Origin of the sequence: Pseudomonas sp. OG7 (genome assembly GCF_014192825.1) — a bacterium.
In the GTDB taxonomy this organism is placed as follows: Bacteria; Pseudomonadota; Gammaproteobacteria; order Pseudomonadales; family Pseudomonadaceae; genus Aquipseudomonas; species Aquipseudomonas monteilii.
This window is the reverse complement of record NZ_JACHYK010000008.1, coordinates 1-351358: the sequence shown is the minus strand read 5'-3', so window position 1 is coordinate 351358 and position 351358 is coordinate 1. Positions and strand designations below refer to the sequence as shown.

The window sequence follows — 351358 nt, the reverse complement described above, 5'->3', positions numbered from 1 at the left end:
TGCTTGAGCAGCCGAGCGTACGCGAGGCGGTGGTGCTGGACATCGACGGGCCGGGTGGCAAGCAACTGGCCGCGTACCTGGTCATGGCCGGCGACCTGCCGAGCGACCCACAGCAACAGCACGCGCTGCGCGGCGAACTGCGCGAGCACCTCAGGCTCGGCCTGGCCGACTACATGGTCCCGACCCACTTGCTGTTCCTCGAACGCCTGCCGGTGACGGCCAACGGCAAGCTGGACCGCAAGGCCCTGCCCAAGCCCGATGCCAGTGTGCTGCAGGACAGCTATGTGGCCCCGCGCAACGCGCTGGAGCAACAGATCGCGACGATCTGGGCCGAGGTGCTGAAGCTTGATCAGGTCGGCGTGACGGACAACTTCTTCGAACTGGGAGGGGACTCGATCATCTCGATCCAGGTCGTCAGCCGGGCAAGGCAGGCCGGTATCCGCTTCACGCCCAAGGCGCTGTTCCAGCATCAGACCGTACAAGACCTGGCCTCGGTGGCCACGCGCATGGAAGGCAACGGTCCGCAGATCGACCAGGCGCCGGTGATCGGCGAGACACGCTTGCTGCCGATCCAGCAGGCGTTTCTCGAGCAGTCGATCGCCGAGCCACATCACTGGAACCAGGCGGTCCTGCTGAACTCGACCAAGGTCATCGATAGCACCGCGCTGGAGAAGGCCTTGCACACGCTGCTCGAGCATCACGATGCGTTGCGCCTGCGCTTCACGCCACCCCAGGGCGCGGGCGCATGGCACGCCGCTCATTGTGCGCCGGGCGACGTCGAGGCCGGGTTGCTGTGGGCCGAGACCCTGACCGATCCGGACGCGCTACACGCCCTGTGCGAGCACGCGCAGCGCAGCCTGAACCTGCAACAGGGGCCGCTGTTGCGCGGTGTGTTGGCGACCCTGCCCGATGGCAGCCAGCGCCTGCTGCTGGTGATCCATCACCTGGCGGTGGATGGCGTGTCCTGGCGCATTCTCCTGCAAGACCTGCAAACCGCCTATGACCGTCACGTGGCAGGTCAGCCTGCCGTGTTGCCCGCCAAGACCACCTCGACCAAAGCCTGGGCCGAACGGCTGCAGGCCTACGCGCAAAGCGATGCGCTGCAGGCAGAGCTCGGCTATTGGCAGTCGCAGTTGCAAGGGGTTGACCCGCAACTGCCTCTGGACAGGGCGGATGGATCGTTGTATGGCCGCCACGGCGCGACGGTGCATGTGCGCCTGGACCGGCAGCAGACCTTACGGCTGTTGCAACAGGCGCCGACGGCATATCGCACCCAGGTCAACGACTTGCTGCTGACCGCACTGGCCCGGGTGGTTTCCCGTTGGACCCAACGCGAAGACGTGCTGGTGCAACTGGAAGGACACGGCCGTGAAGACCTGTTCGATGCAGTCGACCTGACGCGGACGGTCGGCTGGCTGACCAGCCTCTTCCCCGTGAAGCTGACCGCTGCGGCGGACCTGGGCGCCTCCATCAAGCAGATCAAGGAGCAACTTCGCGCCATCCCCGACAAGGGCATCGGCTATGGCGCGCTGCGCTATCTTGGAGATTCGCACGCGCACAATGTGCTGGCTGGCCTGCCAGTGCCCCCCATCACCTTCAATTACCTGGGGCAGCTTGACAGTACCTTTGCCGAAGGCGCGGGCCCGGGCACCGAGCGATTCCTGCAGCCAGCCAGCGAAAGCAGCGGCGCAAGCCAGTCTGCCGAGGCCCTGCTGGAAAACCTGCTGTCGATCAACGGGCAGGTCTATGCCGGTGAGTTGAGCCTGGCCTGGACCTTCAGCCAGGCCATGTTCGACCGCGCCACGGTCCAGGCCCTGGCCGACGACTACGTGACCGAACTCCAGGTGTTGATCGACCATTGCGTCAGCCAGGGCGCGGTCGGCCTGACACCGTCCGATGTGCCGCTGGCTGCGCTGGACCAGGCCCAGCTGGATGCGTTGCCGATCCCGGCGGGCGCAATCGATGACATCTATCCGCTCTCGCCCATGCAGCAGGGCATGCTGTTTCACACGGTCTTCGAGCAGGGCCAGGGTGAGTACGTCAATCAGATGCGAGTCAACGTGTCGGGGTTGGATATCGAGCGTTTCAAGCGCGCCTGGCAGGCAATGCTGGATCGACACGACGTATTGCGCGCCGCATTCGTCGCCCATCTGGAACGCCCGGTGCAGGTGATTCGCAAGCAGGTCGAGTTGCCGTTCGAGGTGCTTGACTGGGCCGACCAGGACGACCTCGAGGGGCGTCTGGATGCCTGGGCCGAGGCGGATCGTCGGCGTGGCTTCGACTTGCAGGCCGCACCGTTGCTGCGACTGACGGCCATCCTGACAGGCAGCGGCCGGCATCACCTGATTTTCACCAGCCACCATATCCTGATGGATGGCTGGAGCAATGCGCAGCTGCTGGGCGAGGTGCTGCAACACTACGCAGGCGTTGCCCTGGAGCGCCCGGCAGGCCGCTACCGCGACTATATCGAGTGGCTGCAGCGCCAGGACGCCGGGCAGAGCGAGACGTTCTGGCGTCAGCAATTGCTGCACCTCACCGAGCCCACGCGCCTGGCTCAGGCGCTGCGTCAGGATCGCAGCCGCGTTGACACTGGCCATGGCGAACATCATCAGACGCTCGACCCGGCGTGCTTCCAGGCGTTGAGCGCGTTTGCCAGGCAACGGCGGGTGACGGTCAATACCTTGCTGCAGGCCGCCTGGCTACTGCTGTTGCACCGCTATACCGGCCAGGAAGGCGTGGCATTTGGTGCCACGGTTGCCGGACGGCCGGCAGACCTGCGTGGAGTCGAGCAGCAGTTGGGCCTGTTCATCAACACCTTGCCGGTGGCTGGCAGGCTGCAGCCTGACCTGCGGGTGGGGGAGTGGGTCGAACGTCTGCAGGCGCAGAACCTGAGCATGCGCGAACATGAGCACACGCCCCTCTATGACATTCAGCGTTGGGCGGGCTCGGCCGGTGAGCAGCTGTTCGACACGTTGCTGGTGTTCGAGAACTACCCGGTCGGTGAAGTCCTGCAGCAGGGTTCCAGCGCAGGCCTGGTGTTTTCGGGCACGCAGAATCGCGAGCGGACCAACTATCCGTTGACGCTGATGATCGAGTCGGGCAATGCGCTGACGATTCATTACCACTACGACCGCAGCCACCTCGGCGACACCGGCGTCGAACAGATCGCCCGGCACTTTGCCAATCTGCTGCACGCGCTGGTGCAACACGCCGATACCCCTGTCGGTGAACTGCAGATGCTCGATGACCAGGAACAACAGCGCATCGTCCACGACTGGAACCGTACCCAGATGCAGTACCCGCAGGCGCACTGCCTGCCCGCGCTGTTCGAAATGCAAGTTGCGCGTACCCCTGAGGCCCCGGCACTGCGGTTTGCCGAACAGACCTTGAGCTACCGTGAGCTCAACCAGCGAGCCAACCGGCTGGCGAGCAAGTTGCGCACCTTGGGCGTCGGGCCAGATGTGCTGGTCGCGATTGCCGTCGAACGGTCGGTGGAAATGGTCGTGGGCCTGCTGGCGATTCTCAAGGCCGGCGGCGCCTATGTGCCACTGGACCCGGAATACCCCCGCGAGCGCCTGGCGTACATGATGGAGCAGAGTGGGGCGCACTTGTTGCTGACCCTCAGTCATTTGCTGCCGCAGCTGCCCACGCACGGCGCGCAGGCCTGGTGCCTGGACAGCGACTGGCATCAGGTCGAAGGCTTCGATGGCGAGAATCTCGGCATCGTGCAGCATCCCGAGCATCTTGCCTATTGCATCTACACCTCCGGTTCCACCGGTCGTCCCAAGGGGGTCGAGGTACGCCACCAGGCACTGGTCAACTTCCTCGCCAGCATGGCTGTCGAGCCTGGGATCGACGCCAGCGACCGGGTCCTGGCGCTGACTTCGCTGTCGTTCGACATCGCTGGCCTGGAGCTGTACCTGCCGCTGTTGGCCGGGGCTTCGGTGGTACTGCTCGGCGAGCGCCAGAACAAAGACCCGTCGGCGCTGCAGGCGGTGATCGAGCGCCACGCCATCACTACCATCCAGGCCACACCGTCGACCTGGCGCATGCTGCTGCAGGCGCTGCCGGCGCAGACCTTGCGTGGCTGTAAGGTCATCAGTGGCGGTGAGGCACTGCCTGTCGACCTGGCCGAGCAGCTTCTGCCGTTGTGCGGGCGCATCTGGAACCTGTACGGGCCAACCGAAACGACGATCTGGTCGGCGGCGTACTGCCTGGACAACGAACACCCCTTGCCGTTGCTGGGCAAGCCGATCGCCAACACCACCTTGCAGGTCATGGCGCACGATCTCTCGACAGCCGCGGCCGGCATGGCCGGGGAACTGATGATCGGTGGCGATGGCCTGGCCCGGGGGTATCAGCGCCGTGCGGCACTGACCGCCGAGCGCTTCGTCCCGGACCCCTACGACCGCAGCGGACAGGGCGGTGGCAGGCTGTACCGTACGGGTGACCTGGCCTGCTATCGCAGCGATGGCCTGCTCGAGTACGTGGGCCGCATCGACCACCAGGTGAAGGTGCGGGGCTATCGCATCGAACTGGGCGAGATCGAGGCAAGGCTGATTGATGATCCTGCGGTGCGCGAGGCGGTGGTCATCGACATCGATGGCCCTGGCGGCAAGCAACTGGCCGGCTACCTGGTCTCGAACGGCGAAGCGGTCGCGACGGAGGAACAGCGCAGCGCCTTGCGTCGGCACCTGCGCGAACAGCTGCGCGCGTCCTTGCCGGATTACATGGTCCCCGCGTACCTGACCTGGCTCGATGCGCTGCCGCTGACGCCCAACGGCAAGCTCGACCGCAAAGCCTTGCCCCAGCCTGACCTTGGCGTATCGCAGCAAGGCCATGTCGCGCCGCAGAGCGAGGTCGAGCAGCAGATCGCTGCCGTCTGGGCGCAGCTGCTGAATGTCGAGAAGGTCGGTCTCAATGACAACTTCTTCGACCTGGGAGGGCATTCGCTGCTGGCACTGTCGGTGCTCTCGCGCTTGCAACTTTCCCTGGGATTGACCGTGGAACCGGCCGTGCTGTTCCAACACCCGGTCCTGGGCGATTTCGCCAGATACATCGAATCCATCGGCGATGCGTCGGCTTTCGACGAAAAACTGCAGCGTCTGGATAGGCTTTTTGAAGAGTTCGAGGTGAATGAATGAGTAATGATGCCGCGCTGAAAATCGCCAAGCGTTTTGTCACGCTGCCGCTGGCCAAGCGCAAGCTGTATCTGCAGAAGATGCACGCCGAGAACATTTCTCCGGCCAACTTGCCAGTGCCCTGCGTTCAAACACTGTTCGACGTCATCCCGGTTTCGTTTGCCCAGCAGCGCCAGTGGTTCCTTTGGCAGATGGACCCCCAGGGATCTGCCTACAACCTGCCAGTCGCCTTGAGGCTCAAGGGCGAACTGGATAGCGAGGCGTTACGCGCGAGCTTCGAGGCACTGCAGGCACGCCACCAGACCCTGCGAACCACGTTTGGTCTGAACGACGATCAGGTGGTGCAGATCATTCATCCACAAAGCGTGTTCACGCTCGATGTCGAGCAGGTAGACCGCGAACCGGCAATCGATCTTGAACAGCGCCTGCAGGCGCTTGTAGAGGCCGAGGCCCGCGCGCCTTTCGATCTTGAGCACGAACGGCCTGTTCGAGTCAGGTTGCTACAGGTAGCAGAAGATGATCATGTGCTGATCATTACGCTGCACCATATCGCCACTGACGGCTCGTCGATGCACCTGATGGTCGAAGAGCTGATCCAGCACTACGCGCATCACTGCATGGGCCAGCCCCTCGCGCTTCCCGAGATGCCGATCCAGTACGCCGACTATGCCATCTGGCAAAGGCATTGGATGGAAGCGGGGGAGCAGGAACGACAGTTGGCATTCTGGAAGCAGCACCTGGGTACCGAGCACCCGGTTCTCGAGCTGCCCAGCGACCGCCCGCGCCCAGCGAACCAGTGTTTCGAGGGCGCCAGCGTGCACCTTGAGGTCGAACGCCGTCTGGCCGATGCCCTCAAGCAACTGGCGCAGCAGCAGGGTGCGACACTCTTCACGCTGCTGCTGGCCAGCTTCCAGACCTTGCTGCATCGGTACTGTGGGCAGGATGATATCCGCATCGGCATCCCGGTCGCGAACCGCAACCGTGTCGAAACCGAGCGGCTGATCGGCTTTTTCGTCAACACCCAGGTGCTCAAGGCCGAGTTCGGTTCGCTTGTGCACTTCAGCGACCTGCTGGCCCAGACGCGTCAGATGACGCAGGATGCCCAAGCCCACCAGGACCTGCCTTTCGAACAACTGGTCGAGGCGCTGCACCCTGAGCGCAGCCTGAGCCATAGCCCGCTGTTCCAGGTCATGTACAACCACCAGAAAGTCGCCGCAGGTACGCGGCGTAGCTTGCCTGGCTTGCTGGTCGAGAACATTGCCTGGCAACGCAAGACGGCGCAGTTCGACTTGACCCTGAACACCGTCGAGCACGACGAAGGTATCTCGGCAGAGCTCAATTACGCCACGGCGCTGTTCGATGAGCCAACCGTGCAACGCATGGCGCGGCACTGGATCAACCTGCTGCAATCGATCGTCGACCATCCTCGGCAACGGATCGGCGAGCTGCCCCTGCTCGCGGCCGATGAGCAGCAGGAAATTCTCGAACACTGGAACCACACCCAGGCACCCTATCCCGCTGATCGGAGCGTGCATCAGTTGATCGAGGCGCAGGCAGGCGAAACACCTGATGCCTCGGCCGTTCTGTTCGGCGAACAGCAGCTTACCTATCGACAGCTCAATCAGCGCGCCAACCGCCTCGCTCACGCATTGCGCGAGCAGGGGGTAGGGCCCGACGTGCTGGTCGGCATCGCGGTCGAACGCTCGCTGGAAATGGTCGTGGGCCTGCTGGCTATCCTCAAGGCCGGCGGCGCCTACGTTCCCTTCGACCCTGAGTATCCGAGGGATCGGCTTGCTTACATGATGGACGACAGCGGTATCGGGTTACTGCTGACGCAGCGTGCGTTGCTCGAACACCTGCCGATCCCTTCCAGTGTGCGCAGCATCGTGCTGGATGACGACGACAGTTGGCTGACGGCTTTCAGCGCCAACGATCCCGTGCACCTCACCCACCCCGAACACCTTGCCTACGTGATTTACACTTCGGGCTCGACAGGGCGACCGAAAGGTGCGGCCAACGCGCACCAGGCATTGGTCAACCGCCTTGTCTGGATGCAGAAGGCCTATGGTCTGGGCGCCACTGATACGGTCCTGCAAAAGACCCCCTTCAGCTTCGACGTCTCGGTGTGGGAGTTCTTCTGGCCCCTGTTGACCGGCGCCAGGCTGGCGCTTGCGCAACCGGGTGACCACCGCGACCCTGAGCGCTTGGTGAGCACCATTCAGAGGCACGGCGTGACGACGTTGCATTTCGTGCCATCGATGTTGCAGGCCTTCATGACCTGCGAGCATGTCGAGCGCTGCGATACCTTGCGACGTGTCGTCTGCAGTGGCGAGGCGTTGCCTGCCGATCTGTCGGAGCAGACCTTGGCCCGATTGCCACACGCCAGCCTGTACAACCTTTATGGCCCTACCGAAGCTGCGATCGACGTAACCCACTGGACCTGCCGGCCATCGTGCCCGGGCAGCGTCCCGATCGGCACGCCCATCGACAACCTCAAGACGCACATTCTCAGCCGCGATCTGCTTGCGCTTCCTCATGGCGCGAACGGCGAGCTCTACCTGGGCGGTGTCGGCTTGGCGCGAGGCTACTATCGCAGGCCGAGCCTCACCGCCGAACGGTTCGTCCCGGACCCTCATGATGCCAGCCAGCAGGGTGGGGGGCGGCTGTACCGCACCGGTGACCTGGCGCGTTATCGAACAGGGGGCGTGATCGAGTACGCGGGGCGTATCGATCATCAGGTGAAGATCCGTGGCTTGCGCATCGAGCTGGGCGAGATCGAATCCAGCCTGCTTGAGCATCCGGGTGTTCGCGAGGCGGTAGTGATCGACATCGACGGGCTCCATGCCAAGCAGCTGGCTGCGTACCTGGTGCTTGAGGAAGGGGCGGCCAGTCATGAGGAAATCCTGCAACATCTCAAAGCGGCATTGCCCGACTACATGGTGCCGAGCTACCTGGTGTCGCTGCAGGCCTTGCCGCTTACCCCCAATGGCAAGCTGGATCGCAAAGCGCTGCCCAAGCCGGATGTGAGCCAGCAGCAGAAAGCCTACGTGCCGCCGCAGAGCGCGCTGCAAGCGAAGCTCGCGAGCATCTGGGCCGATGTGCTGAAGCTTGAAAGAGTGGGCATCACCGACAACTTCTTCGAGCTTGGAGGCGACTCGATCGTGTCGATCCAGGTCGTCAGTCGGGCCCGCCGGGAAGGTATACGTTTCACGCCCAAGCAGTTGTTCCAGCATCAGACCATCCAGGGGCTGGCGTGCGTGGCAGAGCAGGATGACGGCGGCACGTCGACCCTCGACCAGGGGCCGATCATCGGCAAGGTGCCCTTGCTGCCCGCCCAGGCACGCTTTTTCGAACTGCAGGGCAACGGTGATGCGCCTGGCAGCGTGGTGATGACGCTCAGGCCCACCCGTGCGCTTGACCCCGACACGACGGAAAAGGCCTTGCAGGCCGTATTGGCGCACCACGACGGGTTGCGGTTGGCGTTCAATGTGGCGCAGGAGGCGCACGGTGTGCCGCTTTCCGAACACCAGGCGCTTTGGCAGAAGGAACCCGTGCTGTGGCTTGCAGCTGTGGAGGACCCGGCACAGTTGGATGCGTTGGCCAGGCAGGCGAGTGCCAGCCTCGATGTGCATAGAGGCATCCTGGTCCGGGCAGTCCTGGCGACGCTGGCAGATGGCAGCCAACGGCTGCTGCTGGTAAACCATGCGCTGGCGATGGACGAGGCATCCCGGGACATCGTCCTGCAGGATCTGCGCCTGGCCTGCGAGCAGCTCGACGCAGGGCAGCCTGTGGCGCTTCCTGCCAAGTCCACCTCGGTTCAGAGCTGGGCGTATTCCGTGCATGCCTCGCTCGAGGATGCCCCGAGCGCATTGATCCATTGGCAGAAGGCACTGGCCGGGATCAGTCACGAGCTGGTTGGCAGCCCACGAGAAGCAGGGGCGCCCGCCGACAGTGCAACGTTCGGTACCTGGCTGGACATCGACCTGACCCGGCGCCTGACAGAGCAGGCCGCCGCAGCCTACCGCGCCGAGCCCGGCGACCTGCTGCTGGTCGCGCTGACGCGTGTGCTGGCCCGCTGGACAGGCCAGGACAGGGTCTTCCTTGGCGTGCAGGCTGATACCCGTCGCCAGGCAGGCTCGGGTGTCGACCTGGGCCGCACGGTTGGCTGCCTGGATTATCCGTTCCCTGTCGTGCTCGACATTGACAAGACCACGCTGGATGGCGCGATCAAGGGGCTCAAGCAACAGTTGCGTACGGCTGCCGAAAAGCGCCTGTCGTTCGCCGCGTTACGCTATCTGGGAGACGAAGCCAGCAGGGAAACCTTGGCCGCATTGCCGGTGCCGCAGTGCTCTTTCAGCTACCGCAAGGCGCTGGCCAACGTGCTGTTCGAGCCATTGAAGAACGGGGAAGGGCGTGAATCGTCGTGCGGCACCGGTCTGTCGGTCGATGCTCGGGTATGGCCGGAGGGGTTGCGCATCGACTGGTGCTTCAGCTCACGGCGTTTCAGCGAGTCCACCATTCAAGGCCTGGCTGAAGCGTTCCATCTGGAGCTTCTGGCGCTGATCGAGCACTGCACCCTGCCAGGTGTCGCAGGGGCCACCCCGTCCGACTTCCCGCTGTGTTCGCTCAGCCAGACGCAACTGGACGAGCTGCCGGTTCCGATCGCCGAGATCGCAGACATGTACCCGCTGTCGCCTGCACAGAAGGGCATGCTGTTCCATTCGATTGAAGACAGCGGCAATGATCTGTACATCAACCAGGTCAGCCTGCCAATCAGCGGGCTCGATATCAAGGCGTTCGTCGGCGCATGGGCAGCGGTCATCGCACGGCACGAGGTATTGCGCACCAGTTTCCACTGGGTCGGGCTGGATGAGCCGGTACAGATCGTGCACGCCCAGGCGCACATGCCGATGCGCGAAATCGACGCCCGGGTGGATGCAGCGCCGGACAGGGTGGCCGGTGAGGTCGCGCGTGAGGAACTGGTGGCAGGTTTTGACCTGACGCAGGCGCCGTTGCACCGCATGGTTCTGGTTCGACTGACGTCTTCGAGTTACCAGATGATATGGACGAGCCATCACCTGTTGATGGATGGCTGGAGCAAGTCCAGGCTGTTTGCCGAACTGATGCAGCATTACGCCGGCCAACCGGTCACTGGCACCAGCGGCCGCTACGGCGATTTCATCGCCTGGTTGCAGGCGCAGGACAAATCTCGTCAGGAAGCGTTCTGGCGCGACAGCCTGGCGCACAGCGAGGTGACCTCGCTCAGTCAGGCCGTGTACCCACGGCACACTTCGGATGAACCGGGCCACCACGCGCTGTATACCCGGCGTGACGCCGCATGGACCAAACGCCTTCAGCAGTACTGCCGAACGTTGCGTATTACCCCTAACACCTTGATCCAGGGCGCCTGGCTTCTGCTGCTGCAGCGCTACACGGGCAAGCGCAACGTCACGTTCGGCGCGACCGTGGCCGGGCGCCCAGAGTCGCTGCAGGATGCCGATACCACCTTGGGCCTGTTCATCAATACCTTGCCTGTGTCGCAGACGCTGGACCCTCAGATGCGCCTGGCGGACTGGCTGCAGGCCTTGCAGGCCTACAACGTCGAGCTGCGCAACTGGTCGCATACGCCGTTGAACGAGGTTCAACGCTGGTCGGCCGTGCCGGGGCAGAAACTCTTCGACAGCATCATCGTCTTCGAGAACTACCCCATCGACGAAGGTTTGCGTGAGGCGCCCGAGGCAGGTCTGGAGTTTGGTGATTCCAATGACGTGGGGGTCACCAACTTCCCCATGGACCTTGCGGTTCACCTCAACGATACGCTGATGATCGAGTACCTTTACCTGCGCAATGCGTTCAGCGAACAGGCGGTCGACGGTATTCGCCAGACCATGGAGTCGGTGCTTGAAACCCTGCTGCAGGATGCGCAGGCACGCCTTGGCAACCTGGACATTGTGCCCGCTGCGCAGCGCGCCCCTGTCGCCGAAACTGCCACGCAAGCGCTGGCAAGCTACCGCCCGGAACGGATGGCAGAGCTGATCATCGAGCACGCCCACGATCGCCCCGATGCCATCGCCCTGGTCTGCGGGGATGAGCGCATCAGCTATGCCGAGCTGGACCGCCGTTCGGGGCGCCTGGCGCTTGCCTTGCAGGCAAGCGGTGCCGGACCTGAAACGGTGGTTGGGGTGGCATTGCAACGCTCGGCGGAGCTGGTGGTCGCGCTGCTCGCCGTAATGCGTACAGGCGCCGCCTATGTGCCCTTGGACCTGGAGTATCCGATGGAGCGCCTGGCCTGGATGATCCAGGATTCAGGCATGTCGTTGATGATCACCCGGCCAGCGTGCCGCGACGCTCTGCCGGAGCATGGCCACCTGCCCGTTCTCGCGCCTGATGCGCAGCCTGCCGATGCAGGCCCGGCGTTCGTCGACATTGCTGTGGACGAGCGTTGCCTGGCCTATCTGATCTATACATCGGGATCCACCGGCAGGCCCAAGGCCGTCGCGGTGTCTCAAGGCCCTCTGAGCCGGCATTGCCAGGCGATCATGCGCCTCTATGAAATGGGGCCTGCTACGCGAGAACTGCACTTCATGTCCTTCGCCTTCGATGGGGCCCAGGAGCGCTGGCTCAGCGTACTTGCGAGCGGGGGCGCTCTGGTTATTCGCGATGGCGAGTTGTGGACCGCCGAACAGACGCTTCAGGCACTTTGGCAGCATGAAATCACGATCGCCTGCTTCCCTCCCGCCTACCTGAAACAGCTGGCAGAAGCAGTGCATGACGCGGGGCACGAGCCACCGCCAGTGGATATCTACTGCTTTGGCGGCGATGCCGTGCCCGAGCAGACCTTCGAGCAGGTCAAGGCTGCACTCAGGCCACGGCTGTTCACCAATGGCTATGGCCCGACCGAGACCGTGGTCACGCCGTTGCTATGGAAGGCGGGCGGCGGCGCACGCTGCGAGGCTGCCTATGCACCCATCGGCCATGCGGTCGGCTGCCGTACGCTGCACATCCTCGACAATGACCTCAATCCGTCTGGTATTGGCTTTGCCGGTGAACTGATGATCGGCGGTGATGGCATCGCCCGTGGTTACCATGGCCGTGCGGGCCTGACGGCGGAACGTTTCGTGCCTGATCCGGCTGGCGAGGGCGGGCGCATGTACCGCAGTGGCGACGTAGTCCGACAGCGCCTGGATGGGCTGGTCGATTACGTGGGGCGTGCCGACCATCAGGTCAAGCTGCGTGGCTTCCGGGTCGAGCTTGGTGAAATCGAAGCGTGCCTGCGGGCGCAGCCTGGCATCCGCAATGCCCTGGTGGTAGTCAGGGAAAGCCCGGTAGGCAAACAGCTTGTAGGCTACGTTGTCAGTGAGAAGGCGGGTATCGCTGGCGAACTGAAGGCGCGCCTGGCCGACCACTTGCCCGATTACATGGTGCCTGCCTACCTGATCGAGTTGGCGCAATTCCCTGTCACGCCCAATGGAAAGATCGACCGCCTGCGATTGCCCGAACCCGAGTTCGTTTCGACGCAGTTCCAGCCAGCGAGAAACCAGCGGGAATCGATCCTGGTGGATATCTGGGAGCAGGTTCTGCAGGTCGACGATTTGAGCATCACCGATAATTTCTTCGAGCGGGGAGGGGACTCCATCCTCAGCCTGCAAGTCGTCTCTCGTGTCAGAAACCATCCGCAGCTTGACCTGGACCTCAAGCTGCGCGACTTGATGCGTTATCAGACGATCGAGGCGATCGTTGCCCATTGGGAGGCCGCGCCTGCGGTGGTTGAGGCGCAGCTGTCGACAGAGGTCGACCAGCGCCTTTTCAACCTGCTGCCTATCCAGCAGTGGATGTTCGAGCAGCAGCTGCCCGATCCGGCCCATTTCAACCAGGCATTGATGCTCAGGCCCCGGGCGGCCCTGGACCTCGTCGCCCTTGAGCAGGCGCTGCAGCATATCGAACTGCATCACGACGCGCTGCGGCTGCGTTTCTCCCAGCCGCACGGGCAGTGGATGCAGTGCTATGGCGAGCCTTCCGGTAGCACGACGCCCAGGCTGAACCTGCACCGTGTCGAGAGCATGGAGGCGATGACGGCACTGGCCAACCAGGCGCAACGCAGCCTCGATCTGGCGCAAGGCCCACTCTGGCGCACCCTGCATATCCAGCTGCCGGATGGGCAGGCGCGGTTGCTGTTGATCCTTCACCACTTGGTCATGGACGGTGTGTCATGGCGCATTCTCCTCGAGGACCTTCAGACTGCCTATGCGGCGTGCTGCCTTGGAACAGACCCTGTGCTGCCTGCACGGACCAGCAGCTACCGATCATGGGTCGAGCGCCTGCAGGCCGAGGCAACATCCATTGAAGCGCAGCAGGGCGCCTGGTGGCTTGATCAGGTTCGTCCTTGCGCCGGGAAGCTGCCCTGCGACAACCCGCGCGGTCGCAATCACTCCAGCCAACAGGCGGTGAGCCATTTCCGGCTGACGCCGCAACAAACGACGCAGCTCCTGAAGCAGGCGCCGGCTGCCTATGGCACGCAGGTCAATGACATCTTGTTGACGGCGCTCGGGCGTGCACTGGGCCGCTGGACCGGCCAAGAGGCGGTGATGGTGCAACTGGAAGGCCATGGCCGCGAGGACCTGTTCGAGGGCGTCGATGTCTCGCGTACCCTCGGCTGGTTCAACAGCCTGTTCCCGGTCCGCCTCACATCACGCCTGGACGACACGGCAGCGCAAGCCATTCGCAGCACGCAGCGGCAGCTGGCAGCCATCCCCGAAAAGGGTATCGGCTACGCGGTCTTGCGCCAGTTCGGTTCGGGTGAGATGCGTCGGCAACTGCTTGAAGGTGCCCAGGCCGAGGTCACCTTCAACTACTTCGGGCAGTTCGATCAGCACTTCGACGAGCATGCGTTGCTGGAGCCAGCCGCCGACGATCCGGGCGATTGCTACCACGCCGATGCCAACCTGGTGAACCAGCTGCAGACGGTAGGGCAGGTCTACGACGGGGTGCTCTCGTTCCGCTGCATCTACAGCAAACGCCGCTACAGAGCCGAGACGATAGAGCGGCTGATGGAACAGTTCCAGCGCGAGCTGGTGGCACTGATCGAACATTGTGTGGACGTGACTGTCCCGGCCTGACGGCCGGGAACAGCAGCGCCGAACATTTAGGGAGTTTCATGTTGAATAACGCGTTGGAAGCCTTCCTCGACCTGGCTGGCTTGAACCTGGATATCAAACCGCTGCACACGCTTTCTCCGGCCCAGGCACGGGCAACCTTCGAGTCGTCTTCGCAACGACTGCGCTGGCCCGTGCCTTGGGATCTGCGGGTCGAAGACCTGGCGGCTGTCGTGCGCGATGGCAGTTCGCTTGCGTTACGGCTTTACCGACCCTCGGTTGACGCGGGCGCGAACTTGCCAGTGGTGCTGTATTTCCACGGTGGGGGCTACGTGGTGGGTAGCCTGGATTCGCACGACGGCGTATGCCGAGAGCTTGCCGGGCGTACCCGTTGCGCGGTGCTTTCGGTCGGTTACCGGCTTGCCCCGGAACACCGGTTTCCGACGGCCCACGAGGACTGCGCAGATGCCGTGCAGTGGCTGGCGACCCAGGGTCGCCGCCTGGGGCTCGACCCGGCCCGGGTCGTGTTCGCCGGCGACAGCGCAGGTGCCACCTTGGCCACTGCGCTGGCGATCGAAGCTGCAAGGCAGGGCCCGCAGGCGGCGATAACGCCTGTTGGCCAGCTGCTGTGCTACCCGATAACGGATGCAAGCTGCAAGCGTTCGTCGCACACCGTGTTCGGTGAAGGGTATTTGTTGGAAGACGAGACACTCGACTGGTTCTACGCGCAGTACGCGCAGTCCGACGAAGACCGCCGGGATTGGCGTTTCTCACCGTTGCTGGCGGATGAGCTTGCGGGGCTTGCACCTGCGATCATTCTGTTGGCAGGCCTGGACCCGCTGCTGGATGAAGGCAAGGCCTACGCGGCGCGGCTTGAGCAGGCCGGGGTGGACGTTGAATGTATCGTGGCAGAGGGCCTGACTCACGATCTGCTGCGAACACTGTCCATCGTGCCGGAAGTCACGGAGGTCTACGACCAGCTGGCCGTCGGCGTGCGCCGTTGGTTGCAGGCCGAAGGTATCGGCAGCCGATAACGTTGGCCGGGACGCAAAAAATCCGATGCTCGTTTCCGGGCATCGGATTTTTGCATTCCGGGCTAAGGTCAGCCCAGCGGCTTCAGTTTTCGTAGCGCAGGGTAAGGCCAAAGTTACGCGGTGCGCCGAAGTAGTTGCCCAGGTTGCTGTTGAAGACAGACGAATAGTACTTCTTGTCGAACACGTTGTTCAGGTTGAGTTGCACGCTCAAGTTGTTGTTGATCTTGTACTGCGTGTTGAGATCGACAAGGTTGTAGGCGCTCTGCTTCACATCGCCCAGGTAGATCTTGCTCTGGTGGTAGACGTTGCCACCGACTCTCCAGTCCTGGAAGCGGCCAGGCAACTGATAGTTGGTCGCGACCTTGAACAGTCGTTGCGGGGCCGTTTCGGTCGAGTAGTCAGTACCTTTCCTGGCGCCGGCGACATACTCGGGATGGCTGTAGGTGTACCCCGCCATCACGTTCCACTGCGGCAGGACCTCACCCCCGACCTCGATGTCGAAACCACGGTTGCGTACCTTGCCGCCTTCCTCATAGCAACTGGAGGCACCGCCTGGGCCACATTTGCCATCTCCGTTGATCTTCTGGGGCATGTGGCTCTGGTCTACCTGGAAGAGCGCGATGGCGGTGTTGACGCGGCCACCCAGAAACTCGTTCTTGATCCCGACTTCGTAGTTGGTGCCGGTGATCGGGCTGAGCAACTTGTTATCCAGGCCATAGTTGGCCTGCAGTTGGTAGATTTCGGTGTAGCTGGCATAGACCGAGGTGTTGTCGGTGACATCGTAGACGATGCCGCCATACGGGATGATCTTGTTCTTTTCCTCGAACGGTTCCATCTCATCCGGTGACTCGTACTTCACCGAGCTCAGGCGGCTGCCCAGGATCACGTGCAGATCGTCGGTAGCGTTCAGGCGCGTCGCGGCATAAACCCCCTTGTCCTTGCGCACCGCCCGGTACTGCTCGCGCTCGCCACTGTAGGTAGGGGTGGCGACCAGGTGAGGGTCGAAATCGAGAATGTCGACGGTCGTGGGGTTGTTGTTGTAACGCGATTCGTTAATGAAGCGATCCTTGCGTGCCGTAGCACCGAAGACCAGCTCGTGCTTGCGACCGAACAGGTCGAACGCACCATTGAGCGCCGCATCGAGGCTGATCTGCTCGTCGTCGTACTTGGTATCGTTGGTACGCAGTTGGAGCTGGTCGTTGCCCACGTTGGTGCCGTACAAGGCCAGGAAGTCAGCATTGGACCAGGTCATGCTGCCGTTCACGGTCAGCTTCCAGTCCTCGTTGAATTCGTGGCGAACGTCGCCGAACACGGTGCGGTTGATCTTGTTCAGGTGTGCCCAGCCCGGCGCGAAGGAAGTCGATCGGGAGAAGGGGTAAAAGCTGCCGCTTTTCTGAGTTGGCAAGCCGCCCCAGTCATATCCGCCATTGTTGTCCTTCTGCAACACAGTACCCAGGCTGACCGTTGTCCAGTCGCTCAGGTCGGCTTCGCCGATCGCATAGAACAGCTGGTTGTCCTTGTTGGCCCTGTCCACGAAACTGTTGCCGGCACTGTAGAGCATGACCGTGCGCCCGCGAAGGGTTCCTTCGGCATTGAGCGGGCCACCAACGTCGATCTGGCCGCGGTAGTTGTCCCAGGACCCTGCGCCGATCTCGGCCTTCATCTGGTAGGTATCGCCCGGGCGCTTGCGCACCAGATTGATCGCTGCCGAGGGCGAGCCGGCGCCTTGCATCAGGCCGTTCGCGCCGCGAACGATCTCGACCCGATCATAGATCGCCATGTTGTTCACCGAAGTGACGTCCATGGAGAAACTTTCCGAGATGCTGCTTGGCACACCGTCGTACTGCAGGTCGTTGACCTGGAAACCCCGTGAGAAGTAACGCGAACGCTCGGTACCGAAGTCCTTCACGGTATTGATACCGGTGGCAGCGCGCGCGACATCGTCGAGTGACTGCATGTTCTGGTCGTCCATCTGGCGACGCGTCACCACACTGACCGACTGTGGGGTTTCGCGAGGCGACAGGGCCAGCTTCGTTGCGGTATTGGTGGAACCGGTGATGTAAGACCCTGTTCCCTCGGTCGTGGCACCCAAGGTTCTGGACTGGATACTCGTGGCATCGAGTAGCATCGCGCTGCCACCTTCGTAGGCCGCCTGCAAGGTCAGGGTGTTGTCGCGCAACTGATAGCGCAAGCCACTTTCCCTAAGCAGCACGCGTACCGACTCATCCAGACTGTAGCGGCCGCTCAACGCACCTGAGCGCAGGTTCTGTACGGCATCGGGCTCATACAACACCTGCACGTCGGTCTGCTCCGCAAATGCCTTCAGCGCCGAGTTCAAGGGCTGTGCCGGGATATTCAAGGTCAGTTGCTGATCTTGCGCCTGGGCAGCCAAGGGCAGGGCCAGGCTCAGGGCCAGTGCTGGCAGTTGGGCGTTGAATGCGCGTCGAAGGCCAAGCGCCCGGGTCAGGTGATTCAATCGAAGGTGGGTGGGCATTTCGGTGCTCGTTGTAGATGTTGAGTGGATAGGCTGGGCAGATCTTTTTTTAGGGTGACTAGGGGTATGACGCACGGCTGATGACAAACCGGAATGCAAATGTTTCGCTTTTATTGCATCAGGCGACGCACGCCTCGACGACCACCTTGCCGGCCGCCATGCGCACCAGTTGGTCGGCGACATCGAAATAGCGGTCATCGTGGCTGATGACGATGATTGTCTTGCCCAGGCGTTTCAGTTCGGGCAGCAGTTCGGTGTAGAAGATGCGCCGGAAGGTCGGGTCCTGGTCTGCAGCCCACTCATCGAACACCAGCACCGGGCGTTCTTCGAGCCAGGCATTGATCAGCGCCAGCCGCTTGCGTTGCCCGGTCGAGAGGTCGGTGGTGGTGAAGCTGCCGTCGCGGATGCTGACCTTGTGTGCGATTTCAAGCCTCTTGAGATAGACCTCGGCGCTCTCTGGCACCTGCCTGGCGCCCAGGAAGGGGTCGTCGAACAGGTAGTAATCGGAAAAGATGGTGGTGAAGAGCTGGCGATAATCGTCGCGATCCTGCGCGGTGATGGGCTGGTCGTTGATGCGAATCTCGCCCTGTTGCGGCGGGTACAGGCCGAGCAGCAGCTTGATCAGGGTGGTCTTGCCACAGCCGTTCTCGCCGACGATGAAAACGATATCGCCCTGGCGGATCTGCAGGTTTACCGGCCCCAGGGTAAACGGTGCGTTGCCGTCGACCGGGGGGAAGGCAAAGCGCACATCACGCAGCTCGAGGGTGCGCAAGGCGGGCAGCTGGCTGGCCTTGTCTTCGAGCAGCAGGTGCGGCTCTGGCGAGGAGAACCGTTCGGAGAGCTCGGCAACCCGGCGCAAGGCGATCTGGGCGCGGCTGATGATTGGCAGCGTGCCTATCAGGTATTCCAGTGGGCCTTTCATGTACAGCAGCACCAGGACGAAACCGCTCATGACCGCTTTGTCGCTGTTGGGCCATAACGATTGCAAGGCGAGCGCCAGGCCGATGACCACGAAGAACAGCATCGAGCCGAAGGTCTTGGCGATGACGAAGGTATTGATGGAGCGGATCTGGGTATCACGAATCAGGTCGGCCGTGCCCTGGATGTTGCGGCTGAACATGCGTTGGCGGCGAGCACGGTGGATGCGCAGCTCCTTGGCGCCACCGGCGATCGCATTGTAGTGTCGTTGCAGCTCATCCTCGGCATCACGCGCCGCGACGAACCCCTGCATGCCCCGGGCCCGTGCGATGTACTGGACGACGGTGCCGAGGGCGATAGCGGTCAGGATCAGCAGGAACATGGGCAAGGACAGCATGGCCAGGTAGCCCAGGCAGCCCAGGGTGACGGTCAGGGCGATCGCCAGGGGCGCGAAGGCGAAGGCGAAATCGCTGATGGTGTCTACGTCGTGCGTCAACACCGGGATCAGCCGATGGCTGCGATAGCGCTCGATTTGTTCGATGGGGGCCGACAGCACCTTCTCGCCCAGCGTTTTGCGCAAGGCGGCAATGATGTGCTGGCCCACTCGGTTGCTACCGATGTCGGAAAACACCGAGCTGGCGAGGGCCACCAGGCAAAGCCCGGCGAAGCCCCAGACCACGCCTTGGGTCAGGCCGGAATCGTCGTGCAGGGCCCGGTTGATGGTGGCCAGCAGAAAGGTGATGCTGAGGCCGCCGACCATGCCCAGGATGACGGAAAGCGCGACGGTGTATTTAAACGGCTTGAGCAGGGCGAAGAGGTCCTGCACGGCGCCGCGGGTGGGCTGGGACATGATGTGCTCCTGAGTAGATCAGCCGACGCTGGCGGGGGGAGCAGCGCCTTGCGTGCGCTGCTGTTGGGTAGGTGTTAAACGAAGCCGCGGAGGGTGGATTTAGGCGGCTGACCTCAGCCGTGCATGACTTCAAGAAACGCCTTCAGGAAGGCCTGCATCTGCGCCGGCGTACCCACACTGACACGCATCCACTGCGGCCACGCCTTGAATACCCGCCCGACCCGGATGTTGCGTTGCGCGAGTGCCTCGATCACAGGTTTGGCGGGGCGGCCGAGGGCCACCATGAAGCAGTTGGCCTGGGCGTCGGTGCAGCGGTAGCCGGCCTTTTGCAGGGCCTCGATAGTGTTCCGCAGAATGCTTCGATTGATGTGTTTTCGTTCACTGACCAGGCCTTCTTGTTGCAGGCTGGCGATGCCGCCCATGGCGGCGGCAAGTGGCACGAAGTTGTAGCCGTTCAGGCGTTGCAGGTCGGCGAGCAATGCCGGTTTGCCGACCACTAGCCCCAGGCGGGCACCGGCCATGCCATAGAGCTTGGAGAACGTTCTCAGGACCATGACGTTGTCATGGCTGACCGCCAGGTGCAGGCAGGAGGGCGCGTCGGTAAAGTGGATATAGGCCTCATCGATGATCGCCAGGCTGCCTGCCGGCTTGTGGGTGACCAGGTGCTCGATGTCGGCGCGTGGGGTCAGCGTGCCCGTGGGATTGTTGGGGTTGCACAGGTACAGCACCCCGGGTTGCCGGGTGGCGGCAAGCATGCCGCGTACGTCATGGGCGTGACGGGCATCGAGCGGCACCTCATGCACGGTTGCGCCGACAGCCCTGGCGCCATTGGCCACCGAGTCATAGGTCGGCGCGGCGGTGACCACGCTGCGCTTTTCGGCGTGGCGAGCCAAGGCGTACTGCAACGGCGAGCGGGAGCCGCAGAAGACAGCCACATGGTCTTCGGGTACCTGGTTTTGCCGGGCGAACAGCTCAGCCAGGCGATATTCGTGTTCCGGAAAGTAGTGGCCGCTCTGGCGAGCACCCTGGTGCATTGCTGCGAGTGCCGAAGGGCAGGGGCCATACGGGCTCTCGTTGTAATCCAGGTGGATGATGGCGTCGTCCGCCGGTGGGTCGCTCGCGGCGTCTGCCGCCCAGGCGGGCATGGCGGGGGCGAGGCCGGTCAAGGTAGCGGCGGCGACGAAACGGCGTCTGCTCAAGGTGGGCATGGTCACTCTCCCTGTGGATTGTCAGTTGGGTTCACCGTCCTGAAGGGCGCGGGCTACCCGAAAGCCCAGCCAGTCGCCGCGCACGTCGGGTTCGCGCTCGTTGCGGTTGCCCGAGCGGGAGAAGATGGGCGGTTCCAGGTAGTCGTTGCCGCGAATCTGCCGGTGTGTGCAGGTACCACCGGTGGTCCAGGCGCTGCCGTCGGTGGGCGCGCCGACATAATCGGTATGCCAGCAGTCCTCGACCCACTCGTAGACGTTGCCATGCATGTCGTACATGCCGAATGCATTGGCAGGGAAGCTGCCGACCGGTGCCGTGTAGGTGAAGCCATCGCGCGGCCCGTAGGTGTTGGCATGCTTGCTGATCTGATATTCCCCTTCCTGGTCGAAGGGGAACGGGAAGGGGCCGGTGGAGCCGGCGCGGCCGGCGTACTCGCGTTCGGCCTCGCTGACCATGCGGTAGGGCTTGCCGGTCTTCTTGGCGAGCCAGGCGATGTAGCCGCGCGCCTCATCCCAGGTCATGCAGACCGCAGGCTGCGTCGGGCCTTGCGGGTAGCTGGGCTTGCCGTTCTTGCACAGCCGCCCCGGGCGGTCGTCGCCGTCGGGCAGCACCGTGTGGGTTTCCTTGGCATAGGCCTGCCATTGCCCGGCAGTCACATGGAAGCGACTCATGGCGAACGCCTTGGCGAATGTCACAGTGTGCAACGGACCTTCATCGTCCTGTTTGCCCAGTTCGTCATCGGGGGTACCCATCACGTAGCTGCCGGCAGGCAGCACGACCATTTCCGGGCAATCCTTGCAGTCTTTGAAAACCTTGCCCGGTGCAGCCGGGTCGGCAGCGAGGGCTTCGAGCGACAGCGAGAGACAACCGAGGGCAATCAGTGAGGTCAGCCGTTTCATGGGTTTCCTTACGGGTAGTGGGCAACGGGAGGAGGGGCCGGCCTGGCGGCCTTCTGGGCGGCTTCCCACACACGCAGGAAGTTGGCGCCCCAGAGCTTGGCGATGTCTTCGTCGGAGTAGCCGCGCTGCATCAGTTCGGCAGTGACGTTGCGGCTCTGGCTGACATTTTCCCAGCCAACCACACCGCCGCCGTCGTTGAAGTCGGAACTGATGCCGACATGGTCGATACCGATCTTCTTCACCGCGTAGTCGATCGAGTCGACGTAGTCGGCGAGGGTCGCTTCGGGCTCGGCGCCGAGGATGTCGTAGAACGGCGTGAGGTATTCACCGAACTTTTTCTCCGACCAGATCGAGAACACCGGGTCGGTGGTGGTGCCCATCTGGGTTTGGTTCTGTACGTCTGGCAGGCCGTGCTTGGCGCGTAACGCGTTCATCTTTTCGATGGTCGGGCGCGAGAACGGCTTGAGGTAGTGGGAGTAGGCCACGATGTTGACCAGCCCGTCGGTGGCCTTGATGTGTGCCAGGTCCGCGTCGCTGAGGTTGCGGCGAATGTCCATCATGCCTTGCACCCCCGTGTGCGAGGCCATGACCGGTGCGCGGCTCAGCTGGGTTACCTGGGTCAGGGCCTGGCTGGACATCTGCGAGACGTCGATGACCACGCCAAGGTCGTTGAGCCGGGTGATGGCGCGACGACCGATGTCGGAAAGACCGCCCAGCGGGTCGACCGAATCGCCCAGGAAGGGCAGTGGGCGCGCCGAGTCGACCCAGCTGTTGTTGCCGACGTAGCCTGGCCCGAACACCCGCATGCCGCGTGCGGCCCAGTGGTCCAGCTTGTCGATGTCGTCGCCAAGGGGGGCGGCGTTGAGCAGGCTGATGATGATGGCGAACTTGCCTTCACTGACCAGCCGGCGGAAGTCGGCAGGGGTGTAGGCGATGCCGGCCTGCGCAGGGTAGTCCTTGGCGATGCTGGTGATGATCCGATAGCGAACTTCCAGTTCGTTGGCCATCGCCGCCTCGAACCCGGGTGTGGGGCGGTGCGGCCAATTGGGCCCACTCCAGAACTCCGGCCATGACCAGATTGCGATCGAGGCGCCGCTCAGGCGGCCTTTGGCGGCTTTCACCAGGTCGAACTGGGTCGGGCCGTCACGGTTTGCTTCCTCGCCATCGGTGCCATAGCTCAGCGGCACGTCAAGGTGCGCATCCAGGGCCGGGATGCGCGCCTGCAGGGCGTTGGCCCGCTGTTCGATTTCCCGGCCGTAGGGGTGTTTGGCAAGGTAGACCCAATACCACCAGGCGCCTGCGGCCACCAGGAGCAAGAGCAGAAGTGCCAAAGCCCATGGCCATCTGCGCGAAAAAAAAGCCTGTTTCTTCATTGCGTACTCGACCGCCTGCACGACGGCCCCATGCCGTTCGAACTTGCTGGGTGAAACGAGCCGAGCCCAAGAGAATTTAGCAACCCTCTAAATCGCTCCCTCAACCATTCGTTTTCGCAGCAGGAGTCACGTCATGAGTACAGTGGATGAAAGTGTCACGTCGTAAGATCCTGGCGGGCCTGGTGGCCGCCGGTGTAGCACTGCCTGCCGGCTATTACGCACGGCAGGCGTGGCAGCGGGCCGAGGAAGCGGAGCTGAGCAGTGACGAGCCTGCGGTGCCGGTCGATGACCTGCCCAATGCGCTGTTAGGTGAACGCCTGGTCGGGATCTGGGACTGGCGCATGACGAGCGATCACCCGGCACTGGCCGAGCTTGCCCGGCCGCAGCAGCTGCTGCTCGACGTAGGGCAGGGTGCCCGTGCCGTGCGCGGCTACCTGGGTACTGCGCCCTATGGCGGTCAGGGTTTGCAGGTATACGGCCCGCTGGCTGCCGACCGGCTGCCGAAGGTGCAACTGAAGATGATGGCGGGTTCTGGCGAGGCCTATGACTGCGATGTCGTGCTGGATGAAATATGGGGCGACTGGAGCGAGGGTGGAGGCAGCGCAACCCTGAGTGGGCACGTACGCCTGGCAGGGACGCAGGCGGGGCATTCCGGGGCGCAAGCGAGCTTTGTCGCCGTCCGCCGACCGTTCGTTCTGGCGCGTGAGCGGCTGCCATACGTGGCGGCCCTGCACGAGGACCTGATTTCACCGCAGCGTCGCTACTATCACCAGCTCTGGCACGCCAGCCGCGATCGCTGGCACCGCATCGATGAGTCCCGGCGGCAGATGGTGCGTGCGCTGGGTTGGCAGGTCGGCCCGTTGGGCAAGGAGCGCAACGCACGCGGGCATGATCGCCATCGCAACGGCTCCGGCGAGGATTTTCTGTTCATGCATCGGCACATGCTGCATGGCGTGCGCGAGGTCCAGGACCTGCGTTCCTGGGCAAGCCTGCCTGCGGCACGTCCATCGATCGGGCAGGGTGTTCAGGCGTTTTTCGATTACCTCGACAATCGCGACGGCTACAGCGTCCCGCCCAACTGGCAGGCGGCCGGCGATGAAGCCTTCAGCCAGTGGCTGTACTACGTCAAGAGCAGCCAGGGGCTGCACGCCAACTTCCAACTGTGGGAGGCCCAGCTGCATGATCCGCAATACCTCAGCACCCTGTGTCTGGGAGAGTTGGGTTCACGCATCGAATTGGGGATCCACGATTGGCTGCACATGCGTTGGGCATCCCTGGGGCGTGACCCGAACTCGGATTACCCGATGCCTTACGGGCGTCGCAACTACGATTTTTCCGAACGCTGGTTCCGCGCCGAGAACGACTTCCTCGGCGATCCGTTTTCCTCCCACGTCAACCCGGTGTTCTGGGCCTTTCATGGCTGGATCGACGACCGCCTGAACGATTGGTACCTGGCCCACCAGCAGGCGCACCCGGGGGAAGTGAAGCCGAAGATGATCGATGGCATTCCGTGGTTTGCGCCAGGGCGCTGGGTGCGTGTGGCCGAGCCTTGGTTGGGGCCTTCGCGTGAAGGTTGCGGTGCCTGGGGGCTGGGCAATGGCGGCGGCACCGGGAAACTGGACATCGAGACCATGAAGCTGGCCTTGCAGGTCATTTTCAGCCCTGAAGAAGACGGCGATCGCCTGGCCAGCAGGGTGCCTCAGCGGCCTTGGTATGCCCGCCATCTGGCACCCGGCCCGCGACGTGACGGTTTGTAGCGTTGACGATTTTTGGCCGGTGTTGCAGCAGGTAGGGCTCCCGTCGGGGGGCTTGCCTACCTCGCTGTCATCAGTGTGTCCGATGCCGTCCAGCCACCGCCCAATGCCTTGTAAAGCGCAACACTGGCCTGCAAACGCGCCTTGCGCAGCCGTACCCGTTCGGCCTGTGCTGTAAACAGGCTGCGTTGCGCTTCCAGCACGCTGAGCAGGTCTTCGGCCCCGGCCCGGTAGCGGTTCTCGGCCAGATCGAACGCGCGTTGCGCTTGGGTGAGCGCTTCATGCTGCCAGTGTGTCTGGCGGTCCAGGCCGTCGACGCTGTTCAAGGCCTTCTCGACTTCGCCGAAACTGGTGATCAGCACGTTGCGATAGGCCTCGAGCAGCTCGTCCTGGCGAGCGATGGCGCGATCACGCTCGGCGCGCAAGGCGCCATTATTGAAAATGGGCGCCGTCAGACCGGCACCGAGGTTGAGCGCCGGATTGCGCAGCAGGTCGATGGCTTTTCTGTCGCCAGTGGCCAGGCTGGCCGTCAAGCTCACCGTGGGGAACAGTGCTGCCCGCGCAACGCTGACATCCGCCTGAGCCGCAGCCAGGCGCGCCTCTGCGCCAGCGATATCCGGGCGGCGCGTCAGCAGTTGGCTGGGAATGCCGGCGGCAATGCTCGGGCCGCTCAGTTGATCGAAAGGCTGATCGGCCAGTTCCAGCGCCTGGACCGGCACGCCAAGCAGGGTTGCCAGGGTGATCTGCGCATCGCGGGCCTCTTGTTGGTAGAGCGGCAACTGTTGTCGCTGGTTGGCCACAAGGCTCTCTTGCTGGGCCAGTTCCAGGGCAGTCGACGACCCGGCCTGGAATCGCGTGCGCACAAGGCTCAGGACCTTGTCGGCGTTTTCCAGGTTAAGCGCGGCGATGCGTGCCTGCTCGCGAGCGGCGAGGGCGCTCAGGTAGGTATCGGCAACGCTGCTCGTCAGGCTCAGTTCGAGCGTGTCACGGTCACGTGCAGTGGCTTGCAGGCCAAGGCGGGCACTGTCACGCGCAGCGGCATTTTTACCCCAGAAGTCCAGCTCGTAGCTGGTCGTCAGGGCCGTGTTGAAGTAGCGGTAGGTCCGCTCGCGGTTCGACGTGTCCTGCTCGCTGTACCCTTGGCCTCGTAGCAAGCGCTGGTGATAGGCGTCGGCGCTGGCGTCGAGGCGCGGTAGCAGGGGGCCGCCGGCAATACGCAGGTCGGCCTGTGCCTGCCTGACCCTGGCCATGGCGGCACGCAGGTCATGGCTGCCCTGGCGCGCCTGCTCGATCAGTTGGCTCAGTTGAGCGCTATTGAACGTTGTCCACCATTGCGCGGAGGCCGCCGTGCCGCCAGCCGGACTTTGCCAGCGGGCAGGTGCAGCGATACCGCTGTCCAATGGCGCAGGGGTGTGGCTGCAAGCACCCAGGATGGTCAGCAGCGGTAGCAGTAAAAACGGGGTTCTGGTCATGGTCATTCACTGGTCAGGGCGGCGACAGGGTCGAGGGCGGCGGCTTTGCGCGCGGGCATGAAACCGAAGATGACGCCCGTGGCTACCGAGCAGGCGAAGGCGCCCACTATCGCCAGGGCAGAAAACGCCACGGCCACCTTGGCCAGGCTGAGTACCACGCCGATCAGCAACGCCAGACAGACGCCGATCAGGCCGCCGGTCAGCGAAAGCACCACGGCTTCAGTCAGGAACTGGCGCAGGATGTCGCGCTGTCGGGCGCCAGTGGCAATGCGGATGCCGATTTCGCGGGTGCGTTCGCGGACGGTCATGAGCATCACGTTCATCACACCGATCCCGCCGACCAGCAGCGAAATGGCGGCAATGGCGCCAAGCATCAGGGACAACCCGTTGCGTGTCGCCGCCTCGGCCTGGATCATCGCCGCGCTGTTGTCGATCTCGAAGTCTTCGATGCCACCGTGCAGGCTCAGCATCAGTTGGCGTATCGCGCGTTCGGTGTCATGCACCTGGGTACTGTCCGCGGCGCCGATGATCACGTATTCCGGGTGTTGCGTGCCGGAAAGACGTATGGATATCGCTGAGTACGGCACGGCGATGCGCAGGTCGTTTCGCTGGTTGGCGCCACTGGAGCCTTTGCTGGCGAGCACGCCGATCACCTGGAAGGGCACGTTCTCGATGAGGATGTACTGGCCGATCGGGTCCTGGCCGTCGACGAACAGCTTCTTGCGCACCTCCGAGCCGATCACCGCCACGGTCGCAGCCGTGGCCAGGTCGTTGTCGGTAAAGAAGCTGCCTTCGCTGACGGGCCAGCTCATCAGCGTCGGGAACACAGGCGAATAGCCGCCGATGGTCGATTCCAGGTCGCGATTGCCGAAGCGCACCTGCGCTTCCACTGTCATGGCCGGCATGATGGACTTCACTTGCGGTAGCTCGGCCAGCGCCTGCACGTCGCTGAGGCGAACGTTGCCGGGCGGAGCGCGCGGTGTTGGAGGGGCACCGTTCATGAAGATGATGTTCGAGCCGAACGCGCCCATCTGGGCCATGACCTGGCGCTTGCTGCCTTCACCCACTGCCAGCATGACGACCACCGACGCGACGCCGATGATGATCCCCAGCAGGGTTAGCGCGGTGCGTGTGCGGTTGCTCCATATGACCCGCCAGGCGGCCTGTAGGGCGTCCCGGGTTTCGCCCAGCCAGGGGCTGCCCTGGCTGTCGGCACGCACCAGGCGCCCGGCCAGATCGACGGCTTGCAGCGCACCTGGGCGACGCGGTGGCGGCGCCTGGTCGGCGCCGCTGTCACTGATGACTTCGCCGTCGCGGATCTCGATGATGCGCTGGGCCCGGGCGGCCACATCGCGGTCGTGGGTGATCAGGATCACCACATGGCCTTGCTCGGCCAGTTCATCCAGCAGGCGCATGACCTCGGTGCCACTGTGGCTGTCCAGCGCACCGGTGGGCTCATCCGCCAGGATGATGTGGCCGCCGTTCATCAATGCCCGGGCGATGGACACCCGTTGTTGCTGGCCGCCTGAAAGCTGGCGCGGGCGATTGCCGGTGCGCTCGCCCAGGCCCAGGCGTTGCAGCAGGGCCTTGGCCCGTTCGGCGCGCGGGGCCGCCGTGGTTCCGGCGTAGATCGCCGGCATCTCCACGTTTTCCTGCGCCGAGGCGGAGGGGATCAGGTGATAGCCCTGAAACACGAACCCGAACGCTTCGCGGCGCAACCAGGCCAGCTCGTCATTGCTCAGGCCGGCAACATCCTGGCCGGCGAAGCGATACTGCCCGGCGCTTGGGCGGTCGAGGCAACCCAGGATGTTCATCAGGGTCGACTTGCCAGAGCCCGAGGTGCCGACGATGGCGATGAACTCTCCGGCATGGACTTTCAGGTCGATGCCGCGCAACACATCGACCTGGGGGCTGTCGCCGCCCCCGTAGGATTTGCGGATGCCGACCAGCTCTATCAGCGGAGTGCTCATGTCAACCCTCACCGCCAACAGGGCCGATCAGCAGTTTGTCACCTTCCGCAAGTCCGTCGAGTATCTGCACGCGCAGGCGGTCACTGAGCCCGGTACGTACCTGGCGCGTCTGTACGTCGCCTTTGCCGGTCAGCACATGGGCAGTCTGCAGTCCCTCGCCCTGGCCCCGTCCCTGAAGCGCCGCGATGGGCACGGTCAACACATCCTTGGCAGACCCGGCGACGAAGAACACTTGGGCAGTCATGTCGGCCATCAGCGCGTTGTCATCGTTGTCGACATCCAGCAGCACGGTGTAGAGCACCACGCGGCCGGTCCCGCTGCCGCTTGCCGTACCGGCGGCAACCGGGCTGCCGCCGCCCTGGCTGAGCTGATCCAGCGGTTTGGGCGGGATCGGCAGAATCTGCCTGACAGTGCTGGTCCAGCGCCTGCCGCCGCTGCCCAGGGTGGTGAAGTAGGCTTGCATGCCGGTCTTGACCTGGCCGATGTCGGCTTCCGAGACCTCGGCCCATACCGTCATCGGCGACAGCTTGGCGATCCGCAGGATCAGCGGGGTGCGCTGCTGCGCGTTCAGGGTTTGCCCTTCTCGTGCATCGACAGCCACCACGGTACCGCCGATCGGGGCGTAGATGCGGGTGTAGCCCAACTGAGCCTGCGCGCTGCGCAACGTGGCCTGCGCCTGGAGAATCTGCGCCTCATACATGTCGATGCGCGCCTGGGTAGTCAGCACCTTGGCCTGGGCGGTCTGCACATCCTCTTCACGCGTGGCGCCGTCGCTGGCCATCCGCTGCTGGCGACGCAACTGTTGTTCGGCCAGGACATGCTCGGCACGCTGCTCCTTGACCTGCGCTTTCAGGGTCTGGATGGCATAGCGCTCGGCATCCAGCTGGGCCTGTTGCGTGGCAGGGTCGATTTCCACCAGCAACTGCCCCTGCTCGACGGTGTCACCGACTTCTACGTGCAACGTGCGGATCTGCCCGGAGGCCTGTGCGCCCACGTCGACGTACTGACGGGGCTGCAGGGTGCCCAGCGCGGTGACACTGGATTCGATGTTGCCACGGCTGACGCTGACGAACGGCCGCTGCTCGGCCGCGGCGGGCAACAGTTGCCAGGTGGCGAATGCGGCCACGGGGATCAGGCACAGCGCGAGCGTTAAGGCACGACGGGTAAGGCGTTGAGGGATCATGCAGGATTTCCGACCATGAGAGGGCCGCTGTCACCAAGGATCAGCTAGGGAGGCTGCCGATTAAACGAAAGCGATCAGGGCGGATTTAGCGGGGAGCGCGCGTTGCGGGCGTGGAAATGTAACAACGTCTTTAAGCTTGATGAGAATTATTATAGTTTATGCGCTCGCGGTGCCATTACTTGGCCTGCAGCGGTCTTCTACCATCATCGACAACAGGGAAAGCGCTTCGATGCCGTCTTCGGGTGTACTGCTCGAGCATTACTACCGTGAACTGGTCGGGTTCCTTCGTTCGCGTCTGGGTAGCCGCCATGCTGCCGAAGATATCGCGCAGGAGGCGTATCTGCGGGTACTCGAGCGGTGTGATGACACGCAGATCTCCCATCCGCGCGCTTTCCTTTACCGCACCGCCCTGAACCTGGTCACCGATGGTCATCGGCGCAACCAGCTTCGTCGCGCCGAGCCTCTGGAGGTTCTGGAAACCGATGAGCGATTCTTCGTCGCCCCCGTGCACGGCGCCTGTCGCCAGGAAGAGCGCCTGGAGTTGCTGCAGCGTGCAGTGGCGGAGCTGAGCGAAACCTGCCGGGCGTGTTTCTTGCTGCGCAAGCTCGAAGGCCTGTCACATGGGGAGATTGCCGCGCGTCTGGGCCTGTCCAAGGCCATGGTGGAGAAGCACATCGTCAACGCCATGAAGCATTGCCGGCTGCGTATGCGCGAGTGGGCCGAGGCCTGAGCGCACGTTCGGCTGTGCGGCCCACTTTCCGATAGCGTCAGCTGCCTGACGAGGTACCGAATGTGAGGGTGCCCTTCATCATGGTGGAGTGGAAAGGGTAGGAGCAGAAAAACGCGTACGCCTGGCCTGCCTGCAGCATGCCGGTGTCGAAAGTGACCGAATCTTTTTCGCCACCCCCGATCAGTCGGGTATGGGCGAGCACGCGCTTGTCGCCCGGCTGGAGGTAGTTATCGGCCTCACCTGCCGCAGCGCCATCGGTGGTCACGCCTTTGATGTCGTCCTTTTTGGCCAGCACCCAGTTGTGGCCCATGATGTTCCTGGGCAGTGTGCCGGTGTGCAGCAAGTTAACGGTAAAGCGTTGGCAGGTCTGCGGTACGGTGATCGTTTTCAGGTCGTAGGTCATCTGGTCAGTACTGTGAATGTCTACCGAACAGGGCTCGGCGGACCATGCGACGCTGGACAGGGTCAGGGCGAAAAAGGCTAGGGCCGGGCGAAACATCTGGGTTCTCCGCGAATGTAAGAGGCGATGCCTTGGGGCATGAGCCTCCTTTAAACGAAGTGCGAGCGTCGGGGTTTAGGCGCGCGGTTACCTGAACGGCTTGACGGGGTGAGCGCAAGTGGCAAACCGGAGTACCGGGCTAAAGGCAAATGCAAATTCCGTCAGTCAATCACTTGATTTATGCGGCTTTCCCGACTTCTATCAAAGTAGACCGCTGCCAGGCATGGCCTTGGCAGTCGCCATAACGGGCGCAGTAAGGTCATGGAATGTACCCATTACCCAGCTGCCCAGGCCCGACCATGGCAAACAAGACCCTGCGCATTCTCATTGCCGACACCCACCCCTGCCAGCGGCTGCAGTTGGAGCGGCTGCTCAATGGCCTGGGCTACTATCGGATCGCCCCCGTTGACAGTTTCGAGGAGCTGCAGCGTTTGGTGCAGTGCGCCTTGCAGCCTTTTCACTTGCTGCTGGGCAATATCGAACTGGCCAGCCATGCCGGGGTTGACCTGGAGCGTTTTTGTCGCGTCAGTACCCAGATCCAGCACGCCCTGCTTTACCATTCCAGCCAGTTGAAAGTGCCTGCGGTGCCGCAGGCCGAGCGCCAGGCGGTCAGCCTGAGCCTGCCGCAGGTGCCCGATAACGAGGCGCTGGAGTCATTCATGGCGATCATCGACGGACCGGTGCTGGTCGGCAAATTGCCGCTGCCGGGCGCCATGCCGGCGGCTACGGCCAGGCCACGGCCGCGCGCCAACTTCGCGCATACGGTGTTCCACCGCTAGCCGCGCAGCAGGCGGGGCAACGGGGCAGCTATTTGCTATCCTCTTGCCCTTTGCCGATTTGCGGACCCTGCCATGACTGCCATCGATACCGCTCGCCCGCCCCGGTTCAGCCGCGGCGACCATCGGACCCTGGGCCTGGCGGCACTGGGCGGCGCGCTGGAAATCTACGACTTCATCATTTTCGTATTTTTTGCGCTGACCCTCAGCCAGCTGTTCTTCCCGCCCGAGATGCCAGAGTGGCTGCGCCTGCTGCAAAGCTTCGGGATCTTCGTCACCGGCTACCTGGCGCGGCCGCTGGGCGGCATCTTGATGGCGCACTTCGCCGACCACCTGGGGCGCAAGCGGGTGTTCAGCCTGAGCATCCTGATGATGGCCCTGCCATGCCTGCTGATCGGGGTAATGCCGACCTATGCCGACATCGGCTACGCCGCACCGTTGATCCTGCTGGCGCTGCGCATCCTCCAGGGCGCGGCCGTGGGGGGCGAGGTGCCAAGTGCCTGGACCTTCGTCGCCGAGCACGCGCCTGCCGGGCGGCGCGGGTATGCGTTGGGCTTCTTGCAGGCCGGGCTGACCTTCGGCTACCTGCTGGGGGCATTGACCGCGACGTTGCTGGCGCAGGTGTTCACGCCGCAGGAGATCCTCGACTACGCCTGGCGCTACCCGTTCCTGCTGGGTGGCGTGTTTGGTGTGATTGGCGTGTGGCTGCGCCGCTGGCTTAGCGAAACACCGGTGTTCCTTGCCCTGCGTGCGCGCCAGGAACAGCCGGTGAAATTCCCGCTGCGGCGGGTGCTGGGCGAGCACCGTCGGGCGTTGATTCCGGCGGCATTGCTGACCTGTGTGCTGACCTCGGCCGTGGTGGTGCTGGTGGTGATCACCCCCACGGTAATGCAGCAACGCTTTGGCATGAGCGCCGGGCACACCTTCGCCCTGAGCAGCGTGGGTATTGTTTTCCTCAACATCGGCTGCGTGCTGGCCGGGTTGCTGGTCGACCGCGTAGGGGCTTGGCGTGCGCTGATGCTCTACAGCGTGTTGCTGCCGCTGGGGATCGGTGCGCTTTACGCCAGCCTGGTGGGGCAGTGGGAGATGACCTGGCTGGCTTATGCGCTGGCGGGGCTGTCCTGCGGCGTGGTCGGTGTGGTGCCGTCGGTGATGGTTGGATTGTTCCCGGCCGAGATCCGTGTGTCGGGGATTTCCTTCACCTACAACGTGGCCTACGCGCTGTGGGCCAGTACCACGCCGCTGGCGCTGATTGCGCTGATGCCGTGGAGCCCGTGGGTGTGTGTCGGGTTTTGTCTGGTCATGGGCACGGTGGGGCTGCTGACGGCCTTGTATTTCGGGCGGCGTGAGCCATTGGCGTTTGCGGCGGAGCCGATGCCGATCATGTGCGGTGACAAATGAGCCGGTGCATGTCTTGGGTTGTGCAGCAGGGCATAAACCGAGCGCCGCCCGCGCGGCGCTCGATCTGATAAGCGCTGAGCCTCTCACGGCGAACACCTCGCAGCCCAGACGCAATTCACAACAAAAAGCCCCCGGCTCGTGAGCGCCGGGGGCTTTTTGTTACGGCAGGGCCGGGGCCTTACATGTTCGGGTAGTTCGGCCCGCCTGCGCCCTCAGGGGTAACCCAGGTGATGTTCTGGGCCGGGTCCTTGATGTCGCAGGTCTTGCAGTGCACGCAGTTCTGCGCGTTGATCTGGAAGCGCTTGTTGCCGTCTTCCTGGGTGACCACTTCGTACACGCCGGCCGGGCAGTAGCGTTGTGCCGGCTCGTCGTACAGCGGCAGGTTGCTGGCGATCGGCACGTTCGGGTCGGTCAGCTTCAGGTGGCAGGGTTGTTCCTCTTCGTGGTTGGTGCTGGAGAGGAATACCGAGCTGAGCTTGTCGAAGCTGAGCTTGCCGTCCGGTTTCGGGTAGTCGATCTTTTTCGAGTCGGCCGCGAGCTTGAGGCAGGCGTAGTCCGGCTTGGTGTCGTGCAGGGTGAACGGCAGCTTGCCGCCGAACCAGTTCTGGTCCACATAGTTGAACGCAGCGCCCAGCAGTGGGCCGAACTTGTGCATGGCCGGGCCGAAGTTGCGGCTGGCGAACAGTTCTTCGTACAGCCAGCTGGCCTTGAAGGCGCTGACGTAGCCGTTCAGCTGGTCACCGCCCTCGCTGCCGGCGAGCAGCGCGTCGGCCACCGCCTCGGCGGCGAGCATGCCGGACTTCATCGCCGTGTGGCTGCCTTTGATCTTGGCCACGTTCATGGTGCCCAGGTCACAGCCGATAAGTGCGCCGCCGTTGAACACCATTTTCGGCAGCGAGTTGATGCCGCCCTTGGCCAGGGCGCGGGCGCCGTAGCTGATGCGTTTGCCGCCTTCGAGATACTGGCTGATCACCGGATGGTGCTTCAGGCGCTGGAACTCGTCGAATGGCGACAGGTACGGGTTGGCGTAGGACAGGTCGACGATCAGGCCGACCACCACCTGGTTGTTTTCCAGGTGATAAAGGAACGAACCCCCGGTGTTGTCCTTGGCCATCACGTCCAGCGGCCAGCCGGCGGTGTGCACCACCAGGCCCTGCTCGTGCTTGGCAGGGTCGATTTCCCAGATTTCCTTCAGGCCGATGCCGTAGTGCTGCACATCGGACTCGCTGTCCAGGTTGAAGCGCTTGATCAGCTGCTTGCCGATGTGGCCACGGCAACCTTCGGCGAACAGGGTGTACTTGCCACGCAGCTCCATGCCCGGGGTGTACATGCCGTCCTTCGGGTTGCCTTCACGGTCCACACCCATGTCGCCGGTGACAATGCCACGCACCACGCCGTTTTCATCGAACAGCGCTTCCTGGGCGGCGAAGCCCGGGTAGACCTCCACGCCCAGGTTCTCGGCCTGCTGGGCCAGCCAGCGGCACAGGTTGCCCAGCGAGATGATGTAGTTGCCTTCGTTGTGCATGGTTTTGGGCACGAACAGGTCAGGCACCTTGGTGGCGCTGCCGGCATCCTTGAGCACGTAGATGTCGTCGCGCTTCACTTCGGTGTTCAGGGGCGCGCCGAGTTCCTTCCAGTCGGGGAACAGCTCGTTCAGGGCGCGGGGCTCGAACACTGCGCCGGAGAGGATGTGGGCGCCCACTTCAGAGCCTTTTTCCACCACGCAGACGCTGATTTCGCTACCGGCTTCGGCGGCCTTCTGCTTCAGGCGGCAGGCGGCGGACAGGCCCGCCGGGCCGGCGCCGACGATGACCACGTCGAATTCCATGTATTCGCGTTCCACTGGTTCTCTCCTACTCATCAAGGCTCGTGCTGTTGCTTTGTCTTATGGGTGCTTGCGCGCAGTGGCTCATCACGGGAGCGGAACTGTAGCTGCGCAAATGACGGACTACACCGTTTTGTCTTGGCCGCGCATTATATCTACACCACTTGGCGGGTCCAATACAAACGTTTGTTTGAATTTGCCGCAGGCCAGTAAAATCACAGGAGCGCGGCTGGAGGGTGACCGATTTGCCGTATTGACCGGATGGGGTGTTACGGTCAAGATACGAGCGGTTTTACGTTCGCCGTAGGCTTGCAGCCGGGCGCAGGTACACCTCTAAAGACCAGGTGTGGAGCAGGGTTTTGCGGCCTTTGGCCGGTTTGTAGTGGAGTTTACACGCCACGACAGAAAATGACCCGTGAGGATTTGTCGCAATGGTCCGAACAAGACTGTTCGGTCACTGTGAAGTTATTGCCTCCCGATACGTTTTTAGAGGTGCCCTTGTACCCACGCGCATCGCAGGGCTCAGTCCCAGGCGACTATCTATTCACCGGAGAGTAACGAGGAATCCATGAAGGTTCTTGTAGCTGTCAAACGAGTGGTCGACTACAACGTCAAGGTTCGCGTCAAGGCGGACAACTCCGGCGTCGACCTTGCTAACGTCAAGATGTCCATGAACCCCTTCTGCGAAATCGCCGTGGAAGAGGCTGTCCGCTTGAAGGAAAAGGGCGTTGCGACCGAGATCGTCGTCGTTTCCGTCGGCCCGACCACTGCCCAGGAGCAACTGCGTACCGCCCTGGCCCTGGGTGCCGACCGCGCCATCCTGGTAGAAGCCGCTGACGAACTGAACTCCCTGGCTGTGGCCAAGGCGCTGAAAGCCGTTGTCGACAAGGAGCAGCCACAGCTGGTCATCCTCGGCAAGCAGGCCATCGACAGCGACAACAACCAGACCGGCCAGATGCTGGCTGCGCTGACTGGCTACGCGCAAGGCACCTTCGCCTCCAAGGTCGAAGTGGCTGGCGACAAGCTGAACGTCACCCGTGAAATCGATGGCGGTCTGCAGACCGTATCGCTGAACCTGCCAGCCATCGTCACCACCGACCTGCGCCTGAACGAGCCGCGCTACGCGTCGCTGCCGAACATCATGAAGGCCAAGAAGAAGCCGCTGGAGACCGTTACTCCGGACGCGCTGGGCGTTTCCCTCGCCTCCACCAACAAGACCCTGAAGGTTGAAGCCCCGGCTGCCCGCAGCGCTGGCATCAAGGTCAAATCGGTGGCCGAACTGGTCGAGAAGCTGAAGAACGAAGCGAAGGTAATCTAAATGACTATCCTGGTTGTCGCTGAATACGAAGCCGGTGCCGTAGCTCCGGCCACCCTGAACACTGTTGCCGCTGCCGCCAAGATCGGTGGGGATGTGCACGTACTGGTCGCTGGCCAGAACGTCGGCAGCATTGCCGAATCTGCTGCCAAGATCGCTGGCGTGGCCAAGGTGCTGGTTGCCGATAACGCTGCCTACGCCCATGTGCTGCCAGAGAACGTCGCGCCGCTGATCGTCGAGCTGGCCAAGGGTTACAGCCACGTGCTGGCTCCGGCCACCACCAACGGCAAGAATATCCTGCCGCGCGTTGCCGCGCTGCTGGACGTGGACCAGATTTCCGAGATCATCTCGGTCGAGTCCGCTGACACCTTCAAGCGCCCAATCTACGCCGGTAACGCCATTGCCACCGTGCAGTCGAGCGCTTCGGTCAAGGTCATCACCGTGCGTACCACCGGCTTCGACCCTGTCGCCGCCGAAGGTGGCTCGGCCGCTGTTGAGGCTGTTGGTGCTGCGCACAACGCTGGCATTTCTGCCTTCGTTGGTGAAGAGCTGGCCAAGTCCGACCGCCCAGAGCTGACCGCTGCCAAGATCGTCGTGTCCGGCGGCCGTGGCATGGGCAACGGTGACAACTTCAAGCACCTGTACAGCCTGGCCGACAAGCTCGGCGCTGCCGTCGGTGCCTCGCGCGCCGCAGTCGACGCCGGCTTCGTGCCGAACGACATGCAGGTCGGCCAGACCGGCAAGATCGTTGCGCCACAGCTGTACATCGCCGTCGGTATCTCCGGCGCGATCCAGCACTTGGCCGGCATGAAAGACTCCAAAGTGATCGTTGCGATCAACAAGGACGAAGAAGCGCCGATCTTCCAGGTAGCCGACTACGGCCTGGTCGCAGACCTGTTCGAAGCGGTTCCGGAGCTGGAAAAGCTGGTCTGATCCGCCTGCTTCACTTATAAAGAACCCGGCCCTCGTTTCGAGGGTCGGGTTTTTTTATGGGTTGAGGAGTGAGGGATGACGTTGCGTGAAACGGGCAGGGCGCTGGCATGCATGGCGGCGCTGTTCTCACCGCTGGTCATGGCGGCAGGCAAGTGCGAACGCCTGGTGGCAACCGGCAGCCCTGATGCGCCGCCCTATTCATGGCAAGACCCACAAGACCCTGAACACCTGATCGGCGCCAACATAGACCTGTTGCGTCAGGTGGCTGGCGAGTTGGGTGTAAAAGTCGAAGTACTGAGCGCAGGTCGTCGCGACCAGGCACTGGAGGAAGTGCGCAGTGGCCGCATGGATCTGCTACTCGACACCCCCATGCAGGTGGAGCAATTGACCGCGCTGGACTACATCCACCCGCCGTTGCAGCTCAACGAGTACCTGGTGTGGACGCGTCATGATGCCCAGCTGACCTTCGACGGGCCGGCGGACCTGGCCAGGTATCAGGGCAGCTTGTCCGAGCGCGCACGGCTGACACCGGCCTTCACCGCCTTCGCCAAGGCCCAGCTCAAGCTGGTGCCGGCGCAGAACCTTACCCAGGCCTTCCAGAAACTGGTGCTCGGCCAAGTGGACTATGTGCTGGCTGGCCGCTATTCAGGCATGGCCATGGCCCAGAGCCTGGGTATGAGCAATGACCTGATCGCCCGTGGCCTGCCGGTGGACCGGCCAGGCCTGTACTTGGCCCTTTCACACAACTCGGCCTGCAATGACAGCTGGTTGCGTGGGCAATTGGCGAAAAAACTGACAGAATTGCCGATCTCCGGTGCGTCCGAGGCGGTCCTGCAACGAAATGTCGAGCGCTGGAAAGCGCAGTTGCAGGTGCCGGCGGACGCCCCCAAACACTAGGAAGATTGCGTGAGAACCCAACCACTAATCCTTGCCTTGGCCATGCTTGGCCTGGCTGGCTGCGCCAATGATCCGGCCCCTGACGAGCAGATGCGCATTTCCGAACAGGCCCTGGAGCAGGCCAAGGCCGTAGGTGCCACCGAGCAGGTCGAAACGCTGAAGCTGGCTGAAGACAAGCTGGCCCGGGCCAAGGCCAACATGCTGAGCGAAGACTATCGCGATGCGCGCATGCGTGCCGAACAGGCCGAGCTGGATGCGCGTCTGGCCGAGGCCCAGGTGCTGAACCAGAAGAGCGAAGAGCAGCTCCAGCTGTTGCAGTCGCGGGTCAAGCGCCTGCGCAAGCAACTGGAGGTGCAGCCATGATCCGCCGCACACCGTTGGCTGCGCTGGTAGTGCTGGCGCTGGCCGCAGGCTTGCAAGGCTGTGCCAGCCAGCGCAGTTCTGCAGCGCTGGATGAAGCCAGTGCCGCCTTCGCCAAGGTCAAGGATGATTCCGATGTGCTGCGCAGTGCGCCGCGCGATGTGATCCGCGCGGGCGAGTCGCTGGCCCGTGCCGAGCGTTTGTCCAGCTACATCGGCACCGGTTCCGATGTGCGCCATTACGCTTACCTCAGCCAGCGCTACAGCGAGATTGCCCGTGAGCATGCCAAGCTGGCGCTGAACCAGGAGCGCCAGACCAAGCTCGATCTGGAGCGCCAGCGCCTGCAGCTGGCCTTGCGCGAGGCCAAGCTGGCCAGCGTGCAGCAGCAGGGCAAATGGGTCGAGTCGCAAATCGCGGCACTGGCCTCCGAGCAGACCGACCGTGGCTTGGTGATGACCTTGGGCGACGTGCTGTTCGATACCGGCCGTGCCGACCTGAAGAACTCGGCCAGCCGCACGGTACTCAAGCTGGTGCAGTTCCTTCAGCTTAACCCGCGTCGGGTGGTACGTATCGAAGGCTATACCGACAGCACCGGCGCGGCCGAGGACAACCTGAAACTGTCTCGCGATCGGGCGCAGGCCGTGGCTGACATGCTGGTGGACCTGGGCATCGACGAAAAGCGTTTGCAGGTCGAGGGCTATGGCGACCAGTACCCGATCGAGGCCAACGCCTCTGAGCGGGGCAGGGCGCAGAACCGTCGGGTAGAAATCGTGTTCTCCGACGACAAGGGCAGGCTCGCGCCTGCGCGCTGAGTTCGACTCAAAGAAGGGCCGCCATGCGGCCCTTCTTTTTGTCGGTTTAATCGTTTCGATAGTTATCACGCTGTTGTATTGTCGACTATGTTGCATTCTGTCCCAGTACACTTTGCAACTGTTACGGTATCCTTTACCGTCATCGAGCCGCACAAGAACAACGAGCCTGCCGCCATGACCAACCTGCTGCTGTACCAGCGTATCGCCCAGCAACTGGCCGATGACATCCGCCGCGGTGTCTACCAGCCAGGCGAGCGGGTACCCTCCGTGCGCAAGATGAGCGCCCAGCTCAATGTCAGCCATGCCACGGTGCTGCAGGCCTATGCCAACCTCGAAGATCAAGGCCTGATCCGTGCGCGGCCGCAGTCTGGCTACTATGTGCACCAGACGCCGGCCCTGACTGCGCAAACCCCCGACATTGCCCGGGTGGAGCGCCCTGGTCTGGTGACCCGTGCCAGCATCATCCAGCAAGTGCTCACCGAAGCGCGCCGCGATGGTGTATTTCCGTTCGGCGCTGCGGTGCCGCATGTCGACTACCTGCCGGTGCGTGCCCTGCACCAGCAAATTGCCAAGGTCACCCGCTTTCACAGCCCGCGCGCGTTCAGTTACATGTTCAGCCCGGGTTTCGAGCCGTTGCGCCGGCAGATTGCCATTCGCATGCGCGATGCCGGTGTACTGGTCGACCCGCGTGAAGTGATCGTGACCCACGGTTGCGTCGATGCGCTGCAAATGTCATTGCGTGTGCTGACGCGTCCGGGGGACTTGATCGCCGCCGAGTCGCCGACGTATTACGGCTTGCTGCAGCTGGCGGACCTGCTGGGCCTGAAGGTGATTGAAATCCCCAGCGACCCGTCCACGGGCATCAGCCTTGAAGCTTTGCAGCTGGCGGCCAACCAGTGGTCGATCAAGGCCCTCGTGCTCACCGCGCGGCTGAGCAACCCCTTGGGTGGCACCGTCCCGGAAGAGCGGCAGAAACAACTGCTGCGCCTGGCATCGGACTTCGATATCCAGATCATCGAGGACGATATCTATGGCGAGCTGATGTTCGAGCAGGGCAAGACCAAGGCGCTGAAGGCGTTCGACCGGCTGGACCGGGTAATCTATTGCTCAAGCTTCTCCAAGACGCTGTCCCCCGGCGTACGTGTTGGCTGGATGATTGCCGGGCGTTACCAGGACGAAATCCAGCGGCTGCAAACCTTCACTACCCACTCGGCGTGCAGCGTCACGCAAATGGGGGTGGCGGCCTACCTGGAGAATGGCGGCTACGACCGGCATCTGCGCTACATCCGTCAGGAGTATCGCAAGAACCTCAGCGCCTACCAGTTGGCAGTGCAGCAGCACTTCCCCGAAGGCACCCAGATGACCCGGCCTACGGGCGGTTTCATTCTGTGGGTGAGCCTGCCCGGGCGGGTCAACACGCAGGAGCTGCATGTGCGGGCGCTGGAGCAGGGCATCAGCATTGCGCCGGGGTTAATATTCAGTAATACAGAGCAGTTCAACCACTGCATCCGCCTTAATTGCGGTATTCCGTGGAACAAGGAGGCCGAGCGTGCCGTGATTACCCTCGGCTTGCTGGCTCAGCAGTTGTGCCGGGAGCCTGCGCTCACCCTTTTGTAAGGCTTGCCAGCTGCCTGTGGAACAGGGAGCATACGCACTTTTCCTGCCAGTCTGTCCATTTGCCATGAATGCTTTACGCCGTTTTGCCCTGATCTTGTGCCTCGCACCGTTCTGCTGTGCGCCAGCCATGGCTGCGCAGCCGGCCAGCCAGGCTCCGGTCACCCAGGGCAAGCCAGTGCAGAAAAAGGCGGCAGCCAAGCCTGTCCAGAAGCAGGCGGTAAAAAAAGCCGCCAACAGCAAGGCCAAGGCGCCCAAGCCGGTCAGCAAGGCGGTGGCCAAGCCGCTGCCAAAGGCAAAGCTTGACCTCAGCCTGCCGGTCGATATGGTCAACTCACTTGAGCCGAACGTTGGCACCCCGTCGCCGATTCAGCGACGCAAACCCTTGCTGCCGCCCATGTTCACCGAGAAACCAGAAACCAACGACAGCCCGTTCCAGCTCAATGGCCGGCTGATCAACAACGAAATGCAGTTGCAATTGCGCAACGACAGCCGTCATGACGTTGAAGGGGCGGCCATCGATTTCGAGTACCGGCAGTAGCAGTCAAACTGACTGCCGGGTCACTGCACATTTCATCGTGCCAGTAATTTCAAACGCCTGTTTGAGCGGTTACTATCCAGGGACGTTCGTCCCGTTTTGTTCCAGGGAGTCCTGATTTTGGTGAATAGCCATGAATTGTCGTGAGGGCTGCGGTGCCTGCTGCATCGCCCCGTCCATCACTTCTGCGATGCCGCGCATGCCCAATGGCAAGCCGGCGGGTGAGCGCTGCCTGCACCTGACGGCTGCCAACCTCTGCGACCTGTTTGGCAAGCCCGAGCGGCCGGCGGTGTGCGGTGGCTTCAAGGCGGATGTCGAGGTGTGCGGCAGCGACCGTGACGAGGCAATCAGGATTCTGGGTTGGTGGGAGCAGATGACGGCGGCGTGAGAGACTGGATCTTCGACAACAAGGATAAACATGATGAGATCGTTCAAGCGTATTGCACTGCTGTGTGGCATGGGTGTTTTGCTGTCGCCGGTGGCCTGGGCCGAAAACTGGCAAGTGGCCAAGGACGAGGAGGGGATCAAGGTATCTCTCAGTGAAGTAGCCGGTTCCAAGTACAAGGCCTATCAAGGCGTTACCGTGATCAAGGCGCCGCTGGCCAAGGTGCAGGCGTTGCAGGAAGACGTGGTCGGCGCCTGTGCATGGATTCACGAGTGCAAGTCGCAAAAGCTGCTCAAGCATGAAGGCGACCAGAGCTGGACCTACACCCAGTTCAACACGCCGTGGCCAGTGACGCCGCGTGATTCGGTGTTGCATATCACCACGGTCAAGGGGGCTGATGGCAGCTTGACCCGTAATCTGGTCGAAGAGCCGACCTATGTCCCGGAAGAGAAGGGCTTTGTGCGGGTGGCGAAAGTGGAAGGCTTCTGGAAACTGGTGCCCAAGGGTGACAGCACCGAAGTGACCTACCAGGTGCACACCGAGCCGGGTGGTAGCGTGCCGGCGATGGTGGCCAACAAGTTCGTGGTGGATGCGCCGTTCAATACCCTGAAAGGGCTGCGGGAGCGGGCTGAGAAGAACTGAGGTTTGGTGTTGCCTGTGCCGGCCTCTTCGCTGGCACAGGAAAAAGCCAATAAAAAAAGGCTGCCCAAGGGCAGCCTTTTTGCGTTCGGCCAGTAAAGCTTACTTGCGGTCCTGCAGCGCAACGATGTCGCGCTTCTGCTCGCCGGTGTACAGCTGGCGCGGGCGGCCAATCTTGTACGGGCTGGAGAGCATTTCTTTCCAGTGCGAGATCCAGCCCACGGTACGTGCCAGGGCGAAGATCACGGTGAACATGCTGGTCGGAATGCCGATCGCCTTGAGGATGATCCCCGAGTAGAAGTCGACGTTCGGGTACAGCGAGCGCTCGATGAAGTAAGGATCGGTGAGGGCGATCTCTTCCAGGCGCATGGCCAGTTCCAGCTGCGGGTCGTTCTTGATGCCCAGCTCGCGCAGGACTTCGTCGCAGGTCTGCTTCATCACGGTGGCGCGCGGGTCGCGGTTCTTGTACACGCGGTGACCGAAGCCCATCAGCTTGAACGGGTCGTTCTTGTCCTTGGCCTTGGCGATGAACTTGTCGATGTTCGAAACATCGCCGATTTCATCGAGCATGGTCAGTACGGCTTCGTTCGCACCGCCGTGGGCCGGACCCCACAGTGCGGCGATACCGGCGGCGATACAGGCGAACGGGTTGGCACCCGACGAGCCGGCCAGGCGAACGGTGGAGGTGGAGGCATTCTGTTCGTGGTCGGCATGGAGGATGAAGATCCGGTCCATTGCCTTGGCCAGTACCGGGCTGATCGGTTTGATCTCGCACGGGGTGTTGAACATCATGTGCAGGAAGTTTTCCGCGTACGACAGGTCGTTGCGCGGGTACATCATCGGCTGGCCCATGGAGTACTTGTAAACCATCGCGGCCAGGGTCGGCATCTTGGCGACCAGGCGCACCGCGGAAATTTCGCGGTGTTGCGGGTTATTGATATCCAGGGAGTCGTGATAGAACGCCGACAGGGCGCCGACCACGCCACACATCACCGCCATCGGGTGAGCGTCGCGACGGAAACCGTTGAAGAAGGACTTCAGCTGCTCGTGAACCATGGTGTGGTTCTTGACGGTGCTGACGAACTGGGCCTTCTGCTCGGCATTCGGCAGTTCGCCGTTGAGCAGCAGGTAGCAGGTTTCGAGGTAGTCGGATTGTTCGGCGAGTTGTTCGATCGGGTAGCCGCGGTGCAGCAGGATCCCTTTGTCGCCGTCAATGTAGGTGATCTTCGACTCGCACGAGGCAGTCGCCATGAAACCAGGGTCGAAGGTGAAGTGACCAGTGGCCCCCAACCCGCGGACGTCGATTACATCAGGACCAACGGTGCCGGTTAAAATGGGCAGCTCGACGGGGGCAGCGCCCTCGATGACCAACTGCGCTTTTTTGTCAGCCATGTGGCCTCCTATTAATGCTAGAAATCATCAGACAGACCCCCCACGCAGGGCCCGCACCACTATAGAGGGATAAATTCAGATGTCAATTTGCCTAAAGGCTTGTTGAATCAAGCATTCAAGCCTGATTTTTCCCGAAATTCTCGCCCATTTACGCCTTTTGTTCGCTAAAGGCAATGCGCTATTTGGGCTACCCCGTCACGTTGTCATAAGCAGCCTAACTGTCTATACTCGGCACCCGACCGCCAGGGGCTTGCAAGCCCGAACTGCTGGGGGTCGCCGTTCCCTGGGTGGTGGGTACCTGACCAGTACACTTACCAACAACTTTGCCCTGATTCGCTAGGGGCTCTTCAGTGTGAAAAAAGCCGTGAAAAGCCAACGACCTGTAAACCTAGACCTAAGGACCATCAAGCTCCCCGTCACTGCGTACACGTCCATCCTGCACCGTATCTCCGGCGTCATCCTGTTCCTCGGCCTTGCCATCATGCTTTATGCACTGGGCAAGTCGCTGGGTTCCGAGGAAGGCTTCGGTGAGGTGAAGGCGTGTCTGACCAGCCCGCTGGCCAAATTCGTGACCTGGGGGCTGCTGTCTGCCCTGCTTTATCACCTCGTGGCAGGTGTTCGTCACCTGATCATGGACATGGGTATCGGTGAGACGCTGGAAGGCGGCAAGCTGGGCTCGAAAATCGTGATCGTCATCTCCGTGGTGCTGATCGTTCTGGTGGGAGTTTGGGTATGGTAACCAATGTCACGAACCTGTCGCGTTCGGGCCTCTATGACTGGATGGCGCAGCGCGTTTCTGCGGTCGTTCTCGCGGCTTACTTCCTCTTCCTGATCGGCTACGTGGTCGCCCACCCAGGCATCGACTACACCCAGTGGCATGGTCTGTTCTCCAACAACGCGATGCGGATCTTCAGTCTGCTGGCCCTCGTTGCCCTGGGCGCTCACGCCTGGGTCGGCATGTGGACCATTGCAACCGACTACCTGACGCCTATGTCGTTCGGCAAGTCGGCAACTGCGATTCGTTTCCTGTTCCAGGCGGTATGCGGCGTTGCGATGTTCGCTTACTTCGTCTGGGGTGTGCAGATTCTCTGGGGTATCTGATCCATGGCTAGCATTCCAACCATTTCCTTCGACGCCATCATCATCGGTGGCGGCGGCGCCGGCATGCGCGCCGCGCTGCAACTGGCTCAAGGCGGCCACAAGACTGCCGTAGTCACCAAGGTCTTCCCGACCCGTTCGCACACTGTATCCGCCCAGGGCGGCATCACCTGTGCCATCGCTTCGGCCGACCCGAACGACGACTGGCGCTGGCACATGTACGATACCGTCAAGGGCTCCGACTACATCGGTGACCAGGACGCTATCGAATACATGTGTCAGGAAGGCCCGGCTGCGGTCTTCGAACTGGACCACATGGGCCTGCCGTTCTCGCGTACCGAAACCGGTCGTATCTACCAGCGTCCGTTCGGTGGCCAGTCCAAGGACTTCGGTAAAGGTGGCCAGGCTGCCCGTACCTGTGCCGCTTCCGACCGTACCGGTCACGCGCTGCTGCACACCCTGTACCAGGGCAACCTGAAAGCAGGCACTACCTTCCTCAACGAGTACTACGCGGTTGACCTGGTGAAAAACCAGGACGGCGCGTTCGTCGGTGTGATCGCAATCTGCATCGAAACCGGCGAAACCATGTACATCAAGTCCAAGGCCACCGTTCTGGCCACTGGCGGTGCCGGTCGTATCTACGCCTCCACCACCAACGCCCTGATCAACACCGGTGACGGTATCGGCATGGCCCTGCGTGCAGGCGTACCGGTGCAGGACATCGAGATGTGGCAGTTCCACCCGACCGGTATCGCCGGCGCCGGTGTACTGGTAACCGAAGGTTGCCGTGGTGAAGGTGGCTACCTGATCAACGCCCACGGCGAGCGCTTCATGGAGCGTTACGCGCCGAACGCGAAAGACCTGGCCGGCCGCGACGTGGTTGCCCGTTCCATGGTCAAGGAAATCATCGCCGGCAACGGCGTGGGCCCGAACAAGGACCACGTACTGCTGAAGCTGGACCACCTGGGCGAGGAAGTGCTGCACAGCCGCCTGCCAGGTATCTGCGAACTGTCCAAGACCTTCGCCCACGTCGACCCTGTGGTCGCGCCTGTTCCGGTCGTACCGACCTGCCACTACATGATGGGCGGCGTTGCCACCAACATTCATGGCCAGGCCATCACCATGGACGCCGAAGGCAAGGACCAGATCATCCCGGGTCTGTTCGCCGTGGGTGAAGTGGCGTGCGTATCGGTACACGGTGCCAACCGCCTGGGCGGCAACTCGCTGCTCGACCTGGTGGTATTCGGTCGCGCCGCTGGCCTGCACCTGGAAAAATCGCTGTCCGACGGCGTGGAATACCGCGACGCCAGCGACACCGATATCGATGTGGCCCTGAACCGCCTGAACAAGCTCAACGAGCGTACTTCTGGCGAAGACGTTGCCAGCCTGAAGCGCGAGCTGCAGAGCTGCATGCAGAACTACTTCGGTGTATTCCGTACCGGCGAATACATGCAGAAGGGTATCGAGCAGCTGGCCGGCCTGCGTGACCGCATCGCCAACGTCAAGATCAACGACAAGTCCCAGGCCTTCAACACCGCGCGTATCGAAGCGCTGGAGCTGCAGAACCTGCTGGAAGTCGCCGAAGCTACCGCCATCGCGGCCGAAGCCCGTAAAGAGTCCCGCGGCGCTCACGCCCGTGAAGACTTCGAAGACCGTGACGACGAAAACTGGCTGTGCCACACCCTGTACTACCCGGGTGAGAAGCGCGTTGCCAAGCGTGGCGTCAACTTTGCGCCGAAGACTGTTCCAGCCTTCGAACCAAAAGTCCGGACTTACTAAGGGTGGCTGCTATGTTGAAAGTCGAAGTTTATCGTTACAACCCGGACACCGACTCGGCGCCCAAAATGGAGTCGTTCGACGTCGATACCGGCGGCAAGGACCTGATGGTTCTCGATGTATTGGCGCTGATCAAGGAAAAGGACGAAGGTTTCTCGTACCGTCGCTCCTGCCGTGAAGGCGTGTGCGGTTCCGACGGCATGAACATGAACGGCAAGAACGGCCTGGCCTGCATCACCCCGCTGTCGGCGGTGGTGAAGGGCAACAAGCTGGTGCTGCGTCCGCTGCCAGGCCTGCCGGTCATTCGTGACCTGGTGGTCGACATGAGCATCTTCTACAAGCAGTACGAGAAGGTGAAGCCGTTCCTGCAGAACGATACCCCGGCACCGGCCATCGAGCGCCTGCAGTCGCCGGAAGACCGTGACAAGCTGGACGGCCTGTACGAGTGCATCCTGTGCGCGTGCTGCTCGACGTCCTGCCCGTCGTTCTGGTGGAACCCGGACAAGTTCCTGGGCCCGGCTGCACTGCTGCAAGCCTACCGCTTCCTGGCTGACAGCCGCGATACCAAGACTCAGGAGCGCCTGGCGTCCCTGGATGACCCGTTCAGCGTATTCCGCTGCCGCGGGATCATGAACTGCGTAAACGTTTGCCCGAAAGGTCTGAACCCGACCAAGGCAATCGGTCACGTACGTAACATGCTGCTGCAAAGCGGCACCTGATACAAAGTGTTGTACCTGCAGTAAGCCGAGGTGCGGGTGGTGAGCCCGCACTGAGGTAAAACCCGAACAAGGGCCCACAAAGCCTGCGTTCATTACCTATGAAGATATGAGACCAGCAGGGGCTTTCCGGGCTGGTACCCGGAAAATCAGCAGGATCCAAGTGGCGTGGTTCAGTCGCTGTATTCGGACTTTTCCAGGTTTGCTGTGGCTCTCGCCGATCAGTCCCCTAATCGAGGGTGACCAAGCATGCAAGAAAGCGTGATGCAGCGCATGTGGGAAAGCGCCCACCTTTCAGGTGGTAACGCTGCATATGTGGAAGAGCTCTACGAGCTCTACCTGCACGACCCTAACGCTGTGCCAGAAGAGTGGCGCACCTACTTCCAGAAGTTGCCCGCCGACGGCAGCACCGCTACCGATGTATCGCACTCGACAATCCGCGACCATTTCGTACTGCTGGCAAAGAACCAGCGCCGCGCCCAACCGGTATCCGCCGGGAGCGTGAGCAGTGAACACGAGAAGAAGCAGGTTGAAGTTCTGCGACTGATCCAGGCCTATCGTATGCGCGGCCATCAGGCTGCCAAGCTCGACCCGTTGGGGTTGTGGCAGCGTCCTGCGCCCGTAGACCTGTCGATCAATCACTACGGCTTGACCAATGCCGATCTTGATACGACCTTCCGTGCCGGCGACCTGTTCATCGGCAAAGAGGAGGCGAGCCTACGCGAGATCTTCGAGGCGCTCCAGAAGACATATTGTCGCACCATTGGCGCCGAGTTCACCCACATCGTCGATTCCGAGCAGCGCAGCTGGTTCCAGCAGCGCCTGGAAAGCGTGCGCGGTCGTCCGGAGTTTTCCGCTGACGTGCAGGCTCACCTGCTCGAGCGCGTGACGGCCGGTGAAGGCCTTGAGAAATACCTGGGCACCAAGTACCCAGGCACCAAGCGTTTCGGCCTTGAGGGCGGCGAAAGCCTGATCCCGATGCTGGACGAGATGATTCAGCGCTCCGGCTCCTACGGCACCAAGGAAGTCGTGATCGGCATGGCCCACCGTGGCCGTCTGAACGTCCTGGTGAACACCTTCGGCAAGAACCCGCGCGAGCTGTTCGACGAGTTCGAAGGCAAGAAGATGAACGAGCTGGGCTCCGGTGACGTGAAGTATCACCAGGGCTTCTCCTCGAACGTAATGACCGCCGGTGGCGAAGTGCACCTGGCCATGGCGTTCAACCCGTCCCACCTGGAAATCGTATCGCCAGTGGTCGAAGGTTCGGTGCGCGCCCGTCAGGACCGCCGCAACGACACCGTTGGCGACAAGGTACTGCCGATCTCGATCCACGGCGACGCAGCGTTCGCCGGCCAGGGCGTGGTCATGGAAACCTTCCAGATGTCGCAGACCCGCGGTTTCAAGACCGGCGGCACCGTGCACATCGTGATCAACAACCAGGTGGGTTTCACCATCAGCAACCCGCTGGACGCGCGCTCTACCGAGTACGCCACCGACGTTGCCAAGATGATCCAGGCGCCGATCCTGCACGTGAACGGCGATGACCCGGAAGCGGTGCTGTTCGTCACCCAGCTGGCGATCGACTACCGCATGCAGTTCAAGCGTGACGTGGTGATCGACCTGGTCTGCTACCGTCGTCGCGGCCACAACGAGGCCGACGAGCCAAACGGTACCCAGCCGCTGATGTATCAGCAAATCAGCAAGCAGCGCACTACCCGTGAGCTGTACGCCGAGGCACTGATCCAGGCTGGCCGCATCGATGCCGAGCGCGCCCAGGCCAAGATCGACGAGTACCGCAACGCGCTGGACAACGGCCTGCACGTTGTGAAGAGCCTGGTCAAGGAGCCGAACCGCGAGCTGTTCGTCGACTGGCGCCCGTACCTGGGCCATGCCTGGACCGCACGTCACGACACCCGTTTCGACCTCAAGACCCTGCAAGACCTGTCGGCCAAGCTGCTGGAAATCCCGGAAGGCTTCGTCGTTCAGCGTCAGGTCGCGAAGATCTACGAAGACCGCCAGAAGATGCAGGCCGGTGGCTTGCCGATCAACTGGGGCTATGCAGAGACCATGGCTTACGCCACCCTGCAGTTCGAAGGTCACCCGATCCGCATGACCGGCCAGGACATCGGCCGTGGCACCTTCTCGCACCGTCACGCGGTGCTGCACAACCAGAAGGACGCCAGCACCTACGTACCGCTGAAGAACCTGTTCCCGGGCCAGCCGATGTTCGAGCTGTACGACTCCTTCCTGTCGGAAGAAGCGGTACTGGCGTTCGAATACGGCTACTCCACCACCACGCCGAACGCGCTGGTGATCTGGGAAGCCCAGTTCGGCGACTTCGCCAACGGTGCGCAAGTGGTGATCGACCAGTTCATCACCAGCGGCGAGCACAAGTGGGGCCGTCTGTGTGGCCTGACCATGCTGCTGCCCCACGGTTATGAAGGGCAGGGCCCGGAGCACTCCTCCGCGCGTCTGGAGCGTTACCTGCAGCTGTGCGCCGAGCACAACATCCAGGTGTGCGTACCGACCACCCCGGCTCAGATCTACCACCTGCTGCGTCGTCAGGTCATCCGTCCGCTGCGCAAGCCGCTGATCGTGCTGACGCCAAAGTCGCTGCTGCGCCACAAGCTGGCCGTCTCTACCCTGGAAGACCTGGCCGAGGGCTCGTTCCAGACCGTGATCCCGGAAATCGACACCCTCGATCCAGCCAAGGTCGAACGCCTGGTCCTGTGCGGTGGCAAGGTTTACTACGACCTGCTGGAAAAACGCCGTACCGAAGGCCGCGAAGACATCGCCATCGTGCGTATCGAGCAGCTGTATCCGTTCCCGGAGGACGACCTGGTCGAAATCCTGGCGCCGTACACCAACCTCAAGCATGCGGTCTGGTGTCAGGAAGAGCCGATGAACCAGGGCGCCTGGTACAGCAGCCAGCACCACATGCGCCGTATCCTGGGCCGCCTCAACAAGGCGCTGGTCCTGGAATACGCCGGCCGCGACGCTTCTGCCGCGCCAGCCTGTGGTTACGCTTCGAAGCACGCCGAACAGCAGGAAAAACTGCTGCAAGACGCCTTCACTGTCTAACGCCTTCGCGCACCTGAAACCGAATTTAAGGAAACACTGATAATGGCTATCGAGATCAAAGCCCCAACCTTCCCGGAATCGGTTGCCGATGGCACCGTTGCCACCTGGCACAAGCAGCCGGGCGAAGCCGTCAAGCGTGACGAGCTGATCGTCGACATCGAGACCGACAAGGTCGTCCTGGAAGTGCTGGCCACCGCCGACGGCGTGCTGGGCGCCATCGTCAAGGGCGAGGGCGACACCGTCCTGTCCGACGAAGTGCTGGGTTCGATCGTTGAAGGCGGCGCTGCCGCCGCTGCACCTGCTGCTGCCCCGGCCGCTGCTGCTCCGGCTGCCGCTGCTGCCGATGCTGGCGAAGACGACCCGATCGCTGCCCCGGCCGCGCGCAAGCTGGCTGAAGAAAACGGCATCGACCTGGCTGCCGTTGCCGGCACTGGCAAAGGTGGCCGCATCACCAAGGAAGACGTCGTAGCTGCCGTCGCCAACAAGAAGTCGGCGCCTGCCGCTGTCCCGGCTGCCAAGCCTGCTGCCGCTGCTGCTGCCCCGGTTGTCGTCGCCGCTGGTGACCGCACCGAGAAGCGCGTGCCGATGACCCGCCTGCGTGCCAAGATCGCCGAGCGTCTGGTCGAAGCCCAGTCGAGCATGGCCATGCTGACCACCTTCAACGAAGTGGACATGACCGAAGTCATGGCCCTGCGTTCGAAGTACAAGGACCTGTTCGAGAAGACCCACAACGGCGTACGCCTGGGCTTCATGTCGTTCTTCGTCAAGGCCGCCACCGAAGCCCTGAAGCGCTTCCCGGCTGTCAACGCCTCGATCGACGGCAACGACATCGTCTATCACGGCTACGCCGACGTCGGTGTTGCCGTGTCCAGCGACCGTGGCCTGGTGGTACCGGTACTGCGTAATGCCGAGTCGATGAGCCTGGCTGAAATCGAGAACGGCATCGCCACCTTCGGCAAGAAGGCCCGTGACGGCAAGCTGGCCATCGAAGAGATGACCGGTGGCACCTTCACCATCACCAACGGTGGTACCTTCGGTTCGATGATGTCGACCCCGATCGTCAACCCGCCGCAGGCCGCTATCCTCGGCATGCACAACATCATCCAGCGTCCGATGGCCATCAATGGCCAGGTCGTGATTCGCCCGATGATGTACCTGGCGCTGTCGTACGATCACCGCCTGATCGATGGCAAGGAAGCGGTAACCTTCCTGGTCACCATCAAGAACCTGCTGGAAGATCCGTCTCGCCTGCTGCTGGACATCTAACCCTCTGGCTGCGTACCGTGCCGGCCCTGGCTTCGCAAGAAGCCATGCCGCGCGGTTCGCGGCTTGTAGCTTGTAGCTGATAAGGAATCTTTTATGACCCAGAAATTCGACGTAGTGGTGATTGGTGCAGGTCCTGGCGGCTATGTGGCTGCCATCAAGGCTGCCCAACTTGGTCTGAAGACTGCCTGTATCGAGAAGTACACCGACGCCGAGGGCAAGCTGGCCCTGGGCGGTACCTGCCTGAACGTAGGTTGCATTCCTTCCAAGGCGCTGCTGGACAGCTCCTGGAAATACAAGGAAGCCAAAGAGAGCTTCAACGTCCACGGTATCTCCACGGGTGAAGTGAAGATGGACGTCGCCGCGATGGTTGGCCGCAAGGCTGGCATCGTCAAGAACCTGACCGGTGGCGTTGCCACCCTGTTCAAGGCCAACGGCGTTACTTCGATCCAGGGCCACGGCAAGCTGCTGGCAGGCAAGAAAGTCGAAGTCACCAAGGCTGACGGCACCACTGAAGTCATCGAAGCCGAGAACGTGATCCTGGCTTCCGGTTCGCGCCCGATCGACATTCCGCCGGCTCCGGTCGACCAGAACGTCATCGTCGACTCCACCGGCGCCCTGGAATTCCAGGCCGTACCGAAGCGCCTGGGCGTTATCGGTGCCGGCGTGATCGGCCTGGAGCTGGGCTCGGTCTGGGCTCGCCTGGGTGCTGAAGTCACCGTCCTGGAAGCCTTGGACACCTTCCTGATGGCTGCTGACACCGCCGTGTCGAAAGAAGCCCAGAAGACCCTGACCAAGCAAGGCCTGGACATCAAGCTGGGCGCTCGCGTCACCGGCTCGAAAGTCAACGGCAACGAAGTTGAAGTGACCTACACCAACGCCGAAGGCGAGCAGAAGATCACCTTCGACAAGCTGATCGTTGCGGTCGGTCGTCGCCCTGTAACCACCGACCTGCTGGCGGCCGACAGCGGCGTGACCATCGACGAGCGTGGCTACATCTTCGTCGACGACTACTGCGCTACCAGCGTGCCGGGCGTATACGCCATCGGTGACGTGGTACGCGGCATGATGCTGGCCCACAAGGCCTCGGAAGAGGGCATCATGGTTGTCGAGCGCATCAAAGGCCACAAGGCCCAGATGAACTACGACCTGATCCCTTCGGTTATCTACACCCACCCGGAAATCGCGTGGGTCGGCAAGACCGAACAGGCCTTGAAGGCCGAAGGCGTTGAGGTTAACGTGGGCACCTTCCCGTTCGCGGCCAGCGGCCGTGCGATGGCAGCCAACGACACCGGTGGTTTCGTCAAGGTCATCGCCGATGCCAAGACCGACCGCGTCCTGGGTGTACACGTGATTGGCCCATCGGCTGCCGAACTGGTGCAGCAGGGCGCAATCGCAATGGAATTCGGCACCAGTGCCGAGGATCTGGGCATGATGGTCTTCAGCCATCCAACCCTGTCCGAAGCGTTGCATGAAGCAGCGCTGGCAGTGAATGGCGGCGCCATTCACGTGGCCAACCGTAAGAAGCGTTAATTATAAGAAACCACGGCGGGCAGCCCGTCGTGAGTCTTGCGTGCATGACTCACCGCGGAACGTCCGCCGGACCGGATCACACGGGAAAACCCGGGGTCAACGGTCACAGGTGGTGCGGCGCCAGTAATGGCGCAGCGCCGAAGCGCAGTACCTAACGAAGACGGTAAAAAGCATGAATCTTCACGAGTATCAGGGTAAGCAGCTGTTCGCTGAATACGGCCTGCCAGTTTCCAAGGGTTTCGCAGTCGATACCCCTGAGCAAGCTGCAGAAGCCTGCGACAAGATCGGCGGGAACGAGTGGGTGGTAAAAGCCCAGGTTCACGCGGGTGGTCGCGGTAAAGCGGGCGGCGTCAAGCTGGTTCGCAGCAAGGAAGACGCCAAGGCGTTCGCTGCACAGTGGTTGGGCAAAAATCTGGTTACCTACCAGACTGATGCCAACGGTCAACCCGTCTCCAAGATTCTGGTCGAATCCTGCACTGACATCGCCAAAGAGCTGTACCTGGGCGCTGTAGTCGATCGTTCGAGCCGCCGTATCGTGTTCATGGCCTCCACCGAAGGTGGCGTGGACATCGAGAAAGTCGCTCACGAAACGCCTGAGAAAATCCTCAAGGCCACCATCGACCCACTGGTCGGCGCTCAGCCGTTCCAGGGTCGCGAGCTGGCATTCCAGCTGGGTCTGGAAGGCAAGCAAGTTCAACAGTTCGCCAAGATCTTCGTGGGCCTGGCCAAGCTGTTCAAGGATCACGACCTGGCGCTGCTGGAAGTGAACCCGCTGGTTATCAAGGCCGACGGCGATCTGCACTGCCTCGATGCCAAGATCAACATCGACGCCAACGCCATGTACCGTCAGCCTAAGCTGAAAACCTTCCACGACCCGTCGCAGGACGACGCCCGTGAAGCCCACGCTGCCAAGTTCGAACTGAACTACGTTGCCCTCGAAGGCAACATCGGCTGCATGGTCAACGGTGCCGGCCTGGCCATGGGTACCATGGACATCGTCAACCTGCACGGCGGCAAGCCGGCCAACTTCCTCGACGTTGGCGGCGGTGCTACCAAAGAGCGCGTTACCGAAGCGTTCAAGATCATTCTGTCCGACAGCAACGTCGCGGCCGTTCTGGTCAACATCTTCGGCGGCATCGTTCGCTGCGACATGATTGCCGAAGGCATCATCGGTGCAGTGAAAGAAGTCGGCGTTAAAGTTCCGGTTGTTGTTCGCCTTGAAGGTAACAACGCCGAACTGGGCGCTAAAGTACTGGCAGAAAGCGGTTTGAACATCATTGCGGCAACCAGCCTGACCGACGCTGCTCAACAAGTTGTCAAAGCTGCGGAGGGCAAGTAATGAGCGTCCTGATCAATAAAGACACCAAAGTCATCTGCCAGGGCTTCACCGGCTCGCAGGGTACTTTCCACTCCGAACAAGCCATCGCCTACGGCACCAAGATGGTCGGCGGCGTAACCCCAGGCAAGGGTGGCACCACCCACCTGGGCCTGCCGGTGTTCAACACCGTCAAGGAAGCCGTTGAAGCTACCGGCGCTGACGCTTCGGTCATCTACGTACCAGCTCCGTTCTGCAAAGACTCGATCCTGGAAGCGGCCTTCGGCGGCATCAAGCTGATCGTGTGCATCACCGAAGGCATTCCTACCCTGGACATGCTGGATGCCAAGGTCAAGTGCGACGAGCTGGGCGTTACCCTGATCGGCCCTAACTGCCCAGGTGTCATCACCCCGGGCGAGTGCAAGATCGGCATCATGCCAGGCCACATCCACCTGCCAGGCAAGGTCGGTATCGTTTCGCGTTCCGGCACCCTGACTTACGAAGCTGTGAAGCAGACCACCGACGCCGGCTTCGGCCAGTCGACCTGCGTCGGCATCGGCGGTGACCCGATCCCGGGCTCCAACTTCATCGACATCCTGAAGCTGTTCCAGGAAGACCCGAAGACCGAAGCGATCGTCATGATCGGTGAGATCGGCGGTTCGGCTGAAGAAGAAGCTGCGGCCTACATCAAGGCCCACGTGACCAAGCCAGTCGTTTCCTACATCGCCGGTGTTACCGCACCTGCGGGCAAGCGCATGGGCCACGCTGGCGCCATCATCTCCGGCGGCAAGGGCACTGCGGACGAGAAGTTCGCTGCTCTGCAGGACGCGGGTGTGAAGACCGTGCGTTCCCTGGCTGACATCGGCAAGGCCCTGGCCGAGCTGACTGGCTGGGAAGCCAAGAAGTAATACTGCTACACCCCCCACGCGCACAGAGGCCACCTTCGGGTGGCCTTTGTCGTTTTAGCGTTGGGTATTTTTGTAAAGGTGGAAAATTCGATGGCCCTCATCAGGTTTTTCCACCAGACATTCGCACTAATTGGCAATAAATTATCGCCCGACACAGATAACCAGACGACAAACATGTACGCACATCGGACAAGCAGCACTGTAACAGTGCGTTTGTCGGGTAAAACGGTTAGTCTACGCGTTCACTTTGTGCCCGCTCCCCAAAAGGGAACGACACGCTAAACGGGTCTGGCCTATAAGGCCGGGCAGCATTTCCCTCACCCATAGGGAAATCCCCTCTCGAATCCCGATTTCAGCAGTGTGGTACTACCTTAAATGAAAGTTCTCAAAGGCCAGGACATCCTGGCGCTTGGCTTTATGACGTTTGCGCTTTTCGTAGGTGCAGGCAATATCATCTTCCCGCCTATCGTCGGTCTGCAGTCTGGCCCGCACGTATGGATGGCTGCACTGGGCTTCCTGGTGACCGCCGTGGGCCTGCCGGTCATCACCGTGGTCGCCCTGGCCAAGGTCGGCGGCGGTATGGATGCGTTGAGCAGCCCGATCGGCAAGTTCTTCGGCGGCCTGCTGGCGGCTGTGTGCTACCTGTCGGTCGGCCCGCTGTTCGCGACGCCGCGTACGGCGACCGTGTCGTTCGAAGTGGGTGTGGCGCCGCTGACCGGTGAAAGCCCGTTGGCGCTGTTTATCTACAGCCTGGTCTACTTCATCGTGGTGCTGGCAGTGTCCATGTACCCGGGCAAACTGCTCGATACCGTGGGCCGCTTCCTGGCACCGTTGAAGATCATCGCCTTGGCCGTGCTGGGCATTGCTGCCTTCGCGCTGCCGGCCGGCACCATTGGCGAAGCACAGCCTGCCTATGCCGCCGCTGCGTTCTCCAAGGGCTTCTCCGATGGCTACCTGACCATGGATACCCTGGGTGCCCTGGTGTTCGGTATCGTCATCGTCAACGCCATCCGTTCGCGCGGTGTCGAGTCGCCGAAGCTGATTACCCGCTACGCCATCATCGCCGGCCTGATCGCCGGTGTCGGCCTGGCTTTGGTGTACATCAGCCTGTTCCGCCTGGGCGCCACCAGCCACGACATCGCGGCTGACGCCACCAACGGTGCGGCGGTTCTGCATGCCTACGTGCAGCATACCTTCGGTTCGTTGGGTAGCGGTTTCCTGGCCGTGCTGATTGCACTGGCCTGCCTGGTGACCGCTGTCGGCCTGACCTGCGCCTGCGCCGAGTACTTCAGCCAGATTCTGCCGCTGTCGTACCGGGCACTGGTGGTGATCCTGGCGGGCTTCTCGCTGTTGATCTCCAACCTGGGCCTGACCAAGCTGATCATGTTCTCGATCCCGGTGCTTACCGCCATCTACCCGCCTTGCATCGTGGTGGTTGGCCTGAGCTTCGTGAAGGACCTGTGGAACTCGCCGACCCGCATTCTGGCGCCGGTGATGCTGGTGTCGCTGGTGTTCGGCATGGTTGATGCGATCAAGGGCAGCAGCATTGCCCATGTGCTGCCGGACTTCATGGCGCACTTGCCGCTGAGCGACCAAGGCCTGGCCTGGCTGGTGCCTTCGGTGGTGACCCTGGTGGGTGCCGTGGCCTGCGACCGCATGCTCGGCAAGCCGCGCGAAGCGCTGGCCTGATAGTCGAAGCCTGAGGGCGGCACCGGCCACAAGCCAAAAGGGTGCTCGCCAACGGCCCAGACGCGAAAGCCCCGTATCCGCAAGGATGCGGGGTTTTTTATTGGCGGCATGATCAGTGCGTTTTTCAGGGTGGACTTGTGCCTTTTACCGCTTGCCAGCGTCGAAACCCGGTCCCTATCCTCTAGGCATCTGGCCCATTCGGGAACCCTGCATGAACTTCATCCAAAGCAACTTCAACAACCTCCTGGCCATCGCCTGGTTTGCCCTGTGCTGGGGCGGTTATACCCGTTATGCCATCTGGAAGGGGCGTGACACCGCGTGCCTGGCCAGCGTGCTGCACTTGTACCGTGAAGACTGGATGCGCCGCATGCTGTTGCGCGACAACCGAATCGCCGATGCCAGCGTAATCGGCAACCTTGAGCGCAACGCATCGTTCTTTGCGTCCAGCACGCTGATCATTCTTGCCGGCATCCTTACCGTGCTGGGTGCCTCTGACCGGGCGCTGTCGCTGCTGGCCGACCTGCCGTTGGTGCAACAGACCTCCCAGGGCATGTCGGAGATCAAGCTGCTGTGCCTGGCCACGGTCTTCGTCTATGCCTTCTTCACTTTTAGCTGGTGCATGCGCCAGTACAACTTTGCCGCCGTGCTGGTGGGTTCTGCACCGATGATCGGTGAACGGTTGGTCAATGAGCTGGAGCGCAAGGCCTTCGCCTTGCGGGCCGCGCGTGTGCTGTCGCTGGCGGCCAACCAGTTCAACCTGGGGTTGCGCTCTTACTACTTCGGCATGGCCATGTTGAGCTGGTTCATCAGCCCGTGGTTGTTCATGGTCATGAGTGTCGGTGTCGTCTTGATTTTGTATCGCCGCGAGTTCCATTCGGATGTGCTGGATGTGATGGTGTTCACACCCACGGAAAGTGTGCCTAACGAACCGGGCAGGGAAAGTACCGTAGCAGGTAACTGAAACGTTTAATCTTTAAATTGAAGGCACAAAAAAACCCGACAGCGTCGGGTTTTTTTGTTTTAGCCAATTACTGCTTGGCTGGTTCTGCCGGAGCAGCAGGAGCAGCTTCTGTCGCCGGAGCGGCTGGGGCGGCTTCTGGAGCCGGAGTAGCCGGAGCGGCTTCTTCAGCAGCTTTCTGCTCGGCTTCAGCCTGATCTTTGGCGGCTTCGGCGTTTTCCTTGGCGGCCTCGTTCATTTTATCCTGAGCTTCACCCATTTTTTCCTGGGCTTGCTCGGCATGTTGCTGTGCGTCCTGGGCTTTGTCTTCGCTCGCTTTATCGCAAGCGGCCAGGCCCATGGCAGCGGCCAGCATCAGAGCAAAAGCAAAAGGTTTACGCATGGGGGTGTTTCTCCTTGGTGGAATAAGTGACTTGTTCCTTCGAGTGCAACTACGCGGAATAAGTTCCGCGAAGGTTACAGATATATAACGCCCCGTTCTAGATAGACTTTTTAACGATTTTATGCCGCTGAGGCAGTGCGGATGGAAACAGCGAATGAGCGATTCAACCTTGATGGCCATGGCCGACCGTTTCCTCTCGGCGCTTAGACATTGTCAGTTGCTGCAGATGCGTGTGGCGAGAGCCGATGCCGATGGCATGACCCTGGTCATGCCCTGGTCGGCCGCCATTGTCGGTAACCCGCAGACCGGCGCTGTGCATGGCGGCGCCCTGACCACACTGATGGACACCACCTGCGGCATGGCCACGCTGTGCGTGCTGCCGCGCTTCGAGGTGTGCCCGACACTGGACCTGCGCATCGACTACATGCACCCGGCCGAAGCCGGCAAGGACATCTACGGCCATGCCCAGTGCTACCGGGTGACCCGCGACGTGATCTTTACCCGTGGTACCGCCTACCAAGACGATCCCGAACAGCCGATTTGCCAGGTGGTGGGCACGTTCATGCGCCTGGGGCAGGAGATCAAGGGCGGTATCCGTTTCGGCAATAGCCTGAAGGAGGGCGGGGCATGATTCCACACGCGGTTCGTCAACAGCTCAACGCCGCCCACGCGGTGGGCGACTACGGGCCATTGCTGGCGCTGATCCCTTATGCCGGGCTGATTGGTATCGAATGCGAACGTCAGGGCGACGACCTGCTGTTCCGCCTGCCGGCCAGCCCGGACAACATCGGCAACCCGTTGCTGCCCGCCATCCACGGTGGTGTGATTGCGGGGTTCATGGAGCTGTCCGCGGCCTTGTACCTGTTGATCTACAGCGAAAGTGCGAGCATCCCGAAGATCATCGATTTCTCGATTGACTACCTGCGTGCCGGGCATTTTCGCGATACCTACGCCCAGTGCCAGCTGTGGCGCCAGGGGCGACGGGTGACGAATGTCGCCATTACCGCCTGGCAGGGCGACAGGCAATCACCTATTGCCACGGCCCGCGCGCATTTCAAGATCGAACCGGAAAAGCCCTTGAAATCATCCGGGCAGCCCCCATCTGAATGACATCCGCCGCTAAGGCAGGCCGAACTGGCCGCCAGGCGCCCACTGCCATCAGATCGGAGTTTCGAAGACCATGACTGTGGAAACACAAAAGGAAACGTTGGGCTTCCAGACCGAGGTAAAGCAACTGCTGCACCTCATGATTCATTCGCTGTATTCGAACAAGGAAATCTTCCTGCGGGAGCTGATTTCCAACGCCTCCGACGCGGCCGACAAGCTGCGCTTCGAGGCCCTGGCCAAGCCAGAACTGCTTGAAGGCGACGCCGACCTGAAGATTCGCCTGAGCTTCGACAAGGACGCCGGTACCGTCACCCTCGAAGACAACGGCATCGGCATGAGCCGTGAAGACGTCATCGCCCACCTGGGTACCATTGCCAAGTCCGGCACTGCCGACTTCATGAAGAACCTCACCGGTGACCAGAAGAAGGACTCGCACCTGATCGGTCAGTTCGGCGTGGGCTTCTACTCCGCGTTCATCGTGGCCGACAAGGTCGACGTTTACAGCCGCCGTGCCGGCCAGCCAGCCGCCGAAGGCGTGCACTGGTCGTCGAAAGGTGAGGGTGAGTTCGAAGTCGCCACTATCGACAAGCCTCAGCGCGGTACCCGCATCGTCCTGCACCTGAAGCAGGAAGAAAAAGAGTTTGCCGATGGCTGGCGCCTGCGCAACGTGGTCAAGAAGTACTCCGACCACATCGCCCTGCCTATCCAGCTGCCGAAAGAACAAGCAGCCGCCGAAGGCGAAGAACAGCCGGCCGAAGAGTGGGAAACCGTCAACCGTGCCAGCGCCCTGTGGACCCGTTCGCGCACCGAGGTGAAGGACGAGGAATACCAGGAGTTCTACAAGCACATCGGCCATGACTTCGAAAACCCGCTGGCCTGGAGCCACAACAAGGTTGAAGGCAAGCTCGAATACAACTCGCTGCTGTATGTGCCGGCCCGCGCGCCATTCGACCTGTACCAGCGTGAAGCACCGCGCGGCCTGAAGCTGTACGTGCAGCGCGTGTTCATCATGGACCAGGCCGAGTCGTTCCTGCCGCTGTACCTGCGCTTCATCAAGGGCGTGGTCGACTCCAACGACCTGTCGCTGAACGTGTCGCGTGAAATCCTGCAGAAAGACCCGATCATCGACTCGATGAAGACCGCGCTGACCAAGCGCGTGCTCGACATGCTGGAAAAACTGGCGAAGAACGAGCCCGAGCAGTACAAGGGCTTCTGGAAGAACTTCGGCCAGGTGCTGAAGGAAGGCCCGGCCGAAGACTTCGCCAACAAGGAGAAAATCGCCGGCCTGTTGCGCTTTGCCTCCACCCAGGACGACAGTGGCGAGCAGAGCGTCGCCCTGGCCGACTACGTGGCCCGCGCCAAGGAAGGTCAGGACAAGATCTACTACCTCACCGGCGAGTCGTATGCGCAGGTCAAGAACAGCCCGCACCTGGAAGTCTTCCGCAAGAAAGGCATCGAAGTGCTGCTGCTGACCGACCGCATTGACGAGTGGCTGATGAGCTACCTCAACGAGTTCGACGGCAAGGCGTTTGTCGACGTCGCCCGTGGCGACCTGGACCTGGGCAAGCTGGATTCGGAAGAAGACAAGAAAGCCCAGGAAGAAGTGGCCAAGGACAAGGAAGGCCTGGTCGAGCGCCTGAAAGGCGCGCTGGGTGACAGCGTGGCCGAAGTGCGCGTGTCGCACCGCCTGACCGACTCCCCGGCGATTCTGGCCATTGGCGAGCAGGACCTGGGCCTGCAGATGCGTCAGATTCTGGAGGCCAGCGGGCAGAAGGTGCCGGAATCCAAGCCGATCTTCGAGTTCAACCCGACCCACCCGCTGATTGAAAAGCTGGACAACGAGCAGAGCGAAGACCGCTTCGCCGAGCTGTCGCACATCCTGTTCGATCAAGCGGCCCTGGCGGCCGGTGATAGCCTGAAGGACCCGGCGGCCTACGTTCGTCGCCTGAACAAGCTGCTGGTCGAGCTGTCTGCTTGAGTTGATGCTTAGGAAAGCCCGCTTCGGCGGGCTTTTTTCATGGCGGGCTTTTTAGAATAAGTGCCTAAGGAGTGCTTGATGAGCAAGGTAATCGTCGAATCGCTGGTTTATCACCTGTCCGGCAAAACCTACGAAAGCCGCTTGGTCTATGAACCAGGGGCGCTGGGCCGTCCAGGCCTGGTGATGGCGCCGAACTGGATGGGCATTGGCGAAGGGGCTGAGCGCATTGCCAAGGAAGTGGCTGAGAAGGGCTATGTGGTGCTGATTGCCGACCTGTACGGGCAGTCGGTGCGCCCGTCTAACGCCGACGAGGCTGGCGCGGCGATGATGCCATTGAAGAACGACCGGGGCGAACTGCGCAAGCGCATGCAGGAAGCCCTGGCGCAGCTGTTGGGGCAGTCGAAGGCGCTGCTGGAGCCAGGCAAGGTCGGCACGTTTGGCTTCTGCTTTGGTGGCTGCTGTGCACTGGAGCTGGCCCGTGCCGGTGCCGATCTGCGTGCGGCGGTGTCGTTCCATGGCACGCTGGATACGCCAAACCCGGAGGATGCCAAGCGCATCAAGGGCTCGGTGCTGGTGTTGCATGGGGCTTGCGACCCGCTGGTGCCAAAGGAACAGTTGCCAGCATTTGAAGACGAGATGAGCGCGGCCAAGGTGGATTGGCAGTTGTTGAGCTATGGCGGGGCGGTGCACTCGTTTACCGACCCGAGTGCCAATGTGCCGGGCAAGATGCAGTATGACCGGCGCACCTCGGAGCGGGCGTTCCGCTCGATGCATAACCTGCTGACAGAAGTGTTCCAGCGCTGACTGTGATTTGGGGTCGCAAAGCGGCCCCAATTACCTCGGCAACTCGATCCTGGAGGTTTCCCCTGGCACCATGGGCCAATCCCCCGCCGCCCACCTTGCCCTGGCCCGCTCGATCAGCTCCGGGTCACTGGCCACGAAATTCCAGTTCATTCGCCGCGGTCCATCCAAAGGCTCGCCGCCAATCAGCACCAGCTGGCACTCTTCCTCTGCATAGAGCACCACCTCTTCGCCTTCCGGCAGCACCACCAGGCTGCACGGCTCCACGTCTTCATCGTTCAACAGCAGCTCACCATCCAGCAGATACAGCGCTCGTTGCGCATGCTCGGTCGGTACCTGCAAGGTGGTTGCCGGCTGCATCCGCACATGCGCATAAAGGGTAGGGGACAGCACCGGCACCGGTGATTCCAGGCAGAACCCGCTACCGGCAATCATGCAAATGCGCACCCCCAGGTTTTCACTGACTGGCAGGCTCGCCGCCGGGTGATGGCTATAGCTTGCCGCGCCTTGTTCATGTTCACGCGGCGAGGCCAGCCATACCTGCAAGCCATGCAGGCGCGAGCCATGAGCCAAGGCGTCGTCGGGCGTGCGCTCCACATGGGCCACGCCGCTGCCAGCCGTCATCCAGCTGACATCGCCGGGCAGTACCCGCTGTGCTGAGCCGAGGCTGTCCTTGTGCAGGATCGCGCCCTCGAACAGGTAGGTCAGGGTCGACAGGCCGATATGCGGGTGCTGGCGGATATCCATGCCATGCCCTGGGGCGTAGTCGGTTTCCAGCATGTGGTCAAAAAACACGAACGGTCCGACGCTGCGGCACTGGGCCGCTGGCAGCGGGCGCAGGATCGGCTGGCCCTCGACCGATTCGGCGCGTGGGCGGATGATCAGGGGGCTGCTCATGGGGTGGGCTCCAGGCGAAGTGGAAATGCCTCCAGCATAGCGGTTTGCCCGCTTCGGCTGAACCGTCTCGCTTAACGGCCGGTCTACTGTTTTCGCCCCCTTGGAAGGAAGCTGCCCATGATTGCCAAAGCGCTGGCTTGCGTGTTGTTGACGGGCTGGCTGTGCCAGACGGCACAGGCGCGCGACTACCGCTACAGCGATGCCCACTTGCACTACGTCGACTTCTTCCAGGAAAGCGAAGGCATGCCGGCATTGATCAAGGCCATGGATGCTGCCGGTATCGAGCAGTCGATGATTTCCGGCATACCGGTGGCCAAGAAGTGGCACGAGGACGAGCCCAAACGCCCACGCTATTACGCCGGTGACGATGCCGATGCCTATTGGTACAGCGCGACCGATACCTATGTGGCCGCAGCCCTGCAGCAATTGCCGGAAGAGCAGCGTAAGCGCTTTCATCCGTTTCTGACGGGCTTCAACCCGGTAGACAAGAACGCTGTCAGCCACATCGAGCGGATGCTCGACCTGTATCCGGGGTTGTGGCAGGGCATTGGCGAGGTGTTCACCCGGCACGACGACCTGACAGCGCTGACCAGTGGCGACACGCCGCGCGCCAACAACGAAGCCATGACGCGTATCTACCACCTGGCGGCCGAGCGTGACCTGCCGGTGTTGCTGCATTCCAACATCACCTCCAAGCGCGAGCGCAACCCGTTGTACCTGGCGGAAATCGAAGAGCCGCTGCGTAATCACCCGCACACGCGGTTCATCTGGGCGCATGCCGGCAGCAGCATGGAGATACACCGGCACCAGACGCAGATGGACTTTCTGCTGCCGGTGCTGACGCGGCTGTTGGAGGACTACCCGAACCTTTATGTGGACCTGTCGTGGAGTGTGCTGGAGCCGTATCTGCTGGACGACAAAGGCGTGCCGCGCAAGGAATGGGTGGCGTTGGTCGAAAAGTACCCGGAGCGTTTCATGCTGGGGTCGGACGTGGTGGGGCGGTTTGGCAGCCTGGGAGAGCAGATGCACGGGTTCAGGCCGTTTCTGGATGCCTTGTCGGAGGAGGTGGCCAACAAAGTGGCGCGGGATAATTTTCTCGCGGTTTTACCCAGGCAGCACAAATAAAAACGCCCCGAACCAGTCGGGGCGTTTTCGATTACCGCATCAGCGTCTTACTTGCCTTCCCAGCGCTTGAGCACGAGGGTGGCGTTGGTGCCGCCGAAGCCGAAGCTGTTGCTCATGACCGTGTCGATCTTGGCGTTTTCTTCGGTTTTGCGCAGGATCGGCAGGTCGGCGACCTCCGGGTCCAGCTCGTCGATGTTGGCGGAGCCGGCGATGAAGTTGTTTTCCATCATCAGCAGGCAGTAGATCGCCTCGTGCACGCCAGCGGCGCCCAGCGAGTGGCCCGACAGGCTCTTGGTCGAGCTGATTTTCGGTGCCTTGTCGCCGAACACGGCGCGAACGCCCTTGATCTCGGCAACGTCACCGACCGGGGTCGAGGTGCCGTGGGTGTTCAGGTAGTCGATCGGGGTGTCGACGGTGGACAGTGCCTGCTGCATGCAGCGGATGGCACCTTCGCCGCTCGGGGCAACCATGTCGTAGCCGTCGGACGTGGCGCCGTAGCCAACGATTTCGGCGTAGATCTTGGCGCCACGGGCCAGGGCGTGTTCCAGCTCCTCGACCACGACCATGCCGCCACCGCCAGCGATGACAAAGCCATCACGGTCGGCGTCGTAGGCACGCGAGGCCAGTTCCGGGGTTTCGTTGCGCTTGGTCGACAGAGCGCCCATGGCATCGAACAGGAACGACTGGCTCCAGTGCTCTTCTTCACCGCCACCGGCGAAGACGATGTCTTGCTTGCCCCACTGGATCTGCTCCAGAGCGGTACCGATGCAGTGAGCCGAAGTGGCGCAGGCCGACGAGATCGAGTAGTTGATGCCCTTGATCTTGAACGGGGTGGCCAGGCATGCCGAAACGGTGCTGCCCATGGTGCGGGTAACGCGGTATGGGCCGACGCGCTTGACGCCTTTCTCGCGCAGGGTGTCCAGCGCTTCCATCTGGTTCAGGGTCGAGGCGCCGCCAGAGCCGGCTACCAGGCCGGTACGCGGGCTGGAAACCTGCTCTTCGGTCAGGCCGGCGTCCTTGATCGCGTCCTGCATGGCCAGGTAGGCGTAGGCAGCAGCGTGGCCGACGAAACGGTAGACCTTGCGGTCGATCAGTTCTTCGAGGTTGAGGTCGATGGACCCGGAAACCTGGCTACGCAGCCCCATTTCCTTGTATTCCGGGTTGTAACGGATACCCGGACGGCTGTTGCGCAGGTTTTCGGTGACGGTAGCTTTGTCATTGCCCAGGCACGACACGATGCCCAGACCAGTGATAACGACGCGGCGCATGCGAATAACCCTTAGAAATTGTCAGTGGAGGTGAACACGCCGACCCGCAGGCCTTCGGCGGTGTAGATCTCGCGGCCGTCGACGCTGACCGAGCCATCGGCGATGGCCATGTTCAGCTTGCCCTTCAGGACGCGCTTGATGTGAATGTTGTACGTGACTTTCTTGGCTTCAGGCAGTACCTGGCCAAAGAACTTCACCTCGCCCGAACCCAGGGCGCGGCCGCGGCCCGGCAGGCCCTGCCAGCCGAGGAAGAAGCCCACCAGCTGCCACATGGCGTCGAGGCCCAGGCAGCCCGGCATGACCGGGTCGCCTTCGAAGTGGCAGGCGAAGAACCACAGGTCCGGGTTGATATCCAGCTCGGCGACCAATTCACCTTTGCCGTACTTGCCGCCTTCTTCGCTGATATGGGTGATGCGATCGACCATCAGCATGTTCGGCGCGGGCAGTTGCGCATTACCTGGGCCGAACAGCTCACCGCGACTGCAGCGCAGCAGGTCTTCCCGAGTAAAGGCGTGTTGTTTGGTCATGCGAGCTCCTCAATAACCCCCTGTGGCAGGGGATGAACCTTCCCGGCCGGCCCAATACGCAACGCGTTCGGGGCGGCAGCCTACAGGTAGACTATTGCGTTGTGGTGAAAGTCACAGCGCACCTGGTGAAAGAAGTACAGGTGTGCACTGAAACGTCTATTTTCAGGTCCGATGAAGGTCCTGTCCAGTGTTTAAGACTGCCGCACTTTAGCATTTATCGCCAGTCGCGGTTGTCCGACCGGGTAACCAGCGCTGCAGCACCCGTTGCAGTTCGGTGCGGCGCAAGGGTTTGCTCAGGTAGTCGTCCATGCCGGCGGCCATGCAACGCTCCCGATCGCCCTGCAAGGCGTTGGCGGTCAAGGCGATGATCGGTAGCCCGGCGCCGTTGGGCAACTGCCGGATGCGCCGGGTGGCTTCATAGCCGTCCAGGTGCGGCAGGCGGCAATCCATCAGCACGGCGGCAAAGCGTTGCCGGCCGACCAGGTCGACCGCCTCCAGGCCATCCTCGGCGGTGCAGACGGCCATCCCCAGGCTGCGCAACATGGCCTCGATGACACTCTGGTTGACCGGATTGTCCTCAACCAGCAGTACCTGGTCATTGTCGGTAACCGGCGTTGGTGCAGCTATTGGCGGCGCGAGCGGGACGGGGGCAGGGTTGGCAAGTGCCAGCGGCATTTCCAGGGTAAAGGTCGAACCCAGGCCTTCGCGGCTTTCACCGCGCAGCTTGCCGCCCATGCGTTCGGCCAGGGTGCGGGCGATCGACAGCCCCAACCCGGTGCCGCCATAACGGCGGGAAATCGAGCTGTCGGCCTGCTGGAAGGCGACGAACATCATTTCCAGCCGGGCACTGTCAATGCCGATGCCCGTGTCGCGTACGCTACAGGTCAGCCAGATCAATTGCCGGTCAAGCACCTGCCAGCGTGCTTCGACCTGCACCTGGCCGCGTTCGGTGAACTTCAGGGCATTGCCCACCAGGTTCAGCAGGATCTGGCGGATGCGTGTGGGGTCACCGTTCACCTGCAGCTGCTTGATACCGGCAGGCAGTTGCAGGTGCAGGCCCAGGCCGCGCTGTTGGGCGCTGTGCTGGAACGACTGGACACTGCTGGTGATCAGCTCACCCAGGTTGAAGTCGATGTGTTCCAGTTGCAGCGCGGCGCGTTCGATGCGCGAGAAATCGAGGATGTCGTTGATGACCTTCAACAAATGCCCGGTGGACTCGCTGGCGACCGCCGTGTAGTCGGCCTGTTCGGTGCTCAGTGATGTGGTCTCCAGCAGCTGCAGCATGCCCAGCACGCCATTCATCGGCGTGCGCAGCTCGTGGCTCATCATCGCCAGGAAGTCGGATTTGGCGCGGTTGGCCTGCTCGGCCTCCTCACGGGCCTGAATCAGCTCGGCAATGGCCCGCTTCTGTTCATCGCTGGCCTGTTCCAGGGCGCTGGCCAGGTTGTTGATGTGGCGTGCCAGGTGGCCCAGTTCGCTGTCATCGACCACCGGCAAGGGGGTGTTGTACTGACCTTGCTGAATGGCCTTTACCGCATGGCCCATGTCGCTGATAGGCTTGGCCAGGCTCAGGGCCAGGCGGCGCGCCAGCAAAAAGGTGAACAGCAGCGCGAACAGCGCCAGGATGCCGGCTTTGATCACGATTTCCTGCTGGCGCTGGCTGAAGGCGTCATCGGACATGCCAACGATGACCCGCCCCAGGTAGTCGTCACCGATGGCGGGGGTGGTGGCTTTGCCTTGTTGCAGGAAGTCGTTGTCCAGGCGGATTTGCTGCAGGCGGATGGGGGCCTGGAACACTTCAACCTGTTGCGCGCGGTTGGCGCTTTCGTCGGACTGCTCGACGTACACCAGAATGTGGTTGCGGCTGTCCTGCACTTCCAGAAAGCGTACGTGCGGGATGCTGAGGGTGGCACGCATCAGCCCTTCGAGTACTTCGTTGTTGCCCGAAATCACCCCGTACTCTGATGCCGGTGCCAGCTGATTGGCGATCAGTTGCCCGGTGTGATTGAGCTCCTGGCGCAAGTCCTGGATGCGCACGAAGGTAAAGAAGCTGATCAACAGCAAGGTCAGCAGCAGGGCAGGGCCCAGGCTGATGATCTGGGTGCGGGTGTGGATATCCCAGCTCAGGCGCTTGCTCATGGGGTGGGTTCTCCTGCGGCCAGGGCTTTGGCAGCGGCGTTCGGATCGATCGGTTCAAGGCCCAGGGCGCGGGCCACCTGCTGGTTGCCACTGACGCCGTAGCGCGCCGGGTACAGGCTGCGTGGCCAGCGCGCTGGCGGCTGATCGAGCAACTGGTCGAGCTCCGCCAGCCAGTCGTCCTGATCGCTGTAGGTGCTGGCCAGGGCGCCGGCCCGCACAAACCCGGCGTTCGGGCCGATCAGTGCCATTTGCCGGCCATAGCTGCTCAGCAGCAGGTTTTTCGCCGTCTTGGAGTTGTACAGGTTGGGGTCGTCCAGGCCCAGCAGCACATCGCTGTTGCCCAGCAGGTGCTGCAACGGCCGGCTGTCCCGTGGGTCGGACCAGTCCTGGGCAATGATCTCCAGGCCCATTGGGCGGGCAGCATGGCGCAGCTCGTCGAGCAAGAAACTGCTGTGTTCACCGTACAGCACGCCAATGCGCTGGGCCTGCGGCAACAAGTAGCGCGTCAGGCGCAATTGCCGGCCCAGCGGTGCGTCGCTCCACAACAAGGTGAGGAACGCGGGGCGCGACTTTCCCAGGCGCTGTTCAGCCTGTACCCGGCTGACCCGCATGGCCAGGGCTGGTGGGCCGGCGTTTTCACCCAGGCGCCACTCCAGCGCGGCGCTGTCGAGCAGAATCAGGCGCTGGTCCGCTTTGAGCTTGCTCGGGCGCGGCAGCTCGGCAGTGGTCAGAAAATGCACATGGTCATGCGGTCGACGGCTTTCCAGCGCCGCGACAAAACTGCGGATGCCGGGCTGATCCTCAGCCCCCACCAGCAGGATTTCACTGGCTGACAATGGCCCAAGTGGCCACAGGCACAGCAGCAACAGGCGCAGCAACACGGCCATCAGAACTCCAGCTCCGCGCTGACGCTCAGGCGGTGGCGGCTGTCGTAGCGGTTCTGGATTGCCGTAGTGGGCTCATCGTCCAGGCGCTGCTGCCACAGCGCCGCCAGCTCCAGGTTGCTGCCATGCACCCGAAAACGCTTGGCCAGGCGTAGGTCCAGGCGCTCGTAGCGGTACTGGTTGAGTGCATCGTCGCCGTAGTAGAACAGCGCGCTCGACCAGCCAGCCCCCCACTCGCGCATCCATCCGGCCGAGCCGCTGTTGTGGGCGCTGAGGCGGCGGTCGTCGGGGTTGCTGGCCCAGGCATCGACGTAGGCGTAGGTCAGGCGCAGGCGATCGCGCAGGGTGGGGCGCCAGTCCAGTTGCGCTTCGCTGCCACTGAACCGGGCCTTGTTGGCGTTGCTGGCGATGTACTGGTTGTTCTTCAAGGGCTCGCTGATCATTCCCGTGATCTCGTCGTAGAACAGCTTTACATCCATGCTCAGGTCGATGTCGCTGAAGTAGCCGTTGTAGCCGAGCTCGCGCGAGCGCATGCGTTCCTGGTCGAGGTCGCCGGGGCCACGGGTCTTGACGAAGTATTCGCCGTGCTGCTGGCCGAACGCGTTGGGACTGAGGTTCTTGACCGTGTAGCTCCAGTTGATGTTGTTCTCGAACATGTCGGGTGAGCGCACGGCCTCGGAATACACGGCGCGCAGGCCATGGCGCGGGGTAATCAGGTAGTTGACCGCCACGCGCGGGGTCAGCGAGCTGCCAGACAGGCGGGAGTCTTCGAACATGGCTCCGCCCTGCAGGATCCAGTGTTCGTCGGCGCGCCATTCCAGCTGGCCGAACAGGCGCCAAGTCTGGTCGTCGAGGCTGCCGTTGAAGTAAGTCTGCGAGTCGGCCCGGTCATAACGGTAGTTCATGCCGCTGAGCAGGCGCAGGCTGTCGGTCAGGCTCAGGGTGTCCTGGATTTCCAGGTCGTAGCGGGTTTCGCGGGTGCTCTGGTCCACGTCGCCGCAGACCACATTACTACCACCCTGTTCGTTCCATTGATCCTTGATGGCTTCGACCAGGGCCTGCTCTTGTGGGTTGTTGCTGGATGGTGGGTTGTTGGCGCCGCGCGCTACCAGCTCGGCGAAATTGGGGTTCATCTGCCAAAGCTGGGTCAGTTCGGGGCTGAATGACAGCGCCGCATCGCAGGCACGCCAGACCTGCTGACGGTCGAAGTGCTGCGCCGAGCCCTGAACATACAGGCTGTGCTCAGGGTTGAAGTCGATGCTCCAGCGCACCGAGCCCGCGTAGTCCTTGGCATTGACGTCAGCGTTGTCACCTTGCTGGGTGACATAGGGGAAGACCGGCTTATAGGTATAAGGCCGCTGGTTGCTGCCTTCCTTCGCCGCCAGTTGCCACTCCAGGGTCTGGTCCACTGCCAGGCTGTGGCTGGCGCTGAGGTTGAAGCGGGTAAGCCGGCGGCTGTCGCGGTAATCCTGGCCAAACTGGTTTTCATCGAAACCATCGTCCTGCTGGCCGGACAGCGACAGGCGCATGTCGCCGCCGTCCCAGCCAAAGCCGTGGCTGGCATAGAAGTCGTTGATGCCATCCTGGCCGCGAGTCACCTTCAGCCGCGTGCCATGGCTGTCGGCAGGGTTGCGGGTGAGGATGTTGACCACCGCCATCAGCGCGTTGGCGCCGTAGCTGACGGTGTTGGGGCCGCGGAACACTTCGATGCGCTCGATATCCTCCATGGCCAGAGGGATGTCGCTCCAGTCCACGGTGGCCAGGCCCGCGCGGTACACCGAGCGGCCATCGATCAGTACCTGCATGCGGCGTGCATCGTTGACGTTGCTGCCGTGGTAGTTGACCGTGGGTTGGTTACCGGCACCGTAGCCAATCATCATGCCCGGCACCAGGCGCAGCAATTCGGGGATGTCGCGGGCGCCACTGGCACGGATCAGCTCGCTGTCTAGCACGGTCATGCTACCCGGGACTGCCGCCGGGGATTGTTTCAGGCGCGTGGCAGTCAGAACCTGGGGCAGGTCGGTGTTGTCGATGAACAGGTCGTCGGCCACAGCCGGGCTGCCGAGCAGAGCGGTCAGTATGAGCAGGCGCGGGTACGGGGGCGTGCCAGGGAACACAGGGCGGCCTTGTATCAGGATTGAAACAGGCATGGTAACTGACCGTGGCGCATTTGCCAGTGACCTGCATGAGCGAGCCTGTCCCTTTAGCGGGAACAGAGACTGGTTCTGTAGCAGGCGAGCCGTATAATGGCGGGGTCGCCACTTAATTTTTGGCTTTAACGGATTGGATATGACTGAACAGCAACCTGTTGCAGTTCTGGGAGGCGGCAGCTTTGGCACCGCCGTGGCGAACCTGCTGGCGGAAAACGGTGTGCCGGTGCGTCAGTGGATGCGCGACCCGGCGCAAGCCGAGGCCATGCGCGTCAATCGAGAGAATCCGCGCTACCTCAAGGGCATCCGTCTGCACGATGGCGTCGAGCCGGTCAATGACCTGCTGGCGACCTTGCAGACCAGCGAGCTGATCTTCGTTGCCCTGCCGTCGAGCGCCCTGCGCAGCGTGCTGGCGCCCCATGCCGAGCTGCTGCGTGGCAAGGGCCTGGTCAGCCTGACCAAGGGCATCGAAGCGCAAAGCTTCAAGCTGATGAGCCAGATCCTGGAAGAAATTGCCCCCGAAGCGCGTATTGGTGTGTTATCGGGCCCTAACCTTGCCCGCGAAATCGCCGAGCACGCGCTGACTGCAACGGTGGTCGCCAGCGAGGACGAAAAACTCTGCAAGCAGGTGCAGGCTGTGCTGCATGGGCGCACGTTCCGTGTCTATGCCAGCGCTGACCGCTTTGGTGTCGAGCTGGGTGGCGCGTTGAAAAACGTCTACGCCATCATCGCCGGCATGGCCGTTGCGCTGGGCATGGGCGAGAACACCAAGAGCATGCTGATTACCCGTGCCTTGGCGGAAATGACTCGCTTTGCCGTCAGTCAGGGGGCCAACCCCATGACCTTCCTCGGCCTGGCCGGTGTCGGTGACCTGATCGTCACCTGTTCCTCGCCCAAGAGCCGCAACTATCAGGTGGGCTACGCGCTGGGCCAGGGCCATAGCCTGGAAGAGGCGGTCAACCGCCTGGGCGAAGTGGCCGAAGGCGTCAATACCATCAAGGTGCTCAAGGCCAAAGCCCAGGAGGTGCAGGTCTACATGCCACTGGTGGCGGGCCTGCATGCCATCCTGTTCGAAGGCCGCACGCTGAACCAGGTGATCGAGCACCTGATGCGCGCCGAACCCAAGACCGATGTCGATTTCATTTCCATCAGCGGTTTCAACTGAGCCTTTGGCGGCTCTGACACGAGCAAGGAGCGACACATGAACGATACGCCCGAACGCGCCCAGCGCGAGTCGATCATCCTGCGGGTGCTGTGGATGCTGGTGTTCCTGGTGGTCTGGCAGCTGGCCGAACTGTTGTTGGGTGGGCTGGTGCTGGTGCAGCTGATCTACCGTCTGGTGTACGGCGCACCCAGCGCCAGCCTGATGAACTTCGGCGACAGCCTGAGCCAGTTCCTGGCGCAGATCGGCCGCTTTGGCAGCTTTCACAGCGACCAGAAGCCATGGCCGTTCTCTGACTGGCCTGCGCCGCGTGCGCCGGAAGGTGAAGCAGCGCATGCCGTGGCGCCGGCCCCACACCCGGTGCGTGACGAGGAACCCAAGCTGTGAAGCTGTGGGTACTGCGCCACGGTGAAGCGGAGCCACGGGCCAACACGGATGCCGAACGCCGTTTGACTGCCCATGGCCGCGAGCAGGTGCTGCACAGCGCTGCTCGCCTGCTCGGGCAGCCGTTGCAGGCAATTATTGCCAGCCCCTACGTGCGCGCCCAGCAAACGGCGGCGCTGGTGCATGACACACTGGGCTTCGGCGAGCCGGTGCGTACCGTGCCCTGGCTGACCCCTGAAAGTGACGTGCAGCAGGTGATCGGTGAAATCGAGCGGCTGGGTCTGGAGCATGTACTGCTGGTCAGCCACCAGCCGTTGGTGGGGACCTTGGTCGGGGCGCTGGAGCATGGCCATCAGCAGCATCCCGCAGCCATGAGCACCGCCAGCCTGGCGGAACTGGAAGGGGATTGGCCGCTGGCTGGGCTGATGACCCTCAAAGGGATCAGTTATCCGCCTTGAAACCCTGAAACCGGTAAGGCAACTGGCATTTTTGTCAGTTGCCGCAGTGAGTGGCCCCTTGCTAGCGTGCCAGAAAGCAAAAGGCGTGGAGCAGCGAATGAAGGGTGAGAGGGGGGCGTTGCTGAGCGCCGTGGATTTGCAACCTACCCTGGACATGGTTGAGCAAGGTGTCGCTCTGGACTTCGCCCAATACAGCCTGCTACGCGATTCGGCCGATGCCAAGCTCTATGGCCTGATGAAAACGGTCAACGCCAGCAGCGTGCTGAATGCTGCTGATAGAGAGAACAGTCTGCAGGACTTTCTTATCCTTCAAGATACCTGCCAGCGGGTGTCTCATTTGCTGCAAACCAGTTGCCTGGCTCTGCGTCGCCTTCAGCTTGATCATAAGGACCAGCGCCTGGCCCGCGAAGCACTGGAAAGCCAGTTGGCCTACATGCAAGCCTGCCTGCGCCGTTCACTGGCCAGTTTCGACCGGTCTGCGTGACCTGATAGCCCTCGCCGATGACCTTTCCGGACGTTGCCGAACGGCGCGCCGATGCCGACAATGAGCCATCATCCTCCGTCCGGACCAGGCGCCATGCCGCAGCAGATTTTCTTCGCCCATGCCAACGGTTTCCCTTCGGCCACGTACGGCAAGCTGTTCGCTGCCCTGGCGCCGGACTACCAGGTGCAGCACCTGGCCCAGCATGGGCACGATCCACGCTTTCCGGTGAATGACAACTGGCAGAGCCTGGTCGATGAACTGTTGCACCACCTGGCGCAACAGGACCAGCCGGTCTGGGGTGTCGGCCACTCGCTGGGTGGCGTATTGCACCTGCATGCTGCCTTGCGCTGCCCCGAGTACTACCGTGGCGTGGTGATGCTCGACTCGCCAGTACTCACCCGCGCCGATCAATGGCTGCTGCGCACCGCCAAGCGCTTTGGCTTCATCGACCGTATCACCCCGGCCGGGCGCACGTTGGGGCGCCGCGAAACGTTCAATGACCGCGACAGCGCCCGGGACTACTTCGCCGGCAAGTCACTGTTCCGCCATTTCGATCCCGACTGCCTCGACGCCTATGTCGAACACGGCTTGCAGGCGGCAGAGCAGGGCCTGCAGCTACGCTTCGACCCGGCTACCGAAATCAGCATCTACCGCAGCATCCCGCATACCAGCCCGGCGCCCGCGCGGCAGTTGCAGGTGCCGCTGGCCATGGTGCGCGGCGACCGTAGCAATGTCATTCGCCGCCACCACACCCTGGCCGTACGGGGCATGCCCCAAGGGGAATATCACAGCGTGCCGGGCGGGCACATGTTCCCGCTGGAGCGCCCCGCAGACACCGCCAGCCTGATCAAGGGCCTGTTCGACCGCTGGAGTCAGGCATGAGCGCACAGGTCGAAGAAATCCGCCTGAGCCTGGGCCATATCGAGCTGGCCGCGCACCTGTTCGGCCCCGAGGACGGGCTGCCGGTGATTGCCCTGCATGGCTGGCTGGACAACGCCAACAGCTTCGCCCGCCTGGCGCCACAACTCAAAGGCCTGCGTATCGTCGCCCTGGACCTGGCCGGGCACGGTTACTCCGAACACCGCCCGCCTGGCGCCGGTTATGCCTTGGCCGACTATGCCCATGATGTGCTGCGGGTCGCCGAGCAGCTCGGTTGGCAGCGTTTTGCACTGTTGGGGCATTCACTTGGGGCAATCATTTCGGTGCAGCTGGCTGGCGCCTTGCCCGACCGGGTCAGCCATCTGGCGTTGATCGACGGCGTCATCCCGCCGACCGGTGCCGAGCAGGATGCAGGCGAACGTTTGGGGATGGCACTGCAGGCCCAGCTGCGGCTGGACGGCAAGCGCAAGTCGGTGTACGCCACGCTGGAGGAAGGTGTGCATGCCCGGATGAAAGGCATGGTCGCGGTCAGCCGCGAGGCCGCCGAACTGCTGGCCCGGCGTGGCCTCATGCCGGTGCCGGGCGGCTACAGCTGGCGCAGTGACAGCCGCCTGACCTTGCCATCGCCACTACGCCTGAGCGAGGCCCAGGCCATGGCCTATGTGCGCAGGGTGGATTGCCCGGCGCAGCTAGTGGTTGCCGCCGATGGCATGCTGGTGCGCCACACCGCGTTGCTGGAACAGCTACCCTTTGAGCAGGTGACGCTGCCCGGTGGCCATCACCTGCACCTGAACGATGAGCAGGGCGCAGCCCTTGTCGCAGACTGTTTCAATCGCTTCTTTGGCTTTGCTTGACTTGCACCGGACAACTGTCGAGGCTTGGCGGGTTGAACAGGGAGACAACCATGCAACTGCCAGACATCCTGGAGCTTCATTTCGGCGCAGGGCGCCGCCTGGGTCGCCAATGAGCACGCCCGTTTCCATTCGTACTGCCCTGGCCGCTTGCCTGATGCTCACCAGCCCCGTGTTGTGGGCCGGCAGCCTGCCGGTGCCGGTGGACGCCAAGGTCGTCGACCAGCGTCCGGCCGTGGAGCAGGAACGCGTCTACCCGATGGGCCCGCTGCGCAAGATCAGCGGCCGCCTGCGGGTCGAAGACAAGGTCGAAAGCCGTGGGCAGGTCAGCTCGGTCACCTACGAACTGCCGGTCGAACGCACCGCGCGCGAAGCCTTCACCACTGCCCGTGAAGAACTGCAACGCTACGGTGGTTACCCGTTGTTCTGGTGCCAAGGCCGCGATTGCGGCGAAGCCAGCCTGTGGGCCAACGATGTGTTTGCCAATGCCCGCCTGAACGGTGGTGACGAACAGCAGGCCTTCATCTTGCTGCGTCGCTCGGCGGAAGAGGCCGACACCCTGGTCGCGCTGTACAGCGTTACCCGGGGCAACCGCCGCGCCTACCTGCATGTGGAAGAGTTCGTCGCCGGCAACCCGTTGGGCGAACTGCTGCCGACCGCCGCCACGGTGCTGCGCGAAATGCGCGACACCGGCAAGCTCGACTATCCTGATCTGGCTGCGCCGCAAGACACCTGGGTGAATTTGCTGGCCCGCAGCCTGAACCTGGACAGCACCCTGCGTGCCAGCCTCAGTGGCGCTCAGGCCGAAGCCTGGCGCGAGGCGCTGGTCAAGGCAGGGGTGCGCAATGGCCGCCTTGAAGTCGGCAGCGCGCCCACCGACGGCCTGCACCTTGAACTGATCCGTTGAACGAGCGCCGCCATGGTTAACAATGATCGCCTGCTGGTTCAGATTCTGCTGTTGGCGTTGCTGGGGGCCGGCCTGTGGGTGATGGCACCGTTCATCTCGGCGTTGCTGTGGGGGGCCATCCTGGCTTTTGCCAGCTGGCCGTTGATGCGCTTGCTCACGCGTGTGCTGGGCGGGCGCGAAACCTTGGCGGCCAGCCTGTTGACCACCGCCTGGATCCTGATTGTGGCATTGCCGCTGGTGTGGCTGGGGTTCAACCTGGCCGATCATATTCGCGATGCCACGGCGTTCGTGCGCGACGTGCAGGTGGACGGTTTGCCCGATGCACCGGCCTGGTTGGGGGGCATACCGTTCGTTGGTGAGCGCCTGGTCAGCTGGTGGCAGTCGCTCGACCAGCAGGGGGCGGCCTTGCTGGCGTCGGTCAAGCCCTACTTCGGGCAGGTGGGCAACTGGTTGCTGGCGCGCAGTGCGCAGATCGGCAGCGGTGTGCTGGAACTGACCCTTAGCCTGGTGTTCGTGTTCTTTTTCTACCGTGACGGCCCTCGCTTGTCGGCGTTCGTATTGCGCTTGCTGCACCGCCTGATGGGTGATCGCGGCGAGTACTACCTGGAACTGGTGGCGGCCACCGTTCAGCGGGTGGTGAACGGGGTGATTGGCACAGCGGCTGCGCAGGCTGTGCTCGCACTGATCGGCTTCCTGATTGCCGGCGTGCCGGGTGCCATCGTGCTGGGCCTGGTGACCTTCATGCTCAGCCTGATCCCCATGGGCCCACCACTGGCCTGGATCCCGGCCACGGCCTGGTTGGTGTGGAAGGGCGAGTACGGCATGGCGGTGTTCCTGGGCATCTGGGGCACCTTTGTCATCAGCGGTGTGGACAACGTGCTCAAACCGTACCTGATCAGCCGTGGCGGTAACCTGCCACTGGTGATCGTGCTGTTGGGTGTGTTCGGTGGATTGCTTGCCTTTGGCTTCATTGGCCTGTTCATCGGGCCGACCTTGCTCGCGGTCGGGTACAGCCTGCTGCTGGACTGGAGCCGAAACGCTGCGCAGCAACCTCCCCAGCAGTAAGCCTGTATCGGCCTCTTCGCGGGCTTGCCCGCGAAGAGGCCAGTAAAGACAACCCACAAAGCTGATTTTTACGCTTTCTTTATACCCATCCACACCCCCCGATCTCGCCCCTTTACGCCCCTCCCTCAGACAATTTCCCCATAGCGGCACAAGCCGCACCACGGGGAGAACCACTCATGAACATGCTCGACGGGCTGTCACTGCTGCTGGCAGTGGCCTTGGCGTTTTATCTGCTGGTGGCGCTGCTGCGCGCCGATCGCAGCTAGGGAGCGGCCATGCACAGTTACGATTTCGCCTTGCTGCTGGCGTTCTTTGCCATCGTGCTGCTACCGGCACCCTGGCTCGGGCGGTTCTACTACAGGGTCATGGAAGGCCAGCGCACCTGGCTGTCGCCGCTGCTGAGCCCGGTCGAGCAGGCCTGCTACCGGCTAGCGGGCGTGAACGCCAGCCAGGAGCAGAACTGGCGCCAATACACCCTGGCGCTACTGGCCTTCAACCTGGCCGGATTCCTGCTGCTGTTCGCCGTGTTGCTGTTGCAGGGCTACCTGCCGCTCAACCCGCAGCATTTGCCAGGCCAGGAGTGGTCGCTGGCGTTCAACACAGCGGTCAGCTTCGTCACCAACACCAACTGGCAGGCCTACAGTGGTGAGGCATCGGTCAGCTACCTCAGCCAGATGCTTGGCCTGACCGTACAGAACTTTGTCAGTGCCGCCACCGGCCTGGCCGTGCTGGTCGCGTTGTGTCGCGGCATTGCCCGGCGCAGTGCAACGACGCTGGGCAATTTCTGGGTCGACATGACCCGCGCCACCCTCTATGGCTTGCTGCCGCTGTGCCTGCTGCTGGCGCTGCTGCTGGTGTGGCAGGGCGTGCCGCAGACCTTTGCCGACTACGCCCATGCGCTGACCCTGCAAGGGGCTGACCAGACCATACCGCTGGGGCCGGCCGCCAGCCAGATCGCCATCAAGCAACTGGGTACCAACGGCGGTGGCTTCTTCGGCGTCAACTCGGCGCACCCGTTCGAAAACCCCACCGCCTGGAGCAACCTGTTCGAGGTGGCGTCGATCATCCTCATTCCGGTGGCGCTGGTGTTCACGTTCGGCCACTACGTGAAGGACCTGCGTCAGAGCCGCGCGATCCTCGCCTGCATGCTTGCCCTGTTCCTGATTGGCGGCAGCACCGCGCTGTGGTCCGAGTACCAGCCCAACCCGGCGCTGGAAAGCACCCAGGTGCAACAGGCGGCCCCCATGGAAGGCAAGGAAAGCCGTTTTGGCACCACCGGTTCGGTGTTGTGGACGGTCACCACCACTGCAGCCTCCAACGGCTCGGTCAACGCCATGCACGATAGCCTCAACCCGCTGACCGGCATGGTGGCGATGGTCAACATGATGGTGGGCGAGGTGATTTTCGGCGGCGTCGGCGCCGGGCTGTACGGGATGCTGTTGTTCGTGTTGATCGCGGTGTTCCTGGCCGGGCTGATGATTGGCCGCACCCCGGAATACCTGGGCAAGAAGCTGCAAGCCCGTGAGGTGCAGTTGCTGGTGGCAACCCTGCTGGTGATGCCGGTCGGTGTGCTGGTGCTGGGCGCTATCGCCGCCAGCCTGCCTGGCCCGGCGGGTGCGGTCAGCAACCCGGGGGCGCATGGTTTCAGCCAGTTGCTGTACGCCTACACCTCGGGCACGGCCAACAATGGCTCGGCCTTCGCCGGCTTCGGTGCCAACACGGTGTACCACAACCTGATGATCGGCCTGGCCATGCTCATCGGCCGCTTCGGCTACATCCTGCCGATCCTGGCCTTGGCTGGCAGCCTGGCAGCGAAGAAAAGCGCACCGCAGGGGCAGAACAGCTTCCCCACCCACGGCCCGCTGTTCACCGGCCTGCTGCTGGTGACCATCCTGCTGGTGGGTGGCCTTACCTTCCTGCCGACCCTGGCCTTGGGGCCAATCGCCGAACACCTGAGCCTGGGTTTCTGAGGACTGACCATGAACATGCCCATTCCTGAAGTTAAAGCGCGGCACACCGCCAAGGACCAGACCCGCTTCGCCGCGCTTTGGCGCCCGGCGCTGGTGCAGGCGTTCGTCAAGCTCGACCCGCGCCAGCTCAAACGTTCGCCGGTGATGCTGGTGGTGGCCCTGACCGCGGTGCTGACCACTGTGCTGTGCTTCGCCCCCGGCAGTGGCGTGAGCACCGGGGTTGCCGTGCAAATCGCCCTGTGGCTGTGGTTTACCGTGCTGTTCGCCAACTTTGCCGAGGCGCTGGCCGAAGGCCGTGGCAAGGCCCGCGCCGACAGCCTCAAGGCCGGTAGCCAAGGCTTGACCGCACAGCGTCGCAAGCGTGATGGCAGCTACGAAACCATTGCAGCCGGCGCGTTGCGCAAAGATGACGTAGTGCGCGTAGTCGCGGGCGAAATGATCCCCGGCGACGGCGAGGTGCTGGAAGGTATCGCGGCGGTCAACGAGGCCGCCATTACCGGTGAGTCTGCCCCCGTGATCCGCGAGTCCGGCGGCGACCGCTCGGCCGTGACCGGCAATACCCGGCTGGTCTCCGACTGGCTGTTGATCCGTATCACCAGCAACCCGGGCGAATCGACTCTCGACCGCATGATCGCCCTGGTCGAAGGCGCCAGGCGCCAGAAAACGCCGAACGAGATTGCCCTCGACATCTTGCTGATCGGCCTGACGCTGATCTTCCTGATCGTGGTGGTGACCTTGCAGCCCTTCGCCCACTTCGCGGGTGGCAGCCTGCCGCTGATCTTCCTGGCCGCGCTGCTGGTCACGCTGATCCCTACCACCATCGGCGGCCTGCTGTCGGCCATCGGCATCGCCGGCATGGACCGTCTGGTGCGCTTGAACGTCATCGCCCGTTCCGGCCGGGCGGTGGAAGCAGCCGGTGATGTGCATACGCTGATGCTCGACAAGACCGGCACCATCACCTTTGGCAACCGCCGCTGCAGCGCGCTGCATGCTGCACCGGGCATCACCGCCAAGGAGTTGGGGGAGGGTGCGCTGCTGGCCTCGCTGGCCGATGACACCGCCGAAGGCAAGTCCATTGTCGAGTACCTGCGCCAACTGCACGACTTTATCGAACCGGCTACCGGGCAGTTCGATGCCGTGGCGTTCAGTGCCGAAACACGTCTGTCGGGTATCGACTTCCAGCAGCACCGCTACCGCAAGGGCGCCGTCGATGCGGTGCTGGCGTTCGTCGGCATGCAACGGCTGGAAATGCCCCCGGCGCTGGCCCGCGAAGTGGAGCGTATCGCCCAGAGTGGCGGCACACCGCTGCTGGTGTGCATCGACAAGCGTCTGCTTGGCGTGATCCACCTCAAGGACGTGGTCAAGCCGGGTATCCGCGAGCGCTTCGCCGAGTTGCGCAAACTGGGCATTCGCACGGTGATGGTGACCGGCGACAACCCGCTGACCGCCGCCGCCATCGCAGCCGAAGCGGGGGTGGATGACGTACTGGCCGAGGCCACCCCTGAGAAGAAACTGGCGCGTATCCGCCAGGAGCAGAACGACGGCCGCCTGGTGGCCATGTGCGGCGACGGTGCCAACGACGCCCCGGCACTGGCGCAGGCCGATGTGGGCATGGCCATGAACGACGGCACCCAGGCCGCGCGCGAGGCGGCCAACATGGTCGACCTGGACAGCGACCCGACCAAGCTGCTGGACGTGGTACAGGTTGGCAAGGAACTGCTGGTCACCCGTGGCGCACTGACCACGTTCTCCATTGCCAACGATGTGGCCAAGTACTTCGCCATCCTGCCGGCGCTGTTCGCTGCCATCTATCCACAGCTGGGCGTGCTCAACCTGATGCACCTGGCCAGCCCGCAGAGCGCGATCCTGTCGGCCATCGTGTTCAACGCGCTGATCATCATCGCGCTGATCCCGCTGGCGCTGCGTGGCGTGCGGGTGCAGGCGGCCAGTGCGGCGCATCTGTTGCGGCGCAACCTGCTGATCTACGGGCTGGGCGGCATCGTGGTGCCGTTTGCCGGGATCAAGCTGATCGACCTGCTGCTCAATGCCCTGAACCTGGTCTGAGGAGGCCGCCATGAATGCTTATGTACGCCCGGCGTTGAGCCTGGCTCTGTTGATGACGCTGGTGACTGGCGCGCTGTATCCGCTGGCGGTCACGGGCATTGCCCAGGTCGCTTTCCCGGAACAGGCCAATGGCAGTCTGGTGCGCGATGACCAGGGGCAGGTGCGTGGCTCGGCGCTGATCGCCCAGGCGTTCCAGGGTGATGGCTGGTTCCATGCGCGGCCTTCGGCGGGTGCCTATGCCACCGTGGCCAGCGGTGCCAGCAACCTGTCGCCGAGTAACCCGGCGCTGGCCGAGCGGGTAAAGGGGGACGCCGCAACGCTGTACCAGGCGCCGCAGGGGCCGGTGCCGCAGGCGTTGCTGACCACCTCGGGCAGCGGCCTCGACCCTCACCTGCCGCCAGAGGCCGTGGCTTACCAGATTCCGCGCGTGGCAGCAGCGCGGCAACTGCCGGAGGAGCGCTTGCAAGCCTTGGTGGAAGAGGCCACCCTCCACCCATTGATCGGCCCGCCGGTGGTCAATGTACTGGCGCTGAACCAGGCACTTGAGCATTTGAACCACTGATATTGGGGCCTGCAAAGCAGGCCCTTTGGTCGACCGTCGCAGATTCCAAAGGATGAAACATGAGTGATTCCGCCCGCGCCGATGCGCTGTTGGCCACCCTCCCACGCACAGGCCGGGGCCGGCTCAAGGTCTTCCTCGGCGCCGCCCCCGGCGTCGGCAAAACCTTTGCCATGCTCCAGGCCGCCCACGCCCAGCAACGCCAAGGTGTTCAAGTGCTGGCCGGGGTTGTCGAAACCCACGGCCGCGCCGAAACCGAGGCGTTGCTCGCCGGCCTGCCGCAGCAACCCCTGCTGCGCAGCCAGTACCGCGGCGTCACGCTTGAAGAAATGGACCTCGACGGTCTGCTCAAGGTCGCGCCAACATTGGCCCTGGTCGACGAACTGGCCCACACCAATGCCCCCGGCAGCCGGCACGCCAAGCGCTGGCAGGACGTGCAGGAATTGCTGGCCGCCGGCATCGACGTGTACACCACGGTCAACGTCCAGCACCTGGAAAGCCTCAACGACAAGGTGCGCGACATTACCGGCGTGCTCGTACGCGAAACCCTGCCGGACTGGGTGCTGCAGGAAGCTTTCGAGCTGGTGCTGATCGACCTGCCACCGCGCGAGCTGCTCGAACGCTTGCGCGAAGGCAAGGTGTACGTACCGGAGCAGGCGCGGGCCGCGATCGACGCGTATTTCTCGCAAACCAACCTTACCGCGCTGCGCGAACTGGCCATGCAGACTGCCGCCGCGCAGGTCGATGCCGACCTGGCCCATGGCTATCGCCAGCGTGGCCAGGAGGCCCCGGCCTTGCGTGGCCGGTTGCTGGTGGGCGTGGATGGCGACGACCAGGCCGAGCGCCTGGTGCGTCACGCCAGCCGCGTGGCCCAGCGCCGCCATCTGCCCTGGAGCATGGTGCATGTGGACAACGGCCGCCTGCGTGACGAAACCGCTCGCCATCGCCTGCAGGCCGCGCAGCAACTGGCCGAGCGCCTGGGCGGGGAGGTGGTGGTGCTGCGTGCCGGCGAAGTGGCGCGCACGTTGATCCAGCATGCCGCCGAACGCCGGGCCAGCCTGGTGCTGGTCGGGCAGTCCCGCGACCGCCTGCGTCGGCGCCTGTTCGGTGCCGGGGTGGCGGCGCGGCTGTTGCGTGAGAGCCATGGCCTGGAAATCAACGTGCTGGACCGCGATGTGCAGCCGCAAGCGCCGCGTTCGGCGGTGCGGCGGGTGTGGGTGTGGCGGCATTACCTGCTGGCGCTAGTGGCCACCGTCATGGCAGCAGGCCTGTCCTGGGCGGTGTCGAGTGTGCTGGCGTTGCCAAACATTTCGCTGGTGTTCCTGGCGGCGGTGTTGCTGGTGGCGGTACGCAGCAGCCTGGGGCCTGCGCTGGCCTGTGCTGCGTTGTCGTTCCTGACTTACGATTTCCTGTTCATTCCGCCCAACTTCTCGTTCAGCATCCAGCGTGAAGAAGATGTGCTGACCCTGGTGTTCTTCCTGCTGATGGCCGCGCTTACCGGCAACCTGGCCGCCCGCCAGCGTCGCCAACTGCAGGCGCTGCGCGAGACCCAGGCACAGACCAGCCAGTTGCTCGACCTGTCGCGCCGGCTGACGGTGGCCACCGACCGCCAGGCCGTCTTCAATGCCGCCGGCCAGCATCTGGATGGCTGGCAGGATATGCAGGTGTGCCTGCTGGAGCGCAACGCCGAAGGCCAGCTGCAGGTGGCCAGTGGTGAAGCCCACGCCTTTAGCGACAACGAACGCGCCGCCGCGCAATGGGCCTGGCAGCATGGCCAGGCCGCCGGCCATGGCAGTGACACCCTACCCAATGGCCGCTGGTGGTGGTGGCCGCTGGCGGTAGACGAACAACCCCTGGCCCTGCTCGGTGTACGCCCGCGTTCCGGCCAGCCGCTCAGCGACCCGCGTCGGCGCCTGCTCACCGCCCTTGGCCAGCCGCTGGCGCAGGCGTTGGCCCGCGCCCGCCTGGCCGAGCAGCTGGAGGCCGCACGCCTGCATGGCGAAACCGAGCAGTTGCGCAGTGCCTTGCTGGCGTCCGTTTCCCACGACTTGCGCACGCCGTTGACCGCCATGCGTGGCAGCATCGACAGCCTGCTGGCGTTGGGCGAGGCCATCCCGCCTGAAGACCGCCGTGAGCTGTTGGAAGGCACCCGCAACGAGGCCGAGCGCCTCGACCGGTACATCCAGAACCTGTTGGACATGACCCGCCTGGGCCACGGCGGCCTCAAGCTGGCACGCGACTGGGTGGCGCCGGGCGACATCGCTGGCAGTGCGCTCAACCGCCTGCGCGTAGTGCTTGCCCCGTTGCGTGTGCACACTGACGTGCCGGCCGAGCTGCCGCTGCTGTTCGTGCATGCAGCGCTGATCGAGCAGGCGCTGGTCAATGTGCTGGAAAACGCGGCACGGTTCTCGCCGGCCAATGGTCGGCTTGAACTCCACGTATCGGTGCAGGACATGCAGTTGCGTTTTGCCGTCCTTGACCAAGGGCCCGGCATTCCGGTGGCCGACCGCGAGAAGATCTTCGACATGTTCTACACCGCCGCCCGTGGTGACCGTGGCGGGCAGGGTACCGGCCTGGGCCTGGCCATCTGCCAGGGCATGATCGGCGCCCATGGCGGGCAGATACTGGTAGGCGAAGGCATCGATGGCCAGGGCACCGGCATCACTCTATGCTTGCCACTGCCCCCTCAACCTGAAGCCGAAAGCGAAACCCCATGAGCCAGTCCGCCACCCTGTTGGTCATCGACGATGAACCGCAGATCCGCAAGTTCCTGCGCATCAGCCTGGCCTCCCAGGGCTACAAGGTGATCGAAGCCGCAACCGGTGAGGAAGGGCTCACTCAGGCAGCATTGGGCAAGCCGGACCTGGTGGTGCTCGACCTGGGCCTGCCGGACATGGACGGCCAGCAGGTGCTGCGTGAGCTGCGCGAGTGGAGTGCGGTGCCGGTAATGGTGTTGTCGGTGCGCGCCAGTGAGGTCCAGAAGGTGGATGCGCTGGATGGCGGGGCGAACGACTATGTGACCAAGCCGTTCGGCATCCAGGAGTTCTTGGCGCGGGTGCGTGCCCTGCTGCGCCAGGTGCCGCAGACCGGTGGTTCGGAGGTGGCGGCCAGCTTCGGGCCGTTGACCGTGGATTTTGCCTTCCGCCGGGTGACGCTGGAGGGCGTCGAGGTGGCGCTGACGCGCAAGGAGTATGCCTTGCTGGCGCTGTTGGCCGGGCATCCGGGGCGGGTGATTACCCAGCAGCAGTTGCTCAAGGACATCTGGGGGCCTACCCATGTGGAAGACACTCATTACTTGCGGATCGTGGTCGGGCATCTGCGCCAGAAGCTGGGTGATGACCCCACGGCGCCACGGTTCATCATTACCGAGGCGGGGGTAGGGTACAGGTTGGTAGCGCCGGTCGCTTGATCCGGGCATCTACCCCGGTGGGTGAAAGGGCGTCAGGCCCTGGCCGGCTCCCTGTCGAACAGCTGGCGCATCACTTCCAGATAGCGCCGCGCTCCCAAGCCCAAGGGGCGCGGCTTGACCCAGATGATATCCACCCACAAGCGCAAGCGGCTGGCCATGTTGTCGAAGCGCACCTCGGCCAGCGCACCTGAAGCAATCAGCGGTTCGACCAGCGGCTGCGGCAGGTAGGCCCAGCCCAGGCCGGACTGCACCAGGTCCAGCGTGGCCAGGTAGCTGTCGGTCAGCCAGATGCGCCGCGACAGCACCATGCGCGGGTCTGACCCGGTGGCCTTGCCCGAGGCCACGATGATCTGCCGTTGTTCGGCAAAGGCCTCTTCGGGCAACGGTGTGCCGCTGTTCTGCCCGGCGGGGTGGCGGGGGGATGCAACGGCCACCAGCAACTGGCTGCCGGCTTCCAGGAATGACTCACGCTCGTCGATACCGGGCCGCTCGAACACCAGCGCCAGTTGCACGCTGCCTTCATGCAGTAAGCGAACGGCCTCGGTCTGTGTGGCTGAACGCACTTCGATTTCCAGGCTGGGAAACTCCTGGGCCAAAATTTCCAGTGGCTGGCTCCAGCGGCCGGTTTGCAACTCGGGCGCCATGGCGATGGTCAGGCGTTTTTCCAGCCCTTTGTGCAGTTGCAGGGCCTGGGCGTCCAGTAGGTTGAGCTGGCAGATCACCTGCCTGGCTTGCGGCTCCAGCGCCAAGGCGGCGCTGGTGGGCAAGGCCTTGCGCGTGGCCCGGTCGAACAGCACCAGGTCCAGTTCTGCTTCCAGCTGGGCGACCGCCATGCTGACGGCTGAAGGCACACGGCCCAGCTTGCGGGCGGCGGCCGAGAACGACCCGGCGTCGAGCACGGCGAGGAAGATTGCCAGGGAGTCGCTGGAAAAGGCCATTGTCAGTAAACCTGATGATGATCATCTTTTATTGATGGAAATTATGAACATTAATGCACGTACAGGACAGTTCCCTCAATGGAGAAGAGCGTGCATAGACCAACCGCGTGGCATGTCACTCACTGGAGTGCAGACCCGTTCAGCCTCGGAGCTTACAGTGCGTTGTTGCCGGGCGGGACGCGGCAGCATCGAAGTGACCTGGGCCAAGTGCTGCATGAGCGCTTGGTCATCGCCGGAGAAGCTTGTGACACCCGCGCCCCGGCAATGACTCATGGTGCATGGAATGATGGGCAGCGCGCCGCAAAGGCTGCAATGGCGGCCGGGGCACGCAAGGTGATCGTGATCGGTGCCGGTTGTGCGGGCCTGGCTGCGGCACAGCGCTTGCGGGGCCAGGGTATCGATTGCATTGTGCTGGAAGCACGAGGGCGTACAGGCGGGCGCACGCATACAGTCGAGCTGGGGAGTGTGAAGGCCGATGAAGGTGCGGCATGGCTTCAACATTTTGCTGAAAACCCATTGGCCGCCATTGCGCAGCGCCAGGGTTTGGCTTGCATCGAGACCGACTTCAGCCGCCCGCTAGCAGCTGCAAGTGACGGAGTGTTGCCAGATGTCGAAGGCGCCTGGGCTGCCTTCATCGAGCGCGTTGACCGGCAGTTGCCTTTGTCTGAGGCGATCAGCGGCTATATGGCCACACTGGACCCTGCTGGCGTACGGGCCGCGCAGTTCGCCATTGATGCCAACCTTGTGCTGGAAGCGTGCTTACCGGTGACGCAGCTGTCGGTCAGCGCATTGGACGAAGAAGGCGTCGGGCATGGCGACTGCATGCTGCCTGGTGGTTACAGCGAGCTGGTCGATGTGCTGACGCAAAACCTGGACATTCGGTTGAACACACCAGTAGCCCGTATCGACTGGTCAGGCACAGCCGTCATGGTGAATGATGAAACCTGCGATTTCTGTATTTGCACCGTCCCCGTAGGTGTGTTGAAAACGATGCACTTCACCCCTGAGTTACCTGAAACCCAGCAACGCGCGCTGGCGCATTTGGGCATGGGCAAGCTGGAAAAGGTGATTTTGCAGTTCGATGAGCGCTGGTGGCCAAGTTCATCCTCCGGCTACCTGCGCTGGTATGACGTGCCTGCCAGTTGGGGTGAGTGGCTGGACCTGACCGATGCCGTGGGCAAGCCCACCGTCGCCGGGCTGATTGCCGCCGACGCAATTGAGCGTCAGTTCAGCGGGCGCACGGATGAACAGATCGCGATGGCCGCGTGTGAGGCACTGGAGGCGTGGGCCGCAGCCATCGGGCCCACGCCTTGAAACTTACAAGCCTTCGCCCAGCACCCGGTCAATGCTGTCGACAAAGTAGTCCACGCTCGCCCGGGTGGTGCACATCGGCGGTTTGATCTTGAGAATGTTCAGGAAGTCGCCGGTGGGTTGCATGAAGATGCCCAGCTCACGCAGACGGTCGCACAGGGCCATGGTTTCTTCGGTAGCCGGCTCCAGCGTTTCGCGATTGCGCACCAGTTCAAGCCCCAGGTAGAAGCCAGTCCCATGCGCTGCGCCGGCCAGCGGATGCTTGTCGACCAGCGCCTGCAGGCGGGCCTTGAAGTAGCGCCCGGTGTCGCGGGCGTTGTCCCACAGGCCTTCTTCCTGCATCACGTCCAGCACCGCCATGCCGATGCGGCAGCTGACCGGGCTGCCACCGGCCGAGGAGAAGAAGTAACCCTCGGCCTCCAGCGCTTCGGCGATTTCGCGGCGGGTGATGACCACACCCAGCGGCTGGCCGTTGCCCATGCCCTTGGCCATGGTGATGATGTCGGGCACCACGCCTTGCTCCTCGAAGCCCCAGAAGTATTCGCCCAAGCGGCCATAACCCACCTGTACCTCGTCGGCGATGCACACGCCGCCACGGGCGCGGACCTTGGCGTAAGCGTCGCGCAGATAACCGGCCGGCAACGAAATGCCGCCAGCGTTGCCGTACACCGGTTCACAGATGATGCCCGCCAGCTGGCGGCCACGGGCATCGAGGTCGGCCAGCTTGGCATCGACGTCACGCAGGTAGTCAGCCGCGCTGTCGGCACCGCGGAATCGGCCACGGAAGGTGTTCGGCGCCTCGACCGGGTGCACCCAGTCTGGTCGGGTTTCCAAGGCTTGCGGGTTGTCGGCAATGGACGTGGAGATGGCGTCGGTGGCCACCGACCAGCCGTGGTAGGCCTCCAGCACGCTCAGCAAGTCGCGCCCGCCGCTGTAGGCCCAGGCCAGGCGAATGGCCAGGTCATTGGCTTCGGTGCCGCTGTTGACCATGAACACCCGGTCGAAGCCTTCGGGCGCCAGGTCCAGCAGGCGTTCGGAGAACTCGCTGATGGCCGCGTAGTGGAAGCGCGAGTTGGTGTTCAGCAGCGACCATTGCCGCGCCGACTCGGCGACCATGCGCGGGTGGCCGTGGCCCAGTACCGCGACGTTGTTGAGCATGTCCAGGTACGAACGGCCCTGCATGTCGATCAGGTAGTTGCGCCAGCCGCGCTCGATGTGTGGCGGTTGCGCGTAGTAGTGCTTCTGCGAGCGGGCAAAGCTGGCGTCGCGGCGGGCCAGCAGGGCCTGTGGGTCGGGCAGCGGCTCGGCATCGCAGTCCAGGTCCAGCAGCGCGGCCGGCGACGGGCACAGGGCCAGCCAGGCGTCGGCGTGGGACGGGGTGGCGAAGAAGGGCGGCTGTAGGGCAAGGTCCAGGCACAGCTGTACGCTGAGGAAACCACAGCTATGGCCCAGCGACTGGCCTTTTTCCATCGCCTGCCCATCGGCGGGTGCATCTTCCAGGCCCTGCAACCACAAGGCCCAGTGCGCGGTTTGCAGGCAACCGCGGCCGTCGCCATGGCGCACCCAGGTGCCGGCTTCGGGTGCTTGCACCTGGCTGCCGTTGGGCACACGCAACTCAACGCCGAGGGCGCAGGTCGCAGGCTCTTCGGGCCGGTCGATATGGGTTTGCGACAGGCGATACTGCCCGTGCAGGGTGCAGGCCGGGGCCGTTTGCGCGCTCAGCAGGTGCTGGTCGAAACCGGGTTGCTCCCAGTTACCCGCTTCACAATGGCGGCTGAGCACACCTAGGTCGACCCGCGTTACTTCCTGCCCGGCCAGGTCGGGGAGCAGGGGGGCGCAACCGTTCAAGTCTGGAACGCCGATCTGCACGCCTGCCGCCTGGAGGATGGCGGCTTCCATCAGCGCGAAAGGCACGGCAGTGGCGGTGTCGAAGATTTCCCACTCATGGGCCACGTTGTCGCGGGTGTACTGGTTGCCGGGGTCCACGGCCAGTTGCTGCGCGCTGCTCAACACCAGTACCGCAGCGCGGTTGATCACCAGTGGCCACAGGGCGCGTAGCTCGGCCTCGGTCAGCGGGTTGAGCACCTGATAGGCGCCAATTGCCGGCAGGATGCGCAGCGGGTCGCCCTCGGCGTGGTGCAGCAGCGACGCGCATGTCACAGACAAGTCGGCGATACGCCAGGTGCGCATCAGGTCGCCGAAGTCGATCACCCCTTGCAGTTGCCACTGGCGCTCACTGTTGCGCGCCCACACGGTGTTGTCGTCGGTGATGTCCAGGTGCACAGGCTGGATCGGCAGTTGGTCCACCAGCGGCGTCAGGCGCGCGCAGGCCTGGCGAGTGGCGTGTTCGATGCGGGTGCGTTGCCCACTGTCTTGCAGAACCGGCAACAGGTGGTCGATCAGCGCCTGGGCATGTTGCGGGTCCCATTGCAGGGTGCGCACCAGGCCGGGGTGATCGAAGTCGACCAGCGCCCTGTCCAGCTTCGCACAGAGCCCGCCCAGTTCAGCGATCAGGCGTGGCTCCAGGTGTTTGAGGCGGGTCAACGGTTGGCCTTCGATGTAGTCGAGCAGCCGCAGGCGCAGCGGTTGCCCGTCGATGTCCAGTGCCAGCAATCCTTCGCCGTTGCTGGCAGGGCGCACGGCGGGTACTGGCAACCCCTGTTCGCGCAAGTAGGCCAGGGCGGCATGTTGTGCTTCGAGCTCCAACTGGGCATAGCTGCCGTGGCATGCCTTGAGCACGTAGCGCCCTTGCGGCGCGTCCACGCGGAAGTTGAGGTCCTGTTGGCTGCCCAGTGCCGCCAGGTCACCGTCGAGACCATAATGCGCCTGCAATACGGCGTGAGCCTGCGTTTCACTGAGTGAAGGGCTGGGCAGGCCGGAACGGCTGATCAGCGTGGTCAGGGTAGGGGAGGCGGACGGGTGCTGTGGGCTGGACATGAGGCTCTACCGTTGCTACTGGGAGTTGACGGTGGAGAATTTATGCCTGTTCTGGCTGATGATGAAAGACGATTGTTGTCAGAAAATCTGATGAAGGGCTGAACTATGGGGACTGGCACACCCCAGAACATCTGCGCGGCGTGCAGCTGCTTGACCCGGTTCAGCATGCGCCAGTGCCTGAGCATCGGGCCGACGGGGGACGGTGAGATAGTCACGAGGAAGCCTCCAATGCTGTACGGTCCTGCAGCGGTCAGCGTATGGGCAGTTGCAGCAACCGCCCATACTTTGATCTTTAGCGCATCATGCCCGGTTCGGCATCATCCACCTCAAGAAACGCCGCCTCCAGCAACTGCCGCGTATACGGATGCTGCGGCGCATGGAAGATCGCCTGCGCATCCCCTTGCTCCACCACATGCCCATGCTTGATCACCATCAACTGGTGACTCAGCGCCTTCACCACCGCCAGGTCATGGCTGATGAACAGGTAGGTCAGGTTGTACTTCTGCTGCAAATTACGCAGCAACTCCACCACCTGCCGCTGCACGGTGCGGTCCAGCGCGGAGGTGGGCTCATCCAGCAGGATCAACGCAGGCTTCAACACCAGCGCCCGTGCAATCGCAATACGCTGGCGCTGCCCGCCCGAGAACTCATGGGGATAGCGATGCCGTGTACGCGGGTCCAGCCCCACTTCCTCCAGCGCTGCAATGATCGCCGCTTCTTGCTCCTGCGCCGTACCAATGCCGTGAATGCGCAACCCTTCGCCCACAATGTCCGCCACGCACATGCGCGGGCTCAGGCTGCCGAACGGGTCCTGGAAAACCACCTGCATTTCCCGTCGCAGCGGCCGCACGGCCTTCTGGTTCAGCCCTTGCAAATTCTGCCCATGGAAGTGAATGCCACCCTGGCTGGAAATCAACCGCAGGATCGCCAAGCCGAGCGTCGACTTGCCCGACCCGGACTCGCCAACAATGCCTAGCGTCTGTCCTTGAGGCAGGCTGAAGTTGACGCCGTCCACCGCCTTCACATGGTCAACGGTGCGCCGCAGTAGCCCCTTCTTGATCGGGAACCACACCTTCAGGTCATCCACCTCAAGCAACGGCGCGCCCACCGGGTTGTGCGCCGGCAGCCCACTGGGCTCGGCGTTGATCAGCATCTGCGTGTAATGGTGCTGCGGGGAACTGAACAGCGTGGCGCATTCGGCTTGTTCGACAATCTGCCCGCGCTGCATCACGCACACGCGGTGGGCGATGCGGCGCACCAGGTTCAGGTCGTGGCTGATCAGCAGCAGTGCCATGCCCAGGCGCGCCTGCAGTTCCTTGAGCAGGTCGAGGATCTTCAACTGCACAGTCACGTCCAGCGCCGTGGTCGGTTCGTCGGCAATCAGCAACTCCGGCTCGTTGGCCAGCGCCATGGCAATCATCACCCGCTGGCGTTGCCCGCCCGACAGCTCGTGGGGCAGGGCCTTCAAACGCTTTTGTGGTTCGGGTATGCCGACCAGTTCCAGCAGCTCCAACGTGCGTGCCGTCGCTTCCTTGCCGGTCAGGCCCTTGTGCAGCAACAGGATTTCGTTGATTTGCTTCTCGATGCAGTGCAGCGGGTTGAGCGAGGTCATCGGCTCCTGGAAGATCATCGCAATGCGGTTACCGCGAATGCGTTGCAGGGTCTTCTCGTTCTGCTGCAGCAGGTCTTTGCCTTCGTAGCGGATGCTGCCGTTGGGGTGGCGGGCCAGGGGGTAGGGCAGCAGGCGCAGGATCGAGTGCGCGGTGACGGACTTGCCCGAGCCACTTTCGCCCACCAGTGCCAAGGTCTCGCCCTTGCGGATGTCGAAGCTGATGCCGTCGACTACGCGGTTGACCTGGTCCCCGGTCACAAACTCAACGGCCAGGTCGCGCACTTCGATCAGGTTCTGTTCACTCATGTCACTTCCTCGGGTCGAAGGCATCGCGGGCGGATTCGCCGATGAACACCAGCAGGCTCAGCATCAGCGCCAGCACGGCAAAGGCGCTGATACCCAGCCACGGCGCCTGCAGGTTGGACTTGCCCTGGGCCACCAGTTCGCCCAGCGATGGTGAACCGGCAGGCAGGCCGAAGCCGAGGAAGTCCAGGGCGGTGAGGGTGCCGATGGCGCCGGTGAGGATGAACGGCATGAAGGTCATGGTCGAGATCATGGCGTTGGGCAGGATGTGCCGGTACATGATCGCGCCGTTGCGCATGCCTAACGCGCGGGCGGCGCGCACGTATTCCAGGTTGCGCCCGCGCAGGAACTCGGCGCGTACCACGTCCACCAGGCTCATCCACGAGAACAGCAGCATGATGCCCAACAACCACCAGAAGTTGGGCTGCACGAAGCTCGCCAGGATGATCAGCAGGTACAGCACAGGCAGGCCGGACCAGATCTCCAGAAAACGTTGCCCGGCCAGGTCGACCCAGCCGCCATAAAAGCCCTGCAAAGCGCCGGCAATGACGCCGACGATGGAGCTGGCCACGGTCAGGGTGAGGGCAAACAGCACCGAAATGCGGAAGCCGTAGATCACCCGCGCCAGTACGTCGCGGCCCTGGTCGTCGGTGCCCAGCCAGTTGTCCGCCGAGGGCGGTGCCGGGGCGGGGACGCGCAGGTCGTAGTTGATGCTCTGGTAGCTGAACGGGATGGGTGCCCACAGCACGAAGCTGTCTTTCTTTTCCAGCAGTTCGCGGATGTAGGGGCTCTTGTAGTTGGCTTCCAGCGGGAACTCGCCGCCGAAGGTGGTTTCCGGGTAGCGCTTGAACGCCGGGAAGTACCACTCGCCGTCGTAGCGCACGGCAATTGGCTTGTCGTTGGCGATCAGCTCGGCGCCCAGGCTCAGGCCGAACAGGATCAGGAACAGCCACAGCGACCACCAGCCACGGCGGTTGGCCTTGAAGCGCTCGAAGCGCCGGCGGTTGAGGGGGGACAAGGCCATGTCAGTGCTCCCGGCTGGCGAAGTCGATGCGTGGATCGACCAGGGTGTAGGTCAGGTCGCCGATCAGTTTCACCACCAGCCCCAGCAGGGTGAAGATGAACAGGGTGCCGAAGACCACCGGGTAGTCGCGGTTGATGGCCGCCTCGAAACTCATAAGCCCCAGGCCGTCGAGGCTGAAGATCACCTCGATCAGCAACGAGCCGGTAAAGAAGATGCCGATGAACGCCGAAGGGAAGCCGGCGATCACCAACAGCATGGCATTGCGGAACACGTGGCCATACAGCACCCGTGGCCGGCTCAGGCCTTTGGCCTTGGCGGTGACCACGTATTGTTTGTTGATCTCGTCGAGGAAGCTGTTCTTGGTCAGCAGGGTCATGGTGGCGAAATTGCCGATGACCAGCGCGGTGATCGGCAGCACCAGGTGCCAGAAGTAGTCCAGCACTTTACCCGTGGTGCTCAGCTCGTCGAAATTGTTGGAGGTGAGGCCGCGCAGCGGGAACCAGTCGAAATAGCTGCCGCCGGCGAACAGCACGATCAGCAGGATGGCGAACAGGAACGCCGGGATGGCATAGCCGACGATGATTGCCGAGCTGGTCCACACGTCGAAGTGGCTGCCGTGGCGCACCGCCTTGGCGATCCCCAGCGGGATCGAGATCAGGTACATGATCAGCGTGCTCCACAGCCCCAGCGAGATCGACACTGGCATTTTCTCGATAATCAGGTCGACGACCTTGGCATCGCGGAAGAAGCTGTCGCCGAAGTCCAGTCGGGCGTAGTTCTTGATCATGATCCACAGGCGCTCGGGCGGCGACTTGTCGAAGCCGTACATGCGCTCGATTTCGGCGATCAGCGCCGGGTCCAGGCCTTGGGCGCCACGGTAGTTGGAGCCGGCCACGGAGACCTCGGCGCCGCCACCGGCAATGCGGCTGGTGGCGCCTTCGAAACCTTCGAGCTTGGCGATCATCTGCTCGACCGGGCCACCGGGGGCGGCCTGGACGATGATGAAGTTGATGATCAGGATGCCGAACAGGGTCGGGATGATCAGCAGCAGGCGGCGCAGGATATAGGCCAGCATCTTAGTTGGCCTCGTCCGCAGGGGCTTCGCTGACCGCCGGGGTTACCCCGGGCTTGATCCACCAGGTGTCGATGCCGATGTCGTACTTGGGCGAAACATCCGGGTGGCCGATGTGGTTCCAGTAGGCCACGCGCCAGGTCTTGATGTGCCAGTTGGGGATCACGTAGTAGCCCCACAGCAGCACCCGGTCGAGGGCGCGGCAGTGGTCGACCAGGCTCTGGCGCGAGTCGGCGTTGATCAGCGCTTCCACCAGTTGGTCGATAGCCGGGTCGCGCAGGCCGATGAAGTTGCGGCTGCCGGGGTTGTCGGCGGCGGCGCTGGACCAGAACTCGCGCTGCTCGTTGCCCGGCGAGTTGGACTGCGGGTAGCCGCCGACGATCATGTCGTAGTCACGCGAGCGCAGGCGCGTGATGTACTGGGAAACGTCGACCCGGCGGATGTTCAGGTCGATGCCGAGGTCGGCAAGGTTACGCTTGAACGGCAGCAGGATGCGTTCGAACTCGGTTTGTGCCAGCAGGAACTCGATGCTGACCGGTTTACCCTGAGCGTCGACCATCTTGTCGTCGACAATCTTCCAGCCGGCTTCCTGCAACAGCTTGTAGGCCTGGCGCTGTTGCTCGCGGATCATGCCGCTGCCATCGCTGACCGGGTTCTTGAAGGCCTCGGTGAAGACCTGTTCGGGGACTTTGCCACGCAGCGGTTCGAGGATTTTCAGCTCGCTGGCGCTGGGCAGGCCGTGGGCGGCCATTTCCGAGTTGTCGAAGTAGCTGCCGGTGCGGGTGTAGGCGCCGTTGAACAGCTGTTTGTTGGTCCACTCGTAGTCCAGCAGCAGGCTCAGGGCCTGGCGCACGCGTATGTCCTGGAACACCGGGCGGCGGATGTTGAAAATGAAACCTTGCATGCCGGTGGGGTTGCCGTTGGGCAGCTCTTCTTTGATCAGGCGGCCGTCGCGCACGGCGGGTACGTTGTAGGCGGTGGCCCAGTTTTTTGCACTGACCTCCAGCGCGTAGTCGAACGCGCCGGCCTTGAGTGCTTCCAGCGCGACGGTGGTGTCGCGGTAGGAGTCGAAGGTCATGGCATCGAAGTTATAGAACCCGCGGTTGATCGGCAGGTCCTTGCCCCAGTAATCCTTGACCCGCTCGTAGCGCACCGAGCGCCCGGCCTTCACCTCGGCGACCTTGTACGGGCCGCTGCCCAGCGGGATTTCCAGGTTGCCGCGGTTGAAGTCGCGGTTTTCGTACCAATGCTTGGGCAGCACTGGCAGCTGGCCGAGAATCAGCGGCAGCTCGCGGTTACCCTTGTGCTTGAACGTGAACAGCACCTTGAGCGGGTCTTCGGCGACCACCTCGGCGACGTCGGCATAGTACTGGCGGTACAGCGGCGCACCGTCCTTGATCAACGCGTTGAAGGTGAATACCACGTCTTCGGCACGCATCGGGTGGCCGTCGTGGAAGCGCGCCTCCGGGCGCAAGTAGAAGCGCACCCAGCTGTTGTCAGGTGCCTTCTCGATCCTGGCGGCCACCAGGCCGTACTCGGTGAACGGCTCGTCCTGGCTCTGGCGCATCAGGGTGTCGTAGATGATGCTGATGTTCTCGGCCGATACGCCTTTGTTGATGAACGGGTTGAGGCTGTCGAAGCCGCCGAAGCTGGACTGGCGGAAGGTACCGCCCTTGGGCGCATCCGGGTTGACGTAGTCGAAGTGCTTGAAGTCGGCGGGGTACTTGGGCGGCTCGTCGTACAGGGTGAGTGCGTGTTGCGGTGCGGCCAGGGCGGGAAGGCTCAGGCAGGCGAGCAACAGGCTGCCTGCCAGCCGGCGCAGTGGGTGCGTTGGCGTCATTGGGCTTTCTCCGAAGTCTTGATCCACCAGCTGTTCAGCCCCAGGGTGTAGGGCGGCGTGGTGACGAAGGCGAACCGGTTGCGGTAGGCCAGGCGATGATTGTCGAGGTACCAGTTGGGGATCATGTAGTACTGCCATGAAAGCACGCGGTCCAGGGCGCGGGCGGCGGCGATCTGGTCGTCGCGGGTACGCGCTGCCAGCAGGGTGTCGAGCAGGTGGTCGACCACCGGATCCCTGACCCCAGCATAGTTCTTGCTGCCCTTGGTGGCGGCCTGGCTGGAATGGAAGTACAGCCACTGTTCGAGGCCGGGGCTAAGGGTCTGGTTCAGGGTCATCAGAATCATGTCGAAATCGAACTGGTCCAGGCGTTGTTTGTACTGGGCACGGTCCACGGTGCGCAAGCGCGCATCGATGCCGATGCTGGACAGATTTTCGACATAAGGTTGCAGAATGCGTTCAAGGTTGGGGTTTACCAGCAGCAGTTCCATACGCAGCTGCTGGCCCTTGCTGTCGACCAGGCGCTGGCCATTGAGCTTCCAGCCGGCCTCGGCAAGCAGGCCCAGGGCCTGGCGCAGGGTCTGGCGGCTGATGCCGCGGCCATCGGTCTGGCTGACCTTGTAGGGTTCGCTGAACAGCTTTGCCGGCAACTGGTCGCGGAACGGCGCCAGCAGCAGCCATTCCTTGCCGGTGGGCAGGTCGCTGGCGGCGAACTCGCTGTTGGGGTAATAGCTGGTCGAGCGGCGGTAGGCGCTGCTGAACAGGGCGCGGTTGGTCCACTCGAAGTCGAGCATCAGCCCCAGCGCCTGGCGTACCCGCGGGTCGCTGAAGGTGGCGCGGCGGCTGTTCATGAACAGGCCCTGGGTTTGCGTGGGGATCTGGTGCGGGATCTGGGCCTTGATGACCTCGCCACGGCGCACGGCCGGGAAATTGTAGCCGTTGGCCCAGTTCTTGGCCTGGTGCTCGATATAGATGTCGAATTCGCCGGCCTTGAAGGCTTCGAAGGCTACGGTGGCGTCGCGGTAGAACTCGTACTCCACGCGCTTGAAGTTGTACTTGCCACGGTTGACTGCCAGGTCCTTGCCCCAGTAGTTCTTCACCCGTTCGAACACCAGCCGGCGGCCGGGCTGAACTTCAGTGATGCGGTAGGGGCCGCTGCCCAGCGGTGGCTCGAAGGTGGTGGCCTTGAAATCGCGCTTCTGCCAGTAGTGCTTGGGCAGCACCGGCATTTCGCCCAGGCGCAGGATCAGCAGCGGGTTGCCGGCGCGCTTGAACACGAAGCGGATACGCAGCGGGCCGAGGATGTCCACCCGTTGCACTTCCTGCAGGTTGGTGCGGTAGATCGGGTGGCCGTCCTTGAGCAGGGTGCGGTAGGAAAAGGCCACGTCTGCCGAGGTGATCGGCTGGCCGTCATGCCAGCGGGCTTCCGGGCGCAGGTTGAACACCACCCAGCTGCGGTCTTCGCTGTACTCCACCGACCGGGCGATCAGGCCGTAGCTGGAGGTCGGCTCGTCGCCGGACGGGTCGTACTGGCCGGTGCCGACCATCAGTGGCTCGTTCAGCTCGCTGATGCCGTATTGCTGGAAATTGGGCGTGGTAATCGGGCTCGACCCCTTGAAGGTGTAGGGGTTGAGGGTATCGAACGTACCAAAGGCCATGGCCCGCAAGGTGCCGCCCTTGGGCGCTTGCGGGTTGACCCAGTCGAAATGGGTGAAGGTGGCTGGGTACTTGAGCGTGCCGAACTGCGCGTATCCGTGGCTTTCGCTCACCATCGCGGCTGCGGGAAAGCTCAAGGCCAGGCTGAGTGACAGCAGGAGGGGACGTATCAAGTCGGCATCCGATCCAGAGGCGTTGGGCTTTGATCGGGGTACAGTAACAGCTTGGTAGGGTTGGAAAAAGAGTGCGGTTCAGAGGATTGCAAGGGACTGCAAGGCAGCCCCTTGGCCCTGAATCAGTGCGAGAGGTAGACGGTCAAAGTCTGGCCTGGCTTGAGGGCATGGCCGCTGCGCGGGTTCCAGCGCTTGAGGTGCTGCATTTCCACGTTGAAGCGCTTGGCCACCAGGTACAGCGAGTCGCCCTTGCGTACCTTGTATTGCGTGGAGCGCTTCCCGGATGCCGCCACCCGGTTGCCAGCGGCGCTCGGTGCGTTGCCACCGCGCAAGGCCAGTACCTGGCCTGCGCGCAGGTTGTTACCGGAGAGGCGGTTCCAGCGCTTGATGTCCTTGACCGACACACGGTTGGCCTTGGCGATGGCGACCAGATTGTCACCGCGCTTGACCCGGTAGCTACGCGCTGCAACCGGTGCCTTGGCTTCGGCCACGGCACGGGCGAATACGGCTTTGTTCGGCTGCAGGCTGACCAATTGCTCGGGCTTGAGGTTGGACAGGCTGTCGCTCAGCAGTTGTGCCTTGGCGGTCGGCACCAGCAACTGCTGCGGGCCATCTACGGTCATGCGCTTTTTGAACGCCGGGTTTAGCTGGATCAGCTCGTCTTCGTCGATGTTGGCAAAGGCTGCCACCCGCGAAAGGTCCAGGCGGTCGTTGATGGCCACCGCCTCGAAGTAGGGTTCGTTGGCGATCGGGTTCAGGTTCACGCCGTAGGCTTCAGGGGTGAGCACCACCTGCGACAGGGCCAGCAGCTTGGGCACGTAGTCGCGGGTTTCCTGTGGCAGGGGCAGGTTCCAGTAGTCGGTTGGCAGGCCGAGCCGTTCGTTGCGTTCGATGGCGCGGCTGACGGTGCCTTCACCGGCGTTGTAGGCTGCCAGGGCCAGCAGCCAGTCACCGTTGAACATGTCGTGCAGGCGGGACAGGTAGTCCAGCGCTGCGTTGGTCGAAGCGGTGACGTCGCGACGACCGTCGTAGAAGTTGGTCTGGCGCAGGTTGAAGTGGCGGCCGGTTGACGGGATGAACTGCCACATCCCCGCCGCGTGGGCACGCGAGTAGGCCATCGGGTTGTAGGCGCTTTCGATGGCCGGCAGCAGGGCCAGTTCCAGCGGCATCTCGCGCTCTTCAAGGCGTTCGACAATGTAATGCAGGTAGAGGCTGCCACGCTCGCCGGCGCTTTCGATGAAGCTCGGGTTGCTGGCGAACCACAGGCGCTGTTGCTCGATACGCGGGTTGACGTCGATGCCATCCTGCAAGGCGAAGCCCTGGCGCATGCGCTCCCAGACATCCTGCGGTGCCTGCTCGGCCGGTTTGACCAGCAGCGGTGAAGGTTTGTGCTTGATCCGCGCCTGGTAGTTGTGCGCGCGAACGCTTTCGGATTCGTCGAGCTGACGGGTGCTCTGGCAACCCACCAAGGTGGCGGCCAGGGCCAGCGCACTGATTTGGGCCAGGCGCGTCAGGGCGACGGAATGAGAGGTTCTGCGGCTACGGGAAGACATCGGCTGACACAGGTATCCGGGCGAAAAATTTCGGCGATTCTAGAAACCGCTCCGGGCCTGGTCAACCTTTGACCATCACTTGCGATATATCTTGCGGTTATCAGAAGGTGTCCTTCCAAGACCTCAAGGCAGCAAAAACAGTGACCTGCGAGTCGTTTGGATGTCCCTTCCATTCGTCTGCTTTTTGTTTAACTAATGTTTCAGAGGTTCGCAGGAAGGGGTTGGTCAGGCGTTCTAGGCCAATGGTTGATGGCAAGGTGATGCGATTGTCGGCGCGCAAACGGGTAACGTCCTCGAACCGCTTCAGAACGTGCGGGTTGGTGGGTTCCACCGCCTTGGCAAAACGCAGATTGCTGAGGGTGTATTCGTGGGCGCAGTACACTTCTGTTTGCGCCGGCAGCGCCGCCAGGCGGGCGAGGGCGGGTTGCATCTGTTCGGGTGTACCCTCGAACATGCGACCGCATCCGGCGGCGAACAGGGTGTCGCCGCTGAACAGCACGGGCGTTGCCGGCTGGTCGCTGAAGAACGCGATATGCCCCAGGGTGTGGCCGGGTACGGCCAGCACCTGGAAGGCCACGCCCAGCACAGTCACCTGATCGCCTTCGTCCAGCGCCAGGTCGCGGCAGGGAATGCGTTCGTGGGCCGGGCCGCAGACACGCGCATCGGTCAGTTGCTTGAGCCGTTCCACGCCGCCGACATGGTCGTTGTGGTGGTGGGTAATCAGGATATCGCTGAGCACCCACTCGGGATTGGCCGCCAGCCAGCGTTCCACCGGACCGGCGTCACCTGGGTCGACCACCGCGCAGCGGCGTTTGGCAGTATCCTGTAACAACCAGATGTAGTTGTCGGAGAAAGCGGGGAGAGCATCGATCTGTATCATGGTGCGGATCCGATTCGCCTAGCGTGGCACATGAGGGCATCTTAGCCGCGATGGCGCGGTGCGAGAACCTTCGAGGGAGAGCGCAATGACCGACCAAGCCTTTGCCCAGGCCGACCCGGACTGGGTCAAGCTGATCAGCCTGGCCCGTGAGTGGTTCAACGGCCCACTCGGCCAGCTGATGCTCAAGGAGGAGGAAAAACTGCTGGAAGAAGAGCTGGGGCGCTTCTTCGGCGGGTACCTTGTGCATTACGGGCCTTGTGCCGAGCCGCCACCGAGCGCGCCCCAGGTGCAGCGCAACGTGCGCCTCGGCGCGCCGCTACCGGGCGTGGAGATTGTGTGCGAGGAACAGGCCTGGCCGCTGAGCGAGCATGCTGCCGACGTGGTGGTGCTGCAACATGGCCTGGATTTCTGCCTGTCGCCCCATGGCCTGCTGCGCGAGGCCGCCAGCGCCGTGCGCCCGGGCGGGCATCTGCTGATTGTCGGGATCAACCCCTGGAGCAGCTGGGGCATGCGCCATTTCTTCAGCCATGGGGCGTTGCGCAAGGCCCGGTGCATCTCGCCGTCTCGGGTGGGGGACTGGCTCAACCTGCTGGGCTTCGCGCTGGAGAAACGCCGCTTCGGGTGCTATCGTCCGCCGCTTGCCTCACCGGCCTGGCAGCAACGCCTGGAGGGCTGGGAACGGCTGGCAGGTGGCTGGCAAAGCTCGGGTGGCGGCGTGTACCTGCTGGTGGCGCGCAAGATGGTGGTCGGCCTGCGGCCGCTGCGGCCGGAGCGCCGCGAACCAATGGGCAAGTTGCTGCCGCTGCCGCTGGCCAAGGTCAACCGCACGGCGGTGGACCCTGATACTGAAAAGCACTGAACATGAGTGGTACATGAGCGAAAGCGTCGAGATGTTTACCGATGGTGCCTGCAAGGGCAACCCTGGCCCGGGTGGCTGGGGTGTCCTGATGATCTACAAGGGCGTCGAGAAGGAACTGTGGGGCGGCGAACGCGAAACCACCAACAACCGCATGGAGCTGATGGCCGCGATCCAGGGGTTGATGGCGCTGAAGCGTGAATGCGAAGTGGTATTGACCACAGACTCGCAGTACGTGATGAAGGGCATCAACGAGTGGATGGTCAACTGGAAGAAGCGCGGCTGGAAGACGGCGGCCAAGGAGCCGGTCAAGAATGCCGACCTGTGGCAGCAACTGGATGAACAGGTCAACCGCCACAAAGTGACCTGGAAGTGGGTGCGCGGCCACATCGGCCACCCCGGCAACGAACGCGCCGACCAGCTGGCCAACCGTGGCGTGGACGAAGTGCGCGCCCAGCGTTGAGCTGGGGTACAATTGCCGCCTTTGTAACTGATGCAAGTTGGAGCGCCCCGCGTGGAGCAGCAGCAAGATAAGCGGTTCGTCATTCTCGATACCGAAACCACGGGTATGCCGGTTAGCGAAGGCCACCGGATCATCGAGATCGGCTGTGTCGAAGTCATCGGCCGGCGCCTGACCGGGCGGCACTTCCACGTTTACCTGCAGCCGGACCGCGAGAGTGACGAGGGCGCGATCAACGTCCACGGCATCACCGATGCCTTCCTGGTCGGCAAGCCGCGCTTTGGTGATGTGGCCGAAGAGTTCTTCGATTTCATTCAGGGCGCCACGCTGGTTATCCATAACGCGGCGTTCGACGTTGGCTTCATCAACAACGAATTTGCCCTGCTCGGTCAGCACGACCGTGCGGACGTTTCGCAGTATTGCACCATCCTCGATACCCTGCTGTTGGCACGTTCGCGTCACCCGGGGCAGCGCAACAGCCTTGATGCGTTGTGCAAACGCTACGACATCGACAACTCGGGCCGTGAACTGCACGGCGCACTGCTCGACTCGGAACTGCTGGCAGATGTCTATCTGGCGATGACCGGTGGCCAGACCAGCCTTTCGCTGGCTGGGCATGGGGCAGATGCCGAGGGTGATGGGCAGGGCAGTGGTGGCAGCGAGATCCGCCGGATTACCGGGCGTGCGCCTGGGCGAGTGATCATGGCCAGTGCCGAGGAGCTTGAGGCGCATGCCGAGCGCCTGGCGGCCATTGCCAAGTCGGCGGGTGGGCCTTCCATGTGGCAGGTTCTTACCGAGACACCTGCTGGCTGATTTTCTGCGCTTGTCGCGGGTTTTGTGGTGCCAGTGAGATCGAGCGCCGCTCGCGATGCGCCGTGCGGACGGCGCTCGATTTACGCGTCGCCTCAATACTCAGCACGTCAACTACCCTGAAATGGACGCCCTGTCCTTCGGAGGTAGCCACCTGATGTACAAGGACCTCAAGTTCCCCATCCTCATCGTCCACCGCGCCATCAAGGCTGACAGTGTCGCCGGCGAGCGCGTGAGGGGCATCGCCGAGGAACTGCGCCAGGACGGCTTCGCCATCCTCGCCGCCGCCGACCACGCCGAAGCGCGGCTGGTCGCCGCCACCCACCACGGCCTGGCCTGCATGCTGATTGCCGCAGAAGGCGCCGGCGAAAATACCCATCTGTTGCAGAACATGGCCGAGCTGATCCGCCTGGCTCGTCTGCGTGCACCCAACCTGCCGATCTTCGCCCTGGGTGAGCAGGTCACCCTGGAAAACGCCCCTGCCGAAGCCATGAGCGAGCTCAACCAGCTGCGCGGCATCCTGTACCTGTTCGAAGACACCGTACCGTTTCTTGCTCGCCAGGTGGCGCGCGCCGCACACACCTACCTCGATGGCCTGTTGCCGCCTTTCTTCAAGGCGCTGGTGCAGCACACCGCGCAGTCCAACTATTCCTGGCACACCCCGGGCCATGGTGGTGGCGTGGCCTACCATAAAAGCCCGGTAGGCCAGGCCTTTCACCAGTTTTTCGGGGAAAACACGCTGCGCTCCGATCTGTCGGTTTCGGTGCCGGAGCTGGGGTCGCTGCTCGACCACACCGGCCCCTTGGCTGAAGCCGAGGCCAGGGCCGCCCGCAACTTCGGCGCCGACCATACCTTCTTTGTCATCAATGGCACCTCTACGGCCAACAAGATCGTCTGGCACGCCATGGTAGGCCGTGACGACCTGGTGCTGGTGGACCGCAACTGCCACAAGTCAGTGGTCCACGCGATCATCATGACCGGTGCCATTCCGTTGTACCTGTGCCCGGAGCGTAACGAACTGGGCATCATCGGCCCGATCCCGCTCAGCGAGTTCAGCCCTGAGGCAATTCAGGCGAAGATCCAGGCCAACCCGCTCGCCCGTGGTCGGGCGCCGCGCATCAAGCTGGCGGTGGTGACCAACTCCACCTATGACGGCTTGTGTTACCACGCAGGGCTGATCAAGCAGACCTTGGGCAGCAGTGTCGAGGTGCTGCACTTCGACGAGGCCTGGTTTGCCTATGCGGCGTTTCATGACTTCTTCACCGGGCGTTATGCCATGGGCACTGCCTGCGCGGATGACAGCCCGCTGGTGTTCAGTACCCATTCCACCCACAAGCTGCTGGCGGCGTTCAGCCAGGCTTCCATGATTCATGTGCAAGACGGGGCCAGGCGCCAACTGGACCGCGACCGCTTCAACGAAGCGTTCATGATGCACATATCGACCTCGCCGCAGTACAGCATCCTCGCTTCGCTGGACGTGGCCTCGACCATGATGGAGGGGCCGGCCGGGCGCTCGCTGCTGCAAGAAATGTTCGACGAGGCACTGAGCTTTCGCCGGGCCCTGGCCAATCTGCGCGAACACATTGCTGCGGACGATTGGTGGTTCAGTATCTGGCAGCCGCCGAGCGCTGAAGGTATTCACTATCTGCAAGCGCAGGACTGGTTGTTGCAACCGGGCGCAGAGTGGCATGGCTTTGGCGAGGTGGTGGACGACTACGTGCTGCTCGACCCGCTGAAGGTAACCCTGGTGATGCCGGGCCTTGGTGCGGATGGCGTACTGGACGAGCACGGTATCCCGGCGGTGGTGGTCAGCAAGTTTCTCTGGGAGCGGGGGCTGGTGGTGGAGAAAACCGGCCTGTACAGCTTTCTGGTGCTGTTCTCCATGGGCATCACCAAGGGCAAGTGGAGCACGTTGCTGACCGAGTTGCTGGAGTTCAAGCGCCACTACGATGGCAATACTGCCCTGAGTAGCTGCTTGCCGAGTGTGGTGGCCGCCGATGCCTCACGCTACCGGGGGATGGGCCTGCGCGACCTGTGCGACCAGTTGCATGGCTGCTACCGCAGCAACGCCACGGCCAAGCAACTGAAACGGCTGTTCACGCGCTTGCCGGAGGTGGCCGTGAGCCCGGCCCAGGCCTATGACCAGATGGTGCGTGGCGAGGTGGAGGCGGTGCCGATCGAGGCACTGCTGGGGCGTGTGGCGGCAGTGATGCTGGTGCCGTACCCGCCCGGCATTCCGTTGATCATGCCGGGGGAGCGGTTCACCGAGGCGACCCGCTCGATACTCGATTACCTGGCCTTTGCCCGAGCGTTCAACCAAGGGTTTCCCGGTTTTGTCGCCGACGTGCATGGCCTGCAGAACGAGAGTGGTGGCTACACCGTGGACTGCATCAAGGAATGCGAATGATCTCGACACCGGAGCGTGCCAGTTCGAAACGGTTTTCACCCAGGTGGTTGACCTTGTCGCCGATGGCCAGGCGGTAAGTGGTGATGGGGGCGCCCAGCGTGCTGCCGTCCAGTTGCAGGGTGGACTCCTGGAACTCGTGCACGGGGTAGATACGGCCTTCGGCGTCACGGGCGTGGAATTGGCCGACCATTACTGCTGCCATTTGGGTGGAAACCTCTGAATTGCGTAGGAAATGTATGCAGGCATAGACCGTGGAACAACCTCGGAAGTTTTCGCCTTGCACAAAAAAAACCGAGACGCCGAGGAACGGTCATCTATAACTACAACGTCCCTTTACCCAGCACAGGATGGAAATTGCCATGAGCCAGGTGTATTCGGTAGCGGTTGTCGTCGGCAGCTTGCGCAAGGAGTCCTACAACCGCAAGGTCGCCCGCGCACTTTCGGAGCTGGCGCCGTCCAGCCTAGCCCTGAAGATTATCGAGATTGGTGATTTGCCGTTGTACAACGAGGACGTCGAGGCCGAAGCGGTGCCCAAGGCGTGGGAGCGTTTTCGCAAAGAGATCCGCGACAGTGATGCCGTGCTGTTCGTCACGCCGGAATACAACCGCTCGGTGCCGGGTTGCCTGAAAAATGCCATCGATGTGGGCTCGCGGCCCTACGGGCAAAGTGCCTGGAGCGGCAAGCCGACGGCAGTGGTGAGTGTGTCGCCGGGGGCCATTGGCGGCTTTGGTGCCAATCATGCTGTGCGCCAGTCACTGGTGTTTCTCGACATGCCATGCATGCAGATGCCCGAGGCCTATATTGGCGGCGCGGCGAGCTTGTTCGAGGACTCGGGCAAGCTCAACGACAAGACCCGGCCGTTCTTGCAGGCGTTTGTCGACAAGTTTGCTTCGTGGGTGAAGTTGAACAGGGCGGTTTGATACCTGCTCATTCGGGGGTGGTTTCATTGGGGCCGCACAGCGGCCCCTGCTGTTTAGCGGAAACTGTAGGAAACCCCGGCGTATACACCGAACCCTTCACCCGGCGTAGAGCGGGCATTGTCCTTGCCGGCATCGTTGTAGGTCGGCGTCACCGTGGCGGCATAGCGTTTGTTGGTGAGGTTGCGCAGGTCCAGCCAGGTCTGCCAGTCCTGCTTCGGTGAATCCCAGCCAAGGCGCGCGCCGAGCAAGGCATATTCATCGGCGTGGTAGCTGTTGGCGTAGTCTACCTGCACCTTGGACGCCATCCGGGTATTCACCCCTGCATAGAACCCGCTCGGCCAGTCATAGCGCAATTCGGCCTGGTAGTAGTGCATGGGGATGCCCGGCAGGCGGTTGTCACCGAACGTGTCGTCATCGCGGTAGTGGAAGTCGCTGAAGGTGTAGGCCTGGCGCAGGCTGAGCCTGCCGGTGCCGCTGCGTTCCCACAGGGTGCTGTCCAGGCCCGCCTCCACGCCTTGGTGCACGGTGGCGCTGGCATTGAACTCCGAGGTGAAGTTTGGCACCACCTCCACGGCCAGCAGTTCGTGACGCACCTGCGAGTAGTACCAGGCGAGGTCCCAGCGGCCTAGCGCCGAATCGCCACGGGCGCCCAGCTCCAGAGTGGTTGCCGTCTGGTTCTGCATCTCGATCGGCTGGATCTGCTTGCCCCCCGTGCTGGGTGCGCTCCAGATCAGCGACCACGGATGCGGCGGTTCTACCGAGCGGCTGAGGTTGCCATACACCTGCAGGTCTGGGCGGATGTCGTAGCGCAGGCCCAGGCGAGGGGCATAATCCCAATCATGCATGCTCACCTTGCCGCCTTCGGCAGGGTAGGTCACGTCACTCTCGCGGCGGGTGTAGATCAGTGCCAGGCCGGTGGTCAGCCACAGGTTGGGGACCAGTTCCAGGTCGTTGCCGGCATGCAGCACGGTGTCCGAGCCCTGATAGGTGAAGTCGCGGGTACGTGGACCGAACACGTCACCACTGCGCGCGAACTGTGACGCGCCACTGTTGGGCAGGTGATTGGTAGTACGCCAGCCGACAGTGGTCTTGCTCTCGTGGCCGAACAGGGTGTCGCGGCGCGAGTAGTTCAGCGTACCGCTCACATCGGTGTAGGCCACCTTCAGGCGCATCGGGCCTTCACGCAGGTCCATCGGGTAGTCGTGGTAGACCAGCCCGGCTTCCAGGCGCGCATCGTCGTCGAGGTAGAAGGTGGTCTTGTTGCCGACCCAGGTGCTGCCCGGTTGCGGGCGGCTGTCGTCGCGGGCCAGGTAGGCTGGGTTGGCCGCGCGTGGGTGGTGCTTGACCTGATCCTTGGTCAGGCGCCCGGCCAGTTCGTTTTCGGTTTCCCGGTAGCGCAAGTAAAAACGGGTTTCCAGGTTGGGGTTGAAACGGTAGCCGACGTTGGCGGCAATGCCTTTGGCGCTGCCGCTGCTGTGTGCCTGGTAGCCGTCATACTCGGAATCGGTCAGGGCCACGTAGTAGTCGAGGTTGCCCAGCACCTGGCCGGAGCTGATATGCCGGTGCTGATAGCCACGGCTGCCGACCTCATAGCGCACTTGCAACGGCGCGGCGTCGTAGCCGGTGTGGGTGATGTAGTTGATGGCGCCGCCGAGCGCCAAGGCGCCTTGGTCGAAGCCATTGGCGCCGCGCAGCACTTCGGCGCGGCTGAGCCACAGCGGTTCGAACAACTCATAGGGCGTGCCGCCCGGGCCCGTCAGTGGCAGGCCGTCGAACATCGTGTAAACCCCCGAACCGTGGGCCCCAGGTGCGCGGTTGATGCCCGAACCGCGGATCGACAGCTTGATGCCGTCGTTGCCCGCAGATTGGGCGAACACCCCAGGCTGGTAGGCGAGCACGTCCTGGTTGCTGGCCACCCGGCCTTGCCCTACGCGCTGCATGTCCACCAGGTTGCTGGCGCCGGGTACTTCGCGCAGGCGTTCGCTGGCTGCCGTCAGTTCGTTCTGCTCCTCATCGGTGATCAGCACCTGGCCCAGCTCGACCGAGGATGCCCCCAAGGCGGGCTGGGCAGCAGTCAAGGCAGCCAGCAGGCCGAGGCAGGACGAGAGGGGTAAATCGGAACGCATTGTACGACTCCAGGCGAAAGGCGAATGGACAACGGCGTTGAGACGAGCGAAATGCTGCCTGGAGCACGAAGAAAGTCAGCAAATCTTGCGCAGCCTTCGTCAGACGGTTTTGTACGAAAGTTCTTTACAAGCCGCAGCAGTGGAGCGGCGCGGCATGCGCTTCGTAAGGTGACTGCAGATCGGCAGCGATGCCCCCCTTAATCACCTGTGGAGTACAAGCATGACTGACAACGCACGACACCCGCAGCAACCCCCGGTGGACGCCCCTGTTCGCCTGACGCCACGTGAACGGCAAGTGCTGTTGTGGTGTGCCTATGGCAAGAGCTCGTGGGAGATCGGCCGTATCCTTGAGTGCAAGGAATCGACGGTGAACTTTCATGTGTCCAACATCCTGCGCAAATTCGACGTGCCTACACGGGTGGCTGCGGTAATCAAGGCCATTCGCTACGGCATGCTGGCCGAGCAGTGAGGGGGTAGGGCATGAGCAACGAACCTGTATTGCCACGCTATGCCGATAGCCATGACCCGTTCTGGCCCCGGGTAGACCTGGGCAGGCTACGCGAACGCCTGAACGGGCAGCAGCCCGTCAGTGAGGCCGCGCTGGAAGTGGCTGCACGTTGCGCCGCCATTGATGCTGCACGGGAGTTCGCGCGTTGGCGCGCAATGCTGCGAGAGCGCGGTTACAAGCGCCTTGAAGATGTGACCGGGCACGACCAGGGGCGCGCTTTGCGGGTGTGCTACATCCGTTTTGTCGAAGCTGCGGTCCTGTACAGCCTTGGCTCGGGCGCGTACCTGCCGAAGTCCCGTCGGAGTGCTGCCTATGCCTGAAGAGTCCTTTCTCGACCGCTTTGCCTCGGCGCTGATCGAACTGTTGGGCGTTGATGGCAGTGTGTTGTTCGCTGCTTTGCTAGGGGCTTTGTTGGTGAGTGCTGCGCGTGACCGGTTGATCACCAATGCAACCAGACGCCTGACGCTGGGCAAGAAATTGCTGCTGGTGTTCGTGACCGTGGGGGTGGGGCACCTGTTCGAGCCGCTGGTTTCATCGCTGGCACCCTTGCTGACCCGAGGCATGGCGGCATTCGTGGCCGCCGTGGTGGTCATCCCCATCAGCCTCAAGGTCATGGTCTGGCTGGATACGCTCGACCCACGTGAGCTCATACAGCGCTGGCGCCGCCGAGGTTAGCTGCCGGTGGCCCGATGTAGCTGGCTGCGCAGTTCGCTCAATTGTTGTTCCAGCTGCTGGATACGTTGCTTGTCCTTTATGAGCAACAGGATGGTGTGGCGATCGTCCGGTGAGAGTGCGCGCAGGCGTTCGAGCACGTCGCCCTCCCAGCCGGCTTCACATTCGTGCACGGGGCGCTGTGCCGTTTCACCCAGCAGTAGCCAGTCCAGGGAGCATGCATGCTGCCTGGCAATATCCACGCAAAGTGCGTACGGGATGCTGTCGCGCACCTTCCAGCTACTGAGTGTTTGCGGGCTGACGGAAAGTGCACGGGACAGGTCGGCGTCGGATTGGGAGCAGGTAAGAAGCTTGAGGCGCGTGAGCACCTCGGCAAGTACGTTAGTACTCATAACAAATATCCATGACTGGTTTAATGATATTCCATGGGCTTAAACTACTCGTTATGAATACAGCCCTGCGTTTCAAGGAGCATTTCTGCAATGAGAACCATCAAATTGAACAATACACCCATAGTTGCAGCCAATACTTACACACAGGCCTGCCTGGGCAATGCTAGCAGGTACTTGCCGTGAGTACTTACAAGCTGGTTTGTCCGCATTGCCACAGCCGTATGCGCATACGCACTAGCGAAGGGCGCCATATTTTCCTGCGGATCGCTTATTTGCAATGCACCACCGAGGCGTGTGGCTGGTCAGTGCGGGCCGAATTCGAAATGACCCACGAACTCTCCCCGAGCGGTATGCCCAACCCGGAAGTCTACCTGCCTTCAGCCAATAGTGATTTGCGCAAGGCCGCCCTGCCGGGTACAGGCCAGGGAAGCCCGCTTGGGTGAGGCGCCGTCAGGTACAGGCACTAAAACATGCAGATAAAAAAACACCCCGCCTAGGCGGGGTGTTTTGTTTTGCCGAAACTGCCGGGGCAATCAGCCGATCAGTTGCAAGCCGGCTTGCTGAACCAGTTCCAGCAGTGGCTGCGGGTACACACCCAGCACGAAGGCGAGAATGGCAATGGCCAGCAGCATGACGCCACCGGTGCGCTGCTCCCACTTCAGCGGGGCGTCGTGGCGACGCAGGTTCGGCTCGACCAGGTACAGGGTGACCATGACGCGCAGGTAGTAGTACACGCCGATGGCGCTACCGACCACCAGCGCACCGACCAACCACCACAGGTGCGACTCGACGCCGGTGGCAATGATGTAGAACTTGCCGATGAAACCAGCGGTCAGCGGGATACCCGCCAGCGACAGCATCATCACGGTCAGTACTGCGGTCAGGTACGGGCGACGCCAGAACAGGCCGCGGTACTCGTACAGCGCATCGGCGTCACGGCCGCCGTATGGCGAGGACATCAGGGTGATGACACCGAACGCGCCCAGGCTGGTGATCACGTAGGTGACCAGGTACACACCCATGGCTTCCAGGGCCAGGCCCTTGCTGGCGACCAACGCAATGACCAGGTAACCGAAGTGGGCGATGGACGAGTAACCCAGCAGGCGCTTGAGGTTGCTCTGGGTCAGCGCCAGCAGGTTACCGATCAGGATCGAAGCGACGGCGATGACTGCCAGTACGGTGCTCAGCACGCCGCTGCTGGCAGCAGGGGAGAGCATGAACAGGCGCACCACCACGGCGAATACCGCAACCTTGCTGGCGGTGGCCAGGAACGCGGCGACCGGCGCCGGGGCGCCTTCGTACACGTCCGGGGTCCACAGGTGGAACGGCACCAGCGACAGCTTGAAGGCCAGGCCAACCAGCATCATGCCCAGGCCCAGTTGGGCCACCAGGCTTGGCATGCTGGTGGTTGCCAGTGCCTTGCCGATCTGGTCGAAGCTCAGGCTACCGGCATCGGCGTACAGCAGGGCCATGCCGAACAGCAGGAAGGCGGAACCGGCAGCCGACAGCACCATGTACTTGATGCCGGCTTCCAGTGACCGCTTGTTGAAGAAGGCATACGCCACCAGGCCGTAGACCGGTACCGACAGCAGCTCCAGGCCGATGAACAGGCCGGCCAGGTGGTTGGCGCTGACCAGCACCAGGCCACCCAGGGCCGACATCAGCAGCAGCAGGTACAGTTCTTCACGGTTGCCTGGGAAGCCCTTGGACCCTTCGCCAAGGTAGGCGTGGGCCAGGGTGACGCAAGCCAGCGTCGCCACCAGGATGATCGCCATGTACAGGCAGGCGAACTTGTCGATGGTGATCAGCGGGGTGACCGCCAGTGGCGCAACCTTCAGCGCCGGCAGGATCGACAGCAGGGCCAGGTTAAGGCCCACGGTGGACAGCAGGAAGGTCTGGGAGTGGTTGCGCTTCCAGGCGATCGCCAGCATCACCACCACCGTGGTGATGGTGGTGATCAGCATCGGCGCCAATGCGATGAAGTGTTGAGTGGTGAATTCCATAGCGCTCTTACCGGGCCGAAGCGAGTTGAGTGAAAGCGGAACCGAGCCACTGCTGCACACCACTCATGGTGGCTGCAGAGGTGTCGAGGAACGGCTGCGGATACACGCCCAGCAGGATCAGCAATACCGCCAGGCCCAGCACCATGACCAGCTCGCGACCGTCCATGCCGGCCAGCACGGTATCGCTCTTGGCCGGGCCGAAGTAGGCGCGGTGGATCATGATCAGCGAGTACACCGAACCGAAGACCAGGCCGGTGGTGGCGATGACGGTGATCCACGGCACATGCACGAAGCTGCCGATCAGGATCAGGAACTCGCCGACGAAGTTGCCGGTACCTGGCAGGCCCAGCGATGCCGCCGCGAAGAACAGGCTGATGGCCGGCAGGTAGGCAATACGATGCCACAGGCCGCCCATCTGGCGCATGTCACGGGTGTGCAGGCGCTCGTACAGCTGGCCAGACAGGATGAACAGTGCGGCGGCCGACAGGCCATGGGCCAGCATCTGGATCACCGCGCCTTGCAGGGCCTGCTGGCTGCCGGAGTAGATGCCGATCAGCACGAAGCCCATGTGCGAGACGCTGGAGAAGGCGATCAGGCGCTTGATGTCGGTTTGGGCAAAGGCCAGGAAGGCACCGTAGAAGATACCGATCAGGCCCAGGGTCATGGCGATGGGCGCGAACTCTGCCGAGGCGTTCGGGAACAGCGGCAGTGCAAAGCGCAGCAGGCCGTAGGCCGCAGTCTTCAGCAAGATACCGGCCAGGTCCACGGAGCCTGCGGTCGGTGCCTGGGCGTGAGCGTCAGGCAGCCAGGAGTGGAACGGCACCACTGGCAGCTTCACCGCGAAGGCGATGAAGAAGCCCAGCATCAGCACGTACTCGACACCGGCTGGCAACTCGGCCTTGAGCAGGTCGCTGTAGTTGAAGGTGAGCACGCCGGTGGTGTTGTAGTTGACCAGCACCAGGCCCAGGATCGCCACCAGCATGATCAGGCCGCTGGCCTGGGTGAAGATGAAGAACTTGGTCGCCGCGTAGATCCGGGTTTTCTTGCCGTCTGCCGAGCTGTGACCCCAGAGCGCGATGAGGAAGTACATCGGCACCAGCATCATTTCCCAGAAGAAGAAGAACAGGAACAGGTCCAGGGCCAGGAACACACCGACCACGCCGCCGAGGATCCACATCAGGTTGAGGTGGAAGAAGCCGACGTGACGCTGGATCTCTTTCCAGGAGCACAGTACCGACAGCACACCGAGCAGGCCGGTGAGCAGGATCATCAGCAGCGACAGGCCGTCGAGGGCCAGGTGGATGCTGATGCCGAAGCGCTGGATCCACTGGACTTTGTATTCCAGGGCCCAGGCAGGCTCGGCGCCCGGAGCGGGGGCGAGGGTGTAGTCGCCGGTGCCCCACAGCCAGAGGCCGATGCCGAGCAGCAGGGACATGGTCAGCAGCGCGATCCAGCGCGGCAGGGTGGCGCCGAAGCGCTCACCCAACCAGCACAGGAAGCCGCCGATGAAGGGGATCAGGATCAGCCAAGGCAAAATCATGACGGGTTGGTTTCCTTTGGCAAAGTCGCAAGATTCATAGTCATACCGCAGCCACTACCACAGCGCCGAGCACCAGCACGGCACCCACGGCGATAGAGGCGGTGTACCAGCGCAGTTGGCCCGTCTCGGTCTTGCTCATGGCGACGTGGCCGCCACGCGCCATCCGAGGAATCAGGCCGATGCTGCGGTCAACCGGGTCCTTGCGCAGGATGTGGCTGATCAGCAGGTACGGTTTGACGAAGAGCTTGTCGTAGATCCAGTCGAAGCCCCAGGCGGCGAACCACCAGGCCGACAGGACGCGGCCGATGCCGCTGTTGGCAACTGCGCTGACGAAGGTGCGCTTGCCCAGGAACAGCAGGGCGGACAGCAGGATACCGGCGATGGCGATGGCGCCGGAGGTGATCTCCAACGCGTGCTTGGCTTCGCCACCGGCATGGCCGGCGCTTTCAGGCAGCACGCCTGCCAGCGGCGGGTGAATCCAGGCACCGACGGCGGTCGACAGCACGATCAGCACACCCAGCGGCAGCCAGTGGCTGATGCCGTGGCCGGCGTGGGCTTCGGTCTTGGCTTCGCCGTGGAAGGCGATGAAGATCAGGCGGAAGGTGTACAGCGAGGTCATGAACGCACCCACCAGGCCAGCGTACAGCAGGCCGGTGTTACCGCTGGCGAAGGCTTCCCAGAGGATCTCGTCCTTGGAGTAGAAGCCCACGGTCACGATTGGCAGTGCCGCCAGGGCAGCGCCACCGACCACGAAGCTGGCGTAAGCCAGTGGTAGCTTCTTCCACAGGCCGCCCATCTTGAAGATGTTTTGCTCGTGGTGGCAGGCAACGATCACCGCGCCGGAGGCAAGGAACAGCAGGGCCTTGAAGAAGGCGTGGGTCATCAGGTGGAAGATCGCCGCGTCCCAGGCACCGACGCCCAAGGCCAGGAACATGTAGCCGATCTGGCTCATGGTCGAGTAGGCGAGGATACGCTTGATGTCGGTCTGTACCAGCGCGGCGAAGCCGGCCAGCACCAGGGTCACACCGCCGACAACGCCTACCAGGTGCAGGATGTCCGGCGCCAGCAGGAACAGGCCATTGGTACGGGCGATCAGGTACACGCCCGCGGTCACCATGGTCGCGGCGTGGATCAGTGCCGAAACCGGGGTCGGGCCTGCCATTGCGTCGGCGAGCCAGGTCTGCAGTGGCAGCTGGGCCGATTTACCGACCGCACCACCCAGCAGCATCAGGGTTGCCAACACCATCCAGGTGTCGCCCGCCTGGAACTTCTGCGGTGCCAGCACCAGCAGTTCCTGCACGTTCAGGGTACCCAGCTGGGCGAACAGGATGAACAGGCCGATGGCCATGAACACGTCGCCGATACGGGTGACGATGAAGGCCTTGAGTGCCGCGTTACCGTTGTTGCGGTTGCTGTAGTAGAAACCGATCAACAGGTACGAGCACAGGCCCACGCCTTCCCAGCCGAAGTAGATGAACAGCAGGTTATCGCCCAGGATCAGGAACAGCATGCTGGCGATGAACAGGTTGGTGTACGAGAAGAAGCGCGAGTAGCCGGCTTCGCCACGCATGTACCAAGAGGCGAACAGGTGGATCAGGAAGCCCACGCCAGTGACCACGCCCAGCATGGTGACCGACAGGCCGTCCAGGTACAGGGTGAAGTTCGGCGCAAAGCCGTCCACCGACATCCACTGCCACAGCAGCTGGCTGTACGCGCCGCCTTCAGGCGGGGCGACGTTGAATTGCCAGATGACATAGGCGGCGGTGGCGGCCGAAAGGCCCACCGAGCCGACGCCGATCAGGGCGGACAGGTTCTCCGAGAACCGACCGCGCGAGAACGACAGCAGCAGGAAGCCGACGAGGGGGAAGACGAAAGTCAGGAAGAGAAGGTTCATCCGCGCATCTCACTGGCAGCATCGATGTCGAGAGTGTGGAAGCGGCGATACAGTTGCAGCAGGATGGCCAAGCCAATACTGGCCTCGGCGGCTGCCAGGCTGATCACCAGAATGAACATCACCTGGCCGTCGGGCTGGACCCAACGGGCACCGGCGACGACGAACGCCAGGGCAGAGGCGTTCATCATGACTTCCAGGCTCATGAGCACGAAGAGGATGTTGCGGCGGACCATCAGGCCAACCAGACCTAAGCAGAACAGGATGCCGGCGACTGCCAGACCGTGCTCGAGAGGGATAGCACCCATGATTTACTCCTTCGCCTCGTTGCGGCCCAGGTGGAAGGCGGTGACGGCTGCAGCCAGCAGCAGCATCGAAGCCAGTTCGACCACCAGCAGGTAAGGGCCGAACAGGCTGATACCCACTGCTTTCGGGCCCACGGTGGTACCACTGATGCCAGCGCCGCTCGGGGTGACGAACAGCACGTACAGCAGCTCTGCCAGCAGCAGGGCGCCGAGGATCACTGGCCCGACCCAGATGCCGGGCTTGAGCCAGCCCCGTTCCTGGGCGACCGAAGCCGGCCCCAGGTTGAGCATCATCACCACGAACACGAACAGCACCATGATGGCGCCGGCGTAGGCGATCACTTCCAGGGCGCCGGCGAACGGCGCACCCAGGGAGAAGAAGATCATGGCCACGGAAATCAGCGAAATGATCAGGTAAAGCAAGGCGTGCACGGGGTTGGTACCGGTCACCACCCGAAGGGTGGAGACCACGGCGATCCCGGATGCGAAGTAGAAAGCGAATTCCATCTTTCTGTCCTTATGGGAGCAAGCTCTTCACGTTGATCGGCTCGGCTTCGTTCTGCGCAGCGCCTTTCGGCTTGCCAGCGATGGCCATACCCGCAACACGGTAGAAGTTGTAGTCAGGGTTTTTGCCGGGGCCGGAGATCAGCAGATCTTCTTTCTCGTACACCAGGTCCTGACGCTTGAACTCGGCCATTTCGAAATCCGGCGTCAGCTGGATCGCGGTGGTCGGGCACGCTTCTTCACACAGGCCGCAGAAAATGCAACGCGAGAAGTTGATGCGGAAGAATTCCGGGTACCAACGGCCGTCCTCGGTCTCGGCTTTCTGCAGCGAGATGCAGCCAACCGGGCAGGCCACCGCGCAGAGGTTGCACGCTACGCAGCGCTCCTCGCCATCGGGGTCGCGGGTGAGGACGATGCGGCCGCGGTAGCGCGGCGGCAGGTACACGGGTTCTTCGGGGTATTGCAGGGTGTCGCGCTTGCGGAACCCGTGGGAGAACACCATGGCCAGGCTGCGCAGCTGTGTGCCGGTGCCCTTAACGATGTCGCCGATATACTTGAACATGGGTCAAATCCTCACTGGGCCGCGACGGCTGGCGTGTTGTAGAGCACGATCGCAGCGGTCACCAGCAAATTGATCAGGGTCAGCGGCAGGCAGAACTTCCAGCTGAAGTCCATCACCTGGTCATAGCGTGGGCGCGGGATCGAGGCGCGCAGCAGGATGAACAGCATGATGAAGAACGCGGTCTTCAGCGCGAACCACAGGAACGACAGTTGCGGCAGGATGCCGAACGGGCCGTGCCAGCCGCCGAAGAATAGGGTTACCAGCAGCGCCGAGATGAGGATGATGCCGATGTACTCACCGACGAAGAACATGCCCCATTTCATGCCGGCATACTCGATGTGGTAACCGTCGGCCAGTTCCTGTTCTGCTTCTGGCTGGTCGAACGGGTGACGGTGGGTCACGGCGACGCCAGCGATGAAGAAGGTGCAGAAGCCGAAGAACTGCGGAATGATGAACCACAGGTTCTGGGCCTGGTATTCAACGATGTCGCGCATGTTGAACGAGCCCACCTGCACCACCACGCCCATCAGCGCCAGGCCCAGGAACACTTCGTACGACACGGTCTGTGCCGAAGCACGCAAGCTGCCCAGCAGGGCGTACTTGTTGTTCGACGACCAGCCGGCGAACAGCACCGCGTAGACCGACAGGCCGGCCATGGCGAAGAAGAACAGCAGGCCGATGTTCAGGTCGGCAACGCCCCAGGTCGGGGTGATCGGGATGACCACGAAGGCAATGAGCAGGGCGCTCATGGCCACGACCGGTGCCAGGGTGAAGATGACGCGGTCGACGAAAGGTGGGTTCCAGTCTTCCTTGAAGAACATCTTCAGCATGTCGGCTGCGATCTGGAACATACCGAACGGGCCTACGCGGTTCGGGCCGTAACGGTCCTGCCACCAGCCCAGCAGGCGGCGCTCGACGAAGCTGAGCAGCGCGCCGCAGACCACTACCGCCAGCAGGACCACGATGGCCCGCAGCACGGTGAGGATCACGTCGATTACTTCGGGGGTGAACCAGCTCATTGTGCTGCCTCCTGCAGACCTTCGACGGATGCACCGAAGATGGCAGGCGGAATGCCGGCCAGGCCTTTCGGCAACGCGACCAGGCCTGCGCCCAGCTCTTCATTGATGCGCAGCGGCAGGCGCAGGGCCACACCGGCCACGTTCAGGCTCAGCAGGGCACCGTCGTTGACGCCCAGGCGGTCGGCTTCGGACTTGGCCAGGGCCACGTAGGCTGCCGGGATGCGCTCTTGCACCGGGGCGGCGCGCGAGGAGCTTTCTTCGCTGCCGAACAGGTGGAAGAACGGCACAGCGGTCCAGGTACCACGGGCCGGGTTGAAGGCCCCCGGAATGGCGGTGAACCAGCTCAGGCGGTCGCCTTGCGACTCGATCAGGCGCACGCCCGGGTCACCGGCACGCAGGTGGCCACCGACTTCATCCTGAAACTTGTTCCAGGCTTGCGGCGAGTTCCAGCCCGGGGACCAGGCGAATGGCACCTGTTGGCGCGGTTCGGCGGAGCCCGAGTAGCCTTCCATGGAGAAGGCGAACGCGGTGTCCTTGTCTTGCGGGGTGCGCGGTTCGTGCACGCTGATGTTGGCGCGCATGGCGGTGCGGCCAGAGTAGCGCAGCGGCTCACGGGCCAGCTTCATGCCCTTGATGCGGAACGCGGCGCTTGGGGCGGCGTTGACGATGCCGGCCAGTTGCGGGGCAGCTTCGGCGCAGGCACTGGTGACGTGGTCCAGTTGGGTCCAGTCGACCGGCTTGTTCAGCAGGGTGGCACGCAGGGCGTGCATCCAGCGCCAGCCTTCGTGGATCTGGGTGCTGCTGTCCAGGTATTGCGGGTCGAACACCTGGAAGAAGCGCTGGGCACGGCCTTCCTGGCTGACCAGGGTGCCGTCGCCTTCGGCGAACGAGGCAGCCGGCAGCACCAGGTGGGCGCGGTCGACCGTCGGGGTTTTCGAGTGGTCGGCAACGATCACCACCTTGGCCGCAGCCAGGGCTGCGTCGACCTTGGCGGCCGGTACGCGGGCGTACAGGTCGTTTTCCAGCACGACAATGGCGTCGGCCTTGCCGCTGATGACGGCGTCCAGCGCAGCATCGACGGACTCGCCACCGAGCATGGCCAGGCCGATGCTGTTGGCTTCAGGCACCACCAGGCTCAGCGAGCCGTTCTTCTCGCGCAGCTTCAGGGCCTTGGCGATGTTGGCGGCAGCTTCGATCAGCGCCGGGTCGGCCAGGGACGTACCGGCGACCACCAGTGGGCGCTTGGCAGCGACCAGGGCGTCGGCGATGCGCTGGGCCAGGGCCTTGGCTTCGTCGTCCAGGCCAGCAACGGCAGGTGCGCTCGGGTCGATGGCGTGGGCCACGGCGAAGCCGATGCGGGCCAGGTCGGCCGGGGCGGCGTGTACGCACTCTTCGGCAACGTCGTCCAGCTTGGTTTCAGCCAGGGAGGCGATGAACAGTGGGTACAGCGCGTGCTGGCCAATGTTCTTCACGGCGGCGTCGAGCCACGGCTGCACTTTCATGGCTTCGGCCATGGCCTCGGCCTTGCCTTTGGTGGCCTGGCGCACGGACAGGGCAACGCGGGCAGCGGTCTGGGTCAGGTCTTCACCGAGCACGAACACCGCGTCGTGGTCTTCGATGTCGCGCAGGGTCGGCACTGGCAGCGGGCTGTTGTTCAGCACGTTCAGGGCCAGGCGCACGCGGGCCAGCTCGCCGGCTTCCATACCCGAGTAGAAGTAGTCGGCGCCGACCAGCTCACGCAGGCCGTAGTTGCTTTCCAGGCTGGCGCGTGGCGAGCCGATGCCGACGATGGTGCGGCCGCGCAGCAGGTCGGCGGCTTTGTCCAGGGCAGCGTCAAGGCCCAGCTTGGTGCCGTCGGCCAGTTGCGGCTGGCGTGGGCGGTCCTTGCGGTTGACGTAGCCGTAACCGAAGCGGCCACGGTCGCACAGGAAGTACTGGTTGACCGAACCGTTGAAGCGGTTTTCGATGCGGCGCAGTTCGCCGTAACGCTCACCCGGGCTGATGTTGCAGCCGCTGGAGCAGCCGTGGCAGATGCTCGGGGCGAACTGCATGTCCCACTTGCGGTTGTAGCGCTCGGAGTGGGTCTTGTCGGTGAACACGCCGGTCGGGCAGACCTCGGTCAGGTTGCCGGAGAATTCGCTTTCCAGCACGCCGTCTTCGACGCGGCCGAAGTACACGTTGTCGTGGGCGCCGTAAACGCCCAGGTCGGTACCACCGGCGTAGTCCTTGTAGTAGCGCACGCAGCGGTAGCAGGCGATGCAGCGGTTCATCTCATGGGCGATGAACGGGCCGAGGTCCTGGTTCTGGTGGGTACGCTTGGTGAAACGGTAGCGGCGCTCGTTGTGGCCGGTCATTACCGTCATGTCCTGCAGGTGGCAGTGACCGCCTTCCTCGCACACCGGGCAGTCGTGCGGGTGGTTGGTCATCAGCCATTCGACGACGCTGGCGCGAAACGCCTTGGACTCTTCATCGTCGATGGAGATCCAGGTGCCGTCGGAGGCAGGGGTCATGCAGGACATGACGATACGACCGCGGGTGTCGTTCTCGTCGGTGTACTGCTTGACCGCGCACTGCCGGCAGGCGCCAACGCTACCAAGCGCCGGGTGCCAGCAGAAATAAGGGATGTCGAGGCCGAGCGACAGACAGGCCTGTAACAGGTTGTCTGCACCGTTGACTTCGAGCGCTTTGCCGTCTACGTGGATAGTGGCCATTGTTCAAAGTTCTTCGTTGGCCCGCGTGAGCGGGCGTGGCTAATGGAAATCGGTGAGCTTGCGGCACGCCACGATTTCTCGGGCCTGCCGGCAAGCTGGCGAGTGGCACGGACCACCCGCCTCAATCATCTTGTTATGCGCCGACCACGCTCGGCCCAGCCTGGATTGGCTTGGCCAGGTTGGGGCGCAGGGCATCGCCAGCAGTAGCTGGAGCGACACCGGCCTCGAACTCGGACCGGAAGTATTTGATGGCACTGCCCAGCGGCTCGACGGCACCGGGTGCGTGAGCACAGAAGGTACGGCCAGGGCCGAGGAAGTTGACCAGGCCCAGCAGCGTCTCGATGTCTTCGGCGCGGCCCTGGCCTTTCTCCAGTGCGCGCAGCATCTTTACGCTCCACGGCAGGCCGTCACGGCAGGGGGTGCACCAGCCGCACGACTCGCGGGCGAAGAACTCTTCCATGTTGCGCAGCAGCGACACCATGTTGATGCTGTCGTCCACCGCCATGGCCAGACCGGTACCCATACGGGTGCCGACCTTGGCGATGCCACCGGCGTACATCTGCGCGTCGAGGTGCTCGGGCAGCAGGAAGCCGGTACCGGCGCCGCCTGGCTGCCAGCACTTGAGCTTGAAGCCGTCGCGCATGCCACCGGCGTAGTCTTCGAACAGCTCGCGGGCGGTGACGCCGAACGGCAGTTCCCACAGGCCAGGGTTTTTCACCTTGCCGGAGAAGCCCATCAGCTTGGTGCCGTGGTCTTCGCTGCCTTCACGGGCCAGCGACTTGTACCAGTCGTTGCCGTTGGCGACGATGGCCGGCACGTTGCACAGGGTTTCGACGTTGTTCACGCACGTCGGCTTGCCCCACACGCCCACGGCGGCAGGGAAGGGCGGCTTGGAGCGCGGGTTGGCGCGGCGGCCTTCCAGCGAGTTGATCAGGGCGGTTTCTTCGCCGCAGATGTAGCGGCCGGCACCGGTGTGCACGAACAGCTCGAAATCGAAACCGCTGCCCAGGATGTTCTTGCCCAGCAGGCCTGCAGCCTTGGCTTCATCGATGGCGCGGTTGAGGTTTTTCGCTGCGGTGGTGTACTCGCCACGCAGGAAGATGTAGCCGCGGTAGGCCTTCAGGGCGCGGGCGCTGATCAGCATGCCCTCGACCAGCAGATGGGGCTGTTGCTCCATCAGCATGCGGTCCTTCCAGGTGTTCGGCTCCATTTCGTCCGCGTTGCACAGCAGGTAGCGGATGTTCATGGACTCGTCTTTGGGCATCAGGCCCCACTTCACGCCAGTGGGGAAGCCTGCACCACCACGGCCCTTGAGGCCGGAGTCCTTGACGCTTTGCACGATGTCGTCGGCCGACATCTGCGCCAGCGCTTTGCGCGCTGCGGCATAGCCGTTCTTGGACTCGTACTCGGCCAGCCATACCGGTTCGCCGTCGTCACGCAGGCGCCAGGTCAGCGGGTGGGTTTCGGCGGTACGCGCAATGCGGTTGGCCGGGCCGAAGGAAGTCATGGTCATACGTAACCCTCCAGCAGTTTGGTAACGCCAGCCGGCTGTACGTCGCCAAAGGTGTCGTCGTCGATCATCAGTGCCGGGGCCTTGTCGCAGTTGCCCAGGCAGCATACGGGCAGCAGGGTGAAGCGGCCGTCGGCGGTGGTCTGGCCAAGGCCGATGCCCAGCTCGCTCTGGATCTGGCTGACCACGGACTCATGGCCGCCGATGTAGCAGACCATGCTGTCGCACACGCGGATGATGTGGCGGCCGACCGGCTGACGGAAGATCTGGCTGTAGAAGGTGGCGACACCCTCGACGTCGCTGGCCGGGATGCCCAGTACTTCGCCGATGGCGTGGATGGCGCCGTCCGGCACCCAGCCACGTTCCTTCTGGACGATCTTCAGGGCTTCGATGGACGCCGCGCGCGGGTCCTCGTAGTGATGCATTTCGTGCTCGATGGCCGAGCGCTCGGTTTCGCTCAGGGCGAAACGGTCTGTCTGGATAAGCGTGCTGTTCATGCTTAGCGGTCCACGTCAGCCATAACGAAGTCGATACTGCCCAGGTACGCGATGAGGTCGGCGACCATGCTGCCTTTGATCACCGAAGGGATCTGCTGCAGGTGCGGGTAGCTCGGGGTACGGATCCGGGTGCGGTAGCTCATGGTGCCGCCATCGCTCGTCAGGTAGTAACTGTTGATGCCCTTGGTCGCCTCGATCATCTGGAACGACTCGTTGGCCGGCATGACCGGGCCCCACGAGACTTGCAGGAAGTGCGTGATGAGGGTTTCGATGTGCTGCAGGGTGCGCTCTTTCGGCGGCGGCGTGGTCAGCGGGTGATCCGCCTTGTACGGGCCTTCCGGCATGTTGCGCAGGCACTGGTCGATGATGCGGATACTCTGGCGCATCTCCTCGACACGGACCATGCAGCGATCGTAGGCATCGCCGTTGTGGGCCAGCGGTACTTCGAACTCGAAGTTCTCGTAGCCGGAGTAAGGGCGGGCTTTCCGCAGGTCGAAGTCGCAACCGGTGGCACGCAGGCCGGCACCGGTGGTACCCCAGGCCAGGGCTTCCTTGGTGTTGTACGCGGCAACGCCGATGGTACGGCCCTTGAGGATGCTGTTCTGCAGGGCAGCCTTTTCGTACTCGTCGAGGCGCTTGGGCAGCCATTCGACGAAGTCCTTGACCAGCTTGTCCCAACCGCGCGGCAGGTCGTGGGCGACGCCACCGATACGGTACCAGGCCGGGTGCAGGCGGAAACCGGTGATCGCTTCGATCACGGTGTAGGCGCGCTGGCGGTCGGTGAAGGTGAAGAACACCGGGGTCATGGCGCCGACGTCCTGGATGTAGGTACCCAGGAACAGCAGGTGGCTGGTGATGCGGAAGAACTCGGCGAGCATGATGCGAATCACGTCGACTTTCTGCGGCACCTTGATACCGGCCAGCTTCTCGACCGCGAGCACGTACGGCAGGTTGTTCATCACCCCGCCGAGGTAGTCGATACGGTCGGTGTAGGGGATGAAGCTGTGCCAGGACTGGCGCTCGGCCATTTTTTCGGCACCACGGTGGTGGTAGCCGATGTCCGGTACGCAGTCGACGATCTCTTCACCGTCCAGCTGCAGGACAATACGGAACGCACCGTGCGCCGAAGGGTGGTTGGGGCCGAGGTTGAGGAACATGTAGTCCTCGTTGGCGCCCTGACGCTTCATGCCCCAGGCTTCCGGGTTGAAGCGTGCCGATTCCTCTTCAAGCTGCTGCTTGGCGAGGGTCAGGCTGTAGGGGTCGAACTCGGTGGCACGGGCCGGGTAGTCCTTGCGCAGCGGGTGGCCTTCCCAGGTGGGCGGCATCATGATGCGGCTGAGGTGCGGGTGGCCGGCGAAGTCGATGCCGAACATGTCCCAGACTTCACGCTCGTACCAGTTGGCGTTTGGCCAGATACCGGTCACGGTCGGCAGGTTCAGGTCGCCTTCGCTCAGCGACACCTTGATCATCACGTCGCTGTTACGCTCGACCGACAGCAGGTGGTAGAACACGCTGAAGTCGGCAGCTGGCAGGCCACGGCGCTGAGTGCGCAGACGTTCGTCGACGCCGTGCAGGTCGTACAGCATGCTGTACGGCTTGGCCACGCCACGCAGGAAGCTGAGCACCTCTTTGAGTTGGGCGCGCTTGACCCACAGCACGGGCATGCCGGTGCGGGTTTCCTGGGCGACGAATGCTTCGGCGCCAAAACGGTTGTTCAGTTCGACGACCACATCCTGGTCGTCAGCCTTGTAGGGCGGAATGAAAATAGCGTTGTCCGCTGTCATGGTCTCGGTCGCTTTGGGTCAACGTTAAGAATGAAGCCAGGCCGCCGGCTCCTTCGGGAGCGGGCGGCAGGTCGCTGGATCAGACTTCGTCGGGGCTGCGCAGGTTGGTTACTGCAATGCGCTGCTCACGACGCAGGTCTTTCTGGGCTGGCATCTCGGCACGGTAAATACCTTGATCACCAACAACCCAGGAAAGCGGGCGTCGTTCTTGGCCGATCGACTCCTGCAACAGCATCAAGCCTTGCAGGAAAGCCTCAGGGCGTGGCGGGCAGCCAGGCACATAGACGTCCACGGGGAGGAACTTGTCGACCCCCTGAACGACCGAGTAAATGTCGTACATGCCACCGGAGTTGGCGCACGACCCCATGGAGATGACCCACTTGGGCTCGAGCATCTGCTCGTACAGGCGCTGGATGATCGGCGCCATTTTGACGAAGCAGGTACCGGCGATGACCATGAAGTCGGCCTGACGCGGCGATGCCCGGATGACTTCGGCGCCGAAGCGGGCGATGTCGTGGGGTGCCGTGAAGGCCGTGGTCATTTCCACGTAGCAGCAGGACAGGCCGAAGTTGTACGGCCAGAGGGAGTTCTTGCGACCCCAGTTGACCGCGCCACGCAGCACATCTTCAAGTTTGCCCATGAAGATGTTCTTGTGGACCTGGTCCTCCAGCAGTTGGTCGGTGACGGTTTCCCGTTCACCTACCGGGTACTGCTCGTTGGGCGCATCCGGATCGATTCTGGTGAGATTGTATTGCATTGCCAAAGCCTCATTGTTTCAGCTTCGCTTGCCGCTTGCGGCGACCTTCGGGAGCCCAATCAAGAGCACCGACGCGCCATAGGTAGACAAGACCTGCCAACAGAATTGCTATGAAAACGAGAGCTTCGACGAACCCGGTCCAGCCGCTTTCGCGGACGGACACAGACCATGCAAAGAGAAAGAGGGCTTCGATATCGAAGATCACGAACAGCATCGCGACCAGATAGAATTTGGCGGACAGGCGCAGGCGGGCGCTGCCGACGGGCAGCATGCCGGATTCGAAGGGTTCGTTCTTGGCGCGGCCCCAGGCCTTGCTACCGAGCAGGCTGGACAGGCCGAGCATGAAGGCACACAGGCCGACGACACCCAGGAGGAAGATGGCAAAGCCCCAGTTGTGGGCGATGAGTCCTGCCGAATCGGACATGCTAGAGATCCTTATACAGAGACCCAGCTCTGCAGTCTGAAATAAGTAAAGCGGCGACGTGGTGTCGCAGGTGCAGTGACCAAATGTCGCAGCTGAATCAATCGCGCTGATTTTATGGGTAAACCCGGTGCAAGTAAAATTTCCGTTGCAAATTTATTCGTAGGATTTAGAACAAAACTCGCTCCTAACTGGCTGAAAGCCTTGAAATTCGGGCATTGCGTGCTGTTTTGTTAATTATGTTTCTTGCGAGTGGTAACGAATTATAATTTTCGTAATGATAATTAATATCATTTGACCTGATGCCTTCTAATTTGGCTGTTCTGCGCCTTGCAAAGTTCATCTGGCGATTCCCCCTACTTGCAAATGCGAAAGGCTCTTGTTCTAGCAGCTTCCGGCGCTTCGTGCACCGCTCTGGGTCAATACTTTATCGATTGAGCGATGACCGACTGATGAAGCGATCGCCCACTGACCGAGCCAGTAGGTCAGGATGATCAGGTAGGGCGCGGCGCGGCGCTGTGCAGCCAAACGATCAGGGTCGGCCCAGGGATGGGCTTGGTCGGCAGGGCAAGCAGGGGCTTGTCGCTGGACAGTGCATATATATAGAGGGCGGCGGCCAGGGCGAGAATGATCAGGTGGCTTGGACGAGGCATGGGCGGTCCTTGCTGCTGTGCTGCCTGAAGCATAGACCTGATCCTGGGTTTTGCTGGTGATGCATTTGGATTGTGTGAGGGCTGCCATGGGCTTGGCGAAAGGAATGTGGCGCCTGTGAATTCGAGCGCCGCGCGGGCGGCGCTCGGTATCACGGGCGTTGAAGATGCTGTGGCGAACACCTCCCAGCCCAGAAACATTTTCAAAGGCTTCTGAAAATAAAGGCCCGGAGCTTTCGCAGGCTCCGGGCCTTCCTTCAACAGCACCCCACTATCAGTGGAACTGCTCTTCCTCGGTCGAACCGGTCAGTGCAGTCACCGACGATGCGCCACCCTGAATCACGGTGGTCATGTCGTCGAAGTAGCCAGTGCCCACTTCCTGCTGGTGCGCCACGAAGGTGTAGCCTTTGCTGGCGTCCGCGAATTCCTGCTCTTGCAGCTTCACGTAGGCGGTCATGTCGTTGCGGGCGTAGTCGTGCGCCAGGTTGAACATGCCGTGCCACATGTTGTGAATGCCAGCCAGGGTGATGAACTGGTGCTTGTAGCCCATGGCCGACAGCTCGCGCTGGAACTTGGCGATGGTCGCGTCGTCCAGGTTCTTCTTCCAGTTGAACGAAGGCGAGCAGTTGTACGACAGGATCTGGTCCGGGTATTCCTTCTTGATCGCTTCGGCGAAGCGGCGGGCTTCGTCCAGGTCTGGCTTGGCGGTTTCGCACCAGATCAGGTCGGCGTACGGCGCATAGGCCAGGCCGCGGGCGATGGCCTGGTCGAGGCCGGCGCGTACCTTGTAGAAGCCTTCACGGGTACGCTCGCCGATCACGAACGGCTGGTCATACGGGTCGCAGTCGCTGGTCAGCAGGTCGGCGGCGTTGGCGTCGGTGCGGGCCAGGATGATGGTAGGCACGCCCGACACGTCGGCTGCCAGGCGCGCGGCCACCAGCTTCTGTACGGCTTCCTGGGTCGGTACCAATACCTTGCCACCCATGTGACCACATTTTTTGACCGAGGCCAGCTGGTCTTCGAAGTGCACGCCGGCGGCGCCTGCTTCGATCATGTTCTTCATCAGTTCGTAGGCGTTCAGTACGCCACCGAAACCGGCTTCGGCGTCAGCCACGATGGGCGCGAAGTAGTCGATGTAGCCATCGTCGCCCGGGTTCTTGCCGGCTTTCCACTGGATCTGGTCGGCGCGGCGGAAGGCGTTGTTGATGCGCTTGACCACGGTCGGTACCGAATCGACCGGGTACAGCGACTGGTCAGGGTACATGGACTCGGCCGAGTTGTTGTCGGCGGCTACTTGCCAGCCGGACAGGTAGATGGCCTGGATGCCGGCTTTTACCTGTTGCACTGCCTGGCCGCCGGTGAGGGCGCCCATGCAGTTCACGAAATCTTTTTCTGGGCGGAAGGACGGGTGGGCACCTTCGGTGACCAGCTTCCACAGTTTTTCTGCGCCTTGGCGAGCAAAGGTGTGCTCCGGCTGGATGGAGCCACGCAGGCGAACGACATCGGCGGCGGAGTAGGTACGGGTCACGCCTTTCCAGCGCGGGTTCTCGGCCCAGTCTTTCTCGAGGGCTGCAATTTGCTGTTCGCGTGTCAGTGCCATGGAAATAAACCTCGTCGCATCGATCTTGGGTTAATTGTGCTGATGCCCGGGTGCAGATCAGGGTGCCTGGCGGCTGTCCTGTTCTAGAGAGTGCGGCGGCGAACGCGAAGGCTCGAAGGGGGAAGGGTGGGCAGGCCAGGCGAAGGTGTGCTCCGGCAGGTCGGCTCGTGGTTGCCTTGCTGCGGTGCTACGCGATTGCCAGTACTGCGGTGATGCGCTTCCGTCCCTCGGGACAACTTCTTCGTTGCAGTCGCAATCCCGTCGAACCGCCTTGTGGGCCGTATAGACACGAGGCGCCTCCAGGGGTGGGAGGAGCACGCCTCGAAGGCCCTTGCCAGGGCCCCTGATTAGCGGGAGCGAGGCCATCATGCCCTTGGGAAAAAGGGCATGTCAAATGTTTTGTAGTGGAATTTTTCGCTTACTACATCTTTGGTCTAATGCGACTTGGCAGTCAGTTTCAAGGCCTTTGGTCGAGGCCTTGAATTGCCTGGCATCAGTCGAGAAGGTCGACTTTGACGCGCAAAGTCATGTTTTCACCCCGTTGGGTGCTGTAACTGTGGCTTGAGGCGCTACGGTCGGCTTGGCTCTGCTGGTTGTAGCCGGCCAGGGTGATCCATTCTCCGAGCTTGCCGGTGATTGTCGTGTCGGTGCTTTGCACTTTCACTACATCAGCACGTTCCTGGCTGATACGGTCATTATTGGTGCTTATTTGCAGACGAACCGTATCGCCACTCAAGCTGGGGGTGACGTAGAAACCCTGGGTCACGTTGCGGTATTCGGTGTTGCTCTGGATGCGCCCGTAGCCGTCGGTACTGGTGCTGGTGATCGGGATGCTCTGGCCAACCTGGATCAGCGCCGGCTGGCCTTCGCTGGCCTGGATCTGTTGCATGCCGCCGTCACGGTTGCTGGTGCCGTAGTGGATAACACGGGCATTGCCCCGGTTGTCCTGGAAATTGCTGTCGTTGTTGTCGACGCTGATCAGCAGGCGTTTGGGTGCGGTGTCCAGTTGTTGCAGCAGGGCGCGCAGGTCGTCGATGCGCTCGGGGCTGGCGTTGACGATCAGCTTGTTCTCGAAGGCGCTGACTGTGCCGTCCTTGCCGACGAATGCCTGCGCCGCAGGCAGCAGTTCGGCGCTGGCGCGGTGCTGCAGAGGCACCACCTCGGTGGCGGCCTGGGCGACGAGGCTGGTAACCAGCAGCAGGGTGGTGAAAAGGGGGCGTAGCGGCATGTCCATGATCTCCGCGGGGGGAATCAACATGATGGCAAATTTGTCGGGGATTTGCCGGCCATGGATCACAAGCGCCGCAGTGGAGGGAAATGCGGAAATGTGATTTATCTTGCTTTATCTTGTAAGCTATAAATTATAGTCATCAAGATAATTGAGGATAAAGCCATGTCTTCGATCCGCCCGCTCCTGCGTCGCGACCAATTGGCCAAGGCCCTGGCCAAAGACCTGGCTGGCGAGTCGCTGGTCGACTACAGTTCGGGCATGTTCCTTGCCGCACCAAGGCGTACAGGGAAAAGTACCTTTCTCAATAACGACTTCATCCCTGAGTGCGTGCGTCTGGGCTGGCTGCCGGTTTACGTCGACCTCTGGTCGGACCGTAATGCGGATCCGGCCGAGCTCATCAGTGGTGCGATCGGTGCAGCGCTGGCTAGCTTTGAAGGCGCGCTGACGAAAACTGCGAAAAAGGCCGGTATCGACAAGATCAACCTGCTGCGCACCCTCAGCTGGGATTTCACTCGGCCTCAACTACCGTCGGGCACTACCCTCGCTCAGGCACTTGCTGTATTGCACCAAGTGTCGGGCCAGATGGTTGTGCTGATCATCGATGAGGCCCAGCATGCCCTCAACAGCGAAGATGGCCTTAACGCGATGTTCGCCCTCAAGGCTGCGCGTGACAACCTGAACCGTGGTGATCGCCCGGATGGCCTGCGGCTGGTGTTCACTGGCTCCAGCCGGGACAAGTTGGCCAACTTGGTGCTCAAAAGCAAGCAGCCGTTCTTCGGGGCCAGTATCACGCCATTCCCGTTGTTGGGGGGTGAATATGTCGAGTTCATCACTGCGCTGTGGAATCGGCGCCTGGCAGACAGTAATCAATTCAAGGTTGATGACCTGGCGTACGCTTTTGAGCGGGTAGGGCGGCGCCCGGAAATGCTCAACAAATTACTGGCCGAGGTCAGCGTTGGTCTGGGAGAAGCGGGCAATTTGGGCGAACTTCTGCGCACCGGGGCGCTCAATCATCAGGCTGGCGTGTGGAGCGACTACGAAAGTGCCTGGAACGAACTCTCACCCTTGCAGCAAGCGGTGCTTGAGGTCATCGCCGAGCGCACGCTAGGCCGCCAACCGTTTTCGCCATTTACCGAGCAGACTTTGGTCGAGGTAAGTCGCAAGCTGGAGCAGGCTCAGGCAGAGGTCATCGCCAGCACGCCTAACGTACAGAAAGCGCTGGATGCTTTGCGCGAGAAGGAACTGGTATGGAAAGCCAATCGTGGTGAGTATGCGCTGGAGGATGCCGCCATGGCCGAGTGGCTGACCCGCGCTGCGCGCTAGCGGCCTTCGCGGTGGCCGCTGCCAGACAAATTCCGTAACATCGCGCCCCTTGTTTTTGTATCGCCCGCCCGGGCCGCACCACAGGATATCCATGAAACCCGCCCGACTACGCGCCGACCTGCTCGCTGGCCTCACCACCTCGTTCGCCCTGGTGCCCGAGTGCATCGCTTTTGCCCTGGTGGCCCACCTCAACCCTTTGATGGGCCTGTATGGCGCATTCATCATCTGTACCCTGACTGCGCTGTTCGGCGGTCGGCCCGGGATGATCTCCGGCGCCGCTGGCTCAATGGCCGTGGTGATCGTCGCGCTGGTGGTGCAGCACGGCGTGCAGTACCTGCTGGCGACGGTGTTGCTGGGCGGGGTGGTGATGATCCTGTTCGGCCTGCTGCGCTTGGGCAAACTGGTACGCCTGGTGCCGTACCCGGTGATGCTTGGCTTCGTGAACGGCTTGGCCATCGTCATCGCCATGGCTCAGCTGGAGCATTTCAAGGACGGTGAGCACTGGCTCAGTGGTGCGCCGCTGTACCTGATGATCGGGCTGGTAGCGCTGACCATGGCGGTGGTTTACGTGCTGCCGAAGCTGACCCGTGCAGTTCCGCCGGCGCTGGTGGCGATCCTGGGTGTTGGCCTGCTGGTTTACCTGCTCGGGCTGCCCACCCGCACCCTGGGTGACATGGCGCACATCGCCGGTGGCCTGCCGGGGCTGGCGCTGCCGGATGTGCCCTGGAACCTGGAAACCCTGAAGATCATCGTCCCCTACGCAGTGCTGATGGCCATGGTCGGGCTGCTGGAAACCCTGCTTACCCTCAACCTGACCGATGAAATCACCGAGAGCCGAGGCTTCCCGGACCGCGAGTGCGTGGCGCTGGGTGCGGCGAACATGGTCTCGGGCCTGTGCGGTGGCATGGGTGGCTGCGCGATGATCGGGCAGACGGTGATCAACCTCAGTTCCAATGGCCGTGGCCGGCTGTCCGGGGTGGTGGCCGGGGTGATGATCTTGCTGTTCGTGTTGTTCCTGTCGCCGCTGATCGAGCGCATTCCGCTGGCGGCACTGGTGGGTGTGATGTTCGTGGTGGCCCAGCAGACATTTGCCTGGGCGTCGCTGCGGGTGCTTAACAAAGTGCCGGTGAATGACGTGCTGGCGATCATTGCGGTCACTGTCGTGACAGTGTTTACCGACCTGGCCATGGCGGTGCTGTTCGGCATCATCATCGCGGCCCTTAACTTTGCCTGGCAGCATGCGCGGGAGTTGTATGCGGACTGCCATGAGGATGCGCAGGGCGGCAAGCATTATCAGGTACATGGCACGTTGTTCTTTGCCTCTACCACCTCGTTCCTCAACCAGTTCGATACGGCCAGCGACCCTGCTCAGGTGACGCTGGATTGCCAGCATCTGAGCTTTGTCGATTACTCGGCGATTGCGGCATTGAAGACCCTGCGTGAACGGTATGCCAAGGCGGGCAAGCAGCTGCGGGTGGTGCACTTGTCGGAGCGGTGCAAGAAGCTGTTGAAGCGGGCAGGTGAGCAGCACTGAGGGTGGGTGGTTGCCTGTGCCGGCCTCTTCGCGGCTTTAGCCGCGAAGAGGCCGGCACAGGCTAATGAGTCACTCCCCGCGGTTCTTCTTCACAATGGCATCGGCAATACTGGCCGGTGCCTCGGCATAGCGGGTGAACTCCATCGAAAAGCTCGCTCGGCCCTGAGTCATCGAGCGCATCGAGGTGGCATAGCCGAACATTTCGCCCAGCGGCACCTCGGCACGGATCACCTTGCCTGCCGGCGTTTCGTCACCGTCCTGAATCATCCCGCGTCGTCGGCTCAGGTCACCCAGAATGTCGCCCTGGTACTCCTCCGGCGTCACCACCTCCACCTTCATCACCGGCTCCAGCAGCACCGCGCCACCTTTCTGCGACAGCTGTTTGGTGGCCATCGACGCAGCGATCTTGTAGGCCATTTCGTTGGAGTCGACATCGTGGTAAGAGCCGTCATACACCGCCGCTTTCAGGTTGATAAGCGGGTAGCCGGCCAGTACGCCGTTTTTCATCTGCTCTTCGATACCTTTCTGTATCGCCGGAATGTATTCGCGTGGTACCACGCCACCGACAATCTCGTTGATGAACTCCAGGCCTTCCTTGCCTTCGTCGCCAGGGGCGAAGCGGATCCAGCAGTGACCATACTGGCCACGGCCGCCGGACTGGCGGACGAAACGCCCCTCGATCTCGCAGGTATTGCGGATTTTTTCGCGGTAGGCCACCTGCGGCTTGCCGATGTTGGCCTCGACATTGAACTCGCGGCGCATGCGGTCGACGATGATGTCCAGGTGCAACTCGCCCATGCCCGAAATGATGGTCTGGCCGGTTTCTTCGTCGGTGCGCACGCGGAATGACGGGTCTTCCTGGGCCAGCTTGCCCAAGGCGATGCCCATTTTTTCCTGGTCGGCCTTGGTCTTCGGCTCGACGGCCACGGAAATCACCGGGTCGGGGAAGTCCATGCGCTCCAGGATGATCGGCTTGTCCATGTCGCACAGGGTGTCGCCGGTGGTCACGTCCTTCATGCCGATCAGCGCCGCGATGTCGCCGGCGCACACGTCCTTGATTTCGGCGCGCTGGTTGGCGTGCATCTGCACCATGCGGCCGATGCGTTCCTTCTTGCCCTTGACCGAGTTCAGTACTGCGTTGCCCGAGCTGAGCACGCCGGAATACACCCGGGCGAAGGTGAGGGTGCCGACGAAGGGGTCGGTGGCGATCTTGAATGCCAGGGCCGAGAACGGCTCTTTATCGTCGGCGTGGCGCTCCAGGTGCTTATCTTCGTCGTCGGGGTCGGTGCCCTTGATCGCCGGGATTTCCGACGGGGCGGGCAGGTAGTCGATCACCGCGTCGAGCATCAGCGGCACGCCTTTGTTCTTGAACGAGGAGCCGAGGATGGTCGGTACAATTTCGTTGGCGATGGTGCGTTGGCGCAGCGCAGCCTTGATCTCGTCGACACTCAATTCCTCGCCTTCGAGAAACTTCATGGTCAGCTCATCGTTGGCCTCGGCGGCGGCCTCGATCATATGCGCACGCCATTCGTCGGCCAGCGCCTGCAGTTCTTCGGGAATGGGTTCTTCGCGGTAGCTGGTGCCCTGGTCGGCATCGTTCCAGTAGATGGCCTTCATTTTCACGAGGTCGATTTGGCCGACGAAGTTTTCTTCGCTGCCGATGGCCAGCTGGATGGGTACCGGGTGGTGCCCCAGGCGCTGGTCGATCTGCTTGACCACGCGCAGGAAGTCAGCACCCTGACGGTCCATCTTGTTGATGTAGGCCAGGCGTGGCACATGGTACTTGTTGGCCTGGCGCCAGACCGTCTCGGACTGTGGCTCCACCCCGTCAGCGCCGCTGAATACCACCACCGCGCCATCGAGCACGCGCAACGAGCGCTCCACCTCGATGGTGAAGTCGACGTGGCCGGGGGTGTCGATGATGTTGAAGCGGTACTTGTGCGCGAACTGTTTGGTCGAGCCTTGCCAGAACGCCGTGGTCGCCGCCGAGGTGATGGTGATGCCGCGCTCCTGCTCCTGGGCCATCCAGTCCATGGTCGCGGCGCCATCGTGCACCTCGCCCATCTTGTGGTTGACCCCGGTGTAGAACAGGATCCGCTCGGTAGTCGTGGTCTTGCCGGCGTCGACGTGTGCGACGATGCCGATATTGCGGTACAGCTCGATGGGCGTTGTGCGGGCCATGGCGGACTACCTGCGGATGGGCGGATTCCACCACGTTAGCAGACCGGTGGAATCCTGCCCTGCCGCCGGGCCGTCAGTCGGCCTGGGCTTGCAGCATCCATTGGCCATCCACTTCACGGGCCAGGCCGCTGGCTGGCAGCAGGGCCAGCAGGCGCGGGTGCAGGGCGGCTTCGGTGAAGGTCTTGAGGGTGCTCAGGTCCAGCGCGCCGACCAGATTGAGGTCGGCCTTGGTGTACGACAGCCAGGCCTTCTTCAGCGCTTGGGCAACATCGCTACCCGAGGTGCTGGCAAAGCGGCGGTGCCACTGACGGCCGTCGAAGGTGAAGCTGTGTGCGTGGCTGTAGGTGCTCTCGTCACCACCTTCGGCGCAGCGGTGGCAGCGGCACGGGCCTTCGCCGAAGGCATTGCGCAGGTAGCTGTTGAAGTCCACGACGGGCTTGAGGGACAGGCGTTTGTCGACATCGAACAGGTCGGCGATCAGGGGTTCTTCGGCGCTCACTCGGGATCCTCGTGTGGTGTGGCGTGCATCGGCGGGCACCCTAACAGATCGGGGCATTCAGATCACCTTTTGCAGGCCCGGCCTCTTCGCGGGCTCGCCCGCTCCCACAGGTGCTGTGCACACCCCGGGCAACATGCGATCCCTGTGGGAGCGGGCGTGCCCGCGAAGAGGCCGGTAGAGACAATAGAGATCACCTGCCGTACTCTACGCGCCCATACGCCTACACACCCACAGAGGTAACCCGCTTGAGCACCAAGTACCCGTACATCGCCACCGTGACCATCAGCGCCGAAGACCGTGGCGGCGACACCGAGGCCGCGGAAAACCCCAACATGCGCGTTGGCCTGGAAGCGGTGACCGAAACCCTGAAGAAGGTGCATTTCGTCGGTACGCTCGCGGCCCCCGAGAAATCGGCCACGCACATTTGCGTGACCCTGGAGAACGGCCTGACCTACTACGGCCCGATCGTCAACGGCCATGCCGAACTCGAAGGCGGCTGGATTGCCTTCGAGTCCGACATGCTCACCCCGCAAGAACTGGGGCTGTAAGCCTCAGTTCAGCTCGGCCAGGCACTGCTCGAGGATATCCAGGCCTTCTTCGAGCACCTCGGCCTCGATGGTCAGTGGTGCCAACAGGCGGATAATGTGCCGTGCCTTGCCGCTGGGCATCAGCAACAAGCCCTTGGCCCGCGCGGCGTCCATCACCTTGGCCAGTTGTGCCGGCGCCGGGCTGCCATCGGCATTGACGAACTCGATGCCACGCATGGCGCCCACGCCGGTCAGGCGGCCGATGAACGGGCTCAGGCCTGAGGCCTGCCAGCGCTGATGGCGGCTGACGATGGCCTGCTCCTGGCGCTCACCCCAGGTGGCGATGTTCTCGTCGGTCATCTGCGCCAGGCTGGCCAGCGCCGCCGCACAGGCAATCGGGTTGCCCGAATAGGTGCCGCCCAGGCCGCCCTTGGGCAGCGCAGCCATCAAATCCTTGCGCCCGACCACCGCACCCAGTGGCATGCCGCCGGCAATGCTCTTGGCCAGCAGCAACAGATCGGGTTCGATGCCAAGGCGTGGGAAGGCGAAGCGTTGGCCGGTGCGGCCGAAGCCCGACTGGATTTCGTCGATGATAATCAGGATGCCGCGCTCGTCGCAGAAGCGGCGCAGGGCCTGGGCGAAGGCGGGGTCAAGGGCGAGGAAGCCGCCTTCACCCTGCACCGGCTCGAAAATGAACGCTGCCACGTCTTCCACAGCCAGTTCGACGCTGAACAGGCGGTCCATGGCCTTGAGCGCCTGCTCGCAGGTCACGCCGGTGTCGGCGCTGGGGTAGGGCAGGTGGTACACCGGCCCAGGCAGTTCACCGACCCGCTGTTTGTACGGGGCGACCTTGCCGTTGAGGTTCAGGGTGGCCAGGGTGCGGCCATGGAAGCCGCCGTCGAAGGCGATGATGGCCCGTTTGCCGGTGGCGCCGCGGGCAACTTTCAGAGCGTTTTCGGCCGCTTCCGCACCGCTGTTGGTGAGCATGCCGGCCAATGGATAGCTGACGGGCACGAACCCGCTCAGTTGTTCCATCAGTGCCAGATACGGGCCGTGCGGGGCGGCGTTGAAGGCGTAGTGGGTCAGGCGGGTGGCCTGGGTCTGGATCGCCTCGACCACGGCGGGGTTGCAGTGGCCCAGGTTGAGCACACCGATACCACCGACGAAGTCGATGTAACGTTTGCCGTCGGTGTCCCAGACTTCGGCATTGCGGCCATGGGAAAGTGTGATCGGGTGAACGATGGCAATGGATTGGCTGATACTTTCCTGGTTCATGGGCACGCGGGACCTTGTTCGAGTTTCTTATTATCCAAGCGTGTTGGCGGGTTATTCCGCAAACGAATTATTCGATTGCGATCATTCCGTGGATTCGTGATCTTGCCGGCGCGGTCAATATCAATCGCCCTCAGCCACCCGCTCCCGAATCCACTGCACAAAGGCCCTGATCTTCGGCACTTCGGCCGCATGCTCGGCATGGGCGATAAAGTGCCGGCCATTGCTCGCCACCGGGTGGTCCCAGGCCACCACCAGCTTGCCCTCGCTTAGCTCCTCTGCCACCAGATAGCGCGGAATCAGGGCGATACCGCAGCCTGCAATCGCTGCGCGAATGCACAGGTAGAACGTGTCGAAACGCGGCCCGTGGTAGCTGTTCTGGCTATGCAGCCCCAGCCCCAGAAACCATTCGTGCCAGGCCTCTGGCCGTGACACGCACTGCAGCAGCCGGTGCTCGGTCAGCGCCTGGGCACTGTCGAAAGGGTGATTGGCCAATAGCTGCGGGCTGCACACCGGCACCACTTCTTCGCTGAACAACTCGATGCAGGTCGCCCCGGGCCAGGTGCCTTGGCCGAAGAAAAACGCGATATCGGCCTTGGCCTGCACCAGGTCGAACGGTTCCAGTTCGTTGCGCACGTCCAGGTGAATGCGTGGGTAGCGGTCGCCAAAACCCTTGAGTCTGGGCACCAGCCAGCGTGCACCGAAGGTGGGTTGGGTGGCGATGCGCAGCACTTCGGTTTCATCGCCGTAGCTGAGGATGTAGCGGCTGGAAATGTCGATCTGGGTGAGGATCTTGTTCACTTCGGTGAGGTACAGCGCGCCGGCCGGGGTCAGGTGCAGGCGGCGGCGAATGCGCTGGAACAGCGAGTGCGAGAGCATGTCCTCAAGCTGCGCCACCTGCTTGCTGACGGCGCTCTGGGTCAGGTGCAGTTCCTGCGCCGCGCGGGTGAAGCTGAGGTGGCGGGCGGCCGCTTCGAAGCACTGAAGGGCGGTGGTCGAAGGCATCAGGCGTTTGGACATGACGGGCAAATACCGAGCAAAAAAGGAAGGAGTTCATTCCAAAGCGGAATCATGTGGTTCGAAAAGGTCGTTTGTTGACCCCGGCCTATAGATTAATACTGACCTGGATCAACGATTACAACCGGTCGTGCGAAGAGGAGGTTTGTAACCGCTTCCGGCATCTGCAAAACAACAACAACGAACATCAGAAATTTATAAGAATTCTGCTCCGACCTTCAGCCGCTTCGCTGCGGCCGACCCATTCGAGGGTTCTTCATGGCTTCGCAACACAACAAGAAACAGCGTTCCCTGCAGCACGGCCTGACCTCCCGTCAGGTTTCCATGATTTCCATTGCGGGCATTATCGGCGCCGGCCTGTTCATCGGCTCCTCCAACGCCATTGCCACCGCCGGCCCGGCCATCCTCATCTCCTACGCCATGACCGGCCTGCTGGTCTTGCTGGTGATGCGTATGCTGGGCGAAATGGCCATCGCCAACCCTAACAGCGGCTCGTTTTCCACCTATGCCTCCGAAGCCATTGGCCCATGGGCGGGCTTTACCATCGGTTGGCTGTACTGGTGGTTCTGGGTGCTGATCATTCCGGTCGAGGCCATTGCCGGCGCTGACATCCTCCACGCCTACTTCCCTGGGGTGCCATCGTGGCTGTTCGCCTTCCTGATCATGCTGGTGCTGTCGGGCACCAACCTGATCAGCGTGAAGAACTTCGGTGCCTTCGAGTACTGGTTCGCCCTGGTCAAGGTGGTGGCGATCATTGCCTTCATCGTGGTCTGCACCTTGGCCGTGTTCGGCTTCTGGCCGCTGGCAGAGGTGTCCGGGGTCAGCCGACTTTGGGACAACGGCGGCTTCATGCCCAACGGCTTCGGGACGGTGCTGGGTGGTGTACTGATCACCATCTTCTCGTTCTTCGGTGCCGAAATCGTCACCATTGCCGCTGACGAAACCGCCAACCCTAAAGACAAGATCCGCCGCGCCACCAACCTGGTGGTGTACCGTATCGCCATCTTCTATCTGGCGTCGATTTTCCTGGTGGTGTCGCTGGTGGCCTGGAACGACCCTGAACTCAAGGCGGTCGGTTCGTTCCAGCGCGTACTGGAGGTGTTGAACGTGCCGGGTGCCAAACTGCTGGTTGACCTGGTGGTGTTGGTAGCGGTGACCAGTTGCATGAACTCGGGTCTGTATACCGCATCGCGCATGCTCTATTCGCTGGGTGCCCGTGGTCAGGCACTGAGCGTTACCAAGCGCATCTCCGGCTCCGGGGTACCGACCGTGGCGGTGATCTTCTCCACCCTGGCAGGCTTTGCCGGTTGCTTCGTCAACTATGTGTTCCCGGGCAAGGTGTTCGGCTTCCTGCTGTCCACCACCGGTGCCATCGCCTTGCTGGTGTACCTGGTGATTGCCGTGTCGCAACTGCGCATGCGTGCCCGGGCCGAGCGCGAAGGGCGGCCGCTGGAACTGAAAATGTGGCTGTTCCCGTGGCTGACCTGGCTGGTGATCGGCACCATCGTCATGGTGCTGGGCTACATGCTGTTCAGCGATGCCTACCGCTACGAAACCCTGATGACTGCTGGCGTCACCCTGTTCATCCTGCTGGTTTCGCTGACCCAGCGGCGTGCCAAGGTGGTTGCCCAGACGGCCTGATGTTTCTGCTTTAATGGGGGCGTTGCGCGCCCCCATTTCAATAAGCACAGGAAGCGTATGAACGACCAAGCCCTTTCCCTCCAGGCCCTCGCGGCACCCGACGGCACGTGTTATGGCTGCGGGTGCTCCCACCCCAGCGGGCTGCACCTGCAAAGCCACTGGGACGCCGACGGCGTTCATCTGATATGCCGCCATGCGCCCGACAGCACCTTCATCGGCTGGCCCGGCCTGGTTTACGGCGGCCTACTGGCGATGCTGGTCGACTGTCATTCCAACTGGACGGCCATGGCTTACCACTACCGCAATGAAGGCCGCGAGCCGGGCAGCCTGCCGCGCATCGACTGCGTCACGGGTACGCTCAACCTGACCTACCTGAAACCCACGCCCATGGGCGTCGAGCTGTTGCTCAAGGCGCGTGTGGAAGGGGAAGTAGGGCGCAAGAGCCGGGTGATCTGCGAGGTCTGGGCCGACGATGTGCTGACCGTGACCGCCGACTCGGTGTTCGTGCGTGTCGACACCGAAAAGCTCAAGCTCAAGGCCCACGGTCAGGCCTGAGTTGCCAGCGCTGATAAGTGGTCGGTGATGGTCAGCGGCCGGGGATGTCTCTAGAGTGACAGGTTCATTCCCCAGGCAAGGTTGATCATGACCGATCTCAGTGCTTTCCCGATTACCCGCAAGTGGCCCGCCAAACACCCAGAACGCCTGCAGCTGTATTCGCTGCCGACACCCAACGGCGTCAAGGTGTCGATCATGCTCGAAGAAATCGGCCTGGCCTACGAGGCGCACAAGGTCAGTTTTGACAACGATGACCAGTTGAGCCCCGAGTTCATCTCGCTCAGCGCGAATAACAAGATCCCGGCCATCCTCGACCCGAACGGGCCGGGTGGTCAGCCGCTGCCGCTGTTCGAGTCGGGGGCGATCCTGCAGTACCTGGCGGAGAAGAGCGGCCAACTGCTCAGTCAGGACCCTGCCCAGCGTTACCAGACCCTGCAGTGGCTGATGTTCCAGATGGGCGGCATCGGGCCGATGTTTGGCCAGGTTGGCTTCTTCCATTTCTTTGCTGGCAAGGAATATGAAGACAAGCGTCCGCGTGATCGCTATGTCAACGAGTCCAAACGGCTGCTGGGTGTGCTGGATCGGCACCTGAAAGGGCGGGAGTGGATGGTGGACGCGTACAGCATCGCCGACATCGCCATCTTCCCGTGGGTACGCAACCTGGTGGAACGTTACAACGCGCGGGAGTTGGTAGGCTTTGATCAGTTCAAGGAAGTGCAACGGGTACTGGCCGCCTTCCTTGAACGGCCAGCCGTGCAGCGCGGCCTGAAGATTCCTGCCTGACTGACCTAGAGGACCTGGTTCAACAACCAGTACAGCGACCCTGCCAGCACCATGGCTGCCGGCAGGGTCAGCACCCAGGCCATCAGCAGGTTGATCAGTGTGCGTTTCTGTATGCCTGAGCCGTTGGCGACCATGGTGCCGGCCACGCCAGAGCTCAGCACATGGGTGGTCGAAACCGGCAGCCCGAACACGTCCGCCGCGCCGATGGTGCACATCGCAACCACTTCAGCCGAGGCGCCCTGGGCATAGCTCAGGTGGGTCTTGCCGATCTTCTCGCCCACCGTCACCACGATACGCCGCCAGCCAACCATGGTGCCCAGCCCCAGCGCGATGGCCACGACCACCTTCACCCACAGTGGAATGTAGCGGGTGGCATCGTCCAGTTGGGCCTTGAACAGTTCTACATGGCTGCGGGTGTCGGCATCGAATGCCACCAGGTGTTTTTTCTCGATCAGGCGAATGGTTTCGCTGGTCAGGTACATGTCGTTGCGCACATTGGCCATGGCTTCAGCCGGCACGCGCTTGAGCGAGCCATAGCCTTTGACCTGGTCGCCGATCATCCCGGTCAGCGCCGCGAGTGCCGGCACCAGTTGCGGGCTGGCCTTGGGCTCGGCAATGAACAAGGTCAGTACTTGGCGCGGGTCGGCCGGGGCCGCTTGCGGGTCGCTGCGCACCAGCGCCTGGCGGGTTACTTCGGCGACGGCAGAAAACTGCAAAGCCTGTTCGTTGGGCATGGTCTTGTTCAGGGCATAGGCCATGGGCAGGGTGCCGACCAGGATCAGCATGATCAGGCCCATGCCTTTCTGGCCGTCGTTGGAGCCGTGGGCAAAGGATACGCCGGTGCAGGTGAGGATCAGGACGCTGCGGATCCACCACGGTGGTGGGGTGCGGCTTTCCGGCGCCTGATACAGTTCCTTGCGCTTGACCAGTGCGCGCAACGCCATCAGCAACAAGGCCGCGCAGGCAAAGCCGATCAGGGGTGAGAACAGCAAGGCATAGCCGACTTTGCTGGCCTGGGCCCAGTCCACGCCACTGGTGCCGTCACGCCCGTGCATCAGCGCGTTGGCCACACCCACGCCGATGATCGAGCCGATCAAGGTGTGTGAGGACGAGGCTGGCAGGCCCAGCCACCACGTGCCGAGGTTCCAGATGATGGCGGCCAGCAGCATGGCGAAGACCATGGCAAAGCCGGCCGAGGAACCGACCTGCAAAATCAACTCCACCGGCAGCAGGGCAATGATGCCGAACGCCACCGCGCCGCTGGAAAGTAACACGCCAAGGAAGTTGCAAAGCCCGGACCAGACGACCGCCACCGGTGCTGGCAGCGAGTGGGTGTAGATGACCGTGGCGACTGCATTGGCGGTGTCATGAAAACCATTGACGAATTCGAAGCCCAGGGCAATCAGCAGCGCCAGGCCCAGTAGAAGGAACGGTGTGACCGTGGTGATTACCGTTCCGCTGGCCGTTACATCCTGTTTCAGGCTCCAGACGGTATAGGCAATACCGGCCAGTAGCAGGCCGAAGAACAACACGAGGGTGGCGCGCCCTGGCGTGTGGGCAAGCTGCGGGCGGGAATCGCGCCGGGCCAGTTGCGGCTGGCTGGCCAGTGACGGGGTGGCCATGGGTGCTCCCGTTGGCGTTGGGCGTGGGTGCCGAAGGCTTTGAGCATAGAAACAATTCGTAACCCGGCCGTGACCTTGATCAATGAATTATCTAGGCTCAAGACAGACGGTAACGGCAGGGTCGCGCGATGATTCGCTACAAGAAACGCGAGGCGTACCCGCAGGGGCGGTGTTTGTGCGACCGTGTGTCATCCCCGATGAGCGAAATGCGATGCCTTTACAGTTAACCCCCGCCAACGACCGCCACTGCACCTTTGCCCGTGACCTCACGCGCCGCGCCATGTTGCCGTACTACCGCGAATACGACCTGTTGTGGATCGAAGAAGCCTTCGACGAGGCCTGGGGCTGGCGCGAGCAGTGGCTGGTGACCGAAGGCGACACCCTGCTGGGTTTCTGCAGCCTTAGCCAGGACCGCCAGGCGTTGTTCATCCGCGAGTTGCACCTGTTGCCCGAGCACCGTGGGCGCGGGGTCGGCAGCTGGGTATTGGAGCAGTTGGCGCTCTGGGCCAGGCAGCGGCGCCTGCCGCTGCTGCGGCTGATGGTGTTTCGCAGCAACCCGGCCCGTCAGCTGTATCAGCGCCACGGTTTCGTTGAAATGGGAGAAGACGATTGCTTTGTGCGTATGCAGCGAGCCATCAATTAATAGCCCAATGATGGCTTGTCGTGACCCCAGACCATGGGCATAGTGGATCCACATGTTTGTGCCGCCTACGGACGGTAGGGCGGGCATCTGGCATATCAGGGAAGAGGAGAGCCCCCAATGAATGGATTCGGTCCGCGGCTGCGGGAAGAGCGTGAACGACTGGGCATGACCCAGCGAGTATTTGGCGAAATCGGCGGTGTTGAACCCAACGCTCAGGGCAAGTATGAAAGCGGTGAGCGTACCCCTCGGGTCGATTACCTCGCGGCGTTGTCGGTTCGGGGCGTGGACGCGCTGTATGTGCTCAGCGGTATTCGTAGCCCAGCACAGCTGGAAGGTTTGAGTACCGATGAGTCTGGTTTGCTTGGGGCATTCCGGCAGTTATCGTTCGACGATCAGGCGGCGTTATGGCACCTGTTGGGGCGCTTGTCCAGCAACGGTCAACCCCGGCAAACAATGAGGCCGCTCGCCGTTGAACGTCAGGCGTTTCTGACGGAATCAATGCGTTAGGCCCACCGTGAAAAATTTTGTTAAGGTGGCGGGATCCAATCGCCCTGCTGACGAGGTGTGTGCTTGATTAGGGTCTTAGTGGTCGATGATCACGATCTGGTACGAACCGGTATTACGCGCATGCTCGCCGACATCGACGGCCTGCAGGTAGTGGGTGAGGGGGACTCGGGCGAGTCGGCGCTCAAACTGGCCCGTGAGCTCAAGCCGGATGTGGTGCTGATGGACGTGAAAATGCCCGGCATCGGTGGCCTGGAGGCTACCCGCAAATTGCTGCGCAGCCATCCGGACATCAAGGTAGTCGCCGTGACGGTGTGCGAGGAAGACCCGTTCCCCACGCGCTTGCTGCAGGCCGGCGCTGCCGGCTATCTGACCAAGGGGGCAGGCCTTGATGAAATGGTCCAGGCTATTCGGCTGGCCTTTGCCGGCCAGCGCTATATCAGCCCGCAAATCGCCCAGCAGCTGGCCCTGAAACCGTTTCAGCCGCAAGGTTCGCCGTTTGACGCGTTGTCCGAACGGGAAATCCAGATTGCCCTGATGATCGTCGGCTGCCAGAAAGTGCAGATCATCTCGGACAAGTTGTGCCTCTCGCCCAAGACCGTCAATACTTACCGTTATCGGATCTTTGAAAAACTCTCGGTCACCAGCGACGTCGAACTGACCTTGCTGGCCGTTCGCCACGGCATGGTTGACGCAAGCCTGTAAATCTCATGTCCCAAGTGTTTGATGCCAGCGCATTCCTGGCGACCTGCAGCGGTCGCCCGGGCGTTTACCGAATGTTCGACGGTGAAGCCCGGCTGCTTTATGTGGGCAAGGCCAAGAACCTGAAAAAGCGCCTGGCCAGCTATTTCCGCAAGACTGGCCTGGCGCCCAAGACCGCCGCGCTGGTAGCGCGTATTGCGCAGGTCGAAACCACCATCACCGCCAACGAAACCGAGGCGTTGTTGCTGGAGCAGAACCTGATCAAGGAATGGCGCCCGCCCTACAACATCCTCCTGCGCGACGATAAATCCTACCCCTATGTGTTCCTGTCCGATGGCGAGTTCCCACGGTTGGGCATTCACCGTGGGGCGAAAAAGGCCAAGGGCCGCTACTTCGGCCCGTACCCGAGCGCGGGGGCCATCCGCGAAAGCCTCAGCCTGCTGCAAAAGGCCTTTTCCGTGCGCCAGTGCGAGGACAGCTACTACGCAAACCGCACCCGGCCTTGCCTGCAGTACCAGATCAAACGCTGCAAAGGGCCCTGCACCGGGTTGGTGACCTCCGAGGAATATGCTGAGGATGTGCGCCACTCGGTCATGTTCCTGGAAGGGCGTAGCCAGCAGTTGGGCAACGAACTGAATGCCGAGATGGAAACGGCCGCCATGGCCCTCAATTTCGAGAAAGCTGCCGAGCTGCGTGACCAGATCTCCCTGTTGCGGCGCGTGCAGGACCAGCAGTACATAGAAGGTGGCAGTGGCGATGTCGACGTCATCGCCGCTTTCGTCAACCCGGGCGGCGCCTGCGTGCACCTGATCAGCGTGCGCGGTGGGCGAGTACTGGGCAGCAAGAACTTTTTCCCGCAGGTGGGTATCGAGGAAGAGGTGGCCGAGGTCATGGCCGCATTCCTCTCCCAGTACTACCTGGGCAATGCAGAGCGCGAACTGCCTGGCGAGTTGATCGTCAACGTGGTTCACGAAGACTTTGAAGCCATCACCGAGGCGCTGCACACGCTGCGTGGCCGCGAGCTGACCATCAGCCACCGGGTACGCGGCACACGCGCCCGCTGGCAGCAGCTGGCAGTGACCAACGCCGAGCAGGCGCTCAACGCCCGCCTGGCCAACCGCCAGCACATGGCTGCCCGCTTCGAGGCCCTGGCCGAAGTGCTGGGCCTGGATGAAGTGCCGCAGCGCCTGGAGTGCTACGACATCAGCCATTCCAGCGGCGAAGCCACCGTGGCCAGCTGCGTGGTGTTCGGCCCTGAAGGCCCGCTGAAGTCCGATTACCGTCGGTTCAACATCGAAGGCATCACCGGTGGTGATGACTATGCCGCCATGCATCAGGCGCTGACTCGCCGCTACGGGCGTATCAAGGACGGCGAGGGCAAGCTGCCCGATGTGTTGCTGGTGGACGGCGGCAAGGGCCAGCTGAACATGGCCCGCGATGTGATGCAGGAACTGGGCTTCAACGACCTGACCCTGCTTGGCGTGGCCAAAGGCGTTACCCGCAAGGCAGGCTTCGAGACCCTTTATCTGAACGACGTGCACCACGAATTTACCCTCAAGGGCGATTCTGCCGCTCTGCACCTGATCCAGCAGATCCGCGATGAAGCCCACCGTTTTGCCATCACCGGTCACCGCGCCCGTCGTGGCAAGGCCCGTCGCGTCTCCAGCCTTGAAGATGTGGCCGGGGTAGGGCCGAAGCGCCGCCGCGACCTGCTGAAACATTTCGGCGGCCTGCAAGAGCTCAACCGCGCCAGTATCGATGAAATCGCCAAAGCCCCCGGCATCAGTAAAAAGCTTGCCGAATCAATTTATGCCAGCCTGCATAGCGAGTAGAATGCCGGGCTCAACTTGCAGCCAGTCGTACCGATGAATATTCCAAACCTGCTCACCGTTCTACGCGTCCTGCTCATCCCGATTTTCATCCTGCTGTTCTATATGCCCTACCATTGGAGCTATATGGCCGCCAGCAGCGTGTTTGCCGTCGCTGCGGCCACCGACTGGCTGGACGGTTATCTGGCGCGTCGGCTGCAGCAGAGCACCCCGTTCGGTGCCTTTCTGGACCCGGTGGCCGACAAACTGATGGTGGCCGTGGCCTTGGTGCTGCTGGTGCAGACCCACGCCAACTTCTGGCTGACCCTGCCGGCTGCGGTCATCATCGGCCGCGAAATCGTGGTGTCGGCACTGCGCGAGTGGATGGCGGAGCTGGGCGCACGGGCGCATGTGGCGGTGTCCAACCTTGGCAAATGGAAGACTGCCGCGCAGATGCTGGCACTGGTTATTCTGCTGGCCAACCCACCGGCGGTGACTTTCTGGGTCATCCTGGGGTACGGGCTGCTGCTGGTGGCGGCGGGGCTGACGCTGTGGTCGATGGTGCATTACCTGCTGGCTGCCTGGCCGCACCTGCGCGAAGGTTCGGAGCAGAAATAAAAGTTTTTTTGAATCAAGGGGTTGACGCTGTTTTAGAAATCGCTAGAATGGCACCCATCACGACGCGGGAATAGCTCAGTTGGTAGAGCACGACCTTGCCAAGGTCGGGGTCGCGAGTTCGAGTCTCGTTTCCCGCTCCAAATTCGGTCCTCAGTGCATGGCTGGGGTCACAAAAAGAAGAGGCCTAAGGGCCTCTTTTTTTATGCCTGCATTTTTTCAATCCCTCCTTTCATGAACCTATCTCGGCAGGGCCGGCCTCTTCACGGGTAAACCCGCTCCCACAGGGATTTCACAGGGCTGAAGGTGGTGCGGTAACTGTGGGCGCGGGTTTGCCCGCGAAGAGGTCGGTACAGGCAGTTGTCATCAGTTTCTCATCAAGATTGTTCGACGGGTCTCCAGCATAGTGGCTGGGAATCTATGCCGGGTGATTGTGATGGTGGCAACTGAAGTGGGGGCGGACGATAAACCAGACTCGATTTCAACCCTGAGGGATTGGTGTGCCCTTACGAAGTCTGGTGAGCAAGTCATTCGTATCCGCAATGGCTGTGACGTTCTGTGTCTGGCGCATCGCGAGCGTTCGGCTTTCTTGTGCCTGGCGCCAGGTTGGCAAGGCTTGCTGGTTTTACGCCCGGGGTTGCAAGTGCTCAGTGGCAGTGCCTGGGTGCTGCCGTTGTCGCAAACGAATCTTTTCAAGTTGCAGTTGTTCATCGATCAAAGGGGCGTGCCTGAGGTACGACCTGCTCGAAGCGAGCCCTGGGCCGTGTTGAGCGAAGGTTGTGACCAAGGGCGAACTGCGCCGGCGCTGGAGTCCTGGTATCTCACCCTTGCGCTGCAAGGTGATGCGGCCTATCGAGCTTTCGCCCGTCATTTACGCTGTAGCGAGCGTTATCAGTTGCTCGGCTTTTTGCTGGAGCAAGGTTCGGGCGGTGAAAAGCTCCAGAACCTTGCAGGTCGTTATGGCGTATCGGTTTCACACTTCAGAAGGCTTTGCCGTCAAGCCCTGGGTGGTACAGCCAACTCCGAGTTGCGTGTGTGGCGTACGGCGCGAGCGCTTCTGAGCATGGCTGAAGGCGCTGCCTCCCTGACAGACGTTGCCTTGGAGTTTGGTTACGCCTCTTCCTCGCATTTTTCCAAAGAGATTCGAGAGCTGGTCGGCATTGCGCCGAGTAGTTTGATCGATATAACCGGCCTGTCTGGCGAATGAATTCATGAAGTTTAAAAGTATGTGTCCGCGGGCTGTCATGCTCGTGGTTTGTTGCGTGTTGCCTATGGCTTCATCGGTTGCCTCTGTTCGTGCCGCAGAGGGTTAGACTCTGTGTGAAACGTCTTGAACTCGGTGATGCTGCCTTTAGAGCAGCCTAGGAGTGTTCATTTGCAACCCGTAACGTCGGGCGAAACTCCGGCCGCGCCTCGGCTTTTTCGCCTTGCCTTACCTTCGTTTCAGACTTTTCACACAGGGCCTAAGATGCATCGAAGTCGAACGACCCGCTTTCATAAAAAGCTCATATCGGTGCTTCGTCAGCCGCGATTGCAGGCCCACCTTCAAACGCCCCATGGTCTCGCTGGCTTGTTTCATGCGGTGTTTGCAGCATTTCTCTTCGTCCAGAGCCTAAGGACGCTCAGACCCAGAAACCGAACAGCACCAACGCCGCCACACCCAGCCCGACCGCAACCGAACAACCGCCCAGCGACAACGCCGCCCGGCCCTGCCGGTACCAGCCGTCGTGGCCAAGCTGCCGAGCCGGTGCCAGCAGGCTGCGCCAACGCAATTCCGTCTCGTGGAACGCCTGCAAGTTCGCCTGGTCCGCGTCCAGCCAGCGACGAAAGTCGATCCGCTCGCACGCCGTTACCTGAGGGCTTTGCAAGCGCACATACCATTGCCCGGCAACACTTGCCAGTACATCCCGGCGCGAGCGGCCGGCCTGCAGGGCCTGTTCCATGTTCCGCTCGACACTGGCCAATGGCAGGTCGAGGCGGGCGGCAATGCTGGCGAAGTCCAGTTGATCGAGGCGGTTGAGCAGGAACACTTGCTGTACGCGCCGGGGCAGCCGCTTCAGGGCATGCAGCAGGGCGTGATCGGCATCATGTTCGGCAACCGGGCCTGGGTGCTCAAGGGGCAGTAGCAGACGGGTCATGGACAGCTCCTTGCTTTACAAGGGGGGAGGGGATGGGGGCATCTTCCTTGATGCGTGATCAGCGTAGACGAAACGAGATTGATTCTCAACTGCTGATTCCGCAAAGTTTTGTAATGAGCGTTCACGCCCTGAAACACCTTTGCTATCATGCGCGCCATCACGATCTTCATTAGCCTGAAGAGCCAAAAAAAAGACCCGGCAAAAAGCCGGGTCAAAAACCGTGATTAGCCTGATGAGGAGATAATCTGAGAGCGACCTAAGCTCCAGGTTATCCAGCGGATCTCGCGATCAGCTGAGTGCAATAATAATCGTTATCATTTGCCAGTCAAATGAATTTTCGTCCTTTCGGTAAAAAAGTTTTACCGATGCGCTTCCTTGTCCCGGCAATCGGGGCCTTTGCCGTTACGCGGCTATCACGTTTTCTCCCTTCTTTCTTGCCTATAAACCCGGTTCTGCGGCGCGTTTGTGCTCCAGCAGGGCGCGAGCCATGTCCATCATGTGCATCAAGGCGAAGGTCAGCTCGCGCTGGCTGCCGTGCTGGTGGGTGGCTGTTTCCTGGGCGGTGGCGGCAGCGCAGCGCAGCAGGGCGATGGCGTGCTCCTGGGCTTGGTCGCCGGTTACGCCCTCGTGCAAGGTCCAGATCTTGTTGTCCAGCGTGGGGCGTGGCGGGTTGGGGTTGAGGTAGTAGTCGAGCGCGCGACGGGCTGCTTCGCTGTCGAGATCTGTTTCGTCGTTTTTCGATGGTTTCATCCTGATACCTGCTAGAGCCAGTAAGTAAAGGGTGAACCCGATACTAATACCTAGAGTATTTTTATGCGTTGAGATAAATAATACTGAATGTTTATTGAGCGCCTGAAGGCAGTCCGTATCGTGCCAGCGATGAATATGGATAAATGGATTGCCCTCGTCCGCGACCGGATGGAGGAGCTAGGGCTCACCCAGGAGCAGCTTGCCGAGCGCGTTGGTGTGTCTCAAGGCAGTGTGGGGCATTGGGTGAACAAGCGGCGTCAGCCGAAGATCGAGTCGATGAACCGCACGTTTGTCGAAATTGGCATGCCCCATTACAACGTCAGTCTGCAGCTGCGCATTCAGGGCCAGGTTGGCGAGGAGCGTGGCGCCTACGGGGTGGATGATGCCGAGGACGACCTGGACCTCATGCAGTACATCGTGTGTTTCCGCTACCCGGTCAAGGACTGGAGTGAGTTGGGTGCTACAGATGCTGAGGAGCCCAGCGTGTTCGAACAGACGGATTACCTGGCCCAAGGCAAAGCATTCTGGCTGACAGTTGAGAATGACGCGATGAGCGCCGTCAGTGGTCGCAGTGTGCCACAGGGCATGCGGATGCTGGTTGATCCTGGGGTGGAGGTTGAGGCGGGGCGTTTGGTTATCGCTCGTCAGCCGGGCAAACCCGCGATTTTTCGCGAGTTGGCTGAGGACGGCGGGCAGCGGTACCTGAAGGCCCTCAATAACAACTACCCGACGCTGCTCTGTGAAGAAGGTTGCGAGTTTCTCGGAGTGGTCGTGCGAGTGCACGGTGCCTTCTAGAATGAAGGGGCTGCAAAGCAGCCCCCGCTGACCTCACTCTGTCAGCTCGACCAGCACCGTCCCTTCGCTGACCATATCCCCTTCCTGGCAGAACAACGCGTTCACCGTCCCGCCATGCGGCGCACGAATGCTGTGCTCCATCTTCATGGCTTCCAGCACCACCAACGCGGCACCTGCTTCCACCACTTGCCCCGGCTCGACCAATACCCGCACGATGCTGCCGTTCATGGGCGCGCCCAAGCCGCCTTGATGGCTGTGGCTGGCCTCGGCTTCGGCAATCGGGTCGAAGGCCTCGATGGCGTGCATCTCGCCATCCCAGTGCAGGTAAAGCGTGCCACCCCGGCGGATCGCCAGGTGCTGGCGGCGCACACCGGCCTGGTCATGCACCAGCTGTTCGCCCACCAGCTGGTAGGTGGACGTAGCGCTGCGCTCCAGGGCAACCGCCTGGTCCTGCCCGCTGCTTACCAAGTGCAGGCTGGTGCGTGCCGGCAGGCCCAAGCGCAAGCCGTTGCGCTCACCCCACGGCGAACGGCGGTCGTCCTCACGCTGATGCCCGGCCTGGCATTGCAGCCAGGCTTCGGCTGCTGCCTCCCAGAAGCTGGCCGGCAGTGCGTTTGGCGCTGGTAGCAACACCTCCTGGTGACGCGGAATGAAGCCGGTATCCAACTCAGCGTCAGCAAATGCCGGGTGGGCCAGAATGCGGCGCAGGAAGGCGATGTTGGTTTTCAGCCCGCCAATGGCGAACTCGTCGAGCATGGCCAGCAAGCGCAGGCGGGCCTGTTCGCGGTCCTCGCCCCAGGCGATCAGCTTGCCCAGCATCGGGTCGTAGAACGGCGACACCACGTCACCTTCACTGACCCCACTGTCCACCCGCCGGCCTTCACCCGGCGCCGACTCACGGTACAGCGCCAGCTTGCCGGTCGCCGGCAGGAATTCGTTGGCCGGGTCTTCGGCATACAAGCGCACTTCGATGGCGTGGCCGATCAGCGGCACCTGTTCCTGGGTAATCGGCAACGCCTCACCGCAGGCCACGCGAATCTGCCAGGCCACCAGGTCCAGGCCGGTGATGGCCTCGGTGACCGGGTGTTCCACCTGCAGGCGGGTGTTCATCTCCATGAAGAAGAACTCACCGCGAGCGTCGAGCAGAAACTCTACGGTACCGGCTCCTACATAGCCGATGGCCTGGGCTGCGCGTACTGCCGCCTCACCCATGGCCCGGCGCAGTTCAGGTGACAGGCCGGGAGCAGGGGCTTCTTCGACCACTTTCTGGTGGCGGCGCTGAATGGAGCAGTCGCGTTCGTTGAGGTACAGGCAGTTGCCGTGCTGGTCGGCGAACACCTGGATCTCTACGTGGCGAGGCTTGAGCACGTACTTTTCAACCAGCATGCGCGCATCGCCGAACGACGACTGTGCTTCACGCTGGGCAGAAGCCAGGGCGTCGGCGAGCTGGCTTTCTTCCTCGACCACTTTCATGCCCTTGCCGCCGCCGCCGGCACTGGCCTTGAGCAGCACCGGGTAGCCAATGCGTTCGGCAGCGGCGCGGAAGGTGTCCAAGTCCTGCGCTTCACCGTGGTAGCCCGGCACCAGCGGCACCCCGGCAGCCTCCATCAGCGCCTTGGCTGCCGACTTGCTGCCCATGGCATCGATGGCGCTGGCCGGTGGGCCAAGGAAGATCAGCCCGGCCTGTTCGATGGCGCGTGCGAAGCCTGCGTTCTCGGACAGGAAGCCATAGCCCGGGTGGATGGCCTGGGCGCCACTGGCCTTGGCGGCGGCCAACAGTTTTTCGACCAGCAGGTAGCTTTCGGCGGCCTTGGTGCCGCCCAGGTCAACGCGGATATCCGCTTCGCGGCTGTGCCGTGCGTCACGGTCGGTGGCGCTGTGCACGGCGACGGTGGTCAGGCCCATGGCCTTGGCGGTACGCATTACCCGGCAGGCGATTTCGCCGCGGTTGGCGACCAGCAGGGTGGTCAAAACGGGGCGGCTCATGGGCGCGGCTCCTTCTTGTCATCGGTTTGCCAGGCGGGGCGGCGTTTTTCCAGGAAGGCGCGCAGGCCTTCCTGGCCTTCGGCGCTGACGCGGATGCGGGCGATGGTGTTCTCGCAGTAGCGACGCAGGGCCGGGCTGAGTTCGCCGTCGTCCACTTCGCGCAGCAGGTCCTTGGTGGCGCGCAACGCCTGCGGGCTGTTCTGCAGCAGGTTGGTTACCCAAGACTCGACCTGAGCGTCCAGTTCGCTGGCCGGATACACCTCCGCCAACAAGCCCAGCTCGCGGGCCCGCACGCCACTGAAACGCTCGGCAGTGAGGGCATAGCGGCGTGTGGCGCGTTCCCCCATCGCCTTGACCACGAACGGGCTGATGACCGCCGGGGCCAGGCCGATACGTACTTCCGACAGGCACAGCTGGGCGTCTTCGGCGCCAATGGCCATGTCGCAGCAACTGATCAGGCCCAGCGCGCCGCCAAAGGCTGCACCTTGCACCACGGCCAGGGTAGGGGCCTTGAGGCGGTGCAGGGCGTACATCAGTTCGCCCAGTTCGTGGGCATCATCCAGGTTGGTGTTGAAATCCAGCTGCGCCGATTGCTGCATCCAGGCCAGGTCGGCGCCGGCGCTGAAGTGCCGGCCACGGCCGCGCAGCAGCACGAAACGCAGGCTGGCGTCCTCGGCCAACTGGTCGATGGCCACGATCAGCTCGCGGATCATCTGCGCATTGAAGGCGTTGTTCTTGTCCTCGCGGCTCAGCCACAGGGTGGCGAAACCGCGTGGGTCGCGGATCACTTCGAGGGTGCTGAAATCGCTCATGGGTCACATCCGGAAAATGCCGAAGCGGCTCTGTTCGATCGGCGCGTTCAGCGCGGCAGACAACGCCAGGCCAAGCACGTCGCGGGTTTGTGCCGGGTCGATGACGCCGTCGTCCCACAGGCGAGCGCTGGAGTAGTAGGGGTGGCCCTGGTGCTCGTACTGGTCGAGGATCGGCTGCTTGAGCCTGGCCTCGTCCTCGGCACTGAACGGCTGGCCGCTACGCTCACTTTGCTCGCGCTTGACCTGGGCCAGCACGCCTGCGGCCTGTTCGGCGCCCATCACGCCAATGCGTGCGTTGGGCCACATCCACAGGAAACGCGGGTCGTAGGCGCGGCCACACATGCCATAGTTGCCGGCGCCGAAGCTGCCGCCGATGATGACCGTGAACTTGGGCACCTGGGCGCAGGCCACGGCGGTCACCAACTTGGCACCGTGCTTGGCGATGCCGCCTTCTTCGTACTTCTTGCCGACCATGAAGCCGGTGATGTTCTGCAGGAACAGCAGCGGGATGCCGCGCTGGCAGGCCAGTTCGATGAAGTGCGCGCCTTTTTGCGCGGCTTCGGCGAACAGGATGCCATTGTTGGCCAAAATCGCCACCGGGTAGCCATGCAGGTGGGCGAAACCGCACACCAGGGTGGTGCCGAACAGCGCCTTGAACTCATCGAACACCGAGCCATCGACCAGCCGAGCGATCACCTCACGTACATCGAACGGCTGCTTGGCATCGGCCGGCACCACGCCATACAGCTCGTCGGCCGCATACAGCGGCGCCACCGGGGCCAGGCGCTGCAGCTTGCCCAGCTTGTGCCAGTTGAGGTTGGCCACGCTGCGCCGGGCGATCGCCAGGGCGTGTTCGTCGTTGTCGGCATAGTGGTCGGCCACGCCGCTGGTGCGGCAGTGCACATCGGCGCCGCCGAGGTCTTCGGCGCTGACCACCTCACCGGTGGCGGCTTTTACCAGCGGTGGGCCGGCGAGGAAGATCGTTGCCTGTTGGCGTACCATGATCGCTTCGTCGGCCATGGCCGGCACATACGCACCGCCAGCGGTACACGAACCCATTACCACGGCGATCTGCGGGATGCCCTGCGCGCTCATGTTGGCCTGGTTGAAGAAGATCCGGCCGAAGTGCTCGCGGTCCGGGAATACTTCGTCCTGGCGCGGCAGGTTGGCGCCGCCCGAGTCCACCAGGTAAATGCATGGCAGACGGTTTTGCAGGGCGATGGCCTGCGCGCGCAGGTGCTTTTTCACCGTCAGCGGGTAGTACGAACCGCCCTTCACCGTGGCGTCGTTGGCCACGATCATGCATTCCACGCCTTCGACGCGGCCGATACCCGCAATCACGCCCGCAGCCGGCACGTCTTCGCCGTACACCTCATGGGCTGCCAGCTGGCCGATTTCGAGGAACGGCGAGCCTGGGTCCAGCAGGCGGTCGATGCGCTCGCGTGGCAGCAATTTGCCGCGTGAAGTATGCCGCTCCTGGGCTTTGGGCCCGCCGCCCTGGGCCACCTGGGCAAGCAGGCCGCGCAGGGCCTGGACCTGTTCAAGCATGGCCGCGCTGTTGCCGGCGAACTCCGCCGAACGCGGGTTGATCTGGGTGTGCAAGGTAGCCATGTGCGCCCGTCCTTTATGTTCAGCGGGTTTCGTTGAACAGTTCGCGGCCGATCAGCATCCGGCGGATTTCGCTGGTGCCGGCACCGATTTCGTACAGCTTGGCGTCGCGCAGCAGGCGGCCGGCCGGGAATTCGTTGATGTAGCCGTTGCCGCCGAGAATCTGGATCGCCTCCAGGGCCATTTGCGTGGCGCGTTCGGCGGTGTACAGGATGACCCCGGCGGCGTCCTTGCGGGTTGTCTCGCCACGGTCGCAAGCCTGGGCCACGGCGTACAGGTAGGCACGGCTGGCGTTGAGCTGGGTGTACATGTCGGCAATCTTGCCCTGTATCAGCTGGAACTCGCCGATGCTTTGGCCGAACTGCTTGCGGTCATGAATGTAGGGGACCACCAGATCCATGCAGCTTTGCATGATGCCGGTCGGGCCGCCGGACAGCACCACGCGCTCGTAGTCCAGACCACTCATCAGCACGCGCACGCCACCGTTGAGCTGGCCGAGAATGTTCTCCTGCGGCACTTCCACACCGTCGAAGAACAGCTCGCAGGTGTTGGAGCCGCGCATGCCCAGTTTGTCGAACTTGTTGCTGCGGCTGAAACCTTTCCAGTCACGTTCGACGATGAAGGCGGTGATGCCGTGCGGGCCTTTGTCCAGGTCGGTCTTGGCATAGATCACGTAGGTGTTGGCGTCGGGGCCGTTGGTGATCCAGGTCTTGCTGCCGTTGAGCACATAATGATCGCCGCGCTTCTCGGCACGCAGCTTCATCGACACGACGTCGGAGCCGGCGTTGGGCTCGCTCATGGCCAGCGCGCCGATGTGCTCGCCGCTGATCAGCTTGGGCAGGTACTTGAGCTTCTGCTCATGGGTGCCGTTGCGGTTGATCTGGTTGACGCACAGGTTGGAATGGGCGCCGTAAGACAGTGCCACCGAGGCTGAGCCACGGCTGATTTCTTCCATCGACACCACGTGGGCCAGGTAGCCCAGGCCAGCGCCGCCGTACTCTTCCGACACGGTGATGCCCAGCAGGCCCATGTCGCCGAACTTGCGCCACATGTCGGCAGGGAACAGGTTGTCGTGGTCGATTTGTGCGGCGCGCGGGGCCAGTTCTGTCGCGACGAAGGCGCGGACCTGGTCGCGGAGCATGTCGATGGTTTCGCCCAGGGCGAAGTTCAGGGAGGGATAATGCATGCTGGGGCACCTTCTTGTTCTTGAAATTGGGTTACACCGTAGCTTGCGGATCCAACCCCCGACCCCTGTGGGAGCGGGCTTGCCCGCGAATGCGTCGGCAGGGTCACCGTCATTGCCTGATCGATCGCATTCGCGGGCAAGCCCGCTCCCACAGAGTTCGGCGCGCTGCCTGCAAGTGGGTGTCGTTCATCACCTTTACGTTAACGTAAACCTGCGGAGGGTTGCTGTCAATCCAGTCGTCACCTTTACGTAAACGTAAATCTGCGCCAGAGTATTCCCGCTGCTTCAGCCGTGCCCAGAACAACCACAAGAAGGGACACCCATGAGTCAACCGAGCTATACCCGCGGTCGCCAGGACCAAGCCTTGCTGACCCAGACTATCGGCCAGGCCTTCGATGCCACGGTGGCCCGCTGTACTGACAGCGAGGCGCTGGTGTCGCGTCATCAGGGCTTGCGCTACAGCTGGCGACAGCTGGCCGAGCAGGTCGATACCCATGCCCGCGCCCTGATGGCCCTGGGCGTCAACACCGGGGACCGGGTCGGCATCTGGTCACCTAACTGCGCGCAGTGGTGCGTCCTGCAACTGGCCAGCGCCAAGGTCGGCGCCATTCTCGTCAACATCAACCCCGCCTACCGCGTGGGCGAACTGGAATACGTGTTGCGCCAGTCCGCCTGCCGCTGGCTGGTGTGCGCCGATGCCTTCAAGACCTCCGATTATCACGCCATGGTCCAGGAACTGGCGCCGGAGCTGGCCAGTGCCACGCCAGGCGAACTGGCCTGCGAATGCCTGCCCGAGTTGCGCGGGGTCATCAGTCTGGCGGCCAACCCGCCTGGCGGCTTCCTGCCTTGGCAAGCGCTGGTTGAGAGGGCAGGGCAGACCTCGACAGAGGCCTACACCGCTCGTCAGCAAAGCCTGCAGTGCGACCAGCCGGTGAACATCCAGTACACCTCCGGCACCACCGGCGCGCCCAAGGGCGCCACGCTCAGCCACTACAACATCCTCAACAACGGCTTCATGGTCGGCGAAAGCCTGGGCCTGACCGTGCGCGACCGCATGGTGATCCCGGTGCCGCTGTATCACTGCTTCGGCATGGTCATGGCCAACCTCGGTTGCATCACCCACGGCAGCACCATGATCTACCCCAACGATGCCTTCGACGCCGAACTCACCCTGCGCGCCGTGGCCGAGGAGCGTGCCAGCATCCTGTACGGCGTGCCGACCATGTTCATCGCCATGCTCGATCACCCGGCTCGCCAAGGCATGGACCTGTCGACCCTGCGCAGCGGCATCATGGCCGGCGCCACTTGCCCGATCGAAGTCATGCGCCGGGTCATCGACCAGATGCACATGGCCGAAGTGCAAATTGCCTATGGCATGACCGAAACCAGCCCGGTATCGCTGCAAACCGGCCCCGACGATGAGTTGGAGCTACGCGTGACTACCGTCGGCCGCACCCAGCCGCAGCTAGAGAACAAGCTGGTGGACGCCGACGGCTGCATCGTCCCGCGCGGTGAGATCGGCGAGCTGTGCACCCGTGGTTACAGCGTGATGCTGGGTTACTGGAACAACCCCCAAGCGACGGCGGACGCCATCGACCCGGCGGGGTGGATGCACTCGGGCGACCTGGCGGTGATGGACGCGCACGGTTACGTGCGCATCGTCGGGCGCAACAAGGACATGATCATTCGCGGCGGCGAGAATATTTACCCGCGTGAACTGGAAGAGTTCTTCTACACCCACCCGGCGGTGGCCGATGCGCAGGTGATCGGCATTCCGTGCAGCCGATACGGCGAAGAGATTGTGGCCTGGATCAAGCTGCACCCCGGGCACAGCGCCACCGTGGAGGAGCTGCAGGGCTGGTGCAAGGCACGCATTGCACACTTCAAGGTGCCACGGCATATCCGTTTCGTTGACGAATACCCGATGACGGTGACGGGCAAGGTGCAGAAGTTCCGCATGCGGGAGATCAGTGTGGCGGAGATTTCGGCTGCAACGGCTGGTTGATGCATGGGCTCAACCGGCCTCTTCGCGGCTTTAGCCGCGAAAGGGCCGGCCCTGCCAGCACAAGATAGTGGTCTACCCTTAGGCTTTCACCGGTGGCTCCTGGCTCGGCGGGTCGCCCACCGTCGGTGGCACAGTCGGCTTGATCGGCAGCTCGTCCGGTTCTTCTTCCGGCATGCGCGGCGGCAAGCTGGGGTCGTCGATGTTGGGATCGGGGGTTTCCGGTGGAATGGGAATGTTCATGGCCTGACCTCGCGTGGGTGAATGAAGAGGTGCTGCAGGCTTCGACTTCGCGTAGCTGCCGTTCGCTCAATTTTTTTGAACCCCACGCCTGTGCCCGGCTCTGAACCCTTACCGCCACCAGCCTGAGGGAGCAAGGTCGATGTCACGTAACGAGCCCTTTGAGAGCGTGCCCACGGCGAATGATCATGCGGATCAGGCCATCAGCTTGTCCCAGGCGCTGCTGGCGCCGCGTATCGTGATCGAAGACACCCAACCCGTGCTCGAAGCAGGCACCTTCGCGGCCAAGGCCATCAGCGGCCAGCCGGTGGCGGTCAGCAGCAAAGTCTATTGCGATGGCCACGACCGCCTGGCGGTGATGCTCAACTGGCGCCAGGCCAACAGCCGCCGCTGGCATTGCGTGCCCATGCAGTCACCAGGCAATGACCTTTGGCTGGCCGACTTCACCCCCTCCGAGCTGGGCCCCCACCTGTTCAGCATCGAAGCCTGGGTCGACCCCTACGCTACTTACTGCCACGACCTGGAGAAAAAGTACCACGCCGGTGTCGAGGTAACGCTGGAGCTGGAAGAGGGCCGGTTGATGCTGGGCAAAGGCATCGACCTGTGCAACGGTGCCCTGCGGGAAGAACTGCAAGCCACGCAGCAACGCCTAGCCACGCTGGGCGCTGACGACCAGGTGGCGCTGTTCCTCGATCCCACAACGGCACGCCTGATGAGCGAAGCCGAGCACCGCAGCTACCTGGCCCGCAGCCGTGAATTTCCCGTTGATGTCGACCGCCCGGCAGCCCAGTTTGCCAGCTGGTACGAGTTGTTCCCACGCTCGATCACTGACGACCCCAAGCGCCACGGCACGTTCAATGATGTGCACGAACGCCTGCCGATGATCCGCGACATGGGCTTCGACGTGCTGTACTTTCCGCCCATCCACCCCATTGGCATGCAACATCGCAAAGGCCGCAACAACGCACTCACGGCCCAGCCGGGCGACCCGGGCAGCCCTTACGCCATCGGCAGCGCCGAAGGTGGCCATGACGCGATCCACCCGCAACTGGGCAGCCGCGACGACTTCCGCCGCTTGGTGGCTGCGGCGGCCGAGCACGGCCTGGAAATCGCCCTCGACTTCGCCATCCAGTGCTCTCAGGACCACCCTTGGCTCAAGGAGCACCCGGGCTGGTTCAGCTGGCGTCCGGACGGCACCATCCGCTATGCCGAGAACCCGCCGAAAAAGTACCAGGACATCGTCAACGTCGACTTCTACGCCCCCGACGCAGTGCCTGGCCTGTGGCTGGCCCTGCGCGATGTGATCATCGGCTGGGTGGAGGAGGGCGTAAAAACCTTCCGCGTCGACAACCCGCACACCAAACCGCTGCCGTTCTGGCAATGGCTGATTGCCGACGTGCGCGCCCGGCACCCGGACGTGATCTTCCTTGCCGAGGCCTTCACCCGGCCGGCCATGATGGCGCGGCTTGGCAAGGTCGGCTATGCGCAGAGCTATACCTATTTCACCTGGCGTAACACCAAACAGGAGCTGCGCGAATTCTACGAGCAGCTCAACCAGCCGCCGTGGAGCCAGTGCTACCGGCCCAACTTTTTCGTCAACACGCCGGATATCAACCCGTACTTCCTGCATACCTCCGGCCGCGCCGGCTTCCTCATCCGCGCCGCACTGGCCACCATGGGCTCGGGGCTGTGGGGCATGTATTCGGGCTTCGAGCTGTGCGAAGGCACGCCGCTGCCGGGCAAGGAGGAGTACCTGGATTCGGAGAAATACGAAATCCGCCCACGGGACTTCACCCAGCCTGGCAACATCATTGCCGAGATCGCCCAGCTCAACCGCATCCGCCGCCAGAACCCCGCGCTGCAAACCCACCTGGGCGTGGCGTTCTTCAACTGCTGGAACGACAACATCCTGTACTTCGCCAAACGCACGCCCGATCGTGACAACTACATCCTGGTGGCAATCAGCCTCGACCCGCACAACGCCCAAGAGGCGCATTTCGAGCTGCCGCTGTGGGAGCTGGGCCTGGACGACAACGCCGAAACCCATGGCGAAGACCTGATGAACGGCCACCGCTGGTCGTGGTATGGCAAGACCCAGTTCATGCGCATCGAACCCTGGCACCAGCCATTCGGTATCTGGCGTATCGAAAAAGCCTTGTAGGAGCGGCACAAGGCCGCTCCTACAAGGATCGCGAAGAACCAGGAAAATGAAAGGAGTCACCCATGGCCAAGCGTTCCCGCCCGGCAGCCTTCATCGACGACCCGCTGTGGTACAAGGACGCCGTCATCTACCAGCTGCACATCAAGTCGTTCTTCGATTCGAACAACGACGGCATCGGCGACTTCGCCGGCCTGATCAGCAAGCTCGACTACATCGCCGAGCTGGGCGTCAACACCCTGTGGCTGCTGCCGTTCTACCCCTCGCCACGGCGCGACGACGGCTACGACATCGCCGAATACAAGGCCGTGCACCCTGATTACGGCAGCCTGGCAGACGCCCGCCGTTTCATCGCCGAGGCCCACAAGCGCGGCCTGCGGGTGATCACCGAACTGGTCATCAACCACACCAGCGACCAGCACCCGTGGTTCCAGCGTGCCCGCCATGCCAAGCGCGGCAGCAAGGCAAGGGACTTCTACGTGTGGTCGGACGATGACCAGAAATACGACGGCACGCGCATCATCTTTCTCGACACCGAAAAGTCCAACTGGACCTGGGACCCGGTCGCCGGCCAGTACTTCTGGCACCGCTTCTATTCGCACCAGCCCGACCTCAATTTCGACAATCCCCAAGTGCTCAAGGCGGTGATCGGCGTTATGCGTTTCTGGCTCGACCTGGGCGTCGACGGCCTGCGCCTGGATGCCATCCCCTATTTGATCGAACGTGACGGCACCAACAACGAAAACCTCGCCGAAACCCACGATGTCCTGAAGGCCATCCGCGCCGAAATCGACGCCAACTACCCCGACCGCATGCTGCTGGCCGAGGCCAACCAGTGGCCCGAGGACACCCGCCCGTACTTCGGCGAAGGCGAAGGCGACGAGTGCCATATGGCCTTCCATTTCCCGCTGATGCCGCGCATGTACATGGCCCTGGCCATGGAAGATCGTTTTCCGATCACCGACATTCTGCGCCAGACGCCGGAAATCCCCGCCAACTGCCAATGGGCGATCTTCCTGCGCAACCACGATGAGCTGACCCTGGAAATGGTCACCGACCGCGAGCGCGACTACCTGTGGAACTACTACGCCGAAGACCGCCGCGCCCGCATCAACTTAGGCATCCGCCGGCGCCTGGCGCCACTGCTGCAGCGTGACCGCCGGCGTATCGAGCTGCTCACCAGCTTGCTGCTGTCGATGCCCGGTACGCCGACCTTGTACTACGGCGACGAACTGGGCATGGGTGACAACATCTACCTGGGTGATCGCGATGGCGTGCGCACGCCCATGCAATGGTCGCCAGACCGCAACGGCGGCTTTTCGCGCGCCGACCCGCAGCGCCTGGTGTTGCCGCCGATCATGGACCCGCTGTACGGCTACCAGACCGTCAACGTCGAAGCCCAGAGCCACGACCCGCATTCGCTGCTGAACTGGACGCGGCGCATGCTGGCGGTGCGCAAGCAGCAGAAGGCCTTTGGTCGCGGCAGCTTGCGCACGCTCACGCCCAGCAACCGGCGTATCCTCGCCTATATCCGCGAGCACACCGATGCCGATGGCAATACCGAGGTGATCCTGTGCGTGGCCAACGTTTCCCGTGCCGCCCAGGCCGCCGAACTGGAATTGTCACACTACGCCGACAAAGTACCGGTGGAGATGCTCGGCGGCAGCGCCTTCCCGCCGATTGGCCAGTTACCGTTCCTGCTCACCTTGCCACCCTATGCCTTCTACTGGTTCCTGCTGGCCTCGCACGACCGCATGCCCAGCTGGCACGTTCAGGCCACCGAGGGGTTACCCGAATTGACTACGCTAGTGCTGCGCAAACGCATGGAAGAATTGCTGGAAGCTCCGTCAAGCGACACCCTTCAAAACAGCATCCTGCCGCAATACTTGCCAAAACGGCGCTGGTTCGCCGGCAAGGAAGGGCCAATCGACGCAGTCAGGCTGTGCTATGGCGTACGCTTCGGCACCGCCACCACGCCAGTTCTGCTCAGCGAAATCGAAGTGCTCGGCGACGGCACGGCCAATCGGTATCAGCTGCCGTTCGGCCTGTTGCGCGAAGAGGACATCAACACCGCGCTGCCGCAGCAACTGGCCCTGTCGCGGGTGCGCCGCGCCCATCAGGTCGGCCTGATCACCGATGCCTTCGTCCTCGAACCCTTCATCCGCGCCGTGCTGCGCGCCTGCCAGGAGGGCATGCGCCTGTCGTGTGGCAACGGCGAGGGTGAGCTGCGTTTCGAAAGCACGGAGCCGTTGGCAGGCCTGGCGTTGAACGACGAAAGTGCAGTGCGCTACCTCAGCGCCGAACAGTCCAACAGCTCGGTGGTGATCGGCGACCGGGTGGTGCTCAAGCTGATCCGCCGGGTCAACCCGGGTATCCACCCCGAACTGGAAATGAGTGCCTACCTCACCGCTGCCGGCTTTGCCAATATCTCGCCGTTGCTGGCCTGGGTCAGCCGGGTGGACGAACAACATGCGCCCCATTTGCTGATGATTGCCCAGGGCTACCTGAACAACCAGGGCGATGCCTGGGCCTGGACCCAGAACACCCTGGAGCGGGCGATCCGCGACCAGATGGAGCCCACCGCCAATGATGCCGAGCCGCACACCGACGCGCTCGCCGAACTCAGCGGTTTCGCGGCCTTGCTTGGCCAGCGCCTGGGTGAAATGCATCTGCTGTTGGCGGCACCCTCTGACGATGAGGCGTTCCGCACGCGCCCCAGCGATGCCAGCGACAGCCAGCACTGGGCCACCCAGATCAGCGCCGAACTGACCCGTGCCCTCGACTTGTTGGCCCAGCATCGCGACAACCTTGACAGCGACAGCCAGGCCTTGGTCGACGACCTGCAGCAACAACGCGACGGCCTTGCCGAACACATTAGCCAGCTGGCCGTGCAGGCCCAGGGTGGCCTGCTGATGCGCGTGCACGGCGACCTGCACCTGGGCCAGGTGCTGGTGGTGCAGGGCGATGCCTACCTGATCGATTTCGAAGGCGAACCGGCCCGGCCGCTGGAGGCGCGACGGGCAAAACACAGCCCGTACAAGGATGTGAGCGGCGTGCTGCGATCCTTCGACTATGCTGCTGCCATGATCTTGCGCAGCGCGTCTGCGGTCGACCTTTCCGGCCCGGCGCGCCAGGCGCGTCAGCGGGTTGCCCGGCAGTACCTGCATCAGTCGCGCCACGCCTTCGTCGAAGCCTATGGCCTGGCCACCGCCGCCATGCCCCATGCCTGGCAACAGACCCAGGGCGAGCGCGCCGCACTGGAACTGTTCTGCCTGGAAAAAGCCGCCTACGAAATTACATACGAAGCCGAGAACCGTCCAAGCTGGCTGGCCGTGCCTTTGCATGGCCTGCATGGACTGATCAGTACCTGGGGAGAGTCAGAATGAACGTTACAACGCGTGAAAACGGTGGCCTTCGGCAACGGGACCTCGACGCCCTGGCCCGCGCCGAACACGCCGATCCATTTGCGGTACTCGGCCCCCATGGCGACGGCGCGGGCGGGCAGGTTGTTCGCGCCTTTCTGCCCAATGCCCTGAATGTGCGCATCCTGGCGCGGCATGACGGGCGCATCCTCGCCGAAATGGAGCAGGGTAGCCTGCCCGGGTTGTTCAGCGCGCACCTTGATGAGGCACAGCCCTACCTGTTGCACATCGGCTGGGCCGGCGGCGAGCAGGTGACTGAAGACCCCTACAGCTTTGGCCCACAGCTTGGCGACATGGACCTGTACCTGTTCGCCGAGGGCAACCACCGCGATTTGGCCGGGCGTTTCGGCGCCCAGCCGATCCAGGTCGAGGGCATCGACGGCGTGTGCTTCTCGGTGTGGGCGCCCAATGCCCGCAGGGTGTCGGTCGTCGGTGATTTCAACAATTGGGACGGCCGCCGCCACCCCATGCGCCTGCGCCACAGCGCCGGGGTGTGGGAGCTGTTCGTGCCGCGCCTGGGCGTGGGCGAAACCTACAAGTTCGAGGTGCTGGGCAAGGAGGGGATTCTGCCGCTGAAGGCCGACCCGCTGGCCCGCGCCACCGAATTGCCGCCGAGCACCGCGTCCAAGGTTGCCCATGCGCTGAGCCACGACTGGCAGGACCACGACTGGATGGCACAGCGCGCGCAGCGCCATACCTACAACGCGCCGCTGTCGATCTACGAGCTGCACCCCGGGTCGTGGCGCTGCGAGCTCGATGAAGCGGGCGAAGTCGGGCGCTATTACAACTGGCGCGAACTGGCCGAGCGCCTGGTGCCTTACGTGCAGCAACTGGGCTTCACCCACATCGAACTGCTGCCGATCATGGAGCACCCGTTCGGCGGCTCCTGGGGCTACCAGCCGCTGTCGATGTTCGCGCCTACTTCTCGCTACGGCAGTGCCGAGGACTTCGCCGCCTTCGTCGATGCCTGCCACCAGGGCGGCATTGGCGTGCTGCTGGACTGGGTGCCCGCGCATTTCCCCACCGATGAACACGGCCTGGCGCGCTTCGACGGCACCGCCCTGTACGAATACGACAACCCCCTGGAAGGCTACCACCAGGACTGGAACACCCTGATCTACAACCTGGGCCGCAACGAAGTGCGCGGCTTCATGATGGCCTCGGCCCTGCACTGGTTGAAGCACTTCCACATCGACGGCCTGCGGGTCGATGCGGTGGCTTCCATGCTGTACCGCGATTACTCGCGCAAGGCCGGCGAGTGGGTGCCCAACCGCTACGGCGGGCGCGAGAACCTGGAAGCCATCGACTTCATCCGCCACCTCAACGGCGTGGCCGCCCACGAGGCCCCGGGCGCGCTCATCATCGCCGAGGAATCCACCGCCTGGCCTGGTGTCAGCCAGCCGACCCAGCAAGGCGGGCTGGGCTTTGCCTACAAGTGGAACATGGGCTGGATGCACGACACCCTGCATTACATCCAGAACGACCCGGTGCACCGCACCTACCACCACAACGAGATGAGCTTCGGGCTGATCTATGCCTACTCCGAGCACTTCATCCTGCCCATCTCCCACGACGAAGTGGTGCATGGCAAGCATTCGCTGATCGACAAGATGCCCGGCGACCGCTGGCAGAAGTTCGCCAACCTGCGTGCCTACCTCACCTTCATGTGGGCGCACCCGGGCAAGAAGCTGCTGTTCATGGGCTGCGAGTTCGGCCAGTGGCGTGAGTGGAACCATGACAGCGAACTGGACTGGTATCTGTTGCAGTACCCCGAGCACCAAGGTGTGCAGCGGCTGGTAAGCGATCTGAACCGGCTGTACCGCGAGGTGCCCGCACTGCATGAGCAGGACTGTCAGCCGCAGGGCTTCCAGTGGTTGATCGGTGATGATGCGCAGAACAGCGTATATGCCTGGCTGCGCTGGAGCAGCAGTGGCGAGCCGGTGCTGGTGGTGGCCAACTTCACCCCGGTGCCGCGTGAGGGGTATCGGATTGGCGTGCCGTTTGGCGAGCGTTGGCAGGAGTTGTTGAACAGTGATGCCGAGCTGTATGCCGGGTCGAATGTGGGCAATCTGGGGGCGGTGGCCAGTGATGAGGTGGCTAGCCATGGGCAGCCATTGTCATTGGCTCTCAACTTGCCGCCGCTCGGGGTATTGGTAATGAAGCCCGCTTGATCTGTCGTTGGTACTGGCCCTTTCGCAGGCATGCCCGCGAAAGGGCCGGGCCTGCCTACCACCGCATCCGCACCCCAAGGCTACCAATCAACCCGTTCAGGTCATTGTCATCCACATCGCTGCTGTAATCTGCACTCACAAACAAGGCCACCGAAGGCGTCACCCGCGCCACCAGCCCCAACCCCAATTCCACCGTGGTCGAGTAGCGCGAGCTGGAGATCTTGTCGACCTGGTCCAGCTTCACCTCGTCGGCATTGCTGAAGTCATACCACACGTTGGTCCGCACATAGGGTTCGATCGGCATGCCGCGCACTTCGTAACGCCCGGACAATTTCGCACCCACCCGGCCACTCCAGCTCGGCTGGCTGTCAAAGGCCTGCAGGGTTTCTTCCTGCACCTGGTTCCCGGGGAAGAACTGTTGGTTGATCAACTGTGCCTGGGGTTCGATCACCCAGTTGCCGCCCAGGCGAATCGGGTAACCACCTTCCACCGAAAAGGTCATCGCGTGGCCGTTGTCGTCCACGCGCTGGCCGTTTTCGCCACGCCCCAGCACATCGATGCGCGAGCCCATGGCCACGGCGTCCAGGTGCCAGCCCTGTTCATGGGTCATGCTCCAGTAAACGCCCAGGCTTTCCCCGCTCAGGTTCACCGCATTGCGCTGCTTGTCGCCCAACAGTGGGCGCATGCCGTTGAAGCTGCTTTGCAGGTTGTTGTGCCCCACGAAAATCCCTGCGCGGTGCACATTACCCGCAGCCGTTTCACGCACGAACAGGTCCGGGCCGATCATCAGTTGCTGGCTGGGCGCCTCAAGCTGCTCCGGGGGTTGTGCGCCGTTGCGCGAGGTGCTCGGGAAAAACTGCGCCCACTGGCTGGCAACCAGGTCCGGTGCCGCCTGCCCGTGGCGTTCGCTCATCTTCTGTGAAAAGGCATTCAGCGTGCCGATGCTCAGGCCACTGGCGCTGACCGGGTCAAGCGACAGCTGCGGCACCGCAGCCTGCTGCAAAAAGCCGGGCGAGGTGGGGTCTCCCTGCAATTCGTACGCGAACGTTTCCACCGGGGTTGCCAGAAGCAGCGACGTGGAAACCGCGTAGAAAATGCTGTCGAAGCGCAAGGGGTTCGAGGTGCATTTCATGGCGGATCTCCTTTGTTTTTGAGAGTTACAGCCCGAGGACCTGGCCTGTTGTCACGAGCTGTACGGCAAAAACAGGGGGCGACCCAAACCAGCACGCCAGCCTTCGCAAGCGCGCACAAAGGCGCGAGCTAGAGGCCCGGCGCGAGATCTTTACTGCTAGATAATCTTCAGCTAAGGAGACGACGCCGCTTGCGTCAAGAAAGCGTGAAAGAACTGTTCACGCTTCGTGGTTGGGCTCAAGCCCTTGATTTTTTGAGCAAAGAAGTAGGGCATAGCCGGGTTAGCTATTTGCCGCGCCCCGGCTATGACGAATGATTGCTAGCGCTCACCTGCACTGCCAGGTGATTCAGTCTTCCTCGTGCTGCAACACCATCAGCAGCATCGACCGCCCTTTGACCTCGAACGTGCTGTCGAACTGCAAGTGCTGCCCCTTGCGCAGCTCCGGCCGGTCGGTATCGACCAGGCAGCTCCAGTATTCGCCCTCGGGCACTGCCGGCAACTTGAACGGCACGATGTCATGGTGAGCATTGACGATCAGCAATACCGTGGCCTCGGCACCGGGCCGGGCAATACCGCTGACCTGCGCACGGCCGTCGATGAGCATGCCCAGGCAACGCCCGTGCGGATCTTCCCACTGCTCCACGCTCATTTCGCTGCCATCGGGCGCCAGCCAAGTCACGTCCTTGACCCCGATGGCCTCATTGTAGTCGCCTACCAGAAAGCGCGAGCGGCGCAGCACCGGGTAGGCCAGGCGCAGGCGGGTGAGGCGTTTGACGAAGGCCAGCAGCTCCTCGCCGTCCTGGTCCAGGTCCCAGTTCACCCAGCCGATCTCGCTGTCCTGGCAGTAGGCGTTGTTGTTGCCGTGCTGGGTACGGCTGAACTCGTCGCCGGCAACGATCATCGGCGTGCCTTGGGCCAGCAGCAAGGTGGCGAAGTAGTTGCGCATCTGGCGCATGCGCAAGGCATTGATGCCCGGGTCGTCGGTTGGCCCTTCCACGCCGCAGTTCCACGACAGGTTGTTGTCGGTGCCGTCCTGATTGTTCTCGTCGTTGTCTTCGTTGTGCTTGTGGTTGTACGACACCAGGTCGCGCAGGGTGAAACCATCGTGGGCGGTGACGAAGTTGACCGAGGCATACGGGCGCCGGCCACGGTTGTTGAACATATCGCCCGAGGCGGTCATGCGCGAGGCAAAGTCGGCCAGCTGGCCTTCGTCGCCTTTCCAGAACGCCCGCACGGTGTCGCGGAAGCGGTCGTTCCATTCGGCCCAGCCCGGAGCAAAGTTGCCGACCTGATAGCCGCCGGGGCCGCAGTCCCAAGGTTCGGCAATCAGCTTGACCTGGCTCAGCATCGGGTCTTGTCGGCAGGCAACGAGGAAACCGTGGCGCTCGCTGTAGCCTTCGCGGTAACGGCCCAGGATGGTTGCCAGGTCGAAGCGGAAGCCATCCACATGCATTTCGCCGGCCCAGTAGCGCAGCGAGTCGGTGACCAGTTGCAACACGCAGGGGTGGCTCAGGTCCAGGGTGTTGCCGGTGCCGGAATCGTTGATGTAGTAGCGCTTGTCGTCCGGCATCAGGCGGTAGTACGAGGCGTTGTCGATGCCGCGCATCGACAGGGTGGGGCCACGCTCGTTACCTTCGGCGGTGTGGTTGTAGACCACGTCCAGAATCACCTCCAGCCCGGCGTCGTGCAGGTGCGCGACCATTTCCTTGAACTCGGCGATCTTGCCGCTGGCCAGGTAGCGCGGGTGGGGGGCGAAGAAGGCGATGCTGTTGTAGCCCCAGTAGTTGTTCAGGCCTTTGTCCAGCAGGTGCTGGTCGTTGACGAAGGCGTGGATTGGCAGCAACTCGATGCTGGAAACGCCCAGTTCCTTGATGTGCTTGAGCAACTCGTCATTGGCCAGGCCAGCAAAGGTGCCACGTAGCTCTTCCGGTACGGCCGGGTGGCGCATGCTGATGCCGCGGGTGTGCGCTTCGTAGATGATGGTGCGTTCCCAGGGGATGAGCACGCGCTGGTCGCGGCCCCAGGTGAACGCGGGGTCGATCACCTTGCATTTGGGCACGAAGGGCGCGCTGTCGCGTTCGTCGAACGACAGGTCGCCGTCGGGGTGGCCGATGGTGTAGCCGAACAGCGCCTCGGACCATTTCAGGCTGCCGACCAGCTGCTTGGCGTAGGGGTCGATCAGCAGTTTGTTGGGGTTGAAGCGGTGGCCGTTCTCTGGCTCGTAGGGGCCGTATACCCGGTAGCCATACACAAGCCCGGGGTGAGCGTCGGGCAAGTAGCCGTGGTAGATCTCGTCAGTGTACTCGGGCAGTTCGATGCGCTCGATTTCCTGTTCGCCGGTGGAGTCGAACAGGCACAGCTCGACCTTGGTGGCGTTGGCCGAGAACAGGGCGAAATTCACCCCAAGGCCATCCCAGGTGGCGCCAAGGGGGAAGGGCAGGCCTTCGCGGATGCGCGATGGGGCAACTGAGCGGGTTTTCTTTGGGGTGCGAGGGCTCATGGCAATCCTCAGGGGCCTTGGTGGAAGGGGAATTGTTTAGTCCTGCGCCGGCCTCTTCGCGGGCTTGCCCGCTCCCACAGTACCTCCACAGCGCTGGAGGTTGATGCTGTACGTGTGGGAGCGGGCGAGCCCGCGAGGAGGCCGGTGCAGGCTTAACCGGCAGCCGGTTTTTTCGCCGCCCGGGGCTTTTTCGCCGCAGCGGGTTTGACGCCCGGAAGGGCAGCTACCTTGGGGTCGGCAGGCGCTTTGGGCTCAGCTGCTACCTTGGGCTTGGCCGGCGCCCGCTTGCGCGGCTCCGCCTTCGGTGCCAGTGCCTCAGCCTCGGCTAGCTTGCGGGCCATGTCCCAGTGGCGCTCTTCCTCGCCTACAGGCTTACCCTCGGACTCCCAGATCTGGTAGGCGAATTCGCGAATACGTTTTTCATCGACACTCATCATGACGCTCCTGATGCTCAAGATTGTTGTATCAACAGGTTGACCGGAAACTCTGCCAGCACAGCGCTCAACATCAGCTCCCTAGAAGGGCTGACCGCCGCACAGGGGAAAAGTCCCGTCGAGTTGGCAGGCGACAAGGCAAACGGCAGTACCAGCCGGGTGTCGTCCCAGTTCTGCGCCGGGATCAACGGGGTTGCAGCGCCGCCCAGCAGGCCACTGGCCAGGCGTGGGGCGACGACGATGGCGCGTTCGCCTTCACCCAGACGGGCAAAGGCGATCACATGGTCTGCATGCCGGCCTTGCACCGTCAGCGGCAGGTAGGCGCCGCGGCGGAACAGGTCGGCGTGGGCCTGGCGGCAGTCCAGTAGCCGGGCGATCAAGGCCTGCTTGATACGGCCGTCGCGCCAGTGTGCCAGCAGCTCAGTGGTGGGCGTTGCATCGTCCAGAGTGGCCCGCCTGCAAGCGTAGTCCACGGCGCGGCGGTTGTCCGGATCGACCAGGCTGAAGTCCCAGTATTCGTTGCCCTGGTACAGGTCGGGTACGCCGGGCGTGGTCATGCGTAGCAAGGCCTGCACCAGGCCATTGAGGGCGCCGGGGCAGGCCAGCAGTTGCGCGGCATCGGCCACGGATTTGCGCAGTTGCTGGTTCTCGTTGTCCAGCAACAGGCTGTCGATGTAGCGGGCACAGGCACTTTCGTAGCCTTCGTTCGGGGCGCTCCAGCTGCTGCGCAACTTGGCTTCGCGCAGGGCTTTCTGCTGCCACTGGCGAATGCGCTCCGCATACTGGCGCAGGGCATTGCCATCGTGGAGGTCGAGGTCCAGCGGCCAGCTGCCGAGCAGGGTTTGCAGCAACATCAGTTCGTCGCCGGGGCTGGGGGCCTGACCATCTTCCAGCTGCGTACGTAGCGGTTCGGCCAGCTCGCGCCAATGTTCTACCCGGCTGGCCAGCCAAGGGCCACGCTCGCTGAGCACGGCCAGGCGTGCGCGGGTGTCTTCGCCGCGCTTGTGGTCGTGCGTGGCGGTGGCCAGCAGGTTGTCGGGGAAGTCGCGCAGGCGCCGTTGGGCTTCGTTGTGGAAGTGCATGGGCGAGGCGCTGAAACGTTCGGCCTCGAAGCCGACGTCGTTGCGCGACAGCAGCCGGGCACTGCGGTAGAAGGCGGTGTCCTCCACGGCTTTGGCAGCACTGGGTGCGGTCAGCTGCTGGAAGCGCACGCAGGCGTGACGCAACTGTTTACGGGCGCGGCCCGGTGGCAGGTGCCGCCAGCCTTGCCCGCCCAGCCATTGCTCAAGCTGCTCCAGCAGCGGCCAGTCGGCTTCGCCCAGGTCCTGCCGGGCATTGGCCAACGCTTGCTGGAAAAACCCTTCGTCTTCAGCCGGGCGCCCACAGGCGTTGAAGTAGGTGCGGTACACCGGGTAATGCGCCACCAGTGCCTGCAGGGCCCGGCGAATCGCACCCAGGGTCAGGTCGCGGGTCATCAGGTCGTTGCGGGCAACCTGCAATAGCGCTTGGGCCACCGATTCGCAGTCCCCTGCCAGGCTGGCGTTGAGCACCAGGTGGCGCGCCTGACGCACTTCTTCAGGGAAGTCCGGGCGCTCGGTCACGTTGGCCCACAGTTCCGTCAGCGGCGTTTCGCCGGTCGGGTCGTGTTGCAGCAGCGAGACCTGGTTCATGAACTCGTAGCCGGTGGTGCCGTCGGTGAGCCAGTCGCGGTGCAGGTGTTCGTTGGCGCCGAGGATTTTCTCCACGTAGATCGGGAAGTGCTCCAGGGCAGCCTGCAAAGGCCGGCGTGCCAACAGGCCATCGACGCGCCGGCGCAGCTTGCGGCAGTAGCCACGTGGGTCGGCAAGGCCGTCGATATGGTCGATGCGCAGGCCGTCCACCAGGCCGCGTTCGATCAGTTCGAACAGCTTGGCGTGGGTGGCCTCGAACACCGCCGCGCGCTCCACCCGCAGCCCGCCCAGCTCGTTGATGTCGAAAAAGCGCCGCCAGTTGATGTCGTCGGCGGCGGTGCGCCAGCTGGCCAGGCGGTAGGTCTGGCGCTCCAGCAGCAGGTGCAGGCGCTTGAAGCCGGCCTCGCTGCGGCTGTCGAACGCCAGCAGGGTCGAGTCGAAGTCGGCGCCCTCGCGTGCCAGGCGGGCCAGCTCGGCTTGCAGCGGGAGGGCATCGGCAAGCGGCGTGGCCGAGTCGCTCAAGGCGGTGAAGTGCTCGGCCAGGGCTTTCAGGGCCGGCTCCGGGCTGAGCGCCAGGATCCAGCCATAGTCGACTGGGCAGATCGGGAAGCGGTGCTCGTAATGCGCCACTTGCAGCAGGCCGTGATGCTTGTCGAATTCCAGCGGTATCTCGCCATGCTTCAAGGCCACGCCATAGTCGCTGCCCAGGAACGGCAGCAGCAGTTGCCCGGCCAGCAGCGGGTCGCTGGAATGCCACTGGATGTCGAAGAATTCTGCATACGGGCTGCGCCGGCCCCAGGCCAGCACGCTCTGCCACCAGGGGTTGTCGGCGCCGCCCACAGCCATGTGGTTGGACACCGTGTCGAGGATCAGCCCCATGCCATGCTGGCGCAGCGCGGCGACCAGCCGCTCCAGTGCCGCCTCGCCGCCCAGCTCGGGGTTGACGCAGGTCGGGTCGACCACGTCGTAGCCATGGCGCGAGCCAGCACGGGCTTTGAGGATGGGCGATGCATACAGGTGGCTGATGCCCAACTGGGCGAAGTACGGCACCAGCGGCACGGCATGGTCAAGGGTGAAGTCGCTGTGAAATTGCAGGCGCAGGGTCGCGGTCAGCGGCTTCATTGGTCACGCTCCCAGGCCTGTTCGCGGGCTTGGGCCAGCAATTCCAGGCGGCGTGCGGCATCTTCGTCATCGAGCAGATCGCGCACTGGCAAGGCGAAGCGCCGGCGCCAGTTGGGATGCCCGGCGGTGGTGCCCGGCAGGTTGGGCTGCTCGTCACAGCCGAGGAGGTCTTCCAAAGGCACCAGCACCAGTGGTGCGCGGGTATGGCCGACGTAGCGGATGGCGGCATCGATCAGCGCGTCGTTGTCCTTCAACGCACCGTAGTTGGCTTCCAGGGTGCGGCGCAGGCCGTCGTGCTCTTTCTGGCGGTCGTGGCGCCAGTGCAATTCGGTGGCGGCATCGATCAGCTGCAAGCGGTGGCTCCAGTCGATGTCGCGGTTTTCCAGCCAGCCGGCCAGGGGCGCCAGGTCGTGTGTGCCGGTGGTGGCCAGCGCGTTTTCCGGCCAGTCGAGAATCGGCTTGAACTGGCCGGGCTGGGTTTGCTCGAAGGGCAGCACGCGCATGCCCAGCACGGCTTTCTCTGCCAGGGTTTCGCGCAGGCCATCGGGCACGGTGCCCAGGTCTTCGCCGAGAATGATCGCCTGGTGGCGCACCGACTCCAGCGCCAGCAGGCGCAGCAGGTCGTCCAGTGGGTAATTGAGGTAGGCACCTTCACTGGGCTTGGCGCCCTGTGGGATCAGCCACAGCCGGCGCAGGCCCATCACATGGTCGATGCGCAGCCCGCCCGCGTGGGCGAGGTTGGCCCGCAGCATTTCGATGAAGGCGCGGTAGCCATTGCGCTTGAGGCCTTCGGGCGAGAACGCGCAGATGCCCCAGTCCTGCCCGGCGCGGTTGAGGATGTCGGGCGGCGCACCCACCTTGAGGCCCGCCAGCAGTTCGTCCTGGCGGCTCCAGGCCTGGCTGCCGGCACCGTCGGCACCCACGGCCAGGTCGGCGATCAGGCCAACGCTCATGCCGTTGCTGCGGGCGGCTTCCTGCGCTCGCTGCAGGCCCCGTTCGGTCAGCCATTGGCAAAAGGCATGGAACTCGACCTTGGCCGGGTAGGCGTTGGCAAAGGCTTCAACTTCAGGGTGGTACGGGTCGTGCCAGGCCTTGGGCCAGTTGCGCCAGTCGGCGCCCAGGCCATGCTCTACCGCCTGTGCTTGCAGTACCTCGAAGCGGCAGTGGTGCTCAAGCGCCTGGCCGCCGGCTTCGCGGAAGCTGTCGAAATCCGCGCGCAGTGGATGGTTGCCCTGGCTAAAGCCTTGGTACAGCGCTTCGAGCAGGCGCAGTCGGGCGCTGGCGGCGCGTGGCCAATCGACCAGTGAGCGTTGTTCCAGCTCTTCCAGTTGCTGCTCCAGGCCGCAGGCTTCGATGGCCATGCGCACCTCCCGTTCACCCAGCAGCGCAGCGGGGCTGGCGTACAGGGTGTTGAGCAGCAGGCGGCTGGAGGGCGAGTAGGGGCTGTAGTGCTCCTGGTCGATGGCCGACAGGGCGTGGATCGGGCTGATGGCCAAGGCATCGGCGCCGCGTTCGGCAGCGGACCGGGCCAATTGTTCCAGGGCCAGGCAATCGCCGTAGCCGCCGTCGCCGGGGCGGCGCAGGCTGTACAGCTGCACGGCCAGGCCCCAGCAGCGCGGCGGGGGTTGCGGCACCTTGTCTTCCAGGCTGTGACAGCGCGGCGGTGCCACGGCCACGGTGAAGCGGCGGCTGTCGATTTCAACGTGGTGGTAGCCGATGGGTAGCTCGCCGGGCAGGCGCGCCTGATCGTCGAGGCTGAGGGTACGCGAGGTGTGGTCTTCCAGGGTGCAGTGCGCGACGCTGGCCGCACTGAAGTAGCGTGCCAGCGCCAGTGGCTGGCCAAGGTCGGCGGTCAGCAGTGGTGGCAGGTGCTCGCTGTCTTCTGCTGCCTCCACAGCGCGCAGGCTGGCGGCAATCGCGGTGTCATCGGCGGCGGGGTGGCCCAGGCCTTCCAGAATATTGCGCAGCACTTCATCACTGACGCGCTGGGGCCGGGCGTTGGCGTCGACCCAGTCGCGGCTCAGCCCGACGCGGTTTGCCAAGCGGTGCAGGGCGGTTTCGCTCATGGACGCTCCAGATCAGGGGGAAGCAGGCTGACCACACAGCTGTAGGCCGCCAGTTGGCTATCGGGGTGTCGGGTGTCGCTGCTGTCGAACAGCCGAGTGGACGCTGCGGGTAATTCGATGGACTGCGGTGTGTCGCCCAGGTTCAGGTCAATACGCAGGGTGTTGCCATCGCCCAGGCGCCAGCGTGCGGTCAGCGCCTTTTCGCCGTGCACCTCGGTGCCCAGTGAACGGCTACCGGGCAGGTGCGGGATGACATGGCGGTGGCGCAGGTCGAGCAGTTGCTGGTACAGGCCGTGCCAGCCGGCGATCACTTCCTTGTTTTGCGGGCGTGACGCTTCGAAGGTCTGTTCGGCGTTGGGGTCGGGAATGCGTGCGCGTTGCTCGGGGTCGGCGAACGCGTTGAAGTGAGCGAATTCGCCGCGCCGGCCTTCGCGCACGGCGTCAGCCAGCTGATCATGAAAGTCGGTGAAAAACAGGAACGGCCGGCAGCTGCCATCGTCATCGCCCATGAACAGCAGCGGGATCATCGGTGCCAACAGCAGCAGGCCAGTGGCCGCCCGCAAGGCCGGCGGCGGGCACAGGCGGGTCAGGCGTTCGCCCAAGGCGCGGTTGCCGACCTGGTCGTGGTTCTGCAGGAACAACACAAAGGCACTGGGCGCCAGGTGCCCGCTGGGTTCACCGCGTGGCGTGCCATGGCGGTTGGCCTGGCCCTGGAACACGAAGCCTTCGGCCAGGCAGCGCGCCAGCTGGTCGATGGGGCGTTGCTGGTAATCGGCGTAGTAGCCTTCGGTTTCGCCGGTCAGCAGCACATGCAGGGCATTGTGGCCGTCGTCGTTCCACTGGGCGTCGAAGCCCTGCTCAAGCAGGCCGGCCTGGTTGTGCTCGTTCTCCAGCACCAGCCACACCTGGCGGCCAGGTTCCACGGCGGCGCGCACGCGTTGCGCCAGCTCGATCAGGAAATCGGGCTGGTCGATGGCATGCACGGCATCCAGGCGCAGGCCATCGCAACGGTAATCGCACAGCCACATCAGGGCGTTCTGGATGAAGTACTCGCGCACCTGCGGGCGGCGGAAGTCGATGGCGGCGCCCCAGGGCGTCTGCCGGTCTTCGCGGAAGAACGGGCTGGCGTACTGGTGCAGGTAATTGCCGTCGGGGCCGAAGTGGTTGTACACCACGTCCACCAGCACCATCAGCCCCAGGCCGTGGGCCTGGTCGACCAGTGCACACAGCTGCTCGGGGGTGCCGTAGGTGTTTTGTGGCGCGAACGGCAGCACGCCGTCGTACCCCCAGTTGCGCTCGCCGGGGAACTGCCCCAGCGGCATCAGCTCAATGGCACTGATGCCCAGCTCGGCCAAGCGTGGCAACTGTCGGGCAACCCCGGTGTAACCCTCGAGCAGGCCGACATGCAGCTCCTGGATCACCGCTTCGTGCCAGGGGCGACCTTGCCACGGGTGTTGCCAGGTGTAACCGGCCACATCCACCACCTGGCTCGGCCCCTGTACCCCTTCAGGCTGGTAGCGCGAGGCCGGGTCGGCAACCCGCAGTTCGCCGTCGATACGGTAGTGGTAACGGTCACCGGCCTGACACGGTGCAACGCCGGTGTACCAGCCATCTTCATCCGGCAGCAGCGCGATGGCCGGCTGCTGCTCCAGTTCCACGCTCACGCTGCGCGCATCGGGTGCCCAGAGGGCGAAGCGCGCCGACGTGGCGTCCAGCAAGTGTGCGCCATGCCTGTGCATCTTCTGACCCTCGCTCAGTAATGGCTCAACTGTGCCTGCTTGACCAGGTCCTCGTAGAGGCGGGCGTAGGGTTCCACCGCCTGGCACCAGTTGAACGGCTGAGTCATCGACAGGCAGCGCATGGCGTTCAGCAGGTCCTTCTTGCCGTACACATAGAAGGCGCGGCTGAGTGCCTGGCGGTAGCTCTCGACGGTGGACTCGTTGAACAGGAAGCCGGTAACGCCACACTCGATGGTGTCGGCCAGCCCGCCAGTGTTGCGCGCCACCGGCAGCGAGCCGAAGCGCTGTGCATACATCTGGCTGAGGCCACACGGCTCGTAGCGCGACGGCATCAGCAAGAAGTCGCTGCCGGCGAACATGCGCCGGGCGTCGGTTTCGTTGAAGCCGATGCGCACGCCGATGCGGCCCGGGTGGCGCAGCGCCAGCTCGCGCATGGCCTGTTCCTCTTCGGGCTCGCCTCGGCCGATGATCGCAATCTGCCCGCCTTGCTCGACGATGTAGTCGGCCACGCCCAAAGTCAGGTCCAGGCCTTTCTGGTAGACCAGCCGCGATACCACGGCGAATAGCGGACCGTCAGAATCCTCCAGGCCGAACAGCTCGCGCACTTCATGGGCGTTACGCGCCTTGCCTTCCCAGTCGTTGATGCTGAAGTTGTGCTGCAGGTGCTTGTCGGTGGCCGAGTCCCAGCTTTCATCGATACCGTTGGGAATACCCCCGAGCAGACCTTGCTGGGCCTTGCTGGCGAGGAAGCCGTCAAGGCCGCAGCCAAATTCGGGTGTGGTGATTTCCCGGGCATAGGTGGCGCTGACCGTGGTGATGTGGCTGGAGTAGGCCAGGCCCGCCTTGAGGAACGACAGCTTGCCGTAGAACTCCATACCTTCCTGCTGCATGGCGTGGTCGGGAATCGCCAGCTCCGGGCTGCATCCCCGGCTGTACACACCCTGGTAGGCCAGGTTGTGAATGGTGAACAGGGTAGGCGTGCTTAGCCCGCGCCAGTGCATGTAGGCCGGGGCCAGGCCGGCGGGCCAGTCATGGGCGTGCACCACTTCGGGTGTCCAGTGGATCTTGCCTTCGCCTGCGGCGATTTCGGCCGCAGCCAGGCCCAGGCGGGCGAAGCGGATGTGGTTGTCGGGCCAGTCGCGGCCATTGTTGGCACCATAGGGCGTGCCGTCGCGCTGGTACAGTTCGGGGCAGATCAGCACATAGATCACCAGGCCGTCGGCCATGTCCATGCGCCCGATCTTGCACGGCGGCAGTGCCGCGTGGCCGCCCAGTTCACCGACGATGTGGATGGGGTTGTCGCTATCCATCACCTGGCGGTAGCCGGGGATCAGCACCCGCACATCGTGCAGGTGCGCCAGGGCGCGGGGCAGGGCGGCAGATACGTCACCCAAGCCACCGGTTTTCACCAGGTCGGCGATTTCCGACGTCACGAACAGGATCTTGCGCTTGTTGGGGTTGTGCTGGCGCTGGGCGCCGGGTGCCGTGCCTGTCTTGGCGAAGTCCGGGGTTAGCGGCTCGCGGTTGTCCGGGTTGAATGAATCTACGTGAGGCTCGACAGCGGCACTGATCATACTTCTCTCCGTCCCTATGCTTTGGCCGGGTGCTGGCACCCGTGGCGATATATCGTGTGAGTTCTCTCTAATTCGGATCTGCGTAGTGCGTTCCATGCCCCTGAGTCGTGCGCGCAGGCACAGCGCTGTCGGCATTCCGGCCGCAGGCGAGTGGACTGGTTGGGGTGGGTGGGCCGTGGCTGGGAGTGCCCCATCCGTTTGGCCTACTTAATTCCTGACCTACCGGCTTTCCTTAAAGTTCGACTTTTTTACGTCACTCTTCCCTTGAGCAAATGGCGGGCCGAAAACCGAGTGTAGGAGAGAACGCGATAAAAATGTGACCCACTGGTCATTAATGTGAGGTGCGAAATAGACGCAAACGTTGGCGTATGTGGCTGGATGTGAAAAGGTTTGCCCGAGGCGTTTTGCGGGTGCGCCAAATTGTGGCTGGAATGGCAGCTTGCACCATAGTGGGGCGATGGAAGGGTGTTTGCGTCTTTGCCAGTGACCCGCGTAGGGGCCTGACCTGGAAAAGTAGAGTCAGCAGGTGGGAGCCCTACAGCCCCCACTGAGAGGAAGGAAAGATCAGAGGCTGACGGCCTTGCCGTCGGTACGCGCTTGCGCCAGCAGCAGGTTCAGTTGGGCGACCTGCTGGCGCAGCTGGTCACATTCGTCTTTCAGTTTACGCAGCTCATCACGGCGCACGGAGACATAGAGTGTCTGGGTTGGGGTTGCAGGCATCAAGGTACCCATGAGCACACCTCGCGGTTTTGGCTGGTGACAAGTCAAAGCGTAGACGCTTCACGCGGGGCGCATTCTGAATTCTTTTGCAGGGCTTGGGAACTTTTTTGTTTATCGTGGTCTCGCCGTTCGTCGCTGAACCCTCATGCGGTACGCTGGACTAATCTGGAAAGCTGGACTGTGTCGTCAACCATTTCGTAAGGGGAGCATCGGCTCATGCAACTGGGAATCGTCGGGCTGGGCCGCATGGGCGGCAATATCGCAAGGCGCCTGATGCGCGCCGGCCACCGCACCGTGGTACACGACCGCAACCGAGAGGCCATCACCGGGCTGGAAGGCGAGGGTGCTCAAGGCGCACACGACCTCGGTGCGCTGGTACAAAAACTGAAAGCGCCGCGCGCAGTGTGGGTCATGCTGCCGGCCGGCGAGCCGACCGAGCAGACCATCGCCCAACTGGCCGAACTGCTGGAGCCGGGCGATGCGATCATCGACGGCGGCAACACCTTCTACAAGGACGACATGCGCCGCGCCGCTGAACTGGCCAAGCGCGGCCTGCATTACCTGGACGTGGGCACCTCCGGCGGTGTGTGGGGCCTGGACCGTGGCTACTGCATGATGATCGGTGGTGAAAAGGACGTGTTCGAGCGCCTGGAGCCTTTGTTCAAGGCGTTGGCGCCGGGCGTGGGCGACATCCCGCGTACTCATGGCCGCAGCGGTGAGCATCAGCGTGCCGAACACGGGTATATCCACGCCGGCCCACCTGGCGCCGGGCACTACGTGAAAATGGTGCACAACGGCATCGAATACGGCCTGATGCAGGCCTACGCCGAAGGCTTCGACCTGTTGCGCAGCAAAGGCGGCAACGAGCTGCCCGAAGAACAGCGCTTCGACCTGAACGTGGCCGAGATCGCTGAAGTGTGGCGGCGCGGCAGCGTGGTCACTTCGTGGTTGCTCGACCTCACCGCCGATGCCTTGGTCGCCGACCCGCAGCTGTCGCAGTTCAGCGGCTCGGTGTCCGACAGTGGCGAGGGCCGTTGGACCATCGACGCCGCTGTGGAACAGGCAGTGCCGGTGCCGGTTTTGTCCAGCGCGCTGTTCGCCCGCTTCCGCTCGCGCCAGCAACAGGGCACCTACGGTGACAAGATCCTCTCGGCCATGCGCCTGGGCTTTGGTGGCCATGTCGAGAAGAAAGCCGAATGACCAAACAGACCATTCCTGCTGCACCGCCTTGCACCCTGTTTCTGTTCGGCGCCAATGGCGACCTGGTCAAGCGCCTGCTGATGCCGGCGCTTTACAACCTTAGCCGCGACGGTTTACTGGACCGCAACCTGCGCATTGTCGGTGTCGACCATAATCCGGCCAGCGCCGAGGATTTTGCCGCGCGCCTGCATGCGTTCATGGTCGAGCGGGACAAGGGCACGGCCAAATGCCTGGACGAGAAACTGTGGGCCCGCCTGGCCAAGCGCCTGGATTACCAGACTGGCGATTTCCTTGACCCGGCGACCTACCAGGCCATCGCCAAGCGTATCGAGAAGACCAGCCACGGCAATGCGATCTTCTACCTGGCAACCTCGCCGCGCTTCTTCCCCGAAGTAGCCCAGCGCCTGGGGCAGGCCGGGTTGCTCGACGAGTCTGCAGGGGGCTTTCGCCGTGTGGTGGTCGAAAAGCCGTTCGGCACCGACCTGGCCAGCGCCGAGGCGCTCAACGCCTGCCTGCTGAAGGTGATGGGCGAGCGGCAGATTTACCGCATCGATCATTACCTGGGCAAAGAAACGGTGCAGAACATTCTGGTCAGCCGTTTTTCCAATGGCTTGTTCGAATCGTTCTGGAACAACCACTACATCGACCATGTGCAGATCACCGCTGCGGAAACCGTCGGCGTCGAAACCCGGGGCGCGTTCTACGACAGCACCGGGGCCTTGCGCGACATGGTCCCCAACCACTTGTTCCAGTTGCTGGCGATGGTAGCCATGGAGCCACCCGCAGCGTTCGGCGCCGATGCCGTGCGCAGTGAAAAGGCCAAGGTGGTCGGCGCCATCCGCCCGTGGTCGGCGAAAATGGCCCTGAAAAACTCCGTGCGCGGCCAGTACGTCGCCGGCAAGCAGGGGCGCAAGCCGCTGCCCGGCTACCGCCAGGAGGCCAACGTCGCTGCCGACAGCCAGACCGAAACCTTCGTGGCACTGAAGGTCATGATCGACAACTGGCGCTGGGCTGGCGTGCCATTCTACCTGCGTACCGGCAAGCGCATGAGCGTGCGCGATACGGAAATCGCCATCTGCTTCAAGCCCGCGCCCTATGCGCAGTTTCGCGAGTCGGAGCTGGAGCGCCCCAAGCCCAACTACCTGAAAATCCAGATTCAGCCCAACGAAGGCATGTGGTTCGACCTGCAGGCCAAGCGGCCGGGGCCGGAGCTGGTGATGGAGAACGTCGAGCTGGGCTTTGCCTACAAGGACTTCTTCAAGATGACCCCGGCGACCGGCTACGAGACCTTGATCTACGACTGCCTGACCGGTGATCAGACCCTGTTTCAGCGCGCCGACAACATCGAGAACGGTTGGCGCGCGGTGCAGCCGTTTCTCGATGCCTGGGCGCAGGATGGCGAGGTGCATGAGTACCCGGCGGGTGAAGATGGGCCCGAGGCTGGCAATGAACTGCTGGCGCGGGACAAGCGCGAGTGGCATCGGCTGGGGTGAGGTTCTTGTTATGCCTGTGCTGGCCCTTTCGCGGGCGAGCCCGCGAAAGGGCCAGCACAGGCAACCACATCAAGGAGGTTGAATGCCCGCCCACATCGAAGACTACGCGCTGCTGGGCAACTGCCGCAGCGCTGCCCTGGTCAGCCGTGATGGCTCGCTCGACTGGCTGTGCCTGCCACGCTTCGACGCCCCAGCCGTATTCGCCGCACTGCTGGGCAACGAAGAAAACGGCCGCTGGCGCCTGGCCCCCAGCGACCCGGTCGAGCACAGTAGCCGGCGTTATCTGGACGATACCCTGGTGCTGGAAACCACCTGGGTCACCGCCACTGGCCGTGCCCGCGTGCTCGACTTCATGCCTTTGGGCGAGGTCAATTCGGTGGTGCGAATCGTCGAGGGCATCTCTGGTGAAACCAACTTCGAAATGGATCTGGTCATGCGCTTCGATTACGGGCGCAGCGTGCCCTGGGTGGAACGGCTCGACCCACTCACCCTCAGCGCCGTCGCCGGCCCTGACCGGCTGATCCTGTGCAGCACCGTGCCGCCGCATGCCCGCGACCACCATACCGTCGCCCGTTTTCGCGTTGGTACAGGTGAGCGGCATATCTTCAGCCTGCGCCATCAGCCCTCGCACCTGCCAGTGCAACCCGACCGCGACAGTGACCAAGCCCTGGCCCACACCATCGATCAATGGCAGGCCTTCGCCGCCCGTTGCCCGCAGGTAGGCCCCTACACGGCCTTGGTGCGCCGTTCGTTGCTTACCCTCAAGGCAATGACCTACGCGCCTACCGGCGGCATCGTCGCCGCCGTTACCACCTCGCTGCCCGAGCGCCTGGGTGGGGAGCGTAACTGGGACTACCGCTTCTGCTGGCTGCGCGACGCCACCATGACCCTGCTGGCGTTCATGAACCTGGGCTATTTCGACGAAGCCCAGGCCTGGCGGGAATGGCTGCTGCGTTCGGTGGCTGGCAACCCTGAACAGATGCAGATCATGTACGGCCTGGCTGGCGAGCGCGACTTGCAGGAATACACGTTGCCGTGGCTGGCCGGTTACGAGCATTCGCAACCCGTGCGGGTGGGCAACGCCGCTTCGCAGCAGATGCAGCTGGACATCTACGGCGAACTGGCCGATGCCATGACCCAGGCGATCAAGGGTGGCTTGCCGCGCCACCCGCGCAGCGCTGCCATTTCCCGCCTGATCCTGCCTTACGTCGAGCGCATCTGGCGCGAGCCGGACGAAGGCATCTGGGAAGTACGCGGTGGCCGGCAGCAGTTCGTGCACTCCAAAGTGATGGCGTGGGTCGCCTTCGACCGTGCTGCGGGGCTGGCCGACACCACGGAGGAAGGCCGCGAGCGTGGGCGGCATTATCGCCAGGTGGCCGATGAGATTCACCGTGAAGTCTGTGAGCGCGGCCTTGACGCCAGCGGTCTTTATTTCGTCCAGGCCTACGGTTCTTCAGAAATGGACGCCAGCCTGTTGCAGGTCGCCCTGACCGGATTTCTGCCGGCAGATGATCCACGCTTTTTACGCACGCTTGAACAGATCGAACAGCGCTTGCTGAAGAACGGCCTGCTGTTGCGTTACGACAGCGACAGTTGCAGTGATGGCCTGACGCCCGGGGAGGGTACTTTCCTGGTGTGCTCGTTCTGGCTGGCTGACGTGTATGTATTACTCGGGCGCCAGGCAGAGGCGCAGGCGCTGTATGAACGCCTGATCGGCCTGTGCAACGACCTTGGCCTACTGGCCGAGCAATATGACCCGGCCGGCCAGCGCATGCTTGGCAACTACCCTCAGGCGTTCAGTCATATCGGCATCATCAACACTGCGCTCAACTTGCACCGGGCACAGTGCCCGGTGCGTGACCGGGCGAGTTGCAGATAGGTGCGACGTGCACCAAGGGATTGCACCACGTTGGAGCAAGCGGAGTAGACTAGGCCAAACCCCTTAGGCACGGAGCACCCATGGGCATTCGCGGTAATGATCGGCAGATCGACAACATCGAGTTCAATGTCAGCGACATCGCACGGAGCAAGGCCTTCTACGGCAGCGTGTTCGGCTGGGCGTTCACCGATTACGGGCCCACCTACACCGAGTTCAGCGATGGTCGCCTTACCGGGGGCTTCACCACCGGCGAGCCGGTACGCCCGGGTGGTCCGCTGGTCATTTTGTACGCTGACGACCTGGAGGCCACGCAGCAGCGGGTCGAGGCGGCGGGGGCGAAAATCAGCCGGGCAACTTTTGCCTTCCCCGGCGGGCGACGCTTCCACTTCATCGACCCGGACGGTTATGAACTGGCGGTGTGGACGGCCCAGGGCTGATGGCCAACCACAAGATCGAAATCCGCCGGCGCAATATCGAGAAGATTCTGCAGGCGGCGGAAAAGGTGTTCGCCGAAAAAGGCTATGGCGCCACGTCCATGGGCGATATTGCCGAACAGGCCGAGTTGCCGCGCTCCAACCTGCACTATTACTTCAGCACCAAGGACGACCTGTTCCGCGCCGTACTGCAAGACTTGCTGGACGTGTGGAAGCAGGACGCGCTGTGCTTCGAGAACTTCGACGACCCCCGCGTGGTGTTGACCAGTTACATCCGCGCGAAGATGGGGCATTCGCGTTCGCGGCCGCTGGGTTCGAAGATCTGGGCCGAAGAAATGCTGCACGGGGCGCCGGTGCTGGGGGTGAACCTGGATGAAAGCCTGGTGCCCTGGGCCAAGTTGAAAGAGAACAAGATCCGCCGCTGGGTAGAGGAGGGGCGCATTCTGCCGGTGGAGCCGTCGGCGTTGCTGTACATGATCTGGGCTTCGACTCAGCATTACGCCGACTTTGGTTACCAGGTTGAATTGCTCAATGGCGGGGAGATGCTCTCGGACATGGCGTTCGAGAGTGCGGTGCAGACGGTGACCAGCGTGATCTTGCGGGGGATTGGGCTAGAGCCCTGAACCGGAAAATGGGGCCGCTGTGCGGCCCCAATTGCTCAGCTGGCCTCGCGATAGGGATTACGCGGATCCTGCGTCCAGTTCATGTACGGCTTGCCCGTATCCTGCGCCTGCATCTCGATGCAGCTTTCCACCGGGCAAGTGATCTGGCACAGGTTGCAGCCCACGCATTCCTCCTCGATCACACTGTAGGCATGCGTGCCGTCAGCCTTCAGCGTGCTGGCAATGGCCTGGTGAGATGTATCCTCACAGGCTATGTGGCAGCGCCCGCAACCAATGCAGGCCTCCTGGTCGATATGCGCCACCGATTTATAGTTGATGTCCAGGTACTTCCAGTCGGTGGTATGACCCACCGCTTGCCCGCGAAATGCTTCGATGTTGGCATGCCCATGCTGGTCCATCCAGCGCGCCAGGCCGTCCTGCATGTCCTCGACAATGCGGAACCCATGAAGCATCGCCGCCGTGCACACCTGCACGGCGCCGCTGCCCAGGGCCATGAACTCCGCCGCATCACGCCAGTTGCCAATGCCGCCAATGCCGCAGATTGGCAAACCGCGTGTTTCCGGGTCGCGGGCGATCTCCGCCACCATGTTCAGCGCAATCGGCTTGACCGCCGAGCCGCAGTAACCGCCGTGGGTGCTCTGGTCCCCCACGATGGGGTGGGCGACCATGCGGTCGAGGTCGACACTGGTGATGGAGTTGATGGTGTTGATCAGCGACACCGCATCGGCCCCGCCCCGGTGCGCGGCACGGGCCGATTGGCGGATGTCGGTGATGTTCGGCGTAAGCTTCACGATCACCGGCAGCGAGCAGTGCGTCTTGCACCAGCGGGTGACCATTTCCACGTACTCCGGCACCTGGCCGACCGCCGCGCCCATGCCCCGTTCAGGCATGCCGTGCGGGCAGCCGAAGTTAAGCTCGATGCCGTCGGCCCCGGTGGCTTCCACCAGTGGCAGGATGAACTTCCACGATTCTTCCACGCACGGCACCATCAGTGACACGATCAGTGCACGGTCAGGCCAGTCCTTCTTCACCTGGGTGATTTCGCGCAGGTTGATGTCCAGCGAACGGTCGGTGATCAACTCGATGTTGTTGATGCCCTGCACCTGGCGGTTGGCGCCGTAGTGTGCTGAGTAACGCGACGACACGTTGACCGCCGCCGGGTCCTCGCCCAGGGTTTTCCACACCACGCCGCCCCAGCCGGCCTCGAAGGCGCGGACCACGTTGTAGGCTTTGTCGGTGGGCGGCGCGGAAGCCAGCCAGAACGGGTTCGGTGCCTTGATGCCGGCAAACACAATAGACAAGTCGGCCATTTACGCTGCCTCCACGTTGAGCATGAGTCGGGCATGGATGGCTTCGGCGGCCAGCTTGCCGTGCTGTACGGCCTGGACGGTAAGGTCCTGGCCCAGGGCGGTGCAGTCACCGCCGGCATACACGCCCGGCAGGCTGGTTTGCAGGGTCTCGTCGACACGGATGCGCTCACCCTCGCGGACCAGCTGTGCAGCCAGCGGGTCGCCGAGGCTGGCATCGTCGAAGCGTTGGCCGATGGCCTTGAAGATGGCATCGGCGGCCAGCTCCAAGGTTTCGCCAGTGTCGCGCAGGCGGCCGTCGGCCAGCTCGGTACGGGCGAAGCGCATGCCGCGCACCTTGCCAGCGTCATCCAGCAGTACGGCATCGGGGCGGGCCCAGGTGTGCAGGCGCACCTGGTTGGCCTTGGCAATGTCTTGCTCGTGGCCGGTGGCGCCCATGTCGGCATTGCCACGGCGGTACACGAGGTTGACGTCGCGGGCGCCCAGGCGGCTCATCTGCACGGCCATGTCGATGGCGGTGTTGCCGGCACCGATCACCAGGCAGCGGTCGGCCAAGGGCAGTTGGCTCAAGTCATCGGCCTGGCGCAGTTCGCGGATGTATGCGGTGGCGGCGAGCAGGCCGGGGGCTTCTTCATCGGGCAGGCCCAACTGGCGCACGGCATTCAGGCCGAGGCCAAGGAATACTGCGTCGTACTGGTCGCGCAGTTCGCCCAGGCTGAGGTTGCCGCCCAGGCGCTGGCCATGGCGAATTTCGATGCCACCGATGCCCAGCAGGAATTCCACTTCACGTTGCGCATAGTCGTCGACCAGTTTGTAGCGGGCGATGCCGTACTCGTTGAGGCCGCCAGCCTTGTCACAGGCCTCGAACACCACCACGTCATGCCCGTGCATGGCCAGGCGATGGGCACAGGACAGCCCGGCAGGCCCGGCACCGACCACGGCGATGCGCTTGCCGGTAGCCGGGGAACGCTTGAACGGGTGTTCGGTGAAGTGGGCGTTGTCCAGGGCGTAGCGCTGAAGCTGGCCGATCAGTACCGGCGCACACTCCTGCGCGTTGTTGCGCACGCAGGCTTGCTGGCAGAGGATTTCGGTGGGGCATACACGGGCGCAACTGCCGCCGAGGATGTTGGCGGAGAGGATACGCTCGGCGGCGCCTTGCAGGTTTTCGTCACTGATGCGGTGGATGAACGAGGGGATGTCGATGTCGCTGGGGCACGCATTGACGCAGGGCGCGTCGTAGCAGTACAGGCAGCGCGCGCTTTCGACGGCGGCCTGGCGAGCGGTGAGGGGTGGGGCCAGGTCGCTGAAGCGCTCGGCCAACTGGTCGGCACCGGCCCTTGGGCGCGGCAAGTGTTTCAGGGCGTCGATCACGGTTGTAGCCTCTCTATTTTTATGGGGGCAGGCGACAGGGGCCGCTTCGCAGCCCCAAGGGCCTTAACGCTGCACGGGCGTCGGGCGCTGATGCTCGGCCCTGCGTTCCAGCACCTCATACACCGACGGGTACGCCGGCCGTTCCACATACCGCCCCGCGCCCGCTTCGGCACGCAGGTCGCCATCGGCCCACAGCACCTTGCCCTGGCTGATGGTGTGGCTGGGGATGCCACGCACGGTGCGGCCTTCGAAGATGTTGAAGTCCACCCGCTGGTGGTGGGTCTGGGCGGAGATGGTGCGGGTGCCCTGCGGGTCCCACAGCACCAGGTCGGCGTCGGCGCCAACGCGGATGGCACCCTTGCGCGGGAACAGGTTGAAGATCTTCGCCGTGTTGGTAGAGGTGAGGGCAACGAACTCATGCATCGACAAGCGCCCGCTGTTCACCCCGGCATCCCACAGCACCGCCATGCGATCCTCGATGCCGGCGGTGCCGTTGGGAATACGGCTGAAGTCGTCGCGGCCCATGGCTTTCTGCTCGGCGCAGAAGCAGCAGTGGTCGGTGGCGGTGGTGTGCAGGTTGCCCGACTGCAAGCCGCGCCACAGGGCTTCCTGGTGTTCACGCGGGCGGAACGGCGGGCTCATCACGTAGCCGGCCGCAGTGGCCCAGTCCGGGTCACGGTAGACGCTGTCATCCAGCAGCAGGTGGCCGGGCAGCACCTCGCCATACACCGGTTGCCCCTTGCCCCGCGCATAGGCAATTTCATCCAGTGCCTCGCGGCTGGAAACATGCACCAGGTACAGCGGCGTGCCGAGGGTTTCGGCAATGCGGATGGCGCGGCTGGCCGCCTCGCCCTCGACCTGGGACGGGCGCGACAGCGGGTGGGCTTCCGGCCCGGTCAGGCCTTGGGCCAGCAGTTTTTTCTGCAGGTGGTACACCAGCTCGCCGTTTTCGGCATGCACGGTAGGCACGGCACCCAGTTGCAGGCAGCGCTCGAAGCTGGCCACCAGGGTGTCGTCGGCGGCCATGATGGCGTTCTTGTAGGCCATGAAGTGCTTGAAACTGTTCACACCGTGCTTGGCCACCAGCTCGCCCATCTCTTCGGCCACCTGCTCGCTCCACCAGGTGATGGCGACGTGGAAGCCATAGTCGCTGGCGCTTTTCTGTGCCCAGCCGCGCCAGGTGTGGAAGGCCTCCAGCAGCGATTGCTGCGGATTGGGGATGACGAAATCGATGATCGAGGTGGTGCCACCAGCAAGACCCGCAGCGGTGCCGCTGAAGAAGTCCTCGCTGGCCACGGTGCCCATGAACGGCAACTGCATGTGGGTGTGCGGGTCGATGCCGCCGGGCATCAGGTACTGGCCACTGCCGTCAAGGATCTCGCAGTCGGTCGGGGGTTCGAGGTTTTGCCCGATGGCGCGGATCAGGCCATCGGCACACAGGACATCGGCGGGGTAACTCTCTTCGTGGGTAACCACGGTGGCGCCACGGATCAACAGGGACATGCCGTTTTCCTCGCAGGCTGACCGGTCTGGGCCGGTTCTTGGAATTGTCACGGGTGCAGGGCGGGCAGGGCGGTTAATCCTGTCAGTCCTGACAAGATTCGAGGCTAGATGCTGATTGGTGATTCATCAAGAAAATTTTCCTATTATTTTTGTGGTTTTTAAGTGACTGATATTTAACGATTAATTATTTAGTTAGCGCTGGTTTCGGGGCTTTCGGAGGTTTTTGACTTACTTGACAAGATGAAAATCTGGTCGAGATTTTTAAGCACGATTACGCGTGCGTACTCCGGCCATCGAGTTAGCCCGATGAGCAAACAACTAAAAGAAAATCTGGAGAAGGGCCCATGCAACAGAGCAGATCGGAAGTGGTCGAGCAAGATGGCCTGTTCGAGCTGTCCGAGGGCAGTGATGTCCTCGACAGCCCGCGCTATAACCACGACATCGCGCCCACCAAAGTGCACCAGCGCACCTGGAACAAATGGCACATCACAGCCCTCTGGGTAGGCATGTCCATCTGCGTGCCCACCTACACTTTGGGCGGCGTGCTCACGGCTTACTTCGGCCTCAGCGTGGGCGAGGCGTTGCTGGCTATCCTGCTGGCCAACGTGATCGTGCTGATTCCGCTTACCCTCAACGCGTTCCCCGGCACCAAGTACGGCATCCCGTTTCCGGTGTTGTTGCGCTCGTCCTTTGGCATCCTCGGCTCCAACGTCCCGTGTCTGATCCGCGCGGTGGTCGCGTGCGGCTGGTTTGGTATCCAGACGATGTTTGGCGGGCTGGCCATTCACCTGTTCCTCGGGTCGGTGTTCGATGACTGGAAAGCACTGGGCGGCACCGGCGAGGTGATCGGCTTCATGATCTTCTGGTGTCTGAACCTGTGGGTGGTGCTGCGCGGCGCCGAGTCGATCAAGTGGCTGGAAACACTGTCGGCACCGCTGCTGGTGGCGGTGGGCGTCGGGCTGCTGTTCTGGGCGTTGCCGCACATGTCGATGACCGAACTGCTGGCCCAGCCACCCAAGCGTCCGGAAGGGGCGAGCGTGGTCAGTTACTTCTGCGCCGGGCTTACCGCCATGGTCGGCTTCTGGGCCACGTTGTCGCTGAACATTCCCGACTTCAGCCGCTACGCCCGCAGCCAGAAAGACCAGATTCTGGGGCAGATCTTCGGCCTGCCGCTGACCATGTTCCTGTTCGCTTCACTGGGTGTGGTGCTGACCGCTGCCTCGGCATCGCTGGTGGGCGAAACGGTGTCCGACCCGGTCAGCCTGATCGGCAAAATCCACAGCCCGTTCTGGGTGGCCCTGGCCATGGCACTGATCGTGATCGCCACGCTGTCGACCAACACCGCCGCCAACATCGTGTCACCGACCAACGACTTCCAGAACATTGCCCCTCGCCTGATCGGACGCAGCCGTGCCGTATGGCTGACCGGCTTCATCGGTTTGGCGTTGATGGGGCATGAGCTGCTGAAAAAACTGGGCTGGATCGTGTCCGACCTGAGCCTGGAGAGCGTGTATTCCAACTGGTTGCTTGGCTATTCCAGCCTGCTCGGGCCGATTGCCGGGATCATGGTGGTGGACTACTTCATGATCCGTCGGCAGCAGCTGGACCTGGCCGGGCTGTACCGGGATGACGTGTATCCCGCGTGGAACTGGGCCGGGTTTGCCGCCTTTGCGTTGCCGGTGGCGCTTACCGTGATGGCCATTGGCAACAGCAGTTTCAGCTGGTTTACGACTACGGCTGGTTCACCGGCTCGCTGCTGGGTGGGGGGCTGTATTACGTCTTCGCCGGCGTGGCGGCGCGCAATCCGGCGCGGCTGGCCAAGCCCTTGCCTTGAGACCCAGTCTGCCTCTTCGCGGGCGCGCCCGCGAAGAGGCCCGAACAGACAACAAAAAGCCTGAAGGAGAAACCCGTGACTCCAGTTCAAGACATCCTGAAAACCAATGCCCACCACGTCGACAGCACCCGCCTGTGGCAATCGCTGATGGACCTGGCCCGCCTCGGCGCCACCGCGAAAGGGGGCGTTTGCCGCCTGGCCCTGACCGACCTCGACCGCCAGGCCCGCGACCTGTTCGTGCAGTGGTGCGAGGCCGCCGGTTGCACGGTCGGCATCGACGCCGTCGGCAACATCTTTGCCCGCCGCCCCGGGCGTAACCCCAAGCTGCCCCCGGTGATGACCGGCAGCCATATCGACACCCAGCCCACCGGCGGCAAGTTCGATGGCTGCTTCGGGGTGATGGCCGGGCTGGAGGTGATCCGCACCCTCAACGACCTGGGCGTGGAAACCGAAGCGCCGCTGGAAGTCGTGGTGTGGACCAACGAAGAAGGTTCGCGATTTGCGCCGTGCATGATGGGTTCAGGGGTGTTCGCCGGCAAGTTCACCCTGGAGGATACCCTGGCCAAGCGAGATGCCCAGGGTGTCAGCGTTGGCGAGGCGTTGAACGCCATCGGCTATGCCGGTCCGCGTGCGGTGCTGGGCCACCCGGTGGGGGCGTATTTCGAAGCGCATATCGAGCAGGGGCCAATCCTCGAAGATCAGGCCAAGACCATCGGCGTGGTGCTGGGTGCCCTCGGCCAGAAGTGGTTCGATCTGACACTGCGTGGTGTCGAGGCCCATGCCGGCCCGACGCCCATGCACCTGCGCAAGGATGCATTGGTCGGTGCCGCTGCGGTAGTGGAAGCGGTCAACCGCACCGCCCTCGGCCATCAGCCCCATGCCTGCGGCACCGTAGGATGCCTGCAGGCGTACCCCGGGTCGCGAAACGTGATCCCGGGTGAAGTGCGCATGACCCTGGACTTCCGCCACCTGGAGGGCGAGCAGCTGAATGCGATGATTGCCGAGGTGCGCGGGGTGATCGAAGCCACCTGTGCCAAGCATGGCCTGAGCCATGAACTGGTCCCCACGGCTGACTTCCCGGCGCTGTACTTCGACAAGGGCTGTGTCGATGCGGTGCGCGAGTCGGCCAAGGCATTGGGCCTGCCGCACATGGACATCGTCAGCGGTGCGGGGCATGACGCGATCTTCCTGGCCGAGCTAGGGCCGGCGGGGATGATTTTCGTGCCGTGTGAAAACGGCATCAGCCACAACGAGATCGAGAACGCCACGCCGGGTGACCTGGCGGCAGGGTGTGCGGTATTGCTGCGGGCGATGCTGGCGGCATCGGAGGCCATTGCCAGCGGGCGCTTGGCGGCCTAGCCTGGCGTGGGTTATGTGGCGTCTTTGAGATCGAGCGCCGGCCGCGCGGCGCTCGGTTTACGCGCCACCTCAAAATTCAAGGCTGGCACCTGTCAGCACCACGCCTATCTCTTGGCATAAATCACCCAACAGCTACAAGACAGCCATCGCGGCCTATGTGATAGCGCTGCAGGTCCTGCGCCAGGGTCAGTTGCCCGTGGTAGTGGGCGAGGGCTTCGTCACGCACGTTATCGATATTCGGGCTGCGTCTGGGATCGCTCTGGTAGCGGGCGCTGAAGTGCGTCAGCACCAGGTTGCGCACGCCTGCCGCTTCGGCAAAGCGCGCTACCGCTGCTGCGGTGCTGTGACCGAAGGTAACCCCGGTGCGCTCGACCACTGCCTGGGTGAACGTGGCTTCGTGCACCAGCACATCCGCGCCTTTGGCGGCATCGGCCAGCAATTCGGGGTTGTCGTTGTCCCCGCACACGATCACCCGGCGCGGCGGGCGCGAAGGGCGCAAGTAGTCGTTACCGTCGAGCCACTGCCCGCCATGCTGCGTCTTCAGGCCTTTGGCCAGCTCGCCCCACAGTGGACCGCGTGGAATGCCTTCGGCTTCCAGGCGCTGGATGTCCAGGCGCGGCTCGGGGTTGAGTTCGGTGAACACGAAAGCGACGCTCGGTACCCGGTGTGACAACTGCACGGTGGTCACTTGCAGGGTCTCGCTGCGCCATTCGGCCACGTCCTCCACGGCCAGCAGGCGCAGTTCGAAGGGCAGGAAGGTGTCGCTGGCCAACAGGCCCTGACGGACCCAGTCATGCAGTGCGGCGGGCAAAATCAGCTCCAGCGGCCGGGTGCGCCCGCTCATCCCGGCACTGGCCAGCAAGCCTGGCAGGCCAAAGCAATGGTCGCCGTGCACATGGGTGATGAAAATGGCACGCAAGTCACGGATCGACAGCGGCGTGTGCAGCAGTTGATGCTGGGTGCCTTCGCCACAGTCGACCAGGTACCAGTGGCTGCCACTGGCTTCGATCACGGCAGTGGCGCTGACGTTGCGCGCCTTGGTCGGCACCCCGGCAGAGGTGCCCAGGAACAGCAGGTCCATGCTCAGGGCTCCTTGCTCGTACAGGCTGGCGTCATCGAAGCGCGCATCCTTCGAGTCGATAAAGGGCGCACACCTTAACCGGATTGCCGCAGGCCGTCGATGGTGAGCTAGTCTGCCTGCCGCCAGATGAGCTTGCTGGTGTCATAGCCTTGCTCCCGCGCGATGCTCAGCAGTTGCTCGCGTTGCTGGTCGGTGACCGCCGGCGTGCGCGACAGCAGCCACAGGTACTCACGGTTGGGGTGGCCGACCAACGCCACGCGGTAGTCCTTGTCGTGGTACAGCACCCAGTATTCGCCCTTGGTCAGGCCGGGGGCCAGGCGGCTGAACCAGTTGTCGAAGCGTACCCACAGCTTGTCGGTACTGCCCGGTTGTTGGGCTTCGGCGACACCTTTGGCTTCATTCCACTGGCCGTCCTTTTCCTGGCAACGGTTGGTCACGTCGATGCGGCCATCGGTACGCAGGCCATAGTGCGCCTCGGACTGCACGCAGTTGCGCTGGAAGAACATCGGTAGCCGCGCCAGTTCGTACCAGGTGCCCTGGTAGCGTTGCAGGTCGACCTGCTGGGTATGCGGCGGTGCCGGGTGATCGTTACCGGCGCAACCGAGCAGGGCCAGGGTGATGCAGGACAGCAGCAACGGGGTGCGTAGTGCCATGGCGAAACTCCTTGGAACGGATGGGGGCTTACCTGTGCTTCGATGCGGGCGCAGGGCAAAAGTTGTACGGGATTGTGGCGGAGGGTGTACATAAGTCCCCGTCGAACGATTACAACCAGTAGGTCACCGCCCACCACCCCAGCCCACCCATGACCACTGTGTAAGGCAAGGCCATCCACACCATCCGCCCATACGACAGCCGGATTAACGGCGCAATCGCCGAGGTCAGCAGGAACAGGAACGCAGCCTGGCCATTCGGTGTCGCCACGCTGGGCAGGTTGGTACCGGTATTGATCGCCACCGCCAGCGTCTCGAAATGCTCGCGGCTCATGCCGCCATTGAGAAACGCCTGCTTCACTTCGGTGATGTAGATGGTGGCAACGAACACGTTGTCGCTGATTGCCGACAGCAGGCCGTTGGCCAGGTACAGCATGCCCGGCTGTTGCTCGGCAGGCAGCGTCAGCACCCAGCTGATCAAGGGGCTGAACAGTTGCTGCTGATGAATCACTGCCACCACGGCGAAGAACACCACCAGCAAGGATGTGAACGGCATGGCGTCCTGGAAGGCACGGCCCAGGCGGTGCTCATCGGTGATGCCGGTAAAGGCCGTGATCAGCACAATCACCATCAGGCCGATCAGACCAACCTCGGCCACATGCAGCCCCAGGCATACGATCAGGATCAGCGCAGCCAACCCTTGCACCCACAGCGCCAGGCGCTGGGCCTGGGTGCGCGCGTCGTCGTCTTCGGCGGCATAGGTGGCCAGCACCTGACGCACGGGTTCAGGCATCAGCGTGCCGTAGCCGAAAAGGCGAAGCTTCTCCAGCAGCACGCAAGTGAGCAGGCCGGCACCCAGTACCGGCAGCGACACGGGCGCCACCTTGAAGAAGAAGTCGGCGAAGTGCCAGCCCATTTCATGGCCGATCAGCAGGTTCTGCGGCTCGCCCACCAGCGTGCAAACACCGCCCAGGGCAGTACCCACCGCGCCGTGCATCAGCAGGCTGCGCAGGAAGGCGCGGAACTGGTCGAGGTCTTCGCGGTGCAATTGTGCCACTTGCTGATCGCTATCGAGCGCGCTGTCTTCACGCGGGTTGGCCCCGGAGGCGACACGGTGGTAAACGGCGTAAAAGCCAACCGCAGCGCTGATGATCACCGCCGTCACGGTCAGCGCATCGAGAAACGCCGAGAGGAATGCCGACAGCACGCAGAACAGCAGGGACAGGACTGCCTTCGAGCGAACGCCCAGCAGGATGCGTGAGAACAGGAACAGCAGCAGTTCCTTCATGAAGTGGATACCGGCAACCATGAACATCAGCAGCAGAATCACCGGGAAGTTGTGCTGCAGTTCCTCGTACAGCGCCTGTGGCGTGGTCATCTGCAGCAGCAGGGCTTCAATCAGCAACAGGCCGCCGGGCATCAGCGGGTAGCACTTCAGCGCCATGCCCAGGGTAAAGATGAACTCGAGTACCAGCGCCCACCCGGCCGCAACCGGGCCTACGGTTACCAGGAGCAGGGGGTTGAGCACCAGGAACAGGCAGATGACCGCCTTGTACCAAAGCGGCGACTGGCCCAGAAAACTGTGGGCGAGGGCGCCGGTCGGGGAGCGTGACATGTATTTGTATCCTTATAATTCGGCGATGGCGCACGGTGCCGGAACGGCGCGTCTTAGGCAAGGCGTGCAGTCCCGTTTTTGGCACAAGTGCGGTCATCGGGCTGGGTTACCATCCGAGCCATGAACCCTTCACCCGCAGGAGTGCCGCCCGTGACCGAGTACAGCGCATTCAAGGTCGAACTGACCGACAACATTGCCCACGTTCAGATCAACCGCCCGGAAAAGGTCAACGCGATGAACACCGCCTTCTGGGAGGAGATCATCGACATCTTCCAGTGGATCGACGACACCGATGCGGTGCGCGCGGTGGTGATCAGCGGTGCCGGCAAGCATTTCTCCGCCGGTATCGACCTGATGATGCTGGCGTCGCTGGCCGGGCAGATGGGCAAGGATGTGGGCCGCAATGCGCGCTTCCTGCGCAAGACCATCCAGCGCCTGCAGGCCTCGTTCACTGCCGTGGACAAGTGCCGCAAGCCGGTGCTGGCTGCCGTGCAAGGCTACTGCATCGGTGGTGCCATCGACCTCATCTCGGCCTGCGACATGCGCTACTGCAGCAACGATGTCCAGTTCTCGATCAAGGAAATCGACATGGGCATGGCCGCCGATGTCGGCACACTGCAACGTTTGCCACGTATCATCGGTGACGGCATGATGCGTGAGCTGGCCTTCACCGGGCGCAACGTTGCGGCGGACGAAGCCCTGCGCATCGGCTTGGTCAACCGGGTCTATGATGATCAGGCCGCATTGCTTGACGGGGTCTTTGCCATCGCCCGCGAGATTGCCGCAAAATCGCCGATCGCCGTGGCCGGCACCAAGGAAATGCTCAGCTACATGCGTGACCATCGCATTGACGATGGCCTGGACTACATCGCCACCTGGAACGCCGCGATGTTGCAGTCCGAAGACCTGCGTGTGGCCGTGACGGCGCACATGAGCAAACAGAAACCGACGTTCGCCGACTGATCGGGCCGGGGGACGTGCAGTAAAGGAACCCCCGATATGTCAGCACGCTGGACAACTGCAGTACTCGACCCGCAGATAACCGGGGGCGTGGCCGTGGCCCGCAGTCCGGAAGGGTTCCTGGTGGACGACAACGGCGCGCTGTTCCCCCGCGACTGGCTCAAGCGCCAGGATCTCGATGTACTGTGCGAGCATGGCATCGGCCACTTCGACGGCCAACCGGTGTTCCTGCTGGAGCTGCGCAGCGCCACTGACGTGCCCGGTTGCCACTGGCGTGGCCTGCGCGCGTTCATGCTTGAAGGCGACTTCGACACCTACAAGGTGCTGGGTTATGCCGCGCAGATCGGTACCTGGGCCCGCGAGCACCGCTTTTGCGGCAGCTGTGGCCAGGCGATGACGCAAATCCGCTGGGAGCGGGCGATGTACTGCCAGCCCTGCGATCTGCGCAGCTACCCGCGCATTTCGCCGAGCATGATCGTGCTGGTGACCCGTGGCGACGAAATCCTGCTGGCGCGCTCGCCGCGCTTCGTCACCGGTGTGTACAGCACCCTGGCAGGCTTTGCCGAACCGGGCGAGTCGGCCGAAGACTGCCTGGTGCGCGAAGTACGAGAAGAGGTGGCGGTGGAGGTGCAGAACATCCAGTACGTCGGCAGCCAGTGCTGGCCGTTTCCGCATTCGATGATGCTGGGGTTCCATGCCGAGTACGCGGGGGGCGACATCGTCATGCAGCCGGACGAGATCGAGGACGCCCGGTGGTTCAGTGTCCACGACCTGCCGCCGCTGCCGGCCGGGCGCTCCATCGCCCGTTATCTGATCGATTTGTACGTTGCGCGTCGCTTAGGCCTGCCCGAACCAGTGCTGCCACGCTAGGCGCACGGTCAACGCCAGCACCACGGTGATGAACACCGGGCGGATGAACTTGCTGCCGCCGCTGATCGCCGTGCGTGCGCCGAAGAAGGCACCGATCATCACCGACAGGCCCATGCACAGGCCGACGATGTAGTCCACCTGCCCGGAAATGATGAACACCGTCAGCGCTGCGATGTTGCTGACGAAGTTCATGCTGCGCGCCACGCCGCTGGCGCGGACCAGGTCGATGGGGTAGAGCAGCAGGGTACTGACGGTCCAGAAGGCCCCGGTACCCGGCCCGGCCACGCCATCGTAGAAGCCCAAGGTGAAGCCTTGTGGCATCTGCCATTTCTTCTTGATCGGTGCATCGGCATCCAGCGGCGCTTTTGGCGTGCCGCCAAACAACAAGTAGATGCCGCAGGCGAAGACGATGACCGGCAGCATCTTGTTAAGCCATTCGGCCGGCATGTAGTGGGCAACCACTGCGCCAATCGATGCCCCGACCAAGGTGGCGAACAGCGCCGGGCGCCATTGTGCCGGGTGGAACAGCTTGCGTTTGTAGTAGGTGAAGCCGGCAGTGGCCGAGCCGAAGGTGGAGCTGAGCTTGTTGGTGCCCAGTACCAGGTGGGGCGGCATGCCGGCGGTGAGCAGGGCCGGGGTGGTCAGCAGGCCGCCGCCACCGGCGATGGCATCGATGAAACCGGCGACGAAGGCGACCAGGGCCAGGATCAGCAGGGTTAGGGGTTCTACGGTGAGTTCGAAGGGCATGGGAGGCTTCAGGCAGTTGGTGCAGTCAAGGCCGCTATAGTAATGCCGGAAGCCCGATTTTGTCAGTTAACATGTGTTCCCACTTGAGATGTTCTATTTTCAAAAGCTATTGTTTTCTTAGGTTTTTACTTTGTTCTGCAAGTGATAAAGATGAATGGGGTGTGGGTTCTCTGTTTCTTGAGTATGCAGGCAAAATGCTGTCTAGGGTTTTTATCAGAGACTCATAAGCACTAAGTGCTAGATGGTATTCATTGATGCCAAATTGATCTCCTATGCTGTCGTGTTTAATTTCCCCCGAGGGGTGGAGGTATTTATCTTGTTCGGTGGGTTTTAGGCTGCGTACGAATTCTTCGTTCTCGGCTTTGGCGGTGGTAATGGCCTTTATGCCTTTGCCTGCTTTTGATATCAATTTGAGTTCATGTTTGTTTAGGCTGTTGTCGGCGATGGGTTTATATTTGTCAAGCACTGGGTTTTCTTCGATTGCCTGAAGTGAGATATCGCGGCGTTCTGAAAGTGTTTTGCTCCTGAAGAGGTTCTTGAAGAACCTGCCATGGCCTGAAGGGTCCTGATAGTTAACTGGATCTCCGGAGCAGTAAGCATATGCGTTCAGGCCACCCCTTTCAAAAGGGCTAGCGCTATCAGGCGAGTGAAATCTCATTAATATGCAATTGTAAGCTCTATAGCCAATGCCAAGATGATAGTTTCCGGTTATAGGGTCAACAGTTTGCCCGTTGAAGCCGAGTGTTGGCATGGCTGGAGTAGACGCCTTGAAGCCATAGCACGAGTATGCATAGTGCTGCAGTTTGTTGTGGGAACGATTAACTGATCTGGTTGGGTTTTGGGTAAAGGCCATGGGCGTCACCGTGCCATGAAAAGGCAGTACACTGTCGGGCGTTCAGGGTAGAAGTGCAACTGGCAAAAATGATGGGTCTACGGAGATTGCCAAAGGCTAGTGGCTGTTTTTTGTTGTGCGTTATTTATCTTTGCAGTGCAAACGGACCTCTGCGCGAAGGTGGGTCGTTTCGCGATGAGGTCCGGAATGGTAATGACATCAGCTACGTATAAACGCCAGCAGATCCGCATTGATCACATCGGCATGGGTAGTCGGCATGCCATGCGGGTAGCCCTTGTAAGTCTTCAGTGTGCCATTGGGCAGCAGCTTCGCTGACAACACCCCGGAATTCTCATACGGCACGATCTGGTCATCGTCCCCATGCATCACCAGCACCGGCTGCCGGATGCCCTTCAAATCCTCGGTGAAGTCCGTCTGGGAAAACGCCACGATGCCATCGTAATGGGCCTTGGCACTGCCGATCATGCCTTGGCGCCACCAGTTGCCGATGATTCCTTCGCTGGCTTCGACACCAGGGCGGTTGTAGCCATAGAACGGCCCGGCCGGCACATCCCGGTAGAACTGCGCCCGGTTACTGGCCACCTGGGCCTGAAACCCGTCAAACACCGACTTGGGCAGGCCGCCGGGGTTGGCGGGTGTTTGCACCATCAGTGGTGGTACAGCGGCGATCAGCACGGCCTTCGCCACCTTGTCTTCCGGGTGCCGCGCTATGTAGCGCACCACCTCGCCACCACCGGTCGAGTGGCCGACATGCACGGCGCCCTGAGTGCCAAGGTGAGTAACCACGGCAGCCGTATCATCGGCATAGTGGTCCATGTCATGGCCGTCCCATACCTGGCTGGAACGCCCATGGCCACGGCGGTCGTGGGCGACCACGCGGAAACCCTGGGCCAGGAAGAACAGCATCTGCGCGTCCCAGTCATCGGCGCTGAGCGGCCAGCCGTGGTGGAAGTGGATGACCGGTGCGTCGCGTGGGCCCCAATCCTTGTAGAAAATCTGCACCCCGTCCTTCGTGGTTACATAGCTCATGGTCGTGTCTCCTGTGTGCAGGAACCTAAGGGAGCTATTGAGAATAGGAGAGATTTTCGGGCTGCAAGCACCGGCCGTCTTCAGGCGCGGTCGCGCATCCGGTACCAGGCCTTGGCGGCAGCTTCCAGCGGTGCTGCCAGCAGGTCGCCACCGGGGAAACGGCCGTTGTCGATGCCTTGGTACAGTGCCAGCAGGTCAGCGTCACCGAGGATTGCATCACTGACCGCCCGTGCCGCTGCCAGGGTTGGCAGCACGCCATGGCCGGAGAAACCTTGCAGCCAGTAGCGTTGGCCCTCGCGGCCGACGTCCGGGGTGCGCTGGATACTGCAGTCGATATGGCCGCCCCAGGCATAGTCGATGGCCACCCCGGCCAGTTGCGGGAAGACGCGCTCCAGGTAGGGCCGGGTGGCGCTGGCGACGTCCTTGGGGATGCCGCCCAGGTAGGTGCAGCCGCCACCAAACAGCAGGCGGTGGTCCGGCGTAAGGCGGAAGTAGTCGGGTACGAACTGGTTGTCGATCACGCAGCTGTTGCGCGGTAGCAGCGAACGGGCGAAGCCGGGGTCCAGTGGCGCGGTGGCCACCTGATAGGAGCCGACTGGCAACAGGCGGCGCGACAGGCTGCGGTCGAGGCGGTCGATGTAGGCGTTGCAGGCCAGCACCAACACGTTGCAGCGCACTTCGCCTTTGTCTGTTCGGGCAACGTAGCCATCGCCTGCCTGCAGGTAGCGGAGTACCTGGCTTTGTTCGTAGATATGGCCGCCAGCGGCTTCGATGGCGCTGGCCAGGCCTTGTGCCAGCTTCAGCGGGTTGAGGTGGGCGCCTTTGGCATCATACAGCGCGGCCTGATAGCGCGGGCTGTCGATCCATTGCGGCAGCTCTTCACGGCCGATCAGGCGCAGGGCGTCGTAGCCCCATTTGTGCTCAGCCTCGTGCAGGGCTTCTTCAAGCAGTTTCACCCGGCGCGGTAGCACGGCGGTCCATAGGCTGCCCAGCCGGTAATCGATCTCGAAGCCGTGGCGCTGGGGGAGGTCGCGCATTTCGTCAGCGGCCCAGCACATGCTGGCCCACAGCCGTTGGGTACGTTCGATGCCCAAGGCCTTTTCCAGCGGCGGCATATCGCACGACCAGCCCAGTAGCGCCTGGCCGCCGTTGCGCCCGGAGGCGGCCCAGGCCACGCGGCTTGCTTCCAGCAGCGTCACGCGCTTGCCAGCCTGGGTAAGGCGCAGGGCGGTGTGCAGGCCACTGAAACCGGCGCCGATGATCAGCACATCGGTGTCGTGGGTGCCTTGCAGGGTTTGGCGTAGGGGGATGTTGGCGGGGTAGGTCTGGGCGTAGTAGCTGGCGACGTGCTGGGCGGACTGCTTGAACATGCATAGACCTCATGAAAATTATTGTGATTATTTTCATGAAAACTTAGCAGGTAAAATTCATGGTGCCAATCTGTCAGTCCAGTTTGTGGTTTACCCGCGAAGCGGCCAGTCCTGAAATGGCATAAACCTCAGGTTGTCGCTTTTCTCCGAGGCTGACGCGGCTTGCTGGCGGCCGACTTGCTGCCAGCCGTTTTGCTTTTCCCGCCACCGCGCCGCTTCTTCTTCCAAGGCGCCGCCGCCCCGGCAGCCGGCCCGCTGATGGTCATGCGCATGCCGCTGCACCGCTCGACCAGCTTGCCCATCCACGCCGACTGCCGGGCGACGAATTCTTCCAGGCTCATCTCGCCACTTTGCACCATGTCCAGCGCCTGCTCCCAGATCGCCGTGGTACCAGGGTCGGCGATGGCGCGGGGTACGGCATCGATCAGGCTGAAGGCCGCGGGCGTTGCGGCCAGTGCCTTGCCATTCTTCACCAGGTAGCCTCGGTCAAGCAGGCCCTGGATGATACTGGCGCGGGTGGCCTCGGTGCCGATGCCGGTGGTTTCCTTGAGCTTCTGCTTCAGCCGTGGATCATCCACCAGCTTGGCCACGTTCTTCATCGCCTTGATCAGGTCGCCTTCTGTGAAAGGCTTGGGCGGCTGGGTCCACAGGTCTTTCAGTTGCAGGCCTTGTACATTGCAATCCTGGCCTTCGCGCAGTGCCGGCAGTACTTGGGCGGGTGGCGCTTCGCGGCCCTTGGCCGGAGTCAACGCCTCGGGCAGGGCGCGGCGCCAACCCGGCTCGACAATCTGCTTGCCCACCGCGCGCAGGGCATGGCCGGCACAGTCGAAGTCGGCCTGGGTCCGGTCATACTCATGGTTGGGCAGGAACTGCGCCAGGTAGCGGGCGCGGATCAGGGTATACACCGCCTTGTGCTTGGCCGGCAGGCGCGACGGGTCGCTGGCGGCGGCGGTGGGGATGATGCCGTGGTGGGCGCTGACCTTGGCGTCGTTCCATGCCCGCGAGCGGCGCTGCGGCTCCAGGTAGGGCTGTAGAGGCGCCAGGCTGGCATCGGCCCGTTGCAAGGCGGCGAGGATGGCCGGCGCTTCGGCGTGCTGGCTTTGCGGCAGGTAACCGCAGTCGCTGCGCGGGTAGGTGATCAGCTTGTGGGTTTCGTACAGGGCCTGGGCGATGTCGAGGGTTTCCTGGGCGCCGAGGCCGAACTTTTTCGAGCACAGCTCCTGCAGGGTGCCGAGGTCGAAGGGGAGTGGTGCGGCTTCACGCACGCGCTCGGTGGCAACCTTGACGGCGCGGGCCGTGCCGGCGTTACCGATGTCGGTGGCCGCTTGTTGTGCCAAGGCGTGCTTCAGGCAGCGGCCTTGGTCGTCGCAGGCGTCCTCGGGGGCGCGCCATTGGGCATTGAAGTGTTGGCCGGCGTGTTCCAGTTGCACATCGATGGCCCAGAACGGCACGGGCACGAAGTCGGCGATGCTGCGGTCGCGGTCGACCACCAGGCGCAAGGTGGGCGTTTGCACCCGGCCCACCGGCAACACGCCCTGGTAGCCGGATTGGCGGCCCAGCAGGGTGAACAGCCGGCTCATGTTCATGCCGATCAGCCAGTCGGCGCGCGAGCGGCCCAGCGCCGAGTGGTACAGGTTGAAGGTTTCGTGGCCGGGCAGCAGGCGGGCCAAGGCCTTGCGGATGGACGCGTCGTCCAGTGCCGACAGCCACAGGCGTTGCACCGGGCCGCGATAGCGGCAATGTTCGACCAGTTCGCGGGCGATCATTTCGCCTTCGCGGTCGGCGTCGGTGGCGATCACCAGTTCCCGCGCTTCGCCAAGCAGGCGTTTGACCGCTTTGAACTGGCTGGCGGTCTTGGGCTTGACCAGCATCTTCCACTTGTCCGGGATGATCGGCAGGTCGGCCAGGTTCCAGCGCTTGTAGCGTTCGTCGTAGCTGTCGGGCGGGGCGGTTTCCAGCAGGTGGCCGATGCACCAGGTGACGCAGACGTCGGTGCCTTGCCAGCAGCCGTCGCCCTTACGGTTGGCGCCGAGCACTTTGGCGATGTCTTTTGCCTGGGAGGGTTTTTCGCAGAGGAACAGGCGCATGGCCGGGAACGCTTCATCGGGGGTGATGGGCACTAGGATGCGCAAGCGGGGGCGCGGAGGCAAGTTTTGTCTGGATGGATGTACAGGTTTTTGTCAGTGAGCGTGCCATTGACCTGTGCCGGCCTCTGCGCGGGCTTGCCCGCGCAGAGGCCGGTGCCGTTGTGGGTCAGGCGCGCGAGTCGCGCACCATGTCCACGTGCGGGATGCCGGCTTCGAGGAATTCCTCGCTGACTACGCGAAAGCCCAGGCGCTCGTAGAACGGCGTGGCATGCACCTGAGCGCTGAGCATCTGCTGCTTCAGGTCGCGGTTCTGCGCTTCGACGATGACTGCGTTCATGAGCGCGTCACCCACTTTCAAGCCGCGCCAGTCCTTCAGCACCGATACCCGGCCGATAGTCCCGTCTGGCAGCAGGCGGGCAGTGCCGATCGGGTAGTCGCCTTCCAGGGCCAGGAAGTGTGCAGCGGTCGGGTCATCCGAGTCCCACTCCAGCTCCGGCGGTACATGCTGTTCGGCAATGAACACCGCCTCACGGATACGGCGAATGTCGGCGTTGTCTTTGTGCCAGTCGGCGAGGCGAACGCTGATCTTATTCATTGGCGAATCCCAGGCTTCCTTGTTTGACCAGCTGCTGTACCAGCATAAGGCCATCTTCGTCTTGCAGCCAGTCTGCCAGGTTGTCGATATGCAGGGCATCGGCCGCGCACACCAGCTTCAGCAGCTCGCGCAGTTTGCCCGGCAGCGGGCAGCTGCGGCCGCTGGCGAACAGCAGCAGGTCGTCTTCGAATTCCGACCAGGCCAGGCGTGCGCTTGGGTTGCGGATCAGGATGGCGCCTTGTTCCAGGGCATCGATCAGCTCTTCTTCGCTCAGCTCTTCGCCAACGATCTGCTCGGGGTAACGCGGCTCGGTCATGAACTGACCGAACCAGGTCAGCAGCAGGTCCTTGTCGTTCATGTGCTTGTCGAGCAGCGCCTTGAGGCGGTCGAGGGCGTCGTGCTGGATCTGGTGCGGGTCGCTGGCCGGCTGGGCGTCGGCATCGCTGTAGCGCTCTTCGTCAGGCAGGAACTGGCCCAGGAAGTCGGTGAAGTGGGTCAGCACTTCGGCGGCGCTTGGGGCGCGGAAGCCGACCGAGTAGGTCAGGCAGTCGTCCACGGCCACGCCGTAGTGGGCCAGGCGCGGTGGCAGGTAGAGCATGTCGCCTGGCTCCAGGGTCCATTCTTCACTCTGCTCGAACTCGGCCAGGATACGCAGGTCGGCGTGCTCCAGCAGCGGGCTGTCGCTGCTGCACATCTGGCCGATCTTCCAGTTACGCTGGCCGTGGCCCTGCAGCAGGAAGACGTCGTAGTTGTCGAAATGCGGGCCAACGCTGCCACCCGGGGCGGCGAAGCTGATCATCACGTCATCGATACGCCAGCTGGGCAGGAAGCGGAAGTTTTCCAGCAGTTCGGCCACTTCCGGGACGAACTGGTCCACGGCCTGTACCAGCAGGGTCCAGTCTTTTTCTGGCAGCTCGGCGAAGGTGTCTTCGTTGAACGGGCCGCGGCGCAGCTCCCACGGGTGGGCGCCGTGCTCCAGCACGATACGCGACTCGACTTCGTCTTCCAGGGCCAGGCCGGCCAGTTCGTCGGGGTCGATGGGGCTGATGAAGTCCGGGAAGGCCTGGCGCACCAGCAGCGGCTTCTTCTGCCAGTAGTCGCGCATGAATTCGCGGGCCGAGATGCCGCCGAGCAGCTGCAGTGGAGTATCAGGATTCATGTTCAACCTATTGAAAAAACGTAATTTTCGTACGGGAATAAAAACGCCCGGCCAGGCCGGGCGTTGTACGCGACGGTCAGCTTAGATGCGTTTGGCCTGTGCTGCCGCGTTACCGATGTAGGTAGCGGGGGTCAGCAGCTTGAGCTCGGCCTTGGCGTCGGCTGGCATGTCCAGGCCGTCGATGAAGGTCAGCAGTGCGTCCGGGGTGATGCCCTTGCCACGGGTCAGCTCTTTGAGCTTCTCGTAGGGGTTTTCGATGTTGAAGCGGCGCATCACGGTCTGGATCGGCTCGGCCAGCACTTCCCAGCAGGCGTCCAGGTCGGCGGCGATGCGGGCTTCGTTCACTTCCAGCTTGCCGATGCCTTTCAGGCTGGCTTCGTAGGCGATGACGCTGTGGGCAAAGCCCACGCCCAGGTTACGCAGCACGGTGGAGTCGGTCAGGTCACGCTGCCAGCGCGAGATCGGCAGCTTGCTGGCCAGGTGCTGGAACAGCGCGTTGGCGATACCCAGGTTGCCTTCGGAGTTTTCGAAGTCGATCGGGTTGACCTTGTGCGGCATGGTCGACGAGCCGATTTCGCCAGCGACGGTCTTCTGCTTGAAGTAGCCCAGCGAGATGTAGCCCCACACATCACGGTCGAAGTCGATCAGGATGGTGTTGAAGCGGGCAATGGCGTCGAACAGCTCGGCGATGTAGTCGTGCGGCTCGATCTGGGTGGTGTACGGGTTGAACTGCAGGCCCAGCTCGTCTTCGATGAAGGCGCGGGCGTTCTGCTCCCAGTCGATCTGCGAGTAGGCCGACAGGTGGGCGTTGTAGTTGCCCACGGCGCCGTTGATCTTGCCCAGCAGCGGCACGGCGGCAACCTGGGCGATCTGGCGCTCCAGGCGGTACACCACGTTGGCCAGTTCTTTGCCCAGGGTGGTCGGCGAGGCTGGCTGGCCGTGGGTGCGCGACAGCATCGGCACGTCGGCGTGGGCGTGGGCCAGGGCACGGATGGCGTCGGCGATCTGGCGCATCAGCGGCAGCAGCACGTCGTCACGGCCGGCGCGCAGCATCAGGGCGTGGGACAGGTTGTTGATGTCCTCGCTGGTGCAGGCGAAGTGGATGAATTCGCTGACCTTGGCCAGCTCAGGCAGCTTGGCGGCCTGCTCCTTGAGGAGGTATTCGATCGCCTTGACGTCGTGGTTGGTGGTGCGCTCGATTTCCTTGACCCGCTCGGCGTGTTCCAGCTTGAAATCGGTGGCCAGGCTGTCCAGCAGGGCATTGGCTTCGGCGGAGAACGCCGGCACTTCGCCGATCTGCGGGTGGGCGGCCAGGCGCTGCAGCCAGCGCACTTCGACCAGGGCGCGGAAACGGATCAGGCCGAATTCGCTGAAAATGGGGCGCAAGGCCTGGGTTTTGCCGGCATATCGGCCGTCTACAGGGGAAACCGCAGTGAGCGAAGAAAGCTGCATGGGGTGTTCTCGGACAGTCAGGCTTTTGGAAGGGCGCATATCATACATGAAAATCGCGCCCGAGTCGGGTGGCTGACCAAAGGTCGGGCCTATAAAAGCGTCTTCAGGAAGGCGAACGCATCATGTCGTACAGTTCGTTCAGCAACTTGCGTCGGCTGAACACCAGCTGCCAGCGGTGCCCGCCCAGCTGGCGCCACAGGCGCGCGGCGCGGATGCCGGCCAGCAGCAGGGCACGGATCTTGGAAGCGTTGCTGGCCTGCTGCAGGAAACGCATGTCGCCATGCACCTGGATGCGCTGGCGCAAGGTGCTGAGCGTGTCCTGGTACAAGGCTCCACTGGAAGCAATGACGTTTTCATGAACCAGGCCGAAATGCTCGGCCTGGGACTGGATTTGCGGCAAGCGGTTGCCGATGGTGTCGAGCAGGTCGCCACGCTTGTTCAGCTGACGCTCCAGGCCCAGCATCGACAGGGCATAGCGCAGCGGCTCGCGCTGCAGGCTGCTGGGGTCGCGCTCCAGGGCGCCTGCCAGTGCACGGTAGCCGTCGCGCAGGTTCAGGTCGTCGCCGCCGAACACCTCCAGGGTGTCCTTGGGGTCACGCACCAGCAAACTGCCGAGCATGCAGCCAATGTTGGCCTCGCTGGCCTGGCCGGTGCGGGCGATACGGTCAACCAGCACGGCAGCCTGGAATACACCGCCCAGGGCAATCAATTGCTCCTGCAGGTTGCTCATGCGCGCGGGCTCCACGGCTCGGCGGCTTCGATCACACCACCGCCCAGGCACACTTCGCCGTCGTAGAACACCACCGACTGGCCCGGGGTGACGGCGCGCTGCGGCTGGTCGAACACGGCGCGGTAGCCGGTTTCGGTCAGCTCAAGGGTGCATTGCTGGTCGCTCTGGCGGTAACGCACCTTGGCAGTCAGCTGGCGTGGGCGGCTGAGGTCGATCGGGTTGACCCAGAAAATTTCCGAGGCGAGCAGGGCGCGGGAGAACAGCCATGGGTGTTCGTTGCCCTGGCCGACCACCAGCACGTTGCGGGTCAGGTCCTTGTGCAGCACGTACCACGGCTCGTCACCGGCGTCTTTCAGGCCACCAATCCCCAGGCCCTGGCGCTGGCCGATGGTGTGGTACATCAGGCCATGGTGGCGGCCGATCACTTCACCTTCGGTGGTTTCGATATCGCCCGGCTGGGCCGGCAGATACTGCTTGAGGAAGTCGCTGAAACGGCGCTCGCCAATGAAGCAGATGCCGGTGGAGTCCTTTTTCTTGGCGGTGGCCAGGCCGTGCTTTTCGGCGATGGCGCGCACCTCGGGCTTTTCCAGTTCGCCGACCGGGAACAGGGTGCGGGCGATTTCCTTGCCGCCGACGGCGTGCAGGAAGTAGCTCTGGTCCTTGTTCGGGTCCAGGCCCTTGAGCAGTTCGGTGATCTCACCGGTGTCGCGGCGGCGTACGTAGTGGCCGGTGGCGATCAGGTCGGCACCCAGCGACAGGGCGTAGTCGAGAAACGCCTTGAACTTGATTTCGCGGTTGCAGAGGATGTCTGGGTTGGGCGTGCGGCCAGCCTTGTACTCTTCAAGGAAGTGCTCGAACACGTTGTCCCAGTATTCGGCGGCGAAGTTGGCGGTGTGCAGCTTGATGCCGATGCGGTCGCACACGGCCTGGGCATCGGCCAGGTCTTCGCGGGCGGTGCAGTATTCGGTGCCGTCGTCTTCTTCCCAGTTCTTCATGAACAGCCCTTCCACCTGGTAGCCCTGCTCCATGAGCAGAAGGGCGGAGACGGAAGAGTCCACGCCGCCGGACATGCCGACGATGACGCGGGTCTTGGCGGGGTCTTTGAGTGCTGGGCTGGTCATGGGTACCGGTGTGTATCAGAGGGGAAAAACGCCGATTCTATCAAACCCGCGACGTTGCGTCAGTCGCGTAGCAATTCGAGGCTGTGCAAGGGGCCTTTGAGGTAGTCGTCGAGGCAGCGCGGCACCAGCTCGCTGCGCCAGCGCGTGGGGTCGGCCAACAGTTCGTCTTGGCTCAGCCACACGGCGCGGACGATGTCGCTGTCCAGGGCCAGGTCGGCATGGTGGCGCACGGGGCGGGCGGCAAAGCAGATGCGCTGGTAGGTCACGCCGTTGCTGGGGGCGGTGTAGAGGTAGATGCCGACTACACCGGTGAGCTCGACTTCCCAGGCGGTTTCTTCCAGGGTTTCGCGCAGGGCGGCCTGGGGCAGGGTCTCGTTGGGTTCCAGGTGGCCGGCGGGTTGGTTGAAGACGTGCTGGTTGGCTTTGAATTCTTCGACGAAGAGGAACTTGCCTTCGTGTTCGACGATAGTGGCGACGGTGATGTGGGGTTGCCAGGTCATTGGTGAGTCCTTTTGCATGATTGGGCCGCAAAGCGGTCTCATTTCCCAGAAAGCACAAACCCCGGTGCGTGGCCGGGGTTTGTGTTGTTACTTCAAGCGAACCTTACAGGGCGGCAATGGCGCTGTTCAGGGTCTGGCTTGGGCGCATCACCTTGGCGGTCAGCTCGGCATCCGGGGCATAGTAGCCACCGATGTCGGCTGGCTTGCCCTGAACGGCGTTGAGCTCGGCGACGATAGTCTCCTCGTTCTCGGTCAGGGTTTTTGCCAGCGGGGCGAAGCGTGCCTGCAGGGCAGCGTCGTCAGTCTGGGCAGCCAGGGCCTGGGCCCAGTACAGGGTCAGGTAGAAGTGGCTGCCGCGGTTGTCGATACCGCCAACTTTGCGCGAAGGCGACTTGTTGGTGTCGAGGAACTTGCCGGTAGCCTGGTCCAGGGTGTTGGCCAGAACCTTGGCACGCGGGTTGTCGTAGGTGTTGCCCAGGTGCTCCAGGGAAGCGGCCAGGGCCAGGAACTCACCCAGCGAGTCCCAACGCAGGAAGTTCTCTTCAACCAGCTGCTGCACGTGCTTCGGAGCCGAACCGCCGGCGCCGGTTTCGAACAGACCACCGCCGTTCATCAGTGGCACGATCGACAGCATCTTGGCGCTGGTGCCCAGTTCCATGATCGGGAACAGGTCGGTCAGGTAGTCACGCAGCACGTTGCCGGTCACCGAGATGGTGTCCTTGCCTTCGCGGATGCGGGCCAGGGAGAACTTGATGGCGTCGACCGGAGCCAGAACGCGGATGTCCAGGCCGGTGGTGTCGTGATCTTTCAGGTACTTCTGCACCTTCTCGATCATCACGCCGTCGTGGGCGCGGGCCGGGTCCAGCCAGAACACCGCAGGGGTGTTGCTCAGGCGGGCACGGTTGACGGCCAGCTTGACCCAGTCCTGGATCGGCGCGTCTTTGGTCTGGCACATGCGGAAGATGTCGCCAGCTTCGACGTTCTGCTCAAGTACGACGTTACCTTTGCCATCGACCACGCGCACAACGCCGTCGGCCTTGATCTGGAAGGTCTTGTCGTGGGAGCCGTACTCTTCGGCCTTTTGCGCCATCAGGCCAACGTTCGGCACGCTGCCCATGGTGGTTGGGTCGAAGGCGCCGTTTTTCTTGCAGTCTTCGATGGTGGCCTGGTAGATGCCAGCGTAGCAACGGTCCGGGATCACGGCCTTGGCGTCTTGCAGTTCGCCAGCGGTGTTCCACATCTTGCCCGAGTCACGGATCATGGCCGGCATCGAAGCGTCGACAATGACGTCGCTCGGTACGTGCAGGTTGGTGATGCCTTTGTCGGAGTTGACCATGGCCAGGGCTGGGCGCTGGGCGTACAGGGCCTGGATGTCGGCTTCGATTTCGGCCTGCTTGTCGGCTGGCAGGTCCTTGATGCGGGCGTACAGGTCGCCGATGCCGTTGTTGGCGTTGAAGCCTACTTCAGCCAGTGCGGCGGCGTGTTTGGCCAGCACGTCGTTGTAGAACTCTTCTACGATGACGCCGAACATGATCGGGTCGGAAACCTTCATCATGGTCGCTTTCAGGTGCACCGACAGCAGTACGCCGGAGGCCTTGGCATCGGCGATCTGCTCGGCGATGAAGGCTTTCAGGGCCTTGCGGCTCATGGTGGCGCAGTCGATGATTTCGGCGGCCTTGACGGCGGTCTTTTCTTTCAGGACGGTGGTGTTGCCGTCTTTGGCAACCAGCTCGATGCGCAGGCTGTCGTCAGCTTCGATCAGGGCAGCTTTTTCGCTGCCGTAGAAGTCGCCCTGGGTCATGTGGGCAACGTGCGACTTGGAGTCGGCGGCCCAGGCGCCCATCTTGTGTGGGTGCTTGCGGGCGTAGTTCTTCACCGACAGCGGCGCGCGGCGGTCGGAGTTGCCTTCGCGCAGCACCGGGTTCACGGCGGAACCCTTGATGCGGTCGTAGCGGGCGCGGGACTCTTTCTCGTCCGCGGTGGCCGGCTCGTCGGCGTAGTCAGGAATGTTGAAGCCCTTGCCTTGCAGTTCCTTGATCGCGGCTTTGAGCTGCGGTACCGAGGCGCTGATGTTCGGCAGCTTGATGATGTTGGCTTCAGGGGTGGTAGCCAGCTGGCCCAGTTCCGCCAGGTGATCGCCTACTCGCTTCTCTGCGCCCAGTTGCTCCGGGAAGGCGGCAAGGATACGGCCGGCCAGGGAGATGTCGCGGGTTTCGACGGCGATGTCAGCCGAAGCGGTGAAGGCTTCGACGATCGGCAGCAGCGAGTAAGTGGCGAGGGCGGGGGCTTCGTCGGTGAAGGTATAGATGATCTTGGAACGGGTGGGCATGCGGGTTAACTCTCTGTGTGCTGAGCGTGCTCGAGTCTCGTGGTGCGCAGGGTAGGCGCATCGCCCTGGCAACGCCATGAGCGGAAAGTCGAGAGGCTGCGAGCGGTGATGGTGGATGCATCAGTCGAGCGTCAAGTGCTGAGCTGCGGTAACAGCCCAGGCTTTACGGCCATTCATGGCCTAGGGCGGTCCGCATTTTCCTGGGATTCGCCCCGATGACCCTTCGGTCGCGGCGGAGTATACCAAACCATTCGGGCTAATCAGCAAGGCCAAGTGATATCGGCCCATTTATAAGACCAAAGACTAAGCGGCAATGTGGCGGGTTGTCGCATGCCTTGCAGGTCGGCAGATGTGGTTTAGGCTCATTGCATCGCATGATGTCCAAACCACACCCGACAGCGGAGTAGTGCAAGCATGGGATACCAGAAAATCAAGGTTCCGACCGACGGCACCAAGATCACCGTCAATGCAGACCATTCGCTTAACGTGCCTGACCACCCGATCATTCCTTACATCGAAGGTGACGGGATCGGCGTCGATGTTTCGCCCGTGATGATCAAGGTGGTCGATGCCGCCGTGCAGAAGGCCTACGGCGGCAAGCGCAAGATTGCCTGGATGGAAGTGTACGCTGGCGAGAAGGCCACCCAGGTGTATGACCAGGACACCTGGCTGCCTCAGGAAACCCTCGACGCCGTGCGTGATTACGTGGTGTCGATCAAAGGCCCGCTGACTACTCCGGTGGGTGGCGGCATCCGCTCGCTCAACGTGGCGCTGCGCCAGCAACTGGACCTGTATGTGTGCCTGCGCCCGGTGCTGTGGTTCCAGGGTGTACCGAGCCCGGTGAAAAAGCCTGGCGACGTCGACATGGTGATCTTCCGTGAGAACTCCGAGGATATCTATGCCGGCATCGAGTGGAAGGCCGGCTCGCCCGAGGCCAACAAGGTGATCAAGTTCCTCAAGGAGGAAATGGGCGTCACCAAGATCCGCTTCGACCAGGACTGCGGCATTGGCGTGAAGCCGGTCTCGAAAGAAGGCACCAAGCGCCTGGTGCGCAAGGCCCTGCAATACGTGGTGGACAATGACCGCGAGTCGCTGACCCTGGTGCACAAAGGCAACATCATGAAGTTCACCGAAGGTGCCTTCAAAGACTGGGGGTACGAAGTGGCCCGGGATGAGTTTGGCGCCGAACTGCTCGATGGCGGCCCGTGGATGAAGTTCAAGAACCCCAAGACCGGCCGCGAGGTGATCGTCAAGGACGCCATCGCCGACGCCATGCTGCAGCAGATTCTGCTGCGCCCGGCCGAGTACGACGTGATCGCCACCCTCAACCTCAACGGTGACTACCTGTCCGACGCGCTGGCGGCGGAGGTAGGCGGTATCGGTATCGCGCCGGGCGCCAACCTGTCCGACACCGTGGCCATGTTCGAGGCCACCCACGGCACTGCGCCCAAGTATGCCGGGCAAGACAAGGTCAACCCGGGGTCGGTGATCCTGTCTGCAGAGATGATGTTGCGGCACATGGGCTGGACCGAGGCGGCCGACCTGATCATCAAGGGCACCAATGGCGCGATTGCGGCCAAGACCGTGACCTACGACTTCGAGCGGCTGATGGACGGGGCGACGCTGGTGAGCAGCTCAGGCTTTGGTGATGAAATGATCAAGCACATGTAAGGCAAGAGAAAACCGGTCGCCAGGGTAAAAGGGCGACCGGTTTTTTCGTACTACGACACGGGGCGGCGATCAGGCGCGTACGGTTTCGCTTGCGGCCTGGCCTTGGGCTTTGGCAGCCGCAGCGGCAGCGGCGTCCATTATCTTCACCGCGTGCAGGCCTTTGGGGCCCTGGATGATCTCGAACTCCACGGCCTGGCCCGCCTTCAGTGTCTTGTATCCGTCCATCTGGATGGCCGAGTAATGAGCGAAAAGGTCATCGGATTTACCTTCCTCGTTGATGAATCCGTAGCCCTTGGCATTGTTGAACCACTTGACTTTACCGCTTGCCATCCCTATGTCCCTCTGCAAAGGACTCCATCACTGGAGTATCATCCACTTCATCCGCATACGAACCTTGCGAAAAATCTGGTTGACTGCGCGGATCTTTATCGACCACGGTGGGTTCTTATTGGTTGTAACACCGTTTTACCGATAGTCAAGGTCGCCCGGCGCCTGCGCCATTCGTGGCCTGTGCGGTCAACCCACAACCTTAACCTGACGCTCATGATGAAATTCTTTCCATGCATGCACCTAGTGAGATTCGACTAACATTCAATCAGGATCGCCCGCAATCGAATGAGGACGACGGCTCAGGTCTTGCAGTTCAGGAAGCCAAGCCGATCCTGCAGGCGCCACCGATGTACAAGGTGGTTTTGTTCAACGATGACTACACGCCGATGGATTTCGTCGTCGAAGTGCTCGAGACGTTCTTCAATCTGAACCGCGAGCTGGCGACCAAGATCATGCTGACCGTCCACACCGAAGGGCGGGCAGTGTGCGGATTGTTTACCCGTGACATCGCCGAAACAAAGGCTATGCAGGTCAACCAATACGCCAGGGAAAGCCAGCATCCGCTACTCTGTGAAATCGAGAAGGACGGTTAATCGCCGACCACTTGGGTATGAGGTGAAGCTATGTTAAACCGCGAGCTCGAAGTCACCCTCAATCTTGCCTTCAAGGAGGCCCGTTCGAAGCGTCATGAGTTCATGACCGTCGAGCATCTGCTGCTGGCACTCCTTGACAATGAGGCTGCCGCGACCGTTCTGCGCGCCTGTGGCGCCAATCTCGACAAGCTCAAGCACGACCTGCAAGAGTTCATCGATTCCACTACGCCGCTGATTCCTGTCAACGACGAAGACCGTGAAACCCAGCCGACTCTGGGCTTCCAGCGGGTGCTGCAGCGTGCCGTGTTCCACGTGCAAAGCTCTGGCAAGCGCGAAGTGACCGGCGCCAACGTGCTGGTGGCGATCTTCAGCGAACAGGAAAGCCAGGCTGTGTTCCTGCTGAAGCAGCAGAGCGTGGCCCGCATCGACGTGGTCAACTACATCGCCCATGGCATCTCCAAGGTGCCGGGGCATGGTTCGCAATCTGAAAGCGACCAGGACATGCAGGACGACGAGGGTGGTGAAACCTCCTCTTCGAGTAATCCGCTCGACGCCTATGCCAGCAACCTGAACGAGCTGGCCCGTGCTGGTCGTATCGACCCGCTGGTGGGCCGCGAGCAGGAAGTGGAGCGCGTGGCGCAAATCCTGGCACGCCGGCGCAAGAACAACCCGTTGCTGGTGGGTGAGGCGGGCGTCGGCAAGACGGCTATCGCCGAAGGTCTGGCCAAGCGCATTGTCGATGGCCAGGTGCCCGACCTGTTGGCACAAAGCGTGGTGTATTCCCTTGACCTGGGCGCGCTGCTGGCCGGTACCAAATACCGTGGCGACTTCGAGAAGCGCTTCAAGGCGCTGCTCGGCGAGCTGCGCAAGCGCCCGCAGGCGATCCTGTTCATCGACGAAATCCACACCATCATCGGTGCCGGTGCGGCATCGGGCGGGGTGATGGATGCCTCCAACCTGCTCAAGCCGCTGCTGTCGTCGGGTGAGATCCGTTGCATCGGCTCGACCACCTTCCAGGAATTCCGCGGCATCTTCGAGAAGGACCGCGCCCTGGCACGCCGCTTCCAGAAGGTGGATGTCAGCGAGCCGTCGGTCGAAGATACCGTGGGCATTCTGCGCGGCCTGAAAGGGCGCTTCGAGAGCCACCACAACATCGAGTACAGCGACGAAGCCCTGCGCGCCGCCGCCGAACTGGCCTCGCGCTACATCAATGACCGGCACATGCCGGACAAGGCCATCGATGTGATCGACGAAGCCGGTGCCTACCAGCGCCTGCAGCCGGAGGCCATGCGCGTCAAACGCATCGATGTGCCTCAAGTCGAGGACATCGTCGCCAAGATCGCGCGGATTCCGCCGAAGCACGTCACCAGCTCCGACAAGGAACTGCTGCGTAACCTTGAACGTGACCTGAAGCTGACCGTGTTCGGCCAGGACCAGGCCATCGACTCGCTGGCTACTGCCATCAAGCTGTCCCGTGCTGGCCTGAAGTCGCCAGACAAGCCTGTCGGTTCATTCCTGTTCGCCGGCCCTACCGGCGTCGGCAAGACCGAAGCGGCGCGCCAGCTGGCCAAGGCGCTGGGCGTTGAGTTGGTGCGGTTCGACATGTCCGAGTACATGGAGCGCCACACCGTATCGCGTCTGATCGGTGCGCCTCCTGGTTACGTAGGGTTCGACCAGGGTGGCTTGCTGACCGAGGCGATTACCAAGCAACCGCACTGCGTATTGCTGCTCGACGAAATCGAGAAGGCCCACCCGGAAGTCTTCAACCTGCTGCTGCAAGTGATGGACCACGGTACCCTGACCGACAACAACGGGCGCAAGGCCGACTTCCGTAACGTGATCCTGATCATGACCACCAACGCTGGCGCGGAAACGGCAGCGCGGGCCTCGATCGGCTTCACCCATCAGGACCACGCGTCCGATGCCATGGAAGTGATCCGCAAGAGCTTCACGCCAGAGTTCCGCAACCGCCTGGATACCATTATCCAGTTCGGCCGCCTGAGCACCGAGACGATCAAGAGCATCGTCGACAAGTTCCTTATCGAACTGCAGGCGCAGCTGGAAGACAAGCGTGTGCTGCTGGAAGTCAGCGATGCCGCACGCGGCTGGCTGGCGGTGTCGGGCTACGACGTGCAGATGGGGGCGCGGCCGATGGCGCGGCTGATCCAGGACAAGATCAAGCGGCCGCTGGCCGAGGAGATCCTGTTTGGCGAACTGGCCGAGCATGGTGGTGTGGTGCACGTCGACCTGCGCGATGGCGAACTGGTGTTCGACTTCGAGACCACGGCTGAGGTGGCGTGATACAAGGGCCGCTTTGCGGCCTATCGCGAGCTATGCTCGCTCCTGCGGGGGGTATCGCGACCCCATGTAGGAGCGAGCGCAGCTCGCGATGGCCGCGACGCGGTTCTGACAGGTACAAAAAAGCCCGGCACATGGCCGGGCTTCTTCATGGCTTGAGCTTAGCGCGCACGGTAAGTGATGCGGCCCTTGCTCAGGTCGTATGGGGTCAGTTCGACGCGGACCTTGTCGCCAGTGAGAATACGGATGTAGTTCTTGCGCATCTTTCCGGAGATGTGCGCGGTTACGACGTGCCCGTTTTCCAACTCCACGCGGAACATGGTGTTGGGCAGGGTGTCGACGACAGTACCTTCCATTTCGAAGCTGTCTTCTTTCGACATGCAGTAGAGCCCTCGGATCCAGTGTTGGCCCGACGCATATCCGCATCGGGCAAAAAAGTGGCGTGGATTATGCCCGAAAACTGCGTGTCAAGCCAATGCTTTCAGTTGAGGGTGACCCAGCGCTGGTTTATCAGCAATTCGATGGGCCGATACTGCGTCTTGTAGTTCATTTTCTTGCAGTTCTTGATCCAGTAACCCAGGTATACCGCCTCCAGGTCCTGGCGCAGGGCTTCGGTGATTTGCCACAGGATGGCAAAGCGGCCCAGGCTGCGTCGCTCTTCGTCCGGTTCGTAGAAGGTGTACACCGCCGACAGGCCGTTGGGCAGCAGGTCGCATACGGCCACTGCCATCAAGCGGCCTTCCAGGCGAAACTCGTAGAACCAGCAGAACGGCAGGTCGCGCACCAGAAAGGTGGAAAACTGGTCGCGGCTGGGCGGGTACATGTCACCGTCGGCGTGGCGTGTTTCGATATAGCGCCGGTACAGTTCGAAGTACTCTTCCTTGAACGTTGGGCGCGCCGCCGTCACGGTCAGGTCGGCATTGCGCTTGAGGATGCGCCGTTGCTGGCGGTTGGGGATAAAGCGCGCCGCCGGGATGCGTGCCGGCACGCAGGCGTTGCAGTTCTGGCAGTGCGGGCGGTACAGATGGTCACCACTGCGGCGGAAGCCCATTTCCGACAGGTCGGCGTACACGTTAACGTCCATCGGCTGGCTGGGGTCGAGGAACAGCGTGGTGGCCTGCTCCTCGGGCAGGTAGCTGCAGGAGTGGGGCTGAGTGGCATAAAACTTCAACCGCGCCAACTCTGTCATGATCAACCCCCTCGGTGAGACTTTGTTTTAAGTGTAAGCCAGCTACGGGAACTCGCCTAGGCAACCCACGTGGCGCTGTTGGGCTGGTCGAGGTGGCGTGCCAGGTAGCCGGCGAATTCGGCGCGGCTGATGGCGTGGGCGCCCAGGCTGTGCAGGTGGTTGGTGGGCATCTGGCAGTCGATCAGCACAAACCCGGCCTGGCGCAGGTGGTTGACCAAGGTCACGAAGCCGACCTTGGAGGCGTTGTCGGCGCGGCTGAACATCGATTCACCGAAGAACAGCTGGCCCATGGCCAGGCCATACAGGCCGCCGACCAGTTCGCCGTCCTGGCGCACTTCCACCGAGTGGGCAATGCCGCGTCGGTGCAGTTCGCAGTAGGCGTTGCGCATGGTGTCGGTGATCCAGGTGCCGTCGGCGTAGTCGCGTGGCGCGGCGCAGGCGGCGATTACAGCCGGGAAGTCGGTGTCGAAGCTGACCTGGTAGCGGCCTTGGCGCATCAGCTTGGCCAGTGAGCGTGATACGTGCAACTGGTCGGGCAACAGCACCGTGCGCGGGTCGGGTGACCACCACAGGATCGGTTGGCCATCCTGGTACCACGGGAAGCAACCGTGACGATAGGCCTGGACCAGGCGCTCGGGGGTAAGGTCGCCGCCGGCGGCCAGCAGGCCGTTGGGGTCGTGCAGGGCCTTTTCCAGGGGCGGGAAGGTCAGCGAGTCGCGGGTCAGCCAGGTAAGCATGGTCTATCGTGCGGTGGGGGAGGGGAGAGGGCAGCATGGCTTGCACGCATGGCAGGGTCAATGGTTGTGGCTTCTTTGCGGGGGATGAATTCAGGCAATTTCCTACACATTCATGAAACCGCAGGCACCATCCGCTACATTTGCTGTCACACCTGTGCAAAAACACAGCATAAGCCTTTGTCACAAAAGAAAATGCATGCTCAAATTGCAGGTATATGAAAGTCGCCCCCGGCCAAACCCCCATACGGCGTGCCGCCATGGCGGCTGTCGGGCAGTAATGTTAAAAGTAGTGGTTCATTGGCCGCACCGCCGGCCGATCACTATTGGACGCGCAGCACGCGCAGGAATAGACGCGTTTTGAAGAAATCCACCGCAACCCCAGCTCCCTTGCCCGTGCCCCTGTGGCGGCAGCAGCTGCATTATCGCCTCAAGGAAGGTGCGTTGATCGCTGTCGGCGCCCTGTGCCTGTACCTGTGGATGGCCCTGCTGACCTACGACACCTCGGACCCGGGCTTCAGCCACACCGCCACCGTCGACCAGGTGCAGAACGCCGCCGGGCGTGCCGGCGCCTACTTCGCCGATATCCTGTTCATGGTGCTGGGTTACTTCGCCTATATCTTCCCGCTGCTGCTGGCGGTGAAGACCTGGCAGATCTTCCGCGAACGCCACCAGCCGTGGGACTGGAGTGGCTGGCTGTTCTCCTGGCGGTTGATCGGCCTGGTGTTTCTGGTGTTGTCTGGGGCGGCGCTGGCGCATATCCACTTCCACCCGCCGGCGAGCCTGCCGTTCTCTGCAGGTGGCGCATTGGGCGAAAGCCTTGGTGACCTGGCGCGCAACCTGCTGAACGTGCAGGGCAGCACGCTGATGTTCATTGCCCTGTTCCTGTTCGGCCTGACGGTGTTCACCGACTTGTCGTGGTTCAAGGTGATGGACCTGACCGGCAAGATCACCCTCGACCTGTTCGAGCTGGTGCAGGGCGCCGCCAACCGTTGGTGGGAAGCCCGCAACGAGCGCAAACGCCTGGAGGCGCAACTGCGCGAGGATGAGCCGGTGATCAAGCCCGCGCCGATGGCTGCCGAGAAGCGTGAGCCGGCCAAGCCGGCGTTGCGTGAGCGCATTTTCAAACGTGAAGAAGCGCCGGCCCCAGTCGTTGAGCCCCGTGAGCCGACGCTTGGTCGTGAGCCTGTTGTGCCACCACGTGAGGCCGCCCGTGAGCCCGTAGTGCCCCGTGAAACCGTGGTCCCGCGCGAGCAGCACGCCGCCCCGACCATCGTGCCACCCGCCGCCGCCAAGGCCCCGGAGCCGAGCAAGCGGGTGATGAAGGAGAAGCAGGCACCGCTGTTCATCGACAGCGCGGTAGAAGGCACCTTGCCGTCGATTTCCATCCTCGACCCTGCCGAGCAGAAGAAGATCGAGTATTCGCCAGAGTCCCTGGCCGGTGTCGGCCAACTGCTGGAAATCAAACTCAAGGAATTCGGTGTAGAAGTGGCGGTGGACTCGATCCACCCCGGCCCGGTGATTACCCGTTACGAAATCCAGCCGGCCGCTGGCGTGAAGGTCAGCCGCATCGCCAACCTGGCCAAGGACCTGGCGCGCTCGCTGGCCGTGACCAGTGTGCGCGTGGTCGAGGTGATCCCCGGCAAGACCACCGTGGGTATCGAGATCCCCAACGAAAACCGGCAGATGGTGCGCTTCTCCGAGGTGCTGGCCACCCCGCAGTACGACGAGCAGAAGTCCCCGGTCACACTGGCCCTGGGCCACGACATCGGCGGCAAGCCGGTGATTACCGACCTGGCCAAGATGCCCCACCTGCTGGTGGCCGGTACTACCGGCTCCGGTAAGTCGGTGGGTGTGAACGCGATGATTCTGTCGATTCTGTTCAAGTCGAGCCCGGAAGACGCGCGGCTGATCATGATCGACCCGAAAATGCTCGAACTGTCGATCTACGAAGGCATCCCGCACCTGCTGTGCCCGGTGGTCACCGACATGAAGGACGCCGCCAACGCCCTGCGCTGGAGCGTGGCCGAGATGGAACGGCGCTACAAGCTGATGGCGGCCATGGGCGTGCGTAACCTGGCCGGCTTCAACCGCAAGATCAAGGACGCCCAGGAAGCCGGCGAAATCATCCACGACCCGCTGTACCGCCGCGAGAGCATGGACGACGAGCCGCCAGCGCTGAAAACCTTGCCGACCATCGTGGTGGTGGTGGACGAGTTCGCCGACATGATGATGATCGTCGGCAAGAAGGTCGAAGAGCTGATCGCCCGTATCGCCCAGAAGGCGCGGGCAGCCGGTATCCACCTGATTCTCGCCACCCAGCGCCCGTCGGTGGATGTCATTACCGGCCTGATCAAGGCCAACATCCCGACCCGCATGGCGTTCCAGGTGTCGAGCAAGATCGACTCACGCACCATCATCGACCAGGGTGGTGCCGAGCAGCTGTTGGGTCATGGTGACATGCTGTACATGCCACCGGGCACCAGCCTGCCAATCCGCGTCCACGGTGCGTTCGTTTCCGACGACGAAGTGCACCGTACGGTCGAGGCGTGGAAGCTGCGTGGCGCGCCGGATTACAACGACGACATCCTCAACGGTGTGGAAGAAGCCGGCAGTGGCTTCGATGGCGGCGGCGGTGGTGGTGGTGATGGTGAAGATTCGGAGAGCGACGCCCTGTATGATGAGGCCGTGCAATTCGTGCTGGAAAGCCGCCGCGCGTCCATCTCGGCAGTGCAGCGCAAGCTGAAAATCGGTTACAACCGCGCCGCCCGCATGATCGAAGCCATGGAAATGGCCGGTGTGGTCACCCCCATGAACAGCAACGGCTCGCGGGAAGTGATTGCCCCGGGCGGCCCGCGCGACTGAAGAACACCTTGCCGGGCGCCAACGGTGGCGCCCGGCCTTTTCAATGCTCAATGAGGATTCCCATGCGCGCGATTCGCATGCTGTTGGTTTCTGCCCTGACCCTGGGCTCGGTTACTGCTTATGCCGGTGAGCAAGACGTACAACGCCTGACCCAGCTGCTGGAAAAGTCGCAGACCATCGAGGCCAATTTCTCCCAGCTGACCCTCGGCGCCGATGGCACCAGCCTGCAGGAAACCTCGGGCAAGATGGCGGTCAAGCGCCCGGGCCTGTTCTACTGGCACACTGATGCGCCGCAGGAGCAGGTCGTGGTTTCGGACGGAAAGAACGTCACCCTGTGGGACCCGGATCTGGAACAGGCCACCATCAAGAAGCTCGATGTGCGACTGAACCAGACCCCTGCGCTGCTGCTGTCCGGTGATGTGTCGAAGATCAGCCAGAGTTTCGACATTGCTTCCAAGGAGCAGGGCGAGGTGATGGACTTCACCCTCAAGCCGAAGACCAAGGACACCCTGTTCGACTCGCTGCGCGTGTCGTTCCGCAAAGGCCTGATCAATGACATGCAGCTGATCGACAGTGTCGGCCAGCGCACCAACATCCTGTTCAATGGCGTCAAGGCCAACCAGGCGGTGCCGGACAGCCAGTTCAAGTTCGACATCCCCAAAGGCGCGGACGTGATCAAGGAGTAACCAGAGCCCGTCATGGACCTGTTTCGAAGCGAACCCGTCGCCCAGCCCCTGGCCGCTCGCCTGCGCCCGTCCAACCTGGACGAGTACGTGGGCCAGGAGCACCTGCTGGCGCGCGGTAAGCCGTTGCGCGAGGCGCTGGAGCAGGGTGCGCTGCACTCGATGATCTTCTGGGGGCCGCCGGGGGTGGGCAAGACCACCCTTGCGCGGCTGCTGGCGCAGTTTTGTGACGCGCATTTCGAAACCGTGTCGGCGGTACTGGCCGGGGTGAAAGAGATCCGCCAGGCCGTTGAAGTGGCCAAGCAGCAGGCCGGCCAATATGGCCGCCGCACCATCCTGTTCGTCGACGAAGTGCACCGCTTCAACAAGTCGCAGCAGGATGCCTTTTTGCCCTACGTGGAAGACGGCACGCTGCTGTTCATCGGTGCCACCACTGAAAACCCCTCCTTCGAGCTGAACAACGCGTTGCTGTCGCGGGCGCGGGTGTATGTGCTCAAAAGTCTGGACGAGGCGGCATTGCGCAAGCTGGTGAACCGTGCGCTGACCGAGGAGCGCGGGCTGGGCAAGCGCAACCTGCGGGTGGGCGACGACGCCTTCAAGATGCTGATGGCTGCCGCCGATGGCGATGGGCGGCGCATGCTCAACTTCCTTGAGAACGCCTCGGACCTGGCCGAAGACGGCAGCGAGATTGACGTCGAGATGCTGCAAAGCCTGCTCGGCGATAGCCGCCGTCGTTTCGACAAGGGGGGGGAGGCGTTCTACGACCAGATCTCCGCGCTGCACAAGTCGGTGCGCGGCTCCAACCCCGATGGCGCCCTGTACTGGTTTGCGCGCATGCTCGACGGCGGTTGCGACCCGCTGTACATCGCCCGCCGCGTGGTGCGCATGGCCAGCGAGGATATCGGTAACGCCGACCCGCGAGCCCTCAGCCTGTGCTTGGCGGCGTGGGACGTGCAGGAACGCCTGGGCAGTCCCGAAGGCGAGCTGGCCGTGGCCCAGGCCATCACCTACCTGGCCTGTGCGCCGAAGAGCAACGCGGTGTACATGGGCTTCAAGACCGCCCTGCGTGAAGCGGCCGAACATGGCTCGCTGGAGGTGCCACTGCACTTGCGCAACGCCCCGACCAAGCTGATGAAACAGCTGGGCTATGGTGACGAGTACCGCTACGCCCATGATGAACCCGACGCTTATGCCGCCGGTGAAGATTACTTCCCTGATGAACTGGAGCCGCGTCAGTACTACCAGCCAGTGCCCCGTGGCCTGGAACTGAAGATTGGCGAGAAGCTACGCCACCTGGCCGAGCTCGACCGCAACAGCCCCCGTCAACGGAGAAAACCGTGATTGCACTCATCGCTGCGGTCAGCGCGGGCGGTATCGCCGGTACCTTGTTGCGCTTCGCTACCGCCAACTGGGTAGCGGCCCACTGGCCACGGCACTTCTATGCCGGTACGCTGGCGGTCAACCTGGTTGGCTGCCTGTTGATCGGCCTGCTCTACGGCCTGTTCCTGCACAAGCCGCTGGCGCCGGTCGAGCTGCGCGCCGGCCTGATTGTCGGCTTCCTCGGCGGCCTGACAACCTTTTCCTCCTTCTCGCTCGATACCGTGCGCCTGATGGAAAGCGGGCAGGTGCCCCTTGCCTTGGGCTATACCAGTATCAGCGTGGTGGGCGGGCTGCTCGCGACCTGGGTCGGCCTGTCCCTGACCCGATTCTGAACCAACACCTACTTATAACGAGAGAACGATATGCTCGATTCCAAACTGTTACGCGGCCAACTTCAGGAAGTGGCGGATCGCCTGGCCTCCCGTGGCTTCAGCCTGGATGTCGCGCGCATCGAATCACTGGAAGAGCGCCGCAAGGCAGTGCAGACTCGCACCGAGCAGCTGCAAGCCGAGCGCAACGCCCGTTCCAAGTCCATCGGACAGGCCAAGGCCAAGGGCGAAGACATCGCGCCATTGATGGCCGACGTCGAACGCATGGCCAATGAACTGGCTGCTGGCAAGACCGAACTGGACGCCATCCAGGCCGAACTGGACGGTATCCTGCTGACCATCCCCAACCTGCCGGACGCCAGCGTACCGGTCGGTGCCAGCGAAGACGACAACGTCGAAGTGCGCCGTTGGGGCACGCCGAAGGCCTTCGACTTCGAAATCAAGGACCACGTCGCCTTGGGCGAAGTCAGCGGTGGGCTGGACTTCGAAGCCGCTGCCAAGCTGTCTGGCGCCCGTTTTGCGGTGCTGCGCGGCCCTATCGCCCGCCTGCACCGCGCCCTGGCGCAATTCATGATCAACCTGCACACCGGCGAGCACGGCTACGAGGAGCACTACACCCCGTACCTGGTGCAGGCCCCGGCCCTTCAAGGCACCGGCCAGCTACCGAAGTTCGAGGAAGACCTGTTCAAGATCACTCGCGAAGGTGAGGCGGACTTCTATCTGATCCCGACCGCCGAAGTGTCGCTGACTAACCTGGTGGCCGGTGAAATCCTCGACGCCAAGCAGCTGCCGCTGAAGCTGGTTGCCCACACCCCGTGTTTCCGCAGTGAAGCCGGTGCTTCCGGCCGTGACACCCGCGGCATGATTCGCCAGCACCAGTTCGACAAGGTCGAGATGGTGCAGGTGGTAGAGCCGGCCAAGTCGATGGAAGCCCTGGAAGGCCTGACCGCCAACGCCGAGCGCGTACTGCAGCTGCTGGAGCTGCCATACCGCGTGCTGGCCCTGTGCACCGGCGACATGGGCTTTGGCGCCGTCAAAACCTACGACCTGGAAGTGTGGGTGCCGAGCCAGGACAAGTACCGCGAAATCAGCTCGTGCTCCAACTGCGGCGACTTCCAGGCGCGCCGCATGCAGGCCCGCTGGCGCAACCCGGAAACCGGCAAGCCAGAGCTGGTGCACACCCTCAACGGCTCCGGTCTGGCGGTAGGCCGTACCCTGGTTGCCGTGTTGGAAAATTACCAGCAGGCCGATGGTTCGATCCGGGTGCCAGACGTGCTGAAACCGTACATGGGCGGCGTCGAGGTTATCCGCTAAATGGATTACCTGCCGCTGTTCCACAAGCTGCAAGGCGGCCGTGTGCTGGTCGTCGGTGGCGGTGAGATCGCTTTGCGCAAGGCGCGCTTGCTGGCGGATGCCGGTAGCGTGCTGCGCGTGGTGGCGCCGGATGTCGACGGCCAGTTGGCCGCGTTGGCCCGGGAAGGTGGCGGTGAGGTGCTGGTGCGTGGCTATCAGGCCGCCGACCTGGTCGGCTGCCGGTTGGTGATTGCGGCGACCGACGATCCTGGGCTGAACGCCCAGGTGTCGGCGGATGCGCAGGCCCTTAGCCTGCCAGTCAATGTGGTGGACGCACCGGCCCTGTGCACGGTGATCTTCCCGGCGATTGTCGACCGTTCACCCTTGGTGATTGCGGTTTCCAGTGGCGGTGACGCCCCGGTGCTGGCGCGGTTGATTCGCGCCAAGCTGGAGGCCTGGATTCCGTCGGCCTATGGTGAGCTGGCCGGGCTGGCAGCGCGTTTCCGGCACAAGGTCAAATCCTTGTACCCGGATGTCAACCAGCGCCGGGGCTTCTGGGAAACCGTGTTCCAGGGGCCGATTGCCGAGCGCCAGCTGGCTGGGCAGGGCGCTGAGGCCGAACGCCTGTTGCAGGCGATGGTCGACGGCGCGCCGGTGCAGCAGGGGGGGGAGGTGTACTTGGTAGGTGCGGGCCCGGGTGATCCGGACTTGCTTACCTTCCGTGCCTTGCGCCTGATGCAGCAGGCTGACGTGGTGCTTTACGACCGCCTGGTAGCCCCCGCGATCATCGAGATGTGCCGGCGTGATGCCGAGCGTATCTACGTGGGCAAGCGTCGCGCCGACCATGCCGTGCCGCAGGATCAGATCAACCGTCTGCTGGTCGATTTGGCTCAGCAGGGCAAGCGTGTGCTGCGGCTGAAAGGTGGCGATCCGTTCATCTTCGGCCGGGGTGGCGAAGAGATCGAAGAGCTGGCCGAGCATGGCATCCCGTTCCAGGTGGTGCCGGGCATTACCGCGGCCAGTGGCTGCTCCGCCTATGGCGGTATTCCGCTGACTCACCGCGACTACGCTCAGTCAGTGCGCTTCGTAACCGGCCACCTTAAGGATGGCACCAGCAACCTGCCGTGGAATGATCTGGTAGCGCCGGCACAGACCTTGGTGTTCTACATGGGGTTGGTGGGGTTGCCGACCATCTGTGCCGAGCTGATTCGTCATGGGCGGGCGGCCAGTACGCCGGCTGCGTTGGTTCAGCAGGGCACTACGCGTAATCAGCGGGTGTTCACCGGTACCCTGGCGGATTTGCCGGAGCTGGTGGCGCGGCATGAAGTGCATGCGCCGACCCTGGTAATTGTGGGGGAAGTGGTGCAACTGCGTGAAAAGCTGGCCTGGTTCGAAGGGGCGCAAAACAGCTGATATCGTTGGGGCTGCAAAGCAGCCCCGGCTATCTTAAGCCTGCCAAATCCCTTTACCTGCCAACCGCTCCCGATCATGTGCCAGGCTGAAGTCTTGCAACGGCCCTTTGGGCACGATCCCGGTCGGGTTGATGGTCTTGTGGCTCATGTAATAGTGCTTCTGGATATGCTCCATATCCACGGTGCCCGCTACCCCAGGCCACTGATACAGCTCGCGAAGCCAGTTCGACAGGTTGTGATAGTCGCTCAGACGGCGCAGGTTGCACTTGAAATGCCCGTGGTACACGGCATCGAAGCGCACCAGCGTGGTAAACAGGCGCACATCGGCTTCGGTCAGGTATTCACCTGCCAGGTAGCGATTGCGGCTTAGCACGTCTTCCAGATAGTCCAGCTCATTGAACACATCGTCGAACGCCGCTTCGTACGCCTCCTGCGTGGTGGCAAAGCCTGCACGGTACACGCCGTTGTTCACGGCCGGGTAGATGCGCTCGTTAAGCGCCTCGATGGTTGGGCGCAGCGGTTCGGGGTACAGGTCCAGTGTATTGCCGGTCAGCTCGTTGAACGCGCTGTTGAAGATGCGGATGATTTCCGACGATTCATTGTTGACGATGCGCTTCTCTTTCTTGTCCCACAGCACGGGTACAGTCACGCGGCCGGTGTAGTGCGGGTCATCCTGGGTGTAGCGCTGGTGCAGGTACTGTAAGGCGTCGAGGTGGTCGCCCGTGGAGCCTTGCTGCACATCGAAGGTCCAGCCGTGATCCTGCATCAGCCAACTCACTACCGACACATCGAGCAAGGGCTCCAGGCCTTTGAGGGCGCGGACAATCAGGGTGCGGTGGGCCCATGGGCAGGCCAGCGAGACGTACAGGTGGTAGCGGCCGGCCTCAGGGGCGGGCAGTTGGTTACGGCGTTGGGCGTTTTCGCGTTTGAACGTGCCGTCCTTGCCGTTTTCATACCACTGATCATGCCAGCGGCCGTCGATCAAAAGGCCCATGAGTGAGCTCCTCGGAACAAAGGTGTTTGTCGTTGGAGCCCAGTCTAGGCCAAATCGTTCGAATAAATAGCGCAAATAACCGGGGATTATGATCGGTTAAATCGATTTGTTGCGTGTCTCCCAATAGCCTTGGGCGGTTGTGAAGGCCTGCTCGCGGTCCTGCCCCAGGCCACGCAGGGCCAGGGCCATGGTGGCGATCAGGGCCTTCTCGCCATAGCTGTCTACAACTTCGCCCCGCCAGAACGCCAGCAAGTGTTCGGCTTGCAGGCTGGCCGGCTTCACATGGCGGCGTTCGCTCAGCGCTGGCCACTCTTCGTCCCACGCTTCGCCTGCCGTGGTGCCGTACAGGTGGCTGATGACATCGGGGTTTACTTCGATCTCGCCGCCATCGCCCTTGATTACCACCGCATGGTCGCCCAGCAGACGGCTAGCCTCGCGGTGCACGGCCTGGTAGCCGGGGTGGAAGATACTTTGCAGGCCACAGCGTGCGCCCAGCGGGTTAAGCACACGCGCCAGTGAGTGGATGGGTGAGCGCAGGCCGAGGGTGTTGCGCAGGTCGATCATGCGTTGCAATTGCGGCGCCCAGTCGTGCAGCGGGAAAAACGCCAGCTGATGCTGGTCGAGGGTGCTGCCGACAGCGGCCCAGTTGCGGCACAGCGGGATTTGCAGCAGGTCGAGCAGTTGCTCGGTGTACATGCGCCCGGCGGTGTGTGCGCCGCCACCGTGCATCAGGATGCGCACGCCGTTGCCGGCCAGGCATTTGGCCGCCAGCAGGTACCAGGGCAGGTGGCGCTTTTTGCCGGCGTAGGTGGGCCAGTCCAGGTCTACCGCAATGTTCGGCGCGTGCAGGTGAGCGCGTAGCGCTTCGGTGAAGCCCGCCAGCTCTTCGGCGCTTTCTTCCTTGTGGCGCAGCAGCATCAGGAAGGCACCCAGCTGGGTGTCTTCGACCTTGCCTTCCAGCAACAGGGTCATGGCCGCGCGGGCTTCTTCACGGGTCAGGCCACGCGCGCCGCGTTTGCCTTTGCCGAGAATGCGCACGAATTCGGCGAACGGGTGTTCGGCCGGGGTTACCAGGGTAAGTGGGCGAGGTTCGTTCATATGCAATTGGTCGGCTTGGGCAGGCCCGCCAGCTTGGCGGCAAGTTTGGCGGGGGTGCCGTTGAACAGGCGATTCAGGTGGGGGCTGTTGCCCTTTTCCGGGCCCAGCTTCAGGGCTGTGTACTTGATCAGCGGGCGTGTGGCTGGAGACAGCTGGTACTCCTGGTAGAACTGGCGCAGCAGTTCGAGGATTTCCCAGTGGTCAGCGGTCAACGGGATGCCCTCGCGCTCGGCCAAGGCCTCGGCGGCAGCGTGGGACCAGTCTTGCAGGTCGACCAGGAAGCCGTCCTTGTCCAGGGCGATCGCTCGATCGCCGATGATGAGGTTATTCATAGCCAGCTGTTGACCTTGTCGTAGTGCAGCGACAGTTCGACGAACCCGGCGTAGTCCACGGACTTGGCCAGGTCGTTGCCGACTGCGCGGGCCTGCACGTCTTCTTCCAGGGCGTACAGGCGCTGGGCCAGGCCGGCAGCTTGCAGCAGGTGGTGCGGCTCGCTGCCGCTGCGCAAGGCATACACCGCATCGCCGCACAGCAGCAGCGCGTCGTCGGCACCGAGCAGGCGCAGGCAGCTGGCCAGGCGCTCGTCGCCGAACGGGGAGTGGGCAATTACATGCAGGGTCGTCATCAGAGCGTTACCACCTGGTCGAAACGGGCGATCAGCGCGGTTAGCGCTGCGTCATCGAGCACTTGCACCGGCAGCTTCAGGGCGTCGGCTGCCAGGCCTCGGCGGGTGAGGCTGTGACTACAAGCGAACAACTCTTCAACGCCAAACATGGGGAGTGCTTGCAGGTTGGCGGCAAGGTTCTTCTGCTGCACGGCGGTGGGTTGCTGGTCTAGGGCGAGCTGGAAAACGCCATCGTCGAGGAACAGCATGCCCAGCGGCAAGTCGAACGCGCCGCCGGCGAGAGCGATGTCCAGCGCTTCGCGGGCGGATGGGCCGTTCCACGGTGCCTGACGGCTGATGATCAGTAGAGATTTGGCCATTTCAGTCGCCTCCGAAGCAGACAAGGCGGTCGGCAACTTGCGCGGCCTCATGCAATTGGCCAAGCCCAGACAATTCCCAGGGTTTGGGCAGGTTCACGGCCGGGCGCTGGTAGCGGTTGGCCTCGGCCTCGTCGAGCACGCCACGGCGCAGGGCGGCAGCGATACACACCACGGCGTCCAGTTGTTGAGCCTCGATGAAGGCGCGCCACTGGCCCGCCACATCCAGTTCGTCCTGGGGCGCGACCACGTTGGCCGAGGCACTGTGCACCCCGTCCTGATAGAAGAACAACCGGGCAATCTCATGCCCGCTGGCCAGTACCGCCTCGGCATAGCGCAAGGCGCGCCGCGAGGAAGGCGCATGGGCCGGAGAGAACACCGCGATAGCGAATTTCATGGGTAACTCGTGCAAAGGAATGGTGCCATGATAAAACAAAAAAGCCCGCGCCCGCTTGTGCATGGCGGGGCGGGCTTTCTGTCAGGGCTGAAAGGCTCAGGCGTGTTCCTTGCTCTCCGGCAGGAACCAGTTCAATACCAGGGCACAGATACCGCCCGTGGCTACACCCGACTCCAGCACATTGCGGATCGCCGCCGGCATATGCGCCAGGAATTCCGGCACCTGTGCCACACCCAGGCCCAAGGCCAGCGAAACCGCAATAATCAGCAGTGCGCGGCGGTCCAGCCGAGTGCTAGCCAGAATATTGATCCCCGAAGCCGCAACTGCACCGAACATCACCATGGCCGCCCCACCCAGCACCGGCTCCGGCACCGCCTGAATCACCCCGGCAACGCTCGGGAACAGGCCCAGCAGTACCAGCATCACGGCAATCCAGATACCGATATGGCGGCTGGCAATACCGGTCAGCTGAATCACGCCGTTGTTCTGCGCAAAGATCGAGCTGGGGAAGGTGTTGAACAGGCCAGCCAGCAGTGAGTTGGCCCCGTTGACCAGCACGCCGCCCTTGATCCGCTGCATCCACACCGGCCCTTCGACCGGCTGGTGCGACACCTTGCTGGTGGCGGTAACGTCACCGATGGCTTCCAGCGACGTCACCAGGTAAATCACCAGCATTGGAATGAACAGCGCCCACGAGAAGCCCAAACCAAAGTGCAGTGGCGTAGGCACCTGGAACAGCGCGGCTTCATGCATGCCAGTGAAGTCCAGGCGGCCCATGTAACCGGCCAACGCATAACCAACCGCCAAGGCGATGACGATGGCGCAGCTGCGCATCCACACCACCGGGACTCGGTTGAGGATCACGATAATCGCCAGTACCACGCCCGACAGCAGCAGGTTATCGCCATTGGCGAAGGTGCCGTTGGCCATGGCGCCAAAACCGCCACCCATGCTGATCAGGCCGACCTTGATTAGCGTCAGGCCGATCATCAACACCACGATGCCGGTCACCAACGGGGTGATAAGACGCTTTACGAAGGGCAGGATGCGCGAAACGCCCATCTCCACGAACGAGCCTGCGATCACCACGCCGAAGATAGCCGCCATCACGCCTTCTACCGGCGTGCCTTGCTTGACCATCAGCGCACCGCCAGCAATCAGCGGCCCGACGAAGTTGAAGCTGGTGCCCTGAACAATCAGCAGCCCGGCGCCGAACGGCCCGAAGCGCTTGCACTGGACGAAGGTGGCAATCCCCGAGATCACCAGCGACATGGAAACGATCAGGTTGGTATCACGCGCCGAAACACCCAGCGCCTGGCAGATCAGCAGGCCAGGGGTCACGATCGGCACGATGATCGCCAGCAGGTGCTGCAGGGCCGCCAGCAGGCCGATCACCAGCCGTGGCTTGTCTTCTAGGCCAAGCACCAGTTCGTTGGCAGGCGCCGCCGCGCCTGGGCTGTGTTCGTGTGAGCTCATTGCTGGAAGCTGCCCCGGAAGAAAAAAGGAGCGCATTCTACGGGGTGATGGCGGATTGCGGTAGAGAAAAGCACGATGGCGGCATGATCGGCGACCATACGTCTAATTATCTGACTTTTTGGTCAGTTATTGGTTGTGCTTTCCGGGGCTTGGTAGCGCCCACAAAAAAGCCCGCCGAAGCGGGCTTTCTCGCACATTCATCAATCAGTCATCACGGCCCATGATGCCGAACAGCTGCAGCAGGCTGACAAACAGGTTGTAGATCGACACATACAGGCTGATGGTCGCCATGATGTAGTTACGCTCGCCACCATGAATGATCGCGCTGGTCTGGAACAGGATGCACACCGACGAGAACAGCACGAAGCCAGCGCTGATCGCCAGTTGCAGGCCGCTGATCTGGAAGAAGAAGCTGGCCACGACAGCACCCAGCAGAACGAAGAAGCCAGCAGTGATGAAGCCACTGAGGAAGCTCATGTCCTTGCGGGTGATCAGCACATAGGCCGACAGACCACCAAACACCAGCGCAGTCATGGCAAACGCGGAGCTGACCACTTCAGCACCACCGGCCATGCCCAGGTAGCGGTTGAGGATCGGGCCGAGGATGAAGCCCATGAAGCCGGTGAGGGCAAAGGTAGACACCAGGCCCCAGGCCGAATCACGCAGTTTGTTGGTGAGGAAGAACAGCCCGTAGAAGCCGATCAGCACCACGAACACGTTCGGGTAGCCGACGCGCATCTGCTGGGCGACGAAGGCCATGACACCGCTGAAGGCGAGGGTAAGTGCCAGCAGGCTGTACGTGTTGCGCAGGACCTTGCTGATCTCCTGCTGCTCGACCTGCTGGCCGTGGTGTACGGCGTAATCCTGTTCGCGCATGGCGACACTCCTTGGTAAAACCTGTGGTTTCGAACGTTCAGATGCTAGGAGTCTATCAGAGCTCCCGCAACCCGCGACACAGAGAGTTTGACAGCGTGTTTCATTACGGTATTATGGCGGCCGCAAAACGAGCTGGAAGCGTGGCCGAGTGGTTTAAGGCAACGGTCTTGAAAACCGTCGATGGGCAACTATCCTAGAGTTCGAATCTCTACGCTTCCGCCATATTCAAAGCCCTGATTATTCAGGGCTTTTTGCGTTTTTAGGGCCTGTAAAAAGGGCCTATGGAACAGGTCAATTCAAAGGAGTGAGTGGATGTACGTCGTGTCTTTTACCCGTTTGGTTGCAGCCCTTGGCATGATGATGAGCCTGGGGGCAGTTGCAGAAGACAGGGTGCCCGAGCCCAACAAAGCCAATTGCTCGGGTGAAACCTATGAGCAGATCCTGGCCAGCCTTTCCAAGGAATGGGACCGCAATGAGTTCATCGCGAACTGCAAGAGCTTCCATGCAGCCAGAAAGATGACCGAATGGAAGTTCGAAAAAAGTCCGCCTGACGACTTTTAAGTCGAGAGAAGCCCTGAGTTCATCAGGGTTTTCGCGTTATGGCTTGCGCAAAATCACATCAATTCGATGCCAGTTGACCGTTCCGGAATCGATGACCATGACTGGTTCGGTACCTTTCCATCCGTGTATGGCGCAAACCGTAATGCCAGAGGGTAGTAAGTTGACGGGGCCCGATTGGTGGCTTGATTGTTTCCACGGGTTACCGGCCTGGTTACGAAAACCTCACCAGTGCTGGTACAGTCTCTGTGTAGGCTGTGCCTCCTCACAAATCCTGTCATTCGCACTCGGAAGCCGCTGTTCCTGAATCGTCTGGAGCATGGGTGGAATTACAAGGGCCATGTCATGCTGACCATCTCCAACAACGTGCATCTGCCGGATGCCGAAATCGAGCTGACCTACATCCGTGCGCAAGGCGCGGGTGGGCAGAATGTCAACAAGGTGTCCAGCGCCGTGCACCTGCGCTTCGACATCCCGGCCTCATCGTTGCCCGAGTTTTACAAAGAGCGGCTGCTGGCGCTGCGTGACAGTCGCATCACCGGTGACGGCGTGTTGATCATCAAGGCCCAGCAATACCGCACGCAGGAGCAGAACCGTGCTGACGCATTGGCGCGTCTTGCCGAGTTGGTCATCGCTGCCGGCAAGACCGAGAAGAAACGCCGCCCCACCAAGCCGACTCTCGGCTCGAAGACCCGCCGCCTTGAAGGCAAAGCCAGGCGGAGCACCGTCAAGGCGGGGCGGGGCAAGGTGGAGTTTTAGTGCGGGTGGTGGAACGTTGCTGGCAAGTGTCGGTATCGCCTGAGTGAACAATGACAGTGGCTGTTGGTTGGGGCCATGGGGCTGCTAGGCAGCCCATCGCAGGCAAGCCACCGAGATTGCGTCTTGCCAGAAGGTTTCGCCGATCACTTGATCAGCGGCACACCACTCAACGTCTGCAACTCGTCAAAGTCGATATCCGCACAGATCTCGACCACTTTCAGCCCTTCTGGCGTCACTTCCAGCACAGCCAAATCGGTGTAGATGCGGCTCACGCAACCAATACCCGTCAGCGGATAAGTGCACTCAGGTACCAGCTTGCTTTCGCCGCTCTTGGTCAGGTGGTCCATCATCACGAATACCTGGCGGGCGCCGGTGGCCAGGTCCATTGCGCCGCCTACGGCCGGGATCGAACCTTCGGCACCGGTGTGCCAGTTGGCCAGGTCGCCCTTCACCGACACCTGGAAGGCGCCCAGTACGGCGATGTCCAGGTGGCCGCCGCGCATCATCGAGAACGAGTCGGCATGGTGGAAGAAGGCACCGCCAGTCAGCAGGGTCACGTGCTGCTTGCCGGCGTTGATCAGGTCATCGTCTTCCTCGCCCGGCGCCGGGCTTGGGCCCATGCCCAGCAGGCCGTTTTCACTGTGCAGGAACACTTCCTTGTCGCCCAGGTAGTTGGCCACCAGGGTGGGTGCGCCAATGCCCAGGTTGACGTAGGCACCTTCCTGAATGTCTGCGGCCACGCGTTGGGCCATCTCGGTGCGGGAGAGCTTTTTGGTGATGGTCATGGCAGGCCTCAGACAGCGTTGGCGATCGAAGAAGCGGCAGCACCGGTAACGGCGACCACGCGCTGGACGAAGATACCCGGAGTGACGATGTGTTCCGGGTCCAGTTCACCGAGTTCGACAACCTGGTCGACCTGGGCGATGGCGGTCTTGGCGGCCATGGCCATGATCGGGCCGAAGTTGCGGGCGGCCTTGCGGTAGGTCAGGTTGCCCCAGCGGTCGCCCTTGTGCGCCTTGATCAGCGCGAAGTCGGCGTGCAGCGGCATTTCCAGCACGTACATGCGGCCGTCGATTTCACGGGTTTCCTTGCCTTCGGCCAGCAGGGTGCCGTAGCCGGTCGGCGAGAAGAACGCACCGATGCCCGAACCCGCTGCGCGGATGCGCTCGGCCAGGTTGCCTTGCGGCACCACTTCCAGCTCGATCTTGCCGGCGCGGTACAGTTCGTCGAACACGTAGGAGTCGGACTGGCGCGGGAACGAGCAGACCACCTTGCGCACGCTGCCCGCCATGAGCAGGGCGGCCAGGCCGATCTCGCCGTTACCGGCGTTGTTGCTGATGATGGTCAGGTCGCGGGCACCGGTGGCGATCAGGCCGTCGATCAGCTCGGACGGCATGCCCGCCGTGCCAAAGCCACCGACCATGATGGTCGAACCGTCGGTAATCCCTTCCACCGCGCTGGCGATGGACTCGTACGTTTTATTGATCAAGGCGAGCTCCTGGTTGTTCCTGGAGTTGTGGTTGTCGGGCTGGCCGGAGCGCATGACGCGATGGGGCCTGTCAGCGCTTGAAATGACTTGCTGACTTTCGCTATAGCGTGCCGCAAGATAGGGCAACAGTAGAGGGGGTTTGGCTGAATTTGTGCGATTATCGAACTGTTGTGCGATGTGCGAGCAGTTTCGGAAACTATTTGCCCCACTAAAATTGAACGTGTTATCCCTTTGTTGTTGCCCCTCGCTGGTGCGCTCTGCGCTTCTCTGCCACGGTTCTGCACTGATCAAGTGCAAACAGCTCGCGAAATCATCGAATAATCACCCCAGCCGCGTTGGCGTGCGACTTGCTATCAAATTGCCATTCGATGTCGCGTATGGTGAAGATAATGTCGCTTTCCAGTGGTTCGATGCAGTTGTCGTCGCGTGAGAAGGGCTGGCTGCCGTGGTTTGGTAAAACCGGCAAATTCAGCATGGGGTGGGCCTGCCGCCTTAACCGGGCCAGTTACCCGCAGCTCGAGCAAACCTTCGAAGCCATCGCCCACACCCGTGTGCAGTTGCTGCATGAGTGGGCGTGCGAGCAGTGGGAGCATCTGGCCGAGCTGGCCGATCAACTGGCGCCCGGGCTCGCTCAAGTCGATAGCGCGATGTTGCGCAGCACGCTGGCCCAGGCCGAGGACTTTTCCGAACTGTTTGTCGTCGATGCCCACGGCACTGTCATCGCTTCGACCTGGCCCCAGCGTGGCACGCCGCGTATCGAGCATATGTCAGCCCTGGCACAAGGGCTGAAAGCCCCCTTCCTGCACGGGCCCTACAGCGACCCACTGACCTTGCAGATCGGCCCGTCATCCTCGCGCTTTCACGACGAAGTCACGCTGATGTTCTACCAGCCCCTCAGGTACGCGGGCAAAATGCTCGGTTGCCTGTGCGGCCGGGTGCCCAACGACGTGCTGGGCGATCTGATCCAGCGCGAGGCCGGGCATATTTACCCCGAGTCGGGTGACAACTACCTGTTCATGGCGCAATCGCGCTTCGACCTTTCCATTCAGCCTGGCACCGCGCTGTCCCGCTCGCGGTTCGAAGACGCCACCTTCACCCATGGCGAAAACCTCAAAAGCGGCGTGCGCACGCCCTGGACCACGGTGCAGGTGCAGCGCCATACCGAACTGGAACTGCGCTTCACCGACCCCTCCACGCGGGAACTGCACCCTGGCGTAAGGGAGACGATAAGGCGTGGTGAAAACCTGTTCGTGACCTACCCCGGTTATTCGGATTATCGCCACGTGCCGGTGGTGGGCAAGGGCGTAACGTTCCAGTTGCCGGGCTCACCCGACCGCTGGGGCATGATGTGCGAGGCAGACCTGGAGGAGGTCTACCGCAGGCGCTCGCTGAGCTACGGTTTGATGAAGCCCTATGTGGCGATCATGGCGGGCCTGTTCGGCTGCAACTACCTGGTGCAGCACTGTGCAGGCCTGCCGCAAGGGCTGAACGACGCGATCGAGGCCGCGAGCATGCTCGGCGCCACGTTGCTGTTCGGTGTGCTCGGGCCCAAGCGCCTGGCGGCCAGGCTGAATGGCATGAGCGGCGTGCTGCGCACCATCGCCGAGGGAGAAGGCAACCTGCGCCAGCGCCTGGACACCAGCACCTTGGCCAACGACGAAAGCGGCGACATGGCGCGCTGGATCAACAGCTTCATCGACCGCCTGGACGCGGTGGTGGGGCAGGTGGTCAAGGCCAGCCGTACCGTCGGCAGCACCAACCAGATGATGCTCGGGCGCAGCCAGGAAGCCAGCGTGAGCTCCGCCGATGTGGCCGACGCCGTGCACCAGATGATGATCATCATGGAAGAGCAGCTTGGCGAGTTGCAGCAGGCTTCGGTCAGTGCCGAGCAGATGAAGCAGGCCATGGACGAAGTGGTCAGCCGCGCGCGCGAGCAGTACCTGGCGGTGCAGGCGGGCACGCAGTCGATCCGCGATGTGGTGGCGCGCTCGTCGTCCAGTGTGCAGCGGCTCGACAGCCGCATGGTCGAGATCGACAACATTACCGGGTTGATCAGCGAAATCACCAACCAGACCAACCTGCTGGCGCTCAATGCCGCCATCGAGGCGGCGCGCGCCGGGGAGCATGGCCGTGGCTTTGCAGTGGTGGCCGACGAAGTGCGTAGCCTGGCCGCGCGTACCTCGCGTGCCGCCGACGATATTCGCCATATGGTCGAAAGCCTGCAGGGCGAAACCCGTCAGGCCGTAAGCTTCATGGAGCAGGGCGTGCAGGACGTCGACAACAGTCTGCGCCTCGCCGAGGACGCCTCTTCGGAAAATGTGCAACTGCACCAGGCGGTGGAGGGCATGTTCGCCATCATCCAGCAGCTCAACCGGCGCAGTGTGGAATACGGCAAGACCATCGACCAGGTCAACCAGTCCTCCAGCGAGATGCGCCAGACAGCAGTGGTGCTGCAGAGCAGTGCGCAGAAGGTGAAAGTGGATGCCGGCAAGTTGCAGAAGCTGGTGGGGCAGTTCGAAGTCAGCGATGATGGCGCACGGGGCGCTGTCCCGATCTCTGCTTAGTACACCTGGAAGACTACATGAACAAACTGATCCTCCCTGTCGCCATCTTCGTAAGCGTAATTGCCGCTGGGAAGGCATCCGAGCACTTCGGCCTGGAAGGGGGCTGGAAAATAGGCGTGTTGTGTCTGGTGGCAGGTGCTGTTCAAATCGTGGTGACGCGTTTTCAACGCGCACCCCGCAAAAACGCTCAATCGTAAGCCCTGGACATCACTCGTGCGCACGCACAAAGCGCACCTCGCATCAGGGCAATGCCTAATGCACGCCTGCTTCAGGCATCATGCAGCAAGCCCCATTCCAAAAGCTGAACCCGCCAAATGTCAGAATCCACCAACCCCAATCGCGCCATCTACGACCTGGACATGCTCCGCACCGTGGTCATGGTGGCCGACTGCGGCAGTTTCACCACCGCCGCAGCCCGCCTGCATTCCACCCAGTCCACGGTCAGCCAGAAGGTGCGCCGGCTGGAGGAACTGGTCGGCCAGCAACTGCTAGACCGCAGCAACCGCGAAGTGCACCCGACCGACGCCGGTGAAACCCTGCTGCGTTACGCACGGCATTTGCTGGCGGTGAGTAATCAGCTCACCGAGGCCATGTCGGGCGGAGTGACGGTGACCGTGCGGATCGGCCTGCCGGACGATTTTGTCGCGGGCAAGACGATGCAGGCGCTGGCAGCATTCAACCGGCGCAACCCGACGGTGAAGCTGGAGATTACCGGTGGGTTGAGCCGCGATTTGATGAGCACCTACGACCGTGGCGAGCTGGACCTGGTGTTGATCAAGCAGCGGCGCCACAGCCGCGAGGCGAATGCCTGCCAGCCGGAGCGCATCGAGTGGATCGACAGCGCGCAGTACCCGTGTTTTGCCCAGGACCCGATTCCGCTGGTGACCTTTCCGCCACGCGGGTTGTACCGGGATGACATGATCAGTGCGGTCGAGGCCATGGGGCGCAGTTGGCGCATTGCATTCACCAGTTCGAGCCTGGCAGGGATTCAGGAGGCGGTGGCCAATGGGCTGGGGGTGAGCCTGTTGCCATCGCGGGTGGTGACGGCGGGGCATCGGGTGCTGGGGGTGGAAGAAGGGTTCAAGCCGATCAAAGTGTTTGAGGCGGCGATTTTTCATCGGCCTACGGCGGATCCGATGGTTATGGCGTTGGCCGAAATTCTGATAGGTATTTTGCGGGCAGAAGCAGAGGAAATCTTGGTCTAGTGGCTGTCAGTCAGGGCCATGGGGCTGCATGGCAGCCCCAGGATTTTTGCCTGTCAGTGGCGGCGCAGTTCGGCAGCAAACTGCGCAGCCTCCAACTGCAACTGCGCAGGCCCGCCCCAGAACGCCCCGTGGCGCACGATCACCCGCTCATGAATGGCAGCCGCCACCGCCGCAGCGGCATTCGGTGCCTTGAACAGGATGAAGCTGGCTTCATTGCCCACCTTCAAGCCGTAGTCCTGTTTACCCATCACGCCGGCACCCGCCTCGGTCGCCATGTGCAACGCTACCCGCAGTTCCTCGTCGGTGTTGAAGCCTGAGCGGTAGCTGACCAGCATGGCCCGTTGCAGCATGTCGCCGTTGCCGTAGGGCCACCAGGCATCCTGGATGTTGTCGTTGCCGGTAAACACCCGCACGCCGCCGTTACGCAGGCGCAGGACGGGGGGGAAAGCATGCTCGCCGGGGGCGTTGGTCATGATGGAAATGCCGGCGCCAGCCAGCACTTCGGCGGTGCGGTCGACCACGGCATCGGATACGTCGCCCAGCCCATAGGCGTGGCTGACCGCCACCAGGCCTTGCATGCCCAGTGCCTGGGTGCGGGCAGCGATGCGTTCGAGTTGGGCGATACAGATATCGCCAGGCTCATGCAGGTGGATGTCGACCTTCACCCCATGTCGGTCGGCGATGCCGAACACGATGTCGAGCTGGCCATCGGCATCGCCATCAAGGGTGGTCGGGTCGATGCCGCCGACCACCTGCACGCCTTCGCGGATGGCCGCTTCCATCACTTCAGCAGTGCCGGGGCAGGTCACCACGCCGGCCTGGGGGAAGGCCACCAGTTGGATGTCGATCAGGTCTTTCCACATGTCCCGGGCTTCGAGCATGGCATGCAGGTTGGTAAGGCCGGTGGTGGCGTCCACGTCCACATGGCAACGCATGGCCAGGGTGCCAAACGAGGCTGCCTGGCGCATCAGCGCATCGGCGCGCTCGACGATGGGCGGGGCGCTGGCCAGTTCGCGTTTTTCCACGGCCAGGCGTTCGCGCAGGCTGGCCACGGGTTGGTGCGGGTGCCAGCGGTCACCGACGAAGCTTTTATCCAGGTGGATGTGGCCATCGACAAAGCCCGGCAGCGCCAGCAGGCCTTCGAGGTCGATGGTTTCGCGGGCGGGCGTGCTGGCGCGTTGCGGGCCGATGTGGCTGATGCGGCCATTGCTTACGGCAATGTTCAGAGGCAGGCCATCGGCGTCGATGGCGTTGATGAACTCACGGTCGTTCATGGTTGGGCCTTTTTTACTAACGGCTTGGGTGACGTACCACGGTAGGGCGGATGCGGGCATGTCTCCAATTAATTATCAGGATCGACAGCAGTGCGTTTCTGGATACAGGCAGTGGAGGTTGGCCTGCATTAAAAAGCCCACTGAAGTGGATTCCGATAATTAACTTTCAAAGCCTTCGATCTCGGCACAGGATTGATCGCGTGACCCGTCCGACCGCTTGCTGCGGCGTGTTCCGGGCACGTCATCACACACAATAAAAACAAATGCCGTGTCGGAGTCCTTCCATGATCAATGATTCCAAGCTGCTGCGTGCCGCCTTGATTTTCATTGCCTGTACTTCATTCATCGTCTGTGGTGTGCAACCCATTTTCATGGGTTTGGTCACGGAACAACTGAGCCTGTCGCTCGATCAGCAGGGCTGGGTGGTGTCGGTCGAGATGATCGGCATGGCCCTGGGCACCTTGCTATGCCCGCTGCTGATGAAGCGCCATGGCGGGCGTAGCCTTTGCCTGTTCGTGGGGGCGCTGTGCGTGGTGTTGAGCATTGCGACCGCCTTTGCCACCACCCATAACGTGTTGCTGATTGTGCGCCTGGCCGCAGGCACCTGTGCGGGGCTGGTGTATGCCTACGCGGTGTCTACGCTGGGACGTTTGCCCAATCAGGACCGATCGTTCGGGTTGATGCTGTTGCTGCAAACCCCCGAGTACTCGCTGTTTTCCGCTGCATTGCCGTTGCTGGCCGCGCAGAGCGGCACGGTGACCGCTTTGTGCGCGTTCGGCTTGTGGTACTTGCTGATCTGCGGCGCCAGCCTGGTATTGCCGCGCCGTCCGACGGCGTTGCTGGCCAGTGGCGAAGGCTCACCTGCCCAGGGCGGTTCAGCGCGTACAGGGCGTACGGCGCTGGTGGGCATGCTGTTCATGCAGATCGCCATTTACTGTGTGTGGGGCTTCATCGACCAGCTGGCGCGAGACCAAGGCATCAGCGGCGTCGACATCGGTTGGGCGTTCGGCCTGTCGGCCATTGGCGGCCTGCCAGGGGCAGGGCTGCCAAGCCTGCTGGGGGCGCGGGTCAACCGCCAACTGATGATTGCTGTGGGACTGGTGGCGGTATTCATTTCCATCGCCATGCTCACGGGCCATACCCGCACACCGATGCAGTTGTTCGTGGCGTTGTTGCTGATCAACTTTGGCTGGGTGCTGTCACTGTCGTACTACATGGCGCTGATCACCACCAACGACCCGACCGGCAAGCTGACGCCGCTGGTCAGTATTACGTTGATGGGGGCGGCTGCCGCGACGCCGGCACTGATTGCCACGCTGGTGGAGGGCTCAAACCAGCAGTTGATATTCCTGTTGGGGACGGGGGCGCTGGTCATTGCCTTTGCTGTGACGTGCCTGGGGGCAGGGAGCAAGGGGGTGCGCAGCAAGGTGGCTTGCTGAGCATCGCCCCTGATACAGCCACTGCCAGGCTTCAGCCCCTGGCAATGGGCTCCGGCAAGCCTTTCACGCCTGGGTTCAATGCGAACACGCCGCCGGCCAGTGGCTGGTCGCTCAGATCGATGCCTTGTGGGCAAATCGACGTCACGAACAGCGTATCCAGCTGCGGGCCGCCGAATGCGCACATGGTCGGTTTCTTCACCGGTAGCGGCAGGGCGCGGTCCAGTTTCCCTTCGGGGGTGAAGCGCAGTACCTGGCCGGCATCGATCGCGCAGATCCAATAGCAACCTTCGGCATCCACCGCGGCCCCGTCCGGTCGGCCGGCGTGCTGGTTCATGTCGACGAAGATTCGGCGGTTGTGCGGTGTGCCGCTGTCGATGTCGTAGTCGAAGGCCCAGATCAGCTGGACGCTTGGGTGTGAGTCGGAGATATACAGTGTTTTGCCGTCCGGGCTGAAGGCCATGCCGTTGGGCACGATCAGCTTGTCCAGTCGTGCTTGCAATGGTTTTACTGTTGCGTCTGCCGTCGCGTCATATCGGTAAAGTGCTCCCACCGGCTCGGCGCCCATGTTTGTTTGCATCGTACCGGCCCATAAGCGCCCTTGGCGGTCACAGCGCCCGTCATTGAAGCGCATGCCGGGCCTGGCGTGTTCGACACTGGCACGTTTGTTGGCCAGCAGGCGGCCGTCTGCCTGAGGGGTGAGGTGGAAGATCCCGCTCTCCTGAGCCCCCAGCCAATGGCCTTGGTGGCTGCGGACAATGCAGCCCAGCATTTCGTCTGCGGTCCAGTGAGTTGTCTGGCCGTCCATCTGCCAGCGGTGCAGGCGACCTGCCGGTATATCCACCCAGTACAAGGCATTTTCCTGCGGGTGCCAGACCGGGCTCTCGCCCGTGGCATTGCGTACGTCGATGATCAGTTCGGCTGTCATGGAAGCAGTCTGCGCTCTATCAGGGTTCAGTCGCCAAAAGGGCCGGCAGCGGTGAAGGCGCCACCTTGCAGCTGGGCCGTCGGGTCATTTGCTGCGGGTTTTGGCTGCTGCTCCAGGGCCGGGCGGAAGCGTTCGGCGCTGTCCTTGGGGTTGAAACCCAGGTGTGCGGCGTGGCGGTTGCTCCACCACAGGTCGCGGTTGGCAGAGACGCCATACACCACGGTGTGGCCAACGTTCTCGGCCAGCAATGCGCGCTCCACCAGGTGTGCCAGGTCTCCGTAGCTCAGCCAGGTGGACAACATGCGCACATTGCGGGGTTCGGGGAATGAAGAGCCGATGCGCAGGCTGACCGTTTCGATGCCGTAGCGATGGAAGTAGAACGTCGCCAGGTCTTCGCCGTAGGCCTTCGACAGTCCGTAATAGCAGTCTGGCCGGCGCGGCGAATGCGCATCCACTTGTTCGTCCTGGGGGTAAAAGCCGGTGACATGGTTGGAGCTGGCAAACACCACGCGTTTTATGCCGTGCTTACGGGCGGCCTCATAGATGTGGAAGGTGCCAACGATGTTGGCTTGCAGAATCTCTTCGAAGGCACGCTCGGTGGAGATGCCGCCCAGGTGCACGATGGCGTCCACATCCTTGGCCAGGGCCAGTACGCCGGCCTTGTCCGCCAGGTCGCAATTGATGGTTTCCTCATGCTCGCCCGTAGCTGTTGCCATGGGGCTGATGTCCGATGCGCGCACGATGGTGGCGTGCGCTTGCAGTGCTTCGCGAAGCACTTGCCCGAGCCCGCCGGCGGCACCGGTGAGCAGCAGGCGGTTGAAGGGTTTGCGTGTAGTCGTGGTCATTGTATAGAGGCCTTTTACTGAAACGGCATCAAGGTGCCGTGCAGGAACGACACCGGCATGGGCGGGCGGTTGCCCTTACAGGAAGTTGTACTGGATACCGAGGCGCCAACGGGCCTGGCGATCGTCCGTGTAGCTGTTGACCTTGATGTCACCCACTTCCATGAACGGTGCCCACTGCTTGTTGAGCTTGTACTTGATGATCAGGTTCTGCTCGTAGTCGCGCTTCTTGTTGTCGTAGCGGATGTAGTCGGTGGTGAAGTGGATGTACTGGTACTCGAATGCCCACGGGCCGCTCGGGGTATAGCCGAGCCAGCCTTCAAGGCGTGTGGTGTTCTGGTCGTCCTTGGCGCGGTCAGCCTTGCTGTGGTCGACCTGATCCCGGTCGAGGCTACGTGCATCGTGGCGCACGCGGGTGGCGACATACCAGGTGTCGCTGAGCTTGTAGCTGTACTTCAAGCCGAATTTGTAGGTAGTCGCATCCTTGGAACTGTCCATCTGGAAGGCGGGGGTCCAGGTCGACTTGGGGCTGGTCTTGTAGTTGTAGTCCACGGTGAACTCGTGGCCGTTGTTGACCATGTTGTCGTAGGCGACGTCTTCGCGGTCGCCGGCAGTCTTGTATTTGATTTCTGCGGCAAACCCCAGGCCGCTGTCCTTGCGGTAACTCAGCTTTATCCGGTCGGAGTGAATGCTGTCGTCTTCGGTGAAGCCGTGCCGGTAGTTGATGCTGGCGGAGTCCGCGCAGGCGTAGAACGACAAGCCGAGCGTACTGGCGGCGATGAGGCGGCGAAGTGTGATGTTCATGCGATCTCTTTTTTTGTTTTTGTTGAGGACGTGATGAGGCGTGTGAGCAAGGTGGGGTGAGGTGGTGAGCGCTCCGTGATTTTTCAAATAAGTTATCGTACGACTGTGAGGCTGTCTACGAATTATTGAAATGTTGTCTGATCACTTGCTTGGATAGCTCTATTTCGGTGTTTTCGGCCATTCAAAAGCCTCGTGATGGGGGGCTCATGATTGCCATGAGCATCATGAATCGGGGTTTTTCGCGACTGTAAAGTCGTGCTTTTCAAATGTTGTATGATGACGTAGGATGGCCTCCAGAGCGTGACTCACCCGCCACAAATCCAATAAGAAGGCTCAGACGTCCATGATCATTACTGCTGTAAACGTCCAGGTGTTTTCCTACCCCACGCGCCGCGCCGTAGACAGCGCCGGCCATGCCCACCCAGGTGATGTGACCCAGGCCAGAATGGCCCTGCTGCGCATCAGGACCGAGTGCGGCAGCGAAGGCTATGCGCTGGGTGCGCCCGAACTCATTCGCCCTTATGTGCTGGATAACTTCGTGCGCAAGGTGCTGGTTGGCGCCAATGCCTTCGACCGAGAAAAAATCTGGCACGACCTGGCCCACTGGCAGCGCGGCAGCGCCAGCCAGCTGACTGACCGCGCCCTGGCGCTGGTCGAGCAGGCACTGTGGGACTGGGCCGGGCGCAAGCTGAACCTGCCGGTGCACAAGCTGATTGGTGGCTACCGCGACAAGGTGCCGGCCTATGGCTCGACCATGTGCGGTGATGAGTTGCCGGGCGGCCTGTCGACGCCGGAGGAGTACGGTCGCTTCGCCGAAACCCTGGTCAAGCGCGGCTACAAGGCCATCAAGCTGCACACCTGGATGCCACCGGTGTCGTTCGCGCCCAGCGTGAGCATGGACATCAAGGCATGCGCCGCCGTACGCGAGGCCGTGGGGCCGGACATCGCGCTGATGATCGATGGCTATCACTGGTACAGCCGTACCGAAGCCCTCACCATCGGCCGCGCCCTGGAAAAGCTCGACTTCGCCTGGTTCGAAGAGCCGATGATGGAAGATTCCGCCGAGTCCTACGCCTGGCTGGCCGGGCAGCTGGACATCCCGGTGCTTGGCCCGGAAAGCCTCGGTGGCAAGCACCTGAGCCGGGCCAGCTGGGTGAAGAACGATGTGTGCGACATCCTGCGAGCGGGGGTTGCCGGTGTGGGGGGCATTGCACCGTGCCTGAAGGTTGCGCACATGGCCGAATCGTTCGGCATGGATTGCGAGATCCATGGCAACGGTGCCGCCAACCTGGCGGTCGTGGGGGCGATCAAGAACTGCACTTGGTACGAGCGCGGCCTGCTGCACCCGTACCTTGACTATGACGAGGTACCTGCCTACCTCAAACGCCTGGTCGACCCGATGGACGAAGACGGTTTCGTGCACCTGTCGAACTTGCCGGGCCTGGGTGAGGACATCGACTTCGACTACGTCGAAACCAATACGCTGCAGAGCTTCTGATTCGTCATGGCGGCACGCGTCGCTGCGTGCCGCCCGAGCGTCCAATAACTATAAGAAGGCGATCTCACATGAGCGTTATCCCCACACTCTGGGCGGGGGTCTTTGCTGCGTCTCTGGCGCTGACCTCGGTACCTGCTGCTTTCGCGAAAACCCCGGCAGATCAGTTGATCGTCGGCATGAGCATGATCAATCTGCTGTCCCTCGACCCGGCGGCGGCCACCGGGCTGGATGTATCCGAGGTCAATGCCAACCTCTACGACATGCTGCTGGTGCAGGACGTGCGTCAGCCGGACCGACTGCTGCCGGCGCTGGCTGAAAGCTGGCAGGTCAGCGATGACCGCAAGACCCTCACGTTCAACCTGCGCAAGGGCGTGACGTTCCAGTCCGGTAACCCGCTAAGTGCCGAGGATGTCGCCTGGTCGCTGCAGCGTGTACTCAAACTCAACCTGGCCTTGGCGTCGACCTGGAAGGCCTACGGGTTTTCGGCGGACAATGTCGACCAGCACATGCGCGCTGTCGATGACGCTACTTTCGTCATCGAGCTGCCACGGCCGACTGACCCGTTGCTGGTGCTCAATACCCTGGCTACCTCGCCCAGCGCTTTCATCCTCGACCGCAAGGTGGTGCAGCAGCACCAGAAGGGCGATGACATGGGCGGTGCCTGGCTGACCACCCACGCGGCGGGCAGCGGGCCGTTCGCGCTCAAGGAGTGGCGCGCCAACGATGTCATCCTGATGAACCGTTTTGACGGGTACTGGGGCGGCCCGGCCAAGCTCAAGCGCATCGTCATGCGCAACATGACCGAGTCGCAGTCACTGCGCTTGATGGTGGAGCGGGGTGACCTGGACCTGGCCAAGGGCATGTCCGCGCCAGACATCGAGGCGCTGGAGAAGTCTGACAACGTTCGCACCCAGACCGTGCAGCGCGGGACCCTGTACTACGTGGCCCTCAGCGTGAAGAACAAGCCCTACGACGATGTGCGCGTGCGCCGAGCGGTGCGTTCGCTGATCGACTATCAAGGCATCAACCAGACGGTGATGCCGCACTATGGCCAGCTCAATCAGCGCCCGCTACCGCTTGGCCTGCCAGCACGTCTGGATGATCCGGGCTATGCCCTGAACGTGGCCGAAGCGAAAAAGCTGCTGGCCGAAGCCGGTTACCCCGAGGGTTTCAAGACCACCATCCGCGTGCTCACCGAGCCGCCCTTCATCAACATTGCGTCCAGCCTGCAGTCGACCCTGGCCCAGGCCGGTATCAAGGCCACCATCGTCACCGGTACCGGCAACCAGATCTACGGCGCCATGCGTGAGCGCAGCTTCGACATCCTGGTCGGGCGCGGTGGTGGTGGCGCTGAGCGGCACCCGCATTCAAGCCTGCGCACCCTGGTGTACAACCCGGACAACCGTGACGAAGCCAAGCTGAGCAACTTCCAGGGCTGGCGTACCTCGTTCTACAGCCCCGAGCTGAACCGCCTGATCGAGCAGGCGGAAGTCGAGCCCGACAAGGCGCAGCAGCTGGCTCAGTACCAGCAAATCCAGAAAACCCTGGACGAGCAGGTGGGGGGCATCCTGCCTGTGTCGCAGATGACCGACACCGTGGTGCTCTACCACGATGTGCAGGACTACCAGGGCCATACCGCGGCCACCACCCGTTACAAAGACGTCTACAAGTCGCGTTGAGGCAAAGCCTGCGTGATTGGTGAATGCTTTTTCAGGAGCTTGTTATGTTTGCTTCGACTGCCTCTGTAATGGGTGCCCGTGTCTCGGGCACCGCTCGCCGGGCCAGCACGGTGCTGGTGACTTTGCTTGGCCTGCTGGCGCTGACGTTCTTCATCGGACGGGTCATGCCGCTGGATCCGGTGCTGGCAGTGGTCGGCCCGGATGCCGACAGCTCCACCTACGACCAGGTATACCGGGCGATGGGCCTGGACAAACCGATCTGGGTCCAGTTCGGGCTGTACCTGAACGACTTGCTACACGGTGATTTCGGCAATGCGCTGCTCACCGGCCACCCGGTGCTCGAAGACATCAAACGCGTCTTCCCGGCCACCATTGAACTGGCGACCCTGGCAATCCTGTTCGGCGTGCTGATCGGCCTGCCGTTGGGGGTGGTCGCGGCCAGTAACCAGGGCCGGGTCGGCGACCACGTGGCGCGGGTGATTACCCTGTTCGGCTATTCCACGCCCATCTTCTGGGTCGGCATGATGGGGCTGCTGGTGTTCTACGCCTGGTTGGGCTGGGCAGGTGGGGCAGGGCGTATCGACCTGGCCTATGACGGCATGGTCGATGAGGTTACCGGCCTGCTGCTGATCGACACGGCGCTGGCGCGTGACTGGGAGGCCTTCACCAGCGCGTTGCGCCATATCGTCCTGCCGGCGTTGATCCTGGGGCTGAACTCGGTGGCCTACATCAGCCGCATGACCCGCAGCTTCATGCTCGAGCAGCTGTCGCAGGAATACATCATCACCGCCAGGGTCAAGGGGCTGTCACGCCGCCAGGTGGTCTGGAACCACGCGTTCCGCAACATCCTCGTGCAGTTGCTCACGGTGGTCGCCCTGGCCTATGGCTCGTTGCTGGAGGGGGCGGTGCTGATCGAAACCGTATTTGCCTGGCCCGGTTTCGGTCAGTACCTCACCAGCAGCCTGATGCTCGGTGACATGAACGCGGTGATGGGCTGCGTGTTGATCATCGGCCTGATCTTCGTCGCACTCAACCTGATCAGCGATGCCCTGTACAAGGTGTTCGACCCCAGGACCCGCTAGCCCCCAATCAGCGTGAACACATTGAATAACTATAAAAAGAAGGATGCCCCATGAAGACTGTATTCCCGCCGCTGCGCATGGCTGTGCTGGGCGCGGTGCTGCTGCTCGGCCCGCTCGCTGCGGTGCAGGCGAAAACCCCTGCCGACCAGTTGATCGTCGGCATGAGCATGGTCAACCTGTTCTCCATCGACCCGGCCAACGCGCCCGGCCTGGATGCCTCTGGCATCAATGCCAACCTCTACGACACGCTCATCAAGCGCGACCAGGGCAACCCGGAGAAGCACCTGCCACAACTGGCCGAACGCTGGGACGTCAGTGAAGACGGCAAGCAGATTACCTTCCGCCTGCGCACTGATGTCACGTTCCATTCCGGCAACCCGCTCACTGCCGAGGATGTGGCCTGGTCGCTGTACCGGGTGATGAAGCTCAACTATGGCTTGGCCACCACTTGGAAGGCCTACGGCTACAGTGTCGAAAACATTCAAACGCTGATCCGCGCGACCGACAGCCATACCTTGGTGGTCGACCTGCCGCAGCCGGTAGACCCTTTGCTGGTGATCGACTCGCTGGCCGTGTCACCCAGCGCTGTGGTGGTCGACCGCCAGCAAGTGCTCGAGCATGAGAAGAATGGTGACTTGGGCGCGGCCTGGCTGGTCACCAACGAAGCCGGCAGCGGGCCGTTCACCCTGACCAAATGGAGCGCCAACGATGCGCTGGTGATGACCCGCTTCGACGGTTACTGGGCAGGCCCGGCCAAGATGAAACGGGTGCTGGTGCGTCACATGACCGAGTCGCAGTCGCTGCGCCTGATGCTCGAACGCGGCGACCTGGACCTGGCCTACGGCATGGCGGCGCCGGATATCAAGGCCATTGAAAGCTCGGACCAACTCCAGGTGCAGGCTCTGCAGCGCGGCACCCTGTACTACGTGGCAATGAGCATGAAGCAGCCGGAGTTTGCCAACCGCAAAGTCCGCGAAGCGGTGCGCAACCTGATCGACTACCAGGGCCTGGACCAGCAGGTGATGCCGCATTACGGCAAGCTCAACCAGCAACCGATGCAGCTTGGGCTCGAGGCCCGGTTGCCAGACCCTGGCTACAAGCTGGATGTTGCCAAAGCCAAGGCACTGTTGGCCGAGGCGGGCTACCCACAAGGTTTCAGCACAACCATCCGCACGCTGTCCGAACCGCCCTTCATCGATATCGCCGCACGCATGCAGTCGACCCTGGCCGAAGGTGGCATCAAGGCCAGTATCGTCACCGGTACCGGCAACCAGGTGTATGGCGCCATGCGCGCCCGCAACTTTGAAATGATCGTGGCGCGGGGCGCCGAGCGTTACCCGCACCCGTATTTCAGCCTGCGCACCTTCGTCTACAACCCCGACAACAGTGACAGCGCTGGCTTGCCCAACTTCCAGGGCTGGCGCGCGTCGTTCTTCAGCCCCCCGCTGAATGACCTGATCGACCGGGTAGGTGTCGAGCGCGATGCGGCCAAACGCCTGGGCATGTACCAGCAGGCGCAGAAGCTGTACGACGAGGAGGTGGGGCCGATCATGATGATTTCCCAGATGACCGACACCGCCGTGAGCGCAGCCGACGTCAAGGGCTTCAGCGGCGATGACGCCGAAGCCACCCGCTACCTGGGCGTCTACAAGCAACGTTGAGAACCGCCTGGGGCACCTGCGGGTACCCCGAGTGGCCATGATTCCACATCGAGAACATGCCGATGATTGCCAACATCTCTTCTACCGAAACCACCGCCAAGCGGCAGGCCGACGCCCCCGCGTCCAGCCTTGAGGCCCTTGGCAAAAGCAGCCTTCGGGTGCTGCGCCTGCTGGTGCGCAACCCGATGACCCTGGCAGGCCTGCTGGTGGCCTTGCTGCTGGTCGTGGTGGCGGCGTTCGCGCCGTGGATCGCCACCCACGACCCGGTCATCCAGAACCTGGCCAACGCCTTGCAGGCACCCAGCGCCGCGCACTGGTTCGGCACCGACGAATACGGCCGGGACATCTTCAGTCGGCTGGTCTACGGTGCCCGCATCACCCTCTACATCATCGCCCTGGTGACGATCATCGTCGGCCCCATCGGGCTGTTCATCGGCACGGTGTCGGGCTATTTCGGCGGCATTGTCGATACCGTGTTCATGCGCGTCACCGACATTTTCATTTCGTTCCCCAGCCTGGTGCTGGCGCTGGCCTTCATCGCTGCACTAGGCCCTGGCCTTGAGCATGCGGTGGTGGCTATCGCGTTAACCTCCTGGCCACCGATCGCACGGCTGGCCCGCGCCGAAACCCTGTCGCTGCGCAAGGCCGACTTCGTGGTGGCCGTCGAGCTGCAGGGCGCGTCGTCGACCCGCATCATCCTGCGCCACATCGTGCCGATGTGCCTGTCGTCGGTGATCATCCGCCTGACCATGAACATGGCCGGCATCATCCTCACGGCGGCGGCGCTGGGCTTCCTCGGCCTGGGGGCGCAGGCGCCGTTGCCGGAGTGGGGGGCGATGATCTCCACGGGGCGGCGCTACATGCTCGAGTGCTGGTGGCTGGTAGCGGTACCCGGTGCGGCAATCATGCTGGTGAGCCTGGCGTTCAACCTGCTGGGCGATGGCCTGCGGGACATTCTCGACCCGCGTAGCGAATAACCGGAGGCTTTATGTCAGCGCTCAAACTCAATGTCGAATCGCTCAATGTGCGCTTCGTCAACGGCAAGAAAGTGATGCACGCGGTGCGTGACGTGTCGTTCACCCTGGGCCGGGAAAAGCTCGCCATCGTCGGTGAGTCCGGCTCGGGCAAGTCCACGGTTGGCCGCAGCTTGCTCAAGCTGCACCCTGCCAGCGCGCAGATCACCGCAAACGCCCTGCAGTTCGGCGATGTCGACCTGCTCAGTGCCAGCGAAAAGGCCATGCAGAAAATCCGCGGCCAGCGTATTTCGATGATCATGCAAGACCCCAAGTACTCGCTCAATCCGGTGGTGCGCGTTGGCGACCAGATTGCCGAGGCCTACCTGGCACACCACAAGGCCAGCCGCAGCGAGGCCCGTGAACGGGTGCTGCAGATGCTCGACAAGGTGCATATCCGCGACCCGAAGCGCGTCTACAACCTTTATCCGCATGAGGTGAGCGGCGGCATGGGCCAGCGCATCATGATCGCGATGATGGTCATCACCAACCCGGAAGTGATCATTGCCGACGAACCGACCTCGGCGCTGGATGTGTCGGTACGCCAGCAGGTGCTCAACGTGCTCGAAGAGCTGGTGGTAGAGCAGCAGATGGGGCTGATTTTCGTCAGCCACGACCTGAACCTGGTGCGCAATTACTGTGACCGGGTGCTGGTGATGTATGCCGGGCGCGTGGTGGAGTCGCTGGCGGCCAGTGACCTGCACCGTGCCGAACACCCCTACACCCGAGGCCTGCTGGCCGCCTTGCCAAGCATGGACAACCGCCGCCCGCGTTTGCCTGTGTTGCAACGCGACCCGCTGTGGCTCTCCTGCTGAGGTAACTGACCATGTCCATGATCCAAGCACACGCGTTGAACCTGAGCTTTGGCGTTGGCGCCGCGCTCAACCAGGTGCTGCACAATGTCGACCTGAGTGTCGAAGATGGCGAGTCCTTTGGCCTGGTAGGGGAGTCTGGCTCTGGCAAGACCACGGTGCTGCGCTGCCTGGCCGGCCAGTACCGGCACTGGAGCGGGGCCCTGAGCATCGACGGTGTACCGTTGCAGCACAAGCTTCCCAAGGAGCACTTTCGCAAGGTGCAGATGGTGTTCCAGGATCCCTATGGCTCGCTGCACCCGCGCCATACCATCGACACTGCACTGCGCGAACCGTTGGTGATCCACGGCATGGATGAGCGCAACGATCGCATCAACGACATCCTCATCAAGGTAGGCCTCAACGACAGCTACCGTTACCGCTACCCGCACCAGTTGTCTGGCGGCCAGCGTCAGCGGGTGGCTATCGCCCGGGCGTTGATCCTTGAGCCCAGGGTGCTGTTGCTCGATGAGCCCACGTCGGCCCTCGATGTGTCGGTGCAGGCAGAGATCCTCAACCTGCTGTCGGACCTGCGTCAGCGCGAGAAGCTTACCTACCTGATGGTGACTCACGACCTGGGCGTGGTCAGCCACCTGTGCGACAAGGTCGCGGTGATGCAGCAGGGGCGTATCGTCGAGCAACTGGACTGTCGGGCACTGAGCCAGGACCAGGCCACCCACGATTACACCCGAATGCTGGTGCAAGCCAGCCGCGACTTCAGCGCGGACGCCGCCCCGGCCCTGTCGGCCTGAACCCGGCAATTACAAGGAAGACAAGAACATGCCGAATGCCAACCCTGCGCCCGTTTGGCGGGTGCGTGCTGCCGTGGCTGCCCTGGCCATGGGCAGCAGCTTGCCACTGTGGGCCGTAGAGGCCCCTGCAAAGGTCCAGGTGCCGACGCTGGCCTACGACGACCGGCAGATCATCCTGGTGTGGGAAAAGCCCGCCAGCCATGCCGAAATCGTCGACTACCACGTGTATGCCAATGGCAGATTGCTGGGGGGCAGCAACGCCAACAACGATCAGGTGTCACCGGCCAAACCCTACATTGACCGGTTCTACGAGCAGGACCTGCACAACTTCCACCACCGCATCGCCATTCACAGCTTCACCGCCCAGGGGCTTGCACCCGATACCGAGTACCGCTTCACCGTGCGCTCGGTCGATCGCCATGGCAAAGAGTCTGCTGACAGCCCCGTGGTGGTGCAGCGAACCACCGACGTACCGGCACTGTTCAACGTGCAGCGCTACGGCGCCAAGGGCGATGGCAAGGCGCTCGACACGGCTGCCATTCAGCGCGCCATCGATGCGTGCAGCAAGGGCTGCAAGGTGTTGCTGCCTGCCGGCACGTACAAGAGCGGGGCGCTCTACCTCAAGAGCGACATGACCCTGGAAATCGCCGAGGGCGCTACCCTGTTGGGTTCCGAACGTGCCGAGGACTACCCACGCCAGGGCTATATCCAGTACCCGTATTCCACCACCGTGCGCCCGGCTTCGCTGATCAATGCCTTACCGCGCGACCCGCATGCGCACCAGGCCTTCGAGAACATCCGCATCGTCGGCAAGGGCACCATCGACGGCAATGGCTGGAAGCGTAACCCGGACGTGGTCGACGAGCGCGGGCGAGCCTTGCCCTTCTACCTGCCCAGCGACAACACCCGCTATATGCACGACGGCGTGCTGGCCAAGGCGCAGGTGGCGCGGGCGGTGGCCGAGGGCATGAACGTCAAGGATGCCTACGGGCAGATGCGCTCGTCGCTGATCACCCTGCGCAATGTGACAAACGTGTTCTATGGCGGCTTCACGGTGGTGAACCCGGCCTATCACGGCATCATGAACCTGGAAACGCAGAATGTGGTGCTGGTCAACACCACGCACCGTACTTACGACGCCAACAACGGCGACGGTATCGAGTTTGCCAACAGTCGTGGCGCGCTGGTATTCAACAACTTCTTCGACACCGGTGACGACTGCGTCAACTTCGCCGCCGGTACCGGGGCGGATGCGGTCCACCAGAAGGCGCAGGAGGATGCCTGGATCTTCAACAACTATTTCCGCAAAGGCCATGGCATGGTCGTGGCGGGCAGCCATACCGGCGCGTGGATTCAGAACATCCTGGCAGAGGACAACGTCTCGGATGGTACCGATGCCGGGCTGCGCATGAAAAGCACCAACTTCATGGGCGGTGGTGCGCGTTACGTCACCTTCCGTGATTCGGCCATCCGCAACACAGCGAAACAGGCCTTCATCTTCACCCTGGATTACAACGACCCGAATGCCAAGCTTGATTACAAACGTTCGACGGTGGCGGGGCAGTTTCGGGATATCACGGTCAGTGACGTAAGCGTGGAAAACGCCCGCACCGCCGCCATCGAGGTGAAAGGCGATAGCGGTCATGGCGCCTGGCACCAGGGGTTGGTGTTCGAGCGGGTGCGCTTCAGTGGGCCGGCCCCGGTGAAGATCGATGGCCTGAAGGATTCGCGCTTCGACGGGCTGCGCTTCACCGAGACCGGTGGCGCCAACCCTTGGCAGGTACAGGGCAGCCAAGGGCTTACCTACACGGACGTAGAGCCCGCACCGTAGCCTCAGGCCTCGCTGTAGAATGCCTGGAGCCGTTGCGCCTCCCGCAGGCGCATACGGCTGTTGCTCAGGTGCAGGTACATGGCGGCGCGCGCCGCGTCGACCTGGCGGCTGGCAATGGCGTCGTAGATCTGCTGATGTTCGGCGTTGATGCCGGCCAGGTAGGTGCTTCGGTTGCTCTGCCCGGTGTAGGCAGAGTTCATGCGCGTGCGGGGGATCATCTTGGTGCCCAGATGCTTCATGATGTCGATCAGGTACTGGTTGCCTGCGGCCTTGGCGATTTTAAGGTGGAACTGGAAATCGGCGTTGGTCGTGCTGCCGGACTTTTCCGGGCCTTGCATCAGCGCCTCCAATGCTTGCTGCAATTCTTCGAGCGCTTGCGGCGTGGCCCGTTCGGCGGCCATGCCGGCGGCTTGCACTTCAAGGCTGAGGCGGTATTCCAGCAGGTCGAGCACATCGGACAGCAGGCTGATGGTTGCCGGCCCTACGTTGAAGCTCTCCGGTGCCGGCATGTCCAGCACGAAGGTGCCCACACCGTGGCGGGTCTCGACCAGGCCCGCTGCCTGCATGCGCGACAACGCTTCGCGTACTACCGAGCGGCTGACACCTTCGGTTTCGATCAGCGTCGCTTCGGTTGGCAGTTTGTCACCACGCTTGAGTGTGCCCTCGCGCATGCGTTGGGCAAAGCGTTCGACCAGCGCTTCAGCCAGGCGGCGGGGCGGTTGGGTGGGGCGGGTGGTAGGGTCCGGCATTGCTGTGCTCTTGTGTGGGCAGCGGCCAGTATAGTGCGTTTTGGCCCCGGGCAGCGGGTATACTCCGGGCTCTTCCGTATTGCAAAGGTTCGCCCAATGGCTGCTGCCCCCCCGGAAAAACGCCTGAATCTCGCACAGCAACTGGTGCATGACCTGTCGCAGCAGATTCTCTCGGGTGAATTGCCGGCGGGCAGCAAATTGCCCACCGAAGAAGCCGTGACCAAAGCGCGGGGCGTAAGCCGTACCGTGGTGCGCGAGGCCATGTCACGGTTGCAGGCCGAAGGCCTGGTAGAAACCCGCCGTGGTATCGGCACCTTCGTGGTAGACGCCATCCCGGCAGGTGACTTCCAGAGTGCGAGTCCCGGAATGGGCGGTGCATACAACGCGGTGGCGATCATCGAGTTGCGGCTTTGCCTTGAGGTCGAGGCGGCCGCCATTGCTGCCCAGCGTGCAACCCCGGAGCAACTGGCTGCCATGCGGGCGGCGCTCGATGGGGCCGTCGATACGCAGTCTGTGCCCTGCATGCGTACCGACTTCGAGTTTCACTTGCAGATAGCCCAATGCACGGGCAACAGCTTTTTCATCGACACCATGACCCACCTTGGGCATACCTTGCTGGCGGCGGCCCCGCCAGCAGTATCAGGGGGTGATGCCGAGCAGCGGGCACTGGAAGCGCGGGAGCGCGAGCAAGTGCATGCCGCGATCACCCGCAAGGATGCCGGTGCTGCCCGTGCTGCCATGCGGCTGCACCTGATGAACTGCCTGACACGCGCTCACCAGAGGGATAAAGATTTTTAAAAGTGATCAAAGTTACAACAGGTTCATTCTATGCAGTGGTTGCGTAAACTGTTACGCCTATGCTGGCGTGCATATGCGAGTCTACCCATCTCGTTTAGTGCCGCTCACAGCGCATCCCGCGCCTTGCCCCGGTACACCCTCAGCACATCCGCCATCACCGCCAGCGCGATCTCCGCTGGCGACTTGCTGCCCAGGTCCAGCCCGATAGGCATGTGCAGTCGCTCTATCTGCTTGGCGGTCAACCCGCCTATCCGCTGTAACCGCTCGGCACGCCGGGCCGAGGTGGCCGCCGAGCCCATCGCCCCGATGTAGAACGCCGGGGTATGCACCGCCTCCATCAACGCCAGGTCATCGATTTTCGGGTCGTGGGTCAGCGCCACCACGGCAGTCGCTGCATGGCAACCACCCGCCGCGATAAACAGTGAGGGCAGCACCCGATGCATCTGTGCGCCCTCTATCTCGACATGCGCCATCTCCTCACGCGGGTCGCAGGCGATGACTTCGCAGCCCAGCGTGCGGGCAATGTCAGCGCAGGCTTCGGCGACGGGCGACAGCCCGGCCAGCACCAGCCGTAGTACGGGGCCGACGCCAATATGCACGGCGCTTTCGTCCATGCGCACGGCCAGGCTGTTGTCGCCATGCAAGCTGAAATCACCTGCCGGCAAACTGACCTTGCGCGTCACCCGCTGCTGGCCCAACAGCGCCCCTTGCAGCGATTGCAGGTGTTCCAGCCATGCGCCGTCCGCCTGTCGCCGCTCCACCAGCACCACCAATACGCCACCGCAAGGCAGGCGCAAGCGCCGGCTCTGCTCCTGGCCATCGCCATAGCGCACCACCTGTGCCTGCTGGGTAAATGCACCTTGCGCCAGGTTGCCGAGAAATTCCTCTTCGACACAGCCGCCAGACAATGAACCGACCCAATCCTGCGCGCTGCGGCAAGCCAGCATCGCCCCAGGCGAGCGAGGGGCCGAGCCATAAGTGGACAACACCGTGCACAGCCACACCGTGTCCCCGGCCCTGGCCCATTGCAGGGCTTTGTCGATCACCTGCAGGTCGAGATGCTGCATGCTCCGTTACCTCGCTCATATCGTCTCAGCCCAGCCGAAAAAGCCGCGCAATGGCCCAACGTCTGTGGCAGTGTTGGGTATCTGGCCAGCCCCACAGGGACCGACATGCAAACTCGCAAAACCGGTGTACGCGCCCAACAGGCCGACCGCACCCGGGACAACATCCTCAAGGCCGCGGTGAAGGTCTTCAGCAAGGAAGGCTTCACCGGTGGGCGTATCGAGCAGATCTCCACGCTGGCCAAGTCCAACGACCGGATGATCTATTACTACTTCGGCAACAAGGAGAAGCTGTTCATCAGTGTACTGGAGCACATCTACGCCAGCTTCAACCAGGCCGAAGCCAAGCTGCGCATCGACCTCGACGACCCGGAAAAAGCCCTGCGTGAGCTAGTGGCGTTCATCTGGGATTACTACGTGCGCCACCCCGAATTCGTCACCATTCTTGCCACCGAGAACCTTCACCAGGGCCAGCACGCGCGCAAGTCGCAAAACCTCAAGGCATTGTCTGGCGAGGCGGTCGGCGTGCTGCGGCCGATCATCGAGGCGGGCCAGGCCAAGGGCCTGTTCCGCAACGACATCGACATCACCCACGCCTACCTGATGATTGCCTCGCTCTGCTATTTCTATAATTCCAACCGCCATACCCTCAGCTCGTTCCTGGCCGTGGACCTGGCCGACCAGCAGGCCAAGGCCGATTGGCTGGCCTTCATCAGCGACCTGGCCCTGCGCGGGTTGCGCCGCTGACCCTCAGTGGCTGCCAGGGTTGGCGCGTATGTGCGCGGCCTTGGCTGCCAGCCCTTGCCAGGCCGGTTTGTCGGCGGCGAAGCGCTGGCGCAGGTAGGCCGCCAGGTCGGCGACCTGGCGGTCCGACAGGCTGTCCTTGAAGCCGGGCATGTAGCCAAGGTCTCGGGTTGCCGGGGTGGGTATGCCGTGCAGTACCACGCGCAGCAGGTTGTCCGGCAGGTCGCTGTGGACGTTGCTGTTCACCGCCATCGACGGGCTGACACCCAACAGCTTCGGCCCCAGGCCATCGCTGTGGCAGGCCAGGCACGCGCCCTTGAATACCCGCTCACCGTTGCTCAGCGACACCTGGATATCCGTTTGCGGTGCAGCGTTGGCTGCAAGCGTCGCAGGCTCGCCGTCGAGCGAGCTGAGGTAATGGGCGATGGCGCGTACATCGCTTTTGGGCAATGTGGCCAGCTCGCTGACCACTGGCCCCATCGGGCCTGCCGCCACACCGTGCTTTTCGGAAAAACCGGTGCTCAGGTAGGTGAACAGTTCGTCTTCGCTCCAAGGCGTTGCCGACTTGCCCAGGGCATTCAGTGCCGGGGCTTCCCAGCCGTCGACCCTGCCGCCGGCAAGGTAGCTGCCGCCGCCTTTCTCCGCCCCCATCAAATTGCGTGGCGAGTGGCAGGCCGTGCAATGGCCCAGTCCGTCGACCAGGTAAGCGCCACGGTTCCACTGCGCACTGCGTTGCGGGTCGGGCTGGTACTCGCCGCGTTGCAAAAACAGCGCATTCCAGCCGGCCATCAGGGGCCGCTGGTTGAACGGGAAGCGCATGTCGTTGGCGGGCGCCGACTGGCGTACCGGGGTTTGCGACATCAGGTAGGCGTACAGCGCCTGCATGTCGGCATCGTTGATGTTGCGAAACGAGGTGTAGGGGAAGGCCGGGTAGAGGTGCCGGCCATCGCGGCTGATGCCTTCGCGCATGGCCCGCTCGAAGGCGGCGAATGACCAGCGACCAATACCGGTTTCCGGGTCGGGGGTGATGTTGGTGCTGTACAGCGTCCCGAACGGCGTTTCCATCGCCAGCCCCCCCGCATTGACCTTGCCGCCGCTGACCGTGTGACACACGGCGCAGTCACCGGCTGCCGCCACCTGGTGCCCGCGTTCGAGCATCGCCGCGCTCCAGCTGCCGGCACCAGGCGGGGTTACCGGGGCGATTTCAGCGCGCCAGGGCAGGGCGGTGGCGAGCATGCCCAGGGCTGCGCCGAATACCCCGGCCAGCGAGCCGAACCACCACTTCGAGCGCTTCTTTGTGGGGTGTTCCTGTGTGGGGGCATCAGGCTCCTGGCCCTCGCCACCGAGCGCTGCGCGCACCCGTTCCGCCGTAATCGGCAGTTCCCGAAAGCGGATGCCGGTGGCGTCGAAAATAGCGTTGGCGATGGCGGCCGCGCTGGGTACCGAGGCCGACTCGCCACTGCCCATCGGCGGTTCGTACTGGCGCGGCAGCATCATCACGTCAATGGCTGGCAACTCGGGGAAGGTCAGGATCGGGTAGCCGCCCCATTCCTTGCTGGCCACCGTCGACTCCTCAAAGCTGACTTGTTCCTTGAGCACGCGGCTGGTGGACTGGATGACGTTGCCGTGTATCTGGTGTCGCACGCCCTCCGGGTTGACCATCATCCCGGCATCGTGGCCAATCACCACACGGGTGACGGCGACCTCGCCGGTGCGCCGGTCTACCGCGACATCAGCCACCCACGCCGCCCAGGCCGCGCCGAAGCCGGGAAACTTGCTGTGGATGTAGCGTGCATAGGCAAAGCCCCTGCCACGCAGTACGTCACCTTCGGCTTGCGTTTGCATGGGCTGGGTATGCGGCTGCCATGCGGCGCGTTCGGCGGTGGCCTTGATCAGGTCTATGGCGCGCGGGTCGGACAGGTGCTTGAGGCGGTATTCGACCGGGTCTACACCCGCCGCGAAGGCCAGCTCATCGATGTACGACTCGTGGGCGAAGCTGTTGGGCATGGCCGATACACCGCGCATCCACGAGGCGCGCACCAGCGGCGTCATGTCGTTGATGGTGACGCGCATGTGCTCGTAGTCATACGGCGGGATCGAGGTACGGTCGCCCATCTCGAACAGTGCCGGCACCGGTTCCACGGCGCCGGTCAGTAGCAGCGCCAGGGTTGGGGCGCCGTTGGACGGGTAGCTGGTCTGGAAGTCGTAGGCGGCCACGCTGCCATCGGCGTTCAGGCCGCCGTCGATCTCCATCAGCTGCGCGGTACCTTTGGGCTCCCACACATGTTCCTGCTCGCGCGTCAGCTGCACCCGCACCGGGCGCTGCACGGCACGCGACAGCAGCACCGCATCGGCACACACATCGTCGGCGCAGTTGCGGCCATAGCAGCCAGCAGCCTCCATGCGGATGATTTCGATGCGGTCTTCGGCGCATTCCAGCAGCCAGGCCAGGTCGGCGCGCAGCAGGTGCGGGTTTTGCGTGCCGGACCACACGCGGATCTGGTTATCGGTGAAGTCGGCCAGCGCGCACGACGGGCCAATAGAAGCATGCAACTGGTACGGCCACAGGTAGCTGCGGCTCAGGCGTTGGCTGGCATTGGCGATGCCGCCGTCGACATCACCCTTGTCCAGCACGGTGCGCTGCACCCGCGGGTTGTCGCGGATGGCCTGGGCAACATCGCTGAGGTCAGGCAGCTTGGCGGTAAAGGGCTTCCAGCTGACCTTCAGGTCATGGGCGGCGCGAATGGCCTGCTCCTCGCGCTCGGCCACCACACCGACAAAGTCACGGATGACCACCACCGCGACCACACCGGGCACGTGGGCGATGGAGGCTTCATCGACCGCCAGCAGGCTGTTGCCGACGAAGTCGCCGCTGTCGTGGCCGGCGTAGGGTGGGCGGATGACCCGGCCGTGCAGCATGTCGGGCAGGCGCATGTCATGCACGTAGGTCAGCTCGCCAGTGGCCTTGCCGGGGATGTCCACCCGTGCGGCACTGCGCCCGACCAGGCGGTAGTCCTCAATGGCCTTGAGCGGCGCATCGTCGGCGATGTACAGCTGGTGGTTTTCACCTTGCACCAGTTCGGCAAAGCTCAGCGTGCTGCCGTTGCTGGCGATTACCGCGCCTTCTTCAATGCGCAGGGCTTCGGGGGCGCAAGCAAGCCGTTGCGCGGCCTGTTGCAGCAAGAAGCGCCGCGCCGTGGCCGCGGCCTTGCGCAAAGGCACGGCGGAAATCTGCAAGGTGGCGCTGGCAATGGTTGCGCCCTGGTTCGGCGCCCGTTCGGTGTCACCCAAAACCATGTGAACCTGGTCCATGCGCAGGTCCAGCTCTTCAGCAACGATCTGTGCCAGTGAGGTGCGAATGCCGGTGCCCAGGTCGACGTGGCCGTTGAAGGCGTAGACCAGGCCGTCGTCGCTGACGGCGATGAACAATGCCAGTTCGCGTTCCTTGACCACGGGCGTCACGCCCTTGGCCACGGGGCCGGAAGGCGGGGTGATCTGGTCGACGATCAGCAACACGCCGGTCTTGGCCAGCAACTGGTCGCGGCTGGGCACCTGTTGAGAGTGGTTCATGCTTTGCTCCGGGTCTGGGCAGCGCGGCGCACGGCGCGCAGGATTTCGACGTGGGTGCCGCAGCGGCACAGATTGCCGCGCAGTTCATTGCGGATCTGTTCGTCGCTGGGGTTTGGGATGCGGTCGAGCAAGGCCTTGGCGGTCATGATCATGCCGTTCATGCAGTAACCGCACTGGGCGGCCTGTTCGTCGATGAACGCCTGTTGCACTGCGTGCGGCGCGGCCTTGCTGCCCAGCCCTTCGAGGGTGGTGATGTCACGGCCCTCGGCGCCGGCCAAGGGGATGACACACGAGCGTGCAGCCACGCCGTCGATGATCACCGTGCACGCCCCGCATTCGCCCAGGCCGCAGCCGTACTTGGGGCCGTTCAGGCACAGGTCGTTGCGCAGGACCAGCAGCAGCGGTGTGTCGGGCGCGGCGCTGGTTTCGACGGCTTGGCCGTTGACCCGCAGGGAGAGGGTTGTTTGCATTATTGGCTCATCTCTGGAGGTTGCTTGCGCTACCGAAGGACTCAAACGGGGAGAGAAGTTCGGTAAGTACTCACTACATGAAATGAGTGAGCAAGAAGCAGGCCAGGGATGATTTTTTGGGGGGCAGTTGTGACTGGGGCTGCGTAGCAGCCCCAAAGCTTGAGGTCAGCCGGCGTTCTCGCCGCTGTCGATCATCTTGCGCAGCAGGTACAGGATGGCCACACGCTCACCGGCATTCAGGCTGCCCATGCTCAACTCGCTGATCTGCCGGGCGCAGGGGATCATTTCGTCCAGCAAGGCAGCGCCATTGTCGGTGAGCTCGACGATAACCTTGCGCCGGTCGCTGGGATCTGGCGACAACTGCACCAGTTCGCGTGCCTTCAAACGGTCGACGATGCCGCGGATGGTTGCCTGGTCCACCGCAGTCGCCTTGATCAGCTCGGCCTGGGAGCTGGGGCCGTGGTCGCGCAGGGCGCACAGGGTGACGAACTGGATCGAGGTCAGCTGCGGGTCGCAAGCCTGCTGCTGGAAGATCGCCGTGTGCCGCTGGTAGGCCTTGCGCAGCAAGTGGCCGACCTGTTCGGTAACGTCATAGGGTGTGTTGTCGAGCGGGGCGCTGCTGGGGGTGGTTTTTATCGACATAGAATGGCTTGGGCTGGGTGGAAAGAGGCTGGCCGGCCGCCAAGAGCGGAGCGCCCGGCCAGTATAACCCCTATCGCGCCCGCGACTCCTCTGGTGCGACCACGTCGCCGGCCAGGACCACGGCTTGGTCATCCAGGTAGATGTCGCAATTGCGCAGCGGAATGTCCAGGTGGCACGGGGTCTTGCGCTTGCCGCCGACCTCGGTGTTGGGGCCGGTGGAGAACAGGAAGTTGCCGTAGAAGGCCCGGGCGTCCATGCACATGCCATCGTTGCGGTCGTGCAGGCCCATGGCCGTCCACTGCGCGCGTGGCTGCAGGCCCCAGCCGATGTGCGAAATGCCATACACCTCGGGGTCGTTGAAGTACTTCATGTAGTCGCGCAGGTACTCGGCCTCGAAGCCGCCATGAATGCCGGTGATGAAGCCTTTCTCGATCTCCAGGGTGATGCGCTCGCGGCAGTAGTTCTTGAACGGCAGGATGATGTCGCCCACGTCCAGCACCAGTGTGCCCTCGGCGCTGTCCTCGTTCGGCCAGGTGAACAGAAAGCCGCTCGGCCAGTGGTCCCAGCGCCCCGGCTCGTCGGCATAGCCGTATTCGGTCACGGCCGGGTACTGGCCAAGCGGGGCGTGGAAGTCGCTGCCGGCCTTGGACCGCACATGCAGGCTGCGCGCCTGCTTCAGCAGGGTTTCGGCAGCCAGCACGCGGCGTTTATCGTCCTCGGTGGGCAGCATGCGCGCCAGCACTTCCGGCGGCTCCACAGCCAGCAGAATACGCGTGCCGGTCTTGAGGATCTGCTCCTGCTCGGGGGAGTGCAGCAACATCATGGTGTCGACGATCAGGTCTGCCGCCTCCAGTGCCCGTTGCGCCGCCAGGTTGCCGGTAAGTGCGGTGTCGCCGCAGTAGGCGGTCATGTCGTTGCCCATCGCCGTGGGGTGGTTGAACGCGGGCAGCTCCACCGCATACACCTTGGCCTTCAGGCGCTGCGCAGCTTCCATCGCCGCGTTGACCGTGCGCGGGTCGGAGTAGTGGCTCTTGAGCACGGCGACGCTCTGCGTCTCGTCCACGCGGGAAAGCTTCAGTACGTGCTCGAACATCTGGGTCAGTTGCGCATTGCTCACCGGCATCGGGGTTCTCCTGGGCGGCGTTGATGGGGGAGAGGTGTTGCACCAAGGCAGTGCCCGGCGCTTCATCTCAGTGCAAATTAATAGTGTGTACACCCTACTTTTGCAGATGAAAGCGCATCCCGCCGGTAAGCGCAAGTTATCTGTAAAACGTTACCTATCCACACATACGCCCAGTTATTACGGTAACAGGGCTTTGGCTGCACGTTTCGATCAGCTGTTTGAAAAATATTTGCCTGCCCCTCTTTTCAAAATTCAATTGCAGCGTATACGCTCTAAATCGTCAGGCGGTCGAACCGCTGGCCACACATCAGAACAAGAGGAGAGATACCCATGCGGGGTAGGCAGAAAATCGCAATCGTCGGTGCGGGTCTGGGTGGGGCAGCCGCCGCCACGTTGCTGCAACAGGCCGGGTTCGATGTCGAGGTGTTCGAGCAGGCGCCGGAATTCACCCGCCTTGGCGCGGGCATTCATATCGGCCCTAACGTGATGAAAATCTTCCGCCGCATGGGGCTGGAGCAGAAGCTGGAGCTGATGGGCTCGCACCCGGACTTCTGGTTCAGCCGCGACGGCAATACCGGTGATTACCTGTCGCGCATTCCGCTGGGCGAATACGCCCGTCGCGAGTACGGCGCCGCCTACATCACCATTCACCGTGGCGACCTGCACGCGCTGCAGATCGACGCGATCAAACCGGGCACCGTGCACTTCGGCAAGCGCCTGCAAAAGATTGTCGACGAAGGCGACCAGGTGCGCCTGGACTTCGCCGACGGCACGCACACCGTGGCTGATATCGTCATCGGTGCCGATGGCATCCACTCGAAAATCCGCGAAGAGCTGCTAGGCGCCGAAGCGCCGAACTACAGCGGCTGGGTCGCGCACCGGGCACTGATCCGCGGGGTGAACCTGGCGCAGCATGCCGATGTGTTCGAGCCCTGCGTGAAGTGGTGGTCCGAAGACCGCCACATGATGGTCTACTACACCACCGGCAAGCGTGACGAGTATTACTTCGTCACCGGTGTGCCGCATGAAGCCTGGGACTTCCAGGGCGCCTACGTGGACAGCAGCCAGGAGGAAATGCGCGCCGCCTTCGAGGGCTACCATCCCACTGTGCAAAAGCTGATCGACGCGACCGAATCGATCACCAAGTGGCCACTGCGCAACCGCAACCCGTTGCCGCTGTGGAGCCGTGGCCGGCTGGTCATGCTGGGTGACGCCTGCCACCCGATGAAGCCGCACATGGCCCAGGGCGCCTGCATGGCTATCGAGGATGCGGCCATGCTGACCCGCTGCCTGCAAGAGACCGGGCTGTCCGACCACCGCACCGCGTTCGCCCTGTACGAGGCCAACCGCAAGGAGCGGGCATCGCAGGTGCAGTCGGTATCCAACGCCAACACCTGGCTGTACACCCAGGAAGACCCGGCCTGGGTCTATGGCTACGACCTCTACGGGCAGCCGCTTAAAAGCGGGGAGGCGGCATGAGTACCTTCGTCGCCGGCGGCAACGTCAGCGCCAATGGCATCCGCCAGCATTTTCTGCGCTACGGCGGCAAGGGCCAGGCGCTGATCCTGGTGCCGGGCATCACCAGCCCGGCGGTTACCTGGGGCTTCGTGGCCGAGCGCCTTGGCCAGTACTTCGATACCTATGTGCTGGATGTGCGTGGGCGTGGGTTGTCGGAGAGCGGGCCTGGGCTGGATTACGGCACCGACGCCTGTGCCGCAGACATCCCCGCGTTTGCTGCTGCGCTGGGCCTGGGCAGCTATCACCTGGTCGGGCATTCGATGGGGGCGCGCTTTGCCATTCGTGCTGCTGCCCAAGGGGCGCCGGGGTTGCAGCGGCTGGTGCTGGTCGACCCGCCGGTATCCGGGCCGGGGCGCCGCGCCTACCCGAGCAAGTTGCCGTGGTATGTCGACTCGATCCGCCAGGCCACGGTTGGCATGAGCGGCGACGACATGCGCGCCTTCTGTGCCACCTGGAGCGACGAGCAACTGGCCCTGCGCGCCGAGTGGCTGCACACCTGTTACGAGCCGGCAATCGTGCGCGCCTTCGATGACTTCCACGAGGTGGATATCCACCAGGACCTGCCTGCCGTGCGCCAGCCGACGCTGCTGATGGTGGCGGGGCGCGGCGGGGTGATCGAGCCCCGCGACATAGCCGAAATCCGCGAGCTGAAGACGGATATCCAGGTGGTACGGGTAGACAACGCCGGCCACATGATCCCTTGGGATGACCTTGAAGGCTTCTTCGCCGCCTTTGGCGACTTCCTCGACCAACCCCTTGTCTGACGGAGCACGAGACATGACCCAGCTATACCGCATCGGCCAGATCGTGCCGAGTTCCAACACCACCATGGAAACCGAGATCCCGGCGATGCTCAATGCACGCCAGGCCATCCGCCCCGAGCGCTTCACCTTCCATTCCAGCCGCATGCGCATGAAGCAGGTGAAGAAGGAAGAGCTGGCCGCGATGGACGCCGAGTCCGACCGCTGCGCCGTGGAGCTGTCCGACGCCAAGGTCGATGTGCTGGGCTACGCTTGCCTGGTGGCGATCATGGCCATGGGCCTGGGTTACCACCGCCAATCGGAAAAACGCCTGCAGCAGGCCACCGCCGACAATGATGCGTTGGCGCCGGTCATCACCAGTGCCGGTGCGCTGGTAGAAGCGTTGCATGTGATGAAGGCCAAGCGCATTGCCATCGTCGCCCCGTACATGAAACCGCTGACCGAACTGGTGGTGAACTACATCCGCGAGGAAGGCTTTGACGTGCAGGACTGGCGCGCGCTGGAAATCCCCGACAACCTCGCCGTGGCTCGCCACGACCCGGCCAACCTGCCAGGCATCGTCGCCGGCATGAACCTGGAAGGCGTGGATGTGGTGGTGCTTTCGGCCTGCGTGCAGATGCAGTCGCTGCCAGCTGTGGCCAAGGTCGAGGCGCAAACCGGCAAGCCAGTGGTTACCGCGGCCATCGCCACCACCTACGCCATGCTCAAGGCGCTGGACCTGGAGCCGATCGTGCCGGGTGCTGGTGCCTTGCTGTCGGGTGCTTACTGAAACCGGGAGGCGGACATGAGCGACACACAAAGCGCCCGTGACAACTATCAAGGGGTCTGGGGCCAGCGCATTGGCTTCGGCCGCAAGCCAGCCCTGTTGATGATCGACTTCATGCAGGGTTACACCACGCCTGGCGCTCCGCTGTATGCCCCGGGTGTTGTCGCGGCGGTCGAGCAGGCTGCCGGCCTGCTGGCGCTGGCCCGCGACTGCGGTACCCTGGTGGTGCACACCAACATTCGCTACCAGCCGCCACATTTTGCCGACGGCGGTGTGTGGGTGCGCAAGGCGCCAGTGATGAAGGACATGGTCGAAGGCAACCCGCTGGCTGCCTTCTGCGAGGCCGTCGCACCGCAGGCGGGGGAGGTGGTGTTGAGCAAGCAGTACGCCAGTGCCTTCTTCGGCACTAGCCTGGCCCCGCTGCTGCATGCACAAGGGATCGATACCGTGGTGCTGGCCGGCTGCTCCACCAGCGGCTGCATCCGTGCCAGTGCGGTTGACGCCATGCAGCACGGCTTTCGAACCATCGTGGTGCGCGAGTGCGTAGGTGACCGCCACAACGACCCGCATGAAGCCAACCTGTTCGACATCGACAGCAAGTATGGGGATGTCGTCACCCGGCAAGACGCCATGCAACACCTGCGGCACCTGGCCGGCTGAACGCCGGGCAGCCCTTACCCAATAACAATCAAGGAACGGTGCCGGAAGCCCGTCCATGACCGCCTGCTGTCCGGGCGGTCGCCCCGCAGGAGCACTCGGGGTCTTCAGGCGTTGCCAGGGCGCGCCGCGTATAGTGCGCGGGGTGCCCGGCGCGTCGAAAACTGCTGGCCTTAAAACAACCACAAAGTCGCCCGCCAGGAGACAGGAAATGCCAATTGCGAATGCAACCACGGTCCACAGTGACATCGACCATGGCACCAAAGCGCTGTACAGCAAGATCACCTGGAGGCTAATACCCTTCCTGTGCTTCTGCTACCTCGCTGCGTACCTCGACCGCATCAACGTCGGTTTCGCCAAGCTGCAAATGCTCGAAGACCTGCAGTTCAGTACTGCAGCCTACGGCTTGGGTGCCGGTCTGTTCTTCGTCGGTTACATCATTTTCGAAGTGCCGAGCAACCTGATCCTGCAGCGCGTTGGCGCCAAGCTGTGGATCGCCCGCATCATGATCACCTGGGGCTTGCTGTCGGCCTGCACCATGTTCGTCAGCACCACCACCCAGTTCTACATCCTGCGGTTTCTGCTCGGGGCTGCCGAGGCTGGCTTCCTGCCGGGCGTGTTGTACTACCTGACCATGTGGTACCCCACCTACCGGCGAGGGCGCATCATTGCCCTGTTCATGATCGGCTTGCCGTTGTCCAGCGTGATTGGCGGGCCGATTTCTGGCTGGATCATGGGGCATTTCGACCAGGTGCATGGACTGCATGGCTGGCAGTGGCTGTTCCTGCTGGAGGCGATCCCCAGCGTGCTGCTTGGCATCCTCACGTTCTGGGCACTGCCCAACCACTTCCAGCAGGCCAAGTGGCTGTCGGATGACGACAAGGCCCAGCTGGCGGCAGACCTGGCCGCTGACGATGCCGAGGGCAAAGACAGCAAGCACAGCTTCCGCGACGGCTTCTTCAACCTGAAGGTGTGGATGCTGGGAGGTATCGATTTCTCGATCCTGCTCAGCGCCTATGCCATGGGCTTCTGGATGCCAACCTTCATCCGTGATGCGGGCGTCAGTGATACCTTCCACATTGGCCTGCTCACGGCCATCCCGAGCCTGGCCGCGCTGGCTGGCATGCTGATGATCGGGGCCAGCTCCGACCGCCACCGCGAGCGCCGCTGGCACATCATCGTGCCGTTCATCATCGGTGCGATTGCCATGGCCAGCAGTACCTTGTTCAGCCAGAGCCTGGTGATGACCGTGGTGCTGTTCGCCATCGCTTCGGCGGCCATCATTGGCGCAGTGCCGGTGTTCTTCAGCCTGCCGGCCACCTTCCTCAAGGGCACGGCTGCGGCTACCGGCTTCGCCCTGGCTTGCTCGGTGGCCAATATCGCCGGCCTGGTCAGCAACTCGCTGATGGGCCTGGTCACTGACCTGACCGGTACTTCTCACGCGGCACTGTGGGTGTTTGCCGGCTGCCTGATTCTCAGCTGCTTCCTGGTTATTGCCTTGCCGGCGAAGCTGGTCAACCGCTAGCGGCCCAGCGCTTCACGCAATGGCAGAGCAGGCGGGCCGGGTGCCCGCCTGCCAACCCTCTCTCAAAGCAACCCGCACGTCGGTGGCCGTTCAAGGCCACCGCGCCGGGTGGCTGTTGCCCGAATCCAGGAGTAGCCCCATGCAAGGTTCCACTGCACCGCGTTTTTCTTCGTCTGCGCGCCTGGCCGGCGGTTGTATTGCCGCCGCGCTGTGTGCCGAGGCTTCGGCTGAAGAGGCCGGTTTCATCGAAGGCGCCCGTGCCACGCTGCAGGCGCGCAATTACTTTTTCAGCCGTGACTACGCTGACATCAAGGGGGCGAGCACCCAATCGCGTACCCAGGAGTGGGCGCAGGGTTTCATCCTCAATGCCAGCTCCGGCTATACCCAGGGCACGCTGGGCGTCGGTGTCGATGTTACCGGCCTGCTTGGCTTCAAGCTCGACAGCAGCCCGGCGCATGCCAAGTCCGGCTTGTTGCCCAGCCTGGACAGCGGTAAGTCGGCGGACGAATACAGCCGCCTGGGTGCGGCGATCAAGTTCAAGGTGTCGCAGACCGAGTTGAAGGTGGGCGAACTGATGCCCAACCTGCCCGTGCTGCTTTTCAGCGACCTGCGCCTGCTGCCGCCAACCTACCAAGGGGCGATGCTGGAGTCCCGCGAGTTTGCCGGGCTGACCCTGAATGCCGGGCAGTTCCGCTCCACCAGCTTGCGTGACTCGTCCAACAGCCAGAAGATGTACGCGCTGGTCAACGATCCGATCAATCCGGCGCGGCTGGCACGCTTTACCAGCGACCGTTTCAACTACGTGGGTGCCGACTATGCCTTCAACGACAACCGCACCAGTGTTGGCGTATGGCAGGCGCAGCTGGAAGACATCTACCAGCAGCGCTTCTACAGCTTCAAGCATGCCGAGCCGTTGGGTGACTGGACGCTGGGGGTGAATGCTGGCTACTTCGATGCCCGCGAGGACGGGCGCAAGATTGCCGGCGATTACGACAATCACGCACTGTTCAGCCTGTTCTCAGCCAAGACCGGCGGGCATACCTTCTATGTGGGGTACCAGCAGATTGGCGGTGATGACGGCTTTATCCAGGTGGGCGCCAACACCAACCCGATGGGCAACACGCTGCCGACCTACGAGTTTTCGGCGCCGGGGGAGCGGTCGTGGCAGGTGCGGCACGACTATAACTTTGTCGCCTTGGGCATTCCGGGCCTGACGTCAACCTTGCGCTATGTGAAGGGGCGGGATGTGGACACCGGGCTGGGCTTTGAAGGACGAGATCGGGAGCGTGATCTGGACCTGGCCTATGTGGTGCAAAGCGGGCCGTTGGCAGGATTGGGGATACGGGTGCGCAATGTGATGGCGCGTTCCAATTACCGCACGGACATTGATGAGAACCGGCTGATCCTGAGTTACACGGTCAAGCTGTTCTGAGGGTGCAGATGCTCTAAAAACCTGCCCGCTCCCACAGGTTTGCGCTGGTTTCAGTTTCAGCGTAATCCTGTGGAGTCAGGAAAGGGTACAGCTCACTGCAAGGTCACGGGCTTGAAGCTATCCGGTAACTGCTGGATAGCCGCCTCTATCTTGGCGATCGGTTCAGCCAACTCGTCCGCCTCGTTGTGCTTACCCTCCTTTTTCAGGCGATCGCGCTCAAGGCGCAGGTTCAGCAAATTTTCCTGCAGCTTCAGGGCCGAGGCATTGTACGGGTCCATGCTTTTCTCACACTGGTGGGCTTCCGTGCCGTTGTAGGAAAATCGGACCGTAGCAGCTCGATTTTGCTGCAGAAACTGATGTTTCATACAGGGAAATCCCTTCGAGGCGAATACTCCTACGTTGCGCGGTAAAAGATCCTACAAGCTGCATTTCAAATCGTTTCATTCAATCTTGGCTGAACCCCGCGTGATACCTAGCCACAACGGGGTTTCGTCCCTACAGGCTCTCGACAATTTCCTGTAAATGGTTTGCCATGCCCTTCGAAACGTCGTGTAGCAATTGCTTGCGCGTTAGAAGTGGTCCGCATCCACGACCGCCTGTGCAAACGCTTTTGGCGCTTCCTGCGGCAGGTTGTGGCCAATGCCACCGCTGATCAGCCGGTACTCGTATTTGCCGGTAAAGCGCTTTGCATACGCTTCTGCAGGCGGGTGTGGGGCGCCGTTGGCATCGCCCTCCAGAGCAATGGTCGGTACAGTGATGCCGGGGAAGCGGGCCAGCTTGGCTTCCAGCGGGTCATAGCGGGTTTCGCCTTGGGCCAGCCCCAGCCGCCAGCGGTAGTTGTGCACGGTAATCGCCACTTGATCGGGGTTATCCAGGGCCTGGGCGCTGCGCTCGAACGTGGCGTCATCGAAAGCCCACTTGGGCGAGGCGGTTTGCCAGATCAGTTTGGCGAAGGCATGGCGGTTCTGCTCGTAGCCCGCCTGGCCGCGTGGGGTGGCGAAGTAGTACTGGTACCACCACTGCAGTTCGGCGCTGGGTGGCAGCGGCGCCTTGGCGGCTTCCTGGCTGCTGATCAGGTAGCCGCTGACCGAGACCAAGGCCTTCACCCGCTCTGGCCACAGCGCAGAGACAATGTCGGCAGTACGCGCACCCCAGTCGAAACCGGCGAGTACTGCGCGCTGGATATGCAGCGCGTCCATGAATGCGACGACATCGCTGGCCAGGGCGGTGGGTTGGGCATTGCGTGGCGTTGCCGCAGACAGGAAGCGGGTTTGGCCGTAGCCGCGCACGTAGGGCACCAACACCCGGTAACCTTTTGCCGCCAGGGCAGGTGCAACTTCCTCGAAGCTATGAATGTCGTAGGGCCAGCCGTGCAGCAGGATCACCACCGGGCCATCGGCGGGGCCTTGTTCCACGTAAGCCACATCGAGCACGCCTGCGTTGATGTGTTTCAGATGGCCGAACCTGTCGGCCACTGCGCTTGCTGGCTGGGGCTGTACGGGGGCGGCGGTGGCGATAGCCGTCGCCATCAGCCCGAGCGGCAGCACGGTGCAGGCCAGCAGGGCGTGGTTGAAGCGGCGTGACAGGGTGTGGGTCGAGTGGCGGGCAGGCATCGGGCATCTCCTTGGCATGAGCCATTGGGGCGGGTTGATGTGTGCCAGTAAAGTTGACGGCTGTATCGCCGATATGTCCGATTGACCTGTTGGAGACGTGCTTGTGTATCAGGTCTCAATGGGTACACATAACGATACAAACGCGGTGCAGCGGTGGTTTTTCCGCTGTTGCACCGATCGAAGGTTTACCCGGCCAAGGAGAGGCCCATGCATTACGTTGTGATTGAACCCCATCGCAGTGAATACCCGCGGCCCATCCGCTTCGCCAAGGGCACGCTGCTGAACATCGGGCCACGCTACGAAGGCGAGCCAGGCTGGCAGGACTGGTACCTGTGCACCTGCAGTGGTCAGGAACCTGGCTGGGTACCGGCCCAGTTGATCGAGCGGATCAGCGTGTGCCAGGGCAGGGCACTGGACAATTACTCAGCGCATGAGCTCGATGCCGACCCCGGGCAGCGGGTGCAGATGCTGCGCCCGCTCAACGGGTGGGTCTGGTGCCGTCGCCATGGCAATGGCGAACTGGGCTGGCTGCCTGCGGAAAAGCTTCAGCAGGTTTCCATCTGATCCGCTTTTTTTCCACAAAGCTGAATCTGTAACCGTATCAGCCCAAGGCCGAGAATATGCCCATTCCCGCATCACAACTGTAGAGGTTCCAATGGGCAAGCTGGCGCTATTCCTGGGTGGTTTTCTGCTACTGACCATTCTGATTGGTCTTCTTGGCACGATTCCGCCAAGCTGAGGTTCAACGTTCACCCGCGCATGGGATAAGTCATTCTTTGCGCTGGGAAATCTGTCCACAAAAAACGTGGGTAGGTCTGTGGATAAAGTGCTGTAAGCCAAGCCCACGGCGGGCTCTGTTAAATTGAGCAGAAATTGAACAGCCGTTTCAGTGGCTGCTTCATTGGGCCATGCCGGCTCGGCGCAGGGCCGCCAGCAAGTCACGTACCCGTGCCGGCAGCTCGCCGGCAGGGTATAGCGCGTGCATCTGCGGGTCCTGCCCGCTGCTGGAGGTCAGGCGGTACTGGGGGCACACCCGCACCAGGCGCCCGGTTTTGACCTGCGCTTCGCCAACCCAGGCGGCCAGGCGGGCGATACCGGCACCGGCCAGGGTGCTGTGGTACACCGCATCGCCCGAACCCAGGCGCAGCCTGGGCCTGGGGCGCAGGCTGGTGATCTGGCCATCACGGCAGAAATGCCAGGCCTTGAGGATGCGTGGCGCGGTATGCAGGATCAGCGTATGGCCCTCCAGGTCTTCCGGGTGTTGCGGTGTGCCGGCCAGGCTCAGGTAGGCGGGGCTGGCATACAGGTGGCGCTGATAGGGCCAAAGCGGGTAGCCGATCAGCTCGCTCGATTGGGGAAAGGCGCCGCGCACCACGAAATCGAATTTGCCTTGCAGTGGGTCGAGGGCTTCGTCGCTGTACTGCACGTCGAGGGTCACTTGCGGGTGGTCGCGAGAAAACTCGGCAAGCACCTGCGGCAACACATGCTCCCCCAGCAACTGCGGCACGGCAAAGCGGATCCAGCCCTGGGCATTGCCGCTGAGCGCGGCCAGTTCGTCGGCCGCATCGCGTTGCACATCCAGCAAGCGCTCGGCGTGCGGCAACAGTCGCTCGCCGGCTTCGGTCAAGGTCACGGCGTTGGCGTTTCGGTTGAGCAGCTTGCTTCCGGCGTTGTCTTCCAGGGTTTGTACAGCCCGGGTAACGGCGCTGGGGGAACGCCCCAGTGCGCGGGCGGCGGCGACGAAGCTGCGCTTGTGTGCCACGCTGACGAACGCCTGGATTTCCCGCAGCATGTCCAATGCCATCGCCTGCTCCTTGTTGCAGTTTTCGCAATATGGCATTTCAACACAAGCGCGGTACTTTGATTAGCCTTGCAGGCGTCTTCTCTGCCTCTGGGCCTGCATCATGATGGATATCGCTGTACTTTCCGTGTTCGCTTTTGCCGCTGGGCTGATCGATGCCGCCGTGGGGGGCGGTGGGCTGATCCAGATCCCGGCCTTGTTCAATGTGCTGCCCACCGCACAGCCAGCGGCATTGCTCGGCAGCAACAAGCTGGCATCGGTGTGCGGCACGGCCTTCGCGGCGCGGTCGTTTATCCGCAAGGTGACGCTGGACTGGGGGCTGATCGTACCCGCTGCACTCAGCGCCTTTGTCATGTCGTTCGCCGGTGCCGCCACGGTGTCGCTGGTGCCGCCCAGCGTGATGCGCCCGGCGGTGCTGGTGCTGATTGTGCTGATGGCCATCTACACCTTCTGCAAGAAAGACTTCGGCACCCTGCACAAGCCTGCGCAAATCGGCCGCAAGGAGCAGTGCCTGGCGGTGCTGATCGGCGGTGCGATCGGTTTTTACGACGGCCTGTTCGGCCCGGGCACCGGTAGCTTCCTGATCTTCCTGTTCATCCGCTTCTTTGCCCTGGACTTCCTGCACGCCTCGGCGTCGGCCAAGGTGGTGAACATCGCCACCAACCTGGCGGCACTGGTGTTCTTCGTGCCGACGGGCAACGTGTTGTATGCCATCGCCCTGCCCATGGCGGTGTGCAACATCCTGGGCGCGCTGACCGGTACCTGGCTGGCAGTGCGCAAGGGCGCCGGCTTTGTCCGCGGGCTGTTCCTGGTGCTGTTGTGCGTGCTGATCGCTAAGCTGTCGTGGGACTTGCTGGCCGGTTGACTCAGATCACCTGGCGCTGCGCCTCGGCCTGCTCGACGCGATTGCGGCCATGGGCCTTGGCCCGGTACAGCGCCTGGTCGGCGCTTGCCAGCAGCGCGTCCAGGCTGGGGGCCGGGTGGTCGGCGTCGCAGCCGGCCAGGCCGATACTGACGGTAATCTGCAGGCGCTGGTCGGCCTGCACCACATGCAGGTCCTGTACAGCGCGGCGCAGGCGTTCGGCGGTGAACTTGGCCCGTTCTGGCGCAAGGCCCGGGAGGATGACGACGAACTCCTCGCCACCCAGGCGCGCGAGCAGCTCATCGTTGTGCAACTGGTCTTGCAAGGTGCTGGCGAACTGGCGCAGCACCTGGTCACCGACCGCGTGGCCGTGGGCATCGTTGATCGACTTGAAATGGTCGATGTCCAGCATCATCAGGGTTAGCGGCAGCGCCTGGGCATGCTGCTGGCGGCTGTCCAGCAACGCGTTGGCGCGGCGGGTAAAGGCACTGCGGGTGAGCACGCCGGTAAGGTGGTCGATGGTAGCCTGGTGCGCCAGGCGGGCCATCAGGCTGCGGTTGGCCTGGCTGACGCAGGCCACCACCAGCGGGCCAAGCACCAGCATGGCGATGCCCAGGCGCGCCGACATCAGCGTGGTCACCCCTGGCTCGCTTTGCGGCACGCTAAAGTGCATGAGATTTTGCGCCACCGCCACAATCAAGGTACTGCCGGCGGTGAGTGCCAGCAGCGAAACCATGAAGGGCGAATAGGTCCAGGCACACCACAGCAAGGCGGCAATCGGGAAGGCAATGGCCCCGGGGCCGCCAAAGGCAATGCTGAACGCCAGCGAGGCCAGCAGCACCAGCAGCGGTGCCAGGCGGATGGCCTGGGCACCACCGCGCACCAAGGCCCGCACCGAGGGCGCAGTAAGCAGCACCGGCAGCACCAGCACGCTGGTCGAGAACTGTTCGCTGAACCAGGCCAGCCAAGTGGCGCGCAACGATTGTTGGAACCAGGGCGCGGCCATTGCCGCCGCCATGCTGGCCGCCACCATGGCGGCAGCGGCGCAGGCGGCAAATACGCTGAGTACGCCGTGCGGGGTACGCATGCGTCGGTGCAGGCGCGGCAAGCGCGACAGCAATTGCCAGAGGGTCACCACCACGCCCAGGTTGCACAGATTGAACCACATGGCCGGGGCCCAGGCGCTGCCGCACAGCAGGTCGGCACCGACCATGGCCAGCCAGACGAGGCCAAAGCCGGTAAGCGTGGCCTGACGAGGGTAGCGCAGCAATACACCGGCCAATACGGCATTCACCGGCCAGAACAGCGACAGCGATTCGATCGGGCGTGCCAGGATACCGCCCAGGGTGAGGGCAAAGGTCAGGCAGAGCAGAATGACGTAAGGCAACAAGCGCGATTGGGCAGCAAAAACCATGGGCTCGACCGGCAAGCGGAAACGAAATCCAGGACAACGCCTTGAAGCACCTGGGGCAATGACCCGCAGTGTGTTTCGTCAGGGCAGTTGATGTCAATCTGCCCCGATCGGTCGAGATAATGCCAAATTGCCTTCATTCCTCGGTTGTGTCGTCACAGCCCGAAGAACCAAGGCACCATCAACACGGTCACCAGCATTACCAACAGGGTGAACGGTACGCCGATTTTGACGAAGTCGGCGAAACGGTACTGCCCCGGGCCCAGCACCAGCGTATTGACCGGCGATGACACCGGCGTCATGAACGCCGCCGATGCGGCCAACGCCACCGTCATGGCGAACGGGTAGGGCGACATCCCCAGCTGTGTAGCGGTACTGACAGCCACCGGCGCCATCAGTACCGCAGTGGCCGTATTGGAAATGAACAGGCCAATCACCGCCGTGACGGCAAACAGGCAGGCGAGAATGGCACTGGGGCCGGCCCCGCCCAGCACGCTGACCAGCCCGCTCACCGCCAGGTCGATGCCGCCGGTTTTCTGCAGCGCCTGGGCAAAGGGCAGCATGCCGACGATCAGCACCAGGCTTTGCCAATGAATGGCCCGATAAGCGCTGTTCATGTCGATGCAACGGCCGGCGCCCATCAGCAGGCAACCGATCAGCGCCGCCATGACATTGGGCACGGCACCGCTGACCATCAGCCCGACCATCACCGCCAGGCTCAACAGTGCTTGCGGCGCGCGGGTGCGGGCGGGCGCCACCTGGTCGATTTCGGCAGGCAGGCTCAGCACCAGGAAGTCCCTGGGCTTGCTTTGCAGCTGGCGTACGGCCTTCCATGGGCCGACTACCAGCAGCGTGTCGCCAAGGCGCAGCTTTTCTTCCACCAGTTGGTCTTCGATCGCTGCCTGCTCGCGGCGCAGGCCGACCACATTGAGGTCGAAGCGGGTACGGAAGGCCAGTTCGAGAATGCTCTTGCCAATCAGCTGCGACCCGGGTGGTAGCGAGACCTCGGCCATGCCCAGTTCCTGGGACTGGTCGATGAAATAGGCGGCCTTGAAGTGAAGTGGCTCCAGTTGCATGGTCTGGCACAGGCTGCGCAGGTCGTCGCGATTGGCGAACAGGTCGAGCAGCAGCACGTCGCCCTGGTGCAGCACGGTGCTGGAATCGGCAGCCATCACCCGCGTGGTGAACTTGTGCTGGCGTTCGATACCGATCACGTTGGCGCCGTGCCGGGTACGCAGCTCCAGCTCGCCGAGGGTGTGGCCGATCAGCGGCGAGTGGGGGCGGATGCGCAGGCGCCGTTCGCGGCCGTTGAGCTTGTAGTCCAGCACCAGGTCCAGCAGTGTCCGGCGGGTTTCCACGCGGCCGTCCTTGCGTACTTCGCCGTTGAGCCAGTGGCGGGTCAGCAGCATGTAGCCGATGCCCAGCACCAGCACCACCAGGCCAAACGGGGTAAAGCTGAAGAAGCTGAAACCGGCTTCGCCATTGCGCACCAGCTCGCTGTGCACCACCACGTTGGGCGGTGTGGCCACCAGGCTGAGCATGCCGCTGATCAGGCCGGCGAACGCCAGTGGCATCATCAGGCGGCTGGGCGAGAGTTTCAGGCGTGCGGCGATACTGAGCACCACCGGGATGAAGATGGCCACCACGCCGGTGGAGCTCATGATCGAGCCCAGCCCGGCCACCGCCACCATCAGCAGCACCAGCAGGCGCGCCTCGCTGTTGCCGGCCCGCTCGCTCATCCATTCGCCGATGCGGTAGGCAATGCCGGTGCGCACCAGGCCTTCGCCAATCACGAACAGGGCGGCGATCAGCACCACGTTGGGGTCGCTGAAGCCGGCCAGGGCTTGCTCGACGGTGAGGATGCCGAGCAGCGGCAGGGCGAGAATCACCAGCAGTGCGACCACGTCCATGCGCGGGCGGTTGATGACGAACAGGAGGATGACGATGGCCAGCAGGCCGAGGACCCAGAGCAGCTCTTGGTTCATGGGGAGGGGGTGTTCCTTCACACAGGGGCACGATAGACAGTAGCAGCCAGTGTGCCAGCTTGTGATGAAGGGGGTGTTGATGTGCTGCAGGGTTTGCCAAACAAAAGGGGCCGCATTGCGGCCCCTTGGGTCACCGGATCAGTGACGGTGACGGCGGTGCTTCTTGCTGCCGTTATTGTCGCCCAGGTGGTTGCCGATGGCACCACCGGCCGCGCCGCCCAAGCCGGCACCGACGGTAGAGCCGGTCTTGCCGCCCACCGCGCCGCCCAGCAGCGAGCCGCCGGCCGAGCCCAGGCCACCGCCGATGGCGGCTTCGGTACGGTTGCCCTTGCGTGCACCTACCGCACTGCCGGCTGCGCCGCCGAGGCCGGCGCCGATGGCCGCCCCGGTCTTGCCACCGATCGATTGACCGACAACGTTACCCAGGGCACCACCCAGGCCACCGCCAATGGCGGCAGTACCGTCACCGGCGAAAGCGCCCTGGCACAGCAGCAGGCCGAGGGCAAGGGAAGGCAGAGTCAGACGCATGATACGAACCTCAAAGGAGTCATCAGGTTAAGGTGCCGCGCAACGGGCGGCGGGACAGGGGTGCAAAGACGCTTCAGCGGTAGTAGCGGTCACCGCGGTACTGGCGATTGTCATCGTCATCATCGTCGCGGTCATGGCGATGGTGGTGCCGATGGTCACGGTCGCGGTCACGCCAGCCGTCGTCGTCGTCATGGTAGCGATGGCTGTGGCAGCCTGCGGTCAGCAGGACAACAGCAACCAGCGAAAGGCTTGCAAGGCGGGTCATCACGATATAGGTCCTTGATCCGCAATGGTTTACAGGGCACTTGCTGAGACTGGGAATGATCCATTTGGTTTCCCTGGCAGGCAAAAATTTGTCGCGCCAGTGATGAGCGGCGTGCTTCTGGGCTGCTGTTCTGTCCCATTCGGTCATGGTCGAGCCGGTAATACACCTCTAGACTGTGGGGTAAGCCGCAGGCAAGACGGCAATTTGCCACACAGTGAATCATGATGATCGCCCATACCCCCACGTTGTTCGCCGCCGTTGCCTTGGTTGCAACCATTCTGGCCTTCTGCCTGTTGCTGGTCGGGCGCAGTAACCGCCGTGACAACCTTTCACTCACGGGGTGTGGGTTGCTGGTGCATGCCCTGGCCTATGTCTGCTACACCGCCTACGCCCAGGCCCCGCTGTGGCTCAGCTATGGCCTGGGCAACAGCCTGTTGTCGCTGGCCTTGGCGTTCTATACAGCCAGCCTGTTTCGGGTGCGTCAGCAGGTGGTGCCTTGGCGCAGAATCTTCATTATCCCGGCGTGCATGCTGGTGGGGTTGATGCTGCTGCTCGATACGGTGGAGCCACGTATACTGCTGGCAACGCTGGTGCTGATGCTGCAGTGTTCGATGATTCTGTACTGGGCGCGACGCTATGCCGAGCGGCCGGGCAAGGCCCACTTGCTGCTGCAGATCGGTGCGTTGATCAGCTTGGTCGGCCTGGGCATGCGTGGGGTGGCGGTGGCCAATGGCACGGCGGTGGAGTTGCGCTATGACACCAGCAACCTCAAGCAGAGCATTTCGGTGGCGATTGGCACCGCCACGGTAATGATGTATTCGATCGGGCTGGTGTTGATGGCCAAGGAGCGCAGCGAATCCCGCTTGCAGCACCTGGCCCTGCACGATGTGCTGACCGGCACGCTGAACCGCAGGGCGATCCTTGAGCGCTTTGCCGTGGAACTGGACCAGGCTCGCCAGCAGCAGGGCAGCCTGGCTGTGGCGATGATCGACATCGACCATTTCAAGCGCATCAACGACCTGTACGGGCACCTGGCAGGTGACGAGGTGCTGTGCCATTGCGTGCGCCAGTTGCAACAGCGGCTGCGCCAAGGTGACTGCCTGGGCCGATATGGTGGTGAGGAGTTCCTGTTGCTGCTGCCGGGCACTGACCGCAACGGGGCGATGGCTGCGCTGCAAGGGCTGCGTGAGGCCATTGCGCGCAACCCGGCGAGTTTTGCCGGTGACCAGATCGAATTGCGCTTCAGCGTTGGCTTGTGGTGCGGCGTGCCTGGGCTCAAGGACAGTACCGCCAGCCTGTTGGCCCAGGCTGACGCAGCGCTTTACCAGGCCAAGGCCGCCGGGCGCAATACGGTGCATCTGGCGGCAATGGCCGAAGCGGGTTGACTCACGACGCCGGCTGGATTGCCAGCACTACGCCGTTGGTGATCTGTACCAGTACAAAGTGCCCGCCCATGCGTACCCAGTGGCTTTCTTTTTCGGGCTTGGGCAGGCCCTTGGCTTGCCAGTCCTGGATGGCCTGATCGTCTCGTTTGTACTGGTCCGGCGCCTTGTCACCCACCTTGAGTTCGCGATTGTGTGTTTCCGGCGCGGTGACGCTTTCTTCGCTGGAAGGGGCGGCGTTTGCCGCCAGGGGTAGGCAGGGTAGGGCCGCGAGCAGCAGATAGTGCAGTTTCATGGGGTATTCCTCTTGGCTATGTGTCTTATCTGCGACAGCGGCAGGTGTGTGGCAATTCACTCGCGATGCATGCCAGTGCTAGAGTCGCCTTCTTTTTTACCCTGAGGATGGAACATGCGTGCGATTCTGCCGATGGCCGCAGCACTGATGCTGGTCGGTTGTGCTTCTGCGACCATGGAGACGGCCCGCGGCGGCAAGCCGACGGTGCAGCTCGATTCGCACAAGGCGCCAGAACTGGTGGCCCAGTGCATCCAGTTCAGCTGGCAGGAAGAGAAGGTGTTCGGCGACGATGCCAGTGGCTATCTGGAGCCGCGCAAGCAGGGCGGGTTTACCGTGTATACCCGCGAAGCCGAAGCGTTCGTGGATGTTTACCCGCAGGCGGGTGGGGCGCGGGTTGACTATTACGCGCAGAAGCATGACGGCGTGGCATTGCAGCGCCGGGCGGCAGCGGCTACCTGTTTGTAACCGCTTGGAGTGGCCTGTTTTGGCCTCATCGCCGGCAAGCCAGCTCCCACAGGTGTTGCGCAAGCCTTCAGCATTGTGCGGTCCCTGGGGGAGCTGGCTTGCCGGCAACGGGCTGCAGAGCGGCCCCAGAGGCGCGAGCGGGGCTTTACAATTTTTAGCAAGGCAGTGGTGACGCAGGGAACGTGGTAACGGCTAGCATCAGCCGTTACCACTCAAGGACGACACCATGGATCGCTCACTGCAACTCAACCGTGCCAGCTGGGACGAACGCGCTGCGCTACACGCTGCCTCCAAGGACTACGAAGTCGAGCTTCTGGTCCAGCGCCCCGGGCACCTTTCCGAAACCGTCCGCTTCGACCTGCCATTGCTAGGCGATATCAAAGGGCTGAACGCTGTTCACCTGCAGTGCCACATCGGTACCGATACGCTCTCGCTGGCGCGCCTTGGCGCCCAGGTCTGTGGCCTGGACTATTCCGCAGCTTCGCTGGCCGAAGCGCGTGCACTGGCCAAACGTTGCGCGGTGCCCATCGAGTACGTCGAGTCTGACGTCTATGCTGCCGACAAGGTGCTGCCGGCAGGCACGTTCGACCTGGTTTATACCGGTATCGGCGCACTGTGCTGGTTGCCTCGCATCGAGCCGTGGGCGCGTACAGTGGCAGCACTGTTGAAACCACGCGGGCGGCTGTTCCTGCGCGATGGGCACCCGATGCTGATGGCCGTCAACGAGGACCACCATGACCGCCTGCAGCTCGAATACCCGTATTTCGAGCACGAAGCGCCGACGGTGTGGCACAACGACCAGACTTACGTCGAAACCGAACAGCGCCTTGCCCACACCGAAACCCATGAATGGAACCACGGCCTGGGCGAAGTGGTGACTGCCTTGCTGGCGCATGGGCTGCAACTGACGGCACTGGTCGAGCACCAGAGCATCCCCTGGCAGGCGCTGCCGGGGCAGATGGTCAAGGGCAGTGACGGTGAGTATCGCTTGCGCGAGCAGCCCGCCCGTCTGCCCTTGAGCTACACCTTGGTGGCGATCAAAGCGTGATCAGGACAGGTAGCCGCCGTCTACATTGAGTGCCGTGCCGGTGGTGTAGCTGGACGCATCGCTGGCCAGGTACAACACTGCGCCGGCCATTTCTTTTGGGTCGGCCACCCGCTTGAGCGGGATCTGCTGCAGTGCGGCGTTCAGGATGGCGTCGTTCTTCACCAGTGCCGAGGCGAACTTGGTGTCGGTCAGGCCCGGCAACAGCGCGTTGCAGCGAATGCCAAACTGGGCGCACTCCTTGGCGAAGACCTTGGTCATGTTGATTACCGCTGCCTTGGTTACCGAATAGATCCCCTGGAAGTGGCCGGGCGACACCCCGTTGATGGACGCCACGTTGATGATGCTGCCACCGCCGTGCTCACGCATCAGCTTGCCAGCTTCCACCGACATGAAGAAGTAGCCGCGTATGTTCACGTCCACGGTCTTCTGGAAGGCGTTCGGGTCAGTATCCAGCACGTTGCAGAACTGCGGGTTGGTAGCCGCGTTGTTGACCAGCACGTCCAGTCGCCCGAACTGCTCGCGAATGCCGGCGAACACCTGCTGGATCTGCTCCAGTTCACCGATGTGGCAGGCCACCGCCGTGGCCTTGCCACCGGCGGCGATGATGGCGTCGGCCACCTGCTGGCAACCGTCGAGCTTGCGGCTGGAAACGATCACATGGGCGCCTTGCTGTGCCAGCAAGTGGGCGATGGCCTCGCCAATGCCACGGCTGGCACCGGAAACGAAGGCAATCTTGCCGTCGAGGTCGAACAGGTGGGTCTTGGACATGCTGTTTTCCTTGTTATCCGTCGTCGTGGTCGGTGCTCAGAGCCTGGACTTGGCAATGACCTGGAGGGTCATCTGCTCCAGCAAACGGTTCATGTGGATGAACTGGGCGAAGCGCTTGTCCTGAGTCTGGCCGTGGAAATAGCGGTAATAGATTTGCTGGACGATGCCGGCCAGGCGGAACAGGCCATAGCAATAGTAGTAATCGAAGTTGTCGAGCTGGATGCCCGCTCGCTTGGCGTAGTAATCGACGAACTGGCGACGGGTAAGCATGCCGGGTGCATTGCTCGGCTGGCGGCGCATCAGTTGCACGGGGGCCGGGTCGTCGGCCTCGATCCAGTAGGCCAGGCTGTTGCCCAGGTCCATCAGCGGGTCACCCAGGGTGGCCATTTCCCAGTCCAGTACCCCGATGATGCGCATGGGGTTGTCGGCGTCGAGGATCACGTTGTCGAAGCGGTAATCGTTGTGCACGATGCCGGGCTTCGGGTGGTCGGCGGGCATCTTGTCGTGCAACCAGGCGATCACCTGTTCCCAGCGCGGGGCATCCGGGGTAAGGGCTTTTTCGTAGCGGCTGGTCCAGCCCTCGATCTGGCGTTGCACATAGCCTTCCGGCTTGCCCAGGTCGGCCAGGCCGCAGGCGTTGTAGTCCACCTGGTGCAGCTCGACCAGGCGGTCGATGAAGCTTTTGCACAGGGCCTCGGTGCGGCTGGCGTCCAGGTTCAGTTCGGCAGGGATATCCGAGCGCAGAATGATGCCCTTGACCCGCTCCATCACGTAGAACTCACCGCCGATCAGGCTGCTGTCGGTGCAGTGCACATAGGCCTTGGGGCAGTAGGGGAAGCCTTTGTTCAGCTGGTTCAGGATACGGAACTCGCGGCCCATGTCGTGGGCCGACTTGGCTTTCTGCCCGAACGGTGGGCGGCGCAGTACGAAGTCACGGCCCGGGTAGCTGACCAGGTAGGTGAGGTTGGAGGCGCCACCCGGGAACTGGCTGATGCTGGGCAGGCCATCCAGGCCGGGGATATTGGCCTTGAGGTAAGGGGCGATGACGGCCGCGTCGAGTTCTTCGCCGGGGCGTACCTGGGTGGACTGGTCGGTGAGCGTCATGCGTTTTCCTTATTCTCGATCGCAAGGACTATTGGCTAATCTAATGGCCTGCCCGGGCTGGAACAAGCGTGCCAGGTGCCATATAGGTGCGGGTGTTGCCGGTGGATCACTGCACCGAATGCCGGGCAAAAAAAACCGAAGCCGCGAGGGCTTCGGTTTTCGATCATCCGGAATCCCCAGCCCTCAGGACGGGAACAGCTCGCTGAGTTTCATCGACAGCATCATGTCGCCTTCAACGCGCAGCTTGCCGCCCATGAAGGCCTGCATGCCGTCGGTTTCGCCACTGACGATACCCTTCAGGGTTTCGCTGTCCATTACCAGGGTGCAGTTGGCATCCGGGTTTTCGCCTTCCTGCAGGTCGCAGGTGCCGTCTTTGACGATCAGCGCGTACTGCTTGCCTTCGTCGGTGATGTTGAAGCCGAACACCAGGTCCAGGCCGGCGGCAGCGGATGGGTTGAACTTCTCTTGCATCTTTTTGACGGCATCAGCTACGGAGGTCATGGCGCATTCCTTATAGAGTGATTTACACGTCCCCGCAGGGACACAACAAAGCCGGGCTTATCGATAGGTGACAAACTCCGGCGCCCTCAACAGCTGCACATGGGCTTGGCTGTTGAAGGAAGCCAGTGCCACGTCGCGGCCGCGGAACTTCAGCTGGCTGAGCGACGTGTTGATGATCTGCCAGTTCAGCGCGAACGCCTGGCTGGGGGTGATACGGGTAACCAGGTGGAGCAGGGCGGCAATGGTGCCGCCCGAGGTGAAAATGGCGATATTGTCGCCGCTGCCGGCGGTATCCAGTACGCGTTGCAGCCCACCCTGTACGCGGGCAGTAAAAGCTTGCCAGGTTTCCAGGCCGTCGTCGGCATGCTCCCCGTCGTGCCAGCGCTGCACCATCAAGGCGAACAGGCGCTGGAACTCGCTGCGGTGCTGCGCAGCATTGCGCAGGATGTGCAGGGCGTTTGGCTCTTGCGGCAGCAGCTCGGGCAACAGGGCACGGATGACGCCGTCGGCATCGAACTCATTGAACGCCGCGTCGGTCTCAACCGCCGGCACCGGGCAGCCGTTGGCCTGCAAAGCCTCCAGGGCAAGGCGCGCGGTATCCTGCTGACGGCGCAGGTCGCCTGCCACGCAGCGGTGCAGCCGCACACCCAGTTGGGCAAGGTGCTCACCCAGGGCCTGGCTCTGGCGCACGCCCACGGGGGAGAGAACGTCGTAGTCATCGGCACCGAAGGAGGCTTGGCCATGTCGGATCAGGTAGAGGTTGCCCACGAAAGGTTCCGGCCTGTTGGAGGTTGCTGCGAGGTTAGGATGCGCCACACGGGCTGTCAACGAAAAAACATACAAGCGTTTGAAAAGGTTGTTTGAAAGATGTTGCCAGCGTTTGCACCGGCTGGCAGCACCTCGGGTGCAACGGTATGCTTGCAACAGTTACGCGCCGCCGTGGCGCAGGTATTTAAGGAGTCAACGTGGAGTTTCTTGCCGAATACGCAAGCTTTCTCGCCAAAACCGCCACCCTGGTCATCGCCATCCTGGTGGTGCTGTCAGCCATCGCCGGGCTGCGCGGCAAGGGGCGGCGCAAATCGGGGGGGCAATTACAGGTCACCCGCCTGAACGAGTTCTACAAGGACCTGCGCGAGCGCCTGGAGTCCGGCCTGCTGGACAAGGCCCAGCTCAAGGCCTTGCGCAAACAGCAGGCCAAGGCGGAAAAACGGCAGAAGAAGGGCAAGGCCGAGGAAAAGGGCCGGGTCTTCGTGCTGGATTTCGATGGCGACATCAAGGCCTCGGCCACTGAAAGCCTGCGTAACGAAATCACCGCGCTACTGACCCTCGCCACACCGCGTGACGAAGTGGTGCTGCGCCTGGAGAGTGGCGGTGGCCTGGTGCACAGCTACGGCCTGGCAGCTTCGCAGCTGGCGCGCATTCGTCAGGCTGGCATCCCGCTGACCGTGTGCATCGACAAGGTGGCCGCCAGCGGTGGTTACATGATGGCCTGCATCGGCGAGAAGATCGTCAGTGCGCCGTTCGCCGTGCTGGGTTCGATCGGCGTGGTGGCGCAGCTGCCTAACGTCAACCGCCTGTTGAAGAAGCATGACATCGACTTCGAAGTGCTGACTGCTGGCGAGTACAAACGTACCCTCACCGTGTTTGGCGAAAACACCGAGAAGGGCCGGGAGAAGTTCCAGGAAGACCTGGACATCACCCACCAGCTGTTCAAGGACTTCGTTGCACGCTACCGTCCACAGTTGCACATTGACGAAGTGGCCACCGGCGAAGTCTGGCTCGGGGTTGCGGCACTCAACCGAAAGCTGGTGGACGAACTGCAGACCAGCGACGAATACCTCAGCGAGCGTGCGCGCAATGCCAACCTGTTCCACCTGCACTATGCCGAACGCAAGAGCCTGCAGGAACGCATCGGCATGGCGGCCAGCGGCACGGTGGAGAACACGGTGGTAGGTTTGTGGAGTAAACTCGGGCGTCTGCGCTAACACCTTGAACCCGTTGAAATTTTTTTTCGTTCAGGGGGTTGCAAGGTTAAAGGAATGAAGACATAATGGCGCCCATCGAAACGCAGCAAACTTTGAAAAAGGTTCAGCGTTTCAAGGAGATAGCAAAGCGCAAGCAGCTAGATCCGACCTTTGAGGCCGAGTAGCAAAGTGGTTATGCTCCGGATTGCAAATCCGTCTACGCCGGTTCGATTCCGACCTCGGCCTCCACCATTCGAAAGCCCCGCAGACTAACGTCTGCGGGGTTTTTCTTTATGGGTCAAAAAAGCCAAGAGTTCCGAAACTTTTGGCATGGAGTTTCAAAAACTCAGCCTTTGGAGAGCTTGGCGATGGCGCCAACGCGACGATAAACGCGCTCGGCGATCCCCTCTTTTGAGTGATCCAGCAGCAGGCTTGCAGCGCTCAGGTCGTTGATCTCGGATGCTGCCTTCGGTCTGATGTCGCGGAACTGGAACTGGGCGATACGGTTGGCCAGATCCGGCTTGTTCTCGACCTCGGCCTTCACTCTGGCATCCTCTCGGGCTGCGTGAGTACCACCAAGCCCAGGACTGTGGCGCACCGCTAAGGAGATAAGCTCGGCACCTTGGTTGCTTACATTCCCTACGGCGGCGCTCACCCGGTACCATTCAAAGGCGTCGCCCGGTTCGCTCAAGTTGAGCACCAGTTGCTCTGCATGCTCGCTCGGCGATTCTCACGCTACTGCTGCAGTACTGGAACTGACGCTAGCGAAGACCAGGCTCATGCAGCTTGTCAGCGGCGGCGGCTGGTTAGGTATGCGGGGTTTTCGAAAGAACCTGCCGAGTTTTGCGTTGAATAGGCTGGTAATTTTCAGTATCTGGCTCTTATTCATACGGAATCTGTCAATAGCCTGTATAGTGACTGCGTAGCCGTGTTTTGCGGCTGCTCACTATGAGGTTGCTTTTATGCTCCAGGCCATATCCCCCGAGACGCAGCGTGCCCATGAGCGCTTGAATGAACAGACTCAATTGTTCGTCAAGCTGGGAGGCCAAATTGAAAGCGTTCCTGCAGGAGTCAGCGGGGTGCTAGCTAGCAAGCCGAAATCTGTTTGGACCAACCCTCAAACGGCCAAGTCCATCCACAAGCGATAGCGCGTCAAAGTGCACTACTTGGTTGCTTCATTGCGAACGCGAGGGCTCAAGTATGTTTGATGCGCCAAGTGATTTAGATATTTCTGGATGGATTGGAGTCAGCGAGACGGAAGTAGCTTTTTACCGGGGTAGTATGTTTCGATTGAAGGATGATTCGTGGCTCATCCATTTTTCTTTCGCAATGCTCCGAGCGCTACGCCAGAGGCTTACTGACGGTTTACCCTCCTTGTCACAGTTGAAAACCAGGCGACAGGCGTATGAGTGAGTTGGATTGAGCGTACGATCCTGACGCGGTGCCGTTCGGAGAAAAGCAGCAGGCAGATAGAGTTGTACGAAGTGGCAGAAAACTACACCTAGCGCCGCTAATCCACGCAGCCCATCAAGGTGTGAGTAACGTTCGTTCATCGGTAGGCCTTCGTTTGGGTCGCGCGACTCTATTCGCAACACTAGAGTTTCCCAATACTTCGGCCACCTCAATCAAAAAAACACGGTGGAACCGCAGCCTTGCGCATCCGTTCTAGCCTTCAGGCAAGGTTACGCCACAGACAAAATCACGCGACCCCAGGCGATGCGAGCCGAACTCCACGACGTAACCTTCCCCTCGGCGCTTTGCCTCTGCTTCGGCCGTCTTCTGATCGGCATAGACGTCGACAAAATGCCATGGATGCCTGTCTCTCAGAACGCCCCATCCCAGAACCCAGCCCGCTCTGGAAGGATCTGGCGGTAGATGCTTGGCCAAGCTTCGAATCGACATGCCCATCTCCTCGTGTGTACAGGCTCGATGCTGCATCTTGAGCACTTATTTTGAACCGCACCACCCATACGTGGGTCATCAGAAGGGAGGGCGGTAAAGACGCTCCGGTTCCCTCACCACGTATTGAAATGTTCACAAGCTAAGGTTGAGCTCAAGCCCATTCCACCAGCGAGGTCGTCAGGAAATGGATTATTCCAGCATGGTTGAAGCGTTGGACAAGATGTTGGAGAAAGCAGCTGCAACGCAGGTGCCCGCCAATGAAAGTCAGCGATGCATCCGTAACCATTCATCCGCGACGTCTCCCATAGTGGACGGCGTGCCGCTCTTGATCCACGCCATGAAGGCTCCGTCGAACTTGAATGCCTGGCCACACTCGCCGAGTAGAAACTGACGCACCTTCTGCGTGTTGCGGTAGTGCTTGTCCAAGGGCGTGGTGCGGGTAATCGGCCCAGCGTGCCAGTCGAAGCTCATGGTCTGTTCCTTGACTATGAAAAGGGCAAAAGCCCGTGAATGATCATCCACGGGCTTTTGGTCGTTCGAAATGATCGGCCTTCAGGCTATCAACCTTCGAACTGGATCACCATGCGGCCTTTGATCTTGCCTTCCAGCATCTCGTCGAAGATCTGGTTGATGTCCTCGATCGGCCGCAGGGTTACCTTGGGCACTACTTTGCCTTCAGCGGCGAACTGGAAGGCCTCTTGCAGGTCTTGCCGTGTGCCGACCAACGAGCCAACCACTTCGATCCCGTCCAGCACCAGGCGGGGGATATTCAGGTCCATGGACTCTGACGGAAGCCCCACGGCAACCAGGCGGCCGCCTGCGCGTAGCGCGTCCACGGCCGAGTTGAAGGCGGCTTTGGCAACGGCGGTAACCACAGCAGCATGGGCGCCCCCGGTCTTGGCCTGGATGACCTTCGCGGCGTCTTCGGTGCGCGAGTTGATAACCAGGTCGGCGCCCATTTCGCTGGCGAAGCGCAGTTGCTCTTCATTGACGTCAATGGCGATCACTTTGGCGTTGAACACGTTCTTGGCGTATTGCAGCGCCAGGTTGCCCAGGCCGCCGAGGCCGTAGATGGCGATCCATTGGCCTGGGCGGATGTTGGAGATTTTTACCGCCTTGTAGGTGGTCACGCCGGCGCAGGTAACGCTGCTGGCGGCGGCGGAGTCGAGGCCGTCAGGTACTTTGACCGAATAGTCGGCTTTGACGATGCAGGCTTCTGCCATGCCGCCGTCTACGGTGTACCCGGAATTCTTCACTTCGCGGCACAGGGTTTCGTTGCCGCTGGTGCAATAGTCGCAATGCCCGCACCCCTGATAAAACCATGCCACGCTGGCGCGGTCGCCCGGCTTGAGCGAGGTAACGCCCGGCCCGACTTCTTGGACCACGCCGATGCCTTCGTGGCCCAGCACGACGCCGGTCTTGTCACCGAAGTCGCCATTTTTTACATGCAGGTCGGTGTGGCACACACCGCAGCATTGCATCTTCAGCAGCGCTTCACCGTGTTCGAGGGGGCGCAGGGTTTTCTCAACTACATCCACGCGACGGCCTGGCGCAACAACAGCAGCTTTCATATGAGCCTCCGTGTCTATCCGAGTGAGCTTGGGTTATCGCTGGGTTAGCATAGCCCTTGCGTCGCCAGGCAAAACTGCTTCAGGTCATGGAGTGCGTTAGCGCCATAAAAAGAAAAGCCCGCGGCAATGATGCGGCGGGCTGCAAGAACGTACGGAGCAGGGTCAGTGTGCCCATCCGTTTGTCAGTATTTCGTGAAGTGCAGGTCATGAGGGTGTCATGTGGGTAACAGCATAAAAAAGCCCGCCATGAGCGGCGGGCAAAAGACGTTTGAAGGGAGAGCCTGCAGGTTGCGCCCGGCTGGTTAACCCAGGATTAAGTGGCAACGCATTGACCTTGGAACCTGATCAGCCTATACAGGCCTGCCATCACGCCAGGAGCCAGCATGCACGACGAAGACGACCTGCACGAACCCGAGCACGATCACCTGCTCGACCATGAGTTTCTCTACGACGACGTGGAGCACGAGGCAGATGCCCAAGGCGCCGAGGATGAAGTGGAAGAAGACGAGGAAACGCTGGATGACCTCGATGACGAGGAGCGGGATCACCCAGCCTGGTTCGACGATTGCGAAGACGACTGACCTAGCGGCCGTCCACCGAGAAGCGGCCTGGGCCGCTCACGGCCAGCATTAGCAGGCCGCCCATGATGGCGAGGTTTTTCAGGAACTGGGTCATGTTGGCACTGCGCTCGGGGTCGACCATGTTCCAGAACGGGTGGCCCAACAGCGCCGTGCCCAGCACGAACAGTGCGAACAGGAACGCCAGTGGCCGGGTATAGAAGCCCAGGATCAGCAGGATGCCGACCACGAACTCCATGAGCACGGCAATCGCTGCCGCCAGCATGGGGGCAGGGGCACCCAGCGAGGTCATGTAGCCGACCGTGCCGTCAAAGCCGGTCAGCTTGGCCCAGCCAGACAAGACGAACAGGATCATCAGCAGCACGCGGGCTATCAGGATAATGATGTCGCGTTGGCCATCGAACAGGGAGTAGCGCATGGCGGCGTTCCAGTGGACGAGTACAAGTTCCACTCTAGCAGCTGCGCGGGACATTGCCGGCAGGCAGCAAAAAGGCGCCGCAAGGGCGCCTTTTCAACGAAGTTTGGTGCGAGTGGCGGGACTCGAACCCGCAAGGCTCACGCCGACAGATTTTAAGTCTGCTGTGTATACCAATTCCACCACACTCGCACGCTTGAAGGGGTCGTAACGACCAGCTCGCTTCTAAGCAGAAGGGCTTCGCAATCAAGCGCGCTTTATAACCCATTGTTATAGTTGAGTCAACTGCAGCACCTATGATCAACAGAGTGAAGGGTCGAGCGAACGGGTAATTGACACCTTGCTGTCATTACGCCACTGTTGCCCTTTTATTGGATCCAAGAGTATGCGGCGATGACTCAGTCTGACGGTTGCGAGCGTGTCGTGCGCCCACGGCTGTTCTGGCGGCTGCTGTTTGCGCAGGTGATCGTGTTGGGCGCTTTTCTCTACCTCAGCCTGGTCAGCCTGGGTGTTTACCTGCTGATGTTGGGGTTCGATGCCGAACATCCGCAGCGGCTGATGGCCCTGGCAGGTGGCGGGATTATCATGCTGGCTGGCCTGTGGCTGCTGAAAGTCGCCATGCCGCGACGCATCAGCCCGATACTGGTCGAGCCTGAACGGTGACCCACGGTAGCTGCACGGCTGTTTGTCGCCGGGCGTGTTCGGCTAAGCTCATTTTGTTCCTCCCGCTGTACCAGTGGAGCTTGCATGGTTTCAGCTGACTGCCCCGACCACCCCGTCATGCCTGCCCACCGCTACGAGCAGCTGGTTCAGTCGGTGGTGGACTACGCCATCTACATGCTTGACCCTGCCGGCCATGTGGTGTCGTGGAATGCCGGTGCGCAACGGATCAAGGGTTACCGCGCCGATGAAGTGATCGGCAAGCATTTCTCGCTGTTCTTCACGCCGCAGGACTGTGCCGACGGCCGCCCGGAGCGCTTGTTGCGCCAGGCGCTGGAGCAGGGTGTAGCGCAGGATGAAGGGTGGCGCGTGCGCAAGGATGGTACACAGTTCTGGGCCTTGGCGGCGCTGGACGTGATCCGCGACGACCAGGGCCAGATCATCGGCCTGGCCAAAGTTACCCGGGACATCACGGACCGCCGCGAGTCGGCGATGCAACTGGACGCGGTGCGCGCCCAGCTGTTCCAGGCACAGAAACTGGAGGCCCTCGGCCAACTGACTGGCGGGCTGGCGCATGACTTCAACAACATGCTGACCATCATCATCAGTTCGGCGCGCCTGGCGATAGCCACCCAGGACCCGGCGCGTGCCCAGCGCATGCTGCAACATATTCTGGATGCCGGGCAGCGAGGCACTGAACTGACCCAGCAACTGCTCAGCTTTGCCCGCCACCGCAAACTCGATGTGGCGTGTGTAGCGCCGGCAGACCTTGTAGCTGCCACGCGTGGGCTCCTGGAACATGCCCTGCCCAGTTCGATTGACCTGCAGGTGCAGTTGCAGGCGGACTTGCCGCTGATCGAAGTGGATGCCGGGCAATTGCAGATGGTGCTGCTGAACCTGTTGTTCAACGCCCGCGATGCCATCGCAGGGGAGGGCCGGATAGGCTTGTCGGCCGAAGTAGTCGAACTGGCGGGCGACGTGGAAGGGTTGCAAGGCCGTTTCGTGCGTTTTGTGGTGGCAGACAGCGGCGAAGGCATTGTGCCTGAGGTATTGCCACGCATCTTCGAGCCGTTCTTCACGACCAAACCTTTCGGCAAGGGCACTGGCTTGGGCCTTAGCCAGGTATATGGCTTTGCCAGGCAGAGCGGCGGCGCCATTTTTGTCGACAGTGAGCCCGGCCACGGAACTTCCATGCAACTTTACTTGCCAACGTATCAGGACAAGACCCACAGCAATCTCGACAGGTGAGCATCATGGCACAGGCACTCAGGCGGCTGGTGACGGGTATCGAAGGGCTCGATGCCTTGCTCAAGGGTGGCTTGGTAGCCGGTGCCTCCTACATCATTCAGGGCCCACCGGGTGCGGGCAAGACCATTCTCGCCAACCAGCTGGCCTGCGGCCATGTACGCGGCGGTGGCCGGGTGCTGGTGGCCACCTTGCTGAGCGAGTCGCATGAGCGGCTGTTCCAGTACCTGGGCACGCTGGACTTCTTCGACCCTTCGCTGGTCGGCGACCAGATCCAGTTTGTCAGTGCCTTCGACACCCTTGAGCAGGAAGGGCTGGATGCCGTTGTGCGGCTGTTGCGCCAGGAAATCGCCCGGCAGCAGGCCAGCTTGCTGATCGTCGACGGTGTACTCAATGCCCGGGTGCGCGCGGAAACTGCGCTGGACACCAAGAAGTTCGTCTCCGAGCTACAGGGTCATGCGGCCTTCGCCGGCTGCACGGTGCTGCTGCTCACCAGCGCACGGCTGGACGAGGGCAGCCCGGAACACACCATGGTCGATGGCGTGATCGAGTTGGGTGAGCAACTGGTGGGCAGCCGCGCCGTGCGCCATATCCAGCTGCGCAAGACGCGCGGCAGTGGGGCGTTGTCGGGGCGCCATGAGTGCCTTATCGATGAAAGCGGCATGCATGTCTACCCGCGCCTTGAGGCGTTGTTCAGCCACCCCAGCCAGCTGGGCAGCACCATTCCTGCTCGCATCAGCAGCGGTGTGCCAAGCCTGGATGAAATGCTCGACGGCGGCCTGTCCACGGGGTCGGTCAGCTTGCTGATCGGGCCTTCGGGTATTGGCAAGACATCCTTGGGGCTGGCCTTTCTGGGGGCCAGCACTGCGCAAGCGCCGGGGCTGCATTTCGGCTTCTACGAAACCCCCGAACGCCTGCGTAGCAAGGCTGCATCGCTGGGTTACGACTTTGCAGCGATGGAACGCGCCGGCAGCCTGCAGCTGTGCTGGCAACCGACCACCGAAGGTTTGTTGGACCAGGTAGGGGCGCGCCTGCTCGAACGTGTCGAGGCGCAGGGCTGCAAGCGCGTGCTGATTGATAGCCTCGGGGCGTTCAGCCGACTGGCTGTTGACCCGGCGCGTCTCAATGCATTTTTCCGCGCCTTGACCGGTGAACTGCGCGCGCGTGATGTGAGCGTGATGCTGACCTGGGAAATGCGCGATATCTTCGGCTCGGAAATCAGCGCCCCGGCCCCGGACCTGTCGAGCATCGTCGACAACCTGATGCTGATGCGCTTCGTCGAGCTGGATTCGCAGCTGCGGCGCATGCTGTCGATCCTCAAGGTGCGTGACAGTCACCATGACCCTGCTTTGCACGAACTGCTGATGGGGCCGCAAGGCATTAGCCTGCGCAAGGCGTTCGAAGGCGCCTGTGGCGTGCTCTCGGGAACGCCGGTGCCGCAAGGGGGCGGGTGACGGAGCAGGCCCATGAACACCATCCTGATCGTCGATGACGAGTACCTGATTGCCGATATCCTCGGTTTTGCCCTGGAGGACGAAGGCTACCTGGTGGAAAAGGCGAGCAATGGCTGCAAGGCGCTGGAAGCGCTGAAGGAGAAGCGTGTTCAGCTGGTCATCACCGATTACATGATGCCGCTGCTAAACGGTGAAGAGCTGGTGCGCTCGATGCGTGAAGACCCGGCCTTGAGCGAGTTACCGGTCATCCTCATGAGCGGCGCACAGGCCAACCAGGGATGCCCGGAACTGTTCGCCGCCGTGTTCGACAAACCGTTCGACATGGACTGTATGGTCGCCAAGGTGCACGAACTGCTCGGCACCTGAGGCGTGGGGCGATCAAGCGCGTCCGTGCGGCTTGAGGCAGGTCGCTCAGTGCGAGTCGTCGTGCTTTTCCGGGGCCGGGCTGCCGGCCTGGATGCGCTTGAAGATTTCTTCGCGATGAACCTGAACATCTTTCGGTGCATCGATCCCGATCCTCACCTGCATCCCTTTGACGCCCAGAATGGTGACTTTGATGTCATCGTTGATGACGATGCTTTCGCCAACCTTGCGGGTGAGTATCAGCATGTAGATCTCCTTGGTGATGTAAAAGACCGCCAGGCTAATTGCCTTGGCGGCGGGAGCGGGTCCCTCTTCCTTCTCATTAAAGACGCTTTCGGCGGATAGTAATTCCCCGACAGACAAATTCTGTTGCGAGTCTTCAGTTGCAGGTGCCGAAGCAAACCGTCAGCGTTTTGCCGGTCAAGGTGCTCGGTGGCAAGAATAGGGCGCTTGGCGGCCAATGGGAAATTTCTTCGCATCATGGGGTGAATAGACAGGCTTAATGGTCATCCTGTTCCTCAAGTGCCTGCAGAAATATCAGCAATGCCACTTCTTCGGGGTCCAGCCCTTTGCGCACTCGGCTTTTCGGCAAGTTGGCCAGGCGCCCCAAGGCATAGTGCTCAAGTACCGCAGGGTGTATATAACAACGCCTGCACACTGCGGGCGTATTGCCAAGGCGTTTGGCGACCTGGCGGACTACTGCGGCGACTTGGCGTTTGGCCTCGGCGTCCGGCTCCCAGGCCAAGGGCTTCAGCAGGTCCAGGGCCAGGCTGCTGCCGGCCCAGGTGCGGTAGTCCTTGGCGGTGAAGTCGGCGCCGGTCAGCTGCTGCAGAAACTGGTTGACCTCGCTGGAGCCGACGCTGTGGCGCTGGCCGTCCTCATCCAGGTATTGAAACAGTGCCTGTCCGGGCAGCTCCATGCAGCGTTTGAGCAGGCTGGCAAGCCGCCGATCGTTGAGGGTGACGTTGTGCTCCACGCCGCGCTTGCCGCGGAACTGGAAGCGGATGGTGCTGCCTTTGATCTGCACATGACGGTTGCGCAGGGTGGTCAGACCATACGACTGGTTGTCGCGCAGGTAGCGTTGATTACCAATGCGGATCAGGGTGTGGTCGAGCAAGCTCACTACCAGCGCCATCACTTTTTCCCGGTCCAGGCCTGGCCGTGCCAGGTGGCTCTCCAGTTGTGCGCGCAGTTCAGGCAGGGCCTGGGCAAAGGCCAGCATACGCCCATACTTGTGCTGGTCGCGCAGCTCGCGCCACTGCGTGTGGTAGCGATACTGCTTGCGGCCACGCGCGTCGCGGCCGGTTGCTTGCAGGTGGCCCTGTGGGTCGGGGCATATCCACACATCCGTGTAGGCCGGCGGAATCACCAGCGAAGCGATACGGGCGAGGGTTTCGCTGTCGCGAACCCGTTGGCCATCGGTATCCAGGTAGATGAAACGGTCGCGCCAGCGTCTCCGGGTCAGGCCCGGCTGGCTGTCGTCAACGTAGTGCAGGGTGCGTGGCAGGGGGCAGTCGAGCATGGGCGGCAGGCCTCGATCAAGTCACTGATCAATGGACAACGCCCGTGTAAAGGATGCTCAGCCCAACAGGGCCACCGACTTGATCTGGGCAAACAGCGCCTGGCCCGGGTGCAGGCCGAGCTGGTCTGCCGAGAAGCGGGTGATGCGGGCGAGCAAGGCATTGCCGCCGGCATCCAGGCTCACCAGCACATGGGCCGGGTTATCGGCCGGGCGGCTTTCGCGCACACGCACCGGCAGGCGGTTGAGAATGCTCGATGTGCTGTCAGCCGTCAGCGCCAGGCTGACGTCCCGGGCCTGCACCTTGACCCGCAGGGTACTGCCCATCACATGTGCCGTGTGGGCGATGCGCAACAGCGGCCCGCCGCTGCCGGGCAGACGCAGGTCGAGCAGGTCGTAGTGCGGGTCATGCCCCACCACCATGCCGTCGAAGACGACGCCGGCATCCTCGCCCTGGGCCAATGACAGATCCAGGCGTGCCAGGGTTTCGCCGATCGGGCCGCTGGCCACCGCCTTGCCTTGCTCCAGCAGTACCAGGTGGTCGGCCAGGCGTGCCACTTCATCCTGGGCGTGGCTGACATACACCAGTGGAATGTCCAGTTCGTCGTGCAGGCGCTCCAGGTAGGGCAGGATCTCGCGCTTGCGCGGCCCGTCCAGGGCCGCCAGAGGCTCGTCCATCAACAGCAGGCGCGGGCTGCTGAGCAGGGCGCGGGCAATGCCCACCCGCTGCGCTTCGCCGCCAGACAAGGTGGCAGGACGGCGTTCCAGCAAGTGGCCGATGCCCAGCAACTGGCACGCCTGCTCCAGGCTGACCTTGCGCTCGGCAGCCGCCACCCGGCGCCAGCCGAATTCCAGGTTGCCGCGCACCGACAGGTGCGGGAACAGGCTGGCCTCCTGGAACACATAGCCAACCGGGCGCAGGTGCGGTGCCTGGAAGTAGCCGCGGGCACTGTCTTCCCAGACTTCGCCGTTAACCTCGATGTAGGCGCTGGCGGCCCGTTCCAGCCCGGCCAGGCAGCGCAGGCAGCTGGTCTTGCCAGAGCCCGAGTGGCCGAACAGCGCGCTGATGCCGCGCCCCGGAAGGTGCAGGTCGACGTCCAGGGTAAAGTCGTCGCGCGCCAGGATCAGGCGCGCCACAATCGATGCGGTCATCTCAGCTCCAGCCAGCTTTGCCACGGCGCCCGGCGTACAACAGGAGCAGCACCAGGAAAGAGAACACCAGCATGGCACCGGCCAGCCAGTGGGCTTGTGAATACTCCATGGCCTCGACGTGATCGAAGATCTGCACCGAAACCACGCGGGTCTTGTCGGGGATGTTGCCGCCAATCATCAGCACCACGCCAAACTCGCCGACGGTGTGGGCAAAGCCAAGAATGCTGGCGGTGACGAAGCCGGGACGGGCCAGTGGCAGCACCACATGCACGAAAGTGTCCCACGGGCTGGCGCGCAGGGTGGCAGCGACTTCCAGTGGGCGCGGGCCGATCGCACCAAAGGCATTTTGCAACGGCTGCACCACGAACGGCATGGAATACACCGTTGAACCGATCACCAGGCCCGTGAAGCTGAATACCACGCTGCCCAAGCCAAGCGCCTGGGTAGCCTGACCGAGCCAGCCGTGCGGGCCGAGGGCGATCAGCAGGTAAAAGCCGATCACCGTCGGTGGCAATACCAGTGGCAGTGCCACCACCGCACCCACCGGCCCGCGCAGCCATGAGCGCGTGCGCGCCAGCCACCAGGCGATGGGGGTGCCGATAACCAGCAGGATCAGGGTGGTCAGGCTGGCCAGTTTAACGGTCAGCCAGATTGCCCCCAGGTCACTGGCATCCAGTGGCATCAGCGTTCATAGCCGTAGGACTTGATTACCGCTGCGGCTTTTGGGCCTTTCAGGTATTCGACCAGCGCCTTGGCGGCGGCGTTGTCCTTGCCTTTGTTGAGGATTACGGCGTCCTGGCGGATCGGGTCGTGCAGGTTGGCTGGTACGATCCAGGCCGAGCCACTGGTCACCTTGCCGTCCTTGTAGATCTGCGACAGGGCGACGAAGCCCAGTTCGGCATTGCCGGTGGAGACGAACTGGAAGGCCTGGGTGATGTTCTGGCCTTCGACGATCTTGCCTTTGGTGGCTTCGGTGAGCTTCAGCTTGTCCAGCACCTGGGTGGCGGCCAGGCCGTAGGGTGCCGCTTTCGGGTTGGCGATCGACAGGTGTTGGTAGGTGTTTGTCTTCAGTACTTCACCCTTGGCATCTACGTAGCCTTCTTTGGCCGACCACAGGGCTAGGGTGCCGATGGCGTAGGTAAAGCGCGAACCGGGGACGATCTCCTTTTCGTCTTCAAGCTTTTTCGGGGTGGTGTCGTCAGCGGCGAGGAACACTTCGAACGGTGCGCCGTTCTTGATCTGGGCATAGAACTGCCCGGTGGCGCCATAGGCGGCGACCAGCTTGTGACCGGTGTCTTTCTCGAAGTCCTTGGCAATGGCCTGGATAGGGGCTGTGAAGTTGGCTGCGACCGCGACCTGTACCTCATCGGCCCAGGCAGTGTTGAAGGCGAGCAGGCTGGCCAGGGCGGTGAAGGCCGGGAGGGACGGGCGGATACGCATGAAAACAGCTCCTTGGGGTTATCGTTATATCCTGAACTATATAGCGATAGGCCATTTGCGGGGAAGAGGGTCAGCCTGCTGAAGCAGAAGCCTGACGACAAACAACGGCCAGCGCCTTTTCGGCAATCGCCCGGGTCAAATCCCCGGCCGGCATGTGCCGCCCTAGCCGCAGCGCCTGTCCCGACCACAAGTTGCTGAAATCACTGTTGCCCTGCGGCTCGGTAATCGCCCGCAATGGCATCAATGCCCCACCCGCCAGCGGGAAGCGCGGTGCAAGCGCGCTCATCGGCCCCAGCTCACGCATGATGCGGTTGTTGATGCCACGCGCCGGGCGCCCGGTAAACAGGTTGGTCAACGCGGTCTCGCTGGCAGGGGCACTGTCCAGGGCCTTGCGATGAGCCGGCGAAACCTTGGCCTCGGGGCAGAACAGGTAAGCGGTTCCGATCTGGACAGCCGAAGCGCCCAACGCCAGTGCCGCCACCAGGCCGCGGTGGTCACCGATACCGCCAGCGGCGATGACCGGCACACTGACCGCATCCACTGCCTGCGGCACCAGGGCGAAGGTGCCGATCTGGCTGGTGATGTCATCGCTAAGGAACATGCCGCGGTGGCCACCGGCTTCGTACCCCATGGCAATGATTGCGTCACAACCGCGGCGTTCCAGCCAAACCGCTTCTTCCACCGTGGTGGCGCTGGACAGCACCTTGGCACCACTGGCCTTCACCCGTTGCAACAGTTCAGCCTGCGGCAGGCCGAAGTGAAAGCTGACCACTTCCGGGCGCAGTTGCTCGACCAGCTGGCAGCTTTGCTCATCGAACGGCGCACGGTTGGACACCGGCGTGGGTGCCGAAAAGTCGGCCCCCGTTTCGCTGTAATAAGGCGCCAGGGCCTGCTTCCAGCGTACATCGCGCGCGCTGTCGGGCGCGGGCGGCTGGTGGCAGAAAAAGTTCAGGTTCAGCGGGCGGCCCGGGCAACCGGCGCGGAATGCGGCGATTTCCGCGCGTATCTGTTCGCCGGTAAGCATGGCGCAGGGCAGGGCGCCCAGCCCGCCTGCCAGGCCCACGGCGATGGCCATGGGCGAGCCTGTCGCGCCGGCCATGGGGGCCTGGAGAATGGGCAGTTCGATGCCCAGCAGGTCGAGGATTCGGCGGTCGGGCCAGTGGCTCATGCGGTTCTCCATGTGCGGGGCGGGCGGCGCTACAGGGGCTTGAAGCGGGTTTTACAAGGCCTTGCTGACCTGGATGTCGCTGATCTTCTCGGCGTCTTCGCCGTGGATCTTGCGCAGGGCTTCCAGGGCTTGTTCCTGAGAGGCATCTGGCATGAGTGCGAAGTCCCAGCGGCGCTGGCCGTCGAGCTTGTATTTGATGACGTACTTGATGGTCTGGGTCATGGGGGGCCTTACCTGAGTTTCGACGACGAACGACGGATGATCTTGATCTTGTGGGTCAGGGTCGGCTTGCGGGTGACCGAGATCGGGCGGGTGGTGACGGTATCGATGGTGATGTTCCAGAAGCCCGTGCTGGGTACGGTGATTTTCGCCGGGAACTTCTCGAAATGGCCGCCGTGGTAAGTGTGACGGCCGCCATTCTTGAAGCTGCGGAAGTTGGCGTCGTTCATCAGGCGGATATTGCAGCGCTGGGAGCACTCGATGACGACGATGTCGTCCTCGTTCAGGTGCTCGCGCTGGTGTACGAATTTCATGTGATGCTCCGCAAGGTTTGGATCTGCAAAGGCAAAAGATACCACGATGTGCCGTTACACTGCCGCGCTGTTCACCCGGCGCAGATAATTCTGCCAAAGCAGGGAGCAAAACCGCCCGGCTGTGGTCGAACCCAACTCTTGAAGGCAGAGGTGTTGCAAATGAAGTGGATGGTGGCCGCGTTAGCGGTGACGCTCGGTGGCTGCGTGAGCGTTACGGAGCTGGAGCAATCACGCGAAACGCTGGATGTGATTTCTGGCAAGAGCCCGCGTGAATATGCCGACTGTGTCAAGCAGAAGCTGGCCGATACCCGCGACCCGCTGACTGAAGAGCAGCGAGGTGACGGCCTGCGGCTGATCGTGCCGCAAAAGCTCACGTCGGGTGCCGGGCCGGCAGCGCTTGTGGATATCGACAAGCGTGGCAGCGGTAGCAGCATCAAGCTGCGCGAACGGCTGAACAACTTCCCCCTGCGCCTGGGCGATGTGCGCACCGCCGCCACCCAGTGCATCTCCGGACATTGATCTGAGGCAACGGACCTTCCGTTCTTTGCTTATATGTTTTAGGCCTAAACATATAACAAAAGAAAAGGAGTTTCGTGATGACACCGTTGAGACGCGTCGTGATCGGCAGCCTGCTGATCCTGGCCTGGCCGGTGGCGCATGCCGCCGATGGCCATAAAATCTTCACCCAGGGTGGGGCCAACCCCGCCGCCATGGCCTGCCTCGGCTGCCATGGCCCGGACGGCAAGGGTATTGCTGCTGCCGGCTTCCCTCGTTTGGCGGGGCTACCGGCCGGTTACCTCAGCAAGCAATTGCATGACTGGCGCAACGGCAGCCGCAAGCAGCCGGTGATGGAGCCGTTGGCCAAGGCCCTGAGCGACGATGAAATCAAGGCGGTCAGCCTGTACCTGGCCAGCCTGCCGGCAGACCCCGTTGGCGACCTGCGCCGCCAGCAGATTGCCGATGACCCTACCACTCGCATGGCCCTCTACGGGGACTGGAGCCGGCAGATTCCCGGCTGCGTGCAGTGTCACGGCCCCGGTGGTGGCGGGGTTGGCGAGCACTTCCCGCCCTTGGCCGGCCAGCCCGCCAGTTACCTGGTGGCGCAGCTCAATGCCTGGCGCGACGGTAGCCGCAGCAATGACCCCAACCAGCTGATGGTCGGCGTGGCCAAGGCCATGACCGATGACGAGATCAAGGCCGTTGCCGAGTTCTTCGCCCACCCCGTCAGCCAGGAGGTCAAGCCATGAAACCGATGATTCCAGCCTTGTTGCTGCTGGCCATGGGCAGCGCCCAAGCCGCGCCGATCGCCATGGAAGACCAGTCGCAGTTGAAGGTGCCCGATGTGCAGGTCGCGCCGCAGTTCATGCCGCCCGCCGAAAGCGAGTTGCCTGACAATGCCTTTGGCAAGATGGTGCGTGAAGGCCACGCTTTGTTCGTCGACACCCGTCGTTTGATGCCAGAGGCCGTGGGCAACGGCATGAACTGCAGCAACTGCCACCTTGATCAGGGGCGGTTAGCCCATTCGGCACCGTTGTGGGGCGCGTACCCGATGTACCCCGCGTACCGCAAGAAGAATGACAAGGTGAACACCTACGCCGAGCGTATTCAGGGGTGTTTCCAGTTCAGCATGAATGGCAAGCCGCCTGCTGCCGACAGCCCGCAGATGACAGCGCTGGCCGTGTACTCGTACTGGCTTTCGACCAAGGCACCCACCGGCGTGGAGATTGCCGGGCGTGGTTACCCTGAGGTGCCGCAACCCAAGGGTGGCTACGACTTCAAGCGTGGCCAGCAGGTGTACCGCGAGCAATGCGCGATTTGCCATGGTGACAGCGGCGAAGGGCAGAAGGTGGCGGGCGAATACGTGATGCCACCGCTGTGGGGCAAGGATTCCTACAACTGGGGCGCCGGCATGCACCGTATCAATACGGCGGCGTCGTTCATCAAGTACAACATGCCGCTGGGCAAACCGGGCAGCCTCAGTGACCAGCAGGCCTGGGACGTGGCGGCGTGGATCAACCGTCATGAACGGCCTCAGGACCCACGTCTGGTGGAGGGCTCCATCGAGAAGACGCGGGTGAAGTTTCATGCCAATGATGGCGTGAACCTGTATGGGCAGAAGGTTGACGGGGTGCTGGTCGGGCAGGGCACGGGTAGTTGATCGGGGCCTGTGGCGGCCTCTTCGCGGCGGTTCGATGCCTCGATAAACCCGCGAAAAGGCCGGTACAGGCAACATCATTTTGCTTTGATCCATCCGTCATGTATGACCGCAATATTTACGATCCGCCGGAACTATCTACACTGGGATATCTCTATGATGGCATCGGTCGATACCAGGGGGCATTGTAAGGTGACTGCCGCCTGATTAGACTGCGCCGAATTCCACAGGCCTAGCCTTTTGTAAGGACGTTTATGATCAAGAAATGCTTGTTCCCGGCAGCCGGCTACGGTACTCGCTTCCTGCCCGCTACCAAAGCCATGCCCAAGGAAATGCTGCCGGTGGTCAACAAGCCACTGATCCAGTATGGCGTTGAAGAAGCATTGGATGCTGGTCTGAACGAGATCTCCATCGTGACCGGTCGCGGCAAGCGCGCGCTGGAAGATCACTTCGACATCAGCTACGAGCTGGAAAACCAGATCAAGGGCACCGACAAGGAAAAATACCTGGTCGGCATCCGTCGCCTGCTCGACGAGTGCTCGTTCTCCTACACCCGCCAGACCGAAATGAAGGGCCTGGGCCACGCCATCCTGACCGGTCGCCCGCTGATCGGCGACGAGCCGTTCGCCGTGGTGCTGGCGGATGACCTGTGCGTCAACCTCGAAGGTGAAGGCGTGCTGGCGCAAATGGTTGCGCTGTACAAGAAGTATCGCTGCTCGATCGTCGCCATCCAGGAAGTCGATCCGCAGGAAACCAACAAGTACGGCGTCATCGCCGGTGAAGAGATCAAGGACGGCATCTTCCGTGTCGACGCCATGGTCGAGAAGCCGAAGCCTGAAGATGCCCCATCGAACCTGGCAATCATCGGCCGTTACATCCTGACCCCGGACATCTTCGAGAAGATCGAACAGACCGAACCTGGCAAAGGCGGCGAGATCCAGATCACCGATGCCCTGATGAAGCAAGCGGCCGAAGGCAACGTGATCGCCTACAAGTTCAAGGGCAAGCGTTTCGACTGCGGTGGTGCCGAGGGCTACATCGAGGCGACCAACTTCTGCTTCGAGAACTTCTACAAGGCTGGCAAGGCTTACTGATAAGCCCTGCTGGTACAAGAGCCACCCTTCGGGGTGGCTTTTTTGTTTGCGGCGGCCAACGGCGTTATGCTGGGCGCCTGCCTAGGAGACTGAATACATGGCCTACGATTTTGATCTGTTTGTGATTGGCGCCGGTTCTGGCGGTGTGCGCGCGGCGCGCTTTGCCGCCGGCTTTGGCGCAAAGGTGGCTGTTGCCGAAAGCCGCTACCTGGGCGGTACCTGCGTCAACGTTGGCTGTGTACCGAAAAAGTTACTGGTGTACGGCGCCCATGTCGCTGACGAACTCGAGCAGGCCGCAGGGTTTGGCTGGACCTTGGAAGAGGGGCATTTCGACTGGGGTACCCTGATTGCCAACAAAAATCGCGAGATCGAGCGCCTCAACGGCATCTACCGCAACCTGTTGGTCAATAGCGGTGTGACCCTGCTGCAGGGCCATGCGCGGCTGACCGGCGCCAATGAAGTGGAAGTCGAAGGCCAGCGCTACACGGCCAAGCATATCCTGATCGCCACCGGTGGCTGGCCACAGGTGCCGGACATCCCGGGTAAGGAGCTGGCTATCACCTCCAACGAAGCCTTCTACCTCAAAGACCTGCCACGACGGGTATTGGTAGTGGGGGGCGGTTACATCGCCGTCGAGTTCGCCGGTATCTTCCAGGGCCTGGGGGCCGATACCACGCTGCTCTATCGAGGCGACCTGTTCCTGCGCGGCTTCGATGGCTCGGTGCGCACGCACTTGAAGGAAGAGCTGGAAAAGCGCGGCCTGAACTTGCAGTTCAACGCCGACATCCAGCGCATCGACAAGCTGGAAGATGGCAGCCTCAAGGCCACGTTGAAAGACGGCTCCGAGTTGGTCGCAGATTGTGTGTTCTACGCAACAGGCCGGCGCCCGATGCTGGACAACCTGGGCCTTGAGAACACTGGCGTAGAGCTTGATGCGCGCGGCTACATCCGCGTTGACGCGCAATACCAGACCACCGCGCCGTCGATCCTGGCGATTGGCGACGTGATCGGCCGTGTGCAGCTGACGCCGGTGGCCCTGGCCGAAGGCATGGCCGTGGCGCGGCGCCTGTTCAAGCCTGAGCAATACCGCCCGGTGGACTACCAGAACATCCCCACCGCCGTGTTCAGCCAGCCACCGATTGGCACGGTTGGCCTGACCGAGGAGCAGGCGCTGGAGGCCGGGCATAAGGTGCAGGTCTTCGAAAGCCGCTTCCGCGCCATGAAGCTGACACTCACCGATATTCAGGAAAAGACCCTGATGAAGCTGGTGGTCGATGCCGACACCGACAAGGTGCTGGGCTGCCACATGGTGGGCCCTGACGCTGGCGAGATCATCCAGGGCCTGGGCATCGCCCTGAAGGCCGGAGCGACCAAGCAACAGTTCGACGAGACCATCGGCGTGCACCCGACGGCGGCTGAAGAGTTCGTGACCATGCGCACCGTTACCCGCTGATGCTACCGGCCTCATTGCCGGCTTGCCGGCAATGAGGCCCATGCGCGCCGCGCAATCCTTTGCTCAGCCGATTCCCTTCTATTAATAAACCTCGGTTATAGCCAAAACCAATCGCAAGCATGAGCTTTGCCAATGAGCCTTCAGCGGGATGATTAGTTAGGATTCTATCCATCAACTGATTCCAACCCCATGAAGGAGCGTCTCTCATGCCAATCATCAACAGCCAGGTCAAACCGTTCAACGCCACTGCCTACCACAAAGGCGAGTTCGTTCAGGTCAGCGAAGCCGACTTGAAAGGCAAGTGGTCTGTCGTGTTCTTCTACCCGGCCGACTTCACCTTCGTATGCCCGACCGAGCTGGGTGACCTTGCTGACAACTACGCCGAGTTCCAGAAGCTGGGCGTGGAAATCTACGGTGTGTCCACCGACACCCACTTCACCCACAAAGCCTGGCACGACACCTCGGACACCATCGGCAAGATCGAATACCCGCTGATCGGTGACCCGACCCACGTCATCTCGCGCAACTTCGACGTGCTGATCGAAGAAGCCGGCCTGGCCGATCGCGGTACCTTCGTGATCAACCCGGAAGGCCAGATCAAGATCGTCGAACTGAACGACGGTGGTGTAGGCCGCGATGCTGCCGAACTGCTGCGTAAAGTGAAGGCTGCCCAGTACGTTGCCGCCCACCCAGGCGAAGTGTGCCCAGCCAAGTGGAAAGAAGGCGAAGCCACCCTGGCACCGTCGCTGGACCTGGTCGGCAAGATCTAAGGCCATGTGCATGTCGTGGGCGGTAGCCAGCCGCCAAAGCTGAAGTAGTCACCGCCCCGTAAAAGCGCCCGGGCGACGTCGCCTGGGCGTTTTTGTATCCGAGTTTTGAAAAAAGGAATCGCCCGTATGTTGGACGCCACGCTTAAATCGCAACTGAAAACCTACCTGGAGCGGGTCACCCAGCCGATCGAGATCGTTGCCTCCCTCGACGACGGCGCGAAGTCCCGCGAATTGCATGACCTGCTGGTGGAAATTGCCAGCCTGTCAACCTTGATTACCCTGCGCGCGGATGGTGATGACGCCCGTCGTCCATCGTTCTCGCTCAATCGCCCCAATGGCGAGATCAGCCTGCGCTTTGCCGGCATCCCCATGGGCCACGAATTCACCTCGCTGGTGCTGGCGCTGCTGCAAGTCGGCGGCCACCCGTCCAAGGCGAGTGCCGAAGTGATCGAGCAGATCCAGGCGCTGGAAGGCGAGTTCACCTTCGAAACCTACTTCTCGCTGTCGTGCCAGAACTGCCCGGATGTGGTTCAGGCGCTTAACCTGATGGCGGTGCTCAACCCCAATGTGCGCCATGTGGCCATCGACGGTGCGCTGTTCCAGGCAGAAGTGGAAGCGCGCAAGATCATGGCGGTGCCGAGCATCTACCTGAACGGTGAAGTGTTTGGCCAGGGCCGTATGGGCCTGGAAGAAATCCTCGGCAAGATCGACACCAGCGCCGGTGCTCGCCAGGCCGAGAAGATCAACGCCAAGGACGCCTTTGATGTGCTGGTGGTCGGCGGTGGCCCAGCCGGCGCGGCAGCGGCTATTTACGCCGCACGTAAAGGCATCCGCACCGGCGTCGCCGCCGAGCGTTTTGGCGGCCAGGTGCTCGATACCCTGGCCATCGAGAACTTCATCTCGGTGCAGGAAACCGAAGGGCCGAAGTTGGCCACGGCGCTGGAAGAGCACGTCAAGCAGTACGACGTGGACATCATGAACCTGCAGCGCGGCGAAGCACTGATTCCGGCCACCGATGGTGGCCTGCATGAAGTACGCCTGGCCGGCGGCGCCTCGCTCAAGGCCAAGACCGTGATCCTGGCCACCGGCGCCCGCTGGCGCGAAATGAATGTGCCGGGCGAGCAGGAGTACCGCGCCCGTGGTGTCGCCTACTGCCCGCACTGTGATGGCCCGCTGTTCAAGGGCAAGCGCGTAGCGGTGATCGGTGGTGGCAACTCGGGCGTGGAAGCGGCCATCGACCTGGCCGGTATCGTCGCCCAGGTGACGCTGATCGAGTTCGACAGCCAACTGCGGGCTGATGCGGTGTTGCAGCGCAAACTGCACAGTTTGCCGAACGTGAAAGTGATCACCAGTGCGCTGACCACCGAAGTGTTGGGCAATGGTGAGAAAGTGACCGGCCTGCGTTACAAGGACCGCACCACCGACGAGCAGCATGAGGTGGCGCTGGAAGGCATCTTCGTGCAGATCGGCCTGCTGCCGAACACCGACTGGCTGAAAGGCACCGTCGAGCTGTCGCCGCGAGGTGAGATCATCGTCGATGCCAAGGGTCAGACCAGCATCCCGGGTGTGTTTGCGGCCGGTGACGTAACGACCGTGCCGTACAAGCAGATCGTGATTGCGGTGGGCGAGGGGGCCAAGGCCTCGCTGGCAGCCTTCGACCACCTGATCCGGACCTCGGCGCCGGCGTAAGCCTGTACCGGCCCTATCGCCGGCAAGCCAGCTCTCACAGGGTAATCACAGATTCCGAAACTGTGGTACGCCTGAGGGAGCTGGCTTGCCGGCGATAGGGCCTATGAGGTTCAAGGGTGTCTATGATGACTGAAGACCCCCTCAGGAAACCCACCATGACCCTGATCAGCCGCGAACCCTGGTGGTTAGTCCCTCCAAAGCCCGGGCAGAAAGAGCAAGACCTGCACTGGGGTTACCTGGAAATCTATGCCGACGGCCACACCGTGTTCGTCGACCAGCGCCCCAGTGACCGGGAGCTGGCCGAGCGCAAGAGCTGCCGCAACTTCCCCGACCCGGAGCCGTGACGGCTCAGCCTTCCAGCTCGGCCAGGCGTGCCTCCAGCGCCGCGATGCGGGCTTCCAGGGCTTCGATCCGGTCTTCCGACACACTGCCGCCACCGCTGCGCGCGCCACCTTCCTGCTGACGTGCAGCGAGGATCGCCTCGATTTCCGCCGGGTCGCCCAACGCATGGGTGTAGCGGTCTTCACGCTGGCCGGCCTGGCGCGGCAGGTGCAAGGCCAGATCCCGCGATATCAGACGTTCCAGCTGGTGCTGGATCTGCTCGGTGTCGTCGAAGTCGTGCAGGCGGTTACTGCGGGTCAGCAGTTCGTTGAGGGTTTGCGGGCCGCGCAGGAACATCAGGCCCATCAGCACCAGTTGGGCCGGTACCAGCTCCAGGGCCTTGTCTACCCGCTGTTCCCAGCGATCGGCACGGCTGCCCATCTGCAGGCGGGTCATGCCTTGCCCTTCGAGGGAACGCAGGGCTTGGCCGATCTGGCCTTGGGTAAGGTTCATCACCGGCTCGCGGCTGGTCTTCTGGTTACAGGCCAGGACCAGGGCATTGAGGGTCAGCGGGTAGCTTTCCGGGCTGGTGGCCTGCTTTTCGATCAGCGAGCCGAGAACGCGGATCTCGATGCTGTTGAAGCGGCCTTCACCTGCGGTTTCGTGTTCTGACATGGCCCTGTCTCAATGGCTGGGGAAAGGCCACTAGGGTAGGTAAAGCCACCGCGTAAGGCAATTGGGGCCGCGATGCGGCCCCAATAAGGTCAAGCGTTGCGTCGTTCTTCGGCTTGGCACGCCGCTGCCGTGAACAGCACATCGGTCGAAGAATTCAGCGCCGTTTCGGCCGAATCCTGCAGCACACCGATAATGAAGCCCACTGCTACCACTTGCATGGCAATTTCACTGGGGATGCCAAACAGGCTGCACGCCAGCGGAATCAACAGCAGCGAGCCCCCGGCCACGCCCGAGGCACCGCAGGCGCAAACGGCTGCCACTACGCTTAGCAGTACGGCCGTTGGCAGGTCCACGGGAATGCCCAAGGTATGCACCGCCGCCAGCGTCAGCACGGTAATGGTGATGGCCGCACCGGCCATGTTGATGGTGGCACCCAGCGGGATCGACACCGAGTAGGTGTCTTCGTGCAGGCCAAGGCGCTCCGACAGGGCCAGGTTGACCGGGATGTTGGCCGCCGAACTGCGGGTGAAGAACGCGGTAATGCCGCTTTCGCGCAGGCACAGCAGGGTGAGTGGGTAGGGGTTGCGGCGGATTTTCCAGAACACGATCAGCGGGTTCATGATCAGTGCCACGAACAGCATGCAGCCAATCAGCACCGCGAGCAGGTGCAGGTAGCCGAACAGGGCGTCCAGGCCAGATTGCGCCAGAGTGGAACTGACCAGGCCGAAAATGCCCAGCGGGGCGAAACGGATGACAACCCGCACGATCAGCGTGACGCCGTTGGACAGGTCTTCGACCACGGTGCGGGTGGTTTCACCGGCATGACGCAGGGCCACGCCAAGGCCGATGGCCCAGGTGAGTATGCCGATGAAGTTGGCGTTGAGCAGGGCGTTGACCGGGTTGTCGACCGCGCTCAACAGCAAGTTTTGCATCACTTCAGCGATACCGCCCGGTGCGCTCAACGTGGCCTCGCCAGTACTGAGCGCCAGGTGGGACGGGAACAGCATGCTGGCGACCACGGCTACCACTGCCGCGGCGAAGGTGCCCAGCAGGTACAGCCATAGGATCGGCCGAATATGGGTTTCCTGGCCGTGGCGATGGTTGGCGATCGAGGCCATGACGAGGATGAACACCAGTACGGGCGCCACCGCCTTCAATGCGCTGACGAACACCTTGCCGAGGAAGGCCAGGTCGCGGGCGATGGCGGGCGCCAGAAGGGCCAAGGCAATACCGGCAAGCAGGCCAATGACGATCTGTGTCACCAGGCTGGTTCGGTTGAGTAGGCGAAGTACAGGGGACATGTGCAGCACAATCTCATTATTGTGAAAGGGCGCGACTTTAGCACAGAGCGCGGCGGCGCAGCCTCGGCTGTGTCGTCGCAGGGGCCAACGTCACCAATGAAACAACTCTCGCCGTGCGCCTTCAGTAATTGCCACGATCCCCGGGTGCTTGACCTTGCGTTCCACCGAAATGGCATAGAACGACTCATGCACGGCCTCGGTCTGCCCGATCAGTTCCACGCCATACTGGCGGCACACTTCGTCGGTAATCACGCTGGGGGCGACGAAAATGCCGCTGCCTGACTGCCCGAACGCCTGCATCAAGGCACTGTCATCGAACTCGCCCACGATCCGTGGCTGCACCTGTTGCTCGCCTAGCCAGCGCAGCAGGCGGCTGCGCACCACGGTCTCCTGGCCGGGAACGAGCAGCGGTGCATCCTGCAGGCAAGCCGGGAAGGGGCCGTCCAGCCGTTGTGCCAGCGTTGGGGTGGCGAAGAAGCTCAGCCCGCATTCGCCCAGCTTCTGGCTGTAGCCTTTGATGTCCAGGTGGCTGGGCATGGGGCTGTCGGAAATCACCAGGTCCAGGCGCTGGATGGCCAGGTCTGCCAGCAACCGCTCGAGTTTGTCTTCGCGGCAGTTGATGCGCAGCACCTCATCCAGCTCCATGGTCGGTGCCAGCAGGCGGTAGACGATGGATTTGGGCACCACGTCGGCCACCCCCACGCGAAACAGGATCTGCTCTTGCGGGCCGGCGCGCAGCATGGCTTCCAGCTCACCGCCGAGCTGGAACATCTGCTCGGCATAGACCAGCGCCTGGCGGCCTGTCTCGGTCAGCTCCAGCTGCCGGCCTGCACGCTGGAACAGCTCCAGGCCATAGGTTTGCTCGAACAGGCTGATCTGCCCGCTGATGGTTTGTGGTGTGAGGTTGAGCTGTTCGCTGGCGCGGGTGATGCTGCCCGTCTTGGCCACGGCCCAGAAGTAATGCAGTTGGCGATAGTTGAGCACCGTCGGTCGCCCCGATTCGTAAAAACCGAAGTATACGCCATGAAAATACGAATTTTCCTGAACTATTGGCGTCTCTAGAATGCACGGCATCAGGCGCCATGCGCCGCCGGGATATTTCATGCGAGGACACCATGCTACAACTCAAATCCATTGGCACCCCGTTGGTGCTGGCGTTGGCCCTGTTCACGCTTGCGGGTTGCGACCAGGCCGAGAAATCCGCCCAGCAAATGCTCGACCAGGCGGCGCAGTCGGCCAAGCAGGCGATCGACGACACCAACAAAGCCGCCCAGCAGGCCTTGAGTGAGGCCATCGGCAAGGGAGGCCACACGCCTGAAGATGCCGACAAGAAAAAAGACACTCAGGAAATCTGACCCCCAACCGCCGCTGCAGGATTTGAACAATGGAATACTTGCTGGAACTCGCCGCTAGCCCTACCGCCTGGGTTGCCCTGGCTACGCTGGTGGCCATGGAAGTTGTACTGGGCATCGACAACCTGATCTTCATTTCCATCCTGACCAACAAGCTGCCGGTGGAATACCGTTCCAAGGCGCGACGCATTGGTATCAGCATGGCCTTGGTCATGCGCCTGGCCTTGCTCAGCACGGTGGCCTGGATCGTTCAGCTGACCGACCCGGTGTTTGAAGTGTTCGGCAACGCCTTCTCATGGAAGGACGTGATCCTGATTGCCGGTGGCCTGTTCCTGCTGTGGAAGGCGACCAAGGAGATACACGAAAACGTCGACCCGCACGGCGCCAAGGAAGAAGCCAAGGTGTCGTCGACGGTTACCCTGGGCTTTGCGGCGGCGATCTTCCAGATTTTGCTGCTGGACATCGTCTTTTCGGTGGACAGCATCATCACCGCCGTGGGCATGACCGAGCACTTGCCGATCATGATCATTGCCGTTATCACGGCTGTAATCGTGATGATGGTGGCCGCCGACCCGCTGGCCAACTTCATCAATGACAACCCGACGGTGGTCATGCTGGCCCTGGGCTTCCTGATCATGATCGGTATGACATTGATCGCCGAAGGCTTTGGTGCCCATGTGCCGAAGGGGTATGTGTATGCGGCCATGGCGTTCTCGACCGCGATCGAGATCCTCAACATCCTGGCTCGCAGGGCGCGATTGAAGCGTGAGGCGGCTGAAGGTTGATAAACATACGGGGCGCCATGCGCCCCGTTTGCGGTTTCTGAACGCTTAGTGCACCCCGGCATGCCGCCGCGCCCGGCGCACAGGCAGCGGCTTGGCGGGGGCCTGCGGTGGCAGGTGGTGGTGGGAATGACGCCGCACGATACGCAGTACACCCCACAGCATGGCGGCTGCGACGCTCAGCCACATGCCCACCAGCATGAGGATTGCCATGGTCAGGCTCATCTGTGCCTCCATCTCCAAGGGCAGCGCACGGTCAGCCAGCGCTTGCCTTCCAGACACTGCTTTAGTCTAGCCCTTCGCCTGTGACGTTCCATCGAACAAAGGTCTATCTCTGGGTCCGATTCGCTCTAAGCCGCTGTCGGACTATACCCGCGCCGCTGTGGGACCTATGATCGTTGGCCAGAGCCGGGCGCTGCCTGCCTGGCGTTGAAACAAGCGAGCGCCCATGCAGCAACATTCCTTCAAAACCGTCCCACGTCGGCTGCTGGCTGCCTGCCTGATTGCGGCCAGCCTGGCCGGCTGTGCCAGTGCGCCACCCGCCAACCTCAAGGGCCTGCCGCAGCGTGTCGAGATCAGCAGCGTGCCGTTCTACCGTGGCAACGCCAACCACAGTGGCGCCATGGCCCTGGCCGCCGTGTTGTCGCAGCAGGGCGCGCCCATCACCCCGGGGCTGCTGGACAAGCCGTTGAACCTGCCTCAGGGCGCCGAAGCGCTGGACACCGGCATTCCTCGCGTGGCGCGGGACTACGGCATGGTGGTGTACCCGCTGGACAAGCAGCTGGACGCGCTACTGGCCCAGGTGGCGGCTGGCAACCCGGTACTGCTGCGTTATGAGGACGGTTCGGCGTGGTGGGGCGAGCCGCGTTATGCGGTGCTGATCGGCTATGACCGTTACAAGCAACGGGTGCTGTTGCGCTCGGGCATGCACCGGCGGCAGGTGATGGCGTTCGATGACTTTGCCTCGGCGTGGGCGAAGCAGGGGAGTTGGGCGGTACTGGTACAGCCGCCACGGCAGCTGCCGGCCCAGGTGGATCGGCAGCGCTGGCTGCAGGCTGCGGATGAACTGGCGCGGGCGGGGCAGGAGATTGCGGCGAAGCAGGCCGTCAATAGCTTGAACAAATAGTTTTGCCTGTACCGGCCCTTTCGCGGGTAAACCCGCGAAGAGGCCAGTCCCGGCTACATCAGAAGCCCAGACGATCGCGCAGGCTGTAGTACCAGGCACCGATGGCGCTGAACGGCACGCGCAGCATCTGGCCACCCGGGAACGGGTAGTGCGGCAGGCCGGCGAAGGCGTCGAAACGCTCAGCCTGGCCACGCAGGGCCTCGGCCAGCACCTTGCCTGCCAGGTGGGTGTAGGTTACGCCATGGCCCGAGCAACCCTGGGAGTAGTAGATGTTGTCACCGATACGGCCAACCTGCGGCAGGCGCGACAGGGTCAGCAGGAAGTTACCGGTCCAGGCGTAATCGATCTTCACATTTTTCAGCTGCGGGAAGGCCTTGAGCATCTTCGGACGAATGATCGCCTCGATGTTGGCCGGGTCACGCGCGCCGTACACCACGCCGCCGCCGAAGATCAGGCGCTTGTCGCTGGTGAGGCGGTAGTAGTCGAGCAGGTAGTTGCAGTCTTCGACGCAGTAGTCCTGCGGCAGCAGGGTACGTGCCAGTTCTTCGCCCAGAGGCTCGGTGGTGATCACCTGGGTACCGCATGGCATGGACTTGGCGGCCAGTTCCGGTACCAGGTTGCCCAGGTAGGCGTTGCCGGCGACGATGATGAACTTGGCGCGTACTTTACCTTGTGGCGTGTGTACGACCGGGTTGGCACCACGTTCGATGCGCACCGCCGGGGTTTGCTCATAGATGATGCCGCCCAGCGACTCGACCGCAGCGGCTTCGCCCAAGGCCAGGTTGAGCGGGTGGATGTGGCCGCCGCTCATGTCCAGCATGCCGCCCACATAGCTGTCGCAGGCGACCACTTCGCGGATGCGCTTCTGGTCCATCAGCTCCAGCTGGTTGTGGCCGAAACGTTCCCACAGGCGCTTTTGCGACTCCAGGTGGCCCATCTGCTTGCTGGTGAGGGCGGCGAACACGCCACCGTCTTTCAGGTCGCACTGAATGTTGTACTTGGCCACGCGCTCACGAATGATGCGGCCGCCTTCGAAGGCCATGTGGCCCAGCAGTTGCGCCTGCTTGGGGCCAACGGTGCGTTCGATGACGTCGATGTCACGGCTGTAGCTGTTGACGATCTGGCCGCCGTTGCGGCCCGACGCGCCGAAGCCGACCTTGGCCGCTTCGACGATGCTTACCTTGAAGCCGTTTTCCAGCAGGAACAGGGCGCTGGACAGGCCGGTGTAGCCGGCGCCGATGATGCACACATCGGTTTCCACCTCACCCTGCAGCGCCGGACGTGGCGGCACCGGGTTGGCCGAGGCGGCGTAGTAGGACTGGGGGTAGGGGGTGTTAGCCATGCTGCAGGAACCTCGTGTTTTATATTTTTAACGAATGTACCGATGCTATCAATAATAATAAACACCCGCTAGTCGTCTGATGAAAATCCTTTACGGGCTACCTGCCAGCCCATCTATCTATAAAGAGTTTAAGATTCAGTAGCTTAGCGCGAAAAAAAGTGTTGACAGGGTTTTAGGAATGCGTAGAATGCGCACCACACGACAGGCACATAGCTCAGTTGGTTAGAGCACCACCTTGACATGGTGGGGGTCGTTGGTTCGAGTCCAATTGTGCCTACCAAATCGAAGAAGGGGTGATCCGCAGGGGTCACCCCTTTTTTCATTGCCCGGTTTCGGGTGCAGCAAACCGTTGCAGGGGCGCGAAGCGCTTACCTTCGAAAGTTTTTGATTTTTCTCAAAAAAAAGCTTTACAGGTGTGTATTCGATCACTAATATGCGCACCACACGACAGGCACATAGCTCAGTTGGTTAGAGCACCACCTTGACATGGTGGGGGTCGTTGGTTCGAGTCCAATTGTGCCTACCAAATCCGAAAAGGGCGATCAGAAATGATCGCCCTTTTTGCATGTGCGCGTGAAGCAGCGTGTAACGTTTGGTCGCGGTTCGGGACAGAGGTCGGCGTGCTAGAATCCGCCCCTTCGAATCTGGAGGTACACGCGTGCGCAAACTGGCTGTGGTAATGGCAGTGCTCGCCCTGGCGGGCTGTGAGAACGAGGTCGAAGGCGTGCACAAGCAGGTGGCCGAACACCTGCACAACCCCAAAACCGCCAAGTTCGGCAACGTACGGATCGACACCCAGGGCACCATCTGCGGCCAGGTCCGTGGCAAGGATGATGCCGGGCAGTACGAAGCCTACCGCAGCTACGTAGCGATCAAGCGCGATGGCCAGTACGACATCATCGTCGACGACACCGGCAACAACCTGCGCATCCGCGAGATGTGCGGTGGTGCCGACCTGCAGCGCCGTGCCGAGGCGCTGGCAGACCAACCGGCACCCGAGGGCTGGGATGTAGAGGTGGTTCAGGGCGCCAACATGGGCGCGCTGAGCGACATGACCGCACGGCTTATCGAAAAGGGCATCCCGTCTTCGGTGGAATACCGCGACGGCAAGCCAGTGGTGCTGATGGGGCCGTTCCCTACCCGCGAAGAAGCACAAGCGCGCAGGGATGAAGTGATGGCCAAGCTGGGCACCGATTCGGTGGTTATCCAGCACGGGGCCACACGCTAACCGCTCCTGTCAGCCCCGCAAGGCACAGTTAACCGTGCGCTAGACAATGTTCACACAAGTTTGGCTATGCTTGGAGTGACGATGCCGAACGGGGAGGGGCCTCATGTCTACACTGGAGCGGGCCATTGCCGTGGCCGCCAGGGCGCATGAAGGGCAATACGACAAGGGTGGGGCGGCTTATATCCTCCACCCGCTACGCGTGATGATGCGGGTGTCCACACCCGAACAACGGATTGTCGCAGTACTTCACGATGTGATCGAGGACACCCCGCTGACCCTGTCCGACCTGGCGCGCGAGGGTTTCGCGCTTAAAATCCTTGCAGCCTTGTTGGCGCTCAGTCGCCGCGAGGGTGAGGCTTATCAGGACTTCGTGGTGCGTCTGGGCGATGACCCGCTGGCGCGAACCGTCAAACTGGCCGATCTGGCCGATAACAGTGACATTTCGCGCATCCCTTGCCCTGGCCCCGCCGACCTGGCGCGGTTGGCCCGCTACCGGGAAGCCAGCGCCTATTTGCAGGCGTTGGCCTGAGGTTCAGCCGCAGGCCTTGAGGTTGACCGGCCCGACGAACTCATTACCCCGGCCCATCACGCAAGCTACCTGCTGGTTGCGTTGCCGCTCCCATGCCTGCGGCGGATAGGTCTTGTTCCAGGCCTCGAACAACTGGCGGTCCTGCCGGGACAAGCGCAGGTTGTACTGTTTGCTCATGTAGAAGTAGGTGCGGGCGATCATGCCGCGTATCGAGGGGCGTGGCATGACCTTCCTGGCTTTGAAGTCGACCTGGGTCAGGCAGCTGCCATACTGCCCGCGTTGCTCCGGCAGCCAGCCGAAACTGAAGTTGCTGCGGTCGCCATTGGCAAACTTATCTACCACTAGCTTTTGTTGACAAGATCACGAAGCATCAAACAGCCTTTGTAAAATCAGTCAATTACCTAATTGATAGCTCATTTTTCTACCACTGTCACCATGTCAACATTGACAAAAAACACCATCGGTCAGTCCGACGAACGGTATCGCCCTGTCGACGATTCCACGCGGGCTAACCGGGCGGGCGCCACGACGGTCACCAAGCCGATCAGCACGCGCGATGCGATACACTATTCCTCACGTTCACCTGGAAAGACTGCCTAATGCGTTTCATCCCTTCATTGCTCGCGCTGAGCTTACTGGCAATCGGAGTCAGCACTGCAGAAGCAAGGTCCATCACCAAAGCCCAGGCTGATATGTGCCGCTGGGGCTCACAAGTCGCCCATAACGCGCAGAAGTCAAAGCTCTCAGGCAAGACGCTCTACAGCACCCGGCGTGCGTTGCAAGAGCGCAAATTTTCGAAGCCATGGATGAAGAAGATGGCGGTGGGAATCACTGAGCAGACCTTCGCGAGCCGCAGCCGCGTCAGTCCTAAGGCGGTCGAGAAGACTTACTACCAAGGCTGCGTCAGGCACGAAATGGCAAGCCGGTAAAAAGCCTTGGTATTCAACAGGCTCGTAGGTGCCCAAAGCGGATTCGGGGTGAAGTGCGTGAACTGGCTGGCATAAGAAAGCCGTGGATGTAATCTTTCGCCCAGCCACGCAGCAACGTCTTAGTCGCCGGGCTGGCGATGTTCGTCACTCATGATTACTGCGGTGCGAGCCTGTGTACTAGAACGGCAGGTCACCGTCAAAATCATCTGGGTCTTTGTCCGCATTTCCTGGTTCACCTTGATAAGGCTGCTCACACCATGAGTCCCTGTACAAGAAATCGTCAAAACTATAGTTAGTGATCCCCAGGGGCTGCGCGAGCAATATTGCGCTGGCATATTTGCGCAGCACTCGTCCCTCGGTCAAATCATTAATATCTCTTTCATGAAGGAAGCTCACTGTCCACTCATCCCATATGGCATTGTAGGCGATCGTCTGCCAAGTACCAGTAAATCGGGATGTGCTGGACAGGTTGTACTCAGGCGTGAGAACTAGAGTTAAATTGCCCTTGGCGTAACAGATCAGCTGGACGGGGGCGATTACCTTTTGAACGATCGCCTCCTCAATACATTGAAATACACGATCATCAATCTTCGAAGAGCCCCAAATAATACCGAATCGCTGAATGCCAACCTCCTTTCTAAGTTTAAGGCGCTCGTTCAAATGCTGTTGCATGCAGTAAATGGAACAAATTAGACTTCCGTCATCTCGATCAATTATGTCATGTTCCGCATGGAAGAGGCGGGAGCAGCGGGTCGTCGAGGATGCTTTTTGCTGGATAAGAGTCGATGAGATGTTTGACATGATTAAATATCGCCCGAGAAATCACTTGAGGTAGGTGTTGTGTGTTCTAAGTGCTCATGTAAAAACTGTCAGGATGCCATCGGCTCAGCATTGCATTGTGGGCTAAAAAAAGCCGGAGTGCCCCCCACCCTCTCGATCAGCCAGGTCTCGCTTGGCGACGAAAAGGCGGTGTCCTGAGACCTTCTTCTTGCAGGTAAAGTGAGTTCACCTTTGCCATGGCTATCGCTCGATGTCAGGCGGTTTTGATCGAGCATAATACGAATCTAAAACTTTGCAAGGGTCGAGGATGATCGGTGTTGAGTTCTTGGTGAGCGTTGCCAGAAGTTGGGGTAATTGCAGTTTGTTCATGATTTATGAACCGCATTCGATTTGTTATTATATTGAGTCTTTATTGTTCGTAAGTTTTGATTGGCTGTTTTTATAGGTGTCATGCAATGAGTAAAGGCGCAGGGAATCATCATTAGAGAATACTTTTATGCTCTGGCATAACTTAGAGCCTTAGAGGTTGGGCCTTTCAGGGAGGGCGGTAAGCTAAGCGGGAAACTTGGCTAGGCCCGAACGTACCTGGACATTACCTCGACTTGTCGGCTTTGCGCGTACCAAGGCGCTCACACACTTGTGAGAAGCTAACAGCTGAACAAGCTGAGCAGTGGGGGCTTTTTATTGCTGCGTCGATGACGCCACTAGCAGCGTTCATGGAAAAATGCGCCCTCAGAGTTTGAGGGGGGCTGAGATGAACGAGTTGAACATAGAGCGCTTGGTCGGGGTGTTTGGGTCTGGAGCCAGGGGGCGCGGTATCCAATTTCGCTCTTCAAGCGTCCCATCCCGTTGCCATTTACGATGCAAAAAACGTAAATCCACATTGTCTTTCACACCCTTTTCTAGCTTTTCACGCACGCTCAGTTTCACGCGATCTCCCCTCAAGCCCAGTAAATCCGGGCCCTTCGTGAGTTTGCGTTTTTCCTTTTCGGTCTTTGGGTTGCGCGCCCTAAGGCAAACCGCAGACCTGCCCGGATACCCGCCTGCCGACAAATTCATCTCCAGCGAGCCGCCTGGGGCAGGTCGCACGATCGAACGCCATTGAAAACACCCTATGGAATTGTCGTTTCAGAGGTGACATATTGTCACTTTGAAGGTGGCATATTGCGGAGCCACACATGACTGCTGAACAAGATCTGTCGGACGAAACCCAAAACTCCACACCAGGCCAAGCCGAAAACTCAGCCGAGAATCAAACTGAAGTTCTCACGACTTCGTATCTCATCGAGCAGCTCCAGGAAGGCCTGGCTGAGCTTGGCTGGACGCCTGCTGCGTTAGCAGATCGGATGCGTGATATCGGCGACTATCGCAAGCCTCAGACGATCCTGCGCAGCATTAACCGGGCACTGGAAGGAGAGACCAGGCCTTCCGGAGAGTTGCTGGCCCTAGTGAGACAGACAGTGTATTTGCAACGTCGCTTGCTGCGCGCATACGGCGACCTGCCTTGGACGAAGCTGGGTGACGGTTCTCATACCGCCGAGGCGGACGATTGCAGAATGACTTTGAAGCCGAAGGCGGGCGGACGCTGGCTGGTGGTTGTGATGCACAAGGATGGTTACAGCCCGCGCTATCCTCGGTGGCAGGTCGGTCTGGAAGCGGCGAAGCGGATGGCGTACCTCACGCTGGATAATGCCCTTAACTGGGTGTACGACAACGCGATCGAACAGGGGCGTGATGCCTCGGAAAACTGAGATTGTCCAGAAGTGGTAAAGCGGGTAGAAGCAGCCAGAGAAAAACGAGGGAGGTGAAACCTCCCCTTAGATGACAAATTGATCAGGCCGGGAATTTCCGGCGCTCCAGCTTATCCATGAACTTCTGAAGCTTATCGGGATTCGGCCTGACCTTGGTGTGTTCCTTGATCGCCGCCAGGGACTCCTGAATGATGTAGGAGGTTTCTTCCCATTCCTTGGAGGTCACGCCTGTAATCTTTCGGCGCAGTGTCCACTTAACCGCGAGCCATTCGAAGTTAACCCAGGCACGCGGGAGTTCGCGTTGACGCGATTTCATGAGCCCGTAGGTTAGCTCGTAGAAATCGATGAACTGACTGCCATAGACGTTGTAGATGAAGTCTTCATCGTAGATGCCGTAACGAATGGCGTTTGCGCAGCCTTCAAAGGCGTTCAGGATCCTGAAGGCTGCTTTAGAGACTTCAGTAAAGGTTGGATCTGTGGTGGTGGTTTTTTCGACCGGCTTAGCAGGCACGCCCGGCGTACTAGGCGCAGCAGACCCACCAGGCGCCCCCGTGGTTGCTGCAACTGCAGTAGCCCCTGCGGCGCTCGCAGAAGCAGAACATACCGTACATGCCTTAGTTGATACTGCTTGTGGCTCTGGGGCCGCAGCACAGTAGACAAAGCTGTGTGGGGCTTGGTCTTTCCCGCCAGCGCTGTACATCATGAACGCGAAATTCGCAGGGGTGCTGTCTGTGGTGGCACCAGGAACTACAGCTTTCTCAGCAGCTGCCGCGTCTTCTCTTTCCTTTTTTACCGCGCCTTCGAGGCTTTGCATGTAGCCATAAGCCTTCCTCCGATCGATGGTCGAATCGTGGGCGGCCAGCTTCTTGCGCACTATCGCGATAATGCTGAAAGCGTCGTTAAGTTCGCTCCTGATTTTGTCAAAATCCAAGGCATTCTTTTCGCTCGCCGTCTTACGGGTAAAGCCGATTGTAAGTCCAACTAAGCCGATACTTGCGTACGCAAGAAGAGGCATCAGGAAAACAGATGGATTGATAGTGGCAAGCGAACATTTTTCACAATTTATCTGAGCGCAGAAGAACGCAATCAATACGCCGCAGAGCACAACGCCGATAACGCCATAAATGGCTGGGAGAAAATATTTATATTTATTGACTAGATTGAAAATCATTAAATTTTGTCCATAAAAAAAGCGCCACCCGAAGGGTTGGCGCTTAGTTGCCTCTGGCAAGGTCTAGATCACATGAATCCCAAATCGATCTCTTTAGCAATCAATTCAAGTTTTGGCTTCATAATGTATTCCTCACGTAAAATAGGGGCAGCTAAGCACTTCATGTGGCTTCCTGCACCTCGATTCTCACATCACTTGGTATTGAAATGCAATCAAAACCTAGGATCGGATCTGTAACGGTGCCCCAAAATGCCATCAAATCAGTGTCTTAGCGCAGGACGACTGTAGACTGCTCCACCCGTCCTTCACAACGCGCTGACCCTGTCAGGGTAGCATTTTGCCATTGCGCAGCCAAGAGCCTGCTGCAGGACGGGTACGACCAGCCCACAGGTGGCATAGCACTGAACTAGCCGACCCTGGTCGTCTGTGGTGGCCAATCGCTGTAATCGATTTTTTCCGAGAGGAGGGGGCGTGGGCTGCGGTACGGCTCACGTGAACCAAGCCCGGCTCCGCCTAATTTTGGCACTTCGGGCTTCCATTCTCACGCCAGCGAGCTCTGCTTGCGCATATGCCGGTCTGGCGCATTAGCTATTGGCTCGGCCCGCTTTCATCTCCTGTTGGTGCACGAGTTCAAATCCCAAGCGCCTGACATAATCTCTAGCGTCATCCGATGCGTCTCTGGTCGAAGCTTGCCAGCTGGCCTTTGGATGCCAGGGCGTTGCGTGATCCGGAAATGAATTATATAGTTTCTATTGGTGGAATTTCTGGCGGATTTTGCGAGGGTTTTGGCGAGGCCTGAATGCCGGTTCTGAGGTTATTGAGCTTTCTGAGAAGGCGACATTGCAGGCATGAAACTGCTGATTTATTCCGACTTGCATACCGAGTTCGCACCCTTCGAGCCCCCTGCTCATGATGCAGATGTGGTGATCTTGGCCGGAGATATTTCGACCAGGGTCAGGGGCGTCAAATGGGCCAATGAGACGTTCAGCTGCCCGGTAATTTATACCCCAGGTAACCACGAGTTTTACCAAGGTCACCTGGATCGAACGCTAGTGAAGATGCGCGAGGCGGCGGCGGATCATGTACACGTCCTGGACAACCAGTCCCTGATCCTCGGCGATACCAGGTTTCTGGTCGCAACCGGCTGGACAGATTTTACGGCTACGGGCGATTACAAAGCTGCAATGAGGGTGTGCGCGGAGTGGATGAGCGACTTCAAGTACATCCGTATAAGCGAGAGTTACCGCAAGCTGCGTCCTGCTGACCTGATCGCTCGTAACATCGTCGCGCGAAAATTTTTGGCCACAGAGCTTGCCAAAGGATTTGAGGGGCGCAGCGTCGTGGTCACGCATCATTGCCCTCTGCCAGAGCTAGCTGGCAATGGTCACGAGGGGCATCTGGCTGCCGCGTATTGCAATGAATGGCTTGAGTTGGTTGCAGAGGCTGACGTCTGGATCTTCGGCCATACCCATCACGCAGTTGATGCAGTGGTTTCAGGCTGCCGGGTTATCTCGAATCCGCGCGGTTATCCGGGCGAGCGAACAGGGTTTTCACCAGACTTCGCCATCGAAGTTTGATGCAAGCTTGACCGGAGAGCGAGTTTTCTAACGGTGGCTAACGGCAGCAGGAGGATCGCTTTCAGCATTGGCCCTGCACAGGTATGGCCTGACTTGGCGTGTGTAAACCCAGTTACAAGGTGTGCCATTGTCTGGCTACCACGAGACGATTGCCTGGGCTAGGATTGGCCCGCTGCAGCGTCATTTCAAACGGCAGGCCTGAGTTCCCAGGCTGCTGAGCGTGGTCAGTCTGAAGGGATTCGTGTCGTGAAGCTCAAGTACATTCGCGTCTGTGGTTTCCAGTCGTTTGGCGTGACGCCAGTGACGATTGATCTGGAGAGTCTTACCTTCCTCATCGGGCCAAACGGCTCCGGCAAGACCGCAACGTTGCAGGCGTTGTGCCGCCTGTTTTCATTTGACTCCAATCAACGACGACTCCGAAGATCTGACTTTTTCGTCCCGCATGACGAGGAAGATGTGCCGACAGAACGGGCGCTTTGGATCGAGGCCGACTTCCATTTTCCTGAGTTGGCGGACGGCGGAAATGAACATCCGACCATCCCGTGTCACTTCGGCCACATGCGACTGGACGACCTTGAAGGAGTTCCACGGGTCAGGTATCGCCTGGACGCCTCTATCGGTATCGATGAGGAGATTGAGCAAAGTTTGCGCTATGTCCTGGATGCTGACGAGAACGGCAGCCCTATCGAGACGGTACCCGTCCCGCGCGATGAGCGAACCCAGATCCAGGTACATTACCTGCCGGCGCGTCGGGATCCCGCCGAGCACATCACGTATGGTGCGAATGCGTTATTGGGCCGTTTGCTCCGTGCGGTGAACTGGACAGATCAGCGCGAAAAGATCAGCCAATTGACTACCGATATCTCGCAGAGCCTGCGTGACAACCGCTCCGTCGTTAGCCTTGGCGACGGGATTACCAAGGCTTGGAAGGCATTGCACAAAGGCAAGTTTTTCAAAGATCCGAGCCTGACTTTCGTTGCTACCGAGATCGAGTCACTGCTCCGGCATTTATCGGTGTCCTTCACACCTGGGCATGGCGAGCAGCAGGTCGACTTTTCGAGGTTGAGTGACGGCCAGAAATCGATGTTGTACCTGACATTGGTGCTTTCCTCTCAAGCAATCGGGCGGTCTGTGCTTGGCGGAGATGACGAGTCGTTCGACATTGAAAAGCTGAGACCAGCTGTCTTTACGATCATTGCACTTGAAGAGCCTGAAAACAGTCTGTCACCGCACTACCTTGGACGCATCGTGTCTTCGCTGAAAACGCTGGTGAGTGACCCAAATGCGTTCGATGCGCAAGCGCTGATCGCCACGCATGCACCCTCAATGCTGCGACGCGTCGAGCCGACCGATATCCGTTACCTGAGGCTCAATGACGAGCGGTGCACTGTAGTCTCAACCATTACGATGCCGCCAGACACCACTGGCGAATCGTACAAGTTCGTGAGGGAGGCCGTGCAGGCATTCCCTGAGGTGTATTTCTCTCGTCTGGTGATCTTGGGGGAGGGTGATAGTGAGGAGATCGTGCTTCCACGTCTGCTGGCCGCCAAGGGGCTGATGGTTGATGAAGCGGCGGTGACGATCGCTCCACTCGGTGGTCGACACGTTAACCACTTCTGGCGGCTATTGAGCGGGCTGAACATTCCTTATGTGACGCTGTTGGATCTGGATGTCGGTCGGCATGGGGGCGGATGGGGGCGTATCAAATACGTGGCGAATGAGCTGATCAAGCATCGTCCCTCTGTGGCATATCTGCCGGACGACCAAGTGGTCACGTTGCCCAAATGGGACAACCCTACATACCTGCTGCTGGATATAGAAAAAAACCCCAAGTACAAGAACTACGTTCAGGATCTCGAACCGCTGGGCGTGTTTTTCTCATCACCCATGGATTTGGATTTTTCCATGCTGGTGGCTTTTCCCAAGGCGTTTGGCCTATCACCAACGGACTTGGTATTGCCGAAGGTCAACCAGGTGAAATCGGTGCTTGGGGAGAGCTGTTTCAAGCCAACCCAATACACACCGTTGCAGCGCAAGCATTTCATCGCCTATCACAAGCTGTTCAAGTTGGACAGTAAGCCCAAGTCCCATCTCGAAGCGCTGTCGAAGCTCTCAAACGACGAACTCTACAAGGCAATGCCTGCCTCCCTGTCGCGTTTGGTTGACCATGTAATCATGCGAGTGGAGGCGCTTCACGAATGATAAGGCCTGAGGAGTGGCGATCGTCTGAGGGCATTGTGCTGGAGCCCAATGCCGAAACAACCGTACGGGAGTTGCAGGGATGTGTGGCGTTGACTGCCGGCCCGGGCTCAGGGAAGTCTGAGTTACTGGCTCAGCGGGCGGATTTTCTGCTGACGACAGGCGCCTGCCGCTACCCCAAGCGAATTTTGGCCATCGCCTTCAAGGTGGATGCCAGCAACAATTTGCGTGAACGAGTGTTCAGGCGATGTGGCGCGGATTACGCCGGTCGCTTCGATAGCTATACGTTTCATGCGTTGGCCAAACGCATCGTTGATCGCTTTCGCCCTGTGCTGACAGGTGAAGATGCGCTGAACGTTGGCTACAAGTTGGTCGTGAAAGGGAAGGCGCACCCTGAGCAGACGGAGTTCGGGGCGCTGATTCCGTTGGCGATCAAGATACTTGATGCCTATCCTTTGGCCGTCACCGCCATCCGGCAAACCTACAGTGATGTGTTCCTAGACGAGTTTCAGGACTGCACGGATGAGCAGTATGGACTGCTGTACCGACTGTTTGCCGGATCGGGGCGCCGGTTAACGGCTGTAGGGGATGAAAAGCAGAAGATCATGGGTTGGGCAGGCGCCTTGGACGGTGTTTTCGGACGTTTCGAGCATGACTTCTCGGCATTGCACCTCAACATTTATCGCAACTTCAGGTCGCAACCGCAGCTTCTCCGTCTTCAGAGCGAGATCATAAAAGTCCTTGATCCTGGTTCTGAGATGCCGCCTGATTTGCTCACCGGGGACGGTGGGGAAGTCCATGTGCAGGCTTACCTGAGCTGTGAGGATGAGGCTTTGAGCCTGGCTGGGCAAATCGCCAGCTGGATCAACGGCGAGGGCATAGCGCCGGCCAGAATCGCAATCTTGGTGCGTAATCAACCGGAAGCCTACACGGTGAGGCTGACGACAGCGTTGGACAGCTGGGGGATCGGTTACCGAAACGAAAGCCAGTTTCAAGACATCGCGACGGAGCCTATGGCATTGGTCGTGGTTGATTACTTGCTCTGTGTGTATGGCGTACGTGAGCCAAGGGCCTGGACGCGCTTGATGCACCGTCTAATTCCTTCGGAAGATGATACGGATGGAGCACTGCGCACGAATTGGGGACGATTCATCAAGGAGGCTCGTAAGTCAGCTGCGCTAGATCTCGCCTCGAAGTGTTATGACCAGCGCTGGGTGCTGTTGAAGGAGTTTCTGTCAATGGTCGGCGTCAGTCTTCTGACTGGACTTTCGCATGATTATGAGTCCAGGGAGCGGCTCAAAGAGGTGATTCGCGATGTGAAAAAGTACATCGATGAAGCGCTGGCCAAAGAGCCTGACCTGCTCAAAGCGTTGGCGCAGCTGTCTGATGATCAGTCGATCCGGATTCTCACGGTACACAAGAGTAAGGGATTGGAATTCGACACCGTGGTGCTACTGGGGGTCGAAGATCAAGCTTACTGGGGCAGGGATCAGCACGAGGTTCGCTGTGCGTTCTTCGTGGGCGTTTCAAGGGCCGAGAGGCGTTTGGTGGTGACTACGGCTCAGCATCGCGCCAACCTGCTTAACCTGAGCAGTTGGCGGCTACAACGAACTGCGCATCGAGAGTTTCTCGATTATGTCTACCGGTGGAAGAATTGCCCAAAGGCAGCAGGGGTGGAGGCCGCTGACACACTCCAGGCTTCTGGTAAGTGATGAAGTACGAGATCTATCTAAGGCTTGTATGTGCTTCTGAGTGTCAACGATCGGCTGTTCGTTGCCGGGGGTGAAGCTGCATTTTCGGTAAATTGCCAGCGTCATGAAGCTGCCCAAGAGTAGCTTCCCCCGTTCTTTTCTGGAGACCGGTCAGGACGTTTGATGGCGATCGGAGAGAGGAACCTCGGGGTAGCCTGAGGCGATTGATGCGATGGAAAGCAAGCGCTCGAAGACCCGCAGGTTAGCTTTCTAGGGAGAGGAGGCAAATGGCCACTTGTCTGAGGGTGTTGTGCTATTTTGAGCAGCATCTCTGACTCTAAAAGGATTTTCCGTGTCACGCATATCCTTCCAGAATGAGCATCCGTCTGATTTAGACGTTTTTCCTGGTGGTAGCCACGACAAGGTGGCGGCGGCGATGTGCGGTTACATTGCCGATGAAGACAATTCCAGGGTCATCGGTCTTGACGGAGAGTTCGGATCGGGCAAAAGCTCAATTTTGACGATGCTAAAGCAAAAGCTCGGCAATGTTGATGAAAAATACAAAGTCTGGTTTTTTGACTGTGAGCAGAATTATCAAGGGTCAATAAAAAGTAATTTCATTGAACTTTTTACCGAAGAGCTTATCGAGAAAGTTGGCTCTGATGAGGAAGTCAAAGAGTCACTGCGGGATAGCAGGGATCGCGCGTTAGGTAGGCAGTTTACGTATACCAAAAAAACCATTAGTCGAGTGAGTTCCTGGGCGCTCATCTTGGTTGTTGCGCTGTTCTTCTCTACAAGCTCTTTCAAGGAGCTTTTTGCAATAACCAAAATGAAGGATCCAGTGATCGCATGGATCATACTTCATATCATCTCTCTTGTGAGTCCTTTGGTGGTTTTGATTGTTGCGCACCATAGGCTAAAAAATACGAAAGTTGGCGATCAGCCTTGGAGTATCTTCCATCTCTTCAAAGGAGGCTCGGATGACACGATTACAGAGAAGATCAAGGTTGCCAAGGAGGTAACGCCTCTGGATCTAAAGCGTACTCTGGAGGATGATCTAAAACTCATAGGGGATCTGCACTACGTTGTGATCCTGGACAACCTTGATCGCCTGCCCAAGGACAGCTTGAGGGCAGTTTGGAGCGACCTGGAAATCTTTACATGGGTTTCTGCAGAAAATAATCTTACCGTGATTGTCCCGTTCTGCTCTAACAAGGTAGCTAAATACCTCGCACCTGATCACGAACGAACCTACGATTCGCGTGACTTCATCGCGAAAAAATTTCCAGTTGTATTTAGAGCTCCTCCTATTGTCACAGCAGGGTGGAAAGACGGTTTCTACCAGCTTTGGCAGAGTACGTACCCTGACGATCAACGGGACATTGCAGAAAAGTGCGCTCTGCTTTTGCAGCGTCATAGTCCGATGAAAGGAAAGTTGGTGACGCCTCGGCTACAGAAGCGCTTTATAAACGATATTGCTACAACCTCGCTCACTCTGGGTGATCACATCGATATTGTATGTATCGGTGCGTATTTGCTGCTCTGTAAGTATGATGAGCTATCCCTGTCGGAGGTGGTCAGGGCGGATGGGTTATCCCAAGCCTTTAAAGATGCTCATCCAGATTTCAATGATTCAGACCTGGTTGCGACGAAGAGACTGTTGGAGCGCCATGCCGGCTCTGATCTTGAAAATGGCTGGCAGATTCAGTTCCTTCAGATACATTTCCTGACCAATAAAACCATTGCAATCGCTGAGTTGATTGACGAGCCTTTAGCGTCGGCTGTCAAAGAGGTTGATGGTGAACGCTTTGCAGACCTCGTATCAGCGTTTGGCTTCAAAGATGCTCTCAAACGCTACCTCTCTGAAGAAACCTATAACCCTGATTTGATTCGGGTCTTGGCTGCCGCTTCCGAGAAGCTACCTGAGGGTGATCTTAAGAGCATTATTTCCTTGCTGAACGGAGAAGGAAAAACGTTCCAAGGCGGAATACCCGAGGAGGCGGAAGAGTTTTTCAACGCGCTCAAGACCTGTCGTCTTGCTGGCTTAAGCACGGTTGGTCTGGAATGGCTCAGGGACGACTTGGCCAAGGCCTTCCGGATAGACGTAAATGACGCGATCCAGGCTGATACGCTTGAGCTGAAGCGTAATCGGTTGAAGGACTACGATCGCTTCATTGATGCGTTAGGCTTTGAGCCCGTTAATGTCTATACCAATGGTGCAGCCTACTTCGCGCATGTTTTTTCTGAGTGTGGTGATTTAAAGGCAGTTGGTGTGGATAGCTTTAATTTTACGGACACAGGCTTTAAAAATGTTTATAGGTACATTGTTGCATTGCCAGGATCTGAGAAAATCCTGCCAATATCAGATGTGCAGCGGATCGCGCTGCTGAGAGTTCAATGTGGTGACGTTAAGTTTGGTAATGAATCTAAGTTTCCACTAGGTGAGGATAAACTTTCGCAGCTGTTGCAGCTGCTGAGTTTGGAGCCTAATAATGAGCCTGTTTTGTTTGCGCTTGCCCTGGCAGGAAAGCTTCCTGAGTCCGCCATTTCCCAAATTCTCAGTCACACGTTTGAAGGGAAAACCACCAATCAAAATGCTGCAGTGGCCGTGATTTTGATGCATGCCAAGAAGCTCGAAGATTTGGCTCGTGTAGAAAATCTGAATGCTGTTGTGGAAAGTGAAGCATTCAAGCTGTTATTCCGTGGCATGGTTTACACTGATGTGCTGACTAGCGGTCTTGACCATCCGGACGTCGGAAAAACCCTATCCAAGGTGTTAGCTTGGGCTATCAGTGATCGTGCAATGTGGAAGCTCGATTCAGGCTACGTGGCGCGAAACTTTAGCAAGATCGCTTGTGCAGTAGCACCGTATGGAGTTGATAAGCAAGATCTGTTTGACTGGATAGATGACTGGGAGCATAACTTCAAAGCTAATCTTGATGTGATCGATAGTTTTGAGCACGAGTTTGTTGATCGAATTATCCAGAGTCCGGATGCCCAGTTCGACGATTTCAAGAAGCGTGTGCGTGAATTTTATGGCTCTGATGATCTCAGTGTTGAGGAGTGGGAGCTCATTCTGCTCAGTGATAGCGGTAATCACGAGCCACTTATTGAATGGGCTCTTAAGCAAGATAAGTTTGCTCTGGGTTCTTCTTATCGCGCCTGTGTTCTCGGTATTCTCAGAAAAATTGTTTCCGGGGAGCTGGAGGCGGATAGCTGTGCGAAAGCAGTGAGTTGTATCAACACACTGCTTGCTGTGAATGATGAAGTGCAAATCAATTTCTTGGGCACCGAACTTCGCAGTATCGTCTACAACGAGAGTAGTATTCCGGAGCCAGCGGCATGGCTTCTGAAGGATCTCGGCCACCTAATCGTCGATATTTCCCCAGCCAATACTGCTGAAGTCGGTAAATTGATGGGTATCCTGGTACACCTCAACGAGCATTCAGGTGAAACCGGTGACGTGCTTGCTTACCTGGAAAGTCGGGCAAAGCAGATTGCCCGTTACGATTATTCAGAGGAGCTTAGAAAGGCGATGGCAGTTGCCGTGGCGAAGCTTAAGAAAAAGGCACCGAAGCTTTACCAGGCTTTTGCGAAGGAATCCATGTTCAAAAGTATGTTGAAGGATCTCCTCAATGCTGAGAAAAAAGCTGAACGGGAAAAAGCCAAGCAACTGAAGGCCGAGCTACAGAAGGCCCAGGCAGCTGAAAGCGAGGTGGAGGGTGAGAAGCCTATGCCGGAGCAAGTGCTCGTTGACGCGGAGGCCTCAGCGGAGGCCTCGAAAACCTAGCATCGACGCATGCCAAGCCCTCGGGGCTTGGCGTGCTGTCTGCAGTAATCGATTCAGCAACTAATCGTTGGGTAAGTCAGAGACTTACTTTTCCCGCCTCCAAAGGTCATGCACAGTCGATGTGCTGAGCCCCAAACGGTCGGCAGTCTCCGTTTGTGTGTAGCCTGCCTGTTTATGGCGCTGCACCTCGGCAAGGTTGTCGGCATTCACTGGCAGACCCGTAGGTCTTGGAATCAGTTCGCCGTTGATGACCTGCTCACGAAGCACTTTCATTCCGCCAGCTTTTTCGAACGCGGCAAGCTCCTGCTTTAGGCGCGACGTGATTGCAGCGAGAGGCTGATCATCCTGCATGGCCATGGACAGCGCGAGCAGCGTCAAGGGGCTGACATCCATGGCTTCGCTGAGCGCCTGGAGCTTGTCCAATGAAGGACTGGACTCTCCTTTCTCCAAGCGTCCCACATAAGGCCGGCTGGTGAAGCGGGCGACCATTTCCTGGGTGAGCCCTTTTGTTGCGCGCACAGCCCGTAGCGCAGCTGCAAACGCGAGCTTGTTGTCCATCAGAGATCATCGCCCAAAGGCGAGTATGTAGCCATGTTGCGTGTTCCGGCTCTACACCGTATATTTTGCATATTCGGATTTTTGGTTTGCCCGCCTGGCTGACCGCCTTTCTGCTTAGCAGGCATGGCAGTGACCGGCGGAGTCTGGAAGCAGATGTGAGCGAACCAATTTACGGCTTATTCGAGTGCCGAGAATATGAAATGAGCAAGGAGCTGATCGAGGCCTACGGGAGTTACATGATCAAGACGTTTGGCGCGACCCGAGAAAACAGTCGTTTCTTTCGGTTGCCCAGGGTCATTCAGCGTGCAAAGGACGCGATTCCTGATAAGGCGATTGTTGGCTTTTTGGCCTGTGCCTTAGAGAGGGGAGGGCGAATGACCGGCCTGATGTTTTGCGATCACCGACATGATTTTCCGGAGGGGCTTCCATCCCATACGCCGCCTATCGCATGTCGATTTCAGCGGGCCGGCTACCTGGTCATCGAGGCGGATACTGGAGGGCTCTATGTGGTTGCTCATTGGTACTACCAAAACGGCGAGCTGGGCCCTTTCTATGCGCTGCAATGATCTGGGTTCAAAGCTGGTTGATAAACATAGTTTCAGGTGTGCCCACAGCTGGCCCCGCCATCGATGCAGCAGCACTGGATGAGCTCAGGAACATGATGATCACGCATCTGCTCAACGCGTTGAGGGCGGATGTATGAGGAAACAGAGGCTGCGGTGAGCAAAGCGATGCGCAAACGCATTCGGGAAGTAGACCGCGCCCAAGATCAAGAGCGCAAGAGCTGAGGTGGAGTGGTGAACGAGTTGTTGGAAGATGTGTTTTATGGTGCTGCGCGCATGCTGATGGGGTCTGGTCTTGCTGATGAACCGTTGCTAGCAGCGGCACGGGAGGAATTTGCAGGTCAACAGTACTGCGTGGTGCGAGAGTGGTTAATTTTGGACGTCATGGCAAGTGAGGGTGACCAGAAGCTCATCAGTGCCAGGGATTTACAGCCGGTCTTGCTCTACGCGCAGCGCGTAATGTTTGACACCAGAGGCGTAAGGCAGGGTGGTGTTCTGCTGACGGGGTTCCTGAGGCAGTACGAAGACTGCTTTTTTGAGGCTGAGGAAATGGTTTACGTGCTGGGTGGGCGCGGAGCCCGCAAGCATATATCAATGCCGGCGCTTAGGGAGTTGTCGAAAATGTGTGGTGTGATTCGCATGAACCCGAGCCAGCGTGGCTGCTGGCCCACGCTAGAAGCATGTGCCGCAGGTGATAGAGAAGGTTTGCCACGGGCGCAGAGGTAGCCAACCTAAGCATACGCGGCGACCACCTACGCATTTCACTACGAGGAGTACAGATGTACTCCATGCGTTATCAGACTTCTTGCATTCTGCTGCGGATGTCGGCGGCCCTAGTTGAGCGTATGCAGATGCTCGGCTTTCACCAGCGGCTTTGTCTTGCCAGGAAACTGCAAGCTTTGAGGCTCAAGCTGTCTGCCAGTACGCTGGGGGGTGATGCTCGCCACGGGACGCCCAAGGTTTGGTGGTGGGCCAGGAAATCGTGCTGAGCGCCGTGCTGCAGAGAGTATCCAACGGCGAAAAAACGGTGGCAAACGAGGCGTTTAAGCTTGATCGGAATTGAGCCTGAAGCTGCGGTAATGAAGTGTGGAGGAAAGGGGGGCATGGTTGTCCCAACGGCTGAAAATCGAAAATAATTCGGCATTTTTGTGATTGGCGTCACATTTTTAGACTGAAAACGGTCAGGCACCCCTATAAAAATTTTTTTCGGGACGGAGTTTTATTATTTGAGGGCAAAAGAAAAGCAGAGATCTCGGCTCTCCGAAAAAACGGCAGTATGAACCGGATCTCGGGGATGCTTTTTAGCTCTTGATTCTGGCCTCTATCCGATGCTGAGTCGTGATGCTGATGACGCCCTAGCGCCTGCTCACCTGGTGTAGGGGGAGGTCGATGTATACGGCCTTTAGGCCGCTGCTTTTCATCTTGGTCTCAAAAACCTAAGGCCAAAAAATTTTTTGTAGGATTGTCGGACGATTTAGATGCGAGAGGTTGATCTCAGGTGTGAGGTTTTGGTTTGGAAATGCGCCCGAGATCATTTTGGCGATGGAATGCGCGATGTTCTTGCAGAGGCGATTCGCTGCTATCGACGCAGACCTGGCTTCGACCAATTAGTGCGGTTATACGCATCGCAGATTGGTTCAGCCAATACAGGTACACTGGCCGAAGTCCTTTTTCAGCATGACTTGGCTCAGCAGGATCAGTCGCAGAGCTACGTCAGTTTACGAACCCATCTGAAGGATCATTTGCGAAACTTCCTTCAGCGGCATCTGATTGAAGCCGGCGTGGCCAGTGAAATCCTGTTGGAGGATCGCCTGGCCAGGGATGTCAATCTGTAGTGCAGCCGGTCACCGAGCGGCTTTACGGCTGCTCATGAACTCCATTAGCTCCCGGACAACCTGATCTGCTGCGGCGTCACTGGCAACCTCAGCCGCTCTGACCCTGCGAACTTCGACACCCTCATAGGTCAGGGGCACCAGTCTTTTGTCTGCTTCTGCCGGAAGTTCTCGGTGATAGGTGTCACCGTCGACCTCGATGATGAAGGTCAGTCCTTTGTAGATCACTACGAAATCAGGCTCCAACCGGTTGTAGCTTTTCCCTACCCTCACAAAGACGGGCAGGGGAGCTACTGGAAGTTTTGCTCTGATTAGTGCAGTGAAGAGGGTCAGTTCCGCCTTGGATCGGAACAGAAGCCCTTGGTGCTGCAGGGAGGCAATGTTGTCGCTACGTACGCGCCCCTGATTGGTAACCCCTTCGCCTTTGACATACCGCAGCGCTTCTTCTCGCCAACCGTCGTGTGCTTCGAGCAATTTAGGAGCCAACAGGATTCGCTCCAGACCGTTTTTCGGGGAGGTGGCATAGAACGGAGCGACCACCTCAGCAATGGCTGCTGCAGTGGCCTCGCGCTCGCTCTCACTCATCGCGTAATAGAGCGAGACGGGCAGAGCGATCATCAGCTCCCAGTAGTTGATTCCGAAATCCGAATTGGCCAGATCGGCAGTGATATCTCCAGCAACCAGCACGGCGATTGCCCGTGCATCACCGCGTTGCTTAAGCGCTTCTACGGCTGAAGAAGCCAGGCTTTCCAAGTCGAAAGGGTGAAACCACATGTGGGGTACGCGCCTCTGGAAAAATTACCTGTTGAGAATAGCCCGGTTTGGAACGCGCCTGGTCATAAGCCGAGCTGGATACGTCAATTGGCATTAGATAGCAGTCAAGAGCGGGTTTGGAGAACCCGTATCACCTCGCTCAGAAGCGAGTCGAGCGGGCTTCGGAAATCCACCTGCTGCTCTGTTGGCAAGTCTTCCGACTTTCTAATCGGGTTGTGGAGGTATCCGTTTGCTACATGGCGCAAGGAGTTCTGCAACTGCAGCATCTGCTCTTTGAAAGATTTATACCCACTGTAATTATTCGCGAACTCCGTGAAGGTTTTGAAACTGAACACGGGCGGAATGTGGTCGGTGATAGCTCGCACCAGCATCGCTGTCGCCATGTGCGATTCAGATGCATGTGCATGGTTCAGCTCCTCTAGGAGCCTGATGAGTCGTTTGGGGTCAAGCTCACCTTTTGGCAGTTCTTTGAGAGCGTCTATTCGGAGCGGGTTTACGAATGCATTTCGCGCCATGGGTATGGATTCCGACGCAGTCTCCTTGCTAACGATTTCGCGAGCCTGGGCTTCTTGCAGAAGTTGAGTTGTATCGATTTTGACTCTATGGAGGGCGCTTGAGGTGCCGGAGTTAGCGTTTGCTCCATGGGCTAGCGTGCTCAACCTTACCAGGGTGAAGACTGCGCTCTGGAAGGCATGGACTCGTTTGAGGCCCAAGTCTTCGCGCAGCGATGACTGGAGTTTGTCACCGTCGAGGCAGGCAGTACCTACCGAGCGTATCGCGTCAAAAATCACTTGGACGTTACCATTTGTGCCCAGTGAATTGAGCTGGGTGATGGCGTCCTCCACCATCTGGCCAAGCTCCAGGTAAAAATTACTGTTCATATCCGCTCTTTAGATAGGTTGGCGCTAGAGTTTCTATTCAATTGTTTATGGCGTTGCTCTACCTGAGCCTAGCCCGCTAGCGAACCCTAGGCTCTGTACGAAATCCCGAGAAACCCAATCGGCGCCCTTGGGACGCTGAAATTCTGTAGGGTTCCCGGCCATCTACGGAAAGGAATTCTGTGATGGCAAAGCGTTACGAACTCTCGGATGAGGCCTGGACTGTGGTCGCCGATCTCTTCACTGAAACCCATGGCCGGGGGCGGCCCCGCCTGAGCGACCGCCTGATGCTCGATGGCGTGCTCTGGGTGCTATGTTCGGGCGCTGCATGGCGAGATATGCCGGAACGCTTCGGCCCATGGTCAACGGTGTATCAACGGTTCCGGGGTTGGCGAAACCAGGGCACATTCGATCAGATGCTCAAACGCTTGCACCTGAGATTGAATGAGCAAGGCTTGATCGATTTGCAAACCTGGATGATCGACTCAACTGCTGTACGCGCAACCCGAGCCTCTTCTGGCGCCGGGAAAAAAGGGGGCCTGACGAGCCTGCCGATCACGCTCTAGGCCGCAGTCGCGGTGGCCTGACAACCAAAATCCACATGCTCTGCGACGCTAACGGGACACCGCTGCGTTTTCTCCTCTCTGGCGGTCAAGCCAGTGACATTAGCTACGCCCAGCCACTGCTGGACGACGTCAGCATTCCATCAAGCCAACGAGGTCGTCCGCGCAAGCGCTGCAAATGGCTGCTGGCCGACAAAGGCTACGACGCCGAAGCGCTTCGCCGGTACTGCGACCAGTATCGAATGCAACCCGTCATCCCGATGCGCTCAATGAAACGCAAACCCAAGCCCGGCTTACCCAGACTGTTTGATCGGCCCAAATACCGACAGCGCAACATCATCGAGCGCATGTTTGGCTGGCTGAAAGAGAACCGCCGCATCGTGACACGCTTCGACAAGCTCGCGAAAAGCTATGCCGCTATGGTCTCACTGGCTTGTTCCATGCGGTGTTTGCGACATCTCTTTTCGTACAGAGCCTAGGTCTGAAGCACTCGCTTGACCCTGGTGATCATGGGGTTGTCGCAGCAGTGATCCTCCTGAGGAAATTCGACAAGAAGACAGAGCACAAGCTGCTGGGTAAATGGGAGCGCGCCACGTTCAGAATCTACGAGCTGGCGGGCCGGGATAGCCGTCACAAGGTTGGGGAATACATCCGTCTTGGTTATGAAATCTACCGCAGCAACCTGGATAAAGACCAAATTCTCAGTGGGCTAGAAAAACTCTCCAAAGGTTATTCGATTGACGAGGTCTTGAACAATATTGATTGGGTAAGCAGCTACGAAGGCTGGCAAAATCAGCTCCGCTATGTGCTGAACCGTTATGACGAGCACCTGGCAAAGCTCGCGGGGCAGAAGCTCAATGAGAGTCAGTGGGGCAAGATATGGGAGCAGGATGCCGCTAACTCCATCGAGCATATTGCACCACAAAGCAGTGGCGCCGAGTGGACGCATCACCTCGGGAATTTAACGATGCTGCCACCTGGAACAAATTCTTCACTCAAAGCGAAACCTCCAGTTGAAAAGATCGACGTCTACCGAAGCTGCGGATTGATTGCAACGATCCATGTCGGCCACCAGCTTCATGAGGCTGGTTCTTGGACAGAAGATATGGTTCTAGCTCGGGCAAAAAGCATCGAGGATTTCATCAGGCTTGAATGGGCCGACTGATCACGGTGTAAGTCACGTGAAGTCCACCTTGGAGATAATCGCAACCTCCATGTGGGCTGCGTAGGCCGGACTGAGAAATGCGGAGACCGATGGAGGCGTAGGATGAAGTTAGATCGCTGCGCTGGATGGGATCACAGGCCAGTCCACCAGCAGCAGCCCTCCATTTTCTCGCAAAGAAGAGATGCTGTTATCTAGTCCGTCGCTCTTGAGTGAGCCACTTGCGTCCCATTTCTGTTCACCCTATTTGATCAATGTAGGTTAAGAGGTTCTGGATAATCGCGGCATTGGCTTGGGGCTAGGGGGTGATATGCCAAGCCGAACAGATGGCTCTGTGTTAGTCAGACCGGCAGGAGTGCATGAGATGAGGCCAGTGGCGCTTGGGCAGTATTTCCCGAGGTACATGCCACATCAGCGCCTGCGGGGGTTGAACAGCGGAGGCCAAGACTGGCCTCCGTGAGCAATCATTTGCCGCGATTGAACGGAACCACTATCCCTGCATCTGGTGCGTTGTGAACAACAGTCACGGGAGTCACGGAGGTACTGTTACTCTTAAGCTTGGCCAAGTGCACCACCTCAGCAATGCCACTGAGGTAGCGGTTGGGCAAGCCTGTCAGCATCTCGATATCCGTTGCTGCTAACCCGATGTAGGCAGCGACGCCGTTCACAGGCAAAACGCCTGAGGAGGCCAGCAGCTCGATGGTGCGTTTGAGGAGGCGAGGTTGTTCAGGTGCGCGACCTTCATCACCTGGTTCCGCTTTGACGCCCCAGCGAGCTGAGCGACGCTTGAAAAGCAGACCCTTTGCATCATCATCGATCACCTTCAATGCCCAGAGACGCATGACCATGGCAGCCACAGAAACGCCCCAGCGTTGCTTGAGCAGCAATAGGCTGTCGAGTGTAACTGGGCTCCTGACTTCGGCGGCGAACGTCTCTGCAGGCAGCAGGAAAGCACCCGCGAAACGGTGCGCCTGGTCTTCCATCATTTTGTGACGAACAGGGTCAGTCGATCGCTCAATTCCTTTGTGCAGGATCAGATGGCCAAGCTCATGGGCTAAGTCGAAGCGACTGCGGAAGCCGTTTTGCTTGTCAGCGGAAAGCAGCACGAGTGGGCGGTTCAACACCTCACTCCATGCCGACAGCCCCTCGATGGTTGCAACGCCGGTTTCCTCGCGCACCAAGATAACACCGGCGCCTTCAACCGCCATTGCCAGGTCAGGTATTGCACGTCGACCCAGGCCCCAAAGCTCGCGACATTCATCGGCAGCTTCTTCGATATCGGCATTGGTGATCTGCTCAGGATCCTTGAAGGTACGCTTGGGCAGATTCACATCGGGAAAATCCACGAACTCACCCAGCGCAATTGCGATGTCCTGCGCCCACTCAAGGCGTGCTTCGAGCATTGTTCGTGCGCTGGCATGCGCCGAGGCATTGCTTCGGAACAAGGGAAGAGAGCACTTCTCAGGTAAAGGGCGGGTGAACCACTCCGGGGTAACATTGATGACTTTGGAGAGATTGGCCAAGGCTTCGGCCTCGGGACACTGCTGCCCGCTTTTCCACTTGCTAATCGTGGCAGGGGAGACCCCCACCATGCTTGCCAGTGCGACTTGAGAAAGGCCGCGAGCCGCGAGCGCTTGTACCAGCCGCCCCGACTCAAACCCTGTGATTCCACGACTCATGATTCTGTATCTTTTCCTGTTTCGGGTAGGCCCGTTTCGAGCACGCCTGTTTTGAGTTTCGGCTTCGCCTTGTCGATTTGCTCAGATGCTTCATCGTAACGAGCGAGGAACTTACTCAAAGGCTCTCGGAAAAGCCAACCCTTCATTTTCGCATCTGGTACCGCGATGTGAATTTCCAGAGGCGCTTCGGGCAGTTGGGTCAGTGAGCCGCTGAAGCACGCTACGAAAAAGAACGTACCGGAGGTGATAGGTTCCGGCGCAAAAAGTGATGGCTGAACCAGCTGCGTCATGGCCTGGTTTGCCTCTGCAAGCTGCCGTCGAATAGCACCCCGTCGGATGTTGTTCCACAGCGTGGAGCACATGTTCACCCGACCGAACTTGAAGATGCCGGCGTGGCCCAAGACGACTCCGTTACCCTTGAGGGGCGTATGGACTGCGTCGGCGGCACGCAACGTCTCTTCAAAGGACTCGTTCATGCGGAAGGCCCGCATCTGTCCCAGCGCATTCTTCCGGTGGTTGTCGTCCATGTCTTTCGTATCCAGGTACGCGCGGAGCGCACCTGCTTCAAATGCGTCCTCGATACCCATGGCAAGGTTGCGAGGGACATGGTGAATCAACAGCTCGGGAATGGTGGGTTGGCGGGTTTTGGTCATGAATGGAGGTTCTCGGGTTTCGAATGACGGGATTATACCTCTAAAAAATTTCGTTTGAATAGTGAGGAGTCGATATCTGTGAATTTTAGAGGCTGATTCAGAGCTCCAAGCGTGTGCTGCAAGATTCAGCGCCCGTCGAGTGGTTTGCGGGTGGGTTATGAAGGGCTTGCTCTGGGCGTCGTGCGCCGCCCCGCTGTGCGGCTGGCCCGTGAAGGTTCCAGTCGATCCTGCGGGACTAGGATGCCCGACAATCACACAGATTCTTACGCGGATCATGGCCCAGGTCACGAGCACCCCAATAGCTACTTAGGGCCTCGTTATCCTGCTCTTTGTAGAAGGCGGGGCTACGGCTCACAACACAGTAGTAGGCCGGAGGAGTCAGATGCACCAGGCAACAACTCGATCACCCACCTTCTTTTAGGCGGTCACCAGGCAATTGAAAATTATCAATCCATAGCGATGGTAGAATTGAAAAATGGATGATCCCTCTCCGTGAGGCCGGTGTAGCTAGGGATGTGATCACAATCAGTCGCCCCACGTACTGTGAAATAGCTTGCATTGACATAAAATTCCCGCGCAAGCGCCAATGCTATCTTCTTGCAGTAAAATTCCTCGTGCATGATATAGAAATCTGTGAAGTCAGAGATATCCAAGAGATATCGACCCTCAGTGCTAACAATTAGTCTGCGTTTCGCGATGAGGGCTCTCACGAGTTCAGATTGATTATCTGCAATCCACACCCATGACTTTCCGTAACTTTCATCGCAATGCTTGTCCGAGTGGAGCCTCTTATCCACATTGTCTTTAATGATATTGTCAACTATTGTGCAGATTTCCTTTGCGCGCTGCGGCGTGATGGAGAAGAAAGGTGAGAGGTCGATAGAGTTTTGATTGATGATGTGAGATACACGGGCGGGATTTGTAATGTCGCCAAATCGCTCGATATCACAGAGCGGGATGACGAATCTGATCATTGATTTGTGAATTATTTGAGAGTCTACGAGCGTCAGAATATCGTAGATGATCTTCTTGACATCCATACTGTCTTTCACGATTACACCCATCCCTTCAATGGATGTACGGCTTAGATCCAGACCAGGCATCTCAGCCAAGGTCTGAACCATGTCGCCGTCATCACTCCAGTGCATGTCGTGGCCACGATAAGGCCAACGCCACTCCCTCTCGTGTGTCCAATCGATATGCCTAGCATCGCCGATGGTGTAGGCGACATAACGGTACTGCTCTCGAAGTGGCATCAGCTGTTGGTCAAGAATGCGGAAGTCGCCGCCATTTGCTGACTGCTCACGTACTTCACCGCTAAGACCATAAATTACAGGGCGGGCACCCTCTGCGAACATGGCAGCCTTGGGAATCATAAACGCGTAGCGCCCGATATTTTCCCCTCTCGCCAGGCGCTCGTTGCTCGTCTGGATGAACGCGGCTAAAGGCATGTCGGTAAAACAGATGGCTGGGGAGGTTCCGTATATCGTAGGTCTACCGCCGCGATATGACCATGTCGCAAACAGTTTGTGGTGCCTGAGTGCGCAGCGCATCAAGAAGAGAGAGTCGAGCTTTCCGGAATGTGCGATGTTGTTGAACCGTGCATGCTCGGGGAAGAAGATGTGTTCAGGCCCGCTCAGATCGACGTCTCTGAAGAAGTGGATCAAGTAATCGGATAGGTCAAACCGGATATTGTTGAGCATGCTTCCATCCATTCGGGTGTATTGCATCAAAATAGCTATTCAAACGATTGTTTTCACCGTGCGCATGCATGAAAGTATCACTGGGTTGTTAAAAACACTAAAGACTTCTGGGTGGTAACCAATCCTCAGGTGATGCATCACGTCTGGGTCTAGCAGTCATCCAGGGCTCACGCGGGATGTCGCCTCGGGGTCATCGTGCTTCCCGCACGAGCGATCGAGGTACGTGTTCATGCGGTCATAGAATCGGCTGTACCCCGTTGTGGCCAGAACCCATAACCGTCAAGTCCGTGAGTTTCGATATCTTGAAAAACCCTTGCACCATACCTGCCCTCAGGCTTGCCGATGACCATCGCAATCGCCATATTTATAAGGTATCTACTGATGCTCCGTGGCATCCTTAACCACGAGGTTTTTTCATGATATGAATGACTGACTGGGAAGCTTGGTCTGTGTTCCCATTGTGGTCTACGGCGAGGGTTGCGCGGCATATGCACTGGTAAAGGATGAGAGATAAGGGAATGGATGAGCAGCAAGAATGGCCTATGTACAACGGTAGACCCACGGTCTATTTTGATCAAAATGTAATCGATCTGGCCGTTAAGCAGAGAGATCCGGCGTTTTTCACCCAGTTCTCCAAAGAATTTCAGATCGTATATTCCGACCATACCCTGCGGGAGATAAAACGCAGTGGGCAGCCTGACAAGTTCTTGGAGGTTCTGTCCAGGGTCAATGCCATGATCCTCAAGCATGACGTTGATAGCGCGTTCCAGCCGACAGGGCAGATGTTTCTCGCCTCAACGCCTCCCGTGGCTGCCTTTGAGCAGTACGTCGCTACTGCACCATTCTTCGATCAGATGCTTGCCTCAGCTCATCAGACCACTCTGAAGATGTTCGGTGGACGCAAAGACAACAGTTTTGAGGACATCGCCGCCGAACAAACGGAGGCATTCAAAGGGTTGATGAAGATGGTCGCTGACGGAGCGGCAGCCTTGGCGGACACACATCCGGAACTGGTCGCTGCAGCCGATCAGTATATTGAGATCACCCAGAGGGCGTACGAAAAGGCAACGCAACTGTCGGCGCAGGAGATGACCAAGCACATCGATGAATCGGGTGCGAAATCTGGTATTCAGGGGTACCGTGAAGCAGTTGGGGTGGGGCCCGTGCAACTGAACAATATTGAAGCGCCCAATGTCATCAAGAAAATTTGGGCACGTTGCCAGAACCTTGACGGCTACAAGGACAGAGGGTTCACGATCGAAAACTTCCTCGGCATTTCAGCCAGTCCGATCCATGGTCGCGAGCTCTACCGGTTCGAGAAAGTGACTAGCATCTATAACGTCCTCAACGTCATTGGGTACAACCCTGATAGCCGGCTAGACAAGGAAAACCGTCACATCGCGTCAATCAGCGATGCGGCGCATGCGTCTACGGCGATATTCACCAATGTTCTGCTCAGTGGCGACGCAGCTTTCGTGAGCAAAGTTCGTGCGATCTATGAGTATCTTGATATCCGCACGGAGGTGGGGTTAGTCACGGTGCAGGGCGAACGGATAGTCATCACCACGTGAGGTGGGGAAGCGATCTCATTCTAGCGTGGTGTGCAGGTCTTGAGCGGTTCGGGGAATATCGAAAATTTGTGAGCGTCGCAGTTGGCTTGCAGTGAGGAGTACATTTGTGCTCGGACTGCTACAAAGTTATTCCTATCTAAGGGATAGGGCGTAGCTACCCATGTCAATCCGTCGTATCGGATCGGTCTCTTTGCCGTGCGCCCAATGAGCTTGTGAGAGGTGGCTTTCATTGGTTTTTTTTGGCGCGTGGTAGAACTTAATTGGATGGAGGTGAATTTAGTAATGTCGGATTTAAAGAGCGGAGTTCCCACGTATCTTCAAGGTATAAATTTTTGGAGAGCATTGGGGAATCTGGTGTCAGCAAGCGCTACAGTGACAGCTGTGGGGGCGCTTGCAGCTTTTGTTGTTATTTTTGCCTATTTGCATGAAATTGGATCACCCGAATTGATAGGTAAGGCTTTGGCGGCACCTTCGGAGATATGGCCTTGGGTCGTTGTGTCAAGTCTTTTGCTGATTTTCTATCTGCTGCTTCTTCTCTTAACTACGGCTTCATACGCCGTTGCTGTCAATCTGTTCAAAAAAACACCGGACGTCCAGCGCGCGATGGCGGGCTATCTGCTTATCCCCACGCTTGCTGGCGTTGTCGCCACAGTTTGCTCGACCCTGCTGACTCATAATACAAGTGTAGTCCCTGTGTTTGTCGACTCCGCTGTATGGGTGGTGATAGGTATGCTTGTATTGACTTTCATTCCCAAGTTCACTGTTCTGCTCGATAAGGCTATTTCAGGTGATAAGGCTGTCTCTTTCTTTGGGGTTAGCCGCCTGAAGCATATGTCTGCTTTGGCTATGGCTACCTGGGTGGCAGCGATCGCTGCCACTTTTCCAATGCTAGCCGTTTTTAGCACGCCTTCGTTATTTTACAGTCAAGGCGACATGAGTAGGGCTGTGTTTGTTTCGATATCTATTACTATCCTTGGTTTTGTTCCCACCATCGCATTCTATGTGTCAAGGGGTGAGACGTTTATTCGGGTGCGCAACGCCTTCCTTGGGGTTGTGGCTCTGATAATTGGTACGCTCGTTATTGTGCCGTCAGCAGTGCCCGCTACGGTCGATCAGGCGGCAGTTCTCGCAGGTATTAAGGATGTGCGGGTGTTTCCTTATATGTTGAAGGAAACCTATGCTGCAGAAGATTTTGATAGGAGTTGGGGAAACGTTGTTACGAAAAGGAATTATCCGGTAGTAGAAGGGCTTGTGCTTTTTACTTTGGGTGATGTTACGTTGCTGTGCCCGAAATCTTTAGAGGGCACAGATCTGTCTAGATGGGCTTCCGAGTCGGGAGCCTGTTTGACGATGAACAGCAAGATGGTTAAGCGGATGCCTTTGAAGCAGACATAGGTGTGTTCATTCTAAAGTGGTCGAACAGTTAGAGTAGTCACTGCCATGACCGCTGCTTACCAAGCACTTAAGGTTGTTGCAATCGGCTGTTGCCTAGCCCGTGCGCGGTAAGCGTCGAAGATTGATGAGCAGTCTTTAACAGCGTGATCCAGTAGTATCGCAGGCTTGGGGCCCAAGTGGGCTTACGGCCAAGGGAGGCTGTGTGTCGAAATTTGTATGCTCAGAATGCGTTGTTGAACGCTATCTCCAAGACTACTTGGACTTCGATGATACCGACGGGTGTAGCTACTGTCAGAAGGAGAGTGGTGTCGTGCCGCTTGAGGCGCTCATCGAGCAGTGTCGGGAGTCCGCGCTTTCTTCGTTTGAGGTCGTCGAACAGCCGCGTTCGGTTTACCTCCACAACCATGCGCCGATCGGGGAGCACTGGACGGACGTGCTTCACCGTGTACTTGGCTGTTCGGATGAGCTGATAAACGATATCGGTGAAGTCCTTTGGGACGGCTGGAATGATGACGACCCTTACTTCAAAGAAGGCCCTTTAGCCAGCATCGACATGACCTATGAGTGGAGGGAGATGGAGCGTAGCCTCCGCGAGGAAGCACGGTTCGTGAACCCAGCTGTCACGCGTGTTCTTGAGCAGGTCTTTGGCAAGGTCGATCAGTTGCACCTTCGCGACTCACGTTCAGCCATTTTCACGATCGGCCCTGGCCAGCCCCTGCATACCTTTAAACGGGCGAGAGTGTTTTCCTCTGATAGCAGTGTTGAGGAAGCACTGCTCCATCCTGAACGTTCTTTAGGGCCACCTCCGTCGGGAGTAGGGGCAGCAGGACGGATGAATGCCAAAGGCGTCTCTGTGTTTTATGGCGCTACAAACGACAGAACGGCCATTGCCGAGGTTCGCCCACCCGTTGGCAGCTATGTGGTAACCGCTGCATTCAATGTGACTCGCCCCCTGCGGTTACTCAATTTGGGTGCGTTGAACGTAACACGTCCTGATAGTCGACTCAGCTACTTCGCCCCCCAACGCGTCGAGCAGGCGAAGCGATCCGCGTTTCTAGCAAGCCTGCAAAACCAGTTATTGAAACCGGTCATGCCAGATCTGGCGGATCACGGCTATTTGATCACGCAGGCGATCGCCGACTACCTGTCGATGCATCCTACGCTCAACTTGGACGGCATCTACTTCCCGTCAATCCAGCTGGGTAAGCGTGATGATGTCGTACCTGGACACAACGTGATCCTCTTTAATAAAGCATCCGGTGTGCACCATACCGAGTCTAAGTACAAAGCTGAGTACGCCTCCCTTCAGCAACCTGTAGATGAGGGTGAGTACTACAGTCCGCAGATCTGGGCGGCCAAGAAGAAGGGCGAGGATCAGCCGAGCTGGTGGGATGAGATCCCTCCGGTACCTCGCTACGAACCTGCACTGGCTCTGGATCGTGAGGAGATCCGAATTCACCAGGTCAAGTGGGTCGATTTTGATACAGATGAAAAACTTGTTGGCTACAACCCTTGAGATCCTGATGGATCGCTAGTCGACGGCGAGGGCGGGCATGGGTTGCCCGCCCATCTGGAGCTGTCGGCTTGTTTAGTTCCGGTTGAACCAGCGTTTCATCAGGCCAGCCATAGGCTTGCTTGTGCCAAAAGCAGTGTTGATGATTTGCAGATCGGCTTCTGATAACCGTGCCGGATCAAGCTCTTTGAGCAGCGCTTCGGTTCCGAACGCTCTTGCCCAGGCAGCCATGTGTCCTTTGGCCGTATCTGAAGCCGCATTCGGAATCTCACGCAGCAGAAGGCGTGCATATGCCAATCGCTCTTCATGACTAGGCAGCCGATCTTTGATTTCAGAGCGCAGCTCATTGACAGCCGTCCAAGTGAGAGGGCTCTCCGGAATCTTCAGCAGTTGAAGTGCCAATGCTGGCAGCTCCTTCGACTCCTTCTCATCCATGTAGGCGCGGAAAATGTGACCGTAAACCCTTTTGCGTTGCTCATCAGTGATCTCGCTGTGCAACAGCATGGATTTTAGGTTGTTGAATGCGTCGATTTTGAGCGCGCGGCACCAGACGGAGAAGGCAAGATCAGGGTCGTTCACATTGCCCCGTGGGCCTTTTAGCAGTACTGCTTTGCCAGCGCTCACGTATTCGTCCACAGCCAACTCGGGAATCAACGCCGTCCAGGCACGTTCAAGCATCTCAACCTGTACTGCTTTGTTGAAGTCGACACCATCAGCCAGCGTAGTGAGCTGAGGGCTGCTGAGTCTTACATGCCCGGATGTCAGGGAGTCGATGGCTTGTGCGGGATTTTGTTGCCAGACAGCACATGCTGTGTCCACCAGCTGAGCACCTTGTGTCGTCGGAACGATACCGCTGGTAATCATGCTTTCCATGGACGCTAGCGTGTATTTGCCGACAATTCCTGGTGATGATGAGGCCTGCTGCCTTGCTTCGTTGAAGAGCGCTTGAGGAGAGTAGCCGTGGGGAAGCTGCTCAATCGTTGGCCAACGCCCGCAGAAGTGCTTGTGCAGACTCTCGAAGGCATCTTTGTGTCCCTTAGCGCCACTGAACAATTTCTGCAGCGCTGGCCCCAACACTGCCGGAGTCGCCTGCATGAACACCAATGAGATACCAGGGATAAGCTGTCGCAGGACTCTGTCCCATGAGGCTATTTTGCTTGGGGCTGCCAACATCAGCGCATCCAAATGAGGGCGTAGCAGTTTGTCGCTCCAGTATTGCAAGGGGATATGCGTGACTGCGTCTGTGTAGAGCGCCCCTTGCGCATCATCCAGCTCTTGGCTGCTCACGAGCGTGGTCAGTTGATTGACGAGCGAGGTTTGGTCGTGCTCGTAGAGTGATCCGAATACCTCAAACAGCTGATTGCGGCATACGCCAGGAATGGCGCTGAGGGGGCTCCTGATCCAATGATCGAGCACTCTCGCTAGGCTGCGCGGATGATCCACCACAAATTTGCGTAGCACCTCAGCAGCATCATCGGCATAGCCATCAGTGGTACTCAACGAGATCGCAAAATCAGTAAAGCTCTCCCGCCATTCGTCGTTGAAGTACGGTTTGCGCTCAGCACCGAGATCCACAATCAACCGGAATGCGCGTTGGTAATCAATGGGCTCGTTATCGAGGTCAGCTACTCGGATGCTGAATCTAGCCAGGCACTTCAGCAACTGCTCTTCGTCTGAGTAAGGAACGTATTGCTCCAGTGCTCGGATCACGCAGCCGATGATGAGCGGTGCGCTCATGTTCGAAAGGTTTGTCACCTGCTCCCAAAGCTCATCACGGCTTTCATCACCTTCGCTCGACATGCGATCCCAGACGGTGTTGATCCTGTCAGTCGTCTGCTGCATATCCAGCCCGTCAATCAGATCGTCTTCATCGTGCGGTTCTTCATGGCCGTGTAGCGCAGTGATCAACTGATTTACGTACGCCGTTCCGATCTCCGGTAGCAACGACGTCTCGAACTCATCCATCCAGCGTTGCAGGTGGCTAAACGGGAGAGTGATTGAGCCAGAGCCTGTTTTTACTGTGCGTCTGGACAGCCAGTGAATGAGCCGGTCTTTCGCTGCCGGCCCAAGACCATGTGCGGAAAACACGCTGAGCACTATCTGCGATGCGCCTTCAACCATGATGATGGTCTCTTCCAGATTGGGCATCTGACCCGATTGGAGGCGCATGGTGCAGGCTTTGTCTGCCGTCAGCAGCTCGTCGATCAACACCGAGGCTATCTGCTTTTGATCCGTTGGATTCGAAATAGCGGTGATCCGACCGATCTTCTCTACGCCAAGCAGTGAGCGAAGACTGTCAGAGGTCACGATGTCGTTGCTCAGAATCCCCAGTACCAGATCGCGGGTACGCGGCGGCAAGCGATCAATGATGTCGGCCACAACACGCATCGCGTTGAACTTGAGCGTGTCTTCAGTGCGATGCAGCTCGCTTAGCATGCCGTGCAACAGCTGAGTCTCTTGATCGCTCAAGGACTCGTTGGCACGAGGAGAAAGGGCCTCCAGGAAGCCCTGTGTGTCTCCGGATACCAGGTGGCCATAGATCCGCGCAGCATGGGGGCCGTATTGTCTTGTCGCGAAGTCCTCGGACAGCAACAACAAGCTCTGCAGCGAGCCCGGCCATTGAATACCCACCAGGCTGGCCAGGAACTGACGCAGATCGCGCTGCCCATCGAGCACGCTGGTTTTTTCCGCCCCTTCTTCTTGAGTCACATAGCGCTTAAGTACATGGCGAGTTTCGAGAGGCTCGTCATCGAGCAGCGCCTGCCTGACCATCAAGTTCGTGAGGCGCTCCAGCAGCTGCGGGTCACCTTGCAAGTCTTGGTAAAATCCCGGGAAGCTCACACGTGCAGCACTCAATGCCCCTAGCGCAACCGGGTAGTTTGTGACGGCACCCTCATGCAGGCCGCCAGGTCGCTCACTGCCAATGGCGCCGAGCTCACGTTCTTTTGCAAGCCACCAAGTCTGGGTGAATGCGTTTACGATCTGAAGGGCATTACGCGGATCGGTGACGTTGATGTGAATCATACGATCCACCACCTGTTCAACCGAGGCGCCTCTATCGGAGATGTCTTTCACCAGGTCTGGGAAGTTCTTGAGCTTGGAAAGCGCGAACTGGCGCATATCGCTTCGCGGCGGAGGTGGAATCTCCAGCCTGAACTGGAAAATGCGATCAAGGTAACGCCGAGCATCGGTGGGGTTGAACACCGAGCCTGGTTGCTCTGGGTTGCCGCGTCGGCGCGAGAGCGCATCCGCAACCTTGCCCTCATCGCATGAAATCACGAATACCAGGCCGAGGTTGTCCGGAAGCTTGTTGACCGGGATCTCCATGAATGTACGCACGGCATCCAGGCCCAAGACCATTTCTTCCGCCGAGAGTCGGTCGAGGTCGTCCACGAAGATGACGAGGCGCTCGTAGGGTACCGCATTACTTCTCGACGCTTTGAATTTGCGCAACTGCTGCAACAGCATCTCTTCATACTGCTCAGCACTGGCGCTGGGCAGATGGACGCGAGTGACGGTGTTAAAGGGGTTGACCGTGGTCGGTTTCATCACTTTGATCAGGTAAGCATAAATCCCAGTGACCGCAGCAACGAAAAGCGACTGGACGATGGCGCTCTCAAGCGGTAGCCATTTCAAGCCTGCGGCGACGAAGAGCAGATAGGTGATCACTGCGATCAGGAACGCCGGTACAGGGGCAACCCAGCTCATCAGGTGTTGCTTGGTCAGCTCACCTATACCCTTGTTGACCGTCTCTGTGTGGGTCACATTGCGGTAGAGGTCATCATGAAGTTTGCTCTCATCGCCACCCAGCTCCAGGAACACGTGCCGAAGGAGGGCGCGTTTGATGTCTTGTTCCTTGCCTCCAAATCGCCAAGCGTTGAACGTGATGCTTTTGAAACGCTGACTGCGCGGGCGGCGTCCACCTGCCGTCGAGGTGTCATCAGCCAAGGCGTGCGTATACATTTCTTTGATGGAGCTCTTACCGGTGCCCCAGCCGCCTAGCAGGCCGATGCTGAATGGTGGCTGATGGCCTTCATCTTCAATCAAGCTTCGGAGTGCCTGCGCGTAGTGCCGGTGTCCGAAGGCGTCATCTTCTTCTTTCTCGATGTGGCGATCCAGCACGGCAGGCATGGAGCGGCGTGTATCTTGCATCCTGTCTTCCTTAGCAGAATATGGCATTTGGCTATCTGCTCTGGAGCTTACTTGCCCTGGATGGGCGGTGGCTAGGGACACGGGCAATCCGACCTTCTTGAAGAGGAGCGAGGTCGTCCGGATCGTTGATAGCAGAAGGCCTGATTTAGAGCGCTTAAAGGTCGTTAGAGTGTGACTCGGAGTCTGAGCTACGGGATGTGGCAAAAGGCCATATGTGTAAAGGTTGGCTAGATGGCCATCTGCCACTGGTATAGTATTAGGACTATACGTCTAAATTTTTTCTGGGTTGCGTAGTAATGGGACTGAAAGATCCAAGTAAATGGATTTACGATCGGGCTGATCATCGCTGGAAGCACTGCTGGAACAAACCGCATGCTGATTTTGTCCCACGGTACTGGGGACAGGTTGGAAAATGCTCCAACCAGATCAGTGACGAGGTGGCTACCGATCTGCTTCAGGACAGCCTTCGAGATGGTCTTTACGTGGAGGACTCGCTGGTGCCAGGAGACGACGACAGCCTGTACCCGGAAGAAGTTTTTGCCGTCTATGATGGAGCTATATACGTAGCTGTGCCCACTCGCCCAGGCATCAGCTACCACGGCTACCCCTATAAGGGGACTCTCAACAAGCGCCTTATGAAAAAACTGCAAGACAAGGCTGAGAAGGCCGATTGCAGCGCGAAATTCAAAAAGTGGGTGAAGGAGCACATTAAGTGATGGACATCTCTAACAAATTTTCCTTTGAGTTGAACTTCAAAACAGTTCGCGATCAAGCGGAAAACCTTGCGCGAGGTGATCTTATTCTTCGGATCAATGATGAGTTGATATGGTTTCAGCAAGAAGAAGAGGGTGATCCAAAGCTTGGTGGTGAATCTAGAGTTCCTGCAGATTGGACTTGGGTAGATCTCCTTGCGTATTTGGCAAAGAACTGGTCATTCTTGATGTACGAAGAACTGTATCCGTTAGATCTACATCCAGAAACGCCGCTTGATTTGAGAAAGCTTGCTGAGGCACGTTGGCATAATGCACAACTGGAGGAAGAACAAATCTTCGATGAAGATGATGAGGTCTGTGCCTTTGATAAACGTCACAACCTTGCTTCCGGATTGAAAGGCATTTATCTTCCTTCTGTGTATGTTGTTCGAGAGGGGAAGTTGGCTTGGGTTTGTGTTAAAGATGATCATGGCAATGAAACTGTCTTGAAAGAGCGCTTCAGCTTTGAGGTAGTCAAAGAAGTACTGATGGGCGTTGCTAATAAAATCGCTGATCACCTCGCAAATTCGACGCATCCTCGTTCTGTTCGAGCTGTCCAGGCTTGGATTAATGCTCAAGAAAGTATTTTGAAACATGTCATTTCAATAAGAAGTGGCTTGAATGATTCAGATTTGAAGGCGATCGAACAGCTTGCTGCCAATGAGCCCGACTTTTGGGAGTTGGAAGGGCGCCACGATGACAGTGAAATTCTTGCTGCCGCGCGCCTTAGTCCCGGAAGTATGGGGATTGCCGACAGGAAGGAAATTCTCGCACGTATCAAGTCAGTTTCTTACAGAGTAACACCCGTTTTAGACAGTCTCTCAGAGGAGTGCCTGGCTACAATGCCAGTTCACGACCGTGCTAAGCCATTTGTAGGAGGGTACGCCGCTGCTCTTTGGCTAAGAGCAAAACTCGGTATTGAGGATGGAGAGGTATTTGAGCCCAAACAGTGGCTTGAGAATTGGGGCGTTTCCCTGGAGTACATTGAGGCTCATGAGGAACTGGAAGCTTTGGCTTTTTGGGGGCGTAAGCATGGCCCGGCCATTCTCATAAACAAACATGGATCGGTCAATTCTAAAAGTAGCGGTCAGCGGGCAACATTGGCTCATGAGATATGTCACCTCCTTTTAGATCGTAAAGGATCACTTCCCTTTGCAGATGCAATCGGCGGCAATACACCCGAGTGGGTTGAGAAAAGAGCTCGGGCGTTTGCCGCTGAGTTGTTGTTGCCACGCAAAACCATTAGCAAACTTGTAACTGTTTATTTAATGATGGCGAGTGAATCTTTACATTCCGAAGCTGTCGAGCTTGCGATTGCTAATGCGTCCGCTCACTATGATGTAAGCGCGGGTCTGATCATTAATCAGCTTTATAACTCAAAGAGCAAAGACTATAGTAAAGAGGCTTGGGATAAAATCCAGCGTTTGCATATTCAGTATTCGCGGGAGACCCGTTTGGCCTGATAAATTGCTCATTATGGCATGGCTGGAAGGGCTTGAAGTCTTCAGGACGCTCAGGCCCTTACTACTTTTTGGGCTGTTAGATGCCGTGCCTTGGCTTTCTGAGAGGAGCGCAATTAAAGAAGGCATGGATCAGGATTGAGTGGCGATGAGCCCAGGAAATCGTCCAACCTGTTCTGGAAATTCTTTCAAAGTGATTCTCCAGAAAATATTTACGTCATTTGTACCGGATGTTCTCGTGAAATCAGCAGGGAAATGATGGTGTCAATTGGCCGCTTCTTGCTAAACAGAGTCTTCCACTTGAGATTGCCAGACGAGCCGCCAACAAGTCACGCGGGTAGCATCACCAGCCTGCGTAGTGAGTTACGAGCAGTCCCCACTCCCTTAACGAATCACCATCGTCTCGCAAAACTCCAAGTGCTTCAGCTGCGGAAATCTTGGTCGGGCAGCCACCTATCAGGTAAAAGTCGTCCTTTCCTGGCGAATAGAGGTGAAGCAGCGTCAGTACCATCACACGCTGTAAATCGTTCATTTTTTTGTACGCACGGCGCATCGCTTTTAACCCCTCTGGGTCAGGCTCTGACCGATCATGATCGAAGCCGCATGGACGCATGCTGTAATGACTACCTCCTTGGATCCCCCAAGGCGTACTTTGAGTGAAGCAGGCATCCAGTTCGTATTTTTTAACGATGTGCCAGGCGACCTCTCCGAACTTTTCTCCTCTTTCCTCGGGTGACCAGCCTATCGGTGGAGGTATCTGGCAGACCTTCGCCAATGCGGCGACTTCAGTGCCGTCCATACAACGCACTTTTTCAACCAGGTCGATCAGCGTGTATCCGGGAAAGCGACCGACTGCAAACGTCGGGTTGATGGCAGTGTACGCAGCAAGAGCAACCGGCTGCTGAGAGTGATGCACATGGCCGTGGCTCGCGACGTCCAAGTCTGTGAACGCCCAGATCCCCGAAGACACTTCATGGACACCAAGCCGGTGTAGCAATGCCGTTGCTTTTTCCGATGGGTCGTCGAAGATTTCCATCTTGGGAGTGCTCCTGATAAGGGTAAGAGAAGCTGAGCTGTCTTCCCCATACTAGGCTATCGTCAACATGCCTGACTTTTTATCGCGACAGGGCAGGTGATTCGAACGCTTAGTGTAGCCATCGGCCCAATCGGATGGGCTATTACTGCGTTGTGGGCAGCTGCCGATTTGGCAAGTCCAGCTATCGAGTCACTGTGACCTGTGTCGTGCAACTCGCCTATATGCGGCAGAAGGCCATAAATAAAAGAACCATTAGGTCATGTGACGTATGTTAGAACTGTGTAATCCCAGCATAGCCTTCCGCTGTAGGAATGGAAGTGAGTACTGGATGATTATGACCGGGAAAGCTCAGCTGTGAATCGCCCCTGGTTTCGTAGACACCTCCAAGCCTCATAATGAGGCCCAAATAGGAGGTGCCATGAGTCGTCAGCGTTACCCTGAAGAATTCAA

General features: G+C 61.6%; 301 protein-coding genes, 6 tRNA genes and 4 pseudogenes. 159 read left to right on the top strand and 152 right to left on the bottom strand.

Going from position 1 to position 351358, the window contains the following annotated elements:
• The 3 genes from FHW75_RS21030 to FHW75_RS21020 form a co-directional block, all read left to right on the top strand.
• The coding region (locus FHW75_RS21030; protein WP_183674463.1) for a non-ribosomal peptide synthetase at positions 1 to 5144 on the top strand (5144 nt) is incomplete at its 5' end.
• Positions 5141 to 14257, top strand: coding sequence for a non-ribosomal peptide synthetase (locus FHW75_RS21025; protein ID WP_183674459.1), 9117 nt, complete (start codon positions 5141 to 5143; stop codon positions 14255 to 14257). The genes FHW75_RS21030 and FHW75_RS21025, both read left to right, overlap by 4 nt.
• 38 nt (positions 14258 to 14295) lie before the next feature.
• Positions 14296 to 15267 carry an alpha/beta hydrolase gene (locus FHW75_RS21020; RefSeq protein ID WP_027615101.1) on the top strand — a complete coding sequence of 324 codons (972 nt, stop codon included), beginning with the start codon at positions 14296 to 14298 and terminating at the stop codon, positions 15265 to 15267.
• Positions 15268 to 15349: 82 nt separating this feature from the next.
• On the opposite strand, the gene FHW75_RS21015 is transcribed toward FHW75_RS21020, so the two are convergent.
• The 5 genes from FHW75_RS21015 to FHW75_RS20995 form a co-directional block, all read right to left on the bottom strand.
• A complete protein-coding gene (locus tag FHW75_RS21015; protein ID WP_019096332.1) occupies positions 15350 to 17761 on the bottom strand; it encodes a TonB-dependent receptor in 2412 nt (803 codons plus the stop codon).
• A gap of 118 nt (positions 17762 to 17879) precedes the next feature.
• A complete protein-coding gene (locus tag FHW75_RS21010) occupies positions 17880 to 19529 on the bottom strand; it encodes a cyclic peptide export ABC transporter (RefSeq protein WP_016711670.1) in 1650 nt (549 codons plus the stop codon).
• A 113-nt stretch (positions 19530 to 19642) separates the two neighbouring features.
• Positions 19643 to 20737, bottom strand: a complete 1095-nt coding sequence (locus FHW75_RS21005; protein ID WP_183674455.1) for an aminotransferase class I/II-fold pyridoxal phosphate-dependent enzyme — start codon at positions 20735 to 20737, stop codon at positions 19643 to 19645.
• 21 nt (positions 20738 to 20758) lie between these two features.
• Positions 20759 to 21634 carry a formylglycine-generating enzyme family protein gene (locus tag FHW75_RS21000; protein WP_019096330.1) on the bottom strand — a complete coding sequence of 292 codons (876 nt, stop codon included), beginning with the start codon at positions 21632 to 21634 and terminating at the stop codon, positions 20759 to 20761.
• An 8-nt stretch (positions 21635 to 21642) separates the two neighbouring features.
• Positions 21643 to 23007, bottom strand: a complete 1365-nt coding sequence (locus tag FHW75_RS20995) for a dipeptidase (RefSeq protein WP_050580620.1) — start codon at positions 23005 to 23007, stop codon at positions 21643 to 21645.
• 146 nt (positions 23008 to 23153) lie between these two features.
• Between FHW75_RS20995 and FHW75_RS20990 the strand changes: the two genes are divergently transcribed.
• Complete coding sequence (locus tag FHW75_RS20990) at positions 23154 to 24764, top strand: hypothetical protein (RefSeq protein WP_025753266.1); 1611 nt, start codon at positions 23154 to 23156, stop codon at positions 24762 to 24764.
• A gap of 56 nt (positions 24765 to 24820) precedes the next feature.
• On the opposite strand, the gene FHW75_RS20985 is transcribed toward FHW75_RS20990, so the two are convergent.
• Genes FHW75_RS20985 through FHW75_RS20975 form a run of 3 tightly spaced genes read right to left on the bottom strand, consistent with a single transcriptional unit; the run spans position 24821 to position 29386 of the window.
• On the bottom strand, positions 24821 to 26239 hold the full coding sequence (locus FHW75_RS20985) for an efflux transporter outer membrane subunit (protein WP_025753267.1): 1419 nt from the start codon (positions 26237 to 26239) through the stop codon (positions 24821 to 24823).
• On the bottom strand, positions 26236 to 28203 hold the full coding sequence (locus tag FHW75_RS20980) for a MacB family efflux pump subunit (protein ID WP_019096325.1): 1968 nt from the start codon (positions 28201 to 28203) through the stop codon (positions 26236 to 26238). Before FHW75_RS20980 ends, FHW75_RS20985 begins: the two co-directional genes overlap by 4 nt.
• 1 nt (position 28204) lies before the next feature.
• Positions 28205 to 29386 carry an efflux RND transporter periplasmic adaptor subunit gene (locus FHW75_RS20975; protein WP_019096324.1) on the bottom strand — a complete coding sequence of 394 codons (1182 nt, stop codon included), beginning with the start codon at positions 29384 to 29386 and terminating at the stop codon, positions 28205 to 28207.
• 139 nt (positions 29387 to 29525) lie between these two features.
• Here FHW75_RS20975 and FHW75_RS20970 point away from each other — a divergent pair, with 139 nt between their 5' ends.
• Positions 29526 to 30116 carry a sigma-70 family RNA polymerase sigma factor gene (locus tag FHW75_RS20970; RefSeq protein WP_260308797.1) on the top strand — a complete coding sequence of 197 codons (591 nt, stop codon included), beginning with the start codon at positions 29526 to 29528 and terminating at the stop codon, positions 30114 to 30116.
• A 37-nt stretch (positions 30117 to 30153) separates the two neighbouring features.
• Here FHW75_RS20970 and azu read toward each other — a convergent pair whose 3' ends face one another.
• A complete protein-coding gene (azu, locus tag FHW75_RS20965; protein ID WP_016711661.1) occupies positions 30154 to 30615 on the bottom strand; it encodes an azurin in 462 nt (153 codons plus the stop codon).
• A 299-nt stretch (positions 30616 to 30914) separates the two neighbouring features.
• On the opposite strand from azu, the gene FHW75_RS20960 reads away from it, so the two are divergent.
• Both FHW75_RS20960 and FHW75_RS20955 read left to right on the top strand, forming a co-directional pair.
• Entirely contained in the window at positions 30915 to 31394 is a 480-nt protein-coding gene (locus FHW75_RS20960) for a histidine kinase (protein WP_183674452.1), read from the top strand.
• Between the two features lie 72 nt (positions 31395 to 31466).
• Positions 31467 to 32792, top strand: a complete 1326-nt coding sequence (locus FHW75_RS20955; protein ID WP_025753269.1) for an MFS transporter — start codon at positions 31467 to 31469, stop codon at positions 32790 to 32792.
• Between the two features lie 178 nt (positions 32793 to 32970).
• On the opposite strand, the gene FHW75_RS20950 is transcribed toward FHW75_RS20955, so the two are convergent.
• Positions 32971 to 34653, bottom strand: coding sequence for an electron transfer flavoprotein-ubiquinone oxidoreductase (locus FHW75_RS20950; RefSeq protein ID WP_080578077.1), 1683 nt, complete (start codon positions 34651 to 34653; stop codon positions 32971 to 32973).
• Between the two features lie 532 nt (positions 34654 to 35185).
• Between FHW75_RS20950 and FHW75_RS20945 the strand changes: the two genes are divergently transcribed.
• From FHW75_RS20945 to FHW75_RS20905, 9 genes are all read left to right on the top strand, one after another.
• A complete protein-coding gene (locus FHW75_RS20945) occupies positions 35186 to 35935 on the top strand; it encodes an electron transfer flavoprotein subunit beta/FixA family protein (RefSeq protein WP_016498683.1) in 750 nt (249 codons plus the stop codon).
• On the top strand, positions 35936 to 36865 hold the full coding sequence (locus FHW75_RS20940) for an electron transfer flavoprotein subunit alpha/FixB family protein (RefSeq protein WP_016711657.1): 930 nt from the start codon (positions 35936 to 35938) through the stop codon (positions 36863 to 36865).
• 75 nt (positions 36866 to 36940) lie between these two features.
• Positions 36941 to 37762, top strand: a complete 822-nt coding sequence (locus tag FHW75_RS20935) for an ABC transporter substrate-binding protein (RefSeq protein WP_183674449.1) — start codon at positions 36941 to 36943, stop codon at positions 37760 to 37762.
• Positions 37763 to 37771: 9 nt separating this feature from the next.
• On the top strand, positions 37772 to 38125 hold the full coding sequence (locus tag FHW75_RS20930) for a DUF4398 domain-containing protein (RefSeq protein WP_019096320.1): 354 nt from the start codon (positions 37772 to 37774) through the stop codon (positions 38123 to 38125).
• Complete coding sequence (locus tag FHW75_RS20925) at positions 38122 to 38934, top strand: OmpA family protein (RefSeq protein ID WP_019096319.1); 813 nt, start codon at positions 38122 to 38124, stop codon at positions 38932 to 38934. The genes FHW75_RS20930 and FHW75_RS20925 overlap by 4 nt, the downstream gene beginning before the upstream one ends.
• 174 nt (positions 38935 to 39108) lie before the next feature.
• Positions 39109 to 40551, top strand: a complete 1443-nt coding sequence (locus tag FHW75_RS20920; RefSeq protein WP_012273358.1) for a PLP-dependent aminotransferase family protein — start codon at positions 39109 to 39111, stop codon at positions 40549 to 40551.
• Between the two features lie 64 nt (positions 40552 to 40615).
• Complete coding sequence (locus tag FHW75_RS20915; RefSeq protein WP_027608712.1) at positions 40616 to 41089, top strand: hypothetical protein; 474 nt, start codon at positions 40616 to 40618, stop codon at positions 41087 to 41089.
• A 130-nt stretch (positions 41090 to 41219) separates the two neighbouring features.
• Positions 41220 to 41474 (top strand): YkgJ family cysteine cluster protein, encoded by a 255-nt coding sequence (locus tag FHW75_RS20910; protein ID WP_009684718.1) that lies wholly within the window; start codon positions 41220 to 41222, stop codon positions 41472 to 41474.
• A 33-nt stretch (positions 41475 to 41507) separates the two neighbouring features.
• The gene (locus FHW75_RS20905; RefSeq protein ID WP_025753288.1) at positions 41508 to 42113 is read left to right on the top strand and encodes an START domain-containing protein; all 606 of its coding nucleotides are present in this window, start codon (positions 41508 to 41510) and stop codon (positions 42111 to 42113) included.
• A gap of 99 nt (positions 42114 to 42212) precedes the next feature.
• Here FHW75_RS20905 and gltA read toward each other — a convergent pair whose 3' ends face one another.
• A complete protein-coding gene (gene gltA / locus FHW75_RS20900) occupies positions 42213 to 43502 on the bottom strand; it encodes a citrate synthase (RefSeq protein ID WP_016711651.1) in 1290 nt (429 codons plus the stop codon).
• Between the two features lie 352 nt (positions 43503 to 43854).
• Between gltA and sdhC the strand changes: the two genes are divergently transcribed.
• The 11 genes from sdhC (at position 43855) to FHW75_RS20845 (ending at position 57842) form a co-directional block, all read left to right on the top strand.
• Entirely contained in the window at positions 43855 to 44241 is a 387-nt protein-coding gene (gene sdhC / locus FHW75_RS20895; protein WP_012315350.1) for a succinate dehydrogenase, cytochrome b556 subunit, read from the top strand.
• Positions 44235 to 44603 carry a succinate dehydrogenase, hydrophobic membrane anchor protein gene (gene sdhD / locus FHW75_RS20890; RefSeq protein ID WP_003254214.1) on the top strand — a complete coding sequence of 123 codons (369 nt, stop codon included), beginning with the start codon at positions 44235 to 44237 and terminating at the stop codon, positions 44601 to 44603. Before sdhC ends, sdhD begins: the two co-directional genes overlap by 7 nt.
• A 3-nt stretch (positions 44604 to 44606) precedes the next feature.
• On the top strand, positions 44607 to 46379 hold the full coding sequence (gene sdhA, locus FHW75_RS20885; protein ID WP_016711650.1) for a succinate dehydrogenase flavoprotein subunit: 1773 nt from the start codon (positions 44607 to 44609) through the stop codon (positions 46377 to 46379).
• Positions 46380 to 46390: 11 nt separating this feature from the next.
• Positions 46391 to 47095: a succinate dehydrogenase iron-sulfur subunit gene (locus tag FHW75_RS20880; protein WP_016711649.1), complete on the top strand. Its 705-nt coding sequence runs from the start codon at positions 46391 to 46393 to the stop codon at positions 47093 to 47095.
• A 246-nt stretch (positions 47096 to 47341) separates the two neighbouring features.
• Positions 47342 to 50173 (top strand): 2-oxoglutarate dehydrogenase E1 component, encoded by a 2832-nt coding sequence (locus FHW75_RS20875; protein ID WP_084296706.1) that lies wholly within the window; start codon positions 47342 to 47344, stop codon positions 50171 to 50173.
• A 42-nt stretch (positions 50174 to 50215) separates the two neighbouring features.
• On the top strand, positions 50216 to 51439 hold the full coding sequence (odhB, locus tag FHW75_RS20870; RefSeq protein ID WP_028614360.1) for a 2-oxoglutarate dehydrogenase complex dihydrolipoyllysine-residue succinyltransferase: 1224 nt from the start codon (positions 50216 to 50218) through the stop codon (positions 51437 to 51439).
• A 93-nt stretch (positions 51440 to 51532) separates the two neighbouring features.
• On the top strand, positions 51533 to 52969 hold the full coding sequence (lpdA, locus tag FHW75_RS20865) for a dihydrolipoyl dehydrogenase (protein ID WP_003254207.1): 1437 nt from the start codon (positions 51533 to 51535) through the stop codon (positions 52967 to 52969).
• 172 nt (positions 52970 to 53141) lie between these two features.
• Complete coding sequence (gene sucC, locus FHW75_RS20860) at positions 53142 to 54308, top strand: ADP-forming succinate--CoA ligase subunit beta (protein ID WP_003254205.1); 1167 nt, start codon at positions 53142 to 53144, stop codon at positions 54306 to 54308.
• A complete protein-coding gene (sucD, locus tag FHW75_RS20855; protein WP_003254203.1) occupies positions 54308 to 55192 on the top strand; it encodes a succinate--CoA ligase subunit alpha in 885 nt (294 codons plus the stop codon). The genes sucC and sucD overlap by 1 nt, the downstream gene beginning before the upstream one ends.
• Positions 55193 to 55567: 375 nt before the next feature.
• The gene (gene brnQ, locus FHW75_RS20850; protein ID WP_016711645.1) at positions 55568 to 56881 is read left to right on the top strand and encodes a branched-chain amino acid transport system II carrier protein; all 1314 of its coding nucleotides are present in this window, start codon (positions 55568 to 55570) and stop codon (positions 56879 to 56881) included.
• 211 nt (positions 56882 to 57092) lie between these two features.
• Entirely contained in the window at positions 57093 to 57842 is a 750-nt protein-coding gene (locus FHW75_RS20845) for a DUF599 domain-containing protein (RefSeq protein WP_025753308.1), read from the top strand.
• Between the two features lie 67 nt (positions 57843 to 57909).
• On the opposite strand, the gene FHW75_RS20840 is transcribed toward FHW75_RS20845, so the two are convergent.
• A complete protein-coding gene (locus FHW75_RS20840; RefSeq protein WP_016711643.1) occupies positions 57910 to 58221 on the bottom strand; it encodes a hypothetical protein in 312 nt (103 codons plus the stop codon).
• A 154-nt stretch (positions 58222 to 58375) separates the two neighbouring features.
• Between FHW75_RS20840 and FHW75_RS20835 the strand changes: the two genes are divergently transcribed.
• The 4 genes from FHW75_RS20835 to FHW75_RS20820 all read left to right on the top strand — a co-directional run bounded on the left by FHW75_RS20835 (position 58376) and on the right by FHW75_RS20820 (position 62110).
• Positions 58376 to 58852: a PaaI family thioesterase gene (locus FHW75_RS20835; protein WP_019099698.1), complete on the top strand. Its 477-nt coding sequence runs from the start codon at positions 58376 to 58378 to the stop codon at positions 58850 to 58852.
• Positions 58849 to 59331, top strand: coding sequence for a PaaI family thioesterase (locus FHW75_RS20830; protein WP_016711641.1), 483 nt, complete (start codon positions 58849 to 58851; stop codon positions 59329 to 59331). The genes FHW75_RS20835 and FHW75_RS20830 overlap by 4 nt, the downstream gene beginning before the upstream one ends.
• Positions 59332 to 59401: 70 nt before the next feature.
• Positions 59402 to 61306 carry a molecular chaperone HtpG gene (htpG, locus tag FHW75_RS20825; RefSeq protein ID WP_016711640.1) on the top strand — a complete coding sequence of 635 codons (1905 nt, stop codon included), beginning with the start codon at positions 59402 to 59404 and terminating at the stop codon, positions 61304 to 61306.
• Positions 61307 to 61384: 78 nt separating this feature from the next.
• Positions 61385 to 62110, top strand: coding sequence for a dienelactone hydrolase family protein (locus FHW75_RS20820; RefSeq protein ID WP_025753311.1), 726 nt, complete (start codon positions 61385 to 61387; stop codon positions 62108 to 62110).
• 30 nt (positions 62111 to 62140) lie between these two features.
• Here the strand turns inward: FHW75_RS20820 and FHW75_RS20815 are convergent, their stop codons facing one another.
• Positions 62141 to 63004, bottom strand: a complete 864-nt coding sequence (locus FHW75_RS20815; protein ID WP_016711638.1) for a pirin family protein — start codon at positions 63002 to 63004, stop codon at positions 62141 to 62143.
• A gap of 117 nt (positions 63005 to 63121) precedes the next feature.
• On the opposite strand from FHW75_RS20815, the gene FHW75_RS20810 reads away from it, so the two are divergent.
• Entirely contained in the window at positions 63122 to 64129 is a 1008-nt protein-coding gene (locus tag FHW75_RS20810) for an amidohydrolase family protein (protein ID WP_016711637.1), read from the top strand.
• 47 nt (positions 64130 to 64176) lie between these two features.
• Here FHW75_RS20810 and fabB read toward each other — a convergent pair whose 3' ends face one another.
• The 5 genes from fabB to FHW75_RS20785 all read right to left on the bottom strand — a co-directional run bounded on the left by fabB (position 64177) and on the right by FHW75_RS20785 (position 71097).
• Entirely contained in the window at positions 64177 to 65397 is a 1221-nt protein-coding gene (fabB, locus tag FHW75_RS20805) for a beta-ketoacyl-ACP synthase I (protein ID WP_019099700.1), read from the bottom strand.
• Between the two features lie 11 nt (positions 65398 to 65408).
• Positions 65409 to 65924 carry a 3-hydroxyacyl-[acyl-carrier-protein] dehydratase FabA gene (gene fabA / locus FHW75_RS20800; RefSeq protein WP_003251509.1) on the bottom strand — a complete coding sequence of 172 codons (516 nt, stop codon included), beginning with the start codon at positions 65922 to 65924 and terminating at the stop codon, positions 65409 to 65411.
• A gap of 207 nt (positions 65925 to 66131) precedes the next feature.
• Complete coding sequence (locus tag FHW75_RS20795; protein ID WP_025753320.1) at positions 66132 to 68063, bottom strand: ATP-binding protein; 1932 nt, start codon at positions 68061 to 68063, stop codon at positions 66132 to 66134.
• Positions 68060 to 68950 (bottom strand): ABC transporter substrate-binding protein, encoded by an 891-nt coding sequence (locus FHW75_RS20790; protein ID WP_019099701.1) that lies wholly within the window; start codon positions 68948 to 68950, stop codon positions 68060 to 68062. The genes FHW75_RS20795 and FHW75_RS20790 overlap by 4 nt, the downstream gene beginning before the upstream one ends.
• Positions 68950 to 71097 (bottom strand): TonB-dependent siderophore receptor, encoded by a 2148-nt coding sequence (locus FHW75_RS20785; protein ID WP_019099702.1) that lies wholly within the window; start codon positions 71095 to 71097, stop codon positions 68950 to 68952. The genes FHW75_RS20790 and FHW75_RS20785 overlap by 1 nt, the downstream gene beginning before the upstream one ends.
• A gap of 139 nt (positions 71098 to 71236) precedes the next feature.
• On the opposite strand from FHW75_RS20785, the gene FHW75_RS20780 reads away from it, so the two are divergent.
• From FHW75_RS20780 to FHW75_RS20715, 14 genes are all read left to right on the top strand, one after another.
• On the top strand, positions 71237 to 72262 hold the full coding sequence (locus tag FHW75_RS20780; RefSeq protein ID WP_027608717.1) for an NAD(P)H-dependent glycerol-3-phosphate dehydrogenase: 1026 nt from the start codon (positions 71237 to 71239) through the stop codon (positions 72260 to 72262).
• Positions 72263 to 72298: 36 nt separating this feature from the next.
• Positions 72299 to 72646 carry a DUF4389 domain-containing protein gene (locus FHW75_RS20775; protein WP_016711631.1) on the top strand — a complete coding sequence of 116 codons (348 nt, stop codon included), beginning with the start codon at positions 72299 to 72301 and terminating at the stop codon, positions 72644 to 72646.
• Positions 72643 to 73101 carry a phosphohistidine phosphatase SixA gene (gene sixA, locus FHW75_RS20770; RefSeq protein WP_016711630.1) on the top strand — a complete coding sequence of 153 codons (459 nt, stop codon included), beginning with the start codon at positions 72643 to 72645 and terminating at the stop codon, positions 73099 to 73101. The genes FHW75_RS20775 and sixA overlap by 4 nt, the downstream gene beginning before the upstream one ends.
• A 97-nt stretch (positions 73102 to 73198) precedes the next feature.
• On the top strand, positions 73199 to 73585 hold the full coding sequence (locus FHW75_RS20765) for a hypothetical protein (protein ID WP_019099704.1): 387 nt from the start codon (positions 73199 to 73201) through the stop codon (positions 73583 to 73585).
• Positions 73586 to 73678: 93 nt separating this feature from the next.
• On the top strand, positions 73679 to 74467 hold the full coding sequence (locus tag FHW75_RS20760) for an alpha/beta fold hydrolase (RefSeq protein ID WP_019099705.1): 789 nt from the start codon (positions 73679 to 73681) through the stop codon (positions 74465 to 74467).
• Positions 74464 to 75318, top strand: a complete 855-nt coding sequence (locus FHW75_RS20755; protein ID WP_025753329.1) for an alpha/beta hydrolase — start codon at positions 74464 to 74466, stop codon at positions 75316 to 75318. Before FHW75_RS20760 ends, FHW75_RS20755 begins: the two co-directional genes overlap by 4 nt.
• Positions 75319 to 75427: 109 nt before the next feature.
• Positions 75428 to 76222, top strand: coding sequence for a DUF4892 domain-containing protein (locus FHW75_RS20750; protein WP_025753331.1), 795 nt, complete (start codon positions 75428 to 75430; stop codon positions 76220 to 76222).
• A gap of 12 nt (positions 76223 to 76234) precedes the next feature.
• Positions 76235 to 77287, top strand: coding sequence for an AI-2E family transporter (locus FHW75_RS20745; protein WP_019099708.1), 1053 nt, complete (start codon positions 76235 to 76237; stop codon positions 77285 to 77287).
• A 176-nt stretch (positions 77288 to 77463) separates the two neighbouring features.
• The gene (gene kdpF, locus FHW75_RS20740; RefSeq protein ID WP_003251485.1) at positions 77464 to 77553 is read left to right on the top strand and encodes a K(+)-transporting ATPase subunit F; all 90 of its coding nucleotides are present in this window, start codon (positions 77464 to 77466) and stop codon (positions 77551 to 77553) included.
• A 9-nt stretch (positions 77554 to 77562) separates the two neighbouring features.
• Positions 77563 to 79257: a potassium-transporting ATPase subunit KdpA gene (gene kdpA, locus FHW75_RS20735; protein ID WP_019099709.1), complete on the top strand. Its 1695-nt coding sequence runs from the start codon at positions 77563 to 77565 to the stop codon at positions 79255 to 79257.
• A 9-nt stretch (positions 79258 to 79266) separates the two neighbouring features.
• Positions 79267 to 81321, top strand: a complete 2055-nt coding sequence (kdpB, locus tag FHW75_RS20730; protein WP_019099710.1) for a potassium-transporting ATPase subunit KdpB — start codon at positions 79267 to 79269, stop codon at positions 81319 to 81321.
• A 10-nt stretch (positions 81322 to 81331) separates the two neighbouring features.
• Complete coding sequence (gene kdpC, locus FHW75_RS20725; RefSeq protein WP_019099711.1) at positions 81332 to 81883, top strand: potassium-transporting ATPase subunit KdpC; 552 nt, start codon at positions 81332 to 81334, stop codon at positions 81881 to 81883.
• Between the two features lie 59 nt (positions 81884 to 81942).
• Complete coding sequence (locus tag FHW75_RS20720) at positions 81943 to 84597, top strand: sensor histidine kinase KdpD (protein WP_027608720.1); 2655 nt, start codon at positions 81943 to 81945, stop codon at positions 84595 to 84597.
• Positions 84594 to 85289: a response regulator gene (locus FHW75_RS20715; RefSeq protein WP_016711620.1), complete on the top strand. Its 696-nt coding sequence runs from the start codon at positions 84594 to 84596 to the stop codon at positions 85287 to 85289. The genes FHW75_RS20720 and FHW75_RS20715 overlap by 4 nt, the downstream gene beginning before the upstream one ends.
• Before the next feature lie 32 nt (positions 85290 to 85321).
• Here the strand turns inward: FHW75_RS20715 and FHW75_RS20710 are convergent, their stop codons facing one another.
• Positions 85322 to 86227: a LysR family transcriptional regulator gene (locus FHW75_RS20710; protein ID WP_019096477.1), complete on the bottom strand. Its 906-nt coding sequence runs from the start codon at positions 86225 to 86227 to the stop codon at positions 85322 to 85324.
• 78 nt (positions 86228 to 86305) lie between these two features.
• Here FHW75_RS20710 and FHW75_RS20705 point away from each other — a divergent pair, with 78 nt between their 5' ends.
• On the top strand, positions 86306 to 87541 hold the full coding sequence (locus tag FHW75_RS20705; RefSeq protein WP_183674445.1) for an NAD(P)/FAD-dependent oxidoreductase: 1236 nt from the start codon (positions 86306 to 86308) through the stop codon (positions 87539 to 87541).
• Between the two features lie 3 nt (positions 87542 to 87544).
• On the opposite strand, the gene FHW75_RS20700 is transcribed toward FHW75_RS20705, so the two are convergent.
• The 8 genes from FHW75_RS20700 to gloB all read right to left on the bottom strand — a co-directional run bounded on the left by FHW75_RS20700 (position 87545) and on the right by gloB (position 100585).
• The gene (locus FHW75_RS20700; protein ID WP_183674442.1) at positions 87545 to 90475 is read right to left on the bottom strand and encodes an aminotransferase; all 2931 of its coding nucleotides are present in this window, start codon (positions 90473 to 90475) and stop codon (positions 87545 to 87547) included.
• Positions 90476 to 90767: 292 nt separating this feature from the next.
• The gene (locus FHW75_RS20695) at positions 90768 to 92393 is read right to left on the bottom strand and encodes an ABC transporter ATP-binding protein (protein WP_019096480.1); all 1626 of its coding nucleotides are present in this window, start codon (positions 92391 to 92393) and stop codon (positions 90768 to 90770) included.
• 1 nt (position 92394) lies between these two features.
• Positions 92395 to 93414, bottom strand: a complete 1020-nt coding sequence (locus FHW75_RS20690) for an ABC transporter permease (RefSeq protein WP_016711616.1) — start codon at positions 93412 to 93414, stop codon at positions 92395 to 92397.
• Position 93415: 1 nt separating this feature from the next.
• Complete coding sequence (locus tag FHW75_RS20685) at positions 93416 to 94489, bottom strand: microcin C ABC transporter permease YejB (protein ID WP_027608722.1); 1074 nt, start codon at positions 94487 to 94489, stop codon at positions 93416 to 93418.
• 1 nt (position 94490) lies between these two features.
• Entirely contained in the window at positions 94491 to 96326 is a 1836-nt protein-coding gene (locus FHW75_RS20680; RefSeq protein WP_016711614.1) for an extracellular solute-binding protein, read from the bottom strand.
• Positions 96323 to 98152 (bottom strand): extracellular solute-binding protein, encoded by a 1830-nt coding sequence (locus FHW75_RS20675; protein ID WP_221212556.1) that lies wholly within the window; start codon positions 98150 to 98152, stop codon positions 96323 to 96325. Before FHW75_RS20675 ends, FHW75_RS20680 begins: the two co-directional genes overlap by 4 nt.
• A gap of 122 nt (positions 98153 to 98274) precedes the next feature.
• On the bottom strand, positions 98275 to 99705 hold the full coding sequence (locus FHW75_RS20670) for a lytic transglycosylase domain-containing protein (RefSeq protein ID WP_025753345.1): 1431 nt from the start codon (positions 99703 to 99705) through the stop codon (positions 98275 to 98277).
• A 100-nt stretch (positions 99706 to 99805) separates the two neighbouring features.
• Positions 99806 to 100585, bottom strand: a complete 780-nt coding sequence (gene gloB / locus FHW75_RS20665) for a hydroxyacylglutathione hydrolase (RefSeq protein ID WP_019099386.1) — start codon at positions 100583 to 100585, stop codon at positions 99806 to 99808.
• Between the two features lie 85 nt (positions 100586 to 100670).
• Between gloB and FHW75_RS20660 the strand changes: the two genes are divergently transcribed.
• From FHW75_RS20660 to FHW75_RS20645, 4 genes are all read left to right on the top strand, one after another.
• Positions 100671 to 101444 (top strand): class I SAM-dependent methyltransferase, encoded by a 774-nt coding sequence (locus FHW75_RS20660; protein ID WP_019099387.1) that lies wholly within the window; start codon positions 100671 to 100673, stop codon positions 101442 to 101444.
• Between the two features lie 13 nt (positions 101445 to 101457).
• The gene (gene rnhA / locus FHW75_RS20655; protein ID WP_016711609.1) at positions 101458 to 101904 is read left to right on the top strand and encodes a ribonuclease HI; all 447 of its coding nucleotides are present in this window, start codon (positions 101458 to 101460) and stop codon (positions 101902 to 101904) included.
• Positions 101905 to 101955: 51 nt separating this feature from the next.
• A complete protein-coding gene (gene dnaQ / locus FHW75_RS20650; RefSeq protein WP_016711608.1) occupies positions 101956 to 102714 on the top strand; it encodes a DNA polymerase III subunit epsilon in 759 nt (252 codons plus the stop codon).
• A gap of 154 nt (positions 102715 to 102868) precedes the next feature.
• A complete protein-coding gene (locus FHW75_RS20645; RefSeq protein WP_183674439.1) occupies positions 102869 to 105118 on the top strand; it encodes an Orn/Lys/Arg decarboxylase N-terminal domain-containing protein in 2250 nt (749 codons plus the stop codon).
• Here the strand turns inward: FHW75_RS20645 and FHW75_RS20640 are convergent.
• Positions 105102 to 105320 carry a hypothetical protein gene (locus FHW75_RS20640; protein WP_016488235.1) on the bottom strand — a complete coding sequence of 73 codons (219 nt, stop codon included), beginning with the start codon at positions 105318 to 105320 and terminating at the stop codon, positions 105102 to 105104. The two genes, FHW75_RS20645 and FHW75_RS20640, sit on opposite strands and share 17 nt — an antisense overlap.
• 157 nt (positions 105321 to 105477) lie before the next feature.
• Here FHW75_RS20640 and chrR point away from each other — a divergent pair, with 157 nt between their 5' ends.
• The gene (gene chrR, locus FHW75_RS20635; RefSeq protein WP_019099389.1) at positions 105478 to 106038 is read left to right on the top strand and encodes a class I chromate reductase ChrR; all 561 of its coding nucleotides are present in this window, start codon (positions 105478 to 105480) and stop codon (positions 106036 to 106038) included.
• A gap of 53 nt (positions 106039 to 106091) precedes the next feature.
• On the opposite strand, the gene FHW75_RS20630 is transcribed toward chrR, so the two are convergent.
• Positions 106092 to 108164, bottom strand: a complete 2073-nt coding sequence (locus FHW75_RS20630) for a TonB-dependent receptor domain-containing protein (RefSeq protein WP_183674436.1) — start codon at positions 108162 to 108164, stop codon at positions 106092 to 106094.
• A gap of 220 nt (positions 108165 to 108384) precedes the next feature.
• Here FHW75_RS20630 and FHW75_RS20625 point away from each other — a divergent pair, with 220 nt between their 5' ends.
• Genes FHW75_RS20625 through FHW75_RS20615 form a run of 3 tightly spaced genes read left to right on the top strand, consistent with a single transcriptional unit; the run spans position 108385 to position 109347 of the window.
• On the top strand, positions 108385 to 108633 hold the full coding sequence (locus FHW75_RS20625) for a helix-turn-helix domain-containing protein (protein ID WP_016711604.1): 249 nt from the start codon (positions 108385 to 108387) through the stop codon (positions 108631 to 108633).
• Between the two features lie 11 nt (positions 108634 to 108644).
• Positions 108645 to 108992, top strand: coding sequence for a head completion/stabilization protein (locus FHW75_RS20620; protein WP_183674433.1), 348 nt, complete (start codon positions 108645 to 108647; stop codon positions 108990 to 108992).
• Positions 108985 to 109347 carry a hypothetical protein gene (locus tag FHW75_RS20615; protein ID WP_019099392.1) on the top strand — a complete coding sequence of 121 codons (363 nt, stop codon included), beginning with the start codon at positions 108985 to 108987 and terminating at the stop codon, positions 109345 to 109347. The genes FHW75_RS20620 and FHW75_RS20615 overlap by 8 nt, the downstream gene beginning before the upstream one ends.
• Here FHW75_RS20615 and FHW75_RS20610 read toward each other — a convergent pair.
• Positions 109344 to 109736, bottom strand: a complete 393-nt coding sequence (locus FHW75_RS20610) for a helix-turn-helix domain-containing protein (RefSeq protein ID WP_025753356.1) — start codon at positions 109734 to 109736, stop codon at positions 109344 to 109346. The genes FHW75_RS20615 and FHW75_RS20610 overlap by 4 nt on opposite strands.
• A 179-nt stretch (positions 109737 to 109915) precedes the next feature.
• On the opposite strand from FHW75_RS20610, the gene FHW75_RS20605 reads away from it, so the two are divergent.
• A complete protein-coding gene (locus FHW75_RS20605; RefSeq protein ID WP_026020495.1) occupies positions 109916 to 110179 on the top strand; it encodes an ogr/Delta-like zinc finger family protein in 264 nt (87 codons plus the stop codon).
• A gap of 90 nt (positions 110180 to 110269) precedes the next feature.
• Here FHW75_RS20605 and nuoN read toward each other — a convergent pair whose 3' ends face one another.
• The 16 genes from nuoN to FHW75_RS20525 form a co-directional block, all read right to left on the bottom strand.
• Positions 110270 to 111739: an NADH-quinone oxidoreductase subunit NuoN gene (gene nuoN, locus FHW75_RS20600; protein WP_161751044.1), complete on the bottom strand. Its 1470-nt coding sequence runs from the start codon at positions 111737 to 111739 to the stop codon at positions 110270 to 110272.
• Positions 111740 to 111746: 7 nt separating this feature from the next.
• On the bottom strand, positions 111747 to 113279 hold the full coding sequence (nuoM, locus tag FHW75_RS20595; RefSeq protein ID WP_016711600.1) for an NADH-quinone oxidoreductase subunit M: 1533 nt from the start codon (positions 113277 to 113279) through the stop codon (positions 111747 to 111749).
• A 40-nt stretch (positions 113280 to 113319) separates the two neighbouring features.
• Positions 113320 to 115173, bottom strand: coding sequence for an NADH-quinone oxidoreductase subunit L (gene nuoL, locus FHW75_RS20590; RefSeq protein ID WP_016711599.1), 1854 nt, complete (start codon positions 115171 to 115173; stop codon positions 113320 to 113322).
• Positions 115170 to 115478, bottom strand: coding sequence for an NADH-quinone oxidoreductase subunit NuoK (gene nuoK / locus FHW75_RS20585; RefSeq protein WP_003251446.1), 309 nt, complete (start codon positions 115476 to 115478; stop codon positions 115170 to 115172). Before nuoK ends, nuoL begins: the two co-directional genes overlap by 4 nt.
• A 3-nt stretch (positions 115479 to 115481) precedes the next feature.
• Positions 115482 to 115982: an NADH-quinone oxidoreductase subunit J gene (nuoJ, locus tag FHW75_RS20580; protein ID WP_016711598.1), complete on the bottom strand. Its 501-nt coding sequence runs from the start codon at positions 115980 to 115982 to the stop codon at positions 115482 to 115484.
• A 10-nt stretch (positions 115983 to 115992) separates the two neighbouring features.
• The gene (gene nuoI, locus FHW75_RS20575; RefSeq protein ID WP_016488223.1) at positions 115993 to 116541 is read right to left on the bottom strand and encodes an NADH-quinone oxidoreductase subunit NuoI; all 549 of its coding nucleotides are present in this window, start codon (positions 116539 to 116541) and stop codon (positions 115993 to 115995) included.
• Between the two features lie 11 nt (positions 116542 to 116552).
• On the bottom strand, positions 116553 to 117560 hold the full coding sequence (nuoH, locus tag FHW75_RS20570) for an NADH-quinone oxidoreductase subunit NuoH (RefSeq protein WP_003251440.1): 1008 nt from the start codon (positions 117558 to 117560) through the stop codon (positions 116553 to 116555).
• Positions 117557 to 120271 carry an NADH-quinone oxidoreductase subunit NuoG gene (gene nuoG / locus FHW75_RS20565; RefSeq protein ID WP_161751043.1) on the bottom strand — a complete coding sequence of 905 codons (2715 nt, stop codon included), beginning with the start codon at positions 120269 to 120271 and terminating at the stop codon, positions 117557 to 117559. Before nuoG ends, nuoH begins: the two co-directional genes overlap by 4 nt.
• A gap of 133 nt (positions 120272 to 120404) precedes the next feature.
• Complete coding sequence (gene nuoF, locus FHW75_RS20560; RefSeq protein WP_019098403.1) at positions 120405 to 121784, bottom strand: NADH-quinone oxidoreductase subunit NuoF; 1380 nt, start codon at positions 121782 to 121784, stop codon at positions 120405 to 120407.
• Positions 121781 to 122278, bottom strand: a complete 498-nt coding sequence (gene nuoE / locus FHW75_RS20555; protein ID WP_012273294.1) for an NADH-quinone oxidoreductase subunit NuoE — start codon at positions 122276 to 122278, stop codon at positions 121781 to 121783. The genes nuoF and nuoE overlap by 4 nt, the downstream gene beginning before the upstream one ends.
• Before the next feature lie 2 nt (positions 122279 to 122280).
• On the bottom strand, positions 122281 to 124062 hold the full coding sequence (gene nuoC, locus FHW75_RS20550) for an NADH-quinone oxidoreductase subunit C/D (RefSeq protein WP_019098402.1): 1782 nt from the start codon (positions 124060 to 124062) through the stop codon (positions 122281 to 122283).
• Between the two features lie 79 nt (positions 124063 to 124141).
• The gene (locus FHW75_RS20545; protein WP_003251429.1) at positions 124142 to 124819 is read right to left on the bottom strand and encodes an NADH-quinone oxidoreductase subunit B family protein; all 678 of its coding nucleotides are present in this window, start codon (positions 124817 to 124819) and stop codon (positions 124142 to 124144) included.
• A gap of 10 nt (positions 124820 to 124829) precedes the next feature.
• Positions 124830 to 125243, bottom strand: coding sequence for an NADH-quinone oxidoreductase subunit A (locus tag FHW75_RS20540; RefSeq protein WP_003251427.1), 414 nt, complete (start codon positions 125241 to 125243; stop codon positions 124830 to 124832).
• 491 nt (positions 125244 to 125734) lie between these two features.
• On the bottom strand, positions 125735 to 125893 hold the full coding sequence (locus tag FHW75_RS27255) for a hypothetical protein (RefSeq protein WP_409347972.1): 159 nt from the start codon (positions 125891 to 125893) through the stop codon (positions 125735 to 125737).
• 271 nt (positions 125894 to 126164) lie between these two features.
• A complete protein-coding gene (aceA, locus tag FHW75_RS20530) occupies positions 126165 to 127490 on the bottom strand; it encodes an isocitrate lyase (protein ID WP_016711593.1) in 1326 nt (441 codons plus the stop codon).
• A 493-nt stretch (positions 127491 to 127983) separates the two neighbouring features.
• Positions 127984 to 128718, bottom strand: a complete 735-nt coding sequence (locus FHW75_RS20525; RefSeq protein WP_027608764.1) for a secretin N-terminal domain-containing protein — start codon at positions 128716 to 128718, stop codon at positions 127984 to 127986.
• A gap of 165 nt (positions 128719 to 128883) precedes the next feature.
• Here FHW75_RS20525 and FHW75_RS20520 point away from each other — a divergent pair, with 165 nt between their 5' ends.
• Both FHW75_RS20520 and FHW75_RS20515 read left to right on the top strand, forming a co-directional pair.
• Positions 128884 to 130044, top strand: a complete 1161-nt coding sequence (locus tag FHW75_RS20520) for a hypothetical protein (protein ID WP_183674430.1) — start codon at positions 128884 to 128886, stop codon at positions 130042 to 130044.
• Positions 130045 to 130135: 91 nt separating this feature from the next.
• Entirely contained in the window at positions 130136 to 131578 is a 1443-nt protein-coding gene (locus tag FHW75_RS20515; protein WP_025753381.1) for a SulP family inorganic anion transporter, read from the top strand.
• 69 nt (positions 131579 to 131647) lie between these two features.
• On the opposite strand, the gene fusA is transcribed toward FHW75_RS20515, so the two are convergent.
• Both fusA and FHW75_RS20505 read right to left on the bottom strand, forming a co-directional pair.
• Positions 131648 to 133759: an elongation factor G gene (gene fusA / locus FHW75_RS20510; RefSeq protein ID WP_019098398.1), complete on the bottom strand. Its 2112-nt coding sequence runs from the start codon at positions 133757 to 133759 to the stop codon at positions 131648 to 131650.
• A gap of 73 nt (positions 133760 to 133832) precedes the next feature.
• Positions 133833 to 134258, bottom strand: a complete 426-nt coding sequence (locus FHW75_RS20505; RefSeq protein ID WP_019098397.1) for a hypothetical protein — start codon at positions 134256 to 134258, stop codon at positions 133833 to 133835.
• Positions 134259 to 134503: 245 nt separating this feature from the next.
• Between FHW75_RS20505 and FHW75_RS20500 the strand changes: the two genes are divergently transcribed.
• Positions 134504 to 134806, top strand: a complete 303-nt coding sequence (locus FHW75_RS20500; protein WP_183674427.1) for a hypothetical protein — start codon at positions 134504 to 134506, stop codon at positions 134804 to 134806.
• A gap of 3 nt (positions 134807 to 134809) precedes the next feature.
• Here the strand turns inward: FHW75_RS20500 and FHW75_RS20495 are convergent, their stop codons facing one another.
• Positions 134810 to 136060 carry an aspartate aminotransferase family protein gene (locus tag FHW75_RS20495; RefSeq protein ID WP_019098396.1) on the bottom strand — a complete coding sequence of 417 codons (1251 nt, stop codon included), beginning with the start codon at positions 136058 to 136060 and terminating at the stop codon, positions 134810 to 134812.
• 120 nt (positions 136061 to 136180) lie between these two features.
• Complete coding sequence (gcvA, locus tag FHW75_RS20490) at positions 136181 to 137077, bottom strand: transcriptional regulator GcvA (protein WP_016711586.1); 897 nt, start codon at positions 137075 to 137077, stop codon at positions 136181 to 136183.
• A gap of 255 nt (positions 137078 to 137332) precedes the next feature.
• Between gcvA and FHW75_RS20485 the strand changes: the two genes are divergently transcribed.
• The 3 genes from FHW75_RS20485 (at position 137333) to FHW75_RS20475 (ending at position 140053) form a co-directional block, all read left to right on the top strand.
• Positions 137333 to 138715 (top strand): amino acid permease, encoded by a 1383-nt coding sequence (locus tag FHW75_RS20485; RefSeq protein ID WP_016711585.1) that lies wholly within the window; start codon positions 137333 to 137335, stop codon positions 138713 to 138715.
• A 57-nt stretch (positions 138716 to 138772) separates the two neighbouring features.
• Positions 138773 to 139270, top strand: a complete 498-nt coding sequence (locus FHW75_RS20480) for a PaaI family thioesterase (RefSeq protein WP_025753385.1) — start codon at positions 138773 to 138775, stop codon at positions 139268 to 139270.
• An 87-nt stretch (positions 139271 to 139357) separates the two neighbouring features.
• The gene (locus FHW75_RS20475) at positions 139358 to 140053 is read left to right on the top strand and encodes a glutathione S-transferase N-terminal domain-containing protein (RefSeq protein ID WP_019096369.1); all 696 of its coding nucleotides are present in this window, start codon (positions 139358 to 139360) and stop codon (positions 140051 to 140053) included.
• A 5-nt stretch (positions 140054 to 140058) separates the two neighbouring features.
• Here the strand turns inward: FHW75_RS20475 and FHW75_RS20470 are convergent, their stop codons facing one another.
• Entirely contained in the window at positions 140059 to 141675 is a 1617-nt protein-coding gene (locus tag FHW75_RS20470; RefSeq protein WP_183674424.1) for an inorganic phosphate transporter, read from the bottom strand.
• Positions 141676 to 141886: 211 nt separating this feature from the next.
• Here FHW75_RS20470 and FHW75_RS20465 point away from each other — a divergent pair, with 211 nt between their 5' ends.
• The 7 genes from FHW75_RS20465 (at position 141887) to FHW75_RS20435 (ending at position 147154) form a co-directional block, all read left to right on the top strand.
• Positions 141887 to 142318: a GNAT family N-acetyltransferase gene (locus FHW75_RS20465; RefSeq protein ID WP_016711581.1), complete on the top strand. Its 432-nt coding sequence runs from the start codon at positions 141887 to 141889 to the stop codon at positions 142316 to 142318.
• A gap of 117 nt (positions 142319 to 142435) precedes the next feature.
• Positions 142436 to 142825: a helix-turn-helix domain-containing protein gene (locus FHW75_RS20460; protein ID WP_183674421.1), complete on the top strand. Its 390-nt coding sequence runs from the start codon at positions 142436 to 142438 to the stop codon at positions 142823 to 142825.
• Between the two features lie 63 nt (positions 142826 to 142888).
• On the top strand, positions 142889 to 143527 hold the full coding sequence (gene uvrY, locus FHW75_RS20455; RefSeq protein WP_003251380.1) for a UvrY/SirA/GacA family response regulator transcription factor: 639 nt from the start codon (positions 142889 to 142891) through the stop codon (positions 143525 to 143527).
• 5 nt (positions 143528 to 143532) lie between these two features.
• Complete coding sequence (gene uvrC, locus FHW75_RS20450; protein ID WP_027608767.1) at positions 143533 to 145356, top strand: excinuclease ABC subunit UvrC; 1824 nt, start codon at positions 143533 to 143535, stop codon at positions 145354 to 145356.
• A gap of 33 nt (positions 145357 to 145389) precedes the next feature.
• Positions 145390 to 145950, top strand: coding sequence for a CDP-diacylglycerol--glycerol-3-phosphate 3-phosphatidyltransferase (pgsA, locus tag FHW75_RS20445; RefSeq protein ID WP_016711578.1), 561 nt, complete (start codon positions 145390 to 145392; stop codon positions 145948 to 145950).
• Positions 145951 to 146014: 64 nt separating this feature from the next.
• Positions 146015 to 146090: transfer RNA gene (locus FHW75_RS20440), tRNA-Gly, on the top strand.
• Positions 146091 to 146383: 293 nt separating this feature from the next.
• Positions 146384 to 147154 carry a helix-turn-helix domain-containing protein gene (locus FHW75_RS20435; protein WP_260308796.1) on the top strand — a complete coding sequence of 257 codons (771 nt, stop codon included), beginning with the start codon at positions 146384 to 146386 and terminating at the stop codon, positions 147152 to 147154.
• 415 nt (positions 147155 to 147569) lie between these two features.
• On the opposite strand, the gene FHW75_RS20430 is transcribed toward FHW75_RS20435, so the two are convergent.
• Both FHW75_RS20430 and FHW75_RS20425 read right to left on the bottom strand, forming a co-directional pair.
• Positions 147570 to 148085 (bottom strand): DUF4880 domain-containing protein, encoded by a 516-nt coding sequence (locus FHW75_RS20430; RefSeq protein WP_183674418.1) that lies wholly within the window; start codon positions 148083 to 148085, stop codon positions 147570 to 147572.
• 438 nt (positions 148086 to 148523) lie between these two features.
• The gene (locus FHW75_RS20425) at positions 148524 to 148835 is read right to left on the bottom strand and encodes a DUF6124 family protein (RefSeq protein WP_016711549.1); all 312 of its coding nucleotides are present in this window, start codon (positions 148833 to 148835) and stop codon (positions 148524 to 148526) included.
• An 87-nt stretch (positions 148836 to 148922) separates the two neighbouring features.
• Between FHW75_RS20425 and FHW75_RS20420 the strand changes: the two genes are divergently transcribed.
• Positions 148923 to 149630, top strand: coding sequence for a S24 family peptidase (locus tag FHW75_RS20420; protein ID WP_025753422.1), 708 nt, complete (start codon positions 148923 to 148925; stop codon positions 149628 to 149630).
• 33 nt (positions 149631 to 149663) lie between these two features.
• On the opposite strand, the gene FHW75_RS20415 is transcribed toward FHW75_RS20420, so the two are convergent.
• Genes FHW75_RS20415 through FHW75_RS20400 form a run of 4 tightly spaced genes read right to left on the bottom strand, consistent with a single transcriptional unit; the run spans position 149664 to position 155222 of the window.
• Positions 149664 to 151616 (bottom strand): acetyl/propionyl/methylcrotonyl-CoA carboxylase subunit alpha, encoded by a 1953-nt coding sequence (locus FHW75_RS20415; RefSeq protein WP_025753424.1) that lies wholly within the window; start codon positions 151614 to 151616, stop codon positions 149664 to 149666.
• The gene (locus FHW75_RS20410; RefSeq protein ID WP_027608777.1) at positions 151613 to 152428 is read right to left on the bottom strand and encodes a gamma-carboxygeranoyl-CoA hydratase; all 816 of its coding nucleotides are present in this window, start codon (positions 152426 to 152428) and stop codon (positions 151613 to 151615) included. Before FHW75_RS20410 ends, FHW75_RS20415 begins: the two co-directional genes overlap by 4 nt.
• 3 nt (positions 152429 to 152431) lie before the next feature.
• Complete coding sequence (locus tag FHW75_RS20405; RefSeq protein ID WP_016711545.1) at positions 152432 to 154039, bottom strand: carboxyl transferase domain-containing protein; 1608 nt, start codon at positions 154037 to 154039, stop codon at positions 152432 to 152434.
• Between the two features lie 19 nt (positions 154040 to 154058).
• Positions 154059 to 155222: an isovaleryl-CoA dehydrogenase gene (locus tag FHW75_RS20400; protein ID WP_016711544.1), complete on the bottom strand. Its 1164-nt coding sequence runs from the start codon at positions 155220 to 155222 to the stop codon at positions 154059 to 154061.
• Positions 155223 to 155544: 322 nt separating this feature from the next.
• On the opposite strand from FHW75_RS20400, the gene FHW75_RS20395 reads away from it, so the two are divergent.
• Entirely contained in the window at positions 155545 to 157227 is a 1683-nt protein-coding gene (locus FHW75_RS20395) for an AMP-binding protein (protein WP_025753427.1), read from the top strand.
• A 78-nt stretch (positions 157228 to 157305) separates the two neighbouring features.
• Here FHW75_RS20395 and FHW75_RS20390 read toward each other — a convergent pair whose 3' ends face one another.
• Positions 157306 to 157467, bottom strand: coding sequence for a hypothetical protein (locus tag FHW75_RS20390; RefSeq protein ID WP_177408870.1), 162 nt, complete (start codon positions 157465 to 157467; stop codon positions 157306 to 157308).
• Between the two features lie 139 nt (positions 157468 to 157606).
• On the opposite strand from FHW75_RS20390, the gene FHW75_RS20385 reads away from it, so the two are divergent.
• From FHW75_RS20385 to glgB, 3 genes are all read left to right on the top strand, one after another.
• Entirely contained in the window at positions 157607 to 159625 is a 2019-nt protein-coding gene (locus tag FHW75_RS20385; RefSeq protein WP_089230024.1) for an alpha-1,4-glucan--maltose-1-phosphate maltosyltransferase, read from the top strand.
• 62 nt (positions 159626 to 159687) lie between these two features.
• The gene (treS, locus tag FHW75_RS20380) at positions 159688 to 163008 is read left to right on the top strand and encodes a maltose alpha-D-glucosyltransferase (RefSeq protein ID WP_183674415.1); all 3321 of its coding nucleotides are present in this window, start codon (positions 159688 to 159690) and stop codon (positions 163006 to 163008) included.
• Positions 163005 to 165215, top strand: coding sequence for a 1,4-alpha-glucan branching protein GlgB (gene glgB / locus FHW75_RS20375; protein WP_019096699.1), 2211 nt, complete (start codon positions 163005 to 163007; stop codon positions 165213 to 165215). The genes treS and glgB overlap by 4 nt, the downstream gene beginning before the upstream one ends.
• A gap of 55 nt (positions 165216 to 165270) precedes the next feature.
• Here the strand turns inward: glgB and FHW75_RS20370 are convergent, their stop codons facing one another.
• The 8 genes from FHW75_RS20370 to FHW75_RS20335 form a co-directional block, all read right to left on the bottom strand.
• Entirely contained in the window at positions 165271 to 166347 is a 1077-nt protein-coding gene (locus FHW75_RS20370; RefSeq protein ID WP_019096700.1) for an autotransporter outer membrane beta-barrel domain-containing protein, read from the bottom strand.
• Positions 166348 to 166693: 346 nt separating this feature from the next.
• Positions 166694 to 168847, bottom strand: coding sequence for a glycogen debranching protein GlgX (glgX, locus tag FHW75_RS20365; RefSeq protein WP_019096701.1), 2154 nt, complete (start codon positions 168845 to 168847; stop codon positions 166694 to 166696).
• A 152-nt stretch (positions 168848 to 168999) separates the two neighbouring features.
• Positions 169000 to 169281, bottom strand: coding sequence for a DUF2934 domain-containing protein (locus FHW75_RS20360; RefSeq protein WP_371059035.1), 282 nt, complete (start codon positions 169279 to 169281; stop codon positions 169000 to 169002).
• Between the two features lie 17 nt (positions 169282 to 169298).
• On the bottom strand, positions 169299 to 172073 hold the full coding sequence (locus FHW75_RS20355; protein ID WP_183674412.1) for a malto-oligosyltrehalose synthase: 2775 nt from the start codon (positions 172071 to 172073) through the stop codon (positions 169299 to 169301).
• The gene (malQ, locus tag FHW75_RS20350; protein WP_025753436.1) at positions 172070 to 174139 is read right to left on the bottom strand and encodes a 4-alpha-glucanotransferase; all 2070 of its coding nucleotides are present in this window, start codon (positions 174137 to 174139) and stop codon (positions 172070 to 172072) included. Before malQ ends, FHW75_RS20355 begins: the two co-directional genes overlap by 4 nt.
• Entirely contained in the window at positions 174136 to 175878 is a 1743-nt protein-coding gene (gene treZ / locus FHW75_RS20345; protein WP_025753437.1) for a malto-oligosyltrehalose trehalohydrolase, read from the bottom strand. The genes malQ and treZ overlap by 4 nt, the downstream gene beginning before the upstream one ends.
• A gap of 14 nt (positions 175879 to 175892) precedes the next feature.
• Positions 175893 to 177452, bottom strand: a complete 1560-nt coding sequence (gene glgA, locus FHW75_RS20340; RefSeq protein ID WP_019096703.1) for a glycogen synthase GlgA — start codon at positions 177450 to 177452, stop codon at positions 175893 to 175895.
• A gap of 564 nt (positions 177453 to 178016) precedes the next feature.
• Positions 178017 to 178184 (bottom strand): DUF6026 family protein, encoded by a 168-nt coding sequence (locus FHW75_RS20335; protein ID WP_019096704.1) that lies wholly within the window; start codon positions 178182 to 178184, stop codon positions 178017 to 178019.
• A 204-nt stretch (positions 178185 to 178388) separates the two neighbouring features.
• Here FHW75_RS20335 and gnd point away from each other — a divergent pair, with 204 nt between their 5' ends.
• The 5 genes from gnd (at position 178389) to FHW75_RS20310 (ending at position 183801) form a co-directional block, all read left to right on the top strand.
• Positions 178389 to 179372 (top strand): phosphogluconate dehydrogenase (NAD(+)-dependent, decarboxylating), encoded by a 984-nt coding sequence (gene gnd, locus FHW75_RS20330; protein ID WP_019096705.1) that lies wholly within the window; start codon positions 178389 to 178391, stop codon positions 179370 to 179372.
• A complete protein-coding gene (gene zwf, locus FHW75_RS20325; protein WP_027608782.1) occupies positions 179369 to 180865 on the top strand; it encodes a glucose-6-phosphate dehydrogenase in 1497 nt (498 codons plus the stop codon). Before gnd ends, zwf begins: the two co-directional genes overlap by 4 nt.
• Before the next feature lie 82 nt (positions 180866 to 180947).
• Positions 180948 to 182744, top strand: a complete 1797-nt coding sequence (locus FHW75_RS20320) for a glycoside hydrolase family 15 protein (protein ID WP_027608783.1) — start codon at positions 180948 to 180950, stop codon at positions 182742 to 182744.
• 80 nt (positions 182745 to 182824) lie between these two features.
• Positions 182825 to 183181: a VOC family protein gene (locus FHW75_RS20315; RefSeq protein ID WP_183674409.1), complete on the top strand. Its 357-nt coding sequence runs from the start codon at positions 182825 to 182827 to the stop codon at positions 183179 to 183181.
• A complete protein-coding gene (locus FHW75_RS20310) occupies positions 183181 to 183801 on the top strand; it encodes a TetR/AcrR family transcriptional regulator (protein WP_016711526.1) in 621 nt (206 codons plus the stop codon). Before FHW75_RS20315 ends, FHW75_RS20310 begins: the two co-directional genes overlap by 1 nt.
• A 35-nt stretch (positions 183802 to 183836) precedes the next feature.
• On the opposite strand, the gene preA is transcribed toward FHW75_RS20310, so the two are convergent.
• The 3 genes from preA to hydA all read right to left on the bottom strand — a co-directional run bounded on the left by preA (position 183837) and on the right by hydA (position 187982).
• The gene (preA, locus tag FHW75_RS20305; RefSeq protein ID WP_025753442.1) at positions 183837 to 185111 is read right to left on the bottom strand and encodes an NAD-dependent dihydropyrimidine dehydrogenase subunit PreA; all 1275 of its coding nucleotides are present in this window, start codon (positions 185109 to 185111) and stop codon (positions 183837 to 183839) included.
• Complete coding sequence (locus FHW75_RS20300) at positions 185112 to 186479, bottom strand: NAD(P)-dependent oxidoreductase (RefSeq protein ID WP_183674406.1); 1368 nt, start codon at positions 186477 to 186479, stop codon at positions 185112 to 185114.
• A gap of 63 nt (positions 186480 to 186542) precedes the next feature.
• Positions 186543 to 187982 (bottom strand): dihydropyrimidinase, encoded by a 1440-nt coding sequence (hydA, locus tag FHW75_RS20295; RefSeq protein ID WP_025753444.1) that lies wholly within the window; start codon positions 187980 to 187982, stop codon positions 186543 to 186545.
• Between the two features lie 344 nt (positions 187983 to 188326).
• On the opposite strand from hydA, the pseudogene FHW75_RS20290 reads away from it, so the two are divergent.
• Together FHW75_RS20290 and FHW75_RS20285 are read left to right on the top strand one after the other, a co-directional pair.
• A pseudogene (locus FHW75_RS20290) lies at positions 188327 to 189816 on the top strand (NCS1 family nucleobase:cation symporter-1).
• Positions 189817 to 189891: 75 nt separating this feature from the next.
• Entirely contained in the window at positions 189892 to 191175 is a 1284-nt protein-coding gene (locus FHW75_RS20285; protein ID WP_019096711.1) for a Zn-dependent hydrolase, read from the top strand.
• A 121-nt stretch (positions 191176 to 191296) separates the two neighbouring features.
• Here FHW75_RS20285 and FHW75_RS20280 read toward each other — a convergent pair whose 3' ends face one another.
• The 3 genes from FHW75_RS20280 to nhaB all read right to left on the bottom strand — a co-directional run bounded on the left by FHW75_RS20280 (position 191297) and on the right by nhaB (position 194521).
• Complete coding sequence (locus FHW75_RS20280) at positions 191297 to 192256, bottom strand: ribonuclease Z (protein ID WP_019096712.1); 960 nt, start codon at positions 192254 to 192256, stop codon at positions 191297 to 191299.
• Positions 192257 to 192363: 107 nt separating this feature from the next.
• On the bottom strand, positions 192364 to 192909 hold the full coding sequence (locus tag FHW75_RS20275; protein WP_019096713.1) for a lipocalin family protein: 546 nt from the start codon (positions 192907 to 192909) through the stop codon (positions 192364 to 192366).
• Between the two features lie 109 nt (positions 192910 to 193018).
• Positions 193019 to 194521, bottom strand: coding sequence for a sodium/proton antiporter NhaB (gene nhaB, locus FHW75_RS20270; RefSeq protein ID WP_019096714.1), 1503 nt, complete (start codon positions 194519 to 194521; stop codon positions 193019 to 193021).
• 150 nt (positions 194522 to 194671) lie between these two features.
• Here nhaB and FHW75_RS20265 point away from each other — a divergent pair, with 150 nt between their 5' ends.
• Both FHW75_RS20265 and nudC read left to right on the top strand, forming a co-directional pair.
• Entirely contained in the window at positions 194672 to 195484 is an 813-nt protein-coding gene (locus FHW75_RS20265) for a crotonase/enoyl-CoA hydratase family protein (protein ID WP_019096715.1), read from the top strand.
• 36 nt (positions 195485 to 195520) lie between these two features.
• Positions 195521 to 196351 (top strand): NAD(+) diphosphatase, encoded by an 831-nt coding sequence (gene nudC, locus FHW75_RS20260; protein ID WP_019096716.1) that lies wholly within the window; start codon positions 195521 to 195523, stop codon positions 196349 to 196351.
• Here the strand turns inward: nudC and FHW75_RS20255 are convergent.
• The 12 genes from FHW75_RS20255 to FHW75_RS20200 form a co-directional block, all read right to left on the bottom strand.
• Positions 196319 to 197098, bottom strand: a complete 780-nt coding sequence (locus FHW75_RS20255; RefSeq protein ID WP_089230016.1) for a TSUP family transporter — start codon at positions 197096 to 197098, stop codon at positions 196319 to 196321. The two genes, nudC and FHW75_RS20255, sit on opposite strands and share 33 nt — an antisense overlap.
• Positions 197099 to 197204: 106 nt before the next feature.
• Positions 197205 to 197951, bottom strand: a complete 747-nt coding sequence (locus FHW75_RS20250; RefSeq protein WP_080587342.1) for an RHS repeat-associated core domain-containing protein — start codon at positions 197949 to 197951, stop codon at positions 197205 to 197207.
• A gap of 198 nt (positions 197952 to 198149) precedes the next feature.
• Positions 198150 to 198980: an alpha/beta fold hydrolase gene (locus FHW75_RS20245; RefSeq protein ID WP_019096718.1), complete on the bottom strand. Its 831-nt coding sequence runs from the start codon at positions 198978 to 198980 to the stop codon at positions 198150 to 198152.
• Positions 198981 to 199060: 80 nt separating this feature from the next.
• Positions 199061 to 200350 carry an FAD-binding oxidoreductase gene (locus FHW75_RS20240; RefSeq protein ID WP_027615036.1) on the bottom strand — a complete coding sequence of 430 codons (1290 nt, stop codon included), beginning with the start codon at positions 200348 to 200350 and terminating at the stop codon, positions 199061 to 199063.
• 128 nt (positions 200351 to 200478) lie between these two features.
• Entirely contained in the window at positions 200479 to 202437 is a 1959-nt protein-coding gene (locus tag FHW75_RS20235; protein ID WP_027608787.1) for a DNA topoisomerase III, read from the bottom strand.
• Positions 202438 to 202603: 166 nt separating this feature from the next.
• Positions 202604 to 203032, bottom strand: a complete 429-nt coding sequence (locus FHW75_RS20230; protein ID WP_019096721.1) for a GNAT family N-acetyltransferase — start codon at positions 203030 to 203032, stop codon at positions 202604 to 202606.
• The gene (locus tag FHW75_RS20225) at positions 203025 to 204191 is read right to left on the bottom strand and encodes a cupin domain-containing protein (RefSeq protein WP_016711508.1); all 1167 of its coding nucleotides are present in this window, start codon (positions 204189 to 204191) and stop codon (positions 203025 to 203027) included. The genes FHW75_RS20230 and FHW75_RS20225 overlap by 8 nt, the downstream gene beginning before the upstream one ends.
• Before the next feature lie 81 nt (positions 204192 to 204272).
• A complete protein-coding gene (purB, locus tag FHW75_RS20220; protein ID WP_033693092.1) occupies positions 204273 to 205643 on the bottom strand; it encodes an adenylosuccinate lyase in 1371 nt (456 codons plus the stop codon).
• A 103-nt stretch (positions 205644 to 205746) separates the two neighbouring features.
• Complete coding sequence (gene hflD, locus FHW75_RS20215) at positions 205747 to 206373, bottom strand: high frequency lysogenization protein HflD (protein WP_016711506.1); 627 nt, start codon at positions 206371 to 206373, stop codon at positions 205747 to 205749.
• Positions 206370 to 207494 (bottom strand): tRNA 2-thiouridine(34) synthase MnmA, encoded by a 1125-nt coding sequence (gene mnmA / locus FHW75_RS20210; RefSeq protein WP_183674403.1) that lies wholly within the window; start codon positions 207492 to 207494, stop codon positions 206370 to 206372. The genes hflD and mnmA overlap by 4 nt, the downstream gene beginning before the upstream one ends.
• Before the next feature lie 59 nt (positions 207495 to 207553).
• A complete protein-coding gene (locus FHW75_RS20205; protein WP_016711504.1) occupies positions 207554 to 207994 on the bottom strand; it encodes an NUDIX hydrolase in 441 nt (146 codons plus the stop codon).
• 103 nt (positions 207995 to 208097) lie between these two features.
• Positions 208098 to 210323, bottom strand: coding sequence for an NADP-dependent isocitrate dehydrogenase (locus FHW75_RS20200; RefSeq protein ID WP_019096725.1), 2226 nt, complete (start codon positions 210321 to 210323; stop codon positions 208098 to 208100).
• Between the two features lie 414 nt (positions 210324 to 210737).
• Between FHW75_RS20200 and icd the strand changes: the two genes are divergently transcribed.
• Positions 210738 to 211994 carry an NADP-dependent isocitrate dehydrogenase gene (gene icd, locus FHW75_RS20195; RefSeq protein WP_027608788.1) on the top strand — a complete coding sequence of 419 codons (1257 nt, stop codon included), beginning with the start codon at positions 210738 to 210740 and terminating at the stop codon, positions 211992 to 211994.
• 69 nt (positions 211995 to 212063) lie between these two features.
• Here icd and cspD read toward each other — a convergent pair whose 3' ends face one another.
• Positions 212064 to 212324, bottom strand: coding sequence for a cold shock domain-containing protein CspD (cspD, locus tag FHW75_RS20190; protein ID WP_019096726.1), 261 nt, complete (start codon positions 212322 to 212324; stop codon positions 212064 to 212066).
• A 230-nt stretch (positions 212325 to 212554) separates the two neighbouring features.
• Between cspD and clpS the strand changes: the two genes are divergently transcribed.
• Positions 212555 to 212917, top strand: a complete 363-nt coding sequence (gene clpS / locus FHW75_RS20185; RefSeq protein WP_013973290.1) for an ATP-dependent Clp protease adapter ClpS — start codon at positions 212555 to 212557, stop codon at positions 212915 to 212917.
• A gap of 30 nt (positions 212918 to 212947) precedes the next feature.
• On the top strand, positions 212948 to 215218 hold the full coding sequence (clpA, locus tag FHW75_RS20180; protein WP_019096727.1) for an ATP-dependent Clp protease ATP-binding subunit ClpA: 2271 nt from the start codon (positions 212948 to 212950) through the stop codon (positions 215216 to 215218).
• Positions 215219 to 215376: 158 nt separating this feature from the next.
• Here clpA and infA read toward each other — a convergent pair whose 3' ends face one another.
• The 3 genes from infA to aat all read right to left on the bottom strand — a co-directional run bounded on the left by infA (position 215377) and on the right by aat (position 217141).
• Complete coding sequence (infA, locus tag FHW75_RS20175) at positions 215377 to 215595, bottom strand: translation initiation factor IF-1 (protein ID WP_002553999.1); 219 nt, start codon at positions 215593 to 215595, stop codon at positions 215377 to 215379.
• Between the two features lie 101 nt (positions 215596 to 215696).
• On the bottom strand, positions 215697 to 216404 hold the full coding sequence (locus FHW75_RS20170) for an arginyltransferase (protein WP_016711499.1): 708 nt from the start codon (positions 216402 to 216404) through the stop codon (positions 215697 to 215699).
• 56 nt (positions 216405 to 216460) lie between these two features.
• The gene (aat, locus tag FHW75_RS20165; protein WP_019096728.1) at positions 216461 to 217141 is read right to left on the bottom strand and encodes a leucyl/phenylalanyl-tRNA--protein transferase; all 681 of its coding nucleotides are present in this window, start codon (positions 217139 to 217141) and stop codon (positions 216461 to 216463) included.
• 297 nt (positions 217142 to 217438) lie between these two features.
• On the opposite strand from aat, the gene FHW75_RS20160 reads away from it, so the two are divergent.
• The 6 genes from FHW75_RS20160 to cysG all read left to right on the top strand — a co-directional run bounded on the left by FHW75_RS20160 (position 217439) and on the right by cysG (position 225101).
• The gene (locus FHW75_RS20160) at positions 217439 to 220003 is read left to right on the top strand and encodes a DNA translocase FtsK (protein ID WP_371059034.1); all 2565 of its coding nucleotides are present in this window, start codon (positions 217439 to 217441) and stop codon (positions 220001 to 220003) included.
• 62 nt (positions 220004 to 220065) lie between these two features.
• Positions 220066 to 220689, top strand: coding sequence for an outer membrane lipoprotein chaperone LolA (gene lolA / locus FHW75_RS20155; RefSeq protein ID WP_019096729.1), 624 nt, complete (start codon positions 220066 to 220068; stop codon positions 220687 to 220689).
• Positions 220690 to 220701: 12 nt separating this feature from the next.
• Positions 220702 to 222027 (top strand): replication-associated recombination protein A, encoded by a 1326-nt coding sequence (locus tag FHW75_RS20150; protein WP_025753662.1) that lies wholly within the window; start codon positions 220702 to 220704, stop codon positions 222025 to 222027.
• Positions 222024 to 222398 (top strand): fluoride efflux transporter CrcB, encoded by a 375-nt coding sequence (crcB, locus tag FHW75_RS20145; protein ID WP_019096731.1) that lies wholly within the window; start codon positions 222024 to 222026, stop codon positions 222396 to 222398. Before FHW75_RS20150 ends, crcB begins: the two co-directional genes overlap by 4 nt.
• A 30-nt stretch (positions 222399 to 222428) precedes the next feature.
• Positions 222429 to 223709, top strand: coding sequence for a serine--tRNA ligase (gene serS, locus FHW75_RS20140; protein WP_060497748.1), 1281 nt, complete (start codon positions 222429 to 222431; stop codon positions 223707 to 223709).
• Positions 223710 to 225101, top strand: a complete 1392-nt coding sequence (gene cysG, locus FHW75_RS20135; RefSeq protein ID WP_016711492.1) for a siroheme synthase CysG — start codon at positions 223710 to 223712, stop codon at positions 225099 to 225101.
• Positions 225102 to 225134: 33 nt separating this feature from the next.
• Here cysG and FHW75_RS20130 read toward each other — a convergent pair whose 3' ends face one another.
• The 8 genes from FHW75_RS20130 to FHW75_RS20095 all read right to left on the bottom strand — a co-directional run bounded on the left by FHW75_RS20130 (position 225135) and on the right by FHW75_RS20095 (position 230922).
• Positions 225135 to 226094, bottom strand: coding sequence for a glutathione S-transferase family protein (locus tag FHW75_RS20130; protein ID WP_027615035.1), 960 nt, complete (start codon positions 226092 to 226094; stop codon positions 225135 to 225137).
• Between the two features lie 96 nt (positions 226095 to 226190).
• Positions 226191 to 227192: a glycosyl transferase family protein gene (locus FHW75_RS20125; protein ID WP_027615034.1), complete on the bottom strand. Its 1002-nt coding sequence runs from the start codon at positions 227190 to 227192 to the stop codon at positions 226191 to 226193.
• Positions 227189 to 227524 carry a TusE/DsrC/DsvC family sulfur relay protein gene (locus tag FHW75_RS20120; RefSeq protein ID WP_025753665.1) on the bottom strand — a complete coding sequence of 112 codons (336 nt, stop codon included), beginning with the start codon at positions 227522 to 227524 and terminating at the stop codon, positions 227189 to 227191. The genes FHW75_RS20125 and FHW75_RS20120 overlap by 4 nt, the downstream gene beginning before the upstream one ends.
• The gene (gene tusB, locus FHW75_RS20115) at positions 227521 to 227817 is read right to left on the bottom strand and encodes a sulfurtransferase complex subunit TusB (RefSeq protein WP_019096733.1); all 297 of its coding nucleotides are present in this window, start codon (positions 227815 to 227817) and stop codon (positions 227521 to 227523) included. Before tusB ends, FHW75_RS20120 begins: the two co-directional genes overlap by 4 nt.
• The gene (gene tusC, locus FHW75_RS20110; protein ID WP_027608790.1) at positions 227817 to 228176 is read right to left on the bottom strand and encodes a sulfurtransferase complex subunit TusC; all 360 of its coding nucleotides are present in this window, start codon (positions 228174 to 228176) and stop codon (positions 227817 to 227819) included. The genes tusB and tusC overlap by 1 nt, the downstream gene beginning before the upstream one ends.
• Position 228177: 1 nt before the next feature.
• On the bottom strand, positions 228178 to 228570 hold the full coding sequence (gene tusD / locus FHW75_RS20105; RefSeq protein ID WP_019096735.1) for a sulfurtransferase complex subunit TusD: 393 nt from the start codon (positions 228568 to 228570) through the stop codon (positions 228178 to 228180).
• Between the two features lie 96 nt (positions 228571 to 228666).
• Positions 228667 to 230046 (bottom strand): nucleobase:cation symporter-2 family protein, encoded by a 1380-nt coding sequence (locus FHW75_RS20100; protein ID WP_019096736.1) that lies wholly within the window; start codon positions 230044 to 230046, stop codon positions 228667 to 228669.
• A gap of 204 nt (positions 230047 to 230250) precedes the next feature.
• On the bottom strand, positions 230251 to 230922 hold the full coding sequence (locus FHW75_RS20095; protein ID WP_003251184.1) for a Bax inhibitor-1/YccA family protein: 672 nt from the start codon (positions 230920 to 230922) through the stop codon (positions 230251 to 230253).
• Between the two features lie 134 nt (positions 230923 to 231056).
• Here FHW75_RS20095 and FHW75_RS20090 point away from each other — a divergent pair.
• The 3 genes from FHW75_RS20090 to arfB all read left to right on the top strand — a co-directional run bounded on the left by FHW75_RS20090 (position 231057) and on the right by arfB (position 232239).
• Positions 231057 to 231144 (top strand) — tRNA-Ser (locus FHW75_RS20090).
• 90 nt (positions 231145 to 231234) lie between these two features.
• Positions 231235 to 231483, top strand: a complete 249-nt coding sequence (gene trbK, locus FHW75_RS20085) for an entry exclusion lipoprotein TrbK (RefSeq protein WP_019096737.1) — start codon at positions 231235 to 231237, stop codon at positions 231481 to 231483.
• Positions 231484 to 231825: 342 nt separating this feature from the next.
• Positions 231826 to 232239, top strand: a complete 414-nt coding sequence (gene arfB, locus FHW75_RS20080; RefSeq protein WP_016711483.1) for an alternative ribosome rescue aminoacyl-tRNA hydrolase ArfB — start codon at positions 231826 to 231828, stop codon at positions 232237 to 232239.
• 143 nt (positions 232240 to 232382) lie between these two features.
• On the opposite strand, the gene FHW75_RS20075 is transcribed toward arfB, so the two are convergent.
• Together FHW75_RS20075 and FHW75_RS20070 are read right to left on the bottom strand one after the other, a co-directional pair.
• A complete protein-coding gene (locus tag FHW75_RS20075) occupies positions 232383 to 233024 on the bottom strand; it encodes a 3-oxoacid CoA-transferase subunit B (RefSeq protein WP_019096739.1) in 642 nt (213 codons plus the stop codon).
• A gap of 8 nt (positions 233025 to 233032) precedes the next feature.
• Entirely contained in the window at positions 233033 to 233728 is a 696-nt protein-coding gene (locus FHW75_RS20070) for a 3-oxoacid CoA-transferase subunit A (RefSeq protein WP_025753670.1), read from the bottom strand.
• Between the two features lie 368 nt (positions 233729 to 234096).
• Here FHW75_RS20070 and FHW75_RS20065 point away from each other — a divergent pair, with 368 nt between their 5' ends.
• The 3 genes from FHW75_RS20065 to FHW75_RS20055 all read left to right on the top strand — a co-directional run bounded on the left by FHW75_RS20065 (position 234097) and on the right by FHW75_RS20055 (position 237497).
• Positions 234097 to 236292: a methyl-accepting chemotaxis protein gene (locus tag FHW75_RS20065; RefSeq protein WP_409347971.1), complete on the top strand. Its 2196-nt coding sequence runs from the start codon at positions 234097 to 234099 to the stop codon at positions 236290 to 236292.
• A 17-nt stretch (positions 236293 to 236309) separates the two neighbouring features.
• Positions 236310 to 236489 (top strand): hypothetical protein, encoded by a 180-nt coding sequence (locus FHW75_RS20060; protein WP_016711479.1) that lies wholly within the window; start codon positions 236310 to 236312, stop codon positions 236487 to 236489.
• Positions 236490 to 236606: 117 nt separating this feature from the next.
• On the top strand, positions 236607 to 237497 hold the full coding sequence (locus tag FHW75_RS20055; protein WP_025753674.1) for a LysR substrate-binding domain-containing protein: 891 nt from the start codon (positions 236607 to 236609) through the stop codon (positions 237495 to 237497).
• A gap of 53 nt (positions 237498 to 237550) precedes the next feature.
• On the opposite strand, the gene FHW75_RS20050 is transcribed toward FHW75_RS20055, so the two are convergent.
• Complete coding sequence (locus FHW75_RS20050) at positions 237551 to 238771, bottom strand: amidohydrolase family protein (protein ID WP_019096742.1); 1221 nt, start codon at positions 238769 to 238771, stop codon at positions 237551 to 237553.
• Positions 238772 to 239055: 284 nt separating this feature from the next.
• Here FHW75_RS20050 and FHW75_RS20045 point away from each other — a divergent pair, with 284 nt between their 5' ends.
• A complete protein-coding gene (locus tag FHW75_RS20045) occupies positions 239056 to 240210 on the top strand; it encodes an MFS transporter (RefSeq protein WP_183674397.1) in 1155 nt (384 codons plus the stop codon).
• 31 nt (positions 240211 to 240241) lie between these two features.
• Here the strand turns inward: FHW75_RS20045 and FHW75_RS20040 are convergent, their stop codons facing one another.
• The 3 genes from FHW75_RS20040 to FHW75_RS20030 form a co-directional block, all read right to left on the bottom strand.
• Positions 240242 to 241135: an SMP-30/gluconolactonase/LRE family protein gene (locus tag FHW75_RS20040; RefSeq protein ID WP_089230008.1), complete on the bottom strand. Its 894-nt coding sequence runs from the start codon at positions 241133 to 241135 to the stop codon at positions 240242 to 240244.
• A gap of 26 nt (positions 241136 to 241161) precedes the next feature.
• Positions 241162 to 241980 (bottom strand): NAD(P)-dependent oxidoreductase, encoded by an 819-nt coding sequence (locus FHW75_RS20035; RefSeq protein ID WP_089230007.1) that lies wholly within the window; start codon positions 241978 to 241980, stop codon positions 241162 to 241164.
• 75 nt (positions 241981 to 242055) lie between these two features.
• The gene (locus tag FHW75_RS20030) at positions 242056 to 242781 is read right to left on the bottom strand and encodes an oligogalacturonate-specific porin KdgM family protein (protein ID WP_016711473.1); all 726 of its coding nucleotides are present in this window, start codon (positions 242779 to 242781) and stop codon (positions 242056 to 242058) included.
• Between the two features lie 343 nt (positions 242782 to 243124).
• On the opposite strand from FHW75_RS20030, the gene FHW75_RS20025 reads away from it, so the two are divergent.
• The 8 genes from FHW75_RS20025 (at position 243125) to FHW75_RS19990 (ending at position 253148) form a co-directional block, all read left to right on the top strand.
• Complete coding sequence (locus FHW75_RS20025; RefSeq protein ID WP_019096746.1) at positions 243125 to 244279, top strand: mandelate racemase family protein; 1155 nt, start codon at positions 243125 to 243127, stop codon at positions 244277 to 244279.
• A gap of 68 nt (positions 244280 to 244347) precedes the next feature.
• Complete coding sequence (locus FHW75_RS20020; RefSeq protein ID WP_027615028.1) at positions 244348 to 245958, top strand: ABC transporter substrate-binding protein; 1611 nt, start codon at positions 244348 to 244350, stop codon at positions 245956 to 245958.
• A 68-nt stretch (positions 245959 to 246026) separates the two neighbouring features.
• A complete protein-coding gene (locus FHW75_RS20015) occupies positions 246027 to 247040 on the top strand; it encodes an ABC transporter permease subunit (protein WP_016711470.1) in 1014 nt (337 codons plus the stop codon).
• A gap of 50 nt (positions 247041 to 247090) precedes the next feature.
• Positions 247091 to 248701 carry an ABC transporter substrate-binding protein gene (locus FHW75_RS20010; RefSeq protein ID WP_019096748.1) on the top strand — a complete coding sequence of 537 codons (1611 nt, stop codon included), beginning with the start codon at positions 247091 to 247093 and terminating at the stop codon, positions 248699 to 248701.
• Positions 248702 to 248763: 62 nt separating this feature from the next.
• Positions 248764 to 249678, top strand: a complete 915-nt coding sequence (locus FHW75_RS20005) for an ABC transporter permease (RefSeq protein WP_016711468.1) — start codon at positions 248764 to 248766, stop codon at positions 249676 to 249678.
• Positions 249679 to 249689: 11 nt separating this feature from the next.
• On the top strand, positions 249690 to 250529 hold the full coding sequence (locus FHW75_RS20000; RefSeq protein WP_183674394.1) for an ABC transporter ATP-binding protein: 840 nt from the start codon (positions 249690 to 249692) through the stop codon (positions 250527 to 250529).
• Positions 250530 to 250540: 11 nt separating this feature from the next.
• Positions 250541 to 251317: an ABC transporter ATP-binding protein gene (locus tag FHW75_RS19995; RefSeq protein WP_025753685.1), complete on the top strand. Its 777-nt coding sequence runs from the start codon at positions 250541 to 250543 to the stop codon at positions 251315 to 251317.
• A 28-nt stretch (positions 251318 to 251345) separates the two neighbouring features.
• Positions 251346 to 253148: a glycosyl hydrolase family 28 protein gene (locus tag FHW75_RS19990; protein WP_089230005.1), complete on the top strand. Its 1803-nt coding sequence runs from the start codon at positions 251346 to 251348 to the stop codon at positions 253146 to 253148.
• A 2-nt stretch (positions 253149 to 253150) separates the two neighbouring features.
• Here the strand turns inward: FHW75_RS19990 and FHW75_RS19985 are convergent, their stop codons facing one another.
• Positions 253151 to 253897, bottom strand: coding sequence for a FadR/GntR family transcriptional regulator (locus FHW75_RS19985; RefSeq protein ID WP_019096750.1), 747 nt, complete (start codon positions 253895 to 253897; stop codon positions 253151 to 253153).
• A gap of 96 nt (positions 253898 to 253993) precedes the next feature.
• Between FHW75_RS19985 and FHW75_RS19980 the strand changes: the two genes are divergently transcribed.
• The gene (locus FHW75_RS19980; protein ID WP_019096751.1) at positions 253994 to 254695 is read left to right on the top strand and encodes a FadR/GntR family transcriptional regulator; all 702 of its coding nucleotides are present in this window, start codon (positions 253994 to 253996) and stop codon (positions 254693 to 254695) included.
• Positions 254696 to 254799: 104 nt separating this feature from the next.
• On the opposite strand, the gene FHW75_RS19975 is transcribed toward FHW75_RS19980, so the two are convergent.
• Complete coding sequence (locus tag FHW75_RS19975) at positions 254800 to 255762, bottom strand: XdhC family protein (protein WP_089230004.1); 963 nt, start codon at positions 255760 to 255762, stop codon at positions 254800 to 254802.
• 105 nt (positions 255763 to 255867) lie between these two features.
• Here FHW75_RS19975 and FHW75_RS19970 point away from each other — a divergent pair, with 105 nt between their 5' ends.
• The gene (locus FHW75_RS19970) at positions 255868 to 256506 is read left to right on the top strand and encodes a TetR family transcriptional regulator (RefSeq protein WP_019096753.1); all 639 of its coding nucleotides are present in this window, start codon (positions 255868 to 255870) and stop codon (positions 256504 to 256506) included.
• Positions 256507 to 256509: 3 nt separating this feature from the next.
• On the opposite strand, the gene FHW75_RS19965 is transcribed toward FHW75_RS19970, so the two are convergent.
• The 4 genes from FHW75_RS19965 to FHW75_RS19950 form a co-directional block, all read right to left on the bottom strand.
• Entirely contained in the window at positions 256510 to 260073 is a 3564-nt protein-coding gene (locus FHW75_RS19965) for a molybdopterin cofactor-binding domain-containing protein (RefSeq protein ID WP_025753692.1), read from the bottom strand.
• Positions 260070 to 260543, bottom strand: a complete 474-nt coding sequence (locus FHW75_RS19960) for a (2Fe-2S)-binding protein (protein ID WP_019096755.1) — start codon at positions 260541 to 260543, stop codon at positions 260070 to 260072. The genes FHW75_RS19965 and FHW75_RS19960 overlap by 4 nt, the downstream gene beginning before the upstream one ends.
• Positions 260544 to 260708: 165 nt before the next feature.
• Positions 260709 to 261185 (bottom strand): MarR family winged helix-turn-helix transcriptional regulator, encoded by a 477-nt coding sequence (locus tag FHW75_RS19955; protein ID WP_019096756.1) that lies wholly within the window; start codon positions 261183 to 261185, stop codon positions 260709 to 260711.
• A 70-nt stretch (positions 261186 to 261255) separates the two neighbouring features.
• The gene (locus FHW75_RS19950; protein WP_016711459.1) at positions 261256 to 262308 is read right to left on the bottom strand and encodes a 2,5-dihydroxypyridine 5,6-dioxygenase; all 1053 of its coding nucleotides are present in this window, start codon (positions 262306 to 262308) and stop codon (positions 261256 to 261258) included.
• A gap of 330 nt (positions 262309 to 262638) precedes the next feature.
• On the opposite strand from FHW75_RS19950, the gene nicC reads away from it, so the two are divergent.
• From nicC to FHW75_RS19920, 6 genes are all read left to right on the top strand, one after another.
• Entirely contained in the window at positions 262639 to 263787 is a 1149-nt protein-coding gene (nicC, locus tag FHW75_RS19945) for a 6-hydroxynicotinate 3-monooxygenase (RefSeq protein WP_019096757.1), read from the top strand.
• Complete coding sequence (gene nicD, locus FHW75_RS19940; protein ID WP_025753693.1) at positions 263784 to 264590, top strand: N-formylmaleamate deformylase; 807 nt, start codon at positions 263784 to 263786, stop codon at positions 264588 to 264590. Before nicC ends, nicD begins: the two co-directional genes overlap by 4 nt.
• 13 nt (positions 264591 to 264603) lie before the next feature.
• Positions 264604 to 265356, top strand: a complete 753-nt coding sequence (locus tag FHW75_RS19935; protein WP_019096759.1) for a maleate isomerase — start codon at positions 264604 to 264606, stop codon at positions 265354 to 265356.
• 15 nt (positions 265357 to 265371) lie between these two features.
• The gene (locus FHW75_RS19930) at positions 265372 to 266013 is read left to right on the top strand and encodes an N-carbamoylsarcosine amidohydrolase (protein ID WP_016711455.1); all 642 of its coding nucleotides are present in this window, start codon (positions 265372 to 265374) and stop codon (positions 266011 to 266013) included.
• Positions 266014 to 266221: 208 nt separating this feature from the next.
• On the top strand, positions 266222 to 267535 hold the full coding sequence (locus tag FHW75_RS19925) for an MFS transporter (RefSeq protein WP_025753694.1): 1314 nt from the start codon (positions 266222 to 266224) through the stop codon (positions 267533 to 267535).
• A 139-nt stretch (positions 267536 to 267674) separates the two neighbouring features.
• The gene (locus FHW75_RS19920) at positions 267675 to 268967 is read left to right on the top strand and encodes an OprD family porin (protein ID WP_019096761.1); all 1293 of its coding nucleotides are present in this window, start codon (positions 267675 to 267677) and stop codon (positions 268965 to 268967) included.
• Positions 268968 to 269059: 92 nt separating this feature from the next.
• On the opposite strand, the gene FHW75_RS19915 is transcribed toward FHW75_RS19920, so the two are convergent.
• A complete protein-coding gene (locus FHW75_RS19915; protein ID WP_161990207.1) occupies positions 269060 to 269245 on the bottom strand; it encodes a hypothetical protein in 186 nt (61 codons plus the stop codon).
• A 291-nt stretch (positions 269246 to 269536) separates the two neighbouring features.
• Positions 269537 to 270580 (bottom strand): alpha/beta fold hydrolase, encoded by a 1044-nt coding sequence (locus FHW75_RS19910; protein ID WP_161990001.1) that lies wholly within the window; start codon positions 270578 to 270580, stop codon positions 269537 to 269539.
• A gap of 207 nt (positions 270581 to 270787) precedes the next feature.
• Between FHW75_RS19910 and FHW75_RS19905 the strand changes: the two genes are divergently transcribed.
• Positions 270788 to 271144, top strand: coding sequence for an SH3 domain-containing protein (locus tag FHW75_RS19905; RefSeq protein WP_019096764.1), 357 nt, complete (start codon positions 270788 to 270790; stop codon positions 271142 to 271144).
• Between the two features lie 334 nt (positions 271145 to 271478).
• Here the strand turns inward: FHW75_RS19905 and FHW75_RS19900 are convergent, their stop codons facing one another.
• Positions 271479 to 272384, bottom strand: coding sequence for a LysR family transcriptional regulator (locus tag FHW75_RS19900; protein WP_019096765.1), 906 nt, complete (start codon positions 272382 to 272384; stop codon positions 271479 to 271481).
• 100 nt (positions 272385 to 272484) lie between these two features.
• On the opposite strand from FHW75_RS19900, the gene FHW75_RS19895 reads away from it, so the two are divergent.
• Complete coding sequence (locus tag FHW75_RS19895; RefSeq protein ID WP_016711449.1) at positions 272485 to 273246, top strand: TSUP family transporter; 762 nt, start codon at positions 272485 to 272487, stop codon at positions 273244 to 273246.
• A gap of 1 nt (position 273247) precedes the next feature.
• On the opposite strand, the gene FHW75_RS19890 is transcribed toward FHW75_RS19895, so the two are convergent.
• From FHW75_RS19890 to FHW75_RS19875, 4 genes are all read right to left on the bottom strand, one after another.
• Positions 273248 to 274672 (bottom strand): GGDEF domain-containing protein, encoded by a 1425-nt coding sequence (locus FHW75_RS19890; protein ID WP_025753698.1) that lies wholly within the window; start codon positions 274670 to 274672, stop codon positions 273248 to 273250.
• 137 nt (positions 274673 to 274809) lie between these two features.
• Positions 274810 to 276639, bottom strand: a complete 1830-nt coding sequence (locus tag FHW75_RS19885; RefSeq protein WP_016711447.1) for an SLC13 family permease — start codon at positions 276637 to 276639, stop codon at positions 274810 to 274812.
• Positions 276640 to 276777: 138 nt separating this feature from the next.
• Complete coding sequence (locus FHW75_RS19880) at positions 276778 to 277167, bottom strand: glycine zipper domain-containing protein (protein WP_025753699.1); 390 nt, start codon at positions 277165 to 277167, stop codon at positions 276778 to 276780.
• 73 nt (positions 277168 to 277240) lie between these two features.
• Positions 277241 to 277432, bottom strand: a complete 192-nt coding sequence (locus FHW75_RS19875) for a hypothetical protein (protein ID WP_016711445.1) — start codon at positions 277430 to 277432, stop codon at positions 277241 to 277243.
• Positions 277433 to 277656: 224 nt separating this feature from the next.
• Here FHW75_RS19875 and FHW75_RS19870 point away from each other — a divergent pair, with 224 nt between their 5' ends.
• The gene (locus FHW75_RS19870; protein WP_183674472.1) at positions 277657 to 278817 is read left to right on the top strand and encodes a GGDEF domain-containing protein; all 1161 of its coding nucleotides are present in this window, start codon (positions 277657 to 277659) and stop codon (positions 278815 to 278817) included.
• A gap of 1 nt (position 278818) precedes the next feature.
• Here the strand turns inward: FHW75_RS19870 and FHW75_RS19865 are convergent, their stop codons facing one another.
• The gene (locus tag FHW75_RS19865; protein WP_019098348.1) at positions 278819 to 279109 is read right to left on the bottom strand and encodes an RcnB family protein; all 291 of its coding nucleotides are present in this window, start codon (positions 279107 to 279109) and stop codon (positions 278819 to 278821) included.
• A gap of 114 nt (positions 279110 to 279223) precedes the next feature.
• On the opposite strand from FHW75_RS19865, the gene FHW75_RS19860 reads away from it, so the two are divergent.
• Both FHW75_RS19860 and FHW75_RS19855 read left to right on the top strand, forming a co-directional pair.
• A complete protein-coding gene (locus FHW75_RS19860) occupies positions 279224 to 279574 on the top strand; it encodes a hypothetical protein (protein ID WP_027615023.1) in 351 nt (116 codons plus the stop codon).
• A gap of 226 nt (positions 279575 to 279800) precedes the next feature.
• Positions 279801 to 280622: a bifunctional 2-polyprenyl-6-hydroxyphenol methylase/3-demethylubiquinol 3-O-methyltransferase UbiG gene (locus tag FHW75_RS19855; protein ID WP_027615022.1), complete on the top strand. Its 822-nt coding sequence runs from the start codon at positions 279801 to 279803 to the stop codon at positions 280620 to 280622.
• Here the strand turns inward: FHW75_RS19855 and FHW75_RS19850 are convergent, their stop codons facing one another.
• The 4 genes from FHW75_RS19850 to FHW75_RS19835 all read right to left on the bottom strand — a co-directional run bounded on the left by FHW75_RS19850 (position 280623) and on the right by FHW75_RS19835 (position 283763).
• A complete protein-coding gene (locus tag FHW75_RS19850; protein WP_016711440.1) occupies positions 280623 to 281390 on the bottom strand; it encodes an SDR family oxidoreductase in 768 nt (255 codons plus the stop codon). It lies immediately after the preceding gene.
• A 36-nt stretch (positions 281391 to 281426) separates the two neighbouring features.
• Entirely contained in the window at positions 281427 to 282494 is a 1068-nt protein-coding gene (locus FHW75_RS19845) for a phosphotransferase family protein (protein ID WP_025753702.1), read from the bottom strand.
• A gap of 183 nt (positions 282495 to 282677) precedes the next feature.
• Positions 282678 to 282995, bottom strand: a complete 318-nt coding sequence (locus FHW75_RS19840) for an SCP2 sterol-binding domain-containing protein (protein ID WP_016487959.1) — start codon at positions 282993 to 282995, stop codon at positions 282678 to 282680.
• Between the two features lie 57 nt (positions 282996 to 283052).
• The gene (locus FHW75_RS19835; RefSeq protein WP_025753703.1) at positions 283053 to 283763 is read right to left on the bottom strand and encodes a histidine phosphatase family protein; all 711 of its coding nucleotides are present in this window, start codon (positions 283761 to 283763) and stop codon (positions 283053 to 283055) included.
• A 197-nt stretch (positions 283764 to 283960) separates the two neighbouring features.
• Here FHW75_RS19835 and sohB point away from each other — a divergent pair, with 197 nt between their 5' ends.
• Together sohB and FHW75_RS19825 are read left to right on the top strand one after the other, a co-directional pair.
• Entirely contained in the window at positions 283961 to 284980 is a 1020-nt protein-coding gene (sohB, locus tag FHW75_RS19830) for a protease SohB (protein ID WP_019096524.1), read from the top strand.
• A 154-nt stretch (positions 284981 to 285134) separates the two neighbouring features.
• Positions 285135 to 285208 (top strand) — tRNA-Cys (locus FHW75_RS19825).
• 97 nt (positions 285209 to 285305) lie between these two features.
• Here FHW75_RS19825 and FHW75_RS19820 read toward each other — a convergent pair.
• Positions 285306 to 285521 (bottom strand): annotated as a pseudogene (locus FHW75_RS19820) (integrase); the annotation flags it as partial.
• 45 nt (positions 285522 to 285566) lie between these two features.
• Positions 285567 to 285683, bottom strand: a pseudogene (locus FHW75_RS19815) (DUF159 family protein); the annotation flags it as partial.
• Between the two features lie 238 nt (positions 285684 to 285921).
• Here FHW75_RS19815 and FHW75_RS27250 point away from each other — a divergent pair.
• Positions 285922 to 286107 (top strand): hypothetical protein, encoded by a 186-nt coding sequence (locus FHW75_RS27250; protein ID WP_016711433.1) that lies wholly within the window; start codon positions 285922 to 285924, stop codon positions 286105 to 286107.
• Positions 286108 to 286624: 517 nt separating this feature from the next.
• On the opposite strand, the gene FHW75_RS26860 is transcribed toward FHW75_RS27250, so the two are convergent.
• The 3 genes from FHW75_RS26860 to adhP all read right to left on the bottom strand — a co-directional run bounded on the left by FHW75_RS26860 (position 286625) and on the right by adhP (position 288432).
• A complete protein-coding gene (locus FHW75_RS26860; RefSeq protein ID WP_081717231.1) occupies positions 286625 to 286861 on the bottom strand; it encodes a hypothetical protein in 237 nt (78 codons plus the stop codon).
• Between the two features lie 264 nt (positions 286862 to 287125).
• Positions 287126 to 287332: a DUF6434 domain-containing protein gene (locus tag FHW75_RS19810; RefSeq protein ID WP_019096526.1), complete on the bottom strand. Its 207-nt coding sequence runs from the start codon at positions 287330 to 287332 to the stop codon at positions 287126 to 287128.
• An 89-nt stretch (positions 287333 to 287421) separates the two neighbouring features.
• Positions 287422 to 288432 carry an alcohol dehydrogenase AdhP gene (adhP, locus tag FHW75_RS19805; RefSeq protein ID WP_019096527.1) on the bottom strand — a complete coding sequence of 337 codons (1011 nt, stop codon included), beginning with the start codon at positions 288430 to 288432 and terminating at the stop codon, positions 287422 to 287424.
• 383 nt (positions 288433 to 288815) lie between these two features.
• Here adhP and FHW75_RS19800 point away from each other — a divergent pair, with 383 nt between their 5' ends.
• A complete protein-coding gene (locus tag FHW75_RS19800; RefSeq protein ID WP_016711430.1) occupies positions 288816 to 289013 on the top strand; it encodes a hypothetical protein in 198 nt (65 codons plus the stop codon).
• Position 289014: 1 nt separating this feature from the next.
• Here FHW75_RS19800 and FHW75_RS19795 read toward each other — a convergent pair whose 3' ends face one another.
• A complete protein-coding gene (locus FHW75_RS19795) occupies positions 289015 to 289428 on the bottom strand; it encodes a DoxX family protein (protein WP_019096528.1) in 414 nt (137 codons plus the stop codon).
• Positions 289429 to 289532: 104 nt separating this feature from the next.
• Positions 289533 to 289617 (bottom strand) — tRNA-Leu (locus FHW75_RS19790).
• A 201-nt stretch (positions 289618 to 289818) separates the two neighbouring features.
• Between FHW75_RS19790 and FHW75_RS19785 the strand changes: the two genes are divergently transcribed.
• From FHW75_RS19785 to FHW75_RS19770, 4 genes are all read left to right on the top strand, one after another.
• Positions 289819 to 290088, top strand: a complete 270-nt coding sequence (locus tag FHW75_RS19785; RefSeq protein WP_183674391.1) for a hypothetical protein — start codon at positions 289819 to 289821, stop codon at positions 290086 to 290088.
• A gap of 84 nt (positions 290089 to 290172) precedes the next feature.
• Positions 290173 to 291333 carry a nitrogen regulation protein NR(II) gene (locus tag FHW75_RS19780; RefSeq protein ID WP_183674388.1) on the top strand — a complete coding sequence of 387 codons (1161 nt, stop codon included), beginning with the start codon at positions 290173 to 290175 and terminating at the stop codon, positions 291331 to 291333.
• Between the two features lie 5 nt (positions 291334 to 291338).
• Complete coding sequence (locus FHW75_RS19775) at positions 291339 to 292784, top strand: ATPase domain-containing protein (protein ID WP_019096531.1); 1446 nt, start codon at positions 291339 to 291341, stop codon at positions 292782 to 292784.
• 12 nt (positions 292785 to 292796) lie between these two features.
• Positions 292797 to 293150 (top strand): response regulator, encoded by a 354-nt coding sequence (locus tag FHW75_RS19770; RefSeq protein ID WP_016711425.1) that lies wholly within the window; start codon positions 292797 to 292799, stop codon positions 293148 to 293150.
• 45 nt (positions 293151 to 293195) lie between these two features.
• On the opposite strand, the gene csrA is transcribed toward FHW75_RS19770, so the two are convergent.
• The 8 genes from csrA to FHW75_RS19730 form a co-directional block, all read right to left on the bottom strand.
• Positions 293196 to 293393 (bottom strand): carbon storage regulator CsrA, encoded by a 198-nt coding sequence (gene csrA, locus FHW75_RS19765; protein ID WP_004375914.1) that lies wholly within the window; start codon positions 293391 to 293393, stop codon positions 293196 to 293198.
• 253 nt (positions 293394 to 293646) lie between these two features.
• Positions 293647 to 294669: a DNA topoisomerase IB gene (locus FHW75_RS19760; protein ID WP_019096532.1), complete on the bottom strand. Its 1023-nt coding sequence runs from the start codon at positions 294667 to 294669 to the stop codon at positions 293647 to 293649.
• Positions 294670 to 294726: 57 nt separating this feature from the next.
• A complete protein-coding gene (gene modC, locus FHW75_RS19755) occupies positions 294727 to 295818 on the bottom strand; it encodes a molybdenum ABC transporter ATP-binding protein (RefSeq protein ID WP_025753707.1) in 1092 nt (363 codons plus the stop codon).
• Position 295819: 1 nt separating this feature from the next.
• On the bottom strand, positions 295820 to 296500 hold the full coding sequence (modB, locus tag FHW75_RS19750) for a molybdate ABC transporter permease subunit (RefSeq protein WP_183674384.1): 681 nt from the start codon (positions 296498 to 296500) through the stop codon (positions 295820 to 295822).
• Positions 296500 to 297258 (bottom strand): molybdate ABC transporter substrate-binding protein, encoded by a 759-nt coding sequence (gene modA / locus FHW75_RS19745; RefSeq protein ID WP_183674381.1) that lies wholly within the window; start codon positions 297256 to 297258, stop codon positions 296500 to 296502. Before modA ends, modB begins: the two co-directional genes overlap by 1 nt.
• A gap of 70 nt (positions 297259 to 297328) precedes the next feature.
• The gene (locus tag FHW75_RS19740; RefSeq protein ID WP_019096534.1) at positions 297329 to 298426 is read right to left on the bottom strand and encodes a nitronate monooxygenase family protein; all 1098 of its coding nucleotides are present in this window, start codon (positions 298424 to 298426) and stop codon (positions 297329 to 297331) included.
• Positions 298427 to 298477: 51 nt separating this feature from the next.
• Positions 298478 to 298648 carry a hypothetical protein gene (locus FHW75_RS19735; protein ID WP_012051910.1) on the bottom strand — a complete coding sequence of 57 codons (171 nt, stop codon included), beginning with the start codon at positions 298646 to 298648 and terminating at the stop codon, positions 298478 to 298480.
• 8 nt (positions 298649 to 298656) lie between these two features.
• Positions 298657 to 298959, bottom strand: a complete 303-nt coding sequence (locus FHW75_RS19730; protein ID WP_003250918.1) for a DUF1883 domain-containing protein — start codon at positions 298957 to 298959, stop codon at positions 298657 to 298659.
• A 159-nt stretch (positions 298960 to 299118) separates the two neighbouring features.
• Between FHW75_RS19730 and FHW75_RS19725 the strand changes: the two genes are divergently transcribed.
• From FHW75_RS19725 to FHW75_RS19690, 8 genes are all read left to right on the top strand, one after another.
• Complete coding sequence (locus FHW75_RS19725) at positions 299119 to 299478, top strand: hypothetical protein (protein WP_019096535.1); 360 nt, start codon at positions 299119 to 299121, stop codon at positions 299476 to 299478.
• Between the two features lie 77 nt (positions 299479 to 299555).
• Positions 299556 to 300206 carry a cytochrome c gene (locus FHW75_RS19720; RefSeq protein ID WP_027608852.1) on the top strand — a complete coding sequence of 217 codons (651 nt, stop codon included), beginning with the start codon at positions 299556 to 299558 and terminating at the stop codon, positions 300204 to 300206.
• Positions 300203 to 301117, top strand: a complete 915-nt coding sequence (locus FHW75_RS19715) for a c-type cytochrome (RefSeq protein WP_025753710.1) — start codon at positions 300203 to 300205, stop codon at positions 301115 to 301117. Before FHW75_RS19720 ends, FHW75_RS19715 begins: the two co-directional genes overlap by 4 nt.
• Before the next feature lie 251 nt (positions 301118 to 301368).
• The gene (gene galU, locus FHW75_RS19710) at positions 301369 to 302208 is read left to right on the top strand and encodes a UTP--glucose-1-phosphate uridylyltransferase GalU (protein ID WP_016711416.1); all 840 of its coding nucleotides are present in this window, start codon (positions 301369 to 301371) and stop codon (positions 302206 to 302208) included.
• Positions 302209 to 302305: 97 nt separating this feature from the next.
• Positions 302306 to 303661: a glutathione-disulfide reductase gene (gene gorA / locus FHW75_RS19705; RefSeq protein WP_019096538.1), complete on the top strand. Its 1356-nt coding sequence runs from the start codon at positions 302306 to 302308 to the stop codon at positions 303659 to 303661.
• Between the two features lie 206 nt (positions 303662 to 303867).
• Complete coding sequence (gene ahpC, locus FHW75_RS19700) at positions 303868 to 304431, top strand: alkyl hydroperoxide reductase subunit C (RefSeq protein ID WP_003250537.1); 564 nt, start codon at positions 303868 to 303870, stop codon at positions 304429 to 304431.
• 126 nt (positions 304432 to 304557) lie between these two features.
• On the top strand, positions 304558 to 306120 hold the full coding sequence (ahpF, locus tag FHW75_RS19695) for an alkyl hydroperoxide reductase subunit F (RefSeq protein WP_183674379.1): 1563 nt from the start codon (positions 304558 to 304560) through the stop codon (positions 306118 to 306120).
• A gap of 155 nt (positions 306121 to 306275) precedes the next feature.
• Positions 306276 to 306464, top strand: coding sequence for a hypothetical protein (locus FHW75_RS19690; RefSeq protein WP_016711413.1), 189 nt, complete (start codon positions 306276 to 306278; stop codon positions 306462 to 306464).
• Between the two features lie 4 nt (positions 306465 to 306468).
• On the opposite strand, the gene FHW75_RS19685 is transcribed toward FHW75_RS19690, so the two are convergent.
• The 3 genes from FHW75_RS19685 to nhaR form a co-directional block, all read right to left on the bottom strand.
• Positions 306469 to 307116, bottom strand: a complete 648-nt coding sequence (locus FHW75_RS19685) for a YceH family protein (RefSeq protein WP_025753712.1) — start codon at positions 307114 to 307116, stop codon at positions 306469 to 306471.
• An 89-nt stretch (positions 307117 to 307205) separates the two neighbouring features.
• Complete coding sequence (gene sstT / locus FHW75_RS19680) at positions 307206 to 308417, bottom strand: serine/threonine transporter SstT (RefSeq protein WP_019096847.1); 1212 nt, start codon at positions 308415 to 308417, stop codon at positions 307206 to 307208.
• Between the two features lie 90 nt (positions 308418 to 308507).
• Positions 308508 to 309401, bottom strand: coding sequence for a transcriptional activator NhaR (nhaR, locus tag FHW75_RS19675; protein ID WP_019096846.1), 894 nt, complete (start codon positions 309399 to 309401; stop codon positions 308508 to 308510).
• A gap of 131 nt (positions 309402 to 309532) precedes the next feature.
• Between nhaR and FHW75_RS19670 the strand changes: the two genes are divergently transcribed.
• On the top strand, positions 309533 to 309772 hold the full coding sequence (locus FHW75_RS19670) for a hypothetical protein (RefSeq protein ID WP_019096845.1): 240 nt from the start codon (positions 309533 to 309535) through the stop codon (positions 309770 to 309772).
• Between the two features lie 29 nt (positions 309773 to 309801).
• On the top strand, positions 309802 to 310554 hold the full coding sequence (locus FHW75_RS19665) for a TerC family protein (RefSeq protein WP_019096844.1): 753 nt from the start codon (positions 309802 to 309804) through the stop codon (positions 310552 to 310554).
• A gap of 45 nt (positions 310555 to 310599) precedes the next feature.
• On the opposite strand, the gene FHW75_RS19660 is transcribed toward FHW75_RS19665, so the two are convergent.
• A complete protein-coding gene (locus tag FHW75_RS19660; RefSeq protein WP_019096843.1) occupies positions 310600 to 310776 on the bottom strand; it encodes a hypothetical protein in 177 nt (58 codons plus the stop codon).
• Between the two features lie 223 nt (positions 310777 to 310999).
• On the opposite strand from FHW75_RS19660, the gene FHW75_RS19655 reads away from it, so the two are divergent.
• Positions 311000 to 311677, top strand: coding sequence for a peptidase C39 family protein (locus tag FHW75_RS19655; protein WP_025753713.1), 678 nt, complete (start codon positions 311000 to 311002; stop codon positions 311675 to 311677).
• Between the two features lie 58 nt (positions 311678 to 311735).
• On the opposite strand, the gene FHW75_RS19650 is transcribed toward FHW75_RS19655, so the two are convergent.
• Positions 311736 to 313019 (bottom strand): FAD-binding oxidoreductase, encoded by a 1284-nt coding sequence (locus FHW75_RS19650; RefSeq protein WP_009682777.1) that lies wholly within the window; start codon positions 313017 to 313019, stop codon positions 311736 to 311738.
• Between the two features lie 203 nt (positions 313020 to 313222).
• On the opposite strand from FHW75_RS19650, the gene FHW75_RS19645 reads away from it, so the two are divergent.
• From FHW75_RS19645 to FHW75_RS19630, 4 genes are all read left to right on the top strand, one after another.
• Positions 313223 to 313299, top strand: a tRNA-Val gene (locus FHW75_RS19645).
• Between the two features lie 169 nt (positions 313300 to 313468).
• Positions 313469 to 313545, top strand: a tRNA-Val gene (locus FHW75_RS19640).
• Positions 313546 to 313677: 132 nt separating this feature from the next.
• Positions 313678 to 314247, top strand: a complete 570-nt coding sequence (locus FHW75_RS19635; protein ID WP_016711406.1) for an SPOR domain-containing protein — start codon at positions 313678 to 313680, stop codon at positions 314245 to 314247.
• Positions 314248 to 314350: 103 nt separating this feature from the next.
• Entirely contained in the window at positions 314351 to 314776 is a 426-nt protein-coding gene (locus tag FHW75_RS19630; protein WP_019096842.1) for a GTP diphosphokinase, read from the top strand.
• Positions 314777 to 314779: 3 nt separating this feature from the next.
• On the opposite strand, the pseudogene FHW75_RS19625 reads toward FHW75_RS19630, so the two are convergent.
• Positions 314780 to 315100: pseudogene (locus FHW75_RS19625) on the bottom strand (endonuclease); the annotation flags it as partial.
• Positions 315101 to 315375: 275 nt separating this feature from the next.
• Here FHW75_RS19625 and FHW75_RS19620 point away from each other — a divergent pair.
• Positions 315376 to 315705: a hypothetical protein gene (locus FHW75_RS19620; protein WP_183674375.1), complete on the top strand. Its 330-nt coding sequence runs from the start codon at positions 315376 to 315378 to the stop codon at positions 315703 to 315705.
• A gap of 177 nt (positions 315706 to 315882) precedes the next feature.
• Here FHW75_RS19620 and FHW75_RS19615 read toward each other — a convergent pair whose 3' ends face one another.
• Together FHW75_RS19615 and FHW75_RS19610 are read right to left on the bottom strand one after the other, a co-directional pair.
• Entirely contained in the window at positions 315883 to 316506 is a 624-nt protein-coding gene (locus tag FHW75_RS19615) for a hypothetical protein (RefSeq protein WP_183674373.1), read from the bottom strand.
• Positions 316507 to 317217: 711 nt separating this feature from the next.
• Positions 317218 to 317415, bottom strand: a complete 198-nt coding sequence (locus FHW75_RS19610) for a hypothetical protein (RefSeq protein WP_183674369.1) — start codon at positions 317413 to 317415, stop codon at positions 317218 to 317220.
• Between the two features lie 248 nt (positions 317416 to 317663).
• Here FHW75_RS19610 and FHW75_RS19605 point away from each other — a divergent pair, with 248 nt between their 5' ends.
• On the top strand, positions 317664 to 318236 hold the full coding sequence (locus tag FHW75_RS19605) for a hypothetical protein (RefSeq protein ID WP_183674366.1): 573 nt from the start codon (positions 317664 to 317666) through the stop codon (positions 318234 to 318236).
• Positions 318237 to 318318: 82 nt separating this feature from the next.
• On the opposite strand, the gene FHW75_RS19600 is transcribed toward FHW75_RS19605, so the two are convergent.
• Entirely contained in the window at positions 318319 to 319407 is a 1089-nt protein-coding gene (locus tag FHW75_RS19600; RefSeq protein ID WP_183674363.1) for a DUF4760 domain-containing protein, read from the bottom strand.
• An 848-nt stretch (positions 319408 to 320255) separates the two neighbouring features.
• Between FHW75_RS19600 and FHW75_RS19595 the strand changes: the two genes are divergently transcribed.
• The 4 genes from FHW75_RS19595 to FHW75_RS19580 all read left to right on the top strand — a co-directional run bounded on the left by FHW75_RS19595 (position 320256) and on the right by FHW75_RS19580 (position 328664).
• Positions 320256 to 320984, top strand: coding sequence for a metallophosphoesterase (locus FHW75_RS19595; RefSeq protein ID WP_183674360.1), 729 nt, complete (start codon positions 320256 to 320258; stop codon positions 320982 to 320984).
• Between the two features lie 246 nt (positions 320985 to 321230).
• A complete protein-coding gene (locus tag FHW75_RS19590) occupies positions 321231 to 323186 on the top strand; it encodes an AAA family ATPase (RefSeq protein ID WP_183674357.1) in 1956 nt (651 codons plus the stop codon).
• Positions 323183 to 324895 (top strand): ATP-dependent helicase, encoded by a 1713-nt coding sequence (locus FHW75_RS19585; protein ID WP_183674353.1) that lies wholly within the window; start codon positions 323183 to 323185, stop codon positions 324893 to 324895. The genes FHW75_RS19590 and FHW75_RS19585 overlap by 4 nt, the downstream gene beginning before the upstream one ends.
• Positions 324896 to 325226: 331 nt before the next feature.
• Positions 325227 to 328664: a P-loop NTPase fold protein gene (locus tag FHW75_RS19580; RefSeq protein WP_183674349.1), complete on the top strand. Its 3438-nt coding sequence runs from the start codon at positions 325227 to 325229 to the stop codon at positions 328662 to 328664.
• A gap of 84 nt (positions 328665 to 328748) precedes the next feature.
• On the opposite strand, the gene FHW75_RS19575 is transcribed toward FHW75_RS19580, so the two are convergent.
• Positions 328749 to 329222, bottom strand: a complete 474-nt coding sequence (locus tag FHW75_RS19575; RefSeq protein WP_183674346.1) for a helix-turn-helix domain-containing protein — start codon at positions 329220 to 329222, stop codon at positions 328749 to 328751.
• Between the two features lie 155 nt (positions 329223 to 329377).
• Between FHW75_RS19575 and FHW75_RS19570 the strand changes: the two genes are divergently transcribed.
• The 3 genes from FHW75_RS19570 to FHW75_RS19560 all read left to right on the top strand — a co-directional run bounded on the left by FHW75_RS19570 (position 329378) and on the right by FHW75_RS19560 (position 331620).
• A complete protein-coding gene (locus FHW75_RS19570) occupies positions 329378 to 329788 on the top strand; it encodes a hypothetical protein (protein WP_311650341.1) in 411 nt (136 codons plus the stop codon).
• A gap of 231 nt (positions 329789 to 330019) precedes the next feature.
• On the top strand, positions 330020 to 330511 hold the full coding sequence (locus FHW75_RS19565) for a DUF6957 family protein (protein ID WP_183674343.1): 492 nt from the start codon (positions 330020 to 330022) through the stop codon (positions 330509 to 330511).
• An 821-nt stretch (positions 330512 to 331332) separates the two neighbouring features.
• Complete coding sequence (locus tag FHW75_RS19560) at positions 331333 to 331620, top strand: hypothetical protein (RefSeq protein WP_183674341.1); 288 nt, start codon at positions 331333 to 331335, stop codon at positions 331618 to 331620.
• Between the two features lie 9 nt (positions 331621 to 331629).
• On the opposite strand, the gene FHW75_RS19555 is transcribed toward FHW75_RS19560, so the two are convergent.
• Positions 331630 to 332391, bottom strand: a complete 762-nt coding sequence (locus FHW75_RS19555; protein ID WP_183674337.1) for a hypothetical protein — start codon at positions 332389 to 332391, stop codon at positions 331630 to 331632.
• Between the two features lie 104 nt (positions 332392 to 332495).
• Positions 332496 to 333272, bottom strand: coding sequence for a hypothetical protein (locus FHW75_RS19550; RefSeq protein ID WP_183674334.1), 777 nt, complete (start codon positions 333270 to 333272; stop codon positions 332496 to 332498).
• 182 nt (positions 333273 to 333454) lie between these two features.
• On the opposite strand from FHW75_RS19550, the gene FHW75_RS19545 reads away from it, so the two are divergent.
• Together FHW75_RS19545 and FHW75_RS19540 are read left to right on the top strand one after the other, a co-directional pair.
• Positions 333455 to 334311 (top strand): IS5 family transposase gene (locus tag FHW75_RS19545; RefSeq protein ID WP_183674331.1). Its coding sequence is split into 2 segments (ribosomal slippage): positions 333455 to 333796 and positions 333799 to 334311, totalling 855 coding nucleotides; the frame shifts between segments, so codons are not numbered across the junction.
• The gene (locus tag FHW75_RS19540) at positions 334266 to 334997 is read left to right on the top strand and encodes an HNH endonuclease family protein (RefSeq protein WP_260308795.1); all 732 of its coding nucleotides are present in this window, start codon (positions 334266 to 334268) and stop codon (positions 334995 to 334997) included. Before FHW75_RS19545 ends, FHW75_RS19540 begins: the two co-directional genes overlap by 46 nt.
• Before the next feature lie 461 nt (positions 334998 to 335458).
• Here the strand turns inward: FHW75_RS19540 and FHW75_RS19535 are convergent, their stop codons facing one another.
• The 3 genes from FHW75_RS19535 to FHW75_RS19525 all read right to left on the bottom strand — a co-directional run bounded on the left by FHW75_RS19535 (position 335459) and on the right by FHW75_RS19525 (position 339029).
• Complete coding sequence (locus FHW75_RS19535; protein WP_183674323.1) at positions 335459 to 336673, bottom strand: XRE family transcriptional regulator; 1215 nt, start codon at positions 336671 to 336673, stop codon at positions 335459 to 335461.
• The gene (locus FHW75_RS19530; protein ID WP_183674320.1) at positions 336670 to 337326 is read right to left on the bottom strand and encodes a hypothetical protein; all 657 of its coding nucleotides are present in this window, start codon (positions 337324 to 337326) and stop codon (positions 336670 to 336672) included. Before FHW75_RS19530 ends, FHW75_RS19535 begins: the two co-directional genes overlap by 4 nt.
• A gap of 446 nt (positions 337327 to 337772) precedes the next feature.
• Positions 337773 to 339029, bottom strand: a complete 1257-nt coding sequence (locus tag FHW75_RS19525; RefSeq protein WP_183674317.1) for a DUF4427 domain-containing protein — start codon at positions 339027 to 339029, stop codon at positions 337773 to 337775.
• Positions 339030 to 339547: 518 nt separating this feature from the next.
• On the opposite strand from FHW75_RS19525, the gene FHW75_RS26695 reads away from it, so the two are divergent.
• The 3 genes from FHW75_RS26695 to FHW75_RS19510 all read left to right on the top strand — a co-directional run bounded on the left by FHW75_RS26695 (position 339548) and on the right by FHW75_RS19510 (position 343511).
• Positions 339548 to 340600, top strand: a complete 1053-nt coding sequence (locus FHW75_RS26695; protein ID WP_221212554.1) for a hypothetical protein — start codon at positions 339548 to 339550, stop codon at positions 340598 to 340600.
• 282 nt (positions 340601 to 340882) lie between these two features.
• On the top strand, positions 340883 to 341995 hold the full coding sequence (locus tag FHW75_RS19515; RefSeq protein ID WP_183674314.1) for a hypothetical protein: 1113 nt from the start codon (positions 340883 to 340885) through the stop codon (positions 341993 to 341995).
• A gap of 202 nt (positions 341996 to 342197) precedes the next feature.
• A complete protein-coding gene (locus FHW75_RS19510; RefSeq protein WP_183674311.1) occupies positions 342198 to 343511 on the top strand; it encodes an RES family NAD+ phosphorylase in 1314 nt (437 codons plus the stop codon).
• Between the two features lie 72 nt (positions 343512 to 343583).
• On the opposite strand, the gene FHW75_RS19505 is transcribed toward FHW75_RS19510, so the two are convergent.
• Positions 343584 to 347660 (bottom strand): P-loop NTPase fold protein, encoded by a 4077-nt coding sequence (locus tag FHW75_RS19505; RefSeq protein ID WP_183674309.1) that lies wholly within the window; start codon positions 347658 to 347660, stop codon positions 343584 to 343586.
• A gap of 296 nt (positions 347661 to 347956) precedes the next feature.
• On the opposite strand from FHW75_RS19505, the gene FHW75_RS19500 reads away from it, so the two are divergent.
• Entirely contained in the window at positions 347957 to 348376 is a 420-nt protein-coding gene (locus FHW75_RS19500) for a hypothetical protein (protein WP_183674305.1), read from the top strand.
• Positions 348376 to 349875 carry an ImmA/IrrE family metallo-endopeptidase gene (locus FHW75_RS19495; protein ID WP_183674302.1) on the top strand — a complete coding sequence of 500 codons (1500 nt, stop codon included), beginning with the start codon at positions 348376 to 348378 and terminating at the stop codon, positions 349873 to 349875. Before FHW75_RS19500 ends, FHW75_RS19495 begins: the two co-directional genes overlap by 1 nt.
• Positions 349876 to 350215: 340 nt before the next feature.
• Here the strand turns inward: FHW75_RS19495 and FHW75_RS19490 are convergent, their stop codons facing one another.
• Positions 350216 to 350908: a hypothetical protein gene (locus tag FHW75_RS19490; RefSeq protein WP_183674298.1), complete on the bottom strand. Its 693-nt coding sequence runs from the start codon at positions 350906 to 350908 to the stop codon at positions 350216 to 350218.
• Positions 350909 to 351358: the final 450 nt, after the last annotated feature.

Coding starts and splice junctions, on each gene's coding strand:
- FHW75_RS21025 (WP_183674459.1), top strand. CDS start 5,141: ATGAGTAATGATGCCGCGCTGAAAATCGCCAAGCGTTTTGTCACGCTG.
- FHW75_RS21020 (WP_027615101.1), top strand. CDS start 14,296: ATGTTGAATAACGCGTTGGAAGCCTTCCTCGACCTGGCTGGCTTGAAC.
- FHW75_RS21015 (WP_019096332.1), bottom strand. CDS start 17,761: ATGCCCACCCACCTTCGATTGAATCACCTGACCCGGGCGCTTGGCCTT.
- FHW75_RS21010 (WP_016711670.1), bottom strand. CDS start 19,529: ATGTCCCAGCCCACCCGCGGCGCCGTGCAGGACCTCTTCGCCCTGCTC.
- FHW75_RS21005 (WP_183674455.1), bottom strand. CDS start 20,737: ATGCCCACCTTGAGCAGACGCCGTTTCGTCGCCGCCGCTACCTTGACC.
- FHW75_RS21000 (WP_019096330.1), bottom strand. CDS start 21,634: ATGAAACGGCTGACCTCACTGATTGCCCTCGGTTGTCTCTCGCTGTCG.
- FHW75_RS20995 (WP_050580620.1), bottom strand. CDS start 23,007: ATGAAGAAACAGGCTTTTTTTTCGCGCAGATGGCCATGGGCTTTGGCA.
- FHW75_RS20990 (WP_025753266.1), top strand. CDS start 23,154: ATGAAAGTGTCACGTCGTAAGATCCTGGCGGGCCTGGTGGCCGCCGGT.
- FHW75_RS20985 (WP_025753267.1), bottom strand. CDS start 26,239: ATGACCATGACCAGAACCCCGTTTTTACTGCTACCGCTGCTGACCATC.
- FHW75_RS20980 (WP_019096325.1), bottom strand. CDS start 28,203: ATGAGCACTCCGCTGATAGAGCTGGTCGGCATCCGCAAATCCTACGGG.
- FHW75_RS20975 (WP_019096324.1), bottom strand. CDS start 29,386: ATGATCCCTCAACGCCTTACCCGTCGTGCCTTAACGCTCGCGCTGTGC.
- FHW75_RS20970 (WP_260308797.1), top strand. CDS start 29,526: ATGAGAATTATTATAGTTTATGCGCTCGCGGTGCCATTACTTGGCCTG.
- azu (WP_016711661.1), bottom strand. CDS start 30,615: ATGTTTCGCCCGGCCCTAGCCTTTTTCGCCCTGACCCTGTCCAGCGTC.
- FHW75_RS20960 (WP_183674452.1), top strand. CDS start 30,915: ATGGCAAACAAGACCCTGCGCATTCTCATTGCCGACACCCACCCCTGC.
- FHW75_RS20955 (WP_025753269.1), top strand. CDS start 31,467: ATGACTGCCATCGATACCGCTCGCCCGCCCCGGTTCAGCCGCGGCGAC.
- FHW75_RS20950 (WP_080578077.1), bottom strand. CDS start 34,653: ATGAGTAGGAGAGAACCAGTGGAACGCGAATACATGGAATTCGACGTG.
- FHW75_RS20945 (WP_016498683.1), top strand. CDS start 35,186: ATGAAGGTTCTTGTAGCTGTCAAACGAGTGGTCGACTACAACGTCAAG.
- FHW75_RS20940 (WP_016711657.1), top strand. CDS start 35,936: ATGACTATCCTGGTTGTCGCTGAATACGAAGCCGGTGCCGTAGCTCCG.
- FHW75_RS20935 (WP_183674449.1), top strand. CDS start 36,941: ATGACGTTGCGTGAAACGGGCAGGGCGCTGGCATGCATGGCGGCGCTG.
- FHW75_RS20925 (WP_019096319.1), top strand. CDS start 38,122: ATGATCCGCCGCACACCGTTGGCTGCGCTGGTAGTGCTGGCGCTGGCC.
- FHW75_RS20920 (WP_012273358.1), top strand. CDS start 39,109: ATGACCAACCTGCTGCTGTACCAGCGTATCGCCCAGCAACTGGCCGAT.
- FHW75_RS20915 (WP_027608712.1), top strand. CDS start 40,616: ATGAATGCTTTACGCCGTTTTGCCCTGATCTTGTGCCTCGCACCGTTC.
- FHW75_RS20910 (WP_009684718.1), top strand. CDS start 41,220: ATGAATTGTCGTGAGGGCTGCGGTGCCTGCTGCATCGCCCCGTCCATC.
- FHW75_RS20905 (WP_025753288.1), top strand. CDS start 41,508: ATGAGATCGTTCAAGCGTATTGCACTGCTGTGTGGCATGGGTGTTTTG.
- gltA (WP_016711651.1), bottom strand. CDS start 43,502: ATGGCTGACAAAAAAGCGCAGTTGGTCATCGAGGGCGCTGCCCCCGTC.
- sdhD (WP_003254214.1), top strand. CDS start 44,235: ATGGTAACCAATGTCACGAACCTGTCGCGTTCGGGCCTCTATGACTGG.
- sdhA (WP_016711650.1), top strand. CDS start 44,607: ATGGCTAGCATTCCAACCATTTCCTTCGACGCCATCATCATCGGTGGC.
- FHW75_RS20880 (WP_016711649.1), top strand. CDS start 46,391: ATGTTGAAAGTCGAAGTTTATCGTTACAACCCGGACACCGACTCGGCG.
- FHW75_RS20875 (WP_084296706.1), top strand. CDS start 47,342: ATGCAAGAAAGCGTGATGCAGCGCATGTGGGAAAGCGCCCACCTTTCA.
- odhB (WP_028614360.1), top strand. CDS start 50,216: ATGGCTATCGAGATCAAAGCCCCAACCTTCCCGGAATCGGTTGCCGAT.
- lpdA (WP_003254207.1), top strand. CDS start 51,533: ATGACCCAGAAATTCGACGTAGTGGTGATTGGTGCAGGTCCTGGCGGC.
- sucC (WP_003254205.1), top strand. CDS start 53,142: ATGAATCTTCACGAGTATCAGGGTAAGCAGCTGTTCGCTGAATACGGC.
- sucD (WP_003254203.1), top strand. CDS start 54,308: ATGAGCGTCCTGATCAATAAAGACACCAAAGTCATCTGCCAGGGCTTC.
- brnQ (WP_016711645.1), top strand. CDS start 55,568: ATGAAAGTTCTCAAAGGCCAGGACATCCTGGCGCTTGGCTTTATGACG.
- FHW75_RS20845 (WP_025753308.1), top strand. CDS start 57,093: ATGAACTTCATCCAAAGCAACTTCAACAACCTCCTGGCCATCGCCTGG.
- FHW75_RS20840 (WP_016711643.1), bottom strand. CDS start 58,221: ATGCGTAAACCTTTTGCTTTTGCTCTGATGCTGGCCGCTGCCATGGGC.
- FHW75_RS20835 (WP_019099698.1), top strand. CDS start 58,376: ATGAGCGATTCAACCTTGATGGCCATGGCCGACCGTTTCCTCTCGGCG.
- FHW75_RS20830 (WP_016711641.1), top strand. CDS start 58,849: ATGATTCCACACGCGGTTCGTCAACAGCTCAACGCCGCCCACGCGGTG.
- htpG (WP_016711640.1), top strand. CDS start 59,402: ATGACTGTGGAAACACAAAAGGAAACGTTGGGCTTCCAGACCGAGGTA.
- FHW75_RS20820 (WP_025753311.1), top strand. CDS start 61,385: ATGAGCAAGGTAATCGTCGAATCGCTGGTTTATCACCTGTCCGGCAAA.
- FHW75_RS20815 (WP_016711638.1), bottom strand. CDS start 63,004: ATGAGCAGCCCCCTGATCATCCGCCCACGCGCCGAATCGGTCGAGGGC.
- FHW75_RS20810 (WP_016711637.1), top strand. CDS start 63,122: ATGATTGCCAAAGCGCTGGCTTGCGTGTTGTTGACGGGCTGGCTGTGC.
- fabB (WP_019099700.1), bottom strand. CDS start 65,397: ATGCGCCGCGTCGTTATCACTGGTCTGGGCATCGTGTCGTGCCTGGGC.
- fabA (WP_003251509.1), bottom strand. CDS start 65,924: ATGACCAAACAACACGCCTTTACTCGGGAAGACCTGCTGCGCTGCAGT.
- FHW75_RS20795 (WP_025753320.1), bottom strand. CDS start 68,063: ATGAGCAAGCGCCTGAGCTGGGATATCCACACCCGCACCCAGATCATC.
- FHW75_RS20790 (WP_019099701.1), bottom strand. CDS start 68,950: ATGGCCGTGTTGCTGCGCCTGTTGCTGCTGTGCCTGTGGCCACTTGGG.
- FHW75_RS20785 (WP_019099702.1), bottom strand. CDS start 71,097: ATGCCTGTTTCAATCCTGATACAAGGCCGCCCTGTGTTCCCTGGCACG.
- FHW75_RS20780 (WP_027608717.1), top strand. CDS start 71,237: ATGACTGAACAGCAACCTGTTGCAGTTCTGGGAGGCGGCAGCTTTGGC.
- FHW75_RS20775 (WP_016711631.1), top strand. CDS start 72,299: ATGAACGATACGCCCGAACGCGCCCAGCGCGAGTCGATCATCCTGCGG.
- FHW75_RS20765 (WP_019099704.1), top strand. CDS start 73,199: ATGAAGGGTGAGAGGGGGGCGTTGCTGAGCGCCGTGGATTTGCAACCT.
- FHW75_RS20760 (WP_019099705.1), top strand. CDS start 73,679: ATGCCGCAGCAGATTTTCTTCGCCCATGCCAACGGTTTCCCTTCGGCC.
- FHW75_RS20755 (WP_025753329.1), top strand. CDS start 74,464: ATGAGCGCACAGGTCGAAGAAATCCGCCTGAGCCTGGGCCATATCGAG.
- FHW75_RS20750 (WP_025753331.1), top strand. CDS start 75,428: ATGAGCACGCCCGTTTCCATTCGTACTGCCCTGGCCGCTTGCCTGATG.
- FHW75_RS20745 (WP_019099708.1), top strand. CDS start 76,235: ATGGTTAACAATGATCGCCTGCTGGTTCAGATTCTGCTGTTGGCGTTG.
- kdpF (WP_003251485.1), top strand. CDS start 77,464: ATGAACATGCTCGACGGGCTGTCACTGCTGCTGGCAGTGGCCTTGGCG.
- kdpA (WP_019099709.1), top strand. CDS start 77,563: ATGCACAGTTACGATTTCGCCTTGCTGCTGGCGTTCTTTGCCATCGTG.
- kdpB (WP_019099710.1), top strand. CDS start 79,267: ATGAACATGCCCATTCCTGAAGTTAAAGCGCGGCACACCGCCAAGGAC.
- kdpC (WP_019099711.1), top strand. CDS start 81,332: ATGAATGCTTATGTACGCCCGGCGTTGAGCCTGGCTCTGTTGATGACG.
- FHW75_RS20720 (WP_027608720.1), top strand. CDS start 81,943: ATGAGTGATTCCGCCCGCGCCGATGCGCTGTTGGCCACCCTCCCACGC.
- FHW75_RS20715 (WP_016711620.1), top strand. CDS start 84,594: ATGAGCCAGTCCGCCACCCTGTTGGTCATCGACGATGAACCGCAGATC.
- FHW75_RS20710 (WP_019096477.1), bottom strand. CDS start 86,227: ATGGCCTTTTCCAGCGACTCCCTGGCAATCTTCCTCGCCGTGCTCGAC.
- FHW75_RS20705 (WP_183674445.1), top strand. CDS start 86,306: ATGGAGAAGAGCGTGCATAGACCAACCGCGTGGCATGTCACTCACTGG.
- FHW75_RS20700 (WP_183674442.1), bottom strand. CDS start 90,475: ATGTCCAGCCCACAGCACCCGTCCGCCTCCCCTACCCTGACCACGCTG.
- FHW75_RS20695 (WP_019096480.1), bottom strand. CDS start 92,393: ATGAGTGAACAGAACCTGATCGAAGTGCGCGACCTGGCCGTTGAGTTT.
- FHW75_RS20690 (WP_016711616.1), bottom strand. CDS start 93,414: ATGGCCTTGTCCCCCCTCAACCGCCGGCGCTTCGAGCGCTTCAAGGCC.
- FHW75_RS20685 (WP_027608722.1), bottom strand. CDS start 94,489: ATGCTGGCCTATATCCTGCGCCGCCTGCTGCTGATCATCCCGACCCTG.
- FHW75_RS20680 (WP_016711614.1), bottom strand. CDS start 96,326: ATGACGCCAACGCACCCACTGCGCCGGCTGGCAGGCAGCCTGTTGCTC.
- FHW75_RS20670 (WP_025753345.1), bottom strand. CDS start 99,705: ATGTCTTCCCGTAGCCGCAGAACCTCTCATTCCGTCGCCCTGACGCGC.
- gloB (WP_019099386.1), bottom strand. CDS start 100,585: ATGATACAGATCGATGCTCTCCCCGCTTTCTCCGACAACTACATCTGG.
- FHW75_RS20660 (WP_019099387.1), top strand. CDS start 100,671: ATGACCGACCAAGCCTTTGCCCAGGCCGACCCGGACTGGGTCAAGCTG.
- rnhA (WP_016711609.1), top strand. CDS start 101,458: ATGAGCGAAAGCGTCGAGATGTTTACCGATGGTGCCTGCAAGGGCAAC.
- FHW75_RS20645 (WP_183674439.1), top strand. CDS start 102,869: ATGTACAAGGACCTCAAGTTCCCCATCCTCATCGTCCACCGCGCCATC.
- FHW75_RS20640 (WP_016488235.1), bottom strand. CDS start 105,320: ATGGCAGCAGTAATGGTCGGCCAATTCCACGCCCGTGACGCCGAAGGC.
- chrR (WP_019099389.1), top strand. CDS start 105,478: ATGAGCCAGGTGTATTCGGTAGCGGTTGTCGTCGGCAGCTTGCGCAAG.
- FHW75_RS20630 (WP_183674436.1), bottom strand. CDS start 108,164: ATGCGTTCCGATTTACCCCTCTCGTCCTGCCTCGGCCTGCTGGCTGCC.
- FHW75_RS20625 (WP_016711604.1), top strand. CDS start 108,385: ATGACTGACAACGCACGACACCCGCAGCAACCCCCGGTGGACGCCCCT.
- FHW75_RS20620 (WP_183674433.1), top strand. CDS start 108,645: ATGAGCAACGAACCTGTATTGCCACGCTATGCCGATAGCCATGACCCG.
- FHW75_RS20615 (WP_019099392.1), top strand. CDS start 108,985: ATGCCTGAAGAGTCCTTTCTCGACCGCTTTGCCTCGGCGCTGATCGAA.
- FHW75_RS20610 (WP_025753356.1), bottom strand. CDS start 109,736: ATGAGTACTAACGTACTTGCCGAGGTGCTCACGCGCCTCAAGCTTCTT.
- nuoN (WP_161751044.1), bottom strand. CDS start 111,739: ATGGAATTCACCACTCAACACTTCATCGCATTGGCGCCGATGCTGATC.
- nuoM (WP_016711600.1), bottom strand. CDS start 113,279: ATGATTTTGCCTTGGCTGATCCTGATCCCCTTCATCGGCGGCTTCCTG.
- nuoL (WP_016711599.1), bottom strand. CDS start 115,173: ATGAACCTTCTCTTCCTGACTTTCGTCTTCCCCCTCGTCGGCTTCCTG.
- nuoK (WP_003251446.1), bottom strand. CDS start 115,478: ATGGGTGCTATCCCTCTCGAGCACGGTCTGGCAGTCGCCGGCATCCTG.
- nuoJ (WP_016711598.1), bottom strand. CDS start 115,982: ATGGAATTCGCTTTCTACTTCGCATCCGGGATCGCCGTGGTCTCCACC.
- nuoI (WP_016488223.1), bottom strand. CDS start 116,541: ATGTTCAAGTATATCGGCGACATCGTTAAGGGCACCGGCACACAGCTG.
- nuoH (WP_003251440.1), bottom strand. CDS start 117,560: ATGAGCTGGTTCACCCCCGAAGTAATCGACGTGATCCTCACCGTGCTG.
- nuoG (WP_161751043.1), bottom strand. CDS start 120,271: ATGGCCACTATCCACGTAGACGGCAAAGCGCTCGAAGTCAACGGTGCA.
- nuoF (WP_019098403.1), bottom strand. CDS start 121,784: ATGACCATGACTTCCTTCGGCCCGGCCAACCGCATTGCGCGTACCGCC.
- nuoE (WP_012273294.1), bottom strand. CDS start 122,278: ATGAACAGCACGCTTATCCAGACAGACCGTTTCGCCCTGAGCGAAACC.
- nuoC (WP_019098402.1), bottom strand. CDS start 124,062: ATGACAGCGGACAACGCTATTTTCATTCCGCCCTACAAGGCTGACGAC.
- FHW75_RS20545 (WP_003251429.1), bottom strand. CDS start 124,819: ATGCAATACAATCTCACCAGAATCGATCCGGATGCGCCCAACGAGCAG.
- FHW75_RS20540 (WP_003251427.1), bottom strand. CDS start 125,243: ATGTCCGATTCGGCAGGACTCATCGCCCACAACTGGGGCTTTGCCATC.
- FHW75_RS27255 (WP_409347972.1), bottom strand. CDS start 125,893: ATGCCTCGTCCAAGCCACCTGATCATTCTCGCCCTGGCCGCCGCCCTC.
- aceA (WP_016711593.1), bottom strand. CDS start 127,490: ATGGCACTGACACGCGAACAGCAAATTGCAGCCCTCGAGAAAGACTGG.
- FHW75_RS20525 (WP_027608764.1), bottom strand. CDS start 128,718: ATGCCGCTACGCCCCCTTTTCACCACCCTGCTGCTGGTTACCAGCCTC.
- FHW75_RS20520 (WP_183674430.1), top strand. CDS start 128,884: ATGTCTTCGATCCGCCCGCTCCTGCGTCGCGACCAATTGGCCAAGGCC.
- FHW75_RS20515 (WP_025753381.1), top strand. CDS start 130,136: ATGAAACCCGCCCGACTACGCGCCGACCTGCTCGCTGGCCTCACCACC.
- fusA (WP_019098398.1), bottom strand. CDS start 133,759: ATGGCCCGCACAACGCCCATCGAGCTGTACCGCAATATCGGCATCGTC.
- FHW75_RS20495 (WP_019098396.1), bottom strand. CDS start 136,060: ATGAACCAGGAAAGTATCAGCCAATCCATTGCCATCGTTCACCCGATC.
- gcvA (WP_016711586.1), bottom strand. CDS start 137,077: ATGTCCAAACGCCTGATGCCTTCGACCACCGCCCTTCAGTGCTTCGAA.
- FHW75_RS20485 (WP_016711585.1), top strand. CDS start 137,333: ATGGCTTCGCAACACAACAAGAAACAGCGTTCCCTGCAGCACGGCCTG.
- FHW75_RS20480 (WP_025753385.1), top strand. CDS start 138,773: ATGAACGACCAAGCCCTTTCCCTCCAGGCCCTCGCGGCACCCGACGGC.
- FHW75_RS20475 (WP_019096369.1), top strand. CDS start 139,358: ATGACCGATCTCAGTGCTTTCCCGATTACCCGCAAGTGGCCCGCCAAA.
- FHW75_RS20470 (WP_183674424.1), bottom strand. CDS start 141,675: ATGGCCACCCCGTCACTGGCCAGCCAGCCGCAACTGGCCCGGCGCGAT.
- FHW75_RS20465 (WP_016711581.1), top strand. CDS start 141,887: ATGCCTTTACAGTTAACCCCCGCCAACGACCGCCACTGCACCTTTGCC.
- FHW75_RS20460 (WP_183674421.1), top strand. CDS start 142,436: ATGAATGGATTCGGTCCGCGGCTGCGGGAAGAGCGTGAACGACTGGGC.
- uvrC (WP_027608767.1), top strand. CDS start 143,533: ATGTCCCAAGTGTTTGATGCCAGCGCATTCCTGGCGACCTGCAGCGGT.
- pgsA (WP_016711578.1), top strand. CDS start 145,390: ATGAATATTCCAAACCTGCTCACCGTTCTACGCGTCCTGCTCATCCCG.
- FHW75_RS20435 (WP_260308796.1), top strand. CDS start 146,384: ATGGTGGCAACTGAAGTGGGGGCGGACGATAAACCAGACTCGATTTCA.
- FHW75_RS20430 (WP_183674418.1), bottom strand. CDS start 148,085: ATGACCCGTCTGCTACTGCCCCTTGAGCACCCAGGCCCGGTTGCCGAA.
- FHW75_RS20425 (WP_016711549.1), bottom strand. CDS start 148,835: ATGAAACCATCGAAAAACGACGAAACAGATCTCGACAGCGAAGCAGCC.
- FHW75_RS20420 (WP_025753422.1), top strand. CDS start 148,923: ATGTTTATTGAGCGCCTGAAGGCAGTCCGTATCGTGCCAGCGATGAAT.
- FHW75_RS20415 (WP_025753424.1), bottom strand. CDS start 151,616: ATGAGCCGCCCCGTTTTGACCACCCTGCTGGTCGCCAACCGCGGCGAA.
- FHW75_RS20410 (WP_027608777.1), bottom strand. CDS start 152,428: ATGAGCGATTTCAGCACCCTCGAAGTGATCCGCGACCCACGCGGTTTC.
- FHW75_RS20405 (WP_016711545.1), bottom strand. CDS start 154,039: ATGGCTACCTTGCACACCCAGATCAACCCGCGTTCGGCGGAGTTCGCC.
- FHW75_RS20400 (WP_016711544.1), bottom strand. CDS start 155,222: ATGCATTATCCCTCCCTGAACTTCGCCCTGGGCGAAACCATCGACATG.
- FHW75_RS20395 (WP_025753427.1), top strand. CDS start 155,545: ATGAGTCAACCGAGCTATACCCGCGGTCGCCAGGACCAAGCCTTGCTG.
- FHW75_RS20390 (WP_177408870.1), bottom strand. CDS start 157,467: ATGAACATTCCCATTCCACCGGAAACCCCCGATCCCAACATCGACGAC.
- FHW75_RS20385 (WP_089230024.1), top strand. CDS start 157,607: ATGTCACGTAACGAGCCCTTTGAGAGCGTGCCCACGGCGAATGATCAT.
- treS (WP_183674415.1), top strand. CDS start 159,688: ATGGCCAAGCGTTCCCGCCCGGCAGCCTTCATCGACGACCCGCTGTGG.
- glgB (WP_019096699.1), top strand. CDS start 163,005: ATGAACGTTACAACGCGTGAAAACGGTGGCCTTCGGCAACGGGACCTC.
- FHW75_RS20370 (WP_019096700.1), bottom strand. CDS start 166,347: ATGAAATGCACCTCGAACCCCTTGCGCTTCGACAGCATTTTCTACGCG.
- glgX (WP_019096701.1), bottom strand. CDS start 168,847: ATGAGCCCTCGCACCCCAAAGAAAACCCGCTCAGTTGCCCCATCGCGC.
- FHW75_RS20360 (WP_371059035.1), bottom strand. CDS start 169,281: ATGAGTGTCGATGAAAAACGTATTCGCGAATTCGCCTACCAGATCTGG.
- FHW75_RS20355 (WP_183674412.1), bottom strand. CDS start 172,073: ATGAAGCCGCTGACCGCGACCCTGCGCCTGCAATTTCACAGCGACTTC.
- malQ (WP_025753436.1), bottom strand. CDS start 174,139: ATGAGCGAAACCGCCCTGCACCGCTTGGCAAACCGCGTCGGGCTGAGC.
- treZ (WP_025753437.1), bottom strand. CDS start 175,878: ATGCACAGGCATGGCGCACACTTGCTGGACGCCACGTCGGCGCGCTTC.
- glgA (WP_019096703.1), bottom strand. CDS start 177,452: ATGATCAGTGCCGCTGTCGAGCCTCACGTAGATTCATTCAACCCGGAC.
- FHW75_RS20335 (WP_019096704.1), bottom strand. CDS start 178,184: ATGGGTACCTTGATGCCTGCAACCCCAACCCAGACACTCTATGTCTCC.
- gnd (WP_019096705.1), top strand. CDS start 178,389: ATGCAACTGGGAATCGTCGGGCTGGGCCGCATGGGCGGCAATATCGCA.
- zwf (WP_027608782.1), top strand. CDS start 179,369: ATGACCAAACAGACCATTCCTGCTGCACCGCCTTGCACCCTGTTTCTG.
- FHW75_RS20320 (WP_027608783.1), top strand. CDS start 180,948: ATGCCCGCCCACATCGAAGACTACGCGCTGCTGGGCAACTGCCGCAGC.
- FHW75_RS20315 (WP_183674409.1), top strand. CDS start 182,825: ATGGGCATTCGCGGTAATGATCGGCAGATCGACAACATCGAGTTCAAT.
- FHW75_RS20310 (WP_016711526.1), top strand. CDS start 183,181: ATGGCCAACCACAAGATCGAAATCCGCCGGCGCAATATCGAGAAGATT.
- preA (WP_025753442.1), bottom strand. CDS start 185,111: ATGGCCGACTTGTCTATTGTGTTTGCCGGCATCAAGGCACCGAACCCG.
- hydA (WP_025753444.1), bottom strand. CDS start 187,982: ATGTCCCTGTTGATCCGTGGCGCCACCGTGGTTACCCACGAAGAGAGT.
- FHW75_RS20280 (WP_019096712.1), bottom strand. CDS start 192,256: ATGGACCTGCTGTTCCTGGGCACCTCTGCCGGGGTGCCGACCAAGGCG.
- FHW75_RS20275 (WP_019096713.1), bottom strand. CDS start 192,909: ATGGCACTACGCACCCCGTTGCTGCTGTCCTGCATCACCCTGGCCCTG.
- nhaB (WP_019096714.1), bottom strand. CDS start 194,521: ATGTCACGCTCCCCGACCGGCGCCCTCGCCCACAGTTTTCTGGGCCAG.
- nudC (WP_019096716.1), top strand. CDS start 195,521: ATGTCAGCACGCTGGACAACTGCAGTACTCGACCCGCAGATAACCGGG.
- FHW75_RS20255 (WP_089230016.1), bottom strand. CDS start 197,098: ATGCCCTTCGAACTCACCGTAGAACCCCTAACCCTGCTGATCCTGGCC.
- FHW75_RS20250 (WP_080587342.1), bottom strand. CDS start 197,951: ATGGCCTTTACCCAAAACCCAACCAGATCAGTTAATCGTTCCCACAAC.
- FHW75_RS20245 (WP_019096718.1), bottom strand. CDS start 198,980: ATGAGCTATGTAACCACGAAGGACGGGGTGCAGATTTTCTACAAGGAT.
- FHW75_RS20240 (WP_027615036.1), bottom strand. CDS start 200,350: ATGTTCAAGCAGTCCGCCCAGCACGTCGCCAGCTACTACGCCCAGACC.
- FHW75_RS20235 (WP_027608787.1), bottom strand. CDS start 202,437: ATGCGCCTGTTCCTCTGCGAAAAACCCTCCCAGGCAAAAGACATCGCC.
- FHW75_RS20230 (WP_019096721.1), bottom strand. CDS start 203,032: ATGAATAAGATCAGCGTTCGCCTCGCCGACTGGCACAAAGACAACGCC.
- FHW75_RS20225 (WP_016711508.1), bottom strand. CDS start 204,191: ATGAATCCTGATACTCCACTGCAGCTGCTCGGCGGCATCTCGGCCCGC.
- purB (WP_033693092.1), bottom strand. CDS start 205,643: ATGCAGCTTTCTTCGCTCACTGCGGTTTCCCCTGTAGACGGCCGATAT.
- hflD (WP_016711506.1), bottom strand. CDS start 206,373: ATGAGCAACCTGCAGGAGCAATTGATTGCCCTGGGCGGTGTATTCCAG.
- mnmA (WP_183674403.1), bottom strand. CDS start 207,494: ATGACCAGCCCAGCACTCAAAGACCCCGCCAAGACCCGCGTCATCGTC.
- FHW75_RS20205 (WP_016711504.1), bottom strand. CDS start 207,994: ATGACCTGGCAACCCCACATCACCGTCGCCACTATCGTCGAACACGAA.
- FHW75_RS20200 (WP_019096725.1), bottom strand. CDS start 210,323: ATGCCCACCCGTTCCAAGATCATCTATACCTTCACCGACGAAGCCCCC.
- icd (WP_027608788.1), top strand. CDS start 210,738: ATGGGATACCAGAAAATCAAGGTTCCGACCGACGGCACCAAGATCACC.
- cspD (WP_019096726.1), bottom strand. CDS start 212,324: ATGGCAAGCGGTAAAGTCAAGTGGTTCAACAATGCCAAGGGCTACGGA.
- clpS (WP_013973290.1), top strand. CDS start 212,555: ATGCATGCACCTAGTGAGATTCGACTAACATTCAATCAGGATCGCCCG.
- clpA (WP_019096727.1), top strand. CDS start 212,948: ATGTTAAACCGCGAGCTCGAAGTCACCCTCAATCTTGCCTTCAAGGAG.
- infA (WP_002553999.1), bottom strand. CDS start 215,595: ATGTCGAAAGAAGACAGCTTCGAAATGGAAGGTACTGTCGTCGACACC.
- FHW75_RS20170 (WP_016711499.1), bottom strand. CDS start 216,404: ATGACAGAGTTGGCGCGGTTGAAGTTTTATGCCACTCAGCCCCACTCC.
- aat (WP_019096728.1), bottom strand. CDS start 217,141: ATGCTTACCTGGCTGACCCGCGACTCGCTGACCTTCCCGCCCCTGGAA.
- lolA (WP_019096729.1), top strand. CDS start 220,066: ATGCGCGCGATTCGCATGCTGTTGGTTTCTGCCCTGACCCTGGGCTCG.
- FHW75_RS20150 (WP_025753662.1), top strand. CDS start 220,702: ATGGACCTGTTTCGAAGCGAACCCGTCGCCCAGCCCCTGGCCGCTCGC.
- serS (WP_060497748.1), top strand. CDS start 222,429: ATGCTCGATTCCAAACTGTTACGCGGCCAACTTCAGGAAGTGGCGGAT.
- cysG (WP_016711492.1), top strand. CDS start 223,710: ATGGATTACCTGCCGCTGTTCCACAAGCTGCAAGGCGGCCGTGTGCTG.
- FHW75_RS20130 (WP_027615035.1), bottom strand. CDS start 226,094: ATGGGCCTTTTGATCGACGGCCGCTGGCATGATCAGTGGTATGAAAAC.
- FHW75_RS20125 (WP_027615034.1), bottom strand. CDS start 227,192: ATGAACGAACCTCGCCCACTTACCCTGGTAACCCCGGCCGAACACCCG.
- FHW75_RS20120 (WP_025753665.1), bottom strand. CDS start 227,524: ATGAATAACCTCATCATCGGCGATCGAGCGATCGCCCTGGACAAGGAC.
- tusB (WP_019096733.1), bottom strand. CDS start 227,817: ATGACGACCCTGCATGTAATTGCCCACTCCCCGTTCGGCGACGAGCGC.
- tusC (WP_027608790.1), bottom strand. CDS start 228,176: ATGGCCAAATCTCTACTGATCATCAGCCGTCAGGCACCGTGGAACGGC.
- tusD (WP_019096735.1), bottom strand. CDS start 228,570: ATGAAATTCGCTATCGCGGTGTTCTCTCCGGCCCATGCGCCTTCCTCG.
- FHW75_RS20100 (WP_019096736.1), bottom strand. CDS start 230,046: ATGAGCTCACACGAACACAGCCCAGGCGCGGCGGCGCCTGCCAACGAA.
- FHW75_RS20095 (WP_003251184.1), bottom strand. CDS start 230,922: ATGCGCGAACAGGATTACGCCGTACACCACGGCCAGCAGGTCGAGCAG.
- trbK (WP_019096737.1), top strand. CDS start 231,235: ATGTACGTCGTGTCTTTTACCCGTTTGGTTGCAGCCCTTGGCATGATG.
- arfB (WP_016711483.1), top strand. CDS start 231,826: ATGCTGACCATCTCCAACAACGTGCATCTGCCGGATGCCGAAATCGAG.
- FHW75_RS20075 (WP_019096739.1), bottom strand. CDS start 233,024: ATGACCATCACCAAAAAGCTCTCCCGCACCGAGATGGCCCAACGCGTG.
- FHW75_RS20065 (WP_409347971.1), top strand. CDS start 234,097: ATGTCGCGTATGGTGAAGATAATGTCGCTTTCCAGTGGTTCGATGCAG.
- FHW75_RS20060 (WP_016711479.1), top strand. CDS start 236,310: ATGAACAAACTGATCCTCCCTGTCGCCATCTTCGTAAGCGTAATTGCC.
- FHW75_RS20055 (WP_025753674.1), top strand. CDS start 236,607: ATGTCAGAATCCACCAACCCCAATCGCGCCATCTACGACCTGGACATG.
- FHW75_RS20050 (WP_019096742.1), bottom strand. CDS start 238,771: ATGAACGACCGTGAGTTCATCAACGCCATCGACGCCGATGGCCTGCCT.
- FHW75_RS20045 (WP_183674397.1), top strand. CDS start 239,056: ATGATCAATGATTCCAAGCTGCTGCGTGCCGCCTTGATTTTCATTGCC.
- FHW75_RS20040 (WP_089230008.1), bottom strand. CDS start 241,135: ATGACAGCCGAACTGATCATCGACGTACGCAATGCCACGGGCGAGAGC.
- FHW75_RS20035 (WP_089230007.1), bottom strand. CDS start 241,980: ATGACCACGACTACACGCAAACCCTTCAACCGCCTGCTGCTCACCGGT.
- FHW75_RS20030 (WP_016711473.1), bottom strand. CDS start 242,781: ATGAACATCACACTTCGCCGCCTCATCGCCGCCAGTACGCTCGGCTTG.
- FHW75_RS20025 (WP_019096746.1), top strand. CDS start 243,125: ATGATCATTACTGCTGTAAACGTCCAGGTGTTTTCCTACCCCACGCGC.
- FHW75_RS20020 (WP_027615028.1), top strand. CDS start 244,348: ATGAGCGTTATCCCCACACTCTGGGCGGGGGTCTTTGCTGCGTCTCTG.
- FHW75_RS20015 (WP_016711470.1), top strand. CDS start 246,027: ATGGGTGCCCGTGTCTCGGGCACCGCTCGCCGGGCCAGCACGGTGCTG.
- FHW75_RS20010 (WP_019096748.1), top strand. CDS start 247,091: ATGAAGACTGTATTCCCGCCGCTGCGCATGGCTGTGCTGGGCGCGGTG.
- FHW75_RS20005 (WP_016711468.1), top strand. CDS start 248,764: ATGATTGCCAACATCTCTTCTACCGAAACCACCGCCAAGCGGCAGGCC.
- FHW75_RS20000 (WP_183674394.1), top strand. CDS start 249,690: ATGTCAGCGCTCAAACTCAATGTCGAATCGCTCAATGTGCGCTTCGTC.
- FHW75_RS19995 (WP_025753685.1), top strand. CDS start 250,541: ATGTCCATGATCCAAGCACACGCGTTGAACCTGAGCTTTGGCGTTGGC.
- FHW75_RS19990 (WP_089230005.1), top strand. CDS start 251,346: ATGCCGAATGCCAACCCTGCGCCCGTTTGGCGGGTGCGTGCTGCCGTG.
- FHW75_RS19985 (WP_019096750.1), bottom strand. CDS start 253,897: ATGCCGGACCCTACCACCCGCCCCACCCAACCGCCCCGCCGCCTGGCT.
- FHW75_RS19980 (WP_019096751.1), top strand. CDS start 253,994: ATGGCTGCTGCCCCCCCGGAAAAACGCCTGAATCTCGCACAGCAACTG.
- FHW75_RS19975 (WP_089230004.1), bottom strand. CDS start 255,762: ATGCAGCATCTCGACCTGCAGGTGATCGACAAAGCCCTGCAATGGGCC.
- FHW75_RS19970 (WP_019096753.1), top strand. CDS start 255,868: ATGCAAACTCGCAAAACCGGTGTACGCGCCCAACAGGCCGACCGCACC.
- FHW75_RS19965 (WP_025753692.1), bottom strand. CDS start 260,073: ATGAACCACTCTCAACAGGTGCCCAGCCGCGACCAGTTGCTGGCCAAG.
- FHW75_RS19960 (WP_019096755.1), bottom strand. CDS start 260,543: ATGCAAACAACCCTCTCCCTGCGGGTCAACGGCCAAGCCGTCGAAACC.
- FHW75_RS19955 (WP_019096756.1), bottom strand. CDS start 261,185: ATGTCGATAAAAACCACCCCCAGCAGCGCCCCGCTCGACAACACACCC.
- FHW75_RS19950 (WP_016711459.1), bottom strand. CDS start 262,308: ATGCCGGTGAGCAATGCGCAACTGACCCAGATGTTCGAGCACGTACTG.
- nicC (WP_019096757.1), top strand. CDS start 262,639: ATGCGGGGTAGGCAGAAAATCGCAATCGTCGGTGCGGGTCTGGGTGGG.
- nicD (WP_025753693.1), top strand. CDS start 263,784: ATGAGTACCTTCGTCGCCGGCGGCAACGTCAGCGCCAATGGCATCCGC.
- FHW75_RS19935 (WP_019096759.1), top strand. CDS start 264,604: ATGACCCAGCTATACCGCATCGGCCAGATCGTGCCGAGTTCCAACACC.
- FHW75_RS19930 (WP_016711455.1), top strand. CDS start 265,372: ATGAGCGACACACAAAGCGCCCGTGACAACTATCAAGGGGTCTGGGGC.
- FHW75_RS19925 (WP_025753694.1), top strand. CDS start 266,222: ATGCCAATTGCGAATGCAACCACGGTCCACAGTGACATCGACCATGGC.
- FHW75_RS19920 (WP_019096761.1), top strand. CDS start 267,675: ATGCAAGGTTCCACTGCACCGCGTTTTTCTTCGTCTGCGCGCCTGGCC.
- FHW75_RS19915 (WP_161990207.1), bottom strand. CDS start 269,245: ATGGACCCGTACAATGCCTCGGCCCTGAAGCTGCAGGAAAATTTGCTG.
- FHW75_RS19910 (WP_161990001.1), bottom strand. CDS start 270,580: ATGCCTGCCCGCCACTCGACCCACACCCTGTCACGCCGCTTCAACCAC.
- FHW75_RS19905 (WP_019096764.1), top strand. CDS start 270,788: ATGCATTACGTTGTGATTGAACCCCATCGCAGTGAATACCCGCGGCCC.
- FHW75_RS19900 (WP_019096765.1), bottom strand. CDS start 272,384: ATGGCATTGGACATGCTGCGGGAAATCCAGGCGTTCGTCAGCGTGGCA.
- FHW75_RS19895 (WP_016711449.1), top strand. CDS start 272,485: ATGATGGATATCGCTGTACTTTCCGTGTTCGCTTTTGCCGCTGGGCTG.
- FHW75_RS19885 (WP_016711447.1), bottom strand. CDS start 276,639: ATGAACCAAGAGCTGCTCTGGGTCCTCGGCCTGCTGGCCATCGTCATC.
- FHW75_RS19880 (WP_025753699.1), bottom strand. CDS start 277,167: ATGCGTCTGACTCTGCCTTCCCTTGCCCTCGGCCTGCTGCTGTGCCAG.
- FHW75_RS19875 (WP_016711445.1), bottom strand. CDS start 277,432: ATGACCCGCCTTGCAAGCCTTTCGCTGGTTGCTGTTGTCCTGCTGACC.
- FHW75_RS19870 (WP_183674472.1), top strand. CDS start 277,657: ATGATCGCCCATACCCCCACGTTGTTCGCCGCCGTTGCCTTGGTTGCA.
- FHW75_RS19865 (WP_019098348.1), bottom strand. CDS start 279,109: ATGAAACTGCACTATCTGCTGCTCGCGGCCCTACCCTGCCTACCCCTG.
- FHW75_RS19860 (WP_027615023.1), top strand. CDS start 279,224: ATGCGTGCGATTCTGCCGATGGCCGCAGCACTGATGCTGGTCGGTTGT.
- FHW75_RS19855 (WP_027615022.1), top strand. CDS start 279,801: ATGGATCGCTCACTGCAACTCAACCGTGCCAGCTGGGACGAACGCGCT.
- FHW75_RS19850 (WP_016711440.1), bottom strand. CDS start 281,390: ATGTCCAAGACCCACCTGTTCGACCTCGACGGCAAGATTGCCTTCGTT.
- FHW75_RS19845 (WP_025753702.1), bottom strand. CDS start 282,494: ATGACGCTCACCGACCAGTCCACCCAGGTACGCCCCGGCGAAGAACTC.
- FHW75_RS19840 (WP_016487959.1), bottom strand. CDS start 282,995: ATGACCTCCGTAGCTGATGCCGTCAAAAAGATGCAAGAGAAGTTCAAC.
- FHW75_RS27250 (WP_016711433.1), top strand. CDS start 285,922: ATGCTCCAGGCCATATCCCCCGAGACGCAGCGTGCCCATGAGCGCTTG.
- FHW75_RS26860 (WP_081717231.1), bottom strand. CDS start 286,861: ATGTCGATTCGAAGCTTGGCCAAGCATCTACCGCCAGATCCTTCCAGA.
- FHW75_RS19810 (WP_019096526.1), bottom strand. CDS start 287,332: ATGAGCTTCGACTGGCACGCTGGGCCGATTACCCGCACCACGCCCTTG.
- adhP (WP_019096527.1), bottom strand. CDS start 288,432: ATGAAAGCTGCTGTTGTTGCGCCAGGCCGTCGCGTGGATGTAGTTGAG.
- FHW75_RS19800 (WP_016711430.1), top strand. CDS start 288,816: ATGCACGACGAAGACGACCTGCACGAACCCGAGCACGATCACCTGCTC.
- FHW75_RS19795 (WP_019096528.1), bottom strand. CDS start 289,428: ATGCGCTACTCCCTGTTCGATGGCCAACGCGACATCATTATCCTGATA.
- FHW75_RS19785 (WP_183674391.1), top strand. CDS start 289,819: ATGACTCAGTCTGACGGTTGCGAGCGTGTCGTGCGCCCACGGCTGTTC.
- FHW75_RS19780 (WP_183674388.1), top strand. CDS start 290,173: ATGGTTTCAGCTGACTGCCCCGACCACCCCGTCATGCCTGCCCACCGC.
- FHW75_RS19775 (WP_019096531.1), top strand. CDS start 291,339: ATGGCACAGGCACTCAGGCGGCTGGTGACGGGTATCGAAGGGCTCGAT.
- FHW75_RS19770 (WP_016711425.1), top strand. CDS start 292,797: ATGAACACCATCCTGATCGTCGATGACGAGTACCTGATTGCCGATATC.
- csrA (WP_004375914.1), bottom strand. CDS start 293,393: ATGCTGATACTCACCCGCAAGGTTGGCGAAAGCATCGTCATCAACGAT.
- FHW75_RS19760 (WP_019096532.1), bottom strand. CDS start 294,669: ATGCTCGACTGCCCCCTGCCACGCACCCTGCACTACGTTGACGACAGC.
- modC (WP_025753707.1), bottom strand. CDS start 295,818: ATGACCGCATCGATTGTGGCGCGCCTGATCCTGGCGCGCGACGACTTT.
- modB (WP_183674384.1), bottom strand. CDS start 296,500: ATGCCACTGGATGCCAGTGACCTGGGGGCAATCTGGCTGACCGTTAAA.
- modA (WP_183674381.1), bottom strand. CDS start 297,258: ATGCGTATCCGCCCGTCCCTCCCGGCCTTCACCGCCCTGGCCAGCCTG.
- FHW75_RS19740 (WP_019096534.1), bottom strand. CDS start 298,426: ATGAGCCACTGGCCCGACCGCCGAATCCTCGACCTGCTGGGCATCGAA.
- FHW75_RS19735 (WP_012051910.1), bottom strand. CDS start 298,648: ATGACCCAGACCATCAAGTACGTCATCAAATACAAGCTCGACGGCCAG.
- FHW75_RS19730 (WP_003250918.1), bottom strand. CDS start 298,959: ATGAAATTCGTACACCAGCGCGAGCACCTGAACGAGGACGACATCGTC.
- FHW75_RS19725 (WP_019096535.1), top strand. CDS start 299,119: ATGAAGTGGATGGTGGCCGCGTTAGCGGTGACGCTCGGTGGCTGCGTG.
- FHW75_RS19720 (WP_027608852.1), top strand. CDS start 299,556: ATGACACCGTTGAGACGCGTCGTGATCGGCAGCCTGCTGATCCTGGCC.
- FHW75_RS19715 (WP_025753710.1), top strand. CDS start 300,203: ATGAAACCGATGATTCCAGCCTTGTTGCTGCTGGCCATGGGCAGCGCC.
- galU (WP_016711416.1), top strand. CDS start 301,369: ATGATCAAGAAATGCTTGTTCCCGGCAGCCGGCTACGGTACTCGCTTC.
- gorA (WP_019096538.1), top strand. CDS start 302,306: ATGGCCTACGATTTTGATCTGTTTGTGATTGGCGCCGGTTCTGGCGGT.
- ahpC (WP_003250537.1), top strand. CDS start 303,868: ATGCCAATCATCAACAGCCAGGTCAAACCGTTCAACGCCACTGCCTAC.
- ahpF (WP_183674379.1), top strand. CDS start 304,558: ATGTTGGACGCCACGCTTAAATCGCAACTGAAAACCTACCTGGAGCGG.
- FHW75_RS19690 (WP_016711413.1), top strand. CDS start 306,276: ATGACCCTGATCAGCCGCGAACCCTGGTGGTTAGTCCCTCCAAAGCCC.
- FHW75_RS19685 (WP_025753712.1), bottom strand. CDS start 307,116: ATGTCAGAACACGAAACCGCAGGTGAAGGCCGCTTCAACAGCATCGAG.
- sstT (WP_019096847.1), bottom strand. CDS start 308,417: ATGTCCCCTGTACTTCGCCTACTCAACCGAACCAGCCTGGTGACACAG.
- FHW75_RS19670 (WP_019096845.1), top strand. CDS start 309,533: ATGCTACAACTCAAATCCATTGGCACCCCGTTGGTGCTGGCGTTGGCC.
- FHW75_RS19665 (WP_019096844.1), top strand. CDS start 309,802: ATGGAATACTTGCTGGAACTCGCCGCTAGCCCTACCGCCTGGGTTGCC.
- FHW75_RS19660 (WP_019096843.1), bottom strand. CDS start 310,776: ATGAGCCTGACCATGGCAATCCTCATGCTGGTGGGCATGTGGCTGAGC.
- FHW75_RS19655 (WP_025753713.1), top strand. CDS start 311,000: ATGCAGCAACATTCCTTCAAAACCGTCCCACGTCGGCTGCTGGCTGCC.
- FHW75_RS19650 (WP_009682777.1), bottom strand. CDS start 313,019: ATGGCTAACACCCCCTACCCCCAGTCCTACTACGCCGCCTCGGCCAAC.
- FHW75_RS19630 (WP_019096842.1), top strand. CDS start 314,351: ATGTCTACACTGGAGCGGGCCATTGCCGTGGCCGCCAGGGCGCATGAA.
- FHW75_RS19620 (WP_183674375.1), top strand. CDS start 315,376: ATGCGTTTCATCCCTTCATTGCTCGCGCTGAGCTTACTGGCAATCGGA.
- FHW75_RS19615 (WP_183674373.1), bottom strand. CDS start 316,506: ATGTCAAACATCTCATCGACTCTTATCCAGCAAAAAGCATCCTCGACG.
- FHW75_RS19605 (WP_183674366.1), top strand. CDS start 317,664: ATGACTGCTGAACAAGATCTGTCGGACGAAACCCAAAACTCCACACCA.
- FHW75_RS19600 (WP_183674363.1), bottom strand. CDS start 319,407: ATGATTTTCAATCTAGTCAATAAATATAAATATTTTCTCCCAGCCATT.
- FHW75_RS19595 (WP_183674360.1), top strand. CDS start 320,256: ATGAAACTGCTGATTTATTCCGACTTGCATACCGAGTTCGCACCCTTC.
- FHW75_RS19585 (WP_183674353.1), top strand. CDS start 323,183: ATGATAAGGCCTGAGGAGTGGCGATCGTCTGAGGGCATTGTGCTGGAG.
- FHW75_RS19575 (WP_183674346.1), bottom strand. CDS start 329,222: ATGGACAACAAGCTCGCGTTTGCAGCTGCGCTACGGGCTGTGCGCGCA.
- FHW75_RS19560 (WP_183674341.1), top strand. CDS start 331,333: ATGCGCGATGTTCTTGCAGAGGCGATTCGCTGCTATCGACGCAGACCT.
- FHW75_RS19555 (WP_183674337.1), bottom strand. CDS start 332,391: ATGTGGTTTCACCCTTTCGACTTGGAAAGCCTGGCTTCTTCAGCCGTA.
- FHW75_RS19550 (WP_183674334.1), bottom strand. CDS start 333,272: ATGAACAGTAATTTTTACCTGGAGCTTGGCCAGATGGTGGAGGACGCC.
- FHW75_RS19535 (WP_183674323.1), bottom strand. CDS start 336,673: ATGAGTCGTGGAATCACAGGGTTTGAGTCGGGGCGGCTGGTACAAGCG.
- FHW75_RS19530 (WP_183674320.1), bottom strand. CDS start 337,326: ATGACCAAAACCCGCCAACCCACCATTCCCGAGCTGTTGATTCACCAT.
- FHW75_RS19525 (WP_183674317.1), bottom strand. CDS start 339,029: ATGCTCAACAATATCCGGTTTGACCTATCCGATTACTTGATCCACTTC.
- FHW75_RS26695 (WP_221212554.1), top strand. CDS start 339,548: ATGGATGAGCAGCAAGAATGGCCTATGTACAACGGTAGACCCACGGTC.
- FHW75_RS19515 (WP_183674314.1), top strand. CDS start 340,883: ATGTCGGATTTAAAGAGCGGAGTTCCCACGTATCTTCAAGGTATAAAT.
- FHW75_RS19505 (WP_183674309.1), bottom strand. CDS start 347,660: ATGCAAGATACACGCCGCTCCATGCCTGCCGTGCTGGATCGCCACATC.
- FHW75_RS19500 (WP_183674305.1), top strand. CDS start 347,957: ATGGGACTGAAAGATCCAAGTAAATGGATTTACGATCGGGCTGATCAT.
- FHW75_RS19495 (WP_183674302.1), top strand. CDS start 348,376: ATGGACATCTCTAACAAATTTTCCTTTGAGTTGAACTTCAAAACAGTT.
- FHW75_RS19490 (WP_183674298.1), bottom strand. CDS start 350,908: ATGGAAATCTTCGACGACCCATCGGAAAAAGCAACGGCATTGCTACAC.